Annotated in this window: 398 protein-coding genes, 10 tRNA genes and 1 pseudogene (1 of these 409 only partly in view); 222 read left to right on the forward strand and 187 right to left on the reverse strand. The window is 42.0% G+C overall.

Annotation, left to right across the window (positions count from 1 at the left end; translation table 11 throughout):
- Window positions 1-581: 581 nt before the first annotated feature.
- Entirely contained in the window at window positions 582-764 is a 183-nt protein-coding gene (locus FO440_RS10630) for a hypothetical protein (RefSeq protein WP_144248254.1), read from the reverse strand.
- A gap of 602 nt (window positions 765-1,366) precedes the next feature.
- Here FO440_RS10630 and FO440_RS10635 point away from each other — a divergent pair.
- The 6 genes and pseudogenes from FO440_RS10635 (at window position 1,367) to FO440_RS24980 (ending at window position 10,116) form a co-directional block, all read left to right on the forward strand.
- Complete coding sequence (locus tag FO440_RS10635; RefSeq protein WP_144248255.1) at window positions 1,367-1,939, forward strand: RNA polymerase sigma factor; 573 nt, start codon at window positions 1,367-1,369, stop codon at window positions 1,937-1,939.
- An 88-nt stretch (window positions 1,940-2,027) separates the two neighbouring features.
- Complete coding sequence (locus tag FO440_RS10640; RefSeq protein WP_144248256.1) at window positions 2,028-3,170, forward strand: FecR family protein; 1,143 nt, start codon at window positions 2,028-2,030, stop codon at window positions 3,168-3,170.
- 146 nt (window positions 3,171-3,316) lie between these two features.
- Window positions 3,317-7,087 (forward strand): SusC/RagA family TonB-linked outer membrane protein, encoded by a 3,771-nt coding sequence (locus FO440_RS10645; protein ID WP_144248257.1) that lies wholly within the window; start codon window positions 3,317-3,319, stop codon window positions 7,085-7,087.
- 219 nt (window positions 7,088-7,306) lie between these two features.
- Window positions 7,307-7,834, forward strand: a pseudogene (locus FO440_RS25110) (SusD/RagB family nutrient-binding outer membrane lipoprotein); the annotation flags it as partial.
- Window positions 7,826-8,749, forward strand: a complete 924-nt coding sequence (locus FO440_RS25115) for a SusD/RagB family nutrient-binding outer membrane lipoprotein (RefSeq protein WP_394348375.1) — start codon at window positions 7,826-7,828, stop codon at window positions 8,747-8,749. The pseudogene FO440_RS25110 and the gene FO440_RS25115, both read left to right, overlap by 9 nt.
- A 1,244-nt stretch (window positions 8,750-9,993) precedes the next feature.
- The gene (locus FO440_RS24980; RefSeq protein ID WP_262711486.1) at window positions 9,994-10,116 is read left to right on the forward strand and encodes a hypothetical protein; all 123 of its coding nucleotides are present in this window, start codon (window positions 9,994-9,996) and stop codon (window positions 10,114-10,116) included.
- A gap of 214 nt (window positions 10,117-10,330) precedes the next feature.
- Here the strand turns inward: FO440_RS24980 and FO440_RS25120 are convergent, their stop codons facing one another.
- The 5 genes from FO440_RS25120 to FO440_RS10675 all read right to left on the reverse strand — a co-directional run bounded on the left by FO440_RS25120 (window position 10,331) and on the right by FO440_RS10675 (window position 13,464).
- Entirely contained in the window at window positions 10,331-10,504 is a 174-nt protein-coding gene (locus tag FO440_RS25120) for a LytTR family transcriptional regulator DNA-binding domain-containing protein (protein WP_186292642.1), read from the reverse strand.
- Between the two features lie 437 nt (window positions 10,505-10,941).
- Window positions 10,942-11,238 carry a helix-turn-helix domain-containing protein gene (locus tag FO440_RS10660; protein WP_144248259.1) on the reverse strand — a complete coding sequence of 99 codons (297 nt, stop codon included), beginning with the start codon at window positions 11,236-11,238 and terminating at the stop codon, window positions 10,942-10,944.
- Between the two features lie 83 nt (window positions 11,239-11,321).
- Window positions 11,322-11,903: a hypothetical protein gene (locus tag FO440_RS10665; protein ID WP_144248260.1), complete on the reverse strand. Its 582-nt coding sequence runs from the start codon at window positions 11,901-11,903 to the stop codon at window positions 11,322-11,324.
- Between the two features lie 376 nt (window positions 11,904-12,279).
- Window positions 12,280-12,352, reverse strand: a tRNA-Lys gene (locus tag FO440_RS10670).
- A gap of 110 nt (window positions 12,353-12,462) precedes the next feature.
- A complete protein-coding gene (locus FO440_RS10675) occupies window positions 12,463-13,464 on the reverse strand; it encodes a WD40/YVTN/BNR-like repeat-containing protein (RefSeq protein ID WP_144248261.1) in 1,002 nt (333 codons plus the stop codon).
- A gap of 141 nt (window positions 13,465-13,605) precedes the next feature.
- Between FO440_RS10675 and FO440_RS10680 the strand changes: the two genes are divergently transcribed.
- Window positions 13,606-13,689, forward strand: a tRNA-Leu gene (locus FO440_RS10680).
- Window positions 13,690-13,771: 82 nt separating this feature from the next.
- A tRNA-Leu gene (locus FO440_RS10685) sits at window positions 13,772-13,855 on the forward strand.
- A 6-nt stretch (window positions 13,856-13,861) separates the two neighbouring features.
- Here FO440_RS10685 and FO440_RS10690 read toward each other — a convergent pair.
- Window positions 13,862-14,308 carry a hypothetical protein gene (locus tag FO440_RS10690; RefSeq protein WP_144248262.1) on the reverse strand — a complete coding sequence of 149 codons (447 nt, stop codon included), beginning with the start codon at window positions 14,306-14,308 and terminating at the stop codon, window positions 13,862-13,864.
- A gap of 18 nt (window positions 14,309-14,326) precedes the next feature.
- Window positions 14,327-14,728 carry a terminase small subunit gene (locus FO440_RS10695; RefSeq protein WP_144248263.1) on the reverse strand — a complete coding sequence of 134 codons (402 nt, stop codon included), beginning with the start codon at window positions 14,726-14,728 and terminating at the stop codon, window positions 14,327-14,329.
- A gap of 217 nt (window positions 14,729-14,945) precedes the next feature.
- Between FO440_RS10695 and FO440_RS10700 the strand changes: the two genes are divergently transcribed.
- On the forward strand, window positions 14,946-15,506 hold the full coding sequence (locus FO440_RS10700; RefSeq protein ID WP_144248264.1) for a hypothetical protein: 561 nt from the start codon (window positions 14,946-14,948) through the stop codon (window positions 15,504-15,506).
- A gap of 143 nt (window positions 15,507-15,649) precedes the next feature.
- On the opposite strand, the gene FO440_RS10705 is transcribed toward FO440_RS10700, so the two are convergent.
- Both FO440_RS10705 and FO440_RS10710 read right to left on the reverse strand, forming a co-directional pair.
- Entirely contained in the window at window positions 15,650-16,066 is a 417-nt protein-coding gene (locus FO440_RS10705) for a hypothetical protein (RefSeq protein ID WP_144248265.1), read from the reverse strand.
- 99 nt (window positions 16,067-16,165) lie between these two features.
- On the reverse strand, window positions 16,166-16,351 hold the full coding sequence (locus FO440_RS10710) for a hypothetical protein (protein WP_144248266.1): 186 nt from the start codon (window positions 16,349-16,351) through the stop codon (window positions 16,166-16,168).
- A 250-nt stretch (window positions 16,352-16,601) separates the two neighbouring features.
- Between FO440_RS10710 and FO440_RS10715 the strand changes: the two genes are divergently transcribed.
- From FO440_RS10715 to FO440_RS10725, 3 genes are all read left to right on the forward strand, one after another.
- Complete coding sequence (locus FO440_RS10715; protein ID WP_144248267.1) at window positions 16,602-17,294, forward strand: S24 family peptidase; 693 nt, start codon at window positions 16,602-16,604, stop codon at window positions 17,292-17,294.
- Window positions 17,294-17,761 (forward strand): hypothetical protein, encoded by a 468-nt coding sequence (locus tag FO440_RS10720; RefSeq protein WP_144248268.1) that lies wholly within the window; start codon window positions 17,294-17,296, stop codon window positions 17,759-17,761. Before FO440_RS10715 ends, FO440_RS10720 begins: the two co-directional genes overlap by 1 nt.
- A 69-nt stretch (window positions 17,762-17,830) precedes the next feature.
- Window positions 17,831-18,190 (forward strand): helix-turn-helix domain-containing protein, encoded by a 360-nt coding sequence (locus FO440_RS10725; RefSeq protein WP_144248269.1) that lies wholly within the window; start codon window positions 17,831-17,833, stop codon window positions 18,188-18,190.
- Here the strand turns inward: FO440_RS10725 and FO440_RS10730 are convergent.
- Window positions 18,187-18,831, reverse strand: a complete 645-nt coding sequence (locus FO440_RS10730; RefSeq protein ID WP_144248270.1) for a DUF47 domain-containing protein — start codon at window positions 18,829-18,831, stop codon at window positions 18,187-18,189. The two genes, FO440_RS10725 and FO440_RS10730, sit on opposite strands and share 4 nt — an antisense overlap.
- A gap of 294 nt (window positions 18,832-19,125) precedes the next feature.
- Between FO440_RS10730 and FO440_RS10735 the strand changes: the two genes are divergently transcribed.
- The 6 genes from FO440_RS10735 (at window position 19,126) to phoU (ending at window position 24,979) form a co-directional block, all read left to right on the forward strand.
- On the forward strand, window positions 19,126-20,484 hold the full coding sequence (locus FO440_RS10735; protein WP_144248271.1) for a hypothetical protein: 1,359 nt from the start codon (window positions 19,126-19,128) through the stop codon (window positions 20,482-20,484).
- Window positions 20,485-20,527: 43 nt separating this feature from the next.
- Window positions 20,528-21,568 (forward strand): phosphate ABC transporter substrate-binding protein PstS, encoded by a 1,041-nt coding sequence (gene pstS, locus FO440_RS10740; protein WP_144248272.1) that lies wholly within the window; start codon window positions 20,528-20,530, stop codon window positions 21,566-21,568.
- 122 nt (window positions 21,569-21,690) lie between these two features.
- Entirely contained in the window at window positions 21,691-22,605 is a 915-nt protein-coding gene (pstC, locus tag FO440_RS10745; RefSeq protein ID WP_222103971.1) for a phosphate ABC transporter permease subunit PstC, read from the forward strand.
- A 4-nt stretch (window positions 22,606-22,609) separates the two neighbouring features.
- A complete protein-coding gene (pstA, locus tag FO440_RS10750; RefSeq protein WP_144248274.1) occupies window positions 22,610-23,455 on the forward strand; it encodes a phosphate ABC transporter permease PstA in 846 nt (281 codons plus the stop codon).
- Window positions 23,437-24,195, forward strand: a complete 759-nt coding sequence (gene pstB, locus FO440_RS10755; RefSeq protein WP_144248275.1) for a phosphate ABC transporter ATP-binding protein PstB — start codon at window positions 23,437-23,439, stop codon at window positions 24,193-24,195. Before pstA ends, pstB begins: the two co-directional genes overlap by 19 nt.
- Before the next feature lie 94 nt (window positions 24,196-24,289).
- Window positions 24,290-24,979, forward strand: coding sequence for a phosphate signaling complex protein PhoU (gene phoU / locus FO440_RS10760; RefSeq protein ID WP_144248276.1), 690 nt, complete (start codon window positions 24,290-24,292; stop codon window positions 24,977-24,979).
- A 77-nt stretch (window positions 24,980-25,056) separates the two neighbouring features.
- Here the strand turns inward: phoU and FO440_RS10765 are convergent, their stop codons facing one another.
- The 5 genes from FO440_RS10765 to FO440_RS25040 all read right to left on the reverse strand — a co-directional run bounded on the left by FO440_RS10765 (window position 25,057) and on the right by FO440_RS25040 (window position 32,263).
- Window positions 25,057-25,371: a Dabb family protein gene (locus tag FO440_RS10765; RefSeq protein ID WP_144248277.1), complete on the reverse strand. Its 315-nt coding sequence runs from the start codon at window positions 25,369-25,371 to the stop codon at window positions 25,057-25,059.
- 121 nt (window positions 25,372-25,492) lie between these two features.
- Entirely contained in the window at window positions 25,493-28,759 is a 3,267-nt protein-coding gene (locus tag FO440_RS10770; protein ID WP_144248278.1) for a S41 family peptidase, read from the reverse strand.
- Between the two features lie 210 nt (window positions 28,760-28,969).
- On the reverse strand, window positions 28,970-30,796 hold the full coding sequence (locus FO440_RS10775) for a glycoside hydrolase family 2 protein (RefSeq protein ID WP_144248279.1): 1,827 nt from the start codon (window positions 30,794-30,796) through the stop codon (window positions 28,970-28,972).
- Window positions 30,797-30,820: 24 nt separating this feature from the next.
- Complete coding sequence (locus tag FO440_RS10780) at window positions 30,821-31,567, reverse strand: class I SAM-dependent methyltransferase (protein ID WP_144248280.1); 747 nt, start codon at window positions 31,565-31,567, stop codon at window positions 30,821-30,823.
- Window positions 31,568-31,585: 18 nt separating this feature from the next.
- Window positions 31,586-32,263 (reverse strand): serine acetyltransferase, encoded by a 678-nt coding sequence (locus FO440_RS25040; protein WP_317129796.1) that lies wholly within the window; start codon window positions 32,261-32,263, stop codon window positions 31,586-31,588.
- Between FO440_RS25040 and FO440_RS10790 the strand changes: the two genes are divergently transcribed.
- From FO440_RS10790 to FO440_RS10800, 3 genes are read left to right on the forward strand one after another with little or no spacing between them, the layout of a single operon-like run.
- Window positions 32,247-33,509 (forward strand): glycosyltransferase family 4 protein, encoded by a 1,263-nt coding sequence (locus tag FO440_RS10790; protein ID WP_144248281.1) that lies wholly within the window; start codon window positions 32,247-32,249, stop codon window positions 33,507-33,509. The two genes, FO440_RS25040 and FO440_RS10790, sit on opposite strands and share 17 nt — an antisense overlap.
- Entirely contained in the window at window positions 33,510-34,268 is a 759-nt protein-coding gene (locus FO440_RS10795; protein ID WP_144248282.1) for a glycosyltransferase family 2 protein, read from the forward strand.
- An 11-nt stretch (window positions 34,269-34,279) separates the two neighbouring features.
- Window positions 34,280-35,632 carry a MutS-related protein gene (locus FO440_RS10800; protein ID WP_144248283.1) on the forward strand — a complete coding sequence of 451 codons (1,353 nt, stop codon included), beginning with the start codon at window positions 34,280-34,282 and terminating at the stop codon, window positions 35,630-35,632.
- 40 nt (window positions 35,633-35,672) lie between these two features.
- Here FO440_RS10800 and FO440_RS10805 read toward each other — a convergent pair whose 3' ends face one another.
- The 4 genes from FO440_RS10805 to uvrB all read right to left on the reverse strand — a co-directional run bounded on the left by FO440_RS10805 (window position 35,673) and on the right by uvrB (window position 40,955).
- Window positions 35,673-38,156, reverse strand: coding sequence for a YfhO family protein (locus tag FO440_RS10805; RefSeq protein WP_144248284.1), 2,484 nt, complete (start codon window positions 38,154-38,156; stop codon window positions 35,673-35,675).
- Between the two features lie 82 nt (window positions 38,157-38,238).
- Window positions 38,239-38,517 carry a hypothetical protein gene (locus tag FO440_RS10810; RefSeq protein ID WP_144248285.1) on the reverse strand — a complete coding sequence of 93 codons (279 nt, stop codon included), beginning with the start codon at window positions 38,515-38,517 and terminating at the stop codon, window positions 38,239-38,241.
- A 5-nt stretch (window positions 38,518-38,522) separates the two neighbouring features.
- Entirely contained in the window at window positions 38,523-38,780 is a 258-nt protein-coding gene (locus tag FO440_RS10815; protein ID WP_144248286.1) for a DUF4834 family protein, read from the reverse strand.
- Window positions 38,781-38,930: 150 nt separating this feature from the next.
- Window positions 38,931-40,955, reverse strand: a complete 2,025-nt coding sequence (gene uvrB / locus FO440_RS10820; RefSeq protein WP_144248287.1) for an excinuclease ABC subunit UvrB — start codon at window positions 40,953-40,955, stop codon at window positions 38,931-38,933.
- Between the two features lie 216 nt (window positions 40,956-41,171).
- On the opposite strand from uvrB, the gene upp reads away from it, so the two are divergent.
- The 4 genes from upp (at window position 41,172) to FO440_RS10840 (ending at window position 44,362) form a co-directional block, all read left to right on the forward strand.
- Window positions 41,172-41,816, forward strand: a complete 645-nt coding sequence (gene upp, locus FO440_RS10825) for a uracil phosphoribosyltransferase (RefSeq protein ID WP_144249130.1) — start codon at window positions 41,172-41,174, stop codon at window positions 41,814-41,816.
- A gap of 85 nt (window positions 41,817-41,901) precedes the next feature.
- Window positions 41,902-42,597, forward strand: a complete 696-nt coding sequence (locus FO440_RS10830; protein WP_144248288.1) for a YjjG family noncanonical pyrimidine nucleotidase — start codon at window positions 41,902-41,904, stop codon at window positions 42,595-42,597.
- Window positions 42,598-42,612: 15 nt separating this feature from the next.
- On the forward strand, window positions 42,613-43,128 hold the full coding sequence (locus FO440_RS10835; RefSeq protein WP_144248289.1) for a DinB family protein: 516 nt from the start codon (window positions 42,613-42,615) through the stop codon (window positions 43,126-43,128).
- A 379-nt stretch (window positions 43,129-43,507) separates the two neighbouring features.
- A complete protein-coding gene (locus FO440_RS10840) occupies window positions 43,508-44,362 on the forward strand; it encodes a UDP-2,3-diacylglucosamine diphosphatase (RefSeq protein WP_144248290.1) in 855 nt (284 codons plus the stop codon).
- A gap of 4 nt (window positions 44,363-44,366) precedes the next feature.
- Here the strand turns inward: FO440_RS10840 and FO440_RS10845 are convergent, their stop codons facing one another.
- Complete coding sequence (locus FO440_RS10845) at window positions 44,367-44,735, reverse strand: hypothetical protein (RefSeq protein ID WP_144248291.1); 369 nt, start codon at window positions 44,733-44,735, stop codon at window positions 44,367-44,369.
- 199 nt (window positions 44,736-44,934) lie between these two features.
- Here FO440_RS10845 and FO440_RS10850 point away from each other — a divergent pair, with 199 nt between their 5' ends.
- From FO440_RS10850 to FO440_RS10885, 8 genes are all read left to right on the forward strand, one after another.
- On the forward strand, window positions 44,935-45,921 hold the full coding sequence (locus FO440_RS10850) for a glycosyltransferase family protein (RefSeq protein WP_144248292.1): 987 nt from the start codon (window positions 44,935-44,937) through the stop codon (window positions 45,919-45,921).
- Between the two features lie 610 nt (window positions 45,922-46,531).
- Window positions 46,532-47,764, forward strand: coding sequence for a C4-dicarboxylate transporter DctA (gene dctA, locus FO440_RS10855; protein ID WP_144248293.1), 1,233 nt, complete (start codon window positions 46,532-46,534; stop codon window positions 47,762-47,764).
- 15 nt (window positions 47,765-47,779) lie between these two features.
- The gene (locus FO440_RS10860) at window positions 47,780-48,169 is read left to right on the forward strand and encodes a hypothetical protein (protein WP_144248294.1); all 390 of its coding nucleotides are present in this window, start codon (window positions 47,780-47,782) and stop codon (window positions 48,167-48,169) included.
- A gap of 482 nt (window positions 48,170-48,651) precedes the next feature.
- Window positions 48,652-51,051 (forward strand): phenylalanine--tRNA ligase subunit beta, encoded by a 2,400-nt coding sequence (gene pheT / locus FO440_RS10865; protein WP_144248295.1) that lies wholly within the window; start codon window positions 48,652-48,654, stop codon window positions 51,049-51,051.
- Between the two features lie 87 nt (window positions 51,052-51,138).
- A complete protein-coding gene (locus FO440_RS10870) occupies window positions 51,139-51,426 on the forward strand; it encodes a hypothetical protein (RefSeq protein ID WP_144248296.1) in 288 nt (95 codons plus the stop codon).
- Window positions 51,427-51,448: 22 nt separating this feature from the next.
- Window positions 51,449-51,739 (forward strand): cell division protein ZapA, encoded by a 291-nt coding sequence (locus FO440_RS10875; RefSeq protein ID WP_144248297.1) that lies wholly within the window; start codon window positions 51,449-51,451, stop codon window positions 51,737-51,739.
- 242 nt (window positions 51,740-51,981) lie between these two features.
- Window positions 51,982-53,547 carry a ribonuclease Y gene (rny, locus tag FO440_RS10880; protein WP_144248298.1) on the forward strand — a complete coding sequence of 522 codons (1,566 nt, stop codon included), beginning with the start codon at window positions 51,982-51,984 and terminating at the stop codon, window positions 53,545-53,547.
- A gap of 119 nt (window positions 53,548-53,666) precedes the next feature.
- Complete coding sequence (locus FO440_RS10885; RefSeq protein WP_144248299.1) at window positions 53,667-54,176, forward strand: Mpo1 family 2-hydroxy fatty acid dioxygenase; 510 nt, start codon at window positions 53,667-53,669, stop codon at window positions 54,174-54,176.
- Here FO440_RS10885 and FO440_RS10890 read toward each other — a convergent pair.
- Together FO440_RS10890 and FO440_RS10895 are read right to left on the reverse strand one after the other, a co-directional pair.
- Window positions 54,166-54,570, reverse strand: coding sequence for a hypothetical protein (locus FO440_RS10890; protein WP_144248300.1), 405 nt, complete (start codon window positions 54,568-54,570; stop codon window positions 54,166-54,168). The genes FO440_RS10885 and FO440_RS10890 overlap by 11 nt on opposite strands.
- 156 nt (window positions 54,571-54,726) lie before the next feature.
- The gene (locus FO440_RS10895; RefSeq protein WP_144248301.1) at window positions 54,727-56,481 is read right to left on the reverse strand and encodes a lysophospholipid acyltransferase family protein; all 1,755 of its coding nucleotides are present in this window, start codon (window positions 56,479-56,481) and stop codon (window positions 54,727-54,729) included.
- Window positions 56,482-56,551: 70 nt separating this feature from the next.
- Between FO440_RS10895 and FO440_RS10900 the strand changes: the two genes are divergently transcribed.
- The 5 genes from FO440_RS10900 (at window position 56,552) to FO440_RS10920 (ending at window position 61,287) form a co-directional block, all read left to right on the forward strand.
- Complete coding sequence (locus FO440_RS10900; RefSeq protein WP_144248302.1) at window positions 56,552-57,427, forward strand: ComEA family DNA-binding protein; 876 nt, start codon at window positions 56,552-56,554, stop codon at window positions 57,425-57,427.
- Window positions 57,424-57,951: an adenine phosphoribosyltransferase gene (locus tag FO440_RS10905; protein WP_144248303.1), complete on the forward strand. Its 528-nt coding sequence runs from the start codon at window positions 57,424-57,426 to the stop codon at window positions 57,949-57,951. The genes FO440_RS10900 and FO440_RS10905 overlap by 4 nt, the downstream gene beginning before the upstream one ends.
- 23 nt (window positions 57,952-57,974) lie before the next feature.
- Window positions 57,975-59,234: a glycoside hydrolase family 71/99-like protein gene (locus FO440_RS10910; protein ID WP_144248304.1), complete on the forward strand. Its 1,260-nt coding sequence runs from the start codon at window positions 57,975-57,977 to the stop codon at window positions 59,232-59,234.
- Between the two features lie 36 nt (window positions 59,235-59,270).
- Window positions 59,271-59,861 carry a hypothetical protein gene (locus tag FO440_RS10915; RefSeq protein WP_144248305.1) on the forward strand — a complete coding sequence of 197 codons (591 nt, stop codon included), beginning with the start codon at window positions 59,271-59,273 and terminating at the stop codon, window positions 59,859-59,861.
- Window positions 59,862-60,114: 253 nt separating this feature from the next.
- Window positions 60,115-61,287, forward strand: coding sequence for an acyl-CoA dehydrogenase (locus FO440_RS10920; protein WP_144248306.1), 1,173 nt, complete (start codon window positions 60,115-60,117; stop codon window positions 61,285-61,287).
- A 20-nt stretch (window positions 61,288-61,307) separates the two neighbouring features.
- Here the strand turns inward: FO440_RS10920 and FO440_RS10925 are convergent, their stop codons facing one another.
- Window positions 61,308-62,459: a hypothetical protein gene (locus FO440_RS10925; protein WP_144248307.1), complete on the reverse strand. Its 1,152-nt coding sequence runs from the start codon at window positions 62,457-62,459 to the stop codon at window positions 61,308-61,310.
- 197 nt (window positions 62,460-62,656) lie between these two features.
- Between FO440_RS10925 and FO440_RS10930 the strand changes: the two genes are divergently transcribed.
- From FO440_RS10930 to FO440_RS10940, 3 genes are all read left to right on the forward strand, one after another.
- On the forward strand, window positions 62,657-63,433 hold the full coding sequence (locus FO440_RS10930) for an SDR family NAD(P)-dependent oxidoreductase (RefSeq protein WP_144248308.1): 777 nt from the start codon (window positions 62,657-62,659) through the stop codon (window positions 63,431-63,433).
- A 256-nt stretch (window positions 63,434-63,689) separates the two neighbouring features.
- Window positions 63,690-64,496, forward strand: coding sequence for a phytanoyl-CoA dioxygenase family protein (locus FO440_RS10935; RefSeq protein WP_144248309.1), 807 nt, complete (start codon window positions 63,690-63,692; stop codon window positions 64,494-64,496).
- Window positions 64,497-64,810: 314 nt separating this feature from the next.
- The gene (locus tag FO440_RS10940; protein ID WP_222103972.1) at window positions 64,811-65,278 is read left to right on the forward strand and encodes a GNAT family N-acetyltransferase; all 468 of its coding nucleotides are present in this window, start codon (window positions 64,811-64,813) and stop codon (window positions 65,276-65,278) included.
- A gap of 27 nt (window positions 65,279-65,305) precedes the next feature.
- On the opposite strand, the gene FO440_RS10945 is transcribed toward FO440_RS10940, so the two are convergent.
- The 5 genes from FO440_RS10945 to FO440_RS10965 form a co-directional block, all read right to left on the reverse strand.
- Window positions 65,306-65,896 (reverse strand): alpha-ketoglutarate-dependent dioxygenase AlkB family protein, encoded by a 591-nt coding sequence (locus FO440_RS10945; protein WP_144248311.1) that lies wholly within the window; start codon window positions 65,894-65,896, stop codon window positions 65,306-65,308.
- Between the two features lie 114 nt (window positions 65,897-66,010).
- Window positions 66,011-66,274 (reverse strand): Ada metal-binding domain-containing protein, encoded by a 264-nt coding sequence (locus tag FO440_RS10950; protein WP_144248312.1) that lies wholly within the window; start codon window positions 66,272-66,274, stop codon window positions 66,011-66,013.
- A 200-nt stretch (window positions 66,275-66,474) separates the two neighbouring features.
- Complete coding sequence (locus FO440_RS10955) at window positions 66,475-67,326, reverse strand: bifunctional helix-turn-helix domain-containing protein/methylated-DNA--[protein]-cysteine S-methyltransferase (protein ID WP_144248313.1); 852 nt, start codon at window positions 67,324-67,326, stop codon at window positions 66,475-66,477.
- A gap of 69 nt (window positions 67,327-67,395) precedes the next feature.
- Window positions 67,396-67,941, reverse strand: a complete 546-nt coding sequence (locus FO440_RS10960) for a hypothetical protein (RefSeq protein ID WP_144248314.1) — start codon at window positions 67,939-67,941, stop codon at window positions 67,396-67,398.
- Window positions 67,942-67,998: 57 nt separating this feature from the next.
- On the reverse strand, window positions 67,999-69,576 hold the full coding sequence (locus tag FO440_RS10965; protein ID WP_144248315.1) for a PAS domain-containing sensor histidine kinase: 1,578 nt from the start codon (window positions 69,574-69,576) through the stop codon (window positions 67,999-68,001).
- A 182-nt stretch (window positions 69,577-69,758) separates the two neighbouring features.
- On the opposite strand from FO440_RS10965, the gene rpsU reads away from it, so the two are divergent.
- From rpsU to FO440_RS11155, 38 genes are all read left to right on the forward strand, one after another.
- The gene (gene rpsU / locus FO440_RS10970; RefSeq protein WP_144248316.1) at window positions 69,759-69,953 is read left to right on the forward strand and encodes a 30S ribosomal protein S21; all 195 of its coding nucleotides are present in this window, start codon (window positions 69,759-69,761) and stop codon (window positions 69,951-69,953) included.
- A gap of 88 nt (window positions 69,954-70,041) precedes the next feature.
- The gene (locus FO440_RS10975) at window positions 70,042-70,932 is read left to right on the forward strand and encodes a tyrosine-type recombinase/integrase (protein WP_144248317.1); all 891 of its coding nucleotides are present in this window, start codon (window positions 70,042-70,044) and stop codon (window positions 70,930-70,932) included.
- A 12-nt stretch (window positions 70,933-70,944) separates the two neighbouring features.
- A complete protein-coding gene (gene hpf / locus FO440_RS10980) occupies window positions 70,945-71,292 on the forward strand; it encodes a ribosome hibernation-promoting factor, HPF/YfiA family (protein ID WP_144248318.1) in 348 nt (115 codons plus the stop codon).
- 255 nt (window positions 71,293-71,547) lie between these two features.
- A tRNA-Thr gene (locus FO440_RS10985) sits at window positions 71,548-71,620 on the forward strand.
- An 85-nt stretch (window positions 71,621-71,705) separates the two neighbouring features.
- A tRNA-Tyr gene (locus tag FO440_RS10990) sits at window positions 71,706-71,786 on the forward strand.
- Window positions 71,787-71,879: 93 nt separating this feature from the next.
- A tRNA-Gly gene (locus FO440_RS10995) sits at window positions 71,880-71,952 on the forward strand.
- Window positions 71,953-72,048: 96 nt separating this feature from the next.
- A tRNA-Thr gene (locus tag FO440_RS11000) sits at window positions 72,049-72,120 on the forward strand.
- A gap of 64 nt (window positions 72,121-72,184) precedes the next feature.
- Complete coding sequence (tuf, locus tag FO440_RS11005; RefSeq protein ID WP_144248319.1) at window positions 72,185-73,372, forward strand: elongation factor Tu; 1,188 nt, start codon at window positions 72,185-72,187, stop codon at window positions 73,370-73,372.
- Between the two features lie 120 nt (window positions 73,373-73,492).
- Window positions 73,493-73,563: transfer RNA gene (locus tag FO440_RS11010), tRNA-Trp, on the forward strand.
- A 21-nt stretch (window positions 73,564-73,584) separates the two neighbouring features.
- Window positions 73,585-73,779: a preprotein translocase subunit SecE gene (gene secE, locus FO440_RS11015; RefSeq protein WP_144248320.1), complete on the forward strand. Its 195-nt coding sequence runs from the start codon at window positions 73,585-73,587 to the stop codon at window positions 73,777-73,779.
- A 14-nt stretch (window positions 73,780-73,793) separates the two neighbouring features.
- Window positions 73,794-74,336, forward strand: a complete 543-nt coding sequence (gene nusG / locus FO440_RS11020; protein WP_144248321.1) for a transcription termination/antitermination protein NusG — start codon at window positions 73,794-73,796, stop codon at window positions 74,334-74,336.
- Between the two features lie 123 nt (window positions 74,337-74,459).
- Entirely contained in the window at window positions 74,460-74,900 is a 441-nt protein-coding gene (gene rplK, locus FO440_RS11025) for a 50S ribosomal protein L11 (RefSeq protein ID WP_144248322.1), read from the forward strand.
- Between the two features lie 28 nt (window positions 74,901-74,928).
- A complete protein-coding gene (gene rplA, locus FO440_RS11030; protein ID WP_144248323.1) occupies window positions 74,929-75,627 on the forward strand; it encodes a 50S ribosomal protein L1 in 699 nt (232 codons plus the stop codon).
- A gap of 2 nt (window positions 75,628-75,629) precedes the next feature.
- Window positions 75,630-76,148, forward strand: a complete 519-nt coding sequence (gene rplJ, locus FO440_RS11035) for a 50S ribosomal protein L10 (protein WP_144248324.1) — start codon at window positions 75,630-75,632, stop codon at window positions 76,146-76,148.
- 60 nt (window positions 76,149-76,208) lie between these two features.
- Window positions 76,209-76,592, forward strand: a complete 384-nt coding sequence (rplL, locus tag FO440_RS11040) for a 50S ribosomal protein L7/L12 (RefSeq protein WP_144248325.1) — start codon at window positions 76,209-76,211, stop codon at window positions 76,590-76,592.
- Window positions 76,593-76,791: 199 nt separating this feature from the next.
- The gene (gene rpoB / locus FO440_RS11045) at window positions 76,792-80,595 is read left to right on the forward strand and encodes a DNA-directed RNA polymerase subunit beta (protein ID WP_144248326.1); all 3,804 of its coding nucleotides are present in this window, start codon (window positions 76,792-76,794) and stop codon (window positions 80,593-80,595) included.
- Window positions 80,596-80,702: 107 nt separating this feature from the next.
- On the forward strand, window positions 80,703-84,992 hold the full coding sequence (gene rpoC / locus FO440_RS11050; protein ID WP_144248327.1) for a DNA-directed RNA polymerase subunit beta': 4,290 nt from the start codon (window positions 80,703-80,705) through the stop codon (window positions 84,990-84,992).
- A 68-nt stretch (window positions 84,993-85,060) separates the two neighbouring features.
- Window positions 85,061-85,372, forward strand: a complete 312-nt coding sequence (locus FO440_RS11055) for a DUF3467 domain-containing protein (protein WP_144248328.1) — start codon at window positions 85,061-85,063, stop codon at window positions 85,370-85,372.
- Between the two features lie 69 nt (window positions 85,373-85,441).
- Window positions 85,442-86,407 carry a bifunctional heptose 7-phosphate kinase/heptose 1-phosphate adenyltransferase gene (locus tag FO440_RS11060; RefSeq protein WP_144248329.1) on the forward strand — a complete coding sequence of 322 codons (966 nt, stop codon included), beginning with the start codon at window positions 85,442-85,444 and terminating at the stop codon, window positions 86,405-86,407.
- Window positions 86,407-87,348 (forward strand): GDP-L-fucose synthase, encoded by a 942-nt coding sequence (gene fcl, locus FO440_RS11065; RefSeq protein WP_144248330.1) that lies wholly within the window; start codon window positions 86,407-86,409, stop codon window positions 87,346-87,348. Before FO440_RS11060 ends, fcl begins: the two co-directional genes overlap by 1 nt.
- A gap of 124 nt (window positions 87,349-87,472) precedes the next feature.
- On the forward strand, window positions 87,473-87,709 hold the full coding sequence (locus FO440_RS11070) for a hypothetical protein (protein WP_144248331.1): 237 nt from the start codon (window positions 87,473-87,475) through the stop codon (window positions 87,707-87,709).
- Between the two features lie 53 nt (window positions 87,710-87,762).
- On the forward strand, window positions 87,763-90,276 hold the full coding sequence (locus FO440_RS11075) for an SLBB domain-containing protein (RefSeq protein WP_144248332.1): 2,514 nt from the start codon (window positions 87,763-87,765) through the stop codon (window positions 90,274-90,276).
- 16 nt (window positions 90,277-90,292) lie between these two features.
- Window positions 90,293-91,381: a lipopolysaccharide biosynthesis protein gene (locus tag FO440_RS11080; RefSeq protein WP_144248333.1), complete on the forward strand. Its 1,089-nt coding sequence runs from the start codon at window positions 90,293-90,295 to the stop codon at window positions 91,379-91,381.
- Window positions 91,382-91,453: 72 nt separating this feature from the next.
- Window positions 91,454-92,335, forward strand: coding sequence for a glycosyltransferase family 2 protein (locus tag FO440_RS11085; RefSeq protein ID WP_144248334.1), 882 nt, complete (start codon window positions 91,454-91,456; stop codon window positions 92,333-92,335).
- 54 nt (window positions 92,336-92,389) lie between these two features.
- Window positions 92,390-93,274 (forward strand): alpha-1,2-fucosyltransferase, encoded by an 885-nt coding sequence (locus FO440_RS11090; RefSeq protein ID WP_144248335.1) that lies wholly within the window; start codon window positions 92,390-92,392, stop codon window positions 93,272-93,274.
- 64 nt (window positions 93,275-93,338) lie between these two features.
- Window positions 93,339-94,715, forward strand: a complete 1,377-nt coding sequence (locus tag FO440_RS11095) for an oligosaccharide flippase family protein (RefSeq protein WP_186292644.1) — start codon at window positions 93,339-93,341, stop codon at window positions 94,713-94,715.
- A 3-nt stretch (window positions 94,716-94,718) separates the two neighbouring features.
- The gene (locus FO440_RS11100) at window positions 94,719-95,672 is read left to right on the forward strand and encodes a glycosyltransferase family 10 domain-containing protein (protein WP_144248337.1); all 954 of its coding nucleotides are present in this window, start codon (window positions 94,719-94,721) and stop codon (window positions 95,670-95,672) included.
- Window positions 95,659-96,213, forward strand: coding sequence for a CatB-related O-acetyltransferase (locus FO440_RS11105; RefSeq protein ID WP_144248338.1), 555 nt, complete (start codon window positions 95,659-95,661; stop codon window positions 96,211-96,213). The genes FO440_RS11100 and FO440_RS11105 overlap by 14 nt, the downstream gene beginning before the upstream one ends.
- Before the next feature lie 48 nt (window positions 96,214-96,261).
- Complete coding sequence (locus FO440_RS11110; RefSeq protein ID WP_144248339.1) at window positions 96,262-97,206, forward strand: GDP-L-fucose synthase family protein; 945 nt, start codon at window positions 96,262-96,264, stop codon at window positions 97,204-97,206.
- A gap of 8 nt (window positions 97,207-97,214) precedes the next feature.
- The gene (locus FO440_RS11115) at window positions 97,215-98,381 is read left to right on the forward strand and encodes a DegT/DnrJ/EryC1/StrS family aminotransferase (protein WP_144248340.1); all 1,167 of its coding nucleotides are present in this window, start codon (window positions 97,215-97,217) and stop codon (window positions 98,379-98,381) included.
- Between the two features lie 84 nt (window positions 98,382-98,465).
- Window positions 98,466-99,710 carry a hypothetical protein gene (locus tag FO440_RS11120; RefSeq protein WP_144248341.1) on the forward strand — a complete coding sequence of 415 codons (1,245 nt, stop codon included), beginning with the start codon at window positions 98,466-98,468 and terminating at the stop codon, window positions 99,708-99,710.
- A complete protein-coding gene (locus FO440_RS11125) occupies window positions 99,707-100,798 on the forward strand; it encodes a glycosyltransferase family 4 protein (RefSeq protein WP_144248342.1) in 1,092 nt (363 codons plus the stop codon). Before FO440_RS11120 ends, FO440_RS11125 begins: the two co-directional genes overlap by 4 nt.
- A gap of 52 nt (window positions 100,799-100,850) precedes the next feature.
- Entirely contained in the window at window positions 100,851-101,627 is a 777-nt protein-coding gene (locus tag FO440_RS11130) for a WecB/TagA/CpsF family glycosyltransferase (RefSeq protein ID WP_144248343.1), read from the forward strand.
- Between the two features lie 309 nt (window positions 101,628-101,936).
- Entirely contained in the window at window positions 101,937-103,337 is a 1,401-nt protein-coding gene (locus FO440_RS11135) for an undecaprenyl-phosphate glucose phosphotransferase (protein WP_144248344.1), read from the forward strand.
- A gap of 116 nt (window positions 103,338-103,453) precedes the next feature.
- Window positions 103,454-104,113, forward strand: coding sequence for a hypothetical protein (locus tag FO440_RS11140; RefSeq protein WP_144248345.1), 660 nt, complete (start codon window positions 103,454-103,456; stop codon window positions 104,111-104,113).
- The gene (locus tag FO440_RS11145) at window positions 104,110-105,789 is read left to right on the forward strand and encodes a capsule assembly Wzi family protein (RefSeq protein WP_186292645.1); all 1,680 of its coding nucleotides are present in this window, start codon (window positions 104,110-104,112) and stop codon (window positions 105,787-105,789) included. The genes FO440_RS11140 and FO440_RS11145 overlap by 4 nt, the downstream gene beginning before the upstream one ends.
- Before the next feature lie 10 nt (window positions 105,790-105,799).
- Window positions 105,800-107,512, forward strand: coding sequence for a capsule assembly Wzi family protein (locus FO440_RS11150; protein ID WP_144248347.1), 1,713 nt, complete (start codon window positions 105,800-105,802; stop codon window positions 107,510-107,512).
- 11 nt (window positions 107,513-107,523) lie between these two features.
- Window positions 107,524-109,206, forward strand: coding sequence for a capsule assembly Wzi family protein (locus FO440_RS11155; protein ID WP_186292646.1), 1,683 nt, complete (start codon window positions 107,524-107,526; stop codon window positions 109,204-109,206).
- Here FO440_RS11155 and FO440_RS11160 read toward each other — a convergent pair.
- From FO440_RS11160 to FO440_RS11170, 3 genes are all read right to left on the reverse strand, one after another.
- Complete coding sequence (locus FO440_RS11160) at window positions 109,190-110,263, reverse strand: hypothetical protein (protein WP_144248349.1); 1,074 nt, start codon at window positions 110,261-110,263, stop codon at window positions 109,190-109,192. The genes FO440_RS11155 and FO440_RS11160 overlap by 17 nt on opposite strands.
- 2 nt (window positions 110,264-110,265) lie before the next feature.
- Window positions 110,266-112,602: an SLBB domain-containing protein gene (locus tag FO440_RS11165; protein WP_144248350.1), complete on the reverse strand. Its 2,337-nt coding sequence runs from the start codon at window positions 112,600-112,602 to the stop codon at window positions 110,266-110,268.
- An 86-nt stretch (window positions 112,603-112,688) separates the two neighbouring features.
- Complete coding sequence (locus FO440_RS11170; protein ID WP_144248351.1) at window positions 112,689-113,921, reverse strand: glycosyltransferase family 4 protein; 1,233 nt, start codon at window positions 113,919-113,921, stop codon at window positions 112,689-112,691.
- A gap of 318 nt (window positions 113,922-114,239) precedes the next feature.
- Between FO440_RS11170 and FO440_RS11175 the strand changes: the two genes are divergently transcribed.
- Both FO440_RS11175 and FO440_RS11180 read left to right on the forward strand, forming a co-directional pair.
- Window positions 114,240-115,181, forward strand: coding sequence for an SDR family oxidoreductase (locus FO440_RS11175; RefSeq protein ID WP_144248352.1), 942 nt, complete (start codon window positions 114,240-114,242; stop codon window positions 115,179-115,181).
- A gap of 16 nt (window positions 115,182-115,197) precedes the next feature.
- Window positions 115,198-116,301: a glycosyltransferase gene (locus tag FO440_RS11180; RefSeq protein WP_144248353.1), complete on the forward strand. Its 1,104-nt coding sequence runs from the start codon at window positions 115,198-115,200 to the stop codon at window positions 116,299-116,301.
- Here the strand turns inward: FO440_RS11180 and FO440_RS11185 are convergent.
- The 5 genes from FO440_RS11185 to FO440_RS11205 are packed head-to-tail and all read right to left on the reverse strand — an operon-like array spanning window position 116,298 to window position 121,698.
- A complete protein-coding gene (locus FO440_RS11185; protein WP_144248354.1) occupies window positions 116,298-117,428 on the reverse strand; it encodes a glycosyltransferase family 4 protein in 1,131 nt (376 codons plus the stop codon). The genes FO440_RS11180 and FO440_RS11185 overlap by 4 nt on opposite strands.
- A 3-nt stretch (window positions 117,429-117,431) precedes the next feature.
- The gene (locus tag FO440_RS25045; RefSeq protein WP_222103973.1) at window positions 117,432-118,130 is read right to left on the reverse strand and encodes an acyltransferase; all 699 of its coding nucleotides are present in this window, start codon (window positions 118,128-118,130) and stop codon (window positions 117,432-117,434) included.
- Window positions 118,120-119,475, reverse strand: a complete 1,356-nt coding sequence (locus FO440_RS11195; RefSeq protein ID WP_144248355.1) for an O-antigen ligase family protein — start codon at window positions 119,473-119,475, stop codon at window positions 118,120-118,122. Before FO440_RS11195 ends, FO440_RS25045 begins: the two co-directional genes overlap by 11 nt.
- A 41-nt stretch (window positions 119,476-119,516) precedes the next feature.
- Complete coding sequence (locus FO440_RS11200; RefSeq protein WP_144248356.1) at window positions 119,517-120,446, reverse strand: glycosyltransferase family 2 protein; 930 nt, start codon at window positions 120,444-120,446, stop codon at window positions 119,517-119,519.
- Window positions 120,439-121,698, reverse strand: a complete 1,260-nt coding sequence (locus FO440_RS11205) for an oligosaccharide flippase family protein (RefSeq protein WP_144248357.1) — start codon at window positions 121,696-121,698, stop codon at window positions 120,439-120,441. The genes FO440_RS11200 and FO440_RS11205 overlap by 8 nt, the downstream gene beginning before the upstream one ends.
- Window positions 121,699-121,853: 155 nt before the next feature.
- On the opposite strand from FO440_RS11205, the gene FO440_RS11210 reads away from it, so the two are divergent.
- From FO440_RS11210 to rfbA, 3 genes are read left to right on the forward strand one after another with little or no spacing between them, the layout of a single operon-like run.
- On the forward strand, window positions 121,854-122,675 hold the full coding sequence (locus FO440_RS11210) for a 2OG-Fe(II) oxygenase (protein WP_144248358.1): 822 nt from the start codon (window positions 121,854-121,856) through the stop codon (window positions 122,673-122,675).
- A 45-nt stretch (window positions 122,676-122,720) separates the two neighbouring features.
- Window positions 122,721-123,578 (forward strand): dTDP-4-dehydrorhamnose reductase, encoded by an 858-nt coding sequence (rfbD, locus tag FO440_RS11215; RefSeq protein ID WP_144248359.1) that lies wholly within the window; start codon window positions 122,721-122,723, stop codon window positions 123,576-123,578.
- 10 nt (window positions 123,579-123,588) lie between these two features.
- Window positions 123,589-124,449, forward strand: a complete 861-nt coding sequence (gene rfbA / locus FO440_RS11220) for a glucose-1-phosphate thymidylyltransferase RfbA (protein WP_144248360.1) — start codon at window positions 123,589-123,591, stop codon at window positions 124,447-124,449.
- A gap of 68 nt (window positions 124,450-124,517) precedes the next feature.
- Here the strand turns inward: rfbA and miaA are convergent, their stop codons facing one another.
- From miaA to FO440_RS11255, 7 genes are all read right to left on the reverse strand, one after another.
- Window positions 124,518-125,459, reverse strand: a complete 942-nt coding sequence (gene miaA, locus FO440_RS11225; RefSeq protein ID WP_144248361.1) for a tRNA (adenosine(37)-N6)-dimethylallyltransferase MiaA — start codon at window positions 125,457-125,459, stop codon at window positions 124,518-124,520.
- A 70-nt stretch (window positions 125,460-125,529) separates the two neighbouring features.
- A complete protein-coding gene (locus FO440_RS11230) occupies window positions 125,530-126,171 on the reverse strand; it encodes an IS1096 element passenger TnpR family protein (RefSeq protein WP_144248362.1) in 642 nt (213 codons plus the stop codon).
- A gap of 40 nt (window positions 126,172-126,211) precedes the next feature.
- On the reverse strand, window positions 126,212-127,630 hold the full coding sequence (locus FO440_RS11235) for a CCA tRNA nucleotidyltransferase (protein ID WP_144248363.1): 1,419 nt from the start codon (window positions 127,628-127,630) through the stop codon (window positions 126,212-126,214).
- Window positions 127,631-127,958: 328 nt separating this feature from the next.
- Window positions 127,959-128,525 carry an L-threonylcarbamoyladenylate synthase gene (locus FO440_RS11240; protein ID WP_186292647.1) on the reverse strand — a complete coding sequence of 189 codons (567 nt, stop codon included), beginning with the start codon at window positions 128,523-128,525 and terminating at the stop codon, window positions 127,959-127,961.
- A gap of 34 nt (window positions 128,526-128,559) precedes the next feature.
- Complete coding sequence (locus tag FO440_RS11245; RefSeq protein WP_144248365.1) at window positions 128,560-129,609, reverse strand: acyltransferase family protein; 1,050 nt, start codon at window positions 129,607-129,609, stop codon at window positions 128,560-128,562.
- A 27-nt stretch (window positions 129,610-129,636) separates the two neighbouring features.
- Window positions 129,637-130,614: a glycosyltransferase family 9 protein gene (locus tag FO440_RS11250; protein ID WP_144248366.1), complete on the reverse strand. Its 978-nt coding sequence runs from the start codon at window positions 130,612-130,614 to the stop codon at window positions 129,637-129,639.
- Between the two features lie 78 nt (window positions 130,615-130,692).
- The gene (locus FO440_RS11255; protein ID WP_186292648.1) at window positions 130,693-131,508 is read right to left on the reverse strand and encodes a 2,3,4,5-tetrahydropyridine-2,6-dicarboxylate N-succinyltransferase; all 816 of its coding nucleotides are present in this window, start codon (window positions 131,506-131,508) and stop codon (window positions 130,693-130,695) included.
- Window positions 131,509-131,588: 80 nt separating this feature from the next.
- Between FO440_RS11255 and FO440_RS11260 the strand changes: the two genes are divergently transcribed.
- From FO440_RS11260 to FO440_RS11270, 3 genes are all read left to right on the forward strand, one after another.
- Window positions 131,589-131,924, forward strand: coding sequence for a hypothetical protein (locus FO440_RS11260; protein WP_144248368.1), 336 nt, complete (start codon window positions 131,589-131,591; stop codon window positions 131,922-131,924).
- Between the two features lie 63 nt (window positions 131,925-131,987).
- Window positions 131,988-132,392: an RNA-binding S4 domain-containing protein gene (locus FO440_RS11265; RefSeq protein ID WP_144248369.1), complete on the forward strand. Its 405-nt coding sequence runs from the start codon at window positions 131,988-131,990 to the stop codon at window positions 132,390-132,392.
- 55 nt (window positions 132,393-132,447) lie between these two features.
- The gene (locus FO440_RS11270; protein WP_144248370.1) at window positions 132,448-133,584 is read left to right on the forward strand and encodes an acyltransferase family protein; all 1,137 of its coding nucleotides are present in this window, start codon (window positions 132,448-132,450) and stop codon (window positions 133,582-133,584) included.
- Between the two features lie 7 nt (window positions 133,585-133,591).
- Here the strand turns inward: FO440_RS11270 and FO440_RS11275 are convergent, their stop codons facing one another.
- Complete coding sequence (locus tag FO440_RS11275) at window positions 133,592-134,062, reverse strand: nucleoside deaminase (RefSeq protein WP_144248371.1); 471 nt, start codon at window positions 134,060-134,062, stop codon at window positions 133,592-133,594.
- A gap of 150 nt (window positions 134,063-134,212) precedes the next feature.
- Window positions 134,213-134,812 carry an OmpH family outer membrane protein gene (locus FO440_RS11280; RefSeq protein WP_144248372.1) on the reverse strand — a complete coding sequence of 200 codons (600 nt, stop codon included), beginning with the start codon at window positions 134,810-134,812 and terminating at the stop codon, window positions 134,213-134,215.
- A gap of 205 nt (window positions 134,813-135,017) precedes the next feature.
- On the opposite strand from FO440_RS11280, the gene gyrB reads away from it, so the two are divergent.
- The gene (gene gyrB, locus FO440_RS11285; RefSeq protein ID WP_144248373.1) at window positions 135,018-136,976 is read left to right on the forward strand and encodes a DNA topoisomerase (ATP-hydrolyzing) subunit B; all 1,959 of its coding nucleotides are present in this window, start codon (window positions 135,018-135,020) and stop codon (window positions 136,974-136,976) included.
- Between the two features lie 229 nt (window positions 136,977-137,205).
- Complete coding sequence (locus FO440_RS11290; protein WP_144248374.1) at window positions 137,206-137,811, forward strand: class I SAM-dependent methyltransferase; 606 nt, start codon at window positions 137,206-137,208, stop codon at window positions 137,809-137,811.
- Window positions 137,812-137,814: 3 nt separating this feature from the next.
- Here FO440_RS11290 and FO440_RS11295 read toward each other — a convergent pair whose 3' ends face one another.
- The 3 genes from FO440_RS11295 to FO440_RS11305 form a co-directional block, all read right to left on the reverse strand.
- Window positions 137,815-139,266, reverse strand: a complete 1,452-nt coding sequence (locus FO440_RS11295) for a PQQ-dependent sugar dehydrogenase (RefSeq protein WP_144248375.1) — start codon at window positions 139,264-139,266, stop codon at window positions 137,815-137,817.
- A gap of 116 nt (window positions 139,267-139,382) precedes the next feature.
- On the reverse strand, window positions 139,383-141,683 hold the full coding sequence (tamL, locus tag FO440_RS11300) for a translocation and assembly module lipoprotein TamL (RefSeq protein WP_144248376.1): 2,301 nt from the start codon (window positions 141,681-141,683) through the stop codon (window positions 139,383-139,385).
- A 3-nt stretch (window positions 141,684-141,686) separates the two neighbouring features.
- Complete coding sequence (locus FO440_RS11305; protein ID WP_144248377.1) at window positions 141,687-146,843, reverse strand: translocation/assembly module TamB domain-containing protein; 5,157 nt, start codon at window positions 146,841-146,843, stop codon at window positions 141,687-141,689.
- Window positions 146,844-147,036: 193 nt separating this feature from the next.
- Here FO440_RS11305 and dnaE point away from each other — a divergent pair, with 193 nt between their 5' ends.
- The 3 genes from dnaE to FO440_RS11320 are packed head-to-tail and all read left to right on the forward strand — an operon-like array spanning window position 147,037 to window position 151,181.
- Window positions 147,037-150,615: a DNA polymerase III subunit alpha gene (gene dnaE, locus FO440_RS11310; protein WP_144248378.1), complete on the forward strand. Its 3,579-nt coding sequence runs from the start codon at window positions 147,037-147,039 to the stop codon at window positions 150,613-150,615.
- A 38-nt stretch (window positions 150,616-150,653) separates the two neighbouring features.
- Window positions 150,654-150,875 carry an addiction module protein gene (locus FO440_RS11315; RefSeq protein WP_144248379.1) on the forward strand — a complete coding sequence of 74 codons (222 nt, stop codon included), beginning with the start codon at window positions 150,654-150,656 and terminating at the stop codon, window positions 150,873-150,875.
- 6 nt (window positions 150,876-150,881) lie between these two features.
- A complete protein-coding gene (locus tag FO440_RS11320) occupies window positions 150,882-151,181 on the forward strand; it encodes a type II toxin-antitoxin system RelE/ParE family toxin (RefSeq protein ID WP_144248380.1) in 300 nt (99 codons plus the stop codon).
- A gap of 64 nt (window positions 151,182-151,245) precedes the next feature.
- Here FO440_RS11320 and FO440_RS11325 read toward each other — a convergent pair whose 3' ends face one another.
- Window positions 151,246-151,647 carry a winged helix-turn-helix transcriptional regulator gene (locus tag FO440_RS11325; protein ID WP_144248381.1) on the reverse strand — a complete coding sequence of 134 codons (402 nt, stop codon included), beginning with the start codon at window positions 151,645-151,647 and terminating at the stop codon, window positions 151,246-151,248.
- A 131-nt stretch (window positions 151,648-151,778) separates the two neighbouring features.
- Between FO440_RS11325 and FO440_RS11330 the strand changes: the two genes are divergently transcribed.
- From FO440_RS11330 to FO440_RS11345, 4 genes are all read left to right on the forward strand, one after another.
- Window positions 151,779-152,534, forward strand: a complete 756-nt coding sequence (locus FO440_RS11330) for an SDR family oxidoreductase (RefSeq protein ID WP_144248382.1) — start codon at window positions 151,779-151,781, stop codon at window positions 152,532-152,534.
- A gap of 201 nt (window positions 152,535-152,735) precedes the next feature.
- Complete coding sequence (gene trxA, locus FO440_RS11335) at window positions 152,736-153,056, forward strand: thioredoxin (protein WP_144248383.1); 321 nt, start codon at window positions 152,736-152,738, stop codon at window positions 153,054-153,056.
- Window positions 153,057-153,124: 68 nt separating this feature from the next.
- Entirely contained in the window at window positions 153,125-154,045 is a 921-nt protein-coding gene (locus FO440_RS11340; RefSeq protein WP_144248384.1) for a DUF58 domain-containing protein, read from the forward strand.
- Between the two features lie 137 nt (window positions 154,046-154,182).
- Window positions 154,183-155,682, forward strand: coding sequence for a glycoside hydrolase family 130 protein (locus FO440_RS11345; protein WP_144248385.1), 1,500 nt, complete (start codon window positions 154,183-154,185; stop codon window positions 155,680-155,682).
- A gap of 54 nt (window positions 155,683-155,736) precedes the next feature.
- Here FO440_RS11345 and FO440_RS11350 read toward each other — a convergent pair whose 3' ends face one another.
- From FO440_RS11350 to FO440_RS11385, 9 genes are all read right to left on the reverse strand, one after another.
- On the reverse strand, window positions 155,737-156,396 hold the full coding sequence (locus FO440_RS11350; RefSeq protein ID WP_144248386.1) for a hypothetical protein: 660 nt from the start codon (window positions 156,394-156,396) through the stop codon (window positions 155,737-155,739).
- Between the two features lie 125 nt (window positions 156,397-156,521).
- On the reverse strand, window positions 156,522-157,529 hold the full coding sequence (locus tag FO440_RS11355) for a glycosyltransferase family 4 protein (protein ID WP_144248387.1): 1,008 nt from the start codon (window positions 157,527-157,529) through the stop codon (window positions 156,522-156,524).
- Window positions 157,530-159,809: a glycosyltransferase family 4 protein gene (locus tag FO440_RS11360; RefSeq protein WP_144248388.1), complete on the reverse strand. Its 2,280-nt coding sequence runs from the start codon at window positions 159,807-159,809 to the stop codon at window positions 157,530-157,532. It abuts the gene before it with no gap.
- Window positions 159,810-160,201: 392 nt separating this feature from the next.
- Window positions 160,202-160,549: a hypothetical protein gene (locus FO440_RS11365; protein ID WP_144248389.1), complete on the reverse strand. Its 348-nt coding sequence runs from the start codon at window positions 160,547-160,549 to the stop codon at window positions 160,202-160,204.
- Window positions 160,550-160,589: 40 nt separating this feature from the next.
- A complete protein-coding gene (locus FO440_RS24415) occupies window positions 160,590-160,763 on the reverse strand; it encodes a hypothetical protein (protein WP_186292649.1) in 174 nt (57 codons plus the stop codon).
- A gap of 53 nt (window positions 160,764-160,816) precedes the next feature.
- Window positions 160,817-162,004 carry an aspartate aminotransferase family protein gene (locus tag FO440_RS11370; protein WP_144248390.1) on the reverse strand — a complete coding sequence of 396 codons (1,188 nt, stop codon included), beginning with the start codon at window positions 162,002-162,004 and terminating at the stop codon, window positions 160,817-160,819.
- A gap of 68 nt (window positions 162,005-162,072) precedes the next feature.
- Window positions 162,073-162,570, reverse strand: a complete 498-nt coding sequence (locus tag FO440_RS11375; protein WP_144248391.1) for a hypothetical protein — start codon at window positions 162,568-162,570, stop codon at window positions 162,073-162,075.
- Between the two features lie 3 nt (window positions 162,571-162,573).
- Window positions 162,574-163,491 (reverse strand): hypothetical protein, encoded by a 918-nt coding sequence (locus FO440_RS11380; protein ID WP_144248392.1) that lies wholly within the window; start codon window positions 163,489-163,491, stop codon window positions 162,574-162,576.
- A 51-nt stretch (window positions 163,492-163,542) separates the two neighbouring features.
- Window positions 163,543-164,097, reverse strand: coding sequence for an RNA polymerase sigma factor (locus FO440_RS11385; RefSeq protein ID WP_144248393.1), 555 nt, complete (start codon window positions 164,095-164,097; stop codon window positions 163,543-163,545).
- A gap of 677 nt (window positions 164,098-164,774) precedes the next feature.
- Here FO440_RS11385 and FO440_RS11390 point away from each other — a divergent pair.
- The 3 genes from FO440_RS11390 (at window position 164,775) to FO440_RS11400 (ending at window position 169,376) form a co-directional block, all read left to right on the forward strand.
- Window positions 164,775-167,279, forward strand: coding sequence for a PIG-L family deacetylase (locus tag FO440_RS11390; protein ID WP_144248394.1), 2,505 nt, complete (start codon window positions 164,775-164,777; stop codon window positions 167,277-167,279).
- A gap of 99 nt (window positions 167,280-167,378) precedes the next feature.
- Window positions 167,379-167,570 carry a hypothetical protein gene (locus FO440_RS11395; protein ID WP_144248395.1) on the forward strand — a complete coding sequence of 64 codons (192 nt, stop codon included), beginning with the start codon at window positions 167,379-167,381 and terminating at the stop codon, window positions 167,568-167,570.
- Window positions 167,571-167,678: 108 nt separating this feature from the next.
- Window positions 167,679-169,376, forward strand: a complete 1,698-nt coding sequence (locus tag FO440_RS11400; RefSeq protein ID WP_144248396.1) for a sodium:solute symporter — start codon at window positions 167,679-167,681, stop codon at window positions 169,374-169,376.
- Window positions 169,377-169,429: 53 nt separating this feature from the next.
- Here FO440_RS11400 and FO440_RS11405 read toward each other — a convergent pair whose 3' ends face one another.
- From FO440_RS11405 to FO440_RS11420, 4 genes are all read right to left on the reverse strand, one after another.
- Window positions 169,430-169,609 carry a hypothetical protein gene (locus FO440_RS11405; protein WP_144248397.1) on the reverse strand — a complete coding sequence of 60 codons (180 nt, stop codon included), beginning with the start codon at window positions 169,607-169,609 and terminating at the stop codon, window positions 169,430-169,432.
- 63 nt (window positions 169,610-169,672) lie between these two features.
- A complete protein-coding gene (locus FO440_RS11410) occupies window positions 169,673-170,005 on the reverse strand; it encodes a hypothetical protein (protein ID WP_144248398.1) in 333 nt (110 codons plus the stop codon).
- A gap of 294 nt (window positions 170,006-170,299) precedes the next feature.
- Window positions 170,300-170,794 carry a hypothetical protein gene (locus FO440_RS11415; RefSeq protein WP_144248399.1) on the reverse strand — a complete coding sequence of 165 codons (495 nt, stop codon included), beginning with the start codon at window positions 170,792-170,794 and terminating at the stop codon, window positions 170,300-170,302.
- On the reverse strand, window positions 170,791-171,372 hold the full coding sequence (locus FO440_RS11420) for an RNA polymerase sigma factor (RefSeq protein WP_144248400.1): 582 nt from the start codon (window positions 171,370-171,372) through the stop codon (window positions 170,791-170,793). The genes FO440_RS11415 and FO440_RS11420 overlap by 4 nt, the downstream gene beginning before the upstream one ends.
- Before the next feature lie 222 nt (window positions 171,373-171,594).
- On the opposite strand from FO440_RS11420, the gene FO440_RS11425 reads away from it, so the two are divergent.
- Window positions 171,595-171,951 (forward strand): DUF6249 domain-containing protein, encoded by a 357-nt coding sequence (locus tag FO440_RS11425; RefSeq protein WP_144248401.1) that lies wholly within the window; start codon window positions 171,595-171,597, stop codon window positions 171,949-171,951.
- Between the two features lie 22 nt (window positions 171,952-171,973).
- On the opposite strand, the gene FO440_RS11430 is transcribed toward FO440_RS11425, so the two are convergent.
- Both FO440_RS11430 and FO440_RS11435 read right to left on the reverse strand, forming a co-directional pair.
- Window positions 171,974-172,483: a DinB family protein gene (locus FO440_RS11430; RefSeq protein WP_144248402.1), complete on the reverse strand. Its 510-nt coding sequence runs from the start codon at window positions 172,481-172,483 to the stop codon at window positions 171,974-171,976.
- On the reverse strand, window positions 172,476-173,687 hold the full coding sequence (locus FO440_RS11435) for a sensor histidine kinase (RefSeq protein WP_144249132.1): 1,212 nt from the start codon (window positions 173,685-173,687) through the stop codon (window positions 172,476-172,478). Before FO440_RS11435 ends, FO440_RS11430 begins: the two co-directional genes overlap by 8 nt.
- Window positions 173,688-173,891: 204 nt before the next feature.
- Here FO440_RS11435 and gltX point away from each other — a divergent pair, with 204 nt between their 5' ends.
- A complete protein-coding gene (gene gltX / locus FO440_RS11440) occupies window positions 173,892-175,412 on the forward strand; it encodes a glutamate--tRNA ligase (protein WP_144248403.1) in 1,521 nt (506 codons plus the stop codon).
- Between the two features lie 187 nt (window positions 175,413-175,599).
- On the opposite strand, the gene FO440_RS11445 is transcribed toward gltX, so the two are convergent.
- Window positions 175,600-176,076 (reverse strand): Lrp/AsnC ligand binding domain-containing protein, encoded by a 477-nt coding sequence (locus FO440_RS11445; RefSeq protein ID WP_144248404.1) that lies wholly within the window; start codon window positions 176,074-176,076, stop codon window positions 175,600-175,602.
- Between the two features lie 165 nt (window positions 176,077-176,241).
- On the opposite strand from FO440_RS11445, the gene FO440_RS24420 reads away from it, so the two are divergent.
- Together FO440_RS24420 and FO440_RS11450 are read left to right on the forward strand one after the other, a co-directional pair.
- Window positions 176,242-176,353: transfer RNA gene (locus tag FO440_RS24420), tRNA-Asp, on the forward strand.
- Between the two features lie 368 nt (window positions 176,354-176,721).
- A complete protein-coding gene (locus tag FO440_RS11450) occupies window positions 176,722-177,195 on the forward strand; it encodes a hypothetical protein (RefSeq protein WP_144248405.1) in 474 nt (157 codons plus the stop codon).
- 83 nt (window positions 177,196-177,278) lie between these two features.
- On the opposite strand, the gene FO440_RS11455 is transcribed toward FO440_RS11450, so the two are convergent.
- The gene (locus FO440_RS11455; RefSeq protein WP_144248406.1) at window positions 177,279-178,568 is read right to left on the reverse strand and encodes an SGNH/GDSL hydrolase family protein; all 1,290 of its coding nucleotides are present in this window, start codon (window positions 178,566-178,568) and stop codon (window positions 177,279-177,281) included.
- Between the two features lie 128 nt (window positions 178,569-178,696).
- Window positions 178,697-179,278 carry a porin family protein gene (locus tag FO440_RS11460; protein ID WP_144248407.1) on the reverse strand — a complete coding sequence of 194 codons (582 nt, stop codon included), beginning with the start codon at window positions 179,276-179,278 and terminating at the stop codon, window positions 178,697-178,699.
- A 134-nt stretch (window positions 179,279-179,412) separates the two neighbouring features.
- On the opposite strand from FO440_RS11460, the gene FO440_RS11465 reads away from it, so the two are divergent.
- The 14 genes from FO440_RS11465 (at window position 179,413) to FO440_RS11530 (ending at window position 191,306) form a co-directional block, all read left to right on the forward strand.
- A complete protein-coding gene (locus FO440_RS11465) occupies window positions 179,413-179,628 on the forward strand; it encodes a hypothetical protein (protein ID WP_144248408.1) in 216 nt (71 codons plus the stop codon).
- A gap of 59 nt (window positions 179,629-179,687) precedes the next feature.
- Window positions 179,688-181,439 (forward strand): S41 family peptidase, encoded by a 1,752-nt coding sequence (locus tag FO440_RS11470; RefSeq protein ID WP_144248409.1) that lies wholly within the window; start codon window positions 179,688-179,690, stop codon window positions 181,437-181,439.
- Between the two features lie 146 nt (window positions 181,440-181,585).
- On the forward strand, window positions 181,586-182,107 hold the full coding sequence (locus FO440_RS11475; protein ID WP_144248410.1) for a hypothetical protein: 522 nt from the start codon (window positions 181,586-181,588) through the stop codon (window positions 182,105-182,107).
- A gap of 123 nt (window positions 182,108-182,230) precedes the next feature.
- On the forward strand, window positions 182,231-182,530 hold the full coding sequence (locus FO440_RS11480) for a hypothetical protein (RefSeq protein ID WP_144248411.1): 300 nt from the start codon (window positions 182,231-182,233) through the stop codon (window positions 182,528-182,530).
- A gap of 63 nt (window positions 182,531-182,593) precedes the next feature.
- A complete protein-coding gene (locus FO440_RS11485; protein ID WP_144248412.1) occupies window positions 182,594-183,361 on the forward strand; it encodes a UDP-2,3-diacylglucosamine diphosphatase in 768 nt (255 codons plus the stop codon).
- Between the two features lie 156 nt (window positions 183,362-183,517).
- Window positions 183,518-184,591, forward strand: coding sequence for a peptide chain release factor 1 (gene prfA / locus FO440_RS11490; RefSeq protein ID WP_144248413.1), 1,074 nt, complete (start codon window positions 183,518-183,520; stop codon window positions 184,589-184,591).
- A gap of 219 nt (window positions 184,592-184,810) precedes the next feature.
- On the forward strand, window positions 184,811-185,734 hold the full coding sequence (locus tag FO440_RS11495; RefSeq protein ID WP_144248414.1) for an FAD:protein FMN transferase: 924 nt from the start codon (window positions 184,811-184,813) through the stop codon (window positions 185,732-185,734).
- Window positions 185,735-185,917: 183 nt separating this feature from the next.
- Window positions 185,918-186,256: a hypothetical protein gene (locus FO440_RS11500; protein ID WP_144248415.1), complete on the forward strand. Its 339-nt coding sequence runs from the start codon at window positions 185,918-185,920 to the stop codon at window positions 186,254-186,256.
- Window positions 186,257-186,277: 21 nt separating this feature from the next.
- Entirely contained in the window at window positions 186,278-187,159 is an 882-nt protein-coding gene (locus FO440_RS11505) for a hypothetical protein (RefSeq protein ID WP_144248416.1), read from the forward strand.
- Window positions 187,160-187,167: 8 nt separating this feature from the next.
- Window positions 187,168-187,851, forward strand: a complete 684-nt coding sequence (locus FO440_RS11510; RefSeq protein WP_144248417.1) for a response regulator transcription factor — start codon at window positions 187,168-187,170, stop codon at window positions 187,849-187,851.
- A gap of 2 nt (window positions 187,852-187,853) precedes the next feature.
- Complete coding sequence (locus FO440_RS11515) at window positions 187,854-189,173, forward strand: sensor histidine kinase (protein ID WP_144248418.1); 1,320 nt, start codon at window positions 187,854-187,856, stop codon at window positions 189,171-189,173.
- Between the two features lie 167 nt (window positions 189,174-189,340).
- Window positions 189,341-190,075, forward strand: coding sequence for a DUF6515 family protein (locus FO440_RS11520; protein ID WP_144248419.1), 735 nt, complete (start codon window positions 189,341-189,343; stop codon window positions 190,073-190,075).
- Between the two features lie 116 nt (window positions 190,076-190,191).
- Window positions 190,192-190,962, forward strand: coding sequence for a non-homologous end joining protein Ku (gene ku / locus FO440_RS11525; RefSeq protein WP_144248420.1), 771 nt, complete (start codon window positions 190,192-190,194; stop codon window positions 190,960-190,962).
- 188 nt (window positions 190,963-191,150) lie between these two features.
- Window positions 191,151-191,306, forward strand: a complete 156-nt coding sequence (locus FO440_RS11530) for a lmo0937 family membrane protein (protein WP_144248421.1) — start codon at window positions 191,151-191,153, stop codon at window positions 191,304-191,306.
- Between the two features lie 80 nt (window positions 191,307-191,386).
- Here the strand turns inward: FO440_RS11530 and FO440_RS11535 are convergent, their stop codons facing one another.
- On the reverse strand, window positions 191,387-193,186 hold the full coding sequence (locus FO440_RS11535; RefSeq protein ID WP_144248422.1) for a M61 family metallopeptidase: 1,800 nt from the start codon (window positions 193,184-193,186) through the stop codon (window positions 191,387-191,389).
- 128 nt (window positions 193,187-193,314) lie between these two features.
- Between FO440_RS11535 and FO440_RS11540 the strand changes: the two genes are divergently transcribed.
- The 6 genes from FO440_RS11540 to FO440_RS11565 are packed head-to-tail and all read left to right on the forward strand — an operon-like array spanning window position 193,315 to window position 200,584.
- Entirely contained in the window at window positions 193,315-193,776 is a 462-nt protein-coding gene (locus FO440_RS11540) for a MarR family winged helix-turn-helix transcriptional regulator (protein ID WP_144248423.1), read from the forward strand.
- Window positions 193,777-193,786: 10 nt separating this feature from the next.
- The gene (locus FO440_RS11545) at window positions 193,787-194,866 is read left to right on the forward strand and encodes an efflux RND transporter periplasmic adaptor subunit (protein ID WP_144248424.1); all 1,080 of its coding nucleotides are present in this window, start codon (window positions 193,787-193,789) and stop codon (window positions 194,864-194,866) included.
- Between the two features lie 10 nt (window positions 194,867-194,876).
- Entirely contained in the window at window positions 194,877-197,996 is a 3,120-nt protein-coding gene (locus tag FO440_RS11550) for an efflux RND transporter permease subunit (protein ID WP_144248425.1), read from the forward strand.
- A 3-nt stretch (window positions 197,997-197,999) separates the two neighbouring features.
- Window positions 198,000-199,325, forward strand: coding sequence for a TolC family protein (locus tag FO440_RS11555; RefSeq protein WP_246104211.1), 1,326 nt, complete (start codon window positions 198,000-198,002; stop codon window positions 199,323-199,325).
- Between the two features lie 27 nt (window positions 199,326-199,352).
- Window positions 199,353-199,730, forward strand: a complete 378-nt coding sequence (locus FO440_RS11560; protein ID WP_144248426.1) for a response regulator — start codon at window positions 199,353-199,355, stop codon at window positions 199,728-199,730.
- Window positions 199,727-200,584: an N-acetylglucosamine kinase gene (locus FO440_RS11565; protein ID WP_144248427.1), complete on the forward strand. Its 858-nt coding sequence runs from the start codon at window positions 199,727-199,729 to the stop codon at window positions 200,582-200,584. Before FO440_RS11560 ends, FO440_RS11565 begins: the two co-directional genes overlap by 4 nt.
- A 13-nt stretch (window positions 200,585-200,597) precedes the next feature.
- Here FO440_RS11565 and lnt read toward each other — a convergent pair whose 3' ends face one another.
- Genes lnt through rsmI form a run of 3 tightly spaced genes read right to left on the reverse strand, consistent with a single transcriptional unit; the run spans window position 200,598 to window position 203,444 of the window.
- Entirely contained in the window at window positions 200,598-202,226 is a 1,629-nt protein-coding gene (gene lnt / locus FO440_RS11570) for an apolipoprotein N-acyltransferase (protein WP_144248428.1), read from the reverse strand.
- A gap of 6 nt (window positions 202,227-202,232) precedes the next feature.
- On the reverse strand, window positions 202,233-202,757 hold the full coding sequence (locus FO440_RS11575) for a DUF1572 family protein (RefSeq protein WP_144248429.1): 525 nt from the start codon (window positions 202,755-202,757) through the stop codon (window positions 202,233-202,235).
- 12 nt (window positions 202,758-202,769) lie between these two features.
- Window positions 202,770-203,444 carry a 16S rRNA (cytidine(1402)-2'-O)-methyltransferase gene (rsmI, locus tag FO440_RS11580; RefSeq protein ID WP_144248430.1) on the reverse strand — a complete coding sequence of 225 codons (675 nt, stop codon included), beginning with the start codon at window positions 203,442-203,444 and terminating at the stop codon, window positions 202,770-202,772.
- 117 nt (window positions 203,445-203,561) lie between these two features.
- Between rsmI and serS the strand changes: the two genes are divergently transcribed.
- The 4 genes from serS to FO440_RS11600 are packed head-to-tail and all read left to right on the forward strand — an operon-like array spanning window position 203,562 to window position 206,241.
- A complete protein-coding gene (gene serS, locus FO440_RS11585) occupies window positions 203,562-204,833 on the forward strand; it encodes a serine--tRNA ligase (protein WP_144248431.1) in 1,272 nt (423 codons plus the stop codon).
- A 12-nt stretch (window positions 204,834-204,845) separates the two neighbouring features.
- Window positions 204,846-205,181, forward strand: a complete 336-nt coding sequence (locus FO440_RS11590) for a tRNA-binding protein (protein WP_144248432.1) — start codon at window positions 204,846-204,848, stop codon at window positions 205,179-205,181.
- On the forward strand, window positions 205,181-205,648 hold the full coding sequence (locus FO440_RS11595) for a nucleoside deaminase (RefSeq protein ID WP_144248433.1): 468 nt from the start codon (window positions 205,181-205,183) through the stop codon (window positions 205,646-205,648). Before FO440_RS11590 ends, FO440_RS11595 begins: the two co-directional genes overlap by 1 nt.
- Window positions 205,649-205,680: 32 nt before the next feature.
- The gene (locus FO440_RS11600) at window positions 205,681-206,241 is read left to right on the forward strand and encodes a biliverdin-producing heme oxygenase (protein WP_144248434.1); all 561 of its coding nucleotides are present in this window, start codon (window positions 205,681-205,683) and stop codon (window positions 206,239-206,241) included.
- A gap of 164 nt (window positions 206,242-206,405) precedes the next feature.
- Here FO440_RS11600 and FO440_RS11605 read toward each other — a convergent pair whose 3' ends face one another.
- Window positions 206,406-208,622 (reverse strand): ATP-binding protein, encoded by a 2,217-nt coding sequence (locus FO440_RS11605; protein ID WP_144248435.1) that lies wholly within the window; start codon window positions 208,620-208,622, stop codon window positions 206,406-206,408.
- 299 nt (window positions 208,623-208,921) lie between these two features.
- Here FO440_RS11605 and FO440_RS11610 point away from each other — a divergent pair, with 299 nt between their 5' ends.
- From FO440_RS11610 to FO440_RS11620, 3 genes are all read left to right on the forward strand, one after another.
- Window positions 208,922-209,533, forward strand: a complete 612-nt coding sequence (locus FO440_RS11610) for a superoxide dismutase (protein ID WP_144248436.1) — start codon at window positions 208,922-208,924, stop codon at window positions 209,531-209,533.
- A 140-nt stretch (window positions 209,534-209,673) separates the two neighbouring features.
- Window positions 209,674-210,669, forward strand: a complete 996-nt coding sequence (locus tag FO440_RS11615) for a quinone oxidoreductase family protein (RefSeq protein WP_144248437.1) — start codon at window positions 209,674-209,676, stop codon at window positions 210,667-210,669.
- A 4-nt stretch (window positions 210,670-210,673) separates the two neighbouring features.
- The gene (locus tag FO440_RS11620) at window positions 210,674-211,687 is read left to right on the forward strand and encodes a ferredoxin--NADP reductase (protein ID WP_144248438.1); all 1,014 of its coding nucleotides are present in this window, start codon (window positions 210,674-210,676) and stop codon (window positions 211,685-211,687) included.
- Window positions 211,688-211,883: 196 nt separating this feature from the next.
- Here FO440_RS11620 and FO440_RS11625 read toward each other — a convergent pair whose 3' ends face one another.
- The 5 genes from FO440_RS11625 to FO440_RS11645 all read right to left on the reverse strand — a co-directional run bounded on the left by FO440_RS11625 (window position 211,884) and on the right by FO440_RS11645 (window position 216,777).
- The gene (locus FO440_RS11625; protein ID WP_144248439.1) at window positions 211,884-212,090 is read right to left on the reverse strand and encodes a hypothetical protein; all 207 of its coding nucleotides are present in this window, start codon (window positions 212,088-212,090) and stop codon (window positions 211,884-211,886) included.
- Window positions 212,091-212,150: 60 nt separating this feature from the next.
- Window positions 212,151-212,468, reverse strand: a complete 318-nt coding sequence (locus FO440_RS11630) for a DUF6686 family protein (protein ID WP_317129797.1) — start codon at window positions 212,466-212,468, stop codon at window positions 212,151-212,153.
- 59 nt (window positions 212,469-212,527) lie between these two features.
- Window positions 212,528-213,700 (reverse strand): PepSY-associated TM helix domain-containing protein, encoded by a 1,173-nt coding sequence (locus FO440_RS11635; protein ID WP_144248441.1) that lies wholly within the window; start codon window positions 213,698-213,700, stop codon window positions 212,528-212,530.
- A gap of 3 nt (window positions 213,701-213,703) precedes the next feature.
- Window positions 213,704-216,106 (reverse strand): TonB-dependent receptor, encoded by a 2,403-nt coding sequence (locus tag FO440_RS11640; RefSeq protein ID WP_144248442.1) that lies wholly within the window; start codon window positions 216,104-216,106, stop codon window positions 213,704-213,706.
- A 146-nt stretch (window positions 216,107-216,252) separates the two neighbouring features.
- The gene (locus FO440_RS11645) at window positions 216,253-216,777 is read right to left on the reverse strand and encodes a YfiT family bacillithiol transferase (RefSeq protein WP_144248443.1); all 525 of its coding nucleotides are present in this window, start codon (window positions 216,775-216,777) and stop codon (window positions 216,253-216,255) included.
- A gap of 83 nt (window positions 216,778-216,860) precedes the next feature.
- On the opposite strand from FO440_RS11645, the gene FO440_RS11650 reads away from it, so the two are divergent.
- Complete coding sequence (locus FO440_RS11650; RefSeq protein WP_144248444.1) at window positions 216,861-218,204, forward strand: FAD-dependent oxidoreductase; 1,344 nt, start codon at window positions 216,861-216,863, stop codon at window positions 218,202-218,204.
- Window positions 218,205-218,285: 81 nt separating this feature from the next.
- Here the strand turns inward: FO440_RS11650 and FO440_RS11655 are convergent, their stop codons facing one another.
- Entirely contained in the window at window positions 218,286-222,026 is a 3,741-nt protein-coding gene (locus FO440_RS11655) for a S8 family serine peptidase (protein ID WP_144248445.1), read from the reverse strand.
- Window positions 222,027-222,184: 158 nt separating this feature from the next.
- Here FO440_RS11655 and FO440_RS11660 point away from each other — a divergent pair, with 158 nt between their 5' ends.
- Both FO440_RS11660 and FO440_RS11665 read left to right on the forward strand, forming a co-directional pair.
- Window positions 222,185-223,336, forward strand: a complete 1,152-nt coding sequence (locus tag FO440_RS11660; RefSeq protein ID WP_144248446.1) for a T9SS type A sorting domain-containing protein — start codon at window positions 222,185-222,187, stop codon at window positions 223,334-223,336.
- A 401-nt stretch (window positions 223,337-223,737) separates the two neighbouring features.
- Window positions 223,738-226,677, forward strand: coding sequence for a T9SS type A sorting domain-containing protein (locus FO440_RS11665; RefSeq protein ID WP_144248447.1), 2,940 nt, complete (start codon window positions 223,738-223,740; stop codon window positions 226,675-226,677).
- 106 nt (window positions 226,678-226,783) lie between these two features.
- On the opposite strand, the gene FO440_RS11670 is transcribed toward FO440_RS11665, so the two are convergent.
- Complete coding sequence (locus tag FO440_RS11670; RefSeq protein ID WP_144248448.1) at window positions 226,784-227,503, reverse strand: DUF4136 domain-containing protein; 720 nt, start codon at window positions 227,501-227,503, stop codon at window positions 226,784-226,786.
- Window positions 227,504-227,699: 196 nt separating this feature from the next.
- Here FO440_RS11670 and FO440_RS11675 point away from each other — a divergent pair, with 196 nt between their 5' ends.
- Window positions 227,700-228,887: a class I SAM-dependent rRNA methyltransferase gene (locus FO440_RS11675; RefSeq protein WP_144248449.1), complete on the forward strand. Its 1,188-nt coding sequence runs from the start codon at window positions 227,700-227,702 to the stop codon at window positions 228,885-228,887.
- A gap of 133 nt (window positions 228,888-229,020) precedes the next feature.
- Here the strand turns inward: FO440_RS11675 and FO440_RS11680 are convergent, their stop codons facing one another.
- The 3 genes from FO440_RS11680 to FO440_RS11690 are packed head-to-tail and all read right to left on the reverse strand — an operon-like array spanning window position 229,021 to window position 231,216.
- Window positions 229,021-230,115: a hypothetical protein gene (locus tag FO440_RS11680; protein ID WP_144248450.1), complete on the reverse strand. Its 1,095-nt coding sequence runs from the start codon at window positions 230,113-230,115 to the stop codon at window positions 229,021-229,023.
- Complete coding sequence (locus tag FO440_RS11685; protein WP_144248451.1) at window positions 230,096-230,656, reverse strand: hypothetical protein; 561 nt, start codon at window positions 230,654-230,656, stop codon at window positions 230,096-230,098. The genes FO440_RS11680 and FO440_RS11685 overlap by 20 nt, the downstream gene beginning before the upstream one ends.
- Window positions 230,653-231,216 (reverse strand): RNA polymerase sigma factor, encoded by a 564-nt coding sequence (locus tag FO440_RS11690; RefSeq protein WP_144248452.1) that lies wholly within the window; start codon window positions 231,214-231,216, stop codon window positions 230,653-230,655. The genes FO440_RS11685 and FO440_RS11690 overlap by 4 nt, the downstream gene beginning before the upstream one ends.
- A gap of 397 nt (window positions 231,217-231,613) precedes the next feature.
- Between FO440_RS11690 and FO440_RS11695 the strand changes: the two genes are divergently transcribed.
- From FO440_RS11695 to FO440_RS11705, 3 genes are all read left to right on the forward strand, one after another.
- The gene (locus FO440_RS11695) at window positions 231,614-231,838 is read left to right on the forward strand and encodes a hypothetical protein (RefSeq protein ID WP_144248453.1); all 225 of its coding nucleotides are present in this window, start codon (window positions 231,614-231,616) and stop codon (window positions 231,836-231,838) included.
- Between the two features lie 191 nt (window positions 231,839-232,029).
- Window positions 232,030-232,824: a hypothetical protein gene (locus tag FO440_RS11700; RefSeq protein WP_144248454.1), complete on the forward strand. Its 795-nt coding sequence runs from the start codon at window positions 232,030-232,032 to the stop codon at window positions 232,822-232,824.
- A 151-nt stretch (window positions 232,825-232,975) separates the two neighbouring features.
- Complete coding sequence (locus tag FO440_RS11705; protein ID WP_144248455.1) at window positions 232,976-233,791, forward strand: hypothetical protein; 816 nt, start codon at window positions 232,976-232,978, stop codon at window positions 233,789-233,791.
- 54 nt (window positions 233,792-233,845) lie between these two features.
- Here the strand turns inward: FO440_RS11705 and FO440_RS11710 are convergent, their stop codons facing one another.
- Window positions 233,846-234,889, reverse strand: coding sequence for a hypothetical protein (locus FO440_RS11710; protein ID WP_144248456.1), 1,044 nt, complete (start codon window positions 234,887-234,889; stop codon window positions 233,846-233,848).
- A gap of 115 nt (window positions 234,890-235,004) precedes the next feature.
- Between FO440_RS11710 and FO440_RS11715 the strand changes: the two genes are divergently transcribed.
- Window positions 235,005-235,928 carry a WG repeat-containing protein gene (locus FO440_RS11715; RefSeq protein ID WP_144248457.1) on the forward strand — a complete coding sequence of 308 codons (924 nt, stop codon included), beginning with the start codon at window positions 235,005-235,007 and terminating at the stop codon, window positions 235,926-235,928.
- Window positions 235,929-236,084: 156 nt separating this feature from the next.
- On the opposite strand, the gene dacB is transcribed toward FO440_RS11715, so the two are convergent.
- A complete protein-coding gene (gene dacB / locus FO440_RS11720; protein WP_246104212.1) occupies window positions 236,085-237,512 on the reverse strand; it encodes a D-alanyl-D-alanine carboxypeptidase/D-alanyl-D-alanine endopeptidase in 1,428 nt (475 codons plus the stop codon).
- Window positions 237,472-238,911: an APC family permease gene (locus tag FO440_RS11725; protein WP_144248458.1), complete on the reverse strand. Its 1,440-nt coding sequence runs from the start codon at window positions 238,909-238,911 to the stop codon at window positions 237,472-237,474. The genes dacB and FO440_RS11725 overlap by 41 nt, the downstream gene beginning before the upstream one ends.
- Window positions 238,912-239,053: 142 nt before the next feature.
- Here FO440_RS11725 and FO440_RS11730 point away from each other — a divergent pair, with 142 nt between their 5' ends.
- The 3 genes from FO440_RS11730 to FO440_RS11740 all read left to right on the forward strand — a co-directional run bounded on the left by FO440_RS11730 (window position 239,054) and on the right by FO440_RS11740 (window position 243,739).
- Window positions 239,054-241,294 carry a sodium-translocating pyrophosphatase gene (locus tag FO440_RS11730; RefSeq protein ID WP_144248459.1) on the forward strand — a complete coding sequence of 747 codons (2,241 nt, stop codon included), beginning with the start codon at window positions 239,054-239,056 and terminating at the stop codon, window positions 241,292-241,294.
- Between the two features lie 160 nt (window positions 241,295-241,454).
- Window positions 241,455-243,011 (forward strand): amino acid permease, encoded by a 1,557-nt coding sequence (locus tag FO440_RS11735; protein WP_144248460.1) that lies wholly within the window; start codon window positions 241,455-241,457, stop codon window positions 243,009-243,011.
- Between the two features lie 149 nt (window positions 243,012-243,160).
- Window positions 243,161-243,739, forward strand: coding sequence for a MarC family protein (locus FO440_RS11740; protein ID WP_144248461.1), 579 nt, complete (start codon window positions 243,161-243,163; stop codon window positions 243,737-243,739).
- Between the two features lie 28 nt (window positions 243,740-243,767).
- On the opposite strand, the gene FO440_RS11745 is transcribed toward FO440_RS11740, so the two are convergent.
- The 4 genes from FO440_RS11745 to guaA all read right to left on the reverse strand — a co-directional run bounded on the left by FO440_RS11745 (window position 243,768) and on the right by guaA (window position 250,130).
- Window positions 243,768-246,167, reverse strand: coding sequence for an ABC transporter permease (locus FO440_RS11745; protein ID WP_144248462.1), 2,400 nt, complete (start codon window positions 246,165-246,167; stop codon window positions 243,768-243,770).
- 66 nt (window positions 246,168-246,233) lie between these two features.
- A complete protein-coding gene (locus FO440_RS11750) occupies window positions 246,234-247,394 on the reverse strand; it encodes an RsmB/NOP family class I SAM-dependent RNA methyltransferase (protein WP_144248463.1) in 1,161 nt (386 codons plus the stop codon).
- A complete protein-coding gene (locus FO440_RS11755; RefSeq protein WP_144248464.1) occupies window positions 247,391-248,644 on the reverse strand; it encodes an ABC transporter substrate-binding protein in 1,254 nt (417 codons plus the stop codon). Before FO440_RS11755 ends, FO440_RS11750 begins: the two co-directional genes overlap by 4 nt.
- Window positions 248,601-250,130 carry a glutamine-hydrolyzing GMP synthase gene (guaA, locus tag FO440_RS11760; protein WP_144248465.1) on the reverse strand — a complete coding sequence of 510 codons (1,530 nt, stop codon included), beginning with the start codon at window positions 250,128-250,130 and terminating at the stop codon, window positions 248,601-248,603. The genes FO440_RS11755 and guaA overlap by 44 nt, the downstream gene beginning before the upstream one ends.
- 111 nt (window positions 250,131-250,241) lie before the next feature.
- On the opposite strand from guaA, the gene FO440_RS11765 reads away from it, so the two are divergent.
- Both FO440_RS11765 and FO440_RS11770 read left to right on the forward strand, forming a co-directional pair.
- Window positions 250,242-251,126, forward strand: coding sequence for a TolB family protein (locus tag FO440_RS11765; protein ID WP_144248466.1), 885 nt, complete (start codon window positions 250,242-250,244; stop codon window positions 251,124-251,126).
- Window positions 251,127-251,148: 22 nt separating this feature from the next.
- A complete protein-coding gene (locus FO440_RS11770) occupies window positions 251,149-251,730 on the forward strand; it encodes a hypothetical protein (RefSeq protein WP_144248467.1) in 582 nt (193 codons plus the stop codon).
- Between the two features lie 61 nt (window positions 251,731-251,791).
- On the opposite strand, the gene FO440_RS11775 is transcribed toward FO440_RS11770, so the two are convergent.
- Together FO440_RS11775 and FO440_RS11780 are read right to left on the reverse strand one after the other, a co-directional pair.
- Entirely contained in the window at window positions 251,792-252,457 is a 666-nt protein-coding gene (locus tag FO440_RS11775; RefSeq protein WP_144248468.1) for a porin family protein, read from the reverse strand.
- 119 nt (window positions 252,458-252,576) lie between these two features.
- A complete protein-coding gene (locus tag FO440_RS11780; protein ID WP_144248469.1) occupies window positions 252,577-253,233 on the reverse strand; it encodes a porin family protein in 657 nt (218 codons plus the stop codon).
- 182 nt (window positions 253,234-253,415) lie between these two features.
- On the opposite strand from FO440_RS11780, the gene leuS reads away from it, so the two are divergent.
- Both leuS and FO440_RS11790 read left to right on the forward strand, forming a co-directional pair.
- The gene (gene leuS, locus FO440_RS11785) at window positions 253,416-256,214 is read left to right on the forward strand and encodes a leucine--tRNA ligase (RefSeq protein ID WP_144248470.1); all 2,799 of its coding nucleotides are present in this window, start codon (window positions 253,416-253,418) and stop codon (window positions 256,212-256,214) included.
- Window positions 256,215-256,411: 197 nt separating this feature from the next.
- Window positions 256,412-258,922, forward strand: coding sequence for an outer membrane beta-barrel family protein (locus FO440_RS11790; RefSeq protein WP_144248471.1), 2,511 nt, complete (start codon window positions 256,412-256,414; stop codon window positions 258,920-258,922).
- 219 nt (window positions 258,923-259,141) lie between these two features.
- Here FO440_RS11790 and FO440_RS11795 read toward each other — a convergent pair whose 3' ends face one another.
- From FO440_RS11795 to FO440_RS11810, 4 genes are all read right to left on the reverse strand, one after another.
- A complete protein-coding gene (locus FO440_RS11795; protein ID WP_222103974.1) occupies window positions 259,142-259,996 on the reverse strand; it encodes an alpha/beta fold hydrolase in 855 nt (284 codons plus the stop codon).
- Window positions 259,997-260,002: 6 nt separating this feature from the next.
- The gene (locus FO440_RS11800; protein WP_144248472.1) at window positions 260,003-260,455 is read right to left on the reverse strand and encodes an SRPBCC family protein; all 453 of its coding nucleotides are present in this window, start codon (window positions 260,453-260,455) and stop codon (window positions 260,003-260,005) included.
- Window positions 260,445-260,780, reverse strand: coding sequence for an ArsR/SmtB family transcription factor (locus FO440_RS11805; RefSeq protein WP_144248473.1), 336 nt, complete (start codon window positions 260,778-260,780; stop codon window positions 260,445-260,447). Before FO440_RS11805 ends, FO440_RS11800 begins: the two co-directional genes overlap by 11 nt.
- 467 nt (window positions 260,781-261,247) lie before the next feature.
- Window positions 261,248-263,053 carry a MutS-related protein gene (locus FO440_RS11810; RefSeq protein WP_144248474.1) on the reverse strand — a complete coding sequence of 602 codons (1,806 nt, stop codon included), beginning with the start codon at window positions 263,051-263,053 and terminating at the stop codon, window positions 261,248-261,250.
- 61 nt (window positions 263,054-263,114) lie between these two features.
- Here FO440_RS11810 and rlmH point away from each other — a divergent pair, with 61 nt between their 5' ends.
- Together rlmH and FO440_RS11820 are read left to right on the forward strand one after the other, a co-directional pair.
- A complete protein-coding gene (rlmH, locus tag FO440_RS11815; RefSeq protein WP_144248475.1) occupies window positions 263,115-263,588 on the forward strand; it encodes a 23S rRNA (pseudouridine(1915)-N(3))-methyltransferase RlmH in 474 nt (157 codons plus the stop codon).
- A 75-nt stretch (window positions 263,589-263,663) separates the two neighbouring features.
- Complete coding sequence (locus FO440_RS11820; protein WP_144248476.1) at window positions 263,664-264,608, forward strand: cation diffusion facilitator family transporter; 945 nt, start codon at window positions 263,664-263,666, stop codon at window positions 264,606-264,608.
- 136 nt (window positions 264,609-264,744) lie between these two features.
- On the opposite strand, the gene FO440_RS11825 is transcribed toward FO440_RS11820, so the two are convergent.
- The 3 genes from FO440_RS11825 to FO440_RS11835 form a co-directional block, all read right to left on the reverse strand.
- Window positions 264,745-265,287: a DUF5606 family protein gene (locus FO440_RS11825; protein WP_144248477.1), complete on the reverse strand. Its 543-nt coding sequence runs from the start codon at window positions 265,285-265,287 to the stop codon at window positions 264,745-264,747.
- Window positions 265,288-265,367: 80 nt separating this feature from the next.
- On the reverse strand, window positions 265,368-265,829 hold the full coding sequence (locus FO440_RS11830; protein WP_144248478.1) for a peptidylprolyl isomerase: 462 nt from the start codon (window positions 265,827-265,829) through the stop codon (window positions 265,368-265,370).
- Between the two features lie 91 nt (window positions 265,830-265,920).
- The gene (locus FO440_RS11835) at window positions 265,921-266,244 is read right to left on the reverse strand and encodes an EF-Tu C-terminal domain-related protein (protein WP_144248479.1); all 324 of its coding nucleotides are present in this window, start codon (window positions 266,242-266,244) and stop codon (window positions 265,921-265,923) included.
- Window positions 266,245-266,409: 165 nt separating this feature from the next.
- On the opposite strand from FO440_RS11835, the gene FO440_RS11840 reads away from it, so the two are divergent.
- The gene (locus FO440_RS11840; RefSeq protein WP_144249136.1) at window positions 266,410-267,591 is read left to right on the forward strand and encodes an asparagine synthetase B; all 1,182 of its coding nucleotides are present in this window, start codon (window positions 266,410-266,412) and stop codon (window positions 267,589-267,591) included.
- Between the two features lie 46 nt (window positions 267,592-267,637).
- The gene (locus tag FO440_RS11845) at window positions 267,638-268,918 is read left to right on the forward strand and encodes an asparagine synthetase B (RefSeq protein ID WP_317129798.1); all 1,281 of its coding nucleotides are present in this window, start codon (window positions 267,638-267,640) and stop codon (window positions 268,916-268,918) included.
- A 6-nt stretch (window positions 268,919-268,924) separates the two neighbouring features.
- On the opposite strand, the gene FO440_RS11850 is transcribed toward FO440_RS11845, so the two are convergent.
- The 8 genes from FO440_RS11850 to FO440_RS11885 form a co-directional block, all read right to left on the reverse strand.
- Window positions 268,925-269,365, reverse strand: coding sequence for a cupin domain-containing protein (locus FO440_RS11850; RefSeq protein WP_144248480.1), 441 nt, complete (start codon window positions 269,363-269,365; stop codon window positions 268,925-268,927).
- 148 nt (window positions 269,366-269,513) lie between these two features.
- Window positions 269,514-271,646 carry a putative porin gene (locus tag FO440_RS11855; protein WP_144248481.1) on the reverse strand — a complete coding sequence of 711 codons (2,133 nt, stop codon included), beginning with the start codon at window positions 271,644-271,646 and terminating at the stop codon, window positions 269,514-269,516.
- Complete coding sequence (locus tag FO440_RS11860; RefSeq protein WP_144248482.1) at window positions 271,639-272,460, reverse strand: purine-nucleoside phosphorylase; 822 nt, start codon at window positions 272,458-272,460, stop codon at window positions 271,639-271,641. Before FO440_RS11860 ends, FO440_RS11855 begins: the two co-directional genes overlap by 8 nt.
- On the reverse strand, window positions 272,423-273,484 hold the full coding sequence (gene lpxK, locus FO440_RS11865) for a tetraacyldisaccharide 4'-kinase (RefSeq protein ID WP_144248483.1): 1,062 nt from the start codon (window positions 273,482-273,484) through the stop codon (window positions 272,423-272,425). The genes FO440_RS11860 and lpxK overlap by 38 nt, the downstream gene beginning before the upstream one ends.
- 152 nt (window positions 273,485-273,636) lie before the next feature.
- The gene (locus FO440_RS11870) at window positions 273,637-274,383 is read right to left on the reverse strand and encodes a hypothetical protein (protein ID WP_144248484.1); all 747 of its coding nucleotides are present in this window, start codon (window positions 274,381-274,383) and stop codon (window positions 273,637-273,639) included.
- A gap of 301 nt (window positions 274,384-274,684) precedes the next feature.
- Window positions 274,685-275,629: an MBL fold metallo-hydrolase gene (locus FO440_RS11875; RefSeq protein WP_144248485.1), complete on the reverse strand. Its 945-nt coding sequence runs from the start codon at window positions 275,627-275,629 to the stop codon at window positions 274,685-274,687.
- 9 nt (window positions 275,630-275,638) lie between these two features.
- Window positions 275,639-276,733, reverse strand: a complete 1,095-nt coding sequence (locus FO440_RS11880) for an AI-2E family transporter (RefSeq protein ID WP_144248486.1) — start codon at window positions 276,731-276,733, stop codon at window positions 275,639-275,641.
- Between the two features lie 92 nt (window positions 276,734-276,825).
- A complete protein-coding gene (locus FO440_RS11885; RefSeq protein WP_144248487.1) occupies window positions 276,826-277,701 on the reverse strand; it encodes a nucleoside phosphorylase in 876 nt (291 codons plus the stop codon).
- A gap of 61 nt (window positions 277,702-277,762) precedes the next feature.
- On the opposite strand from FO440_RS11885, the gene FO440_RS24425 reads away from it, so the two are divergent.
- Window positions 277,763-277,936 (forward strand): DUF6496 domain-containing protein, encoded by a 174-nt coding sequence (locus FO440_RS24425; protein ID WP_186292651.1) that lies wholly within the window; start codon window positions 277,763-277,765, stop codon window positions 277,934-277,936.
- A 66-nt stretch (window positions 277,937-278,002) separates the two neighbouring features.
- On the opposite strand, the gene FO440_RS11890 is transcribed toward FO440_RS24425, so the two are convergent.
- From FO440_RS11890 to FO440_RS11900, 3 genes are all read right to left on the reverse strand, one after another.
- Window positions 278,003-278,980, reverse strand: coding sequence for a Gfo/Idh/MocA family protein (locus tag FO440_RS11890; RefSeq protein WP_144248488.1), 978 nt, complete (start codon window positions 278,978-278,980; stop codon window positions 278,003-278,005).
- A gap of 112 nt (window positions 278,981-279,092) precedes the next feature.
- Window positions 279,093-280,412 carry a bifunctional folylpolyglutamate synthase/dihydrofolate synthase gene (locus FO440_RS11895; protein WP_144248489.1) on the reverse strand — a complete coding sequence of 440 codons (1,320 nt, stop codon included), beginning with the start codon at window positions 280,410-280,412 and terminating at the stop codon, window positions 279,093-279,095.
- 337 nt (window positions 280,413-280,749) lie between these two features.
- On the reverse strand, window positions 280,750-281,460 hold the full coding sequence (locus FO440_RS11900) for a hypothetical protein (protein WP_144248490.1): 711 nt from the start codon (window positions 281,458-281,460) through the stop codon (window positions 280,750-280,752).
- A gap of 305 nt (window positions 281,461-281,765) precedes the next feature.
- On the opposite strand from FO440_RS11900, the gene FO440_RS11905 reads away from it, so the two are divergent.
- The 3 genes from FO440_RS11905 to FO440_RS11915 all read left to right on the forward strand — a co-directional run bounded on the left by FO440_RS11905 (window position 281,766) and on the right by FO440_RS11915 (window position 283,983).
- Complete coding sequence (locus FO440_RS11905) at window positions 281,766-282,728, forward strand: carboxypeptidase-like regulatory domain-containing protein (RefSeq protein ID WP_186292652.1); 963 nt, start codon at window positions 281,766-281,768, stop codon at window positions 282,726-282,728.
- A gap of 1 nt (window position 282,729) precedes the next feature.
- A complete protein-coding gene (locus tag FO440_RS11910) occupies window positions 282,730-283,650 on the forward strand; it encodes a hypothetical protein (RefSeq protein ID WP_144248492.1) in 921 nt (306 codons plus the stop codon).
- Between the two features lie 63 nt (window positions 283,651-283,713).
- Window positions 283,714-283,983: a hypothetical protein gene (locus tag FO440_RS11915; protein WP_144248493.1), complete on the forward strand. Its 270-nt coding sequence runs from the start codon at window positions 283,714-283,716 to the stop codon at window positions 283,981-283,983.
- Between the two features lie 463 nt (window positions 283,984-284,446).
- Here FO440_RS11915 and FO440_RS11920 read toward each other — a convergent pair whose 3' ends face one another.
- The 7 genes from FO440_RS11920 to FO440_RS11950 all read right to left on the reverse strand — a co-directional run bounded on the left by FO440_RS11920 (window position 284,447) and on the right by FO440_RS11950 (window position 293,998).
- Entirely contained in the window at window positions 284,447-286,411 is a 1,965-nt protein-coding gene (locus tag FO440_RS11920; protein WP_144248494.1) for a glycoside hydrolase family 97 protein, read from the reverse strand.
- A gap of 135 nt (window positions 286,412-286,546) precedes the next feature.
- A complete protein-coding gene (locus FO440_RS11925) occupies window positions 286,547-287,626 on the reverse strand; it encodes an alkaline phosphatase family protein (RefSeq protein WP_144248495.1) in 1,080 nt (359 codons plus the stop codon).
- Window positions 287,627-287,722: 96 nt separating this feature from the next.
- Window positions 287,723-288,574 (reverse strand): hypothetical protein, encoded by an 852-nt coding sequence (locus tag FO440_RS11930; RefSeq protein ID WP_144248496.1) that lies wholly within the window; start codon window positions 288,572-288,574, stop codon window positions 287,723-287,725.
- A gap of 1 nt (window position 288,575) precedes the next feature.
- The gene (locus FO440_RS11935) at window positions 288,576-289,514 is read right to left on the reverse strand and encodes a DUF6438 domain-containing protein (RefSeq protein WP_144248497.1); all 939 of its coding nucleotides are present in this window, start codon (window positions 289,512-289,514) and stop codon (window positions 288,576-288,578) included.
- 1 nt (window position 289,515) lies between these two features.
- Entirely contained in the window at window positions 289,516-290,514 is a 999-nt protein-coding gene (locus tag FO440_RS11940; RefSeq protein WP_144248498.1) for a DUF6438 domain-containing protein, read from the reverse strand.
- A 158-nt stretch (window positions 290,515-290,672) separates the two neighbouring features.
- Window positions 290,673-291,347 (reverse strand): LolA family protein, encoded by a 675-nt coding sequence (locus FO440_RS11945; protein ID WP_144248499.1) that lies wholly within the window; start codon window positions 291,345-291,347, stop codon window positions 290,673-290,675.
- Between the two features lie 101 nt (window positions 291,348-291,448).
- The gene (locus tag FO440_RS11950; RefSeq protein ID WP_144248500.1) at window positions 291,449-293,998 is read right to left on the reverse strand and encodes an FtsK/SpoIIIE family DNA translocase; all 2,550 of its coding nucleotides are present in this window, start codon (window positions 293,996-293,998) and stop codon (window positions 291,449-291,451) included.
- Window positions 293,999-294,087: 89 nt separating this feature from the next.
- On the opposite strand from FO440_RS11950, the gene FO440_RS11955 reads away from it, so the two are divergent.
- Window positions 294,088-294,735 (forward strand): ankyrin repeat domain-containing protein, encoded by a 648-nt coding sequence (locus FO440_RS11955; protein ID WP_144248501.1) that lies wholly within the window; start codon window positions 294,088-294,090, stop codon window positions 294,733-294,735.
- Window positions 294,736-294,849: 114 nt separating this feature from the next.
- On the opposite strand, the gene FO440_RS11960 is transcribed toward FO440_RS11955, so the two are convergent.
- On the reverse strand, window positions 294,850-295,389 hold the full coding sequence (locus tag FO440_RS11960; RefSeq protein ID WP_144248502.1) for a hypothetical protein: 540 nt from the start codon (window positions 295,387-295,389) through the stop codon (window positions 294,850-294,852).
- Between the two features lie 174 nt (window positions 295,390-295,563).
- Between FO440_RS11960 and FO440_RS11965 the strand changes: the two genes are divergently transcribed.
- On the forward strand, window positions 295,564-297,438 hold the full coding sequence (locus tag FO440_RS11965; RefSeq protein WP_144248503.1) for a CocE/NonD family hydrolase: 1,875 nt from the start codon (window positions 295,564-295,566) through the stop codon (window positions 297,436-297,438).
- Between the two features lie 209 nt (window positions 297,439-297,647).
- Window positions 297,648-297,935 (forward strand): hypothetical protein, encoded by a 288-nt coding sequence (locus FO440_RS11970; protein WP_144248504.1) that lies wholly within the window; start codon window positions 297,648-297,650, stop codon window positions 297,933-297,935.
- A gap of 70 nt (window positions 297,936-298,005) precedes the next feature.
- Here the strand turns inward: FO440_RS11970 and FO440_RS11975 are convergent, their stop codons facing one another.
- Window positions 298,006-298,740: a DNA-formamidopyrimidine glycosylase family protein gene (locus FO440_RS11975; RefSeq protein WP_144248505.1), complete on the reverse strand. Its 735-nt coding sequence runs from the start codon at window positions 298,738-298,740 to the stop codon at window positions 298,006-298,008.
- 90 nt (window positions 298,741-298,830) lie between these two features.
- Between FO440_RS11975 and FO440_RS11980 the strand changes: the two genes are divergently transcribed.
- Entirely contained in the window at window positions 298,831-299,805 is a 975-nt protein-coding gene (locus FO440_RS11980; protein WP_144248506.1) for an energy transducer TonB, read from the forward strand.
- A 187-nt stretch (window positions 299,806-299,992) separates the two neighbouring features.
- A complete protein-coding gene (locus FO440_RS11985; RefSeq protein WP_144248507.1) occupies window positions 299,993-303,931 on the forward strand; it encodes a Pls/PosA family non-ribosomal peptide synthetase in 3,939 nt (1,312 codons plus the stop codon).
- 80 nt (window positions 303,932-304,011) lie between these two features.
- Here FO440_RS11985 and FO440_RS11990 read toward each other — a convergent pair whose 3' ends face one another.
- A complete protein-coding gene (locus FO440_RS11990; protein ID WP_144248508.1) occupies window positions 304,012-304,857 on the reverse strand; it encodes a transglutaminase-like domain-containing protein in 846 nt (281 codons plus the stop codon).
- Between the two features lie 11 nt (window positions 304,858-304,868).
- Window positions 304,869-305,588, reverse strand: a complete 720-nt coding sequence (locus FO440_RS11995; protein WP_144248509.1) for a peptidase — start codon at window positions 305,586-305,588, stop codon at window positions 304,869-304,871.
- Between the two features lie 168 nt (window positions 305,589-305,756).
- Between FO440_RS11995 and FO440_RS12000 the strand changes: the two genes are divergently transcribed.
- From FO440_RS12000 to FO440_RS12015, 4 genes are all read left to right on the forward strand, one after another.
- Window positions 305,757-307,022 carry a BamA/TamA family outer membrane protein gene (locus tag FO440_RS12000; RefSeq protein WP_144248510.1) on the forward strand — a complete coding sequence of 422 codons (1,266 nt, stop codon included), beginning with the start codon at window positions 305,757-305,759 and terminating at the stop codon, window positions 307,020-307,022.
- Between the two features lie 95 nt (window positions 307,023-307,117).
- Entirely contained in the window at window positions 307,118-308,473 is a 1,356-nt protein-coding gene (locus FO440_RS12005; protein ID WP_144248511.1) for a sensor histidine kinase, read from the forward strand.
- A gap of 1 nt (window position 308,474) precedes the next feature.
- Window positions 308,475-308,864, forward strand: coding sequence for a group III truncated hemoglobin (locus tag FO440_RS12010; RefSeq protein ID WP_144248512.1), 390 nt, complete (start codon window positions 308,475-308,477; stop codon window positions 308,862-308,864).
- Between the two features lie 3 nt (window positions 308,865-308,867).
- Window positions 308,868-309,146 (forward strand): UBP-type zinc finger domain-containing protein, encoded by a 279-nt coding sequence (locus FO440_RS12015; RefSeq protein ID WP_144248513.1) that lies wholly within the window; start codon window positions 308,868-308,870, stop codon window positions 309,144-309,146.
- A gap of 15 nt (window positions 309,147-309,161) precedes the next feature.
- On the opposite strand, the gene FO440_RS12020 is transcribed toward FO440_RS12015, so the two are convergent.
- The 10 genes from FO440_RS12020 to FO440_RS12075 all read right to left on the reverse strand — a co-directional run bounded on the left by FO440_RS12020 (window position 309,162) and on the right by FO440_RS12075 (window position 319,958).
- Entirely contained in the window at window positions 309,162-309,347 is a 186-nt protein-coding gene (locus FO440_RS12020) for a hypothetical protein (RefSeq protein WP_144248514.1), read from the reverse strand.
- A 154-nt stretch (window positions 309,348-309,501) separates the two neighbouring features.
- Entirely contained in the window at window positions 309,502-310,296 is a 795-nt protein-coding gene (locus FO440_RS12025; RefSeq protein WP_144248515.1) for an SDR family NAD(P)-dependent oxidoreductase, read from the reverse strand.
- 2 nt (window positions 310,297-310,298) lie between these two features.
- Window positions 310,299-311,141, reverse strand: coding sequence for an oxidoreductase (locus tag FO440_RS12030; RefSeq protein WP_144248516.1), 843 nt, complete (start codon window positions 311,139-311,141; stop codon window positions 310,299-310,301).
- Between the two features lie 152 nt (window positions 311,142-311,293).
- Window positions 311,294-312,412, reverse strand: coding sequence for a DUF6515 family protein (locus tag FO440_RS24430; RefSeq protein ID WP_186292653.1), 1,119 nt, complete (start codon window positions 312,410-312,412; stop codon window positions 311,294-311,296).
- Between the two features lie 267 nt (window positions 312,413-312,679).
- A complete protein-coding gene (locus FO440_RS12050) occupies window positions 312,680-313,210 on the reverse strand; it encodes an ester cyclase (protein ID WP_144248520.1) in 531 nt (176 codons plus the stop codon).
- A 129-nt stretch (window positions 313,211-313,339) separates the two neighbouring features.
- Window positions 313,340-313,687 (reverse strand): hypothetical protein, encoded by a 348-nt coding sequence (locus tag FO440_RS12055; protein WP_144248521.1) that lies wholly within the window; start codon window positions 313,685-313,687, stop codon window positions 313,340-313,342.
- 74 nt (window positions 313,688-313,761) lie between these two features.
- Entirely contained in the window at window positions 313,762-314,844 is a 1,083-nt protein-coding gene (locus tag FO440_RS12060; protein ID WP_144248522.1) for an efflux RND transporter periplasmic adaptor subunit, read from the reverse strand.
- Window positions 314,845-314,849: 5 nt separating this feature from the next.
- On the reverse strand, window positions 314,850-318,095 hold the full coding sequence (locus tag FO440_RS12065) for an efflux RND transporter permease subunit (RefSeq protein WP_144248523.1): 3,246 nt from the start codon (window positions 318,093-318,095) through the stop codon (window positions 314,850-314,852).
- 6 nt (window positions 318,096-318,101) lie between these two features.
- The gene (locus FO440_RS12070; RefSeq protein ID WP_144248524.1) at window positions 318,102-319,484 is read right to left on the reverse strand and encodes a TolC family protein; all 1,383 of its coding nucleotides are present in this window, start codon (window positions 319,482-319,484) and stop codon (window positions 318,102-318,104) included.
- Window positions 319,485-319,577: 93 nt separating this feature from the next.
- The gene (locus FO440_RS12075) at window positions 319,578-319,958 is read right to left on the reverse strand and encodes a hypothetical protein (RefSeq protein WP_144248525.1); all 381 of its coding nucleotides are present in this window, start codon (window positions 319,956-319,958) and stop codon (window positions 319,578-319,580) included.
- 137 nt (window positions 319,959-320,095) lie between these two features.
- On the opposite strand from FO440_RS12075, the gene FO440_RS12080 reads away from it, so the two are divergent.
- The 4 genes from FO440_RS12080 (at window position 320,096) to FO440_RS12095 (ending at window position 323,353) form a co-directional block, all read left to right on the forward strand.
- On the forward strand, window positions 320,096-320,794 hold the full coding sequence (locus FO440_RS12080; RefSeq protein ID WP_246104213.1) for a GDSL-type esterase/lipase family protein: 699 nt from the start codon (window positions 320,096-320,098) through the stop codon (window positions 320,792-320,794).
- A 61-nt stretch (window positions 320,795-320,855) separates the two neighbouring features.
- On the forward strand, window positions 320,856-321,584 hold the full coding sequence (locus FO440_RS12085) for an esterase family protein (protein ID WP_144248526.1): 729 nt from the start codon (window positions 320,856-320,858) through the stop codon (window positions 321,582-321,584).
- Between the two features lie 62 nt (window positions 321,585-321,646).
- On the forward strand, window positions 321,647-322,447 hold the full coding sequence (locus FO440_RS12090) for a DUF3050 domain-containing protein (RefSeq protein WP_144248527.1): 801 nt from the start codon (window positions 321,647-321,649) through the stop codon (window positions 322,445-322,447).
- Window positions 322,448-322,507: 60 nt separating this feature from the next.
- Complete coding sequence (locus FO440_RS12095) at window positions 322,508-323,353, forward strand: class I SAM-dependent methyltransferase (protein ID WP_144248528.1); 846 nt, start codon at window positions 322,508-322,510, stop codon at window positions 323,351-323,353.
- 277 nt (window positions 323,354-323,630) lie between these two features.
- On the opposite strand, the gene FO440_RS12100 is transcribed toward FO440_RS12095, so the two are convergent.
- Entirely contained in the window at window positions 323,631-323,996 is a 366-nt protein-coding gene (locus FO440_RS12100; RefSeq protein ID WP_144248529.1) for a DMT family transporter, read from the reverse strand.
- Between the two features lie 202 nt (window positions 323,997-324,198).
- On the opposite strand from FO440_RS12100, the gene FO440_RS12105 reads away from it, so the two are divergent.
- The gene (locus tag FO440_RS12105; RefSeq protein WP_144248530.1) at window positions 324,199-327,162 is read left to right on the forward strand and encodes a glycosyl hydrolase; all 2,964 of its coding nucleotides are present in this window, start codon (window positions 324,199-324,201) and stop codon (window positions 327,160-327,162) included.
- A 36-nt stretch (window positions 327,163-327,198) separates the two neighbouring features.
- Window positions 327,199-327,705: a cupin domain-containing protein gene (locus FO440_RS12110; RefSeq protein ID WP_144248531.1), complete on the forward strand. Its 507-nt coding sequence runs from the start codon at window positions 327,199-327,201 to the stop codon at window positions 327,703-327,705.
- 55 nt (window positions 327,706-327,760) lie between these two features.
- Here the strand turns inward: FO440_RS12110 and FO440_RS12115 are convergent, their stop codons facing one another.
- The 8 genes from FO440_RS12115 to FO440_RS12150 form a co-directional block, all read right to left on the reverse strand.
- The gene (locus FO440_RS12115; protein WP_144248532.1) at window positions 327,761-328,543 is read right to left on the reverse strand and encodes a carboxylesterase family protein; all 783 of its coding nucleotides are present in this window, start codon (window positions 328,541-328,543) and stop codon (window positions 327,761-327,763) included.
- 60 nt (window positions 328,544-328,603) lie between these two features.
- The gene (locus FO440_RS12120) at window positions 328,604-329,944 is read right to left on the reverse strand and encodes a Dyp-type peroxidase (protein WP_144248533.1); all 1,341 of its coding nucleotides are present in this window, start codon (window positions 329,942-329,944) and stop codon (window positions 328,604-328,606) included.
- 1 nt (window position 329,945) lies between these two features.
- Window positions 329,946-331,154, reverse strand: coding sequence for a hypothetical protein (locus FO440_RS12125; RefSeq protein WP_144248534.1), 1,209 nt, complete (start codon window positions 331,152-331,154; stop codon window positions 329,946-329,948).
- 170 nt (window positions 331,155-331,324) lie between these two features.
- Window positions 331,325-333,763, reverse strand: coding sequence for an outer membrane beta-barrel protein (locus FO440_RS12130; protein WP_144248535.1), 2,439 nt, complete (start codon window positions 333,761-333,763; stop codon window positions 331,325-331,327).
- A gap of 22 nt (window positions 333,764-333,785) precedes the next feature.
- Window positions 333,786-334,598, reverse strand: a complete 813-nt coding sequence (locus FO440_RS12135; RefSeq protein WP_144248536.1) for a DUF4097 family beta strand repeat-containing protein — start codon at window positions 334,596-334,598, stop codon at window positions 333,786-333,788.
- Between the two features lie 11 nt (window positions 334,599-334,609).
- Window positions 334,610-335,458 (reverse strand): DUF4097 family beta strand repeat-containing protein, encoded by an 849-nt coding sequence (locus tag FO440_RS12140; protein WP_144248537.1) that lies wholly within the window; start codon window positions 335,456-335,458, stop codon window positions 334,610-334,612.
- Between the two features lie 10 nt (window positions 335,459-335,468).
- Complete coding sequence (locus FO440_RS12145; protein WP_144248538.1) at window positions 335,469-336,266, reverse strand: zf-HC2 domain-containing protein; 798 nt, start codon at window positions 336,264-336,266, stop codon at window positions 335,469-335,471.
- Window positions 336,263-336,829 carry an RNA polymerase sigma factor gene (locus FO440_RS12150; protein ID WP_222103975.1) on the reverse strand — a complete coding sequence of 189 codons (567 nt, stop codon included), beginning with the start codon at window positions 336,827-336,829 and terminating at the stop codon, window positions 336,263-336,265. Before FO440_RS12150 ends, FO440_RS12145 begins: the two co-directional genes overlap by 4 nt.
- Before the next feature lie 310 nt (window positions 336,830-337,139).
- On the opposite strand from FO440_RS12150, the gene FO440_RS12155 reads away from it, so the two are divergent.
- The 4 genes from FO440_RS12155 (at window position 337,140) to pbpC (ending at window position 346,678) form a co-directional block, all read left to right on the forward strand.
- Window positions 337,140-337,706 carry a papain-like cysteine protease family protein gene (locus FO440_RS12155; RefSeq protein ID WP_144248539.1) on the forward strand — a complete coding sequence of 189 codons (567 nt, stop codon included), beginning with the start codon at window positions 337,140-337,142 and terminating at the stop codon, window positions 337,704-337,706.
- Between the two features lie 25 nt (window positions 337,707-337,731).
- Window positions 337,732-338,397, forward strand: coding sequence for a hypothetical protein (locus tag FO440_RS12160; protein ID WP_144248540.1), 666 nt, complete (start codon window positions 337,732-337,734; stop codon window positions 338,395-338,397).
- 296 nt (window positions 338,398-338,693) lie between these two features.
- Window positions 338,694-344,282 (forward strand): alpha-2-macroglobulin family protein, encoded by a 5,589-nt coding sequence (locus tag FO440_RS12165; protein WP_144248541.1) that lies wholly within the window; start codon window positions 338,694-338,696, stop codon window positions 344,280-344,282.
- An 11-nt stretch (window positions 344,283-344,293) separates the two neighbouring features.
- The gene (pbpC, locus tag FO440_RS12170; RefSeq protein WP_144248542.1) at window positions 344,294-346,678 is read left to right on the forward strand and encodes a penicillin-binding protein 1C; all 2,385 of its coding nucleotides are present in this window, start codon (window positions 344,294-344,296) and stop codon (window positions 346,676-346,678) included.
- Between the two features lie 47 nt (window positions 346,679-346,725).
- On the opposite strand, the gene FO440_RS12175 is transcribed toward pbpC, so the two are convergent.
- The 4 genes from FO440_RS12175 to FO440_RS12190 form a co-directional block, all read right to left on the reverse strand.
- The gene (locus tag FO440_RS12175) at window positions 346,726-349,998 is read right to left on the reverse strand and encodes a GH92 family glycosyl hydrolase (protein ID WP_144248543.1); all 3,273 of its coding nucleotides are present in this window, start codon (window positions 349,996-349,998) and stop codon (window positions 346,726-346,728) included.
- 63 nt (window positions 349,999-350,061) lie between these two features.
- Window positions 350,062-351,180, reverse strand: coding sequence for an SGNH/GDSL hydrolase family protein (locus FO440_RS12180; protein WP_186292654.1), 1,119 nt, complete (start codon window positions 351,178-351,180; stop codon window positions 350,062-350,064).
- A 227-nt stretch (window positions 351,181-351,407) separates the two neighbouring features.
- Window positions 351,408-353,876 carry a TonB-dependent receptor domain-containing protein gene (locus FO440_RS12185; protein WP_144248545.1) on the reverse strand — a complete coding sequence of 823 codons (2,469 nt, stop codon included), beginning with the start codon at window positions 353,874-353,876 and terminating at the stop codon, window positions 351,408-351,410.
- A gap of 87 nt (window positions 353,877-353,963) precedes the next feature.
- The gene (locus tag FO440_RS12190; RefSeq protein ID WP_144248546.1) at window positions 353,964-354,563 is read right to left on the reverse strand and encodes a TetR/AcrR family transcriptional regulator; all 600 of its coding nucleotides are present in this window, start codon (window positions 354,561-354,563) and stop codon (window positions 353,964-353,966) included.
- A gap of 242 nt (window positions 354,564-354,805) precedes the next feature.
- Between FO440_RS12190 and FO440_RS12195 the strand changes: the two genes are divergently transcribed.
- From FO440_RS12195 to FO440_RS12210, 4 genes are all read left to right on the forward strand, one after another.
- Window positions 354,806-357,682, forward strand: coding sequence for a TonB-dependent receptor (locus tag FO440_RS12195; protein ID WP_144248547.1), 2,877 nt, complete (start codon window positions 354,806-354,808; stop codon window positions 357,680-357,682).
- Window positions 357,683-357,735: 53 nt separating this feature from the next.
- A complete protein-coding gene (locus FO440_RS12200) occupies window positions 357,736-359,178 on the forward strand; it encodes a hypothetical protein (protein ID WP_144248548.1) in 1,443 nt (480 codons plus the stop codon).
- 61 nt (window positions 359,179-359,239) lie between these two features.
- A complete protein-coding gene (locus FO440_RS12205; protein ID WP_144248549.1) occupies window positions 359,240-360,214 on the forward strand; it encodes a hypothetical protein in 975 nt (324 codons plus the stop codon).
- A gap of 9 nt (window positions 360,215-360,223) precedes the next feature.
- Window positions 360,224-361,381 carry a metallophosphoesterase family protein gene (locus FO440_RS12210; protein WP_144248550.1) on the forward strand — a complete coding sequence of 386 codons (1,158 nt, stop codon included), beginning with the start codon at window positions 360,224-360,226 and terminating at the stop codon, window positions 361,379-361,381.
- A 127-nt stretch (window positions 361,382-361,508) separates the two neighbouring features.
- Here the strand turns inward: FO440_RS12210 and FO440_RS12215 are convergent, their stop codons facing one another.
- The 11 genes from FO440_RS12215 to FO440_RS12265 all read right to left on the reverse strand — a co-directional run bounded on the left by FO440_RS12215 (window position 361,509) and on the right by FO440_RS12265 (window position 374,643).
- Window positions 361,509-361,883, reverse strand: coding sequence for a DMT family transporter (locus FO440_RS12215; RefSeq protein ID WP_222103976.1), 375 nt, complete (start codon window positions 361,881-361,883; stop codon window positions 361,509-361,511).
- A gap of 4 nt (window positions 361,884-361,887) precedes the next feature.
- Window positions 361,888-362,817: a sterol desaturase family protein gene (locus FO440_RS12220; protein ID WP_144248552.1), complete on the reverse strand. Its 930-nt coding sequence runs from the start codon at window positions 362,815-362,817 to the stop codon at window positions 361,888-361,890.
- Window positions 362,817-364,259 (reverse strand): N-acetylneuraminate synthase family protein, encoded by a 1,443-nt coding sequence (locus tag FO440_RS24840; RefSeq protein WP_144248553.1) that lies wholly within the window; start codon window positions 364,257-364,259, stop codon window positions 362,817-362,819. The genes FO440_RS12220 and FO440_RS24840 overlap by 1 nt, the downstream gene beginning before the upstream one ends.
- A 12-nt stretch (window positions 364,260-364,271) precedes the next feature.
- Window positions 364,272-365,075 (reverse strand): SDR family oxidoreductase, encoded by an 804-nt coding sequence (locus FO440_RS12230; protein ID WP_144248554.1) that lies wholly within the window; start codon window positions 365,073-365,075, stop codon window positions 364,272-364,274.
- Window positions 365,075-366,415 (reverse strand): aminotransferase class III-fold pyridoxal phosphate-dependent enzyme, encoded by a 1,341-nt coding sequence (locus FO440_RS12235; RefSeq protein WP_144248555.1) that lies wholly within the window; start codon window positions 366,413-366,415, stop codon window positions 365,075-365,077. Before FO440_RS12235 ends, FO440_RS12230 begins: the two co-directional genes overlap by 1 nt.
- Before the next feature lie 4 nt (window positions 366,416-366,419).
- On the reverse strand, window positions 366,420-367,355 hold the full coding sequence (locus tag FO440_RS12240) for a transketolase family protein (protein ID WP_144248556.1): 936 nt from the start codon (window positions 367,353-367,355) through the stop codon (window positions 366,420-366,422).
- Window positions 367,355-368,203: a transketolase gene (locus FO440_RS12245; protein WP_144248557.1), complete on the reverse strand. Its 849-nt coding sequence runs from the start codon at window positions 368,201-368,203 to the stop codon at window positions 367,355-367,357. The genes FO440_RS12240 and FO440_RS12245 overlap by 1 nt, the downstream gene beginning before the upstream one ends.
- Entirely contained in the window at window positions 368,200-369,015 is an 816-nt protein-coding gene (locus FO440_RS12250; RefSeq protein ID WP_144248558.1) for a cytidylyltransferase domain-containing protein, read from the reverse strand. Before FO440_RS12250 ends, FO440_RS12245 begins: the two co-directional genes overlap by 4 nt.
- Window positions 369,012-370,100 carry a hypothetical protein gene (locus tag FO440_RS12255; RefSeq protein ID WP_186292655.1) on the reverse strand — a complete coding sequence of 363 codons (1,089 nt, stop codon included), beginning with the start codon at window positions 370,098-370,100 and terminating at the stop codon, window positions 369,012-369,014. The genes FO440_RS12250 and FO440_RS12255 overlap by 4 nt, the downstream gene beginning before the upstream one ends.
- A 331-nt stretch (window positions 370,101-370,431) precedes the next feature.
- Window positions 370,432-371,796 (reverse strand): hypothetical protein, encoded by a 1,365-nt coding sequence (locus tag FO440_RS12260; RefSeq protein WP_144248559.1) that lies wholly within the window; start codon window positions 371,794-371,796, stop codon window positions 370,432-370,434.
- A 27-nt stretch (window positions 371,797-371,823) separates the two neighbouring features.
- Window positions 371,824-374,643, reverse strand: a complete 2,820-nt coding sequence (locus FO440_RS12265) for a TonB-dependent receptor (RefSeq protein WP_144248560.1) — start codon at window positions 374,641-374,643, stop codon at window positions 371,824-371,826.
- A 164-nt stretch (window positions 374,644-374,807) separates the two neighbouring features.
- Between FO440_RS12265 and FO440_RS12270 the strand changes: the two genes are divergently transcribed.
- The gene (locus tag FO440_RS12270; RefSeq protein WP_144248561.1) at window positions 374,808-375,131 is read left to right on the forward strand and encodes an ArsR/SmtB family transcription factor; all 324 of its coding nucleotides are present in this window, start codon (window positions 374,808-374,810) and stop codon (window positions 375,129-375,131) included.
- Between the two features lie 81 nt (window positions 375,132-375,212).
- Here the strand turns inward: FO440_RS12270 and FO440_RS12275 are convergent, their stop codons facing one another.
- The 3 genes from FO440_RS12275 to FO440_RS12285 all read right to left on the reverse strand — a co-directional run bounded on the left by FO440_RS12275 (window position 375,213) and on the right by FO440_RS12285 (window position 376,352).
- Entirely contained in the window at window positions 375,213-375,572 is a 360-nt protein-coding gene (locus FO440_RS12275) for an ArsR/SmtB family transcription factor (protein WP_144248562.1), read from the reverse strand.
- A gap of 5 nt (window positions 375,573-375,577) precedes the next feature.
- Complete coding sequence (locus FO440_RS12280; RefSeq protein WP_144248563.1) at window positions 375,578-375,877, reverse strand: hypothetical protein; 300 nt, start codon at window positions 375,875-375,877, stop codon at window positions 375,578-375,580.
- Between the two features lie 127 nt (window positions 375,878-376,004).
- The gene (locus tag FO440_RS12285; RefSeq protein WP_144248564.1) at window positions 376,005-376,352 is read right to left on the reverse strand and encodes a hypothetical protein; all 348 of its coding nucleotides are present in this window, start codon (window positions 376,350-376,352) and stop codon (window positions 376,005-376,007) included.
- A 557-nt stretch (window positions 376,353-376,909) separates the two neighbouring features.
- On the opposite strand from FO440_RS12285, the gene FO440_RS12295 reads away from it, so the two are divergent.
- The 6 genes from FO440_RS12295 (at window position 376,910) to FO440_RS12320 (ending at window position 388,266) form a co-directional block, all read left to right on the forward strand.
- Window positions 376,910-379,720 (forward strand): M16 family metallopeptidase, encoded by a 2,811-nt coding sequence (locus tag FO440_RS12295; RefSeq protein WP_144248565.1) that lies wholly within the window; start codon window positions 376,910-376,912, stop codon window positions 379,718-379,720.
- A 410-nt stretch (window positions 379,721-380,130) separates the two neighbouring features.
- On the forward strand, window positions 380,131-380,709 hold the full coding sequence (locus FO440_RS12300) for an RNA polymerase sigma-70 factor (RefSeq protein ID WP_144248566.1): 579 nt from the start codon (window positions 380,131-380,133) through the stop codon (window positions 380,707-380,709).
- 108 nt (window positions 380,710-380,817) lie between these two features.
- Window positions 380,818-381,954: a FecR family protein gene (locus tag FO440_RS12305; protein WP_144248567.1), complete on the forward strand. Its 1,137-nt coding sequence runs from the start codon at window positions 380,818-380,820 to the stop codon at window positions 381,952-381,954.
- A gap of 285 nt (window positions 381,955-382,239) precedes the next feature.
- Window positions 382,240-385,680 carry a TonB-dependent receptor gene (locus tag FO440_RS12310; RefSeq protein WP_186292656.1) on the forward strand — a complete coding sequence of 1,147 codons (3,441 nt, stop codon included), beginning with the start codon at window positions 382,240-382,242 and terminating at the stop codon, window positions 385,678-385,680.
- A 30-nt stretch (window positions 385,681-385,710) separates the two neighbouring features.
- Complete coding sequence (locus FO440_RS12315) at window positions 385,711-387,165, forward strand: RagB/SusD family nutrient uptake outer membrane protein (RefSeq protein WP_144248569.1); 1,455 nt, start codon at window positions 385,711-385,713, stop codon at window positions 387,163-387,165.
- A gap of 21 nt (window positions 387,166-387,186) precedes the next feature.
- Window positions 387,187-388,266: a TlpA disulfide reductase family protein gene (locus tag FO440_RS12320; protein ID WP_144248570.1), complete on the forward strand. Its 1,080-nt coding sequence runs from the start codon at window positions 387,187-387,189 to the stop codon at window positions 388,264-388,266.
- A 260-nt stretch (window positions 388,267-388,526) separates the two neighbouring features.
- Here the strand turns inward: FO440_RS12320 and FO440_RS12325 are convergent, their stop codons facing one another.
- Window positions 388,527-388,997 carry an Lrp/AsnC family transcriptional regulator gene (locus tag FO440_RS12325; RefSeq protein ID WP_144248571.1) on the reverse strand — a complete coding sequence of 157 codons (471 nt, stop codon included), beginning with the start codon at window positions 388,995-388,997 and terminating at the stop codon, window positions 388,527-388,529.
- A gap of 149 nt (window positions 388,998-389,146) precedes the next feature.
- On the opposite strand from FO440_RS12325, the gene FO440_RS12330 reads away from it, so the two are divergent.
- From FO440_RS12330 to FO440_RS12375, 10 genes are all read left to right on the forward strand, one after another.
- Complete coding sequence (locus FO440_RS12330; protein WP_144248572.1) at window positions 389,147-390,208, forward strand: PLP-dependent cysteine synthase family protein; 1,062 nt, start codon at window positions 389,147-389,149, stop codon at window positions 390,206-390,208.
- Window positions 390,209-390,231: 23 nt separating this feature from the next.
- Window positions 390,232-390,681 (forward strand): protein-disulfide reductase DsbD domain-containing protein, encoded by a 450-nt coding sequence (locus FO440_RS12335; protein WP_144248573.1) that lies wholly within the window; start codon window positions 390,232-390,234, stop codon window positions 390,679-390,681.
- 7 nt (window positions 390,682-390,688) lie between these two features.
- Window positions 390,689-392,293 (forward strand): protein-disulfide reductase DsbD family protein, encoded by a 1,605-nt coding sequence (locus FO440_RS12340; RefSeq protein WP_144248574.1) that lies wholly within the window; start codon window positions 390,689-390,691, stop codon window positions 392,291-392,293.
- A gap of 307 nt (window positions 392,294-392,600) precedes the next feature.
- Entirely contained in the window at window positions 392,601-393,173 is a 573-nt protein-coding gene (locus tag FO440_RS12345; protein ID WP_144248575.1) for an RNA polymerase sigma factor, read from the forward strand.
- Window positions 393,174-393,305: 132 nt separating this feature from the next.
- Window positions 393,306-394,463 carry a FecR family protein gene (locus FO440_RS12350; protein ID WP_144248576.1) on the forward strand — a complete coding sequence of 386 codons (1,158 nt, stop codon included), beginning with the start codon at window positions 393,306-393,308 and terminating at the stop codon, window positions 394,461-394,463.
- A gap of 223 nt (window positions 394,464-394,686) precedes the next feature.
- Window positions 394,687-398,223: a SusC/RagA family TonB-linked outer membrane protein gene (locus FO440_RS12355; protein WP_144248577.1), complete on the forward strand. Its 3,537-nt coding sequence runs from the start codon at window positions 394,687-394,689 to the stop codon at window positions 398,221-398,223.
- Window positions 398,224-398,250: 27 nt separating this feature from the next.
- A complete protein-coding gene (locus FO440_RS12360; protein WP_144248578.1) occupies window positions 398,251-399,702 on the forward strand; it encodes a RagB/SusD family nutrient uptake outer membrane protein in 1,452 nt (483 codons plus the stop codon).
- Window positions 399,703-399,732: 30 nt separating this feature from the next.
- Entirely contained in the window at window positions 399,733-400,932 is a 1,200-nt protein-coding gene (locus FO440_RS12365; RefSeq protein WP_144248579.1) for a TlpA disulfide reductase family protein, read from the forward strand.
- A gap of 26 nt (window positions 400,933-400,958) precedes the next feature.
- Complete coding sequence (locus tag FO440_RS12370) at window positions 400,959-402,200, forward strand: TlpA disulfide reductase family protein (protein ID WP_144248580.1); 1,242 nt, start codon at window positions 400,959-400,961, stop codon at window positions 402,198-402,200.
- Between the two features lie 189 nt (window positions 402,201-402,389).
- Window positions 402,390-403,532 (forward strand): TlpA disulfide reductase family protein, encoded by a 1,143-nt coding sequence (locus FO440_RS12375; RefSeq protein ID WP_144248581.1) that lies wholly within the window; start codon window positions 402,390-402,392, stop codon window positions 403,530-403,532.
- Window positions 403,533-403,574: 42 nt separating this feature from the next.
- Here the strand turns inward: FO440_RS12375 and FO440_RS12380 are convergent, their stop codons facing one another.
- The 5 genes from FO440_RS12380 to FO440_RS12400 are packed head-to-tail and all read right to left on the reverse strand — an operon-like array spanning window position 403,575 to window position 409,005.
- Entirely contained in the window at window positions 403,575-405,212 is a 1,638-nt protein-coding gene (locus FO440_RS12380; RefSeq protein ID WP_144248582.1) for an aromatic amino acid hydroxylase, read from the reverse strand.
- Window positions 405,212-406,336, reverse strand: a complete 1,125-nt coding sequence (gene hppD, locus FO440_RS12385) for a 4-hydroxyphenylpyruvate dioxygenase (RefSeq protein ID WP_144248583.1) — start codon at window positions 406,334-406,336, stop codon at window positions 405,212-405,214. The genes FO440_RS12380 and hppD overlap by 1 nt, the downstream gene beginning before the upstream one ends.
- Window positions 406,337-406,342: 6 nt before the next feature.
- Complete coding sequence (locus FO440_RS12390; RefSeq protein ID WP_144248584.1) at window positions 406,343-407,500, reverse strand: homogentisate 1,2-dioxygenase; 1,158 nt, start codon at window positions 407,498-407,500, stop codon at window positions 406,343-406,345.
- Between the two features lies 1 nt (window position 407,501).
- On the reverse strand, window positions 407,502-408,116 hold the full coding sequence (locus FO440_RS12395; RefSeq protein WP_144248585.1) for a flavin reductase family protein: 615 nt from the start codon (window positions 408,114-408,116) through the stop codon (window positions 407,502-407,504).
- Window positions 408,103-409,005: a fumarylacetoacetate hydrolase family protein gene (locus tag FO440_RS12400; RefSeq protein WP_144248586.1), complete on the reverse strand. Its 903-nt coding sequence runs from the start codon at window positions 409,003-409,005 to the stop codon at window positions 408,103-408,105. The genes FO440_RS12395 and FO440_RS12400 overlap by 14 nt, the downstream gene beginning before the upstream one ends.
- A gap of 138 nt (window positions 409,006-409,143) precedes the next feature.
- Here FO440_RS12400 and FO440_RS12405 point away from each other — a divergent pair, with 138 nt between their 5' ends.
- A complete protein-coding gene (locus FO440_RS12405; RefSeq protein ID WP_144248587.1) occupies window positions 409,144-409,623 on the forward strand; it encodes an Lrp/AsnC family transcriptional regulator in 480 nt (159 codons plus the stop codon).
- Between the two features lie 112 nt (window positions 409,624-409,735).
- Here FO440_RS12405 and FO440_RS12410 read toward each other — a convergent pair.
- Window positions 409,736-409,807, reverse strand: a tRNA-Arg gene (locus FO440_RS12410).
- 277 nt (window positions 409,808-410,084) lie between these two features.
- Here FO440_RS12410 and FO440_RS12415 point away from each other — a divergent pair.
- From FO440_RS12415 to FO440_RS12425, 3 genes are all read left to right on the forward strand, one after another.
- Entirely contained in the window at window positions 410,085-412,877 is a 2,793-nt protein-coding gene (locus tag FO440_RS12415; protein ID WP_144248588.1) for a T9SS type B sorting domain-containing protein, read from the forward strand.
- Window positions 412,878-412,996: 119 nt separating this feature from the next.
- Window positions 412,997-413,350 carry a nuclear transport factor 2 family protein gene (locus FO440_RS12420; protein ID WP_144248589.1) on the forward strand — a complete coding sequence of 118 codons (354 nt, stop codon included), beginning with the start codon at window positions 412,997-412,999 and terminating at the stop codon, window positions 413,348-413,350.
- Between the two features lie 390 nt (window positions 413,351-413,740).
- Window positions 413,741-414,916, forward strand: coding sequence for a metallophosphoesterase (locus FO440_RS12425; protein WP_144248590.1), 1,176 nt, complete (start codon window positions 413,741-413,743; stop codon window positions 414,914-414,916).
- 120 nt (window positions 414,917-415,036) lie between these two features.
- On the opposite strand, the gene ychF is transcribed toward FO440_RS12425, so the two are convergent.
- On the reverse strand, window positions 415,037-416,140 hold the full coding sequence (gene ychF / locus FO440_RS12430; RefSeq protein WP_144248591.1) for a redox-regulated ATPase YchF: 1,104 nt from the start codon (window positions 416,138-416,140) through the stop codon (window positions 415,037-415,039).
- A 195-nt stretch (window positions 416,141-416,335) separates the two neighbouring features.
- On the opposite strand from ychF, the gene mgtE reads away from it, so the two are divergent.
- Together mgtE and FO440_RS12440 are read left to right on the forward strand one after the other, a co-directional pair.
- A complete protein-coding gene (mgtE, locus tag FO440_RS12435; RefSeq protein ID WP_144248592.1) occupies window positions 416,336-417,778 on the forward strand; it encodes a magnesium transporter in 1,443 nt (480 codons plus the stop codon).
- A 112-nt stretch (window positions 417,779-417,890) separates the two neighbouring features.
- Window positions 417,891-418,445, forward strand: a complete 555-nt coding sequence (locus FO440_RS12440) for a hypothetical protein (RefSeq protein ID WP_144248593.1) — start codon at window positions 417,891-417,893, stop codon at window positions 418,443-418,445.
- A gap of 76 nt (window positions 418,446-418,521) precedes the next feature.
- On the opposite strand, the gene FO440_RS12445 is transcribed toward FO440_RS12440, so the two are convergent.
- The 3 genes from FO440_RS12445 to FO440_RS12455 form a co-directional block, all read right to left on the reverse strand.
- A complete protein-coding gene (locus FO440_RS12445; RefSeq protein WP_144248594.1) occupies window positions 418,522-418,857 on the reverse strand; it encodes a DUF3276 family protein in 336 nt (111 codons plus the stop codon).
- A gap of 130 nt (window positions 418,858-418,987) precedes the next feature.
- Entirely contained in the window at window positions 418,988-420,775 is a 1,788-nt protein-coding gene (locus tag FO440_RS12450) for an ABC transporter ATP-binding protein (protein WP_144248595.1), read from the reverse strand.
- A 102-nt stretch (window positions 420,776-420,877) separates the two neighbouring features.
- On the reverse strand, window positions 420,878-421,378 hold the full coding sequence (locus tag FO440_RS12455) for a GNAT family N-acetyltransferase (protein ID WP_186292657.1): 501 nt from the start codon (window positions 421,376-421,378) through the stop codon (window positions 420,878-420,880).
- 124 nt (window positions 421,379-421,502) lie between these two features.
- Between FO440_RS12455 and FO440_RS12460 the strand changes: the two genes are divergently transcribed.
- The 9 genes from FO440_RS12460 to FO440_RS12495 all read left to right on the forward strand — a co-directional run bounded on the left by FO440_RS12460 (window position 421,503) and on the right by FO440_RS12495 (window position 427,560).
- Window positions 421,503-422,588: a Glu/Leu/Phe/Val family dehydrogenase gene (locus FO440_RS12460; RefSeq protein WP_144248597.1), complete on the forward strand. Its 1,086-nt coding sequence runs from the start codon at window positions 421,503-421,505 to the stop codon at window positions 422,586-422,588.
- Window positions 422,589-422,633: 45 nt separating this feature from the next.
- On the forward strand, window positions 422,634-423,581 hold the full coding sequence (gene nusB, locus FO440_RS12465; RefSeq protein WP_144248598.1) for a transcription antitermination factor NusB: 948 nt from the start codon (window positions 422,634-422,636) through the stop codon (window positions 423,579-423,581).
- Between the two features lie 5 nt (window positions 423,582-423,586).
- Entirely contained in the window at window positions 423,587-423,994 is a 408-nt protein-coding gene (locus FO440_RS12470; RefSeq protein WP_144248599.1) for a DUF1573 domain-containing protein, read from the forward strand.
- A 9-nt stretch (window positions 423,995-424,003) separates the two neighbouring features.
- On the forward strand, window positions 424,004-424,333 hold the full coding sequence (gene yajC, locus FO440_RS12475; RefSeq protein ID WP_144248600.1) for a preprotein translocase subunit YajC: 330 nt from the start codon (window positions 424,004-424,006) through the stop codon (window positions 424,331-424,333).
- A 99-nt stretch (window positions 424,334-424,432) separates the two neighbouring features.
- The gene (locus tag FO440_RS12480) at window positions 424,433-425,380 is read left to right on the forward strand and encodes a CdaR family protein (RefSeq protein WP_144248601.1); all 948 of its coding nucleotides are present in this window, start codon (window positions 424,433-424,435) and stop codon (window positions 425,378-425,380) included.
- On the forward strand, window positions 425,380-425,976 hold the full coding sequence (gene coaE / locus FO440_RS12485) for a dephospho-CoA kinase (RefSeq protein WP_144248602.1): 597 nt from the start codon (window positions 425,380-425,382) through the stop codon (window positions 425,974-425,976). The genes FO440_RS12480 and coaE overlap by 1 nt, the downstream gene beginning before the upstream one ends.
- Window positions 425,976-426,914 carry an MBL fold metallo-hydrolase gene (locus tag FO440_RS12490; protein WP_144248603.1) on the forward strand — a complete coding sequence of 313 codons (939 nt, stop codon included), beginning with the start codon at window positions 425,976-425,978 and terminating at the stop codon, window positions 426,912-426,914. The genes coaE and FO440_RS12490 overlap by 1 nt, the downstream gene beginning before the upstream one ends.
- Before the next feature lie 6 nt (window positions 426,915-426,920).
- On the forward strand, window positions 426,921-427,079 hold the full coding sequence (locus FO440_RS24435) for a DUF5522 domain-containing protein (protein ID WP_186292658.1): 159 nt from the start codon (window positions 426,921-426,923) through the stop codon (window positions 427,077-427,079).
- A gap of 31 nt (window positions 427,080-427,110) precedes the next feature.
- Window positions 427,111-427,560 (forward strand): MarR family winged helix-turn-helix transcriptional regulator, encoded by a 450-nt coding sequence (locus FO440_RS12495; protein WP_144248604.1) that lies wholly within the window; start codon window positions 427,111-427,113, stop codon window positions 427,558-427,560.
- 6 nt (window positions 427,561-427,566) lie between these two features.
- On the opposite strand, the gene FO440_RS12500 is transcribed toward FO440_RS12495, so the two are convergent.
- From FO440_RS12500 to FO440_RS12520, 5 genes are all read right to left on the reverse strand, one after another.
- Entirely contained in the window at window positions 427,567-428,802 is a 1,236-nt protein-coding gene (locus FO440_RS12500) for an RNA polymerase sigma factor (RefSeq protein ID WP_144248605.1), read from the reverse strand.
- Window positions 428,803-428,852: 50 nt separating this feature from the next.
- Window positions 428,853-429,209 carry a YciI family protein gene (locus FO440_RS12505; RefSeq protein ID WP_144248606.1) on the reverse strand — a complete coding sequence of 119 codons (357 nt, stop codon included), beginning with the start codon at window positions 429,207-429,209 and terminating at the stop codon, window positions 428,853-428,855.
- Window positions 429,210-429,301: 92 nt separating this feature from the next.
- Window positions 429,302-429,709: a transcriptional regulator gene (locus tag FO440_RS12510; protein ID WP_144248607.1), complete on the reverse strand. Its 408-nt coding sequence runs from the start codon at window positions 429,707-429,709 to the stop codon at window positions 429,302-429,304.
- 92 nt (window positions 429,710-429,801) lie between these two features.
- Window positions 429,802-430,620, reverse strand: coding sequence for an alpha/beta hydrolase (locus tag FO440_RS12515; RefSeq protein ID WP_144248608.1), 819 nt, complete (start codon window positions 430,618-430,620; stop codon window positions 429,802-429,804).
- Entirely contained in the window at window positions 430,610-431,185 is a 576-nt protein-coding gene (locus FO440_RS12520; protein WP_144248609.1) for a phosphatase PAP2 family protein, read from the reverse strand. Before FO440_RS12520 ends, FO440_RS12515 begins: the two co-directional genes overlap by 11 nt.
- 154 nt (window positions 431,186-431,339) lie before the next feature.
- Here FO440_RS12520 and glmM point away from each other — a divergent pair, with 154 nt between their 5' ends.
- The 4 genes from glmM (at window position 431,340) to FO440_RS24440 (ending at window position 434,608) form a co-directional block, all read left to right on the forward strand.
- Window positions 431,340-432,728: a phosphoglucosamine mutase gene (gene glmM, locus FO440_RS12525; RefSeq protein WP_144248610.1), complete on the forward strand. Its 1,389-nt coding sequence runs from the start codon at window positions 431,340-431,342 to the stop codon at window positions 432,726-432,728.
- Between the two features lie 86 nt (window positions 432,729-432,814).
- Window positions 432,815-433,951 (forward strand): cysteine desulfurase family protein, encoded by a 1,137-nt coding sequence (locus FO440_RS12530; protein ID WP_144248611.1) that lies wholly within the window; start codon window positions 432,815-432,817, stop codon window positions 433,949-433,951.
- Window positions 433,952-434,086: 135 nt separating this feature from the next.
- Window positions 434,087-434,368 (forward strand): hypothetical protein, encoded by a 282-nt coding sequence (locus FO440_RS12535; RefSeq protein WP_144248612.1) that lies wholly within the window; start codon window positions 434,087-434,089, stop codon window positions 434,366-434,368.
- Window positions 434,369-434,440: 72 nt separating this feature from the next.
- A complete protein-coding gene (locus FO440_RS24440; protein WP_186292659.1) occupies window positions 434,441-434,608 on the forward strand; it encodes a hypothetical protein in 168 nt (55 codons plus the stop codon).
- Window positions 434,609-434,675: 67 nt separating this feature from the next.
- Here FO440_RS24440 and accD read toward each other — a convergent pair whose 3' ends face one another.
- The gene (gene accD / locus FO440_RS12540) at window positions 434,676-435,521 is read right to left on the reverse strand and encodes an acetyl-CoA carboxylase, carboxyltransferase subunit beta (protein ID WP_144248613.1); all 846 of its coding nucleotides are present in this window, start codon (window positions 435,519-435,521) and stop codon (window positions 434,676-434,678) included.
- Between the two features lie 316 nt (window positions 435,522-435,837).
- On the opposite strand from accD, the gene fbaA reads away from it, so the two are divergent.
- The 3 genes from fbaA (at window position 435,838) to FO440_RS12555 (ending at window position 437,901) form a co-directional block, all read left to right on the forward strand.
- Window positions 435,838-436,917 (forward strand): class II fructose-bisphosphate aldolase, encoded by a 1,080-nt coding sequence (gene fbaA, locus FO440_RS12545; RefSeq protein WP_144248614.1) that lies wholly within the window; start codon window positions 435,838-435,840, stop codon window positions 436,915-436,917.
- A gap of 86 nt (window positions 436,918-437,003) precedes the next feature.
- Window positions 437,004-437,510 (forward strand): low affinity iron permease family protein, encoded by a 507-nt coding sequence (locus FO440_RS12550; RefSeq protein WP_144248615.1) that lies wholly within the window; start codon window positions 437,004-437,006, stop codon window positions 437,508-437,510.
- Window positions 437,467-437,901: a GNAT family N-acetyltransferase gene (locus FO440_RS12555; RefSeq protein WP_246104214.1), complete on the forward strand. Its 435-nt coding sequence runs from the start codon at window positions 437,467-437,469 to the stop codon at window positions 437,899-437,901. Before FO440_RS12550 ends, FO440_RS12555 begins: the two co-directional genes overlap by 44 nt.
- A 44-nt stretch (window positions 437,902-437,945) precedes the next feature.
- Here FO440_RS12555 and FO440_RS12560 read toward each other — a convergent pair whose 3' ends face one another.
- The 7 genes from FO440_RS12560 to FO440_RS12590 all read right to left on the reverse strand — a co-directional run bounded on the left by FO440_RS12560 (window position 437,946) and on the right by FO440_RS12590 (window position 445,772).
- Window positions 437,946-438,803, reverse strand: a complete 858-nt coding sequence (locus tag FO440_RS12560; protein ID WP_144248616.1) for a hydroxymethylglutaryl-CoA lyase — start codon at window positions 438,801-438,803, stop codon at window positions 437,946-437,948.
- A 5-nt stretch (window positions 438,804-438,808) separates the two neighbouring features.
- On the reverse strand, window positions 438,809-439,414 hold the full coding sequence (locus tag FO440_RS12565; protein ID WP_144248617.1) for a hypothetical protein: 606 nt from the start codon (window positions 439,412-439,414) through the stop codon (window positions 438,809-438,811).
- 108 nt (window positions 439,415-439,522) lie between these two features.
- The gene (locus FO440_RS12570) at window positions 439,523-440,830 is read right to left on the reverse strand and encodes an NAD(P)/FAD-dependent oxidoreductase (RefSeq protein ID WP_144248618.1); all 1,308 of its coding nucleotides are present in this window, start codon (window positions 440,828-440,830) and stop codon (window positions 439,523-439,525) included.
- A 127-nt stretch (window positions 440,831-440,957) separates the two neighbouring features.
- Window positions 440,958-443,924, reverse strand: a complete 2,967-nt coding sequence (secDF, locus tag FO440_RS12575; RefSeq protein ID WP_144248619.1) for a protein translocase subunit SecDF — start codon at window positions 443,922-443,924, stop codon at window positions 440,958-440,960.
- A 116-nt stretch (window positions 443,925-444,040) separates the two neighbouring features.
- Window positions 444,041-444,523: a dihydrofolate reductase gene (locus FO440_RS12580; protein ID WP_144248620.1), complete on the reverse strand. Its 483-nt coding sequence runs from the start codon at window positions 444,521-444,523 to the stop codon at window positions 444,041-444,043.
- A gap of 47 nt (window positions 444,524-444,570) precedes the next feature.
- Window positions 444,571-444,933, reverse strand: coding sequence for a four helix bundle protein (locus FO440_RS12585; protein WP_144248621.1), 363 nt, complete (start codon window positions 444,931-444,933; stop codon window positions 444,571-444,573).
- 44 nt (window positions 444,934-444,977) lie between these two features.
- Window positions 444,978-445,772, reverse strand: coding sequence for a thymidylate synthase (locus FO440_RS12590; RefSeq protein WP_144248622.1), 795 nt, complete (start codon window positions 445,770-445,772; stop codon window positions 444,978-444,980).
- 123 nt (window positions 445,773-445,895) lie between these two features.
- Between FO440_RS12590 and ispE the strand changes: the two genes are divergently transcribed.
- Window positions 445,896-446,699, forward strand: coding sequence for a 4-(cytidine 5'-diphospho)-2-C-methyl-D-erythritol kinase (ispE, locus tag FO440_RS12595; protein ID WP_144248623.1), 804 nt, complete (start codon window positions 445,896-445,898; stop codon window positions 446,697-446,699).
- Window positions 446,700-446,712: 13 nt separating this feature from the next.
- Here the strand turns inward: ispE and FO440_RS12600 are convergent, their stop codons facing one another.
- The 4 genes from FO440_RS12600 to tgt form a co-directional block, all read right to left on the reverse strand.
- The gene (locus tag FO440_RS12600) at window positions 446,713-446,997 is read right to left on the reverse strand and encodes a LapA family protein (RefSeq protein WP_144248624.1); all 285 of its coding nucleotides are present in this window, start codon (window positions 446,995-446,997) and stop codon (window positions 446,713-446,715) included.
- 822 nt (window positions 446,998-447,819) lie between these two features.
- Window positions 447,820-448,725: a DMT family transporter gene (locus FO440_RS12605; RefSeq protein WP_144248625.1), complete on the reverse strand. Its 906-nt coding sequence runs from the start codon at window positions 448,723-448,725 to the stop codon at window positions 447,820-447,822.
- Window positions 448,726-448,727: 2 nt separating this feature from the next.
- Window positions 448,728-449,828, reverse strand: coding sequence for an LptF/LptG family permease (locus FO440_RS12610; protein WP_144248626.1), 1,101 nt, complete (start codon window positions 449,826-449,828; stop codon window positions 448,728-448,730).
- Entirely contained in the window at window positions 449,829-450,959 is a 1,131-nt protein-coding gene (tgt, locus tag FO440_RS12615) for a tRNA guanosine(34) transglycosylase Tgt (RefSeq protein ID WP_144248627.1), read from the reverse strand.
- A gap of 214 nt (window positions 450,960-451,173) precedes the next feature.
- On the opposite strand from tgt, the gene FO440_RS12620 reads away from it, so the two are divergent.
- From FO440_RS12620 to rsmG, 6 genes are all read left to right on the forward strand, one after another.
- A complete protein-coding gene (locus tag FO440_RS12620; RefSeq protein ID WP_222103977.1) occupies window positions 451,174-453,594 on the forward strand; it encodes an ABC transporter permease in 2,421 nt (806 codons plus the stop codon).
- 60 nt (window positions 453,595-453,654) lie between these two features.
- Window positions 453,655-456,051 (forward strand): ABC transporter permease, encoded by a 2,397-nt coding sequence (locus FO440_RS12625; RefSeq protein ID WP_144248628.1) that lies wholly within the window; start codon window positions 453,655-453,657, stop codon window positions 456,049-456,051.
- 37 nt (window positions 456,052-456,088) lie between these two features.
- A complete protein-coding gene (locus tag FO440_RS12630) occupies window positions 456,089-458,467 on the forward strand; it encodes an ABC transporter permease (protein WP_144248629.1) in 2,379 nt (792 codons plus the stop codon).
- A gap of 152 nt (window positions 458,468-458,619) precedes the next feature.
- On the forward strand, window positions 458,620-459,741 hold the full coding sequence (locus FO440_RS12635) for a glycosyltransferase (protein WP_246104215.1): 1,122 nt from the start codon (window positions 458,620-458,622) through the stop codon (window positions 459,739-459,741).
- Window positions 459,732-460,337: an RNA polymerase sigma factor gene (locus tag FO440_RS12640; protein ID WP_144248630.1), complete on the forward strand. Its 606-nt coding sequence runs from the start codon at window positions 459,732-459,734 to the stop codon at window positions 460,335-460,337. Before FO440_RS12635 ends, FO440_RS12640 begins: the two co-directional genes overlap by 10 nt.
- Window positions 460,327-460,953, forward strand: coding sequence for a 16S rRNA (guanine(527)-N(7))-methyltransferase RsmG (gene rsmG, locus FO440_RS12645; protein ID WP_144248631.1), 627 nt, complete (start codon window positions 460,327-460,329; stop codon window positions 460,951-460,953). The genes FO440_RS12640 and rsmG overlap by 11 nt, the downstream gene beginning before the upstream one ends.
- A 3-nt stretch (window positions 460,954-460,956) precedes the next feature.
- On the opposite strand, the gene FO440_RS12650 is transcribed toward rsmG, so the two are convergent.
- Window positions 460,957-461,373, reverse strand: the 3' portion of a protein-coding gene (locus tag FO440_RS12650) for a hypothetical protein (protein WP_144248632.1). Its footprint extends 360 nt past the window's final position; the window shows 417 of its 777 coding nt (coding positions 361-777); its start codon lies beyond the right edge, outside the window — the gene reads right to left on this strand; the stop codon is at window positions 460,957-460,959.

The raw sequence follows: 461,373 nt of genomic DNA on the forward strand, positions 1-461,373 counted from the left end.
GCACGGTTTCTTCCCAAATGGCGTATTTACCACCGGTTGCAGATTTAGGAATTAAGAATGTTATGAGGATGGACAATACCATCAATTGCTCGCGGTTTTCTTTAAAATGATTTGTTTTCATATTCTCTTTGTTTTTTTGTACCACAAAGTAACGGCAGTGCCAGCGCTTCGACGTTTGATTTAAATCACATAAAATATATTGGCCGACTATTTAATCATAGCCAAAAACTACATAAGTCAGGCAGTAACGAATTTATTTTCAAGACTTTTTACCAATGCTATTTCGTAACGGCCTTTCAGGATCGGGTTAGACATTGATATCAACATGCATAAACATTGCCATACCTTCTGTTTTTTGCTGTGGATGCAGTAAGTGATTTAAAGTCAGCATGACCATGCCCCAGCATTTTCGGGCCTCGAAGTATTTTAATGAGAAAGCTGGAAATTAAGAGCAATTCGTTGATTGAATATCTGTGACTACTAAGCAATACTCTACATTTGATTCAACTTTTATGGGTTGATCAAATTAACAACTGATTAATATTAGGCCTTTTTCTTTTACTAACTTACGTATTGACGTTTTAAACTGTTGTTCGCCAAATTTCGTAATTAATGACTCGTACAAAGGTTTTTTCATTCATTTTTGTTTTGCGGTCAGATGTTCCCAATTTTAGAATTCGAGTAATACATAAATAACCTTTTTCTTTTGTTGTCAAGCTTCTTCCGTCAATCACTTCTGTAACTATCAGGTCGTCAAATGACATCAGAATATTTATTAAACAGTTTTGCGCAAATCCAGCATCTAGTTGCATATTCAACAGGCTTGACCATCATATTCCGTGAAAATGAAAAATGAATTCCGTAAGACTTTGAGCAGGTTAATTTATTGATATTAAATAATGTTTCTTAACCTTGATGACACAAATTGGTGTTCTAATCCTATGGAATTGTATTGTCAAACCTTGCGGATTTTCCATCATAGACTGATGTTACAACGCTATTGCCAGTTGCTCAATTATCTGATAAAGACAAGTGGTTTGACAGATGTATTTCTGTTCTTCGTGATCTAATATTATTAATTGTTTCTCCGGATGATGGTACTCTGACCGACATTGATTTAATTGCCAGTTATCGCCCTTAATTATCTCACGTGCTACATCAACGCGTTCATTTTATAAAATTAATAAATTTAACCTAACCTAACCCCAGATCTTGTACTATTGGATTTCTGTCATTAAACGCTTCTTAAACTAATTTCATTTATCAAACTTTTTAAAATAAGAGTATTTAAATTTAGAGAAATATTTTTTAGAAAATATAGTAAGAACTTTTACATAGATTTAACATGAAAATCATATAGACAACAATGCCCCAAACCGTGCTCAGCGATTCTCAATTGACTGGCCTTTTAAAAAAAGGCGACGAAGGCGCATTTAATGAAATATACCGGCGATTCTGGAAAAAGGTATATAACGAATCGTATAAAAGGTTAAGGGATACCGATTTGTCTGAAGATCTTGTGCAGGATGTTTTTTCTGATCTTTGGTTGAAAAGATTTGACCGGGACATTGAAAACCTGGGCGCTTACCTTATTACTGCTACCCGGTACCAGGTCTATTTGGTTTACAAAAAAAATAATAAGCAACCTTATTTTGAAAAGCCTTTGGATAATATTGCCGATGTGACAGTTGCGTGTGATTCTTTATATGAATTAAATGATCTTAAAGATTGCATTAGTCAATGGATGAGTTTGCAGCCAATAAAACGCAGGGAAGTTTTCAGGTTGAAGTTTATAGAAGACAAGTCTACAAAAGAGATTAGCGAGTTTTTAAATATTTCACAAAAAACGGTACAAAACCAATTCACTACATCATTACACAGCTTACGGTCGACATTAAGTAAATTGCTGCTGTTGCTATCACTTTTTATCATTCTTTAAAGGGGTTTTAAACCTGTTATAAAAAATATTTTTTCTGGGATGGGATATTGCAAGTGTTTTATACACTGTAATAATATAATCTTAAATTATGTCAGCCCAACTGAAAAAAGAATTTCTTGAATTACGAAAAAAGTACCTAAACGGCACAGCATCACCTGCCGAAATTCAATTACTTGAACAATACTATGCGCTTTTTTCAGAAGAAGAAAATGCTACCGACCAGCTAACCCAGCAGGAAATTGCCGATCTGGAAGAGTGTCTTGAAAAAGGTATCCAAAGGCGTATTACAGCCAGGCAAAAACCGGTTGTGCCTTTTTATAAAAAGTCTTATGTACGTGCTGCCTCCGTTATTATTTTTGCTTTGTCGGCAGTATTATTTATCAAAAGCAGGCAAAACGGGCAGCAAGCTCCTGAACACATAACTACTGCTTATGACATCCATCCTGGCGGTAATAAGGCAATATTAACACTTTCTAACGGATCAAAGCTTACTTTAAATGATAGTAAGAATGGCTTCCTGGCTACCCAGTCGGGTTCTGTTGTTGTTAAAAATGACAGCATTTTATCTTATCAAAGAACCGGAAATACTTCCGAGCGTATAAATTACAACACCATTACCACGCCAAAGGGAGGCCAATATCAATTAGTACTGGCCGATGGCACCAGGGTTTGGTTAAACGCAGCCTCGTCATTAAAGTTTCCAACAGTATTTAATGGCAGGGACAGGAGCGTGGAACTTACCGGTGAGGCCTATTTCGAGGTCGCAAAAAATAAGGCTAAACCATTTAATGTTAAAACAGCAACCCAGACCGTGCAGGTATTGGGTACGCATTTCGACATCAATTCTTACGAGGATGAGGCGGGTGTTAAAACAACTTTGTTAGAAGGCAGTGTTAAAATAAAATCTGTAGCAGGTAGTGTTACAATAAGCCCGGGGCAACAGGCCATTTTATCCGGCAGCCAGTTGCTTGTTAATAAAGATCTGGATACTGATGAAGTAGTCGCCTGGAAAAACGGAATGTTTCAGTTTAACGAGGGTGACATACAAACTATTATGCACCAAATTGAGCGTTGGTATGATATAGATGTTGTATTTAAAGGCTCAATACCCAACTATACCTATCACGGAAAAATATCGCGGAATGTAAATGTAACTCAGGTACTCAAAATACTTGAGCTAAGCGGAATAAACTTTACTATAGAAGGGAGGAAAATCATAGTAGGAGCATAGCTGATAAAGATATAAGTCAACCAGCAGGGCCAGTTGGCTTTACCGGCAAAAAAAAACCGGAAAGTGTTGCAGCACTTCCGGCATAAAGGCTGGGAAAATTAATGACATTTTGCTAACCATTGTTTAACCCAAAACCAAACAAATGTATGGAATTTTCTACTATTTATCCGTTAAGGTATAACTACCAGCGGCTTAAAAAACCCCTATTGGTTATGAAGCTAACCATCTTATTGATCATTGTTACATGCATGAATCTCGGCGCAGCCACCTTTGGCCAAAATATAACGTTGAGTGCCAAAAGCGCGTCGCTTGAAAAAGTTCTTAGTGAAATTGAAAAACAAAGCGGTTATACTTTTTGGTATAATACAAACCTGATCAAGCAGTCACCCAAAATATCTCTGGAGATCAAAAATTCGTCAGTTGAAGACGCGTTGGAGGCTTGCTTCAAGAACAGGCCGATCACCTATACCATTGTTCAAAAAACGATTGTATTAAAGCCAAAGGCTACTGAAGCTGTAAATACTAAGATACAATATGCCGATCCGATTACTATAAAAGGCAAAGTTACAAATGGTAATAACGCGCCACTTAGCGCTGTTACCATAAAAGTAAAAGGAACACAAAAGGGAACTTTAACTGATGATAATGGTAACTTTCAAATAACTGTACCTGATAAAAGCGCTGTCCTTGTATTTACCCACATTGGTTACACTGCAAAGGAAGTACCGGTTGGCGACAATACAAATATTAACGTCAGCCTTGAAGAAGCTGCCAGTGCCTTACAGGATGTGGTGGTTACCGCATTAGGTATTAAACGCGAAAAAAAATCATTAGGTTATTCGGCGCAAACTGTTTCCGGGGCTGATATGGATAAAGTAAATCCGCCAAATGTCGCCACAGGCTTAATGGGTAAGGTAGCAGGTCTGAATATTTCGCAACCAAATGGTGTTGAAGGCGCATCTACCCGTATAGTGATCAGAGGTAATAGTAACCTTGCCGGAAATAACCAGGCATTAATAGTTGTTGATAACGTTATAATTGATAACGAACCTGTAATGAGAAGTGGCATAGTGAAATCAGCCCAGGATGCTTTAACGCTAAGTAGCGGAGGGGTTGATGTTTCACAACCACCGGTAGATAATGGATCATTTTTAAATAGCCTGAATCCGGACGACGTAGAGAGCATTAACGTGTTAAAAGGGCCTACAGCGGCGGCTTTGTACGGTGCACGCGGTGCAAACGGTGTTATATTGATAGTTACAAAAAAAGGTGCAAGAAAGAAGGGATTTGGTGTTGATTACGGCTACACTTATCGTGTTAATGATCCATATCGTTATATTAAAACACAAGATGAATATGGGAACGGCATGACCGAGGATCTTTATTCGGCAAATCCGTCCTTTTATAAAGATGCCGATGGCAATAACAGGCAAGAGCAAATCGGTGGTGACCCATACGGCCCACTGGGTAATATACCCGGTGCTTATGTAAGCCCCGGAGTTACCAGCGCGGCAGGCGGACCTTTTTATAATTACATCGGTTTTCCCGGTGATGGAGCCTCATGGGGGCCAAAAATGGAAGGCCAGCCACTGGTATGGTGGGATGGCACGACCAGGCCATACACCGGTAATTCAAATATCTTTAAGAGCTTTTATAAAAAAGGAAACACCCAAACTCATAATATATCAGTTTCAGGTGGCGGCGAATTGGGTACGCTGCGTGTGTCATATACAAGAAGCACAAATGATGGCATAACCTATAACAGTAATAACGCCACAAACACTTTTAATATAGGTTCATCTATTAACGTAAGCCCTAAAGTAAAAATTGATGCTACCGCCAGTTATATTAATTTGAATAAATTAAATCCACCGAATTTATATGGCGAAAATGGCGGCGGGGGTAATATTGGCGTAGGTTACATGACGGTTTACAATTTACCGGCCGATTACAAACCTATTGAGAGAGGCCTGACTACATTACCTGACGGGTCGCGAAATCCTATATTAGGCAAATCACCATTTGAGTATGGGCAGCAATATTATTGGTGGAATACTTTTAATGATAATACCAATATTACTCAAAACCAGTTTGTAGGTTCTATCTCGCTCAATGCGGAAATTACGCCGTGGTTAACGGCAGTAGGTAACCTTGGGTTGGATTACTATACTACCGAGTTTATTACTCAAAATTATCCTACTGATGCAGCAGGTTTGCAGGGTTCATATGGTTATGACTTGGCAAGGTCATCTACAAATAACCTGGACGGTCGTTTAGTTTTTCATAAGGATAAAATAGTGCATGACATTAATGCCAGCTTATCACTGGGTGCAAGGCATTATTATAACAATGTATATGATATAGCACAAAATAACCCGGGGCCTTTTAACTATCCATTTTTGTTTAATCTGGGTAATTATGGCGGCAACACTGCAACTGCCCTTAATGGTACTGAGAGCAGGTACGTACAAGAAATAAATTCGGTATACGGTTTGCTTAACCTTTCGTACAAAAACTACCTGTATTTAGATCTGTCAGGCACTAACGACTGGTCGTCAACAATTCGTCCTACCAATTGGAGTTATTTTTACCCTTCTGCAAGTTTGAGCTTTGTGTTTACTGATGCTTTTGATATAGGTTCGGTAAAAGATTGGCTAAGCTATGGTAAATTAAGGATAAGCGAAGCAGAAAGCGCTAATGCTTACCTGCCTTATCAAAACAGCCTTATTTACAGTCCAAATGGCACTCCTGGTTTTACCACTGGTGCAAATACGCCAACTACATATCCTACCAACATTGAACCTCAACGTTCAAGGTCGTTTGAGATCGGGCCAGACCTGGGTTTGTTTAATGACCGTTTAAACGTGAACTTTACATATTATAATACCTATTCAGATCACCAGATCATAAATATCCCCGTTGCCTCTTCGGCAGGTATTTCAAATACTTTGATAAATACAGGCGCTTTACGTAACCGTGGTATTGAGTTAACCGTGAGCGGAAAAGTAATGAAATCGGATAATTTTTCGTGGGATATAACCTTGAACGCTGCACATAATCAAAATAAGGTCGTATCGTTACAGCCGGGCATTGATGCACTGCAAATAGGTTCATGGTTTGGTGCCAATGGTGTTTCAATGATGGTTAAACCTGGTGATAATTATGGTGACATTTATGGCACTGATTATAAATATGAGAACGGGCAAAAAATTGTTAACCTGATATACGCTGATGGCATAAATACCGGAAACGGCCCTGTAATAGGTTCGCAATACGCTACTACAACAGATGTTGTTAAAATAGGCAACGCTACGCCAAAATTGACAGGTGGTATCTCGCAAACTTTCCGTTACAAAAACTTCAGTTTATATGTTTTAACTGACTTTAAACTTGGCGGTCAAATCTGGTCTGGCGATTATGCTACCATGATGGGCCAGGGTATGCTTCCTGAAACTGTTTATGAAAGAGATGGTAACGGTTTACCTTATACTTATCCTGATGGTACAAAAGCTAATGTTGGCGTAATTATGCCAGGTGTTACATTAAACTCGTCGGGCAAATATGTGCAAAATACAAGTGTTGTGAACGCGTGGTGGAAATATGCTGGCGAATACCAGTCATGGACCACTGTTGGCGCTCCAATGCCACGTTCAAACTCTGTATTTAATGATTCATGGGGGAAATTGCGTGAGGTATCTATCACTTATACACTTCCAAAAGAGTTTATACAGAAAAGCAAGGTTTTCCAAACCTTGGCCGTCTCTCTGATTGGGCGCGACCTGTTTTACCTGTTCACCACTTTACCTGACAAGATCAACCCTGAAAGTATAGTTGGTACAGGAAACGTGCAGGGCATACAGTTTGGTGGCTTACCGGGCGTACGTTCATACGGTTTCTCGGTAAAAGCAGGATTTTAACATAATTAAGAAAACTTAAAACATACTATTATGTCAAAGTATAATAATATAAAAAAATGGATGGCAATAATGACCACTACGGTTATTGTTGCTGCAATTTTTGCGTCGTGTACCAAGAATTTTGTTAAGGAAAATACTCCGTTTACCGGGCCTACAGTGGCCACGCTTCCACAACTTTACACTGGTATTGGCGCTAACCTTGACGCTAATGCCGAAGGGATGGACAATACAGGTGCAAGATGGTTATATCCTATTACACAATTAGGCGCCGTATATGCGGTATCTGACTATCCTTACGGCAGCGGGCCTAACTGGAGCGGTTTTTACCAAAACCTTGTAGGTATGGGGCAAATGATTGCCAAAATGCACGCAGAAGCTGATTCAGCAACTTACGTTAACACCGAAGCAATGGTAAGAACCCTTAGGGCATACCAGGCCCTAGAGCTATCGAACCTTTACGGCGATATGCCATACTTTAAAGCGGCAAAAGCATTTTCAGGTTCAACAGCCGATCTTAAAGCACCTTATGATAAGCAACAAGCTATATATTTGTCATGCTTGGGCGACCTAACCTGGGCTGTTAATCATTTTAACACCAATGCAAACCAGTATTCACTTGGATCGAACGAATTCCTTTTAAAGGGGGATATCGCTCAATGGATAAAATTTGCTAATTCGCTCCGGTTACGTTACGCGCTTACTATGTATGATAAAGACAATGCTGATGCGGGGCCTATTATTGCCGATGCTTTAAATAAACCTTTATTGTCAGACCCTGTACTTGATGTTGTTGGCCTTTCAACTGCAAATATTCCCGGCATAGGTTACGGCAGCAGGGGGTCATTTTTTAACCAAGAAAGCCGTGCCAGAATGGGAAGCACCCTATGGAACTTATTCAGCAATAATAACAATACTGATGGCAGCGGAATATTTGACTTAAGGGCTAAAATATTTTTTGAAGTGAATGGAAGTAATCAATGGGTACCTTACCCGCAAAATCCGGTTACTCCAATAGCTGACGGAGGAAGCCCGGACCCCTATAATACTCAAAGAGATGGAGATTGGTCGTTAGGTAAGGTAGGTAATTTATATTCAGATTATAACTATTACTGGGGACGCGACGGCAACATTGGGGGATCAACGAATCCTTGTCCTGAGATCTTTATGTCGGCAGCTGAAACAGACTTTTTAAAGGCCGAGGCTTATGTAAGAGGTGCTGGCGTTGCTCAAAATAATGCAGCAGCAGCGGCGGCTTATAACGATGGTATTACAGCTTCACTTACCTTCTGGAAAAATATGGCATTTCAGTCAAGCGTTTGGGTGGTAAATAAACCGTCTTCAGGCACGCCAACCGATGCGGAACTTAACGCGGTTAAGACCAATTCGAAAGTTGCTTGGAGTGATGCTAATGGCCTTAAGTTGATATACGCTCAAGAGTGGATAGATCTTTTCCGCCAGCCATGGGTAGCTTGGGCATTGATGAGAAGAACAGGAAACGCAACCCCACAGGATACAACTAACCCGACAGGTTATACCCAAAATTACGGCAGTCTGCAACGCTTCTCTTATCCTGGTGATGAGAAGCAATATAATTTTGCCAATTGGCAGGCGGCTACAGGCGGCTCAGATCTTACAAGTACAAAGATCTGGATAGCAAAATAATTGTTTAACGAAAAATAATACAAATTCATTTAAAAGCAGTCCAAATCAACGGGCTGCTTTTTTCTATTATTGCTGTTCAGCGTTATTGATACGGGCTTTCGCCGCGTGCAAAAAAGTGATTCCTCAAACACGCAACAAGATGATAATTCAGCAAAGTTGAAAATTGTTGTCAAATGGAGTTATACGTCTGATACAGTTAAAATGTATGTAGGGGACAAGCTAACCGAAACCTATCCCACTGGAGGCGTCAATTCATCCTAATACGAACAATTCAACAGTGACAGTACTGGGCAAGGCGGTAAAACGGGTGAATCGCCAGTTGGATTCACTTATTCAATTAATGGTTCCACTCTAACGCTAACTACGCCGAAGTAAACCGTTAACGGTGTCACTACAGCAGCAAATGTTGAGAACGCAACTATCAGGTCTTTGACATCCAATGTTATAGTACGTTATTACGATGACATTGAGACCGAAAACAGCATTACTTACCGGGCAACAGAGGTCGCCCATTTTTCAAAATAGTAAATTGGTACTTTACAGAAGCATAAAGAATTTACTTTATCTATTGTTTCTACTTTCATAAGTAGTGCACTCACAAAGGTGAGCATCGGCAGGTCTTCGTTTTCGCCGTGGGGTTATTGATTTAAAATGTCGATGCCATCAAGAAATCAGTGAACACCTTAAATGTCTTTTGACTTGCAACTTTCATTTGTACGCCATAGATTTATAAGAACATGAGGTACAAAGCGAATAAGACATCTGCAACTAATACAACAACAGTAAAGAAGACTGAGAAATCTTAGTATCCAATCAAGTGATGCCTGGCTGCATAAGCCAAGCATCACTCTATACTTGTAATGAACCTTTTCTGAATTTCAAAACGTTGTCGAAATTGCCCACTTAATGAAGTTTGCAATATATAACCAGGGAGCGAGCAAGATCAAAATAAATGGCATGCATCATTATGGCGTTGCAGGTAATACTGTATTTTCATCAATGGCAAGCAATCGTATAAAGGAGATATCAATATCCTGAGAAGCATTTACAAGAATAACGGATTAACGATATTAAGTACGTGGGACGCGCTGCACTTACAGTTTATTGCCGTGGCCGATCAACAGACCTTAAGAAATGCGGTAGCCGCTAAGGGCGGAGCATAAGTTGATTTTAGTGAGTTGGCAGTTAGTAATGACAGCCGGCTGTGTGGAATATGGTGATGCCTTCATAATATAATTCTTCTTATGAAAGAACCGGAAGACAAAGCCGTGGAAGAGCAGCCTAGAGCTGGCAATAATCAACGCTGTAATCAAGGAAACAGTTGTTTTTACCAAGGATTTGCCATTATGATAAAAGGTTTTGTATAAGCTAATATAATGAAAATACGCAGTCGTAGCTACGGCTATTTGCTAATGTATCAGTTTGCGTTATTGTTAGCGGCAAAACGAAACAACATATTTTAAGTATAATTTTTAGCATTCTCTGTTAAACTTCGATTGATGGATAAAAAAGCTATAATTTTAAACTAACAGGCTACCTATTTTTCGCTGTATTTTAAATGAACCTAAACCTGTGACGTATCTAGTTTTTGTAGGTTTTTCCAATTGGAATTTCTGTTTTCTCTATCCACAAACGATTCTTGTGTATCTTTTTTATATGATTGATGTTGATAATAAAAGAACGGTGTATAAGTTGGATATCCCGCAACGCTTGACCACCATATTTGGGGAAAATAGAAACTGAATTCCGTAACACTTTGATCAGGTTAACATATTCATTTTAAACAGTATTTCTAAACTTTGATTACACTAATCGGTGCTCTACATCCTACGGAATTGTATTGTCAAACCTCACGGAAATTCCAATAAGAGGTTGGTAGCAGTAAAAAAGAGATTTGAAAATTGCGTTTTAGCACAAATGATCACTGCTAGGTTAGCTCTTTTGGTAGTGGGAAAGGATCTTGATAGTTGCTGTTTGTTTCCATTAATTATTTTAATGTTGTTTCACCTGTATCAGTTGGGTTATCTCCTCAAAAGGGCGGGGGCAATTCTTGATTTTTGAAATGTGTTTTAATGGACCGGGTGGGTGCTTATTATTGTCCCAAACCTTACTGTTGACTAAGAATCTTTATTAGAATTCAGAAAGTTTTGATGATTCTACTGGCATTTAAAGTCAGATAATACATTTCCGGACTATTTTATAGAAATTCGTATATGCTTTAAAGCTATTTCGAGGTCTTCCCGTTTATATCGAACCTTAGATCCAAGCCTGTGAGCTTTAATTAACCCACGTTTGGTGTAATCGTGTAGAGTGGGAAGAGATATACTCAGCAACTTAGCGGTTTCCTGGCGAGTTAAGATGGAATTTTCCAACTCATTTTTTGGGGGCAGCGAATTAAAACTATTCAAAATCGCTTTAAGCACGCAGGCGGAGACGAGTGATTCAAATTCTTCAGTCGTTAGGCCGGTGAATGTAATTTGTGTTGCCATATAATTGAATTAATATGGCGCAAAGGGATTAAGAAAAGAAATTGAAAAAAATACCTAAGGGGTATTTCTAGGGATTTTTATTTTTAAAACTGGACTTTTTTTGAACGGGCATTTGGCTTGCTCTTATTGAATATATCTTTTAGAGTGTTTTCTTTTAGAACATTTCCCTTGTTATCTCTGAAATTGTCGATTAAAATTCTAATTAAATTTTGATCAGAACACTGTATTTTTCCTTTCTCTTTTAATTCGTAAAATATAGTAGGAACATAATTTATAGAAATATTGGAAAAGTAAATGGGCGTTTTTCCTTCTGAAAAACTGAGTCTCAGTATCTGATTAAAATCTATCGTAATTTGATAATTGTCACAAATTTCTATTAAATCTGCTTCTGTTAATACTTTTCCACTGGCATCACTTGAAATGAATAACAAAACCTGTAATAGATTACCTGATGTTGTTTTAATTTTATTTTTATTCAACAACTCTAAGAATATGCCGGCCAGTTCTTGAAATGAAAATTTATTTGTTAAAATTATTGGATCGTTAAATTTCTGCAATTCTCTTTCGGAATCGGCTGCTGGCATCACAAAATATTCTTTTTCGATTTCCTTTTTTCTGCCAATCAGAAATTCTAACTTTCTTTTATTATGGTTGCCAATCGACAAGCTATCGAGTACATGCTCGTCGATTAGCTGCAGACAAAACTTATACGAATCCTCAAAACTGTCAATCTCTTTGTTCTTTTGAACCCAAAATGTATCGTTTAAATATGTGATATAATGTAAAAAACGGTTAATTTCATAAGATTCTATTTCAATGAAACGGTATTCAGAAATGCCGAATTTTTCATCATATAGTTCTAAGATGATTTGTAAAGAGAGTGATAAACTTTGAAATCCAACAATAATCGCATTATAGTCCAGCGTTTGTTGGTCAAGAGTTCTTCTTTTATCTTATCTGAGACTTTCATATTTAACCGACAACAAATCCGACAACAAAAATCAAAAAAGCCCCTCTAATTGCTTAGAGAGGCTTTTCTCGTGATCCCGCTGGGACTCGAACCCAGGACCCCAACATTAAAAGTGTTATGCTCTACCGGCTGAGCTACGGAATCGTTTAACCGTTTCTGATTAAAGTGGTGCAAATATAGGAGTATTTGACTATGTGTGCAAGCCTTATTTTAATTTATTTTAAAGTAATTTTAAGCGCTTCATTTTCAATTGTCTATAATTTAAAAATCCCGATTTTTCCGTTGTCGCCAGCTAATAACACCAAATTTCCGTGTTTTGCTTTGCGGCAAACGTTGTAACTGCTTACATCAATTTTAGCGTAGTTTTTGCCACCGTCAAGTGTGATATTTGTGCCGGATGTGCCGGTTGATAGGAAAGTATTATCGCGGATATACGTTACACATGACTGATAGCCAGCCGGAAAGGTATTTGCCATGTGCCATGTCAAACCTTTATCTACCGAATAGCAAGCGGTTGAATCTTGTTGTTTATCCTTTTGATAATCGCCGCCTACCACAATTAAATGATTATTGCCTATTGCAACAGAAAATGCCCCCTGTGCACTCTTGCCATGAATGACAGGGGCTGGCTGATGTAGCCACCCGACACTTTTTGTGTTTTTTACTATCAATTCGGCTGCGCTTCCACCGGTCGCGATAGCGAATAGCTTATTATCTGTTACCAGACAAGTGCCACTTGCCGCAAATGCGGCTTGGTTTTTTATAGCATCCGGCCCGTCAAATGGATTCCATGTGTTACCGCCATCGTTCGTTTCTATCAATAAAAATTTATTGTTGATAGGGTCGCCCATAACAAAACCATGTTTGGTGTTAATAAAATCCATGGCGTCTAAAAAATAAGCGGTATCCGTATTACGGTAATTGACTTTCCAGTTTGCGCCGCCATCAACAGTTTTAAGTATTAATGCCGGGGTACCGGAACTCATTATTACAGCCTCTTTATCAGAAAAAGCTTCAATATCCCTGAAATCAGATTTTTCAAATCCTTTAACCTGTTGCCAGTCCCACGTTTTGCCGCCATCGGTGGTGATGGCAATATTGCCTTTACTGCCACTTACCCAGGCAACATTATTGTCAACAACAGATAAACCGCGAATACTGGTTGGCTTGCCTTGTTGCAATAGCTCAATGCGTTGCGCAATAGCGCTTGCCGACAATAAAAGTAAGCTTGTTAAATACAATATAATATGCCTCATTTTAAAAATATCCAAGTTTTGATCAACCTATAAGTAAGCTGATTGCCCTAAGTTAATCTTTATGATTATTTTTTGTAAAGCAAGTGCATTTTAATATTTGTTTTAGCCGTATAAAAATTATATTTGCACCCTGCTTTACAGGCCCGGATGGCGAAATTGGTAAACGTTGCGGTCTCAGAAGCCGTTGAGAATTGTCTCTTGAGAGTTCGAGTCTCTCTTCGGGCACATCCATTTAATCAAAAGTCTTAGGTCTATAGTTTAATCGAAAGATCAAAATATAGGTTTAAGACTTTTAGCTTGTTATAAAGCCCGGGTGGCGAAATTGGTAGACGCACCATCTTGAGGGGGTGGCATTCGTAAGGATGTACGAGTTCGAATCTCGTTCCGGGCACAGATCCTATTTATCTTTTCTTTCGTTTTTAATGTCGTTGACTTGCTGCTGTAATACGGCGACATTGTTTTCTAATACCTTTAAGCGAATCTCGTTTACACGCGACTGGCTGTCCTGAATGGTTTTGATATCATGAATGTCGCTCTTTAATGATCCATTGTGAAATTGAAATATGCGGTCTGTTTTGTTGTAATTTTTTACCAGCGTTTTTAGCTGATCTGATCTGTTGTACAAATTCAAGGCATCGCGCAGGGCGCCTGCTTTAAGATTAGGTATATCCTGGCCAACCACAGTGATAACCTGATCGGCTTTTTCGCTGGCCAGGCAAAATAAAACCTGTTCAATAGCGTAAGTTTTGCCCGAGCTTGTACCGCCCTGGTTAATTACAATATGTGCTGTCGACTGGTAATTACGCTTAAATAAAACAGACGCTTCGTAGTTATTTGCGGTCATAATTAAAGGTTTTAAGTGTTATTGCTCAACTTCTTTCTCTGACGATGCAGGATTGGGACCGGTTTCGATCAACTGTACTTTTAAAGACTTTACCTGCCGCGGCTTTTTACTTGTCTTTTCATACCAGCCCATACTTTTTAGGGCGAACATGGCACCGGTAGGGGCGGGGTAATGCAGCCGGCTTTCGTAATATGCCATCACCCTAAAACGGGCACGCTTCACTTCGGCGGCATATTTGCCCTTCAATTCATAGCTATCAAAGTCTTCTTTGCTGTTAAAACCCAGGAACAATGCCAGGCCCGCTACTGTCGGTGGCTCAGGTTTTTCGTCTTTTATTTTTTGATCATCAGGCATAAGCCCAAAGTAAGATTCGATGAGTTTTAACAGTGATTTTTCGCTTGAAAATTTTAGTTTTTTCATTGTTGATAATTAAAATGCCGGCCGGAATAAACAGTAATAAAAGATATTTGATAATTAATGGCTATATTGCTGTTAATTAATGCTTTTTGGACCGATAGTTGTTTGATAAAAGCATCCCCCTGATTGTATCTTTTTCGTTAAATTTTGTTAAATGATAGTTTGAACAACTAATTGTAGTTTATATTCGTATTATATTTAAACCAAGCTTATCAGGTTTATGAAATTTGTTAGATTTATCTTAATAATTCTGTTTTTTTCGGCCGTGATCGTATCATGCCAGAAAGACCAGAACGTAGATTTAAGTCTGCCAAAAGCCACTAAGGCTGATACCAGCGATAATTCAGGCAATTTCTTTGCAGTTAAGGGTACATTGAACGTTACTGTTAATGATTCTACTTATACGTTTGATGCGACAAAAGATTCAATAGCCTTCATTAATGTCAATATTGACAGCAATAAATATTTTGGTATAACCGCTATCAACAAAGCGCATACAGTTAGTTTTGGTATTAGTTCACCCGGTTTTGCAGCGCCCGATATCGTAAACGGCATTGCCGGTGGGCAATTACTGTTTAGTGCCGACAGTAAACATGTGCAGCAGTATGCTTTGACAAATAGCGAAATTCCCGGCGAGGATAATCAAATTATGCTGAAAGAGTATATGAAAGATTCTGTATTGACCAAAGGTACATTCTCTGCTACAATGGTAAATAAAACTGTCAGTCACGACCAGCCAGCCCAGATCGTTCAGGGCAATTTCAATCTCCGAATAAAATAATCACCCCCCCTCTAAATCTCCCCCGGTAGGGGAGACTTCAAAAACCCTTCTGTAAGGCAGATATAGTTATAATGCGTGTTGTTATTAAAGAACAATACAAAGATAAATAAAAATTATGAATAATATGCTATTTGGCATATTATTTACCAAATATTTACATCGGCTACTTCATTTTCTACCAGTTGGGTAAGCAGTAGTTTAACTACCGCGTCGCGGGCCCATTGCTGCTCGGTAAGGGTAGCGTCTTCCTGGTACCATCTAATGGGTTCGTTTATTTCAATGCGTGCCTTGTACACAAAGTTTTTCTTAGGGTGTATCTTATTGCCCTCATAGCTGTTCAGATTTTCGCCACGAATGATCTTTGCAAACTGTTTGGTGCTGATGTCAAGCTGCAGGCATTCGTCCAGCGAATTTTTAAAGTCGTGCTTGTCTTCAAGCCATAGGGTTAGTATGTCGGCGGTTAATTCATGATCGGCTACTGATATGCGGCTATAATCATAATCAACAGAGATGATCATCCACCATAGTTTGTCTTTTAGTTTTTGTGTGATCTTTATCATTTTTAATAAGTTTTATCCATCAGTTTTTTGATGATGGACAGGGTTTAGTGATATCTCACCCGGCCCCTTCCGTGGGGAAGGCGGGTGAGGCTGTTTTCTTTAAAGAACGGGGTAGGCGGGTACCCACCCGGGGATATATTTCTGTATTGCAGCTATTTCTTTACAGAATTTGTTGCAGGTGGCCTGGTAGGCTTTGAGGCGGATACTGTGCTGCTGCTCGTCAGTGTCCTTATCTGCAGGCAATTGCGGAGTGCTATGCTTAATTGCGGAGTAAGCGATATACATTTTTTAGATTTTTTTGATGTTTTAATGTGATAGTGGTTTGTATGCAGGGTCGCTTTTGTTACCTAAGTATAGGTGTGCAACTGCCATTTTTGTGTTAGTTTTTGTATTTCTTTATTTTTCATACTGTTTTTTCTTTATTTTATTTGGTTTGTATATAATTATATATTAGATTCGCTGAAGATTGAATTACAAATATAAAGAAATATCTTTATTAAAAATCAAGAAAATTTGAAAAATAATTTTGAACAATATGGAAACAACTGCCAAAATCAATAAAATAAAAACGGTTCGTCCTGAAACACTGGAGTTTATCATTTTGTATAATCAGCTTAAAGGGAAAGCGTTTAGCGGCAATGCGCAACTTGCCGAGGTGCTTGGCTTTAATTCGGCCAGTTCTATTACAGAAATTATAAAGAGCCGTCAGAATATAGATCCTGAAAAATTCAGAATATTTAAAGAAAAGTATAAAGATTTTATTGAGGGCACTGCCTACGTACAGGATACGCCGGTATCGCGGGTAGCAGAGGGTATACCGATGTATGAAATTACGGCTACAGCATCAGGCGTTGAGGTTTATAATGATATTAATGATACGCAGCCCGTGGGCCGTATGAATTTCCCCGGCATTGAGGATTGTGATTTTGCTTTACCGGTTTGGGGGCACTCTATGTACCCGTATCTTGAAAACGGCTGTTGGGTGGCCTTAAAGGTTATCCACGATAAAAAGATTTTACCCGGCGAGGTCTATTACATAGAGTGGGGCGAGTACCGTATGTACAAACGCCTTTTATTGGGCGATAACAAAGACGAGGTTATAGCACACTCAGATAATACTACCGAAATGATTGGCAATCAGCTTAAGTACGCGCCATTTGTTATTAAGATAGCCGATATTAAAAAACTTTGCCTGGTTAAGGATATCCATAAAAAACATAATCATTAATGGAAACCACAACTTTTCTGTACAGTAAGCGCAATAGTATAGTTACTATTATAGTAATGCTGGTATTAGGTGTGCTTTTTACTTCAAACATAAATAAGGCTTATAGCAATAATGACAAGCCCGACCTGATCGTGTTTGCAGGTTTGCTGGTGCTACTGGCTTTTGTATTGGTTATAGTGGTAGCTAAAAGGTTATTGCCTGCGCTGCGTAGAGAGGTTATTCTCGAATTTAATGAAACCGTACTGATAGATTACCTGAGAAACATCACGGTTAACTGGGGTGATATTGAATCGATAGGCTTCAGGCGTACCCGCAGCTCGTCCATGATGATACTTAATTTAAAATGGGAATCTGATTATGGTAAATACATTACCGTATCGTTAAGATGGGTTGAGGGTAAAGACAATGATATTTATAGTACGGCCTTAACTTATTTTAACCGTTATTCTGATCCGGCTATCTTATAAAAGACCAACCGTTAACCACTATTAGTTTTATTTAGTTTTATAGGGTACTTTGTTTATAATTGCAGCCACATGGCAGACGACGGTATTGTTAAGCGACTAAAGGTAATTGTTAAAGATCATGGTGGACAGCTGGCATTGGCAGGCGCCATTGGCGTAGACCAAGGCTTTATCAGTAAGGTAATTAACAAAAAGCAGGAGGTTAGCTATTACCTGATCAGCAAGCTTTGTTTCCAGTTAAAGTACTCGCCTGAGTGGCTGATATTGGGTACGGGTGAGAAGAAGATCACCAAAGCCGAATCGCCTAAACTGATCACCGAGATACAAATGATGCGTACCGAGCTTGATATCCTGCACGCCCGCATGCGCGCTTTTGAAATGGAGATCAAAGAATTAAGGGATAGTACGGGCCAACAACAGCAGGCTGGTTAGTGTTGCCTGTTTATTAAAATAGCCTCTAAAGCGTCGCCGGTATTTTTGCAGCGGTTCATGGCATTTTCTAATGACGACAGAATCTCGCGGTATTTGATCAGGTTTATGGCGTCCTTTTCATTGGCAAATAATTCGGCCACCGCGTTGTAATAGATCTTGTCTGATTGCCGCTCAAGGATCTTTATGCGCTGGCAGGCCTGGTTGGTAGCCTCCTTGCTGTTTGATGAACTTAATAAGTTAACCACTTTTTGAATTTCAATACTTGCTTCCTGTATCAGCAATGCTATTTCTTTAAACGCGGCAACAAACTCTTCTATATTATATATGTACATCCTGCCGCTTGCCTCGTTAATGGTATCGGTTACGTTATCAATGCATGATGCCAGAGCATGGATATTACCGCGATTAATGGGCGTGAAGATCACCTGGTCAAGCGCCAGATAAATTTTATGGGTGATATCATCGCCAATGTGCTCTAATTTGGTTATTTTCTTATAGATAACTTCCCGATCGTCAAAATTGGTGGTATTGACCGCAATTACCAGTAAATCTGCTATATCCACTGTGTTTTTAGCAGCCTCATTAAATAAATTGTAAAATAACTTCCTGTTTGATAGGTAGTTATGAAATAACCTGCGCATTGGTATCTGTATTATTGCAAAAAGCTAAAAGTAATAGCCTTGTGTTAAATCAGTATTAAATGAATATAATGCTATGTTAAGCCTTTGTTAGGAAAATGTAATTATTGGTAAATTTATAATATGTTGATTATAAGATAATTAATTGTTAAAATTGATTTAAACGAAAACATTTAATTATATATAAATAGGATTATATCTTAAAATAACATTATCAAATGTTAATTGTGGCTTAACATTAAGGTAATGCTGCCTCCGCACTTTTGAACCAAAATTTATTTAACCCTGATTTCAATTATGAAAAAAACGTTTACAAAAGTTTTTAGTGCAGTATTAGTATCAGCTACAATGTTAGCCGGTTTAACTGCCGAAGCTCAACAAACAACCCTTGCATCAGCTAACACAGATAAAAAAGCTGACGCGAAAGCAGACTCTACTATTACTACAACAACTACTGTAAAGCCAGCAGCTAAACAAGATCCGGCTGCATGGGTACCTACAAGAAGATTATGGGGATACGCATTTGGCGATCTTTATTTTAACCAACATACTGACGGTGCAAACAGAGGCCCTGAAACTCAATACAACGGTACACCCGGAAACAGGAACGCTTTCCAATTCCGTCGTTTATATTTAGGTTATGATTATGATATCAACCAAAAATTTAGCGCCGAAGTATTATTGGCATCTGAGCCTAACGCTAACACAGGTGTTAACGGTACTACTAACATCCAAAATGGCGATAACCTGGTTGACGGTAAAATGGCTTTCTGGATCAAAAACTTTAACATCCGTGTAAGAGAGATCTGGAAAGGTACTGACTTAGTTGTTGGTGAAATGTCAACTCCTGGTTTCGCGTTAAACACAGGTAACTCAAATGCTCCTACTTCGCTTTCAGAAGCAACCTGGGGCTACCGCTTCATCGAAAAAACCATCACCGACTTCCACAAGAACAACTCTTATGACGTAGGTGCAGCTTTACAAGGTACTTTTGACCCATCTACCAAAAACTTCGGTTACGTATTCATGGTAGGTAACAACAGCCAGTCAAACTTACTTGCAGCGTCTAACCCATCTACAGGTTTCTACAAAATATTTTATGGTGACCTTTGGGGTAAATTCTTAGACAAAAAATTATACGTAGATATCTACGCTGACTATGTACAAACAGGTGCAGGTACTGCTACTTTAGGTGAAACAGCTCATAACATGGAGAAGATCTTTGTAGCTTATAACACCAAACCACTTACGGTAGGTGCTGAGGTTTATACACAGATGTTTAAAAACGGTGTAACCAGCGCTGCTCACGGTACTCAAAATGCAAACGCTTTAGGTCTATCTTTCTGGGCTAAAGGTAACATCAATGCACAATGGGGTTGGTTCGGTCGTTATGACAACTATAACCCATACACCAACTTTGATTCTGCAGTTCCTACCTACACTGCTAATACTACTTATGGTAACTATAGCCCGCTTTACAAAGAGCAATTTGTTACTGCAGGTTTAGATTTCCAACCGGCTCCAAAAATCCACTTCTCGCCAAACATTTGGTTGGTTCAGTTTAAAGATCAAAGAGCTGCTACTACTACCGGTCACGTTCCTGATGGTCATGATTTAGTGTACAGAGCTACTTTCTACTACACTTTTGGTAAATAATTTAGAAACAACCCTGGTTAATAAAATAAATTAAAAAAACGTTATGAATCTTACAAAAAGTTTAAAGTTAGCAGTTGTGGCATTAGCTACATCAGGCTTAGCATTATCAGCATCGGCACAAGACCTTAAAGGTGCCGGCAGTTCATTTGTGAACCCGCTGTTTCAAAAAATGTTTTCACAATACACTCCTGCTAAAGTTGATTATCAATCAATTGGTTCAGGTGGTGGTATTGCTCAATTAACAGCTAAAACTGTTGATTTCGGTGACTCTGATGCGCCTTTAAACGACGAGCAAACTACTAAAATGGGCGGCCCTGCTGCTGTTCTTCATATCCCTATGACATCAGGTGCCGTAGTTGTAACTTACAATGTACCGGGTGTTGCTGGTGGTTTAAAATTATCAGGTAAAGACCTTGCTGATATCTATTTAGGCAAAGTAAAAACGTGGAATAGCCCTGAAGTTAAAGATTCAAACCCTGGCGTTAACTTGCCTAACTTGCCTATCGTAGTTATCCACCGTTCAGACGGTAGCGGTACTTCGTTCATCTTCACTGATTACTTAACTAAAGTAAACCCTGATTGGGCTACTAAAGTTGGTAAAGCTTCTGCTCCAAACTGGCCAGCCGGTTTAGGTGGTAAAGGTAGTGAAGGTGTTGCCGGTTTAGTTAAACAAACTCCTGGTGCTATTGGCTATGTTGAGTTAGCTTATGCTATCCAAAACAAAATGCCTTATGCAAGCATCCAAAACAAAGGTGGTAAATTTATCGTTCCAACAATTGCTGCAACTACTTTAGCAAGTAACGTAACTATCCCTGCTGATACTAAAGTTTCAGTTACTAATACTGATAATGCTGCAGGTTACCCAATTGCCAGCTTTACCTGGGCTTTGATCTACAAAGAGCAAAACTACAATGGCCGTACTAAAGACCAGGCTACTAAACTGGTTAAATTATTATGGTGGAATATCCACGAAGGTCAGAAATTTTGCGAAGCTTTAAACTACGCTCCGCTTTCAAAATCAGCTGTTAAAGCTGCTGAAGCTGTATTAAAATCAGCTACTTACGGCGGTAAAGCAATATTATAATTATTGTAAGATTGAATTGAATATTTGATCTGATCAAAAATTAAGTGATATTAAATTAAATGATTACCAGCCCTGTTTTTACATGGGCTGGTAATTGTTTTGTAAACAAACCCCCTAATTTTGTGGAAAATAAAAGATTAGAATTATCCAACGGACAGCTTAAATGGGAAACCATGTTCAAGCTGCTATTAAAAGTGATGAGCGTGTTGTTAGTGCTGATCATAGTGGGTGTATTGATAACGCTTATTATAGAATCCTGGCCGTCAATAACATCACAAGGTATAAAATACATATGGGGCAAGGTTTGGGACCCGGTGCAAAACATATACGGTGCTTATCCATTCCTGGTAGGTACTTTATTAACCTCATTTACAGCGCTGATCATATCCATACCGTTTTCTTACGCTATTGCTATTTACCTGGGCGAGTATAATCCTAAAGGCTGGTTGTCTGACCTGCTTAAAAATACTATTGAGCTTATTGCCGCTGTTCCATCAATCATTTATGGTTTCTGGGGATTATTTGTTCTTGTGCCATTGGTACGTACCTTAGAAATGAAATTAGATATATTACCTTATGGTGTGGGTGTTTTTACAGCATCAATAGTTTTGGCTGTTATGATCATCCCTTACGGCGCGTCATTAGGTATAACTTTAATAAGAATGGTTCCATCGCCTTTAAAAGAAGGCGCGTACGCGTTAGGTGCAACCCGCTGGGAAGTTATCCGCAATGTAATTATGCCTTATACGCGTTCTGGTTTATTTGCGGGCGTATTATTATCATTAGGCAGGGCTTTGGGCGAAACCATGGCCGTTACCATGCTGATAGGTAATACTACAGCTGTAGCCGATACATTTAAAAATGTGTTTTTTGGCCCGGGCAATACTATGGCCAGCGTTATAGCCAACGAGTTTGCCGAGGCTGATCATACTTTGTATTTGTCTGCACTGATTGAATTAGGCCTGGTGCTGTTTGTTGTAACGGTTATTATTAATATGATAGGCAAGCGTATAATTACACGTGTCACTAAAAGCTAAAGGTATGGAAGCAAAAATAGGAACCAGGAATATTAAAAGTATGATCTTTAAAGGGATCATCGTATTTTTTGCATTTGTAATAACACTGCCGTTAATTGTTGTTTTACTGTACATTATTAAACAGGGTATAACCCAGGTAAACTGGACATTTTTAACCCACGTACCTGCGCCCCCGGGCGAGAAAGGCGGCGGTATTATCAATGCTTTAACAGGTAGCTTTATAATGGTGTTAATGGCATCAATTGTCGCAGTACCGGTAGGCATATTGGCAGGTATTTATCTTAGCGAAAACCCGCGTACCAAGCTGGCATATTACAGCGGCTTATGTGTTGATATTTTACAGGGCGTACCATCAATTGTGGTAGGTATTGTAGTTTACTTCTGGGTGGTTAAACCAATCGGTGGTTTCTCGGCCATAGCGGGTAGTATCGCACTTGCTATCATGATGTTACCAATAATTATACGGTCTACAGAGCAAACGTTAAAATTACTGCCCGATTCGCTTAAAGAAGCGGCACTGTCATTAGGTATCCCGTACCACCGTGTAATTTTAAAGGTAATTATCCCTTGCGGTTTTGCAGGTATATTATCAGGTATTACGCTGTCAATTGCACGTATCATAGGCGAAACCGCGCCGTTATTGTTTACCGCATTGGGTAACAACTATTTCTCACTAAAAATAACCGGGCAAATGGAAAGCTTGCCGCACGTAATATTTACGTATGCAACAAGCCCTTATGATGACTGGCATGACCTGGCGTGGGGTGCCTCGTTTATATTATTATTGTTTGTTTTAACGCTAAACATTGTCACAAAACTGCTAACAAGAAAATGGAAAATACAATTGTAAGAGCTGAAAATTACAACGCCTATTTTGGCGACAACCATGTTGTAAAAGATGTAAACATCAGCATAAATAAAAATGAAGTTATTGCAGTTATGGGCCCGTCAGGCTGCGGCAAGACTACATTTTTACGCGGCATTAACCGTATGCATGAGCTTATACCTAACGCAACAGCAAAAGGTAAAATACTGCTTGAGGGCGAGAACGTGTACGATATGAATGCTATATACGTACGTGCTAAAATTGGTATGGTGTTTCAACGCCCTAACCCTTTCCCAAATTTGAGTATCTATGATAACGTAGTTGCCGGTTATTTATTAAATGGTATCAAAGTATCAAAAGCTGATAAAGATGTTATTGTTGAGCGCTCATTAACAAGCGCCGCTTTATGGAAAGAGGTTAAAGACTCATTACATAAAAAAGGTACGTTCTTATCGGGCGGTCAGCAGCAGCGTTTGTGTATTGCACGCGCTATTGCCATGCAGCCAGAGCTGATCTTATTTGATGAGCCAACATCTGCGCTCGACCCGATATCGACATCGAGCGTTGAAGCTTTATTCCATGAGTTAAAAGAAAATTATACGCTGATCATTGTAACCCACAACATGCAGCAGGCTGCACGTGTGAGTGACAGGACCGCGTTCTTTTACATGGGCGAGCTGGTTGAGTTTGACGATACCAAGCAAATGTTTACCGCCCCGGCAGATCAGCGTACGCAAAATTATATTACAGGTAGATTTTCTTAATAGAGTCAAGAAACAAGAATCAAGAGACAAGATAATTGTCTTGATTCTTGACTCCTGATTCTTTAATCAATTAAACATATTAATAGAAGAAATAATGACACCATTAGAGAATGAATTAACCGCGCTTAAAAAAGAGCTGGTTAGCATGTGGATCTTAGTTCAATCGCAACTGAACAAATCTAAAGAGGCTATGGTAAACTTTGATAAGGACCTTGCACGCGAGGTTTTGGTTAAAGAGAAACGCGTAAACTCTTATGAGCTTAAGATTGACCGCGACTGCGAAAATATATTCGCTCTGCACTGCCCGGTAGCTATTGACCTGCGCTTTTTACTGGCCGCGTTAAAAATAAACACCAATTTAGAGCGTATTGGCGATATCGCTGCAGGCATAGCACTGTACGTGGTTGAGTCGACCGTTAATTTTGATCTTAAAGCTTTAGACAATACCGAGGTTATCCGCATGTATGACGAGGCTATAAATATTTTGCTGGATACCCGTACCGCTTTTGAGAAAGAGGATACCGTACTGGCGCGCAGCATATTTAAACGTGATGACGTGCTTGACGATATCAATATGGCAGCCCCTGAAACTGTTGGCGAATTAATTAAAGCCGATATAAGCTCACTGCCTGAGGCATTATACATCCTGTCGGTGATCCGTAAACTGGAGCGCGTAGGTGACCAGGCGAAAAATATAGCTGAAGAGATCATATTTTACGTAGAAGCCAAAATACTAAAGCATTTTGAGAGCAGCCAGTCAGGCGAGCTTGGAATAGAAGATTAGTGATTGATAATAATTGATAATTGTGATTTGTGTAAAAAGGTGGGTAGTGATACCCACCTTTTTTTATTTAACAACAATCACGCATCAGCGCTATCCAGTACCATTATTTTTCTGCAAAGCGGGGCGGCGTAATCATCCCTGAAAATATCATGCAGCGGGTCAACCTGGTAGTGATCATGATCTGCTATGCTGTTAAAGGTAACCGATAACGAGGCGTCATAAGTGTTCTCAGTAACGTCGCGCACTTCTGTAGCGGCAGGCACACCAATATGGATTCCGCGGATAGAGGTTATAGGCACAAGCACGTTCAGACCTTCTATCAGTTTAGGCAGGTCGGCTTTGTTGTTTAACCAGAAATATACCTGGTGGATAATAATATTTTTTACTTGCATGGGTAATGTGGTTTTTGGTAAATATAGTTAATCGGGCATAAAGCGGAAAAGTGAAAGAAAAAGTAGATATAACTTTTAGCTTTAGTCTTTACCGGCCGGACTCTTTAAATATTTAGCTAACTTATTTACCGCCTGCTTCTTTCAGCATCTCTTTTACCGCTGCTTCCAGTTGCTTGTCTTCGCCGGCTAATACGCTATTGTAGTCGTTGTCAACTTTAATATCTGGTTCTAACTCCTCGTTCTCGGTAGGGCGGGTAGCGTTAGCGCCCCAGCTTGATATCATCGGAATCCCAAAAATGATCGACCGGTCTATCTGGTCTTCCCACCATACCGCGGTGCCTGTACCTGCAACCGGCATACCTATCAGTTTACCTATGCCCAGTTCTTTATAAGCGTAGGGGAACATAAACGCGTCCGAATAGTTGCCCTCGCTCATCAGCACACAGCTTGGTTTATCCCACCTGCTTGACGATTCGCCGCCGGTAGTAACATGGCCCTGCGGCCTGAAGGTAAAGTATGTTTTACCGCTTAAAAACGTAACCAAGGCATCATGCAGCCAGCCGCCGCCATTAAATCGGGTGTCAACGATCAGCGATTTCTTGTTAACGTTTTTGCCCAGCACTTTATCAAACGTTTCGCGGAAACTTTGTTCGTTCATCTCACGCACGTGTACATAACCCACCTCACCGTGCGACAGGCTATCTGTCAGGTGTTCCATTTTGCGCACCCAGCGGTCGTACAATAACTCGTTCTCTGCACCTGCGGATATAGGTTTAATGGTTTCATTATACACCTCTTTGCTTGCAGGGTCATGAAAAGTTATAAGCGTGTACTTATTGGTTTTGTTATTTAACAATACCGACCAATCCGCGTCTGCAGTAATGGCTACGCCGTCAATTTTGTCTATGATAAAGCCTTTTTTCAGTTTTGTTTTAGCCACGGCAAAAGGGCCGCCGGTAATGATATCCCTAACCAGTAAACCATCACCGCCTTTAGCTGCGTCGTATAACAGCCCCAGTGCGCCGGTACGCTCGCCGTCAGGGAAGTTTACGGCATAGATGCCACCTGTGTGCGATACGTTAAGCTCGCCCAGCAGTTCGCTCAATATTACCTGGAAATCATAATTGTTATTGATGTAAGGTAAAAACCTTGCGTAATTGTCGTGATAGTAATTCCAGTCAACGCCTTGCAGTTTAGGGTCAAACAGTTTCTTTTTAACCTGTTTCCAAACGTGCTCATAAATGTAAGCCCGCTCGCCCGACGCGTTAAGCGTAAAGGTACTGCTGATAGGTACCGGCGTAACCTTACCATCGTCAACACCAATGCGCATAATATTGCCGCCAGATAGTAAAAACAACGATTTACCATCCTTGCTCATTTCCAATGATCCGCCGCCCGAGTTTAGTTCGGCCAATACCCTGGTTTCTCGTGTGCGCGGGGTAAGTACCCATAAATTAAAGCCCTTGTCATAACGTGCAAGGTAATACAGTTTTTCGCCGTCCTTTGATAGCTTAGAGTCGCCTATCTGGGACGAGGTAAGCGTTAAACGTTCTGTACGGTCTTCCAGGTTTTCAAGGTTGGGCGAAAACTCGGGAACTGCAGGAGGCGTTATTTTTTTCTTTTGCGCCTTGGCTATGCTGTCGGCCTTAGCCATTGCTTTTTTAATATCAACCGAATCTCTTTTTTCTGTTTCGGTTCTTATTGACAGGTCTTCTTTGTTCAATTGGTATTTGTCCCAGGCGGCCTGGTCAAAAAACATGGCGTAGATATCACCTTGCGAGCCCTGGCTCAGGTTCCTGAGGCCTTGTTTGTCATTTACCCAGTACATCATTTTATCGCCCATGCCAAACTGCGGGTTGCCGTTATCAAAACCGCTTTGGGTTAAGTTAACGCGGCCCTTTGAGCCATCGGCTTTTATTAATACTACCTGGCTGCGACCCAGTGCATTACCTTCTGACGATTGTGCCAAAAGGTACTTGCTGTCTGCCGACCATACAAAGTTCTGATCGCCGTCGGCGTAAGAGAAGTTCACGCCTTCAGGTAAAATGTCAATAGTTTTTTTGCTGGCGATGTCGAATATCTTCACGATGTTACGCTCTTCAAGATAGGCTATCTTCTTACCGTCCGGCGATGGGACAGGCTGGAACTCGTCTTTATCGGTAGCAATAACCGGCTCAGTGGTTAGCGTAGTGGCAGCATAAAAATAGGGCTCGCTTTTGTTGGCTATGCCGATCTTGTAGATGTCCCATGATTGCTCGTTTTCAACCGAGTAAAAGATGCTTCTTCCGTCGGTGCTGAATTTTATCATCCGCTCCTGGTACGGAGTGTTGGTTAAGCGTTTTACAATACCGCCTTCGGCAGATGCTGCAAAGATCTCGCCGCGGTAAACAAAAGCGATCTCTTTGCCATCAGGCGAAACGGTCATTTCTGTAGCTCCGCCTTGTACGGCAATGTTTTTTGTCTGATCGCCGTTAAAATCGGCATTGATTGTGATCTCTATTTTTTGTGGTTTGTTGCCCTCTTTTAACGTATAAATGTCGCCGTTTTGCGTAAAGGCAAAAGTGCCGTTCTCTGCGCGCGACAGGTTACGCACCGGGTTTTTATCGAACGTGGTAAGCTGGGTTATTTTATTTACATCAGCCTCTGACGAACGGAAAAGGTTTTGGGTGCCGTTGCGCTCGCTTAAATAATAAAATGTTCCGCCGTTGCCCCAAACAGGTTCACGGTCTTCGCCTTTATAGGTTGATACTTTAGTGTAAGTATTGGTTTTTAAGTTGTAAGTCCAGATATCGCGGGTAACGCTTGAGGTATGGTGCTTGCGGTACGGGTTTTCATAACCCTTGCTATCCTGATAAATAAATTTATCTCCGCCTTTGTCAAAGTGAACAAACTCAGTACCGGCCGAGTTTACCATTAGGCTGCGGCCGCCTTTAGCGGACACTTTGTATAACTTGGTAAAATAACCATCCTCGGGGAAACGTACCGAACTGGCCACATCATGGCGGCGGCTGCCGAAATATATGGTTTTATCATCCGCAGAAAACTCAAACGGCAGGTCTCTGCTTGAATCGAAAGTAAGCCTTTTAGCTGTACCGCCGTCCGCAGGCATGGTGTAAACATCAAAGTTGCCGTAACGGTCTGACGCGAAGGCGATGGTTTTGCCGTCATGGCTCCACACAGGGTAACCGTTGTATGAGTTATTGATGGTTAGCGGTATGGCCGCGCCACCTGCGGCGGCAACCTTAAAGATATTGCCCTTATATTCAAAAGCTATCCAGTTACCATCGGGCGAGATGGCTGGCTGTTGCATAAATAAAGCGTGGTTTTGCGCGACTGAACGGCCTATAGCGGCGCCGATCAGTAAAACAATCAGAGAGAATTTTTTCATTGCGATAAGTTAATTTCGGGACGTAAGATAGTTAAAAAGCTAAGACGCATCAAGTAAGGCATTAGTTACAAATAAATCATAATTGATTATGCCGATTGTCTTCGCAGCGGTCTCTCAAAGAGGACCCTGCGTGGTTGTGCGTGGGTGTTGAGAAATTGAAATTTGCATGGCTCCATACGAGCCTCCTTCACCAACATCCCTTTTAAAGTATTATTTTAATGCTTTAGGCACTATTTTGTAACTCTCTTTAATTACGGCCTCGTTCACGGCTTTTATTCTGTCCACGTCCATTTTCTCTACGGCCCTGTCATAAGTTAATACGCCATTCACTTCGTGCTCCACATCTGTAGTTTGGGTGTAGATGGCTACACTCAGGCCTTTGTATTTCATTAACTGCTCTACCTCATCCAGCAAAAGTATATACCTGTCGGTTAGCCGTGCTTTGGTTGGTTCGTAGGCATAAGCATTATTTTCTACCGGCCACATATGATCACGCACAAACAGGCCGACCCCGCCAAATTCGCCTAATGAGGCTGCCCGGTGCTCATCAGGTACCGAAGCGCCGTAAGGGCCAACGTAGATATGGGTATCCACATAATCGCCGTTTTTAGGGTCACCATAAGCTTTTTGATAATCCGGGTTATTGTTAAAGCCCGAATTGCCATTTACCAAACGTGATGAGTCATATTGTTTAACCCAATTGGTGATGTTTTTAACATCAAACGCGCCCCAGTTTTCATTAAACGGAACCCAGGTAATAACAGAAGGCGAATTATAATGATCGTCCATAATGGCCTTCAATTCTTTCCTGAACTCCTTGCGAGTTTTTAGCGTATCTTCGTTTTGATACCAGATGGCCGGCATATCCTGCCAAACAAACATGCCTAACTTATCGGCCCAATAATAAAAGCGTTGGGGCTCGGTTTTCATGTGTTTACGGATCAGGTTGTAGCCCGCGTTCTTAGCAAACTGGATATCAAATTTAAGCGCTTCTTCTGTCGGCGCGGTTAAAACGCCGTCAGGCCAATACCCCTGGTCAAGCAGTCCAAGCTGCATGATAAATTTACCATTGATCAATGGGCGAACAACACCATTGATCTTACCCAACTTAATATCACGCATCCCGAAATAGCTTTTCACCTCATCGGTTACCTTGCCATGGGCATCTGCCAGGCTGATCTTCAGGTTATACAGAAAAGGGTTGTCAGGCGACCAAAGTTTCGGCTCTTTGATGGGCAGGTAAAATGAAGTGCCGTTTGTTGATTCTGCTTTTGAAACCTCGGTATTGCCGTCCAATGCAATAGCGGTTACTTTGCCTGCACCTTCGGTATTTACCAATACTTTTAAGCGGCTGTTGGCAAGGTCAGGCAGTATGCGGATATTTTGGATATAGGTTTTGTTTACCGGCTCAATCCATACAGTTTGCCAGATGCCCGAACAAAAAGTATAATCACCGCGCGGGCCACTTTTACCAGATGGCACGCGGCCATCATTCAGGTCTTTAACCGCAACTACCAGTGTGTTTTTACCTTTTACTAAATAAGGCGTAATATTAAAGCTGAACGCGTCATAACTGCCTTCATGATAGCCGGCTTTATGGCCGTTTACAAACAAGGTTGTGTGATGGGCCACCGCATCGAAATGAATAATGACTTGCTTGTTTTTCCAATCGGCTGGGATCTCTAAACTGCGGCTGTACCACATATTGATCTCCTGCTCGCGCTGTATGCCTGATAGAACCGACTCAGGGCAGTACGGCACCCTAATCTTTTTTGCCTCATTAGTAAAAGCAATTGGTTTTTCCGGGCTCAGTGCATCTTCAATAAACTTACCGCCGCGGTATTCCCATTCGCCGTTAAGGCATAGCCAGTCCGCGCGTTCTAATTGCGGCCTCGGGTAATCCGGGAACGGAACTGCAGCTTCCATGGCCGGCTTGGTCCATTTTGTGGGTAATAAGGCTTCTTGGGCAAAACCCCGTGAATAATTAATGACGAAGAACAGTAATAAAAAAAGTTGCTTAGTTAGGTTTTTATTCATGGGTTATTGGTCCGTTTTGCGTTTTTATTTCGTTGCTTTCAGCACAATATACGGTGATAATGCCTTACTTTCAAATGGGAATACTTTTGTGAACACCTTGCCTGTAAACCATAAGCTTTTAACAAACGCCTTGGCCAATGCAGACTGTGTGCCTTTATTCTCCAGCCACATAGAAAATTTACCATGGTAGTAAGATTCTACATCCTTTAAACCCAATTGCCTGCAATAATTGGCAAGCAGCGCCGGGTCCATACTTTCAATATAGTGCTTATTGTAGTTCTCGATATCAAATTTGCGCTGCACCCAACCGTTAATGCTTTTAAAATTAGGCAGGGTAATAAACAGGGTGCCGTCGTCTTTTAAAAAAGGCAGGTGTGTTGCTATAATGGCTTTGGTATCTTTAAAATGCTCAATCAAACCGAAGGATAGCACCATGTCATACTGTTGAGTAGGCTCGTAGGTAAACAAGTCGGCTTCAATAATATTAATATCGCCTTCTTTCAGATCATTTTTCCCGAGCAACTCATTGATCAGCCCTTTATGGATAAAATAGTCAAACAGGGTGGTATCCATGTTCTCATATTTCTTTAGGTAGATGGCATAATAACCGGGGAAGCCGCCTAATTCTATAGCAGTTTTGGCGCCCTTTTCGGCTTTGATCTTACCCAGGATATCGCCAAAAATATAATCGCGCTTAATGCTGAATATCAGGCCAATTCTTGATTCCCAAAATGCTTTCCAAAAAGAACGGTCGGTTAAATTATTATCCATTAATGTTGTAGCCTGATTTTATGCGTTTGCCGCAGTTTCTTTTTTATCTAATATTCTTGCCGGGTTGCCAACTGCAACGCTATTTGCCGGTATGCTTTTGGTAACTACTGCTCCGGCGCCGATCACCACGTTATCACCTATCTCAATATCGCCAATGATCACCACGTTTGCACCAATATCTACATTATTGCCTATACGCGGGCATCGGCTAAATGTACCGTCAGCTAATTTTTTGTGGCCGATGGTGGTAGAGTTCCTTAGCGTACAATTATCGCCAATGACCACCCCCTGGTTAATTACCAGCGCCTGCCCGTGAAATAACGACAAGCCCTTACCTATCTTGGTTTTACGCGGGATCTCGATGCCCCAGATCCACTCCACCAGGTATCGGTAAAACAGCAGGTATAAAATAAATATCACCTTGGCTATCATTGACCGGTTGATGAGCGATGCCAGCCTGAACATAAACAAAACAAGCTGCCCCTTGAAGTTTTTTCGGTTTGATTGCCAATCCTGGAACAAATAGCTCATGCCTGTTTTATCGCGTTGGGTTTTATTATTGAATAACCAAAAGTAAAATTTTTCGGCGTAATAATGGAACAAAGCATAAAGCACGCTTTTGATATAACCTTTTACCTTTATCCTTTTACCTTTATCCTTTATTAGTATACTTGTGACAATGAAAGTAACGCTCATCAACACATCTGATGCCGGGGGAGGCGCGCCTGCCGCCTGCCTGCGCCTGTTAAAGGCGCTCGTATCGCAAAAGGTTGATGCACGCTTACTTGCACAATACAAAAAGACGGACGATGAGCGGGTTACTGGTATAGTTAATAACCGCGTGTCAAAGCTAAAGGCGCAGCTCAATTTTCTGCGGGAACGCATTCCTTTCCTGTTGTTCCATGAAAAGGATAAATCTGTACGGTTTGCATTCTCGACAGCTAACGCGGGGATAAGTATTGTTGACCAGCCACTGGTTAAAGAGGCGGACATATTGCACCTGCACTGGACAAATTCAGGTTTTCTATCTATCAGCGATTTGCGTGAACTGGTAGATACCGGCAAACCCATTGTATGGACGCTGCATGATATGTGGGCATTCACAGGCGGATGTCACTACTCTGGTACCTGCGAGAATTTTATGCGCGAATGCGGCAACTGCTTTTTCTTACGCGACGCGAGTGACAATGACCTGTCGCATAAAGGATGGTTGCGCAAGGCAGCTTTATTTGCGGGTGCAAAGAACATCACTTTTGTGACCTGCAGTAAATGGCTTGCAGGGGTAGCCAAACAAAGCTCATTGATAAAAAACTTCAGGATTGAAGCTATCCCTAATCCAATCGATATTAATATATTTTCGCCGAAGGATAAGGTTGCCGCGCGTCAGCAGCGTGGTATTGATCCGTCGGCTAAAATAATTTTATTTGGCGCGGCTAATATAAACGACAGGCGCAAGGGGATAACTTACCTGGTAGAAGCTCTGAATATTTTAAAAAGCAAACATCCCGAAGGGAAAACAGAGGTAGTAATATTTGGCAAGAACAAGCATTTTGACGTAACGCAACTGCCTTTTAAAGTGCATGAACTGAGCCTTATCATCTCGCAACAAGAGCTGGCCGAAATATACAGCATGGCCGATGTTTTTATTACCCCATCCTTAGAAGATAATTTGCCTAATACCGTTATGGAAGCCTTGGCTTGCGGTACGCCCGTTGTAGCATTTAACACCGGCGGCATTCCCGAGATGACTGACCATCAGCAAAATGGTTATTTGGCGCAATTCAGATCGGCTGAGGATATGGCTAATGGGTTGTACGAAGTACTTAGCACGGCCGATACAAATAAGTTATCAGCAAATGCCCGCCAAAAGGTGCTGGATAATTATACCAACGAGAAAGTGGCTAAACAATATAACGATCTGTATCAATCTATCATCAAATAAATGAAAAACGTAGCGCCTATATTATCTGTAATTACCGTTGTTTATAACAATGTTGCCGATATTGAGCGCACCTTGCTTTCGGTGTTGAACCAAACTTATCAGGGCATTGAATATATTGTTATCGATGGAAAATCTACCGATGGTACTTTGCAGATCATTGAAAAATATAAGGACCGGATCGCCACACTGATCAGCGAAAAAGATAAAGGCATTTATGATGCCATGAACAAAGGGCTTGCCGTTGCCACCGGCGATTACGTGGTATTCATCAACTCGGCCGATGAGTTTTACTCAACTGATACCGTAACCAATGTTTTTGCCGCGGCAACTGATGCCGATATTTATTACGGCGAAACCGAAATGATAGGCGAGAACGGCCAAAGCCTTGGTCAGCGCCGCCATGCTGCCCCCGCTCAATTCACCTGGAAAAGTTTTAAATATGGTATGAGCATTAGCCACCAGGCTATTTATATTAAGCGAGCTTTAGTTGAACCGTACGACCCCAAATACCAGCTAAGCGCGGATATTGACTGGATACTGCGTGCCGCAAAAAAAGCTAAGAAGATAGTCAACGTAAATCAATATGTCGCTAAGTATAAAGTTGGCGGCATGTCAAAACAAAAACACCGCAAAAGCCTGGCAGAGCGCTTCGATATTATGAAGCGGTATTATGGGTTAGTCCCTACTTTATTTAACCACACAATAATTGCCTTTAATTTAGGTTTGTATTGGTTAAAGAACAGAAGAACTAATGACTAACCTTAAACCTAATGGCTTCTTTTGAAATTGACAGGCAGACCTTTAAAGATCTTGACCTTTTTAACGAAGACGGCAACAGCATATATTCTTTTTTTAATAACGCCAAAACCATAGGCGGCGCAAAAAAACTAAAAGAGCTAATGGAAACGCCGTCTTTTGACGCGTCCGTACTTAATTCGCGCAGGGATACCGCTCAATATTTTTACCGTAAACAGCTGCCGCTGCCATTAATAAAAAAAGATGTTGATTTTATTGAATATTACCTGGTATTAAACAGTCCTCCTTTACAGTCGAACATTGCTTATGCGACTGTATGGAACACAAAAACCTTGTTTAGCCCGGTGCCTGATAGTTACATTATAACAGAAGGGATAAAATACATCCACAAACTACTACAAATATTAAATGAATTTAATGATGCTTTAACGGTTGAAGACGGCCCTGCATCAATAAGCGATTTTAAAAAAACCTTAAATAGTTTTGTCACTAAAAAAGAGATCCAAAAGTTTTTGTCGGTAAACAGCCACAAAAAAATGCGTTACCTTGAGTTTAGTTACTATGACAGTCTGTTCAGAAAAACGGAGATCATGGCAATGCGTGATTTGCTTAAATTAGTTTATGAATTAGATGCTTACTACGCAATAGCCAAAGCGGTTACTGATCATGGTTTCTGTTTCCCCGAGTATGATGAAACACAACATGCCAATGTGCAGATATCAGGCTTGTATCACCCTTGTATTAAAAATGCGGTAAGTAATGACGTCGTTATCAATAAGAATAAAAACCTATTCTTTTTAACCGGAGCAAATATGGCCGGTAAATCGTCGTTTTTAAAAGCTTTGGGCTCGGCTGTTTATTTGGCGCATGTGGGTTTCCCGGTGCCGGCTGCAAAGATGCGCACCAGCATATTTAAGGGCCTGATAACAACCATTAACCTGTCCGACAATATCAACAATGGCTACAGCCATTATTTTAGCGAGGTGATGCGGGTAAAGAAAACTGCCCAAAAAATCCTGGAAAAAGACAATCTGTTTGTCATCTTCGACGAGCTTTTCAGGGGTACCAATGTCAAGGACGCTTATGATGCTTCGCTGGCGACGATCACAGCGCTGTCAAAGATCAAAAACAATGTTTTCCTGATCTCTACCCACATTGTCGAAATAGCAGCCGAGCTAAAAGCCATCGACAATATTGCTTTTAAATACTTTGATTCTAAAATTGACGGTGATAAACCCGTGTTTGATTATAAGCTGACCGACGGTGTATCGTCAGAAACGTTAGGATATTATATTTTTGAGAAAGAAGATATAATTGGTCTACTTGAACAAGCCTCCATAAAAAATGGCCATAAAAAAAGGCGGTGAGACTTAGTCCCATCGCCTTAAAATATCGGTCTTAATTTAATTAAGCTTTCTTGTCAGCTGGTTTCTTTTTATTTTCTGCATAGCCTGCAAAACCCAGTGCCAATACCAATAGAACTGATCCTGCCAATGATATATCTTCGCCGGCGTAATAGGTAACCGGGTGGAATATAAATTCTATTTTATGGTTGCCGATAGGTAACTGCGCTGCACGTAAAATATAATCAGCGCGGAAATATGGCGTTTCCTGTCCGTCAATAAACATCTTCCAGCCCTTGTCATAATACACTTCAGAAAATACAGCTATCTGCGAGGTAGTTGATGAGGTTTGGTAGGTCATATGATCAGGGTTGTAGTTTACCAGCTTTATTGTAGCGGTGGTATCTAAATAAGTAGATTTCTGATCAATAAGGCTTTTATACCGCTGGTCGACAATTGCGTCTTCTTTAGGCGAAAAGCTGCTGATGGCCTGCATTTCTTCATCGGCATTTTGCGCGAATTTAACATGCTGTACAAACCATGCATGTCCGCATGCGGTTTGGTTGTTTTGCAGATTTACGTTTTGCGTTTTAGGGTCCTGGCTGATAATGTATTTCACGTTCATCATATCCAATACATCATGGTTAATGCTTTTGCTGAAATGGCTGTCTAACAATTCCTGGTAGCGTTTAAGCCTTGCTGCAGAGTACCCGCTGAATGATTTATGGAAGAATGGATTGATCAGGTCATAAGTCTGAGAAACGGTCATATCAAACACCTTAAAGTCAGGGTCCTTGTCACGCTGAATAAACTGGTCAACCTCGCGTGGCTGTGGGGCGTTCGACTCCTGTTTATCGGCAAAGTTTTCGTCTTTTAAGTAGCGTTTATCAATCTGCCACATATCCACCAATACCAAGGCCAAAAAGCCTAATGATAATATAGTGGTGTTAATTTTATGCTTAACAAAAGCAAACAAGATCCCGAAGGCAATTGCCACAAATATCAACGAACGGATAGCATCCGCACGTTCAAGATCTATCCTGTCCTTAACAATGGCGCTTGAGATATTGGCCGCTGTAGCTGTATCATTTTGCAGCGCCTGTGCAAGTGCAGCTGTGCCACTTGCCTGGTCGACAGACCTGAAACTTAACAATACTTCGGGCAATACAATAAGTACTACAAGTAAACCGCCGGTAATATAAAAAGCAAGCAATACTTTCTTGGTGATCTCTTTGGTATCCGGTGCATCCATTACTTCCTTAATGGCCAGGAAAGCCAGTATCGGGAAACAAAGTGAGGCAACCGCTAATACAGATTCTACAGTTCTGAATTTATTGTAAAGCGGGAAGTAGTGGAAAAACAAGTCTGAAACAAAAGGCATGTTACCACCAAATGACAGCAACATGGTCAATACCACGGTAGCCAATAGCCACCATTTTATGCGGCTTTTAACTACTATCAGCCCAAGCATAAACAAGAAACAAACCACAGCGCCAAAATAGAAAGGCCCGCTGGTTGACGGTTTGGTACCCCAATACGTACCCATACCCGGGAAACCGCCTATCTGGTTAGCATATTTTACTGCCTGATCTTCAGGTAAACCTTTCGCTATAAAAACCTTTGCAGTAGCCGAATTTTGATCAAGCGCGTCGCCTGATGTAGCGCCGCCATAAGCATTGGGTACTAAAAAGGTAAAGCATTCGGTTACGCTTTGGCTCCATTGGTAAGCGTAATCTTTATCAAGGCCAGTGCTTGGTTCTTTGGTATGCTGGGTTAAGTTTGATTGCCCGCGAATGGTGTCTTTACCATAATCATAAGTGCTCCAAAGTATTGACGCGTTTACCATCAGCGCTATAATTAAAGCGCCGCCCAGGTAAGCTAATGATTTTAAATATGTACCCGTTGTTTTGGCTTTTATAGCATGGTACAGTTCAATACCGGCTAAGATCAATATGGCCAGCATTAAATAATAGGTCATTTGCACGTGGTTAGCACGGATCTCCATCGCAAGGAAAAGCGCAGTAAGCGAGCCGCCCAGGATATGTTTTCCGCGAAGCGTTAAAATTATACTTGCCAGTATGGGCGCAAAATAAGCTATGGCCGATGCCTGGTTGGCATGCCCCGCCACCAGCAAAATGATATTGTAGGATGAAAACGTAAACGCAATAGCCCCGGCCGCTGCCAGCCACGGGTTAAGTTTTAGTACGATGAATAAAAAGTATGTACCCAACAGCAACAGTAAAACAGTATCTATAGGGTTAGGGAAGATAACTTTCATTGCATGAACCACATGCGTGGTGATATTGGCTTTATAAGGTGCCCAAAGCTGGTAAGCCGGCATGCCGCCAAAGATCTGGTTGGTCCACAGTATGGTAGTGTCTTTTGCTTTATAAGCGTCTATCTCTGTAGTGGTTGATTGTGCGCCGGTTACATCCGCTTGTCCTAATACTTTTCCCTGGAAGGCGGGAGTGAAATAAAGAAAGCATATCACTAAAAAAATTCCGGCGATGGCGAAGTGAATGCCATTGCGCTTAAACCAGTTACTCATCTAAATATTTTAAAATGGATATTAATTAAAGCTCAAAAATAGAAATTTGCCCGACAATAGGAATTATATGTTTGGGTTTTTATCAGCCGGCGCTGCGGGCAACAAAATATAATAATATTATACCTGCCAGGCTTGTTATATACGAAATGACAGCAGGTTTGGTATATTCTTCAATATTTCTGCGGATGTTGAAGTAGTTATACACTGCCAGTAAGACAAGGGTGAGGAGGAAGAACCAGTTTGGTTTGGTAGTGAACATAAAAAGTACACAGCAAACCACATAGTTTGTAATAATTAGTAAAACGTATTTAGGCGTATTGTCATGGTTGCGCCTGCGCTTAAATATATCCTCAGATATCATTTAAATTATTTTACTTCCTCGTAATCCACAAATTCGCCTTCGTTATCAGGGAACTTGCCTTTGTTTTCTTTGGGTACGTAGTCAACTTTTATGCGGCCTGTCGGCTGCTCAGGTGGTCTGTTATAGTTTGTTTGTTGCTGTTGTTGCTGCTGTGCCTTGTTAACCACACTTTGAAAAAGCATAGGCAATGCCCAGCGCACAATAGCCCTTACGATATACAGTATCGCGATTACAATGAATATAAACCGGATCAACTCTTCCATCTTGTTAAATTCTCATTAAATTAAAGCGCACAAATATAATATTATAACGGCAAAAGTGCTTAGTTATGATTTGTACAATTATTATTAAGACAAATAATCGCGCCGTTTTGTTACATCAAAGAAATGTCATAACAAGTGACATTACATCTGTTAAAACTTCTCTTCCATCATCTTTTCTAAAGCAAACATTTCATCGCGCAGTTTGGCTGCCAGTAAGAAATTCATATCCTTGGCGGCAGCAAGCATGTCTTTTTTAGTATTGTCGATAGATTTTTTAAGATCTGCTTTTGACATGTATTGTACAATCGGGTCGGCAGCCATGGTGATCATATCAGTTTCTACATAAGCCTTTTGCACACCGCCCTCAAAGTCCATCACAGATGTTTGCTCAATAATTTCGGCCCTTGTTTTACCAACCGTAAGCGGTACAATGTTATGCTCGGTATTGTAAGCTATCTGCAGCTCGCGCCTGCGGGCGGTTTCGCTGATGGTGATCTCCATCGAGTCGGTAATTTTATCAGCATACATAATTACCCGCCCACGGTCGTTCCGCGCGGCACGGCCTATGGTTTGGATGAGTGAGCGTTCGCTGCGCAAAAAGCCTTCTTTATCGGCATCCAAGATAGCCACCAATGATACCTCGGGTAGGTCCAACCCTTCACGTAATAAGTTGATCCCTATCAGCACATCAAATACGCCTAAACGCAGGTCACGCAGTATCTCAACCCGTTGCAGGGTTTTTACCTCCGAGTGGATATAGCGGCATTTAATGCCAAGCCTGTCCATGTATTTAGCCAGTTCTTCGGCCATGCGTTTGGTTAGGGTGGTCACCAATACACGGTCGCCCATTTTTACGGTTTTATCAACTTCGTCCAGCAGGTCATCCACCTGGTTAATTACGGGCCTAACCTCAATAACCGGGTCAAGCAGGCCGGTAGGGCGGATCACCTGTTCAACTACCACACCGCCCGATTTTTCTAATTCAAAGTCGGCAGGCGTAGCGCTTACATAAATGGTCTGCGGTGCAAGGCGTTCAAACTCCTGGAAGTTCAGCGGCCTGTTGTCCATAGCAGCAGGCAGGCGGAAACCATAATCAACCAATGAGATCTTGCGCGAACGGTCACCACCATACATAGCCCTGATCTGCGGAACGGTTACGTGGCTTTCGTCAATCACCATCAGGTAATCGTCAGGAAAATAATCAAGCAAACAGAAAGGCCTTGCACCAGGGGCACGCCCGTCAAAAAAGCGTGAGTAATTTTCTATCCCCGAGCAATAACCTAACTCGCGGATCATTTCCAGGTCGTAATTAACCCTTTCCTCAAGGCGTTTGGCTTCAAGGAAACGGCCGTCGTCAATAAATTGCTTTTTACGCGTTTCCAGCTCTTCCTGTATGGCCCAAATGGATTGGGTGAAACGCTCGCGCGGGGCAACGTATAGGTTGGCAGGGTAAAGCACCATATGCGTCATCTTCTCCAGTGTTTTACCAGTGCCAATATCGAATGTGCTTAGTTCTTCAATGTCATCGCCAAAAAAAGAAATGCGGTAGGCGTGGTCCATGTAAGCCGGGAAGATATCTACCGTATCACCTTTAACACGGAAGGTGCCGCGTTTAAAATCGGCCGTAGTACGCGAATACAGGATCTCTACCAAGCGATGCAAAAAAGCATTGCGGCTGATACGGGTACCCACCGCGAATTTAAATACCGAATTGGCAAAATCCTCGGGGTTACCCATACCGTAGATACACGATATTGATGATACCACGATCACATCCCTACGGCCGCTCATTAGTGCAGACGTAGTGCGTAAACGCAGTTTTTCAATCTCCTCGTTTATCTGCAGGTCTTTTTCTATGTAGGTATTGGTAGTTGGTATAAAAGCTTCGGGCTGGTAATAATCGTAATAGGATACAAAGTAGTTCACCGCGTTTTCGGGGAAGAATTGCTTAAACTCGCCATACAATTGCGCGGCCAGCGTTTTGTTGTGGCTTAAAACCAGTGTAGGTTTTTGCGTTTGTTGGATAACGTTGGCAATGCTAAATGTTTTACCCGAGCCGGTAACACCCAACAGGGTTTGATAATTGTCGCCATTGTTTACACCTTCAACCAGCTGCCTGATGGCTTCGGGCTGGTCGCCGGTGGGTTTATATTGAGATGTTAAGTTAAAATCCATTAGTAAATGTAAAAATACGGATTAGTGATTAGTTAATTAGAGGTTAGCCATTAGTTTTTACAATGCGTTAACCAAAACAAAATTAGTGCCGTTGCTGACAACCCTATGTCAGCAGGTTTACGTAATTAGGTTATGTGGCCTGATAATTTTAATTTACCCTGATTAAACCATTTGGCACATATGACATCAAAACCATTAACCCCAAAAGCTAAATCTATGATCTTCGTCCTGAACAAAACCAATACGGTAGCCAATAGTTTTTTAGCCGAAATGCGCGATGTTAACGTGCAGCAGGATAAACAGCGTTTCAGGCGTAACCAGGAGAAATTGGGCGAGATATTAGCTTACGAGATCAGTAAGACATTTAAATTTAATCCCGAAGAGATCCAAACGCCATTGGGTACCTGCACACTGCAACTGCCGGTAGAGTCTCCCGTATTAGGCACTATACTTCGCGCGGGGCTGCCTTTTCACCAGGGATTTTTAAATTACTTTGATCAGTCCGAATCGGCATTTATTACCGCTTACCGCAAAGTTAGGCGCACCGGCGATTTTGTGATCAGGATAGACCATATTGCTACCCCGAACCTTGACGGTAAGACACTGATATTATGCGATACCATGCTGGCCACCGGCCAAAGCCTGGTTGATGTATGCAAGGAATTAATGGCCACCTACAAAATTGCCAGCCTGCATATTGCCGCGGTAATTGCCAGTACAGAAGGCATACAACACGTACGCGCCAACCTGCCAAAGGCGAAGATTTGGGTATGCGCGGTAGATGAAGAAATGACCAGCAAATCGTACATCGTACCCGGTTTGGGTGATGCGGGGGATCTGGCATATGGCGAAAAGGCTTAATAATGTACATGTCGAACGTTTTCTATAGCGATGGGTTTTAAACCCATCGCTATACGTTACGAAACATTTACCTTTGCTGGAAGCTATGAAACCATACAACCACATCTTCTTCGATCTCGATCATACCATTTGGGACTTTGACAAGAATGCCGAAGAAGCACTGCATGAACTGTATATAAGCCACCGTTTAAATGATATCGGCTTAACCTCTGCGGATGTATTTATCGAGACTTATACCCAAAATAACCACCGCCTTTGGCGAGAATACCATATGGGCAACATCAGCAAAGAAACATTGCGCGAAGCGCGTTTTAAACAAACCTTTTTAGACCTTGGCGTACACCCTGATGTGATACCAAATGGTTTTGAAGACGCTTACGTGCAGCTTTGCCCTACAAAAACCAACCTGTTCCCCAACGCGCACGAAACATTGGCTTACCTGCAGTCAAAGTATACGCTGCACCTGATCTCTAACGGGTTTAAAGAGTCGCAGGATATTAAGATCAGCGGGACAGGTATCGGCAAGTATTTTACACATGTCATAATATCAGAAATTGTAGGCGTTAACAAACCCGACAAAGCCATATTTGAATATGCCGTTAACCTGGCGGGTACTACCAAACACCAAAGCCTGATGATAGGCGATAGCCTTGAGGCCGATGTATTGGGAGCGCTTAACTACGGTATGGATGCTATTTACTTTAATCCATTCAACGCCCCAAAGCCTGACGAGGTTAAGGTGCAGATAAGTGGCCTGAAAGAGCTAACTTTATTGCTGTAAGTTTGTTATATCAGCATGAAAATACCCCCCACACGCAAAGCCATTGATGAAGCGCTGGATACCTACCGGGCCTTGCTGGATACTATTCCCGATGATCAGTTCGATATTACCCCGCGCGATGGCAGTTGGTCGTACGCCGAGGTTTACTCGCACATTTTGCAGGCTACAATTGGTTCAACTATAGCTGCCGAACGTTGCGCTAACGGTACCTGCGGATCAACCAGGGAGGGCTTGACCCTGGTTGGCCGTTTGGCGCTTTCGTTAAATTACATGCCCAAAGTAAAAGCCACTGCCGAAGGCGCGAAGATCCCTGTAAAAAAACTGACGAAGGAAGAAGCGCGTAACCTGCTTATAAAATGCCGCGGCCGGTTAGATACCATCACCGATAAGATAAAAGATGCGCCCCCTCACAGCAAGTTTAAACATTCGCGTTTTGGGATGATGAACGCCGCGCAATGGTTTAAATTTATACTGGTCCATTTAAAGCATCATTTGCGGCAGGTAGACAGGATCAGCAGTAAACTTGCGTAAGTTTTTATCGCCTTCAAATTAAGAAAACGTTCTGTTTAGTTTAATTTTAAGTAGCTCATTTTCAGTACAAAATGTGGAATAAGGGCGTAATGTGTATAAATAAATAACCCCCGCCAATGAAACCTTTTACATTTAATGCAGTCTTAACCTTAAAATAACGTTGTTTGGCGACGTTTGTACAAATACATTAGGTTATGCATTTTGAGTACGGATATATGGTTGTAATAATTCTCCTGTTTTTGGTAGGGGTATTTTATTTGAGTCCATATGAACTTACAGTTAATGAAGAGGAAAGCGAAGATTAATCGTTTATCTCTAAATACGCCCTTAATTATTACCGGTAAAATTGCCGGACGGAACATTATCCCCCAAAACTTTCATGGCAAAACGCGAGGTTGATATTGTAATTATATCTGATGTGCATTTGGGTACTTATGGCTGTCATGCCAAAGAGTTGCTTAAATATTTAAAAAGCATTAAACCCAAAATGCTGATCCTGAACGGCGATATCATTGATATCTGGCAGTTCAGCAAATCATACTGGCCTGAGGCGCACATGAAAGTGGTGCGCCGCATCATGAAGTTTATTACCGAAGGTATCCCTGTATATTACCTTACCGGTAACCATGACGAAATGTTGCGCAAATTTGCCGATTTTGATCTGGGGTCTTTTAAATTACAAAATAAGGTAGTGCTGAATATTGACGGTAAAAAAGCCTGGATCTTTCATGGCGATGTGTTTGATGTTACTATGCAGCACTCAAAATGGCTGGCCAAACTGGGCGCGGTAGGTTATGATACATTGATATTATTAAACAGCCTGACCAACTGGTTTTTAACCACAATGGGCAGGCAAAAAATGAGCTTCTCGCAAAAAGTGAAAGCTAAGTTTAAGGATGCCGTAAAATTTATTAACCAGTTTGAGCAAACCGCTGCCGACCTTGCCGTAGCAAAGGAATACCAATACGTAATATGCGGGCACATTCACCACGCAGAAATACGGGAAATGACCGCCACCGACGCGCCAGGTACGGTATTGTACTTAAATAGCGGTGACTGGGTAGAAAGCCTTACCGCGCTGGAGTATAACGACAAGAAATGGGAGATCTTTAAATATGACCCTGCCAAGTTCAATACCGATGTGGACGAGGACGATAAGACCGATGCCGAAGACCTTGATGCTAAACTGGATGTGAATTTGTTGCTGGAAAGGTTTAAGCAGGAAGCGTCTTAGACTGTCATTCTTCTGTGCCAATTTTATCGATCAACCGGCTGGCTGAAACAGTTACAGGGATCTTTCGCTCGTTGAGGTTGTTTACAAAAGCTTGCCAGGTTTTTAAATCCAAACTTGCAGCTCTAAAACCCATTGAATTTTTGTCATCATGGTATATTTTTAAAGCTGCATCTGCAGTCGCTCTATAATTAGTACCTGCCAATTCAATACCAGTAATTTCACTTATATTGTACTTGATATTTACAAAGGGCAGTAAATAGTTTTTTACAATCAGTTTATCGGTAGTCAGCTCAAAATAAAAGGCTTCGTTTGCAGTGAAAATAAAGAAAACGAAAAAGAACGCGATGCCAACATTCAGGCTTCTGCCTGCCATTATAAGTACAGAAAAGGCTATCAAAAATAAAAAAACGCCATTGTTAGCATTTAGAAGTTTGTTGCCGCTATAAATCATATTTAAAAGTTTTGTGAATATAGTATTTATCCATCTAATGTTGTTTCTTGCTTTTACAATGTAATATTTGCCGTGTGTTTTTAAAAGCCTTTATCTTTATTAACTTGCTGCCGCTATTTCTATGAAAATCTTATACGCCATACAAGGAACAGGGAACGGGCATATCAGCCGTGCACGTGAGATCGTTCCGTTACTGCAAAAGTATGGCGAGTTGGACCTGCTGGTAAGCGGTACCGAGGCCGAGGTTACTTTGTCGCAACCTCTTAAATACAGGTTTCACGGGTTTAGTTTTGTGTTTGGCAGTAATGGCGGGGTAGATAAATGGGCTACCTACAAGATCATGAACCTGCGCCAATTATGGCACGATATGCATAGCCTGCCCCTGGATGATTACGACCTGATCATTAATGATTTTGAACCGGTTAGTGCCTGGGCCTGCAAACTGCAAAAAAGGCAATCGGTATCGTTAAGTCATCAATGCGCGTTCGTGTCGCCCAATACGCCGCGCCCCGGCAAATGGAACTATGGCGAGTGGCTGCTTAAATATTATTCGCCCACCACATACCATGTTGGGTTTCATTTTGAGCGCTACGCGGACTTTATCCATACCCCTGTTATCCGCAGCGAGATCCGCAACCTGCAAACTACCAATCTTGGTCATTACACGGTTTACTTGCCTGCCTACGATGACAAGAAGCTGGCCAAATACCTCAACATGACCACCGATGTGCAGTGGCATGTATTCTCCAAGCGTCAAAAGACCGCTTATACTGATGGTAATGTTCAGGTGATCCCGGTAAATAATGAAGGGTTCAACATCAGCCTGGCCAGTTGCGACGGTTTGCTTACCGGCGGCGGGTTTGAAGGCCCTGCCGAAGCGCTGTTCCTGCAAAAAAAGGTAATGATGATCCCCATGTCGGGCCAGTACGAGCAGCAATGTAACGCCCTTGCCGCCTCAAAACTGGGTGTCCCGGTATTGCATGCCATAGACGACAACTTTGTAAAGCACCTTAACAGCTGGATAAAAAGCGAGGACAGGGTATGGGTTGATTTCCCGGATCATACCGCGCAGATAGTGCATGATATGGTGAAGAAGTATGCGAGGTGATATTTTAATCAGAGATTGAGGTTTTAATTAATGTGGTGCAAGATTTGGTAAGCAGCCCGCTCTTGGCCGCGGAGGCCTTTTACTTTTTGCTTGATCAAAAAGTAACAAAAAATCAAGTCAGCAAATAGGCTTCTTTTCGCTCATGGCTTTTGCCCTGCAGTCCAGGTAAAACCTCGGGCCGCGCCTCTTTTGCCCCGCTATCGCACCCACATAGCCCCACGCTTCAGCAAAACCTGCGAATGCCCGTTCCTGCGCACAAAGCCATCATTGTTTTACCTTCCCTCACCTGAAGCTTTTTTGCTGACATTTCGGTATAGCCAATGATTTCGTATTTGTAAAAAATCTCAAAAAAAGAGCAAAGGCCTGCAGAAAAGCGCGGGCCTGGGTGTTTTGCCTGTGGGCGGAAGGATCTTTTCGGCTTGATGTTTGGTTACTTTGCATCTAAGGTAAAGTAACTGGCCTTAGCGGCCAAGAGCGTCACCAAGCGATTAGAAACAAGCATCTTAAGGAGTAGACTACTTATCACCAGTTCCATTACAGCATATCAGACCCGATATTTCCACCCAACAACACCCTCACCTTTTTTATTTAATAATCGTATTATTGAATAATGAAACGATTATTTGCCAACCTAACCTTCCAGGTTCTGATAGCTATTGTACTGGGTGTTATTGTAGGCTTGTACTGTAAGCCATTTGCCCCGATCGCGCAGATGATCAGCAAGATCTTTATCAGTTTAATTACTATGCTGATAGGCCCCATTATCTTCTTCACCATTGTGCTGGGTATAGCCGGCATGAGCGATATGAAAAAGGTGGGCAGGGTAGGTGGTAAGGCGTTGTTATATTTTGAGATCGTTACTACGTTTGCCCTGATAATTGGTGTAACCGTAGCCAACATCGTAAAACCCGGCGATGGCTTTGTAAGCACCGTAAAAGCCGATGCCGCTAAACTGGCTGTCTATCAAAAGGCCGCTTCCGAAATGCATTGGGGCGATTTTATAGCGCATATCGTCCCCGCCAACGCTATTGATGCTTTTGCCAAAGGCGATATTTTACAGATCTTATTCTTCGCCATACTGTTTGGTTTCGGCTTAAGCCGGATGGGAGATAGTGGTAAGGTGGTGGTCGACCTGTTTGAGAAATTCTCGAAAGTGTTCTTCAATATCATGCGTATCGTAATGAAGGTAGCTCCCATAGGCGCTTTCGGCGGGATGGCGTATACCATCAGCACTTACGGGATAAAAACCCTGCAACCGCTGGCGCTGTTAATGGCATCGGTATATATTACCATGTTCCTCTTTATCTTCGTGGTACTGAATATTATTTGCCGTATTTACAAGTTCAGCCTGTGGCAATATTTAAAACATGTTAAGGAAGAAATACTGATCGTACTGGGAACGTCCTCGTCCGAGTCAGTCTTGCCCGGCATGATGGAGAAGCTGGAGAAGTTTGGCTGCTCGCGCTCGGTGGTCGGTTTGGTTATCCCGGCAGGGTATTCTTTTAACCTGGATGGCACTACAATATATCTGTCCATGTCGGTGATATTTCTGGCACAGGTGTTTCATATTCCGCTGTCTATCGAGCAGCAATTAAGCATCATTGCCATCCTGATGGTTACCTCAAAAGGTGCAGCAGGTGTAACAGGCAGCGGTTTTATTGTGCTTACGTCAACGCTGGCAGCCATAAAGGTGATCCCGATTGAGGGCGTAGCGATATTGCTGGGAGTAGACCGTTTTATGTCAGAAGCCAGGGCTATCACCAATGTTATAGGTAACGGGGTTGCAACTATTGTGATCGCGAAGAGTGAAGGGGAGTTTGTAGTGTCAGAAGTTAGAAGTTAATTTAAAGTTAATTGTATGGAGTATTTTGAGGAGATAAATAGTTTTTGGGGTATTTATATAACCAATATAGGTGAAGCTAAAGATAACGAAGTAACTATAAAAATAAGTCAGGCTATAAATGGAGATTTGATACCTAAAGAATACAGTATCCGTTTTGAATCTTATGCGTCTTATGCAGTTATTAATGAAATTTATACCAATACCGATTCGAACGATTATGAAGAATGGGTAGGAAGACTATTTTGTATTTATTCAAAATCTAATTATTTAGATTATATACGTAAAGATGCAAATGCAGAAGGATACCATAATTTTGAAAGGCAGTTAAAGCATTATGCATTTTATTGCTTAAACCATATTGTTCATGTGGCAACATTTAACGAACCAGTTATCACAAAAAATTAAATTTATTATAACATCAGAACGTAGATGATTAGGGACTAAACCGTCTGTTGCCCAAACCCATATCAATATCCTGCAGATTGTCCCCTTATTATCGTTTGATGAGGCTAATTGCCGCTAAGGCTGTTACATTTGGCTTCATGAAAAGAGTGACAAAAAGGTTAAGCCAACCCAATCCGCGGCAATTGAGCGGGACGATGCTGACAGTATGCACTACAGCAGGTAAGAGCTAATAAAAATTAAACAAAAGAGCCCAACCACTTTTGCTTTTGGTGGCGCTGTTTTGTCAGTGATTCTGTCCCATTTTGCCTCGATAATTTTTAACAAAATCTAATAATCAGCAATTTAAATAAAAAAACTGTCCCACTTGTCCCACCTGTCTCACATGCTCGTGGGACAAATCTCTTATAAATAAATACATAAAAGCCTTTTAGCTTTCACCTTTTACCTTAAATCGTATCTTTGCGGATTATCGCATCATCGCAATGAAGATATCCTATAATTGGCTCAAAGAATTTATTAATACTGATAAAACTCCCGACGAGATCTCGACCATATTAACTGGTACCGGTTTAGAGGTTGAAAGCGTGGAGAAAGTACAGGCTATACCGGGGGGCTTAGAAGGCCTGGTAATTGGCTACGTTAAAGAAACCGACCAGCACCCCAATGCCGACCGCCTGAAAGTTACCAAAGTTGATGTTGGCGGCGCATCCGACCTGCAAATTGTTTGCGGCGCGGCAAATGTCGCCGCAGGCCAAAAGGTTGTGGTGGCAACGGTAGGCACAACGGTGCACCCCGTAACCGGCGAACCGTTCCTGATCAAAGAATCAAAGATCCGTGGCGAGGTGTCGCAGGGTATGATCTGCGCCGAGGACGAGATAGGCCTGGGCACCGACCATGCCGGCATTATGGTTTTGGCCGATGATGCTAAAGTAGGCACGCTGGCTAAAGACTACTTCAACGTATCTGACGATTACATGTACGAGATAGGCTTAACCCCTAACCGCGCCGATGCGGTATCGCACTTGGGTACTGCACGTGATATTGCCGCTTTCTTAAAGATTGGCGTTACCAAACCGGATGTATCTGGATTCAAGATAGACAATACGAGCCGCCATATGGAGGTGGTTGTTGAAAATGAAGCAGCCGCTCCGCGCTATGCAGGACTAACCATTTCTGGTATTGAGGTTAAAGAATCGCCGAAATGGTTAAAAGAACGCCTGGCGGTGATAGGTGTGCGGTCGATCAATAACGTGGTTGATGCTACCAACTATGTACTACATGACCTGGGCCAGCCCCTGCACGCTTTCGATGCGGACACCATCAGCGGCAATAAGGTAATTGTTAAAAACGCGGTTGAGGGTACATTGTTCAAAACCCTTGACGATGTAGAGCGCAAGCTATCTGCTGACGACCTGATGATCTGCGACGCCGAAAAGCCAATGGTTATTGCCGGCGTGTTTGGCGGTATCGATTCGGGTGTTAAGGCTGATACTAAAAATATCTTCCTGGAGAGCGCTTACTTTAACGCGGTATCTGTACGTAAAACAGCCAAAAGGCATGGTTTGAAGACAGATTCATCATTCCGTTTTGAACGTGGTACTGACCCTGATATGGTGATCTTCGCGCTGAAGCGCGCGGCCTTGCTGATCAAAGAAATTGCCGGCGGTGAGATCTCGTCAGACATCACCGACTTGTACCCTAACCCGGTAGCGCCGTTTGATGTTGATTTGAAATATCATAACGTTCACCGTTTGATAGGGCAGGTGATTCCGCATGAAGAGATCAAAAACATTATCAAAGCGCTGGATATCCATATCGTCAGTGAATCTGCCGATGGCCTGATCCTGAAAGTGCCGCCATACCGGGTTGATGTGACCCGCGATGTGGACGTGATCGAGGAGATCCTGCGGATATACGGCTATAATAATATCTATATTCCAACACAGGTACGTGCATCGCTTAGTGCGTCGCCAAGGCCTGAGAAAGATACTGTACAGAACCTGTTAAGCGACCTGTTAACCGCTAATGGTTTTAATGAGATCATGTCTAACTCGCTTACCAAATCGGCTTACTCAGATAAGCTGGAATCGGCAGTTAAAATATTGAACCCGCTTAGTTCTGACCTTGACGTAATGCGCCAGACCATGCTGTATTCGGGGCTTGAAGCTATTACTTACAACCAGAACCGTCAGAACGCGGATATCAAGTTTTACGAGTTCGGCAAGGTGTATAGCGTGACCGATGATAAATACACAGAGAGCCAGCGCTTCGCTATTTTTATGAGCGGCGCCACCGCATCGGCACAATGGAACCAGAAGGCCACAGCCGCCACTTTTTATAATTTAAAGGCAATAATCGACGGTATCCTGCAAAAGATCAACATTACCGATATAACGGTTGAAGACGCTACCTGCAAAAAACTGGCTTATGGTTTAAACTATATCAAGAACGGCAAGGTACTGGTGAAATTTGGCGCCGTTGCCAAAGATGCGTTGAAAAAGGCCGATGTAGACAAAGAAGTTTTCTACGCCGACTTCAGTTTCGACCAGTTAATGCAGATCGTTAAAAAGAACAAGATCGTTTATCAGGACATCTCTAAGTTCCCGGCCGTAAGGCGCGACCTGTCCATGCTGATAGATAAAGCCGTTTCGTTTGGCCAGTTAAAACAGATAGCGCAACGTACAGAACGCAAGCTACTAAAAGAAGTAAATGTATTTGATGTGTACGAAGGCGACAAACTGCCGGCCGGTAAAAAATCATACGCGCTAAGCTTTATTATCCAGGATGCAGAAAAAACGCTGACCGACAAAACGATAGATGCCATCATGCAAAAATTAATTTATAACTTAGAGAAAGAAGCGGGAGCGGAGATAAGGAAGTAATTACTGAATGAGTGATTTATTGAATTACTGATTTAAAAGGTAAAAGTTCAATAATTCATTAATTCAATAAATCAATAATTAAAACGAATGAGCACAGCAAGTCAGTTAAACAACGTAATCGATAAAACCCGGCGTTTGATCGAGCTTTGTGCTGCTTTGCAGGAAGAGAATGACCTGCTGAAACTCGAAAATGAAAGTTTAGTTGTCGCTTTAAATGCGAGTAAGAATAAGACAAAAGAGCTTGACGAAAAGATGCGTGCGGTGAAGCTGGCCAAGTCTTTTTCTGAAACAAATGAAAAAAGTGTTGACATTAAACAAAAAATTAACGAATTTGTGCAGGAAATAGATAAGTGCATTGTATTATTGAAAAAATAATACGTAAAGTGAACAAGCTCAAATGGGAGAAATCTCAATAAAAATAAATATTGCTGATAGAGTTTACCCCTTAAAGGTAAATATGGAAGAGGAAGAAATAATACGCAGGGCAGCGAAGTTGATAAACGACCGTATAAAAGAATACCAGGAAAATTACGCGGTCAGGGATAAACAGGATCTGTTGGCAATGAGCGTGTTGCATTACGCTACATCGTCATTAAAAGCAGAGAAGAAAGTTACGGTTGAGGACTCAGAAGTAGCAGACAAAGTTTATCAGTTAGATCATTTATTGTCCGATTTTTTTTCAAAATAGTAATAACGTTCTTTACACATAACAGAGCCAATTAAGATTTAACCGCGGTTGAATTTTATGTTTCACTATTAAAAACTTAACACTTCAATATCTACGGATCAGGGAGGCATGCGTTACTCGTAAAAAAGTTTAACGGTAACCCATGATTCTAAATATCTGTAACGAAGTTTTTAAAATACATGTAACGTAAAGTTGAGTCGCGGTTTTTTTATTATATACCTAACACAATAACCTAATACAAAATGAATGCAATATTATATGTAATAATCGGGCTGCTTGCGGGCATCCCGACGGGGATCGTCATTGGGCGTTTCCTGCTGCGTAAGCTGTTTAAAGACCAGGAAGCCCATGCGCAAAATAAAGTAAAAAAGATCCTGAAAGATGCTGAGAACGATGCCGAGATACTAAGAAAAAACAAATTGCTTGAGGCTAAAGAGCGCTTTTTACAAATGAAAGCCGAGCATGAGCAGGAAGTAAACACCCGTAATAACGAGGTTACCCAACGCGAAAATGGCGTTAAACAAAAAGAACAATCTTACAATTCAAAGTTAGAGAACCTGTCGCGTAAAGAAGGCGAGCTGGATAAAGCAAAACAAAACCTGGAGCGCCAGTCGGATATTTTAGTTAAAAAGCAGGAAGAAGTTGAGGCTTTGAAGGTGCAGCACGTAACCCAGTTGGAAAGCATTGCAGGCCTTTCGGCCGAGGATGCCAAGAACCAGTTGGTAGATAACCTGCGTGAAGATGCCCGTTCAAAAGCCATGGCACAGATCAAAGACATTGTAGACGAGGCCAAGCTTACCGCTACCAAAGAGGCTAAGAAAATAGTTATCCAAACCATTCAGCGTACCGCTACAGAAAGCGCTATCGAGAACACGGTTTCTATTTTCAACATCGAGAATGACGAGATAAAGGGCCGCATCATTGGTCGCGAAGGACGTAACATCCGCGCGCTGGAAGCAGCTACCGGTATCGAGATCATAGTGGATGACACGCCCGAAGCCATCATCCTTTCAGGCTTTGACCCGGTACGCCGCGAAATTGCCCGTTTAGCCATGCACCGTTTGGTGACCGACGGACGGATCCACCCGGCACGTATCGAAGAGATCGTGGCCAAAACCAAGAAACAAATAGAAGAAGAAATAGTAGAGATAGGCGAGCGTACTGTGATAGACTTAGGCATCACCGGTTTGCACCCTGAGTTGATCCGTATGGTTGGCCGGATGCGTTACCGCTCATCATACGGGCAAAACCTGCTGCAGCACTCGCGCGAGGTAGCTAACTTCTGTGCCACTATGGCTGCCGAATTAGGACTGAACGTAAAATTGGCCAAACGTGCCGGCTTACTGCATGATATTGGTAAAGTGCCTGATGATAACCCTGAACTGCCTCACGCTATTTTGGGTATGCAGTTAGCGGAAAAATATAAAGAACATCCTGAAGTTTGTAACGCCATTGGCGCTCACCACGACGAGGTTGAAATGACCTCTATGCTATCGCCGATCATACAGGTTTGTGACGCCATATCAGGCGCGCGCCCCGGTGCACGCCGCGAGGTAGTTGAAAGCTACATCAAACGTTTAAAAGAGCTGGAAGAATTGGCATTGTCATATCCGGGTGTTGAGAAAACATTTGCAATACAGGCCGGCCGCGAATTGCGTGTTGTGGTTGAAAGCGAGAAGATCAGCGACGCGCAATCTGAAGTGCTTGCTGCCGATATTTCAAACCGCATCCAAACAGAAATGACCTATCCGGGCCAGATCAAAGTAACCGTTATCAGGGAAACCCGGTCGGTAGCGTTTGCTAAGTAATAAAAAGATAAGACAGGAGCGGTGTCATCCTGAGCTTGTCGAAGGATAAGAGCGTAGGCCTTACGCTCACTCTTATCCTTCGACAAGCTCAGAATGACACCCTTTTTTTAAACAGTACAGTGAAAAAGCCACAACCCCAAACAGTAAAGCGCCCTATCGATATTGTAATTGATGAGTACGACAGCTTTCACCAAAAGCCAAGCAACCGTATTGTCAATTACATCTGTGTTCCGCTGATTGTATTTAGCGTGGTTGGCTTTGTATGGTCGCTGCCTTTTCCGCAGTTAAAGTTTTTGGGACCGTACATCAGCTTCTTAAATTGGGCCTCGTTTTTAATAGCTTTTACCATTTACTATTACATGAAGCTGTCACCCATTCTGTCATACATTATGCTGCTGATACTATTTGGACTAGTATATATAGTTATTCAGGTACAAACGGCAGAGAGATCAGGTACGTTATTGCCACAGGTGTGCGTATTTATATTTGTAATGGCTAACATAGCCCAATTTATAGGCTATCGTATTGAAGGTAAAAAGCCCACCTTTGCCAACGAGTTTAAATTTATGCTGACCGCACCAGTGTGGTTGTTAGGTTTGGTAATGAAGAAGGTTGGGGTTAAATATTAGTCAGACTTATCGCTTGGTAGCGCTCAATTGCCGCTAAGGCTGTTACTTTTTTCGCTATTGTTTTGTTTTTAAGGTGCTCAAGAAGGCTACGCCGTATGGCTTGATCCAAAAGTAACCAAAAGATCAAGTCAGGCCGATCGCTGCCACCACCCGAGGGCCAGACTCCCGGCCGCGCGCCCTGACTGGCCTTTGCGCTTCTTTTTTTAATTTTTGTACAATACGAAATTATTGTCGAAAGCGGAACCGTCAGACGAAAAGCTTCGGGTGAAAGCAGGTAAAACAAGTTGGGCCGTGCGGCTGCAAGGGCATTGGTAATTTTGCCCGAAGCGGCAGCCTGTGCGACAACAGGCGGCAAAAGGACCGGGCCATTGGTTTTACCTGATTTGCAGGGCAAAGGCTATGTGCGGCAAAGAAGCCTATCGGCTGACTTGATTTTTGGTTCTTTTCATCAAGGAAAAGAACAAAGCCTACCCGCGGCGATTGAGCGGGACAATTTTGTATTAATGAATGCTTTTGTGTTAACCTTTATTTGCGAGACCCCAACAACCGTCTACAAATTCTTCCCTAACTTATCCAAAGTATCCTGCGGAACATTCTCCAAATCCAGCACTAAAAATCCATCCAGTGCGTCAGAAAATTTAGGGTCGATATTAAAGCTGATGATCTTGGCATTAAGGGCAATGTACTGGCGCAGTAGTACCGGCACTTTCATGTTGTGGGTTTCGATCTGCGATATCATCTGGTCCAGTGCCTTGAAGCTGTCTTCGCCGCTCATCAGCAGGTCAGAATCGATACTTGAAAAATCAACTTTGAACTTTTTACGCGGCTTTACAAACTGCGCCATTTCATGGTCAAAGTGGTTACGGTTAATGTAATCAACAATAAGCGATTTAGAAAACTTAGAAAACGTATTGCTGATGCTTACCGGCCCTATCAGGTATTGGTAACGCGGATTATCAATGAGATATTTCAAGATCCCTTTCCACAATAAAAACAGGGGCAGGGGTTTTTGCTGGTATTCCTTACGGATCCATGAGCGGCCCAGTTCCAGGCTTTTCCTTAACACCGGCGAAAATTGTTCTTTGATTTTAAATAGCTCGGCAATGTAAAAACCGTCTTTACCCAGGCTGTAAAATATCTCATCGCCAAGGCCAATGCGGTATGCGCCAACGATCATCTTAGCTTCGGTATCCCATATAAACAGGTGGTGATAATAAATATCATACTCGTCCAGGTCGGTAGCCATATTGGTACCCTCACCAATTTCTCGGAAGGTCACTTCTCTTAATCGGCCAATCTCGCGGATTACGTTTGGAATAACAGAAGTAGGTACAATAAATACCTCATAGTTTTTCTCAACCCAAACGGTATAATCATGGCGCAGGCCTGCAACCTCTTTTTCAAGAACCGCTGTGGGTATCGCCGGAACTATCTCCTGTTGCTTTTTTTTTATTTTAAAAAGGCTGCGCGGGCTAAAGATTTTCTTTTCTTCTTCCAATCCCGACCCTAAGGCATAGGTGCGTGCCCTTAAATAGTTAAGCAGCTTGGCGCTGTTGGTATTATCGGGGATATCCTCCACCTTAATTGGTTTGCCAATTCGCAGCCTGATGGTTTGTCCCTGCTTGTTAAACAACTCCGACGGTAATTTGGCCGTGCGCAACGCGGGGTGGATCAGGCTGAGCAGGTTAAACAGCAAGCCGTTGTTGCCGTGAAAGTAAATAGGTACCACGGGCACCTTTGCCTTGGCGATGATCTTGCCCACTACCGGGTGCCACATGCGGTCGGTAATTTCCTGTTTATCCAGTTTAAAGGTAGATACTTCGCCGGCAGGGAAGATCCCTATGGGCGTACCTTCAGCAAGTAATTGCAGGGTGCTTTTTAACCCGCTTATGCTTGATGAATGCTCGATATTTTCGAATGGGTTAACGGCTATAAAAAAATCACTCAGGTTGGGGATTTTTTTCAGCAGGAAGTTGGCCATCAACTTGGCATCCGGGCGTGCCATTAACAACATCTTTAATAATACCATGCCCTCAATACCACCATATGGGTGGTTGGCTATGGCTATGAAACTGCCTTCGGCAGGTATGTTTTTTAATTCTTTTTCGTCAAACTCAACCTCAACGCCGCAGCCCTGTAAAATAGCATCAATAAACTCAATACCTTGTTTGGGCTGTGCCTGCGCAAAAAGTTCATTCACCTGGTTTATTTTCATCAGGTCCATCAGGAAAGAAGCAAGGCCCGGCAATTTTAATCTGTCAAGTTTAGTAGCCTTCGCAAATTCTTCAGTGGTTATAATCTTCATTTAGCAAGTAGCGTATATGGGGGTAAATATCTTCTAAATTTATTAATTTAAAGCCGAATTTAATCAATCCATGAAATCGCGACTAAAAAATTACCTCTCCATCACAAAAAAAGAGTGGAACGGGATGGTAATATTACTCATCATCCTCATGATAGTATTAGCCGCGCCTTATGTGTATCAACAGGCACATAAAGATAATGTTATTGATTTTAAGGATTTTGATAAGGATGTGGCCCTGCTCAATAAGGCAAAAGGTAACAGTGCCTCAGAGTACATAGAAAATGATAAACTTGCTGATACTAAAATTGCCAAGCCTGTTCTGTTTATGTTTGACCCTAACAATCTGCCTGCCGAACAATGGAAACAATTAGGCCTGAGCGAACGGCAGATCAGCATTATTAAACATTACGAAGCCAAAGGCGGCCATTTCAGCAAAAAAGAAGATGTGCAAAAGATCTACGGCATAACCGCTGAGGATTATAAGCGTATTGAACCTTATATCAATATCCCCGGCAAAGCTTACACATCAAACAAAATAGCAGCGGGCGAGGTGATAGAACTGAACAGTGCCGACTCTGCCAAACTAACCCGCATAAGGGGGATTGGCCCGGCTTTCGCTGATCGGATAATTCAATACCGGCAGCGGCTGGGCGGGTTTTTAAACAAAGAACAGCTAAAAGAAGTTTACGGGATAGATACTGCTAAATACCACGAGATAAATGGCCAGGTAAGTGTTAATGCGGCGCGGATAACTAAGATCAATATCAACGATGTAGACTTTGAAGGGCTGCGCAAGTTTCCTTACCTTACCAATAAACAAACCAATGCTATTATTCAGTACAAGCAGCAGCACGGCAATTACCGTAACATTGCCGATATGAAGAACATAGTGATATTGGATGATGTAATTTTACATAAAATTGAACCCTATATAAGTTTTAAATGATCGAGGAACAGATAAAGGCAGCGGTACGCGATATACCGGATTTCCCGAAACCGGGTATAATATTTAAAGATATTACCACCATATTAAAAGATCCTGCCTTGTGCAGAGATATTGTGGATGCCTTTGCCGAACGGTTGCAGGGGATGCGAATTGATGCCATAGCCGGGATAGAAAGCCGCGGCTTTTTATTCGGGTTGACGCTGGCAACTAAACTGGGTGTTCCGTTTGTACCGGTGCGCAAGGCCGGCAAGCTGCCTTATACCATAAAGCAAAAAGCCTATAAATTAGAGTATGGCACCGCGGTAATTGAAATGCATACCGACGCGTTTGAACCGGGTCAGCATATATTATTACATGACGATCTGCTGGCCACCGGCGGCACGGTAACTGCTGCCAGCGAATTGATCAAAGAACTGGGCGGCGTAGTATGCGGTTTTAGCTTTGTTGTAGGATTAGGATTTTTAAACGGCAAAGAACGCATAGCGCCGATAAGCGATAAAATAATTGTATTGGCGGAGTATTAGCCGCAACACTAGTAAAGTCAGTTATGAAAACATTAAGCCTTATTACAATATTTATAATTATCGCGTCAAGCAGCATCGCCCAAAAGTATGTCCCCACCACAACTACCTTAAACGGCAAGGTAATGTTTGGCTACCAGGGCTGGCAGGCTACACCTAATGACGGATCGGGCAATAACGTTTGGCGGCATTTGTTTAACGGCAAGCCCGACGCCAAAAATGCCGACTTCGACGTATGGCCCGATATGCACGAATACCCTGCCGATGTTACTGAAGCTACGAATATGAGCTACCCGGACGGCTCGCCGGCTAAATTATATTCGGCTTATAAGTACGGGGCGGTCGACCTGCATTTTAAATGGATGATGGAGCATGACCTGGATGGTGTTTTCGAACAGCGCTTTGTTACCGATGTGCAGTCGCGCGGGGGTAAGCGCCACTTTAACCAGGTAGTGCGCAACGTAAAAATGGCCAGCGAAAAATACAAGCGTGTTTACTGCATCATGTACGATATATCGGGCGCGGGCCCAAACTGGAAAAAGGAACTGATGGCAGACTGGATGTTCCTGGTCGATTCATCGCAGGTAACCACCGGCAAGTCATACCTGCACCATAACGGCAAACCCTTGCTGTCCATCTGGGGATTGGGTTTTGACCATACCAAACCTTTTGCATCGGTAACGCAGGCTGATTCATTGCTGGATTGGTTCCACAAAAACGCGCCGAAAAAATACCAGGCTACCATTATGGGCGGCATCAATGATACCTGGCTTACCCATACCGACGACTGGAAAGCCATTTATAATAAAATGGATATCATAAGCCCGTGGGCTGTAGGGCGTTTTGGCGACGACAAAGGCGCGGATAAATTTCGCGACCGCGCCATAGTCCCTGATAAAGCTTATTGCGATGCGCACAAGGTTGCCTACATGCCGGTGATCTTCCCCGGGTTTTCGTGGTATAATTTAAGGCACGGCAAAAGCCCCTTCAACCAGATCCCGAGACGTGGCGGCGATTTTTACTGGCACCAATCTTACAACGCTATTAATGCCGGGGTAAACATGGTTTACATTGCCATGTATGACGAAATTGACGAAGGTACCGCCATGTACAAGGCCGCTCCAACGGCTGCCGAACGCCCGGCCAATGAAAAGTTTTTGTCGTTAGACCAGGACGGCATAGCCTTGCCATCTGACTGGTATTTGCAATTGGCAAGGGCCACCAGCGAAATTTTAAGGGGCAACGCTAAGAATAGTGTTGAAATACCAGCAGAGTTGAAGAGGTAAAAACTATATTGCTGGTGAATTTAGATTTTTAAAGTAATGAATAAGAACGACTTCAGTATTGGTGATAGAGTTTTTTTATTAAATGATTTAATTGAACGCTTTAAGTTTAAAGTTTACACAATTGAATCAAAATGGCAAAGCGGTTTAACAGAACTCGGTAAAATAAACTCATATTTTTTAGCTGATAATGTAAATCGATACTATGATAATGACTTGGTTTTAGTAAAAAGCTTTCCAGAAGCCACAATATATCTTACTGATGGAGAATATTCGATTTTAAAAAGACATATCGCAGATGATTTGTATTTAAATGAGAAAATTAAATTGGAATATATAAACGATGCGCCTATATTAAGAACAGCTTTTAACTATGAAGATATTCATGAAGTATTAAGATTAGGAATGGGAATTGGGGAAATCTTGAATACTAATAAGTCTGAAATTGAAGAACTGAATAAAATTAGTTATGAAGGTAGGGCTGTCAATAAACAAGAGGTATATGAAGCCAATAAAAGATGGAATCAAGATCAAGATAGGTCAGAAAATATCGATGAAGATTATAACCAAAACGGAGATCGTAAAGATGATCCATATAACCACAATAATTGGGAAGGACATTGCGACTAACTATGTTTCTCGACGTTAGTCGGGATTTATAATCCTCGCATGGCGCAAGTCTTAGCGCAATGGTCAATAGCCTGGCCTGACTTGTGATCTTTTCGTAAAATATTTTTTATTACCGCTCGCTCCAATAAATCACTTTAAATCAACTAAACCTATTATCTGTACCGGATACCAAAATGGTCCTTTTTTACGGTGATTGGAGAGGAAACTATTGACCGATTTTTATCGTTATTTTAGTATATACCAATTATAAAATATGGATTCTTTGTTAACAGATATATCTGCCGGATACGATTTTTCGTCAGACGATAACCAGGCGATGGTTGGCCAAATGGCCAGGGATTTTGCCGAAAAAGAGATCCGTCCGCATGTAATGGAATGGGACGAAGCACAGATCTTTCCTGTCGACCTGTTTAAAAAATTAGGTGAACAGGGTATGATGGGCGTACTGGTTCCTGAAGAATACGGCGGCTCGGGCTTTGGTTACGCCGAATATGTAACCGTTATTGTTGAGATAGCAAAAGTATGCGGCTCGATAGGTTTATCGGTAGCGGCCCATAACTCGCTTTGCACCGGGCATATCCTGGCGTTTGGTAACGAAGAGCAAAAACATAAATGGCTGCCAAAGCTGGCAACTGCCGAGTGGATAGGCGCCTGGGGATTAACCGAAGCCAATACCGGGTCGGACGCGTTGGGGATGGAAACTACCGCCGTTTTAGATGGCGACCATTATGTGGTGAATGGATCAAAAAACTGGATCACCCATGGTAAATCAAGTAATGTGGCTGTAGTAATGGTCAGGACAGGGGCTAAAGGCGACTCACACGGCATCTCTGCCCTGGTAATTGAAAAGGGGACCGCCGGATTTACGCATGGCAAAAAAGAGAACAAGCTGGGCATGCGCGCCTCTGAAACTACTGAACTGGTTTTTGATAACTGCCGCGTACCCAAAGAGAATTTGCTGGGGCAGGAAGGGCATGGTTTCGCGCAGGCTATGACCGTTCTGGATGGCGGGCGCATTTCTATCGCCGCGCTGTCATTGGGAATTGCCAAGGGCGCTTTTGAGGCTGCGGTTACTTATGCCAAACAGCGCAGGCAATTTGGGCAGGCTATTGCCAATTTCCAGGGCATCTCATTTAAACTGGCAGATATGGCTACCGAAATTGAGGCTGCCGAACTGCTGGTCATGCAGGCTGCCGATCTGAAAAACCGCCATCAGCCGGTTACCCGGCAATCAGCCATGGCAAAATATTTCGCGTCAGAAGTGGCTGTACGTACCGCTACAGAAGCTATACAGATCTTCGGGGGATATGGCTATACCAAAGATTTCCCGGTTGAGAAATACTACCGCGATGCCAAGTTGTGTACTATAGGCGAGGGAACATCAGAGATCCAGAAGATCGTTATCAGCAGGGAAATATTGAAGTAAGGTAATTAGATATCTTATCATTACGGAACAATCGTATTGATAAAAAGATCTTCCGCTTTGCCTGTGTCGGCATCGTTAAATTTGCCTTCTAATATGCTTTGCCCGGTAATTGCGGGGTTATTGCCATGGCCCAGCGGCCAGCTCCCGGTGGTTCCGTCAATATTTATCCCGGCAAGTTGTGCGGCTTTAAGCCCAAAATCGGTACAATTGTTATTGCTCAGGTGATACTCCAGGTGGTCATACTGTTTGGCCAGCAACAATATTTTCTCAAACCGTCTTTTCGAGATAAACTTACCCAACACTTCGTCCCATTGGTGGTTGGTATCGTCTTTAAATACCGACGCGGTTTCAGGCTCGACAGGCGTAGCCGAAAGCAGGTTTACTTTTTTAGGATAAAAGCCGAAAGAAAACGATGAGTAGGTAGAGTCTGCATTGTATTTTATCAGCGTGATAAAAGTATGGCCTGTATTGCCCCATACAAAGATCTTGCGCTTGCCCGGCACCGGTTGCTTTACATGGAACAGCATGGCATAGGCAACGGCTTTTTTACCATCATCAAGCGCGCTCGTGATGTATTTATAAGTAGTGGCTTTGCTCTTTTTTGTGTTGTACCCCGGTGACTTTGAAAACAAAGCCTGACTGGCTACCAGCGAATCGTCTTTGGCATTAATGGCGAGGTAAGCACTGCTATCTGTTTGAGCTAGCGAATCTGCCGGATATTTGGTACGGATGGCGGTGGTTTTTAAAAAGCATTTCATAGCCAGCGGATACAGCCTTAACCGGGCAAACACATTGGCCAAATGATATAAAAATTTAGCATGCGATTGATTGTAGTTTACATCCTCATTGCTGGTAACCGTTTTTAAATAGCCCATTAACTTCCTGCGTTCTTTGGGCGTGGTGATACTTGCCTCGGCATTGGTATTTTGCAGCAGTTCGTCATCATACAATTTTAACGCTTTTTCAACCGGCGTGGCCGAAGCAAAGATTGAAGAATCTTGTTTCGATTCTAAAGTGTCGGTATTCGCGTCTGTTAGATAATGAGCAGGTTTATTAACAGCGTGCGACTTGTAACTATTGCTTGCAAGTTGCGCTTGTGCGGGCAAGGCATATTGCAGCGTAACCGTAAAAAGTACTGTTTTAAAGATCAGCGATGAAAAAGCATTAGACATGGGGCCTAAAGTAAAAGTATCAAATGAACAATTAATGAACTAAAAGGGTAATTACGCGCAACAACAATACCCGCTGCCGGTATTATTAAAAATGCTATACTGTAAAACGTTCATAGTTGCAAACATAGTATATTTTATTTAGTCTACAAATTTAGTCGTATTTTTTTATTTACCTTGCGATGGATTAAAAAGTCAATATGAAAGGGTACGCGTTAATTACAGGGGCAAGTAAAGGTATAGGCAGATCAATAGCTAATTTATTGGCGCAGCAGGGCTACAACGTATTGCTTGTCGCACGATCTGGCGATGAGCTGGAGCAACTTGCAGCATCTATCACTACACAATATAAAGTAGATGCCCGTTATCTTGCTGTTGATCTTTCTGAAGCAGGTGCAGCAGATCAGGTGGTTAATTGGTTTAACGCGCTGTCTGTTCCCTTATCTATATTAATTAACAATGCAGGTTACGGTGTGTTCGGCAGGTTTGATGAGAATAAGCTGGCCGAACAAATGAATATGCTTAGTGTAAACATTAATGCTGTGGTCGAATTAACCTACAAATTGCTGCCGGTATTGAAGGAACAGCAACAGGTTTATATTTTAAATTTGGCCAGCACCGCGGCTTACCAGGCCATGCCGGGTTTTGCTTTATATGCCGCCAGTAAAACATTCATTTTAAATTATAGCAGGGCGCTGGCGTTTGAATTGAAAGGTACGTCTGTATCGGTAACCTGCCTTTGCCCGGGGCCTACCGATACCAATTTTGCAAACAGGGCAGGTATGGATAATCTGGCAGAGCTTGCCGAAAAATTTAATATGCAGCCGGACGAAGTTGCCCGCGTTGGACTAAAAGCACTATTTAATAAAAAAGCAGAAGTGATACCGGGATTTTTAAACAAGCTGGGGGCGGCAGGGGCAAGGCATCTTAATAAAGGTCTAATTGAAGGCATAAGCGCCCGCTTATACAAGCTGTAAATTTTATTTTATTAAATTTTTGTTAATTAAATATTTCTTCTACATTTGCATAGTATACTAATAAGATAGATTTAATATACATTATAAAAATGAATTACAACAAAACCATACACGCTGCATGCTCTATGCGAATGCCCTTGTCAAAAAGGGTAATGTGTTGTTGTTGTTAATACCCCTCAATAGCTACACATTAATACTGCTGCCGGCCCGATAGGGCGGGAGCCATCATTACTCATTTTCATTTTTTATTATTTTCATGGAAAGCTCATACCAGAAATTTACGCTTGGTACTACTATAACTGCAGCACAACAGGATTTTTTTAACCAAAACGGTTTTATCCATTTTAAAGATTTTATTAAACCCGAAACGGTCGACGCTATTATTAAGGCATCAAGGCAGGTGCAGGAACACTGGATAGCTAATAATATCAGCAAGGTAAACGGTGTGCCTATTAAATATGGTAAAGACCTTGATGGCAGCATCATTGTACAACGCTTTGCCTTTATTAATAAATACAACGCTTTATTGCAAGAGTTTACGCTCGACCCGCGCTTTAACATATTGCTTGACCTGATAGGCCCCGGCGCCAGGCTGGGTACCGAAGAAAAAGACGGAATGGTATTTAATCACTACGTGAACGGCCACGAAAGCGGCTTCACAAAAATGGGCTGGCATACAGACGGGCTGCGCGATATTTTTCACGGGCAAAAGCTTAACCCCATGCTAAATGTAGGCATCCACCTAAGTAATGTAAAGCCGGAAAACGGTGGCTTGCGCATCTTGCCCGGCACGCATAAACAAAATATCTACAATATGCTTTTCCGCAAAAAATACTTTTTAGATAACAGTGCCGATAAAGAAGAACTGGCAATTACCCCCAACGCCGGCGACCTTACCATACATGACGGTCGCTTATGGCACCGGGTAGCACAATCATCTGTTATAGGCGAAGAAAGCAGACGCAGGGTAATTTACATGCCTATTATTGCCGGCAAGTATGAGCCAAAGCATGAAAACAGCCCTACCGCTTTTTACCAGCGTTTTGCCACTTTAGTTAAATAACACCCCTATGTTAATTGCACTATTGGTAGGCTATATCATTCGCCGGAGGAAACAGTATTTATTGGCCAAGGTGGTGTGATCAAGATCTGAATCATAGCCCCAAAAATTAGATTGATCCTGATAATTGTGTCATTCTTTTATATTTGGTATTGTTATGTAATATTCATCAATGGCAAATGAATAATTTGACAATAAGAGCGGCCCGCTTTATAATGGGTCTCAACAGGCACACAAAGGCTGTAAATATGCGTCGGCTAAGTAAGCGCGGTGAAACTACAGATAGCATAATCATACGCGAAGTTACAGAAAGCGATATGCCTGCTCTTGTAGCATTGCACGTTAAAACCTGGGCTGATACTTACTGGCTGGTAAGACGGCCCCCCACTTTTACTATACGCCAGTCACAATGGAGCCAGGTGTTTAAAATAAACGATGGCAGTTGGTTTTGTTATGTCGCAGAAAGCAAAACAGGCCGGTTAGTGGGTTTTGCTCACGCGAAGACCTACGGATCGGCTGATTTACCCGCTTACAAAGGTCAGCTAAGTAAAATTTACCTTTTGCGCGAATATCAGCGATTGGGTATTGGCAAGCGGCTTATTTGTACTGTTGCCCATCAATTTATTAGCCGGCAGATAAACTCGATGGTGCTTTTTAGCGAGGTGCAAAATCCGTCAGGCTATTTTTACGAAGCCTTGAGCGCAGAAAGGCTTACTAACAAACAGGGTAAATTTAGCGGCGCTTATGGGTGGAAGAATCTTCAGGCTTTGGCAACAATTTGTTAATGTAAACACTTCTATATATTGAAACCTTTAAACCATCGTTCTGAAAGTCAAATTTACTCGTGGTGTGATTATCTTTTTTGATTTGGGCAGGCTATGCAGCCAGTTAGTTTGTGTAGCGCCTTTCATTACAAGGAGGCTGCCGTTCTCTAATATTAGCGAAACCGGTTCTTTGCTAACGCGATGCTTAAGCGCGAATTTCCGTTCGGCGCCAAAACTTAACGAAGCTATCGAGGTATCCTTACCCAAAGATTTTTCATCATCGCTGTGCCAGGCCATCCCTTCGTCGCCGGTATGGTACAGGTTAAGCAGGCACGAATTATATTCCTGGCCGGTAAGTCGCTCGGCCAATGCCTTGAGTTCTAATAATTCTTTGGTCCAGTTCAATGCCTGCTTTGTGGTGTTCGAGTAAGTGTAGCTATACCCCGCATCGCCATACCAGGCCACTTTTCTTTTAGTGACAATATGCCTGCCAAAAATAATGGCCTCATCATTTTTCCACTGAATAGTATCAAGTAAAATATCCAGGTATTTATTGGCTTCGGCAATGTCCATTACTTTGCCGTAATAGTTTACAATGCCGTCGTAGGGTAAAAGGTTGGTAGGTGTTTCTGTATGCATAAAATTAAAATAAGGTTCCCCTCTTGAGAGGGGGCGTGTTTGGTAGTGCGATGGAAGGGGTGTGTCAGTCGGCGGAAGGACACACCCCTACACCCCTCTCAAGAGGGGAACCGCTCAGCCCGCTTTCTGTTTCCGTAATTGATATTGCTGCGGCATGCAATTGCCGCAGGGACGGTAACCTGCGGCTACTGCTTCCTGCTCGTTGGCGAAGAAAACCCGGTTTTCGGTTTTCATCCGTTTGCCCGATCCACAGGATAACGTTCCGTAGATCTTTCCTCTTTTATATCCGCCCAAAGTAATATCGCCCTTAATCATCATCGACTGTAATACCCTGAACCACGCGAATGGTGTATTACCAAGGTCTTTATGATGGATCATATATTAATAAAAATAATTAAAGCGCAATTGTCTTATATACAATTGTTTATACGATTTTTAACTGTAAGTTTACCAACTTAAACGTTGGCTCATTTTGGCTCACTGGATTTCAATAAATTTCTAATTATCAACAATTTAACTGAAATAATCGGCTCACTTGGCTCAAGTGGCACACACTCTCGTGAGCCAAAACAAGACGGTTACACCCCGGCGAAAGCCTTGGATGCTTCCCAGCCTATCATGGCGTTTTTGCGTTGGCTGCCCCAATGATATTGCCCGGTTTCGCCTGTTGCTTTGATCACCCGATGACAGGGGATCAGGAACGCAACCGGGTTGTCAGCCACCGCCGAGCCAACCGCGCGGCTGGCATTGGCGTTTTGCAAACCACCGGCCAGGCCGCCATAGGTTACCAGTTTACCCATAGGCACCTTTAACAATGTTTCCCAAACCTTTAGCTGGAACGGTGTGCCTTTAAGGTGCAGCTTGATATCGCTTAGTTTGGCCCAATCCTGTGTAAATATGCACAGCGCGTTTTGCTGTATGGTATCCAGGAATTGTTGATACCGCGCGTTGGGGAAGTGTTTTTTCAGTTCGTCAAAAGCATCGTCGTTACTACCATCAGCAAAGGCCATGTAGCAAATGCCTTTGGTGGTCGATGCTACAATGATGGTCCCGAAGGGGCTTTCTGCAAAGCTGTAATTAATGCTAAGCTGTTCGCCGCCGTTCTTGTACTCGCCTGGTGTCATGCCTTCAACTTTGATAAACAGGTCGTGCAGCCTGCCGGTGCCTGAGAGGCCGGTTTCAAAAGCGGTGTCAAATAACGAAGCGCTTTTATCCTTTAAGATAGCTTTGGCGTGGCCGATACTAAGGTACTGTAAAAACTGTTTGGGCGTTACGCCAGCCCAGTCCTTAAACATCCGCTGAAAGTGGAAGGGGCTCAGGTTTACATGTTCGGCCGCTTCTTCGAGTGTTGGCTGGTGTTTATAGTTCAGCCTTAAAAACTCTATGGCTTCGGCTATCCGTTTATAATCAATTTCGTTCTGCGTTTCCATGATCGTTGTCATTTATTGATACAAAAGTATCAGCCTGCAGAACGCCATAAAACCCGTTTCTTGCGGTGTTTAGTTAAAGTAAGCTTTCAGGGCTTTGATATAGGTGCGGCTCTCTCTTTTCTTCAAGCCGCTATCCATAATGGCGAATAGAATGTCGACCAGTTTATGGTTGTCAGAGCCTTTCTGTGGTGTCCAAAAAGCAAATTTCCTGATCGCATCGTTCTGGTCAAGCAAGCCGTAAACGTTCACGCCATCGGCACCGGTGTATAGCTCATATATGGTTGTGGTATCGCCTTTGAAGAAAGAGCCCTTGTGTACGGCCATGGTATCTGCTTTCCCTTTGATGGGGAAGTCGTACGCTTTTAAGAAATCGGTTAGCGGGGCCAGGTCTTCTTTTTTTACAAACGCTGCATCGCTTATGATGAGGTTTCTGCCCTGTTTGCGTTGTATAGTAAGGTCAATAAATGTGGAGTCGGCTGTGTTTTTTATAAGCAGCTTGCTGGGGCTGCTAAATGATGGTAAAAATACAATGCTTATATTATAACTATCTGCTTTGCTTTGCCCAAAGCAGAACGAACATACAGTTGATAGAAGGATAGCAAAAAAGAGTTTCATCGGCTGATATTTTAAGTTGATATATAAAACTAACCAATTTTTTGCTGCTTTGGTTTACTAAAGGTTTAATTTATCGTCGATTGGCAGGTTAAACCAAAAATTACTGCCGTTGCCAACGGTGCTGTCAACGCCGATCTTACCGTTGTGGCGCGCAATGATCTCCGCGCTAATGTATAGCCCGAGGCCAAGCCCCGAAAACTGGTGGCCAAAAGCGTCTACGCGGTAATAGCGGTCAAACAAGTGCGGCAGCTTCTGCGGATTAATGCCTATACCAAAATCACGTACAGAAACCGTAGCCGTTTCATCATCGTGAAAAACGGTTATCTCTATCCGTTTTGATTGCGGCGAGTATTTGATGGCGTTGCCTATCAGGTTAACCATCACCTGGTCAATACGCCGGTAATCGGCATAGATCATCAACTGCGTATCGCCAATAAAAACAAACTCATATTCATTCAGCGGGTTGATATGCTCGCAGCTATCTTTGATCAAATCGACAAGATCAAACCGGTTTATATTCAGGGCCAGTTGCCCTTGTTGTATCTTGGTTACGTTTAAAAGGTCGTCAAGCAGGTGTATCAGCTTGCTTAAGTTATTGCTGGCCTTATTAACAAACACAGGCACTTTATCTGATCCGGGGTTGGTTTTAACCAGTTTCTGCAAGATCTGTATTGAAGCGCTAAGCGATGTTATAGGCGTTTTTAACTCATGGCTGGCTACGCTGATAAATTCATCCTTACGCACCTGCAGTTGATATTCTTCAGTAACATCCTGAATTATACCACTAAATTGATAAGCATCGCCATTAGCGTCAAACTTAGCTCGGCCTGTTGCTTCAACAATGCGTCTTGTGCCTTCACTGTGTATAGTATAAGTAATGTTATAATTTCCGTCTGATCCTTTTGCTATTGCCTTATTAATAGCTTCGGCAACACGCTCGCGGTCTTCTTCTGCAATAGCGGTTATGGCATTATTTAAGTCAACCTCTTCATCGCCGGCAACGCCAAACCATTCCTTTAGGCGATGGTTGCCAATAAACCTGTTGGTTTTAGGGTTAAGGTCCCATGTACCCAGATCAGCTGCTTCAATGGCAAATTCCAGTTCGTTCTTGGCATTTTGTATGGCGTTATATGCATTTACTTGTTCGGTAGTTTCATTGCAGGTTACCAATACGCCGCCCGGTTTACCGGTTTCGTCAATTACAGCGCTGTAGCTAAATGTCCAGTAAACATCTTCCAATTTATCATTTCGATAGATGGGGATCAGTTGGTTTTCGCTCCATGAAGATTCGCCGCCCGCCAATACTTTGTCTATTAAAGGTTCTATAACCGGCCATATTTCAGGCCAGCAATCTATTCCGCGCTGGCCAAGAGCGGTAGGGTGTTTACCGTTATTGCCAAGGCTTGGACGGTAAGCATCATTATAAAACTGGATCAGATCTTGCCCCCACCACAAAAACATCGGGAAGCGGGAGTTTAGCAGGATGCCAATAGTAGTTAATAAACTTTGCGACCAGCCTTCGGGGTTACCTAAAACCGTATTGCTCCAGTCGTACTCACGGGTAAGTTTCCCCATCTCGCCGCCGCCTTGTAAATAATGTAGGTATAGCGGTTGCGTAGAAATGTCTTTACTCATTTATTTGGTAGATAGATTGGGATTTTAGAAATTTAAATATAGATAGATTAAACAGAAATACAACTCAAAATGTTTGCGGTACAATTAATTGAATTAATTATTTGCATATTTCAAAAAACCTATTTGTAAATCAAAACTTTGTGCGTACATTTGCCGTCCCTGAAAGGAGGTATATTGGAATTATGATCATTATCAACGTTAAAGAAGGCGAATCATTAGACAAGGCATTAAAACGCTTTAAAAAGAAATTTGAGAAAACTGGTGTATTACGCGAACTACGCAGTCGTCAGGCATTCGAGAAAAAATCAGTATCTCGTCGTCACGAGATCAAACATGCCATTTACAAGCAAAACATGAACCTTGAAACAACTGTCTAATTATTCTGCAAAGAATTTTTTCAGTTTTTCTTGCTAACATATATAAAACTATTTGTACATTCATAATTCGGACGTACAAGTAGTTTTTATGTTTACAGACCGTTTTATACAATATATTAAATTCGAAAAACGGTACTCTCCGCATACGGTATCTGCTTATCAGTCAGATCTTGATCAGTTTATAGGTTTCCTTAACTACCCTGATCAAATCATATCACATCCCCAGGAAATTACCCACTACCATATCCGTAACTGGATGGTTGAGTTAATGAACCAGCAGCTTACAGCTCGCTCCGTTAATCGTAAAATTGCTACACTGCGCAAATATTTTAAATTTTTGGTGCAGGAGGGGATACTGACCGTTAACCCGGCATCAAAGATCAATACGCCTAAAATACCCAAACATCTGCCCGTTGTTGTTGAAGACGCGCGCCTTACCCAGATGTTGGATAACGGCGAGGTGTTTAGCGACGACTTTAGCGGCACCCGAGATAAGCTTATTATTGAAATGCTGTTTGGTACCGGCATACGCCTTGCCGAATTACTGGGTATAAAAGAGAGCGACATTAATACTTATGAAGGTACGGTAAAGGTTTTAGGCAAGCGCAATAAGGAGCGTATTATACCATTGAACCAGGAACTGCGGCACTTGCTGCTGAAATACAATGAGTTAAAGAAAAGTGAAAATTTTGGTAACAATTCGTTAATATTGATCGTTACTGATAAAGGGGCAAATGCATATCCAAAGCTAATCTATCTAACAGTGCAGAAATATCTATCGCATATATCAACCCAAAATAAAAAGAGCCCTCACGTGTTGAGGCATACCTTTGCAACCAGCCTCTTAAACGCTGGCGCCGATTTAAATGCGATTAAAGAATTACTGGGCCACGCTAACCTAAGCGCCACTCAAATTTATACGCATAACTCTGTAGAACGATTAAAGTCTATTTATAAACTCGCCCATCCAAAGGCATAAAAAGGAGGAACCATGAAAATTACAGTGCAATCAATTCATTTTACTGCAGACAAAGGATTATTAGAATTTATTCAGAAAAAAGCCGATAAGCTGGATACCTTTTATGACAATATTATAAATGGAGAAGTTTATTTAAAGCTTGAAAATGTAGAAGACGAAGCAAATAAGATTACTGAAATAAAGCTGCAGTTACCCGGCAACCAAATTTTTGCGAAGGAGCAATGTAAAACTTTTGAAGAGGCCACAGACCTTGCCATTGAGAGCCTGCGCAAACAAATAGGTAAGCATAAAAAACGAAAAGAGATTGCTGCTCAAGAGGTTAAAAGAGCCGTATTGGCATCAACCGAAGAGGAAATTTAACGATAAAAAACCCATAATATTTTCAAAAAATCGACGGTCAAAAAGGCCGTCGATTTTTTTTGATAAAAAATTTTGTGGGGCGTTATTTATTTGTAAATTTGCAATCCCTTTCGGAGAGGTGTGTATCGCACTCCTTGAACAAAAGGAATTGGTTCTTTAAAATAAAAATTATAAAGCTTAAAAAAATAATCGCATCTTCGCCGGTTCTTAATCTAAGGGTTTACAAGCCCGGCGATAAATAAGCTCAAATAATAAGCCTCCTTAGCTCAGCTGGTAGAGCAACTGACTTGTAATCAGTAGGTCATTGGTTCGATCCCGATAGGAGGCTCTGTTAATGTTGAATTGCAGAATTAATGAATTATTGAATTAACATTCACTCATTCACTAATTAAAACATTCAATAATTAGCAAGCGGGGGGATACCAGAGCGGTCAAATGGGACGGACTGTAAATCCGTTGCTTCGGCTACGAAGGTTCGAATCCTTCTCCCCCCACAAGTTTGAATGAGTGAATTAGCGAATTGTTGATTGAGTGAATAACAAAAATCAATAATTCAATAAATCACTCATTCATTCATTGAAAAAAAAGCGGAAGTAGCTCAGTTGGTAGAGCGATAGCCTTCCAAGCTATAGGTCGCGAGTTCGAACCTCGTCTTCCGCTCGGTTGGTTCATTGGTTGGTTAGTTCATTTGTTCATTAGTGGCTGCCGCTAAACACCAATAAACTACTGAACGAGTGAACCAATGAACAAACAAAAGCCGACGTAGCTCAGGGGTAGAGCACTTCCTTGGTAAGGAAGAGGTCATGGGTTCAAATCCCATTGTTGGCTCAACGTATAAAGCGTATAATAATAATTAAGAATATAAATTAACCTACAAATAATAAAATAAATCATGGCAAAAGAAAAGTTTGACCGCAGTAAACCGCACTTAAACATCGGTACAATCGGTCACGTTGACCACGGCAAAACAACCCTTACTGCAGCTATCACTAAAGTATTAGCTGATGCAGGTTTATCAGAAGCTCGTTCATTTGATTCAATTGACTCAGCTCCTGAAGAAAAAGAGCGTGGTATTACTATCAATACAGCACACGTTGAGTATTCAACTGCTAACCGTCACTATGCACACGTTGACTGTCCAGGTCACGCGGATTATGTGAAAAACATGGTTACAGGTGCGGCGCAAATGGACGGTGCTATCATCGTAGTTGCTGCAACTGACGGTCCGATGCCACAAACTCGCGAGCACATCCTTTTGGCTCGTCAGGTAGGTGTACCTTCATTGGTTGTATTCATGAATAAAGTGGATATGGTTGATGATCCGGAATTATTAGAATTAGTAGAAATGGAAATCCGTGAGCTATTATCATTCTATGATTTCCCTGGTGATGATATCCCTGTTATCCAAGGTTCTGCTTTGGGTGGCTTAAATGCTGATCCGAAATGGGTTGGAAAAATTATGGAATTGATGGACGCTGTTGATAGCTACATCCCAATTCCTCCACGTTTGACAGATCTTCCATTCTTGATGCCTGTTGAGGACGTATTCTCGATCACTGGTCGTGGTACTGTTGCAACCGGTCGTATTGAGCGTGGTGTAATCAACTCTGGCGAACAGGTTGATATATTAGGTATGGGTGCTGAGAACTTGAAATCAACCGTAACTGGTGTTGAGATGTTCCGTAAGATCCTTGACCGTGGCGAAGCTGGTGACAACGTAGGTTTATTGTTACGTGGTATTGAAAAAACTGATATCCGTCGTGGTATGGTTATTTGCAAACCAGGTTCAGTTAACCCGCACACTGATTTCAAAGCAGAAGTTTACGTATTATCAAAAGCAGAAGGTGGACGTCACACGCCATTCTTTAACAAATACCGTCCGCAATTCTATTTCCGTACAACAGACGTTACAGGTGAAATTACCTTAGCTGAAGGTGTTGAAATGGTTATGCCTGGTGATAACGTTACAATCACTGTAAAGTTGATCAACGCTATCGCAATGGAAAAAGGCTTACGTTTCGCTATCCGTGAAGGTGGCAGAACTGTAGGTGCCGGCCAGGTAACTGAAATTTTAAAATAATTTCAAACCCTTTCAAGGGAATAAAAACGGTTAATTTTTTTGTAAAGTACCCCGGCATTTGCCAGGGTACTTTATCAATATTATAATGTTCCTTCGGTTAATCCGGGGTTTAAAGTATACACGGGAATAGTTCAACGGTAGAATAGAGGTCTCCAAAACCTTTGATCAGGGTTCGAATCCTTGTTCCCGTGCATAATAGCAAATAACAAAGAATGGCTAACGTATCTGAATATCTTAAAGAATCATACATAGAGTTGACCGAGAAAGTAACCTGGCCAACCTGGCGCGAGCTGCAAAGCAGCGCTATATTAGTATTAGTAGCGGCAATTATTATAGCCATGCTGATATTTGGTATGGATCAGATCATAGGCCTTCTGCTTAATAAGTTTTATAGTTCACTGGCTTAATATATATAATAAGAATGAGTGATCAATTAAAATGGTACGTTGTACGCGCAATAAGCGGTAAAGAAAAAAAGGTTAAGCAATATATAGACGCAGAGATTGCCCGTTTAGGCATTACACATTTGGTACCGCAGGTTTTAATACCTACCGAGAAATATTACCAGATGCGCGACGGAAAAAAGATAGCTAAAGAGCGTAACTATTTTCCGGGTTATGTATTGATGGAGGCGCAGTTAGACGGCGAGCTTGAGCACGTCATTAAAAACGTAAACAGCGTTATAGGTTTCCTTGGGGATAAAGCAGGTAATGCAATCCCTTTACGCCAGGCAGAAGTTAACCGTATTTTAGGTAAGGTTGATGAGATGAGCGCACAGGGCGAAACCATGAATGTACCGTATTACGTTGGCGAAAACGTTAAAGTAATGGATGGTCCTTTCAACGGGTTTAGCGGTGTGATTGAAGAGGTTAACGAAGAGAAAAAGAAATTGAAAGTAATGGTAAAGATATTCGGCCGCCGTACGCCGCTTGAATTGAATTACATGCAAGTAGAAAAAGAGTAGTTTTTATTCCGGGATCGTAACGAACCCGGATTTTATAAACAAAGACATTGGGTGTCACAACCTGATAAAAAATGTTACATAGCTTCCACTTTATAACATTGAATAATTAAATAAAAAAGCAAAATGGCAAAAGAAGTCGGTGCGATGGTTAAGCTGCAAGTAAAGGGCGGCGCTGCAAACCCATCACCTCCAATCGGACCTGCATTAGGTGCAAAAGGGGTGAACATAATGGAGTTTTGCAAGCAGTTCAATGCACGTACCCAGGATAAACCTGGTAAAGTGTTACCTGTGCTTATTACTGTTTACGTTGACAAGTCATTCGATTTTATCATTAAAACTCCTCCTGTAGCTATCCAATTATTGGAAGTATCAGGCTTAAAGAGTGGTTCTGCAGAGCCTAACCGTAAAAAGGTTGCCAGTGTAAACTGGGATCAGGTTGAGGCAATTGCTAAAGATAAAATGGTAGACTTAAACGCGTTTACAATAGAATCAGCCATGAAAATGGTAGCAGGTACTGCCCGCAGCATGGGGATAACCGTATCAGGTACGGCACCCTGGAATTAATTAAATTTATACAAATCAGTTTAAGACAGTGGCTAGATTAACAAAAAATCAAAAAGTGGCGCTCTCCAAAATTGAGGCTAATAAATCGTATACATTACAAGATGCTTCAGCATTGGTAAAGGAATTAACCTTAACTAAATTTGATGCATCAGTTGATATAGATGTGCGTTTAGGTGTTGACCCCCGTAAAGCCAATCAAATGGTACGTGGTATTGCAACATTGCCTCATGGAACCGGTAAAACTGTACGTGTTTTAGTTCTTTGTACTCCAGACAAGGAGCAAGAAGCTAAAGACGCAGGTGCAGATTACGTAGGTTTGGACGACTATATCGCCAAGATTGAAGGTGGATGGACTGATGTTGACATTATCATCACTATGCCAAGCGTTATGGCTAAAGTAGGTAGATTAGGCCGTGTGCTTGGTCCGCGTAACTTAATGCCTAACCCTAAATCGGGTACAGTAACTCCGGAAGTTGGAAAAGCTGTAACTGAGGTTAAAGGTGGTAAGATCGATTTCAAGGTTGACAAAACCGGTATCATTCATACCTCAATAGGTAAATCATCTTTCCCTGCTGATAAAATTTATGAGAACGCATTAGAAGTATTGCAGGTTCTTTCTAAATTAAAACCATCATCAGCTAAAGGAACATATTTTAAGAGCATTCATATCTCTTCAACTATGTCTCCGGGGATAACAGTAGAAACAAAATCAGTAGCGGGAATTTAATCATGAATAAAGAAGAAAAACACGACCTTGTTCTTGCCCTCACTGAACAAATGAAGGAATACGGTAATTTTTATATTACTGATACTTCAGACTTAACGGTTGCAAAAATCAATGACATCCGTCGTAAATGTTTCGACAGCGATATCAAAATGCAGGTTGCAAAAAATAGCTTGATCAAAAAAGCTATGGAAGCAGCAGGCGGTGATTACGCTGGTATATATGATGTATTAAAAGGTTCATCATCAATTCTTTTCTCAAAATCAGCAACTGCCCCGGCAAAGCTGATCAAACAGTTAAGAAAACAAGGTGACAAACCGGTTTTAAAAGCAGCATATATTGACTCGGCAATATTTATCGGCGACAACCAGATCGATACCTTAACTAAATTGAAATCTAAGGAACAATTGATCGGTGAAGTTATCGGCTTACTGCAATCACCAGCGAAAAATGTTATCTCTGCACTGCAGTCAGGCGGAAATACATTGGCAGGATTAGTAAAAACATTACAAGAAAGAGGTTAATTCAAACACCTTAAAGTTTGATCATTAAAAACAAAGCATTAAAGTAAAAAATATAATAAAATGGCGGATTTAAAAGCATTTGCTGAACAGTTAGTTAACTTGACAGTAAAAGAAGTAAACGAATTAGCTCAGATCTTAAAAGACGAGTATGGCATTGAGCCTGCTGCTGCAGCTGTTGCTGTTGCTGCTGCTCCAGCTGGTGGCGATGACGCTCCTGCTGCTGCTGCTGAACAAACAGCATTTGACGTTATCCTGAAAGAAGCAGGTGGCTCAAAATTAGCTGTTGTTAAATTAGTAAAAGACTTAACCGGTTTAGGTTTGAAAGAAGCAAAAGATCTTGTTGACGGTGCACCAAAAGAAGTTAAAACTGGCGTATCTAAAGAAGAAGCACAGTCTCTTAAAACTCAATTAGAAGAAGCCGGAGCGGTAGTTGAGGTTAAATAAGTTAACCACAATACTCATAGCATCAGACTCCGACCATATTTGGTCGGGGTCTATTGCTGTTTATAAAGGTTTGATTACAGATTTGAGCTATTAGAAGCGGGCGTTTAGCAAGGCGATCTTGTTTAAGCATCATCTCAAATCTCATATCTCAAATCTCATAGTCTACACAAGTTTATTAATAAACTAAAATTAAAATACCTTGGCAAACAAAAAAGCACAAAGAGTAAACTTTGCAACCAGCAGAAAGGTACTTGATTACCCCGATTTTCTGGATGTGCAGTTGCAATCTTTCCAGGAATTTTTTCAATTAGAAACTACTTCAGACAACCGTCACAAAGAAGGCTTGTTTAAAGTGTTTGCCGAAAACTTTCCAATTTCAGATTCAAGAAACATCTTCGTCCTGGAGTTTCTTGATTATTTTATTGATCCGCCACGTTATGATATACGCGAGTGTATTGAGCGCGGGTTAACTTACAGCGTGCCGTTAAAAGCAAAACTTCGCTTGTCTTGTAATGATGCCGAGCACGAAGATTTTGAAACAATTGTTCAGGATGTGTATTTGGGAACTATCCCTTACATGACACCTAAAGGAACATTTGTTATTAACGGTGCAGAACGTGTAATTGTATCACAACTACACCGTTCGCCGGGTGTGTTCTTTGGCCAGAGCCGTCACACCAACGGTACCAAGTTATACTCTGCCCGTGTTATCCCGTTCAAGGGTTCATGGATTGAGTTTGCTACAGACGTTAACAACGTAATGTATGCTTACATTGACCGTAAAAAGAAATTCCCGGTAACAACTTTGCTTCGTGCCATCGGTTATGATTCTGATAAAGACATATTAGAGTTATTTGAACTGGCAGACGAGGTTAAGGTTAGTAAATCAGGTCTTAAAAAATTCATCGGCCGTAAACTGGCTGCAAGGGTTTTAAAGAAATGGGTTGAGGATTTTGTGGATGAGGATACCGGTGAAGTTGTTTCTATTGACCGTAACGAAATTATCCTGGAGCGTGAAACCGTGCTTGAAGATGATCACATTGACATGATCATTGATGCCGGTGTTAAAACCATCATCCTGAACAAGGAAGATGCTGCTACCAGCGGTGATTACACTATTATATACAATACCTTACAAAAGGATACTTCAAACTCAGAGAAAGAAGCGGTTGAGCATATCTACCGTCAATTACGTAACGCTGAACCACCTGATGAGGAAACTGCTCGTGGTATCATCGATCGTTTATTCTTCTCTGACAAACGTTATGACCTTGGTGATGTGGGCAGGTACCGCATTAACCGTAAGTTGAAACTGAGCACATCAGAAGAAACTAAGGTTTTAACTAAACAGGATATCATTGCGATAGTTAAATATCTGATCAAATTAATCAACTCAAAAGCCGAGGTGGATGATATTGATCACTTGTCAAATCGTCGCGTACGTACTGTAGGTGAGCAATTATATGCTCAGTTTGGTGTTGGTTTAGCACGTATGGCACGTACCATCCGTGAGCGTATGAATATCCGTGACAACGAGGTATTTACACCAACCGACCTGATCAACGCACGTACATTATCATCTGTGATCAACTCGTTCTTCGGAACAAACCAGTTATCACAGTTCATGGATCAAACCAATCCACTGGCAGAGATTACGCACAAGCGTCGTCTGTCAGCCTTAGGGCCCGGTGGTCTGTCTCGTGAGCGTGCAGGTTTCGAGGTTCGTGACGTTCACTACACCCACTACGGTAGGTTGTGTACTATCGAAACTCCTGAAGGACCTAACATTGGTTTGATATCATCACTTTGCGTACATGCTAAGATCAATAACTTAGGCTTTATCGAAACTCCATACAAACGTGTGGTTAACGGTAAAGTACAGGTACAGGAAGAGGTTATCTATTTATCAGCCGAGGATGAAGACGGCAAAACTATAGGCCAGGCAAACGCTGTTTATGATGATAAAGGCGAATTTGCTACACCAAAAGTTAAAGCCCGTTTTGAAGGTGATTTCCCTATCATTGAGCCTGAAAGATTAGATTTGATGGACATTGCGCCAAACCAGATCACGTCTATTGCGGCATCATTGATCCCGTTCCTTGAGCATGATGATGCTAACCGTGCCCTGATGGGTTCAAACATGCAGCGCCAGGCAGTGCCTTTATTGCGCCCTGAGTCGCCGATTGTTGGTACCGGATTAGAAGGCCGTGTTGCAAAAGATTCACGTACGCTGATCAATGCCGAAGGTGATGGCGTTGTTGAGTATGTGGATGCAAACCAGATAGTAATTAAATATGATCGTGACGAATTGGACCGTTTGGTTTCTTTCGAAGGCGATTCAAAAAGCTATATCTTAACTAAGTTTAAGAAAACCAACCAAAGCACAACTATTAACTTGAAGCCAATTGTTAAAAAAGGCGAAAGAGTTGAAAAAGGGCAAGTGCTTTGCGAGGGCTATGCAACTCAGGATGGCGAGTTAGCCTTAGGCCGTAACCTTAAAGTGGCATTCATGCCTTGGCAGGGTTATAACTTTGAGGATGCGATCGTTATTTCTGAGCGTGTAGTATCTCAGGATATCTTTACTTCATTGCACGTTGAAGAGTTTGAATTAGAAGTACGTGATACCAAACGTGGTGAAGAAGAGTTAACTCCGGATATCCCTAACGTATCAGAAGAAGCTACTAAAGACCTTGACGAAGACGGTATCATCCGTGTTGGTGCTGAGGTTAAAGAAGGCGACATCCTGATCGGTAAGATCACCCCTAAAGGTGAGTCTGACCCATCGCCGGAAGAGAAATTATTACGTGCCATATTTGGTGATAAAGCAGGTGACGTTAAAGACGCGTCATTAAAAACTCCGCCGTCTATCGCGGGTGTTGTAATTGATACCAAATTATTCTCACGTGCTAAGAAAACTACTAAGGCAGAAGAAAAAGCACAGATAGAAAGGCTTGATACTAAACATGAAAAAGCTGTAAAAGATCTTAAAAATACTTTGATCGAGAAGTTATTTGAGATTGTTAACGGTAAAACATCACAAGGCGTAAGCAATGTTTACAAAGAGCTACTGGTACCTAAAGGCGTTAAATTCACTCAAAAGATTTTAACTGAGTTAAATTATGAAAACATCAACCCAACAAAATGGACAACTGATGATGACAAAAACGACCAGATAAAATTATTGCTTCATAACTATAACATTAAAGTTAATGAAGAACTGGGTGCTTACCGTCGTGATAAATTTGCTATCAGCGTAGGTGATGAGCTTCCATCTGGTATCGTACAAATGGCTAAAGTTTATATCGCTAAAAAGCGTAAGCTTAAAGTAGGTGATAAAATGGCAGGCCGTCACGGTAACAAAGGTATCGTAGCGCGTATTGTACGTGACGAGGATATGCCTTTCTTAGAAGACGGAACACCGGTTGATATTGTGTTGAACCCGCTGGGTGTACCTTCACGTATGAACCTTGGTCAGATCTATGAAACTGTATTAGGCTGGGCAGGTAAAGAACTGGGCATTAAATTCGCGACCCCGATTTTTGATGGTGCAAGCCATGAAGAAGTTGAGGAGTGGGTTAAAAAAGCCGGTATCCCTGAGTCAGGCCGTACATACTTATATAATGGTTTAACCGGTGATCGTTTTGATCAGCAAACCACTGTAGGTATTATCTACATGCTTAAACTGGGCCACATGGTTGACGATAAGATGCACGCGCGTTCTATCGGGCCATACTCATTGATTACACAACAGCCATTGGGTGGTAAAGCCCAGTTTGGTGGTCAGCGTTTTGGTGAGATGGAGGTTTGGGCATTAGAAGCATTTGGTGCATCAAATATCCTGCAGGAAATATTAACCGTTAAATCGGATGATGTTGTTGGCCGTGCCAAAACTTATGAGGCTATTGTTAAAGGTGAAAACCTGCCAACGCCTTCAGTTCCTGAATCATTCAATGTATTGGTTCATGAATTAAGAGGTTTAGGTCTGGATATCACTTTAGAATAATTATTGAATTATTGAGGGATTGAATTATTGAGTGATTCAATCCCTTCAATAAAATGAATTCAATCATTCAATAATTCAATTATTCAAAAATTAAAACAAAGGAGACTATGTCTTACAAAAAGGATAATAAAATCAAAAGTAATTTTACTACTATCACCATCAGCTTAGCTTCGCCAGAGGCTATTCTTGAGCGTTCAAGCGGTGAAGTTTTAAAACCCGAAACCATCAACTACAGGACCTATAAACCTGAGCGCGATGGTTTATTTTGCGAGCGTATTTTTGGTCCGGTTAAAGATTATGAGTGCCATTGCGGTAAATACAAACGTATCCGTTACAAGGGTATAGTTTGTGATCGTTGCGGTGTTGAAGTAACCGAGAAAAAAGTACGTCGTGAGCGTATGGGACACATTAATTTGGTGGTTCCGGTTGCTCACATCTGGTATTTCCGTTCGTTGCCAAATAAAATTGGTTACTTATTGGGCTTACCTACAAAGCGTCTTGATCTGATCATATATTATGAAAGATATGTAGTTATCCAGCCCGGTGTTAAAGAAAGTGACGGAATCAACAAAATGGATTTCCTTACTGAAGAAGAATACCTGGATATATTAGATACCCTTCCGAAAGAAAACCAATACCTTGACGATAAGGATCCTCAGAAATTTGTAGCCAAAATGGGTGCAGAAGCTCTGGAAGAATTATTAAAACGTATTGACCTTGACGAATTATCATTTAGCTTACGCCACCAGGCTGCTACCGAGACTTCACAACAACGTAAAAACGAAGCGTTAAAACGCTTACAGGTTGTTGAGGCTTTCCGTGGTGCAAAAACACGTATCGAGAATAACCCTGAGTGGATGATCGTTAAGATCGTTCCGGTTATCCCGCCGGAGTTGCGCCCGTTAGTACCTCTTGAAGGTGGCCGTTTTGCAACGTCAGATCTGAATGACCTTTACCGTCGTGTAATTATCCGTAACAACCGTTTAAAACGTTTGATCGAGATCAAAGCACCGGAGGTGATTTTACGTAACGAAAAACGTATGTTACAGGAAGCTGTAGACTCGTTATTTGATAACTCACGTAAAGTTAACGCGGTAAAAACTGAAGGTAACCGTGCATTGAAATCACTTTCAGACATCCTGAAAGGTAAACAAGGCCGTTTCCGTCAAAACTTATTGGGTAAACGTGTGGATTACTCTGCCCGTTCTGTAATTGTTGTAGGTCCTAACCTTAAATTACACGAGTGCGGTTTACCAAAAGATATGGCTGCCGAGCTGTTTAAACCATTTATCATTCGCAAGATGATTGAGCGTGGTGTGGTTAAAACAGTAAAATCTGCTAAAAAGATAGTTGACCGTAAAGATCCGTTAGTATGGGATATCCTTGAAAACGTATTAAAAGGCCACCCCGTATTATTAAACCGTGCACCTACGCTACACAGGTTAGGTATACAATCATTCCAGCCAAAACTGGTTGAAGGTAAAGCTATCCAACTGCACCCGTTAACCTGTACCGCTTTCAACGCGGATTTTGACGGTGACCAGATGGCGGTACACGTACCACTGGGTAACGCGGCAATATTAGAGGCACAGGTATTAATGCTTGCGTCGCACAACATATTAAACCCTGCTAACGGAACACCTATTACCGTTCCATCACAGGACATGGTGCTTGGTTTGTACTACATAACCAAAGGCCGTAAAACTGATGCTACCCGCGTTGTAAAAGGCGAAGGATTAACTTTCTACTCTTCTGAAGAAGTTATCATTGCTTATAACGAGAAAAAACTTGACCTGCACGCGTTCATTAAAGTTAAAACTAACGTTAAAGAGCGTGATGGCAAGATAGTTAATAAAGTTATTGATACTACTGTAGGCCGTGTATTGTTCAATGAGCATGTACCTGCCGAGGTTGGTTATATCAATGAGCTATTGACTAAGAAATCATTACGTGATATTATTGGTGAAGTAGTAAAAATTACCGGTATGGCACGCGCTGCCCAGTTCCTTGATGATATTAAGGAATTAGGATTTAAAATGGCGTTCCAGGGTGGTTTATCATTTAACCTGAAGGATATCAATATCCCTGCAGAGAAAGTTACCTTAATTGAAACTGCTTCTAAGCAAGTTGAAGAGGTAATGAGTAACTACAACATGGGTTTCATTACCAACAATGAGCGTTATAACCAAATTATCGATATCTGGACCCGTATCAACAACCGCTTAACCGCGAATGTGATGGACATCCTGAGTAACGATAACCAGGGCTTCAACTCAGTTTACATGATGTTGGATTCAGGCGCGCGTGGTTCAAAAGAGCAGATCCGTCAGCTTGCAGGTATGCGTGGTTTGATGGCTAAGCCTCAAAAATCAGGTTCAGGTGGCGAGATCATTGAAAACCCGATCTTATCAAACTTTAAAGAAGGCCTGTCGGTATTAGAGTACTTTATCTCTACCCACGGTGCACGTAAAGGTTTGGCGGATACGGCGTTGAAAACGGCGGATGCGGGTTACTTAACCCGTCGTTTACATGACGTTGCGCAGGATATGATTGTTGGTATGGTTGATTGCGGTACTTTAAGAGGTATCTACACAACTGCATTAAAAGATAACGAGGATATTGTTGAACCATTATATGACCGTATCTTGGGCCGTACTTCATTACACGACGTGTTTGACCCTATTACTAACCAATTGTTAGTATCGGCAGGTCAGGACATCACTGAAGAAATTGGTAAAACAATTGAAAATTCGCCTTTAGAAGGTATTGAAATACGTTCGGTATTAACCTGCGAAAGCAAGCGTGGTGTTTGTGCACTATGCTACGGCCGTAACCTGGCAAGCGGTAAACGCGTGCAAAAAGGTGAGGCTGTTGGTGTAATTGCTGCACAGTCAATTGGTGAGCCGGGTACACAGTTAACGTTACGTACCTTCCACGTGGGTGGTACCGCGTCAAACATCGCGGCCGAGTCACAGATCAACGCTAAATTTGATGGTATCATCGAGTTTGAAAACGTTCGTACTGTAACTTACCAAACTGCTGAAGAAGGCGCTGTTGACGTAGTATTAGGTCGTTCTGGCGAGTTCCGTATTGTTGAAGAAGGAAGCAATAAAGTTATTGTTACCAACAACATACCTTACGGTTCATACTTATACATTAAAGACGGTAGCAAGATCAAACGTGGCGACCGTATCTGTTCATGGGATCCGTACAACGCGGTTATCATATCAGAATTTGCAGGTGTTGCGCAGTTTGAAGCCGTATTAGAGGGTATCACTTTCCGTGAAGAATCTGACGAACAAACCGGTCACCGCGAAAAAGTTATCATCGATACAAGGGATAAAACTAAAAACCCTTCTATCCAGGTAACTGACGGTAAAGGAAATCTAATTAAAGGATATAACATCCCTGTAGGCGCTCACATCGCTGTTGATGAAGGCGAGAAACTACAAACAGGACAGATCATTGCTAAAATACCTCGTTCAACAGGTAAAACAAGGGATATCACCGGTGGTTTACCACGTGTAACAGAGTTATTTGAAGCACGTAACCCATCAAACCCTGCTGTAGTTACCGAGATTGACGGTGTTGTAACATTAGGTGGCGTTAAACGTGGTAATCGTGAGATCACCATCGAATCAAAAGACGGACAAGTTAAAAAATACCTAGTTCCATTGTCTAAACACATCCTTGTACAGGATAATGACTTTGTTAAAGCCGGTATGCCATTGTCTGATGGTTCAATATCTCCTGCCGACATCCTGGCTATTAAAGGCCCTGCTGCGGTGCAAGAGTACCTGGTTAACGGTATTCAGGAAGTTTACCGTTTACAAGGTGTGAAGATCAATGATAAACACTTCGAGGTTATCGTTCACCAAATGATGCAGAAAGTGTCTATCGAAGATGCAGGCGATACCCGTTTCTTAGAAAAAGAAGCTGTTGACAGCTGGGATTTCATGCTGGAAAATGATGACATCTTTGACAAAAAGGTGGTTACAGATCCGGGAGATTCAAACACGCTTAAAGCAGGCCAGATAGTTTCTGTAAGAAAATTGAGAGACGAAAACTCAGTTTTAAAACGCAGAGACATGAAGCTTGTTGAAGTGCGTGATGCTATAGCAGCTACCTCAAGCCCAATGTTGCAAGGTATTACCAGGGCATCATTAGGTACTAAATCGTTCATATCTGCAGCATCGTTCCAGGAAACTACCAAGGTTCTTAACGAGGCAGCCATTGCAGGTAAGAAAGATAGCATGCTTGGCTTGAAAGAAAACGTTATTGTTGGTCACTTAATTCCGTCAGGAACAGGTTTACGCGAATACGAAAATATCCGTGTAGGTTCTCAGGAAGAATTTGATCGCTTAATGGCTTCAAAAGCTGAAGAAGTAGAAGCTTAATCAGCATAAGCAAATAATAAAATTAGCAAGCCTTCCGCAAAACGGAAGGCTTTTGCTATTTTTACACTATGGAAGAACAAAACGAAAATCAATTGAATATTGAGCTTTCTGAAGAAATTGCAGAAGGTATTTATTCAAATCTTGCAATTATAACCCACTCAAACCAGGAGTTTGTACTTGATTTTATCAGGATAATGCCCGGTACCCCAAAAGCTAAAGTAAAATCACGCATCATTATTACTCCTGAGCATGCCAAAAGATTATTAACTGCGCTTGAGGATAATATTGAAAAGTATGAGGCCGCTAATGGCCGTATTAAAATACAGCAAGATCCGTCATCATTCCCCATGAACTTTGGTGGCACAATGGGACAAGCATAAACTGCATATCGTTTTTCGTGCCGAATTAACGATATTTGCATTTTATTTTTAATCTATCTAAAACCAAAGATGCCCCAATTCAATTTTCCTGAGCATAAAAAAGCAAGAATTTGTGTAATAGGCGATATCATGATCGACCATTATATCAATGGTTCGTGTGATCGTATTTCGCCCGAAGCACCTGTACAGGTTGTTGATGTTACCGGCGAATTTTACAGCCTGGGCGGTGCGGGTAATGTGCTGAAAAACTTACAGGCATTTGGCGCCCAGGGCTCGCTCATTAGCCTTAATGGCAATGATGATACAAGCGCCATTGTAGTAGATGAATTGGAAAAACTGAATCCGGGTTTTTATGAACTGATAAAAGACAATAACCGTCGTACAACCATAAAAACACGTGTAAGTGTAAACCGCCACCAGTTGATCCGTTTAGATAAAGAAGATAAGTTTTATTGCAGCGACGAGATAGCAGACGAGATCTACCAGTCGTTAGAAGCAAAGATCATGGAAATAGATGCGGTAATATTATCTGATTATTGTAAAGGTGCGTTGAGCTCATACCTGGTAGATAAGATCATAAAACTATGCAATGGACATAATGTAAGCACCATTGTCGATTCAAAGTATAAGGATCTGTCAAAGTATCGCAATGCTACCCTGATCAAACCTAATAAAAAAGAAGCGTCATTGGCATCAGGAATAAATATTGTTGATGATGTTACGCTTGAACAAGCCTGTAAAAAAATTGCGGATGTTACAGCCTGTAAAACGGTGGTTGTTACCCTGTCAGAAGATGGCATTGCAATCTACAGCAACGGCAAGCTTGATAAAAAGCCGACAAAGGCACTTGATGTTTTTGATGTAACCGGTGCCGGCGATACGGTAGTTGCCGCATTAAGTTTTGCATTAGCCAATAGTCTGTCAATATCCCAGGCTTGCGATTTTGCAAACAGCGCTGCTGCGATTGTAGTGGCCAAGTTTGGCAGTGCCGTGGCAACGCTGGACGAAATTAACAATCTGAATAACAACAAATAATGGAAAAGGCTTCCAAAATATATATAGCCGGTCATCGGGGGATGGTAGGTTCGGCAATTTACCGTAAACTACAAAAAGAAGGATTTACCAATATTATCACCCGTGTATCAGCTGACCTTGACCTGCGCAACCAGCAAGACGTAGCTGATTTTTTTGCACAGGAAAAACCAGAATACGTGTTTTTAGCGGCGGCTAAGGTTGGCGGTATTGTAGCAAACAATACTTACCGGGCCGATTTTTTGTATGAGAACCTGCAAATCCAGAATAATGTTATCCATTCATCATATGTTAACGGCGTAAAAAAGTTGATGTTTTTAGGTTCAAGCTGCATTTATCCAAAGCTTGCTCCCCAGCCGCTTAAAGAAGAATACCTGCTCACCGGTTTACTTGAAGAAACTAACGAACCCTACGCTATTGCGAAAATCGCCGGGATAAAAATGTGCGATGCTTACAGGGCACAATATGGTTGTAACTATATATCAGTAATGCCTACTAATCTTTACGGTTATAATGACAATTATCACCCGCAAAACTCGCATGTACTACCTGCTTTGATCCGCAGGTTTCATGAAGCAAAAGAACAAGGGTTTGAAACAGTAACCATTTGGGGAACCGGAACGCCCAAACGTGAATTTTTATTTGCAGATGATTTAGCAGAAGCTTGTTATTTTTTAATGAAAACTTATGATGCACCTGGCCTTATAAACATAGGGACAGGTGAAGATCTGTCAATCAAAGATCTAGCTCTCCTTATCAAAAAAATTATTGGATATACAGGCGAAATTAAATTTGACACCTCTAAGAGCGATGGTACACCAAGAAAATTAATGGATGTTAGTAAACTGCATGATAAAGGATGGAAACATACAATTGAATTAGAGGATGGGATAAGATTGGCTTATCATGATTTTTTGGTGAATGAAAATACACGCATTGCATAACCCAAAAAAGCTACAGATACTGTTTAACTAGTTATAAAAAAGCTTTTATTCAGAGATTATAAATCGGAAGCCTGTTTGTTGATTAAAAATATATCTTTGTAATTTATCTCTTGAGTCAAGAATAATGTTTGATCAACAACCAAATCAATCACCTAAACTTTTTCAAAACCTTGAAGATATACTAATAGCTGTCATTGATTTGGAATATATTTATTTGAATCTGGCAGTTAGGTTTACGAATAAATATAACGTAAATAGCTTTGGTACTAAACAAAGCCGTATTAATGAATTAAAAGCAACTGTACTTCAAATTTCTCATTACCAATCAGCTAAATTTGATTGTTATTATAATGTATTTTAATTAAAATATAAACCTGTTTGCGAATGCTATTGGCATAGTGTAATAAAAATTAAATGAATAATATTAAAAAGTACTTATCTGTGTTGCTGGTTTTCATAAGTATTTTAGCTTATAAACCAGTATCAGCTCAATCTATTCCGCAAAACATGTCAAATGTTAATGTAGATGACCTTTCGGATGACCAGATAAGGCAGTTGTTACAAAATGCTCAATCACAGGGAGTAAGTGATGCACAGTTGTTACAGTTAGCCCAAAACAGAAATTTACCGACCGCACAAATACAGCGTTTGCAAGCAAGAATTACCGAAGTACGCCGAAAAGATGGTAATACGGCTAATTATGGCGGAGGCAATAATGCTGATACAATATCTCAATCACGGCGTGCAAATTATCAGCAAGGTGATACTTCAAGACAAAATAACAGAATTGATGTTTTTAAGGAATTGCAACCAAAAATATTTGGTGCATCTCTTTTCAGGAATAATAATCCCAATACGTTTCAGCCAAATTTAAAAATTGCAACACCCGTTAATTATGTTGTAGGACCTGATGACCAGCTAACTATTAATGTTTATGGAAATTCTGTAGCTAATTGGAACTTAACTGTATCTCCGGAAGGTAATATTAATATACCTGGGGTAGGAATAGTAAATGTTGCAGGCAAAACAATTGAAAGAGCCACCGAACAGATAAAAAGCAAATTGGCCACAAATAATTATGCTATAGGCCGCGGAACTAATGTACAGGTTAATGTAGGTAACATACGCAGTATTAGCGTAAGTTTGCAGGGCGAATTAGCTAAACCGGGTACGTATACTTTGTCATCATTATCGTCTGTGTTTAACGCTTTGTACGCAGCCGGCGGCCCTAATGATATAGGTTCATTCAGGCAAATACAGGTCAGGAGAAATAACAAAGTAATACGACACCTGGACTTATATGATCTTTTAGTAAATGGTAGCCAAAAAGACAATATTGTTCTTCAGGATCAGGATGTAGTTTATGTGCCCGCCTATGACAAACGTGTTGAATTAAAAGGCGAGGTAAAAATACCTGGTTTATTTGAAACATTACCTAACGAAACGCTGCAAGATTTGCTACGCTTTAGCGGTGGTTTTACAGATCGTGCTTACACACCACGTATAAAAGTTATACAGGTAAGCGGTCAGCAATATCGTTTTAAAGATATTTTTGAAAAAGATTATAAAACATACATTCCGTTACGGGGTGATAAATTTACGATCAGCAGGATTATTGACCGTTATGAGAATAGAGTAACTATAAACGGTGCCGTATTTATGCCTGGTGATTTTGAGCTGCAGGACGGATTAACCGTATCGCAATTGATTAAGAACGCCGGAGGTTTAAAAGAGGACGCTTTTACAGGTCGTGGTAGTATTACAAGGCTTAATCCAGATAACTCAACTTATCAATTATCATTTAGTATTCAGGATGCTATGACTAAAGCATCTGCTGATATTGTCCTGCAAAGAGAGGATAGCGTGAGTATTACCTCAAAGTTTGATTTACATGATAAATATAAGGTTACTATAAAGGGTCAGGTAAGAAAACCAGGTGACTTTGCTTATGCAGATAGTATGAAAGTGGCTGATCTTATCATTAAAGCAGGTGGTTTTTCAGAAGGAGCCAGCCCTAAACGTATCGAGGTATCACGCAGGATATATGATAGTGATCCTACCATAAAAGATAGTAAAGTGGCCCAGGTATTTAGTGTAAACGTTGACACTAATTTAAAATTTGCAGATATTATTTTTTCATTAAAACCGTTTGATATTGTTTCTGTATACAGCCAACCTGGTTATGAAATACAAAAAATAGTTAAAGTTGAGGGAGAAGTTATTTATCCAGGGTATTATACTATACAAAAGAAAAATGAAAAAATATCAGACCTGGTTGCACGGGCTGGTGGATTAACCGCATCTGCAGATGTTGACGGCGGTAGTTTGAAACGTGACAACGAGGCTGTACTGGGTGTAGACAAAAACAAGATCGATACTACTGAATTGAACAGAGAGCGAAATGAGAGGTTAAAGCGGTTTCAAGGAACCTATACTGCTAAAGACAAAGATTCTGTTAAAACCACTACTGATACGGCACAATTAAGAAATAATTATATCGGTATTAACCTAAAAAAAATATTACAAGGCGCAGGAACTGGCGATGATTTGATATTAGAGAATGGAGACGTTTTACGAGTACCTAAACAACAACAATTGGTTAGGGTAAACGGAGAAGTATTATACCCGAGTGCAATAGTTTACACCGGAGGTAAAAATTTTAGAGGATACGTTTTAAATGCAGGTGGCTATGCACCAAAAGCTTTAAAGCGGGGTGCTTATATTGTATACCCTAACGGAACGGTAAAAGGAACCTCTAAATTTCTTTTTTTCAATATTCATCCTAAAGTAAAACCTGGCAGCGAAATTTTTATACCTAAAAAACTACCGGGCAACAATAACACAGCTCAGCTAATTTTAGGTTTTGCTACTGGTTTAGCGTCATTAGGTGCCATAGTAGTAAGTCTTGTAATAAGCTCTAAACGATAATTAGTATATAAGATATATGGACAAAACTAATCAGAGATTTGAGGCAAATAACTCTGACGAAATTTCTTTAAAGGAAGTCGTTCTTAAAATTAAGGAATGGTACCGTTTTATCTTATCTAAATGGAAGGTTATTTTAATTGGGGGCTTTATAGGCGGCATTTTAGGGTTAACTTATTCTTATCTAAAAAAAACAATATATAAAGCCGAGTTAAGTTTTGCTTTAGAGGATGAAAAATCATCTGGTGGGGGGCTTGGTGCTGCTATGGGTTTAGCCAGCCAATTTGGAATTGACTTAGGCGGGGGTAATAGCGGTGGGGTTTTTTCTGAAGACAATCTTCTTGAATTGATGAAATCACGTTCAATGGTAGAAAATACCCTGCTTACTGCAATTTCTATAAATGGCCAACAACAAACATTAGCCGAATTATATATTTCTTTTAACAAATATAGGCCAGATTGGAGTAATAAACCGGCTTTAAAAAACATTCGATTTTTACCAAATGCTGATCGTTCAAAATTTAGCTTGCAACAAGATAGTATTTTGGGTGTTTTTTATAAGGATATCACAAAAAACAATTTGACAGTTGATAGAACAGATAAAAAATCAACTATTATCACTGTAAAAGTAAATTCAAAAAACGAATTGTTTTCAAAATTCTTTACCGAAATATTGGCTAAGACGGTTTCAGACTTTTATGTGGAAACTAAAACTAAAAAATCAGTTCAAAATGTAGCTATACTACAACGCCAAACTGATTCTGTAAGGCATGAATTAAATGCCGCAATTACGGGTGTTGCTTCGTCAGGTGATCTTAATCCTAACCCTAATCCAGCATTGCAGATATTGAGGGTTCCGTCCCAGCATCGCCAAATTGATGTACAGGCAAATCAGGCAATTTTGACACAATTAGTGGCAAATTTAGAATTATCTAAGATTGCGTTACGTAAAGAGACTCCGCTAATACAAGTTATAGACAAGCCAATACTGCCTTTAGAGAAGGATCAATTTGGTAAGGCAAAAGGATTTGTTTTAGGTATGTTTATTTTAATATTTGTTACAACTTTTTATTTAGTTATAGTTAAATTTTTAAAATCAATAATTTAAATAGCTGTAAATGTTTATTGTGAAAAATACTTGATTTTTATTAATAAGACAGTGCAATTAGTTTCAATCATTATGCCTGCTTTTAATGCGGGTTTAACTATTAAAGAATCAATTGATTCTGTATTAAGACAATCTTACAGCAATTGGGAACTTATTATAATTAATGATGCATCTACTGATAATACAGCTTCTGTTATAGACGAGTATTTAAATAATGAAAATAGGATAGTTTTAATCAATTTAAAAAAAAATGGTGGATTACCTAATGCCCGTAATGAAGGTATAAAAAATGCTAAGGGAAAATATATCACTTTTTTAGACTCGGACGATCTATGGTTTCCAGACAAATTGGCGACACAAATAGAGTTTCATGAAAAACATCCTGACATTAATATTAGTCATTCAAAATATGAGCTATTTGATAAGTCGGGAATTGTAAAGAGACCGCTTAAAAATATAGTTGAATTTAATTACAAACGACAAGGAGATCTTCGCCCAACTATTTATTCTGTTAATACTGTTGGAGTTTTAACTGTTATGGTTAACAGAGAATTGCTTAATAAATCAGGTTACTTTGATACGAATTTATGGACGATGGAAGATCAGGATTTGTGGATAAGAATAGCAGAGCTTGGCGAAAACTTTGGTTACATAAATAAAAGTCTTGCTAAGTACAGATTAAATGTAAATGGGATTACGCACAATTTAAATAAATATAAAAAAGCGTATAAAGTGCTTATTAAGAAGTATGAAAATGAAATTTCCCGGTTAAATGCTACAAATATGGCTTGGGCTTATTACTACAGATATTTTGGCATAGCTCATTTTAAAAAAGGTAATTATAAAATTTCGGTTCTGTATTTAAAAAAATCTATAAAGCTTGATAGATATTTTCTAAATAAATTATTAACAACCGTATCTTTTTTTAAGGCTTTATTTAAACATTATTTTTAATAAAGTACAGGAAGTGATATAATACATTGAAAAAATACATTATTTGATAGAGATATGATAGTTGTTAAGATTGTAGGTGGATTGGGAAACCAGCTTTTTCAATATTCTTTTGGTAAGGCAATTGAGGCGCATACCGGCTTACAGGTTTATTATGATGTAGATGATTTTAATGGAAAATACACGCTTCATAAAATCTCCCTTCAGCATTTTAATGTTAATATTCATAAAGCGTCTATAAAAGATATACAACAACTATCATCAATTTATAACAAAGCCAAATACAAATTATACAGAATTACTAAAGGTGGCGTAATCAATAAAAAAGCGCTAAACCTTTATCGTGAAGAGGGTACCCTGTATGATGCAGATGTTTTTTCTTTATCATATGACAATATTTATTTTGACGGCTATTGGCAATCAGAAAAATATTTTAGGAGCATCCGAAAGTTGCTTCAGCAGGAACTTATTATCACGACCGCTCCAAGCCAAGCTAATCAAGCTGTTATTGATAAGATAAATAGCTGTAATGCTGTATCATTGCATATAAGGCGTGGCGATTATGTTACCAATATTGTATCAAATGAAATTTATAGTACTTGTTCTTTAGGGTATTATGAACTGGCATTCAATTATATTTCTGAAAAAGTTAGTAACCCCATTTTTTTCATTTTTTCTGATGACATTAACTGGGCGAAAAATAATTTAGACAGTAAATATCAAATGGAATTTGTTGACTTAAATGATGCTGATCATAATTATGAGGATATGAGATTAATGAGCTATTGTAAACATAATATAATAGCCAATAGCACATTTAGTTGGTGGGGTGCATGGCTAAATAATAATGATAATAAAATAGTTGTAGCGCCTAAAAAATGGTTTAATATTGATTCGCGTTCGTCTGTTGATTTAATACCTGAAAGTTGGATCGTGTTTTAGTAAAAAGCTTTTTAAAGGTTACGCAGATAGCAGCTTATTAAATGCATTTATTTAAAATAGTATAGTGTTTTTAAACGCAATAAAGAATAAAATATCCGAAAGAATAGCTAACATAAATGGCGATTCAAAGACCAAAACATTAGTTTCTAATGTTAAATATTCTGTTGTAATAAAAATTGTGACAGTTGCAATATCCTTTTTATCAGTTCCGCTTTTAATAAATTATTTAAACAGCACCCAATACGGTATATGGCTAACTATTTTAACATTTACAAGTTGGTTTACACTTTTTGATTTAGGCCTTGGCAATGGCTTGAAAAACAAACTAATTGAATTTATAACAAAAGGCAATATGAGCCTTGCCCGTAAATATGTTACTACAACATATATGTCAATGAGCTTAATATGCATTTTATTGTGCATTATAATATCATTATTTGACATGTATATCCCATGGGATAAAATTTTTAATGTCCCGGTGTCCTTACAAAGTCCAGTTGCTACCGCAACTACTTTAGTACTGATATTTACTTTATTAAGTATGATCTTGAAATTGATTAACAATCTTTTATATGCTAATCAACAATCTTTTAAAGTAGACATTATCAACTTTATTACACAGCTAACCGGCTTTATAGCGCTGTGTGCTGCTAAAATTTTCCTAAAGTCATCATTAGTTACAATAGCCTTAGTTTTTACTTTGTCGCAACTAAGCGTGCTGATTATTATTAATGTTTACTTATTCAGAAAAAAATTCAGAGAATTGATTCCCTCATTTGTTGATTACGATTTTGCACTGACAAAAGAAGTAATGAGTATTAGCGGAAGATTTTTTTTTATACAGATTGCAGGATTGATAATGTACATGACCGACAATTTTATAATCGCTAATTTGTTTGGGCCTAAAGATGTTACCGTATACAATATCGCTTTAAAATATTTTACAGTCTTATCTACAGCATGGGCACTTATAATTGTTCCATTGTGGCCAATGATCACTAAAGCCTATTATTCAAATGATTTAAACTGGATTAAGAAAACACTTGATAAGCTTCTTAAATTACTAATTGTAACTATAGCTGTTGGTGTAATTATGTTTTTTTTATCAGGCATATTTTACAAGATATGGGTAGGCCGGGCTGTTTATATACCATCATCAGTAAGTTTAGTAATATTACTTTACAGTTGTATAAGCATATTTGCAACTATTATGGCCACTTTTATTAACGGCACAGGTAAAATAACGCTTCAGGCATACATCACAGGCGGGGTAGCCGTAATTAATATTCCATTGGCTATATTTTTTTCAAAAGTATTAAATTTTGAACTTATAGGAGTGCCCTTAGCCACAGCAGTATGTTTATTGATTTCTTCTATCTTTGCCTTTCTGCAAGTAAAAAAAATAATTAGTGTAAAGGCAGCGGGTATTTGGGATAAATAATAAATGAACAACAGAAAAAAGTATAGGGTAAAATTCACATTTCCTCATGACTGGCCAATAATGAGGCAAACTCCAAAATTTAGTGGAACATGGGGCGATTATGAATTTTTTTTAAACAACGCGGTTACTGAATGCGATTTTTGGGTTCTTTTTTCAAAATACGATTTAAAAAAAGAAGCATGCTATTGCCCGCCTGAAAATATTATATTTATGCCAAGCGAGGCATATTCAATAGAGCAGTTTAGCAAGCAATTTTTAAAACAGTTTGCATTAATTATTACTTGTCAAAAAGAAATCGTACATCCTAATGTAAGCTATAATTTGGGTGGTCATCCCTGGTTTGTAGGGAAAAATTACGATGAGCTTTTAGAAATGGCGCCCATTAATAAAACCAAGAAAATTTCTTTGATAACATCTAACAAGGTAATTACTGACGGACACAAAAAACGGTTAGATTTTGCCTATAAACTAAAGGAATATTTTAAAGACGATATTGATTTGTTTGGCAGGGGTATTAAAGATTTTGACGATAAATGGGATGTACTGGCACCGTATCAATATTCAATAGCTATTGAAAATGATTTCTGTGATGATTGGCTCACTGAAAAGTTTTTTGACTGTCATTTATCATTTACTTATCCTTTTTATTATGGTTGTCCAAATGCAGAGAAATATTTTTCGCCGAAATCGTTTAGTCGTATCAATATTGATGACTTTAACCATAGTGTGAAAGTAATCGAAAGCATATTACTTAATGAAAATTATTATACAGAGCATCTGCAGTTTTTGGAGGAAGAAAGGATTAAAGTGTTAAATAATTACAACATTTTTCCGTTGTTAACTTCTTATATGGATAATATGAATCCTTTTGCTGAGAAAAAAGAAGTTGTTATTTCTCCTGAATTTTCAATGCGTCGGTATATAAAAAAGATATTTCAGACTAATGGCATTCGGTAACATAATAAAAAAGATAAAAAGAAAATTTTTTGATGATAAGAGATTTTCAAAATGCGAAATAATGGGTACGGCTTACATTAGTGACGATACTTCTATAGGCGAATACTGTTATGTAGGATACAATACTTTTATTACAAAGAGTAATATTGGCAGGTATTGTTCCATCGCCAATAACGTATCAATTGGAAATGGAGAACATTTATTAAATAACATATCTACCAGCAGCCTTTTTTATGATAATCCATATGAGGTTTTAACTTCAAAAAAATGTGAAATTGGTAATGATGTATGGATAGGAGTTTGCAGCACCATTAGACGGGGTGTTAAAATAGGCAATGGTGCAGTGATTGGTGCTAATTCATTTGTAAATAAAGATGTACCCCCATACGCAGTAGTAGGCGGCGTGCCTGCAAAAATTATTAAATACAGGTTTTCAGAAAAGCAGATTGAAGATATAGAAAAAAGTAATTGGTGGGATTTTGATATTGCTGAGGCTAAATTTATAATTTCACAAATTAAATTAACTGGAAATAATATATAGGCCTGTATAATATAACAGATAGGATAGTTTCATTAGCATTATTACTATATGATTGAAAAAAAATCAAGGATATTTATCGCAGGGCATAAAGGAATGGTAGGTTCTGCAATTGAAAGATTGTATAAAAAAGAAGGCTTTACCCAATTAATTTTAAAAGATAGAAAAGAGCTCGATCTGTCAGACACTAATGCTGTTAAAGAGTTTTTCTTAGCCGAAAAACCAGAGTATGTTATTTTGGCTGCAGCCAAAGTGGGCGGTATACAAGCAAATATGAATCAGCCTGTTGAATTTTTGTATGAAAACTTATTAATACAAAATAATATTATAAAGGAGGCTTATTCAAACAATGTTACAAAGCTCGTTTTTTTGGGAAGCTCATGTATATATCCGCGAGAATGCCCGCAGCCAATGAAAGAAGAGTATCTTTTAACTGGCAAACTTGAGCCTACTAATGAGGGGTATGCATTAGCAAAAATAGTTGGCATAAAATTACTTGAAAGCTATTACAAAGAATATGGTTTTAACAGCATTAGTTTAATGCCCTGTAACCTGTACGGTACAAATGATAGTTTTCATCCACAGCATGCTCATGTGCTATCATCGCTTGTGCGCAAGTTTACAGATGCTGTAGATAATGGTATTAATGAAGTTGAAGTGTGGGGTAATGGTTCTGCCATGCGTGAATTTATGCATGTGGATGATGTAGCCAGGGCCGTTTTATACCTGATGCAGAATTATAATAATCCTGATTTTATTAACATTGGTTGGGGTACGGATATATCCATTAAAGAACTTGCTGAATTAATTGCGCATAAAGTTGGATTTAAAGGGAATATTAAATGGGATACTTCAAAACCCAACGGTATGCCACGTAAATGTATGGATGTATCAAAAATGCGTGGGCTGGGTTTTAGCCCATGCATAACAATTGAGGATGGTATACAGCAAACAATTAATGAATATAGAGAACTAAAACTAAAAAATACTATATGATACCTTTAATGAAAAACGCTTTTTTAAATGAATATGAAACTAAACACGCTTTAGCCGATTTCATTTTAAAAGCAAATAGATTAAGCATGGATACCAAATGCGTTGAGTTTGAAAACGCTTTTGCAAATTTTCAGGGGCGAAAATCGGCCGTTTTATTCAATAGCGGAGGTAGCGCAAATCTGGCATTACTTCAGGCCTTAAAAAATCTTGGTAAACTAAAAGAGGGCGATCAGGTAGCATTTTCAGCCTTAACATGGTCAACCAATACCATGCCTATAATACAGATGGGGCTTGTTCCAGTACCGTTAGACTGCGATCCATCAACGCTTAATGTGATGTCTGGAAACTTGCTTGAAAGGCTTGAACAAGCACCAGAGATTAAGGCACTTTTTTTAACCAATGTTTTGGGATTTCTTGGTGACATTAATGAAATAAAAAATATCTGCAACGAAAGAAACATCATTCTTCTTGAAGACAATTGCGAATCATTAGGTACTGAATTGCCCGAAGGTAAAGCTGGCAATTTTAGTTTAGGTTCAACTTTTTCATTTTTCGTGGCACACCATATGTCAACTATTGAGGGGGGGATGATATGTACTGATGATGAAGATTTAGCCGAAATGTTAAAAATTGTGAGAGCTAATGGTTGGGATAGAAATCTTTCATCAGCGCAGCAGTTTAAGTGGCGAAAGAAATTTAATATTGATTCTGAATTTCAGGCAAAATATACTTTTTACGATCTTGGATTTAATTTCAGGCCAACAGAGATAACCGGATTTTTAGGACTGTATCAATTGAAGTTTTTAAAAGAAAATATACTGACCCGCCAAAGCAACTACCTTCGGTTAGAAAAAATCTTCATTGAAAATCCTGATTTGATACATCTGAATCATAAACATATAAATGTGCTTTCGACATTCGCTTTTCCGGTAGTATGTAATAACAGTACTATCAGAACCGAATATCTGTCAAGGTTTGCAGGTGCAGGTATTGAGATCAGACCTATGATAGCAGGCAATATGCAAAATCAGCCATTTTATAAAAAATATGTTAAAGAACAATACGATTTGCCAGGAACAGACTTTTTACATGATTGTGGGTTTTATTGCGGAAATTATCCTGAATTAACAGAAAGTGATTTAGAAGTAATTAGTAGTTGCTTATACAAATACTAATTAATAAAAAAAGTACGGCAGAAGGATGGTTCAAAAGCCTATAAACTTAACAGTATTTTATAGGGTACAATCATATTTATTAATATGCAGAAAACCATAAGCGAAAATAAAATATCATTTTATCTGGTTGCTTCTGCCTTAGTTTTATTTTATATTTCAGATGCATTAAATAAATATTTTCAGGTGAGTTACTCGATAAATGACGACTCTATTGAAAATGCTTTTAGTGCATCAATATATGTGCGTTTTTTGTATGAGGGCTTATTTGCATCAATTATCCTAATAAGACTAAACGAAACCCGCAAAAAAATCATTGTAGGTATTATTGCAATGATTGTAATATTCGCGATTGGACAAAGTGCTTTTTTAATACACTATAATCAACCTGATTATAGTGTATTTTATCATTTCACACTATTAAATAAATATCTATATGTATTTATAATTTATGGTGGTACATATAAAATAATTGACAATAGTGAAGACTATAATTTTTTGACAAAGATTTATGAAAACATTGTTGTTATAAACTCAATTTTAATTTTTGTCGGTCTATTTTTAAGTGTTAATTTATTTAAGTCATATTATTCACAAGATTTCAGGTATGGGTTTGACGGTTTAATACCGGCGATAAATGAAGCAACACTTTTTTATTTTATCGCAATTTCCTATTTCTATTATAAGCATTTCATTCTTAAGCAAAAAAATTGGAAGATGTATCCGGTATTATTGGCTTCGCTTTTATTAGGAACAAAAACCATTTACTTTTTTTTAATATTTCTTTTTTTGTATCATTTGGCAATAAATTTATCGCCTGGTAAAAAAATTATATATGCTACTGTTGCATTAATAATATCAATTTTTTTAATAGTGCCTGTTGTAACAAACCCTGATTATTCATTTTTATATGAACATTTCAAGGATGTATACGAAGAAAATGGATTTTTGTCAATGATTACCTCAGGCAGGATTGATGTGATTGATACCAAAATCAGCGGGAATTTAAGTTATTGGAATATTCTTAACTATTTTTTCGGTGGCACAGATCAGTTTAAATATCAGATCGAAATGGATTTTTTCGATCTTTTTTTATTTGTAGGAATAATTGGGTCGTTATCGATGTTTGTTTTATATTTTAAGACAATTTTTAAAAATCCATATAAAAATATATTTTTTTCTTTTTTTACTTCGTGCTATTTTTTGTTTGCTTTTATGTCCGGTCATATATTTTATAGCGCCACTAATGCACTTAATCTAACTCTAGTAGCTATTTTTATTCGAAATAATTATAACAGCCAATTTTTGCAAAACTTAGTTCAGGTTGAATGAAATTTTTTTTAATAAGTAATATGTATCCAAGTAATGACGATCCTTATTACGGAAGTTTTGTTAAAGAGTTTTATGACGGATTTTGCCGTAAAGGGTATGATTTGAAAACATCAGCGTTAATAAAAGGCCGAACCAGTAATCCTATTCATAAATTGTGGAAATATATCCGTTTTAACTTTGAGATACTGTTTAAAGGTATATTTTGTAAGTATGATATAATTTATGTGCACACGGTTTCACATACGGCAATACCATTATTAATTTTAAGACTTTTTAAAAAATACAAACTTATTGCTAACCCGCATGGCGGGGATATTATAACAATTAATCCTTTCGAAGAGCGCATGCAAGGCTTTGTTAAAAAATTAATTGATATAGCGCAATTAATTGTGGTTCCATCAAATTTTTTTAAAGGTTATATAACAGATAAATTTAATATAGATGAAAATAAAATATTTGTTTCGGCATCAGGAGGCATTGATATTCAACAATTTAACTCAATTTCATGTACCACGACATCCAATAATGATAATATTTTTAAAATTGGCTATGTTTCAAGAATTGATACCGGAAAAGGATGGGATATATTAATTAATTCAATTCATGAACTTGTAAACCAGCATAAAATTAAAAACATTGAATGCATTATAGTAGGTAATGGCAATGAAGTTAGTGATATGAGGACGTTAATTACCCAATTAAATTTAAAAAACATTGTACATTACATAGGCCCTAAAACCAGACAAGAACTTCCCTTGGTATACGCAAATTTTGATATTTTTGTATTTCCGACATTATTAACGGAAAGCTTGGGCTTAGTTGGATTGGAAGCAATGGCCTGTGGAGTCCCGGTAATAGGATCAAAATTAGGCGGTATAACAGATTATTTAATAGATGAGTATAATGGCTACTTTTTCGAGCCGGGAAATGTAGTTGATCTTACAAACGCGCTTTTTAAATTTTATCAATTGGATAACAGTAAAAAAAAGGTTCTTAAACAAAACACTCGGAATACAGCTTTAGATTATGATAATAAAAAAATAATTAGTGATTTGGCTCATAAAATAGAAATTGAATTTACCAGTTAATATAAACAATGCAATTTTGTTTATTACCTAAAATATTATTCAATACAGATATATGTTAAAAAAAGTTGATCTGTTTGGATTTTCATTTATCTCCGCACCTAATATCAATATTATTGCTGATGATATTTTTAAAAAAATATTGTATACCGAAGATAATAAAGCACCATTTTTGATTACTCCTAATGTTGATATACTTGTACAACTCTCAAAACCCGAACATAAGGAACTAAAAGATGCATTAATTAATTCTTTATATATACTTCCTGACGGGCAGCCAATAGTATTGGGTTCAAAATTATTAGGCAAAAGCTTGCAAGCGCGTCTGAGTGGCAGCGATCTTTTTCCGGTGTTATGGGAAAAAACTAAAAGCAGCGACGCTAAAATTTTGGCATTAACAACTTCTCAACAAGTATCAGAACTTTTAAGTAGAGAAAACAGAAATGTTATTTGTTATACCTTACCATTTTTTCAATTCAACGACAACGACAGCATTAATTATATAACCCAGGAGTGTGCAACCATTATTATGGAAAACGATATCAAATTCGTTTTTATAGGTATAAGTTTTCCTAAGCAAAATATATTGTCTATTAGCATACATAAAATGCTGGTCAAAAATAAATTTGATAAGATGCCATTGTTTGCCACTTTAGGAGCATCATTTGAGTTTTATTTAAATTTAAAAAAACGAGCCCCTCTATTTCTTCAAAAAATAGGGTTGGAATGGTTATTTAGATTTTTTAAGGAGCCTAAACGCTTATTCAGACGTTATTTTATCGAGGCACCAAGATTCATTTTGATTTTAATTAAAGAAATTAAGACCAGATAACCAAACTAATAATCAATCTCAGATAGTTTTATCTCCGCAGCGGGCCCCGAATTTATTCGGCGTTATTATTTATGATCATTATTTTTATAATATTGTTGTTTATTCTAAAAAAGCCATGCACTTTAAAAATATTTTAAGGTTAGGCTCAAATGTTAAAGCAACTGCATGATATATATCATGCAAATTTCACCACTCTTTAGTACTTATCTGGCATTATAATTATTCTTAATCGTTAGAATAAATTGTGATATTTGTGTGCGACTATCCGTTAGTATGTCACCTTGATGGATGCAGTTACATTATTTATAAATGATTCACAGGTACACCACATTTATTAAAGCTATAAACCTTAGTGTAGATTATGTCATACTTAATTTAAGTATGGTTTTAGCTTATATTTTTGCTGACAATACTTTTTTATTCTGGACAAGTAATCATTATCTGCCTATAGTACTGGTATTTAATTTAATCTGGCTATTGGCTGCAAACATAACCGGGCTTTATGAGCATGTATTAATTAAAGATTCCATAAAAACGTATCGTGGAGTTATAAAAACCTACCTGCTTTTTATAAGTATTACAAGTTTTACAGTTATTATTTTAATAGGTGCAAAGTCTTATTTTATAACCAGAGAATATTTAATTTATTCGCTGGTATTATTTGGATTCTTAATAAGTATCTGGAAGCTCATTTTTTTGAGCATACGTAAAAACGAACGATCTTCATTAATTGACAGCAGAACCTTTGTTATTATAGGAGGGGGACGTATTGGGCAGGATTTATATCACTTTTTTTCAACTAATCCTGAGTTTAGGTACAAGTTAATGGGGGTTTTTGATGATGAACCTGAAAAGTTAAAATTAAAAGTTCCATATACAGGCCAGATTAAGGATTGTATCAGGTATGTGATATCAAACAAAATTGATGAAATATTTTGCACCTTGCCTATTTCTGAGTCAAGCAAAGTAGAGCAATTAATGATTGAAGCCGATAAAAATCTGATAAGGTTTAAATATGTACCGGAATATTACGATTTTGCTAAAAGACCTACCTATGTTGAAAATTTTGGACATATACCTGTAATATCAGTAAGGCCTGAACCGCTCGAAAATATGATGAATAGGTTTTTAAAGCGTATGTTTGACGTTCTTTTTTCGTTATTTGTCATTCTGTTTATATTTAGCTGGCTTTTCCCAATAGTAGCAGTCTTAATAAAGTTGGGATCTAAGGGGCCTGTATTTTTTGTGCAGATCAGATCAGGCAAGGACAATAAGCCTTTTAAATGTTATAAATTCAGGAGTATGAAGGTTAATTCAGACTCAAATAAAAAACAAGCAACACGTAATGATTCCCGGGTTACAAAATTGGGTGTTTTGTTACGAAGGCTAAGTTTAGATGAGTTGCCCCAATTTTTTAATGTATTGATAGGCAACATGTCTGTTGTAGGCCCAAGGCCACATATGATTAGCCATACCAAACAATATTCGCAACTTATAGATAAATTTATGGTACGGCATTTTCTTAAGCCTGGCATTACAGGATATGCACAAATAAATGGTCTGAGAGGTGAAACCAAAACTACCGAGGCTATGCTTCAACGGGTTGAGGCTGACGTTTGGTATCTTGAAAACTGGTCTTTTCTGCTTGATCTGAAAATTATATTTCTTACAGTTTGGAATGCTGTAAAAGGCGAAGAAAACGCTTTTTGATTTTTTATCGTAATTGCTATTTAAAATAGGGTAATCAGGTTACAATAAAACAAAGTGAGTACAAAATCATTTATAAATCAGACTACAAGTGAATAAAACATATTAAAATTAAATCAATGAATAAAAAGATACTTTACGCCATACTTTTTGTTTTTCTGTTTTCTTGTAAAACGCATGTTAATAGTGATACAGTTGTTTATAACAATGATTTTGAATCGGCTAACACAACAAATATAGAGAATGCTATTCTTGGGCAGTATAATGGTTCGGCAGTACTTGGCCAATATAACAGTAGCAGCAACGCCGGGAATTTCAAGTTAACAGTTAACAACCTGCCCAAGCATGATATAATAACTATTTCTTTTGATCTGTATATTCATGATAGCTGGGACGGAAACAAGCTTGCACCTTATGGGCCGGATATCTGGCAAATGCTGGTGGATGGAAAAGTATATATCAATACTACATTTTCAAACGATATATGCGCTGACGGAAATTTTTGCTCGCCGCAGTCTTACCCGTTCAATTATCCTAATAACTATAATAACCCTAAAAAAGGCGCGTATAAAACTAACCTGTCCGGGCTCTGCAGTGTAACAGGCCCAAATACTACTACACAATATAAAATTACTAAAACCTTTACCCATACCAGTAGCACTCTTGTACTTCAATGTTTGGATAAATTGGTACAAATGGCACAAAGCAATACGTCCGACCCGGGATGCGATGGAAGTTGGTCTGTCGACAATATAAATATCAAAGCGACAACACTATGAAAATAATAAAGCTTACACTTATATGCATTGCTTTTATTGGCATTCAATTTAGTGCACGTGCTCAATCTTTGCCTGTTGGTACCACCGCCATCGAAGATTATTATAGGCGGTTACAATTGTTAGGAACTGTTGATACCTCCGTTTCATTTACAATACGCCCGCTTTATCCTGGTTATTTTAATAAAAACGTGTATTTCCCGGACAATACAGAAATAGGTTTGGATACCGGCAGTACCTGGGTGAGCAAAAACGGTAAGTTAAAAACTGTATTGCTGCCGTTTAATTTTCAAACCGAAGGGAATTCTGATCATCCGTACGGATGGAATGATGGGCCATTGATACCGGCAAAAGGTTTGCAAGCCATGTTCAGTATTGGTTTTTTTGCACAATACGGCCCGTTGTCTATCCAGTTGCGCCCTGAGTTTGTAGGCGCTGCAAACCCTCCGTTTGATACTTTTGATAAAAACCACTACGATGTTATTTTTGCCAGGTATTATGATATCTATAACAATGTAGACCTGCCGGCGCGATTTGGCACCAAACCTTACGCACATGCATATTGGGGGCAAAGTAGTGTCAGGTTAAATTTTAAAGGTATATCGGCCGGGGTATCAACAGAAAATTTATGGTGGGGCCCGGGTATCAGAAACTCGCTGTTAATGAGTAATACTGCGCCGGGTTTTCCACATTTTACGTTAAATACGCAAAAACCGATAAATACACCGATTGGCTCTTTTGAAGGTATGATGATTGGCGGTAATCCTAAAAGTTCAGATTATGCTCCTTTAACACCTGATAAATATTTTTTTGGAACAGATCTGTATGTACCTAAGCCTAAAAATTGGCGCTATTTATCAGGTGTGATAATCACATGGCAGCCAAAATGGGTGCCCGGTTTATTTTTAGGCTTTGACCAGGCACAGCAGGCATATGGTAAAAATCTAAGCGGCATTGGTGATTATCTGCCTTTTTTCTCGACTGTTAGCAAAACAACCGCTACTGATGCACCCATTAATAAACAGGACCGGTTAAGTTCAATGTTTATGCGCTGGCTTTGGCCGCAAGAACATGCTGAACTTTATTTTGAGTATGGTCACTACAATAACACGCTGGATGTTGAACAATCATTACTAAATCCAAATGAGTCTCGCGCTTATATTTTTGGCTTAAGAAAGCTGTTGCCATTTCAACAAAAAGCTGATGAAAATATCCTGATCGGAGTTGAAGTTACCCAGCTACAAGGCACAAGCATTACCGATGATATGCAAGGAAAAGAATGGTATGTTAGCCAAAATGTAAGACAAGGTTATACCAACCAGGGACAGGAATTGGGTGCCGGTATTGGCCCCGGTGGGAATTTGCAGTCGGTAGAAGTTAGTTGGGTAAAAGGACTTAAAAAATTGGGGCTGCAAATTGAGCGGTATGTACATGATAATGATTTTTATTACTATGCATTTCATGACAGCCAGGATTATACACGCCATTGGGTAGATTTAAGCATGGCTTTTAACGGCGAGTGGAATTATAAAAACCTGATTTTTAATGCGAAAATTCAGGGTATAGAATCCCTTGATTACCAGTGGGGCTTAACTCAACAAGGTGATGACATTACATTTCAACATCAACGATATCAATTTAATTTGCAGTTGCAAACTGGGGTAACCTACAGATTCTAAAATATTAAATATGAAAAAAATATTTTTTGTATTTAATACAATACTTGTTTTTGCATGTGTGTTTTTAGCAAGCAAAACATATGCTCAATCAGTACCGGTTGGTATGCCGGTTTTGGATGATTATTATCGCCGGATGCAATTATTAAATAAGGTTGATTCAAATTTGTCTTTTTCTGTCAGGCCTCTTCTTTCAAAAGAGGGATTAAATGCCAAAGATATTTTTGATCCTGATAGTTCGCTGAAAAAAGATCATTGGGTTGCAAGCAGCCAGGTTCTATTTGGTAAAGGGAAAGGTCAGTTTCAGATTTTGCCCATAAGCTGGCAGCAGCAATTTAACTCAGATCATCCATACGGTTGGAATGATGGCGCTATGATTCCGGCACGGGGGTATCAGACAATGGTTAGCGGCGGTTTCTTTGTCAGATATGGCCCGCTAAGTATTCAGTTTAAACCAGAATATGTATATGCCGCTAATACTGGTTTTACCGGATATGCTGAAGGGCACTCAGACGCTGATCTATATCGCTATTATGCCTCTCATAATTTTGTAGATTGGCCTGAACGATATGGTAACAGCGTATACAATAAAGCTTTTTGGGGGCAAAGCAGCATACGATTAACATTTGGCCCTATGTCAATAGGCCTGTCAAATGAGAATTTATGGTGGGGACCCGGTATTCAAAATGCATTGATATTAACCAATAATGCCGCAGGGTTTAAGCATATTACTATAAATACGGTCAAACCTGTAAAAACTTATTTTGGGGATTTTGAAGGCCAGATTATAGCTGGGCATTTAGATAATTCTGCCTATCCGCCGCTATTAATCACAAAATTATCTGATGGCACAAATTTGCTCACTCAAAAAAGAGATGATTGGCGTTATTTTACGGGCTTCAATATCAATTATCAACCTAAGTGGGTTTCCGGGTTTACTTTAGGTATAATAAGAACTTTTGACGCTTATTACAACGATGTGAAGCAAGGCGGTTTTAGTTCATATGTGCCATTTTTTATATCATACATTAAAAAAGATGTTAACAATGGTATTGGCGATTTATTTCCGCGAGATCAAATAACATCTCTATATGCCAGATGGCTTTTTACAAAAGCACAGGCAGAAATATATATTGAATATGGATGGGAAGATAACTTATATGATCTGGCAGATTTTCTACAAACACCAGAGCATTCAAGAGCCTATGTTTTCGGCTTAAGAAAATTTCTTCCAATTAATAATAATGTTGATCAACATATTTTAGTAAGTACAGAAATAACGCAGACATCACAGCATACAGAACATTTTATCAGAGATGTTGGTTTATGGTATGCAAATTACCAATTACTTCAAGGACATACTAATAACGGACAAACTTTAGGTGCCGGGACAGGCACAGGAGGAAATATACAGTCTGTTGATATTAGTTGGATTACAGGGCTAAAGAAAGTCGGTATTCAATTTGAAAGGTATGAACATGACGCTGATTTCGCTGAAAGCTATTTGCCACCAATTAATGGAAATAGCCGTAATTGGGTTGATTTTGCATTTGATTTACATGGAGAATGGAACTACAAAAATTTATTGTTCAACATTAAGTTGCAAGAAATCAAATCATTAAATTATGAATGGATTTTAAAAGATTATAATCCAGATCAATACTATATACCTCACAACGATGTGTATAATTTTCATGGCGAATTAGGTATTACTTATAGATTTTAGTTAATTGTATGATGAAAAAAGGATTAGCTGTATTTAATCTATGTTTTATTACATGCGTAATACTACATATACGTGTTAGTGCACAGTCACTCCCGGTTGGCACACCTGTACTTGATGATTACTACAGGAGGCAGCAATTACTGGGTAAGGTTGATTCAAACCTGTCATTTACATTGCGCCCATTAACACCCATATCCGCTTCAGGCACAAATAATTTATATATCCCGGAGGACAGTACCCGGGTACACGGTTATACTTCTTTTGCAAATGGTGCCGGGGTTTTGCAAATACTACCATTAAGCTGGCAGCAACAATTTAATTCTGATCATCCTTATGGTTGGAATGATGAAGCCATGATACCGGCAAAAGGTTACCAGACCATGATAAGCGGTGGTTTTTATTTAAAATACGGATTTTTAAGCATACAGTTCAGACCGGAGTTTGTATATGCAGCCAATCCAAATTTTACAGGTTTTGCTACGGACCATAGCAATGCAGATCTGGCCCTTTATTATTTATATCATAATTATATAGACCAGCCCGAGCGTTACGGCAACAGCGCTTATAAAAAAGCTTTTTTGGGGCAGAGTAATATAACCTTAACATTTGGCGGAATTGCGTTGGGATTATCAAACGAAAGTATATGGTGGGGGCCTGGCATCAGAAATGCTCTAATATTAAGCGATAATGCCCCGGGATTTAAACACGTTACACTTAATACTACTCACCCGTTAAAAACTTTTTTGGGTTCTTTTGAAGGTCAGATCATTGGGGCAAAGTTAGAAAATTCGGGTTTAGCACCTTTATCAGTAACTTCAACGTCAACAGGAACAAATTTATATAAACCTAAAAGAGATGATTGGCGTTATTATTCAGGTTTTAATATCAACTATCACCCTAAGTGGATTCCAGGATTGACTTTAGGTTTAACACGCGTTTTTAACGCTTATCACTCGGATGTTAAGGGTCTTAATGGTTATGTGCCATTTTTTACACCATATTCGAAAACGGATACTGCCGGCTCTGATAAGTTTGGGCGCGACCAGCTGACATCTCTTTATGCAAGGTGGTTGTTTACAAAAGCACAGGCCGAAGTTTATTTTGAGTATGGATTGAATGATAATTCATTTAATATAGCAGATTTTATAGGTTCGCCGGAGCATTCCAGGGCTTATATTTTTGGGGTACGAAAAATGATTACTATAAATGATGCCAAAGACCAGCATATTTTGTTCAGTACAGAAATAACTCAACTATCACAAACGGTAGATCGTTCTGTACGGCAAGCTGGAGGATGGTATGTCCACAGTCAGGTAAGGGCTGGGCAAACAAATTTAGGGCAAATTTTAGGGGCGGGAACAGGCTCAGGAGGCAATCTTCAATCTATGGATGTAAGTTGGGTATCTGGCTTAAAGAAATTTGGAATCCAGGCTGAGCGTTACGAACATGATGTTGATTTTACCCAACAATATTTACCTAATATAAATGGTAATAGCCGTAATTGGGTTGATTTTGCTTTTGCCTTAGTGGGCGAGTGGAATTACAAGAATTTTATATTTAATGCAAAACTGCAGGAAATTAAGTCGTTAAATTATGAGTGGGTATTAAAAGATTATAATCCGGGCCAATACTATATACCGCATAATGATGTATATAATTTTCACGGCGAACTTGGAATCAGTTACCGGTTTTAATTTTTTTGCGGGTAAATAACAAATAAAAAGCAAGTACCAATTCAAACAATAATATACCTGCCGGTATGGTGATTGAGTACTTGAATTTGTTTTTCTTTAAAGGTAATTCAGGCTCATCAACAATTTGCACGGTTGGTGTAGACTGGGCAAGCATTGTTTTGCTGGCTTCAAGATTTTTTACGGTCTCAGAAAAAACGGTTGATAACACTACCTTATCACGTTCTCTCACTTCAATATTTGCATTAGATGCGGTGTAAGCCGGGTTAAGATCCAAAGTGCTTTGATTAGCGGCCGCGGCCGCGTAAGTTTTACGGTTAAGTATCAAGCCAATACTATCCGCGCGTTTTTGCAAACGATTAACATTATCCCTTAATTTTTGTGTTTTTGTGCTTATATAAAAATCAGTCGATTGATTGATCATCCGTATACAAAAAAGCTGGGCAAGACGCTCGTCTTTCATAGTTGTATTTACTTCAAAAAAACCAAGCTTTTTATCCGTTTTTGCTATTTCAAAATCGCCCGACAATATCAGGGTAGTCATTTCATGTAATAAGCTATCCTGCAACCTTGTATTATGTATACCATTTAAAGGGAAGCGGGTTATCTTGCCGTCCTGACTATACTCGAGCCATTTTTTATTAAGCTTATATACAGCGGCATATTTGTCTGCAAGTGTCTGTGCGCTGTCATAAGCAGTTAGCAACGTTGCTTTTATCAACTTACGGCTTTTTATCAATTCCTGCACGTTATCGCCGGCTAATACGCCACTACCACCACCTACACCGTTCAAATCAACTCCTGCTAAACCTGCTAAAGCAGATAGCCCGCCACCACTGCCTGATGATTTTGAATCGTCAACCACAAAAGTTAATTTGGCGGTATAGGTAGGGTCCCATATCCACGCGGTTAATGCGCCTGCTAAACCTCCGGCAATTAAAGCTACCAGCAACGCGGTTTTAAATCTAAAAACGTATTTGATATCCTTAATGCGGTCGTTAACCAGCCTTGTGATAGAAAATTCAGGTTCGTAAGGGTATTGTGTATTTTCCTGGCTCATTTTTATTTATGTAAAATAGCAACAATACTTACCAATGCGGTTAATGCCGCGGCTATGCTGCCTAAATCACCAAAGCCTATTTTGATTTTATTATCCGGTGTTTTTTCAGGAACTACGATCTTACTGCCCGGTTTAACAACAGGGTAGCGGCGGAAAAATAAGAAATGCCTGATAGGCTGGTTCAAGCCATCAGGGTATTTAATATATGCACCTTTTAATCGTGCATTTTGTGTAGTGCCGGCAGCAGCATTAATGTAATATTTGAAACTACGGCCTTTATAATTAATGTATTGCGGGTTGTTTACCGCGCCCGATACTTCAACGTAAGATATTACACGCGGCACATAAACGCTATCGCCCGGCAGTAATATCATGTTTTTGCCTGATTCTTTTTTAGCTGCCAGGTCTAAATTAACACGTACGCCGTTTCTGAAAACCTGTGTATTCTCCATCGAGCCGTAAGGCGTTACACTACCGGCCCTTTGCAGGAAATCAAGCACGGTTTCATTTCTTTTTTCCACAGGGTACACTCCCGGAAACACAACTTCGCCTTTAACAGCAACATTGCCTAATGACCTATAATTAACCAATCGCGGCACATTGATCACATCCATTGGCTGTAGCTCGATATTGCGATTAGCGTCATTATTGTTACTCATGTCAACAATGAATGTATTAACCTGCTGGTTAGCTACGCTGTCCGATTCATTTTTAATTACCCTGTTTATCTCAATGTGGTGGTCGGCCGCTTCATCAGCAAATCCGCCGGACATAGCAATCACATCCGCCAGTTTTAGCCCTTTACGATAGGTAATGATTGACGGGCGCTTGACATAACCGCTAACGGTTACTTTCTGCTCAGACACAAAAGACTGCCTGTCCATAATAACCACAGTATCCTCGCGCAGCAGCGGTATGTCATTGGTGCCGTTAAGCACATCAGTTGGTTTAAACGGAATGCTTTGTTTCTCTAGGTTTGGCAGCGTTCTGTTAATATAGCCGCGCTCTGTATAAGCTTCGGGTTTTAAGCCTTGTGCCTGTTTTAAAAGCTGGCTTAAAGTAAGGCCTGCAGTAAGCTCGTAAACATCAGGGCGGTATACAGAGCCTTCAAGTACTACACGGTTGGTATAACGGTTGGTAATGGCTCCAATTTGCACCTTATCGCCGTTATGGGGCGTATAGTTGGCAAAAAGATTAGCAGGCACGTCTTTTACCTCGCGCTGTAATTCATTGACCTGGTCAACTTTGGCAACGCCGGTATAAGCGGTATCAGTAAAACCACTGGCGTACCTGATCAGGTCATCTAAATGCTCATCGTCTTTTAACTCATAAATAGCCGGGTTTTTTACCTCGCCACTAATACTTACCCTTTTTTTGTAAACGGGGATCTGTATCACGTCCTGGTCTTCAAGCCTGATATTTCCATCCTGAATGCCGTTTTGCAGGTAGGTGTAAAAATCTATCGTTTTGTAAAGCTTGTTATTTCTTATCAGCTTAATATACCTTAATGAACCATTTGCACCAGGCCCGCCCGAATTATACAACGCATTAGGCAAAGTAGCCAAAGATGATAAGGTATATGATCCCGGTGTTTTAACTTCGCCCTTAACAGTTACTTTTATACTGCGGGTGCTACCCAGGTTCACGGTCAATTGTGTTTGTCCCGAATTTAAACCGGGATAAACCCGGGTCATTTTGCTTCTTATTAAGCTGGTTGCTTGCTCTATTGTAAAACCGTTTACGTATACCAGGCCCGCAAAAGGTATCTGCACATTACCTTCAGGCGTTACCGTAGCCTCAACATTTTTTTCATTCAGACCGGTTAATAGTACAATTACTTTATCGCCGGGGCCAAGCACATAGCTTTTTGGTGTAGCTATAGAAAAATTGGGTTCAAAGCTGATGGCTTGTTTAAAAAATGAAGTCCCGTAAACTTCCAATACAGGTTGCTGTTTTTTTACAACCGGATGCTCCAGTGGCTTTGGTTTTACCACCAGGTCAATAATATCGCGTGATGAGCCTGTTGTCGTTTGTTTATCTGCACCTGCGCTTTTTATAGGCGCGGTAGATTTGCCATTAAGGCCCAGCAGTGTTACCCGGTCTTTAAAGGCCTGTACTTCTTCAGGTGGCAGGCCTTTTTGGGCCATAAGGTCATAAGTTTGCTGTTCAGATAAGCCGCTATCCTGTATTTTTTTCCAGGCTTGTATGATCTGTGCATCAGTAGCCTGGCTTACTTTCATGCTTTTCAGGTCGCTCATGGATATTCCCTGGGCCTTACCCTGGCCGGCAATAAATATTAAACCAAGAAATAATATATAAAACAGGTATTTAATGCGCATGAAGAATTGATGTTAATCTAAGTATGCAAATATAAAATATTAAATCAGTCTAAAGCTATAGTGCAAATAGTACAAGGTGTTACAACTTATAAGCCGGGAATTAGTTTTTGCAAGCCTTCAAAATGTTTTTGTGTATTAATGAGCTGATTAATATGCTGCTGCGCGTTTTTGCCTAATTCAGCTATTTGTTGACTATCGGCATATAATAACCTGATCTTTTCGGCAAGCTGGTTGTAGTTGCCCGGTTCAAACAGCAAACCGGTTTGCCCGTCAATTACCATCTCAGGTATAGCGCCAATGGCCGAACCAATAACAGGCTTACCCAATGCCATGGCCTCAACCACAGTAAAACCTAAAACCTCATACCATTCTGACGCGCAGATCAAAAATTCGGCGCCATTAATTATCTGTAAGGTTTCTTGCTTGGTTTTTTTACCCAAAAACGTAACGTTGTTTAATCCATTAGTTTCTTTAAATTCTTGCAGGACCTGTTCCTGCGTACCGGTTCCTATAATTTTGAGCTCGATATCCGGACATTGTTGCATGGCATGCAATATCGTGTGCGCACCTTTTATTTTCTCCAGCCGGCCAACAAATACAATGTATTTTTCTGCAAACAGCCGTGGTTTTAATGCGGCTGCTGCAATTTCTGTATAATCATAACCATGATACAGCTGAACCAGTTTATCAGCAAAGAAATTAAAGGATCTGAATTTTTCGTACAAAAAAACCGAAGGGCATACGTAATGGTCTACGTATTCATAATAATTAAGATACTTATGAACATAGTTTTCAAGCGCGGCTACGGTACTTGCAAGGTATGAACCTTTTTTACAGGAGTGGGTGATGCAATTATAAAACGCGCCGCCAAAACACCGTTCGCAGATCTGGTCATGGCTTATAAAAGTGCTTTCGGGGCATATAGGCGTATACTCGTGTAGTGTCCAAATAATGGGGATGTTTTTTTCTTTTAATATTTTTAAAATGGTAGGCGTAATATAATGGTGGATGACATTGATATGCGCAAAATCTATTTTAACATCATTTAAAAGCTGTTCCAGGTTTTTCTGCGCTTCGGTAGAGTAAATGCTTTTACTTACAACCTTTATACCCTGGGTAATACTGCGCCGGTTAATTTTTTTATAATCTATATTCTCAATAAAATAATCGCTGTAGGGCGATGGAAAGTTCCGGTCGTCCTTCATTGAAAATGGTATAACGTGGTGTCCTTTTTGTTCGTAAAGATCAACCACATTTTCAACATACGTCCAATCTCCGCCGCTTGGATACCATGTCCAGTTTATAACAAGAATATTCATTATATCTAATTGCTTTGGTTGGAAATAAATGTTTTTATGTGTTAAGCAAACAAAAGTCAAATATGGTTGTATTATATCAGATAATATTATGCAATTATAAAGTTTGGGCTTTTTTGTGTTTTTACCAATCAATTTAACAATATAAGACGTATAACTATAATAATTATGTAAGCAAATTATGGTTTTTATTAATCGTGCTTGAAAAAATATAATGGTATTGAATCAAAAAAAATTAATTTTGTAGATTGAACATAAGCAAGGCTGGCTGGCTATTTTAAAACATCTACCAGATGTTACCGTTATGGTTTAAACGTTTATATGAAGAAAAAAATTTACATTGCTGGTGCGGGTGGAATGCTTGGAGAAGCTTTTTATCGCATATTTAAAAGTGATTATGAGATCAAATGCACAGACAAGGATGTAAATGAACAATGGCTTAGTTTTCTTGATTTCAGAAACTTTGACGCTTACAAAAGAGACGTAGAAGCATTTAAACCCGATTACCTGTTTCATTTAGGCGCCTATACCGACCTTGAATACTGCGAGTTAAATCTTGACGATACTTACCTTACTAATACCACTTCGGTTGAAAACGCGGTGTTTATAGCCAATAGATTAAACATCCCGATGCTTTATATAAGCACCGCAGGGATTTTTGATGGTACTAAAGATTTTTACGACGACTGGGATGAGCCTAACCCGCTTGGTCACTACGCACGGTCAAAATATATGGGCGAGCGTTATGTACGCGAAAATGCTACACGCTACATTATCTGCCGCGCCGGCTGGATGATGGGTGGCGGGCCTGATAAGGATAAGAAATTTATTAATAAACTGATCAAACAATTGGCAGATGGCAAACGCAATCTGCATGTTGTAAATGATAAAGATGGTACGCCAACTTTCACGGTAGATTTTGCCAAAAACGTAAAATTGCTGGTAGAGCGCGAATACTGGGGCCTGTATAACATGGTTTGTAACGGCGAAACCAGCAGATATGAGGTAGCAGAGGAATTAGTAAAAATACTTGGTCTTGAAAATGAAACCGTATTAAACGAGGTTCCGTCAAGCTATTTTAAGGATACTTACTTTGCCCCAAGGCCGCCTTCAGAAAGGCTTATTAATAAAAAACTGGAGCTGCGCAGCATGAATATTATGCAAGACTGGCGTATAGCGTTAAAACAATACATCGATAACTATTACACAGACTACCTGAAAGAAAACGATATTTATTTATCAAAAGAACATATTACTATATAAATATTTACTTTAGATAATGCGTATTGCTGCTTTTGGCTTTCGGTCTATCCCCTTGGCAAAAGGTGCTGCAGGAGCAGATAAATTTGCCCTCGAATTATTTCCCCGCCTTGTAAACCGCGGCCATAGTGTGCTTGCTTATAACCGCCGTTATCCTGACGTATTTGTTGATGTTGATGAATATAAAGGCGTAAAAATAAAGACCTTTAAAACCAGCGCTAAAAAGGGCTTGGATACACTGGTACACTCTTGTAAATGCACATTTGATATTATTTTTAACAACACTGCCGATATTGTACATATACAAAATGGCGGTAACAGTATCTGGGCGATACCCTTACGTTTATTTGGTAAGAAAGTGTTTATAAGCCAGGATGGCGTAGACTGGAAACGCGACAAATGGCCCTGGTATGGTAAGTTATATTTACGTTTTTCGGCGTATTTGACGGCCCATTTGCCCAATGAGGTCATATTTGATAATGTGATAGCAAAAAAGCTGTTTGAAGATAAATTTAAAAAAAACTATAAGTTTATACCATTTGGCAGCGAGGTAGAGGCAGGAACAAGCGACACCGATATTTTAGAAAGACTGGGGCTTGAAAAAGGCAGTTATTATCTTTTTGTTGGCCGATTTATACCCGACAAAGGCCTGCATTATCTTATACCCGCATTTAAAAATTCCGGGTCTAAGAAAAAGCTGTTGCTGATAGGCGGATCGCCCAATCCCTCGTCATACGAAAAACAGCTGATGGACATGGCGGATAGCCAGGTGATCTTTCCGGGATATGTTTATGGCAATGATACCAACACCTTGATGGTAAATTCATATTGCTACATTCAACCATCGGATGTTGAAGGTTTATCGCCGGTTGTACTGACGGTTATGGGGCTTAACGTTCCGCTGATCGTAAGTGACATAGAAGAGAATCAGTACGCGGTAAACGGTACCGCCCGGATGTTTGAAAAAGGCAATATCAAGTCGTTGACCGAAGAAATAAACTATTGCGAGAACAACTATCCGGAAATGTTGAAACTGGCTCAAAAGGCCTCAGAACGCGCGCTGAGCGCATTTAATTGGGAAAAGGTAGCCGATGAACACGTAGAGGTGTTTTTAAACAGCTAAACAGCTTTCTTGAACACTTCAATAAGTTGCAGGGCCGTGTTATGCCACGAGAATAATTTAAGCCGCTCTATGCCTTTACTACTCAAGTCATCACGAAGTTGCTTATCATCCAAAACCAGTTTTATTTTTGTACTCATATCATCGGTATCAAACGGATCAAATGATAATACCGCATTGCCGCCAACTTCGGGCAGGCAGGTATTATTAGCTACAAGCACAGGTAATCCATAACTAAAAGCCTCTAACACAGGTATGCCAAAGCCTTCGTTTACCGACGGGAATACATACACCAAGGCGTTTTTATAAAGCAAGCCCAGTTGGGTGTTTGATAAATAGCCGGTAATAATAACATCCTGCTGTAGTTTAGCATCTGCAATGGAATTAATTATTTGCTGATAGTCGGTATCTGTTTGCGTGGATGGGGTAGGGCCCGCCAATACAAGCTTTAATCCCGGATAACCGGATGCCTTGATCTCAGCGAAAGCTTTTATTAAGGCCGGGATGTTTTTCCTTTTAAACATGGACCCTACATGCAGCAGATAAGATTGAGGATTTAAAGAAAACGAGTTTAGCAATTGGTTCGCATCCTCCGCATTCAAGTTATCAGCCAATGTTTTTGGCCCTTCGGGGATAACAACCAGCTTTTCATTGCCGATGCCTGTGTAATGATTGATCTGCTTCTTTGCCCAGGCAGATGGGGTTACTACAAAAGGCGACCTTTTTGCAGCAGGAATAGCCGTTTTTTTATACAACCACAGCCAAAGCCTGCCATAGTTTTGCGGCGTTTCAAAAAAGAAAGCGTCATGAAAAACGGGGATGGTTTTATATCCCAAGTGTACCAGCGGGACAAAATTATCGGTACAAAAAATCACGTCGCACCCCTTAAAAAAAGCTTTTAAGGGCAGTACAATCTGTTTCCATAATTGGTAACGGGCATGCTCCGTTAGTTTTAACAATTTATTACTACCGGTATAAACCGGGATCGAGGTATCTAAAAAACAGAAGCGAAGGCCGTCAGTTTCTAACTTTTTAAATTCGATATATAACTCTTCCAAATAAGTACGTGTACCGGTTTTAGCTAACCTGAGGTCGCGTACATCAACAGCTATTTTTAACGGCTTAGGCATTGATTAGTTCGCGTCCCTGCTTTTTATTACTTTGGCCGGCACACCCGCTACTATTGAATTTGCGGGCACCGATTTGGTAACCACACTACCGGCGGCTATCACACAGCCATCGCCAATGGTTACGCCTGCCAGTATGGTTACACCGCCGCCCAGCCAGCAATTATTGCCTATAACCGTAGGTTGCTTACTAACGCCCTGTGCTTTTATGGTTTGCGACAGGTCTGAAAAATTATGATTCTCTGAAAATACCTGTATGTTGGGTCCGGTTATTACATCATTGCCAATGGTAATGCCGCCCTGTCCGGCTAAAAAGGCACGGGCGCCAATACCTGTACGGTCGCCAATGGTAATGCCGGTCCCTTTTTGGGCTATTATGCCGGTGCAAAATAATATCGAGTCGCGCGCTATGGATATATCGTCGCCGAACGTAATGCCGTCGAATGATAAAGCGTTGATACTTACATTGTCATCCAGTATCAGGTTTTTACCCGCTATAACCTGGTAACCGTGTCTAACCTTAACATGAGTACCCACAAAAACAAAGCCCACCGATTTTTTTAAGAATGGTTTTAAAAACAATCCCCTTATCACCTGGAAAAACCTGACCCAGGCGATACTAAAAAGATCGCGGCCCGAGTGGGGGCTTTCCCACTTATAGTCAGGGTCTTTCTTTAGCGTTTTTATGAGTTTCTCAATGATCATTTGCCGGTTGTAATTGAGGTCTTAAAGGATACATGATCATACTGATCAATATGCCGGATAAAAACCAGTTCATATATGACAGGTAGGACGATGATTCAACTTCGGATGTTAACATGGGGATGAAAAAACCAACCTTTATTAAAAAAACAGCCATACATATTTTTCGTTCTTTGCCTTTTAACAGGGGCAGCCATTTTAAACACGTTTTAATAAACATTACATAAATGGCCAGGTATAAAAGTAAGGCAATTACACCAGCCTGCACCCCGATAATGATAAATTGATTCTCGCCGCCCACGTTTTCGCCCAACGAACCGGCCACCCGTCCAGATGTACCCAGGCCCAAACCAAGCGGGTGCGCTATCATAGACATGATACCTTCAACCCATTGTACCAGGTGGCCAACGCTTGATGGATCGCTAAAATCTACCGTGTTCATTAAAACGGCAATAAGCCCGTTATGGTTATTATTTTCAAACTGGGTGAACAGGTAGATCAAATAAACAGCTACCAGGCCTACACCCACGTGTACCGTGCCGGTGATGTACTTTTTCTTAGTTACCAGCGCGTAAATATAAATGATAAAGAAATAAGCGACTAACGGCGCCCGTGATAAGGCGAATATGATGGAAAGAAATGAAGCTATGATGGCCAGTACGCCAATGCTTGTAGGTTTAAACTTATTATCGTCGCGTGTGTATAGCGCCGCTATAACTGATAATGCCAGCAGGGTAGCGGCCGCATGTTCAAGCGGGTTATTAAAAAAACTGGCAAAGCGCCGCAGCCCGCTATCCGAGTCGAACGTTGTGCTTAAACCAAAAACACCGCTCGGTTCAATATTAAAAAAGTAATAACAATAGTCGGCGTACCCGGTAAACAATTGCAGTTGCTGCTGCATAGCTACCTCAACTAACAAAACTGCGCCTGCGGCGATGGTTAACAGAATAATGTAATTGAAATATTTGTTGACGAAGATGGATTTAGGATCTGACAGGCGGCCCGCGAAATATACCACGATATAAAAAGACGTGCTTTTAAAAGCCAGCAGGCGGTCAACAAAGCCCTGGTCGCCAATGGGTAAAATGGCGTAAATGAAGGTATATACTAAAAAGGAAAGAATAGCGTAATCTAACAGGTGGAACCTGGGCCTGTACCTCAAACTCAAAATGTTTAAGGTAAGCACGCTTAATACCAGGATCTCTTTAAAAAACTGGAAAACAGGGATCAAGCTTTTAAAGCCCATCATAAACGCTACAGACATTGCCGTAGTGTACATGGATAGCCCGAAAATTAAAAACAGCAGTATCCCCTCGGTACGGCCTTTGCAGACCTCTCTTACCGCCATTACAAACGAAACGAGATATATGAGTGGGAATATAAACATGCTTACCGGATGCTGCTATTAGTGGGCGACCAAATTTGATCGCCTGGTGTAAAAATACCTTCTTTTAAACCCTTCATCAAAAGCCTTGCTTTTTCTTTACGTCCCCGCAATATAAAATAGGCTAATAAAGCAAGATAATAAAAGCCATTGTAAATAAGGTTTACCGGGTAATAAGCCGTCAACGCGTAGCGCCTTAAAAACCAGATATGGTTACGGCTGATGTAATAATGAATAACCGGGCTTAAAAAACCTTCCTTTTTTTCAACTTTGGCCGATACACCTGCCTCGTGGTACATCTTGCACGCCGGTAAATAATGCAGCTCATAACCCAGATCGCGTAAGCGAAAAGATAGCTCGACATCCTCATAATACAAAAAAAATTGTTTGTTAAATAGGCCGCTCATGATTAAGGCCGAGTTACGGATCATCATACAGCAGCCCGTTACCCACTCAACAATTTTGTAAGTATTACTATCGGGTGTTTCGGTTGATGACCTGGTTACACCTAACAGCGAGTTAAAGCTGCCTTCGCCGTTCCAGATACGGGTTCTGTCGTGCATCCAGTAAATGGCAGGTTGTACGGCCGCGGCGTGTGAATAATTGTCCAGGTGTGTTTTAAGGCCGGTTACCAGGTCTTCATCAACCAGGGTATCCGTATTCATCACCAGCGAATAAGTGTAGCAATTATTAATACTATATACCAGCCCCTTGTTATTCCCTTCAGCAAAGCCGAGGTTCTCTTTATTGTCGATATAGATAAGGTTGGGAAATTGCGCTTTAAGCAATGCCAATGAATTATCTGTCGACCCGTTATCTGCCACGATGATATCAAACAACTGCTCATCGCAGTATTGCAGCAATGATAAAATACAGTTTGCCGTATGTGCGGGTGTATTCCAGTTAAGCAGTATCAGCGCTACAGGTTTAGACATTTTGAACCGGCGATTTTTTTATAACATATTCATACATAACCGAGGCGCTAAGCTCAATAATAAGCGTGAAAGAAGCTATCAGCAAATTATTACCGGTAGCTACCAACGCAAATGCTGCCCCAGCTGCTACAAAAATTAAAATTACGGCAATTTTAAACAGGTACACGTTTTTGCTTTTTAAAAGCATATCGAGCACGCTGAATACATTTAATGCCGACACTACCGGCACAAAGGCCATAACCCTTAACACCATAACCGCGTCGGCATTGTGTTTTTTTGACAGGATAAATATGATCAGGTCTGCCAGTATAAAAATTACGATAGCGCCTGCTGAGAATATGCCTGCAAACAAGTATTTAGACCGTTTGCGGTACGCATCCCATGCGGTTGCGCTTTGTTTATAGGTATTTACCGCGTTTGGATAAACCGCGTTACTAACTATGTTAAGCAGGTTGCGGCACTGGCCTATAAACCTGTCGCATAAAGTATAAGCACCCAATAAACTTGAATTATGCCACTCTAACGCAAATATGATGATAGATTGCTGCAGGTTGGCCGAAATATTATTTACAGTAAGATAAAAATTGTCTTTCGCTATGGTCAGCAGGTCAGTTTTTAGCGGAATATAAAAGCTTAATTTAAAATTACGGGCAAAATAGATCAACAGCCCTAAGTAGGTAACAACATTGCCTGTCCCTAAAATAAAATTGACCCAACCGGCATCGGCGGGCGCTTTTATAAAAACTAAAATAGCCAACACCGCAGCAATGTTTGATACCAGGTTCCAGATATTAAATATCCTGATCTTTTCAATACCTATAAAAAAGCATAGCGGATTAAATACCTCGGCCAAAACAACAGGGGTTGCCAGTACAATATAGTTGTAGCTGCCGGCATGCAGCCAGTAAAAGCCGATTAGTCCTAAAAGAAACAGAGAGAAAATGATGATGCGGATCCATAACGTGCCTGAAAATACCGCGCTCAATTTTTCAGTGTCAGCAAGATTAAAAGCAACATCTTTTACGCCCGATTGCCCGGTGCCATAGTTGATAATGGTGCCAGCAAGTGTTGAAAAACGATAAGCGAACATGATCATGCCAAAACCCGCGATACCAACATTACCGGTTATAATGCGGATAGTAATGAACAGCAATAATATGTTAGAGATCTGTATACTGCTTAAATTAAGGAAGTTGGATAGGATATTAGTGGCCCTTAACTTTTTGTAAGACTCTTTTACGCGTTGTTTCAAATGTTACAGATTGATAGCAAAGCAAATTTAACTTAATTTATTATATTCACAGGCAGGGCATTTATTATACCGGTTATATAAAACAATATCAGTGGCATTATTATTTACATTATTCTGTGTGGTATAATTATCTTCGCACATCAATACTATAATTTATGAATTTTCTTAACCCTGCTATAAAAGATCTTAAACAATTTGGTAAGGATAAACATGAGGAATATATAAACGCGGCACCTTTCCCCAACATCGTAATTGATGATTTTTTTGATGAGAAATTTTTGAGCAAAATAGTCGCCGATTTCCCGGACCTTTCAAAGCAGCAGGATGTTAAGGTTTACGATAATCAGAACGAAAAAAAATACGAAGCCAAAGGCGAAAAGTATTTTAGTGATGATACCAAGCAATTTGCCCACTACCTGAACTCGCAGCCGATGCTGGATTTTTTGCAGGAACTTACCGGTATAAAAGAGACCCTTACATCCGACCCATATTTTGTAGGCGGCGGGTATCATGAAATTAAACCCGGCGGTTTACTAAAAGTGCATGCTGATTTTAACAAGCACGAATTTTTGAAGCTGGACAGGCGCATCAACCTTTTAGTGTATTTAAACAAGGACTGGGAAGAAAGTTACGGGGGGCATTTCGAGTTATGGGACAGGGAAATGAAACAATCGCACAAAAAAATATTGCCTGTATTTAACCGCGTGGCCATATTTTCAACTACCGATTTTTCATACCACGGCCACCCCGACCCGCTTACCTGCCCGCCTGATCGTAGCCGAAAATCAATGGCGCTGTATTATTACAGCAACGGCCGCCCAAAATCTGAGATAAGTGACAGGGCGCATGCCACGCTTTTTAAAGGCCGCGCAGGACAAAATGACGAAGTGACAAAAGAACCCATCACCTTTAAAGATGTTGTGCGCGAAATAACCCCGCCAATATTATTAAAAACTATAAAACAAATAATACGGTAAATTCAATCGTAAATTACATCTTTGTTAAGCTAACTATTTATCATAATGAGTACTATCGTTGTTTTTGGAGCCTCGGGCCAGTTAGGGCAGTGCATAAAATATGTATCAGGCCTAAAAGGATTAACCAATGTGGTTTTCCCGCCCGAGTCTGAAGCAAATATCCTGGATGTTGAAGGTTTAGATAAAATTTTTGGTCAGTATAAACCTGCTTATGTTATCAATTGCGCGGCTTACACCGCTGTTGATAAGGCCGAGGATGACCAGGAACTTGCCGAAAAGATCAACAACACCGGCGCATATAACCTGGCTGTTAAATGTAAAAGCTATGGCGCTGTACTGATCCATATCTCAACAGATTTTGTGTTTAAAGGCGATGTTGCCCGCCCGCTTACCGAAGTGGATGTAGCAAGCCCTATAAGTGTTTACGGCCAAACCAAACTGGATGGCGAGGTAGCCATAGCATCGGTTTTGAAGGAACACTTTATTATCCGTACAGGCTGGCTGTATTCTGAGTTTGCCAACAACTTTGTTAAAACCATGCTCAAGCTGGGCAGCGAGCGCGACGAACTTAAAATAATTGCCGACCAGGTTGGCACACCCACCTATGCTATTGACCTTACGGAGTTTTTCCTGATGATCATTAGCAGTGGCAGTACGGCTTACGGAATTTATCATTATGCCAACGAGGGCGTAACCTCATGGTTTGATTTTGCCCGTGCTGTATTTGATATTTCGGCAACGCAAGTAAAGGCAATCCCTATCCGTACAGATCAGTACCCTACAAAGGCTACCCGCCCAAGCTATTCTGTAATGGATAAAACTAAAGCAAAAGAAACATTTAACATCAAGATACCGTATTGGAGGGACAGCTTAATAAACTGTATAGCTAAACTTCAACAATAACTTAAACCACATGAAAGGAATAATCTTAGCAGGCGGATCAGGCACCCGGCTTTATCCTATAACCAAGGCCATAAGTAAGCAGTTAATGCCAATTTATGATAAGCCGATGATCTACTACCCCTTATCAGTATTGATGCTGGCCGGTATAAAAGAGATCTTAATAATTACTACTCCAGAGGATAACGAAAGCTTTAAACGCTTATTAGGCGACGGAAAAGAATTAGGCTGTAATTTTGAATACGCCGTACAAGCCGTACCTAACGGCCTTGCCCAAGCATTTGTAATAGGCGAAAAATTTATCGGTAATGATAAAGCGGCGCTTGTACTGGGCGATAACATTTTTTACGGCAGCGGTTTCAGTAAGCTGGTACAAAGCTTTAATGATGTAAACGGCGCGGCAGTTTTTGCCTACCCGGTTGCAGACCCTGAGCGTTACGGTGTTGTTGAATTTGATAAAGATTTTAAAGCGCTATCAATCGAAGAAAAACCGTTAGAGCCAAAATCTAATTTTGCGGTGCCGGGCCTTTATTTTTATGATAACACGGTAATCGAGATAGCCAAAAACTTAAAACCATCGCCACGCGGCGAATACGAGATAACCGACGTAAATAAATATTATCTTGAAAAAGGTACTTTACAGGTAGGCGTAATGGACAGGGGCACAGCCTGGCTGGATACCGGTACGTTCGATTCGTTAAGCGATGCCAGCGAATTTGTGCGCGTAATTGAAAAACGCCAGGACACCAAAATCGGCTGTATCGAAGAAATTGCCTACCGTATGGGCTTTATTGATAAAGATCAGTTAGCCAGTTTGGCACAACGTTATATAAAAAGCGGTTACGGCCAGTATTTGTTAAGACTGCTTAAATAAGAATTACTTTATTATGTCCACGCAGGGTCTCCTGAAAGGGACCCTGCGATGCGACGTAGTGAACATAACTATTCTTCCCTCAACAACTCATCAACCATTTCAGGTTGCACATCATCCGGCTTTAGCCAGTGCATTTGCTGATCCTTTCTGAACCAGGTGAGCTGCCTTTTTGCAAAGCGGCGGGTATTTTGTTTAATCAGGCTGATGGCTTGGTCGAAGTCGGTTTTGCCGTCAAAATAATCAAACAGCTCGCTGTAGCCAACAGTATTTAAAGCGTTAAGATAGCGGTAGGGGGTAAGTGCTCTCACCTCGTCAATCAATCCCTGTTGTACCATGTCATCAACCCGTTTGTTTATGCGGTCGTATAATAACTCTCGGGGCAGGTCTAACCCGATCTTTAAGATATTAAACGGGCGTGTATTTACTGTCGCTTTGCGGTATGACGAAAATGGATTGCCCGTACTCCTGAAAACCTCAAGCGCCCTTATAATCCTTTGCGGGTTGCTCAGGTCAACTTCGTTGTAATAATCGGGGTCGGCTGTTTTTAGTTCTTCCTGTAGCGCCGCGATGCCTTTTTCTTCAAACTCAAAGTTTAATTGTTCCCTGATGCCTTCGTCAGCCTGGGGGATCTCATCAAAACCCTCGCACAGCGCCTTGATGTATAAACCTGAGCCGCCAACCAGGATTACTTTGTCATGCGATTTAAAAAGATCATCCAAAAGGGCAAGACCCTCTTTCTCAAAATCGCCAACAGAAAATGGGTCGGTTATAGCATGCGAATCGATAAAATAATGCTTAACCTCGGCTAATTCTATCCAGGTGGGTTTGGCTGTGCCGATAGACATCTCCTTATAAAATTGCCGTGAATCTGCCGATACCACTACCGTTTTATAGTGTTGCGCCAGCCTGATACCCGCAGCAGTTTTACCCGACGCGGTAGGCCCGGCAATTACTATCAGGGTTTTTGTAGTCGACAGTCCATGGTCCATAGTTTGCAGTCCATAGTCCATAGTCCATGGTCGATAGTATGATCATAGTTAAACAGGTGCTATGGACTATCGACTATGAACTATCGACTAATTAATAATCGTCGTGCGATTTGCTGTCTTCTTCAAATCCTTCGTCGTCGGCAAACTCGCTTCCAAACTCGTCTTCTTCCTCCTCTTCATGCTCGTCGGCAACTGCTTCGCCGGTTTCGTCTACTTCAGAGAAATCTTCGGTATCCTCATGGTTCATGCCCATTTCATTCAGGAAATCAAAGTCGTCGCCTGTATCGGCAGTAGCGGCGGTAGCGGCATCTGCAACGGTAACAAATTGTCTTGGCGCGTCGCCCACTGATTTAATAATTGCAGGGTAAGTTACGCCTGCTGCTTCATCCAGGATGATCTTCATCAGCTCGACATGAAAATCAAACGGACGATCGAAATTGAAGGTGTAATAAAATTTTTGGTGCGGATCATCTATCCGGCTGCTTAGTTTCACCTTTTCCATCAGTGCCACACCGCGGTCAATCCTTTTTTGGTTAGGCAGGTAAGTAACTTCTTCGCCTTTTATCCATTGGTCATTGCTGATATAAAATGATGACGGATATTCTGCATTGTAACCTGTTGACTGATGTATAGCCCGGTGAAGATCCTCAAATGTCTGGGTCGATTTGATATCGATCTCTCTTGTTACATCATCATAATCCTCAAAGGTAACTCTAAACCTGTATAGTGCCATTGTGTTTTGTAGTAGATTTTTATTGGGTAAAAATAATATTTTAATTTTTGATTGAGTTTGCCACAACTTTTAAGCCAATTTCTTCGCCGGTCTTGATAGTGAAGGTAATTGCCTCTGCGCGTGCATTCGGGATCTCGCCTTCCAGTATCGCTTCGCGGATCTTATTTTTGATAATACCCACCTCGCGGCCCTCTTTTATACCGAATAGCTCCATAATATCGGTGCCGGTAACGGGTGGCTGCCAGTTGCGGATACTGTCGCGCTCTTCAACGTCTTTTAATTTTTGCTGAACTAACTCAAAATTGTTACGATACTTTTTAACCTTGTACTCGTTTTTTGTGGTAACGTCTGCTTTACACAACAACATTAGCCCCTCAATATCATCGCCTGCCTCAAAAAGCAAACGGCGCACGGCCGAGTCGGTTACGATAGACTGCGACAGCACGATGGGCCTTAAATGCAGCTGTACCAGCTTTTGCACCTGCTTCATTTTTTCGTTTAAAGGCAGTTTTAACTGTGCGAAGATCTTGGGTACCATACGCGCGCCTTTATCTTCATGGCCATGAAATGTCCAGCCGTGGCCCGGCTCAAAGCGTTTGGTAGCGGGTTTGGCAATATCATGCAGTATGGCTGCCCAGCGTAACCAAAGGTCGGCAGTGGTTTCGCAAATATTATCCAGCACCTGCAGGGTATGGTAAAAATTATCTTTATGGCCCTTGCCGTCAATATAATCTACGCCGTAAAGCGCTGTCATCTGCGGAAAGATCTTGTGCAGCAGGCCGGTATCAAACAGGTAATTAAATCCTATTGACGGTTTTGCCGACAGGATGATCTTGTTCAGCTCGTCGGTTATGCGTTCCTGCGATACGATGCTGATACGGTCGACATTGTTTTTTATGGCTTCGACAGCCGTCTCATCTATCTTAAAATTAAGCTGCGACGCAAACCTGATGGCGCGCATCATCCGCAACGGATCGTCAGAAAAAGTCTCGATAGGGTTAAGGGGTGTTCTGATCAGCTTTTGTTCCAGGTCGCGGATGCCGTTAAACGGGTCAATCAACTCGCCAAAGCTGTCCGGGTGTAAAGAAATGGCCAGGGCGTTAATGGTAAAGTCGCGGCGTTTCTGGTCGTCTTCAAGCGTGCCGTTCTCAACTATGGGCTTGCGCGAATCTAAGCGGTATGATTCTTTGCGGGCGCCAACAAATTCGATCTCAAGGTCCTGGTATTTTAAAGACGCGGTACCAAAGTTTTTATAAATGGCCAGTTTTACCTTAAGCGCGGCGGCAACGGCCTCGGCAAATTCAATACCATTACCTATGATCACGATATCAATATCTTTTGACGGGCGATGCAAAAAAATATCGCGCACAAACCCGCCTATGGTATATACCTGTAGGTTTTGCCGGCCGGCAAGCTGCGATATTATAGCAAATACAGGGTGTTTTAAATGCGCCTTCATGATTTTGCAAAGCTAACAATAATTACTGTTTTGCGTGGAGGATGAAGGCAATTGGCTAATGCAAGTACTCTAAGTATGTTAAAGGTTTCTGTAAGCAATATGTGGGGACGAGTGACTTTTGGTGATCCACTATATAAAAAATAGTCCGAAAGTGCTATTTTAATTCTTTTAATTATCAGTTACTTAAATCAAAAATACACTTAATTTTCCTGACTTTTGTGGTGTATCAAAGTGTTCCACTAATTTAGTTAAAGTGTTTATTAGCAATGCGTTAGTAAAAATGGTATTCCAGGTGTTTCACATTCTCAATTGGTACACCTGTTAGCTGTCATCGTCTCAAAAACTCAAACTTACCGTCCGGCTCCAGCCGCATAATGGTCGATGGGTTTTTGATCTCCATGCTGTGCTGGTCTATGTCCACCACATAGTCAACCCCGTCAATAATCTCCTGGTCTATCTGCGAGAAGTATTGCGGCGATGGCTTACCGCTGATGTTTGCCGACGTTGATACCAGCGGCCGGCGTAAACGCTGTATCAGCCCCTGGCAAAACGGGTGGCCTGATACCCTGATGCCGATACTGCCGTCGGCCGCTATGAGGGCCGGCGAGATGTTACGCGCGCCCGACATAACCAGGGTTAAAGGGTTCTCGGCATATTCAATCAGGTTATAAGCCAGTTCGGGCACTTCCTGTACATAGCTGGCCAGCTTGGCATCAGTATCCAGCAAAATGATCATGCTCTTGGTTTCGCTGCGCTGTTTAAGGCGATAGATCTTTTGCACAGCCTCGGTATTGGCTGCATCGCAGCCTATCCCCCAAATGGTATCGGTAGGATAAAGGATAATACCGCCGTCCTGTACAACTTTAAAAGCTTTGGCAACTTCGTCTTTAAGCATAATAAGTATTCTTTATGATCAATAATGTCTGATATTAAGGCTTTAATACTTTCTTTAGCAATTGTTTGCCCGGCAGTTCAACAAGTTGGTACACCATCATGGAACACACCAAAAGTACAGCAGTTATCAGGTACAAATTAACGGCTTGATTTTGAAACTTTATAACCCGGTTTAAAATAGAGAAGACAGGGTACTGCAAAATGTAAACGCAGTAGCTAATCTCGCCCAGGTATACAAACAACCGCATAGACAGAAATCTGCTGATATAACCATTATTCAAAGCCAAAAGCAAAATGAACGGCCCAAACAGGATAGCAAGCAATCCATTGTGGAAATTGGCAACAGGCTGAAAACCGGTTGATTTTAACAGTGGCAACAACAGGCACCCCACCATTAACAGCATGAAGCAAACACTTAAGGCAAGATCGTTTTTAAAGTAGCCCTTTTTATGCCATTGCAGGTATATAAACCCAAACAGGTTACCCATTAAAAACTCGTTCAAATGCGTTAGCGGCCCGTAAAACAAGATCTTATCGTAGTAGGCCGGTACCGGACCTGTAATATTGAATACGATAAAACACGCAACCTGCGATATCACCCAAAAGCCAATAACCCACAAGGCTGTTTTCTTTAAACTGCTACCCAGGTAAACGCGGTTATATATCAAAGGGAAAAGCAAATAAAAGAACAGCTCGACAGATAATGACCAGTCGGGTAAGTTATAGGAAAGCACATACGGCGGTATAACGGTATGTAATAGAAGTGCTTCGGCGGCAAGCTGTAAATAGTTGATGTCCTTTAATGAAAAGAGCATCAGCGCAAGCGCCAGTATATAGACCGGGTAGATCTTTGCTACGCGATTAATGTAGTAGTTTTTGGTATTGATTTGCTTATCGCCATTGCTGTAGGCAACAACCATTACAAAGCCCGACAAGCAAAAGAAGTAACTAACCGCAACATTGAAATGGTTTATAAGGATAAATAAAACCCCATGATCAAAAGGGAACACACCTTTGCCAAAATGGAATATGACTATGCCTAATGCAGCTATAAAACGTGTAAAGGTTAGTTGTTCAATTCTCATTTTTGCATACCTGCCTGTATCAGCAAGTTAATTAATACGAGCTTGTAAAAGGGCAACTATTTGCATATCATCCAACAACTCCATACATTTCGGTACGCCGTATAGCTTGCATTCGTTACGTACGCAGGGTTCGCAGTCTAATTGGCTGGCCCGTAATACATTAAGCTTTTCTTTATTATACGGGGCAGTGTTATGTTCATTGCCGGCACCAAACAAGGCGATAACCGGTAAGCCCACACTATTGGCCAGGTGAGCAGGGCCTGAATCGGTAGTGAGCAGTACTTTTGCGCCTGCCATTAGGTTGGTTAAGGTTAACAGTGTGGTTTTGCCTGCGTAATTCTCTATCCGCGCGGCATTATTAACACCAGCCAGTATCTGCTCTATAAACACCGAATCTTTCGGTCCGCCTAACAGGCCAAACTTGTTATCGGAGAATAAGCCGGTCAGCAGATTAAGCAGGGCGCGGCCTTTCTCCAGTGGCATACGCCGCGATGCCGCTTCCGAGTTAAAATTGATCAGTATTAGCCCGTTGGGTTTTACCTCGGTTACGGTAAGCGATACCTTACGGCCGGTTACCGGCATTTCGGTAAGCTGTTCTAATATGGAGAGGTACTCATCAACCCGGTGAGCGTTTGCAGGCCTTTTGCAAACTTTGGTCAGCATAAAAAAACCGCCTTCTTTGCTAAAGCCCACGCGTTGTTTAGCCCCGGTAGCTTTACCCATTACTGCTGATGATAAAGAATCAGGCAGGGTGAAAAACAGGTCGTACTTTTCAGAACGCAGGGTTTTGCCGTAGCGGTAAACACCGCCAAGCCCTTTATACTCGTCTTTTGAAAATGAGTGGATCCTGGTTAAACCGGGAATAAGGGAGGCAATTGCACTAAGCTCTTTTTTGATGATAACATCAACCTGCGCTATAGGATAAGTTTGCTTAACCGCCTCGATGAAAGCTGTACTCATAACTACATCACCAAGCCAGTTAGGCAATCTTACCAGTATTTTCATATTTAGAGATTAGAGGTTGGAGATTAGAGATTAGGATAGTCGCCTGTGACTAATCTCTAACCACTAATCTCTAATCTTTTACACAGCAACGTTATTTTCCCTCAAAGCATCATTCAATGAGGTCTTTTTGTCGGTCGATTCTTTACGGGTGCCAATGATCAATGCACATGGTACCTGGTAATCGCCGGCAGGGAACTTCTTGGTATATGAACCCGGGATAACTACCGAGCGGGCAGGTACACGGCCTTTATATTCAACCGGGGTGCTGCCGGTAACATCAATGATTTTGGTTGATGCAGTTAAAACCACATTGGCGCCTAATACAGCCTCACGCTCTACATGCACGCCTTCAACAACAATAGCTCTTGAACCCAGGAAACAATTGTCCTCGATAATAACCGGTGCTGCCTGTACAGGCTCTAGTACGCCGCCAAGGCCTACACCACCGCTAAGGTGAACGTGTTTGCCAACCTGCGCGCATGATCCTACGGTAGCCCAGGTATCAACCATGGTGCCTTCGTCAACATAAGCGCCTATGTTTACATAACTCGGCATCATAATAACGCCTTTTGCCAAATATGCGCCATAGCGTGCAGAAGCACCAGGTACTACGCGTACGCCGGTAGTTTGGTAGTCGGTTTTTAGTTTCATTTTATCATGAAACATAAACGGCCCGGCTTTAATTTCTTCCATTGTGCGGATAGGGAAGTATAGTATAACGGCTTTCTTTATCCAGTCGTTAGTATGCCAGCGGCTGCCAATCAGTTCGGCAACGCGTATCTCGCCTCTATCCAGTCTTTCAATAACTGTTTCAATGGCGTCTATGTATTCTTTGTATTGTAATAGATTCCTGTCTTCCCAGGCCAGTTCAATGGTTTTCTTTAGATCTTGCATCGGTATTTTAAACTTTACGACAAATTAAAGGAATTTTGGGGAGATTTGTTTGATATGTTCAATCAATGTAATTTACAGCCATGTTTAATTCAACCAAATCCAAGTTTTGGATCAAAGTTTTGATAAGGCTTACCGCTCAATTGATAATAGGTTTTTTGATTTTCGATATGTACCCGGTTATGTCAATGTTATTTTTAGGGGAAGGCGGTGATAGTTTACTATACTCAAAAGGAAATTCCGTGGTTTGGGCTTTATCGCCAATTGTGATACCCTTTTTATGGAATGTACAAGAAATATTTGGTGCGGATGATATACCAACAAAAAAAAGGATGTATCAAATAGTTGGAATCGCTTTTTTTATTATTTATTTGGTTTTTATATCCAGTTGGGGAATTTTAAGAGGATTTAGAATTTAGCTAAGGGCCGATGATAAGTTTCGCTAAAGCAATAATCAATATTAAATTTGCCAAATTATAACTATGCCCGAAAAAGAGAAACTCCGAATAGATAAATACTTATGGTCCATCCGACTGTTTAAAACGCGGACGCTTGCTGCTGATGCCTGCAAAGCCGGGCGGGTTAAGTTGGATGGTAACAATATCAAACCATCGCACGAAGTAAAGCTGGGCGAAGTTTACCAGGTGTCAAAAGGGCCGGACCGTAAAGTAATCAGGGTGACGGGACTGTTAGAAAGCCGTACGGATGCCAAAACCGCCGTTGGTTATTATGAAGATATTACCCCGGTTGAACAAACGCCCGCGTTTAAATCAATGTTCCAGGCTCCGGTGCTAAAACGCGACCGAGGTACCGGCCGCCCTACAAAACGGGACAGGCGCGAGATAGATGGCCTGCAGGAGGACTTTTTTGAGAAAGGGGATCAGTAAGAATGTGTCAGTCCGTTTTTCGCAGAATAGCAATTAAATTGTATATTTAGTTAGTATGGTCTATTTGCTTTTTTTCGCTCTAACAGCATTTGCATTATTATTTATTTCACTTCCGTTTTTTAAAAAATTAGATGAACCGCCAACCCGGCATCGCATTAGCTCAATTGATGGTTTAAGGGGATTCCTGGCATTCGCGGTAGTAGTTAATCACTTTGACTCGACACTTTATACTATAAAGTTTTCAAAATGGGGTACTTACCACCTCTTTGATGGTTTGTTGGGCGAGGTTGGCGTCTCCATATTCTTTATGATAACTGGTTACCTTTTTTGGGGAAAACTGCTCTCATCGCAAGGAAAAACCAACTGGAAGATCTTATTTGTAAACCGTTTTTTCAGGATAGCGCCCGTTTACTACGCGGTTTTAATACCCGTATTGCTAATTGTGGGTTTTGCTACAGGATTTCAAATAAAGGTGCCGCCCCTAAGCCTGGTTTATTCCTTATTCAGATGGCTGTTTATCGGGATGCAAACCATGGGGGACATCAATACATTCCAGATGATGTGGGTGCTTGGGGTAGTGTGGACTTTGCGTTATGAATGGCTATTTTACTTCTCGTTAATTTTTACCTCGTATTTCATCAGGAAAAATGTTTCGCTTTTATTCTGCATAGCCGGCTTAATACTGGGTTTGGTACACCTGCAATTCTGGCATCCTGACAAACCTGCAATACCTTTATTCTTGTGCGGCATGCTGTGTGCCACACTTAAAAGCATGAATGTGAATATTAAAAGTCACGATTTACTTAATTCATTCATAGCCGTTCTGTCGATAGTTTTGATTTTTACCTTTTTTCATACAGCGACAGGGGTGGTGCAGGTATTGTTATTACTGGTTTTCTTCTTCCTGATCACAATTACCGACTCACAGTTATTCGGCTTGCTTTCACTCACAGGTGCTAAACGCATAAGTCATGTCAGCTATAGTTTATACCTGACACACATGTCTGTGCTGTATCTTTTTTTCAATACCCCGGCCATAAAAAACTTTTGCAAACAAGGCGATAACCAGTTTTGGCTGTTAACTTTTGTTTGTACGCTTATTGTTATAGTTACAAGCTCATTATGTTATTACTTTATTGAAAAAGGCGGAGCGTTAGCCGGGAAAAGATTTGTGAAGAAATATATGCAATAACAAGCCATTAATAATCTGTCCTGTTCTCGTTTTCGGTCCATAGCCTGAAGGCATTTAAAGCCTCATCGCGCATCAATTGAACTATGGGTAACCTGCGTTGGTCCATGGGCAGGTCAAGCTCCTGGTAAATAAAGTGATCGTCAAAACCTATTGCAGCGGCGTCGGCCTTGGTGTTGGCATAATAAATTTTGTCTATCCGTGCCCAATAAATAGCGCCAAGGCACATGGGGCAGGGTTCGCAACTGGTATAAATTTCGCATCCGGCTAAGTTAAAAGTACCTAATTCCTGGCATGCCAAGCGGATAGCCGAAACTTCGGCGTGGGCAGTTGGGTCGTTTGTAGGCACAACTTTATTGGCGCTGCGGGCCAGCACCATACCATCCTTTACGATAACTGCGCCAAACGGACCTCCCTGGCCTTCTTTAACATTATACTCGGCAAGGTCAATTGCCATCTGCATGAATTTTTCGTGGCTCATTTTAATAGATTCAAGATGTAAGATTCAAGAATCAAGACAGGATAAAATTACGAATAACTCTTGATTCTTGTTTCCTGCTTCTTGACTCTTAATAAAAAAGAAATGCCGGCCTTTTATTAAAAGGCCGGCATTTCTTTTTTATTAGTTTAATTATTTTTTGTCTTTCGCGTAAGCTTCATTTAGTTGTTTAACTACATCAGCAGTTACATCAAGGCTTGGGTCGACATATAATACACCCGGGGCAGCTTTTGAGTAGGTTAATATCACTTTATAACCTTTTTGCTTGGCATATTCCTTTGCAAAATCAGCAGTCTTTTCGTAAAGTTTATTGGTTTCGGTGCTTTGCGCGCTCTGAAAATCTGCACTTTCGCTTTGCTGAAATTTCTGAAAATCCTGTTGCTCGCGTGCAAGGCGTTGTTCTGTTTCCTGGCGTTTATCAGCAGCCAAAGTAGCCGCAACTTTTTGATAGTCGGCAATTTCACGTTGTAAAGCCTGGCCCTTTGATGCTACTTCCTGCTGAGCGGCTTTACCTTTAATGGTGAGGCGGTCCTGCATGTCTTTAGCATAAGTGTATTGAGCTAATAAAGAATCAGAGTTGATATATACTGTTGTTCCTTTATCGGGTGTGGTGGCAGTTGTAGGTGGCGCTACAGTTTGAGTAGCGGCAGGTTTATTATTGCAGGCAGCAACGCTTGCTGCTACCAATATGCCTAAAGTAATTTTTGTTAAAACAGAACCTGTAGTTTTCATTTAAAGCTATTTTTTGATGATAAATGATGGCATATTTATCTGATATGAGCCATCACTTTTTAATAAAATTTTTCACAAAGATAAACTTTCATACCAAGTATCCTAATCATTTACAGGTGATACAAATAGCGGCGCATATTTATCAACAGTAGTGATAAAGTGCCTTAAAATGCGTATTTTTGTGAGTTATTGTTTTAACCCAATTATGAGCGAAGAAAATATAGACAAATCGAATTACTCAGCAGATAATATACAGGTTTTAGAGGGTTTAGAGGCAGTTAGAAAGCGCCCATCCATGTACATTGGCGATACCGGTGTAAAAGGTCTTCACCATTTGGTTTATGAGGTTGTTGACAACTCCATTGACGAGGCTCTTGCCGGTTACTGCGACACTATAAACGTTACTATACACAAAGGCAACTCAATTACCGTTGTCGATAATGGCCGGGGTATCCCAACCGGTATCACCACCAAAGAAAAAGTATCGGCACTGCAAATTGTAATGACCGTTTTGCACGCGGGTGGTAAATTTGATAAAGATACTTACAAAGTATCAGGTGGTTTGCATGGTGTGGGTGTAAGTTGCGTTAACGCGCTGTCAACCCATATGAAAACTGTTGTTGAGCGCGAGGGTAAAATATTTACACAAGAATATGCGCAGGGTAAACCGTTGTTTGATGTTAAGGAGATAGGTACTTCTGATAGGACAGGTACTACCCAGACCTTTCAGCCAGATCCGGAAATATTTCAATTAACAACCGAATACAAATTTGATACCCTGGCAGCCCGCTTACGCGAACTGGCTTACCTGAATAAGGGTATCAGGTTAACTTTAACCGACGAGCGCGAGCCGAACGAAGACGGAACTTTCCTTTCGGAAGAGTTTTATTCGGTAGGTGGTTTGAGCGAGTTTGTTAAATTTTTGGATGGCACGCGTACATCTATCATCCCGGAGCCTATTTATGTTGACGGTATTAAACAAGGCATACCGGTTGAACTGGCTTTGCAATACAATGATACCTACTCAGAGAATGTTTTCTCGTACGTAAATAACATCAACACTATTGAGGGCGGTACGCACGTGGCCGGTTTCCGCAGGGGCTTGACCCGTACGTTAAAAAGCTATGCTGATAAAGAAGGTTTATTAAAAAACCTTAAAGTTGAAATTACCGGCGATGACTTCCGCGAAGGTTTAACTGCGGTTGTATCTGTAAAGGTACAAGAACCACAGTTTGAAGGACAGACCAAAGGCAAATTAGGTAATAACGAGGTAATGGGCGCGGTTGACCAGGCCGTAGGTGAAATTTTAGGTAATTACCTTGAAGAGCACCCTAAAGAGGCCCGCATGATCGTGAATAAGGTTGTACTGGCCGCTACTGCCCGTGCAGCTGCACGTAAAGCGCGCGAACTGGTACAACGCAAAAGCGTAATGAGCGGTTCAGGCTTACCCGGCAAGTTATCTGATTGCGCCAACAGCGACCCGGCTTTATGCGAGATCTACCTTGTCGAAGGTGACTCGGCGGGTGGTACTGCTAAGCAGGGCCGCGACCGCGAATACCAGGCTATTTTGCCGTTAAGGGGTAAGATCCTTAACGTAGAGAAAGCTATGGAGCACAAGATCTATGAGAACGAAGAGATAAAAAATATGTTCACCGGCCTTGGCGTTAGCCGCGGTACGCCTGAAGATGATAAAGCCCTGAACTTAACCAAGCTACGTTACCACAAAATTGTGATCATGACGGATGCTGACGTTGACGGATCGCACATTACAACCCTGATCCTTACTTTCTTCTTCCGTTATATGAAGGAGTTGATCGAAGCAGGATATGTTTACATTGCATCGCCGCCGCTTTACCAGGTTAAAAAAGGTAAGGAGTTTGAATATTGCTGGAACGACGAGCAACGCGACCGTGCCATACAACGCCTTAAAGGTGCCGGTAAAGAAGAGAGCGTAAACGTACAGCGCTACAAAGGTTTGGGTGAGATGAACGCCGAGCAATTATGGGAAACCACCATGGACCCGGCACGCCGTACTTTAAAACAAGCCAGCATTGAAAACGCTGCCGAATGCGACCATACTTTCTCTATGTTAATGGGCGATGAGGTTGCCCCACGCCGCGCGTTTATAGAGAAAAACGCTAAATACGCGAGGATAGATACGTAGGCGGATTTCGAATTTCGTCCCGATAGCTATCGGGATCAATTTCGAATTTAACAAGATTAGAGCCGCTCATTGAGCGGCTTTTTTTTATGCATATTTTCCGAAGCGTCATTGCGAGCGAGGAACGAGCATGGCAATCTCTACAAGCCAGGCGGATAACTATCGCGCAGAGATAGCCACGCTATCGCTCGCAATGACGTAGTTAGCTCATTGCTTTTACCGATATTTGTTTATGCAGGAAGGCGAAAGAAAAGACGTTTATAAGATTTACAACAAGATAGCTCAATGGTTCTTTGAAAATAGACCTCAAAATCTAATTGAGAAAAGTTGCCTGGACAATTTGATCGGTTACCTGCCCCAAAATGCTACAGTGCTTGACCTGGGCTGTGGTACCGGCGAGCCGATATTGCGCTATTTATTGACGCAAGGAATAGGCGTTGTTGGTGTTGACGCGAGTGTCGAAATGCTAAAAATTGCCCGGCTTAATTTCCCTGAAACAGAATTTGTTTTGCAGGATATGCGTGAGCTTAATTTGAATCGGAAGTTTGACGCGATAATTGCCTGGCATAGCTTTTTTCATTTGCCTGCGGATGATCAGCCGGCGATGTTTTCACTGTTTGCAGCTCAATTAAATAAGGACGGAGTTTTGATGTTTACATCAGGGACTGAACATGGCGAAGCTTGGGGTGTTAATGGCGGCGAGAATTTATTTCACGCGTCGTTAGATACATCGGAATATGAAACCTTATTAGCCGAACATCATTTTAAGATTTTAAAATACCAGGAAAATGATCCTGATTGTGCTGCCAATATTTGGATGGCGCAATACATCGGATGATCACTATTTTTTTAAAGTTGACGCTTTCCGTTTCGCAATAATATATCCCGCTATTTTGTCAATATCAGCAGTACTTATAGCACCATTCCAGGCCGGCATTCCTTTATCTAAAACTCCGTTGGTAATCGTATTGATCAAAGCCTGTTTTGTAGAACCGTGTTTTAGCTGAGCAGCCATTAAGTTCGCGCCTTTATCAGTGCCTTTTAAATTATCGCCGTGGCAACTGGCGCACATTTGCTGTACCAGCATAGATGTGGTCATTTTTGCGGGTGATGTTTGCGCTACCGTATTTGCGGTTATTTTTTGCGATGATAGCATGGTGTTTTTACTGCCCGACGGACGGAGGCGGCAAACCATGTCATAGCCCGGGCGCGGCTGTCCCTCTACAGGGTCTTCCTGCGAGGTGGAGAAATAAATATAGCCATCAGGCCCGGTGACCACCGAGCGGATGCGGCCGTATTGCTTTTTCAGCATTATTTCCTGATCGACCACCTTGTCATTATTCAGGGTGATCTTCAACAGTCCTTCGCCGCGCAGGCAGGTTACCAATAGCTTGCCTTTTAACTGCGGAAACTTATCGCCATTATAAAACATGGCTTCGCTTGGTCCGATTGACGGGGTAAACTCGGCTAGGGGCGATACCATGCCTTCATGCGTCATCTGGTGATGGATGATAGGCCAGCCATAATTCAGGCCCGGTTTAATGATGTTAACTTCATCGCCGCCGGTAGGGCCGTGCTCAGAGTCAAACAGCGTATTTGTACCAGGTTCAAATGCCAATCCCTGCGGGTTGCGGTGTCCGTAGCTCCAGATCTCTTTTTTTGCAGTATCGTTTTTAAAGAAAGGATTATCAGCCGGTATGGTGCCATCATCATTTACTCTTAATATTTTACCATTTAGCGCTTTTAGGTCCTGTGCTAATATAGCCTCATCCGCATCGCCGGTGGTAATGTATAGTTTCTTGTCCGGTCCAAACACCAGCCGGCAACCGGTGTGGTTTTGGTTGGCATGAATATCATTACGGATAATGAATGGTTTTACCAGTGTATCGTTTCTAAATTCATAACGCACTATCTGCAGGCGGATCTTATCGCCCAGCCAATAATCATTAGCTATATAAATAAAGCGATTATGAATAAAATCAGGATGCAATACCATACCCAGCATGCCGGTTTTATTACGCTGCGGGATGTTAGGAATAATAAACGCAGGTTTGTCTACCAGTTTACCATTACGATAAACACGAAGTTTGCCGGTACGCTCGGTAAACAGCATGGTATTATCCGGCAAAAAAACAATTTGCCAGGGCACCTTCATGTTTTTAACTAATGTATCAACCTGGTAGCCTGACGAGTCGGCCAATTTTATTGCAACCTTGCTTTTTTTACCGGTTACAAATGCACTAAAAATTATTGCAACAAGGCATACAGCCAGTAACCATTTTAATGTTTTCATACACAAGGTAATATGAATTGCGATTTTTTGTTTTCTGAACTAAGATAATGAAATAGTGTATTATTAAAGCGAAAACATTCACTCAATCACTCATTCAATAATTCACTCATTAAACCTTAAAACGGATACCCGATAGCCAAATTAAATACCATATTCGATCCGTGCCAGCCGGAGTTGGTATAATCAACACCGTCGACAATGCCTGTATTGGTTGATCTCGGTTTGATCAGCGGGAAACCGAAGTCGGTACGTAATATCAGTACTGACAGGTCAAAACGTAAACCCGCACCGGCATCAACAGCCATTTGGTTCAGAAAGTGTTTGCTAAAAGCTGCGCCGGGCAGACCGTAATGGCTTCTCATCAGCCAGATGTTACCTGCGTCAGAGAATAGGGCTCCCTCAACAATGCTGAATAATTTTTGGCGATACTCAATGTTAGCTTCCAGCTTAATATCTCCCGACTCATCAGGCAAAAACTGGGTGCCATTGGTTACAGATGCTGCCGGGTAATATGATCCCGGGCCTATTGAACGTGCCTGGAAACCGCGCAAGCTGTTAGGCCCACCGATAAAGAATTGCTGGCTGTAAGGCAATATGGTTGAGTTGCCATAAGGTACGCCAACATCAACCAGCATGCGGCTGGCTATTTTACCGCCCGGCCAAAGTTTGTGGAAATACCGCAGATCGTTTTCAAACTTAAGATATTGGTTAAACGGTGTGCCAAATAATTTTTTCACCTTGCCACTCAAAGTATCAGCGCCGGTGGCGATACCTACCAAGCTGGCAGACGAGCTAACTTTACCCATGTAATAAATGCTGTTGGTCCTGAACTCTTCGGTCGAGTTATCAAAAGTGTAGCTGTAGCTTGGGCCAAAAGTAAACTGGTTATTAATAACGTGGGTTAGGGTAGGGTTACGTGTTTTACGGATACTGTCCTGGTAAAGCTGGCTGACATGCTCTGCATCAACATAACTAAACTCCAATAGATTAAGCATATGCTGTTTGTGCAAATTGGGTTTCCATTGATAACCGAACGCCAGGTTGAATGAATTTAACCGGTAAAGCTTGGTACGGTCAATAAGCGTATAGCCCGTTGTCAGGATAGTTTTGGGGATATAGGCGTTGTTGGTTTTAATATCAACCGGGCCCACAATACGCGGCCATACAATAGAAGGCTGCACACCAAATTGGAACACGTTGAACCCGTTGTTATACTTGCCAAATTGCTTGTCTGTACTGGTGAAAAAATTGAGGGTAAACAGCTCGCCGCCTTTAAACGCGTTCTTGTTCCTGAATGTCAGGTTAAACTGCGTACCATCATAATTTGCCGACGTCTGGCGCGCCACAATTTCGGCTGTGAGCGATTTACGTTTGGCCTGTGTAAGGAAATAATAAATATCCAATTTTGGCGAGTCGGGCGTAACATCCTCAAACCTATTTTTAACAAAACTGAACGGCCCCAATTCAATAAAGCGGTTTAAGCTGTTGTTATGCTCGGTACGGTTATAAATATCATTAGGATGCAGCATTATGGTATTTTTGAATATAAACGGACGCACGGTTTTTCGTGGGTCAATCACATTGTACCAGGCATAATGCTGTGCCGAATCTAACTTAAGTGAGGTGTCACGCAGCGAATATCTTGGGTAGACATAGATGTTACGGATAGAGTAGATCCAGCGCGCTTGGTCAGGCGTGGTTTCCTTCACCTTCACAAACATATCTATGGTATGATCTGCCTTGGTGCTGTCATACCGCATGATCAGGTTATCGGGCGAGAAGTAAAAGAAACCGCGTTCTTTTAGTTTGGCATCGATCCGGATCCGTTCGTTCTTAATCACATCCAGGTCATAGCGATCGCCAACTTTTAACAAACTTTCTTTTGATGTACCTGCTACGGCGGTATCCAGGTCGTCCTTATCCGTAGGGAAACCTATCTGGCGGTAATGATAAGCCGGTCCCGTTTGTATGGTGTACACCGCTTTGGCCAACTTTGAATTTTTTTTGCTGACGGTGTCGCCATTTACCTGTGCCAAAAAGTAACCTTTGTTTTGCAGCCTGTTTTGTAAAATAATGGCGTTTTTAATCAGATCTACGCTGCTGGCTAATACGGGCGGTTCGCCTAAGTGGGTATTCAAATAATGCTTTAGACCTTTTACTTTATTGGTCCTTGTTTTATCATAGATCCACAATTTGTACCTCATACCTAATATGGTGCTATTTGGAGCAGGGCGCAACAGCGATGCAAGATCGTCAGTAATAGGACCTATATCACCTTTTTTAGAATTTTGCTTATCCGTAATCTTTATCTCGGCGCCGGTATAAAGCTTTTGCCCCTGCCCCAGGTATTTGGTGGTGCTGCAGGCGCTTAAAAAAACGGCAATTACAACAATAAGTATATATCTAAGCTTAGCCATACGTTAGTTTGAAGTTTGTTTTTGCTCGGCAGGTTTATCAGCCGGTTGTACAACAGGCGCTACGTTGTCGTCATGTTGTTTATCGGCAGCTTTCTGCTCTTTCTTTTGTTCTTTTTGTTTGTCGTTATATTCTTTTTGCAGCGCTTTATCGCGTTTTGATTTCCCGCGGAAAAGCTCTTTAAAGCGGTTGTACTCATAGGTTAACGAGAAACCTACACCTGTTTCAACCACTTGCCCCTCAACAACAATAAACTCATCTTTACGGTAAGCACGGATCATGTAGCGGCCATCCTGTGTCAGCTTATAATTTACAGATAGGTTACCTGCTATATCAGTAGTTTTTTGTCCCGGCTGATTTTGTCCTTCAAGGTTAAAGTTGTTACCTATAGTAACTGTCAAGCGGTCATTCAGGAATTGTTTAGACAGGCCTACATTCAGATCTGTACGGTTTTGCTGAACACCGGTAGAATAGTCGGCACCAGAAGTAAGGTCGAAGCTCAACTGCACACCGCCGATCAAGTTGCCAGCTAATTTGTTCAATTGATCTGACAACAAGCTGCTTACGCTATTACGGATAGCGCCATTTATACCCGTACCGCCGCCCTGGCTTTGTAACGGGTTATCGCCAATGAAGTGGCCAAGTACCAGTACGCCCAATACTTGTTTATTCATTTCGTTAGGGTCTTGCCTAACTTGCGATAAACGGGTATTAACAGTCGAGATCACATCAGGCGATACCGTATAATTATCATCAGGCAACACAATGTCAAAGCTGATATCCGGCTTAAGCAACTGGTTCTTTAAATTAAGCAATACGTTGAACGGTAACTTTTGCTTCAGCATGGTCGAACTGCTGCTGCCATCATCCTGCTGATTTACCAGGTCAATAGGCGGCACGTTGGCTACATAAATGGCAGTCAGGTTAACATCCGCGCTGGTAGGGTCGCCCGTCCAGGTTATTGAGCTGCCTTTTTTAAATTTGAAGGTACGTTTTACTGTGGCATAAGCCAGGTTATATGAACCATCTTCAACGGTATAAGTTCCGGTCAGACTAGTTTTTCCGCTTGGATCAATGCCGCCATTTAGCGTGGCCTGGCCCTGCAGTTGCACCACGTCGCCATTACGCTCGTCGATCACTATGGTAAATTTGGCGGCTTTGCTGATGTTGATGGTCGCGTTAACATCAAGTCCGCTTAAACTGGTTTGCTTGAGCGAATCAAGCTTTTTAGCCATCATGATAGAATCGAGCTGTGGAGCATTCTCGTTAATAACCTCTACAACGCCTTTCCTGTCTTCAATACCAGGGTCGGTTTGCGGCAGTACAAAGGTCATATCGGTTTTGTCGTTCACGCTTAAATTAACATCTACCCGGGGCGAATTTTGCGTACCGCGAACCTGGATCCTGGTATCAATGTAAAGCTTACCGTAAAACAGTTTATTATCGGCCGCGGTTGAGTTAACCGCCCTGAAGTTGGTTGCGTTGATGTCAATGCCAAATTTAAAGTCTGTAAAAGTTTTGGTGTAAAGTGTACCTGTAACTATAGCTTTATTACCGGTTGAATCAACCAGTGTGAAATCCCTGAACAGTATGCCATCCTGATTAAAGGTGATGGTTTCTTTAGGCATGGTAAAGTACGAGTTTAACATGGTTACGTTAAAGCCAACCTGGTTAAAGTTAACATCGCCCCGCACAACCGGCGCGTCAGTGGTGCCCGTTATTTTAAGGTCGCCTGTAATTATACCTTTTGCATTGCGGATACTGCCAAAGCTAAAGCCTTCTATACTTTTCATATTCAGCTTCACTATACTCAGATCAAGGTCGAACTTACTTTCGGGGCTGGTATAGTAAATACCTTTCAGATCAACCTGGTTACCTTTACCGGTGATGCTCATGTTAGCGGCAAAAGCATTCTCGGTCTGGTTATCTACTTTTAATGCGATGTTACCAACGGTATCGCCCTTAAAGCTAAAGTCGGCCACGTTCAAGGCAGTAGTAAACTTAGGCGATTTCTGGAAATCGCTGATATTGGCCTCCCCATTAATAACACCGCCAACCTGTAACGAATCCTGCTGCGCCATACGGGTAAGCGTTTCGATATGGAAATCGCGGAAGTCGACTTTAATTGGCGAATTGTATTCGGTAGATGTGCTATTAACGCTCAGTACCTGGTTGCTGTTGGTAATGGTAAAATCATGTGCTAAAATACCCTTGCCGCCAAATTGCAATGAGTTATCGGCATTTACCGCCCACGGGATATAGTTAAACATTACACCATCCTGTAAAAAGCTAAACTGGTATTCGTTTGGTAAAGCACTGAATACGCCGGCAATACGGTAACGTTCTTTTTTGGTGTTATCACGCACCTGTACGCTGATGTTTAGCTTATTGTCTTTAGCGCTGCCGCTGATACTTGGGTATAATAAGTCAAGGGATGAAGACATTTTAACCTCATCAACAGTTAAACTGTAATTAAGCGCGTTATTATTGGTATTGATAGCCAGTTTGCCGTTATTAATAATTTCGGTGCCGTAAACAATTTTAGGCATGATGCCATTTATGGTAAACTCGCCTGTTGTGCTGTTAAAACGTCCGTTAATATTAACCGGCTCTAGTTGCGTAAGCGTTGGTACAAACTGCGCAACCAATGGCGTTTTAGCTATCCGCAAAGCGAAATTAAACTGCTGCGGCGAGTAAATAGCTTTGGTTTTAGGAGCAGGGCTGCCCAAATTAGTATTAAAATATTTGTTGATCAAATCCTGCATGGCAGGGGCAATTTGGGTAAGCTTATATTTGCCACCCATCCGTGCGGTAAGGAAGGGGGTTTTTAAACGTAAGGAACTGCTATCGGCATTGGCGGTTGATACCATGCTGATAGAATCTATCCGGATCCGCTGATCTTTATTCACCACCAACAGGTCATTCACCTTTACGTTGGCGTTTAAATAATCAGGATCGGCTGTTGGCACGTCAGCAATAATTTTGCCATGTACACGCATCGGCGTGGTTGTAAAATGCAGGGCTTCCAGGTTAAGGCTGTCCAGGTTAAGATCAGCTTTTACCGACGGATATTTTTTGTTCATATTAGCTTTAGCATCCAGGCTAAAGTTGATGTTGGGGTCCTGCATTCGCATAACGGCAGTGTAGTTGCCATTAGTGGCAGTGCCCTTCATTACCAGGTTTTGATAGTTATAACCTTTAACGTAGGCTTTGGCTACATTGCCGTTAAATTGCACGCTGGCTTTTTTAGGATCAAGCCCATAGCCTTTAATATTGGCCGATAGGGTGATCATACCCACCATTTGCGGCTGCTTAGTAAGCGCGCCAACGTTTAAATTATTGGCCCTAATATTGGCCGAATAAGTTGCTTTGGCCTTATTGTTACCATTTTTAAGCGAAGCGATCAGATCCATAGCACCGTAGGTTGACCGCAGGTTTAGTTTGGTATTAAAGTTAGTCATGCCGCCTTTAAAGTTGCCCTTAAGGTTCATGCTTGCGGGTATGCTTACCGATGCCGGGATAGTTCCCGCAGGGGCAAGTTTGGCAATATCGGAGGCGCTGGTATTAAAGTCGGAAAGGTTTACATCAAAATAGGCCTTATTCATATCAGGCAGGCCCTTTAATTTAGCCGATGCTTTGATATGGGTATTGTTCAATCCGCGTACTTCAAATTCGGGGATGTCAAGATTGTTAACTTGCCCCGCAATTTTTCCGTCGATCCTGAATACTGAGTTTGACGAATGTTTAAAAGGCTCCATACTTGCCATGGTAGGCATTAACAATAACACATCCTTCAGACTGATCCTGGTGCCGTCAACATTGGCTTTGATATGCAGTAAACCGATGTTTTTGGTGATAGCATCAATAGACGGATAGCTAACCTGTACCTGTTTCTGTATTACCGAGCCCGGTGTTTCGACCAAAAGGTCATTTAAATAAGCGCTTTTTGGCCCGTAGAAAAACGCGGTGTGGAATTTATTGATACTTAAACCGCTCTTTTCTTTAAACGTGAACGAGTTGATCTTTCCCGAAAGCGAATCAGGGTTGTAAGAAATGTTTTCCGCATCAGCATTTAACTGACGGATGTGCATGTGCGCAAAGTCAAGGCCTTTTGCAATTGGTTTCTGCGCATCGTTATCAAATTGAATGTCGTCGTTGGCAAAACTCACCTTGCCCAGCGTTGCCGACCAGCCTTTACCGCTTTGCGGATTAGCGGCTATGGTATCTAATTTCTTTATCGCTTGCACCGCAGCCTTTTTAACTACCTGTGGTTTGGCAAAGGTAACTGCCGCTTTGGTGTCGTTTAACTCGATACTTTTAATGCCTACTTTTTGATTCTTCAGGTCTATCTTGTCCATCTCTACCAAAAACTTGTTCAGGTCTACATTGGCAGCCATTTCGCCGCTGCGGTACACTACATATATTTTTGATACGTCGATGGTCCCCAGGTTAATATCCATATTTAATGGTTTAACGGCAGTGTCAACCTTGGCCGCCTGCGCGATGGACGAGCCCATAGGTGTTTGTATAACCCGCGCGTTCACCCCCGACAGGTTGATCTTTGGGATAGTGAATTTCATCTTATCCAGGTCAAAATCTTTTATCCGGGTATCAAAATGGCCCAGGATAAATTTCACGTCGTTGCCGGTAGTAAGGTCCTTGTAAGATATATTGATACGGTCGAGGATGATCTTATCCATCGAAAATTTCATGGTAGATGTAGTGTCGGTAGGCTTAACCTCTTTCTTTTGCTCGCCGGCAAAAGCTTTCATAATGTAGTCGAAGTTAAAAACGCTATCCTTACCGCGGCTTACATTTGCGGTAATGCCTTCCAGGTTGATCTCGTTAACTTCAACCTTGTGGTGCAACAGTTGCAGCATGCTGATATCAACTTTCAGTTTTTCGCCGGCTATCAGGGTATCACGCTTTTGATCTTCAAAATAAACATCCTCTAACACCAGCAGTTTAGGCAGGCCAAGGCTAATATGGCCTATCTTAACTTTTGTGTGGATCTTATTTTGTAAAAAAGTTACCGCCTTGTCTTTAGCGAAGTTTTGTACAGCAGGCACCTGTATTAAAATAATTACAAGCAACACTAAGAAGATGACACTCGCAATTATCCAAAGAATAGTTTTTAAGGCTATACGTCCAAATCGTCCCAATTTTATATATTTTTCAGAGGTGATACTGTTACTACTCTCTTTTTAACCAAAAAATAAGCTAAATGTTTACCGTAAAATGGCATAATCGTGCTTTTTTGTGCAATAAATAAGCTCAATTTTGAGTTTTCAACAACTATAAACGCGACCCCGTTTTTTGGTAGATTTGTATTTATCCAAAAATTAACGATCAGAGATGCCCGATTTTTCGCACTTACACGTACATACCCAATTTTCATTACTTGACGGTGCTGCAGATATATCAAAGCTTTATAAGAAAGCAGCAGCCGATGGCATGAAGGCCCTGGCCATTACCGACCACGGTAATATGTTTGGTGTGTTTAAGTTTGTTGCCGAGGCGGGCAAGCATAATGTTAAACCCATTGTAGGCTGCGAGTTTTATGTTGTTGAAGACAGGCATAAAAAACAATTTACCAAAGAAAAAAAGGATGTCCGCCGTCACCAGTTGTTTTTGGCAAAAAATCCCGAAGGTTATAAAAACCTGGTAAAACTATGCAGCTACGGCTACATGGAGGGGTTATACAGCAAGTGGCCGCGTATTGATAAGGAGCTGATATTAAAGCACCATAAAGGATTGATAGCTACTACCTGTTGCATTGGTGCGTCGGTACCCCAAACTATTTTAAGAGGGACGCCTGAAGAAGCGGAAGCCGAATTTAAGTGGTGGCTTGACCTTTTTGGCGAGGATTATTACATCGAATTGCAACGCCATGAGATCCCCGAGCAGGAGATCATCAACAAGGTACTGCTTACTTACTCCAAGAAATATAACGTAAAGGTTATTTGCTCAAATGATTCGCATTACGTGGATCAACAGGACTCGAACGCGCACGATATTTTATTGTGCGTCAACACGGGCGACATGCAAAGCACGCCGATAGCGACGGATGAGGAAGGCGGTAAAGGCTACAGATTTGGTTTCCCTAATGACCAGTTTTATTTTAAGACGCAGGAAGAAATGGGCAAGTTGTTCCATGACCTACCTGAGTCCTTAGATAATACCAATGAGATAGTTGATAAGGTAGAAGTATTGAAGCTAAAGCGCGATATCCTGCTGCCAAACTTTGTTATCCCCGAAGAATTTAAGATCCATACCACTGCCGACGCGGATACGCTTAACCAGTGGGAATACTTGAAGCACCTGACATTTACCGGTGCTAAAGAGCGTTATATAGATATCAGCCCCGAAGTTGAAGAACGTATCAACTTCGAGCTGTTTACCATCCGTACTATGGGTTTTGCCGGCTACTTTTTAATTGTGGCCGACTTTATTAAGCACGGCCGTGATATCGGAGTATTTATCGGGCCGGGCCGTGGTTCGGCGGCTGGATCTGTTGTGGCCTATTGTACAGGCATCACCAATATCGACCCGATGAAGTATAATTTGCTGTTCGAGAGGTTCCTGAATCCGGATCGTAAGTCAATGCCCGATATTGATACGGACTTTGACGATGCCGGTCGCCAAAAAGTTATTGATTATGTAGTTGATAAATATGGCAAGAACCAGGTAGCGCAAATTATTACCTATGGCTCTATGGCCGCGCGTACCAGTATCCAGGACGTAGGCCGTGTGCTGGATATGCCGCTGTCTGACGTTACGGCATTAAAGAAACTGGTGCCTGAAACTTTAGGTATCAACTTAAAACAGGCCATTGAACAGGTGCCCGAGCTACAGATGATCTATAAGGCGACAGACCTTAAGGGTATCGTACTGCGTGAGGCCGAGAAACTGGAAGGCTCTGTACGTAACACTGGTGTGCACGCTGCGGGTATCATCATTGCACCTTATGATTTGACGGATATTGTACCGGTAGCAACTGCTAAGGACTCTGATCTGCTTGTTACCCAGTATGACGGCCGTGTAATTGAAGATGCCGGCGTAATCAAGATGGACTTTTTGGGCCTGAAAACCCTGACCATCCTGAAAGATGCATTAAGGCTAATCAAACAAAATCACGGTGTTGAGATCTCTATCGATTATATCCCGCTTGATGACCAGCAAACTTTCGAGCTTTACCAGCGTGGCGATACTAATGGTACGTTCCAGTTTGAAAGTGACGGCATGCAGATGTACCTTCGCGATCTGAAGCCCGATAAGTTTGAAGATCTTATAGCCATGAACGCGCTATACCGTCCGGGGCCGATAGAATACATACCTTCGTTTATTAAACGTAAACACGGCTATGAGCCGGTTGAGTTTGATTTGCCGGATATGGAAGAATACCTGGGCGAAACTTATGGTATCACCGTGTACCAGGAGCAGGTGATGCTTTTGTCGCAAAAACTGGCCGGCTTTAGTAAAGGCGATGCCGACGTTTTGCGTAAAGCCATGGGTAAAAAGCAAATTGAGGTATTGAACAAAATGGAGGCCCAGTTTATGGACGGGGCAATGGCAAAAGGCCATCCCAAAGATAAATTGACCAAGATCTGGACCGACTGGAAAGCATTTGCGCAATACGCGTTCAATAAATCGCACTCTACCTGTTATGCCTTTGTGGCGTATCAGACAGCATATTTAAAAGCGCATTATCCGTCAGAATATATGGCGGCGGTTTTAAATAACCAGAACAACATGGAGAAGATCACCTTCTTTATGGAAGAATGCCGCCGAATGGGCCTTGAAGTTTTGGGGCCTGATATTAACGAAAGCTACTTGTCATTTACTGCCAGTAAAAATGGTGTGATCCGTTTTGGATTGACCGGTGTTAAAGGCGTAGGTGATAAGGCGGTTGAAAGCATAATTGAAGAACGTATTGAACGCGGCCCGTATAAATCGGTTTATGATTTTGCACAGCGCTCAAATACCCGTAACGTAAACCGTAAATCGTACGAGAATTTGGTGTATGGCGGCGCATTTGACAGCTTTGGCCTTAACCGTGCGCAATTTTTTGCCAAAACCGAAAATGGTATTTTGAGCGGTGTTGAACGGTTGATAAAATACGCTAACGATTACCAGAATACGCAAACTACCTCACAATCTTCATTATTTGGGGGCACGGTTGCTTCATACATACCTGAACCAACGATGCCCGATGCCGAGGAGTGGCCGCTTATTGAAAAGCTGAAATACGAAAAAGAAGTTATCGGCATATACTTAACCGGGCACCCGCTTGACAATTATAAGCTTGAACTTGAGCGTTATTGCAACGCTAATATCAGCGACCTGAAAACTATGCAAAAAGCCCGCTCGGGCGAAGGCGGTGAAGATGTAGCTAATGCCTTTGCACAACTGCGTAAAAAAGGTGAACTGGCTATTGGCGGCCTGGTAGGTAATGCCCAACATAAAATGACCAAGACAGGTAAGCCCTTTGGCACATTTGTGTTAGAGGATTACAACGAATCGTACGAGTTTGCCATGTTTGGCGATGATTATATCAAGCACAAAGCGCTGATGGTTAACGGTTACTTTCTGCATATTAAAGGAAGTATCGAAGAGAAATTTCGTCAAAAAGATAACTGGGATCTGCGTATCAGCACCATGGGGCTACTGTCTGAGATGCGTGACAAACTCACGAAATCAATAACCGTGTTTTTAGAACTTAATGCGCTTAATGATCAGCTTTTAAATAACATCCAGGATGTTATTGAAGCTAATAATCAACGCTACCCGATGAAAAACTGCCTGCTTAGGTTCAAAATAAGGGATGAAGCCATGCTGATCGACATGCCGTCAAAAAGCTACAGGGTAAATCCAAGCGATGATCTGATGGCTGATATTTTAAGCGTAACTAATTCTGCGCCGGTGTTAAATTGATAATTTAAAATAATTAAATTTGGGTTGGAGGATATTGTATGACTACTGCAGTAATTAGAGAGAAACTACACGATTTTATTGATATAGCTGACGAGAAGAAACTTGAAGCTATCTACTCAATGATAGAAGACGGCGTAATGGAAAATGTTGGTATTTGGGAGGATGAAGAGTTTCTTAATGAATTAGACCGACGCATGGATGAATTGGAAAGCGGTAAAGTAAAAGGTGTAACCCTTGAGGAATTAAAAGCCAAATTCTAAAAATCTTTGGAATACGAAATTATTCTGCACCCCGAAGCAGAAAAGGAATATTTAAAAGCTTGCGTTTGGTATGAGAAAAAAGTTGTTGGCCTGGGTCATCGATTTAAAAATGCTGTTTTAGAACAACTTCAACTTATAAAAGAAAAGCCTGAGCATTATCCTGTTAAAAAACGTAATTATCGCGAAAGCAATGTTGATATATTCCCTTATTTAGTAGTTTACAAAGTCAACAAAGAGAGGGGTTTTATCTATATTGTTTCTATATTTCATACAAGCAAAAATCCTAAAAAGAAGTATCGCACATAAAATTATTGGCACCCCAAAGGATATTTTAAGCGTAACTAATTCTGCACCGGTATTGAACTAATAATTACTTGGCTTCGGTCAGTACCTCTTTATTAAGGATAAAGCAGCTTTCGTCAATGGCTTTTGCTTCGCCATCGGGTTTGTTGTTATTGGTAAAATGGTTTCCCCACACTTCAAGCGATTTGAAGATAACAGACATCTCAAGGCCAAGCGCTGTAAAGGTATATTCAACGCGTGGTGGTACTTCAGGGTATATTTTGCGGGTGATTATCTGGTCTTCTTCAAGCTCACGTAGCTGTTGCGAAAGCATCTTTTCTGTCATACCGCTAATACCGCGGTTTATTTCACTGTAACGTTTTGGGCCGTTGCGCAGTTGGTTTAAGATCTTCAATTTCCACTTGCCGCTTATCACACTTAGCGCCGCTTCCATCGAGCAAGAATAATCTACCTGTCTTTTTTTTGTCATCTTACAAAACTCGAAAATTGATTTAAATCATTTCTGCCCATAACCAACCAAAAGGTGCGTTTCACACTAATTTGTGCATTCTTGACGGATCTCTTGCCTGTGGTTATATTTGATCTATAAAAACAAATATAATGAAAAAGTTAGCTAATAAAACAGCAGTAATTACAGGCGGAAACAGTGGTATAGGCCTGGCCACAGCTAAAGAATTTATAGCACAAGGTGCAAAAGTAATCATCACCGGACGCAATCAGCAGTCAATAAATGAAGCATTGGCATCATTAGGTGATAACGCTCATGGCGTAATTGCAGATAGCGCCGATATTAACCAAATACGTACCTTAGGTGAGCAAATTAGGGCTATTACACCAAATATCGACATTGTATTTATCAATGCGGGCATAGCAAAGTTTAATACTGCCGACCAAATGAGCGAAGACCTGTTTGATGAAATTATGGATATCAACTTTAAAGGTGCTTACTTTAGCCTGCAACAATTGTTGCCGTTGATCAACGATGGCGGATCGATTATTTTAAATACATCTATTAACGCGCATATTGGTATGCCGGGCGCAAGTGTGTATGCCGCAAGTAAGGCAGCCTTATTATCGTTAGCTAAAAACTTATCGGCAGAATTAACAGGAAGAAGAATACGGGTAAACTCAGTAAGCCCCGGCCCGATAGGTACTCCATTACATAGTTCAGAAAAACTGGGTATTAGTGATGAACAACTAACAAAAATGGGTGAGGGCATTATCAGCCAGATCCCGATAGGCAGATTTGGAACAGTAGAAGAACTGGCAAAAATTGTAACCTTCTTTGCATCAGACGACTCAACATTTTTATTGGGTGCCGAGCTGATAGCCGATGGCGGTATGTCTACCTTATAATTACATAATAGTATTCAAGTACTAAAGCGCCGGTTTTGAAAAAAGGCCGGCGTTTTCTCTGACAAAAATGTCACCCCAAAATCAAAGTGTATAAATATGGCATATGTTAGTAATTTCTTTGTCAGAATGTCATATATGTATTTGTGGCAAGCAATTTGAATACTCATATTTGTTAAACAATAACAATAAATTAAAAAGATCATGGCTTTAGAAATAACAGACGCAAACTTTGATGAGCTTGTGCTTAAATCAGATAAACCTGTATTGATTGACTTTTGGGCAGAATGGTGTGGTCCGTGTCGTATGGTTGGTCCGGTAGTTGAAGAAATATCAAAAGAATATGCAGACACCGCAGTTGTAGGCAAAGTTAATGTTGATAACAACCCTGGTATATCTGTAAAATATGGTATCCGCAATATCCCTGCTTTATTATATTTTAAAAACGGCGAGATTGTAGATAAACAAATTGGTGCCGTTCCAAAATCAGTATTGGCCGGCAAATTAGATAAGCAATTAGCTTAACTATTATATAATTAAAGTTTCAAAAAGCGTTACAATGTTGTAACGCTTTTTTTTTGCACTTTTATAATATGTCGCAACTAAACGATGATCAGCAGATACGGCAGTTGGCTAACCTGGAGCTTTTGGCCCGGCAGGTAGTTGAAGGCTTTATAACAGGTTTACATCAAAGCCCGTTCCACGGGTTTTCTGTAGAGTTTGCCGAACACCGGTTGTACAATAATGGCGAGTCGGTAAAAAATATCGACTGGAAATTAATGGCCCGCACCGATAAACTGTTTGTAAAGCAGTTTGAAGAAGAAACCAACCTGCGCTGTTATTTATTGCTGGATACCTCATCGTCCATGAATTTTCCGCAGCAAGGGTTAAATAAGTTGCAGTTTTCTATCTACGCCATTGCATCCTTAATGTACCTGTTTAAAAAACAGCGTGACGCTTTTGCACTCGGGCTTTTTACTGATAAGCTTGAATGGATAAGCCCGGTAAAATCAACCTCGGCGCATTTGTTTTACTTGTATGCCGAGCTGGAAAAACAATATAATCAGCCTAAGATCAATACATCAACAAATATCACCTCGGTGTTACACCATGTTGCCGAACAGATCCATCAACGGTCATTGGTGATCATATTCAGCGATATGCTGGAAAATAACCTGGATATTGAAAAAATGAACGCGTTATTCGCCGCCATACAGCATTTAAAATATAACAAACATGAGGTGGTGATCTTTAATGTTAATGATAAGCAAAAAGAGCTGGACTTTAACTTTGACAACCGCCCGCACCACTTTATTGATATAGAAAGCGGCGATGAAGTAAAGGTGCATCCGGGTAAGATCCGCCAGGCCTATCAAAACTCATTGCAGCAATACAAACACCAGCTCGAACTAAAATGCGCGCAATACCATATTGATATGGTTGACGCCGCCATACAGGATGGATACTACAGTATCTTAAAATCATATCTTATTAAACGCAATAGTATGGTTTGATTTTTGGTGAGCAATCTGTTGTTAATTGATCAAACATTCATTTATTAATTCCGTCAACAAATTGCCATCAATAAAAAAGAAATTAAGCAAATCAATTCATACAAGTTTGTGTTAATCATAAAACGTATTATTTATATATGAAGTTATCTGTCGAACGTAAGCCAGTAAGAGTTAATCCAGATCCCAAGCGTGTAATTGCAAGATTCTTTTTTAACGGGAATGACCGGGCCAAAGAAGTACTTGAACGTGTTATCAGTATAAGTGAAGAAGAGGCTTTCAGTATCATCTCTCCATTATTGCAGGAATACTCTAAACGCCACCGTAATATTACCCGTGTTTTAAACAGGCATTGCAGCAAGTTAAAACCACTTTTAGCCGAATTGAATATTGATTATGATACACTTACTGTGTACCGTAAACTGTTAATAGGCTCTTATTTTACGCACGAATACTCTATTGAATCTGCGGCGTTCTTTAATCCGTCTATTATCCAGGATCCTGATCAGACCGAGCTTTCTGAAGGCGAGCGCAGGGTGATCATGAGTTTCAGGGCAGTGGGCGAGGGGCATATCTCGTCTATTACGTTCCGTCGTGCACTCATCGATAAGAACAATGAGATCACCGTATTACCTGCCGGTAATTATATTGATGAGGCCGAAATAGTACGCAACGCGGTTTATAACAAAAAGCTGTTTTTTGATAAAGCTGCTATCACCCAGATAAACATTGATGTGTTGAATGAGCTTGAGGCTAAGCTTGATCACCATTTTGAATACTCGAACCTGAGGCGCATCATTATTGATTCGCAAAAGCTGCAGGAAAGCGATATGAAAAAATTGGAGTATGATAAAGTGCTTTGGCTGGCCGACTCATATTACGAGATTGTATTTTCATTAGATACCGATATATCAGACCGGGTGATCTTCCCTATATCAGAGTACGAGCGTAAAGGTATTGAGGACGCGCGTTTTGTTGAGTTTATAACTGACGACGGTAGTTGTATTTATTATGCAACTTATACCGCTTATGACGGCGCCCTGATCATGCCAAAATTATTGCAAACCACCGATTTTTATAACTTCAAGATCATGCCGTTATACGGAGCGGGTGCGCAGAATAAAAACCTGGCCTTGTTCCCGCGGAAGGTAAACGGTAAATATGTGATGATCTCGCGCATTGACGGGTGTAATAATTATATCATGTATTCGGATAAGATCAATATATGGGAGAAACCAATACTGCTGCAAAAGCCTAAGTTTAGCTGGGAGTTTGTGCAAATAGGTAACTGTGGGTCGCCGATTGAGACCGAGCACGGCTGGATAGTAATTACCCATGGCGTTGGTCCAATGCGTCGTTACGTGTTAGGGGCAAGCTTATTAAAGCTTGAAGACCCGGAAGTTGAAATAGGCAGGCTCAGAGAACCGATACTGATACCGAATAGCGATGAACGCGAAGGTTATGTACCTAACGTGATTTACTCCTGCGGATCGATCATTAATAATAATAAGCTGATCATCCCGTATGGCTTGTCTGATTACTCGACCTCATTTGCCGAGATTGACCTGGACGAGCTGATAGCTAAGTTTAAAGAAGATGCGATAGTAACTAAAAAAGAAAAGAAGCAGGTAGCAGTTTAAATTATGAAATCACGAGGCTGTAGAAAAATCAGGCCTTGTGTTTGCATTATATGGTTACCTGCTTTTAAGCACTACAGCAGCTTCTTGTATAGCCAAAGTGTCGTTGGTTTTTAATTGGGTTATTACCGAGCTGTTAAACTCATTAAACAAAGCACCTGCGCTCGATTTATATTGAAAAACATTTTGAAAAGAAGAGGAGCTTACTATTTTATAACTTAAACGCGAGAACGATAAATTGTTATAATCACCATAGCCCACACGCACTTCTCCTTCAATAACAGCCCCATTGATTGATGCTGGTGCAGGGTCATGATACTTGAGAAGATTGTATATAAAATCGCTTTTATTAAGCGGAGAGCGAAATTTGGAAGTAAATAAAAACTGCGTGATGTTTTTGGTAACCGCGTATTTTAGAGTTGATGAGGAAAACATGGCGGTATCTCTATCGATAAACGTCATTGAACTGGTGTCGCTTGGTTGGTAGGCCAAATTGAAATATGTACTGTCTTTCCCTATGAACTTATTCTTTAAGGCCATATCAGTTATTTCGCCATTAGCTGTATAAACCCTTATCGTTCCTTTTTGCGTTACGCCTGTAACATACAATTTATGTGGAAAGACAACATTGGCATAATCTGTGCTTTTATCTTTTTTACAAGCTAAAATACATAACGTTAAAAAAAGCAAGGATAAGGTCAAATATTTGTTTAGCATAATGATAAGGCATTGAGCTTCTAAAATAGTAAAATCAGGGCCAAAAGAAATAGTTAAACAATAAAAGGGCAATTGTTTGCATCCAGGCTTTCATCGTACAAATCAAATTTTGTTAATAAGATTTACTAACGTCCCAATATCTGCTGATACAACTTCAAATAATCGCTCACCATTTTATCGCACGAAAATTGCGCGGTGGCCCAGTTATAGCAATCTTCTCTTTTAAGATCCTTTAAGCGCTCAACGGCATTTACAGCCTCGTCGATATTATTAACCAGAAAGCCGGTTTCATTATCCTTGATCAATTCTGGCATTGATCCTTTGTTAAAGGCAATAACCGGTGTGCCGCAAAGCATGGCTTCGGCTACGCTTAGGCCAAAGGGTTCATTAAAGTTAATAGGGTGCAGCAGCGCCAGTGCATTGCCCAATAAGGCATTGCGTTTGTCAGGACCGGCACTGCCAATATATTCTATCTGATCGCTGAATTGCGGCTCTATCTTTTCTTTAAAATAGCCTTCGTCCTGCACTATACCGGCTATCAGAAGTTTACGTTTACTTTTTTTGGCGATCTCTATCGCTTCGGCGGTGCCTTTATCCGGGTGGATACGGCCAAAGTAAAGCAGGTAATCCTCCGGGTTATCGTTAAAAACAAAGTCCCTGGTATCTAAGCCATTGTAAACCGTAGCTAAGTAATCAAGTTCGGCACTGCGGTCGCTATTGCTGATGGATACATAATAGCCTATATGGTTATACTTCTTATAAACGGGAATTATCCTTTGCGACGAAAATCCGTGTATGGTAGTAATAACCGGAGTTTTTATTAACCCCGAATAGGTGAGGGGCAAAAAGTCGAAATTGTTGTGTATGATATCAAAATCGTCAGCCCTGTCCATCAGGTTACTGATGTGCAGGCACTCCAATACCTTGGCATCTTGCGTACGGTCTTCTTCGTAACCCTTTTCACAAACGGATGCTAAGGTACCCGAGGTTATAGAATCGCCTGTGGCGAAAAGTGTTACATCAACCCCCAATTTAACCAAACCTTCGGCTATGTTTGAAGTCACCTGCTCCCACGGCCCGTAATGCCTGGGCGGTGTGCGCCAGGCAACGGGAGATAATACGGCTGCTTTCATTTATTTGGCACTTACCAATTTTTGCGAGAACCGGTTATACTCATACTCCAGCTCAAACGCTTGCAATACGGTTAAGTGCGATATTAAATAAGCTAAAGTACTTTCTGCACCCTGGTTACGGTTGATGCCTGTTGGTAATAAGCCATCGCAGCAGCCTTTGGTTTCGTGATCATATAATGGCGCGCGTAGGGTATTTTCGCCCAGGAACCATTTATAGCACAAGAACATTTTCTCGATATGCTCCGGCTTACGGAATAACTGGTAAGCCTGGAAATGCATCAGCACCATGGCCATTGTCTCAATAGCCTGCTGATCATAGATCGGGAATTTACCGCCGCGTTGGTACCAGCCTTCATTGCCTACCGGGCTTAAATATCCGTTTGACAGGGTAAGGTTATCCAGGAAGGACATGGTTTTCAATGCGACTTCTCTTACCCGCTCATTTCCGGTTATCTGGCAGGAATGCAACAGTGCCAATGGTAAAATAGCATTATCATAGGTCATGCTGTCTTCAAACCATTCCCAATCGTCAGAGCGGTTTTTTTCATAGGCCTCAACCAATGGGTTGGTCAGTCTTACCAACTCATTTACCATGCCTTCGTCGGTAGGGTGTACCTGCAGGTATAGTGCCACACCTATAGCCGTATTGGCTACACCGCGCAAATGGTTTAATGATTTGAAATGCGGTATTGATTTTTGGAATATTTCGGTAGCAAACTCTTTGTAAGAATTGCTTGTCGCGTAAGCAATCAGATAACCCAAACTCCAAATGGTACGTCCGTACGAATCTTCTGAACCAACCTCATCCAAATATTGCCTGCTAAAGCTCAAAAAGTTACGGAAGTTACCGTCATCCGTTTGCATATAGTGAATGTAGCTCAGGTAGATAGGCAATAATTCAAATGCCTCTTTGCTGTTGCTGCGTTTGTGGGCCATAATAGCCATGATCAGCGCTCTTGCGTTATCATCCAAACAATACCCTTCTTTCAAGTTAGGTATGCCATATTTGGCGTGTTGTACTATGCCGGTGTCATCCGTTAATCGCAATACGTGTGCAAGGTTAAACTTAGGCATAACTTCAGGGTCAACAATGCTGTTTTTCAGGATCTTGTCCCTGTAGTCATGCTCATATAACGCCTCTTGCGCAACTTTTATAAACTCGGCGCCTGTTGCGGGCCAGCGTAAATGTAAGCCATATTCGTAAGCGTTTTGCTTTAACTCATTAAGTACGCGTTCCTGGTCAAGCAATTCAATCACAATGTCTGCTAGGGCATCGGCATTTTTAAAATCGAACAAACGGCCACGGTTATGGTCAAGAAGTTCAACCGCGTGCCAGTATGGGGTCGATACCACGGCTGATCCTGCACCGACAGCATACGACAGCGTTCCGCTGGTTATTTGTGCTTCGTTCAAGTATGGTGTAACGTAGATCTCGGCTGCCGACAGGTATTGGATCAGTTCTTCTTCGGCAACAAACTTGTTTACAAACGCCAGGTTTTGCGATACGCCTAACTGATTGGCCAGTGTCTTTAAATGATCGCGATATTCCTCACCCGAATTCTTAATTACCCCCGGGTGCGTATTGCCCAATACCACGTAAACCACGTCCGGATGGTCCTTTACAATACGCGGTAAGGCACGTACCACAGTTTCCAGACCTTTGTTACGGCTGATCAAACCGAACGTTAATAGTACCCGGCGGTTTTTAAACGGAATTATATTCTTTATAGGGTTGTCTTCGGGTGCCTCCAGATCAGGTACACCGTGCTCAATGATCTGGATCTTTTCAATTGGGATATCATATATGGTGGTTAAAAACTCTACCGCCCGCTGGCTCATCACAATTATTTTTGACGATTGCTCAGCTATCTCACGGATAATAACACGTTGTACATAGCTGGGATCTTTTAGTATGGTATGCAGAATTGATATTAAGGGTTTCTCTAACCTGTTTATTAACGGTAGTATGTAGATACCGCTTTCGCCACCGTAAATACCAAATTCATGCTCCATGATACATACATCGGCAGTGCTGGTATTGATATAATTGGCTGCTCTGATATAGTCTTTTTGATGGTTTTGGCGGATAACATACTTCACCTCGTCGGGGTATTCATATTCGTGGATATCTTCAGAATCTGTCAAAGCCACAACAAAATCACCTTTAAGCACATTGCTTCTTTCAGGGAAATTAGAACCGATGGCTTTCATCAGGTTGTTGTTGAATGTTGCAATACCGCATTCGCGAGGTGGATAGGTTGAGATGTATGCTATTTTCATATTTTTTGGTAGTGTTTTGATCGGGGTCATGGTATACTAATTGTTTTGTTGTATAGTATACTGACTTGAAAAAGGTGCAATTACTCCATGAAAAGCCTGTTTCCTTTAATAAAATGCACTTTTTAGCAGTATAACCTACATTTTGCATAAACCATACCAAAGTACCATCTCAACGTATGGTAACCCTTTTGTTACATTGCGATTGTTCGAAGTTATTTATGGAAATAAGCACGCGTTTATATTGCGCTGTCCCACGCGAGTGTGAGACAGATGAGACAAGTGGGACAGTTATTTTAACTAAATATTGAAATATAGATTTTTAACAGAAAATGGTGGGACAAAATGGGACAAAAAACTGACAACATAGCGTCATCAGAAATATGGCGGTTTAACTACTTGGTTTGATAAGTTCTAATAACTGCACCCGTTTCTGGCTGAATTATTACCGCAGTATCACACCAATTAAATAGCACCACCTCATTGTTATTATTGAGTTCCACGCCAATATATGGGCAATTATTCGATCCCCAATAATACAGTTGAACTTCGCCTATTCGCCAAAGAAAGTCCCCCGTCGAACTTATAGCAAATACATTATGATTATATATAATTTTAGGCGGAGCCTCTATTAAAATTATAATGACATCTTCTAAAAGCAGAGCTTCTTTGATTGGGTATTCAAAATCAATTGAATATCCATTGTTTAATGTAATTTTATTTTGGTGTGTTTTAAAGCTCATATAAGATATACATCAACTATTACCCTTAGTTGGGATAATACTATCTGTTCAGAAAACGGGCTTTAATATCTGACATTACTTGCTGATGAGGAATTCCTTCTCCATGGTCAAGTTCTGATTTGGCTTTGTTTATGCTTTGCTTTACTTCTTCAGGCAGGTTATTCCAAAAGTCATTCTCTGACAAACCAAGTAAATATTCGATCTCGATATCCATACCAATAAAGATAGCGTTTTAGATATTTAAACTTTTTGCCAATTAACTGAACTTTAACAATAATAACTGATCGCCTCCAAAATAACCCCACAGGCCTTTTCAATTTCATCAGCAGTAATAATTAGCGGGGGCGCTATCCGCATGGCATTGTCGCAGTGTAAAAACCAGTCGGTTATTATGCCGTTGGCAATGCAGCGGTCTATTATCTTTTTGTTGGTGTCGAAGTCCTTTAGTTCGATAGCCAGCATCAGGCCTTTGCCGCGCACTTCTTTTATGGCGGGGTGGACTAACAATTTGCGCATTAAGGCTTCCTTTTCGGCAACGGTAGCTACCAGGTTTTCATCCAGTAATACCTCTAAAGCTGCTAAGCCTGCCGCGCAGCATACCGGGTGACCGCCAAAGGTGGTTATGTGGCCCAGTATGGGGTTTTCTTTCAGCGCGCCCATTATATTGTTGGATGATATAAACGCGCCAATCGGCATGCCGCCACCCAAGGCTTTGGCCAGCAACAAAATATCAGGCACAATGCCAAAATGCTCAAAGGCGAACAATTTACCTGTGCGACCCAGGGCGGCCTGGATCTCATCGAGGATAAGCAGTGTGCCTGTTTCGTCGCAGCGTTTGCGTAGGGCTTGCATATAAGTTATATCAGGCACACGGATGCCGGCTTCGCCTTGTATGGTTTCAATAATTACACAGGCAGTTTGGGTGGAAATGAGTTCAAGATCGGCAGGGTTATTAAACCTGATAAAGCTAACACCCGGCAATAACGGACGATAAGCCTGCTTAAAGTCCTCATTACCCATTACGCTTAGCGCGCCATGACTACTGCCGTGGTAAGAGTTTTTACAGGCGATGATCTGCTGACGGCCGGTAAATCGTTTGGCCAGTTTTAAAGCCCCTTCAACAGCCTCGGCACCCGAGTTAACAAAGTACACCGACTGTAAATTTTGAGGCAATACAGATACCAGCTTTTCGGCGAAACGTACCTGCGGGGTCTGCACATACTCGCCGTACACCATCAGGTGCATATATTTGTCAACCTGTTGTTTTATAGCCTCAATTACCTTAGGGTTGCTATGGCCAAGATTACTTACGCCGATGCCCGATATCAGGTCGATATAAGCCTTACCCTCACTGTCATAAAGGTAAACACCTTCGGCGCGTTCAAACTCCAATAGCAGCGGGAAATCTGTGGTTTGCGCGTTGTTGGCTAAAAATAACTGGCGAAGGGTTAACATAAGGCCAAAAATACAAAAGGCTTACCACTTTATGCGATAAGCCTTTTATTGTCCGATAAATATTTTGATTACGGTGCCGGCGTATTTTGTTCGTGCAGTTTTCTTACCAGTTCGTCGTTAAACTCGCGTTCGCTTTTTATTAGCTGGCTCACCTTTTCGGGTGGCAGTACCTTCATAAACTCGTCATTATAACGCTTGCGGATCTCTACCAGTTGCGCGTCGTAATCCAGATCGCGTTTAACCTGGTCAGCGCCGTTTGCCTGCGCGTCAGAGTTGTTTAAGCGTTTTAAACGTCTTACCTCAAAAAGCTCGCTTTGATACCTGCGGTACATGGGCCAGAATTTTTGCCCCTGTTCGCGCGACAGCGAAAGCTGCTGGCTGATAAAGGCTTCTTTAACCACCTGGATTTTACGCATGCCTGGGTTGAACGCCCGTGGTTCGACAACCCGGTTATTGGGCTGCTGCCGCCTGAAACCCATGCGCAGATCTTGCGAAAAAGCGCTTAGGCTGACACATGATATGAGTAATATAACAAAAATATGTTGGTACAACTTATTCACTGTCATATCTTATTGGTCGGTATAATCTTGTAAAGCAGCCTTCAGGTCGGCGGTGCTTACAGGTAAATTTTCAGAAGATACAGTGTGCTGTGTATCACCACCGTCAACAGTTTCTTCCAGATAATCCTGGATATCGGTTGCCGGTATGGTTGATAATTCTTTGTGCAGGAAAGAACGGTTATGCACCGCGCTTGGCGATTCAAACTGTAAAAATACCCCGGTACCTATCATCATTACAAAACAAGCGGCAGTCGCGTATTTGAACGCGGTTGATGAAAGCATCCGGATAACAGCGCTTTTGCGTTTTACAACTTCTTTTTTATTAACCGTTTTAGCCAGTATGTCCTGGTTTAACTGGTTAAAATACCCCTGCGGAACTGTTAAAGTATCTTCGGCGTTAACCAATGCCTCTTCAACCACTATCCTGCTTTGGATCTTGCTGCTTAATTCTTCAAAATAATTTGCAGGTACGGTAAGGCCTGTATCCTGCGTATCCAATAACTCTTCAACCGCTATGCGGCTTTGTATGTTATTGGTCAGTTCCTCAAAATAATTTGCAGGTACGGTAAGGCCTGTATCCTGCGTATCCAATAACTCTTCAACCGCTATGCGGCTTTGTATGTTGCTGCTTAGTTCGTCAAAATAGTTTTCAGGAACGGTAAGGCCTGTTGGCTGCGCGTTTATAGCATCGTCAACAGCAATACGGCTTTGTATGTTGCTTTTTAATTCTTCAAAATAATTTTCAGGCACAGTAAAGCAATCCGGAGCTATTGAGTTTTTCAACTCATCCAGTTTTATTGCCGATGTAATGCGCTCACCTAATCCCTCAAAATAGCCGTCAGGCACTGTAAACGGGTTTTTTGTACTAACCTGCTTAAGTTTTGCATGATCATTCAGCCACTCTTTATTTTCTATATCCCTTGCCATGATTACCTTATAGATGAAATTTAGATGAAAAGGTTTAACAACATTTTAAATTTAATCTTCTGCCAGTAAAATAGCCTCAATTTTTTTAACCGCCAGGTGAAACGAGGCTTTTAATGCCCCCACACTGGTACCCAATACCTGCGATATCTCTTCGTACTTCATATCATCATAATATTTCATGTTGAATACAAGCCGTTGTTTCTCGGGTAAAGTTATAATGGCGTTCTGTAATTTTTTTTGTGCCGCGTCGCCGTTAAAGTAGCTCGAGTCGGCCAGTGTATCAGAAAGGTTATACGCCTCGTCCTCAATAGATACATTGTTTCTTTGTTTCTTTTTATTTAAAAAAGTGATGCATTCATTGCTGGCTATGCGGTACATCCAGGTGTACAACTGCGAGTCGTTACGGAAACCGGCCAGGTTTTTCCAAACCTTAATAAATACATCCTGTACAAGGTCGTCCGCGTCGTCATGGTCAATAACCATGCGGCGCACGTGCCAGTAAATTTTTTGCTGATATTTATTTAGCAGCAGGTTAAATGCCTCGTTGCGGGTGCGCTCATCCTGAAACTTACTTAATATCTCTGCATCTTCAACCTGTGTAGGCATGTTCAATATAGTTTTTTGTATAATAACTATTTACAGTTTTTGTTTTAAACAGCTATCGGCGCTAAAGTAATTATAATTTTGGTTTATGACAAAAATGGGTGGGTAATTCAGGGAAATCGCTTTTACACGTTTTTAATAAAAGTGGACTCTATAAAGGCCTCCTGTTATTAAGCGAGAGTAATTATTAGTCCATACATTTTTGTTCATTTACCCTCTTTGTCGCTTCGAAAGAGAGGGTCGACGAGCACAGTCCCGATAGCTATCGGGATCGGGGTGAGTAAATACCACTCCCCTTTTTTAACCGCTCAATTTTCCGTATTTTTGTAAGTATCGCGCCTGTACCTTAACATCAGCTTGCTCATTACAGCCGATAGATAAAAATCAAGAACTAATAGTCGGTATTTATTTAACTTATTAAACATCAATATTTTAAATAAAAAATCTACTACCGGCATAAGTACTTATACCCGATAAATGCCTGTTTTTACTACCGGCATAACGCCTAATACCCGATAAACAGCATTTTTTACTACCGGTGAAAGCAGCGATACCCGGAAAACCATCGTTTTTACTACCGGTATTAAAGCTTAAACCCGTGCAAATGTAATTTTACTGTTAAGAATAGCCATAACGGTTTAGCCGCCATACACACTGGTTTTCTTTTAATATCTTTGGCTATGAAGCGTATACTATTACTCGCCGCGTTTTTGCTGATCAGGGGGATGGCCTTTTCGCAAACCGCGCCACCTGCCGACCTGGTAACCATACAACAAAGCTTTAAAAAATTAAACGTATTGGGCAGCGTATTGTACGTAGCCGCGCACCCCGACGACGAAAATACCCGACTGCTGGCTTATCTGGCGCAGGAAAAACATTACCGCACGGGTTATTTATCATTAACCCGCGGCGATGGCGGGCAAAACCTGATAGGTAATGAGCAAGGCGAGGTTTTAGGCTTGATACGCACCCAGGAGCTTTTAGCCGCCCGCCGTGTTGATGGCGCCGAGCAGTTTTTTAGCCGGGCAAATGATTTCGGGTTTTCAAAAGGACCGGAAGAAACCCTTAAGATCTGGGATCATGAGAAGGTATTGGGCGATGCCGTATGGGTTATCCGCAAGTTCAGGCCTGACATAATGATCTGCCGTTTTCCAACCACCGGCGAGGGCGGTCACGGACACCATACTTCATCGGCCATTATAGCGCAGGAAGCATTTGCCGCTGCTGCCGATCCGAAACGTTTCCCCGAACAACTTAAATATGTACAGACCTGGCAGGTAAAACGCCTGTTGTGGAACACCTTTAGTTTCGGCAATGTAAATACCACCGCGCCAAACCAGTTTAAGGTTGATGTAGGCGTGTACAATCCCATCCTGGGCAAAGGTTATGGTGAGGTCGCTGCTGATAGCCGCTCTAACCATAAAACGCAGGGCTTTGGTACGGCCAAAACCCGAGGCAGTTCGTTCGAGTTCTTTAAAACCATACTGGGCGATGCGCCCGTAAACGACCTGATGGATGGCGTGAATACTACCTGGGGCAGGATAGCAGGCGGTGACGCTATCGCGGCTGAACTGGCCGGTATCAAAAAAGACTTTGATGCGGAGCACCCTGAAAAATCTGTACCGGGCTTATTGAATGTATTGGCTGATATTCAGAAAATTGATGATCACTATGTAATAGGACAAAAAACGCCGGAGGTAATGGACCTGATTGCCGCTTGTGCAGGATTGTGGGTTGAAGCTTACGCACAGGAACCTTCTTACGCTAAAGGCGACTCCATGAAAATTGTTACCCAGGTTATCAGCAGGAGCAAAGGGATAATATTGCGGAACATTACTACCGACGCCGGATGGCCGGATATACAAAACTGGGATCTCGAAAGACAAAAGAAGGCATCTGCAGACTTTAGCAGAGAATGGAATGTGGTATTAGCGGCTAACCAATTGCAAAGTATTAATTTAAAAGACCTTGCCGGAAACGTTTCCCAACCATATTGGTTGGTTACTCCTCACGAGTTAGGTACCTATAATATTGCTGACCAACGGTTGGTAGGGAACCCCGAAAATCCGGATTCGCCATGGGCAATGTTTAGATTTGAATTGGACGGAAAGCAGTTTTTTATACAACGTAAAATAATGTACAAATACGTTGACCCCGCCAAAGGCGAAGTTTATGAACCTATAGTAATTGCCCCGCCTGTTACTGTCAATATCGTGAATAAAGACTATATTTTTAATAGCGAAAAACCGCAAACCATTCAGGTAAAACTGCAAAGCTTTACCAAAGCAAGTGGTAGCATCAGCCTAAAACCAATAGCGGGCTGGAAGATAACGCCCGAAAAGATAGACTTTACAGACAAGCCAAAGGGAACCGAATGGGTTGAAACCTTCACCGTTGTACCAACCGATAGCAAACCTAAAAATGATGTGTTGAAAGCGGTGGTAAACACAGGCGGTAAGGATTGGTCTATGGGCATTCAGCGCGTGGCTTATGACCATATCCCGGCCATAACTTTGTTTCCGCCTGCCGAGGCTAAATTGATCAATATCGACCTTAAAACCGCAGGCAAAAAAATAGCTTATTTACCTGGTGCCGGCGATTTAGTGCCCGAAGCATTAACTCAGGTAGGTTATGAGGTGCACCAATTAACCGAAAACGAGATCATGAACGGCGATCTTTCTGTTTATGATGCCATTGTTACCGGGGTGCGAGCCTACAACATTAACCAGCGTTTGGTGGTTGAACAACCTAAACTGATGGACTATGTAAACAAAGGCGGTAACCTGGTTGTGCAATATAATGTGTACTCGCCGCTGGTGTTAAACCAGATAGGTCCGTATCCGTTTAAGGTGGTAAACCAGCGTGTTACAGACGAGAATGCTAAGGTTACTTTTATTGATCCGGCAAATGCAGTACTAAACTATCCTAACAAGATAAACCAGGCAGATTTTGAAGGATGGGTGCAGGAGCGGGGGCTTTATTTTGTGAGCAATATTGACAGCCGCTACAAAACCATACTGCAGATGAATGACCCGGGCGAAGCGCCAAACCCCGGCTCATTAATAGTTGCCGATTATGGCAAGGGGCGGTTTGTTTATACCTCGCTTGATTTTTTCAGGGAACTGCCTGCCGGTGTACCGGGCGCTTACAGGCTGTTTGTGAACTTATTAAGCAAGCCGAAATGATAGGATAAATATTGCCTTATAGTTATATTTTTTTTACAAAACGCTATTGCGGCACATCATATAATAAATTACTTTTGCGGGTACTACTAAAATAGAATTATGAAACATCACCAAAAAGCTGAGAAAGAAGATCTGAATTATGTTTATTACCTGGTAGGTATATTGAGCGGCCTTTTTACCGGCGCAATTATCAATGTATCATGCATCTGGATATTAGTGGGTGGTCTTTTCGGATTGTTAACTGCAGCCTTCTTTGTGCATGTATTGGCTAAAAGCAGTGAAGATTTCTGATCCTGAGCTGCCTTCATTTATACGTAACTGGAACCAGTTTTACGGCATTGTAGCCGGATGGCTGGTTTTTTTAATTTTCATTTTTTGGCTCATTACTCTCTACTTTAAATGAGCGTAACCGACTGGATCGTACTTGGTGCTACCATTTTGCTCATCGTAGTATATGGGTTATGGAAAAGCGGTACCAATAAAAACATCGATCAGTTTTTGGTAGGCGGTCGGTCGCTATCCTGGTATCATATTGGTTTTTCGGTAATGGCTACGCAGGCCAGTGCCATCACGTTCCTGTCAGCGCCCGGCCAGGCCTATTCAGACGGGATGCGGTTTGTGCAGTTCTATTTCGGTCTGCCGCTGGCCATGATCGTGCTTTGTATCACGTTCGTCCCCATATTTCATCGCCTTAAAGTATATACCGCTTATGAGTTTTTAGAGCAGCGGTTCGACCTCAAGACCCGTGCGCTTACCTCGCTCTTGTTTTTGGTCCAGCGCGGTTTGTCAACCGGTATCGCCATATATGCGCCGGCCATTATATTATCAACCATTCTTAATATCAATACCATTTATACTACTTTATTTATAGGCGGCTTGGTTACTTTCTACACCGTTTACGGCGGTACCAAAGCGGTATCATACACCCAATTACTGCAAATGAGCATTATCTTTTTGGGGATGTTTGCCGCGGGAGCATTGGTGGTAGTATTGCTGCCGCATAACATTGGTTTTATGCATGCTGTTAAACTTGCCGGTAAAATGGGAAAGATGAATGTGATTGACTGGAAGTTTGACCCAAGCAGCCGCTATAATATCTGGAGCGGGATAATAGGCGGTTTCTTTTTGCAGCTTTCTTATTTCGGTACAGATCAAAGCCAGGTTGGCAGGTACCTAACGGGTAGCTCGGTAGGGCAAAGCCGCATGGGTTTGATCATGAACGGGCTGATAAAGATCCCCATGCAGTTTTGCATACTGTTGATAGGGATACTGGTTTTTGCTTTTTACCAGTTTAACAAACCGCCTATGTTTTTTAACCAGTATGAGGTTAAACAAGTCAAACAAAGCGAATACGGGGGGCAATATGTGGCTTTGGAGGGTAAATACGCCAACGCTTTTGAGCAACGTAAAGCAAAGGCAAATGAACTGATCACAGCCATCGACAATAAAGACAAAGCTGGTATAGATAAAGCCCAGGATAACTTGAAAGCAGCAGATTCAGCAGTCACCAATATCCGTAAGGAAAGCATCAGCCTGATGAAAAAGAATAACACCAAGGCCGATACCGACGATACCAATTACGTTTTCCTGAATTTTGTTACGCATTACCTTCCGAGAGGGCTGATAGGGTTGTTAATAGCGATTGTGTTTTTAGCATCGATGGGGTCTACAGCCAGCGCCTTAAATTCGTTGGCATCAACCAGTGTGGTTGATATTTATAAACGTATAGTAAATCCCGGCGCATCTGATAAAAATTACCTGGCGGCATCACGCCTGGCAACTATATTTTGGGGGCTGGTGTGTATTGGCATGGCGCTATATGCCGGCAAGATGGGTAACTTACTTGAAGCGGTTAACCAATTGGGCTCATACATATACGGAACCATATTAGGTGTATTTATAGTAGCCTTTTACGTAAAAAGGGTAGGAGGCACGGCCGTATTTATTGCTGCTGTAATAACCGAGGCCATTATGTGTATCATGGGATATTTTGGCTGGGTAGCTTATTTATGGCTTAACCCAATCGGGTGTGTTTTAGTGATCCTGATCGGTTTGATGATCAATCCGTTGACAAAAGAAAAAGCAAAGATCGCTTAAAACAAAAAAAGCCCCCTACCGGCGGTAAGGGGCTCAGCATTTAGAAAATTATATTAGCTGCAAATGCACTTGCTTGTTACTTTTGGGCAAGTTGATTTGCTTGTACATTTTGCTTTGCTGCATGATGTACAGGTAGCTTGTTTGGCTTTTTTTACAGCCGGAACAGTTGGTTTTGCAAATACTGATGCACCGGTAAATAATAATACCGCTGCGCTTAAAATTATATTTTTCATGATTTTTTTAAATTAAAGTTTAATAAATAGTGTAATAGCCATAATGGCCTTGAAAGTATTTATTTAAACTTTTGGCGGTTTCCAGTCTGACGGGAAATAACCGGCGGGATTACCGGCTTTGTATGTGGTGACCGGATCTTTAAGGATAATGAAAGTTGCGGGTTTAACTGTTACTGGTTCGACCGTAAGGAAACCGCAAATGCCGCAGGTGAGCAACATGCTGCAAGCATGTCCGTCGCAATCGTTTTGCTTTTGTCCGCTCTTTGGGCATTTTTCAGTTTTGCCAAATTTTTCGCAGCAGGCAGTTTTTGCAGTATGCGCAGCCGTTTTAGCATTCGTTGAATACGCAGACAAAAACAGGATACATACAATTTGCAGGATCGCCAAAAACTTCATTGCAACAAAAGTAAGGAATAATGTTATTGGAATTTAGTGTGCGATGGAAAAATAAATGTGAAACTTGGTTAAAAAATAAATGCCCCTTCGAACTTGCTTCTTAGGGGCATTCAACCTAAACCTTATCACAATTAAACTGGCAAGATTGCCAGCTTATACCCTTTAACGCAATTACTATACCAAATGTTATCTGCCGTGTTAATTGTATTTAAAAAAAATGTGTTTTTAAGTATGCCGACCTGTAAACAGGACGGGAAAATTGTCCTTTTTACACAGCAAACTGTACAAAAAATATTACGCTTGCCGGGTAAAAATTCGTTTTCGCAACACACCATCCAGTAAAAACAAGGCCAACACGGTGTTTAAAAATAAGAACGCTTGCAGTATCCCGCCAGACAGCCAGTTTTTAATATCGGGCATTTTAACCGGTGTACTGTTTACGTGAGTGCCTGTTACCTTCCAGTTAATGTTGAAGATTATGAAGATGAGCAAAGCAGCAAGGGTGACTATAAAAAAGCCCGCAATGGTTTTAACAATATTTTGGTTGACCTTAGCTTTTAACGGCTGCCTGGCATGTTCCGTACGGATCTGCTCTATAACGTTATAAGTAAATGCCATGGATGGTTCTTCCAGTTCAATGCCGGCTATCTCCCGGTTAAAGGCAAGTAGCTCCAGGTATTTTTGCCGGTATTCATCACTCTCGATCAATAAAAGGTCAATGGTCTCGCGCTCAGTTGCAGAGCAGTTGCCATCAATATAGTCCCAAAGTCTTTCTTCAATGCTGTTCATATCAGTTCTTTAACTTCGTGTTTTAAATTACGCTCCAGCTTTTCTTTTAAACGCTGGCGCGCCCTGAATAGTTTAACCTTAACACTGTTGGCCTCAACGCCCAATGTTTGTGCAATTTCTTCTAAAGATTGCTCGCCTTTATAAAATAATGTAATGATAGCAGCGTCATCAGCAGATAGTTGTTCAATAGCCTGGTTAAGGTAAAATGACCTCGACCTGTTTTCGGCATTGTTGGTATCGTATCCTGATGGTACGGCTGCTATTTGTATATCTGTTTCTTCATCGTCAATGGATGAAGTATCTAATCTTTTCTTACGCAATGATGTCATTGCTGTAGTGTAAACTATACTATATAGCCATGTGCTGAATTTTGACTCCTGCTTAAAATTATCAAGCGAGCGGTAAGCCTTAATAAAACAGTCCTGCGCAACTTCTTCTGCATCTTCCCGGTTTTTGGTAAAGCGCATGGCCAGCGTAAAGACAAAACGCTGGTGCCGTTTAACCAGGTCTGCATATGCCGATTGATCACCTGCCAGTGTTTTTTGTATCAGTTCTGTATCTGTAAGCTTGCTCTGCATCTTATATACCTGCTTTGACTACATAAGATTTGTTTAGGTTACACCCTAATTGTATAAATATACCATTTAAGTGGCAAGCGTTTTTTTGTGATGATGTGAAATAATATAACAAACATTTTAAAAAAGAGTGTAACCTAATTAAAAAGCATGTTGTCATAGCTTGCAAATACACCTGATGTGGTGTATCTGAAAGGAAATAATCAACAATAAAAATTAAATAAAATGGAACAAGGACAATTAGCAGTAATGATTCCTATGGTAGTATCGGTTGCCATGTTTGCAACCATATTCGGAATAGTTTACCTGCGCAACCGCGAAAAAATGGCCATGATTGAGCGTGGCATGGATCCCCGTATTAACACCCCGGTTAACCGTAATTATGTACTTACCTGGGGGCTGTTGTTAATGGGTTCGGGCTTAGGTTTATTGTTGGCTTATGTGTTGGATTGTACGCTTGCATTTACACAGGATAGGGATAACCCTGCATTGTATTTTGCTTTAATTGCGATTTTTGGAGGATTGGGGTTATTTACTTCTTACCTGATAGAAAAGAAGGAGAATAAGAAAGCTGAAGACTAAAAGACATTACATGCCTTTTACCTTAAACCAAATACCGTTTCTTTAAGATCTTTAAATGGTGCAGCTCATGGCCGGCCATAATATAAACGATAGTGTTTACAGCTATCGGGCTGCCATTGGCAATGCCGGTTGCTGCTAATTGTTGTTCTGTTAAAGCGCGCAGCATATAGAGGTTGGCTTCGCGTACTGCTTTAAATTCGGCAGCAAGATCAGGGAGGGTACGGCTTTTAAACGTTGCCAGGTCGACATAGGTGCTTTCATCAAAGCCGGGCAGTTCTTCCTGTCCGCGCGAAAATGCAAGGATACGGTAAGCAAAAGTACGCTCGGCATCTGTTAAATGTCCGGCAACTTCTTTAATGGTCCATTTGCCTTCGGCATAAGCATAATTGGCCTGCTCGTCAGTTAACGACAGGAATAACTCATACGTGCTGTCTTTTAATTTTTCAAGCGTATCTAAAACCGGTTCATCGTCAACAAGGGCAATGTACCTGCCGTAAAATGGGGCGCAAGCGCTGGTGTCCGGTCTATCCATTTTGTCTGATATTTTTTAATATAATCCTAAAGGTTGTGCCTTTGCCTAATTCAGAGTCGCGCACAAATACCTGCCCGTTGTGGTAATTTTCAACTATCCGTTTGGTTAATGATAAGCCCAGGCCCCAGCCGCGTTTACGGGTAGTATATCCCGGCTGAAATACTGTGATAAACTTAGAACGCGGTATGCCTTTACCTGTATCAATAATATCAATCAGGATTTGATCTTTAGTTTTATTGGTATGTATATTAACCTTTATGCTGCCCTTTCCCTCAATGGCATTTACCGCGTTTTTAAGTAAATTCTCTATCACCCAGTCAAATAAAGGAATATTTAGTCCTGCCACCAGGTTTTTATCTCCCGTTACTTCAAAATCTATACTATTGCTTACCCTTATTCTAAAATAGTTTACAAAATCCTCAATGATATCAAAAACAAAATGCTCTTCCAGCTTGGGTTTTGATCCTATTTTTGAAAAACGGTCGGCAACTATTTCCAGCCGTTTTACATCGTTTTCCATTTCGGCAACAAGTGGGTCTTCCTCGGCGTTGAATTTGTCTTTTATCAGCTCTATCCACGCCATTAATGAGGATATTGGTGTACCCAACTGGTGGGCCGTTTCTTTGGCCAAACCTACCCAAACCTGGTTCTGTTCTGATTTTCGCGACGAGTTAAAGGCGGTATAGGCCAGCAATAAAAACACGGCGATAACCGAAAGTTGAACGTATGGAAAGATCTTTAACTGGCTCAGCAATGCCGAATCTTTATAATAAATGAGCCAGTAACCACGCGGTAAAATTATCTTGATAGGCTCATGCTGCGATTTCATGGTTTGCAACTCGGCCTTAAAATAGTCCGGGTCATAACGCGGTGCATTTTTTTCTATAACAACATCGGGTATCGGCGGGATAAAGGTTCTGTTGCTGTCAAGCCCCCTTGAGTATTGAAATTCGCCTTTTTCGTTTGTCACAATGGCCGGTATGATAGAACTGTCGCGCACCGCGAAAACGTAGGGTAAAAAATCGTTATCGTCAGCAGATATTACCTGTTTCATACTCATGGCCCAGATCTGGGCACGCGTACGTTCAGACCGGGCGATATTGCGCACCAGGTAATTGGTATAAAATAAAGACCCACTGGCTATAACTACAGCAAAGGCAAATAAAATGTATTTCCAGAGCTTTATATTTTGGTAGGCATTTATCATATCAGCTTCAAATAACGTAAAATAGGTTTGTATGTTATAATTTTTATTTGAGGCGAAAGGTAAAAGGCGAAAGGTAAAAGGTTGTTAGCGTTCAAGACCTTTTACCTTTTGCCTTTCTCCTTTAACCTTAAAAATAACTTTACATCCTCCGGACTTTAGGGCGTTCACACTTCCCGACTAAAAAATTATCTTTGCCGCACAATGTCAGATAAAAGAGTTAGAGTAAGATTTGCACCAAGCCCTACGGGCGGTTTGCATTTAGGCGGCGTACGTACTGCCTTGTTTAATTATCTTTTTGCCAAAAAAAACAATGGCGATTTTGTTTTACGGATAGAAGATACCGACCAAACCCGCTACGTTGAAGGTGCCGAACAATATATAATGGATTGCCTTGACTGGTGCGGTATAACTCCCGACGAAAGCCCGGCTAAACCCGGCCCGTATGCGCCTTATCGCCAAAGCGAGCGTAAAAGCATTTACCGCGCCTATGCCGAAAAATTGGTTGCGCAGGGGCATGCTTATTACGCATTTGATACTGCAGAAGAGCTGGACAAAAACCGCAAAGAGATCCCTAACTTTCAATATGGGCAGGTTTACCGCGATGGTTTGCGTAACTCATTGTCATTACCGCAGCATGAGGTTGACCAGTTGCTGGACAATCATACCCCTCACGTTATCCGCATAAAAATACCGGCCGACCAAACAGTTAGCTTTACCGATATGATTCGCGGGCGCGTTAGTTTTGAAACCAACCAGTTGGATGATAAAGTGCTTTTAAAAGCTGATGGTATGCCAACCTATCATTTGGCTGTTGTGGTTGATGATTATTTAATGAAGATCTCGCACGCCTTTAGGGGCGAGGAGTGGCTGCCATCTGCACCTGTACATTTATTATTGTGGGATTACCTGGGCTGGAAAGCCGATATGCCGCAATGGGCACACTTACCTTTAATATTAAAACCCGATGGCCACGGCAAACTAAGCAAGCGTGATGGCGCGCGTTTGGGTTTCCCGGTTTATGTCATGGATTGGGAAAACACCCAGGCCGGCACGCTTGAACCCGGTTTTGAAGGAGTAGGGTTTTTACCCGAAGCTTTTATAAACGTTTTGGCAACACTGGGCTGGAATGACAGCAGCGGTCATGAAATATTTTCATTAAGTGAACTGGTTGAAAAATTTTCTATAGAACGCATAAGTAAGGCAGGGGCTAAGTTTGATTTTGAAAAAGCCAAATGGTTCAACGCCGAGTGGATCAAAAGATCAGGCGCCGAAAAATTAAAAACCCGCGTTGAAAAAGTATTGACCGATAAAGGCATAACCATAAAAGACGATAACTATTTATTAACGGTTATTGAACTGATAAAAGACAGGTGCACCTTGCTAACTGATTTTTATCAGCAAGCCAATTACTTTTTCCGGGTGCCGGCAGAATATGACCTGAATGCCGTTAAACCAAAATGGACGGACGAAAAAACCAACTTTTTTAATGCCGTAATTGAATTACTCAAATCAGCCGATACCATAGTCGCGGCCGACCTGGAAGCGTCATTTAAAGCGTTAGCCGAAGAAAAAGGGTTAAAAACAGGAGACGTGATGCTGCCGTTTCGCATTATGCTGGTAGGTGGTAAATTTGGCCCGCATGTTTTTGATATTGCTGCCCTGTTGGGTAAAGACGAAACTATAAATAGGATAGAGCAAGCTTTAACGGCATTTACCGCATAATTAATATAACTGGCTCGTCATTGCGAGCGAGGAACGAGCGTGGCAATCTCTACACGTCAGGCGGATAATATTTTATACCTATCGCGCAGAGATTGCCACGCTACGCTCGCAATGACGCGTTGAATATTAAAAAGGCTCACCGCGTTAGCGACAAGCCTCCATTTATAATAAAGTATTAAGTTAGGGTTTACTCCAAAGTTATCTGCCTCCTTATGCTTTCCTCTAATGATATAAAGGTTTCTGTGCGTTGTATGCCTTTTACACCTTGTATCTGTTCATTTAAAACCTCGCGCAAATGCGCTGTATCATGACAAATTATTTTTGCGAAAATGCTGTAACTGCCTGTGGTATAATGTAGTTCAACAATTTCCTTAACGGCTTTTAATTGTTTCACGGCATCATTATACTGCGAGCCTTTTTCCAAAAATATACCTAAGAACGCGGTAATGTCATAACCCAGTTTTTGTGGGTCTACCTCTAAACTGGCGCCTTTAATAACACCCATTTCTTCCAACTTTTTCATCCGCACATGGATTGTTCCGCCTGAAACGATCAATTCCTTAGCAATTTCCGTGTAAGGAGTAGTAGCGTTTTTCATTAATATTGATAAAATCTGGATATCAAGATTATCAATTTCTAAATTTTGAGCTTTTCTGTGCGACATAAATTTGAATATCTATATTGAAATACAAGTATAATTATAATTTGAATAAAAATAAAATATTTTTGTTGAAATATTTGCAAGGAATTGCTAAGTCTATTATGTTTGTAACAAGCAATTGGACCTATAACGCTTAAGAGTTCTTTAAAATAAATAAACATCACATAATGTTGGGTGGTGAAATTTTTGGCAGACACACCTCCTTGTCCCGGTGGTAGAGATCATAGGAAACCCGAAGCGGGCTAACTACTCTGTGGAGGTTCGAATCCTTCCCCAACAGCAATTCACTGGCGTGAATTAATAACAATAATGTAGGATGGTGAAATTTTGGCAGACACACCTCCTCGTCGCGGTGGCGGAGATCATGGGAAACTCTTAGCAATAAGAATAACCACTCTGTGGAGGTTCGACTCCTTCTCCTACAGCTCTTCTCATAATTTAGGTTTATAATTGGTTAGTAAAGGCCCCTGCCCATCAGGGGCTTTACTTATTTTATACCTTTTTGTTTTTCGATAAACCTTTTATATCGATATTATAGTAAGATCACACTTATAAAAATTTAATTTATTATCTATCGGGCTGACCTTGGGCATCGGTGTGTGCTTCAATGATTTTGTAATAAATTGTATCTTCAGTTATCTAAACAGCATGGGTAGAAAAATACAAAAGCCATTTTTTTATTTTGAGGAACTATCTGATGGAGATAAACTATTAATTGGTATATATAGTTTTTTTACTGTCGCGCTTTTATTTATCTGGCTTTTTGGAAGCACTGAATTAAAATGGCGATCAACATTTTTTTACGAAGTCATACCTCAATTGGCGATCATTTTTGGCTTATATATTTCCATTAGGAATTTTAAAGCCTATTTGATTTGGATGGGATTTGGATTAGTCCATTTATTGGTATTTATATATTTAACCTTATCAGGTCAAACTTTAGATTATAATGGTCACATGGGAGTAGGAATTAACACAGTCTTACTGTTATTGCTATTTCAGGGATTAAGGTATTTCAGCCTAAAGTTTCAGCATCGGGAGTTTGTCAACCCGGCAAAATCATACAGTTACACAAAGCCTTATGCCAAAGATTTTTTTGAGAAAAAAAAGTTTCACCGATAGACTGGATCGTGCTTTTAATATATATGGCGGCGTTTTTAAGTCTTACTATATTGACAAGCGGATTGTAAAAGATCAACATTTCATTACTTCACCCATTTCACCTCATTGGTACTCTGCGCCAAATTCACCAATACATCTTTAGTAGCATTGTGTTTGTCGTCCAATGGCGCGTAAAGTTCAAGGCTTGATTTTAAGAGCTTATTTTCAGTTAATGCCTTAGCTTCGGTTATATTCATTCCCGAGCGGTAAAAGAGCCAGTTCTTCGCGTCGAGGGCTTTGCCGGCTGGCTTGCCCAGATCAAGTTCTTTGATTACCAGCTTTTCGGTCACTTTTCCTTGTAAGGTGCTGTCGCAGTACAGGTCTGTCTCGCCGCGAGCGTAATAATGGGTCAGTATGATTTTATGCCAGTTGCCATCAGTAATCTTGGTGTTACCGGTAATGGTTTCATGGTTTGCAGATTTGTAATTAATAAAACCTTTGCTCGAAATTTCCAGGTCGCCGGCTTTGCCGGTACTGTCTTTTAGCTGTAGCAGTTTTCCTTCGCCATCGGCCTTAACAGTAATGCAGGTGGTAAAGGCGTGCAGGGTATTGTCGGGCTTAAAAGCAAGCAGCTTTGTTTTTTCTTTACCGCCCCAACTAAGGTATGATGCATCAATCAATTTTGGTTCGGGTTTGCCATTAGCCAGCGCGTCAAATAAAGAGGGCACAATGGTGTAAGACATTTCCGTATGGCCTGCATCATTAGGGTGCGCGTCATTAAATCGGTATTGTGTCACCCATTTTCCAGTACCGTCATCTATTGCGCCTAACAAATTTACCGAGGGCACATCCAGGTCATTTATCCAGAGATTTAGCTGTTTAACATAGTAATAATCAGCTTCGGTAAAATCGGTACGGGTATAGCAATTGGTAACTATAGGTACATAGCCACTGTCGCGCGCCATGGTGATCAGCTTGGTCATGTTTGTTTTAAACTGCTCATACATGGGCTTACCATGTTCATGTATGCCCTCATTACCCAATGATAAAGCATATACTACATATTTAGCCTTTTGCGGAACAAGATCCCTTTGCCAGCGTGCTAACAGCCTTACAGTATTGTCGCCTCCTACTGATTTATTGACAGTTTTCCAGGCTTTGCCCGTGCCGTTATCGGCGCGTTGCTGCAAAAGCCGGCTAAACATTTGCGTATATCCAAAATTATTTTTCGCGCCAATGCCGTACGGAACCGAAGAACCAAAGTAAACTATCTTTAAGGTATCTAATGAAGGATTAATAACCGGGTAAGGTTTACCATGGCTTTTTAGTTCAACTATAAATCCGCAGCAAAGGGCAAAATATAGCCCTAAGGCTATAATGGTTCGTGATTTCATATACAGGTAGTATGAATTTATGCAATATTATGTAAAAATATGTTTTATGCAAAGTGCTGTATTATAAGCAAAAACCCGCTCCGGTTATTTGCCGGAACGGGTTTTTAACTTAGTTTGGATAAGATCTTTTAAAAGAATTTAAAGCCGACACTTAGTGCCCAAATGTTTTGGCGCTGGCCATAATTGTCGCTTATTTTGGTAAGGCCGCCTTCGTAACGCAGGTCGGCAGTGATGGCGCCTATGTCAACGCCGGCACCGGCCTGGTAACCCAGCGTACTGTTTTTGTAATGTCCAAAATCAGAATAGGCGTTGTTAAAGTTTGCCGAAAATGATGCATCCTTATTCATCACATAAGAATAAACAGGACCGGCCATAATACGGAAATTCAAATCCTTAGCCCCAAATGATTTACCAATTAAAAGCGGAACATTTAAGTTGGTGAACTTTACTTTACCGCTGTAGTCAGTGCCGTTATTTGATGCGTCAAACTTACCGCCATTGCTGCTTACATAAAGCTCGGGCTGTAAATACAAATCGCTGCCAAAGCGGGCAAATAAGCCGGCCTGGTAACCGGCAACTGTTGTGTTGTGAAAATTATCAGCTCCTAATTTTGAATAATTTACGCCGCCTTTAATACCCAGGCTAACCTGCGCCTTTGCGCCAATGCTTATAGCTATCAGTAATATGGCGCTTAATAAATACTTCTTCATAACGTAGATATTTAGTTTTTATAAAATTTAATGGTTTTGATTATTGCCATCAACATTGGTTTAACAATAGCCATACCAATTTTTAACATAGCCTTGCATCGTATTTTTTATATTTTTGTTGAAAATATTTTATTATGGCAGAAATAAGTATAACCAATAAAGAGTGGGAGCGTGTAAAAATTAAAGTACAACGCAAATACAATCATTTAACAGATGCACAATTAAACTATACAGAAGGCCAGGAAGATGCCCTGATCACTAACCTGATGCACCTGGTAAACCGTAACCGCGAATATGTTGTATTTACTCTGAAAAAAGCTTTGGTTAATATTGATAATAATAGGTTGTAAAATGAGTTAACTATTTACAGGTTGTTTTTGTAGCTTTATATTTTACAAAATTTATCTAAATGAAAAAGGGTGTGGCAGTTAAGTATAAAAGATTTCTTTTATCCGCAGGGGTAGTTATACTTGCTTTGGGCGTATGGAGTTTTAGTGATGACCTTTTTCAGATCTCAAAAAACCTGGAGGTATTTGCATCCTTATATAAAGAGGTTAATATTAACTACGTCGATGATATCAATTCGGCAAAGTTTTTAAAAACCGGTGCCGATGCCATGCTGGACGGCCTTGACCCTTATACCGAGTTTGTACCCGAATCAGAAATTGAAGAATATAAACTGCACTACGTAAGCACGCAATACGGCGGCATTGGTGCAAGCGTATTCTCAAGGGATAATAAAGTATATGTATCCGGCGTGTTTGAAGGCTTCCCCGCCCAAAAAGCAGACATACGCCCGGGCGACCAGGTGGTTAAAATCAACGATATTGTTCTTGACGGCAAAAACAGCGACCAGGTAAGTCAATTGCTAAAAGGATCAAAGGGTGCCATTGTAAAACTGCTGCTAAAGCGAAGTAACGAAGACAAACCCGTTGAAAAAGATATCGCCCGCGATGAGATCAAACAGCCCAATGTATCATACTACGGCATGGTTGACGGCAATATGGGTTACATAAAATTGGACAGGTTTTTAGAAAACTCTGCCCAGGAAGTAACGGATGCGCTTGTCAGTCTTAAAAAAAATAACCCTAACGGCATTGTTTTAGACCTCCGCTCAAACGGTGGCGGTATCCTGCAGGAAGCTGTTAAAATTGTCAATCTTTTTGTACAAAAGGATGTGGAGATCGTATCGCAAAGGGGTAAGGTAAAAGAGAAAAACTACACCTACAGAACTGCTACCGCGCCCATAGCGCCTGATCTGCCTTTGGTGGTTCTGGTAAATTCACGTTCGGCTTCGGCATCAGAAATTGTGGCCGGCTCCTTGCAGGATCTTGACCGCGCCATAATCGTGGGTCAGCGCAGTTATGGTAAAGGCTTGGTGCAACAAACTTTCCCGTTGCCTTATAATAGTTTGGTAAAGATCACCATTGCTAAATATTATGTGCCATCGGGCAGGTGTATCCAGGAGATAGATTACACTCATCGTAAAGATGATGGCACGGTGGTAAAGGTTGCAGATTCTTTAATGCACGAGTTTAAAACCAAAAACGGTCGTTCTGTATATGATGGCAGCGGCATATACCCCGATATTTTTGTTAAACACGAAGCATATGCCAATATTACCCAGGCATTGGTAGGTAAGTTGCTGTTATTTGATTATGCTACCAAATACCGTTTAAGCCACGCTAAAATAAACGACGCGAAGACATTCACTTTATCAGACGCCGACTACGAGGATTTTGTTAAGTTTTTAGCCGATAAGAACTATACCTATAATACTACCTCAGAAAAAGTATTGACCGCTTTAAAGACTGAAGCTACTAAAGAGAAACAGTTTGACCAGATCCAAAGCGAATACGATGCTTTAAAAACTAAGCTGGCCAATACCAAGAAAAACGATCTGCAACTGCATAAAGCTGAAATAAAACAAGCGCTTGAAAACGAGATAGTAGGCCGCTACTATTTTGACAAAGGGCGCTATGAATCATATTTTAAATATGATAATGAATTGGCGCAGGCTATAAAAACCATGCAGGATAAAAACCAGCTTGCAGCCGTGCTAAAAGGCGATGGATCTTACAAAGTGATCGGCAAGCCCGTACTTGCCGCTGTGAGCGATAAAGATAAAAATGCTGATACAAAAGATAAAAACGATCAGTAATTATCTTGCTGTAATACCTTGATATAGTGCTGCTAAACAGTATTTTTTGTGGCTAAAATCCTGAGATCACCCCTTTGATCTGATAAAAAGTTTAAACCATTTAGCAATATATTTGTCCTAAGATCAAACAACACAACAAAACAACCATGAAAAAGTTATTCTTAACGGCAGTACTATTAGTTAGCTGCTTAATGTTTAAAGCCGATGCACAGATCAGTATTAACCTTGGATTAAATATCGGCAGCCAGCCTGATTGGGGCCCGGTAGGATACGACCATGCCGAGTACTATTACATCCCTGATGCTGATGCTTATTATGACGTACCAAATCATCAGTATGTGTACTTTCAAAACAACGTTTGGGTACACGGTGCCGCTTTACCAGCCAGGTATCATTTTGATCCGTACAGCAGCTATAAAGTAGTTGTTAACGAGCGTAACCCATGGGAGCGTGCCGCAGTTTACAGAAGAAAATATGCAAGCTATAAAGGTCGCCGTAACCAGGTTATTATTCGCGACAGCAAGGATGCCAAATACCGCAATCACTGGAAAGGTAACGGAAGAGGCCCGGGTAACAGCGATTACGGACATGACAAAGGTGCCCACGGACGCGGACACGATGACCACGGTCACGACGATCATGGACATGATGATCACGGCCACCACTAATCGAAACTAATTTTTAAATATCAAGCCCTTCAGCAATGAAGGGCTTTTTTGTGTCATCCTGAATGGACATAGCCTTTATTTTTTTAAATCGAAACATATCAGGTTCTCATAGCTTTTATTGATATGGATACATCTGCAGAAAGTGAATTAAAAGCTTTGGCGGCTTTTGTGCTTTTTGCTAAGCAAAAGGGATATGATGCCTATTTGATGGATGATTATGTGGTGATAAGAGATGTAACCAATAAAAATAACAACTTCAGATTAGCAAACTCGGATGGCTATTATAAAGTAAATACTATCTGCGTATCCCCGCTTGATTATGAATACACGGCAAAATGCACCGTATACATGTTATTGGCGCAGTATAACCAGGCAAATGCCGGCTCAACCCACCTGCATATCAATTTCAAGGTCGATCTGTAGTTATTTAACAGATGTACTGCTTATATTTTACCATTCAAGCTAAAAACGTACTTTTGATGCCGCATGGCCACAGGTAATAAAATTTATTTTGCTTCTGATTTTCATTTAGGCACAGGCAACTACGCGTTTCGCCGCGAACGCGAAGACAGGTTGGTGCGTTGGTTAGATACCATAAAAGCAGATGCTGCCGAAGTTTTTTTAATGGGCGATGTATTTGATTTTTGGTTCGAGTACAAAACAGTGGTACCTAAAGGATATATCCGTTTTTTGGGCAAGCTGGCAGAACTAACTGACCTTGGCATAAAACTGACCCTTTTTAAAGGCAATCACGATATGTGGATGTTTGATTACTTTGAAAAAGAACTGAACGCCACCATCATCAGTAATGAACTTGAAATTGAGCGCAATGGCAAAAAGTTTTACCTGCACCACGGCGATGGCTTAGGCCCCGGCGATGCAATGTATAAAGTCCTGAAAAAAATTTTCCGCAGTAAGTTGTGCCAGTGGCTGTTTGCAAGGCTGCACCCTAATTTGGGCGTAGGTATAGCCAATTACTGGTCGCAACGCAGCCGTATAGCGGGTGAGAGCAACGAAGAACATAAAAGACTGGAAAAAGAATGGCTTGTAATTTACAGCCGTGAACTGCTTACTACCAAATTTTATGATTTTCTCATATTCGGGCACCGCCATTTCCCGATGGATGTACAATTAAATGAAAAAAGCCGTTACGTTAACCTGGGCGAGTGGGTAAATTATAATTCGTACGCGGTGTTTGACGGCGAACAGTTAACGCTGCAATACTTTGAAAAAGAGGCAATAGCAGAAAGCTAAAAGACAAAAGACGACTAACTTAAGCTTAGCGTCATTTTTATACTGATGGGTCTGCTTTTAGCTTGTAACATTACCCTTTATCGCTAAAAAACAGTACCTTTGTAGGCTTTTTAAAGCCGGGTTATTTTTTTGATAGCCTTATTGACCAAATAGAATATGTTAGAAAAATTAGAATTGATATATCAGCGCTGGAAAGCAGTTGAAGGCGAATTGAGCAGCCCCGATGCTATGGCTGATATGAAACGCTTTGCCCAGTTAAATAAAGAATATAAAGACCTGGCCAAGATCGTTGACGAGTATAATATTTACCGCAACATCATGAGCAATATTGATACTAATAAAGAAATATTAGCTACCGAGAAAGATCAGGAGTTTCGTGAAATGGCGAAAACCGAGCTGGATGAATTATTGGTACAACAAGAGGAAAAAGAAGAGCAGATCCGTTTGATGCTGATCCCAAAAGATCCGGAAGATTCAAAGAATGCTATTATGGAGATCCGTGGCGGTACAGGTGGCGACGAAGCCGCGATATTTGCCGGCGACCTATACCGTATGTACATGCGTTACTGCGAAAAACGTGGCTGGAAAACCGAATTGGTTGACTATACCGAAGGTACAGCAGGCGGATACAAAGAAATTGTATTTAATGTAAACGCGGAAGATGCCTACGGTACGCTTAAGTTCGAATCGGGTGTACACCGTGTACAACGCGTGCCTGATACAGAAACACAGGGCCGTGTACATACATCAGCAGCATCAATTGTGGTATTGCCTGAAGTTGATGAGTTCGATATCGTTTTAAACCCTGCCGATATCCGTAAGGATCTGTTCTGCGCGTCAGGTCCTGGTGGTCAGTCGGTAAACACAACATACTCGGCTGTGAGGTTAACCCACATACCTACCGGCGTGGTAGCACAGTGCCAGGATCAGAAATCGCAGTTAAAAAACTTTGATAAGGCTTTACAGGTATTGCGTTCAAGGGTATATGAACTTGAGCTGCAAAAACATTTGGAAGAAGCATCTAAAAAACGCAAAACCATGGTTGCTACCGGCGACCGTTCGGCTAAAGTACGTACCTATAATTATCCGCAGGGCCGCTTAACGGAGCACCGCATAGGCTTAACCATTTATAACCTTACCGAGGTAATGAATGGCGGCATACAAGAGATCATGGAAGCCCTTCAGTTTGCTGAGAACGCAGAGAAATTAAAAGAAGGCACAGTAGCGTAATCTTTTTGATGTGCAAATTTGCTGATATGCAGATGTGCAAATGAATTATTTCATATGCGCATCTGCATTTTTCATTTAAATGTAATTATATACTCATCTGCACATTTTCTCATTTGCATATCTGCACATCACACCTTTTTTACATTTATAAAAATCCTGTTTTCATCTTGTTTTCATAAAGGGGTACTACTTTAGTTTTCAGAAATAAAAGACTGGATTATGTTGGCTCTTGAAAAAGTATTGACAAATAACGCTACCATATACAGACGCGAAGCGCGCCTGATGGGAAATAAGTTTGAAATTAGTGTGGTTGGAAATGACCCTATTTGGGCCGTTGAGCGTATTAACAATGCAATTTCTGAAATTAACCGTGTTGAAAAATTACTAAGCACCTTTAGCGAGGATAGCGAAGTAAATACTATAAACCGCAATGCCGGCATAAAACCTGTAAAAGTTAGCGCCGAGATCTTTAGGCTGATAGATCGTTCGCTGCAAATATCAGAACTTACTTACGGCGCGTTTGACATCACTTACTACGCGACGGATAAAACAGTCGAACAACACGATGCATCTGTATTAACTTATACCAAAATAAGTTATAAAGATGTAGTGCTTGATGCAAAAGCCACTACTGTATTTTTAAAAGAAAAAGCAATGCGGATAGGTTTTGCTGCCAACAGCAAGGGCTACGCTGCCGACAGGGCAAAATATATCATGCAGTTAGAAGGTGTAAGCCACGGTGTGATCAACGCCGGCGGCGACCTGCTTACCTGGGGTTTACAACCCGATATGGAGCCGTGGACTGTTGCCACTGCCGATCCGCGACAGGAAGCGCAACCATTTGCCGACCTGGAGATCAGCAATATGGCCATAGCCACCTCTGTTAATACCGAGAAATATATTACCATTAACGATAAAAAATCAAGAGCCGGCAAAGCTGCAAACGGTTTTACAGTTAGCGGCATAAAAAGCGTAAGCATAATAAGCCCTACTGCCGAGTTTGCCGACGCTATGGCTACGCCTGTAATGACCATTGGTGTTAATGCCGGTATATACCTGATCAATCAATTAAACCAAATAGGTTGTGTCATTATTGATGACCGCAACCGTGTATATCCGTCAAAAGGAATAACTATCGCATAATAACAGCCAATTGTTATATGTAAATTGGTTTTATGCCGTTATTGGCATACATAAGTGGCGCGTTAAAAAATCCTTTTTTAAATTAGAAAGTGTGACCGTGTTGCTATAATTTAGGGCTGTGGCCTAATGGAAACTCTTAACTAACTGATTTTTGGAAAAAATTTTACCATTTTCTTTCCTTCAATGATAAAGCGGCTTGCATATATTGTAATGTTGTTGATATTTGCAACAAGCTTATCATCTGCTAAAGTAAGAACAGGCCACCTTGTTCTTACTAATGACAATTTTATGCGGTATATTTTAGATGCTCATTTGCAAAGGGATACGGTAAAAAAACATCAACAGGAAGAAGATACCAAAAAAATAAAAGAGATATCAAAGGCCAAAAGGCAATCAAAGCCCGAAAAAATAGGTGACGGTGATAACGTGCAGGACCCCAAAGCTAAGCCTAAACCAAAAAGGGAACGTCGCCCTGAAGGTTTGGACAGGCCGCCTGAAATACCAAGACGAAATGGCAACTAACTAAACCAATAGCCGATACAAATGAGATACCTGCATATACTGCTTTTAATTTTGATAGTTAACGCTGCCCATGGGGCGGGGTTGACCCGGTATGAATATACCGGCCGCAGCGTATACAATATGGCTAAGGATACTGACACTATTATCAGAAAGCAATCATTATCAGTAGGGATAAACTATGGCAGCGACGCTATGTTTTTTGGCCGCACCGGGCCGATTACGTACCCATTTTTTTCTACCGATGTGGTTTATAATACCAAGGCTGGTTTTTTTATCTATGGTTCTGCATTAAGGCTGATAGGCTATCGTACATCGGTTGATGAGGTTGACGTGGGCGGTGGTTATTTATATCGTCCTTCAAAAAAATTCTCGGGATCAATATCCTACAACAGGTTTATATTTAATAAGGAAGAGCGGATCATCGAGTCGGCCACGTCAAATGATGTGAACTGGAAGAACTCGATGGATTGGAAACCATTTAAATCAACCGTGATATTAGATTATCTTTTTGGCAAGTCGAGTGATTTCTTTTTGACCCTGACCCAATCAAAATACTTTGAAACCAAAGGTAATATTTTTAGCGATGATGATTACCTGTCATTCAACCCGGGCATAAGCGCTATTATAGGTACACAAAACTTTGTTCAGCGCTATTCGCTTGATCACCAGGACAGGTTCGATGCCGATAATATCTATAAATATGGCCCCGGCGCACCGTCCAACTTTAATAACGGCCGTTTAAATATGTTAAACTACAGCTTTAAGTTGCCTATAGCCTATAACCGGCCGCATTATACTTTTGAGTTTTCTTACAAATACTCCATACCTGTTAATGTGGAAGGCGCGTTAGAAAACAAACACGAATCTTTTTTTAATGCATCATTTTTCTATATCTTTTATTAAAGCGGGCTATGAATGTTTTAATTATTGAAGACGAAGAGGCATTAGCACATGAGTTGGAAATATTTCTGACCAATCATAATTATGTAACTGAGATCTGCTATAATGGTCAATCGGCTTCTGAGAAAATTGCCATCAGTCTTTATGATTTTATCCTGATAGACTTGGGCCTCCCTGATTATGATGGCCTTGACCTGTTAAAAGAAGCAAAGAAAAATAACCCAGACGCGGCTTGTATAATTTTAACAGCCCGTGCCGAAATTAATGACCGGGTAAGAGGCCTTGACCTGGGGGCCGATGATTACCTGCCCAAGCCTTTTTCTTTATTAGAACTGCAAAGCCGTATGCAGGCCATTATGCGCCGTAAATTTGGGCTTAAACAAAGCATTGTAGAGCTGGGCGATTTTATCATAAACCTTACCGACAGGACAATTAACTACCATGATAACGTAGTTAGCGCTATCACCAAAAAAGAGTTTGACCTGATAGCTTATTTAATTTTGCACAAAAACCGCACGCTTACCCGCACGCAATTAAGCGAACATATCTGGGGCAGTGTTATTAATGACGATTACGACTCGAATTATATTGACGCGCATATTAAAAACATCCGTAAAAAGTTAAATGTTTATGCAGCACCCGATTGGTTGGAGACCGTGCGCGGCCTGGGTTATAAAATTAAAATGAATACGTAGTATTGAAATTAAATACAAAACTTACGCTGTTTAATGCCATTTCAAAACTGGTAATAGCCATACTTTTTGTGTTGTTATTGCCTGTACTTATCCGAAATATTAACCAAAACTTTACCGATACTAACCTTCATAAGCAAAAAAACAAGATACTTCATATTATACATACATCAGGTATAAAAGATAACGTATACGCTACTTACTCTCCGCTTAAGGAAGAATATTACAGCCTTGATGAAGACTCACTGAATGAAAAGCTTGACACGATAAAAAATGAAAAACGGAAAATTGAAGGTGACACTATAGAGTACAGGATACTTAGCTACAATTTTATAATTAACAAAAAAAATTACCTTCTTGAAATAGGTAAGAGCGTAGACACCATTGGCGAAACAACAACCCCGCTGCAAAATGTGGCCTTTGTGGTTTTGGTCGGCATGATATTGCTAACTATCCTGGCTGATCAAATTTACACCAATCATTTATTAAAGCCGCTGGGCAAGATCATTAAAAGTAAGCTGATAGGCCAGAAATTCCCCAAATTCGGGTCGTATAAAGAGGTTAAAACCAGTACATCCGACTTTCAATATTTGGATATCAGCATCCACAAAATGATCGAGACCATTGAGGCGGCTTTTCAAAAAGAACGCGAATTTATCTCGAATGCGTCGCACGAGTTGATGACGCCCATATCTATCCTGCAATCAAAGATCGAAAACATGTTTGAGCAGGAAGATATTGCCGATGAATTAAAAGTGCGCCTGCTCGAGATGCAAAAGATCCTTAACCGGTTAAAAAGCATCACCAAAACGCTGCTGCTGATATCGCAAATTGAAAATGAGCAGTTTTTAAAAGAAGACAAGATCTCGATAACCGAATTGCTGCAGGAAGTTTACGATGAGATCTCGGTACGCCTGCCCGAAAAGAACATCACCTTTGATATCCTGATCCCGCAGGATGTGGTATTGATAAACATTAATAAGTTTTTGCTATTTAACCTGTTTTTTAACCTGGTTAACAACGCAATAAAATATAATAAGGTAGATGGCGAAATTGTGATCACTACCGAAAAAGAAACCGGCAATTTGATAGTTAACATAACCGATAACGGTATAGGTATTAGTACAGAGGATATGCCGTTTATATTTAACCGGTTTAAAAAGTTCAGGCAGTCTATGCAGCAGGACAGTTTTGGTTTGGGCCTGCCTATTGTAAAATCAATAGCTACTTTTCACCGCGTTAAAATTGAGGTCGACTCGGTAAAAGACCTCGGCAGTAATTTCAGGCTTATCTTTCCAGCTGATGTGATCGGGTCTTTATCCTGATTATCATTGTGTTACATCTTGTACTATATGGTAAATATATTTTTAAATATTTTCGCCACTTAATTAAACCCTTTGAAGCTAAAATTGTCTAACAATTGCTATGTTTAGTAAAAGTTTATGCTGCCAATACTATTTAGCATCAAAATTTGTTAATTTTTCTAAGTATTATGAAAAAGTTATTTAAATATGCCCCTGCTTTAATGTTAACCGGGGCTTTGTCATTGGTGATGGTGTTGAATGCTGACGCGCAGCGTGGTAGTGCTCATGCAGGCGGCGGCGGGGCGCGTGTTAGCGCCGGCGGTTTTCGTGGAGGTACAGGTTACGGCGGTGGTTATCGTGGCGGTTTAGGTTTTGGCCTGGGCTTTGGTTACAGAGGAGGGTATGGCTATTTCGGTTATCCGTCTTTAGGGTTTTACTTAGACGCTCTTCCGTTTGGTTACTATCCGTTTTACATGGGGTCATCATTGTATTACTACTCAGATGGTATATTTTACCAGCCTTATAATGATGGTTACGCGGTTACGGCCCCTCCGGTAGGTGCAGCGGTGCCTAAGTTACCAAAAGGATCAAAGGCTATCATGATTGATAACCAGCAGTTTTTTGAATTTAATGGTGTATACTATAAAATTGTAGTTAACGATAAAGGTGATAAAGTATATGTTGTTGCCGGTAAAGACGGCGTTTTAAACACCGATAACGGCGGTGGTACTAACGATGACGGTACAGTGAACCAGGTGCCAAAAGTTGGCGACGTGGTTGACCATTTACCTGAAAACGTACACAGAGTTACCCTGAACGGTAAGAAATATTATGTAACTGCTGAAGATATTTATTTTGAAGAAATAACCGGCAGGAACGGTAATGTCGAATATCGCATAGCAAGCGTGCCTGATATGCAATAAACGCTTTGTCTGAATATATTAAAAGCCTCCCGGATATGGGAGGCTTTTTTGTTTACCGGTGCGCCTTAAAAACCGTTTTCGTTTTCATTAGTTATAAATGATATAAATAATTAGTTATGAGATCTATCTGGAAAGGTTCAATTGGTTTTGGGTTGGTAAGCATCCCGGTAAAGTTATATTCGGCGGTGCAAACCAGTTCACTGGACTTTGATATGCTGGATAGCCGAGACCACTCGCGTATCCGTTACCAGCGTGTAAATGAGCATACTCATAAAGAAGTACCTTACGATAAAATTGTAAAAGGATACAAGCTGAGCGACGATTACGTGATCATGGATGAGCATGATTTTGAAGATGCCGCACCCGAAAAGAGTAAGGTGATCACCATTGAAAGCTTTGTAAACGTAAGCGAGGTTAACCCCATGTTCTATGAAACCTCGTACTATACCGAACCGGATACCAAAAACAATAAAGCTTATGGCCTTTTGCTGCAGGCCCTTGTAAAATCGGGCAAGGCCGGGCTGGCCCGATTTGTATTGCGCAGTACCGAGAGCTTATGTATCGTACACCCGGTTAAGAATGTGCTGGTAGTAACCCGTATCCGTTTTGCACAGGAGATCCGCGAAACGGATGACCTGAACATAGCCGACGACATGAACATCAGCAAAAAAGAGCTGGATATGGGCCTGGCGCTGATAGAACAATATGCAGAGAAGTTTGATGTATCCAAATTTAAGGATGAGTATAACGACTCGTTGCTAAATATCATCAAGGCAAAATCAAAAGGAAAACGGGCCACCGTTAAAAAGCTCACGCCACATAAAACAAAAAGCGATGATCTGTATGATCAATTAATGGAAAGCCTGAAAACTAAGAAAGGGGCATAATACTGGTTGTCTGTGTTTAAAAATAGATACATTGTAGCATTTGTGGTACTCATCTCAGGAATATCAACTCAATAATTTTAGCTACAGTAAGCTTAAAACCAAGCTAAAAATGGGTGTGATGCAAAATGGCATCAGTTTTGAATAAGTGTTATCATATCTATGAAATTATTAACTAAATAATCAAAATTATGAACTCATTATTGTATATTATAGCAGTTATCCTTGTTATAGGATGGGCTTTAGGATTTTTTCTTTATTCAGCAGGTGGTATAATCCACGTATTGTTAGTAATTGCAGTTATCTCTCTATTATTAGGATTAATAAGAAGGCCGACCGCACTCTAATAAAATATCAGAACATACATTAACAAGAAGAGCCGCAATACTATTGCGGCTCTTCTTGTTTTAAATGGTAGTGTTTCCGGTTATTTGAGTGTTAACCATTTCTTCCTTACGGTAAGCTGCTCAGGCGTGGCATTTGGCAACTCGTCGATTTTATATTTCACCTTAGTGTCTTTTAACAGAGTAACGGGTAGTTTCAGTGTTAAACCATCGCGCACTACGGTTACTTCAATTTTATCGCCAACCTGTTTACCTGCAATAGGGCTGCCTGTTGCAGGTAAGGCTTCGTCATCAATCGCTACTATTTCGTCGTTCACGTTAATGCCGCTAACCCATGCTGACCCGCCACGCAATACGCCGGCAACAATCAGTCGGTTAGTACCCGCTACCTGGGTTATGCCTAAGGCCGGGTAATTACTTTCGGCAAGTTCGTCTGTTAGCTTATAACCGGCATAGGCTAAATAGCTGTTAAAATCAACAGGATCTAAGCCATTAATATATTTGGCGTAGAAATCGTCAAGGTTCTTACCTGCAAATTTCTCAACCGCCTGTTTAAACTCAGCATCGGTATAGCCGCGTTTTTTCTCTTTATAGTACTCGTTATACATATAACGCATTACATCGTCCAACGAGTTCTTGCCCTTGGTATCATTGATAATTTCAAGATCCATCAACAAAGCAACTATAGCGCCTTTGGTATAATAAGAGATGCCGGTGTTAACCGAATTTTCATTAGGCCGGTAAGCCTTTATCCAGGCGTCATAGCTCGACTGGGCCAGTGTCTGCACCTTAGCGCCCGGTGTATTTTCAAGTTGGTTAATGTCCTCGGCTAATACATTCAGGTAGTTTTCACGACTATAAAGCCCGGTACGGTGTACAATAATATCCTGGTAATAGGCAGTGAAACCCTCGGCTATCCATAAATTGGTGGTGTAGTTTTCATTATCATAATCAAACGGGCCTAAGGCTATGGGGCGCAACCGCTTAACGTTCCATAAGTGGAAATGCTCATGCGCGGCCAGGCTCAAAAAGCTTAGATATCCGCCTTCGGTCGCGTAAGCATCCCGCGAACCGCCCAGGGTGGTCGAGCTTAAATGCTCAAGGCCGCCGCCGCTTTTAAATGCGTTATGTACTATAAAGGTATAGTGCTTATTAGGGTTTTCGCCAAATATGGCTACTTCTTCGGCCACAATTTTGGGCATGTCTTTTATCATGCGCTCCTTATTGTAAGTGCCGCCGCCAACCATGGCTATCTCGTACTTAACGCCATCGGCATCAAATCCAAAGACATCCTGGTTGCCTACCTCGATAGGCGAATCAAACAGTATATCATAATCGGGTGCATACCTGGTAAAGCTATCGCCATTAACCTTTTCTAAACTGGTTGATACTGTTTTCCAGCCTTTATATGGTACAATATGTATGGTAGATGCCGCATGCAGCATATCGCCGGGATAGATAAAAATATCAGGCGATGATAAAAACGCGTGCGACGCGTCGATAAAGCTTGTACGTACAGAAAACTCAAAGGCGTATACGCGGTATTTAACAACTATGCCTGATAAACCTTCTGTATTAACCTGCCAGATGTTTTTGCGGATCTTTAGCGCGGCAACGGGTTTGCCATCACCTTTTACGGTTAATGATTCAATATTTCTTGCAAACTCGCGCACCAGGTACGAGCCGGGGGTCCAAACCGGCATTTTAAGTTCTATAGTACTTTGCTTTAACCCGGTTATTTTCATTTCTACATCGGCGTAATGTGCCTGTGCTTCAGGGAAAGTTACAGTGTAAGATATTTGCGTGTTGTCTGCAGCATTAACGGTGGTAGTCATCGAGAAAAATATTAAAGAAAAAATAACTGTTAATTGAATTTTTTTCATGCCGCAATGTATAAAATTTTAGCATTTGCTTTGGGCCGTTGTATAAAATGTTAAACACAATATGTTGTAAAATGGTTGATACATGCAACTATTAAAGTTTGTTACTATTTATTTTTATGGACTAAATTATGGAAGTACAACTTATTGAGCCAATATCGCGCAGGCTGAACCGTTTGGGCCGTGATTATCTAGCGGCGCTGCATAAACACATGGAGCACCTGGATGTAAAGAACTATTATTATCCATTAACACTGATCTGTTATTACGATGGCCAGCTTACTCAAAAGGCATTGGCAGAGAAACTGGATACCGATAAATCGATCATTGTAAAGATAATTGATTTGCTGGCTCACGAAGGGCTTGTGTACCGGCAGGTAAATCCGGACGACAGGCGGCAACATTTGTTAGGTGCTACCGAAAAAGCAAAGAAAGCATTTCCTCATATCGTTAAGGTATTTGAACACATGAACAGTTCTGCAGCAAAGAACATATCAGCGCAGGATATGGAAGTATTTGAGCGCGTATTACTTAAAATGAAAGACAACTTAGTGGACTTTAATGCATCCATCCCTGTAACCAAAACCCTCTAAACATCACCATATGAAAACCAGGTATGTAATATACTTATTGCTGGCATTACTGATCGGCTACCTAATTTACAACAAGTTCTTTAGCGACAGGGCCAAAAAGATCCAGGCAAGCGACACTAAAGGCAAAGGAAAAGGCAAAAAAAATGGCCCCGTGGCTGTTAGACTGATGATTGCCAAAGATACTGTTGTAGATAATGCGATAGACATAACCGGAACCATTGACGCTAATGAAAAAGTAAGTCTGATCAGCGAGACAGCTGGTAATATTACCGGTATTTATTTCCAGGAAGGCAGTAAGGTTAAAAAAGGCCAGCTATTGGTTAAGGTGTATAACCAGGACCAGGTAGCCGCACTAAAACAGAATGAATACCAGATAGCTTTAGCCAAGCAAACCGAATATCGTAACAAGATCTTGTTGCAAAAAGAGGCCATCAGCCAGCAAGAGTATGATACTTCGTTAACAAGCCTGAACACTTTACAGGCACAAAGCGATGTAATAAAAGCACAGATCGCAAAAACCGAAATAAGGGCTCCGTTTTCCGGAACTATCGGTTTGCGCAATGTTAGCCCGGGTGGTTACCTGTCGCCAAATACGGCTATCGCATCGCTTGTAAATGTTGATCCGGCAAAGGTTACTTTCTCTGTTCCTGAAAAATATTTACCGCTTACCAAAGTAGGGAGTAAGGTTAATTTTACAGTTACCAGCTCTAACAAAAATTTCAAAGCGGTAGTTTATGCTATCGAGCCATCTATTGATGTAACCTCGCGCACCATTACGGTGCGTGCCAAAGCGGCTAATCCTGATGGCATATTGCAGGCGGGTAGTTTTGCCAAGATCAACCTGCAGCTTGACCAAACCCCTAAAACAATCATGCTACCTACCGAATGTGTAGTGCCCGATCTGAAAAGCAGTATGGTGTATGTTTATCACAATGGTGTAGCCGTGGCAAGACCTGTAAAAACAGATCTGCGTACCGATACCAAAATACAGATAACCAGCGGCATAAATGTAGGCGATAGCGTAGTAGTATCAGGCATTATACAGATGCGCCCTAAAGTGGCTTTAAAAATTATTAAAGTAATTAAATAATCAGTATCCCATGAGTTTATCCTCAGTAAGTATAAAAAGGCCGGTACTGGCAACAGTTATGTCTATCGTAATTGTAGTATTCGGCGTCATTGGGTACAATTTTTTAGGTATCCGCGATTTTCCATCGGTCGATCCGCCTATCATCTCTGTCAGCACCAGCTATTCGGGTGCTAATGCTGATGTAATAGAATCGCAAATTACCGAGCCCTTGGAGAAAGCCATTAATGGTGTGCCGGGGATCCGTAACATATCATCAACAAGCTCTGTTGGTTCCAGCCAAATCACCGTTGAGTTTGACCTGGATGCTGACCTTGAAACCGCCGCAAATGACGTGCGCGATAAAGTGGGCCAGGCACAGCGCCAGTTACCGCAGGATATTTCAGCGCCGCCGGTAGTTACCAAAGCCGACGCGAACGCCGACAATATTATCACGCTTTCTGTAACCAGCGACAAGCGTAACATTACCCAGGTAGATGATTATGCCGAGAACGTTTTACAGGAAGGTTTGCAAACCATACCCGGTGTAAGTGCCATTAACATACAGGGCCAGCGCCAGTACGCCATGCGTTTATGGATAGATCCGGCTAAGCTGTCCTCGTTCGGGTTAGCAGCCAATGATATTACTGATGCGCTAAATAAAGAAAACGTTGAGCTGCCTGCGGGTAAAATTGAGGGTAACAATACCGAGTTGATCATCAGGGCCATTGGTAAAATGAGTACCGAGAAAGAGTTCAACGACATGATCATCCGGTCTGACAGTAACCGGGTAATACGGTTGCGCGATGTAGGTTACGCAGTAATGGGTTCTGCTAACGAAGAAACAGCTTTTAAAGAGTCGGGCGTATTACAAGTGGGTTTGGCTATTGTGCCGCAACCTGGTGCCAACTATGTGCAGATAGCCAAGGATTTTTACAAGAGATTTGACCAGCTAAAAAAAGATCTCCCAGCCGATATTCACGTTAAAGTTTTGTTGGATAACACCAAATTTATTAACCAGTCGATATCTGAAGTTGAGGAAACCCTGGCTATCTCCTTTATTTTGGTGGTAATTATCATCTACCTGTTTTTCAGGGATTGGCTTATTGCTTTCAGGCCTTTGATAGACATACCGGTTTCATTGATAGGTGCATTTTTTATCATGTACATCTTCGGGTTCTCTATTAATATATTGACCTTATTAGGGATAGTACTTGCGACGGGCCTGGTAGTGGATGACGGTATTGTGGTTACAGAGAACATCTACAAAAAAGTTGAGGGAGGAATGCCTATCCGGCAGGCCGCATTTGAGGGCTCGGCCGAGATCTTCTTCGCGGTAATATCCACATCTATCACACTGGCTGCAGTGTTTTTACCAATTGTGTTTTTACAGGGTTTTACAGGCCGTTTATTCCGCGAGTTTGCGGTAGTGGTGGCAGGTTCAGTGTTGATATCAGCTTTTGTATCCTTGTCGTTAACACCAATGCTTAATGTTAAGCTGATCCGTAAGAATTCAAAAAAATCAAAGTTTTACGAGCAAACAGAGCCGTTTTTTGAAAACATGACCAACTCTTATACCGAGAGCCTGGTTAAATTTATGAAACACCGGTGGATAGCAATAACTATATTGCTTGTTTCAATAGGTATGATCGTGGTATTGAGCCGGATCATTCCATCAGAACTTGCCCCGCTTGACGATAAAAGTTTGGTAAGGTATAACGTTACCGGATCTGAAGGCGCATCGTACGAGTTTATGACCAGGTATATGGATAAGATATCTGATATGGTAGCCGACTCCATACCTGAATCAAATATTAACCTGGAGATAGTAGCGGCCGGTGGCGGCGGTGCAGGTGCCGTAAACAGTGGCTTTGGGCGTATAGGCCTTGTTGCACCGGAAGGGCGAGAACGATCACAAAATGATATTGCCAACTGGTTAACCAAACAGGTAAGCCGTTATCCCGACGCGCGTGTAACCGTTACACAGGAACAAACTATAAGCGGTGGCGGCGGTGGTGCAAAAAGTGCGCTGCCCGTGCAGTTTGTTCTGCAAAACCAGGATTTTGAAAAGATCAGGAAAGTGCTGCCTGAGTTTTTTTCGCAGGTAAGCAAAAGCCCGGTATTCACCACGCCGGATGTGAACCTGAAGTTTACCAAGCCCGAACTAAGGGTAGTTACAGACCGCGACCGGGCACGTGATCTTGGTGTATCTGTTGCGGATATAGCATCGGCATTACAGTTGTATTATAGTAATGGTCTTTTAACTTATTTCCTGCTTAATGGCAAGCAATACCAGGTTATAGCACAAGCCGACAGGGCTAACCGCGATCAGCCGCTTGACCTGAAAACCATTTACATCAGGAATACCAAAGGGACACTGGTACAACTGGATAACGTGGTAAAGGTTGACGAAGACGCGACCCCGCCGGCTATCTACCACTTTAACAGGTTCAAATCTGCCACGTTCCAGGCAGGTTTAGCGCCGGGGCATACCATTGGCGATGGTATTAATGAAATGAACCGGATAGCCAAAGATTTACTGGACGATAGCTTTAGCACCGAGCTAAGCGGTGCCTCGCGCGACTTTGCCGAGAGCGCGTCTAATATCATCTTCGCTTTTATTTTCGCGCTTTTACTGATCTACCTGGTATTGGCTGCCCAGTTTGAAAGTTTTAAAGACCCTGTTATAGTAATGCTTACCGTGCCGCTGGCAATTGCAGGTGCATTCTTGTCGCTATGGCTGTTTGACCAGACATTTAATATTTTCAGCCAGATTGGTATTATTACACTTGTAGGACTGGTAACTAAAAATGGTATTTTGATAGTTGAGTTTGCCAACCAGCGCATGGAGCATGGATTGCAAAAATATGAGGCTGTAGTTGAAGCGGCCACCGCGCGTTTACGTCCTATTTTAATGACCAGTATGGCGGTAGTGCTGGGTTCTGTCCCTATTGCTTTTGCTTTGGGTGCCGGTGCAAAAAGCCGGGTATCGTTAGGTATCGTAATTATTGGCGGTATGTTGTTTTCATTGGTACTAACGCTTTATGTGATCCCGATGATGTACGTATTGATTGCATCAAAGACTCGCCATGATCCGGACCATGAACCCGCAGGTGAAGAAAAGAAAGAAATGAAACTGATTGAAAACGAATAAGCAATGATGAAATATATAAAATTAACTTGTTGCCTTTGTTGTTGTTTGGCGCTTACTGTTACAGTTAGCGCGCAAAATGCGCCTGCGTATTTAACATTAAAAGACGCGGTTGAAATAGCTTTAAAAAATAATTACAATATCATACTGGCTAAAAACAATAATGCCATCGCCCAAAATAATGTTACCATAGGTAACGCAGGGTTTTTACCCGTTGTTACCGGCGATCTTACCCAAACCAATAGCAGGCAGCATATTGAGCAAACACGGTCAGACGGTACGGTTAATACCATCCCTAATGCTAAAAACAGCAGCTTAAGTTATGGGCCTAATCTTAACTGGACCATTTTTAACGGCTTTTCTATGTTTGCCAATTATGATCAGCTTAAACAGCTAAAGGAGTTAAGTTCGGTTAGCTCGCGCGATACCATATTGGCCACAACCGCAGATGTTATACAAACCTATTATGATCTGACCAACCAGTATGAGCAGATCAAAGCGCAGAACGGAGCTATCGCTATATCGCATACTCAACTAAAATATGCCAGCGATAAGTTTAGTGTGGGTACGGCATCAAGGCTTGATGTGCTAAACGCACAGGTAAACCTGAATACCGATACCGCAACTTTATTAACCCTGCAACAGCAGTTTAAAGCATCAAAGATCAGGTTAAACCAGCTGTTAGTGCGCGATCTGCAAACAGATTTTACTGTGGCTGACACTATAGTAGTTGATGAAAAACTGGTATTGGGTGATATTATCGCTGCCGCGCAAACGCAAAACCCGGCTATCATTTCATCACAGATCAATAAACGTATTGCCGATATCAATTTAAAGCAGGTACAATCAAGCCGATACCCGGTAGTAGGGGTAAACGGTGGTTATGCCTGGACAAACAGCCATACGCCTGCAGGCTTTACGCAAATGCAGGATACGCATGGTTTAAATTACGGTGTAACGGCTTCAATCAATATTTTTAATGGGTTTAACCAGTCGCGCAGGGAGCGTAATGCTAAGATCCAGATCGATAATGCCACTGTTGATGTTAAGCAGACCCGCTTAAATGTCGAAGCGCAGATCAGCAACCTGTATGTCAGTTATCTGTCGGGCCTTGACCTGGTAAAGCTGGGCCAATCAAACGTCGCGATAGCAAAACGTAACCTGGATATCTCATTAGATAAGTATAAAATAGGCACCATAACCCCTTTAGAGATCCGCGAGGCACAAAGGAATTACCTGGCAGCACAATCCACATTTTTTGCCGCACAATACCAGTCAAAAGTGGCAGAAATAACATTAAAACAAATTACTAATAACTTAACTATCCAATAATCAAATATTTAGTTATTTTTGGTAATAATGGCTGCATCATACAACACTTGTTTGTTAATTGACGATAATTACCTCGATAATTTTATCACAAAAAAATTATTGGAGAACAGTAATTTCGCTAAAACTGTAGTGACATCCGAGTCGCCGGCCTATGCTATAAGGTTATTGGCCAGCGGTTCTGTGAAGCCCGATGTTATCTTCCTGGATATCAGGATGCCTAACATGAGCGGCTTTGAGTTTTTAGATGCTTACGATAAACTGGATATTGAAAAAGAAGGCATAAAAATATATTTACTGTCTTCGTCTTTTGATCCTACGGATATGAAAAAGTCATCTAATAACAAATACGTTACCCATTTTATCCATAAGCCGCTTACCCATAAAATTCTCGAAGACTTACCATGATCTTAGTCGCTGATAGCGGATCAACAAAAACAGATTGGTTGCTTAAACAACCCGGGCACGATGCACGGGCATTTAGAACCCCCGGGTTAAATCCCTATTTTTTAACAGAAAAAGAAATTGTTAAAATACTACAGGAACAGGCGCCAGACCTGATCGCGTTTAATCTTGATGTAAGGGAGATCTATTTTTTTGGTGCGGGATGCTCGAGCCCCGACAGGCATGAGATCGTATCAAACGCGCTGAGCCAATTATTCACCAAAGCTTATATTAGTGTTGATAGTGACTTGTTAGGGTCGGCATATGCTACCTGCGGACATGAAAAAGGATTATGTTGTGTATTGGGCACCGGCTCTAATATCTCATTTTTTGATGGTGAAGATATCCACTCAGGCAAACATGGACTTGGCTATATTTTAGGTGATGAAGGTTCCGGAACCTGGTTTGGCAAGGCGTTGGTAACCGATTTTTTATATGGCCTCATGCCTGACAGTATTTACACGCTGTTTAACAACACCTACCAGTTAACCAAAGAAGAAGTAATTAAAAACGTATACCAAAAGCCATCGGCAAACTCCTACCTGGCATCATTCGCGCGGTTTTTAAATGTGATCCGTAAAACTGAATATGGCAGCGCGCTCATCAAAAGAGGCCTGCAGGACTTTATTGATACCAATATCAAATCATATCCTGAATATCATACGTTTAAAAGCCACTTTGTAGGTTCAATAGCTTTTGTATTTACCGAAGAGTTAACCGCGCTTTGCGAAACGCAGGATATCCATATCGGCAAGATCATCAAGCAACCTATTAATGACCTGTTGGCGTTTATTTTAAGCAGGGAAGAAGCGTTGTAACTATGTTGATCGGTTACTTAACAGCAGTCGGCTTCCTTTTAACTCTTATTCTCACCAATACAAACAATATCCCTAATATGGCTAACAAACTTGCTGTTTTAGGCAGGTAGTCGCCGTGGGCCACGTAAAAGGTAATATCTGTATTCAGGTTAATGTTTTGTTTTAGCGCGGCCCTTACCCACCATTTGGTTTGCTGCACAATATCGCCACGTTCATTAATAAATGCAGAGATACCCGTATTGGCCGAGCGGCACACCCAGCGGCGTGTTTCAATGGCGCGTAGTTTTGCATAATCAAGATGCTGGTCTTTGCCGGATGTATTTTCCCACCAGCCGTCGTTGGTAATAATGGCAATAAATTGCGCGCCATTGCGTACATGAGTTGCCACCCACTCGCCCCAGATGGATTCAAAGCAAACCACCGGCGCAACGCCGATACCACTTTGCGCATATAGCTCCGTTGGTTTTTCTTGCCCTGCATATGTGCCGGTTGCGCCGCCCAGGTGTTCAAATACGGGTTTTAAAAATGATAAAGCATCGCCAAAAGGCAATGACTCGGCGCCCGGTACTAATTTAGATTTATGATAGAACTGCACCTCTGCTGAGTTCTCGATATTAACCGCGGTATTAAAACTATCGGCAAACTGGCGAGTACCCGGCATAGGGCTCGCTGTCTTAGTCTCGCGGGTGTTGTAAATTTTATAGGTTTCGGCACCGGTGATGATATTGCCGTTTTTGTATTTGTTTAGAAAGCGCTGTGCCTGCACAAAGTAGTTATTGGTACGGATATGGTCCTCGTCAATCGGGTCAGGTATAGCTGTTTCGGGCCAGATAAAAAATTCTGTATTAACCTGGGCTATTGAGTCTGACAGTTTGGTAAGCGTTGCCACTTGCTGATAAGCGGGTATTTCACCACCCTTGGCATAGGGGTCAATGTTAGGCTGGGCGACTACTATGTTTGACGGGTTTACAGGCTCTTTGTACGTATTGTACCGGTACAACGAAAAGCCTAAAGGGAGTACGATTATAGCAACTACCGAAATAATTAGTTTTTGCCTCACCGGTTTTGTTTGTGCCTCGGTTAAGCCGGTGTAGATCAAAAATAAAAGGATATTGATCAACCAGATCCAGATGGTGCCACCGTATACGCCGGTGTATTCATACCATTGCACCCATTGGTGTGCAGCCGCGAAACCATTTCCCAGTGTCATCCAGGGGAAGTTTAGGTCCCAGCTTTGATGCAGATATTCATAGGCTATCCAAAAGCAAACCAACGCAACTAGGCCGTAGGTACGGTTAGTAGCCAATCTGAACCGGTAATACAGCCAGCAAGTCGTTGACATTAACAGCGGACCCAAACAATAGGGTATGAGCGAGATTGGGAGCGCCACAACTTCGCCCACTATTTTTAACGCGTTGTAAACCCAGTAAATGCTCAATACATTCCAGATAAAGAACCCCAGGAAGGTAATATTGAATATCAGTTTGCCTTTTTTTGTAGAGGTTGATTTTATGATATTCTCTATTGCTACCAGCATCGGTACCAACCCAAAAAATAAAAAGACGGTGGTGTAATACATCGGCGGCCATGCCAGCCAAAGCAGTAAACCTGATAGTATGGATAGGAGGATGTTTTTCTTCATCTAATTTTATTTCGGTTGATTTTTGAACATAGCATCATTAAATGCCTGCGAATTTCCTTTGGGAATAGTCAGCGCTTTCCATCCGGAAGCTGCCATTTTTCCGATAAACACAATCTGACCAATGTGATACGGGTAATGTGCCAATTGCCTGTTTATGGCATCAATAACACTATGGCGTTCATTGCGGATATAAATTGCCTTATCCCAGTCCTCAGGCCCGATGGTATCGAGCGCATCAAACAGACATTCCCAGCCGGCGTTCCATTTATCCATCAGCTCCTTGCGGGTGGTAATTACAGCCTCAAACTCCTGGTCGCGGTCACGCCAGGTTTTCTCACCATCGCTGGTTAAAAAATCGGTCCATCGCGACAGCATATTACCCCATAGGTGCTGTACAATAATGGCTATACTGTTACTTTCTTCGTTATAGCAATAAAACAGGTCCTTATCATCAAGTTGCGCCATGGTTTTCTCGTCAACTGATTTATAGTACAGGAACTGTTTTTTCGCACTGTTAAGGTATGCTTCCATAGCTAAATCAAATCAGGATTTCCCCGCTACGCAAACCACAAACTCGCCTTTTACGGGGTGTGTTTCAAAATAGGTCTTAACTTCGGCTACGGTACCACGAACAGTTTCTTCAAACATTTTGGTTAGTTCGCGCGATACCGAGATCTGCCTTTCGGCGCCGAAATAGGTAGCCATTTCATCCAGTGTCTTTAACAAACGGTGCGGCGATTCATAAAGTATGATAGTACGGTCCTCGTCGGCTAAAAACTTGTAACGGGTTTGGCGCCCTTTCTTTAAAGGTAAAAACCCTTCAAAGCAAAACTTGTCTGTAGGGAAACCTGAATTAACCAAAGCAGGCACAAATGCCGTAGCACCGGGCAGGCATTCAACCGCTATATCAAACTTTAAAGCCTCACGTACCAAATAAAAGCCGGGATCGGATATCGCGGGTGTTCCTGCATCTGATATCAGGGCAATGTTTTTACCTTCAAGCAAAAACTTCACGATCTCGTTAGATGACTGGTGCTCATTATGCTGGTGGTGCGAAAATACCTTTTGATTGATCTCAAAATGTTTAAGCATAGGCGCCGACGTGCGCGTGTCTTCCGCCAAAATTAAGTCGACTTCTTTTAACACGCGGATGGCCCTGAAGGTCATATCCTCTAAGTTGCCTATTGGGGTTGGTACTAAGTATAGTTTGCCGGGCATTCAGTTTGCAGTTTAAAGTTTGCAGTTGGCATGTTCAATTTGAAGTTCCCAAAAAAAACTGCAAACCGCTAACTGCAAACTGTCAACTGTTATATCTTTGTCGAAAATTTAAAAATAATGCTGCAAGTTAGTTATATCCGCGATAACAGGGAACAGGTTTTAGAACGTTTAGCTGTAAAAAATTTTAAACAGGTTGATCTGGTTGATGAAATCATTCAGTTAGATGATAATCGTCGCCAAACTCAGGTTAAATTGGATAACACATCTGCAGAAGCAAATTCGGCAGCCAAACAAATAGGCGAGTTGATGCGCACCGGTAAAAAGGAAGAAGCAGAAGGCATGAAAGCCAAAACCGGTGTCTGGAAAGAAGAGATAAAAAAGTATAACGAAGAGTTAGCCGCGATAGAAGAAACCCTTTATCAGAAACTGGTATTACTGCCTAACCTGCCGCACTCATCAGTACCTAAAGGCCTTACGCCCGAAGAAAATGAGGTGGTATTGCAAAACGGGGCTATCCCTGAATTACCTGCAAATGCCTTACCACATTGGGAGCTTGCCGCGAAATATAAGCTGATAGATTTTGAATTAGGCGTTAAAATAACAGGTGCCGGTTTTCCGGTTTATACTAACAAGGGTGCCAAGCTGCAACGCGCATTGATCAATTTCTTTATTGACGAGGCTGAAAAAGCCGGCTACAAAGAAGTGAGCGTACCGCTGATGGTTAACGAAGCATCGGGCTTTGGTACCGGGCAGTTGCCTGATAAAGAAGGTCAGATGTATTTTGTTACCGAAGATAATTTATACCTGATACCTACTGCAGAAGTGCCTATCACCAACCTGTATCGTGATGTGATATTGAAAGCTGATGAGTTGCCGGTTAAAAACTGCGGGCACACACCATGCTTCCGTCGCGAGGCGGGATCATATGGCGCGCACGTACGTGGTTTGAACCGCCTGCACCAGTTTGATAAGGTGGAATTGGTACAAGTAGTAAACCCTGAAACATCATACGATGTAATAGAGCAAATGAGCTTACATGTACAAGGCCTGCTGCAAAAGCTGGGGCTGCCTTACAGGGTATTGCGTCTTTGCGGTGGCGATATGAGTTTCACAGCTGCTTTAACCTATGATATGGAAACCTGGAGTGCGGCACAACAGCGCTGGTTGGAGGTATCATCCGTATCAAACTTTGAAACCTACCAGAGTAACCGTTTAAAGCTGCGTTTCCGCAACGCCGAAGGTAAAACACAACTGGCGCATACGCTTAATGGCAGCGCGTTGGCCCTGCCGCGCATAGTTGCTACTTTGTTAGAGAACAACCAGACAGATAAAGGTATCAAAGTACCCGAGGTATTGGTGCCTTACACCAGGTTTGAGTGGATAGACTAATGACCCGGCGTTATGGAAACCATCAACTGGCATGATTTTGAAAAAGTAGAATTACGGGCAGGCACCATATTAGAGGTTGCCGACTTCCCGGAAGCGCGTAAGCCGGCATATAAAGTTAAGGTTGATTTTGGCGAGTGTGGTATAAAATGGTCGAGCGCGCAAATTACTAAGCATTATACCAAAGAGGAACTGCCTGGCAGACAGATAGCGGGTGTTATCAACTTCCCTAAGAAGCAGATCGCCAACTTTATGTCAGAGTTTTTGGTGACCGGTTTTGCCGATGAGAACGGGGATATCGTATTAACGTCAATTGATAAAAAAGTACCGAACGGAAGCAAGCTGATATAATGAGATACGTAACTTTTGGTGATGAGCCCGAGCTATCGCCTGATGATTTTTTCATGAATGAGGCATTGAAAGAGGCCCGGCTCGCTTATGCTGAAGACGAAATACCTATTGGCGCCGTTGTAGTGTGCCAGGGTAAGATCATTGGCCGAGGCCATAACCTCACCGAGCGGCTTAACGACGTATCGGCACATGCCGAAATGCAGGCTCTGACGGCTGCCGCTAACTTTATGGGCGGAAAGTATTTAAAAGACTGTACGTTGTATGTAACACTCGAACCCTGTGTAATGTGCGCCGGCGCATCATACTGGTTCCAGGTAGGAAAGATTGTATTTGGTGCTTACGATGCCAGGCTTGGGTTTGGCAGGCTTAACCAAAAAATAACACATCCCAAAACCATTATAAGCGGAGGCATCCGCGAAAATGAATGTGCCGAGCTGGTACGCAATTTTTTTAAAAGCAAACGGTAAAAACTTTTTGCTAAATCAACGCTTTACTGTAAATGTTCACAGAAAAAATTAAAGAAGCTACGCTGCAGTACCACCAGCAAACAGAAAAGATCTTAATAGGAAAGATGAAAAGCATGCGTTCCAAACAGGATTATATTGACCTGTTAGCTGCTTTTTACGGATACTTTGGCGGGCTTGAACAGCAGATTGAACGTTACATCAATGCGTCGAACCTGGCTGACTACAACGATCGCCGTAAAACCGCCGCCATTGCCGATGATATAAAGGTGTTAGGCGGCGACATACCGCAAAAAGCCACGGGCACCCAACTGCCTGAAATTGATAACTACCTGCAAGCCTTTGGCGCTTTATATGTTATTGAGGGATCGACGCTGGGCGGCAAGATCATCAGCAAGATGATACAGCAGCATTTGCATATAGATAATGGCGCCGGGCTATCATTCTTTAACAGCTATGGCGGGCAAACCGAACAAATGTGGAATAGCTTTAAAGAGATATTGAATGATGTAGCTATGACCCCGGAAGATGAAGTAATCATTACCGATGCCGCCAATCAAACTTTTTTAAAGTTTAAAAACTGGCTGGAAAAATAATAAACAAAAAAAGAAGTCGGGCTTGTGCGATTCCCTCCCATCGGGAGGGTGTAGGGAGGGGTTTGGTAATAATGCAAGATCGTAAATAACCCCTCCCTGCCATTACACTACCAAACGCTCCCCCCCCCAGGGAGGGAATTTTGTAGCGTTAAATTATTGCGTTATTATTTCTTAAATGCCACAAAAAAGGTCGATCCTTCGCCTAATTTGCTGTCAACCCAGATCTTACCGTTGTGCTTTTCAATTATCCGCTTTACAATAGCCAAACCAACGCCCGTACCTTCAATATCCTGAACATTGTCCATGCGTTTAAATAATTCAAAAACATGCGGGAGTTGCTTGATATCAATCCCCACGCCGTTATCACGAATGGTATATACGATCTCCGACTCGTTATCTGTAGCATCGATATGCACTTCAGGCGAACCCGATGGTAAGCTATATTTTATGGCATTGCTTAACAAATTGGCAAACACCTGCGATATCATGGTAGGGTCGCCCTGTACAGGCGGGGTAGCCCCGATATTAACCTTTAAATGATCGGCGTTGTAAACCACTTTCAGGTCCTTAATATGTTCGGCTATGATAGGGGCTACATCAATCTCAACCGGATTCAGGTCAAGCCTGCCTATCCTTGAATATTCAAGTACCTCGTTGATCATCGAGTTCATCTTATCAACCTTTACATCGATCTTTGATAAAACATCCTGTGTGCGCGACTCTAAATTTGAGGTTTTCGTGAGCATTTGCGCGTAACCTTTTATGGTTGATAAAGGGTTTTTCAGATCGTGGGATATGGTAAAGCTAAAGGTATCCAGCTCTTCATAAGCCTGTTTTAACCTTTCGTTAAGCATGCGGATAGCGCCGGCCTTCTGGTTGATGGCATAAGTTACCTCGGCCCTTAAACGGGTAACAGATTTTATCTCTTCATCGGCCCAGGGTACGGACTTGCCCGATACTTCCTGCGACCATGCCTCGAACGAATGTCTTGGCGAGATCTTCAAAGTGCCGTCGGCAGCCATTTCAGCAGGTTTATCAGGGTTGCCGGCCCAGGTAACTATTTCTAAATGTTCGGGCTTAAACCAGATGATATATTCAGACAATTCTGCCGAGAGGGTAAGCACCATGATGCCGCTGGCTACTTTTTTAAAGGCATCAGCCTCCGGGTAAATATAGGGCAGCTCATTGGTAGAGTAAAAAGTATCGTTAACGTTTTCTGTTATCCAGCCTACCAATTGTTGTATTTGCTCATCGCTTGGTGTTTTGCCTATTTTATAGGTATTGTTATCATAAATTAAAACTACGCCTGTGGCATCTGTAGCGTGCAGTATATTAACATCAGGCATGGTCAGAGCGTCTTCAATGCTGTTGTTTTTCAGCATGTTTTTAGACATGGCGTTAACGCTGCTGTTAAATTTATCCTGAAGGTGCTGGTTGGCTTCGTCCTGCCTGAACTCTAATGCCGACGATAAGATCTGCCCGATCAGTTTAGCCGAATCCCTTGCCTTGTAATCAATAAACCGCGGCGAATAGTTATGGCAGGCTATCAACCCCCATAACTCTTTTTTGTACATCAGGGAGATACTAAAACTCGACTCGACCCCCATGTTTTTAAGGTATTGAATATGGATAGGCGATACAGCCCTTAAATGCGAATGGGTCAGGTCCAGTGGGTCTTCGCTTAATTGTTTGGTAGTAACAATTTTTGAAGGCGTGGTATGTACGTTGGCTATTAGCCGTGTAAGGTTATGTTTGTAAAGCTCGCGTGCTTGTTTGGGTATATCAGATGCCGGGTAGTGCAGGCCTAACCAACTGTCCAGTTCATTGTTCCGGGCTTCGGCAACCACTTCGCCGTGTCCATCTGCCGCAAAGCGGTAGATCATTACGCGGTCATAACCGATAACATTTTTTACCTGTGTTGCCGAATTGTTAAGCAGGTTGTTCAGGTTTTTATCGGCCAGCATTTCTGATATCGACCGGCCTATCATTTTTTGCAGGTCGGTTTTCAGGTCAGATGCTACCGGCTCAAACTCTAACAAATAAAGCGGGCCGGATACATTAATGATCAGGTAAAAGGGCGTGCCTTGTATATCTGTACTGAACGGGTTGGTTTGGTCAAAGCTTTTATTACTGCGCCCAAAGCTGATCAGCTGATTAATAAAATCAGGCGGTTCGTTAGCGCCAATCAGCGGTTCAATATCATGAATAGGGCGCCCCAGTAAATCACCAGGCAGATCCGGCAAAAATTGAGTGATGTTTTCGCTATGAAACTTAATGATACATTTAGCATCAATAGCGATCAAAAATCCGTGCGATTGTACCTGGCCGGGAATATGTATGGGCTCGTTATCGCAATTGCTCAGGTCTACAGTTGGTGTCATTCAAAGGTAATTGGGGTTAGCAATTAAGGTAATTATTGTTCTAAGTTAATAATTTAATTATAATTCAAAATTATGGATCGATAATTACGCTAAATTGTTACGAAATAATTGACCAATTTATAAATATAGTCAGGTATAACAACACATAAACGATAATAGTTTTTACAACCCCTGTTTGTGAGCATTATTATAAGTTAAGTAATGTGTTTTGAACAAAACTTGACATTCAATTAGAACAAAAACCATATTTGCGCATTATATTTGCTACACAACAATTTTTAAACTTTAAAATAGCAATTATGGCATTTACACTACCGGCGTTGTCTTATGCAACGGATGCATTAGAACCACACATTGATAAACTAACCATGGAAATTCACCATGGCAAACATCACCAGGCATATGTTACTAATTTAAACAAAGCGTTAGAGGGCAAGCCCGAAGCTGACAGCAACATTGATGATATTATAAAAAACATTTCTAAGTTCCCGCCTGCGGTACGTAACAACGGTGGTGGCCATTATAACCACTCATTGTTCTGGACTTTGCTTTCGCCAAATGGTGGCGGCGAGCCAACGGGTGCGCTGGGTGATGCTATAAAAAGCACATTCGGTTCATTTGCCGAGTTTAAAACTAAAGTTTCTGAAGCAGGCGCTACCCGTTTTGGCTCAGGCTGGGCTTGGTTAATTGTTACTGCCGATAAAAAACTGGCTATAACTTCTACACCAAATCAGGACAACCCCTTAATGGACATTGCCGAAGTAAAAGGTACCCCAATTTTAGGTATTGACGTTTGGGAGCACGCTTACTACCTGAAATATCAAAACCGTCGCCCTGATTACCTGGCGGCTATCTGGAACGTGATCAACTGGAACCACGTTGCTGACTTGTATACAAAAGCGATAGGTTAATTTCGATTTCGGATTTAAAATAACATTTATAGAAAGAGCAGTAAAATGGCAACATTTTGCTGCTCTTTTGGTTAATTTAGAGTTCTCGCTAATAAGAACCTCTCCTCTGGAGAGGTTAAGGTGAGGTAAATAACATTATTATGAAAGCCAACGTACTCGAAGCACCTGATACATCCATCACCTGGAAAGAAGTTGAAACCCCGACACTTGCCGCTGGCGAGGTATTGGTAAAAATAAAAACTGCCGGTTTAAACCGCCGCGATTATTGGATCAGCATTGGTAAATATGCAAGCCTGAAATATCCTATTATATTGGGATCAGACGGGGCAGGCATTGTGGCCGAGTTGGGCGAGGGCGTTGATACCGCATGGCTTAATAAGGAAGTGATCATTAACCCCAGCAATAACTGGGGCGACAACCCTAATTTTCAGGGAAAGGATTTTAAGATTCTTGGACTACCGGACGATGGTACTTTTGCCGAATACGTTAAAACCCGTGCCGAATATTTATACCATAAACCAGCTTATTTAAGCTGGGAGCAGGCCGCTGCATTTCCGCTGGCAGGCTTAACCGCTTACCGGGCGTTGTTCACCAAGGCGCAGGCTAAAAAGGGTGATACTGTGCTCATATCCGGTGTTGGTGGCGGCACAGGCGTATTTGCTTTGCAATGGGCCATAGCGGCGGGTTGTCGCGTTTTTGTAACATCAGGCAGCGGCGAAAAAATTGAGCAGGCCAGGCAGTTAGGTGCCTTGGCCGGGGTGAATTATAAATCGCAGGATTGGGCCGAAGAACTGCACCACTTGGCAGGCGGCTTTGATATTATTATTGACAGCGCCTTAGGTGAGGGCTTTGCCAAATTCCCCGATCTATGCAAACCCGGCGGTCGCATGGTTTATTTTGGCGCCACCGCGGGCGATATGCCTGCCATACCCGGCCGTAAAGTGTACTGGAAACAACTACAGATCTTAGGTACTACCATGGGTACAACAGAAGATTTTAAAGCTATGCTGAGTTTTATGGACGAGCATAAGGTAGTACCGGTGATAGACGAAGTATACTCCTTATCCGAAGCGGGTAAGGCGATACAAAAAATGGGTACATCATCGCACTTTGGTAATATTGTGCTGAAAGCCTGAAACAATGCTCCGTTTAAGAGTTGAAACCATTAAGTGGGAAACCGCCGACACTGCTACATTCTATTTAGCCGATATTACCGGTAAAAAAGTAAATTATATAGCCGGGCAGTTTATTACGCTGATCTTTACGCACCATGCCGAAGAGATCCGCAGGTCGTATTCGCTCAGCTCATCGCCTGACGAAGAGCTGTTGGCCATTACGGTAAAGCGTATCCCGAACGGCGAGATCTCGCGTTTTATGCTGACCAAAGTAAAACCAGGCGATATCATTAACGCCGTTGAGCCTGCGGGACGGTTTACGGTAACTGATTTTACCGCCGCCAAAGACATTCTGTTTTTTGCGGCAGGCAGCGGGGTAGTTCCTGTCTTTTCACAACTGAAATACATTTTTAACCGCGAAGGCAACAGCCGCGTCACGCTGATCTACAGCAGCCAGGATAAAGCCTCGATTTTATTTGAAAGTGGGTTGAGTCTGTTACAGGCTAAATATCCCGGCAGGTTAAAGATCATACACTTGTTAAGCAGCGAGGGGAACCGCTTAAACAATATTATGGTTGAGCAGCTGGTGAAACAAAATGTGTACTACGGTATGCAAACTGCTGAATTTTATCTCTGCGGTCCGTTTGCTTATATGAGGATGGTGCGGCTTACCCTGTTGTATATGGGATTGGAGAACAACCATATCCGCAAGGAAAATTTTGTGTTGGATACAGTGCCCGTAGCAAGTGGCTATATTAATTACCCGCCCCGAAGCATCAGGATCCGTTTTAATAATGAACTGCATGATCTGACCGTAGGCGAGAACCAAACCATTCTGCAAGCCGCTTTGCAAAATAACATTCAGCTGCCTTACAGTTGCCGCGCCGGCATTTGTTCTGCCTGTACGGCTAAATGCACCGAAGGGAAGGTTGATATGGCGGTTAATGACGTATTGACCGACCTTGACCTGTCGCACGGATTGGTACTTACCTGTACCGGGCATCCGGTTAGTGATGGTGTGGTGATTGAATTTTTGTAAAATTGTTTTATTGTCGGTGTCGTTGCGCTCAACTGCCGCTAAGGCTGTTACTTTTCCTTGATGAAAAGTAACCAAAAATCAAGTCAGCCGATAGGCTTCTTTGCGCACAAGGCCTTTACCCTGCAAATCAGGTAAAACCAAGGGCCCGGTCCTTTTGCCCCCCTTTTGTCGCACAAGGCTACCGCTTCAGGCAAAATTACCAATGCCCTTGCTGCCGCACGGCCCAACTTGTTTTACCTGCTTTCACCCGAAGCTTTTCGTCTGACGTTCCGGTGGTGACCAATAATTTAGTATTTGTACCAAATTCAAAAAAGAGCGTAAATGCCCGCCAATTCGCCGGGCCGGGAGTATGGCCTGTGCAGATGAAGCGATCGAATTGGCTTGATGTTTGGTTACTTTGCATCTAAGGTAAAGTAACTGGCCTTAGCGGCCAAGAGCGTCACCGAGCGATAGGGGATAGTTGTTATCCAATCAGATCAAAGATCTTCACCATATACAAAGCCTCATCCATGGCATCCTTTAAATCTTCCCATTCTTCCTCGGTAAACGCGAAGTTGATATGATCTACCGGTGTTTTCAGTACGGCGCGGTCCTGCATGTCGGGGAAAGGGTGCGAGCGGTCTTCAAAATCCAGGTCATTAATAAATTTCCTGAAATCTGTAAACTGCTGTGGCGTAAAATTAAGCAGCAGGTTATTATGCCAGATATTCATGGTTTTACAATGTAGGCACTGGCTTACCATGCTAATACTCCGCTGACTTAAAGTTTTTGCTTCGCACATGTTGTTTTTCAAATTTGTGCCTGAACTATCCGCTATACCAAAACCGGTATCGCAGCAGATCAGGGCTTAATGGCTAATTGTTTATGCGTTCTGCGATGAACTACACCTTTTACTGTTGTTGTTTTCTTTTTTGATTTATTGCGTTTTCCCCACCATATCACAAAGCCGGTTATGGGCAAACTGGCGCAGATCAGGCTGGTTAAAAACGCTATGATCTTACCCGTAAGCCCTAATATCTGGCCTACGTGGATATCATAATTCATATCATTCAGCTTTAAACCGGCGCTTTTATTCTGATGCATCAATACCCTTAAAGGTTTTGCACTGAACTGGTCAAACTCGTACGAATCGCTTTTATAATAATGCATCGGCTGATAATAGGCATCGACAGTTACCGTAGCTGATGCTTTTTTACTATCGCCATAAAGCAAGAACATGCGTGCCTGCGGCGACTTGCTTTGCGCGTATACAAATCCCTTGTCCCAGGTATTTACAGGTACTACCGGTTTGTTTATGGTGTCTGATATTAATACGCGTTCTTCAATGGCGGGCGTTTGGCCCAGGTTTGCTGTTTTGTTAATGCCGGTGCGTACCCAGTCAAAAGCTATGGATAAGCCGGTAATTGCCAGTATTAAAGCTATGCTGCAGGCATAAAAGCCCAATACGTTATGCAGATCATAATTTACCCTGCGCCAGCGGCCGTTCCATTTAATGGTAAAGCTGCGTTTGCGGTCGCTTTTACGTTTGGGCCACCATAGCACAATGCCGGTGATCATTAGCACCACAAATATCACAACAGACCAGCCTACGATCTGCCCGCCGATAGCCGGCGGCAGCAGCAGGTAAAGATGGATGTATTCAACAATGATAAAGAAGTTACGCTCGATATTTTCCTGGTACAAGAACTTTCCGTCGTATGGGTTGATGTAAACGTATCGGCTACCCAGCTTAGGTACGGTCATCATAACCATAGCGGGCCTGTCGGGCCCGTAATAAGCGGTAAAACCGGGTTCGCCTTTCGGAAACTGTTTTAGCGCAACCTGCTTTAATTGCGACGGCAGTAAATAAGGTTTGTGCTGTATCTCAACTTTACGATAATCGTACAGCGCATCCTGGATCTCGTCCTGGAAAACAAAAAGACAGCCGGTAATACTTACAATAACCACCACAAGCCCGGATATGAATCCGAGCCAGCGATGTATAAACAGAATAGTTTTTTTTAACCGGGTCATCAATTAAAATTTGTAAGCTATGCTTAAACGGTAGTTACGCGGTGCATCTGCCTGCCAGTAATAAGCTTTAAGGTATGAGTAGTATGAACCGCTGTAGGTGTACTTATCAAGAATATTAAATACATTGGCAGTGATACGCATTTTTGAACCTTCCCAAAACAAGCCGCCATCCATTTTAAAGTAATCAGGCAGTTTTTCTAAACCAACGCTCCAGGTATCTGTCTGGCGGCCGCCAAGGTATGTGCCGCCTAAAGAGATACCCGTACCTTTAAGGTCACCGCTTAGCAATTTATAGTTTAGCCATGCATTAGCTACGTGTTTAGCATATCCCGGAACCACATCACCTACACTCGGCAATGTAACACCGGTAGGCGCTACGCCGAATTTGGTAACTTTTGAATCGGTCCATGCATAGTTTGCAGTAACATCAAAACCCGGTAAAATTTCACCCCTTAAATCAAACTCTAAGCCTTTTGAACGTTTTTGACCCAATAAAAAGCTTTCCGGATTTGCCGGTGTACTGTTTGGTGTAGCAGATGCTTCGTTGTTTTTTAAGATACGGTATACTGCCAACGTGGTATTCCATTTACCATTAGCCCAGTCTCTTTTCAAACCAAACTCCAAATTACTGCCGGTAATAGGTTTTACATTGCTTCCGCTTACTAAACGGGCGGCAACTTGCGGCATAAAGGCCTGGTCATATAAACCGTAAACAGAGGTTTTATCATCTATTGATACGCTTAAGCCAACACGCGGAGTAAAATGCTTTGCTTCTTCGGGCGTGTTAAAGTCAGACATATTTAAAGACGTGTAACGGCCGGCTAATGTTAGTCTTGCTTTATTATCAAAGAACCCAAGCTCGTCTTGTAAATAAAGGCTTGAGTAACTTGAGTTGATCAGGCCATAACCGGCCGCAGCACGTGCTTCAAGATTTAAAGTACGATCAAAAGTAGGGTAACCGTTTGCCGGGTTATTAAGTGTTGGTATCCCCGGTTCATAAGGGTCAAATGGAGTTTCTTTCGTGTCTAATGACTTGGTTTGGGCATAGTCGGCAACGTATTTTTTGTCGCCCATATCAAGGCCGGCTAATATATTATGTACAACACTTCCTGTTGTTACTTTGCCGTTTAAAAATATCTGTGCTAATGACATGGTGCTTTGAGCTTCCCAGATGCCCGCATTACGCACATATTTACCATCTGCAAATACAGTGTCTGCCCACATTGAGGTACCTAATTGCGAGTAGGTATAACGGGCAGCCTGAGCAGTCAGTTTCCAGTTATCATTAAGCTGATGCTGAAAATTAAGGGTAAAGCTATTATCATTAATATTTGTTGGCGGTAAACCAGCCGGGATTTGAGTAAAGTTTTGTGGTAACACACCATAACCTTTAGGGCTAAACACATAATATGAACCTACGTCAGACATGTGGGCACGTTGGTAAACGTACTCGGCAGTCAGTTTGGTTTTATCGTCTATCTGGTATGAAACTACCGGCGCAATCGCGTAACGGTCATTAAACTCGTTCGGGCGAAATGAATCTTTATTTTGTGCCGATAAGTTTAAACGGTACAGGAATTTGCCGTCTTTGCTTAACTTGCCGTCAAGGTCAATTGTTGCACGGTTAAGGTTAAAGCTGCCCATGGTGTAGCTAACTTCGCCGGCTTCCTGGCCTGTAGGCTTTTTAGTAACCACGTTGTATAAGCCGCTTGGGTCGCCATTGGCTAACATAAATCCTGCCGGGCCCTTTACAAATTCAATATGATCAACAAAACTCATATCTTCGGTCAACGGGCCCCAGTATGAACTTACTACGTTAAATCCGTTTCTGAAAGCCTGGATCTGTGATCCGCGCATGGTGATATTGGTATACAGGTCTCCCCAGTGTTCTAACCTAACGGCGCCGCTTACGTTGCGGATCAGCCCGTCGCTCATGCTGATCACTTGCTGGTCTGCCAACGCTTTTGAAGTAACCACCTGGATATTCTGAGGGATCTGTAGCAATGGTTCATTTAAGCGCAGGCTTTGTGAGGGGTTATCAACCTTATATTTTTTGCGCCTGTCTGATATGGCAACCTCATTTAATTGGTTGGCATTTTCTTTAAGCGTAAAATCAACAACGGTTTCTGTGCCGGTTACTACCGTAATTTGTTTTTCTTCGGGCACCAGGCCAATGGCGGTAGCTTTAATAGTATAGCTGCCGGGTTTAACTTTATTGATCTGGAATACGCCGTTAGCATCTGTCATGGTACCCCAGTTGGTATGGGTGATACTGATTGTTACCGATTCGACAGGCTTACCGTCGGCACTGTTTACCGTTCCTTTAACAGTAGTGTACTTTTGCGCGAACGCGCCGGTAACACTTAAAAATAGAATTGCGAAATAGAGTAGGGAGTTAATTTTCATGTATGCTTATTTAGACTAATTAAAAATAATGCACAAAAGTATACCCCTCCACTTAAGTAAGCAATACCCCCTTGGAGGTATAGTGCAAAACAAAAACGGGAAGATCCTTTTCAGAATCTTCCCGTTTTGTTAACAAATGTTTTGGTTTAAAAAGTTGCTGTAGTGTTAGTTATGTGTGCCAAATGATGCCTGCCATGCCATGAATACAAAGCCAGGTTTCGTTTTAACGAGATCTGCGCGCCGGTTTCGGGGTGGATAAAATAACGGTCCCATTGCTCGTCGGTAAAGCTTTCAAACAGGGCCACCAGGTGCTGGTGAATCCCCTCAAGCATTTTTAGGGATGACTCTACCGGGAGATTGTAATCAGCCTGCATAGCCCAGCCAGCCTGATCATATGCCTTAATGGTTGGGCTATCTTCTGTCAGTGCCCATTTAAAACGGATCAGCGAGTTCATGTGGCTATCGGCCATATGGTGTACCACTTGTTTCAGTGTCCAGCCGCCTGGGCGATAGTGTGTATCCAATTGGGCCTCGTTTAAACCAATGATTGCCTGGCGTACCTTTCCGGGATGTTCTTTAATATCATTGATCCATCCGCGGATATCTTGTTGGGTGTAGGTTACAGGTACAATGAATTTTCCTATAGGGTATCTAAGCTGTTCGTCGGTCATTGGTATTTATTTATGATTTTGGATAATATTACAGATTTATATATGCTTTGCGCTAATTTAGCGTTTTGTACTATTATTTAACCATGGTGAAAAAACTGCTGCTGTTATTCCTGCTCATAAATGCATCTTTCACCTACGCCGAAACTATTAAAACTGATGTGCTGGTTATTGGTAACGGCGTCAGCGCGGTCAGTGCCGCTATCCAGAGTTCGCGCAGCAAATTAAAAACGGTATTGTTAGTAAAAGGCAAATGGCTGGAAGATATGCAGGGTAAGACCATGCAATATGTAGTAAGTGGGACTGAGTTGCCAACAGGTTTTTGGGGCGAATTTAGAAAAGAGGTGCGACGTTTTTATAAAGATACACCGCGATACGACACAAGTTATAATGCATCATTGGGATTTGAACCATTTGTGGCAGCCAGCATCCTCAAAAAAATTGCTGATTCAACAAAAAATCTCACCATAAAATTGAATACGCCCTACACCGCTATAAAGAAAGACGGAACAGGGTGGGAGGTGGCTATCATTGTAAACGGCAAGACTAATTACATAAAAACCAAAACGCTTATTGATGCTACCGAAACAGCAGAAGTTGTGAACAAATCCGGGGCGACTATGCCGGCAGGTTATGATATAAGGAACGATCACAAGGGGGACCTGTATCGTACGTCAATTGCTGTTGGTGATTTTATGGATACCCCTCCAAATTATGGGTATAAGGATGTCGATTATTTTTTAAGAAACGGTTATTATATTCCAATGCGTGACGTGGTGGTTAATGACGCGGATAATTTATTTGTTACCGATATGATATTCCATGTTAAGCCAAACCTTCAATATTTACCGGCACAAATGGCTTTGGGGCAGGGGGTGGCAACAATGGCGGCTTACTGCGCTTTTTTTAAAACTACATCAAAAAATTTAAAGGTTAGGGTTATACAAGGCGAGTTGTTAGACTTTAAGGGATATTTGTTGCCATTTAATGATATTGATGTTGCCGATAAAAATTTTAGGGCAATACAACAAGTTACAGCTACCGGTTTGCTTAAGGGGATATCTAAATTAACTAAGGGAATTGATAGTGTACCGCAATTTCTTTTTATGCCCGATGCCCCGGTTAATACGGACGAAATAAAACCTGTATTTACAGAGATCTACAGCCGGGCGTTTATATGGTTTAATAACACCAAACCTGCCGCGCAATTTACCGTAGGTAACCTGTTGTCTTTCATCAGCGAAATTACGCTTAGCGACCCGCAATCTTTTCAGTCGACCATTCAAAAAGAGTGGAAGACCAAATACAAATTCACTTCAGAGTTTGACATTAACCGGCCTATTACCCGCAGGGAGTTTGCCGTACTGGCTAACCAGTTTCTTAACCCTTTTGCCCGGACGGTTGATCTGAACGGGAGAATGGTGAATTGATCTGCTGTCGGATTTAATTAACCTAAGTTGGTAGTAGCTAACCCCCGCAACTCTTTCGAACGCTATTCTAAAATAATGGCCTTACCTTACTATCACCGCTTTTCTAGCATACACCTTACTACCCAAAACTACTTTCAAAATATATGTTCCGGGGGTAAAATTAGTAGTATTAATAACGGTACTGAAATTCCCTGCGTCAGCACTTTGTTTTTTGTTAAACACAATGGCACCATTGCTGCTGATGAGCTGTAGGTTTAGTTTATCGACAGTTTTGGCGGTGAAAAGCACGTTGATCTCGTTATCCGCCGGTTGCGGGAAGATGACCAGGCCGATATCCGTATCCGTACCGGGATGGGTGGCCAGCAAAGCGTAATTAAGAACATCCGACTGTGTAACACAGCCCGAAGCCAAAGTAACCGCAACTGTATATTTACCACTTTGCAACGCGGTATAGTTTTGCTCGGTAGCCCCGGTTATTGGCTGTCCATCCAGGTACCATTGATTACCTGTGCTAAAGTTAGATTTCAGGATACTGCCCGCCTGTGTAATAACCGGTTGCGTTACGGTTACAGCTACCCGCGCGGCCGAAGCGCAGCCCGCGCTTTTAACCTGCATATCATACAAATAATAATAATAGCCTTTGTAGTAGGTGGTATCGCTGGCATCGTCAGGAACAGCGTTATTGCCTGTGATGCTGAACAGGTTGCCCAGCTTAAACGGATAGCCGGTAACACCCGCATTGTTACGGTACAAGGTAACGTTGGCATCATACACCGGGGTGATGGTATAATTACCCGCGGCCGGCAGTGATAAATTAAGGTTGTACACCCTGCCCTGGTCGTTAGGGTCGTCAGTTTGCGCGCCGGGTTGCGGGGTAGTGCGCGTAGCAGCAGCGTTTATGGTAACGGTTGATACGGTAAGGCCGGCATCATTAGTTACATTAAACGTAACTATCCCCGGGTTACCTATGTAGAGCCGGGCGCTTTCAATAACAGCGGGTACCGCGGTGTACACATTTATTCCGGGCGTGAACTGGTTATAACCTCCGCCTGTAAAAATATTTTTGGTGGCCGGCCCAACTGATCCCATAAAATCATTCAGCCCCGCGTAATAGGTATTATTTGTGCCTGCTACATCGGTACTAACCAATTGCCCGTAAGCAAATGGCAGTGCATCGGTACTGTTTTTATACCAGAACAAGTTGCCATCGCCCGCGCCTGATAGTTGGTATTGTTTACTGTTGGTACAATAAACTGCGCTCAGGCTATCCGGCGTTCCGGGGGTAAATATCAATGCACTTTGTGATGCCTGGTTATTTGACACTATCGGGTCGTTAGCCAGCGCTGTGGCGGCGGTAATGGCATAAGTTGACCCCGCGACAAAATTAAAAGTATGGGTCAGCGTAAAGTTGTCTTCCTGTAAAGGTGTAAGTGTGGCTATGTAAGTTTCGGTAATGTTGGTTATCGTGTTGTTTGGCGCTTTGATAGAAACCGTCACCGGGATATTGCTGATTGTCGCCCCGCCAAAGTTCTTAATGGTTACCGTAATTGCCGTATTGCCACTGCAACTGCCCGTGGCCTGCGGACTAACAATGGCCGTAATACCCGCGTCGCTGCCGGTTTTTACAAATTGTACGCGATAATCCTGTGTTTCGCCTTTGGCGTAGGTGCCGCAGGGGAGGATTTTAGAGGTGTCGGAAGTTTCAGTTAGCACAACACGCATCAGGCTATAATTTCCAGGCACCACCGTTGTAGGAACCGTGATGTTAGTTGTATACGTGCCGGTAGCATTGATAACGTTGGTTGTGGCCACCAGTTCGCCCGGATCAAAAACGTTGTTACCGTTCCAGTCGATAAATACTTTTGCAGCCTTGTTAAAGTTATTGGCGCAAGTGCCCAGCGTAATGCTTAAGGGGTAGGTTTTTCCCTGTTCAAGCTGGGCTGTAAGGTTGGTATAATCGCTATACGATGTGCAGCCTGCCGTAGGCGTATTATTGATGTTTGATACGCTGAAATTGTTAACGCGCGAATCGGCAGATGATAACGGCGCCGACGCGCAATAGCTTGTGCCGCCTATCCCCGTAGCTATAAGCGAATATGCCTGCGAGCCGGATTGCAGTGTGCCCTTATGCGAAACCGTAATGGTGTAGGTTTTACCCGGGATACCGGTGGCAATATAAACCTGCTCTATGTTATCCAATTTATTATCGCCTTTGATTGCCGCGTTGCCGGGATGCAGAACATCTAAAACCCAGGGCTGGTAGGTAGTTGTGCCATCGCTTACGCGGATATCAAGATCATTGACCAGCTTGGGTGTGCGGTTGTTAATTACACCATCGGCAGTCGGTGTTCCCTGCGGATCGGTCCATGCTATGGTGGCCATCAGCGGGCCGTTGCCCGATGCTACTACGTTAAAAGTTTGCGTTTGCCCCTGCGCTAAGGTGTTTTCTTTGATCAGGCTTTTGCCATTATTGTCTGTAATAGCCTGTGTGGCGGCTGTCATACTTAACAATCCCCAGCCATAAATATAATCGGGGCCAGCATTGCCCGCGTCAATAGCGGTATGACAGGCCAGCGCTTTTAAAGTGGCCGAATGCATAAAAGCGCCGTTGTTTTTTTCGGCATAGTATTCCTGCAGCAGCAACAGGGAGCCTGTGATATTTGGCGCTGCGAATGAAGTGCCGTCCTCGGATGTATAGTTTGTGGGGTTGGCACTGCCTGTCGATAAAATATTTACCCCATCGCCAACAATGTCAGGTTTTATACGGCCATCATCTGTAGGGCCAATACTGCTGAAATAAGCTATACTGATATCAGATGGAGAACCCGGCCCATTGGGCAGGGGATTTACCGCGCCCACCGTCAGTATGTTTTTTGCAGTAGCGCTGGTAGGTATCACGTCATAACTGGTATTGCTGCTGATGGTGGTCGGGCGCGGGCCTTTATTTACTATAGCCGGATCAGTACGGCTGGCATAGCCATAATAAGTTTGTCCCACGGCAGGGCCGGGGTACCCGCGGTTATTGCCTGACGATTCGACAATGAGGTAATACGGCGCGTTGTAGGCAATCTTATCCCAGGCGGCCGCGCGGCCGTCATAAAAGCCGAAGTTATAGTCAACCGAATCGCCGGGCAGGCCATACCATTCCCACCTTGATTGCGCGTCGTTATAATCCCAGCCCACTACATCACCGTACGAGTGGTTTGACAATAGCAAGCCCGACGCGGCACGGCTCATTTCGGTAACGTCGTTATTAAAATCGTAGGATAATAAGGTGTTCATGTTAAACGCCATGCCCTTTGCCGGGGCATATACACCTTTAGCCAGCAATGTGCCTGCTACGTGCGTGGCGTGGTCTATCACGCTTGAGGTATCGGGGAAAGAAAAGTTTTTACCGGCAAACTCCTGGTGCTGCGGGTATGCCCAGCCGCCGTCCCACATGGCCAGCTTATTGTTTAAAAAGGTGCTTGATCCCGATAAGTTAAGGCCTGTTGTGCCGCCCGGTTGCACCTGGTTAGTGCCTGTAGTAGCCGCCGCGGTGGTATTGTTATGCGTTTTTAAATAATGCGGGAAACCCAGTGAAGTTAAACCCTGTAATGATACTATACCCCCGTTGCGGGTGCGCCGGTTAACAAACCATCCGTGGCCTGCCGCCAGCGCCAATGCTTTTTGGTGACTTTTTGAATAACCGCTATCCGCTTTAAAAGCTATATTATTGAGTTCCTGTTTTTTTGCCGTGCTGACCAGTACCTGCTGGCCAAAAGCGCTGCAGGCAAAAGTTATCAGTAATAAAAATAATAACCGTGAGTAAGTTTTATTCATTAGAGTAGTTGAGTGCCAAAGTCATTAAAAATAGGTAAAGTATTTATAGCTTTTTAAATCTTTTTTTAACGGCCAAACGTATACTTTCAAATGTTTATTACCTCCCGGCCAATATTAATTTAATTATATTATTTTTACTCGATATAAATCCTAATAATTTGAAGACACGCTTACTATTTTATTCGGCTATTTTTGTTTTTTTATTTAACTGTTGGGCCGCAAAAGCAGTATCCTACAGGGCTTTCCACGTAAAAGGTACTATAAATTATAGCACAAATAATTTTACCGGGGTTATTGACACCGCTGCCAAACTACCGCCGCCATCCCTGCATTTATTGCTTTACAGGGATACCATCTATCATGATGGGACGGCTGTTTTATTAGACACTGCGGCAAAAGACTCATTAGATAAAGAGGATGTTTTGCATAAACCCTGGACCAAAGCCATCATAGCTACCATTACGCCCGATAACAACTACCTGGGTGTAGATGCACGTAATATCAAAAACAAACGCATTACCATACCGCTTTATGTAAACACCGTTGCCGATAGTATCTATACCATCAGCGTAGATAGCAGCAGCGTACTAATGAACACAAATTACCGGGTTTGGCTGCGCGATCATTTAATGGGCGATAGTATTGACATTGCGCATAATAATTACCAGTTCAGGGTTGACCTTACCAAGCCTGAAACCATTGGAAGTAAACGGTTTGACCTGGTTATTGTACAAACCCCGCCGCCGGCTACCATATTGGCATTTAGCGGTAAGCTTAATGCCGATAACCAAGGTGTTTTAGACTGGCAAACCAGCAACTATTATCCCGGCGTTACTTACCAACTGCAACGCGGCACTGATACCACAACCTTTACAAATGTTGCCGGGGCATATATCGGGGCCGACAGCGCGGCTAATAATGCTTACGAGTATATTGATACGGCTATGAACACCGGCAAAAATTACTACCGCTTAATACAAACAGACCTGTTTGGTAACAAGATCATCTCAAGTATTATCCTGCTTAATTCGGGCATTACGGCTACTATAAAACCTGTGAAAGGTTTTATGCTTTACCCCAACCCGGTAATAACCGACAGTTTCAGTATTTTAAGTGAGCGGGCATATACCGGCAAAATTAAGTTGACCGTTTATGCCAGCAACAGTGCCATAGTACTTACAGATGCGTTTGCGCAGTTAAGCGGCACAGTACCCATCATAGAAAATGTTAGCCAGCTAAAACCCGGTGTATACGTTGCCGAAATTAAGGTAGATAATACCATAGTATGCGGGCTTAAGTTTATTAAGTAGCTCGTATAAGTATTTTTGTCATCTTATCAAAAACAGGGCGACAAAAAATAAGTATTAATAATATTTAAGGGCTATGGCCCGGTGACCCGTAAGAGAGATCTTGCGGGTTTTTTTGTGGCGAAAAAATCTCAAAAAACGCCCTAATAACGCTAAAAACAAAGAAATCTTACCGGTAAACATCATTCATTTAAGTTAAATGGATTTTCTTTATATGAATTTACCCTTGTTCATTTTGTTCATTTTACAACTAAATGGAGTATTAAGCGTATAAATTACTTATATTGAAATAATTATTTAACCTATAGTTACCGGCATTAACCAGCCATTTTTTGAGAAACAACCCATTTTAAAGTCTGGATTTTTTGTTTGGGCCATATTTTACTGTTATTAATTCTACACTATTGAAAACGTTTTTGCAAAAACTGCTCTTGTTAGTGTGCCTGTTTGGCGCGTTGGGGTATGGTAAAGCCTATGCAACACCTACCATTACGCTTACAAGCCCGGCCGCTGTAACTGTTTTGCCGGGCGGGACTTTTACAATAACGGCTACAATAACAAAATTTTTGACTACATTAAATTTAAGTAATGTCACTCTTACCGTGCCACCATCGTCTGTCATAAGTAATACTATAACAGGTAGTACTTATTCTTATAGTTCTGGCCCGTTAACAGTTTCAACAACACCGGGAACTTATTTGTATCAATTAACAGCTACTGATGCTGGCGGTTTAGGAGGAGGAATGTCTGGCAATACAACAATTACGGTTACTGTTTCAAAAACATACAACTGGAACGGAGCAGGTACTTCATTTTCTACTGGTACTAATTGGACACCGACAGGGCCACCTACTGCTAACGACATCGCTCAAATTGGAGTGCTAACTTATGCCAGCGGGACAAATCAGCCAAGCATTGGGACAAGTACAGGTGTATTCCAATTGGTACTTGGTCCTAATAACACGCCGGCGCTAACAATTGGTTCGACCGCAACATTATCCGTTGGTAATGATGCAATCGTAAACGCAAGTACCAATGCGTCGTTGGTCGGTGCGGGGGCTTTGTCGGTTAGCGGCAATTTTACCAACGGTACAGGGTCAAACTTTTCAATAACGTCAAATGGTTTGCTCACTGTTAAAAACAGTTTTACCAATAACAGCACCGCTACGTTTACGGGTACGTCAAGCAGTACAGTTAACATTGCCGGCGGCACCCAAACAATTACCAATTTAAATACAACTGCCAGCCCAACTGTTAAATTTGGCAACGTAATATTTGCAGGCGGTACAAAAACTTTTGCGGCAGGTGGCTATTACAGTGTAGCGGCAGGCAGTACCATGCTTGTAGGTACGTCAACAACGGTAATTATCCCTAACTCTTCGCCAACTAATTATACGCATTTGGTTTTTTTAACAGATCTGGTTAGCCCTTATGTAAATTATGCGCAAATAGCTACCATTCCAAGCGGTTCAAGCATACAGGGAAATATAGATTACCCGGTTAACTTTACAGGCGGTGCAGGCTATCGTAATTACCGGTCAATGGCCTCGCCGGTTTATGATAATACTACAACTTATTCTGCCAGTAATGGTACTTATAAATATAGTAACCTGAAAAGTACATTTATCATTACAGGTACGGGCGGTGCTACAAATGGGTTTGATCTGTCAAGCAATAATGGTTCTACCATCAAAACCTATGTTCCGGCAACTAATGGCTATACGTTTCTTCCCAACTTAACAAGCCCTACCAGTGTTGCTACGACAGGCGTAGGATTTTACATGTATTTCCGCGGTAACCGTACCCCAACAGGTACAACAACGGCGGCAGACTTTTTTGGCTCAAAAACCAACAAAGTTCTTGGCGGCGGTTCATACGCAATACCAGAAGCCAATATGGTTTATACTTATACAGGCATACCTAACCAGGGAAATGTGACAACCGATTTTGGAACACTTGCGTCAGGGGCAACTAATAAGAATTACTATTTTATGGCTAATCCATACGCGGCGACGCTTGATTTTGATCAGGTTTACACTTCAAATCCTTATTTATATATTGATGCTACTTTATCAATTCTTGGGTATCCAATTTTCCCTCAATGTTATATCTGGAATCCGCCGACTGCCAGTTATATCATATACGACTCTAAAAATCCGACAGCGTCGCCGGGTAAAAGATATATTGTGCCCGGGCAAGGCTTTTTTGTACGGGCAAATACTTCAAATACGCTTCTTAATGTTTCACCAACCACAATTACTATAACAGAAAGTATGAAAAGCGTCGGCAGCAACAGCAATGCTGGGCGTTACTTAAATTCGGCACCAGCACAGGCATCTGCCGAACCACCAATTATGCGTTTACAGGCTTACAAAAACGAAAATTTTAACGAGGAAATAGGAATAGTACTAAACAGTACATCTAAAGATTCTTTAGATAACGGTGATGGCGGCCACTTGGAATGGACCAATATGATCCTGTCGACCATTACACCCGATAACCAGTACCTCTCTATCGACAAAAGATCTATCAAAGAAAAAAGAAAGATCATTCCTTTATACATCAATTCGGCTACCGATAGCATTTATACTTTTAAAACCATGTACAGCAGCGCGGTCATGAAAGCCAACTACCGGGTTTGGCTGCGTGATCATTTAACCGGCGACAGTATTGATATAGCACATAATAATTATGATTTCCGTATCGATCTGACAAACACGGCAACCGTGGGCAGCAAACGTTTCGACCTGGTTTTGGTGCAAACCCCGCCGCCTGCCACTGTACTTACATTTAGCGGCAAGCTGAATGCCGATAAAAAAGGAGTTTTAAACTGGCAAACCAGTGCGTATGTGCCCGGTGTTACTTATCAGCTGCAACGAAGTGCAGACAGCATTAACTTTGTAAATATTGACGCGGCGCTTGTGCCGGCCGACAGCATCGTCAACAATAATTATCAATATATTGATGACAAGATCAACCCGGGCAAAAACTATTACCGGTTGATACAAACAGACCTGTTTAACAACCAGGTAATTTCAAGTACGGTCATGCTTGATAATTCGGGCATAACCGTGAGCGAAAAGGAAGTAAAAGGCATTATGCTTTATCCTAACCCGGTAGTGACAAATAGCTTTAATATTATAAGCGAGAAGACTTATTCCGGTAAAATTACTTTGACCATTTACAACAGTAACAGTACCGTGGTAGGCAAAAACACATTTACACAATTAGACTCGACCACACCTATCCAGGAAAATGTAGGTCAGCTTAAAACCGGTGTTTACGTAGCCGAAGTGAAGGTAGACGACACGGTGATCTGCGGTATTAAATTCATTAAGCAATAGGTGGGTTGACTTGTCCTTTATTTCATCGGTATTGTGATAACAACCAGCGTAGAAAAGCCCGGGATGAAAACATACCGGGCTTTTTTATAATATTAGTTAAATCTAATTATATCGATTTAATTGTATTTGAAGTCGGAGAAATATAGTTGCGCCTGTTATTGCCTCTTGGTCCGCGGCCGCCTGCAGGTGCTGCGGATGATGGTGCAAAGCTCAACTGATCCAACACGCCGGTAACCACTTTAGGCAGATCGTCAATGTTCTTTTGTGTATTGCGGTGCACTTCGCCTACGCCAAAACCACGCCATACAATTTCTTTGCTGCGACGATCGATCAGGTCGATAATTAAAGTGCCTTCTTTATAGTGTTCCTGGCCTACGCCCATGCCGCCATACATAAATGGCGCGCCATAAGCATAATAGTATGGGCGGTACCAACCACCCCAGCCGCCCCAGCCACCGTATCCAAAGCCCCAGCCTAAACCAAAGCCCGGGTAAAAGCCACCGGGATAGTAATCAGGATAATAGTAAGTACGGGTGCCACGGCCAACTACGCTTGAGTAGCTAATGATCAGATCAGGGTTGCGCTGGTTTAATGTCAGGCCTTTGCCTACTAAGGATGCGGTAGCGGCATCTTTTATTTTGGCATCGGCAACCATACTTCCGCTTGCGTTATCCCCTTTTGTCCTTCCCGCCGGCATCCATGCAAAAGTGTGGTAATTGCTCAAATTGGTGCGGTTTAGTCCGGCAACATAATAATCATAACTGGTACAGGCAGACAGGCCCGATATAAACAGCATTACCAGCAATACATAGATCGATCTTTTCATGGCTAATTATCCCTCTTCATTTTTAGTAATTGTTAGACTAATATGGTATAAAAGGTTTAACGCTAAATTAAGTTTTTTGAACTTAATTTTTGACTTTATTTAGGCGCAAACATGTTATTACTTACCCCGCTATGACAGGGCGCAGATCAGGCGACTCTCATTCGTGTTTTAAAGGGGTATTATTACCTTTGCAGCCATGATCGATATAATACTTAAGAAGGGGAAGGAAAAGGCAGTGCTGCAACGCCATCCGTGGGTTTTTTCGGGGGCGATAGAGCATGTTAAGGGCAAGCCAGCTAACGGCGATATTGTGAAGCTGATAAACGCCAAAGGCGATTTTGTGGCTTACGGTTTTTATAATGATCAGTCGAGAGTTGCCTTGCGCTTGCTGGAGTGGGATGAGAGTGTCGCCGTTGATGAAGATTGGTTTCGCCATAAAGTGGCAGATGCCGTAGCCGGGCGAAATGAATTATTAAGCACGGGCGCTACCAACACCTGCAGGCTCATCTTCAGCGAATCTGATTACCTGCCGGGATTGATCGTTGATAAATATGCCGATCATCTGGCCGTGCAGGTACTAACATCAGGCATTGAAAAAATGATGCCCGTAATCATTGATGAACTACAGCGCCTGTTAAACCCTAAAAGTATTTTCGACAAGAGTGATGCGTCTTCAAGACAGCACGAAGGCCTGGAAACCACCAACGTTGTTTTACTTGGCGATGCCCCGCCTGAATCGGTAGAGGTCAAAGAAAATAACATCTTGTATAATATCAACATAGCCGAAGGCCAGAAATCAGGCTTTTACTGCGATCAGCGCGATAACCGTAGAATTGTTGCCGGCTATACCAAAGGCAAAAAGGTGCTTGATTGCTTTAGCTATACCGGTGGCTTTACCTTGAACGCCCTGCAAAACGGCGCGGCATCGGTTACCAGCGTAGATAGTTCTGCCTTAGCCATTGAGACATTAAAAGAGAACATAAAATTAAATAAGCTCGATGCCGGTAAACACACGGCCATCCAATCGGACGTAAACAAGCAATTACGCGCGTTTAAAGACTGTGGAGAATTGTTTGATATCATTGTGCTCGATCCACCGAAATATGCGCCGTCACGCTCAGCATTAGACAGGGCCGCAAGAGCCTATAAAGACCTGAACAGGCTGGGCATGCTATTGCTCAACAGCGGCGGTTTACTGGCAACTTATTCATGTTCGGGCGCTATGGATCTGGAAACCTTTAAGCAGGTCATTGCCTGGGCCGCGTTAGATGCCGGTAAACAGGTACAGTTTATCAACCAGTTTTGCCAACCCGAAGACCATCCCGTAAGGTCATCATTCCCTGAAGGGGAGTATTTGAAAGGGTTGTTGTGCAGGGTGGTTTAAAGTTAGTGATTAGAGATTAGTTAATTAGAGATTAGGCCTGTCAGCGACAAATAAAAGGGCGATAAGTTTTAATACTTATCGCCCTTTTAGTAAATAGTATAATTACTAATCACTGATCACCAATCACTAACCCTCAATCAAACTTCACACCGCCATAGCTTGATTTGATGGTGATAACCTTGTCGTTATCGCCTTTGCCAATGTGTCCCTTGTAGTTTTTGGTCGACGTGTAGCCGCGTTCGTTATCAGGCGTTTTGCTGGTTACGTTTACATTATTGTTATTGTATGAAAACTCGCCGTAATGTGTGGTCACATCAAAATCTGTATTAAGAGCACCTAAAGAACCCAGTTTTACCGGCGAATAGCTTGAATTTACATTTAATGTTTTTAAGCCTTTGCCTACGTCGCTAATTTGCAGGCTGCCATATTTTAAGTCGATACTGCCTGTTGATGTAAGCCTGGTTATTTTAATAGGGCTGTAACTAATTGTCGCGTCCAGTTTATCGGCTTCTCCTAAATCAAGGCTGCCGTATGATATTTTTACTTGCCCGCCGGTTATGCTGCCTATCTTGGCACCGCCATAGCTTATCACAAAAACGTTATCGGTATTTGTTAATGCTTTGGCTACCAGGCTACCGTAACTGCTTTTAATATTAAGCCTTCCATCAAGGTCAGGCAGGTTTATGCCGCCGTATTTATTGGTTAATGTAAGCGCGGTTTTGGCAGGCATATACACCGTATAATTGATCTCCACTTTATGAGTTTTTGATTTTCCGTTTTGCGTCAGGACACCCCACCAGCTTGATACCTGGTTTACTTCGGTTTTAAATGAAGCTACGTTTCCGCTCTTATCACTACTGATGTTGGTTTGATCCAATATTTTCTGAGCGTCGGCTTCATCATTGGCGGACGCCTCGATAGCAACATCAACCTTTACCTCGTTCTTGTTCCAGGTAGTTACATCAACCTTGCCATAACTGTTGTCAATTTGGATCATGTCGTTAGCGTCAATAGGGTAACTTTTGGTAAAAGTTTTGCTTTTTTTGATAACGTCGCCTTCCGGGTTATCAGCTTCACTTTTATTATTGGTGTAGGTAACTGTTTTGGTCACAGTTTTTGCATAAGTATTGGTGCCGGCATCGGGCGCTGCGGTTTGCGCATTCGCGATACCGGTGGTCGCCAAGCTGATCCACGCAGCGAAAGCGGTTTTATATACTCTTGATTTCATTTTTCTGTTGATTTTTAAATTCGTTAAATTGTTCGATAACATTTAGTTGCTGATTAAGCACCTCTGTTTGAACCTGCAAGTTCCGGAGCATTGCACGTAAAACAGCTTCCTGGTTAGGGCTGGTAGCCAAATCTTTATTTAGTTTTCTATAGGTCGAATCCATTTTTGTAAGCTCGGCGGTAAACTCGTGGTAAAGCTGTGGGTCGGCCTTTGCTATACTTTTAAGCTCGGTACGTTTACTGGCAATAAGCGATGCGTAGTGTACTTGTTGCCTGGCATATTCAGGGTTAATTGTTGCCAGGTTAATGGTGGCAGGTTTTGAGCTTTTTAAATAGATAAAAAAACAAGCGCTCATTGCTACAAATACTATAGCGGCAACCCTTAATACAAACCCTAACGAAAAGGTTTTAGCCTCATGCTTTTGTTCTGTAAATTCTTGAGGTAGCCCTGCTTCAATTTCGTTCCATAAACCGGCGCCTGGTTCAAGGTCGTCAAATTCATGGCGGTTGTTATTTATAAAATCCTCTAATCGCTTGCTCATTGTACTATTCCCTTCCTGTTTAAAATCTCGCTCAGCTTTCTTTTAGCCCTTAAAAATTGTGTTCTTGATGTATTTTCTGTTATGTTTAATATCTGCCCTATCTCTTCGTGATCATAGCCTTCAATAAGGTATAATGATATTACCTGTTTGTAACCCTCGGGCAATTCACTCATGGCCTGTTTTATATGCGCTACTTTGTATTGGATATCCTCATCGCCGTCGTCCTGCTCGTCGTCAATTAGATCATGTACCTCGTCGCCTAATTCCACCAGTTCTACCTTTCGTTTTCGTAACAGGTTGATAGACCGGCTTACCACGATCTGTTTAAGCCATAGGCCAAACGTGGTTTCCTGCCTGAAATCATGGATCCGCTTAAAAGCATCTAAAAACGATTCCTGCAAAACATCCTCAGCTTCGGCGACATTGCCCACTATCCTAAAGGCCACGTTCAGCATGGCTTTAGCATATAGTTTGTACAATTCATAGCAAGCCTTTTTACTGCCTTGCTTACATTCAACCACCAGGTTGTAATGCTTGTCGATGAATAAGGTGGTATCCAAGTTTTTGATTAGCTTTCAGAATATAAGACAGTGCTTATTTACAGATGTTGCATGAAAATAAAATATTTGTGAAATAAGAGTGAATTTAGGAAAACATCCGCTTGTTTTTTGCTAATCAGTGACACTCGGTCGTTGCTCAAGCAATTGCGTTGTTGCTTATTTATTAGTCGCTTGGTGACGCTCTTGGCCGCTAAGGCCAGTTACGTTTTTCGCAGGTTGTTTGTTTTTTTAAGGTACTCAAGAGGGCTACGCCGTCACCTTAGATGCAAAGTAACCAAACATCAAGCCAATTCGATCGCTTCATCCGCACAGGCCAGACACCCGGCCCGGCGAATTGGCAGACCTTACCCGCATTCTTTGAATTTTTACAGATACGAAATTTGGGGTTCTAACTGGAATGTCAGACGAAAAGCTTCAGATGAAAGCAGGTAAAACAATGTCGGGCATTGCGGCTGTAAGGGCATTGGTAACTTTGCCCGGAACGCCGGCCCTGTGCGACACCTGGGGCAAAAGGACCGGGCCCTCGGTTTTACTTGTTTTGCAGGGCAAAGGCCAAGAGCGCAAGAAGCATATCGGATGGCTTGATTTTTTGGTCCTTTTTCATCTAAGGAAAAAGGACTAGGACTTAGCGGCCATGAGCGTTACCAAGCGATAGCAAGCGTGTAACAAATGCTTAATGTAGAGTTCGGATATTATGTGATTTCTTTACAGGCTTGCGCCAATAATTAATCAATAAAAAAAATCCAACACCCACCCAACGTTTGGCAAAATTGATACGATGATGCAATAAAGACCATTAAATCAATTAGAACCATGAAAAAGTTAACTTTTACCATGCTCGCCGCAATATTGGCATTTTTTATTATCCAGGGGTGTAATAAAGATATGCAGCCCGTAATTAGCGCGAGCAAAATTAAAGCTGAAAAACTCGAAGTTAAAGTTGGCGAGCTTGATACGTTTGTCTATACCGGGGCTACTAATACTGACTCAGTCAAATGGACAATCACGCCGATAAATACTTCTATCGGTACAAAGGCAAATGTCGCGCGCATTGTTTTTAATAAAGTGGGTATTTACGTAGTAACTGCGGGGAAAGCCGGCGAAGTTCCGTCAAGAATTGCTATTAAGGTAGATCCGGCTGATCCTATTATTCCCCCTGTAGATACCGTTAAAACTCCGGCTGATACAACCACTTATGTGCCTTTAACAGGTGATAAAATTACCTTAAGTTTTAGTGCAGGCCGTAATGTAAACGGTGGTGATACAGTAGTTTTTAACCTAAGTGCCATTACAACTAATACTTATTGCTCAAGAGGTGTACTTCAATATCAATATAACAGGCCAACAGTTAACGGAGTTGTTGGTTACAAAGTTGATTTTTTAAATGTCAGAGAGCCAAAAGTTTGTTCAAACACGCCTGATGTACCAATGGCAGTAAGTAATATTGGTGGTGTAAGGCTTGCTGTTGGCAGTTATCCGCTAATAATTACCCTAAACGGTACAACTTACACCGGCAGCATAGTGGTATCAGAAACACAGGTTACTATAGATTGGAATTATACTACAGGTGTTGTTATGCCTTACAAAGTATTGGATAGGCCGCTATAAAATGTACCAGCATGTACCGCACTGTGCCATGGTGTACTACGTGTACCATGGCACACGTACAGGCTGTCAGTGTGTTATTCTTTTTGCGTGGATATACTTTAAAATAACGATACGCCTATCGCTTAAAACTTACAATTGATAGAATAAAATCATGAAAAAATTATCCTTTACCATATTTGTCGCTTTATTGGCGTTTTTTATTATCCAAGGGTGTGAAAAGGCGCAATTGACAGATCTTGGAGTGGGAACAAAAATAATAGCTTCTAAAACCCAAATTGCTCAATTAGATCTGGATACGCTGCTTTTTACAGGGGCTGGTGTTACAGATTCGGTTAAGTGGAGCGTAACCCCCGAAGGCAAAAGTGTTATTCAAAGCAAAGGAAATACCGCTGTAATTTATTTTATTGATTTAGGAAATTATACTGTAAGCGCTCAAAAAGCAAGCGGAGGCGAAGTTAAAACCAAATCAATAAATGTTGTGCCTCACCAGGCTCCTCCTTTTGTATCTGATCCCGGTACCACTAACACTACCGTATCAACTTCAAATAATTCAGATACTACTGAGTATATACCAATAACCGGCGATATAAATGTAAGTCCTGATTTCTATCGCATACCAACAGGCGATAGTGTACAGGTAAATTTTAGTCTTCAAACAGTTAACAAATATTGTTCAAGAGGAATTATCGAGTACACATCAATACTTGATGCTGCTAAAAACTATAGTTTAGATATCGGAAAAATCAGGGCTCCGAAAAACTGTGCTGGCTCATTATCACCTGATATGCAGGTATGGGCAGGCTATATTTTTAAAAGGAAACTCCTTGGCTTAGGTACACATCAAATTTCCATTACCTATAATGGAACAACCTACACCGGCACAATAATAGTAAATACAACCAATATAATAATTAACTGGAATTATACGTCGGGTGTGATTATGTTAACCCACGTAATTAATGGGTAGCGTGGGGGAGAGGTTCCGGCTATTGCCGGAACCTTATTTTAAACCCGACCTTGCTTATTCCTGCCCGGGTGTTACCCAGCTTTGAAATGAGCCTGTTTCAAATTGAATTGTCCCCGTTTTATCATCATAAGTTGCCTTTGATAACAAAGGGATTGGCATGGGTATTTTCGACTGATCTGCATGATGTGTTGCGTTATATACCGATTGTACGTCTAAAAGCTTTCTTTTATGCGAATTAATCATCATGTTTCCCATACTTAGTTTCACAACAGGTAATTGTTTATAATTTATGACGGGATACATAAACGGAGGTTTTTGCTTTGCAAAATTAATGGCCATTCCATATTGTTCTAAAAAATTAAAGTTGGCTTTGCTGTACATCAATTTCTTTCCCGGGAAAGCAAGCGACCCTATTGTTACTTTATGGTGTGATCTAAGATCTTCAATTTCCATGGTTACCCAACTGTGCTCGTAATCGCTCCAGGCAAACATCAGATCTTTATCCATAAAATTTTCAGCGACCGGTTTTCCCGGTACGTATCCTGATTTAAATAGCTTGATGCGGTATAAACCTTTATTCCATTTAAATTTATTGCGCACACCAATAAAATCACCCTCGCCATCGCTGCTATCGTAGTAGCCGGTTGTTTTTAATGCTCCCTTATTTCGCTCCAGCCAGCGGGAAAAAATACCGCCCCTGCCTATTCCAATATCCCCGCCGCCATTTATGGGTTTGCCGCCAGAATGGGTTTGCATACCGCAATAAAATTGCATTTTATTAATGGTGGCATCAGCAATACAGATATATAAATTATAATCGTCGGGTATTTCTGTTTGCACATCCACATCTACCGATAGGCTTTTAAACTCAAATTCTGCAGTATCCAGTTTAACATACGTATCTACAAAATGCAAAGGAGCCAGAATAATGCTGTCTGGATAAATATTATTTGATTGCAATTTCTTTTTTGTTTCCTGGTATATATCAGTGTTTTCGTATTTCTTTTTCAGTTGTTCTTTGGTGGTATCTTGTTGCTGGCCTAAAGCAACGCAATGTATCGTGGCAATAAGCAAAATTAGCAGGCGATGTTTTTTCATATGGTTTAGGTTAAAAATAACCTAACTACTTTATCGGATATATATAGGCTATTAATCCAAAGGTATAACTTTCATTTTATAACTATATTTACATTGCATATTTGAATATTTAGTTGTGAAAATAATTCTGTTGTTTCTTATATTAATATCTGTTACCGGTAATTGTTATAGCCAAAATAATGCTTTAAAAGCATCATATCCTTTCGACTTAGAAACTTTAAAGACGCTATCTGATAATCGTGTACAATATGATTCTGTAGCTCCTATGTATTTGGCGGGCGGTTTTACGTATGTGAATACCAAGTCAAAGTTACCGGTAGTTAAAAAGAAGTTTGAAGAAGCCTATCCGTTTGTACGCGATTTTGGATTAGTCAAAGTAGATGGAAAATATGGAATTATTAATCGGCATGGGGACTTTGTAGTTAAGCCAACTTTTCCACAATTTCAATTGGTTTGGAATGTAAATTATGGTGTATGGTTAGACATAGACCGTTACTTCTCCTTTATTCAAGGCAAGTTAATATATGAGCCGGAGATACTATGTTCTGAACCGGCAGGTCCTCAGCTATACTGTTATAAACAGGGTAAAAAATTTGGCTTAATATTCAAACACGATACTATTAAAAAGCCAATTTTTGATTCTATTTATGCAAACACCGACAGAATTGCAATAGTTAGCCTATCTGGCAAAATTGGTATCATAGATCACACTGGAAAAGTTTTGAACAAGCTTAATTATAATAGCTATGCAGGCCCTACAGGCTACAAAGGGATACTAAAATTTGCTCTGAAACAAAAAGATACATGGCATTATTTCAATCAAAACAAAAAACTTTTTGAAAGTAAGTTCCAGCCGGCTTTTTCTGACGGAGTTTTTTTAGTACGTGTAGATAAACGTTATAATTATTTAGACGAGGAGGGAAATCTCGCACTTTCCAAAAATTACAAATGGATATCCAATTACGGGGATATAGCCATTAATGAAAATGATAAGATTGTTTTTTTACTTAAAGGAAAAAAAGTGCTAACCTACTACTAAGTTAAGAGATGTACCATATTGTATCATGAAAACTACGTCAGGAAATTAACTATTTTATTGTCAGTTAATTGCAAAAACAGGTGTACCAACTGTTCCATCTGTCACACATTCGCGTGGAACAGACACCAAACAAACAGTTGCTTTAATGACCAATAACTATTTAAGCTCATCCAAAACCCTGAACATCTTTTCCCGTATTGCTTTGCCCGGTCCGTTGTAGTTGTTTACCATAATGCTGAACACCAATTCGCGGCCCTGGTGGGTTTGATAGCCGGTATAGGCCTGCACGTTATGGATGCTGCCACTTTTCATGTGCATGTCATTGTAAATGGGCAGGCTCTCATAAAAATCATTAAACCAGGCTTCTTTTTTTGCCGATTGCATGATGGTTGCCACTGTCATGGTAGTGATCCTGTCCTCGGGAGACAAGCCGCAGCCATCAATCATATCCATCGAATTAACATCTATACCACGCGCCTTCCAAAAGCTTTGCACAGCGGCAACGCCGTTAGGTGTCGTCACCGCTGTCCCGGCTTTGGCGGCAATGGCTTTCAGCAATTCTTCGGCATACAGGTTAAGGCTTTTGCGGTTGGTCCAGTATACGATCTGGTTCAGGCTGGGCGATGTCAGCGTGGTAAGTGTAGCGGTCATCTCCGGTGTCTGCACACCTTTGGCCGTCAGGCTCAGGCTTGATTCGGCAGCACCCGTAACTATGATACCCAGCCGTCTTAAAGTATCCAGCAGTCTGAACGCGGCATCATAAGCAGGATCAGGGTATGCGGCCGATACCAGTTTCTTTGTTTGATCGACAGCATAAGTGCCACGCAGGTACATGATATTGGTCAAGCCTGTAGGTAAATATGGGTAAGCGTTATCGCCCGTGCCGGCAGCAGCGTTGGTTAGCTCGCTCTTAAAAGTAAGGTAAGGGACGGCCGGCGTAGTGCCCGCCACTTTAATAGCCGTACCCACGGGGCCGGTTTTCAGGTTGATATCAAACTGGTTCTCATGCCAGCAAAGCGCGGTGGCGCCTGCGCCGTAATAAGTGCCCAGGTCCTGCCAGATCCAGCCGTCGGGTATAGTTTGCGTGCCGTACAGGCTGTCATCGCCAATAATACGTCCGTTTATCTTTTTGATGCCTGCTTTTTTAAGCGCAGTAACCAATGCGTTAAGCACAAAGCTTTGAGTGGTGTTTTCCCAGCGCAAGCTGCCCAGGGTTGGGTCGCCGGTACCTTTAATGATCAGGTCGCCGTTTAATGTGCCATCAGTTATGGTACCGCTGTAGCCAAAGGGGGTTTGATATTTAAAATCCTTGCCCAATAAGTTAAAGGCGGTAATGGTGGTCACCGTTTTTAAGGTAGATCCTGGAGCCAAACCTACATTCGGGTTGCTTGTAAATATTTGTTCGCCCGTCTTGACGTCCAATACAGTCAGCGATGCGAGGGCGTATTTACATTGGCTGTCGGCCTGCAAACGGCTAAAGGCTGCTGATAGTTTTTGCTGTAAAGAGGTTTGTGCCCAAGCCTGGCTAAATATCAATAATAAACTAAACAGGGCTATCAGCGGGCGCTTCATCTTTTGCAACATACTTTGTTATATAATAAATGGGGATGCCTATCAACACAATGATCAGGCCCGGCCAGGTAAATTGTGGTTTGTAGATGATCAGCAATACACAAAACGCCAAACCCATCAGCATGTAAACGGCAGGTAATACCGGGTAGCCAAATGCCTTGTAGGGGCGGGGCATATCCGGGCGTTGTATCCGCAGGATATAGATACCCAAAATGGTAAGCACATAAAATATTACTACTACAAATGATATCATATCGAGCAGGTCGCCATATTTACCGCTAAGGCATAAAATACAGGCTACAACGCATTGGATCCATAAACCGAAGCTTGGTACCGCAAACTTATTTAAAGTGCCTGTGCGCTTAAAGAACAGGCCATCCTTGGCCATGGTATAATATACACGTGCACCTGCAAGGATAAGGCCATTGTTACAGCCAAAGGTTGATATCATGATCATGACCGCGATAACCACAGTACCTATCGGGCCAAAAATAACCTGCGCTGCCGAAACCGCCACCCGGTCTTTCTCGGCCGTCGCAATAGCATCTAAAGGCAAAACACCGGTATAAACAAAGTTGATGCTTACGTAAATGATCGTTACTACTAACGTTCCCAAAAACAAACTCAAACCTATATTGCGTTGCGGGTTGCGCATCTCGCCGGCTATAAAGGTTACATTGTTCCATGCATCGCTGCTGAATATCGATCCTACCATTGATGCCGCAATAGCACCAAGCGCCGCCGCCATAGTATAAGAAGATGTACTGTCTAACTTGTGAATATTCCAGGCATTGGTCCAGTTAGCATGCCATACATCGCCCTTGATCATTATCAAACCAAAAATGATCAGCCCGAATAAACTGGCCAATTTGGTAATGGTGAACAAGTTCTGGATGATCTTGCCGCTCTTCACACCTTTGGTGTTGATATAGGTAAGAAAGATAATAAGCACGATAGAAACACACTGCGCCGCGCTGATCTTGAAATTATAAGTGCCAACCATGGTCGAGAACAGTATATGGTCCTCGCTCACCGCAGGTATTAAATAGGCGGTAAACTTTGAAAATGCTACACCCACTGCCGCTATAGTGCCGGTTTGTATCACCGCGAAGAAGCTCCAACCGTATAAAAAGGCTATCAGCTTATTATAAGCCTCTTTTAAATACACGTATTGCCCGCCTGCTTTAGGGAACATGGCGCTCAGTTCGCCGTAGCTAACGGCGGCGGTAAGGGTCATGAAACCGGTGATGAGCCAAACCGCTATCAACCAGCCCGACGAGCCTACATTGCGGATAATATCGGCACTTACAATAAAAATACCAGAGCCTATCATTGATCCGGCTACGATCATGGTGCCGTCTAATAAGCCTAATGAAGCTTTTAATTTGGTGGGCTCGGTTTGTTTACTCATTCAGTATATGTATTTAAAGTTCTAAACTATTCAAAAAACTTTATAATTGACAGGCTATTGTAAAGAAATTAATTTGTTTAATTTGCAAAACCAATTTACACACCAAGTAAAATTATAAACTAATTATAAACTATAATACTATATGGATTTTCTGAACACTTACTTAATTTACCTTATTCCCGTATTTGGTTTGGTGGGGATTCTATTTATGATTATCAAGTCGGCCTGGGTTACCAAACAACCAACCGGCGATGAGTCAATGACCGAGCTTGCCGGCTACATAGCCGACGGTGCGATGGCCTTTTTACGTGCCGAGTGGAAAATACTAAGCTACTTTGTGGTAGTGGCAGGTATCCTGCTGGCATGGTCTGGCACCACAGTGGTTACTTCAAGCCCTGTTATTGCTGTATCATTTGTTATCGGTGCTTTTTTATCCGCTTTCGCGGGATATCTGGGTATGCGCATCGCTACCAAATCAAACGTACGTACAACACAGGCTGCAAAAACCAGTTTAGCACAGGCACTTAAGGTATCATTTACCGGAGGTACTGTAATGGGTTTAGGTGTAGCAGGTTTAGCTATTATCGGCTTGGGTTCGTTATTTATTGTATTTTATACCATGTATGTGGTTAATGTTGCAGGCAGCAGCGTTAACGGCGAAGCAATGGCCAAAGCGCTTGATGTACTGGCAGGTTTCTCATTGGGTGCAGAATCTATCGCGTTGTTTGCACGTGTGGGCGGCGGAATCTACACCAAAGCTGCCGACGTAGGTGCCGACTTGGTGGGTAAGGTTGAAGCAGGTATCCCAGAGGATGACGTGCGCAACCCGGCAACAATTGCCGACAACGTAGGCGATAACGTAGGCGACGTAGCAGGTATGGGCGCTGACTTGTTCGGATCGTACGTGGCAACTATGCTGGCTACGATGGTACTGGGCCGTGAGATCGTATCGCATGATAATTTTGGCGGTATAGCCCCGGTATTATTGCCGATGGTAATTGCCGGTTTAGGTTTGATATTCTCGATAGTAGGCGCCGCGTTAGTAAAAATTAAAGACGAAAATTCAAGCGTGCAAACCGCATTGAACATAGGCAACTGGGCATCCATCATATTAACAGCCATAGCCACTTATTTTGTGGTGCAATGGATGCTGCCAAATGATGCCATGCACTTAACCCGCGACCTGGATGCCAGCGGCGCTCTCAAGGAAGGTTCTTTGGTGTTCACTAAAAATGGTGTCTTCGGGTCTATCCTGGTAGGGTTGGTAGTTGGTACGCTAATGTCTATCATCACCGAATACTATACTGCTATGGGTAAACGCCCTGTAATGAGCATTATTAAGCAATCATCAACCGGTCATGCCACCAATATTATCGGTGGTTTGGCTATCGGTATGGAGTCAACTGTATTGCCGATTATTGTTTTAGCTGCCGGTATCTATGGTTCATATTTCTTTGCAGGTTTATACGGTGTGGCCATCGCGGCTGCAGGTATGATGGCAACTACCGCCATGCAGTTAGCTATCGACGCGTTTGGCCCTATTGCCGATAACGCCGGTGGTATTGCAGAAATGAGCCAACTACCGCCAGAAGTACGCCACCGTACAGATAACCTAGATGCGGTAGGTAACACCACAGCAGCTACAGGTAAAGGATTTGCCATCGCTTCGGCGGCATTAACTTCATTAGCTTTATTTGCCGCTTTTGTGGGTGTTGCAGGTATTGAGCATATTGATATTTATAAAGCCAACGTATTGGCAGGCTTATTTGTAGGCGGGATGATCCCTTTCATTTTCTCGGCTCTATGTATTTCGGCAGTGGGCCGCGCTGCAATGGCAATGGTAGAAGAAGTTCGCCGCCAGTTCCGCGAGATTCCCGGCATTATGGAGTACAAAGCCAAACCCGAATATGAAAAATGCGTGGCCATATCGACCAAAGCTTCTATCCGTGAAATGGTTGCCCCGGGCCTTATCGCTTTGATCACCCCGATAGTTATCGGCTTTATCTTTGGCCCTGAAGTATTAGGCGGTTTACTGGCAGGTGTTACCGTATCGGGCGTGCTGATGGGCATCTTCCAGAGCAACGCCGGTGGTGCCTGGGACAACGCCAAGAAATCATTTGAGAAAGGTGTTGAGATCAATGGCGAAATGCACTACAAAAAGTCTGACCCGCATAAAGCATCCGTAACCGGTGATACCGTAGGCGATCCGTTTAAAGATACCTCAGGCCCGTCCATGAATATTTTGATCAAACTGATGTCTATTGTGTCGCTGGTTATCGCTCCGCACTTAAATAATGCGGTTGATCATAGCTCGCGTTTGCAAAAGGACATCAAAATCCAATCAATGAACACGCATGTGATCAAAATCGATAAGAAATTGTAGTCAATTTATAGTAATCAACAAAAAAGGGATGCAAACAGCACCCCTTTTTTGTTGATTAGGCGTAATAATGAAACTTAATTGAGCTGAATTTGTATCCATCAATTTTTTCAGAAAAATTAAGTATGTTTGGGACAAAGATTAACTGACTTTTTATAAAAACATGAAGCTATTTATTAGAAAACCTTTGGCGCAATTAATGGCCGCTTCGAAAGAGGGGGAAAAAACATTAAAGCGTACACTCGGTGTTGGCTCTCTTATTGCCTTGGGTATCGGCGCTATTATTGGCGCGGGTATTTTTGTGCGTACAGCAGCAGCAGCAGGCGAGCATGCCGGTCCGGCCGTTACCATTTCATTTTTAATTGCAGCCGCAGGTTGCGCCCTGGCAGGCTTATGCTATGCCGAATTTGCCAGTATGATACCCATAGCAGGATCGGCTTACACCTATTCTTACGCTACTATGGGCGAATTCATTGCCTGGATAATCGGTTGGGATCTGGTGCTTGAGTATGCATTAGGTGCAGCTACTGTAGCTATAGGCTGGTCGCAATACTTTAATACCTTCCTCGAAACATTCTTTAATGTCCATATACCGTTTGCATTATCACATTCACCGTTCGAAGTATCAACTACGACAACCGGAATGTATGCTGCCGAACTGGGTACCCGTGGTATAATAAACTTACCGGCAATATTCATATTGCTGATGCTTACTTTATTACTAATAAAAGGTACGGCAGAGTCTGCTGCGGTAAATAACGTAATTGTTATTATTAAGGTAGCCATTGTATTAATGATCATTGGTTTAGGCTGGAGCTTTATTAACCCCGCTAACCACGTTCCTTATATGATTCCTGCCAATGCACCTGATGTTAAAACCAATACGGGTGTGGTTCATTTTTCTGATACCTTTAATCACGGTTGGTTGGGGGTATTACGCGGCGCGAGCGTGGTATTCTTTGCATTTATCGGCTTTGATGCCGTATCAACTGCTGCCCAGGAAGCTAAGAATCCGCAGAAAGACATGCCAAAAGGTATTTTGATCTCTCTGGTATTCTGTACTATTTTATACATCCTGTTCTCGCACGTATTAACCGGATTGGTTTCTTACAGAGAGTTTTTGGTACAAGGTAAAGAAGCATCTGTTACTTACGCAATCCAGGCGGTTATGCATGGTTATGGCTGGTTAGCAAAACTGGTTACAATCGCTATTTTAGCTGGCTTCTCATCAGTTATCCTGGTGATGTTGCTTGGTCAAACCCGCGTGTTTTACACCATGAGTACTGATGGTTTGATCTGGCCGATATTTTCGAAACTGCACCCTAAATTCCGTACCCCTTATAAATCGCAATGGTTCTTCTTTGTGATGGTGTCATTATTTGCGGGCTTTATTCCCGATAGTATTGTTGGTGATATGGTGAGCATCGGTACGCTGTTCGCGTTCGTGCTGGTATGCGTGGGTATATTTATATTACGCAGAACAGATCCTGGTATTACCCGTCCGTTCAGTACGCCAATTTATTGGTTGGTTTGTCCTGCGGGTGCCATCATTTGTTTATTTATGATGGCAAGCGAAGGCTTAGAAAACTGGCTGCGCTTATTTATCTGGATGGGTTTTGGTATAATCATCTATTTTACTTATAGCGTTAAACATTCGCATGTAAGACATGGTAAGCCGGCAGATGCCATTGATCCACCTAATCCTAAATTTGTTGAATAACCAAACTGTAGAGACACAATATTTTGTGTCTCCTGATAAATTAAAATAGACACAAAGCATTGTGTCTCTACGCAAAAAGGTCCTGAATATTCAGGGCCTTTTTTGTTGCTAATGTTTCATAGCTTTGCATATCCATAACACAAAATCCTATGCATCCCTTAGTTTTTAAAGAGATCCTATCCGTAACCATGATCTTGTTCGCGATCATCGATATACTGGGGGCCATACCGGTTATTATCCAGCTGCGCCAGCGTGCCGGGCATATCGAGTCTGAAAAGGCCAGCATAGTGGTATTGGTGCTCATGATTGTATTTTTATTTGTGGGCGATCAGTTACTTGATGTTATCGGGCTTGATATAGCTTCCTTCGCTATTGCGGGCTCGCTGGTGATCTTCTTTATCGCTATGGAGATGATTTTAGGCATCCACCTGTTTAAAAGCGCTGATGAGGAATTATCCGGCACGGTATCTATCGTGCCGCTGGCTTTCCCCCTCATAGCCGGTGCCGGTACCATGACCACCTTACTGTCGCTTAAATCACAATATCAAACAGAAAGTATCCTGATAGGTATTGTAATTAATACCTTGTTTGTTTACATGGTACTTAAAAATGTGCAACGATTAGAGAAACTGTTAGGTAAAACCGGCATAGAGGTACTGCGTAAAGCCTTCGGTGTTATTTTGCTGGCGATAGCTATTAAGCTGTTCAGGAGCAATACGCACTTGTAGGCCAGAGGCAGGAAACAAGATACAATTGTCACTCTGTTCGTAAACTGTCTATGGGGTTAGCCGTGGCCGCTTTAATTGTTTGTAATATGATAACTAAAGAGGTTAAAATCACCAATGAAAATATCGCGATGCTAAATGGTAATACGGTTAGCGGGGTTTTAACAGAATAGCTCTCCAGCCATCGGTTCATCATCCAGTAGGTAAGGGGGCAGGCTATTATGCCGGCAATAACCACCACGCCTAAAAAATCTTTTAAAAACAAGAGGATGATACCCTTAACCGATGATCCCAACACCTTACGTACCCCGATCTCTTTTATGCGTTTTTGTATGCTGAGCGATATTAATCCCAACACGCCCAGCGATACAATGATAATAGCCAGAATTGTGGCTATGTACGATGCTTTTTTTAGTTGTATTTCGGTTTTATACATTTTTGCTATGGCATCGTCCATAAAGGCATATTCAAATGGCGCGCCCGGTAAAAGCTGCGCCCATTTTGTTTGCAGCGCGGCAATATCGGCCTGTATATTTCCAGGCTTTAGTTTTATTGACATAAAGCGATAAAGTACTTGCCGGTTTAAATTTACAAACGTCATGGGCGGTATATCGCCAACCATGGGGCCAAATCTGAAATCAGCGACTACGCCGCAGATAGTCGACGGTTCACCATCAACAACATTAAATTGCTTGCCTATAGCGTCTTTAGGATATTTGAATCCCAGCGCTTTTGATTGTTTTTCATTGATCACTACCAGGTTTGAGTCGGCCCGGCTGTAAAATTGTTTAAAAAATTCGCCGGCCTTTAAACGGATGTTATAAGTTTTGGCGTACTGGTTATCGGCAAGTAGCAATGTCGACGCAAATGCCTGGTTTTTTGTGTCGGTTGTTTTATAAACTTGCAACGACCCGCTGCTATTACCATCCGGGATTTCCCAGGATACGGTAGTTGATCTTACCTGGTTTAACTGCGAAAGCTGGTAACGCACATCTTCTATTCTTTCTACGCCAATGGCCGACCAATTACGCGGCACCTGTGCGTACACTACGTAATCTTTATCAAACCCTAAATCCCCGCCAAAAAAAAGATTGACCTGGCTGGAAATAATGATGGCAGCTGATAAAGCTATTGCCGCCGTAGCAAACTGGAAAGTAGTCAGGCTTTTGCGAAAGAATATGTTGTCTTTCACCTTGTCGCGTTTGCCTTTTAACGAATCTGTTGATTTTAATGATGACAGTACAAGCGCAGGGTACAAACCGGCAATTAATCCTATTATCAAAGCGAATAATACTAATAAAAAATAAAAGTAAAACGGGAACGATAGCACACCCGTCATTTCGGTAGTCAACAAGTCGGCAAAATAGGGTTTAGCAATGGCATAAACGCCCAATGATAACAAAGTAGCTATCAATACCATCAACACAGCTTCTGTTAAAAACTGGGCAATGAGCTGTTTTCGTAATCCGCCAAGCACTTTACGGATCCCCATCTCTTTCATCCGCTGCGATGACCGGCTAATACAAATATTTACAAAGTTGATTATTGCCATCAGCAAAATAAACAAGGCAATGCCCGACAGCGTATAAAGCATCCTCTTATTTATTCCGTTTTCGCGATAGTATGATTGAAGGTCTACCAAATATGGGCTAAGGTTGGCTGCAATTTGCGGCGATGCATTTGCTTTAATAAGCCTTTTCATAGGGTTTTCCAGATCGGCCGGTTTAACGCCTTTTTGTAATTCAAGCAGCCCAATAACAATGGCATTGTTCCAGCTTTCAAGGTCTCGCCCCAAAAACTTCGCAGCCAACGTGGGTAGAAATATGTTGCTGTTACTCCGCTCAGTAACATCCGTAACCGAATTTTTGCGGTACTTAGCCAATACGCCCGTTACCATAAAATCATGTTTAACGCCGGTAGAGCTTTCAATAGTAAGTGTTTGCCCTACAACGTCCGTTTTACCAAAATATTTAATGGCCCTATCGGCAGTTATTACAACAGAAAAAGGATCGTTAAGCGCGGTCGCGGCATCGCCATACAGTAATTTAAAACCATACATTTTTATAAACGAGCCATCGCCTATTTGCAAATTTTCACGAAAATGTTTATCGCCTTTTGATATATTCCAGCTTACGCCATCCCAATGGTAATAATTGGCGACAAGTTGCGGATACTCTTTTTTTAAAGCCTGGGGTAAAGCCGCGAGTGTACAAAGCTCATAACCCAAGCCATCAGTTTTCCACTTACTTTGTATGATATACTGGTTGCCGGCGTTTTTAAGTTCACTGTTAATGCTTCTTTCCTGCCACACATATATTGCAATAAGTAACGTAAAAGCTATACCTACAGAAAGGCCGAAGATGTTAACAAGCGAGAAAAGCTTATGTTTAAGAATGTTTCGCCAGGCAATAGTGAAGTAGTTGTGTAGCATAGATTACGGGTTATTGTAAAACTAAAGTACCCGCTAATGTACAATAAACGAAAAGATTAACACTTTTTAACGTTGCAACCTCGCCACAAACATGGTATCCGCCCGGTTATGATAACCTTTTAATACTTCTATACTTTCCAGTTTCAATCCACATTCTTTCACCAGATAATCAACCACATCCTCATTCTCGGCTTTAAAGGCCGAGCAGGTAATGTAGATCAATGGCTTGCTTGGTTTTAAAAACTTGATGACATTAGTTGCAATAGTTTTTTGCAGGCGCTGAAAAAACTCGATCTTTTGTGGCTCAAACTGCGAGATCATCTCGGGCGTGCGGCCCCAGGTGCCCGAGCCGCTGCATGGCGCGTCGAGGATAATACCGTCAAAAGCGTAATCGTGCAGTGCTTGGTCGTTATTTTGGGTAAGGTCAAGCTGTTTGCGTTGGTATTTTAACAATCCCGCAGAGCGGAAACGTTCGTCCAGATTAGCTAATATAGACTCCCGGATGTCAGATACCACCAGCTTAATGTTAGGTTCAAGCTCATGCAGCAGCAGCGATTTACCACCCGATGCCGCGCAGGCATCCCACCACGAATCCCACTGATTGGGCTTAAAGTAGTTGGCCGTTTGTTGTGATGAATAGTCCTGCACCTCAAACCAATGCTGGGTAGGGAAGATGGTTTCTAACCGCGTACCGTTGGGCAGTGCCAGGCAGCCATTGCCCTCGTCTTTAAAAAGTACATTAGCTTTATTTAATTCGGCTTTTACCAAATGGTCATAGCCGTTATGTACATGGATAAACAGGTCGGGCTGTACAAAAAATGCTTTCAGAAATGCTGTTTTATCAATATCAGCAGAGATCTGCCCCGCCCAGGGGAAAATATCATCCAGCTTAAAGTCGGGGTAAGTTTTGGTTACCAGGTCTATCTTTTCATCAATGTTAAAACCTACGCAGGCGGCCCAGTCAGGTTTAAAATGCTGCAAAAATGAGTTTACCTGCGTATTGCATAAAAACTCTGCAACCATTATACGGTCTTCGGTAGGGGTGTTCCAAAGCGCTTTACCTAAGCGAAAGTAATTATAGATCAAACGGTTGGCTACACGCCGGTCGCTTGAGCCCATCTGCTTGTTCTGGCGGTAAAAGCCCGGTAAAAATTTGCTTAAAGGGGTTTCGGCGGGGTAATCGCCCAATATGCGCTGAAATGTTTTAAGCTGGTTAATGGCTTTCATTCTACCTTTTTCAATTCGTAATTACGGTAATCCATTATGTTTACATGGGTGTTGATATAGCCTACGCCCGGTTTTTTTATAAAGTGAAAGCCGTTGTGCATGCCATTAAAATCATTCCCGGTTATTCCCTTCATCTCGCCGTTATTAGCCCCAAGTAATTTACCAAAATATAAGCCTTCGTCAAAGCCTTTTATAGCATATTCGCTGGCGTCAGTATGGTAAGCTTTGCGGTAGCTCCGCAAAAAGTCTATCGTAGCCGCGGCTTTATAGTCAACCTGGTCGGCAGCGGTTATATGCGTTTTTAGCCGCTGCAAAACATCGCTCCGCAAAAAGCTGAACTTAGGCCAGTTTGGGTGCCCAAACAAAATGATAGGATATTTTTTGGTAAGCGAATCTAAGGACCGCATGGTAACCGTTAAAAACGCCTGGTTGGTTGATGGTATAATAACAATGTTGGGAGTAGTTAATGAAAATTGCGGCAATAGGACATCAAGCCTGCCGCGCGATACGGTTGTTTGTACTAATTGGGTACGCCCTTTACTTAAACTATCCAAAGTGTTTTTAAAAGGATTGATGTATTCATTATCTTCTGAATAGCCTGACCTCAGGACAAAGATCTTTTGAGGCTTTAAGCGCCCCTGGATATATTTGGCGGCTGCCCGTGCATGATACTCAAGTGGTGGGGTGGCTGTTATTAAATTGTCATTGGCAAAGGTTGCCGGTGCGGCCGGCGATAGCGGCGAGAGAATAGGTTTATGTACCCCATTTACCATTACTTCTGTAAAGGCTTTCATATCGTCCGGAAATATCGGGCCTACTATCAGGTCGCTGGTGCGGATCTGCGGATTATAAGCCAGCGCGTGCGATTGCGACGGCACGCCCTTTGAATCATAAACCTGTAATTTGAAATTGTAGCCAAGCCCGGTTAATGAGTCGAGCGCCAGTTTAAACCCCTGGTAATAATCTAAAGCGATGTTCGCCTGCCGTAAACCGGTCTCGGTATAACTTGCGCCGGGATTTAACCGGTCAAGGTCAAACGGCAGCAGCATGGCAATAGTCGACTGCCTTACAGGCGTTGGTTTGGCTTTTACAGGTTCGGTTTTAACTACCGGTTTTTCAGTCTCTGTTTTTACAGGTGCCGCTACCGGCCGCAGTTTTGGTGAACATGCGGCCGCCAGCAAGGCTATCCCTAAAAATATAAACCGCTTATTCCCACTCAATCGTGGCGGGCGGTTTTGAACTGATATCATATACTACCCGGTTAATCCCTTTTACATTATTAATGATCTCGTTCGAGATCTTGGCCAGCAGGTCATAAGGTAAATGGCACCAGTCTGCCGTCATGCCGTCAACCGATTCGACAGCGCGTAAGCAAACCACGTTTTCATACGTGCGCTCATCGCCCATAACACCTACTGACTGTACCGGTAAAAATATGGTACCGGCCTGCCAAACTTTATCATAAACACCTGCACTGCGCAAATTGTTGATGAAAATAGCATCGGCCTCTTGTAAAATAGCAACTTTTTCAGGCGTGACGTCGCCAAGGATCCTGATAGCCAGGCCCGGACCCGGGAAAGGGTGACGGCCTAATATCGTATCGTCAATGCCTAAGGCTTTACCTACACGGCGAACTTCGTCTTTAAATAAGGTATTAAGCGGCTCAACAACTTTAAGTTTCATAAAGTCGGGCAGGCCACCTACGTTGTGGTGTGATTTAATGGTTGCCGACGGACCTTTTACCGATACAGATTCAATAACATCCGGATAAATGGTGCCTTGCCCCAGCCATTTAACGTCCTGAACCTCATGCGCGGCATCATCAAATACCTCGATGAATACGCGGCCAATAGCCTTGCGTTTTGCTTCGGGTTCAGATAAGCCAGATAATGCATCGTAAAAACGTTGTTTGGCATCAATGCCCCTTACGTTTAAGCCCATGTGCTGATAAGAGTCAAGTACTGATTGGAACTCGTCTTTACGCAGCAAACCGTTGTCAACAAATATGCAGTACAGGTTTTTTCCGATAGCATGGTGCAGCAATACCGCCGCTACTGATGAATCGACACCGCCCGAAAGCCCTAACACTACTTTATCGTCGCCCAGTTTTTCTTTAAGCGCGGCAATGGTGGTTTCAACAAAAGAGTCGGCAGTCCAGTCTTGCTTGCATCCGCAGATATCAACCAAAAAGTTTTGCAGCAATTGCTTGCCGTCAAGGCTATGCGTAACCTCCGGGTGAAACTGTATGCCGTAAGTTTGGGTGCCGGTTACCTGGTAAGCGGCAACCTTTACACTGTCTGTACTGGCAATGATCTCAAAATCGCTGGCCAGGGTAGCTATGGTATCGCCGTGCGACATCCATGTTTGCGAACCTACCGGGATTTGCTTAAACAAGGGGTTTGCCGAATTAATATACGTTAAGTTAGCACGGCCATACTCGCGGGTGCTTGACGGCAAAACCTCGCCGCCGTTAAAATGTGCTAAATATTGCGCTCCGTAGCAAACGCCCAGTAAAGGGAGCTTGCCATGAAATTTCATAAAATCGAAATGTAAAGCATCCTCCTGGCGAACAGAATAAGGGCTGCCCGATAGGATGATTCCTTTTACAGTGCTGTCAACTTCAGGGATTTTATTAAATGGGTGGATCTCGCAGTAAATATTGAGTTCCCTAACCCGGCGCGCTATCAATTGTGTAAACTGCGAACCGAAGTCAAGAATGAGGATTTTTTCTTGCATGGGCAAAGATAGGATTTAGATGCGAGATTTGAGAAGTGAGATTTGAGAAAGTTAGGATTTTGTATAACGATTTTGAGTATTATTGTCTGTCTTTATGTCAACCTAACCAAAATGAAAAATATTTTACTCCTGTTTTTTTTAGCTGTTAATTCACTGGTTCATGGGCAAACCAGCACCTACGATTATGCTTACCTTCGAAAAGCAAAAATATATGTTTACTCAATAGCCGATAAAAAAGAACTTTTTGTTACAAATGATGGTGTAAACCCAAACATTTCACCAGAAGGAAAAAAATTGGCATATACTATAATTGGTAAGGATACCAAAATGGGGCCTACGCGGTTCATAGGAGTGATTGATCTTAATACTAAGTCTAAAATTATTCTTAACACACATGATGATAACTGTTATGGCCCTATTTGGTCACCTGATGGAAAATGGATCGCTTATAATGTATCTAATAAAAAAAATTGGAGTATAGCTTTTATGGGTTCAGCAAATAGTACTTCACCTAAATTCATAAGTGCCGAGAATAGTTTTTCTCCACATTGGTTATCTGGCGGTACAAGTATTATATCGCACAACATGCAAAAAATAACCGTCTATGATCTAACGGGAAAAACAATTAAAAACTACAACATGCAAGACCTGGAAGGCGGATTACACGAATTAAAAGGTATGATAGGCAGCGCAAATAGTGATGATTTTATACCGATTAATGATAATAAAAAGATAGTTTTTAATTGCATGGTAAACGAACCCGGTGAAGATGGACCACCATCAGCTGTATTTGTTTACGATATTAATAGTAAAAAAACGCTTAGGGTTTCGCCAAAAGGATACAGCGCTAATAATTTGGCAATTAACAATAATAAAGTGTTTTTTGCTGCCTCAAAAATTGACTCTGAGGAAATTAACACATACAGTGTAGATTTAGATGGAAATAATTATAAACTTTTTTTGGCTAACTGCTATTCAATGTCGTTGAAGCAATAAATTGTTTGCCTTATCTTTACCCATGCCCAAAAAAGCAATTATCCTCTTACTTATTCTTTGCTTTGCCATCACCTCTAAAGCGCAAAATGCCGATACCGTTTACAACCGTTACCTTGATTTTAACCTGAAACGGTTGGAGGGTAATACATCAACAGCATTAAAACTGGGAGAGGATATATTACCTAACATAAAACTATTGCCTGATAAAAGCTGCATCAGTTTTTACGCCAGCCTTGCCAAGTTATATGAGGATGATAACCAATCGGTAGAAGCTATCCCGCTGTATGAAATGGTTGTTGCCGCGCAGCCCAACTATTATGTGGCGCACCGGGCCCTGGGGTATTTATATCTTAAGCCTGCGGATGAATTATACGCTAAACTGCAGGCAAACGCTAATGACAACGAGATTGCCGTGCTTTACAAAGCATCGGTACAGAAAGCCCTGCCGCATTTAGAAAAGGCCCAGGCCTGCGACCCGAGTGATGAGACTATGGCACTGATAAAAAAGCTTTACACCAATATCCATGATGATACACACCTGAAATCATTAGGTAAAAGGCTGGCTGCGCTAAGTAAAGATTGTTTAGATATTTTAAGCGATTAAACACAAAAGGCTCGCAGGTTTTTGATCCTGCAAGCCTTTTGTGTTTTGATATATTTTTAGCTTAGAAGCTTAAGCCTACGTTAAGGCTGCCTCTTAATAATTGTAAAGAACCGGTGTCAGATGCGCCCGGTCTTGCAACATTGCTTAAGCCTGTCTGGCTGTCGTATTCAAAAAATACGCTCGATGAGTTTGATACCGGTATTTTTATACCAAGACCTGCTGCCAGTCCACCGTCAACACTATGGAATAATGGTTTAAGGTCTATGTTATCGCCGCCAACATTTGCTTTCGCGGTGGTTAAAAAGCCTATATACGGGCCAAAATTTAAGTACCAATTACTTCTGCGGCCAAAATGTATATTAGCCATAATGGGCACGGTTACATAATTTAAACGATAATCAACATAATCAAATTCGGTGCCTTTGTCGTCTGTTAAAGATCCGTCTGCCCAGCCCTTTTGATCATAAATTACCTTTGCTTTAAGGCTCCATGTTTCATTAAAATAATACTCGCCTGACACGCCGACATTGTAGCCGCTTTTAATAGAACTGCTGTAGCTGCCATAATAATCGCCATAATAGTTGTAAAAGCCGGCGTTTGATACCGTGTACGAAAAGTTGTAACCGCCGCTTATGCCAAACTCAAAGTTACTCCTGGTTTTTTGCTGGGCATAGGTTAATTTGCCAATGCCGATGATGATTAACAGTGTTATAAAAAGTTTTTTCATGGTAGTAAATTAATTTACGAATATAGTTGAATTTAATTCTTAGGCTGATAATTTGTTTGTCAATAAAAAGGCCCGCAGAGCTTTGATCCTGCAGGCCTTTTAAAGTTTAGTCTTCAGGATTATTTAAATTTCAAGCCAACGCCAAGCCCTGATTTCCTGGTTTCCGATCCCGGGCTGTTGTGTAAGTAAGTGTTAGTAAAACCTGATTGGATGTTAGTGAAGCCCAACTGACCATCAAACTCAAAGAAAAGCTGCAATCTGTCTGAAATAGGTACATTTAAACCCAGACCTAAATCAGCACCAAATTCGGTACTTTTAAAATCTTTTTTCATGTCTTCGTGTGTGTAATCGTTGGTTGCATTTAATAAAAAGCCTGCATAAGGGCCTCCCATAACATACCAGTTTTTTTCAGGGCCAAAATGCCAGTTTAGGGTTACCGGCACAGTAACGTATTTTATAGGATAATAAACCCCTTCAACAACTGTTGATTTACCGGGGTCATTATAAATGCCATCTCCCCATCCTTTTGAATCATAACTGGCTTTAATTTTAATGCCCCAGGCATCGCTTAAATAATACTCGGCTGAGGCATGTGCTGTAAAACCCCAGGCAAAGCCTGTACTTGATGCGTGTTCCGCATCCTGAACTAAATAAGCGCCGCTAACACCAAGGCCCAACCCAACTTCGGTTTTGCCGGCACTTAACTTAGTTGATTGTGCATGGGTAAATGAATAAGCACCTAACAAGATGCATACTGTGGTAAAGATTTTTTTCATAAAAAAAGGTTTTTTATAGGTTTTAGTTTTCGGTGGGTTAAAGGTAAACTAAAAATTTAATTTTAAAAATTCCCGTTAAAATTAGTTGTATGGTGATACTAAATCCGGGCACTTATATAATTAGCTACTAAACTAATAGGTATTTTCTTAATTTCGCGGTTCAATACCCGTACAGATAAGCAATGGACTATCAATTTAAAGATATAGAGCAAAAGTGGCAGCAGTTTTGGGCCGATAACCAGACATTTAAGGCTGAGGATAAAAGCGATAAACCTAAATACTACGTGCTGGATATGTTTCCGTACCCATCTGGCGCGGGGCTGCATGTCGGGCATCCGCTGGGTTACATAGCCTCTGATATTTTTGCACGTTATAAACGCCTTAAAGGTTTTAACGTATTGCACCCTATGGGGTATGATAGCTTTGGCTTACCAGCCGAGCAATACGCCATACAAACCGGACAACACCCTGCAATTACTACCGAGGCTAACATTGCCACCTACCGCCGCCAGTTAGATCAGATCGGTTTTTCGTTCGACTGGAGCCGCGAGGTGCGTACCAGTTCGCCCGATTATTATAAATGGACACAATGGATCTTTATGCAGTTGTTTAACAGCTGGTATAATAAAGATGCGGATAAAGCGGAGTCAATTACCAAACTGGTAGCACATTTTGAAGCAAACGGATCAGCTGGTGTAAATGCTGTATCAGACGAAGAAGTTGCAACCTTTACCGTTGCCGAATGGAAAGCCAAAAGCAATAACGAACAACAACAGGAACTGTTAAAATACCGCTTAACTTATTTACGGGAAAGCACTGTAAACTGGTGCCCTGCATTAGGCACTGTACTGGCTAATGATGAAGTAAAAGACGGCTTTAGCGAACGTGGCGGATATCCGGTTGAGCAAAAGAAAATGATGCAGTGGAGCATGCGCATTACAGCTTATGCCGAACGTTTATTACAGGGACTGGATAACATTGACTGGCCAGAGCCGCTAAAAGAAATGCAGCGTAACTGGATAGGGAAGAGTACGGGCGCAAGTGTGAAGTTTCCTATTGAGAGTCAAGAGTCAAGAGTCAGGAGTCAAGAGTTTATTGAGGTTTTTACAACCAGGGTTGATACTATTTTTGGAGTGACTTTTTTAGTAATAGCGCCGGAGCATGAGCTGGTTGCTGAATTGACCACTCCTGAACAAAAAGCTGAAATTGAAGCATACATCGCCCAAACAAAAAAGAAATCAGAGCTGGACAGGATGGCTGATGCCAAGACGGTATCAGGCGCGTTTACGGGTAGTTATGTGATCAATCCGCTGAATGATGAAAAAGTGCCTATTTACATTGCCGATTATGTATTGGCAGGATACGGCACGGGCGCGGTGATGGCTGTACCAAGCGGTGACCAGCGTGACTTTTTGTTTGCCAAGCATTTTGACCTGCCGATCATCCCGATACTGGATACTCAAAATATTACTGACGAGGCCGACCCGACCAAGGAAGGTAAATACATTAATTCTTTATTCATTAACGGCTTAGGTTACAAAGAAGCCACAGCGGCAGTTGTTGCCAAACTGGAAGAACTGGGCCTCGGCAAAGCAAAAGTAAACTTCAGGATGCGCGATGCTATTTTTGGCCGCCAGCGTTACTGGGGCGAGCCTGTTCCTGTTTATTTTAAAGAAGGCTTGCCGCATTTGATCAGCGAAAGCGACCTGCCATTATTGCTGCCCGAAGTAGATAAATATCTACCTACAGAAAGCGGAGAACCGCCGCTGGGAAGGGCAGAGGGATGGAAGCATCCCGACGGAGAGTACGAATTAAGCACCATGCCCGGCTGGGCCGGAAGTAGCTGGTACTGGTATCGCTATATGGATGCGCATAATGACAAAGCTTTTGCATCAAAACAAACGATTGAATACTGGAAAGACGTTGACCTGTACATAGGCGGCAGCGAACACGCTACCGGCCACCTGCTGTACAGCCGTTTCTGGAACAAGTTTTTAAAGGACCTTGACCTGGTGGTTGAAGAAGAGCCATTTAAAAAACTGATCAACCAGGGAATGATACAAGGACGGAGTAACTTTGTTTACCGATTGATTGATGAAGAGGGAAGGGGTACAAATACATTTGTTTCGCAAGGTTTGATAAAACAATACAATACATCGCCAATACATGTCGATGTGAATATTGTGGAGAATGACGTATTGAACTTAAATAAGTTTAAAGCGTGGCGACCTGAGTTTGCTGATGCTGAATTTATACTTGAAAATGGTCAATATAAATGTGGTGTCGAAGTAGAAAAAATGTCTAAACGTTATTATAACGTTGTAAATCCGGACGATCTTTGCCAGCGCTATGGTGCCGATACCTTGCGTATGTACGAAATGTTCCTGGGCCCGTTGGAGCAAAGTAAACCCTGGAATACCAACGGTATTGAAGGCGTATTCAAATTCCTGCGCAAATTCTGGCGTTTGTTCCATAACGATGCCTGGGAGTTCAGTGTGTCAGACGCTGAACCAACCAAAGCCGAACTAAAATCATTGCATAAGATCATCCGTAAGGTTGAAGAAGATATAGAGCGTTTCTCGTTCAATACTTCGGTATCCAGCTTTATGATCGCTATCAATGAGCTAACCGACCTGAAATGCAATAACCGCAAAGTGTTGCAGGACCTGGTAGTAGTGCTGGCATCGTACGCGCCGCATATCTGCGAGGAGCTTTGGACATTGTTGGGTAATGAGGCGGGTTCGTTATCGTATTCACCATATCCTAAATTTAATCCTGCTTACCTTGTCGAAGACGAATTTGCTTACCCGATATCCATCAACGGCAAAACGAAGATGAACCTGAATATCTCTTTAAGCCTTGAACCAAATGATATTGAGGCATTTGTATTAGCTAATGCCGATGTACAACGTTACCTTGATGGCAAGCAGCCTAAAAAAGTGATCGTAGTTAAAGGTCGTATTGTAAATATGGTTGTATAGACAAGCGGCGATACTTAGAAATCTGAAATATAAAGCCCGGAAGGTACATGTTTACCTGCCGGGCTTTGTTGTAAACAGGCCTGTATTACAGTACCCTTATTGTAACATATACAACATAATTATTCTAAATTGCAATAAAAGTGATGTTTCGTTGTAACATTTGAAGTAGTTTTGCGCCTAAATCGAAAAATTTACCAATGAAACGCATAATTCTACTTATAACAATATTATGTTCCGTTATATCCGCTAAGGCCCAGTTTGGTGTCGGCGGTGGTGGCGGATCAACCATCGTCGGGAAAATATCCGGAACGGTTAGCGACTCTGTTACCAAAAAACCGTTAGATTATGGTACTGTCAGCCTGTTCAGGGCCACAGGCAAAGCGCCTATTACCGGTGTGCTTACCGATGACAAAGGAAACTTTAAACTGGATGGCATCCATCCTGGTGTTTACAGGCTTGAAATAACCTTTGTAGGTTATCCTACCAAAGTTATCAACAACGTTGAAACCACGCCATCAAAACCTGATAAAAACCTGGGTAGCATAGTTATCCCGCCCAATACAAAGGCATTAAAAGAAGTTACGATAACCGGTACCGCGCCATTGGTTGAGAACCGTATAGACAAACTTGTTTACAATGCTGAAAAGGACGTTATCGCCGCTGGCGGAAGTGCTACGGATATCCTGCAAAAAGTGCCGCTGGTAAACGTGGATATTAACGGTAACGTATCATTACGCGGTGATGCTAACGTGCGCGTATTGATCAACGGCCGTCCATCAGGCGCTACATCGGCCAGTTTGGCTGATGTTTTGAAAGGTATCCCTGCCGACCAGATCAAAAGTGTAGAGGTGATCACTTCGCCGTCTGCAAAATATGACGCGGAAGGATCTGCCGGTATCATCAATATCATCACCAAACAAAAAAATATATCTGGCATTAGTGGCGGTATAAGCGGTGGTGTAGGTACACGCCAAAACAATGGTAACTTTAACCTTAACTACAATAAAAACAGGTTTAACCTTACGGTGAATGTTGGGGGTAACGCCTCATGGCCGCAAACATCAAATACTTACCAGGCTACAAGTATAAACACCGCTACCACTAATTCTTTTACAGAAAGCAATGGTACCAGCAGGGTTAGCCGCCATGCAGTAACAGGTTCGGTATCTGCAGGATATGAGTTTAACGCTTATAACAGCTTAAACACCAGCGTTAGATTTAACCAGATCAAATTTAACACCAACTCAAACAGTATTACCACTGGTGATGATAATTACACATCGAACACCATAGCCCACGCCATACCTGCCAGCGGCTTTGACTGGAATATAGACTATGTACACAAGTTTAAAAAGGAAGGTGAGGAACTGGATTTTTCAACGCAATGGAGCCATAATATTGGTAAGACAGATTACACCAGCATATATTCAGCCGTAAACCCTAACCAAAAGAGCAATATTGACGGTACAAATAACGAATACACATTACAGGCCGATTATGTGTTGCCGATCAATACCACGTTTAAATTAGAGTCGGGTGCTAAATACATCATCAGGAGGATCAATACCACTAATGATATATTCTCACCTTCTACAGGCAATGACTTTGCTTTTAACGATGCCTTGTCAAGCACTTACGGCTACAACCAGAATGTAGGTGCGGCATATTCTGTATTGACAATTAACCTGCCAAAAAACTACAGCATATTAGCAGGTTTAAGGGATGAGTACACTACTATAGACGGTAATCCGCAAAGCGCGACACAACAGAACCTGTCGTTTACGCAGGATTATAATACCCTGGTGCCAAGCTTAACCCTGCAAAAGAAACTTACCGCTACACAGACCATAAAATTGGCATACAGTAAACGTATTACACGCCCAAGCTTACAATACCTTAACCCGTATGTTGATGCATCGAATGTAACGGCCCAAAAGGTAGGTAACCCTACATTAAGCCCTGAAGTATCGCAAACTGTCGAATTAGGTTATAATACTTTCATAGGCTCATCTGTGATCAACCTGTCAGCTTATTATAAGCATACCGACAATTTAATAGAAGGTATTGCTAAACCGCAAACGCTTGTAAGCGGTACAGACACTACGCACTACACTTTAACAACCTTCCAGAATATTGGTAGTAATAACTCGTTTGGCGGTAGTTTCTTCGGATCTATTACACCATTTAAAATATTGACTATACAGGGAAGTATCAACGCGTATACTTATAAACCTGATCCTACAGGTTTGTTTAGTAACGCCCAAACGCAAAACGGAACTTATGTACAATACGGGGGCTTTATGCGCGCTACCTTAACCTTGCCAAGCGACTTTATAGCAGAGTCATTTGCTTTTGGAAGTTCGGCACGCCGTACCATCCAGGGCACTAACCCTGCATTCAGCATATTTGGCGTAGGCTTTAAAAAGCAGTTTGATAAGAAAAAATACTCGCTGGGCTTAAATGCTATCCAGCCATTTAGCACCTATAAAAACTTTAACTCGAACATCAGCAGCCCGGGCTTTAACCAGGTTAGCAGGTTCCAGTTGCCGTTCCGTTCGTTTGGTTTAACGTTTGCTTACAACTTTGGCAAGCTTAATTTTAAGCCACAAAACCCGATGGAGAAAAAGAAAGGTGTTAACAACGACGACCTTAAGCAAGACGATAATGGCGTAGGCGGTGGTGGCCCACCCGCAGGCGGCGGCAGATAATAACTGTAAAAGCATCAATAAAAAAAGCGATGGGTTTTAAACCCATCGCTTTTTTTGTGTTAAACGCATTGTTTTAAAAAGGATTAATAATTCCCCTCTTGAGAGGGGGCGCGATGGATAGTGCGGTTGCAGGGGTGTGTCTACGCGTTAAAGGACACACCCCTACACCCCTCTCAAGAGGGGAATCGCGCGGCCTCCCGCTTTTCTTAGCAATAGGTGCTATCTACCCAAAAACTCATTCACCAATATTGCAGTCGACTGCGGCAGTTTACTACCCGGAGCGCCACTGCCGGCCTCACCGATGCATTCGCCATGTATACCGGGGATCACCGATAGTTTGGCACCGGCAATTAATTGAGACATCTTTATGGTATGCTCAACCGTTATTACATCTTTATCGCCAACCATAAACAGGGCGGGTGCTTTAATACCGCGGATCAGATCATCGCTGATGTCTTTAAAATTTACCATTCGGGCTTTATCTTTCTCAAACATATTTACCAACAGCGCGTGGTTGGGGTTTACCTTCATAAAGGCATCTTTTAATTGCTGTGGCATACTTTCAAAAGTGGCAGTAGGCATAAATTCAAAGAAACCCTGCATAAAGCCTTCACGCTGGTAGGCGCCCGCTACCACCACTATTTTGTTGACCAACTCCGGGTGGCGTATGGCTATTTGCAGCGCGGTGGTGCCACCATTGCTAAAACCCATAAAATTTGCCTTTGTAATGTTAAGGTGCTTTAACAAAGTCGCAGCGTCGTCCGCGTCCTGTACAAAACTTTCGGGTGTGTTGCGGTCGGTTGTGCGGCCGTGCGCTTGCGCCTCGATAGCTATAACTTTATGGTCAGTTGCCAGAAACGGAATAATATTCTCGAACGAAGTTTGTATGGTTGAACCGCCGCCGTGCAATGGCACCAAGGGTATATCGCCGTTGCCATAAACTTCATAATACATACTAATGCCGTTAACCGGCGCGTGTGCTGATGTTGCTTTCATTTTTTTATTGGATTGCTGTGCATTGCTTTGTGCTGCCGATAATATAAAGGCAAGCATTATTGCTACAATGTTTTTCATTACCTTTTATTTAGCGGGCATGGCTGCTAAGTACACATTCAGTTTCTCTATGTTTTGTTTCAGGCCTTCGGCTGCGTTGTGTGCTTTTACTATAGCCTGCAAGATCTCTGTCGAATCAAACAGCATGTGCCAGTTGATCAAGGTTTGTTCGCCCTGCGCCTCAAAATCAATGGTGGCTATAAAATGCGGGTTAAAGTGTTCATAGCTGATCCTTTTAAACTCGATGATCTCTTTAAAAGTGCTCTTGTTCACATAGTCCGTACCGTCAGGGCCGTGCATCACCAGGTGCCATTGGCCTCCGGCCACAAGGTCCATAGTGTTGATGGTATTGGTAAAACCGTTAGGGCCCCACCACTGGGCTATGTGCTCCGGTTTGGTCCACACTTCCCATACCAGGTCGATGGGGGCGTTAAGCGTTCTTGAAATACGTAATTCGCGGTCTTGAGTGTTACTTTCCATTTTTTCTTTCTTGTTTAAGTTTATCTAAATAGGTTTCCAGATTATCCAGTTTGCTTTCAAAGTGTTTGCGGTAATTGTCAAGCCAAAGGGCAACGTCGTTCAGTGGATCTAATTGCGCTTCGCAGATCCTTTCGCGGCCCTGTTTTTTGATCTTAAGCAGTTCACACTCTATCAAAATTTTTATATGGAGCGATATCGCCTGTCGGCTTACGTCAAAGCTGTCGGCTATGGTATTTACATTTAAAGGCTTATCGGCCACCATATTGATGATTTGGCGACGGGTAGGGTCGGCAATGGCCTGGAATACATCTCTTCTTTGGATCATTATGCAAGTATATGCTTGCAAATATAAATGCAAGTATTTGCTTGCGCAAATGTTTTTTGAAAAATTTAAACGAAAATGTAACTTGGTATTACCATGACCAGAAATTACCTTATCACCATCATTTTAGTCACAATATTGTTTGCCGGATGTACTAAAACTAAATCTGTTTCTTTGGTTGGTCAGGATTTTTATTTGGTTTCGGCAAATCAGCAGAAGAGTAAGTACGCGCAGATAATTTACCAGTTTAAAGAAAAAACAGTCGCAATTTTTTCCTTTACAAGTCAGAGTCCCATGTATGCCGATGTAACTGTTGGATCATATTCTTTTAAAAGGAACATTATTGAGCTGCCGCTGATTGGAAGTTTCCAAACCAGGCAAATTGCCGATGGATTTGACCTGTATAATAAAGGAGTATTGAAATATCGGTTAACAAAAAAAGTTAGCCCTTTTAACCGGCCCGAAGCTAATTATGCCCCAACATCTATCCCTATCTGCCTTAATAACAGCGACGCGTTAAACGTTTTGCACTCGCCGTGTTTCATTTTATAGTCAAACAGCATTTCGCCGTCTTTTACCTGTATGTCAAAATAGAAATTGCGCACATAATCGGGGTAAGCGGTTTCCAGTTTGGCTATCTCCAGATCGTGGGTGGCTACCATGCCGACACCTTTTTTGGCGATCAACTGTTCGATAACCGCTTTTGATCCCAGGTATTTATCAACCGAGTTGGTACCGCGCAGCATCTCGTCAATCAAAAAGAAAACTTTGTATTCCTTCTCCACAGCAGCCAGCAGCATTTGCAGGCGGTCAAGCTCGGCCTTAAAGGTTGATGTACTTTCATTCAGCGAATCTTTAATGCGCATATAACTCACCATGGTCATTACAGACACGCGCATGCTATCGGCACAAACCGGTGCGCCGCAAAGTGCCAGCACGGTGTTGATACCTATGGTACGTAAAAAGGTACTCTTGCCTGCCATGTTTGATCCGGTGATGATATCTATCTTAAAAGTATCGGTCAGCTCATAATCATTGGTTACCCTGTTTTTGCTGTTGATGAGCGGGTGCGCCATATTTTGGGCGACGATGGTATAAGTTTCACTATCCTCTATTTGCGGATTAGACCATTGCGGGTAATTAAACTTTAAACCGGCTATACCTGAAAGCGCCTCAAATTCGGCAATTACCTCAAAGGCATCTTCTAAACTCTCGTGGTTATTGCGTTTCCAGTTTTCAATGGCGATGGCTTGTTTAAGCGCCCATAACAACAGTACATTTAAAACAAAATTTACCACCATGATGAGGTTATAGCTCATCTTATTGATCAGCTTTGACAGTTCGGCAATATTTTTTGAGGTTTGGTTTTCTTTGATCTTTTGGGTTAGCGCTTTATTGTAAGGTGCGTGCCAGTCTTCCTGTTCTATTTTAGCAAATACTGCTGCATAGCCCGCAAGGTCTTTACTTATCCTGTCTGCAATAGCCGATGATTTGGCTATATAACCACCCTGCGACATTACGATGGTCATATTTGCCAGCGCCAGCCCAATGCCTATCAAGGTAAAAACAGGCGTAAAATAACCAGCTACAAACGCAGCCAGTAGCAGGTAAGGGGCTATATTAATATAGTTCACCAGCAACTTTTCGCCGGGCAGCGTTAACGGTGTGTGCAAAAAAGCGAACAAGCCCTGTAGTTGGTTAGCATCGGGTTTGTTGGCAAACAGCAACAGTGTTTGGATTTCTAACCGCCATTGATTTTTATTTGCTATTTCTTCAACTGCTTGTTGTCGCTGTAAAATAACCTCTTTTTTAGCGGGGGCGCTTAGCCATGATGCCAGTTTTGCTATCCCCGGCGCGGTGGCCGCCCGGTTCATTAATTGAAACAGCGACATATTGCCAAATATGTCCAGGTCTGATGTGTAAAAGTGTTTTTCGTTACCGAAAGCGCTGCCGTTGCTATAGATATTACCGCGGGTTTGTATACTGGCTATCTCGTTATTATTAATTAAGGTAAGGTCTTTAAAATACTTGCGTTTACGCTCATATGCGCTCTGTCGCGATATCAGCGAGGCAAAAACAAAAAGTAATATCACAAAGCTTACCGCTACTATACTAAAATTGTCATTAACTGCGCCAAAATAGATGGCTACCACCAAAGCCGCGAAAATGCCCAGGCGCATCAGTGAATAGGTGTCAACCAGCTTTTTAAACTTATCAGCCTGTTGCGATGCCTGCTGCGCGTTGTTTGTATAATGATCAATAATATCGTTTTCCATCGTAAATAAAATCAGGCTAAATAAGCACTAATATTTTAAATAACCGTTTATTTGTTTTTTTATGAAGATAACTTTCTTAACCGTTGGCAAAACTGAAGATGCTTATTTAAAAGAAGGCATTGACAAGTATGTAAAACGCTTAAAATATTATACCAAATTAGAACTGGTTGACCTGCCCGAATTAAAAAATACCAAAGCTTTGACCGAGCAGCAACAAAAGGCCAAAGAGGCAGAAATGATCCTGAAAAAGATCTCTCCCTTAGACCACGTTATTCTACTGGACGAGAAAGGCATGGAACTCACCTCAAAACAATTTGCCGCATTTATCGATAAAAAATCCATCAGCTCAACATCAAGCCTTGTGTTTGTAGTTGGTGGACCTTATGGCTTTGATCCGTCGGTTTATGACCGGGCTAATGATAAACTTTCGCTGTCGCGGATGACATTCTCGCACCAAATGATCCGCCTATTTTTTACCGAACAATTGTACCGGGCATTTACGATTATAAAAGGCGAACCTTATCATCATGAGTAACTACTTTGTAAAGAGTCAGATTACAGATTCTGCGTAATAGTCAGAATGGCAAGTATTTTTAGCTAACTTTGCGCCATGTCAGGTCACTCTCACGCTCATAGCCATGATCATTCGCATGGATTCGGTCATCACCATCACGATCATACACCCAAGCTTGATCATTTAAATGCCGCTTTTATTTGGGGGATTATATTAAACTCGGCTTTCGTAATTATCGAGGTGATCGCCGGCTTGATCACCGGGTCGTTATCCTTATTAACCGATGCCGGGCATAACCTAAGCGATGTGGTAGGTTTAGCACTGGCCCTGCTGGCATTTAAGTTAACCAAAGTAGGCTCAAATAATAATTATACTTATGGTTACAAGCGTTCAACCATATTAGTGTCGTTTTTTAACGCGGTGATATTGGTGGCGTCTATCGGCGTAATCGCTTACGAGGCTATTATCCGCTTTATGCACCCGCAGGTTATTGAAGGTGGCACAGTGGCATGGGTATCTTTAATAGGAATAGTTATTAACGCGTTTACAGCCTGGCTTTTTGTAAAGGATAAAGACACCGACCTGAATGTAAAAGGCGCCTACATGCACATGGCAATGGATGCCGTGGTATCATTAGGTGTAGTAATAGCAGGTGTTATTATTTACTTTACCAAACTATATTGGATAGACAGCGTGGTTAGCTTAATTATAGCCATAGTGATATTGCGCGGCACCTGGAGCCTGCTAAAGGACAGCCTGCGTTTAGAGATGGACGGGGTACCTAAAGAAATGGATCTTAACAAGATCAAAACTGAACTGTTAAAAGCCAAAGGTGTGGTTGATGTGCACCACATGCACGTATGGGCGCTAAGTACCACAGAAAACGCATTAACCGCTCACCTGGTAATAGCCCCTGACGATCTGCATTTGTTTGACGGCATCAAGGCTGACTTGCGGCACCGCCTGCAACATATGGACATAAACCACAGCACTTTTGAACCAGAATTCTCGACGGAAAAATGTGATGAACCGGATTGCTAAACCTCACCCCGGCCCTCTCCAAAGGAGAGGGAGATCATTATAAACAAAAAGAACCCCGCTGATTTCAGTGGGGTTCTTTTGTTTTATGTTTTTGTCAATTAAAGTCCTCGCCTTTGGAGAGGATTTAGGAGAAATTTTACCCTTTCTTTGACGGATTTTTAGGGGCGCTAACTTTGGCTGCTTGCGCCTTTGGCGCAGCGGCTTTTTTAGGGGCCGGTTTGTCTTTTGGTTTTTCGGTGATTTTTACCGGAGCCGCAGCCTCAGCAGTTTCACCTTCTGCAGTTGGTGCCGCAGGCGCTTCCTCATTAAATAAAGGCAGCTCTTTCAAAATGTTGAACCAGTTTAAGATTTTCTTCATGTCAGAAGCATAAACTTTTTCTTCATCATGGCCCGGGGCTATTTCCCTGAAAAAGCTTCTTAGTTTAGTGCCATCAGCTTTAGCGTCAGGAACGTTGGCAGCGATTTTTATACGCGCTAAAACATCAGTTAGCTTTATATCTTCGTCATCACCAAAAATGGTAATTTCATCCAATGCCGCTAATTTGGCGGTTGACAGGTTGGCTATCAGTTTAGTTTTTTGCGCGTCAAGGCTTTCTAAAACAAAACCTGTTTTGTTTTGTGCCAGTGCTTTCCACAATCCCGGCTTGCCCGATACTGATACGATTCCGCTTAAATTCATATAGTGAGTATTTAATGGTGAATGGTGAACGGTAAATAGTAAATATAAATTTCACTATTCGCCACTCACCATTCACTAAATTATTCTTCTGTTATTTCTATTGATATGATCTTATCGCCCTGGCGGATATCATCAACTACATCTACGTTTTCAATAACTTTACCAAAGCAGGTATGGTTACGGTCAAGGTGAGCAGTGTTGGCACGGCTGTGGCAGATAAAAAATTGTGACCCGCCGGTGTTACGGCCTGCATGCGCCATTGATAATACACCACGGTCATGATATTGCAGTTCGCCGGTTAGCTCACAGTCAATATGGTAACCAGGACCGCCGCTGCCTGCTTTATAAGCAGTCGACGCGTCTTTAGAGAAAGGGCAGCCACCTTGTACCATAAAGTTAGGGATAACACGGTGAAACGCCAATCCGTTGTAAAATCCTTCTTTAGCTAATTTTTTAAAATTTGCTACTGTGTTAGGCGCATCAGTATCGTAAAACGATACGGTCATATCGCCTTTGTCAGTTTTTATAATTGCTTTACTCATTTCAAATTTTTTAATAGGTTGGCAAAGGTAGTAATTTTTAGAGATTGGAGATTAAAGATTAGAGATTAGTTAATTGTGGATTGTTGATATGCTACAAAACAAGCAAATCTGGGTTTAAAATATCTATAATTCTACCTGTCCCTATTACTCTCGAACCTTCTCTAAATTCAAATTCCAAATATTTTTTTAACTTATGTTTGAAAAAATCGACCGATAAGATAGATATCTCGGCAGAAACACTTTCTCCGGGATACACAATTTCTTTATTGAGGAATTTTTGTTGCCCCGTTGTTTGATACTCGCTAAACGCAAATTTGATATGCGGGCGATAGCCTGACAATGCCGAAGTCGATCGTCCACCTTGCTCGTTTGTTCTATATGTCAATTCCGCAATAAAATCCGGCTGTTTGTTCATGCTAGCAATATACAATGATTGCTACATTTATTCGTTACATTTGATATAGCAATGAAACGAGCCAATAAAAAACCTTTTACCTGTCGCCCTTTACCTTTTAGCTTGCTGCTTTTCGCCTTTTACCTTTTGCCTTTTATAACAAAGGCCGCATCTATATTAATGCCGATGGACGAGGCGCAAAAAAATCACCTTAAGGCCTATGGTATCGCGTTTTGGGTTTTGAAAAATGGGGGTGAGGTTGACTGGCTGCTCAACTACCGTGGCGGCAGTTTCATGACCACTTATGATAAAAAACTGGAAGACGAATGCAACATCCGCGGTATCAGCTACGAGGTTTTGGCCGATGCCAAGGTAAGCGAGATCATTACGCAGGTAAGCGATCCATCTGTTAATATGGATCTGGTAAAACTGCAAAAAGCGCCCAAAATCGCTGTGTATTCGCCAAAAAATAAACTGCCCTGGGATGATGCCGTTACCCTGGTGTTAAAGTATGCCGAGATTCCGTTCGACCTGGTGTATGATGAGGAAGTGCTGCGTGGAGACTTGCCGAAATACGACTGGCTGCATATGCACCACGAGGACTTTACCGGGCAGTACAGTAAATTTTTCGCAGGGTTTAGTAACGCGCAATGGTATGTTGACGATAAAAAGGCACAAGAAGATATGGCCGCTAAGCTGGGCTTTAAAAAAGTATCGAAAATGAAGCTGGCCGTGGCGCAGCATATTCGTGATTTTACCGCGGGTGGCGGCTTTTTGTTTGCCATGTGTTCAGGTACCGAAACATTTGACGTGGCGCTGGCAGCAGGCAATACAGATATTTGCGAAAGCATGTTTGACGGCGACCCTGCCGACCCCAACGCGCAAAGCAAGCTTGATTTTACGCAGACCTTCGCTTTCCAGAATTTTAATCTTGACCTTAACCCGTTATCTCACCGGTTCAGCGATATTGATGTTACCACCACGCGCGAGGTTAACCGCACGGATGATTTTTTTACGCTGTTTGATTTCTCGGCAAAGTGGGATGTTGTGCCCAGCATGTTAACGCAAAACCATGATAAAGTAATAAAGGGCTTCATGGGCCTAACCACCGCCTTTAATAAAAACACCATTAAACCTGGCGTAACCATTATGGGCGATATGAAAACGGCTAACGAGGTACGTTATATCCACGGCGAGTACGGCAAAGGGCAATGGACTTTTTACGGCGGCCATGATCCCGAAGATTACCAGCACCAGGTAAGTGACCCGCCGACCGATCTTAATTTGCATCCAAACTCACCTGGTTACCGGCTGATTTTAAATAATGTGCTGTTTCCTGCCGCTAAAAAGAAAAAGCAGAAAACGTAGGCCCCTCAGCCCCCTGAAGGGGTAGTTTTAGTTTTAAAAGGATAATATGATGCATCGTATACAATACCTTTTAGCCTTTACCTTTCTCCTTTCAGCCTTCGGCTTAAAGGCGGCTTCCATTCTTATACCTATGGATGAAGCGCAGAAGGATCATTTAAAATCGTACGGAATTGCTTTTTGGGTATTGAAGAACGGGGAGGAGGTTGACTGGCTGCTAAATTATCGCGGCGGCAGCTTCGTGACCAAATATGACCCCAAAACCGAAAATGAATGCAAAGTACGCGGCGTTAGCTATGAGGTTTTAGCGGACGATAAAGTAAGCCAAATTATCGCCCAAATAAATGATCCATCGGTAAATATGGATGTGGTGAAATTGCAGACGGCCCCGCGCATGGCTGTATATTCGCCTAAGACAGGGGTTAAGCCGGCTGATGACGCGGTTATACTGGTGCTGAAATATGCCGAGATCCCGTTCGACCTGGTGTATGATGAAGAAGTGTTGCGCGGCGACTTAAATAAATACGACTGGTTGCACCTGCACCATGAAGATTTTACGGGGCAGTACAGTAAAGAAAGCCGCGGCCGGTACGCCGAAAAATTTCAGGAGATAAAGGCGTCGCAGGAGGCTACGGCTAAGAAATTTGGTTATAGCAAGGTGTCAAAAATGAAACTGGCGGTAGCGCAAAATATCTGCAGCTTTTGTGCCGGTGGTGGTTTTTTACTGGCGATGTGTTCGGGCGCGGATAGTTTTGACATAGCGTTAGCGGCGCAGAATACCGACATTGTTGATGAGCAATATGATGGCGACCCGCCCGACCCGCAGGCACAATCAAAGCTTGATTTTAGCCGGACCTTGGCTTTTCAAAATTTTACGGTAGTTACGGGGAGTTATCCCTCAGGCCGAAGCGGTGGCCGGTTCAGTAATATTGATGTAAGCAACACACGGCATATTGCGCAGGAAGACGATTTTTTTACGCTTTTTGATTTTTCGGCAAAGTGGGATGTGATACCCAGTATGCTCACCCAAAATCACGAACGGGTAATAAAAGGCTTTATGGGCCTGGCTACCGCGTTTGATGAACGTAAGATAAAATCGACCGTAACTATTATGGGCGAACTGAAATCGGCCAATGAGGCCCGCTACATTCATGGCGAATATGGCAAAGGGCAATGGACCTTTTACGGCGGCCACGACCCGGAGAACTACCAGTATAATCCCAATGAACCACCAACAGACCTGAGCCTGCACCCAAACTCGCCGGGGTATAGGCTGATCTTAAACAATGTATTGTTCCCTGCCGCGAAGAAGAAAAAATTGAAGACCTGATAAGGTTCAAGCGGGTTTCACCGGCTCCAGGCCATAATTTTTCATAATGGCGAGCACCTTTTGCATATCCGGCGGGCCGCCCGCATTAATCACAGCGGCTATTTCCCGGAAATAAGCCGGGCCTATTGACGCAGGTGACAAGGTACAAAGCACTCTCGCCGGTTGATCATAAGGATTGCTAAAGCCATGTACAACGCCCCTTTTTATAAAACATTTGTCGCCGGAGTGCATTTCCCTTATTTCTGAGCCAATGGTTTGCATGAGCGTACCTTCCAGCATATACGCTATTTCATCTACTTCAACATGAAAGTGTGGCGCAGGCACCTTTGCATTGGGTGGCACAATCATTTCAAACTGTACCATTGTGCCCTCGGTGTCATCACCATCAAGCAAAAAATTGAGTTCAAGTCCACCTATACGAATAGTTTCTTTAAAAGAAGGGAACATAAGGAATCGGCTTTTATAATTATGTGAACCAAGATAAGTTTTCAGTCCGACAAATGCAAGTTACCGCCAGTATAAACTTCGTAGTTCAGTTTGCAGTTATCAGTTTGCATATTACTGCAAACTGATAACTGCAAACTACCAACTGGATCTATTGGAAAAACATCCACCTTACACCAAATTTAAGCGCATGGTCTTGTTGCGGGTAGCGGTTAACCGTGTAATAGCCGTTGCTGAACAGCCCCTGGTTTGCATAATCATATTGTACAAACACGTTTGTGTTTTTGATAGTACCTTTCAGGAATACTGTCCCAACAGGGTAAGATGTGTAAATAACATTTTGCCCGTTATAAAACTGGCCCAGGCCAACTGCATATGACGGCGCTGTATAAGTGGTATTATAGCGCACATTAAGCCCTGCCGACATATGCAGCGTATTAAACAGGAAAGCGTTGTAATAAAGGCTGCTGTAGGTATAAACTTCGGGTACGCGCAGGGTTGATTGATAGTCGGTCTTTTCGTAAACAATATAGTTATCAAAGTGCAGTTCGCGCCAGCTTAAGTTTTTGCCCAGGCTTACTTTCAATAAGTTAATATCATTACCTAACTGAACAGGGTGCGCATCGCTACCGCCCGGTTGCGACACATAATAAAGGTAGTCGGCAATTAAAAAATACTCTGCTTTCAGGTCAAGCTGCAGTGGGTCATTGATATAGTTGAATGACAGGCTGGTAGTTTTTTGGTTACTGAAACTATTATGAAATATGTAATGGTTAGTTACCCAACTGGTAGCCTGCAATGGCGGCGAACTGCTTTGCTGGTATCCTTCCAGAATTATTTTACCTGCTTTGTTACCACCTGCCAGCAATAGCTTGGCATCATACAAAAAGTCGCCAAAGTTGCGGCCTACGGCCACCTGGTTTACTGTGCCTTCAAGGTCTATCCGGTCGCTAAAGCGGTAACTTAGTTTACCCCGTATGGTGATGTTTTGGAATGATGCGTCCTGTTTCTTGTCAGCTTTACGTAGTTTTTGGCCGTATTGGTCAACCAGGGTATCACTGACAAATTGGGTGTACGTATAAAAATCGTGCGTAAGGCCCAGGTCAAGCTTTAGCTCGTTTTTGGCAATTTTTTTTCCTTTGCTTCTTAAATAAAAGCTGTACCCAAAATCATTCTGTATGTGCGTTACCGTAAGCGAATCCCTTGACCGGTTTGAGCTAAAGTAATAATCAGGAAATACGTTATACTTATCTATATCGTTTTGAAAAAATTCGTACTTGCTTACGTCATAATTAAAGGTATAATTAACACGCTGAGTTGGTAACACTTTGGGTGTACCGCCTTTCAAATTGGCGGTATCGATATGGCCTATGTAATAAAACTGTTTAAGGTAAAGGCCTGTTGATTTCCAGTTTTCATAGTTGTTGGGCAGGCGTACCGTTTCAGTTTTTTTATCAAAAGACCCCACTGTAAAAACAGAATCGTTTAATATAGATCCTGTTTCGGGCGATTTAAGGTTATTGTATATCAAATTGGCCAACAGGTTGTACCGCTTGCTTTTTGATTCGTACCAGGTAAACGCGGCGGCGTTCAGGTCGCTCACATTTTGACCTAATACCCGGTTGCTTGAATAAAAGTTACGCGATCCTATAAAATTTAAGTTAAAACCGATATTTAAATTAGGATTAACGTTTTGGGTGTGCATGAGTTTAAATACCTGTTCTGCAGCACCCCCGGTGTAAAGGCTTAATACGCTATAGGGTACCCTGGCTTTATAATATTGGATATCTTCAGGCTTAAGTTTCCACAGATCAAGCGCGTGCAGGCCCACATCAAAGCCAATTGTTTTGGCCGGGGTAAACAGTAAACTGCGGCTGGCCAGGCCCTCGCTGCCACCTAAACTTATTTGCGGCGCGCGGGGCTGAAAAAGCGGGCTGTAGTTTTCAAAATTGGTTAACGTGGTATCAACAGCAAACAATTGTGTACTATCCCTGAGAAATCTTTCACTGGTTACCCTGATAAATTTTGAATTGAAGATAACCGAATCGCGCGCACGTTCTTCACGTTTACGCATGCTGTCGATCTGCGCGTCGCCGGATATTTCTTTCGGCCGGGTGGTTGTATCATTAGGATTGTAACCCCGCCTGTTGTAAGGGTTATTAGGATTATTCGGGTTATTCGGATCGTACCTGTTAGGATAATTTGGGTTGTACTGTTGGGCCACAGCAAATTGCGCCGCAAAACAGATCAGTAACAACAGTATGTATTTTAACTTATCAGGCATTTAAACCGGCGATCAATTCTTTAAGTATTAGGGTCATTTTCGGTTCGGCTGCGCCTGCCACCGCTATAATTTCTTCAATAGATACCGGTTTAAGCTGTTCAGGGAATCCCTCGTCCGTTAAAACAGATATGGCAAATACCGGCAGGCCCATGTGGTTAGCTACAATTACCTCGGGTACGGTACTCATGCCTACCGCGTCGCCGCCAATTATCCTTAAGTATTTGTATTCTGCCCTGGTTTCTAAATTGGGGCCGGTTACGGCAACATATATACCTTTATGGCAGGTTATATTATTTTTTGAGGCGATGTCAAGCCCTTTTTCTATCAGTGCATATTTATAAGGCTCGCTCATATCCGGGAAACGCGGACCCATTTCATCATCATTGCGGCCAACCAGCGGGTTATGGGGCTGTAAGCTGATGTGGTCTTCAATGATCATCAGGTCGCCTTTTTTAAACGATGGGTTAAGCGCCCCGCTGGCGTTTGATACAAACAGCGTTTTAATGCCCAGCATTTTCATGATCCGTACCGGGAAGGTGATCTGCTGCATGCTGTAGCCTTCATAATAGTGTAATCGGCCCTGCATGGCAACAACTTTTACGCCACCCAATGTGCCAAATATCAGCTTGCCCGAATGGAACTCTAAAGTTGAGATGGGAAAATCAGGGATATTGCTGTACATTAACTGTTTTTCAACCTCAATTTCGGTTACCAGGCCGCCAAGACCGGTACCTAATATGATGCCTACCTCGGGCACAAAATCGCCTATGCGGTTTTTAATGTACTGGGTGGTGCTCTCTAAATTTTCTGACATACTCAATAACAAATTGATCAAACTGCTGCTGATCTTCTAAAAACATAACACCTATCGGCATCACCAAAACAGGCAGCCTTTTAATAAGCGGCAGCAGTTCTTGTTCTCCTAAACGCTGCGCATCCTTTTCTGTTGTGACGATCACTTTTTTTTGTGATGCGCAGGCAGCAAATTCATCGGCAAGTTTAGTGATATTTTTTAAGCTAAAGCGGTGATGATCGGGATAATTATGATGAATAACGTTTATTGTTTGCTTTTTAATATGCGCAAGCAGAGGGGTGGCATTAGCAATACCTGTCAATAAAAATACCGTAGTGTCCTTGTCTATCACGGTCATTGACGGGTTGCCATCCATGTCATGCAACCGCATATAGCTTATGGTGGTAAAATATAATTGCTGCCAGGGCAACAGGGCCATGCCGGCGGCAATACTATCCTGCATGGCCTCGTCTAAATCTTCAGGGCATTTACTGATGATGATCACGTCCGCGCGCCAGCGCCCGCTAAAAGGTTCGCGGTAATTGCCGGCAGGTAATACCAAATGTGAGGCGTCAAGGCTGTTATAGTCAAATAATAGAATACTCAAGCCCGGTTTAACCGCGCGGTGCTGGTAGGCATCGTCTAAAATGATCAGGTCGTGGTCTGCTTTTAGCTGCTCAATGCCGTCAACCCGTTTCTCGCAAACAGCTACCGTAATATCCGGGAATGTATGTTTGAACTGAGCCGGTTCGTCGCCAACCCGGCTTGCTGTGGCAGTGGAAGAGGCAATTTTAAAACCTTTGGTTTCGCGCCCATAGCCACGGCTTAAGGTGGCCGGTTTATAATCCTGCTTTAACAGGCGGATAAGGTATTCGGTCATGGGGCTTTTGCCGGCACCGCCTATGGTTAAGTTGCCAACGGCGATTACAGGCAGGTCAAATTCGTGGCTTTTAAAGGCGCCCGTATCATAACACCAATTGCGCACCATCACAATTAATCCGTAGATCAACGAAAAAGGAAATAATAGCAGGCGCAGGTATTTCATACAGGGCGTAAAGATAAGAAAATAGCCACACCTAAATTCTGCCCGGCAGGGAGGACTTAAAAGAATTGTATGTTACCGCAGAAACTTAAATTTTGGGCAAAAAACATTCTAAAAAATATTTCAATTAACGCTAACCTGCAAGTTCAGCAATATCAAGGGCGAGTGATCTTATAACCGAGTCCTATATTTAAATTAACAAACACATTGCTTTGTTTATTGTCGGGACCGTTTTGAAGCTTGTAGTTGTTGTCGATCCGCCAGGGGCTATTGGAGGTTTGGAGGTAGTAGCCGAAGCGGATGCCGATTGGCAGGCTGCGGTGGATAGTGATATTGTCCATTTTTTTGTCGCTGACCGGGATGAGATAATCGAAGCCGCCGCCGAATTCGAGGCCGAAACGCGGGTTCCAGAGGGTCTTGCTGGCGGTTTGATTGAGCAGTTCTGACGAAAAATCAGAGGTGCTTTGAATGCGGTTGTCATCCTGGATGCGGAGCATGGCGGCATCAAGGTTGATGCCAACAAATGGAAACGCGCGGAATATCGGCGTTTGGGATACGTCATAACCTAAACGCCCGTAAAGCTGAAACTGGTTATATTTAGATTTGATGCCGTTTGCAACAGTTGAACTTGAGGTGAAGCTTGCACCTATACCATCTTCCATGACCCAGCGTTTGTGGATATGGTTCATGGAGAGATTAAGCCAATAATTATTGTCCGGCAGACTGGCCAGGCCATTGGCATTGAGGATTCCGTTCAGTTGTCCCAGCTTGCTTGGACGGTACATACCCTGGATCTGCATGGTGCCTGCAATGTCCTTTGGAAATGAATCTTGTGCGTGCGTGTTTGCGGCTGCTGCCAGCAGGCAGCATAAAAGCAAAAGTTTGTTAGCTAATCTGTTCATAGTTAAACAACAGCAACTTTATTGATTTGTTGTACAAATACTATTCCCCGACGGAATGAGTCTGATGATAAAAGTCGGTTGGTCTGTGCAGTTATGTAATGGTTCTGCTACGATTTTGGTGATGTACATGCGGTCGCCGTTGACGTCGGCAAGACCGGGTAAGATAGGCAATAGACAGGAAAGATAAAGCCTGTTATCCTGAGCATAGTCGAAGGGTGAGCGTAAGGCCTGCCCACACGCTTCGAGATCCTAAGCATGACACCCTGGTTTCTCGTCTCCGCTTTCACTGTTCGAAATACTCTTAAAACTGCAATTCTTTACCCTGCACCGGGTAAATAAAGTTTAACCCCAGACTATTGCCTGCCTTTAGCTGCTGCTTGATTTTGATGATATTACTGTAAGGCGGTTTTAAATGCACCACCACCACATTCAGGTTTTTAAGGGCATCGGTGCCGCTTAGTTTGCCAAGTTCGTTAAATTCGCTCATCAACCATTTTGGGGTAAAGTGGCCAAACAGGGTTTTATCCGGCTGCTCGTTAGGGAATGATACTTCTATCATAATGGCCTTAAGCTGGTGAGCCTTGATCAGTGGGGCGATAACCTCCCAAAGCTTTTGCATGTTACGGCTTTTCTCTATCTCGTCAGGGCCGACGTCGCCCAGGTATAACAGGTAATCGCCTTTACTTTTCACCAGGAACGCGGTACTGGTAAGATTTGAATGGCTCAGCGGGTAAGCCGTAACCTGCATATCGGTATTGGCGGCGTTTACGGTTACGCCGGGTTGCATTACCTGGTAGGTATATTTCTTTAAAGTGGGTGCTTCGCCCTCATTGGCAAAGTTTGCCCAACTGGTCCAGGTGAAGTAATGCGTTTTTATGGTATTTATACAATCCGCGAAGGCATAGATGTTCTTGGCGGTGTCATCAGGTGAATTGATGATTAACCCCGATAGGTGATCGAGGTGCGAGTGTGAGATAAAATAATCCTTGATATAGCGCTTTAACACCTTATTGGCCGGAATAGTAAATACCTTATTCTTTACTGCCTGCTCGATGCCGTAGTGCAGCGTCCCGGCATCCAAGCAGATATAATCATTGCTGCCGGTAGGGGCAACCATGTAGGCCGACAGGTTACTTTCGTCAATACCCCCCAAAACACCAAGCGGCACTACTTTAAAGGACTTTTGTGCTTGTGCAAAAGCCGCGGTTGACAGGCAGATAAAGAGGGTAAGTAATTTTAAACGCATGGTAAACAACTATTCGGTTTTCATTTTTTTCTCTGCCGACTTCTTGAACTCGTAGTCGCCGCCCAACAGGTAGCCCCATGGTTTCAAACTTTCAATACGGTCGAATATGATCTTAAATATAGCCATCATAGGGATGGACAAGAACATACCAGAAAGCCCCCATACCATCTCGCCCAGCAGGATGCCTAAGAAAGTGATCAGCGCGTTAAGCCTCACTTTCGACCCCACAATGGTTGGCAGTAATACGTTCGAGTCGATAGCGTGGATAACGATCACGGCTACGCCTACCTCAACGGCATTGCTTATAGGGCCGGTAGCAAAAGTGATAAGCACACTCAAGAACAAGGCTGTAAAGATACCTAAGTAGGGGATGATGTTAAACAAGCCTACAATAATGCCCAGCAGTACGGCATACTTTATCCCGATCATCCAGAAAGCGGTGCAGGCCACGGCAGCCACAATGATCATTTCAAGCAGCAGGCCTAATATGTACTGTCGCAATATGCTTTGAATGTTCTCTATGATATCATGAACAATCACCTCGTTGTCCTTACCGAAAGCCTGCAGGACAAACGTGAACAGCAGCTTCCTGTAAAACAGGATAAAAAAGGTGAAGATCATAATGAAGATATAGAACAACATTAAAGAGGACACAGCCCCAAAGGTTGTGCCCACCACTTCAGTGCCTGATGATAGGATCTTCTTTTCGGTAGTGTTAAGCAAAGCCTTTTGCCTGCCAAGGTTATAGTGAAAAGTGCTCTCTATCCAGTCGGAGATATTGTTGACAGATTGCGCAAGCTGTTTTTGGAGTATCGGCCAGTCATTCATTAATCTTGAGATCTGTGAGCCCACCAGGTACAATACCCCGCTGATAAAGCTTACCAGCAATATGATAGATATAAGCGAAGATACACTGCGAGGGAACTTTAGCTTTCGTTCAAAAAAGCCTGAAACCGGCAGCAGCAGTATGGCGAACAGAAATCCGAAGATCAAAGGATCAAGCACATCTTTGCCCTGGATCACCAGAAAACCAAGCGACATGATACCAATGAGTACCAGAGATAGACGTTCGTAAAATGGGGCTATTATTTTTTTAGGTACCATAGATCAAAAGCAGGGTATGAATTTTTTACAAGGTAACACCATTGTATGTTATATGTTTTTGAAGATAGGCATAAAGGGCAACATTTGCCAATTTATAAAATGACGGTAAGTTTTTCAAGTATCCGGCCGATTTGATGGTCCATGATCTTTGCGGGCTGCCTGCTAAAAACCTGCGTAGCGCGATTGGCCAGTATTACGTTGCACGATACTGCCTGATGACCTAATGCCGAAGCCAGACCATATATGCCGGCGGTTTCCATTTCAAGGTTGGTTATGCGTTGCCCCTCAAAACTGAATTGTTGTATGATCTCCATTAACCCCGGAATGGCTGCTTCGGCGCGTACCTGCCGGCCCTGCGGCGCATAAAAACCGGGAGCGGTAATGGTAAGGCCTTGTTGCTCGTCGCTGCCCAGTACTTGCAACAGGCCTTTTCCTGCTGACGCGATGTGCGGATACAAATTGGCGCTTTTTGGCAGGGATGCTTTGAAGGCGTTTAGCAGGTTGATCTCTTTATCGTTTAAGGCCTGTTTGTAGTAATTCATCAAAGGATCTAACCCAAATGCGGCAGACGATAGCAACAGGCTGCCTACCTCAATATCGGCATGTATAGCGCCCGATGTACCTATGCGGGTAATGTTTAAACTGCGTAAGTCGGTATTGACCGTACGTGTTTTGAGGTCAATATTCACCAGCGCGTCCAGCTCATTCAGCACAATATCAATATTATCCGTACCGATACCTGTAGAAAGCACCGTCAGCCGCTTATTGCCGATGGTACCGGTATGGGTAATGAACTCGCGTTTACCCTTTTTGAGTTCTATGCTGTCAAAGTATTTGCTAACCTCGCCCACACGGTCGGGGTCGCCTACGGTTATTACCATATCGGCAATATCACCGGGCAGCAGGTTTAAGTGGTAGACGCTGCCATCGGCGTTTAAGATCAGATCAGTTTCCGGTATGCGCTTCATCCCGGTAAAATTGGCAAATATTTTGCATGACTTATTATCATTTACTTAAATATTAAACATCATGGCAAAGTATTCAGAAAAGGCCGGCGAAAAAGTAGCCGAAACCATGCACGAAATGCACGAGGGCAAACTAAAAAGCGGCGGCGGCAAAAAAGTAACCAGCAGAAAACAAGCCATAGCGATAGGCCTGTCAGAAGCACGCAAAGAAGGAGCAAAGGTGCCTAAGAAGAAATAGGACCCCTCCCAACCTCCCCAAAGGGTAGGAGTCATCGGTTCTCATAAGTCTCCCTCTTGGAGGAGATTAGATGGGCTGGCTAAACGCGTCCATGATCTTCATCAAAACAACAGCTTCGTCAATAGCGCAGGGGGTATCGCCGTCACCGTTAAAGTAGTTCACTACCTTTTCTATCATGGGTTGTTGCACATGTTCAAGCGGGGCGAAGTTTATTGTCTCTTCCTTATCTGTAGTTTTAATCGTTACCGCATGGCCAAATACCGGGAAACTGATACTACCCTTTGATCCTATTATTTTGCATTCGTCAATGCGTTCATGTTCAGCAACGTTAAATGACCACGAGCCGTCAACCACTACCTTGTTCTTAAAGATGATCTGCCCGCTTACATTGTCATCACATCCATAATAGCCCGATTGGTTCAACGCGCGGCCGTTGTAGTATTCAGGCTCGCCGAAAAAGAAAAGCATCAGGTCAAGCTGATGGGGCGACAGATCATGGAAATACCCACCGCCCGAAAGCGCCGGGTTAATGCGCCAGTTATCTTCAAGATGCGTGATCAATTGCGGGCGTAGGCTTTGCCACATCTTTATCTGGGCAAGGCGTACATCGCCAATTGCATTGGTATCCAACAGCTCCTTTACGTATAAAAACATAGGCTGGCCGCGACGGTAATGCGCTATAGACACCTTACCTGTGCTTTGTTTAACAGCATCAGCTATGGCAATGGCTTCGGCGGCGTTTAGTGTTATGGGCTTTTCAATATAAACGTTCAGACCCTTTTTTAAGGCGGCTAAAGTATAATCAATATGCGATGCCGGGGGAGTAGCCACATAAACTGAATTGATCTCCGGATCGTTCAGCAATTGTTCGCCATCGTTATACCATTTGGGTACGTTGTGGCGCCGGGCATAATCGGCGGCCTTTTCGGCATTGCGGCGCATTACGGCTATCAGTTTGCTGTTGGGCACCTTGTTAAACGCGGGGCCGCTCTTTTTCTCGGTGACGTTGCCGCAACCGATTATCCCCCAGGTTATATTGCTCATGTTGTGTTTGTAGGTTCAGGTAAAAATAAAACAAAAAGTGTAAACAGGTGCAACAGATATTCATCATATCGATGGGTTTTAAACCCATCGATATGTGTTAGCTATATGTTAGTCAGACCTCTGCCACCACAAACGTGCTGCCGCCAACAAACACCAGGTCCTTAGCCTTTGCAGCGCTTTGAGCTGCCGCCAGGGCCGATGGTACCGAAGCATATACTTCGCCCCGCAAGCCAAACGCCTTTGCTCTTTCCTGTAAGATCGGGGCATCTAAGCCACGCGGGATATCAGGCCTGCAGAAATAATAGATAGCATCCTTTGGCAGCATGGATAGTACCTTGCTGCTGTCCTTGTCGTTTACCATACCTATCACAAAATGCAGCTGCTCATATTGCACGGCGGCTATGTTCTTCAATACCTCCTGTATGCCTTCGGGGTTATGGCCGGTGTCGCAAATGGTTAGCGGGCTTGTGCTTAGCACCTCCCAGCGGCCATGTAAGCCTGTCAGGGTTTTAACCTGGCGCAAGGCAGTTTTAAGGTGATCGTCGGTAATGACAAAGCCTTGCCGCCTTAGTTCGACTACCGCGCTTATAACGGTTTTTATGTTCTTTAACTGGTAGCTGCCGGTAAGGTCTAACTGTAAGGTGAGTTGTGAGTTGTGAGTTGTGAGTGGCGAGTGATGAGTGATGAGTGGCGTGATCTCTACATCAAGCAATTCATCAAAGCCTTTTGCCTTTTGCCTTTCACCTTTCACCTCAAACAGGTCCGAAGCAAAGCTGATCGCCGCGTTTTGCTGTTTCGCTTTGCGGATAAACAGGTCGGCCAGTTCTTCCTGCTTTTCGCCTATGATCACCGGTATATTGGGTTTGATGATGCCTGCCTTTTCGGCGGCTATGAGCTGCAGCGTGTCGCCCAGGATATTCATGTGGTCCCAGCCTATATTGGTGATGATGGACAGGAGGGGGGTAATGATATTGGTCGAATCCAGCCTGCCGCCCAGCCCGGTCTCGATCACTGCGATATCTACCTGTTCCTTAGCGAAGCTGTCAAAGGCTAAACCAACGGTCATTTCAAAGAACGAGGGCTGGATCTCTTCGAAGTCCTGCCTGTGACCGGCTACAAAGTCAATGACCGACTGCTCGCTGATCATCCCGCCGTTAATGCGGATGCGTTCCCTGAAGTCCTTTAAGTGTGGCGAGGTGTACAGCCCTGTTTTATAGCCTGCCACCTGCAATACCGCTGCCAGCATGTGCGAGGTTGAGCCCTTGCCGTTGGTGCCCGCTATGTGGATGGTTTTGAATTGATATTGCGGGTTGCCAAGCCGTGCGCATAGTTCGATGGTGTTATGCAGATCTGCTTTATATGCCGACGCGCCTACACGGGTAAATACCGGCAGTTGCGCGTAAAGGTAATCGATGGTTTGCTGGTAGTTCATTTACGTCAGCAAATATAATAAATAGCTAAGCGAGTATGTTTACGCCGTCACGACTGTTTGCTTGTTTCGCCGGGGTGTAACAGGTGTATCAAGTTGAAGGTGTCCCGGTGATACAGTTTGGTACACCTGTTTTTGTAAATAACTGACAATTAATAAACTAACTTTATGAAATTGCTTTCATGATACAGTTTGGTACAGATTTATCGACTTTTTTCAAAAAAAAACAAGGGCAAATACTGACAAAATAGCGCCACCATTTTTGTTTAAAAATATCGTATAACAAAAAAACGCCGGACGATTGCCCGGCGCTTAATTTAAAAATTAACCTGACTGATCTTTAATTGTTGATGTGGAAGGCGGCTTTAACCTGGTTGTAATCTTTAAGGTTAATGCCTGCTGTGGCTTTAACACCACCCGGAATTATTACATACCTGAACTGGTGCGAGGTAGATATAGCTGTATAATGATTGGTGCTGTTGGTAAAATCAATGGTGATCTTGCCAACAGAAACTTTTGCTGTCCAGGTATCTAATTGGGTGCCGGTTTCAACATAATTTAAAACAATCGGCATTTCCGAAACCTGGGTTGCAGGCCAAATTGCAGCGTTATAACCAAGCAGTTTACCAAATACAAGCACAACGCCATTATCAATAACATTTTGTGTTATTTGTGTTGCCGAAATATCGGCATTAAAGTGTGTTATGCTGAAAATTGAGCTCGAGGTATAAGCGGTGGGCCTGTACCAATCAGAATAGATTACGTTTGCAGTGCCTGTTGCGCCTGTAGCACCAGCCGCACCTGTCGCTCCGGCTGCACCTGCAGGGCCTGCCGCGCCCGGGTCGCCTTTGTCGCCTTTTACGCCTGCGGCACCTGTAGCCCCGGTCGCGCCGTTCGTTCCGTTTGTGCCATTGGTGCCTGCCGTACCAGTCGCGCCTGTTGCACCGGTATCCCCTTTAGGTCCTATCGGCCCCTGGTCGCCTTTTTTGCATGATACAATTGATAGTGTTAATACTGCTGTCAGCATCAAAAAGTAATTTTTAGTTTTCATAACGTTTTGTTTTAAGTGTTTTGTAATTGCGTTTGTTCATTACAAAATTGCCCCACATCAAAAACATATCTGTGAGGGAAGACACTCGATTTTATGGCGGGATGCTACTGAGTTTTTTTACGTAGTAAGCACAGGAGGAATGCGTAATTATACGTAAGCTGTGGTCAACCTGAATATGACGTAAAAGTCATTGTGCAACTATTTTCTTTTAGCTACATTGACAGCCTTAAACCAATTATAAAAGCCAATAAACCGATAGTTTTTTGGTTACTGCCTAAACCTGAATGTACACCGATATACCCGTTATGAACTATCGCACTTTATGTATAGCCGTATGGTTATTGCTAAGTACTGCGCTACAATTACGCGCTCAAAATACCTACGAGGGCCAGGTAATTGACAAAACAACCGAAATTGCAATACCCAATGTTACGGTGGTTTTGCAGAAAACAAATCAAGCTACTAAAACTTCAGAACAAGGCTATTTTAAAATAACTGCTGATGCAGTATCAGAAAACGACACACTCGTATTTAGCTATGTGGGTTATAAAACCCTTAAGCTTGGGGTAAAGAACAGCGGGCAACAACTATTTGTTACGCTTGAACCTGATATCACCCAATTAAAAGAGGTAGAAATAAATGCCGGTAAGGCACAGGATAAAGTATTAAACAAATTTTCATGGGTCGATCTCAGTGAAGAAGGTAATAATAAAATGTTTATTCAAACACATGAGGCATTGGCAAGACTTTTTGAAGCACCTCAGACAAACAGCCGGCTTATCAATATTAAAATCGGCAGAAGGCAAATTAATTGGGAAAAACTTCGCCCTGAAGCTACCGAAAGCAAGTATGCCCGTTTTTTTGTTCATGTATATGCTATTGACTCGACTACCAGGCACCCGGGGCAAATTTTATTAACCAAAGAACTGGTACTTTTAGATAAGGCGAAGATGATCACGCTGGATCTGAGCAAAGAACACCTGATCATACCCGGAAGGGAATTTTTTATTGGTATTGAGTGGATAAATAATCCTTTTAATGAAACTGTTCAAATGCTTGTAACTAATATAAAAGAAAGAGCCCGGTTAAATGGCAGGGTGTATGATCAGACCCTTTCAGCGTATTGGATTTCTTACCAGCCATTTTTGGTTGGCTATTCCACTAATAACCCAAGGGGAGTTATATGGTATAAAAAGGAGGATAAATGGATGATCTGGAACCTGGAGCCTGATCTGGAGATCGCTTTATCTGCTACTATACGGTATTGATATGAAACTAAAAATATTATTTACACTGCTTATTTGTTCATTTGCTTTGCAGGGGTTTGCACAGCAAAAACTCAATACATTTTATATTATTGATAGCAGTACCAAAAAAGCAACCCCTTTTGTTTCTGTTACTATTCTGCGCGCCAGGCTATCCATCACCACCGAAAAAGACGGTATTTTTATTATTCCCGGCGATCTGGCAACCATGAGAGATACTGTTGTGTTCGCGGCGCAGAATTACGACCAGCTTAAAATACCGATCAATAGCCTGGCATATAGGGATACAATTCAACTGACCCGCAATGAAATTGCAGCAGGTGTTGTATCGCAAAAATACACCACAGATACCTTGTTAAATGACTTTGATAAAAATGAGATCTGGCATTATGCCGGTTTCGATACAGAAACCGCCAATTTTGATTACTACCAGCTGGCGCAAAAATTTGAAGCCCCCAAGACAGGCGCGAGAGTGGAAAAAGTAAAAGTTGCCCGTTTGGCTTTTAATGACCAGGGCGAAGGTTATGAACGCGTGGCTTACCGCTTGCGGTTTTACGATGTTGACCCAAACACCCTTGGGCCCGGAAAAGAACTAACCGGAAAAACTATTGAAATAAGTAATGGCGAGGACCGGCAAAGCGGTGTAAGCTTGTCTAAATATAATATTATCATTCCTCAAAAAAGCTTTTTTGTAGCGATAGAATGGCTGCGCAGCAGCCACAATTTAGGGCACGTAATAAGTTATGATAAAAAACGAAAAGTAGAAGTAAGCCATGACAATTACCGCCCTGCTATTGGTATAGCCCCCAAAACAGGCAAAACGCTAAATATGTGGGCATTAAATTTTAAACACCAATGGCAGCCGTATACCTATTTTATGCCCTTTGGTACCGATCTGGCTATTAAGGCGACGGTTGAATATTAAATTGCTAATTTTATTAGTATAACGTGCTATTAATTGCAAAATAATTTCCAAATTTGTTTTGTGATGAACAATACACATACCATCAGCGAGGCAAAAGCCTGGATAAAACGGAACAACGGCCCGGATGAAGTGGTGAGCGTTGTTTTAGATACCATAAACAACGGTGCCGTAACTTGCTATGACCTATACACTGCCTTTGCCGAAAACCACGATTACCTGGGCCGCATCCTGTTTGACGCGCAGGGCTACTGGATCTATGACGGCGAACTGCTAACCATTGCCGAGCAGGAACAACTGGCTAAGTTTATTATCAATTATGTTGAGCCTGTTTGATGATAATTAAGATTTTTCAACTCCCCTCTTGAGAGGGGGCGCGATTGCAAGTGCGGCTGCAGGGGTGTGTTAATAAAGCGAAATAACGGTGTGTTAATGAATACGAAATGACACACCCCTACACCCCTCTCAAGAGGGGAATCGCACGAACCCGCCACTTTTTTAATACGGACTATTCAGCTCCCCCCTTGAGAGGGGGCGCGATTGGAAGTGCGGTTGCAGGGGTGTGTTAATAAAGCGAAATAGTAGTACGTTGATGCAACATTCCCTCCCATTGGGAGGGGTGCGGCTGCCAGTGCAGTGGCAGGGAGGGGTTTAGCAGTAATGTAAGGTCGTCCAAACCCCTCCCTACACCCTCCCGTGGGGAGGGAATCGCACGAGTCCGCCGCTTCTGATTAAGTACTGAATAAAAAAGCCTGACCATTTACTGATCGGGCTTTTTGAAAAAATACAAGAACAACGCTTATTTAAGCACCGCTGCCCAGCCGCCGTTGCGGGCCATTTTAATGGTCATTTTATCGCCGGCTTTTACCTGTTTTATTTTGCGGCGGTAGTCCATTGCCTGGCGGTCGGCGTTAATGCCATCTTCAAAATAGGTCATGTTATAAACCTTGCCTTTTTCAAGGAAATCAAAATTAAGCTCAACCTGGCGGCCACCCTCTTTGCCGTTGGTTATGCCGCCAATATACCATCTGTCGCCTTTACGTTTGGCCACCACATCCACTTCGCCGGCAACAGCCGCCAAAGCTTTGGTTTCGTCCCATGTGGTAGGTACCTGGGTAATAAAGTCGGTACAATCTGCACTGCGGTAGTACAGGGTAGGGTTGTCGCACAGCATTTGTATGCCGCTTTCAAAAGCTACATACAAAGCCATTTGGTTAACGCGTGTACCAATAGCCGCGGCATTTGGGCGCTCGGCGCGGTAAACTTCAGGCTGCATATTGATCATGGCGCCGGGGGTAAAGTCCATCGGGCCAACCGCGTTACGCATAAAAGGCAAATAAATGCTATTACTTGGATTACAACCGCCCATTTGCTCTAAACCACGCACGCCTTCGTACGAGATCAGGTTGGGATACTTATACTCTAACCCCGAAGGTTTGAACGCGCCATGAAAATCGACCATTATTTGATACTTGGCTGCTTCTTTTACAACGTCTTCGTAATAGTTAACCATCCACTGGTCGCTGCGCTCCATGAAATCTATCTTAACACCTTTTATGCCCCACTCGTGGAAGGTTTTAAACAGGTCCATGTTTTTATGTACGGTTAACCAGGTTAACCAAAGCACAATGCTCACATTTTTTTGCTGTCCGTAGCGGATCAGTTCCTTAACATCAACTTTAGGGTTCGGGGTATATGGGTCGGTAGTACTTTTTGCCCAGCCTTCGTCCATCACAATATATTTTACACCAAATTTTGAAGCGAAGTCGATATAATATATATAAGTCTCCAGGTTATAGCCAGATACAAAATTTACATCAGGCCCGTAAGGGGCGGCATCGTTCCACCATTCCCAGCTTGCCTGGCCCGGTTTGATCCATGACGGATCGGCGATCACGCTTTTTGAAGCCAGTTTCAAGGTCATGGTGTTTTCTAATAACTGCTTATCATCTTTAGTAATGAGGATGTAGCGCCAGGGGAAATTACGTGTACCATTGGTTTTCGCGATATAATCTGCAGATTTCAGGATCTTTTCGCTGCGGTCGCCATCCGGCCCAAATTCAAGCGGTGCTTTCGGGAAGGTAGCTATGGCGCCATTGTCGCCGGTGCTTTTCAGGAACATGCCCGGGTAGTCAGACAGGTCAGACTCGCTGATCAGCAGTTTGTATTGTTTTTTGGTATCAACCAATATGGGCAGATTGGTCATCTTATCGGTAGCTTTCCAGTTTGCCGATTCAATGTGCGAGTATGACTCTTCGTAAGAGGTTTTAAAGCCGTTATTCTCCTGTAAATGCAGCAAATAGCTATCAGGGAAGTTAATGGTATAATCTTCATCCTTCACTTCGATATCGCCTTTTTTAGCGGTGATGAAACGATAAGCTACACCATCATCAAAAGCACGGAACTCCACCGAGTAATTGCCTTTAAAGTTTAACAGCACCGCGTTGTATACGCTTTTAACTGTCGAGAATTTTAAAGCGACATAAGGTTTTATTTCTTCATTACCCCTGATGTTTTTTGAGCTGATCAGGCTTGGGTAAGCGCCTAAAACGCCGTCGCCTAAGGTTAGCGCCATGTGGTTATTGGTCAGTAACTCGGTACCATTGTCTGATACGGTGTAGTAGATCTTATCCCCGAAGGTAAAATCAACCTTGATGCCACCATTGGGCGATGTTAAAGAAAGTCTTTTAATTTGTGCATGAAGATGAGCCGCCGACCCTAAAAATAACAGGGCACAGCATAACAGTTTGTAAAAATGCTTCATTGATTTAGTGTTGGTTAAACTTTAATGTCGCCTTAAAAGTAAGTTTTTTTGGCTATTGTTAAATAGCTTTGCGCTCAATTAAAATACAGTAACAACATTAATACGCCCTGTTTTGCCCGGATAGGATAGGGCAGATCAGTTAAAAATGTCGGTCATCAGCTTACCTTTACCGTAATCCATTTTAAAGTTTAGCAGCTTTGCCACCGTCTGGCTAATGTCTATTTGCTCATACGGGGTAACCAAGCCGATGCCTTTTTTAAAGTCTGGCCCGACGGCTAAAAACTCAATATGCCGGCAACCATCGCAGCCATCACCATGGCTTACAAAACCGTCTGCAACATTATCAACGTGCCTGCCATGGTCATTGGTAATGATGAGTGTTGTTTTGTCTTTGTAGACAGGGTCAGCCTGGATCATGTCATATATGGCTTTGATGTAGCCATCTGTAGTTTGAATGGCTTTAATATAGTTGCTCCACAGGTTTGAGTGCCCGTAAGTATCCGGGTCCTTAAAGTTGATGAGCATTAAATTGGGGTGATAGGTATTGATCACATTTTTGGCATGTGCAAACGTAGTATCGTCAGCCCGGTAACCGCTGAAGATTCCGCTGATGCCGCAATCGGTACGGGGCTGGTACTGGCCGGTCCAGCCGGCTTGCTGGCAATCGCCCAGTATCTGTAATTTATCTTTCGAGGCTACTACCCAAGCTTTCTCGGCAGGCTTACCCGTTGCTTTTAAAAACTCCTGGAAAATTGAAGGATACTGCGGTAATGCCTGGCCGGTGTTCTCTAAGTTTTCATAATTACCGGTGCAGATGGCATCATGGCCCGAATCGGTATTGGTGGTACCCATGTTATGGAAGTTGCTTAACAAAACACCGTAGTGATAGATATCAAACTGTCCGGGGATGTTTTGACGGGTGTAATCGCCCCAGGTTTCGCTGTACCTTGGGCCGTCCATTACTATAATAATTACGTTCTCGGTTTTGCAGCACAGGCCTTTTGACAAATTGGTAGCAGGCACTGTTGCTACCGTATCCGTGCTTTTAGTGGTTGTAACCGGTTTTGTAATACTTGTTGACGAAGTTTTTTTATCAGTAGCACTTGTTGCAGCAGCAGCTTTTGTTACAGGCGTTTTTGTCTCTTTACTGCAACGGATAAACAGGCACAATACAACAGCTATTACAGTAAATGTAATACGGTTAGGCGGAAACATAATTGGTTTATAATTGGCTTGTGTAAACAAGTATACAATTAATATTTAATGTAACAAAAAAGATACATAATTTTAAGACAAAAGAAGCTGTGTGTATCAGTTTTGCTCAAGTTTTCCAACCAGGCCCTTTTCGGCAGAAGAGTTTATTTTTTCATTGTAGATCTTATCATCTTCAAAAATTCTGAGAAATAATTTACTGAAATAGATGCTCATATTGTAGTTGTAGATAATAGTCTGGCTATCTATGGAATTTTTATGTTTTGCAATATAATCGGCAGTCCGGTTTGACTTAGGATCTGTAAAGTAGGATATGCCGCACCATTCTTTTACAAAAATGTTATTATCACTGTAAAATGTGAACTTATACCTGGTTTCAGCGCTCGACATAAAACCAAGCTCTCTGAAATTTTTATTCATTATAGCTTCATAATGATTATTGAGTAAATCATATAGTACGTTGTCATGTAAGTTTACCGGCTTGTAGGTTGTGCAATCGTCAAAAGCTTGCATAAATACATTGTTATTGATAGCCCATACCAATATTTGGCCTGATTTACTATAGCAACTATTTGAATCTGCAGGCCACGCTGCTACATCTGTATTTTGAAAAACTTTATAGGTGAGCAAATTTTTTACGCCCATTTCTTTAAGCGTGGTGATTTTTTCAGGCAATTTTTCTGCTTTAGTGCCAAAGGCCAGATTCCAGTATTTGTTATGCCCTTTTACAATGATGCCTGCCGCGTTTAAAACATCAAACCATTCACTGTCAAATGCCTTCTCTTTACCTGATAATACCAGGTTAACCGCTTTATCGTAAACTATTAAAGCATCTTTAAGATTGTGTTTATACACTAATGAATCCCCCTGTCGTTTTAAACGACTGAATTTTTCTTGCGCGTGCGCAAAAAGCGGGAGTATCAAGCAAGATATGATAAACGCTTTTTTCATTTTACTTCCAATCAGGGCTTTTGGTTAACGCGTAAATTTTTTTATAAAGGGTAAATAAACCAAACGTTCCCTTCAAGCCATAGTCTTTGATAGTCTTTACTGATCCGTCACTGAATTTTATATAGATAATGGCTGTTGCGTCATCAGACCATCGAACTGCATAGTTTTCATTTAGTTTTTTAATGTTGATATATTCAATTAAGTGGTACAATTCTTCCAGTTCAGGTTTCTTTATTTCCATGTTAAAGACGTTTTGTATTTTTTCACCAGGCTTAAGTATATATACAATGTTTGGACTGGTACGATCATATTTTGCTTTACCGTTGTGATCTATTTCTATTTTGAATACAGGGCATGTACCAAAACAGGGCTGTGTTTTGTAGATGATAGAATCAATTTTGTAATGTGCCGGCTCTTTATTGAATTCTAAAAAATCGCCGTACTTGTATGTTAAAGTATCGGTACGAGAGATCCATTTGGCATTTTTGCGGCCCGGGCGCGTGCTCGCCCAGGTGTGTAATTCAACCATTTGTTGCCCGGCGTATTTTATCGTATTTGCCAATTGACAATTTTGATAAGAGCTTCCGCCAATCTGTATAAGCTGAAAAGTGTTATCGCCCTTATCTATTGCTATAAAATCACAATCAGTATCATACCAGTTAATAATGGCCAGCAGATCAGTTTTATGGTCGTTGTTGAAATCAGCTTTTTCCCAATTTTTAATATGCCATGTACCTGCAAGCGAATCGCAGCTGTGTCTTTTAACCAACTCTTCACTTGAAAGCATGATCAATTTGGGGGCATCCTTGTAATTAAAATTTTCCTGCAGGGGCTGAATGAATTTTACTATATCGCTGTCAGTTTTCAGGTCGTCAACTTTGTTGGCAAAACTGATCGTAGCAGTAAATAACAGGCTAAATAGGGTAAGTAGTTTTTTCATATTATTTCCAATCCTGAGTTTTAATCAAAGCATAGAACTTTGAAAAAAGATTACGTAAGCCATATGTACCAACGCCACCGTAGTCTGCAATATATTTAACAGAGCCATCAGTAAATTTAATGCGGATGTAGCTGCTTGTATCATCGGTCCATCCAACGGCATATGTGTCCTTTAATTTCTTGATGCTTAAATAATTGATCAGGTTGTAAATCTCCTCCAGATCGGCCTGTTTTATTTTGGTTTTAAATATGCCTGATACCGTACTGGGATCACGTGGTTTTTTCTGGCCCTTAGCCAATACATAGTAAACAAATTCTTTATTGTTAGTTAAAATCGCACGCCCTGACCGATCAATTTTCATAACTCTGTCAACATATTCCGGATTTTTTTTAGGTGTACCTTCCCATCCATACCATCCCCAAAGCGAACTAAACGTTATAGAATCAATTTTATAATTTGATGACTCTTTATTAAATTCAACAAAATTGCCGTATTTGTATATCAAGGTGTCGGTGTTAGGCAGCCATTTATTTTTTTTAAGAAAATCCTTTCTACCTTTAGGGTGCGAGCCATGAAATTCAATCAATGGTTGATCATGGTAATTTATGGCGTCGATCAGCTGGCAGCCCTCTATGTTAGCACTTTGGCCAATTTGTATAAGTTGAAATGTGTTATTCCCTTTGTCTATTGCTATAAAATTACAGAAGCTGTAATACCAGCTAACAATAGCCATTAAATCGGTACGGTTGTCATTATTAAGATCGATTTTTTGCCAATTTTTAATATTCCATGTGCTGACAAGCGAATCGCAATTACTTACTTTAACTATCTCTTCAGTTGAAAATATTTTTAATTGAGGCGCGCCTATGTAGTTAAAACTTTCCTGTAAAGGTTTCAGAAATTTTACTACGTCGCTGTCAGTTTTTAATTCATCGACCTTATTGGCAAATGCAGATATACTACAAAGCAAAAGGAAAAGCAGACAAAGCAAATTTCTCATAAGGACACAGGTTTATAATTGGTATTACTAATTTCAATACAAACTTTGGAAACCAAAAAATTATATTCCAGCCTTATGATGCTTCAAAACGACTAATTCCATAATGAAGCCTTAAAAAAATAATAATATCGAATTAACTTCGTAAATCTACCTGTAGCTTACTTCAAATTCACCACCTCAACACCGGGATATGCCTTGGTATCAAACGTAAAAGTATTATCAGGCACCTTAGTGGCAGGGGTAAGGCTGCGCAGGGTGTAGTTATACTTGCTGCCGCTTTTGTCAAATATCAGCGCGCTGTAGATCTGTTTCTTTACCTTATCTATCATCAGCCTGATCTTAAAAAAAGGCTTTTTATCATCCTCGGGAGTAAGGTCAATAGATTGATAGGTTTTACCGCCGATTTTCTGATCGCCATTGTAGATGTATTTATAACCATGCTCATACATGGTGAATAGTTGGGCCGGGTTAAAGCCCTCGCCGCTGTTGTCTGCATCACTTACCTGTACCTCTTTATCTGCTTTCAGGTAGGTCCACTGGCTTTTGCCGTCGCTTATTATTTCCTGCTCTTCATCGGTTTTTGCGCCTGTGGCAGTGTATAAGATCACTTTATATTTACCGCCTTTTGATTGGGTGATCAATGTACCGTTACGGGTCTCCTTAATGTTTGCCTGCGGGTTATCAATAGTAAAGCTAAAATCGCTTTTTATGATAGCATATGAGCGGTATTTTTGGCTCACCTGGTTCAAAATTACTTTTGCCTGCGCGTCTTTTTGCGCAAAGGCATGGGTAGCGGTTAATATGAAGAGAATGTAGAGTGTTATATTTTTCATATGGTTGTGACTGATTTATATGCAGAACGTTTAAGCCCACTCCGCCCCCTAAAGGGGGAACTTTATTTTAGCCCTCCCTTTTAGGGGAGGGTTGGGAGGGGCTATTTATCCAACGTCTCCAAATATTGCATTAATGAATACTCATCAGGATACAGCACCTCACGGGCTTTGCTGCCCTCAAACGGGCCTACAATGCCTGCACCTTCCAGTTGGTCGATAATACGGCCTGCGCGGTTGTAACCCAGTTTAAGCTTACGCTGTATCAACGAGGTTGAGCCTTGCTGGTGCATCACTATCAGGCGTGCTGCTTCTTCAAACATTGGGTCGCGGTCATTGGCATCAAACTCTTTAGCACTGCTGGTTTCGCCTTCGCCAAGATATTCCGGCAATAACAGGGCGGTAGGATAGCCGCGCTGGTTACCTATAAAGTCTGATATCCGTTCAACCTCAGGGGTATCCACAAAGGCGCATTGCAGGCGGATCAGGTCGCTGCCGGTTGAGAATAACATATCGCCACGACCGATCAACTGGTCGGCGCCGCCTGCATCCAGTATGGTACGCGAGTCGATCTTTGACAATACCCTGAATGCCAGCCTTGACGGGAAGTTGGCCTTAATAGTACCCGTAATAATATTTACCGACGGCCTTTGCGTAGCAATAACCAAATGGATGCCCACTGCACGGGCCAGCTGTGCTATACGTGCTATCGGTTGTTCCACTTCTTTACCGGCCGTCATCATCAAATCGGCAAACTCATCTATCACTAATACAATAAACGGCAGGTAGCGGTGCTTTTCAGGGTCGCTTATTTTGCGGTTGATAAACTTAGTATTATACTCTTTCAAGTTACGTACCTGCGCGTCTTTCAGCAGGTCATAACGCTGGTCCATCTCAATACAAAGCGAATTAAGCGTGTTTACCACTTTCTTGGTATCGGTAATGATCGCGTCGGCCTCGTCAGGTAGTTTAGCCAGGAAATGGCGTTCTATTTTGCGGAATAGTGTTAGCTCTACCTTTTTAGGGTCAACCAATACAAACTTCAGTTCGGCAGGGTGTTTCTTGAATAGTAGCGATACCAAAATAGCATTGATACCAACCGATTTACCCTGGCCGGTAGCACCTGCAACCAGTAAGTGCGGCATCTTGGCCAGGTCGGCAATAAATACTTCGTTCGATATGGTTTTACCTAAGGCTATAGGCAGATCCATGGTAGTATTCTGAAACTTCTCTGTAGCCAGGATAGACCGCATGGAAACCATCTCGGGGTTTTGGTTTGGTACCTCAATACCTATGGTACCCTTACCCGGCATAGGCGCAATAATACGGATACCCAATGCCGCTAAACTCAACGCGATATCGTCCTCTAAATTTTTGATCTTAGAGATGCGCACACCCGGTGCCGGGATAATTTCATACAGGGTAACTGTAGGGCCAATGGTGGCCTTGATCTTATCGATCTCGATATTATAATGGTTAAGCGTTTCAACAATTTTGTTTTTGTTGGCTTCCAGTTCTTCTGCGTTTACGGCTATTTTACCTGTGCCGTAATCTTCAAGCAAATTAAGGGTAGGGTATTTATATGATGCCAGGTCAAGCTTATGGTCGTAGGTGCCAAATTGCTCAACTAATGATCTGGCTTTTTCATCGTCAGATTTCTCAACGTTCAATACCGGGCTTGGCCTTTCGGTTTCAAGCGTTAGCGGGATATCCGCGTCAAGGTCGGGGTCCGCGCCTTCATCATCAGGCGTAAGCACTACCGGTTCATGGAAAATAGGCTCGGGGGTTAAGGGTGCCAGCGGCTGGTTGGTAAAGGCTTCGGGCTTGATGGTATTATTACCTTTGGGCCACTCAACCGGGTGAGATATTTCTTCGTCAACCAGCGGTACGGGCTCCGGTTTAAAGTTATCGGTCAAAGGCGCGACACCTGCCAATTCCGGTTCTTTAATTTTCCTTTTCGGGATCTTAAAATCAATATTATAAGCTACGATGAGTACGGTAAGCGCCGCGAATATCAATAAGCCGCCGGTGCCAGACTGGCCAATTTGCGCGTCGAGCAGTTTGTTGCTCCAGTAGCCAAATTCGCCCTCTAAAAAATGCGGATAGTCAATGATCAGGGCATGGATAAAGCCGATAAAAATGGATATGAATACCAAGCCGAAAAGCGAGTAGCCCAGGGTTTTAGCAACCGAATACAGCCTTACCTTGAACAGTAAGCGGTATCCTACAATAAAAAACACAAATACAAACAAAAAGGATGCTACGCCAAACCACTCAAAAATAAACTGGTTTGAAAGCAGCGCTCCAAATTTGCCCAGCCAGTTCTCAACAACCGGGTTTTTAATACCATTGTCCAATAATTCCTGCTGGGTTTTGAACAGGTTATGCCAGCCGCCGTTTGCTGTTGATACATAGCTTTGATCTTGCTGCCAGGTAAATAAATAGGATGTAAAAGCAATGAGAAAAAACAAAGAAAGTACCAGGAAAAACAATCCTAATATTTTAACCAGGCGCCCGTCATGGAGATCAAAAACAGGCATTTTTTCAATTTTTGGCTTTGCGGTGCGCTCCCTTGAACCTTTTTCTGAAGATTGACGAGGTTGATTCTCCTCCTTAAAACTATTTGACTTAAACTGATTTCCTTTTACCGGCATCCCTTATGTAACAGAAGTATGTGCAAATATAAAGTTAATAGATTAAACAACTATGTTGGTTATTTTTAATTTTTTAGTAATATTGAATAATGAGTTTAGAACTGTTGGAGCGATACATCACTGATGCTGATTTGACCGGCCTTAATAACTTGTTAACTCAAAACCCGGCATTAGCAACACAGACGACAAGCCATAAGGTTTCGCCACTGATGTTGTCATGCTATTTTAAAAAGCCTGAAGTTACTGCACTGTTACTAAAACACGTTGGCGAGATCAGCCTCTTTGAAGCATCGGCTGCGGGTAAGTTTGATGTGGTTGCCCACCTGATATATAACCACCCCGAGGCTGTAAATTTATATGCCGACGACGGTTTTACCCCATTAGGCCTGGCCTGTTATTTCGGGCAGTTTGAAGTTGCGCGTTACCTGGTTTTAAAAGGTGCCGATGTAAACCTGCCATCAAACAACGGTTTTAATGTTTACCCGCTGCACTCGGCCACCGCCGGCAATTATACTAACATTGCACGTATGCTGGTTGAGAATGGCGCTAACGTTAATGTAACCCAAAAGGCAGGTGCTACGCCGCTGCACTCGGCCGCCCAAAACGGCAACCTCGAGTTGCTGATATTACTGCTTGAAAACGGCGGCGAATTTAATATCCGCATGGAAGGCGGCAAACTACCCGCCGACCTGGCCCGCGAAAAAGGCTTTGATGATATAGCCGATATCTTAGACTGACCCATCCCCAAAAACAAAAAGGCGATAAGCATTTACACTCATCGCCTTAACTGAACTTTTAAAAAAATATGAAAAACTAACACCCACCCGGGTTGAAACGGGCGAGGTAGGAGGTTAATTAGCTACATATATCTGGTAATTATTAGTGGCCAGGTTGGCAACTTTGCCGGCGGCATTGGCTAACGCGACAACATTACGCTCGCCGTATTTTGCAATTAGGCTCTTTACATATAACCATTGCTGATATTTAACGGGGATCTTAGTTTCTTTTCTTTGGGTAAAGAATGCAGGGTCTGTAGCTACCATGGCTTTTAGGGCTTCGTAAAATTCAGGGTCGGCAGGCGCAGGCGAACTCATGGTTGGGTAAGCCAGGCCCCAGGTAGCGTAAAAGTCTGCAAATAGCTTTTCTTTTTGCAGATTAGTATGGTAGATCCACGGTCTTGAGGTATTGTACAAGTAATCTACATACACCCTGAAGTTTTGAAATTCGGGATTTTGCGTTAACGATTCTTTAATACATTCCGTGTTGTTTTCAATTAAAGTCGCAATAGTTTGCGGGTCTTTTGTGGTAAGGATTTCGTTGATCGGGCATTGCGCTTTTGTCGCCACATTAATACCAAAAGCCAACAAACATAACATGAGTGCTTTTTTCATAATCGGTACCTCCTTTATATTGGTTATTATAAAGCTACAACATTATTGCAACAAAAATGTTACAATTGGTAAAATATTTTTTTCGTCTGCCGATGCAAAATTTATCAGCACTTAAATCACTTTCTGTTTCTGATTGGCGCAGGTAATCTGTATTTTCAAAACTTAAATTTTATTATGCAAAAACTGGTCTTATTTATCTGTCTTATCACAACGCTAAGTGCCTGCGCGCAACCCGGCCCTCCGGTAAATGATGCCGCTTATATAAAGGCTAATTATACCAAGTACGAGTATCAGATACCCATGCGCGATGGCAAAAAGCTCTTTACGTCGGTATATGTCCCTAAAGATCAGTCTAAGAAATACCCTTTCATGATGGACCGTACCTGCTACAGCGTGGCGCCGTACGGTACTGATATGTATAAATCGTCGCTCGGGCCGTCGCCAAAGTTTATTTACGACGGTTATATTTTTGTTTACCAGGATGTGCGCGGCCGCTGGATGAGCGAGGGCATCTATGAAGAAATGACGCCCGAACTGGAAGAACATAAAACCAATAAGGATATTGACGAAGGCACAGACACTTATGATACCATTGACTGGCTGCTTAAAAACATCCCGAACAACAATGGTAAAGTAGGGGTATGGGGGATATCTTATCCCGGATTTTATACCACCACCGCTTTATTAAGCAGGCACCCCGCACTGGTAGCTGCATCGCCGCAGGCGCCCATTGCAGATCTGTGGCGTGATGACGGCTGGCATAACGGATCTTTCTTTTTAGTGGCCAACTTTGGCTTTTACCCCGGCTTTACCAACAGGCAGGACGACAAACCCACCCAACGCCCCGGCAAAGGTTTTGAACCCGGAACTAAAGACGGCTACGACTTTTTTATGAAGATGGGGCCAATGAAAAATACCAATGACAAGTATTATAAGGACACCATCAGGCTGTGGAACGAAATGATAGACCACCCGGATTATGATCAGCATTGGAAGGACCGTAATGTGCTGACCCATCTGCATGATATTAAAACCGCGGTGCTGGTTACCGGCGGTTGGTATGATGCCGAAGACCTGTACGGTGCAATTAATACGTATAAAACGCTTGCCAAAAATAACCCGGCTACACCTGTCTATTTTGCCATGGGGCCATGGGTACATGGCGGCTGGTCGCGCGGGCCGGGCGATCATTTGGGCGATGTGGATTTTGGCGGCCCGCAGGGCCCGCATTACCGCGATGATATCGAGTTTAAATTTTTTAGCCATTATTTGAAGGGTACAGAACTGAACATTGCACCCATCAACACTTTTGAAACAGGCACAAACCAATGGAAAACTTATAATACCTGGCCGCCAAAAAATGTGGAGGAAAAACAACTCTATTTTTTACCGGGCGGTAAACTGTCATTTAACGCACCTGCTAGTGATAAGGACAGTTATGATCAATATGAGTCTGACCCGGCTAACCCTGTTCCGTTTGTGGCCGACAGGAACGAGACCATGGATATGCAGCGAGAATACATGACTGCCGACCAGCGTTTCCTGGCTGACAGAAAAGACGTACTAAGCTACCAAACCGACGTATTGGATAAAGATGTTACCATTGCGGGCAATATCTGGGCAAACCTTAAAGTTGCCACCACAGGCACCGATGCTGATTTTGTGGTAAAGGTACTTGATGTATACCCGGACACCGCAGCAAACAACAAATTTACCGGCGCCGGTGTAAAAATGGCCGGGTATCAGCAAATGGTGCGCAGCGAACCCATTCGCGGTAAATACCGCAACAGCTTTGAGCACCCTGAGCCTTTTGTGCCGGGCAAGGTAACTCCGGTAAACTTTGAGCTGCAGGATATTTTGCACACGTTTAAAAAAGGCCACAAAATTATGGTACATGTACAAAGCACCTGGTTCCCGTTGATCGACCGCAACCCGCAAACCTTTGTAAATATCATGAAGGCTGACGAGAGCGATTTTAAAAAGGCTACGCATAAGATCTACACATCAAAAGAGCATCCAAGCTTTTTGAAAGTAAGGATTATGGAGTAATTACAATATTCTTGCGCTCGTTTGTAACGAGTGCTTAAAGTGGTTTAGCGATTATATCGCGTTGTCGCATCACCGATGCTGTAAAGTGTTAAGCACTCGTTGCAGACGAGCGCAAGTTGGTTGGTGGAGTAAAAATATATTCTTGCAGATTTACGAAGTTTTTTAAACTTCGTAAATCTTAACTATCTATTCGCTAAAACCTATTTAAATTGAAAAAGCTATTCCTTATCCTATTGATATTTACTTTGGCTTGTTCGACTTTTCAAAATAAACAGCAACAAGCAGAACGGACTGTCAAAGAGTATATTCATTCAAAGAATCCAAAAGCCAATATAAAAGACATAAAATTTAGTGATTTAGATCCTAATGGCAATGTAATAGGTGTTATTAAAAATAAAATAATTTATGATAGCAGTCACCACCCATTCCTCTTAAGCACTGTGTATTATACGTTAAATAAAGATCTAACACAAGTGAAATATGTTTATACAAACTAAAACCATCTTATCCCACTGATTTATAATTACCCCTAAGATAGAATCGCACGACCCTCCGCCTTTGCGTTGCTCAATCAAACAACTCCTGGCATTTTTCACAATAATAAGAATGCCGTTTTGTTTTGCCGGTATCGGTTTTGTGGAACGGGATCAGGTTACGCGGGCAGATATCTTTTTCATACGCTTCAAGGTGTTTGGTCAGCGTGTCTGCCTTTTTCCATTTTAAAAAGTCGCGGCTAAATTTGGTGACTTCGTTTACCAGCTCTTCCAGTTTTTTATCAGGGATCTCGCCGATAATACTTTTGGGGTGCAGCCTGGCCCTGAAAAGCGATTCGTTCTTAATGATGTTGCCCAACCCCGAAAAGATCTTCTGGTCAAGCAAGGCGTCGCAGATCATTACTTTGGGTTTTGCCTTGAGTTTTTTAATAGCATTGTCCGCATCCCATTCCTTGCTCAAAATATCCGCCGACCAATCATATACCTCATCCAACTGCTCTTCAATTAACTTAACCGCGCTGATAGAGAAATTTACTTCGCCGTTGCTAAACTTCATATGCAGCGAAGCGTTCTTTTTAGTAGGCTCATTAATATAGTATGAACCAAACAGCATCATGTGCACCCGTACCGTAAATTTAGGGAAGCAAAGCAGCGTGTGCTTACCCCAGGTTTTAATATCCTTAAGCGTTTTGCCTTTCAGTATATCCGCATCAAAACCTTTTGCGTAGCCATTGGCATCAATTACTTTTTTGCCTTTAAACGGCTGTAGTTTTTCTTTTAATATTAAGATGGATGGACCTTCGGGCATGGCGTTAATTTTTTATGAATTATGCAAATATTGAGCCATTGGTTATTGCTAAAATTATTACATTAGTAGCCAAAACCTTATTACCTATTTATGAAATGTTCAATATTTATCACCCTGATTTTTTGTCTTTTTTGTTTTAATTATAGTTCAGCGCAGGATTTTCCAAGAACATACTTTTATAAAAATGATGACCGCCTTGTAAAAACCCGTGACAGTGCTGATTATATCCTTGTGATAAGCGCACCGGATACCGGTTCGAAATTTTATAATTTCACCGAGTATTATGCGGATAATAAGATAAGGTCAACAGGTAAAACATCAGAGCCCGACTACAGAAAACTGGAAGGACATTATGAATCTTTTTATCCCTCAGGGCAAAAAAATGAAATAGCTACCTACAATCATAACGATAAGATAGGCGATTACTATAAATGTTATCCTGATGGTAAACTGTACACCCATAAATTCTATGAAAAAAGTGGCGAGAACGGTTCGGACTATGGCGCTAAGATCTTGATAGTAGAATGCCGTGCCAAAAGCGGCAGAATTTTGGCAGCTAATAGCAATGGTAAATATATTGGCTATGACAATGATTTTAAGAATAAAGAAGAGAATGGCCCGATAAAAAACGGGTTAAGAGAAGGTACATGGAAAGGTAAGATTAAGGATAAGCATGGCAAGCTCACTTTTATAGAGGAATACAAAAATGGCGAGTTGATTTCGGGTAAGGCTGTTGATAAGGATAAAAAAACATATACATACCAGGCCCGGGCGGTTCAACCAAAATTCTTTGATGGTTTTGCAGCTTTCGGCACTTATTTAGCTAACAATATAAAATACCCTTACCATGCCAGGGTAAACAGGATAAGTGGCATTGTACTTATTGATTTTGTGGTAGAAAAAGACGGGTCATTAACTGATTTTAAAGTAAAGAGAAGCCCCGACGGCGAATTAAGCGAAGAGGCCTTGAGGGTTTTAAAAGCATCGCCCAAATGGGCACCTGCCGCCCAATATGGCATGCCGGTAAGAGTACGTTTTACGCTCCCTGTCAGGTTTAATATCTGATCATTAGCCAACTGCATCCATTTATTAGTAAAACCGCACCATTGTAATAATGTTGTTTCATTATCAGAGGGTTAAACCATCCTTCATTTATTTTATCAGATATCACAAAACAATGCTTACTATTGAACGTAGTTAGCCTGACTGAAATTATAAACTGATATCCCCCAAGACAACTATTACATCTTATATGAATTCACTGAGTATTGTACTCGGAGCCGATCGCCCGGACCTGATCCGTGAGGAAACACTGGCGACTTTATTTTCAAGATCAGCGGCAGAACATGCCGGTAAAACCGCGCTTGTTTTTCATGAGCAATCGCTTACCTATGCCGAACTGGACAGGTGGAGCGACGTTGTGGCCGAATACCTGAACAAAAAAGGTATTGCCCGCGGCAGCAAAGTGGGGGTATGGTGGCAGCGCGGTTTAGAACTGCACGTGGCTATTTTAGGTATCGTAAAATCAGGCGCTACCTATGTGCCTGTCGACAGGGAGATCCCTGCCGAACGTGTAGAGTTGATATTGGAAGAAGTAGGTGCCGATGGCGTATTCAGTCTGCAAAAATTAAATTCACCCTGCCCGCGGCTGTTTGTGCCGCCAAGGCCCGCGCCGCAACAGGCTGTTAAATTAGCCAAAGGCCCGCAGCCTGACGATTGCGCTTACGTGCTTTATACATCAGGCAGTACAGGTAAGCCTAAAGGTATCCCGATAAGCCATAAACAGATCTGCCATTTAGTGAGGTCTGAGCAAACTGTTTTTAATATCAGGGAGACGGATAAAGTATACCAGGGCTTCTCGGTATCGTTTGATATGTGGTGCGAAGAGACCTGGATAAGCTATTTTGCAGGCGCTACCATTTGGGTGTCAGATAACACCACATCAAAAGCTATTGACGAATTAGGCGGCGTACTTGCCGAACAAAATATAACCATACTGCATGCCGTGCCAAGCCTTTTGGCCGTGATGGACGATAGCATAAGCTCATTACGCCTGGTAAATGCCGGCGGCGAGGCCTGTACACCGCAGGTGCTGGCCAAATGGGCGCGGTCGGGCATTAAATTTTACAACAGTTACGGGCCTACAGAAACTACGGTTACCGCTACCATAGCATCCCTTAATTCGGGAGACAAGATCGTAATTGGCGACCCGCTTCCTAACTACAACTTGGCGGTGGTTGATGATAACATGAACCTTTTGCCCATTGGCGAGGAAGGCGAGCTGGTGATAACCGGGCCAGGCGTGGCATCGGGCTATGTAAAACTGCCGCAGCTTACCCAGCAAAAGTTTGTGCCGAAACCAAAATCATTGGATGTATTGCCGGGTAAAACGGTGTACCGCACCGGTGATGCGGCAGTAATTAACCCCGATGGCACGGTAGACCTGCACGGCCGTTTTGACGACCAGGTAAAACTGCGCGGTTACCGCATTGAGCTTGGCGAGATTGAGGTAAGGTTGAACGCCATAACCGGCGTAGCATCCGCAGTAGTCGCCATAAAGAAAGATGGTAACGGGCAGGATCAACTGGTTGGCTATGTGGTGATGGATGGTATCAACGAGATAGAGGAAAATCTTTTCAGGATCGAGCTGGCAAAGACCTTGCCGTCATACATGGTGCCCGGCACCATTGTAGCGCTTGATGAAATGCCGAGAATGCCCAGCGGTAAAATAAACCGTAAGGCGCTGCCTGTACCCGAAGCATTTGCCACCATAGCAAATGATCCGCTAAACGCAATAGATCTGAATGCACCTGCTGCTGACCGGATCATGGCCGTATTACGCGGGATCTTCCCCAATAAAGAGATCACCCCGCAAATGGATTTCTTTGATGACCTGGGAGGGCACTCGTTATTGGCTGCCGGCTTTGTATCGCAGTTACGCAGGGATGCCAACCTGCCGGGCGCATCATTAAAAGATATTTATCTTAACCGCCCGCTTAGCAACCTGATAGAAGTTTGGCAGGGCCAGCCTGAAGTTAAACCAAAACATAAAAAGGCATACAACAAAACACCACTGCACCGTTACCTGCTTTGCTGGCTGGCGCAAACTGTGTCTTTATTGCTGATATACGGGCTTTTCGCGTTCCAGATCTTTATACCTTACCTGGGATATTATTATGTAGATCAGGAAACCAATAGTGTACTATACTCTATCATTACTTCGTTGGTGCTGTTCTCGTTTATTCCGCCGTTATTTACAACCATATCCATTGGTGCCAAATGGCTGGTAATAGGTAAAATGAAGGAGGGCGATTATCCTTTATGGGGTAGTTACTACTTTAGGTGGTGGTTTGTTAAAACTATTCAGCGTTTATTGCCGGCCCAGTTTTTAAATGGTACGCCGCTTTACCCGCTTTATTTAAGATTGCTGGGGATCAAAATAGCGCAAAACGCGCAGGTAAGCGATTTTAACTTTGGTGCAGAAGACCTGATCACCATAGGAGACGATGCAAGCATCAGCTCAAAAACGCATTTAAATAACGCGTTCGTAGAAAACGGCTTATTAAAGTTACGCCGCATCCATCTTGGCGATCACGCCTATATTGGTAGCAGCGCCATCATATCCGGCGATACCCGTGTTGAAGACTGGGGCGAGCTGCAGGACCTGAGCTTTTTACCGGCGGGTAAAACCATTAACACTGCCGAAGTTTGGCAGGGCAGCCCGGCGCAGCTGAAAGAAACCAGGAACATTGCCGATCTGCCGCACCCTGAACCGGTATCGACCTCTACGCGCCGTAAGTATAAGCTGATATTTATTATGTGTATGATGGCGTTTCCGTTCATTATTTTATTGCCGCTGCTGCCAACCATCATCACCATAAACCGGATGGACAACAACGCGCCCGATTATAATTTTAATTATATAGTGCACGTGCCTATGCTGGCCCTTTTATACATAGCGCTGTTTATGTTTGAAACCGTGGTGCTTACCCGCTTACTGCAATATGATATCAAGCCCGGCAAATACTCTGTTTACAGCGCTTTTTATGTGCGTAAATGGTTTGCAGATCAGTTGATGTCATTAAGCCTGATCGTAATGCACCCCATATACGCTACGGTTTATGTGACCGATTATTTCAGGATGCTTGGCGCTAAGATCGGTAAGAATACAGAGATCTCTACTGCCAGCAGCGTTACGCACCCGCTGCTTGAAATTGGCGACGGCGCTTTTGTTGCCGATGCGGTAACACTTGGCGAAGCTGACGTACGCGCGCAGCAACTGATATTAAGCAAGACCATTATCGGTAATAATAGCTTTGTAGGTAACAGCGCGCTTATCCCGCAGGGATATCAACTAAACAGCGATATGCTGATAGGCGTACTATCTACCCCGCCTGACGATAAGCAACAGCAGGAAAGTACTGCAAGGGACTGGTTTGGCTCGCCGGCTATACCTTTGCCGCGCAGGCAGGAAAGCACGCCTTTTGGTGACGAGCTGACCATCCACCCTAACAATTACCGCAAATTTGCCCGCGGACTGGTAGAGTTTATCCGGATCATCTTACCGGAGAGCGCCATTATTTGTTTTTCGATTTTCTTCATTGCCTACGCGCATGACCTGGTGGTGGATCAGCCTTTATGGAAGATCATTTTATACTTCCCTTTTTATTACCTGTTTTTTATGGGGGTGCCTTCATTCCTGGTACCGCTGGTATTAAAATGGGTACTTGTTGGTAAATATAAAGCGCAGCAAAAGCCGATGTGGAGTTGGGCGGTTTGGAAAAGCGAGGCTATAACCTCAACTTATGAGGCATTGGCTATTCCGTTTTTCCTGGATTATCTGCAGGGAACACCATGGCTGCCGCCTTTCATGCGCTTACTGGGCGTTAAGATTGGCAAACGCGTATGGATGAACACCACCGATATTACAGAGTTTGATATGGTAACTATTTGCGATGACGCCGCCCTTAACCAGGATTGCGGACCGCAAACGCATTTGTTTGAAGACCGGGTAATGAAAGTAGGGGCCGTAAAAATAGGGGCGAGAAGCAGCGTAGGTGCAGGTACCATTATTTTATATGATAGTGAACTGGGCGATGATACCAGCATTGAAGCCCTATCATTAGTGATGAAAGGCGAGCGTTTATCGCCGGGAACAGATTGGATAGGCAGCCCGGTGAAACCCCTCTAAATCTCCCCTAAGGGGAGACTTTAATGAATGGCTTATTGTTTTGTTTTAAAGCCCTCCCTTTCGGGGAGGGTTGGGTGGGGTTAAAGATACGCCACCCCCGTATAATCAATATGCCCATACATCAGCGGTTCAAAGCCTTGGTCAGCCAGTTCGCAGCTCACTACGATGGATGAAAGTTCGGCATCGCCAAAAATGTTGGCTATGGCGGTATCGGCAGCATCACGGCCGGTAGCTATTTTAACCATACCATTTAGTGGGACAAGCTTGGTAGCATCAAATAAGATCCATTCGCCATTTAAATAAGCCTCAAAGCAGGCATGAAAATCGGGCGGGGTTAGCTGGTAGGCATAACCGGTAAAGTATCTTGCAGGGATGGTTAACGCGCGGCACAGGGCAATGCCCAGGTGCGCGAAATCACGGCATACGCCCTGCTGCTCGGTAACGGTATCAAATGCCGATGTTTCTGAATTGGTTGACCCGCTCAGGTACTCCACATTACGGTAGATCCAGTCGGTAAGCGCAATAACCTTGGTAAAAGGGTTAACAATATGCCCGAACATATTATGCGCCAGGCGGTATAACTTGTCCGACTGGCAATAACGGCTTGGGTAAAGGTATGGCAGTATCGAATGGTCAAACTGCGCTACCGGTGTTTCGTACTGGCCTTCGTAATCAACTATCTTGTAACTGTTGTCAACGGTGGCCTTATAAGTTACCTTTACAGTTCCGGGGTTTTTAACTTCGAAACGCACCATGTGATTTTCGCCGCCTGTTGCCGGTAGCTCTTCAACCTTTATATAAGGGTCAACAATAAATTCTTCGCTTAATACTGTTTGGTGTTGTGTTCTTAAAGCATTGATGTTTAAGATCAATGTACTCTCCGATTTCACTATATATTCCATCTCGGTGAATACATCGAATTTCATAGGGGTGTAGTTTATGTTAGTTTGTCAAATGCTAAATTCATCCAGTCTTCGGTTACGTGCTCTAACGCGGCTTTCAATTCCTCGGCCCACTGGCCTGAAATGTTCTCCAGGTCTTTTTTCTCGTACCGTTGTTGTACTATGTTAAAGCTGTCTTTTTTATAGATCGCCACGTCAATCGGGAAGTCCACGTTGTTTGAACTTACACGGGTCGAGTCGAAAGATAAAAACCCAACCTTAAGCGCCAGCCTCAAACTCGAATCCTCTGTTAAGGTACGATTTAAAATGGGTTTTCCGTGCCCCGAGTTACCTATAATTATAAATGGCGCACCTTGCCCTAATTCAACCCAGTTACCTTCAGGGTAAAGCAGGAACAATTTATGCTCTTCGTCGTCTTTTAGTTGCCCGCCAATAATGGTGTGCAGGTCAAAATTAAACCCTGCTTTCTCTAATGATTCCTTATCCTCTTTAACCACGCGTTTAACCTGTTCGCCAAACGCGTTCACGGCTTTGTACAGCTTGTTGTATTCTGTTGTTTCTAATAATTCATTAAAATATACGATAGCCTTGTCCCTGGTTGAGCGCAGGCCGCTTGTCATGATAAAAAGCGAAAATCCGTCTTTTTGTTCTATGGTAATTTTCTTTTTTACAGTAGTATCAGTTCCGGATGTAATACGTGTATCAGCAATTGCAAGCAGGCCCTCTTTAACCTTTATACCCAGGCAGTAAGTCATATCAAATATTAAGTTTAAGGGTGGCAAAGTAAATAAATATTGAGTATTAACTTATTATAATATCTAAAAATGTTTGATGTTTATTGGCCGGGGTATAAACAAAATAGCTAATTTCGCGTTGCGTGAGTAATTAATTATAAACAGATAAAGAACAAAAACCGCTTATACATGAGGATAATTTACACCCTTTGCGGTTTATTGATAATACTATTATTCGCCCCGCGAGTGTATGCGCAGCGCAACCCCGAGATACCGCTTACCAAGATCTACACGGACAGCACCCTTGTACACAAAAGCAAAAAAGACACTACGGTACTTTCAAAAAAAGGCACCCCTCAAAAAGATCTGTACAGTGTGATAGGTGCCTTATTTCATGAGTCTACGCCATCTGTAAATGACAGTATTACCTCAAAACCTGTTATATCTGTTGTGCCGGCAATAGGCTATACATTGGTGTCACGCCTGGCAGTTGTATTGTCAGGTAATGTTACCTTTCGTACCGGGCCGCAGTCGCGGGTATCTACCATTGTAGCCAGTACATCTTACACGCAAAATAAGCAGTTCAGTATCCCGGTGCAAAGCAGCATCTGGAGCAAGAATAATGAATATAACTTTGTAGGCGATTATCGCTTTTATAAATTTCCGCAAAGCACCTTTGGTTTGGGCAGTAGCTCAAAAATGAGGAATGAAGACCCGATGGACTATAATTTTGTGCGCTTTTATGAAACGGTACTGCGTCACTTAGGCGGTAATTTTTATGCAGGCCTGGGTTATATGTTTGACACCCATTACAACATTACCGAAAAGGGCAACATAAACGGCGGCATATCTGATTATGCTCGGTATGGTAAAACAGCCGGTTCGATAGCGTCAGGTTTTGCCTTCAACACTTTTTACGATTCACGCGATAATGCCATAAATCCTTCAAAGGGTGCATATACTTCTTTGTTGTACCGCGTAAGCCCGTCGGCCCTGGGCAGCAGCTCAACGTGGACGTCATTGACCGTAGATGCACGTAAGTACATCAAGTTTCCGGCAAGCTCTGAAAACATCCTGGCATTATGGAGTTATGACTGGATAATATTAAACGGCAGGCCGGAATATATGGACCTGCCCAGTATATCATGGGATGCGAACTCGGCCACCGGCAGGGGCTATATCCAGGGGCGGTTCAGGGGTGCCCAAATGGTTTATGGCGAAGCCGAATATCGTTTTAGGATCATGGCCAATGGCCTGTTAAGCGGGGTTGTTTTTGCCAACGTCGAATCTTTCTCTGCACAGCAAGGTACACGCCTGCAAGCCATACAACCGGGCTATGGGCCGGGCTTACGTATCAGCATAAACAAGCTGTCAAAAACTAATATTACTATCGATTATGGCTTTGGGACGCAGGGTTCAAGAGGCCTGTTTATTGATGTAGGTGAAGCTTTTTAACCTATAGTTTAAAATTTCTAAAATTATAAGAATATTCTTAGAAGTTTTAAGCACATGTTCTCGGATTACGTATATTAGTGAGCCAACAATTTTATATGAGGGTTCATTTTTTTTCAAAAATCAATTCAGACTACCAATCCGCTTTCAGAAGTTACAGTACGCTCCAGAACCTGAAAACGGTAAAAACAGTAAGCCTCATTTACTTTTTGCTGAATATTTCTTTAAGGTTTATAGTTACCATATATCACATTCCTGTACAAAACATAAGCCACTATGATGAATTTAATAATGCCAACATCATATCAGCTTTAGCTACCCCCGTTTTTTACCTGGCCGGTTTATTATTGGTTAAACAGTATGAGCAAAACAAGCCGCAACCCAATTTAAGCCAGTTCCTTGTTTTGTTGTTTGCCTTATTTATTATGATAAGCTGTATGCGGGTAACTTTTTTTACGATGCACAACCCGCGCAATACCCTGGTTATGTATTTTATGGGGACGGTAATAGCAGGTATGTTTTTCACCCTTGAGTATTTTGAATCACTGATACTGGCTGTATTAGCGGGGGCTTTTTTTGCCTTTGCATTGCCTTATTACCAAACCGGCATCAGCGAGATCATTATGAACAACCTGGCATCGTTTGTATTGCTGACGGTATTTTATTGCATATCGCGGTTTTCATTTTCATACCGGGCCGATAACTTTTTAAAGCTGAAGGCCATTGAAGAAAAGAACATGGAGATAGAAACCGCTAGCCGTTTAAAAAATGAAATCCTGGGTATTGTAGCGCACGATCTGCGTAATCCGCTGACAGCGATAATGGCACTTTCCTCGCTGATGCAGGAAGACGATTCAATGGACGACGATAACCAGGAAAACCTGCAAATGATCCGCACCTCGTGCGTTAAAGCTACCGCGATAATTAACGACCTGATAGAAACCGCTAATAACGATAACGACAGCACGTTTGATATCGCGGAAATAGAGCTTAATAACTACCTCATCAAAATTGTTGAGGAATGGTCAAGGAGTAAGCTGGGCCAGGTAGAGATCTTATTTTACGGAACCGAATACCCAATCTTTACGCATATCAATACAGAGAAGATGCAACGCGTGCTGGATAACCTGATCAGCAATGCTATTAAATTCTCGGGCGAAAGCGAGCGTATAGAGATCAGCCTGCGGGACGTTAACGGGCAAATATTTATTGATGTACGGGATTTCGGTATGGGCATCCCTGAACATTTATTGCCATTTATTTTTGACCGTTTCTCAAAAGCCAGCCGTAAGGGTATCCGTGGCGAAGAGTCAATAGGGTTGGGCTTAAGCATTGTAAAACAAATTGTTGAAAAACACGGAGGCAAAATTGATGTTATAAGTACTGAAAAACAGGGTACTACTTTTACAATACACATGACACGGATGAAAAACAACATCGAAAGGCAATCATGATATGCAGCAAACCGAGATACTTTCGCTGGCAGATATAAAAGTATTGGTAGATACCTTTTATGAACGGATCAGGACCGATGCTTTGCTTGCGCCCGTATTTAACGAACGGATTCAGGACAACTGGCCGCAGCATTTAGAAAAAATGTACCGTTTCTGGCAAACCGTATTGCTGGATGAGCACACGTATTTCGGTAGCCCGTTTATGCCGCATGCGCGGTTGCCGGTAGCACATGAGCATTTTACAGCATGGCTAACATTATTTACTAAAACCGTAGATGAACTATTTACCGGCGTTAAAGCCGAAGAAGCCAAATGGCGTGCTGCAAAAATGGCCGAAATGTTTGAAGCCAAAATATCCCACGTTCGTAACAACCCCTTAAATATTTTGTAAACTATGGAAAATGAACCGCTTTGCGAACATTTAGAGAAAATAAAGCAGATCATACAACCTAAAGAGTACGTATGTGAAGACTGCATTAAAACAGGCGACGAATGGCTGCATTTACGCACCTGCCAAACCTGCGGCGTAACACTATGCTGTGATAGCTCGCCAAATACGCACATGACCAAACATTACCACGCTACCCAACACCCGGTGATCATATCTGCAGAGCCCGGCGAAAACTGGTTATGGTGCTACAATGATGAAGCGTTTGTAGAGTATAATATGTAGATAGCTTAAAAGCGGTTACTTGATATCTTTAATACCATGATCACATAACCACTGTAAAAAATTGGCTGTGTCTTCAGGAAAATAATGGATGATCTCACCATTTTTTAACATGATAGTGATCATTTGCGCAGTGGCGATATATTTATTTAATTCGCCGGCTTTGTAATCAAAATTGGGATAAGTATCAGTCGATTTAGGCATGGGCACAAATGTATTTGTTCTGATTATTCCCTTAGTCGTTCATTTTATTCATTTATTTGAACGGGAATCCCATTTCTATAAATGAAAAATGCCGATAGCTTTGAAACTATCGGCATTTATAAGACCAAAATCCGGTCTGATTATATGATCTGTTTTATATCGCTGTTTTCAGCAAACCGCCCTCGGCACGTACTGCTGCACCATTGGTTGCAGACGCCAGCGGGCTTGCCAGGTAAACAATGGTGTTTGCTATCTCGTCAGTCGTTAAAAACCTTTGGACGATAGATGTAGGGCGCATAGTTTTGAAGAAATCGGTTTCAATTTCTTCGTTGGTTTTATTTTGGCTCTTTGCCAGGTTTTCAATAAAACCGCCAACCCCTTCAGATAGGGTAGGGCCGGGCAATACCGAATTTACCGTAACGTTAGTTCCCTTGGTCAACTCGGCCAAACCGCGTGCTATGGCCAGCTGTGCAGTTTTGGTCATTCCATAATGGATCATTTCCTGCGGGATCTGTACGGCAGACTCGCTTGAGATAAAAATGATACGGCCCCAGTTTTTTTGCAGCATCCTATCAAAGTAAGCTCTTGAAAGCCTTACACCGCTTAAAACATTGATCTCGTAAAACCGCAGCCAATCCTCATCAGGAATATCGGCAAAGGCTTTAGGCTCAAAAATAGCCACGTTATTGATCAGGATATCCACCTCTGGTATTTGGGCTATCAGCGCGTCTATCTGGTCTTTGTCGGCAAAATCAGCAACAACGCCGCTTACGTTTTTATTGCCTGTTGCCTCAATGATGCTTTTTATGGCAGCGTCAACACGGGCCTGGGTACGTCCGTTAACAATTACCTGTGCGCCTTCGGCAGCAAACAGCCTGGCAGTAGCATAACCTATCCCGGCAGTAGAGCCGGAGATCAATGTTATTTTATTTTTTAATTGCAGATCCATTTTTATATTTCATTTTGCGGAAAGTCAGCCCCAACAGTTGTTGCTTCCCAGGTGTCATAATCTTTTTTCAAAACTTCAAGCTTGTTGCGTGCGCCTTTTAGCGCGGCTACGCCCAGCAGCAGGTGTAATGGTGGGTTTTCTGCCTCTACAGCTTTAACAATGGCTTTGGCGGCGCGTTCCGGGTCGCCGGGTTGCTTGCCGCTGTAGCCACGAATGGCTTGTTTATTAGCCTCTGCAGTTTCTTTGTAATCATCTATTACGATCTTGCTGTTATTGGCAGATCTGCCGGCCCAATCGGTACGGAAACCGCTTGGATTGATCACGGTAACTTTTATGCCCAACGGCGCAGTTTCTTTAGCCAATGCTTCAGAGTAACCGTCAACCGCAAATTTGGTAGCGTTATAAAAACCAACACCCGGGAAACCAACCAAACCGCCAATAGAAGCAATATTTACAATATGCCCGCTGTGCTGCGCCCTCATCAATGGTAATACTTCGTTAGTAATGTTCGCTAATCCCCAGAAATTGATCTCGAACATGCGTCTTACTTCATCTTCCTCACTCTCTTCAATGGCGCCAAAATAACCTATGCCTGCATTGTTTACCAATATATCTATCTGCCCGAATTTTTCTTTAACCTGTTTAACTGCCGCTGTGATTTCGTCGGCCTTGGTTACGTCTAACTTTACAGCAATGGATGTATCCGGGAACGCTTCAATAATATCTTTTACATCGTCCGTATTACGCGAAGCAACACCTGCGCGGTAGCCCGACTTCAATACTTCTTTAGCCAGTTCGCGGCCGAAACCGGTAGAACAGCCTGTTATTAACCAAACTTTACTCATTTTTTCAAAAAGATTTAAATGTTAATCAAAATAACAGCATAGCGCAGAAATGTTTGTCATGCTTATGTTTTAATCATGTTGTAAAATTGCCATTAATAAAAAAGGGTGAACGCTGATAAAGCGTTCACCCTTTTTTGCCTTTTAAATATTTTTTAGTTGCCCGGGCTGTCGTCAGGCGTGCCTACAACCTTGTACGCCTTGGCACCTTGCTGATCTCGTGTTTCCTGATAATAGAAATCGTCAGGCGACACATAATATAACTGACCGCCGATCCTTATTTTCCTGGTATCAGCCGGAAGGCTGTAAAACAGGTCGCCAATTTCAGGCATGGCAACAGCAGGTTGGTTATTTGCCGGAGGAGGATTGCCACCACCATTATCATAACCGCCGTTATCCTGGTCGGTCGCGGTTGTGTCTAACTGACCATCTTTACCCGCAACCTGGTAAACTACGCTGCCATCATCTTTTGTTACCGGCAGGTAGTAAACACCGTTAGACTCATAATATTGCTGCCCGTTAATAGTTATTGCCGATGCGTTGCTTGGCAAAGTATTTATAGCAGCGCCGATAGGTGGCTCAACTACAGTATATTGGTCGTTGTTGTATTGGTAGAAATAACCACCACTGTAGTAGAACTGCGCATCGCCCCACCAGAATGGGTAATAACCGTAAGGTAAAACACCTAAGCTAAAACCAAGGCGCGGATAATATAAACTACCGTAAAAACCATGGTTATAGTAAAAACCTCTGTGTGAGTACCATGGGCTATAACGATAGCCATAAGCGTATCCACGGCCATAACCATAAGCGCGGCCACCATAACCACCGGCATAATAATGGCCATTTCTTGTGTAACCGCCACGTATGCTACCGCGATAGTTGCCACCTATGTTGCTTCTGCTAAATGAACGACTGCCGCCACTATAGGCATGTGCACTACCACGCGGAGCGCTTGAGCCTGAAAATGCATTTGGAGACCTGAAGCTATTTGTGCTGCGGCCTGCGGAAAAACCACCACTTGGCCTGCTTCCGCCTGAAAAACTGCGACCGCCACCGCCGGAGAAGCTACGGCTACCACCGCCACCAGAGAAACTACGGCCACCACCACCGCCACCACTAAAATGGCTACCGCCTCCGCCGCCTCCGCCACGGCTACCACCGCCACCTCCTGAATGTCCACCACCACGTTGCGCATCTGCAGGGACAGCCAGAAACAAACACAATAATCCGCTTAAACCTGTCATCATCAAATACTGATATATCCTTTTCATAATTTTGTTTTTTTTATTTTAGTAAGCCTTAATTGCGGCTGTTATTCATATAGACTAAAAAAACGCAAACGGTTTAATGCCTGCAATAATTTATAGTCAAAAAGTAGTCCAACTTTACCAATTATTGACAAAACCTACGTATTAGTATGAATATGCGTGATTATAGGGTATTTAGATGGTCCTATGGTTCAACAACAGCTAAATTAAAAAATGCGGAAGAGTATTTTCTATCAGCATTTTAATGTTTTTATAAATATGACAACTGGCTTATTTTTTCTTAGGCGGCATGGGCACGTCTAATTGATAAAGGGCGTAAATATATGACTGTACGTTTGCGTGCGATGCGATCTTGCCATCCTTGTTAAAAACAAAAATGTCGGCATCAGGCATTTTAAATGATTTACCGGTCGCCTTCATCTTCCGGTAATCCTTTTTAAAGGTGCCGCTCCATACACCCGTTACAACTACTGTATCGCCTGATGCTACCGCGTGCATGTCGTCAGCTTTAAAATCAGGAAATGCGGCAAGAAATTGCTTTCCATCCATTTTCATCGAATCAATATTTTTCATGGGTTTCATGGCTCCATTGCCGTAGTCAACAAAATCCGTCGCGCAATCTTTAAATGATCCGTCGACATCGCCTTTGGTAAACGCGAGATCAAAGTTTAATGCGGCTTGTTTGTTGTGTTCCATCCTGGTGGCTGTACTGTCGCCGGTTGGCGCGGTGGTTGCCGATTGGTTTTTGCAGGCAACTAAGAAAAGGGCAGCAATAGCTGCGCAAGTGATAATTTTTTTCATGTTATTGGTTAATTGGTGTTAATAAAGATATAAATAATAAATGCCTATTAACCAATAACTTAATTGATATTTTTTAACAAAAAAGCCGGCATGAATATCATACCGGCCCATAAATGGTTTTTGATTGGTTTATATTTCTTTATACGCCGAAATATGGCTTGTTTTAATACTTAATAAAAAAGATTTACCCACACTTATCTTCACAGTTTTTCCCTGCAACATAGCGTTAATGGCCTCGTCGGTTTTTAATGCTTCATAAAGATCACGTGCTACCGCCGATCCACTAATGTTATTCGTCACCTTTCCGTTTTCCATGGCGATATTAAACGTGTAGCCCGACTTGCCGCGGTCGCCCGCCGATTCAAAATCAGTAATATTCAGTTTAAAGCTTTGCTCTGCGGTAAGGCTTCTTTTAAGATGCAAGCGTATTACCGGTATGTATCTTCTCCAGGTTGTTAAATATTTTCTTTCTTCCATGCGTGGGCGGTAAAGGTATCATTTAAAGATGAGGTATTTGCCGGATGTGGTTTTTATATATACTACAGGCAACTTTATTCAACTTTGTCACCATCTTTTACCTCATCGCCGGCGTTATTGACAATTTTACCGCCGGTTGTCAGCGCGCCAAAAACCTCGGTCGAGTCTTTACCTACCAGGCCTTCTTTAATATCAACCAGTTTTGCTTTTCCGTTTTGTACCGTAATAACATATTTCCGTTCTGTCGAGCGTACAATAGCGGTATTGGGTACCAATAAAGATTTAGTACCGGATAACATCGGGATGGTCACCTCGGCATACATACCCGGTTTTAGCTGGTCTTTGGTGTTCATTACATCAATCTCAATAGCTTCAGACCGCATACCGCCCAGGCTATTTGCCGAGCGGCTGATCTTAGCCGCATGGGCAACTCCCGGTATGGCGTTAAAGGTAAAATTTACAGGTTGTTTCAAATCAACCTTATCTACATAATCTTCGGGGATGGCCACCTCTAAACGGAGTTTACGGGTATCCTGCAATGATAACATGGGTTGATCTGTAGCCTTACCCGGCGCTACCAGCGCGCCCGGCGATACATTACGCTCTACAATAGTACCATCAAAAGGGGCATAAATGCTTAAGTACCCCTGCATTGTTTTTACCAATGCCACATTTGATCTTTCTGCTTGGGCGATAGCATTATCCGCCTTCATCCGCGCTACTGCATTATCCAGGTCAAGCGGCGATACTGACCCCGGTTCCTGCGCGGCTTGTTTTAAACGCTCATATTTTTCTTTGCTGGCGGTTGCTGTTTCCTGAGCCTGCAAGTAGCGCGAATTGGCAGCCTGTAGTTGTGATTCCATTTCGGGCGCTTCAAGCGTCATTAAAAGCTGGCCTTTTTTTACAACCGATCCGCGGTCCACATAAAGCTGCTTTACGAAGCCGTTTACTTTAGGGAAAAGGTTTACTTCGTTAAATGGCACTAACGCCCCCGGCAGACGGGCCGTACTTGACAGCGCTTTTTCTGTAATGCTGCCTATATCGTATTTTTTAGTTGCTGTTGTTTTTGATTCGGTCAGGTCGACCGGTTTTTCGTTACCGCCGCAGGCTGCTAACAAGCTGGTTAGTGCGCCTAATATGATCAATTTGGTTTTCATGTCTTTTATATTGTTGAGGGTTCAAGGGGTTTAGTTTCTTCGCTTTCGGGCATTAGTGATGCAGAATCGTAGGTGGTTTTTTCCTGGATCCAGGCAAACACCAATGGCAGTATAAACAGCGCTGCAAGTGTTGATGCAAATAAGCCGCCTATTACCGCGCGCCCAAGCGGTGCAGATTGTTCACCCACCTCGCCCATGCCTGACGCCATCGGGATCATACCCGCTATCATGGCTAAACTGGTCATCAGTATCGGGCGTAAACGGATAGATGCGCTGGTAATAGCAGCTTTTGTAGAGTCCTTATATTCAAGCCGCAAATTTTCGGCATTGGTTACTATCAAAATGGCATTAGCTACCGATACACCCACCGACATGATCATACCCATGTACGATTGCAGGTTAAGTGTAGAGCCTGTTATTAACAGCATCGATATCGATCCCAATATCACCGCAGGTACAGTGGATAACACAGTAAGAGATACTTTAAATGATTGATAATTGGCCGCCAGTAATAAAAATATAACCAACACGGCAAAGCCCAAACCACTTTGCAAACTGTTTAGTGTCTCGGTTAACAAGCTTGACATACCACCTACGGTTGCTACCAGTCCTTTTGGTGGTTTGCCGGCTTGTTTAACTGCTTTTTGTACATCACCTGTTGCCGTGCCTAAGTCTTTTTTATAAATGTTGGCGCTAACGGTTATATAACGTCTCGGGCCAACGCGGTCATACTCGGCAGGCGCGGTGTTTTGCGTAAATGTGGCAACATCAGCCAGGGTGGGGCTGCTTTGCCCTTTTACCAAAGGTATTTCCTTTAAAGCTTCCATCGAGTTCATGATATACTCGGGTATCTGCGTTTGCACCTGGTAGGTGTAGGAGTTTTTTTCATCAAGCCATAAATTTTTCTGCGTAAAGCGGCTCGACGAAGTACTTGCGGTTACCGACCTGGAAATGTCGCTGATATTCAATCCCAATTGGGCAACCTTCAACCTGTCCAGCGTTATAGAAATAACCGGATAGTTTAATGGCTGGTTGATCTGGATATCGCGCAGATAGGGTATTTGCTTTAAATTGGCTAATACTTTGTTGGCATACCCTTTTATTTGTTGCAGATCCTTACCTGCTACCTGCACCTCGATAGGGGTATTTGCGCCCTGGCTCATGATCTTTTCCGTCATGTCGATAGGCTCGAAAGTGATCTGCATTTCCGGAATGGCTTTCGCTATGTTTTTGCGTAAAGCGTCCTTCAGTTCATCCATGTTGATGTGATAATCTTCATCAAGGTTTACCTGTAAAACGGCTTCCTGTGTACCGGTATTAAACACATAAAGGTTACTGCTGCCAAAGCTGCTGGGCACCAAACCAATATAACCTGATGTGATCTTTACGTGATTATTAACCGTTTTATTAATGATATCCAGCACATCTTTAAATTTATCCTCTGTGCGTTCAAGGCGGGTGCCCTGGGGCTCTTTTAAACGGATCTGGAACTGGCCGTTATTTAGTTTCGGCATCATGTCTTTACCTATGATCACGAAACCAACACCTGCCAATACAATCACCACCACAAAATAAACCGGCACCCAAAGCTTTTTACGCGGCATTATCCGGCTGATAATATTGATGAACCGTGATTTTACCTTTTCAAACAGATCGTTCTCTTCCGGGTGATCAATTTCCTGCTGCCGGTGCATGTTTACCTGGTCTTTCTCCAGTTTGTCCAAGCCTTCACCTGCATGAGCATGTATTTCGCCATGATGATAATGTTGGTAGTGCTCGGCCTTGATGAGCCAATTGCTTAATATGGGTACAACTGTTTGCGCCAATATGTATGATACGATCATGGTTAAGCCAATTGCCATAGACAGCGGCAGGAACATGGCCTTAGGTACGCCATTCATCAAAAACGATGGGGCAAACACGGCCAGAATACAAAGCAGGATCAACAATAACGGGAAGGCGATCTCCTCGCAGGCATCATAAATAGCCAGCCTTTTTGATTTACCCATCTCCAGATGCTGGTGGATATTCTCTATGGTAACCGTGGCCTGGTCGACGAGGATACCGATAGCCAACGCCAGTCCGCTCAAGGTCATGATATTGATGGTTTGCCCAAACAGGCTTAACAACAATACCCCGATCAGGATAGATACCGGTATGGTAATTACCACAATCAAACTGCTTCGCCAGTCGCGCAGAAATAACAGCACCATTAAGCCTGTAAGCAAGGCACCTAATCCGCCTTCGGTCATTAAGCTTTTTACGGCGTTTACAACGAATATCGACTGGTCAAACTGGTAAGATATCTTGACATCGTTCGGCAGTAAATTCTGCATTTCGGGCATTTTACTTTTCAGGTCCTGCACTACCGACCATGTAGAGGCCGAAGCTGTTTTAACCACCGGGATATAAACCGAACGCTTGCCGTTTACCAGGGCAAAATCCACAGTAACATCGGCGGCATCAGTAACCCTGGCAACATCCTTTACATAAATAGGGACACCGTTTTTAGTAATAACCGGGATATTGCCGAAGCTATCCGGGTTTTTAATGAGCGAATTCATGGTGGTTAAATACATCATATCGCCCATGCGCAGGTTGCCTGAAGGAGCCATCACGTTAAACTTGGCCAGGGCATCAACCACCTGGTCGGGTGTAAGGTTAAAGCTGCGTAATTTATCAGGGTCAATGCTGAAAACTATGGTACGCGCGTTTGACCCGAATGGCGGGGGGGCAGACAAACCGGGAATGGTTGAAAACATGGGCCGGATACGTGTAGCCGCCAAATCATAAATATCTTTCAGACTTTCGTTTTTACTGTCAAATACCAGCTGGCCAACAGGCAGCGATGATGCATCATAACGGATTACCTGCGGAGGCAATGCACCCGGAGGGAAAAAGCTTTGCGCCCTGTTTACCTGCAAGGCTACCTGCGCGGAGGCTTCGGCCATGTTGGTAGATTCATAAAAGGAAATTTTAATGATGGTTAGGCCCTGTATGCTTTTACTGCTGATGTTTTTTATACCATCAACATACAGAAACTGGTTTTGTAAACCCGTAGCGAAAAACCCCTCCATTTGCTGGGCAGACATGCCGCCGTACGATTCGATAACGTAAATGGTAGGCAGATTTAGCTTAGGGAAAATATCTATAGGTATATTGATTGCGCTTATTACTGCGAATATTAAAAGGCTTAAGGTGATTACCACCGTGGTTATGGGCCTTTTAAGCGCGGATGTGACCATGGACATAGTTAATTAATTTAATAAGTTTAAAATAGAGGGTAGCTGGTTGCCTGTAATAGCCTTTTGGAACAGCGCGCTGGTATAGGCATATTTAGCCTGTGCATAATCTGTTTCGGCGCGGTACAGGATATTCAGGGCCGCATTCAATTCAATAATATCAGTAAGCCCGCTTTTATACAGGGAAAGCTTTTGGCGGTAGCCCGCGGCAGCGGCTTTTAATTGATTAGGAATCTCCTGTAAACGTTGTTTAGCGGTATTTAACTCCACATCGGCCTGGTTAACACTTAGGGCCAATAGCGATTTTTGTTCATCCAGTTGTTTCGCGGCATAGTTTGTGGCGGTTTGTTGGGTGCGCAGCTTTAATTGCCTGCGACGCAGGTCAAACAGGTTGTATGATACACCTACACCCACCAGGTAATTGTTCCGGTCAAAACCCCAGCCATTGGCCAGGCTGCCAAACTTATCGTTCTCAATGCTTGAACCACGGCCCCAGGCGGCGGCTTCGATCAGTATTTTAGGGTTGTACTGTTTTTTTACCAGGTCTTCGCGCTGCCTGCTATTTTGTACTATGGCCTTGTAGTAGTTAATGTACGGATGGTTAGCCGTATCCGCATTAAACGCGAATGGCGGGTTTGCTTCGCCTATTAGTTTGGTACCTGCCAGTGTATCAGGTACGATAGTTTGATACGGCAGTCCGCTAATGGCTGATAGTTGCAGCTGCGTTTGTTTAAGCTGATTATCCAGTTCGATGTAATTTAAGCGAGCCTTTGAAAGTTCGGCTTCTGCAATGCTGGTATCCACACCCGGGCGAACACCGCTTTTGGCCAGCGATTGTATGGACCGCCTGATCTGTTCATTGCGCTGTATATTGCGCGATTGGATAGCCAGGTAATCCAGCAAACGCATGAGTTGCAGGTAACCGCCAATGGTATAAGCCTGCAGCTGGTATTTAGATCGTTGAAACTGGTTTTGCTCGACAGCGATATCAGAACTTGCTACTTTGTTTTGCGCGGCATAGGCGCCAAAGTTATAGGCTTCCCAATCAAACGCGGCAATGCCCAGGTTAACCAGTGCGGCGTTGGTTTTGCTTTCGGCCCGTACACCGCTTGAGTTTGAAGGTACTGTACCAAAGCCAAAATAAGGACCGGCCACATTGTTGTTGGTACCAACATCGGCCTGGTAATTTAATTTGAGGTTAGGCAGCCAGGCGTTACGAGTTTCGGTAGCCTGGGCTTGTTTTATGCTGATAGCTGCCGAATCGGCCAGTAAAGCCGGCGCTTTTTGATCGACAGTATTAAGCAATGCCTTTAAACTTAGCGGGGCATTTTGCTGTGCATAAGTGGTAACTACACAAAAGCATAATACTACTATGCACTTATATTTTAAATAGCGCATTTTTTAATGTTTAGTAAAAATTAAAATGGAATGACAGGTGCATAAGATCGCCCATCAGGCGTTTACGCAATTATTGTGGAGAGGAGAAAAACTTTAAATAGTGAGCTTGCCGCCGAGCAAATACAATTGCTCGGGCGGGGTAAGGCTGTAACGGATGGCAGTTAAGATACCCTGAGTGGTATTTTTAACAAACCTGAACAGTGCGGGTAAAAATAAAGCAATAGCAAATGCTAAAATCAGCACCAATGGTAAAACGGGGTTGGCAAGCCGTTGCTGTATTTTTGAGATGTTTGATTCATGCTCGTCCGCATACTCTTGTTTGCGCTTGGTAAATGATTTTACCAGGATATTCGGACTGCGGTGATGGGTAGATTCAAAATAATGCTGATAACGTAAACTAAAACCTACAAACGGTTTTGCTACCACCATAAGCATGGCAAAAACCAAAATGTATTTAAGTTTTAGTGCGGACATTTCCGTAGTTAACGCAATAGTATAGCCAAAGTTGCTGAAAAATGTTTAGCCTGTGTATTTGTAACAGCAAAATTGCAAAATCTTATTTTTTTTAGCTGATATAGCGGCTTGCGGGGTGTAGTTTTGACACATAAATTATGAAACTCTTAATAATCATAAAAACAGCCCTTTTACGGGTGAAAAAGCTTTTATTTTCAAATCATTTATTTAGGTTTGAGAAGGTTAACAATACACAAGGTATGTTTTGGTATGAACATGAAATAAAGCGTTTAGAACACCGCCGAGCGGAAACAACCGATGAGCCTGAGACACTGTTTTATGGCAGTTCGTCAATCAGGTTATGGACTGATCTTGAAAATGATTTTAAGGAACTCCGCCCCGTTAACCTTGGGTTTGGCGGATCTACCCTGGCCGCCTGTGCCTGGTTTTTTGAACGGGTAATGACCGGTTATCAACCTAAAAGACTGGTTCTTTATGCCGGCGATAATGACCTTGGCGATGGCAGGCACCCTGAAGAGATTTTTATTTTTTTTCGGGACATAGCAGCAAGGGTTCAAAAACGGTTTGGCCCGATACCCTGTTATTTTATCTCGTTAAAACCAAGCTTAAGCCGCTGGCACCTGATAGAACAATTTAAGTTCACCAACCTGATCATAGCTACCGAGATCAATGAGAACTGGCCAAACTGGCAAACCATAGATATTTTTAGCTCAATGCTGGGCGACGACGGACGCCCCCGAATAGATTATTTCATGGATGACGGGTTGCACCTGAGCCCTAAAGGATATGAGGTTTGGAAGTCTGTGATACAAAGGCAGCTAAATATGCATACTTAATGGTTTTTTGATCTTCAATTAACACAGTATAATGATCTTTCGGGCAAATAACCGCAGCTAAATGAACAGAGAATATCATAAGTGGTATAGCGGGCGGTTGCAGCGGGACATGGAGCTGCTGATATTTGGGCACGCCGGCAGGGCGGTATTGTTTTTCCCCACAAGAATGGCGCGGTTCTATGATTATGAGAACTGGGGAGTTATCGGAGCCTTACACGATCGCATAGAAAATGGCGAACTGCAAATTTTTTGTGTGGACAGTGTAGACGCCGAAAGTTTTTATAACGGATGGGTACATCCGGCCTCACGTATCTATCGTCATATCCAATATGAACAATACATCTTGCATGAGGTACTGCCGCTGATGCGAGAAAAAAATCCGGCTAATGATCTGGAAGCTGCCGGCTGCAGCATGGGCGCTTATCATGCCGCTAATATCGCTTTTAAACATCCTCAACTATTCAATAAGGTTGTATGCATGAGCGGGCGTTATGATCTCGGCCGCCAGATACATTCTTTCCGCGATCTTTTTGATGGGTATCATAATGAGGATATCTATTTTAATATGCCCCAGCAATACATTGCCAATGTACATGACGATGCACAATTGCAGGCTTTGCGTCGATTGGAAATTACTCTGGCAGTAGGCGAGACAGACCCGTTCCTGATCTCTAACCAGGAATTTAGCCAGTCGCTTTGGGATAAATCAATTCCGCATCAGTTTTACATCTGGGATAATTTTGCACACAAGCCACGCTCGTGGAAAAAAATGGTGCAGCTTTATTTATAAGGTATTATATTCATCGCCGTAAGGCTAAACCACTATATTTGCGGCGCTAAAAAGAGCCCGCGATGAACGATAAGATCAGTAAATTACAACAAGCAATAGCCCCATATAGAGAACAATTAATTAACCACCCGGTTTATAATGCCATTAACAGCCTTGAAGACCTGCGTATATTTATGGAACACCATATTTATGCCGTATGGGATTTTATGTCGCTGCTTAAAGCATTACAGATCAATCTTACCTGTACGCAGGTGCCATGGTTCCCGGTAGGCTCAGCCGGTACGCGTTATTTGATCAATGAAATTGTAGCGGGCGAAGAATCAGATGTAGATGAAACTGGTGAACGGATGAGCCATTATGAAATGTACCTGAACGCGATGGCGCAATGTAATGCATCAACTATCGCGTTTAACCAATTTGTAACAGTTTTGCAGGATACTAAAAGCCTTGATAAGGCCTTTGATGCTGCACAGACGCTGGATGCGGTTAGGGATTTTGTAAATTATACTTTCGATACCATCAATAGGGGCAAGGCCCACATGCAGGCTGCAGCTTTTACTTATGGCCGCGAAGACCTGATCCCCGATATGTTCCACGAGATAGTTAAGGATCTAAACCATAAATTTCCGCAGCAGGTTGCCAAATTCAATTATTATCTTGAACGCCACATCGAAGTAGATGGGGGACACCACAGCCATCTGGCAACCGAAATGACCACAGAGCTGTGCGGCGATGATGAACAGAAATGGCAGGAAGCTACAGAAGCCTCCATAAACGCTTTGCAAAAGCGCATCGGTTTATGGGATGGTATTTACGAAGATATCCAACTGCTGAAAAAAGAACCGGCCCCCCTTTTTAATTAGTTGTTTTCATGGCAATTATTAATAACTTTATTTATATCCGGGTTATTAATAAACAAGCTAATGAACGCAGAATCACAACAAATACGCGATCAGCAAAAAGATAGCTGGAACAAGTTTTCTGCAGGATGGAAAAAGTGGGATGAACTGACCATGAGGTTTCTGAAGCCTTTTGGTGATGAAATGATCAGCCAGATCAAACCTAAAGACGGTGAAACAATTCTTGATATCGCCACAGGCACTGGTGAGCCGGGATTGAGCATAGCCGCAATGATACCTAACGGTAAGGTGGTACTCACCGACCTGGCAGAAGAAATGCTTAAAATAACAGCTGAGAATGCAGTTAACGGTGGCCTGAAAAATATTGAAACATTTGTATGCGATGTTTCTGCGCTCCCTTTTGCTGATAACACTTTTGACGCGGTTACCTGCCGGATGGGCTTTATGTTTTTCCCGGAGATGGACCTTGCCGCAAAAGAGATTATGCGGGTTTTAAAACCTGGTGGCAGGGTTGCAACCTCTGTGTGGAACGCGCCTGAAAAAAACTTCTGGGTAACAGCAATGATGTCCACAATCAATAAAAATATGCAGTTGCCCGTACCACCTGCAGGTGCGCCCGGTATGTTTCGTTGTGCGCAGCCCGGTTTGATAGCTGATTTATTAAGCAATGCGGGCGCTAAAAATATACTGGAAAAAGAAATGGACGAAAAGCTTTTAATAGGGACTGCGGATGTTTACTGGAGTTTTCATACAGAAGTTGGTGCCCCGATAGTTGCCGCACTTGGTAAAGCCGATAATGAACTAAAAGCTAAAATAAAAGAAGAGGTATTTAATACATTACACCAACGATATACGCCGGACAATGTTTTCCTGGATTACAGCGCCAGGATCATTTACGCAGAGAAGTAATATAAGCTGTTATGCGAGGCATTTTATGCCGGGGAAAGATATGTTGAATTAGAGAAAAAAATATAGCCAGGGTAATGACCCCGCCAAAAATAAATTGGAGCGTATTTTCATATCTTCTATCCCTTACCGACATATACTTTACCTGTTTAATTTTTAATGATCAGGATAAGTTAACGTGTCTGAAAATGATTTGTTTTGAAATAAGTATTTAACTGTAAATACAGGGCGTACATACGTCGACAAATTAACTTGTCAGGTGGCTGCCTTTGAAAGGCATTTAAGAAGCAGCAAATTTAAGCCCCATAATACCTATCATGATCAGCAGCATGAAAAATATCTCCGGCCAAGAGGTAGGTTCGCGAAAAATCAAAGTATCCGCAAGTTTGATCATGATAATACTGGCTCCGGTCCATGCAGCAAATGCCATGGCGGTTGGTATTTGTTTAATTGCCAATGAGAAGAACCAGGCGTTTGCCAATCCAAACAAAAGATAACCGGTTATAGGTGCCAGTATAGCCAACCCGGGCAAGGTGTAGAAATTGGCCCAGGTAAGCAGCTTAAAATCACTGAATTTAAAGAACTTAACGCAGTAGGTCCACGCGGCTTCCAGTATTGCTGCAATAATGATGTATATCCAGGCCAAATAGCTACAATTAAACTTGCCTAAAATAAACGGGGGATATTAGTCAGGTATATATTAATTGTTAAGTAATTGAGATGTGGTTACAGCCTGACGCAGATCCAACAGACTGTACAGGACGGTTATATTTAGGCTAAAATATAATTTGCGAAATACTCTTTGTTATCAGCCTAAAAAAAATAGGAGCGTTAAAATATATAATTACATGACCAATAAGACCCTAAATACAAGGTTTTTCGTAAACAGAAAGTTATTTGTAATCCTGGTTTTCATTTTAGGTACCGTTACAGTCAGTCACGCACAACAAGTTAAAAAACGGATCAATAAAAATGGTTTAGCAAAAGATACCTTGTTGAATTTATTCCACACGCCGCCTGATTCTGCCAAATCAAGAGTATACTGGTTTTGGATTTATAACCGGGTAACCAAAGAAGGCATTACACGCGACCTGGAACAGTTTAAAGCCAAGGGGATAAGTGGGGTAAACCTGATCTGTAATGGCGGATACGCGGGGAAAGAACCGCTTCCGGGTGTAAAATGGCTGGGCGAAGAATGGCGCGCGCTGTTCCGTCATGCCATCAGGGAAGCCAAAAGGCTGCATATTGAAATAGGCTTTAACATGGCCGGGGGATGGACAATGATGGGGCCATCTGTAACCCAGGATCACGCCATGAAAAAAGTAGTATCCGCCGAAATGAAAGTTGCAGGCCCTGTAAAGTTTTCGGGCACATTGCCGCAGCCGGAAGTTGTAGAAGGCTATTACCATGATATCATGGTGCAGGCATTCCGGGTAACGGATGGCAGCAAGCAGATCGATCCAAAAGATATCATTGAGTTAACCTCTAAATTAGGCGCTAAAGGCCACTTTGAATGGGATGTACCTGCCGGGAACTGGGTGATCTTGCGGACCGGATACACTTTAACAGGCGCTGCGTGGAGCAAGTGGAAAGCTTATCCCGAAGGAGATACTTTTAAAGGTGGCGAAGGCTACGAGATAGACTATTTAAGCGTAGCAGCTTTAGACGATTATTTTGATCATTTAGGCAAAACGGTGATTGCCGAAGCCAAAAAAGCAGGAGGCCACATAGATTACTTATGGTCTGATAGCTGGGAGTGCGGCAAATTAACCTGGACACAGGATTTTGCCAACCAGTTTAAAAGGTTCAGAGGATACGACCTGAAAGCCGATATGCCTGTTTTGGCGGGGTATAACGTTGTTAATGCAGATGTATCGGCACGGTTTCGCGAAGACTTTGACCGTACTATACAGGATTGCATCGCCGAGAATTATTACGGACATTTTGAAGAGTTATGCCATAAAAACGGCATGAAGGTTGGCAACGAAGCAGGCGGGCCAAATGATATCCCACCGCAGGATGTACTGAAAAACTTCGGCCATTGCGACATTGTTGCCGGCGAATTTTGGGTAAACGGTACCCGTAACGCCCCCGATGGCTATAATAAGGACCGCAGAGAACGCCTCAACCTTAAACAAACCGCAACCGCCGCCCATGTGTATGGCAAGCGGCAGGCCGAAGCAGAAGCCTTCACCGAACAGGAAAGAGATGGTACACACTGGACGCTTGGTCCGTACGATTTGAAACCCTATGCCAATGACGCATTTTGTGAGGGGATAAACCGCTTCATGCTGCATGCGGCTACCTGTCAGCCGCCATCAGACGGTAAACCGGGTTATGAATATTGTGCAGGGCAGCATTTTACCCCGAACATTACCTGGTGGGAGCAATCGCCTGCATTTTTTAGTTACCTGTCGCGTTGCCAGTACATGCTGCAGCAGGGTAATTTTGTTGCTGATGTTTGTTTTTACCTGGGCGAAAGACCGCCATTATTGGCACCGCCTAAATATAATATCCCAACACTCGGCCCGGGCTATGATTGCGACTACAGTAACCCGGAAGTATTACTGACCAGGATGACCGTAAAAAACGGGCGGATTACATTGCCTGATGGAATGAATTATAAACTCCTAGTATTGCAAAATTGCGTATCGCCGGTGCCTGAAATTACTAAGGAGGTGGGCGGCTACCAGGGCTTATCGGTATCTTCTGATCAGTCAACCGCAATGTCATTACCTGTAATTAAAAAACTTAAAGAGTTGATCATGATGGGCGCGACAGTGGTTGGCGCACCGCCGGGTATGTCGGCCGAATTAAAAAATTACCCGGAGTGCGATACCGAGGTGAAAAAAATAGCTGCTGAGATCTGGGGCAATCTGGATGGTAAAACCCGTACCGAGCGCAAGTTAGGCAAAGGGCGTATAATATGGGGTAAAACACCAAAAGAGATCCTGCTTGCTGACGGCGTTTCGCCTGACTTTTCTTTTACAGGGCAAACCGAAAATTCTGATCAGTTTGATTATATCCACCGCACAAGCGGTAATGCTGAAATTTATTTTGTGATCAACCGCACCAATCAGCATCAAACACGCAGCTTTACTTTCCGTGTTTCGGGCAAACAACCCGAGATCTGGGACGCGGTATCTGGTAAATCTATAACGGCAAAATCTTTTGAGCAAACAAACGGCGCTACCACTTTACCTCTTGAAATGGACGCGTTCAGTTCTTATTTTGTGGTATTCCGTAAACCAATTGCTGTGAATGCTAAAGGGGCTTCTGAAAAGAATTTTCCACAGCTTGCAGAGTTTGAAAAACTGGAAGGCTCGTGGACAGCCGCGTTCGACTCGCAATGGGGTGGTCCGGCTAAGGCGCAATTTCCTGAACTGATCAGTTGGACAAAACGGCCTGAAGATGGTATTAAATACTATTCGGGTACAGCAACCTATACAAAATCCTTTGACCTGAAAAATAATGCAGATAAGAAAATGCGTAAATCCAAGAGGCTATTTCTTGATCTGGGTGATGTCAAAGATGTGGCAGAAGTGCGCCTGAACGGAAAAAAACTGGGCGTTTTATGGTGTGCCCCATGGCGTGTTGAAATTACCGGCGCTGTAAAACCAACCGGCAATATTTTACAGGTGGATGTAATCAATTTATGGGCTAACCGGGTAGTACATGACCTGAGTTTGCCTGTAGATAAAAGACTTACCAAAACACACGAGGTTTTCAGGTTTGATATGCTGAACGTAAATACACCTTTGCTGGAGTCCGGCTTGCTTGGTCCGGTTAAGGTATATACTGCAAAGGATTGATTTTCTGCCGATATTTGATCAAACGAAAAAAACAAAATGGAAAATTCAAAACCCGCACCGGTGGTTACCGGCCCAACCGAAGGCGAAAGTGTTTCTATGGCAGGCAATACTTACCGCATGTTGGTAACGGGCAAACAAACCAATAATGAGTTTGCTATTATGGATTTTTTGATCCCGCCTGGTGGTGGCCCAGGCCCGCATGCGCACCCTGATTTCCAGGAATCTTTTTATGTGACCGAGGGCGAGGTCGAAGTAAAATCAGAAGCCGGAACTTATATAGCCAAAAAAGGTTCGTTTGTTACCATTCCTAAGGGAGGTATCGTTCATCAGTTTAAAAATAAAAGCGACCAGGTAGCCAAAATGCTTTGCGTGGTAGTACCAGCCGGTTTAGAAGCCTTTTTTATGGAAGCCGGTCGTCCTACAGAAAATGGCGTTTTGTTACCACCCGTACAAGTGGATGCCAATTATCTTAAAAAAATGCAGGCGCTTGGCGAAAAATATAAGCAGCAGGTTTTTCCGCCGGATTATCTGGATAATGTATAAAACAAGAAACCCAACTATTAAGGTTGGGTTTCTTGTTTTATACTTGACGAATTTGTTATTTCTTAGACTGACTGAATAACCACTCCATAATATGTGGATCACTATAAACAGACAGCCATGACAGGTGGCCTGTTTCCGGGTAAAGCGTAAATCCCGGCCGTGCGCCTGCTTTGCGTAACTCGGTCACCATGTCAAAAGAGTATTGGTTGTTTACGGTCGGGTCATCCGCACCGGCGCAGATCCACATCGGTACGTGCGCGGCTATGCTGATCTTGCTTGCATCGCCGCCACCGCAAACAGGCAATGCTGCGGCAAACAGGTCTGGATAACGTTCCAACGCGTCGAACGTTCCGAAACCGCCCATGCTTAAGCCGGTAATATAAATGCGCTTGGGATCTACATGCTGCGTTTTAATCACCTGATCTATTAATTCGCGCAAGGCCTGCATTGATTTACTGGGTTGGGCATTGAGGGTGCCTTTAACGCTACCCTTGGTCCGCGACACATTGGCCCATTGTTCGTTCGGTGGGCATTGCGGTGCTATAACAACAGCGGGGTGCATGGCCATCATTTGGTCGGTAGCAAAGTTCATAACGCCCCATTTTAGCTGTGCCTGGTTGTCCAACCCGCGTTCTCCGCTGCCATGCAAAAATATCACCAGGGGTGTACTGCGCAGCGTGTCCCCGTCGGGGTCAAGAATGCAGTAGCGCAGGGTGTCACCGGCTTTGTCTACAAATTTTTTAGCCGTAAAACGCTCGCGCTGTGCAAAGCTGTTTAAGGCCAATAAACAAAATACAAAACAACTAACAACACTGCGTGTAGGTCGGGAAATCTTCATAATGGTTTTAATAGATGGTTATATAAAGCTAATTTTTATTTTTTAATTAATGTATCCCATTTACCCTGAAATAGCTTGCAATGCTTTAATACCCGGCATAAAAAAATAGGCACCGCCTTTGGTTGTTACAAATTCCGGCAGGTTATGAACGCGTGTGCGTGCAGGGCAGCCCTGTATACTAAACACGTTGCCATCATTGCGAGGGCCGATAAGCGGGTCAGTTTCATTATTGAGCGCGCTGAACGAAGGATTATTTGACCAGCTTTGCTGAACAAACTCGAACTGCCTTTCAATATTGCTGTTTAAGCAGATAAAATGCAGCCCCCGTTCTTTACCGTCGTCGACAAATACGTCGGCCGATTTGTCGCCGTATGACCTTCCACGGCGGATAATGCGGTGCCGTTTAAGGGTGCGCAAGGAAACTTCAGGGTCGTCAAACAAAGAATCCCTGGGGTTGGTCCTGCGGATATGCGCGCCAACCGGGCATCCGAAACCATCCAGATCTTTAGCAGCGAAACTAAAATTGTTTTCCTGGTTGACAGCGGGTGCAGTTTCAGGGTCTTTATCCCGGTACTCTGTAAGGGGCGCACCGCTTTTCCAGCGCCCAACTATCTTTGCAGCAAGGCGATCAGGGTCTGCCGGTGCAGCTTCACGCACGTATTGCCAGAATTTGTGCACGTGCTGTTCAAGCTGTCGAAACACAAGGTAGGTGCCATTCAGGCCGAAATCGGGAAGGCCGGGCCCTGCCGGAAGCGGATCAGGCATCAGCATTTCGTTTTCGTGGCCAAGAATAAATTCGCCGGCTTTTACCACCGTTGCGTGGCCGGTACGATCGGCCTGTTTGGCTTCGCGCCCGGTACCTTCAATAACCGGCTGGCCAATGCCATCCAGGAAACCAAAATGTTCTTTCGAGTCAGGCTGCCGGCCGGCTGCTAATGCGGTCACCAGTTTGACCCCACTGTTTACAGCAATGCCATCATCTATTTTTTTACGCTGAAGGGCAAGTTCTGTTTCGTCTTTGGCAAACAATAACAATAAAATGTCTACCGGGTTAGTGTCGTTACCCCAGGCCCATTTACCCGGGTCGCTATCACCATTGTCACCTAATAATTGTTGACGGATCTTTGTGCTCATTCCATCCTGGAAAGGAACGGAAAATGTCTGTAGGTCCGGCTCTTTAAAACCCAAAGCCGCCAACCCTGTAACTGTAAAAGCAATGTTAAGCGCGAAGTCACTTTTTCGGTCTACACCAGTGGTAATGCTGCCTGAAATTTCTTTCAGCCATTTCCGGCAAGCCGCCGCCTCGTTGATCTTCAGCAACAGGTAATTTGCACAGGGCATGTTGCCGGCGTATGAGGTGAGTATAAAACCTTGTATATCCTGAAAGTCTAATATCGCCATGTTAAAAAAGTTTAAGCCAGGTTTTGGTTTCTTCTTCAGAAATATCAGTTAATACTTGTTCTCTTATTTTGCTGTCTTTGTCGATATTTTGAACGGTTAGATCAGGGTAGGCGCTGTACCAAACCAGCGAGGGGACCTGCATACCCCTGGCGTAAGCTTTAAAACGAAATTCGTCAGTCGCGCCATCCAGTATCAAAAACCGTGTTTTTGGAAAGCCCACGGTGTTACTCCATACAGCCGTTAATCCGTGGCTGGCCTTATCTATAAAATCATCAAGGTAGCTTGCCCAGCTCCCGTCAAAATTACTTAGGAATAAAAGCTGCTTATTATCGATAATTGACCAATGCGCAAAATGAATGCTAGGTATGCCGCTAAGTTTGCCTTTGTTTGAGATGCGGGCAAGCAGGTTAACAGCAAACAGCGTAAAGCGCAATAAGTTAAGCCTGAACCAGCCGGGTTTTATGGCGGTGATACTGGCTAAATGGTTCTGTGCTATCTGGTTCTCGTTTTCCATTAATTTGCCAACCTGGTTAGGGTCTTCGGGCGCGGTATCAGAGGCATCGTGGTTTTCTTTGTAACGAAGTATGATCACCGCGATCAGGTCAATAGGTAACAACGCGATAAATACAATGCCGAACAGCACGAGGGTTACCCACGGCATGACTTTTTGTATCCAGGTTTGATGTGACGGCAACGGCGAGGATAAAGCGGAGTCAAGCGTGCCTGTGTATGACTGAATATCTTTTCTAAGTGCTGTTTCTGATAGCGACGTGAGTTGTAATCCATCAAGATGATCCTGTAGTGTTAGCCTTAATTGGCGGTTGTTAGCAATGTCTTTTGCCTTACGGCCGGTATTGCCAATATGGTAAGCGTTAGGAAGTACGGTATGTGCCGTAAAATATGCTTTGCCATTTGCCGGATCATAGCCTTTACAACAATTGTAGATCTGATCAATACCGTTCCTGGCAACACTTAGTAATTCGTCAAGGTAAGCCGACAGGTCGCCGTCAAAGTTGTTTTCAAATACCAAAAGCGGTTCTGCGGCAGGGGTTTCAATAATAACAAAACTTGCAAAATGGAGCAGGCTGAGTTTTGCAAACGGGATATAGCTGTTGCCGTACAGGTCTTTTTGTATTTCACCTAATATCGTTTCCAGCTCGTTTCTGCGGGCAGGTTCAATTGCAGTAACAATGGTTAATACGGTTTGCATTGGTTTGGTAAAGGTTTGCAAATCAAATTATTGCATAAGTACAAGGTAGATAAAAAAATAATATCCAACAAAGACTTTTAATTACAATAATAAATAACCGGGTTGTCACGCATTAATGGTTGACAGCCCGGTTATTTTACTGATTTATACCTTCTGTAAGATCGGGCCGATCAATTACGTACCCTGCCGGCTTCATCGTCGGCCGCGTTATTGGTATCGGGTTTCTTTTTGTCATTTTTATTTGAACCGAAATTGTATGTAAACCCAAGTGTTACCGAACGGTTTGAAAAATCATTATGATAAGTGGCAATTACGTTAGGGATGTTGGTGATATTACCGCCGGAAAAATTAGCGCGGAAGATATCCCTTGCGGATAATTTGACTGTTGCTTTGTTGTTAAGGATCTTTTTGGAAAGGCCGACATTGGTTTGCTCGCGGAAAACGTGGGTAAATTGCGCATCCCTTGTCGGGGATAGATAAAAGGTAAATACTTCTGCATTCCAGCCGTTTGACAGGTCGAACTGGTTGTTATTGCTCAGATAGCAATAGGTTGAACTGTTGTTTAAATAAGAACCGATAAGCTGGCCCTGGTAACTGGTGCGGTTAAGTTCTGTATGTAAACTAAAATTCCACCATTTTACCGGGTCAAGGTTCAGGTTAACTTCCAAACCCATAAAAACCCGCTTCCCTAAATTTATACTGGTTGCAGAAAAGGTAGATCCCCGTTGCGAATCATATTCTACCTGGTAATCGTAAGTAGGGTTGTATTCAACACCTGCAGAAAAAATGCTTTTGTAACTATACATCAATTGATAGTCGGAAGAGTATTGTGGTTTCAAAAATGGATTGCCCTCAAACGAACTGTACTTATCAAGGATGGTTTTAAAAGGGTTCAGGTCCTGGTAATAAGGCCGGTCAATACGTCTACCATAGCTTAATTTTAGCGTATTTGAACCCGCGCTATCTAATTTATATAACAAATAAGTGGTAGGGAACAGGCCTGTATAATGTTGGGTAAATGAAGAATCAGGAGCCTGGGCATTACCCAACTGGTGACCATTAACATTGGTGTGTTCTACGCGCAAACCTGCCTGTAGTGTGAAGCGTTTAAACTCCTGGTTATAGCCGGCATAAGCTGCATCTATGTTTTCGCGATAAAGAAAGCGGTTGGTATTGTTATTATCTACTACGCTGACATTGTCTATTATATTAAAATAATTGGCCGAGTTATCGGTGTTTACATAACTGGCCTTTAAACCGAAGGATAATTTGGCTTTGCCGGGTAAGGGCTGTACATAATCAGTTTTTGCCGCGTAAATATTAATATTTGCAGGCAGGTGATCTGTTATATCCTGTACACCACCCAGCATACCCGCGCTGTTATAGGTGTTGTTAAAAAAGGTTTGATCGCGGTTATTGTTATACTTTAAATAATCCAGGTCGAATGTTAAAACCTTACCTAAACTATCAAATTGATGGCTGAAATTAAGATTGATGCCGCCGCTGTAATTTTTGGTGTGCGAATCGTTTTTAGAGGTAATGAGCGAATCAATACGCCCTGCATTATCCTGTAGTACACTACTAACAGGGTTGTAGTTATCGCCTGACGACAAGGTGCCGGTTAGTACAAAACCGATAGTTGTCTTTGGCGATAAATAATAATCCATCCCCATCTTTAAGTTGGGGTTATAATTAACGGGATGGAAGTAGGCTAATTCAGAATAAGACGATGTGACATTATGATCAGCATCCAGGTAAGTACGGCCAACGTCTAACCTGCGGTAATTTTTCTGAATACCATAACCGGCTAACGCGAACCAGTTAGTTTTACCCGTATGATAATTAAGGTTTAGGCTTTCAAGCGTGCGCCAGTATTGAGCTTTGCCGGCGCTTGCCGCAAATGAACCATTAAACCCCCTGATCTTTGATTTTTTTGTTTTGATATTGATCACACCCGAGTTGCCCGAGGCGTCATATTTAGCCGGCGGGTTTGACATCAGTTCGATCTGGTCAAGTTGTGAGGCAGGCATTGCTTTCAGATAGTTAGCCAAGTCTTCGCCTGACAGGTAAGTAGGCCTGTCATCAATCAACACCAGGACCCCGCTTTTTCCTTTTAAGCTGATCTGGCCGTTATCATCAACTGTTACGCCCGGCGCTTTTTCTAAAGCCTCGAGCGCGTTTGCACCGGTATTTGAAATAGATGTGCCCACATTCACCACAGTACGATCGATCTTTTGTTCAATGAAAGCTTTTTTGGCCACTACTTCCACCTCTTTTAAAGTTTTACTTGTGTCTTCAATAACAATAACCGGCAATACAACCGCCTTGTCACCCACATTAAAAATTGCTCCTTTGTAATTTTGGTAACCAACAGTGCTAATGTTTACCCTGTACAAACCACCTTTTACGGGTGTAAAACTAAAACTGCCATCAGCAAGGGTTACGGCGGGTTTTGCCACTGCCGAGTCTTTTGCGGTTAACAACATCACCGTAGCGCCGTTAACCCCTTTATTATGGCCGTTTACTACATGGCCGGTTATTTGAGCGTTGGCAAAATTAAAGACAAAGCATGCCCAGGCGGTAGTTAAAACCGCTATAAAAGTTTTCATGATGAACGAGCTTAGACCTCTGTTATTTAGTTTTGTGCAGGTAGATATTACCGTTCATGTTCTTCATCAATATTTCAGGGCCGCCGCCGGCGACCTTGCCATATATCCAGTCTTCAATAGTTAAACGGTACATGCCATCCTTCGCAGTTTTAGTCGCTTTGGGGTGCGACGAATCACCTACCATATCGAAATCGCTATAAACCTGCCCCTGGTCTGACCTTATCTTAAAGTTAGCTTTTAAACTTGCCGGGAAGGTTACATCAACATTGCCGTTAAGTGTGCTGAACGCCATGGCTGCTTTGGGGTCCATATTTTTGAAAGTGACCAACACTTTTCCGTTAACTGTATTAGCCACAACAGACCCTGAAATATTGAGGGCGCTGATAAAACCGTTAACGTTTTGTATTTCAAGCGCGCCGCTTACATCGTTTACGTTGATATTGCCATTGTTAACTGTCGATAGTTTGATACTGGTGGCGTTTTTGGGCACCTTTAGTTCCAGACTAACTGTTTTCATGTTCTCTGCCTCAACATTTATTTCATTGTTTTTTTCACGTGCATTAACTGCCACATTTTGGCCACCGCTTAACCGTTTCATCCCGTTTTCTGTTTCATGCTGATTTTTATTACGCTCAGGTGCTCCTGTAACGTCAATAACTACGTCCTTGCCATCGTAACCGCTTACTTTAATTGAGCCGCTTGTAAGGCCTACGTTTAGTTTATATGCTTTGCCCGGGTCGCTTAGCGGCACAACCAACTGCTGCTCCTGTGCCATCAGGCGGGTATTGCTTAATATAGCTGCAAGGATAAATCCTGTAAATTTAATTGCTTTCATTTTTCTGAAATTTAAGATTGTTTTTTGATATAAATATTGCCGTTAAGCGTTTCGAACTTAAATAATTTGCCCCCGGCGCCCAGTTTGATCTGGGTGTCTTTATTTAGTTTATATTCCGTGCCACCTTCGTTCTTATTTTTGGTGACTATTACTTGCGTAGGTAAAAAACTGGTGTCTTCAAAATCTGTAAAAAATTCACCATTCATGCTTTTAAATTGCAGGTTAGCGGCAAAATTCTTTGGATAAGTTATTTCAAGCTTACCATTTATGGTCCTGTAGCTTGACTCGTCAGGAGGTACTGCCAGGTAATTTGCCGTAATACCACCGTTAACCGTATTGGCAATGGTAGTGCCTTTAGCATTGGTAATAGTTATGGGTCCATTTACATTATTTACTTTTAATGTACCTGCCACATCATGAACTTCGACATTACCATGATTAACGGTTGATATGCGCAGGCTTACATTGTAAGGTACTTTTAAGGTGTATTCAAGCTGTACATAGTAATAACGTTTCTTATCACTATTATCCCAATGCGGACGGGGACGGGTATCATAAGGTTGTGCTGTGTAGGCAATCAGGCTATCGGCTTTTTCATCAAAGCCAAGTTTAAACTCCTGTTTGCCTTTTTCAATATCCTGGGACGTTTTGCCGGTAATGGTTTCATCTATCTCTATGAGTACTTTATCGCCTGCATAGCCTTCTACTTTTATGGCGCCATCTATGTTATAAACCGCTACAACGCCTTTGTTAAAATTAAACTGCTTGCTTACATGGGTTTTGTAATCCTGAGCCCACCCTGATAATTGGGCAAAGCACAGCCCGGCACCTGTTAAAACAGGTATTAATAACTTGTTCATATGCTTGTTTTTAAATGAGTTTGGTTATCGTTTCGTTGATCTTATCCCTGACACCATGGTCAAGGTTTTTTTGTTTCAAGAGTTCTTTAAATGATTTTACCGAGTTCTTTTCCTGTAGCTTCAACATCACATCAGCAATAGCTGATTGTACCAGCGGCGAGTCCTGCGTTTTTATACTTTGTACCAGGCCGGCCCTCACTTCGGCATGGTTACCCAGTTGTGCCAGCGCCTCTAACGTACTTAAACGCACGTTTACATTCGGGTCGTTATTCAGCGTTTCAAACAGTGCATTTATTATCCGGTTATCAACGTGTTTGATATTGTTGGTGTAGCTCACTGCCTTTATCCGTTCAGACGCTAAAGGATTATCCAACATGGCCAGCATCATGGTTTGTTTTAATTCATGCACCTGCGCGTTCAACGCCTGTAATTGTTGTTCTTCCTTATTGTCATGCCTTAACCAATAGGCACCTCCAACACAAACTAATACTATTAACAGCGAATAAGCCAATGGCAAACGCAGCTGTAAAAGCTGACTGATCTGGTCTGTCAGTTTGCTCCATTTGCTTTGCTGATCAGCCGAGCGCTTAAAATCGTCAAGCATATGTTGAAAATTTACTTGCATTGCTGCCGAAGGTTCGGGCGTATTTATTTCACCTAAATCATCCCAGGTCAATTGCATGGCGGCAAATTCTTCCCGGCAGGCAGGGCAATCATTAAGGTGCTTTTCCAGCTCGGCCTGTTCTGCATTGCCCAATGTGTTATCGTTCCAATCTATAAACAGTTCCCTGTATTGCTCACATTTCATTGTGTTCCTGTTTTAAGTTCCTTTTTTAAATAGATCTGTTTCAATTCTTGTACGGCACGGTGTACCCTTACTTTTGCGGCCCCGGCAGTAATACCCATGATCTCGCCTATTTCAGTATATTTTAATTCCTGGAAACGGCTCAATGTTAAGATCTCCCTGTCGCTGTCGCTTAACTTTCGCATTGCTTCATATAATTCATAATGCGATTGCTTTTTAACCAAATGCTCGTCTGCCGATATGCCACCGGGAATGCTTTCTTCATGATCATCAATGTGGTCATACTTGTTGGCTATCCCTTGTTTTTTTACCTGGTCCTTCAATACATTGCGGGCTATATGGTACATCCAACCGGTAAAGTTGCTATCGGCCGAAAACGTGTGCCGGTATTTAAGCATCCTGTAAAACACATTTTGCACCATATCTTCACTGGCCTCGCGCCGGTGTGTCATATGAAATAAGAAACCAAATAATGCGCGGTTGTGCCGCTCAAAGAGCAAACTCATCCTGTCAAGGTCACCAGTTTTTACCTGTAACATCAAAGCATTATCGGTTAGTATATTCAAGCAGGTTTGGTTTAATTATTTGTGTTATATGATTGGAAACTCCGGTTATCAAAAATCGTTACATGAAATTTAATATTTTTTAATGGGTTGTATTGCCTTGCTAAAGTAATCATTACGCACTATCAGGGGATTGTACTTTAAAGATACCGTATTTATACGCTATGATTCAGCTTATTCGCCACCATATCTTTGTATTAAGGTGCTGGCCGTTAATTGTTTATAATAAATTAAATAATTGGTTAGTCATCTTATCTAACAGGGAAGCCGAAAACTGGGCAGAGTAGGCGTAATTATATAAGAATTAAAGTTTATGAAACAATTTAGAACATTATTCTATGCAGTTACGCTAATATTTGTTTCCGGATGCTGCACCCCCGATCCGAATGTCGGCTCCCAAAACCTTACCGTAGTAGGGCAACAGCAAAGTAACTGGTGCTGGGCAGCAAGCGGCCAAATGGCAATGGGCTTTTTTGGCGTTACCGTGCAGCAATGCGACGAAGCAAACAAGCAATTCGGGTTGTCAAATTGCTGTAATTCGCCTACGCCGGCAGCTTGTAATAACGGAGGCTGGCCCGAGTTTGATAAATATGGGTTCACTGCCGATCATACATCGGACGCGCCGCTTAGCTGGGAACAGATAAAAAGTCAGATCTCATGTCATGGTGCGCCATTTTGTTTTTCATGGCATTGGAGCGGTGGTGGCGGCCATATGATGGTGATAAGCGCTTATTCCGTTTTTAATAATGTAAACTACGTTTATCTCCGCGATCCCGAACCGGTAGGACAGGGGTCTTCAAGATGGGTTACTTATGATGCCTATGTTAACGGGCCGGGTTATACTCATTGGGATGATTATTACAACATCGCTAAAAAATAAAGTACAACCATTAAAACTAATAGACATGAAAAATCAAATATTAATAAAACTATTTGTGGTTACCGCCTTTGTTACGGCATTGGTACTTATTTTTTCACAAGACCAGGCGCAACCCAGCAACAAGGTCGAAACCATTTCCCGCGATCAGGTCAATAAGGCTGTCCAAACATTATCAGCCATGGTAACCGACCAGAATTTTCAAACCTTCGGGTTGACAAGCGTCGGTCAGCTCAGATCATTAAAAGCAGGTAAGCAGTATAATAAGTTTATGATAGGCCTTGATGACATTAAAAAATATACAGCAGGCCAGGATGTGCAGGCAATAGTTAAGCCATTAGCGGCAATAGAAGTGCCACTGGTTGATGAGTCGGGCAAAATTCAAACTGCTATCGAATTTGTAAAAAACAAAGACAAATGGGAAACTGCCGGTTTCGGCTTATCTTCAGACCTGGCAGCTGTGCGTAGTGTGCAGGCTAATCGATCAGATACTTCCAGGTCAAATGTCAGCCTTATCCGCATCCCGGCTTTGCGCACCAGGTTTATTGGTGTTAGCTCGCCCTCAGGCCTGAATTTCATCGTGCTTGAAAACAATGAAAGCCTTGGTTTCAGGCAAGGTGCAACTATCGCGGCTAAGGACGCTATTTTAAAGTTGGTTAGTGTGGCTAAACTTTACAATGGGTTGCCTGATTAAATATTAAATCCAAATAATAAAGTTGTATAATTACAACTTAAAGTGTCTTTAAACATAGTTTAAGGGCACTTTTTCTATGCATTCAACTATGTGTTTTTCGTGCTTTTAGTTCTACAAACATAAACCATCGCTTACGAACGAGCTGGGTAGGTATGGCATATACTGTTCTATGGTCATGACGAAGACTTTTGATGTATGGTAGCGCGTGCCAGATTATATTTCAAAAACGAAGTATAAATTTCTGATCGTTTTAAATTAACCTGAGTATATTTGATTTCAACCTCAACAGCAATACCATGTCTACATCAGATACACTTAATAGCAAAAAGCACAATATTGTTATCGGCACTGTGCTGGCAATTTTAGTCATCGGTATTTTTTTATGGATAAAGCACTCGCATAAAACCGACGATAATGCGGTTTTTAACAAATATATAGAATCATACACCGCTGGTATGGTTTCAAAAACGAGTACTATCCGGGTAAAACTTGCTGGCGATGTGCAGACAAGCCATGCCCGTAATGAAGCGGTAAGCAATGATGTTTTTAATATTTCGCCATCAGTAAAAGGAAAAGCTTATTGGGTTGACGAGCAAACCATAGAGTTTAAACCCGATGTTGATCTCGAGTCCAACAAAAATTATGAGGTTGATTTTAACCTGGGCCAGATAACTGCTGTCCCTGGCGAGATGAAGCATTTTAAATTCGATTTTCAAACCTTAAAGCCTGATTTTACCATAGCTATTAATAACCTGCAAACAGCTACCCGGACGTCGCTTGACAAAATGAAGGTAACCGGCGTTATCCAAACAGCTGATAAGGAAGACCCCGCCAGGATTGAAAAGATCATATCGCAATCGTATCCATCGCCGGTATTGGTTACCTGGCAGCATAATGATGCCACGAATACCCATCAGTTTGTTATAGATAATATAACACGTACGTCTGCCCAGCAATTGCTCAATATAAAATGGGACGGCAGTGTTATCAACGTGGATAATAAGGATCTTCAAACTGTTGCAATACCCGCCATTGGCGATTTTAAAGTGCTTAAAATTCGTGCTGTGCAAGATCATGACCAATATGTTGAGGTACAATTTTCAAACCCGATACTGATAGGGCAGGAACTGAACGGTTTGGTTGGCCTTAAAAATGTAGCCGATGCGGCATACACTATTGACGGAAGTTTAGTTAAGATCTATGCTCCAGATCATTTAGACGGCAATTATCAGGCTTTTGTGAACGAAGGGGTTAATGACATCAACCATAAAAAGATCACTACCGCGTTTGGCGCAAATGTATTTTTTGAAAACAGGCTGCCTTCGGTAACTATCCCCGGTAAGGGCGTAATATTACCCGGCTCGGGCAAATTGATGATGCCTTTTGAGGCTGCCAACTTAACCGCTGTCGATGTAAGCATTATCAAAGTATATGAAAATAATGTACCCCAGTTTTTGCAAAACAACGATTTTAACGGCGAAGAACAACTAAGGCAGGTTGCCAAACCTGTAGTGCGCACTACCATAAAGTTAAACAATGATAAATCATTGAACCTGCATAAAACCAACCGCTTTATGCTGGATATCGACCACCTGCTGCATACCGATCCGGGCGCCATTTATAGGGTGATCATTGGCTTTAGGAGAAGTTATTCGCTTTACGATTGCAAGGTTGGCGGCGCTAAAAAAGATAAAGTCGATGAAACTGACGGGGATGGAGAAGGCGAAGAAATGGGTGAAGGATCATTGTCAAATTCAATTGATGAGGACGATGATTTCTGGAAAAGGTATAACAACTATTATCCCGATGGCTTTAACTGGAAGGACCGCGCCGATCCATGTACAGACTCTTATTACTCTAAAGAAAAATGGGCCACACGTAATATCCTGGCCTCAAACATCGGATTGATTGCCAAACGCGGCAATGATAACAATATGCTGGTAGCGGTAACCAATATCCTTGATGCATCGCCAATGACCAATGTGAGTTTGGAATTGCTTGATTATCAAAAACAGGTGATCCTGAAAACATCGTCGGACGCTAACGGATTTGCCAGTTTTAATTTAAAGCACAAGCCTTATTTGCTGATCGCTAAAAAGGGCAATGAGCGTGGATATTTGAGGTTGGATGATGGCAGTTCATTATTACTATCAAAGTTTGATGTGGGAGGTGAGCAGGTACAAAATGGGCTAAAAGGTTTTATTTACGGCGAACGTGGCGTATGGCGGCCCGGCGATTCAATATATGTATCATTCATTCTGGAAGATAAGCTGCATACGTTGCCGCCCGACCATCCTGTGTCATTTGAGTTTTATAACCCGGCAGGGCAGCTCTTTAAACGTGTTATAAAAAGTGGTTCGGTTGATGGTTTTTACAGTTTCCATACCGCTACGTCGTTAGGGTCGCCAACGGGTAACTGGCTGGCACGGGTAAAAGTGGGCGGGGCATCGTTCGAGAAAACTATCAAGGTTGAAACCATCATGCCTAATCGCTTAAAGCTCGATCTTTCTTTTGGCGGACAAAAAGCATTGACCAAAGGCAGCGGCAGCAACGGAACGCTTAAAGCGCAATGGTTATTTGGTGGTGCTGCCCAAAACCTGAAAGCCAAGGTTGACGCGTTTTTATCGCAGCAAAACACAAGTTTTAAAGGCTACTCCGACTATGTGTTTGATGACCCTACATTGGTGTTTAAAACCCAAACCCAAACAGTTTTTGACGGCCGGTTGAATGCTGAAGGCACAACGCCTATTGACGCCAACATCAACGTAGAAAAACAGGCGCCGGGGCAATTACGGGCAAATTTCCTGGTGAAAGTTTTTGAACCGGGCGGTAATTTCAGTATCCAGCAATTGGCTCTGCCATACAATGTTTATAAAGGATATGTGGGTATTAAAACACCCGAGGGCAGCGCGTTTAGCGGGATGCTGGGCGTTGGGCAGGATCATGTAATTGATATTGCCGATGTTGATGTTAACGGCGCGCCATTACCGGGCGCACGCGATGTGCAGGTTGAATTATACAAGATCCAATGGCGCTGGTGGTGGGATCAAACCGGCGACGAACTGAGTAATTTTACCCAGAACCAATACAATAAACTGGCTCAAACAGCAACCGTTAAGGTTGTAAACGGAAAAGGCAAATGGACATTAAATATAAAGCAGGACGACTGGGGACGTTACCTGATCAAGGTTAAAGACCCGCAAACCGGGCACTCAACCGGTAAGATCGTTTACATGGATTGGGCCGAACGTTTACAGCAGGGCAACTCTACCGACGCGGTAATGCTTTCATTTACATCTGATAAAAAATCTTATAAAGTTGGCGATGAGGCTACCTTAACCATCCCTACCGGTAACGACGGACGCGCGCTGATCAGCTTTGAAAATGGCAGCAAGATCATCAAATCGGTTTGGGTTGATACCCATGCCGGACAAACGCAATATAAGTTTAAGGTAGATGGCAGCATGGCGCCAAACGTTTTTGTTAACGTAACACTGCTGCAGCACCATTCGCAAACGGTTAATGACTTGCCTATCCGCATGTATGGTGTTATACCGTTGCAGGTTGACGACCCGGCGACGGTGCTGAAGCCGGTGATCAATATGCCTGATAAAATAAAACCGGAGAGCACGTCGGCAATTACGGTTTCTGAGGCATCGGGCAAAGAAATGACCTATACCATCGCGGTGGTAGATGAGGGTTTATTAGACCTGACCAACTACAAAACTCCTGACCCGCACAGCGCATTCTACGCACGCGAAGCGCTTGGCGTAAAAACCTGGGACCTGTTTGATTACGTAATGGGTGCTTACGGTGGCAAGTTAGAGCGTATTTTAGGTATCGGTGGTGATGAGTCGTTAGGTAATAACAAAAACGTATCTGTTAACCGGTTTAAGCCCGTAGTGAAATTTATGGGGCCTTATCACCTTAATGCAGGCGAAAAACAAACCCGCAGGTTTACCTTACCGCAATACATTGGTTCGGTAAAAGTAATGGTAATTGCAGGTCATGACGGCAGTTATGGCGCGGCCGAGAAAGCTGTAGCCGTTAAAAAGCCGTTGATGCTATTGGCTACATTGCCGCGTGTGTTGGGGCCGACGGAAAAAGTGAGCCTGCCGGTCACCGTCTTCGCGATGGAGAACAGCATAAAAACGGTTAATGTCGAGGTGCAATCAAATGCCTTTAGCAATCTGGATGGGGCCAACAAAAAAACAATCACATTTAATTCGCCCGGCGACCAGATGGTGACCTTTGACCTGGACGTGAAGAATTTTATAGGTGTCGGCAAAGTACGCATCATCGCGCGCAGCGGAAATGAAAGCGCGGCGTATGATGTGGAAATGAATATCCGCAACCCTAACCCGCCGGTTACAAAAACATTGATCAAAGAACTTAAACCCGGCGAGATTTGGAACAGCGCCTACACGGCTGTCGGCATCAGCGGCAGCAATAAGGCAACGCTTGAGGTGTCTGCTATCCCGGCGCTTAACCTGGCCAAAAGATTGGGCTATTTGGTGACTTATCCGCATGGTTGTGTTGAGCAAACTACGTCGTCAGCTTTCCCGCAATTGTATCTTGCGCAATTGACGGATCTGTCAGAACGTGAGTTGGCCGAATCTGAACGTAATATCAAATTGGCTATCAGTAAGCTCAATGGTTTCCAGGTAAAGGGCGGCGGCTTAAGCTATTGGCCGGGCGATAGCGAGCCCGACGAATGGGGAACAAATTATGCCGGCCATTTTATGCTGGCAGCGCAAAATAAAGGCTATACTTTGCCTGTCGGGTTTATTGATAGCTGGAAACGCTATCAAAAACAAAAAGCCCTGAACTGGGCGCCGGATAGTCGCAGTTTTTACGGCGCCGACCTGGTACAATCGTATCGTTTATACTTGCTTGCACTGGCGCATGCGCCTGAGCTTGGCGCCATGAACCGCTTAAAAGAGTTTAAATATTTAAGCGTAGAGGCCCGCTGGAGGTTGGCGGCGGCTTATAAACTGGCAGGGCAGCCCGAGATCGGCCTGCAAATGATTGCCGGATTGCCGACTACCATTAAACCGTACAATCAGTTATATGGTACCTATGGATCTGATGTGCGGGACGAGGCAATGATACTGGAAACCCTGACCCTGCTTGGCCAGCGTCAAAAGGCATCGGGCATGGTGCAAACGGTAGCGGCGCATCTGTCTACCGACGAATGGTACAGCACGCAAACAACAGCTTACTCTCTATTGGCTATTGCCGAATATTGCGGACAAAACAAGAGCGGGGCTAAGCTTGCTTTCAATTACCAGTCGGGTAAAGCTAAGGCTGCTGTCAATTCGGGTTCGTACCTGTGGCAAACACAGCTTGCGGCAGATGACGGCAAGGTGATGCTGCAAAATCGCGGCGGCAATGTTTTATATGTAAGGCTGATACAACAAGGACAACCTGCACCCGGCCAGGAAACTGCGGAAGGTAACCACTCGGGATTATTACAGATGAGTGTTAATTACATTACGCTAAAAGGCCAGCCGGTTGACATTGGCAGTATTAAACAGGGCACTGATTTTATAGCGCAGGTAACCATTAAAAATACCGGCAGGCAAGGCAGGTATAACAATATGGCGCTCACACAGATCTTCCCGTCAGGGTGGGAGATCTTAAATACCAGGTTGATGGATAATGACGAAGTGTTTAAATCGTCAGTATCAGACTATCGTGATATCAGGGACGACAGGGTGAATACCTATTTTGGTATTGATGAAGAGCAAACGGTAACCTATTATGTGATGTTGAACGCGGCATATACCGGGCGCTTTTACATGCCTGCCGCTTATTGTGAAGCTATGTATAATTCGTCGATAAATGCGTTGCAAAAAGGCCAATGGGTTGAGGTTGTTAAATAGGGCGGGCGTTAATGCAGATAGGTAAAATAAAATTAAGCCGCACAAGGGTTGGTGTAGTAACGGTGGCGGTGGTATTGTTCCTTTTATTTTGGTTTTGCATTCCCAAACATTTATTTAACAAACCCACCAGTTTTATTGTTGATGATGATAAAGGGCAATTGCTTGGTGCATCAATAGCTGCCGACGGGCAATGGCGATTCCCGTATGATACCATAGTGCCCGAAAAATTTAAACAGTGTATCATCGCTTTTGAAGATAAACGCTTTGAACATCATCCCGGTGTTGATGTGTTGGCCTTCGCGCGTGCTATCCGGCAAAATATAAAAGCCGGGCACGTAACCAGTGGCGGCAGTACGCTAACCATGCAGGTGATCCGCCTGGCAAGCAACCACAAACGCACGTTTTTTAATAAGCTGCTTGAAATGGTTATGGCGCTGCGGCTCGAGCTAACCTACAGTAAAGAAGATATATTGGCGCTTTATGCCAGCAACGCGCCGTTTGGCAGCAATGTGGTAGGTATTGATGCCGCGTCATGGCGTTATTTTGGGCGTAGCCCTGATAAATTATCATGGGGAGAAATGGCCGCGATGGCTGTTTTGCCCAATTCGCCTACGCTGGTGCACCCGGGTAAGAACCGTTTTGTTTTATTGCGGAAGCGCAATCAACTGTTGGATAAATTAAACAGCTCGGGCATTATCGATAAAAATACGACTCTGCTAGCCAAACTTGAGCCAATGCCTGATAAACCTGTACCGCTGCCGCAGCAGGCGCCGCATTTGTTGGAAAGGTTTAAAAATGATTACCAGGCAGCCGGTCAGCAGGGGAGTACCCGTATTACCACAACCATTAAAGCCGAGTTACAGCAGCAGGTAAACGAAATTATTGAAAGGCACCACCAGGTTTTAAAGGCCAACCACATCAATAACATTGCAGCCATAGTGCTTAATGTGCAAAGCGGCGCGACACTGGCTTATGCAGGTAATATCAACCATCCTGAAGATACCCTGATGGAAAGTAATGTGGATGTGATAGCCTCGCCGCGCAGCCCCGGCAGTACGCTAAAACCCATGCTGTATGCCAGTATGCTGCACGATGGTTATATTTTACCCAACAGTTTAATGCCCGATATCCCTACGCAAATTGCAGGTTATCACCCTGAAAATTTTGATCTGGGTTATGACGGCGCCGTGCCTGCATCAATGGCGCTGGCCAGGTCATTAAACGTACCCGCGGTAAAAATGCTGCAAAAATATAAGTACGAACGTTTTTATGATTTCCTGAAAAAAACAGGCATCACCACCTATAAAAAGCCTGCTGATTTTTATGGCTTATCATTAATATTAGGCGGCTGCGAAAATACCTTGTGGGAAATGGCCGGCACTTACGCCGATATGGCGCGTGTGCTAAATAATTATAAAAACTATAATGGTAAATATAACCCGGCAGATTACCATCCGCCTGTGTACACGCGGTCTGTTGCCACAAAACCACAATTAGAGAAAACCGGTTTACTTGATGCAGGCTCTATCTATTACACGCTGCAAGCTATGGAAGAAGTAATGCGCCCCGGCGAAGAGATGCTTTGGCAGCAATTCGGATCGACGCAGCGTGTGGCCTGGAAAACCGGTACCAGTTTCGGCTTCAGGGACGGGTGGGCTATAGGCATCACCCCCAAATATGTGGTGGGTGTTTGGGTAGGCAATACAGATGGCGAGGGACGCCCGGGCTTAACGGGTATTATTACCGCTGCGCCAGCGATGTTTGAAATATTCAGGCTACTGCCCGTAACGCGCGATTGGTTTGACATGCCCACGGGCGAAATGGTTAAAGTGAAAGTTTGCCATGAAAGTGGCTACCGGGCAGGCGAATATTGTACCAATACCGACGATATTTGGATCCCGGTCAGTGGATTAAAGTCACCGGTTTGCCTGTACCACCAATTGGTACACCTCGATAAAACGGAGAAATGGCAGGTTAACAGTGATTGTGTGCCGCCGGATCAGATCGTAAACAAAAGCTGGTTTGTTTTGCCGCCGGCTATGGAATATTATTATCGCACAAAAAATTACCAGTATAAAACCCTGCCGCCTTTCAGGAATGATTGCACACCTGCAGAAAGGACATCGCCAATGGAAGTAATTTACCCGAAAGACGGTGCAAAAATATATATCCCCTTAGAGATAGATGGTACACGCGGAAGGATGATCTGTAATGTTGCGCATCGCCAGCAGGGCACAAAAATATTCTGGCATTTAGACAATCAATATATTGGCGCTACGGTTGATTTTCATCAAATGGCATTAAACCCGCCGCCGGGAGCCCATATTTTAACTTTAGTTGACAACAAAGGAAATACCATCAGTACAAACTTTACCATCTTGAGTAAAGATAAATAGCAACTAAGATGATGGTCCAACTAGGCAAGTTATCGCCGTTTGTTGCGCTATGGTAAAGCAGCCGGCCCGCTTTCAAAAATTGAATGTATCTCATCAGCAGATAAGGCGGCTTTAAATACCTGCACTTTATTCATCCGGCCATGAAAGATCCGTTCATTAGGAAATTCTTCGTTGCGGCCCAACGTCCATTTGTTGGTTACGGATAGGTTGGCATCGCTATCGGTAATTGTACTTCCGGCTAACATGCCATCAATGTACAAGTAGAGCATCCGGCCGTTGCAAACTCCGGCAATGTGATGCCATTTATTGTTCCAGTCGGCCGGTAGTTTAACAGTACAATCGCCCCGGCCCCAGCCGCCGGCAAAAAATGTAAGTGTATTGTGATCGCTTACCTGTAAAACATGGCTGTCGCCTTTGGTTATCACATCTGTTAAGCCGCGCTCATTGCCGGTAGGGTATAGCCAGCCCATCACGGTAATGGTTTGGTCCATATGGTCAAGGCTGGACGCGTTAGGCACCTCAACAAAAGTATGTTCATTAAATACCAGGCTTCCGTCACTTTTAGCGCTGTCAGAAGCCATGATATGCCCTGCATTATTAAACCCGGAACGGTCATTGATCAAACCCTGCGCTGAATAATTAATGGGCGACAGGTCTAATAACAACGACTCCCGGTTATCTTTATAAACCTTGTAGCGTATTTGTTCCTTATCAACCATTAACTTTTGAAAACCGGCTGAAGATGTTGGTAACTTATGTTTTATTGTCCTCGTCCCACCGGGTGTTAGCGTCACCGTATCGGTAAAAATAAGGCTGTCATTTTTTGTTATCGAGATCTTAAAGAGTTGTTTAAGACCCCCGGTATTTTTAACGGAATAAATTAGCTGCTGCGGTTCGTTGATCCTGACCATAGCTGTGGCGTCAAGATCGGATATTTTGAAATGCGGAACTGATGGACCTGCCTGTGATCTCACATTTACAATAAGCGGTTTCTGGTTTTCTATAGCAAGTCTGATCTTACCTAAAGGATAAATCCTGCATTGCATTGTATCGGTTTTAGTGATTCCTGATGCCACCAGGCAGTTTTTGGAGGCATAAGTTTTGCCGTTTACCCATAGCTTAACCATTTTAACCCCGGTAGCCCCTGTATTTTTTAATGTAAAACTAACTGAGAAAGGTTCGTCGGGCGCAACGATCTTTTTGGACACCGAATATACTGTTACCTTAGTATCCGGCTGTTTTTTTGTTTCTGATAGTTCCAGCGGATCTTTGACCTTTAACCGACTACTTGCTTTATCCCCCAAATTAAATTGGATGTTTCCCCCGTCTGTTAGTAATTTATGGGATAGGGTTAGCTGATTCCAGGGCCCGCCATTAACCGTAACCGATTGTACACCTGTGTTTTTACGGGATAAGCCATTGCTGTTAATAATAAACTTTTTCCCATTTGGCAGATGCAGGGTTACGTGCTTAAAAACAGGTATTCCTATTGCATAATAGGGCCGTCCCGGACATACGGGGTAAATGCCTATTGCGCTAAATACATACCAGCTTGACATGGAACCCAGGTCGTCATTACCGGGTAACCCGCCGGGGCTATCACTAAAACGACTTAGCATGATCTGCCTTAACCATTTTTGGGTCAGATCCGGCCGGCCGGCCTGGTTAAAAAGATAAGGCAGGTGAAACACCGTTTCGTTATCAAAAAGAATAACGTTGTGACTAAGCGCCGAATCAAGCCGGTCGGCAAACTGATCATTACCACCGCCCAAGTTGATCAGATCCCTTGCATTGTGTGGTACAAAATAACTGTATACCCACTGGTCGCCCTCTTTGTAGCCTGACATGCCCGGATTTATTTTGAAATCGTTACCGTTTCTTGGCAGCATGAATAGGTTATCGGCATTAAAAAGGTTTCGGTAATTAAAAGCTTTGTTGTGCAGGATATTGTAATCACCGGTATCATGCATTACTTCTTTGGCAAACTGCGACAGCGCCCAATCGTCATAGGCATATTCAACAGTGCGGGTGACAGACTCAGAGCGCGTGGCAGGAACATAACCCAATTTGTTATAGATCTCTATATCCGTCTGGACAAAAGGTAGCTCCAAAATGCTTTTTCTCATAGCCGCATAGGCCAGTTGCTTGCTAAAACCGGTGATGCCTTTCAGGTAACTATCTGCAATAATGGGCAGCGCATGGTTACCGGTCATTGATTCGGTTGGCAGATGCCCGGTTTGCCTGTAAATATCCAGCATGGACAGAATGATATCCTGTTGTTTGTCTGGATAGAGCAAAGTAAGTAAAGGGTGCAATGAGCGAAATGTATCCCATGGAGAAAACGCGCCGTATTGATGAGCGCCTGACTTCTGGTGGATTTTATCATCGGCACCACGGTAATTGCCGTCTGCATCATCAATCACCCAGGGGATTAACAGGGAATGATAAAGCGCGGTATAAAAGACGGTTTTATTTTGCTCATTATCGTCTTTAACATCAATTACAGACAGCTTGTTCAGCCATTCATTTGCGGCGCGGGTACGTAGTTGGCCAAAAGATAAGTTACCAATCTCTTTATCTATATTATTTTGCGCGCTTAAATAACCCACAGGCGAAGCACTCAGTTTCAGCTCAATGATTTTTAAACCTTTTTCAGCTGGCGAAAAACTAAAGATCCAGCCGCCTTTCACTTGTCTTTTTGTGACAAAAGGCTCGGAAAAATTGAACACAGTATTATTGTTTGAAGTCTGCACAATTTTAGCTGATACAGTATTCAGATCACCGGTATCACCAATAAACAGCTCGGGGCGTGTACCGCTGGCAAAAGTAAAACGGAACATGCCTGTCCTTGCGGTCGCGGTGGCTTCAACCACAGTCTGGTCATCTTCAAATCTTACTTTATAATAACCGGGAATGGCGGTTTCGTTTTTGCGTGAAAAAGTACGATTGTACCGGGCGGGGTCAAAATCTTCGCCGGCATGTTTTACAGGCATAATATAAAGCCGGCCTGCCGAACCTTCCGGAAAGCCGCTCATATGCCCGAAACAGCTAAAATAACAGATAGATTGGTCTGTATAATGGTACCCTTTTCCAAACCGGGTTTCCGGGCTTAATTGGATATATCCAGATGGCGCGACCGCACCAGGATAAGTACCGCCATCGCTACCCCATTTAGTAGCCACATTGCTTGAGGCAGTGCCAATAAACGGGTTAACATACTGTAAATGGTCTGCTACCTGTCCATATACCCCAGGTTTAGAAAATACCAGCGCAACGACTAAAAGAATGACTGATTTATAATCCCGAGAGCGCATTTTCATCGTAATGATAAATATCAGCAAAAAATACTAATTCATTACGTACTGCAGACTCGTTACTGATCATTAGTTCTTTATTAAAAAACCTGAAATAATTTGAGCATACCAGCGCGCTAAATAATCATTTGGGTGATTTACGTTGTTCCCGGTCATGTCCTGGTAGTATTTATGTTTGAGCAGTTCTGAATGAACCGCTGTCATGTCGGCTACAATTATACCTTTCCTTGCTAACTTATCTAATTCGGCTTTATAAGATGCCTGAATGCCGTTTTGTACGGCATCAGGATTAGGTAACATAGGTGCTATCAAAATAAACTCCGCATTCGGATTTTTCTGAACTACACTTTCAATAATACCGCTGATTTGCTGCCTAAATTGATCGGGCGGTACTTTAGACGATCCATCGTTCATCCCAAAACCGATGATAACAAGATCCGGATTTTCGGGAATTATTCTGTTTTTTACTTCTTCTAATCCCCAACCGGCAAGCTTACCGGGCACCGATTGGTTACTGAACGTAATTTGCGGCCCGTAATACCGGCGTAGATCATAAATTATCAATTCGGGCCATATTGGCATAAAAGGCGGGGTATTCATGCGGCTACTTGCATTGTATCCTGCTTCAATACTATTACCATAAAATACAACCTTAAGGTTTTGCTTATTTTTTAGTTTCGCTAAGGTACTGGGGAGTTTAGTTTTTGAAACTGATGGAATAGGTCCTTGCCACCGTTCACCTTTCTCTTTCTTATAGTTCACTACAATCTGCAAACCGCTAAAAAAAGGCCTTTCTGTAAACAAAACATAGGTGCCCGGGATTTTTCCGGTCATTGAAAGGCCGGGCTTATTGGTGTTGAAAACTAAATCTTCTTTATTAATAAATGGGATGGTTGATTGCGGTAATATTATGAGCTGGCCGTTTTTAAAATCCCAATCTTTTCCACGTGTAAACTCTTTACTATAATCTGCACTTTTAACAGATAGTATATCGCCGGGTTTAAACAACAGCTTGGTACTTATATTGCCGTTTTCTTTAATAGGCTGCACATTCTCATCAAATATGGTGTCTGTTTTCCAGAAAGGCTTGCAGTAATTGTCCAGGTTGATGTATTTCTGCCACCGCGACTCAATAGTATCCGGTATTTGCGCTCTTGTAATTTCAGATTTTAAAATACTGAATAGCACACAAATTATTATTGTTTTAAACCTCATAAATTCATTGATTTTCTATGTTACCACCAATGAAGCTATAATTAATAAAGCGCTGTTTGCTTTAATTAGCCCATTGTAATTTTTTGTAAATTATGAAATTAATTGATTTAGGCTTGATTAGTTTGATTTACTCAGAAAAGTCAGTTTTCAGATTTGTGTTATCGGATAAACCTTTGATATGTTTATAAAGATATATTTTTTTAATTCCCATTATCTGGCGGTAATACCTGTTGGTCATTAGTGTGGTCGTCTTTCTCTTTTTTGAATTCCAGCTTACCGAATTTATAGCTCAGCGTGATACCGAACGAGCGGTAAGGTACCCGGCGAAGATTGGCCTGGTCAAAACTTGCGCCATGCGTGGTGGTTACCTGGTTAACGTATTGCGCAAAAGGGTTTGCCGCAGTAAAACCTATACTGGCCTTTTTATTCATGAACTGCTTGCGCAATGCTATATTATAAAAGCCAAAAGCCGGGCGTGTACCCTGCAGATTTTTTTGGCTGGAATTATAATTGCCAAATAGTTCGGCCATCAGGTCAGCCGGAAACTGGTAGCTAGCATTAAGGTTAACGCGATAACCAAAACCTGTAACGCTGGCTAGCCCGGGTGTTCTGTTGGTACGTTCGCCGAGCTGAACATTTGAGCGAAATATGAATTTTCCGGCAGGTATAGAACCGAACAGGTTCAGGCCCACACCGGTTTGTGAGCCGATGTTATATCGCTGGGTAAGTGTTACGTTGCTGTAATCTGTACCACCGATATACAATGACGGATAAAAAGTACTGAAAGCCTGGATATCATCCGTATTATAGCGGTTAAAGGCCGATGCCATCAGGTTGCTGCCGTCTGTAAACGATTTGCTATAGCCGAGTTCATAATTGTGCCCGATCTCAGGTCGAAGCAGGGGATTACCGGTACTGATATTGTGCGGATCGCTGATGTTATAAAATGGATTTAGGTCACCGTAGTCGGGGCGTTCAATCCGGTAGGAATAGGCTATTTTTATAGACTGACTCTTATCCAGTTTATGTGAAAGCACAAATGACGGTGCAAAGGTATTGTATCCCGGAATGTTGGTTCCCGCAAAATCGGCCGAGGTTACAGTTCGTTCATAACGTAAACCGGCTTTGCCGTCAAAAAAATGGAATAATTTAAACGAACCGGATAAGTAAGCGGCGTAAATCTTACGGCTGTAATTAAAGCCATAAGTTTGTGATACATTATTAATATAGCCGCCATTGTTTAACAGCGTATCTGTAATGACGTTATTGCTTAAAGATTCAAGCGTAAGTTTTGCGCCTGTTTCCAATGAAAAATTATCATTAACAGGTTCGGTATAATCCAGCGAGATCTGTGTCTGGCGGTCATGGCCGGGATTATTGCTGATAGTACCTTGTGACGGATAGCCACCGGTTAAATAGTTTTGTTGTTGGCTGGCAAAGGAATTATGCGTTCCGTAGCTTGAAGTATAGAGCAGGTCAAGCTCCCGCCCCTCTTTTTTAAATGTCTTTTTGTAGTTAAGGCTCCAATCTGTTGCCGTTGAACCCATATTGCTGATAGAGTTACGTAAACTGGACAGATTGTTGAACAACGTGCCACCAGGTGAAAGCATTTGTTGCTGCTGATTGGTCATTGCATCGCCATTATTGCTTAAATGATCAAGGCCAACAGTCGCGGTCACGTTATCATACTTTGTAATATCCCACTGAAAATTAAGCCCGCTTTCATAACCCTGCCGTTTAAAGCCACCATAACCATCCTGTAATAGTGTGGTTACGGTATCTCTTGTGTTATTGTATGAATGCCGGTTGTTAGAAGTATAAGTGCGGGTATTCAATTGCTCGTTTCCGCTAAAGAACAGCCCGGCGCCAAAGTTATTTTTACGGATATTTAAATTGACAGAGCTATTCTCCAACCGGGTGCCGGCTGATACGTTTACCGAGCCATTGATACCCTGTACCTTGTTGTCTTTTAAAATAATATTGATAATACCACCGGTACCCGAAGCGTCATACTTTGCGCCGGGGCTGGTGATTACCTCAATACTTTTGATCTGGCTGGCTGGGATTGACTGTAAAGCATCTGCTAGGCTTGCGCCGAAGATACTTGATGGTTTACCATTGATCAAAAAGCGTATGGCAGAGTTGCCCTGAAGCTCTACATTACCGTCAATATCCACGCTGATCTGCGGTACTTTCTTTAATACATCAAGAGCAACACCACCCTGGGCAGTGAGATCATTGGCTGTATTGTATACCATTTTGTCGATCTTGTTTTCAACTACCGGTGCGCTTGCTGTAATTTTTACATCTTTAAGTGCCGTTTGGGTGGCGCTTAATTTAATGACGCCAAGGCTGCTGTTGCCGCCTTTAACAATTACGTTATCTATGTTGGCACGTTGGTAACCCAAAAAATCTACAGTAACCTTATAAGTACCATCTGGAATATTATCGACTACAAAATTACCCTTAATGTCTGCACTGATGCCGTTGAACGGACTTGTGTTGCCCGGTTTATAAATACTGATCGTGGCATAGTCTACCGGCGCACCATTAACGGCATCAATTACTTTACCCGATATTTTTCCTCTGCCTGATTGCGCCAATGCCTGCAGTGTTAATCCGCATAGCGTAAGTATTAGATAGCCGATCTTGATAACTAAACGTTTCATGCTGCAAAACTGGCATGCAATTCTGGATAAAACCTGTGTGCTTTAGCTAATACCTGTTATTACATTAAATTGAAAATGCCGTTTTATCTATATCGCCTGATTTGAAAGGGTAAGGTGCTGTAAAAACTCACGTTTCGCCTGATTCAACAACTGCCAGCCAAGTTTGGCATTTTGTGTTGTCTGGCTAATCAATAGCGCGCCCTCAACCAGCGAGATCAGCAACCAGGCTAATTCTTCCGGTTCTGATTTGATCGTAAATTCGCCTGTTTTGATCCCGCCATTTATTAATTCAACAATATCCTGGTGCCATATAATAAGCGCGTCTGCCGCAATACGTTTCATTTCTTCATAGGCATGGATAGTTTCGACAGCATTGGGTAAAGAATTTCCGACTACTATAAGTGACTTTTTCTCCGGGTCATGCAAGTCAATATGTACCCCAAGCTTGCGGATCTGATCCGGCTGAAGCGCTGCCTGTCTGAGTATTTGAGCACGTTTTTGTGTGAGGTTATGCTCAAGTACCGCATTGGCCAGCGATTGCCGGTTTTCAAAATAACCATATAGAACTGCCTTGGTTTTTCCGGTTGCTTTTTCAATTTCGGGTATGGTGACATTTAAATATCCCTTTTGCTCGAACAAAGCGCCGGAGTCGCTGATGATCTTTTGCCTGGTAATAACTCTGGACATGTATACTTGAATTTTCGGCAAGATCAAATTGAAACCTGTAGAAAATTTGTTCAAAAAAAGACGAGGTGTATAACCCTATTATTAATTTATTCAAGCCAGATCATGGGTAATGTTTACTCCATGTTACCATTACATTACGAGTTTTTATCAAAGTCGAAAATTCAGATTTTACACAGAATTGATGGGGTTCATTGCGCCTGCTTACCGCATATGAAATTGATTTTTATTTAAAAAACCCCTACATGAATAAAGTTTTACCGCTTAAACGGCAATTATTTCTTTTTCTATTCTTCATATCCTGCTCATTTACCACACTTGCCCAAACCGTTTTAAAAGGCCAGGTTACTGATACCAAAACCGGCGAAACGTTGATCGGTGCTACGGTTCATATCGAAAACGGTAATACCGTATTGAATACATCAGTTAAGCTTGATGGTACCTACACTTTTAACAACTTAAAAGCAGGAGATTATAAGTTACATGTTAGCTACGTTTCTTATAAAACCACCCGTGATTTTGAAGTCGCAGTTGCTGATGGCAAAGTGAACGTTTTAAACGTTGCCATGATCGATAACTCGACCGCGTTAAATGAAGTGGCTGTTATTGAATATGCCAGTAAGGCCAGTGATCATTCGGCTCGAAATACAGAAAAGAACGCAAATAACACGCTTAATGCCATATCTGCACAAGCAATTGCCATTTCGCCGGATGTTTTGGTATCCAACGTGTTAGGAAGAATGTCAGGAATATCAATTGACAGGAGCAATACCGGTGATGCACGGCACGTGATCATTCGCGGGATGGATAAACAATATAACACGACACTCGTAAATGGGGTAAAAATACCCAGCCCCGATAACAGGAACAGGTATTTACCATTGGATATTTTCCCCGCAGGGCTGGTAGACCGACTGGAAGTTTATAAAACACTTACTCCTGATATGGAGGGCGACGCCTCGGGTGGCGTTGTAAACCTTGTAATGAAGTCAGCACCTGATCAATTAAAAATTGAAGGTGAATTTGGAACAGGTTACAGCCAGATATTTTTTAACCGCAGTTTTCAATCATTTGACCACAACGCGGGCAACGAACAATCGCCGGGAGAAATACATCCGGGTAAAATAGCCTCTATAAGTGAGTTTCCGTATCAGAGCCTTATCACAAAAAAAGCAAATGCGCCTATAAATAAAACGGCAAGTCTTACTATAGGCAACCGTTACCTTGATGGTAAGTTGGGTGTTTTGTTTTCGGGCACTTTTCAAAACCTTTACCAGGGTAACAACAGCTTTATTGTAGTACAGGAAAGCACGGTGGGAACATCGCCTGATATAAATACGCCTAATCAGGAAACAGCTTTCCAAAATTCTGATAACAGGCAGTATTCTTCGCAGTTAAATCGTTACGGGGCAATAGCTTCTATAGATTATAAATTCAACAATGCCAATATTATCAAATTGTTTGCAACTTATGTTGCGTTAAATGAATATAGGGTACGCCAAACCGAAGAAACTACTTATGGCGGCTATTCTTTTAACGGTTATCATGGCCCATTTTCAATAGATAACCTTACCCAAACCCGCAAAGATCTTCAAAGTATTTACAACATAACTCTAAGTGGTAAACACAATATTTTTAAAGGCATTTCTGCAGACTGGATTGGTTCTACCTCACAAGCAACAGAAAAGATGCCTGACATGGCCGAATTTGATACCAATTATCAATATCAACAAAATATTCCGGATGGTGCAACAAGCCCAACAAGCATCCAGCCAGGGCCTGTAATGGTGGGTAATGAGTCGCGCGGGTGGCAACATAATACAGATAAAGATCTTTCCGGTTATTTTAACCTTCATTATAAGCCTGACCATATTTTTAACAGTAAAGTAGAATTCTCTGCAGGCGGAATGGTGAGGCATAAAACACGGGATAATTTCCGTGACCAATATTCGCTGTCAAACACATATGTGCCGGGGTCTTCTCCCCCTGTTCCAGAGCCATATACCACTATTCCTAATGCGACTTTTCAATGGAAAGATCAGGATACCAGTTATGCTTACGGCTCGTACCGTACAGACGCGGGTGTGTACACCTTTACCGAAAATATAAACGCCATTTACGGCATGATCAAATATGATGTTACTGATAAATTAGATGTAATATTTGGAGTAAGGAATGAAAATACGCATCAAAGCTATAATTCAAGCCTTCCGGCTACTTTCCCGGGTAAATCAGCCGATATTAATTATACCGATTTATTACCAAGTATTAATGCCAAATACGCATTAACAAATGAACAGGCTATAAGGGTCGCATACTACAAATCTATATTAAGGCCGTCTTTTTATGATATTGTACCGGCACAGGATAACTCGCAGGATGATGCTTATTATGGTCATATTGGCAACCCATACTTGCAACATACAGTTATTGATAATTATGATATACGTTATGAATTTTTCCCGGGCGTGTTTGACGAATTCATGCTGGGGGGATTTTATAAACATCTGACCAACCCAATCGAAACTTCACTTCAACCGTCTACAGGCGGGGCAACTTTATATTATATCCCTAACAATCCAAGCGAATCGGCACAAAATTTTGGCGTAGAGCTATTAGCGTTAAAATATTTTGGCAATATCGGGGCTTCTATTAATTATACTTATACTAATTCTCAGATAACGACGCCAAAGACAGTAAATGTACAAGGCGATCTGATACATCGTACTCAAACAAGACCACTTCAGGGCCAGGCAACAAATATAGGCAATGCATCCTTATTGTATAAAAATCAAAAATCAGGTGTCGATGCGCAATTATCAGTAGCCTACACAGGTGAAAGATTAGCTGCAGTATCTACCTATTACGGCTTAGACACCTGGGAAAAACCTACAACATTTCTTGATTTCTCGGCTCAGAAAAAAGTAGGCAGGCATTTTATTGTATATGTAAAGGCTAACAATTTGCTTAATACGCCATATCAGTTATTTATAAAACAAGATAATCAATCAAACTATAGCGGTTCATCAAAATACCCGCACCAGGAAAGCCCCAATTATACAACTGTACAGTACGATCAGTTTTATTCACGCTACAGTTTGGGTGCCAAATACAACTTTTAATTCATTAGCATTTAACAATTAAACTCAATAATCATCATTCATTCCAACAAATCATGAAAAAATTACTAATTCTTTCGCTCGGGGTGTCACTTTTAGCGCTGGTATCGTGCAGCAAAAAAAATGATAAAACGGTGGTATCACAGCCGCAAATCCAGATCGGTAAAGCTATCCCTAACTCGGGTATCCTGCCCGCGGGTACCTACAAAGGCACTATGCTTGCAGGACAGACCTATACCATTGGCGGTGACATCACTATTAACGCCGGCGACACTTTACTTGTACAAAAAGGCGTTAAACTTAACATGACTAACGGTGCTAATTTTATTGTAAACGGTAACCTGATCACATTGGGCACAAAAGACGCTCCTGTAACTATTACCGACCCACGCAGAACCAAATCAACCGGCCAATCGGTATTGGGCCGCGATTCAGCTTATGTAGGTGGTTGGGGTGGTATTTATGCAGGACCTACAAGCAAATTCGTTATCCTTAAATGGACACATCTTGATTTTGGTGGCGCTGCTTTAAAAGCATTGCCTTTTCCTAACGGAAATTCGCTGAAGGTAGGCGCACAATATATCCTTTATTTTTGCAATCCAGCCGGGCTATTTATCATGGAAGACTCATGGATGTATGGTTCGCCTGACGATGCTACACGTTTTTATGGCGGTTACTACAATATTATGCGTAACACCATGGAAAAATGCGGCAGCAATGGTGGCGACGGTTTCAATGCCAAAGGCAGCGCTGTTGGCAACATGGCTTATAACCTGATCATTGGTGGTGCAACTAACGGTACTAAAACAGCAAGTGACGGTACTACAGCCGGCGAATGCCAGTTCACCATGTATAATAATACTTACGTGAATGATGGCTTTAGAAACAGTGGTGTTTTTGGCGCAAGAAGCGGATCGGCTGAAATTGAAAATAATTCAAGGGCATTGGTTTATAACAACCTTATTGTTAACTGCGCATTTGGCGTACGTATTGCCGGTGGTCCCGGTGGCGCTAAAGTTTATTTGGCCGATACTACCACCAATGCTTCATCAATTATTAAAAAGACAGCCTACGGTTATAACCTTTATTATGCGGATAATGCAACAATAGCAGGACAATTTGTACCTGACAACCGTGCACAGGCTGTAGTTACTCATCCTCAATCTACTGATATTCCTAACATGGCGGCTTTCCTTGGAGCAGGTTATCAGTTTGGACAAACTTATGACGGATCTGCTCTAGTTGGTAAAAACAACCCGATGTTCTCTAATTTTCCGTTGCCTGCAGTTGACGGTTCATGGGTAACCCAGTGCTCTGTTGATGGTTACAACTTCCGTTTACAAAATGCATCTCCGGCTATTGGTAAAGGAACAACTACAGCTTTTCAACCAATTACGACAGGTATCCCTCTTGATGCTAACTTTGGCTCAAGCGGTATTACCCCTCCGGGAAAAGATATTGGCTGTTACCAAACTAACGGCAGCGGTAACCAACATTAATATTCAACAATAATTGATGAAGTATTATAGGTTAATACATTTTAACAACAACCCCATTTTCATGGGGTTGTTGTTATTTATAGCGCTCTTTTGTTTTTCCTGCAAAAAATCGCAGGTTACTTCCAAACCTAATACAGATACTGCCGTGGTGGTTAAACCACCCGCGACGATCAATTTTTTTAAGCCGTCTTATAATCCATCGGCATTAGATACTACCAAACTATTTAACACTATCCCGGCTACCAGCAATCTGGCAAGAAAAGACCTTTTAGAGATCTCAGGGATTGCTGCCAGCCGGACTAATCCTGGCATATTATACATTCATAATGATAGCGGTAATGCCAGCCAGGTATATTTAACAGATGCAACAGGTGCTGATAAAGGAACACTTACGCTTACAACCGTAGGCAACCGCGATTGGGAGGATATTGCCGTAGGCCCGGGGCCTGTTGCCGGTATCAACTATATTTATGTAGCCGACATAGGAGATAATAAATCAATATATGGCTCTGTATTTATTTATCGTTTTCCTGAACCTGACCTGGCTGCGAAAACATTGCCTTATACAGCAGATATTACAAATGTCGACGTTATACAGTTAAAATATCCAGATGGTCCGCGTAATGCGGAGACATTGATGGTTGACCCGTTAACAAAGGACATTTATATTGCCAGTAAAGAAAGCAATTTGTCAAAAATATATGTTGCCCGCTATCCGCAAAGTACAACCACCAGTACTGTCTTATCTCCTGTAGTACAGCTATATTTTAACAAAGCTACAGGTGGTGATATATCGCCGGATGGCACAGAGATCTTACTTAGAAGTAATGAATTGATCTGGTATTGGAAACTCACAACCGGGATTACTGTATCACAAGGGCTTTTAACCCAGCCACAGGTTGCGCCTTATGCCAATAACGAGCCGCAGGGCGAAGGCATCGGCTTTGCGGCGGATGGATCGGGTTATTATACCGATACCGAGGTGCGGGATTACCCGGGGAAATTAGCTACCATATCTTATTATAAAAGAAAATAAAACTTGTTTATGCAACGTCGTCTTAAAAGTATTCTTTTTAGCCTGCTGATGGGGTTAAGTTGTCCGGTAATTTCATTCGGGCAGGTTATTCAAATGGTTTATACATCAGATGCGCATTATGGCATCACCCGTAAGGATTTTCGCGGGGGTACAAATGTTGACGCGGCAGTGGTAAACGCTGCCATGATCAAGGCTATTAATTCTGCGCCGGGTTTAACATTACCCCGGGATGGGGGAATAGGTTCAGGCAAAAAAGTATCAGCGATAGATTACTTGGTACAAACAGGCGATATTGCCAACAGGATGGAAATTCCATATCAGAGCGCGGCGGAAAGCTGGGCACAGTTTCAAAAAGACTATATTGATGGCGTAACTTTAAAAGATCATCAAAATCGCCCTGCTAAATTGTTATTAGCACCCGGTAACCATGATATCAGTAATGCCATAGGTTACAGCAAACCCATGAACCCAAAAACGGACCCGACCGCAATGGTGAGCATTTATAACCTGATGATGAAACCGGCCAAACCTAAAACAAACCAAAATTATAATTACGCCACAGATAAGATCAACTACTCATTTAACCTGCATGGTATTCACATAATGTTTATCACGCTGTGGCCGGATTCGGTCGAACGGATTTGGATGAAAGCTGATCTGCAGAAAGTGCCTAAAACCACCCCGGTCATTGTTTTTTGCCATGACCAGCCGACTTGCGAATCAAAGCATTTTACTAACCCGGTACCGCCTTATAATATGACCCCGGAAAACAGGTTCGAAAACCTGACTGCCGAGCATTATAAAGAAGGTACGGTAGCGGCAAAAAATGATGGCGCAACCGATATCGAACAACAAGGCTGGGTGAAATTTTTAAAAGCTCACCCAAATATCAAGGCTTACTTTCACGGCAACAGCAACTGGAACGAGTTTTATGTTTATAAAGGCCCAGCTAATGATGTAGCACTAAATACGTTTCGGGTGGATTCGCCGATGAAGGGCGATTATTCATCAAAAGACGAAACCAAATTATCTTTCCAACTGATCACTTTAGACACCAGAGCCCAACGCCTCACCGTGCGCGAATGTTTATGGAACACGCATCCCGCCAATCCCGAACAAGGAATTGAGTTTGGCCAGGTTAAAACCATATCACTAAAAGTAAATTAGTACTATCAGTAAAAACATAAAAAAAACCGCTATGCAGGCGGGTTTTTATAGTTTATTAAAAAGAGGGCATTAATCTATTTTAAGGAAATTGCCCTGCTCTAAAAAAAATAATTTGGTATTGACTGTACTATTGTGCAAGCGCGTAATATTTGAGACCGATAATGCCTGTCATTATTTGTATAATGAAAAAAGCTTCGGGTATTGAAATGGACTGCTTTAAAAAAAGCATTTCTGCCAATTTAATAAAGATCAAACTAATAGCCGTCCACACGGCAAAAGCCATTGCCATGGGGAGTTGCTTTATGGCCTGCGAAAAAAAATAGATATTGATCAGGCCAAATACAATATAGCCCACAAAAGGTAAAATTATTGGCAGGCTTACGCTTAAATTCAATGCGGTACTCACATTGAGTTTTTTCAGGTCGTTAAACTTCATCAGCTTTAGTGAAAAAGTCCACGCTGCTTCGCAGGCAGCTGCTATGATCAAAAATATCCAGGCCAAAATATCAATCGTTAATAGCTACCATAGTTTGTTGTTTCATTACCTGGCTTTCAGGTACGTGCTGTTTGGATTGAGGCTTGCCCAGTTTTTGCATAATGCTCGGCCGTAATTGGTAATACCACTTAAACCACTTGTATTTTAGTAACCTTTGTTCATCAAAACGCTTTACAGAAAACGCATGCTGTAAAAAATAATCGCGCGGATAAGAATAGGGCAGTCCCCAATTTTCGGGTTTGTTGCCGGGAGTATGTCCCGGATCATAAACGGTTCCGAAAAGGTAATCCCAAACAGAAAATTTGGTGGCAAAGTTGGCATGAAAAACTTCCTGATAATTGGCATGGTGCCATAAATGTAATTGTGGTGTGTTAAGGAAGTATTTAAACTTACCCAGGTTTACACGGATGTTTGCATGAATGAACATACCGAAGACAGCATCAAGCAATGCTTTAATAGGTATAACCTCTGGTGCCGCACCCAACAGAATAATAGGGGCAAACTCAATGGTTTGATTAATAATGATCTCCATGACATGCGACCGTGACCCCGCTAAGAAATCAACTTCCTTACCTGAATGGTGCGCTTCATGAATGCGCCAGAACACTTTGTTTGAGTGTTGAAAGCGATGGAAAAGATAAATGTAAAGATCATGCGTAAACAAAAAGAACAATACCTGTACCACTACCGGCCAATGGCTTACAAACTGGATATTTGACAGATCCAAGTGGTGGCTTAACGGCGCAATGATATAATCAAAGATCAGGATCTTTAAAAAATAACTCTGAATAATGGTGTACCACACCAGGTCAACCCAAAAGCCCTCCCTGAAAAAGGGAAGGCCTTTGCGGTATGGCCTGATTCTTTCCCAAGCAATAATCAGTGCGGCCCAGGTAAAGAGGATAATGGTAGTTATGGTTACAATTTTTTCTTGCGGCATTAGCTCAATTGCGGCTTTTCCTTAAACTCCTCGCTGATGTTTACGCGCAATCTTCTCATCGGAGAAAGTTCAGACTCGTAAACCTTTTTAATCCCGTCGCCGGCAGCGGTTTCTACATCACGGATATCGCGCACCAGGCGTTGCAGCCCCTGTGGTTCAACCGAAGCGGCATGATCTGATCCCCACATGGCGCGGTCAAGTGTAAAGTGGCGCTCTACAAATGTCGCGCCCATAGCAACTGCACCTATGGTTGTTGCCAAACCGGTTTCATGGCCTGAATAACCAATTGGTACGCCCGGGAATTTATTGCCAAGTGTCTCGATCATTCGCAGATTTAGTTCTTCAGGTTTGCATGGGTAAGCTGATGTTGCATGTGCCACAAAAAGCGGGTAAGCCGGATCATAATCATTGATAAACGTCATGGCGGCTTCAATCTCTTTCATGGTAGACATACCGGTTGATAGCATTAGTGGCCTGCCAGTTTCTAAAATTCGGGCTATCAGTTTAAAATCTGTTAATGATGCCGAAGCCAGTTTATATAAAATGGTGTCAAATTGTTCCATAAAATCAACAGAAGGGACATCCCAGGCTGATACAAACCAATCAATCCCGACTTTTTTGCAATATTGGTCGATAGTAGCATATTCGGCAACGCCAAATTCGGTTTTGCGTTTATAATCTATATACGACATGCGGCCCCATGGGGTATCACGCATTACTTCCCACTGATCTTTAGGTACACAGATCTCAGGAGTACGTTTTTGAAATTTTACCGCATCTGCACCTGCAGTTACTGCTTCGTCTATCAATTTCCTGGTAATTTCAAGCGAGCCGTTATGATTGATACCTATTTCGGCTATAATGTAGCAAGCTTCGCCATCGCCTATTTTACGGCCATTGCGTAAAGTGATAACACCGTTTTTCATAGGGCCGGCAGGAACGTATGCATTTTTTGCCTCGATGATCAGCTCTGCAAATTCACGGAAACAGCCTTCGCCGCTTTTGATATGACAAACATAGTCGGCGATGGCTTTAATACCGGGCAGCGCGTCCGCCGGACAGGCAGCCAGTCCCACCAGTTTCATCACTTCAGCGTCGTTATAATCGTCACCTATATAGGCAACTTCTTCCGGTTTTAAATTTAGCTTATGAATGATGCCTGCTAATACGGCAGGTTTATCTTTTACAAAAAGGTGAAGCTCTTCAATATTTAATTTCTCGGCACGTTTTATTACTGAAGGCGACTTTTCGCCGGTAATAATTGCTGTATCTATCCCGACCAATTTGCGCAGGCGCTCAACACCCATACCATCGCGCATACTGAATTTTTTCAGGCTTTCGCCATCCTCGCCATAATAAACACCACCGTCGGTTAATACACCGTCGCAATCAGTAATTAATAACTTAATGCGCACTGCTTTTTGTTGTAATAGCTCTTTCATGTGTTAGGGTTTTTAAATAGCTGTCCATCCGCCGTCAACCACCAGGTTGGCGCCGGTCATATAAGCCGAAGCATCGCCGGCCAGGTATATCAATGCACCCTGGTAATCATCAGCGTTTGCCATACGGCCCAATAAGGTTTTTGATGAATAATTTTGAATAAAGAAATCGTCCTGCCCGTTTTCAACACCACCCGGCGACAGGGTATTTACCCTGACACCTTTATTGCCCCAATACGCGGCCAAAAAGCGGGTGAAATTAATAACGGCGCCTTTGGTAACCGGGTAGGCAGCAGATTTATAAAAAGTTTGCTCGCCCGCGGCATTACGGTATATGGTTTGATCAGGGCCAACTATGCCGTATGTTGATGCCACGTTGATGATACTGCCCTTACCTTGCTTTGCCATTTGCGCGCCGAATACCTGCGAGCATAAAAACACACCAGTAACGTTTACATCCAGCGAACGCTGAAACGCTTCAAGCGGGTAGTTCTCAAATGCGGATAGCTCTTTGGCCATTGCCGGGTTTTCGAACATGTCATTAATAGCAGCATTATTTACCAGGACATCAATGGTTTGATAATTGCTTAATATCAATGACAAAGCAGCTTCAACAGAGGTCTTATCGGTTACATCGATGCCGATACCAATATGTTCTTCGCCAAGTTGTAAGGCGAAATCCTGCGCTTTCTGCTCATCAATATCAGCAACTATTACATGGGCACCAGCCATTGCCAAAGCCTCGCAATGTTTACGGCCAATTAGCCCCAGTGCGCCGGTTACAATGGCTGTTTTGCCTTTTAAGCTGAATAATTCCATTACAATACTGCCTTTGGCTTGATATTATAGTTGCTTACTTTGCGGAAAACTGTTTCAAGTACTTCGCCTTTCAGGTATGATTTAACGTCATCGCTTTGGATAGCTTCTTTAACTATCGGCAATACATCGCGATAAGCCGACAGTGTGTAGTTGATATCTTCTTCGGTATGGCTAAAGCACATATTATGGAAACCGGCCCAAAGGATCCCGCGCTTTATCATTTCCTGCTGCATCAGGGTTTTTAATTCCAGGCCATTGCCTGCTTCGGGCGTAAAGGTTACCATGCTGCGGCAGTTGTAACCTATGCAGCGTGTGTATTGATCCATTCCCAGCTCAATAGTCAGGCTGTTATAGCCGTCTTTTAATAAAGCGCCTTTTTCGTCAAGATATTTTGGTACCTCATGGTCGATCAATTCGTTTATGGTGGCTATGCAGGCTGCCATTGAAAGTGTTTCGCCACCAAAGGTGGTATAGCTGAATACTTCAGAATTGAACAATCCCATCAAATCGGCACGGCCGGTTAGTAAGGCGATTGGCATACCGTTGGCACAAGCTTTTGAGTAAACAGCAAGATCGGGCTTTACACCAAAATATTCCTGCGCGCCGCCAATTGCAATGCGGAAACCTGTCCACATCTCGTCGAATATCAGCAAGGTGCCGTTTGCTTTACATACTTCGGCCAATTCTTGCAGATAGCCCGGTTTTGGCGCTTCAAAAATGAAAGGTTCCAGTATCAGCGCGGCAACGGTTTCGTCTAACGCAGCTTTAACTGATTCAATATCATTGTATTCAAAAGTGTAGGTCATTTCCTGGATAGCTTCAGGGATGCCCGCATTGCGGCTAGTGATACCGATGTACCAGTCATGCCAGCCATGATATCCGCAGCAAAACACTTTGTCGCGTTTGGTAAAAGCGCGTGCAACCCTGATAGCTGCCGAGCAAACGTCGGCACCGGTTTTTGATATTTTTACCGCCTCAGCATTAGGGATCACCTGTTGGATCAATTCTGACAACTCCACCTCAAGCGGGTGCATTAATGAGAAGGTAATACCGTCATTCAGTTGTGCTTTGATAGCCTCATCAACTGCCGGGTAAGCATAACCCAATGATACCGGGCCTATAGCCGCGTTAAAATCAATATATTCGTTTCCATCAACATCCCATACATGTGAGCCTTTGCCCTTTACAAGATACTTAGGCGCTATGCCTTTGGTAAATTGACCGGGGCCTTTTGCCAGAGTTTGGGTAACAGGTTTTTGTACTTTAAGCGCCCTTTGATATAATTTATCAGACTGGGTGATGTCGGGGTATTTTTGGTTAAAAGCTACTTTATTTGCCATAAACTTATTCTGCAAATTGTGATGATAAAATTGTGGGTTGTTTGTGTTGGGTTTGATAGCCCAATATTTTTTCGGCTATTTGTTTACCGGTAAAGCCCTCATATGCTAATACAGCAGGCAACAATGCCGGGCGGAACCATCTTTCGTTAAGGGCAATTGGCAATACGGTGGCGGTTTGCTGATTTTTTAGCAATACTTCTGCAACTATGGTGTAAAGGCCGCCTGTTAAAAAATGATCTTCCAACGTAACCAATAAATTACTTTTTGAAGCTTTTAAGATCGCCTGCTCATCAACCGGTTTAAGGCTGCGCATATTTACCAGTCCTACAGACAATCCTTCAGCACGCAATATTTCGGTCGCGATCAATGCTTGTTCGAATAGAAGCCCATAGGTTAGGATAGTGATATCTTCACCCTCGCTGATCACTTCTGCTTTACCGGGTTCAAAATCAGCATGTATATAATCAGTTTTACGTGTATTGATGCGTGTATAAGCCGGCGATGGTGACTGCCAGATATGCGGCAGCATTTTTACAAGATCATCTTCATCCGCAGGGGCAAACACCGTCATGTTCGGGATGCCGCGCATTAAAGCCACATCCTCAATAGCCTGGTGAGTAGGCCCATTGGCGTCAGATAAAAATCCCGGTATAAAGCCACTTAACTTTATGGGCAGATTAGGGATGCCTGCATCTGTACGTACAAACTCAAAAGCACGCATGGTTAAAAATGATGCCAGTGCATGTACTACAGGTATCCGCCCGCGCAGGGCAAGGCCAGCCGCCGCACCAACCAAAGTCTGCTCGGTTATGCCGGTATCAATAAAGCGCTTACCTAAAATAAGCGGGAGGTTGCGCACCAATGCACGGTTTTCGGCCGTCATTACAACTACCTGTTCATTGGCCCTGGCGATCTCGGTTAAAAGTTCTTCGTAAGTCATTATCTTACTATTAAGGTTTCAGAGGTTAATTCAGTCTTGTTATTGCCGTGTAATTCTTCTAATAACTGTTCTACTTCGCCGGCAGAGAAATTGCAAAACCAGCGGTCGGCGCGTTCCTGTATGCTTGGCAGGCCTTTACCACGAATGGTATCAGCAATTAATACATTTAACCGGCCTTTGCTAAAAGGAAAGCGGGAAAAAGCCTTATGCAGCTCGTCAAAATCATGCCCGTTTATACGGCTAACGGCGGCACCAAACGCGGTGAATTTATTATGCAGCGGTTCTAAAGGGATCAATTCCTCGGTACGCACGTTCGCCTGGAACTGGTTACGGTCAATCACAAATAAAAGGTTATCCAGTTCATAAGCATTAGCAACCAATATGGCTTCCCAGCATGAGCCTTCATTGAGCTCGCCATCACCCAAAATACATATTACTTTATTGCTGCCTTTACGCATTTTAATATCCATGGCAACGCCTAAAGCAACCGACGGTAAATGCCCCAACGAGCCTGAATGAAATTCAATACCTGGAATATGTGTATTTGGATGCCAGTAAATATGATCGTTAGTAGTAAGATGATTAGCCAGGCGCTCTTTTTCAAGAATGCCCAGTTCTGCTAATGTGCCATATAGTGCCGGTACATCATGCCCTTTTGATAAAAACAGGTAGTCGCGGTTTTCATCTTTTAAATTATGGGCATTGATGTTTAAAAAGTTTGTGTACAGGTACACGATCAGGTCTACAGCTGATAGCGACGCGCCTGTAAAGCAACCGCCGTCTGTGGATAAACGCACAATATGTTCGCGTACGTTTAATGCAATTTTTTCAAGTTCTTGTTTATTCATAGCTCTTCTTCGGCCAGTTTGGTTTGTGCTGCCGAAACTGTTTTAAGTTCATTTAAATGATGGCGGTACCAGTTAACCCCTGCGTATTTTTGATTGATGTCGAATATTTCAGGCTTATCATCCAGTAATCTAAGAATGTCGGCACACGAAAAATTGGGGTTAGCAGGATATAATTCTTCATACACCCGGGCGATAAATTCATAATCCTCGAGGTAATCTATTGTGAAACGGTGGCTCATGGAATAATCCAACCCTGTTGCCCATTCTACATTGCCTATATTGAATTTTTCAGGATTCTCCCAGATATAAGGCGTGGTATGTTCCAGTTCCAGTTTTAACGATGCTTCCTGCCAGGCTTTTTCAAGGCAAGCCATTGTCATGATCTCAACATCGTTTCCATCAGGCCAGGTAGCAGGGTGCAGGTTACTTACAAAGTCATATTCGTTGTCAAAAAAGTAGTCAAGCGCCTGGTCGATCACGCCGGGATCTATCAGCGGGCAGTCTGACGGGATCTTCAATACCACATCGGCATTAAAAGCTTTTGCTGCCCGGTAATGCCTGTCCAGCAAATTGTTCATATCGCCGCGGAAGCAGGGGAGGCCCAATTGCATAGCTTCCTGTTCAATAACATTGTCGTCAGGGCCATCCGGTATTGCTATTACTATAGTTGCCGGATATCTTGATTGCTGCAGGCGCTCAACCATTCTTGCTAAAAGGCTCTTGCCCAAAACAGGCATCATTACCTTCCCGGGCAGCCTGGTTGACGACATTCTTGCCTGTACAACTATTACTATGTTTGATGCCGCTTTCATGCTACTACCAGTTCAACATTAGGTACAGATATTCTATCTTCAACAGGTTGCGATATTGAAAAGGCTTTTTTATCGCCGGTATATAAAGCATACCGTCTGCATATTTCAGCAATGTTTTTTGCCGATGAACCATTATTTTGCAATGGCGTTAACTTCTTTAATTCATCAACATTAAACCAGGAATGAACTTTTTTGCCTAATGCAATACCGGTATAAACAACGGTTGAATATTGTGTGATCAGCTCGCAACAGTTAGCGATCATTTCATTGGTGTTGCCGTCAGAAAATATCAGTGTACCCTTGGGGGCATATTTTTGAATTTCCTTTTTTGCCCGTTCCGCATTCTCGTTAGGGTGCAGTTTAAAAAGCAATTTGCGGCCATCTGCAATTTTCACCGCTTCGCGGATAAATGCCGGGCGGTTTTCATAACGGAAGGTTTCGCGCATATCCGTAGTGGCAACCATAACATAGTCATGATACGGGAAGTTGTTTATTAGGAACTTTTGTAAGTTATCGTAGTTAGGCATACCGGTAACTACAATTTTTTCAGCTGGAGTACCGCCTTTAGCAAAAAAGCTTTTGTACCCGGCAGATGCAGCACAGTATATATCGCATACATTTAAAGCGCCGTTAAGCGATGTATTGCCCGTTAACCAGGGCGGCAGGCGCAAAGCTTTAACAATGCGGGTAGCCAATGTCTGTTTATCCGTCATCCCTTCCTGTACCCATATTGTTTTATATTGGCGCATACGGCGCGGGATCAGCAGATCAGAGCAGTAAACCACCAGGTCATATTGATTAAGCTTTGCTTCATAGTCTATTTGGAGACCATGAGCATGCAGATACTTTTCTGAGTTTTCTTTAAACTGTCCCGAAAGCGCTGTGCCATTTAAAAGCCGGGTGTTTTTGATCAGGAATTTTGCAAAGGCGGCATCGGTAAAAACCTGGCTAAACCAACAGTCAAAACCAGGTAGTTGTGCAGCTATCTGGTGCATTTGTGAGGTTTGGTTTATAGAGCCTGTAATGAATAAAATTTTCTTCGTGCAGCCCATGTAATTTGCTCTGTATTTGTCAAACTTAAACATTGGGTTACCTTATGTTTTCCACAATAAATAAACTTCACAAACATTTAATAAAGGCAAAATCTTTGCTTAACAAAAGGGCTGTTTTGTTACGTTTGCTTTAATTTACCCTTAAATAAAAGTCAAGAAAATTTTTATAGATAATCTTGATTTGTCATTGCTTTGTAAGCTAATGCACGCAATTATTTTTCTCTCCTGTAGTGTAGTTTACGGGAAATATTTCGGAGGATTTATGGCTTACTCATCAATATATTAAGTTTAGGATTTTAATAATTTAACCCAATAAAAAAAGCCGCTTAAAGCGGCTTTTTTAAAATATGATCATACACTTGGCTTACCTTGCATATACTGCCCAGCCGGCTTTGGTCCAGTCTGTACCAGTAGGGTCAACTGCACCTACGTAGGTTGTTTTGGTAAAGAAAGCATCGCTTAATGCAGTGCCGGTAAATGCTGCACCATTTAATGCCGGCGAGCCTGTTTTTGGCATCAAATTAGGTGCTTGGTTATTAAAAGGATCCGTTAAACCAACATCCGTAGCATTGGCAAAAGATTTACTACCGTCACGGGTTTCAACCAATGATTTTAGTGTTGCCGCGGTTAACGCTACAGAGGTTAATTTATCTGTTTGATAGTTGGCGCCGTATGATTGCAGCAAACTGTTTCTGAAACCACTTTCGCTATTAACGTAGTAAGTAGCTGTAGGGTCATTATCAATATCCATACCGGCTTTTTGCCCACCCATAACGATAGAATTGGCCAGGATAAATTTAGCACCTCTTCTCCAGCGCATACCGTAGCCATAATCTGCAGAGACGCCGCTTGCGTTATTCGGGCCAATTGCTGTAAAGTTAGACATCACCGGGAAAGTAACAGGCGTGCTCATATAGCCCAAAGCATCTTTGGTATTATCTACTTCAAAATTGTTAGAAATATCGCCGGTAGTACCTTTGTTATCTGTAAATGTGGGGTCTTTAATTGATACAGCAAACTGTATTTTACCGTGGTATCCATCGTCCATATCAAAATCATCGTCAGCGCAGTTATAAGCTATTAAATATTTAGCGTTAAATGCCCCTCCAAAAAATTCAAACGCGTCATCAAGACCGCGAACTACCTCAATATGGTCGACAGTTGTACCGCTACCTACGGTGTACATGCTTAGTCCGTTTATTTCATCGCCCGGATTTACAGCTTTACCGCCATATTCAATACGTACATATTGTAAAACGCCGGAATTATCAGCGTCATTAGTGCCGCCAAATTTTTGATGGGCAACATCAACACCACCTTCTAACACAGTGTGGTTTTCATTGCCTGTAGCCAAGCCAACAATTACTAAGCCGCCAAGGTCACCCGGTTTACGGTCCGTCTCGTTAGATGTAAATACAATCGGTTTGTCTGCAGTACCCTGCGCCATAATTTTACTGCCTTTGTATATAACCAATACCCCTGCAGAATCTTTGTTGCTCACTATTTTAGTACCGGGATCAATAGTTAGTGTTGCATTGTTATCAACATAAACGTAACCCCTTAAGCGATATACCTTATCGGCTGTCCAATGCTGACTGGCAGTAATAACACCCCGTACATCAACCTTACCGTTGCTCACAATGGGAGTTGTCCCGCTGTCATTCTTTTTACTGCACGATGCTAATCCAAGTAGCCCTGCAAGTCCTAATAAATAAATGTTCTTTTTCATTTGAATTGATTACTTTGTTTTGATCCTCTATTTTGTTGTTCCGAAATTGTATTTGAATGATATTACCGCGCCTGTACCCATATAGCGTTGCTGAATGATCTTGTCTTCTTTACTATTGAATGCAGTTTTATCTAATGAACCATAGTTATAGTAGTAGGCATAAGCTTGATGGAAAAGATCAGAAAGGGTAAGCTTAAGCTCTGCATGTTTGTTCAGCACTGTTTTGCTGATCTGAAAATCAACAACGTCGCGCGGGCGTTCATAAATGTCTATTGCATTTCCTTCGCCGCGAAAAGCCAGTCGCTGGCCAATGCGGTTATACAACAGGTTGAAAGAAAGATTGCCATCTGTAGTGAGGTAATATAAACCCGAGTTGATCAGGTAAGGCGACTGACCTTGTAGTGGTGTAGAAATAGTACGGTTAGGTAAAACTACCTTAGCGTCAATGTATGAAGCATTCACATAAAAAGTCAGATTTCTGAAGAATTGTTGCCCGCCAATAAAACTGAGCTTTTTTCTGATCTCCATTTCAGCACCGTAATCAGTAGAACTTAGCGCGTTAGCATAAGAAAGAATGTTATTGCCCTGGTTAACCTGCTCTATAGGGTTGGTAAACTTCTTGTAAAAAGCAGATACTGAAATAATTTCTCCGCCTGATGGATAGAACTCGAAACGAAAGTCTGCATTGGCGATCTTACTGCGAACCAGATCAGGGTTACCTACAATAATATAATTGGTTTGATAATCGAAAAAGCGATAGTCGGCAAGTTCTCTGAATTCAGGGCGGTTAAGCGAGCTGAAATAAGCCAGGCGCAGGTTAGTTTTTGCTGTAAGGTTATAAGTTAAATTGGCTGATGGCAAAATATCTGTGTTATTGTAATCCCGTTCGCCTTTTCCTTTGGCTGCAAGCGTTTGGTTATAATGCTCTGCCCTTGCTCCCCAAATTAAATGGAGTTTATCTGTGAAGCTGTTGTTTAGCATCAGGTAGCCCGCATTAAGATTAGCGGTTCCATCATAATCGGTTGAACTTAGGTCAAGGCGTGCAAGGGCCAGGTTGTTTTGTACTATGCTACTCGGGCTGAAAATGTTACCCAGGTTAACGCCATTATTTAATGCAATTGGGTTGCTGCCATTTATTGAAGTTTGATTAACATAGCCCAACGCGTCGGTACTGAAATTACGGTCGCGGTATGAAAATAGCCCCCCGACTTTCAGCTGCTGGCCTATATTATTCCATTTGAATGGATAAGTCAAGTTTGCTGTAACGCCGTAAATATTTTCATGCAATGATGAATATACTCGCCCAAGATCATTAGGCTTAGGGCTGTTTTCGTTGGAAAAATCTACATATTCCGGTTGATTGAGCGGCGTGTAAATAGTTACTATTCGCTGATCCGGCATATTCCTGTAGGATAAGCCGTACGACGCATTCCAATTAAACTGTATGTTTCGTTTGCTAAAAGTATGTGTACCCTCCAGCACAGAAGAATATAAGCCATTTTGAGAGGTTTCGTTTGAAAAACCACGGTACCTTAATGGATTTGTCTGGCTCGACTCAAAATTTAAACCATTGTTGGTTTGTTCAAATTTGACGGTAAAATCATTATTGTACAGATTTCGCCAGGCTATTTTGTTCCGGCCATAAGAATAAGCCAGGTTTAATAAACCACCAAGCCCTTTTGTAGCCGCATAGCTGTTCCGGTCAAAACTATAATTTACCAGCTGATTAGCTGTACCTGTATTGGCGGCATTATATTCTGTCCTGTCGCCTGTCGTTAGTTGCTGCGATGCACGATAGTTTAAGCTGAAAATGTAGCCGATACGATTGTTATCAGCTAAAGTTTTTGAATTTCCGGTGGTTAACTGTAAACCCGCATTAGGCAAACTATTTACGTTATGATAAGTAAACGTATTAGGAAACTTTGACGCGATATCGATTTTTTGCTGATCGGTTAAAGCGCTGTAATTGGCTTTCGCATTGGTATATGCGTCAGGCAACTTGCGCGACCCATCATCAAAACCCAGGAAGTCAAGCCCGCCATGAGGTTGCGGGTTGACGAAATTTTTAAACGTTGTATTACTATTATAGCCAACATTTACAGTTAATTCTAAAAACTTACGTTCAGGAAGATCTTTTGTAGTGGTTTTTACAGTTCCACCGCTAAAGTCGCCGGGCAGATCGGGCGTAGCTGTTTTATAAATAACAATATTGTCTACCAGGCTTGACGGAATAATGTCAAAGGCAAAAGCTTTACGGTCGGGCTCTGAACTTGGTAAAATGGCGTTGTTTAGTAAATTAGCATTATACCGGTCTGATAAGCCCCGTACGACAACAAATTTACCATCCTGTATACTGGTTCCGCTTACTCTTTTCAGTACCTCGCCGGTGTTCCTGTCAGGCGAACGGCGGATAATATCTGCTGAAATCCCGTCAGTAACCTGGATGTTGTTTTTTTGCGCAGCGTAAAGTGAGTTGACAGATTCCTGCTTATAAGAGCCGCGTATAATAACCTCATTGATTGATTTTGCAGATGCAGGCGATAAGGTTGCGTTAAAGATAGCGACAGCATCCGCTTTGATCTCCACATCGCTTACAGATTTGGTATCATAACCCATATAGCGAATCAAAAGGCTGCATTTACCGGGGGCTAAACCAGTGATCAGGTATTGTCCGTCAACATTGGTCATTGCGCCGGTTGTAGTGCCCTCAACCAGTATAGTAGCACCAATTAAGGTTTCGCCGGTTTTAAAATCTGTAATTTTTCCGGATAGACGACCGGTTTTTTGAGCGGATACCACCGATGCCGATAAAACGAATACGGCTATGAATAAAAGTTTTCTTAACATAAATCTTAATGACGCTCAAAAGTATCTGCGCCTCATTAAGGAGATGTTAATTAAATATTATCAAATCTAATTTATTAGATATTATCTAATAAATTAGATTTGATAATATTCTTAGAATTTTGGTACTTGCTATTTTTTGCCCTTATCTTAGACGACTATTTAAAATGGCCACACATAAGAAAACAGATTTTAACAGCCAGGATCAGCAAATTTCAATGATTGCCGGGGCAATGTCGCATCCGGCAAGAATAGCTATCCTTAGGATATTGGCAGACCACAAGCGTTTGTCGTGCGGTGAAATTGTTGAACTATTGCCTTTAGCTCAAGCCACGGTTTCACATCATTTAAAAGAATTGATGGCTGTGCAATTAATTAAAATGACCAATGAGGGAAAGAAGTCTTTATATGAAGTAAATCAGTCCACCTGGAATATTTATACTAAAGACATAGCTCATTTATTAACAATGTTAAATAATACCGGGGCTTAGCGCCCTGCACGGCTAAATAAAAACCACGAAGTTTAAATTCCAATCTGCATCTATTTCTGACTTTTTTTAGCTCAGTAATGCTTACCAAACAGCAACTGATGCAACCTGCGTTTCACTTTTTTCTTTACCGGTAACATGATTTTTAAAATCAAGGGTTTTTAACAGGCTTAAAAAATTATTGGACATTTTAGTAAAAACCGCCTCATCAACCTTATAACTATTCATCCGGCCGTCTCTTTTGCTTTTCAGGATCTTTAAGTATATCAATTCCGCTAAATGCTGGTTAACGGTTGCCTGCTTATAGGGCAGTGAATGAAGCTCAAGCCTGGTAGCTTCGTTTTTTCTTTCCAGTATCAAACGAATGATACCCACCCTTACCGGGAGCGCAATGGCTTTGGCAAAGTTGGCCAGGTCAGTGTCTTTTTGAGTAATGGTATCCATGTGAGTTATTTGACAGCGAATTGATGAGCAAAAGCATTAAACTTTAATGATAAGTGCTTTAAGGTTACGCCATCGGTAATGTAAAAGCGACCAGACAGCTTGATCAAGCCGGTAAATTCAAGTTTAATAATTGCCTTTTTAATTACAATTGAGGGATGAGGCAATGTATATATATGCTGTGAAGTGACGTTTGACTGATTGGCTAATAAATGTATAACAGCCAAACAAACCGGAGACGAAATAATTTGTGCAAAGTTGGCCAGGACGTTATCATCCGGGCTAAACTTTGAATTAAGTTTTAGCATAATTTTATTGTATGCTGCAATAAAGTTAAAAAGTTGGTTGAACTTAACAGAATTACAGTAGGTGAGATAATGATTAATTTAAGCGGGACATTAGTATATTATACAAGGTCCGTGATTACTTAAAACATCAAATCCTCCAAATACAATGCAATTTTTGAAAGTCTGTAGTGAGTGCAGGCTTGCAGAGATCAGCTTTAGCAGTTTGTTCTGACTTTATTGATCCGTAAGCCGTAAAGCTGAATATTAAACTTGCAGTAACTGCTGATGCTGATTTTTTATGAACAGTTATTTTAGGATGAGCAAAGACCTTACCTACAAGCGGGGTGCTTTCTTTCTTAAAAGTATCCTGAACAATTGTATGGCTTGATGGATGGGCAGATGCAGAAGTAAGTGCTACATGTCCGACGGAAAATAAGACAAATACCAGTGTTAAAAAAACTGATAAAGACTTATGATATAATATTTTAAAGCACATCCGGATGCGATATTATCAAACCATTAATTCGGGTCTTTAAAAATATCGCCATATTGTTAAAGGTGCGTTCTCTTTGTGTTAAGAAAGTATTAATAAATCTTCAGTGTCAGCAGTTTTAGATAGCAAAGTCTTTAAATAAATCGTAATGATCTACTGATCAACGTACCCGTTTCGCAGACTGTCAACAAACTTGTACCTGTTATCTTCTAAAGTAATTAAGATATCTGACAAGTCAATGTATTATGACTACTGCCCAATGAAGAAAGCTATTGGTTAACTGCTGATAAGGATATTAAAAACCCTTATTATGATAGCCCGATGCAGGATTGTTGTATGATATCAGAAACAAATAATTAACACTGTATAAACCTGGCAAGTGATCAATTGCTATAATACAGGTATTTAAAAAGATAAACCTATGAGGTATCACCCCTTTGCGCTGAAAAAAATATAACAAAATAACGCATATAGTGTAAAATTTCCGGATAATCAGTAAACGCTTGTAATTAAAAGCAGCAATGTTGAATTTGGCTATCCGTTACGGATAATATTAGAATATGACAATAAAAACAAAGCTACTTGCAATACTTGTAATAACGCCATCGATACTATTGGCGCAGTCTGCGAACAAAACGGCGAAAACTTTACCGCTTGACCCGGCGGTGCGAACGGGTAAACTAGCGAATGGATTTACTTATTTTATCCGGCATAATGAAGAGCCAAAAAACCGGGTAACCTTTTACCTGGCCAATAAAGTCGGCTCAGTGCTTGAATCGGAGGACCAGCGCGGACTGGCGCATTTTATGGAACACATGAGCTTTAACGGTACCACACACTATCCGAAGAACGAGCTGGTGAACTACCTGCAAAAAACAGGCGTGCGTTTTGGTGCCGATCTGAATGCCTATACCAGTTTTGATGAAACGGTATACCAGCTGCCCATCCCGTCAGACCAGCCGGATATTGTACAGCACGGCCTGCAGATCATGCGTGACTGGGCACAGGAGGCCACGCTTGACCCGGTTGAAATCAATAAAGAACGCGGTGTAGTGCTCGAAGAGAAACGATTGGGCAAAGGCGCAGCCGAGCGGATGAGGCGGCAGTATTTCCCGACGCTACTGAATAACTCCATTTACGCGGAGCGGATGCCTATCGGCACGGATGAAGTACTGAACAACTTCAAGCCGGAAACGATCAAACAGTTTTACCATGACTGGTACCGCCCTGACCTGCAGGCGCTGATCGTGGTGGGAGACATAGATGTCGATGCGATGGAAAAGGATATCAAAACTAAATTCGGCGATTTGAAAAATCCCGCGAATGAAAAGCCAAGGCCAAAGTACAGCGTGCCGTTAACAGGGAAAAACCAGTTTATCGCAGTTACAGACCCGGAGATGACCGTTACAGCGGCGCAGGTGATCATGAAACAGCCGGAACTTAAGCTGCATACAACTGAAGACTACAGGATAGGTATCATCCGTGAATTATTCAATATGATGCTTTCTGACCGTTTTGCTGATTTACAGCGGCAAGCCGATCCCCCATTTTTACAGGGTGGTGCCGGAGTAGGCGATTTCCTGGGCGGCTTGGACAACTACGCGGTATCGGTTACCGCCAAACCCGGCGAACTGGAAAAAGGTTTTAAAGCCGTGTGGCGTGTTAACGACCAAGCCATGCGGTTTGGCTTTACCGCTACTGAACTGGAGCGCGCCAAGGTAGCTTACCTGAACCAATATGAGATTGCCTTAAAAGAAAAAGACAAAACACCGTCGGACAGCTATGTAAAAGAATACCTGCAATACTTTTTACATGACAATGCCTCGCCGGGTATAGCCTATGAATATAACCTGGTAAAAACAGACCTGTCAGGCGTTAACCTTGAGGAAGTAAATGCTTATGCCAAAACAAACTTAAAAACGACAGACAGGGACGTACTGATCATGGCGCCCGAAAAGGATAAAACAACCTTACCAAGCGCCGATATATTCAATGGCTGGATAAAAGCGGTGGATGACGAAAGCATTACGGCTTATCACGACGAAACCAGCAAAGAAAGCCTGCTTAAAAAGCAGCCTATTGCCGGAAAAATTATTAAAGAACAACATGACCTGAAACAGCACATAACCACCCTGACGCTCAGTAACGGAATCAAAGTATTATTGAAGCCGACTGATTTCAAAAATGACGAGATCCTGTTCAGCGGCTGGTCTGCCGGCGGTACCTCGCTGTACAGCGATGCCGATTATCAATCGGCAAGCGCGGCTAATATCGTTCCTTCGTTTGGTGCAGGTAACTACAATAATGCGGTGTTGTCCAAATATTTATCGGGCAAGAAGTTTAACGTACACACGTCCATCGGCGAAAGATCGCAAAGCGCGGGCGGCTCAAGCACCGTTGCCGACCTGAAACCGGCCTTACAAATGCTGTACGCCTATATTACCGAGCCAAGGAAAGACAGCGTATTGTTTGAAGGAATGATCTCGCGCTCCAAAGCAAGTTTGGCTAATCGCTGGGATAACCCGGCAAACGTTTACTCGGATACTGTTGCAGCAGTACTGAGTAATAACAATATCAGGCGGACCGGGCCATCCGTTGAAAAGCTGAACCAGGTCAGTTTAGAAAAAGCGTATGCTATATACAAAGAACGCTTTGCAGATGAGTCGGGCTTTACCTTTGTGTTTACCGGCAGTATAGATTCGGTATCAATAAAGCCGTTAATTGAGAAATACATAGGCAGCTTACCTGCCCTGCATAAAAACGAACAGGCAAAAGACCTGCATATCAACATTCCGGCAGGCAGGATAACAAAAACGGTTTATAAGGGTACCGAACCTAAAGCCACTGTTAACCTGGTGTTTTCAGGTCCGTTTGATTACAGCTTTGATAATGACCTGAAAATGGATGCTTTAAAAGAAACACTGCAGATCAGGCTGATTGAAAGGCTGCGTGAAGACGAGAGCGGGGTCTACTCACCGTCCGTTCGTGCCGGCACAGCAAAATATCCCGAAGCCAGGTTTAGCCTGAACGTATCGTTTGGCTGCGCGCCGCAGAATGTGGAAAAGCTGATCGCCTCGGCACTGGATGAGATCAATAAGCTCAAAACCGACGGGCCTTTACAAATCAACCTGGACAAGTTTAAGGTGGAAAACCGGCGGAGTATGGAAGTGCAGCTAAAAACCAACGGTTTCTGGCTGGGCTATATCAGCGGGCAGCTGCAAAATAAAGAGCCTTTAGACCAGGTAGACCATTATATTGAAAGTACCGGTAAGATCACACCGGCAGATGTTAAAGAAATAGCCGGTAAATATTTGAGCGGTAAGAATTACATCCGGCTGGTACTGATGCCCGAAGCAAATAAGCAACAATAAAATGGCCTGTTAAAAAATGTCGTTTTAAGATGGAGACACTTAGCCGGATAACTGTAATTGGTTTATGGTTACTCATCATCTTTTTGATCACAGTGATCTTTAAAATGATCCGCGACAAAAAAGATAAAGATGGCCTTTTTAAGACCCTCCCTGTTCTTTATCGTTCCTCATTACGATAAATGAGATCAGTTAAGTTACAATAGTTATAAAGGCCTTTCGATGGAGCGAAAGGCTTTTTTTGTTGTAGTTGAAGTCGGTATACCTTAGTTGTACCACTTTAAGTTTATACCGTTTGTCAATAATTTATTAATCATGTTTTTGCGCTACTAAAAGTAGCTATGCAGAAGATTTATGTGTAGTTATCTTCCATTTGCTGTTATTATTAGTTATTTTCGTTGTAAATCGAAAAAATGGCGTCGTTCTCATCACTTTCGGATCATGATCTGTTATCTTATCTAAAAGATGGTGAAGTTGGCGCATTTAAAGAAATATTTGACAGGTATGACCGCTTGTTGTTTATCTACGCTTATAAAAAGTTAAGGGATAAAGAAGACGCAAAAGACGTTGTTCAGGATATTTTCACCAGCCTTTGGAATAACAGGGAAACAATAATCATCAAAAATGCCTTGCAGGTGTATCTCTACACTTCTGTCAGAAATAAAGCATTAAATTTATTCAGGGACAGGCAAATCAATCATAAATACCTTGAAACATTACAGGATTTTATCAACGGATCCAGCGATTCTACAGATCATAAGGTCAGAGAACAGGATATAAAAACCCTGATCGATAATGAAATAGCCAGGTTGCCTGCAAAAATGCGGGAAGTTTTTGAATTGCGGCGTAATGCGCATATGAGTAATAAAGAAATTGCCGAGCAGCTTTCTATCTCTGAACATACTGTGGCCACACATATAAAAAGAGCTTTAAAAACCCTTAGGATCAGGCTGGGCTTGGTGACCTATTTAATTTTCTTGCTTTATTATTAGCGAGCTCACAATCTCCCTTTCATCTTAAATTAATAATTTCTTAATTATTTTTTAGCAGGCTGTACCCGATACAGGGTGAAGTGTGTCTTAACTATAATAACAATAATTATGCAGCAACACGAAGCAAATGTATTATGGACAAAGTTTTTGGCAGGGCAATGCACTGATGAAGAACGTTTGTTAGTTGAAAGCTGGTTCCATCATTTAAATATCGATGAGGAAATTGATCTTTCAGAATCAGAAATAGACACCAGCCACCAAAAAATGTGGGAAGCTGTTCGCCCGGTTGAGGCAAAGATCAAACCCCTTTGGCACCGTATAGCCATAGCTGCTTCTGTAATAATATGCTTATCGTTTGCCGCTATTTATTATCTGCACAAGCCGGGGCCGCAAAAACAAATGGTTTATAATAAACCCCAGGACCTTCTTCCCGGTGGAAACAAAGCAATCCTTACACTGTCAAACGGGAAAAAAATTGTACTTAATAATATAAAAAATGGCAATGTTGCCGTGCAGGCGGGCGCGCAAATAGTTAAAACTCAAAACGGACAACTTGTTTATTCTTTAAATAACACCAACCCCGGGTTACCGGCAGAAAGCGCCGGGTCTTTAACTTACAATACCATTACTACACCCCGCGGCGGCCAATGGCAACTTACGCTGCCTGATGGTTCAAGGGTATGGCTAAATGCGGCATCCTCAATAACATTCCCTGCCATGTTTTCGGGGCAAAACCGTAATGTTAAAATTACTGGAGAAGTTTATTTTGAGGTGGTACACAATGCTGCCAAACCGTTTAACGTAACTGTCGGGGGGCTCACGATTGAAGATTTGGGCACTCACTTCAATATCAATGCTTATGACGATGAGGGCAGCATTAAAACAACATTACTCGAAGGAAGTGTAAAAGTATCCAGCAGGGCTGCATCGACAACGCTGATACCCGGTCAGCAATCTTCAGTTGATCAAAACAGTGATAAAATATATGTGAAAAATGCTGATGTGGATGAAGCAATTTCATGGAAAAACGGCTTATTTCAATTTGACCGTGCAGATATAAAAACCGTGATGCGCGAATTTGCACGCTGGTACGATGTAAATGTGCAGTACAGCGGTAAAATTCCTGTCAGGGCTTTCTCCGGCAGTATTGACCGTAATACAAAAGCTTCTGTGGCTTTACAAATATTGAGCATACAGGGTGTTCATTTTCAAATAAAAGACAAACAAATTATTGTACTACCCTAATCATAAATTAACAAATTGATAACCCTCTAAAAGACCAACTCATGAAAAAAAACTTACAGCAGAAAATTTAACCCATCACCACGGTTAATTACGAAAAAACCGCGGAAGTGCTCTAACACCGCCACGGTTATATCCGGGTTAACCCTTCCCGAAAATATCGGGATAAACAATTTGTGCAGAGTTTAATGTATTAACCCAAACGTTACAAATGTAATGAAATTAAGAGCTATTAGCATAGCCATACGGGGACTCGTACGGCCCAATTTTCCAAAATTACTGTTGATTATGAAGTTAACTACACTTATGTTGATCGTAGGGCTTCTCCATGTTAGCGCAAAGGGGATCGGTCAGATCACCATCGATGAAAGTAATGTGCCTGTTAAAAAAGTGCTCAGATCAATCGAGAAACAAAGTGGGTACCATTTCTTTTATGATGCTGACCAATTAAAGGATCAAAGGATAGACGTAAAAGTAGCTAACGCGACATTGGCGGAAACGTTAGCGCAGTGTTTTAAAAATATCCCCTTTACCTATAGCGTACTTGAAAAAAATGTCGTTATAAAACAACAAGCCACATTAGCAGCTGAACGGAACAACGCAGCCATAATGTATGCTGATTTTCACGGAACGGTGCGTGATGAGGCCGGCCTGCCCCTGCCGGGTGTTACTGTTACCAATAAAAGCACCAAAAAGGCAGTAACTACTGATGTAACCGGTATGTATCACTTATCGGCGCAGAAAGGTGATGTACTGGTGTTTAGTTTTGTAGGATATAACACCAGGGAAATTACTGTTGCCGATCAGGCCACGGTTGATGTTTCTCTTACTATAAGTGTTTCTAAACTTAATGATGTAGTTGTAGTTGGTTATGGTACCACGCAACGCAAAGATCTAACCGGCGCTGTAGCTACGGTAAGCGGCAAAGATATTGAAGATATCCCTTTTACAACCTTTGACAACGCTTTGGCAGGTAAGGTAGCCGGAGTTTCGGTAAGCAAGAGTGACGGTTCGCCGGGAGGGGCTGTAAGAATAAGGGTTCGCGGTTCATCATCTTTTTTGGGCGGTAATGACCCTTTGTACGTAATAGATGGGGTACCCTTGCAGGCCACCAGTAATTTCCAGGCTACCGGATATGATATAAAAAGCCCTAACGCCAACCTTGCCAACGGTGCCAATGTGTTGCTCAATAGCAGCTTATCCACTTCGTTTGTTGATGGATTGAATAGCCTGGGCGGCCTAAATCCGGATGATATTGAATCTATTACCATTTTAAAAGACGCATCATCTACAGCCATATATGGTTCAAAGGCGGCCAATGGCGTGGTTTTGATCACCACTAAAAAAGGTAAGAAAAATCAAAAACCCCAGGTTAATGCCAGTTATTATAGCACGGTTAATAGCGCGGTACTGCCTCACTTGCTTAATGCAGAACAGTTTAAAACTGCGTATACACAAGCTGCGCAAAATACCGCTAAAAATTACACCAGTGCAGGGGCAACCGTACCGGCCAATGTCAACAAGGTATTAAATTCGCCGTCTACATTTTTCGGGACAGCTAATACCAACTGGCCAAAACTTATTACTCAGAACGCAATGTCCAGTAATGCGGAAATTTCCGTACAGGGCGGTTCTAATTCATCAAGCTATTTTAACTCTTTGTCGTTTAACAGTACGCCGGGTGTTGTGCGGTCAACCGGTTACCAGCGCATAGCAGGCAAAATAAACCTGGTGAATGATATTAATTCAAAATTCAGGATAGGCACCAATTTGTTATTGGGTTATACCGGCCAGGATATCGGCAGTAATGCTTATGGACAGGCTACACTTGCAAGGCCTGATTATGCGCCATATGATGCAAACGGAAACTATACTGATTTTTCAGGCATCGATCCTGCTCAGCCATCCAGAATTGTAAATCCGCTAAGCTTATTAAACGTTTACAATTATGCCAAAACGTTTACTTTACTGGGCTCATTAACAGCCAGCTATGACATCACCTCAGATTTGCAATTTAAAAGCACGGTATCAACCAATGTGCAGATGTATAACCAGCGTAATTATACACCAAGTTACATAGGGGCAAGAGGCATAAACGGTTACAGCGTTACCAATGGCATAGGCAGTAACCAAACCAGCACTGCCACAAAGTGGCTTGTAGAAAACACGCTATCGTACAATAAGACATTTAACCCGGAAAATAACCTGAATTTAGTTGCAGGAACATCTTACGAGTCGGATAAGTTCAGTTCTTTTGGCGCTGTAGGGCAAGGTTATCCTAATGACGATGTTTTAACCAGCCTTTCATCGGCAGTAACACCGCAATCTGTGAATGGCCTTAGCCCTACAATTCCGCAAAGTTATTTACTCTCATTTTACGTGAGGGCAAATTATAGTTACCTTGATAAATACATTCTTACGTTTACCGGCAGAGCTGACGGATCATCAAAGTTTGGCCCGGATAATAAGTTTGGTTACTTTCCATCGGGTGGCGCGGCATGGCGTATCTCGCAGGAGAGTTTCCTGAAGGATGTTAAATGGATAGATGATATTAAAATACGCGGAAGCTATGGCCTTACCGGTACGCAAAACATTGGCGATCAAATGTATCGTACATTGTACAGCCCATCAGCCTACAATGGCAGCAGCGTATTGATACCTACGCAATTAGGAAATTCAGAAGTCAAATGGGAAAGTACTTTACAGGCCGACGGAGGGATAGATATCTCTTTATTTAAGGGCCGCTTAGTTGCAACTATTGATTATTATAACAAACAAACCAATAATGACCTGTTATCCATACCTATAGCAAGTAACACATCATACAGCACTTTGCTTACCAACGTGGGCGGACTGAAAAATACAGGCTGGGAGTTTGCTTTGCAAGGCGATATCATACGTACAAAGGATTTTAAATGGAATGCCGGTTTTAATATCACTTTTGATAAATCTTTGGTAACCAAACTTGATCCGGATGTTAGCCTTGCACAGATCGGGAATTTATCGGGTGTAGAACTTGCAAATACAACATTAATACAAGGCAAACCTTTAGGTTTGATCACCGGATTAACGGAAACAGGTATCATCCGCGACCAGGCACAGTTAGATGCTTACAAAACTGCTTTGGGGCCATACAAAAATTACTTCCGCGAGGTAGCCATAGGGGGGCCTATGTTTAAGTTGCTGCCCAATGCAGGCGGTTATGATTACAACACGGTTATTGGCCACGGCGCGCCAAAATACTGGGGAGGTATGAACCAAAGCTTTAGCTACAAAAACTTTAACCTTCAGTTAAACTTTACTTACTCTGTGGGCGGCCAGCTACTTTGGGCCGACCATGTAGCCAGTGTTGAGTTTTATGCGCCAACAAATACAAGCACATCGGTTTTAAATGCTTATACCCCGGACAATACAAATGCCAGCTTACCGCAATTAACTATTGGTGCCGGTTATTATAAATCAACACTTGACGTTTTTAGCAGTTCGTTTTTGACGTTACGGTCATTAAGGCTGAACTACACGTTTGATAAAGCCAGGTGGGCTCAAAGGGTCGGGTTTAAAAACTTTGGATTATTTGCCACGGCAACTAATGTATTCACCATTACAAAATATCCGGGCAACGATCCCGAGATTTCAGATGATCCGTACAGCCTTGCCGGCGGGTACATCGACGTAAGTAATTATCCGACTATAAGGACATACTCTTTAGGAATTAAAGCCGGTTTTTAATCATTATTTATTACTTATAATATTAATAAAATGAAAAATAAGATATTAAATTATATGATTGCATTTTGCATCATTAGCTGTTCATTATGGTCTTGTAAAAAGCAGCTGGATGTGTTTCCGACTACACAAGAAGTTAACGGGAACGTGATCAAGGATACAAAAAGTGCTACCGAAGTATTAAACGGCGTTTATTATCGCTTTGCTAATGTTAATACAATAAACGGCCCTTTGGGTGCCGACTGGGTTGATGTAAATGAATGGTTCCCGTTTGAGTTAGCCGGTTCAATGTACACCATACTCGGTGATGATAATGTATATTCTATAACCTACGGGCCAACGACCGGCGGCACGGCAGCCATGTGGACTTATAGCTTTGCCATAGTAAATGCCGCGAATGGGTTCCTGGAAAATGTGGCGCCGGTAAATAGTGTCCCTGCGGCCACTAAATCAGAGATGATAGCCGAAGCAAAGTTTTTGCGGGCTTTCGGTAATTCGCAGTTACTGCTCTATTACGCCCAGTATGCCAACCCTGCAAGTAATTATGGTATCATCATCAGGGATAAGTTTGTTACTACGTCCACCATCGGGCAGGCAAGATCTACCGTGGCAGCATCATACAAAGCAATATTGGAGGACCTTGACGCGGCCATAGCCGGTTTGCCGGCCAAAAATACTACCATTTACCAGGCCAATGCCAATGTGGCCAAATTATTAAAAGCGCGCGTATTGATTAACCGCAATGAGCCCGGAGATTATGCAACAGTAATTAGTTTGACAAATGATATTATTACCGGAGGTGCTTTTAGTTTGGACCCGAGTGCGAAAGATATGTTTTACAACAAATTATATACCAGCAAAGAACCAATGCTGGGCATACCGGTATATCCTAATCAACCATCTAAAAACTATCAGTATAATACTTATGGTAGTTACGCGGTGACCGATAGTTACGCAAAGTTGTTAACTAACGATCCCAGAAGTAATTGGGTATACCTTAACCAGAGCCTTACGTTTTATACGCCATACTTTACAACTACCGGCACTTCAAATGAGTTGACAAAATATTATTCAGGCCCTTACACTACTTATCCTGATGCCGGGAATGTACAGGTTGAAACTTGTTACCCTTTCAGGGTTACTGAAGCTTACCTGCTTCAGGCAGAAGCCATAACACTTTCAAATGGCGACCTTACAGCCGCTAAGACATTGTTAAAAGCTGTAGAAGCAAGCGCCGGGATAACGTCAGATCCGGCGGTAGATAACGCGGGGACAGCAGCTGCGTTGCACTCGCTTATAGTAAAAGAAGAAATTAAAAACTTTATTGGCGAAAACGGTGCCGACTGGTTTGCATTGCGCAGATTGCCTTTAAGCGAGATCCAGACCTATCAGCCGGCAATAAAATCAGTTGACCAACTGATACTGCCAATACCACAGGCAGATATTTCAAGCAATGGCAGCATCAAACAAAACCCGGGGTATTTATAATTCAATATAAAATTTAACAAGATGAAAAAAATAAATTCATTAATCAACACATGGTTTGTTTTAATGCTATTAGTAAGTATAACGGCCCGGGCACAAAATGCACGGCTTACCGGAGAGCTAAAAGGCTTTTCGGGCGGGATGGTTAAACTGGTATATAACGGGCAGAGCAAAACCGACAGCATTAAAGTAAAAAATGGCAAATTTACCTGGAAGGGAAACCTTGATGAACCGCAGCAAGTGTATTTAACAATGCCGAATAAATATTATGTTTTCTTTTTTCAACCCGGTAATGCCAGGCTTACCGGTCTAAAAGATTCTCTGCAAACTTATAAGGTAACCGGTTCCCCGATACAACTGGAATCAGAAGCTTTTGACGCTTCTGTTAAAGAGTTAACAGAGCAGCAGGGAACGTTATATGCCAGGTATGGAACAGCGGCACCGGATGAACAAGTGACTATAGATAAGCAACTGGAAAAACTTAGGAAACAAAAGCAAATTATAGCAGATAAGTTTATAACAGATCACAGGCAAAGCTACTATAGTATGTACCTGATAGCCGGCAGTGCATCTTACGGCTTTGATTACAGCGAAGTAAAACCCCGGTTTGATATGCTTGATGACTTTGCTAAACAAACTGAAACCGGCAAAAGAATTGCTAAAAGATTAGCTATATTGGAAAGGAGCAGGATAGGCGCGCAAATGATCGATTTTACACAGAACGATACACTCGGCAATCCTGTGAAATTCAGCAGCTTCAAAGGCAAATATGTTCTGGTAGATTTTTGGACCAGTTGGTGCGGACCATGCCGGGCAGAAAACCCTAACGTGCTTAAAGCCTATAATGCTTACCAGGATAAAAACTTTACAGTTATAGGGATTTCGCTGGATGAAAAAGCCGATAACTGGAAAAAGGCAATAAAAGATGACAAAATGCCGTGGACCGAATTATCTGACATCCGGGGATGGAAAAACGAGGTTTCAGGCTATTACGGCATCCAGGGTATCCCAAGTAATTTGCTGGTAGACCCATCGGGCAAAATTATTGCCAAAGACCTAAGAGGGGTAATGCTTGAAAACAAGCTGAAAGAACTATTGGACTGATCTGCAACAAAACAGTAAGATACCTGCCCCAGGGTATTAAGCAGAGGTGTTTTATAAAGGACTGATTTAACAGTAAAAAAGCTATGCAATCTGCATAGCTTTTTTTGTAAACGCCCGGCGGCATATTCATCATTTATGGGTACCTGTTGCTTTAACGTCATCCATTATAATAATTTTGCTGAGACAGCTAAGTAGTGGAGAATCTGGAACACAAGTAAACAAATCCGGAATGTCCACTGAAGTCGATTATGGATGTTATCCTAAAGCGGATAGGCAGTATCGCTTTTTGTTTGAGAAAGCACAAAAAAGCTTTCAACAGTTTTGATGTTGGGCAACATGGCCAATTTATAACGATAAAAATCGTGGTAGGCATCCATATCCGGGGTGGCAATCCTTAAAATAAAATCAAACGCCCCCGTCATCTGGAAACATTCCATCACCTCTGGAAATTTTGCAACATCTTTTTCAAACCCGGACAGGGTATTGGCTGTATGGTCGTTTAACAACACCTGGCTAAAAGCTATCAGGCTCCTGTCTATTTTTTTGCGATCAAGTATGGCTACCACACCCTTAATATATCCCTGTTCCTTTAACTTCCTGATCCGCTCATGGATGGTCGCGATGGATTTATGAAGTTTAAAAGAGATCTCTTTATTAGTCTGAGCTGCATCAATTTGCAGCAATTTTAAGATTTCAATATCTGTAGGATCAAGAGAACTGATAGTTAGCATAATGAAAATAATGTCAATTAAATAAAGGTACGGAACTTTAATCTGAAAATAAAACTAATTATTTTTTATTTATCAATAAAATTTTCAGCTTTTCAATAAACAATTGTAATAATAATCAATGATTCGGAAGTTTACTGAAAATTATTTATATGACATCAACAGTGGAAACAACGTTGGAGCTTGAACACGAACATACCTTTAAAAATTTATGGCATATGGTGGGTAATACGCCTATGGTCGCCATAAAATATGCGTATAATGGAAATGCGGGTGTTGTTTATGCAAAATGTGAGCATTACAATCTTACCGGCAGCGTAAAAGACAGGATGGCGCTATATATCATGTATCAGGCCTATAAACATAAAAAGATAAAGCACGGAGATACAATTGTAGAGGCTACCTCCGGAAACACAGGAATTGCTTTCGCCGCCATTGGTAAAGCATTAGGCCACCCTGTTAAAATCATCATGCCAGATTGGTTAAGCCAGGAGCGTGTAGATATAATAAAAAGCATGGGTGCCGAAATTATTCCGATCAGCAAAGAGGAAGGTGGATTTTTGGGAAGCATACGCCTGGCAGAGCAAATGGCCAAAGCAGATAAGGCTATTTTTTTACCACGACAGTTTGAAAATCAATTTAACGCCGAAGCCCATGAAAAAACCACAGGTCGCGAAATCTGGCGCCAATTAGCCTCTAATGGTTTGATGCCTGACGCTTTTGTGGCAGGCGTGGGTACGGGTGGTACGGTAATGGGCGTTGGGCGTTATCTTAAAATGCTTAACCCTAAAGTAAAAATACACCCTTTAGAACCCGCCGAATCGCCCACATTAACAACCGGTCACAAAGTAGGCACTCACCGTATACAAGGTATTTCGGACGAATTTATACCAGCAATTGTAAAGCTAAATGAGTTGGATGGTGTAATACAGGCCGGTGACGGGGATGCTATAATTATGGCCCAAAAACTGTCTAAAGAACTGGGGTTGGCTGTTGGTATATCATCCGGGGCTAATATTATTGGCGCTATCAAACTAAAGGAACATTTGGGCACTGATGCCACAGTAGTAACCTTACTTTGCGACAGCAACAAAAAGTATTTAAGTACAGCCCTGGTGAAAGACGAGCCTATTAGAGCCGGCTATGTTTCATCTGATGTAATCTTTACCGGCTATGATGCTATTTCACGGTTAGCAGATCAATTAACTTTCTGACATAAACACAAAAAACTATTAAAATGAAAAAATTATTCCTGGCCGCAACTGCGCTTTTGCTGTTTGCTCTACACACTAAGGCGCAAATATTAACTCCTGTTACATGGAGCTATGGCGCTAAAAAAACAAGCGCAACAGAAGCAACTATTTTTATTAAAGCAACAATTGATGAAGGGTGGCATGTATACTCGCAATTTGTAAAAGACGGCGGGCCGGTAAAAACCACAATTACTTTTAATTCTTCAAATGCCTATAGTTTGGTGGGAGCCACTATTGAACCAAAGCCTGTTACCCGCATGGAAAAGGCATTTAACATGGAAGTGGGCTTTTTTGAACATAGCGTAATATTTCAGCAAAAAATAAAGCTGAAAGCAAAGCAAACTACTGTAACCGGCAAACTGGAGTATATGACTTGTAACGATCAGAAATGTTTGCCACCGGACGATATTGAATTTAGCATACCTGTTAAATAAGCGCTTGATGAAAAATACGCTACTCGTAATCTTTCTGTGTGCGCTTTGCATTTTTAGCTATACAAATGTGCTGGCACAAGATACGGTGTCAACCGCAGGTGTTGAATTTACTCCTGTTGCAAAGCCTGTTGTTAAAAAAGCAGTTGTGATAGGCCATGCTAAATCAAGTAATGCGGTAAAACAATCATTGTGGGCTATTTTACTGGCCGGTTTAGCAGGTGGTTTTGCCGCTTTATTAATGCCCTGCATTTTCCCCATGCTGCCGCTAACCGTAAGCTTTTTTACTAAGTCTGCCGAAAAAAAGGGCAGTGCAGCGGGTAAGGCTATTATATATGGTATTAGTATTATCGCCATTTATGTGATATTAGGCCTTCTGGTTACAATTTTATTCGGTGCCGATGCACTGAACAGCCTGTCCACCAACGGTATATTTAATTTTTGTTTTTTCTTGCTGATCGTTGCCTTTGCCGCTTCTTTCCTTGGGGCTTTTGAAATTACTTTACCCTCAGGCTGGGTAAATAAAATGGATCAAAATTCTGATAAAGGCGGCCTTATGGGTCTGTTCTTTATGGCAGCAACGCTGGCTTTGGTATCATTTAGCTGCACCGGCCCAATTATAGGTACGCTGCTTGTACAGGCAGCTACCACAGGCGCGTTGCTGGGTCCGGCGGTAGGTATGTTTGGTTTTTCATTATCGCTTGCTGTGCCGTTTGTTTTATTTGCATTATTCCCGGGGTGGCTAAAGTCTTTGCCAAAATCGGGTGGATGGTTAAACAGCGTTAAAGTTACCCTCGGGTTTTTAGAACTGGCTTTGTCATTAAAGTTTTTAAGTAATGTAGACCTTGCTTATCACTGGCATTGGTTTGATCGTGAACTATTCTTGTCACTTTGGATAGTCATTTTTGCATTAATGGGATTTTACCTGTTGGGTAAACTTAAATTTGGCCATGATAGTGACCTGCCGTTTATTGCGGTCCCCAGGTTGTTTTTAGCCATAGTTGTTTTATCGTTTACGATGTATATGGTGCCCGGTTTATGGGGCGCGCCTTTAAAATCTATCAGCGCGTTTTTACCGCCCATGGCTACCCAGGATTTCGATTTGTCCAATCTTAACACAGGAGTAATTTCAACCAATACGGATAGTAAACCACATAAATACGCCAATCTGTTTGACAAACCAAAAGGATTTGATCCATATTTTGACTACGACGAGGCAATTGCGTACGCCAAAAAAGTGCATAGACCGGTGATGATAGACTTTACCGGTCATGCCTGTGTTAATTGCCGTAAAATGGAGGCTAATGTATGGCCTGATAAGCAGGTATCCGCGCGCATTACGCAAGATTATGTGCTTGTTCAGCTATATGTTGATGATAAGACAGATCTGGCTGCGTCAGAGCAAACCACAACACCCGAAGGGCGTAGAATCAAAACCATTGGTAATAAGTGGAGCTACTTACAAACATCAAAATTTGAGGCTAACTCGCAACCATTTTATGTATTGCTGGATCCTGATACGCAAATACCCCTGGTAACACCACAAGGAGCAAATTTTGATCCGGTTGGTTATTTAAATTATTTAGACAGCGGGTTAAAAGCCTTCAGGAAATAAATCTATACTATTTACTATGAGTATCTTTTTTAAATAAATATCAAGTCTTCAGCCGTTCTTCAGATCAATGAAAGTTAATTATAAAAAAACATCCCTCTGAAGCAGGTGTTTTTTTTCTTAATAATTATTAAATCTATATAAAGACTATGGATTTAATAGTCTATATTTGTTTCCAATTTTATTGGCATTCACAATTGTAGTTTGTTTTGACGATTACAAAATATTTTCTCAAAAAAAATGTGAATATGATATTATATTTAATTTAATGTTTCATTTTTATTAAATTTGGTTTTAACAAACTGATCGAATGTTCAAAAGCGATGAAGATAAAATTCAGGATAAGCTACTGCTTTTAAAATTAAAAGAGGGCAATACTGATGCTTTTGACGCGCTTTATGAAAAATATTGGAAAGGGGTATACGCCGCAGCATTTAAACGCCTGCAAAATCCCGATCAGGCCAAAGACATTACCCAGGATGTTTTTTTACAATTGTGGTTAAAAAGAGAAAGCACCAATATTGATAACCTGCCGGCCTACCTGTTTACAGCCACAAGAAATAAGGTTTTTAACTGGATGGAAAAAGAGCGTAGGTACACGCCGGTACCAGAATTACTTTTGCAACTTAAAACATCGTGTGATCAAACTGATGCAGAAGTATTGAGAAAAGAGTTTATGAAAGCCTGCGAAGCGCTGATCAATACTTTAACAGAATCACAACAACGCATCTTCAGGATGCGCTACCAGCAGGATCTTTCTACCAGTGAAATAGCCGATCTGTTATCAATCTCACGTAAAACAGTACAAAATCAATTAGGTAAAGCTGTAGCGCAACTTAGGGCCTCTATGTTGTTGCTTGCCCTGATCATGTTGCTTAATTGATCTTTTTGGCGGTATTATCTCTTAATATTTGCTCTTATCCCAACAAAATTTAATTTTTTTTAAAATATTTCAAAAACCCGTGGGACTTTTTCAGTTTGGGCGGTCATGTATTAAAAGCAAACAAAACCGCTATTGGAAAAGAAGCAATTTTTAGATCTTTTAAAAAAGCATCGTTTAGGAGAAACGTCCGAGCAGGAAGAAGCCTATTTGGCAGCATATTACGATCTGTTTGAAGGCCGGCCTGATGTTACAGAGGTGCTTGATCTTGATGAAACAGATTTCTTAAAAAATCAGATCAGGGACGGGCTTAAGGAAAAAATGGCGTTACCTCAGCAGAAACCGGTTGCCAAAACAAAGAAACTATATTACCGGTTGATCGCGGCCGCAATTGTGGTTGTCGCTTTTTCCGCAGCTCTTTTAAATTTTACGCCAAAGGGCAGCGGTAACTTGTTTTCACTATTCCGGCATCCGCAAAATGATATCGAGCCGGGAAGTAACAAAGCCATCCTCACGTTGGCCAATGGCAAAAAGATCATCTTAAACAATGCTGCAAATGGCTTTCTGGCACAGCAAGGGGGCACCCAAATAATTAATACAGCCGGCCAGCTAATATACAATGCGGTACAGTCTGCAGGCGGCATCGATACGGCTTATAATACCATAACTACACCTCGCGGAGGACAATATGTAGTGATACTTCCCGACAGCAGTAAGGTTTATCTTGATGCTGCATCTTCATTACATTTTCCGGCAGCGTTTGCCGGAAAGCTGCGTACGGTTATGTTAACCGGCGAAGCCTATTTTGAGGTAGCTCATAATAAAGACAAACCATTTCATGTAATTACAAAAGGGCAGGTTGTTGAGGTATTAGGCACCCATTTTAATATTAATGCATACGATGATGAAAAGGCCATAAAAACCACGTTGCTTCAGGGCAGCGTTAGGGTGTTGGCCGGGGGCGATATGGCATTACTTACACCCGGCGAACAATCACAGCTTGGCGGTTTAGCTAATAATAAAAGCATCGGCATTGTTAAAAATGCCAATACTGAAGAGGCTGTTGCCTGGAAAAACGGCCTGTTTCAATTTGAAAACGCCGACCTGAAAACCATTATGCGCCAGTTTGCCCGCTGGTATAATGTTGATGTTGAATATAACGGAGAGATAAATGAAAGGCTTTTTTCCGGCGAGATCCATAGAAACCTGACACTGCAGCAGTCGCTCGAATTGCTAAATTATGCAAATGTCAATTTTAATATCAACGGCCGGAAAATAAGTATAACACCATAGTAATCAAGTATCATTAATCCCCTTTAAACAAGAAAGACATGAGGAAAAACTTACAAGAGTAGAAAAGCAATTAACCTTACAGGTGACCGAATAAAAAACCGCAGAAGTACTTGGACCTACTCCTGCGGAAAATATCCGGGCTAACCCTCTGTCCCGATGGTCATCGGGGCGGAAAATAATTTGGACAACTATTAGATGTATTAACCCAAACTTTGCAAAAGTAATGAAATTAAATGCTTTTATTAAAACGGTTCGCCCTGTAGGCGGATGGTTACCCCCTAAAATAATACTGGCGATGAAAATAACAACTTTTCTATTATTCGCGATTTTGGTACAAGTAAGTGCCAAAAGCTATAGTCAGATAAATTTGAATGAAAACAACGCGCCTTTAGCCAAAATCTTAAATTCCATTAAGAGACAAACCGGTTATTCTTTTTTTTATGATACTGAAGATGTAAAAGAAGCCAGGGTTAGTATCCATGTAAACAATGTGTCTTTAGATCAGGCACTTTCTATTTGCTTTAAAGATTTACCAATAAGCTTTAAAGTAATCGAAAACAATGTTGTTTTAAAGAAGGAAGAACCCTCATTAATAGAAAAGATTACAACCATGCTGTCACCGGCGAAAGACGTTACCGGCTTTGTATTTGACGAAGGCGGACCGTTACCCGGCGTTTCAGTACGGGTTAAGGGAACTAACAACGCTACGTCTACCAATGATCAGGGCATCTTTACGCTTCCAAATTTAAAAGAAGGCGATATCCTGGTATTTACTTATGTAGGGTATAAAACCCAGGAAGTATTCATCAAAGGCGGTTCAGCAGGGATTAGAGTACGTATGGAAAAAGATGTTGCCGGCTTGCAGGACGTAGTTGTGGTAGGTTATGGTTCAACTCAAAGAAAAGACCTTACCGGCGCTGTATCTACTGTAAACGTCGCGGATATACAAGATGTTCCGTTTGCTACAATTGATAATGCTTTGGCCGGTAAAGCTGCAGGTGTACAGGTTACAAAAAGTGACGGTTCGCCGGGTGGCGCTGTGCGGATCAGGGTACGCGGATCAAGCTCTATTTTGGGCGGTAATGATCCATTGTATGTTATAGACGGTATCCCTGTACAAGTATCAAGTAGTTTCCAGGCACCTGGCTATGACGTTAGCAGCCCGGTTGGCAATGATGTTACTGCATCGGGCGGTGTAAGCACGGGCTTATCAACATCCTTTGTTAACGGATTAAATAGCCTGGGCGGTTTAAATATTGATGATATTGAGTCTATCACTATATTAAAAGATGCTTCGTCTACGGCGATATATGGTTCAAAAGCAGCTAACGGCGTTGTGATCATCACTACCAAAAAAGGTAAAAAAGACATGAAGCCGGTTATTTCGGCCAGCTATTATAGTACCGTAAGCACACCAATAACACCTACCGTTTTAAACGCGGAACAATACAGAACTTTAATTACTGAGGCCGCTCAAAATGACAAAGATTCGCGTGTAGCAGCGGGTAAAACAACTTTCCCTGCCAATACAACAGCTATATTAAATAACCCGTCTTCATTTTTTGGCACAGCCAATACAGATTGGATAAAGGAAGTTACCCGCAACACGGTATCGCACAATGCCGAAGTATCAGTACAGGGTGGGGGTAATTCATCTAAATATTTCAGTTCGATATCCTATAACACAACCCCTGGCGTGGTTAAGAATACCGATTATCACAGGATCTCAGGAAAGATCAACCTTGAAAATGAAATTGGGCCAAAATTCAGGTTTATTACTAACCTGATATTGGGTTATGTTAACCAAAATATTGGTGACGGCGCTTTTGACCAGGCACTTAAGGCCAGGCCTGATTATTCACCTTATGATGCTAATGGTAATTTTGCTGATTTTTCAAATGTTGGTTATTCGTATCTCGGCTTTCAAAATCCGGTAGCTTTACTTCAGGCTACCAACAATTCAAAAACCTTTAGCTTATTCGGTACCGTTTCAGGTGTATATGATATTACCAAAGACCTGCAATTCAAGAGCTCATTATCGCTAAACTCGCAAACCTATAATCAGCGTAATTTTACACCAAGTTATATTGCAATAGGTAGTTTTTACGGTAGCGTTGATAACGATGGTGGCATAGGCAGTAACTCAAACTGGCGCCATACTAATTGGATATTTGAAAATACATTAAGCTACAATAAAAAGTTTGATCAAAATAATAACCTTAATGTATTAGCCGGCCAATCTTATGAGACGCGTAAGGCGAGTTTTTTCAGCGCTACAGCCACAGGTTATCCTAATGATAATGTGCTGACCAGCCTTTCATCTGCTGTGACTCCTTTATATGTATATGGCGATGATCCTTCAGTACCTCAAAGCTATTTGCTATCATTTTATTTAAGGGCAAACTACAGCCTGATGGACAAATACCTGTTGACTTTTACCGGGCGCACGGATGGGTCTTCAAAGTTGGGTCCCGGTCATAAGTACAGTTATTTTCCTTCGGGGGCAGCGGCATGGCGTGTATCACAAGAAAATTTCCTTAAAAATGTTAAATGGATAGATGATATTAAAATACGCGGCAGTTATGGTTTAACCGGTACGCAAAGTATTGATGACCAAATGTACCGCACGCTTTATAGCCCCTTATCATATGGTGGGGTAAGCGCATTGGTACCAACGCAATTAGGCAACAAAGATATTAAATGGGAAACAACCCGCGAGGCCGATGGTGGGTTAGATATATCTTTATTTAATAGCAGGTTGACAGCAACTTTTGATTACTATAACAGACAAACCAGCGGCGATTTGTTATCTCTGCCTGTTGCACCAAGCAGTTCTTACAGCAGATTACTGAGCAACGCCGTGGGAATCAAAAATACAGGTGTTGAATTTAGCCTGGATGGCGACATTATACGCACACGGGATTTTAAATGGAATGCTGGCTTTAATGTAACCTGGAACAATTCTGTTGTGACCAAATTGAGTTCTTCTGCTGATCTTACCCAAATTGGAGATCTGACAGGTATGGAGTATGGTAACACTACACTTGTTCAAGGAAAGCCATTGGGCCTGATAACAGGTATTACCATAACAGGCATTATTAAAACAAAAGCGCAGTTGGATGATTATAAAAAACAACTGGGCGGCTATGCCGCTTATTTCCCATATCTTGCTATCGGGGACCCTATGTACCAGTTAGAAGACGAAGGCGGCGGTTATCATTATCCAAATTTCAATACCATTATAGGTAATGCCGCGCCTAAGTACTATGGTGGCATTACGCAGGGCTTTACCTATAAAAACTTCGACCTGCAGTTTTACTTTACATTTTCGCAAGGCGGTAAGTTGTTATGGGGCGATCATGTATCCAGTGTTGAATTTGTCGGTTCATCAAACGCTAACATATCAATGCTTAACAGATATACGCCAACTAATACAAATACTAACCAGCCACGTTTGGTGCTGAATAATGATGATGGTTTTTATTATAAAACCCAGCAAGATCTGTTTAACTCATCGTATTTAAAACTGCGTACCCTAACCTTCAATTATCATTTTGACAAAAAGGAGTGGATGAAAAAGGCTGGGTTTAGTAGCGTAGCAATTTTTGCATCAGCTACCAACCTGTTTACCATCACTAAGTATCCCGGAAATGATCCCGAAACATCAGATGATCCTTATAGCGTACAGGGCGGTTACTTTGATGTAAGTAATTATCCAACTATCAGGGCTTTCTCATTGGGCCTAAAAGCAGGGTTTTAATTTTTTACCATTTTAATAATCAGTAAAATGACACATAAAAATATTAAATACATTTTTGCTCTTGCCGCCATTTTGTTTTTGTGGTCGTGCAAAAAACAATTAAATGTATACCCCACAACTTCAGAAGTTGATGGTAATGTAATTGTTGATACCAAAAGCGCATCTACTGTTTTAAACGGTGTTTATTATCGTTTTGCCAACAGCGGATCTGATAATAATCTTGTACCATCTGTAAAATGGACGGATGTGAATGAAATTTTGCCGTCAGAACTGGCTAATTCCTTAAGTAACTCAAGCGGCGACGATAAAGTTTATTCGCTTGGTCTTGATGCTAAAAGTAACGCATCATCTATCATGTGGAGTTATGGTTACCAATTGGTAAACGCGGCAAACGGTTTTTTGAAAAATGTGGCACCTGTAACAAGTATCCCCGCTGCCACAAAAAAACAAATGATAGCCGAAGCAAAATTTCTGCGTGCCTTTGGCGATACGCAACTGTTGCTTTATTTCGGTCAATATTATGATTCGTCAAGTAAATACGGGATAATATTGCGAAGCGAGTTTGTAACGTCTGAAAATATTAACCTTCCCCGTTCAACAGTAGCTGAAACTTATGCAGCTATAATAGCTGATCTCGAAGCCGCGATACCAGATTTGCCTGCGAAAAATACTACCGCTTATTACGCAAATGCTTCTGCGGCAAAAATATTAGAGGCCCGTTTACTGATCAATCGCGGTACAGCCGCAGATTATGCAAAAGTGATCAGCCTGACCAGTGACGTAATAGCCAATGGCGGATTTACGCTTGAGGCTAATGTGAAGGATATTTTCCTTACCAAGGGCTTTACAAGTACAGAGGTAATTATGGGTGTGCAGCCTTTTGCTACCGAAACCTATAAATATCAAAGCAACCAATATTATGGTCAATACCCTGCATCAGACGATTTTGTTACACTACTAACAAATGATCCGCGCAATCAATGGGTTTATAGAGACGATCAGGGCGGTACTGTTTACGGATCGCGTGCAAATTTAAATGAACTAACCAAATACTACTCAGGTGATACAGGTAACCCTGTACAGACGCCGCTTTCTGAAACCAGCTACGCGTTTAGGTTAACAGAAGCATACTTGTTACAGGCTGAAGCAATTACACTATCAGGAGGTGATCTGCCCACTGCCCGGGGATTGTTAAAAACAATAGAGGGGCATGCAGGTATTGCCAATTTTGCAGATGTTGATGCTGCTACTACCGGTACTGCTTTACAAGCTTTAGTAGTAAAAGAGGAAATTAAAAACTTTTTTGCTGAGGCAGGGCAAGACTGGTTTGCGTTGCGCAGGCTTGGAATTACCGGATCACAGCCTAATATTGACGCTATAGCAACAATTCAACCGGCGGCTAAATTGGTAAATCAATTGATTTTGCCGATACCAAGTAGTGAAATAACTACAAACGGTAATATTATTCCAAATCCATAATAGCTGAAATCTTACTCAAAAAGTATAATCATGAAAAAGTTTATCATAATGAGCCTTGCGGCATCCGTTATCATGTTAGCATTTGTCAATTGTAAACAACCGGCAAAAACACAATACGTAATAAGCGGAACAATAAAAGGGCTGTCATCAGGAAAAGTAAAACTGGTTTACCAGAACGATGATGACCGTACTTCAAAAACTATTGACAGCGGTGTTGTCACCGACGGGAAATTTGAGTTGAAAGGGGATATAGGTGTACCAAAAATGGTAAATGTAACCCTTGTGCCGGGCAACTGGAGTTTTAATGTATTTGTTGAAAACGCACCGATAACGCTTACTGCAGATACCGCGGGATCCACTCATTATGATTATTCGGCTTACGGTATGGGTAAGGGTGCTGTAATAAAAAACTTTACAGAAACAGGCTCAAAAAACTTTGATGACTGGATGGCGTACCAAAACGACCCTGGTCAAAAACAATTTGATCCTGTTTTTGCCGAACTGGATAAAAAGTTTAAAGCCGCCGGTAAGGATATTGATGCCCAATACAAAGTACGTGATCAACTGGATTCTGTAGAGAAATTGCGCCAGGCATGGCAAAAAAAGAAAATAGATGAATACGTTGCTAAAGAGCCATCGTCTGTAGCGGGCGTATATATGTTTAGCCAACTGTACATGTTTGTTAGCGGCACCATGAAATATGGTACGCTTGACAGTATGCTAAACAAATTTACGGGCGAGGCAAAGTCATCTACCTATTATGCAAGTTTGGCAAAATCAAGAATCAAGCTCAAAGCGGTACAACCCGGCGCTGTGGCACCTGATTTTACTTTATTAAAACGCGATAGCTCAAAATTAGCCTTATCGTCGCTGCGTGGTAAATACCTGATGATAGATTTTTGGGCAAGCTGGTGCCATCCCTGCAGGCAGGCTATACCTCACTGGAAATCTGTCTATCAAAAATACCATGACAAGGGTTTTGATATTTTAAGTGTTTCTGACGATAGCCGCTGGAAGGACTGGACAAAAGCTATGGACGAGGAGAAAATGCCATGGCACCAGGTTGATGATGAGTTCCCTGTAAAAAATATGCCCGCAAAAGTCGGCAGTTTATACATGACTACGTTTATCCCTTTTTATGTGTTACTGGACAAAGAAGGAAAGATATTGGTTTACAGCGGTGAGGAAGCAAAAATTGATGCCAAATTAGAAGAATTGTTAGGAAAATAATAACAGCAAAGACTCAATAGATAATCATGAAAAATATTAAACTATTATTATGCACAGCTATAATTGGGGGGCTTTTACAGCACACAAGCGCCCAGTCTGTAAGTACAGGCAAGCCATTTACCATTAAGGGTGTAGTAACAGGTGCTAAGGTTGATTCTGCAACGCTTTATTATGAAGGCGAGGGCGGAAAGTATATGCACCAAACAGTGCCGGTTAAGAACAATCAATTTACGCTTACCGGCAATATTCCGCATGCGGTGAGTTCACGGATCATTTTTAAGAAGACAAAAGAGGTGATCCCGCGCGAAAAACAGGAAGAGCGTATGCGTGAGTTTTATATTGAACCGGGTATGATGATCCTAAAAGGCGATCCTGTTAATGTAAAGACCCTAATAATGACCGGATCAAAAACGCAAACAGAGTATGAAGCGTTGAACAGCAAGATTGAATCTATCCGACTGGAAGAAAAACCACTTGAGGCAAAATATATGAAGGCGAATGAGGAATATATGAATGCCGAAAAAAATAAAAAGTCTGCAGCTGTATTAGACTCACTAAAATATATTGCCGCGGATATACATGACCAGTTTGAACCATACAATGCCCGGATCAAGAGAGATACGTATAAGTTCTTTACTGAGCATCCAAACTCTTATGTTACACTTAATATGATGAGATATTATGTTTCAAGCATGAGCCTGGATTCGGCTAAGCAGATTTATAACGCTTTTAACAGCGAATTAAAAGCCACACCGGATGCGCGTGATATTGACGAACATATTAAACAGATCGAAGCCGGTTCGCCGGGAGCGATAGCACCGTTGTTTACAAAAACAGATATCAACGGTAAAGCACTTTCACTGGCTGATTTTAAAGGAAAATACGTCATGCTTGATTTTTGGGCAAGCTGGTGTGTGCCCTGTCGCAAAAGCAACCCTCATATGATCGAGCTTTACAATAAATACAAAGCCAAGGGCTTTGATGTTATTGGCATAGCTGATGATGACAGGAAGATTGCTGTCTGGAATGCAGCCGTGGCTAAAGATGGTGTAGGGATATGGCACAATGTATTACGCGGCCTGGACATGGATAAGATCATGAAAAATATTAAAAATCCGGAAGACCTTGATCAGCAATACGGAATAGCATCTATCCCCACAAAAATATTAATTGGCCCCGACGGAAAAATATTAGGCCGATATGGTGATAGTTACGGCGGGACCGAAGAAGATATGGATAAAATGCTGGCCTCAATTTTTGATAAATAGATTTGCCGCGATTTTTAATGAGTTGCATGGCTGAAAAAAAATATAATAAATACTATACAGATGCATCAAAAACTGTAAATAATCAGCTAAAAACAGGAATCAGCAAAGAATTTACGGATTTGGCGTAATTGATTGTATTTAATACCTGTTTTGTTGAGCTTTATAAATGCTAATATTAATTTAAAAAAAATGAAAAACATTAAACTGGTTTTAGGAGCTGTTACAGCTATCATATTTCCTTCGGTGCTATTGGCGCAATCATCTTCTTATACACTAAATGGTAAGGTGGCACAGTTACCGGCGACAGCGAAAGCTTACCTGATGTATAGTAATGAAACGGCAAGGCAGACAGATTCAACAACAATAGTTAACGGCGCCTTTGCCTTTAAAGGTACTTTAAGCGCACCTAAAAGCGCTTATCTGATCATCAATAAAAAAGGTACCGGTATCCGCTCAAACGATATTGGTTATATTGAACTATATCTTGAACCCGGTAAAATCTCTGTGGTTAGCCCTGACTCGATTAACAATGCGAAAGTTACCGGTGGCCCGGTAAATGCCGATAATGCCAAATTAAAAACAGCATTAACGTCTGTAACTGCAAAAATGGACGCGCTGAATAAAGACTACCAGGCAGCATCGCCAGAACAAAGAAAAACAAAAGAGTTTAATGACGATATTGAGAAGCGAAGCAACCTGATTGAAAAAGAACAGAAAGAAGTTTATCTGGAGTTTATAAAAGCAAACCCTAATTCGGTAATGAGCCTTTTTGCTTTGAAAAACTATGCCGGTTCTGTACCTGACGTTGCTGATGTTGAGCCGGTTTATAACTCGCTATCAGCAAGTGTACGGTCAACCAAAATGGGTGTTGATTATGCGGCAGAGCTTACCAAGTTGAAGAAAACTGCTGTTGGCGCTGTAGCGCCTGATTTTACCCAGGCAGATACTGCAGGTAAAGCAGTATCACTACATGATTATAAAGGCAAATATGTTTTAGTTGATTTTTGGGCAAGCTGGTGCGGGCCATGCCGTGCCGAAAACCCAAATGTTGTTGCTGCATTTAATACCTATAAAACCAAAGGGTTTAATATAATAGGCGTATCGCTTGATCAGCCGGGAGCAAAAGAAAAATGGTTAAAGGCTATCCATGATGATCATTTAACCTGGACACAGGTATCAGATCTTAAGTTTTGGAAAAACGACGTTGCTCAACTATACGCAGTACAGGCAATACCGCAAAATTTCCTTGTAGGCCCTGATGGAAAGATCGTTGCTAAGAACCTGCGTGGCGATGATCTTAACAATAAGCTCAAGGAATTATTTGATAAATAATTCGCTCTTAAAAAGAGGCTGTATCGCCATGATCAGCCTCTTTTAACCAATTAATCTTAAGCCATCCCAAATAAGTTTACACAGTTCGGGCTCGTTATTGGCTTTTTCTCTAAGATATGCTTCAATTTCCGGGTTAGGTGATAGTTCAAGCAATTCTAATGCGCAGAGCCAGTCGTCGTATTTTTTTAATTGATCCCAGATGTAATTCAGGTTTTCAGTTCCGGTCGGATTCTCGCGGAAGAAACGCACCTGGCGGTAAAGTTCATGGAGCGCCAATTGCTGCTCGTTATAAACAGGCTGATGTGTTGTTGTTTTTGGGATATAGACGCTTTCTTCGAAACTATCTTTATCGGCAGCTCCGCTATAAACGGATACAATATGTTCACCTATGGCCATGTCATAACTGCCCCAATCAGGGTGGAAAAGTGTCGCCCCGTCTGCCGATGTAACCGTGCAGTTATCAAAGCTTATCAAGTATTCGGAAATGTGATGTACAATACCTTTTAACGTTATTCCACTTTCAAAACTGAGCTGTACTGTATTGCCTACTTTAATGGCCTTGTCAGAACTGAATTTGCCAAATGGCGAGCTAAAACCATCCTTATGGTAATCTTTGCCATGGCCGGGTAATTGTTTGTTGTTTACGGCCAATGCTACAGGGCCGGTCATCCGGATAAAACCGTCGTTAAATTGGGTTAAGGTGCCGGAAACTTGCAATCCGGAACTATAAACTATCGTGCATGTGTTTTTGCTATCCAGCGCTTTTTGCAAACCATTTGTTCCGCCAGTCCTGAAAGCCATTTGAGCTGCAAATGCTTCTAATACATCAATCAGGTTTTGAAAATTGGGTGTGACGAATAATTGTTGCTGTGGCTGGGTGATATCAAAAGGATAATTCACAGCATTAGCCGTGTACCACAATTTTTTTACGTTCGGCTGCATACAACCTGCGCTTTCACCAATGGACGACAACAAGCCTGCGCCATAGATCTTCGGATCATCCAGCGAACCTATTAGCCCGTATTCAACCGTCCACCAGTGCAGGCGGCTTAACAATGCCATTTCAGACGGTTTCCCCATATTTTGCTGGCAAAAGGCAACCTGATCTTCTGCATTTTTAATGGATGCAGATTCTGCATTTGGCATCTCCTTTAAAATGGATAATGCGCGGATAGCTTCATAAAGTTCATAATCTTGCGCCGAATACATGGCTTTAGCGCCAATTGACCCAAAATAACTAAGGTATTGGTGATAATCAGGGTCAGCGATGATAGGTGCATGCCCTGCAGATTCATGAATAATATCCGGCGCCGGGGTGTATTCGATATGTTTTAACTGCCTGATATCAGCGGCGATAACTAACACCCCGTAGGCCTGATATTCCATAAAGGCGGCAGGCGGGATAAACCCGTCTACAGTAACCGCGCCCCAGCCGATCTTGCCAAGCGCGTCGTTCATTTCCTGCAGGTCGGGAATATGTTCGATGGACAAGCCGGCGGCTTTCAGGCCCGGGATATAAGGGTAATAAGCAATATCTTTTAAATGGGTATAGTTCTGTCGCATTACGTAACGCCATACGGCCTGGTCTACAGGCGTATAATGCTCATAATGCTGGTCGACGATGTATTGCCGCAAATGCTTGGGCAGCGCCTTTACCCGGATATTACCAAAATCGTTCATTATAAATTACCTCTTAATTCCTGTTCGCGCTCAATAGCTTCAAAAAGTGCTTTAAAATTGCCGGCACCAAATGATTTGGCCCCTTTACGTTGTATGATCTCAAAAAACAAAGTAGGGCGGTCTTCCACAGGTTTGGTGAAGATCTGTAATAAGTAACCTTCATCATCGCGGTCCACTAAAATACCCAGTTTCTTAAGCGGTTCAATATCCTCGTCAATCTTACCCACGCGGGCCTCTAATTCGTCATAATATGTGGTAGGTACTTTCAAAAATTCAATACCACGGCTTTGCAGGTTGGTTACTGTTTGTACAATATCATGGGTTGCCAGGGCCAGGTGTTGTACGCCTTCGCCCTCATAAAACTCTAAATATTCTTCTATCTGGCTCTTTTTCTTCCCTTCGGCAGGTTCATTTATCGGGAATTTCACAAAGCCATTGCCATTACTCATCACCTTGCTCATTAAGGCAGAGTATTCGGTAGAGATCATTTTATCATCAAACGTCAGGATGTTTTTAAAGCCTAATACGTCTTCATAAAACTGTACCCATTCATTCATTTTATGCCAGCCTACGTTTCCTACGCAATGGTCAACGTACAGCAAACCGGTTGGCGTTGGGTTATAGGTGGTTTCCATAGGCAAATATCCCGGTAAAAAAATGCCCGAATAGTTTTTGCGTTCAATAAATAAGTGAACAGTTTCGCCATATAATTTGATACCACTGGTGCGTACCTCGCCAAATTCATCAGTAATTGTTTGCGGCTTTTGATAGGGCTTTGCACCACGCGCAGTAGTTTGCTGGTAAGCGTCATAAGCATCATCCACCCATAAGGCCAGTACTTTAACACCATCTCCGTGTTTCTTAATGTGCTCTGCGATGGGATGATCTGAATACAGGGGAGTTGTCAACACCAACCTGATCTTACCTTGCTGCAAAACGTATGAAGCCCTGTCGCGGACACCGGTTTCAGGCCCTGCATAGGCAAGATCCTGAAAGCCAAATGCTGTTTTATAGTAATGGGCCGCTTGTTTTGCGTTACCAACATAAAATTCAACGTAGTCGGTACCGTTTAAGGGCAGAAAATCTGTACCTGTATTTTTTTCAATGACTGTTTGTGTTTCCATAATAGGTTATGCTAACCAGCTTTTATAATAATTTTCATCTTCAATTGTTAAGGCATCTTCCGTCAGCATTAACGGGCGGAAAGGGTCAATCATGACGGCCAATTCTTCTGTCGCTTCTTTACCGATAGATTTTTCTACCGAACCGGGCGCAGGGCCATGCGGGATACCGCCGGGATGCAGGGTGATTTGGCCCCTTACTACATTTTTACGGCTCATAAAATCACCGTCGACATAATATAATACTTCATCACTGTCAACATTACTATGGTTATAAGGCGCGGGGATAGACAGCGGATGGTAATCAAATTTGCGTGGTACAAAGGAGCAGATCACGAAATTATTCCCCTCGAAGGTTTGGTGCACCGGCGGCGGTTGGTGCAGGCGGCCGGTGATGGGTTCAAAATCATGAATTGAAAAAGCCCAGGGATAATGAAAACCATCCCAGCCCACAAAATCAAAAGGGTGGGTGCCATAAATATAGGGGTAGATCAATCCTTGTTTTTTTATCAGGATCTTAAAATCGCCACGCACGTCATGTGTTTCCAGGTTTTCAGGCCTGCGGATATCGCGCTCACAATAGGGTGAATGTTCCATTAACTGGCCTGCCGAATTTAGATAGCGCTTAGGCGGGCGGATAGGGCTAAAGCTCTCAATAATAAACAGGCGATTTTGATCATTGTCAAATTCTACCTGGTAAATCGTTCCCCTCGGTATGATCAAATAATCGCCATAAGCAAATTTAAGTTTGCCATAACCTGTGTGCAGTGTTCCAGAGCCTTCATGTATAAAGACAACTTCGTCGGCCTGGCTGTTTTTATAAAAATAATCGGTCGTTGAATTGCGCGGCGCCGCCAATGAGATGTGTAGGTCGCCGTTTACCAGCACCGGTTTGCGGCTTTGCAGGTAATCATCCTCCGGCTTAATATTAAACCCGATCAGGCTGGTATGCTTCAAATGTTTTTCGCGCGCTATCTTTGGCTCAACCGAATACGGCTCGCCCAGGGCTTTTACCAAAGTTGGCGGGTAATTGTGGTACACCAGCGAATAAACGCTGGAGAATCCTTCTGTCGATACCAGTTCTTCTGCGTATAAACTACCATCAGGCTTCCTGAATTGGGTATGCCTTTTGTGCGGGATCATCCCTAAAGTGTGGTAACTTGGCATATTATATCGGTTTTTTTAATTCAAATAAATCTGTAGTGCGGCAATACCAGTCGGCACCCATGCGTGCCACCAGGTCAAAGTTTTGCTGTACTACTTTACCATCATCATCAAATAACTTTTCATTAAAATGCAATTGTTCTACCTCGGCAATAACTAAGTTGCCCGCGCCGGGGCCGGTACCCAATGGCATAATGTGTTTTACCCTACATTCCAATTGCACCGGCGATTCGGCTACCCGTGGAGGCCTAACAACAACTGACGGAACAGGGGTTAAGCCTGCCTCATTAAATTCATTAATGCCTTTTGCATATTCCGCACTGGTTTGGTTCACTTTAGTTACCATAGCATAATCAACCATGTTCACCACGCATTCGCGGACTTCATAAAGGTTATCCAACGTGTGCTTTGTGGTATTATCACGTACCCGCCGCGACGGAGAGAAGATCACTACCGGCGGATTAGCGCTAAACAAATTAAAAAAGCTAAAAGGGCTCAGGTTAACCTTTCCATCACGGTCTATGGTAGAGACCAACGCAATGGGCCTGGGCGCAACAGCGTGCTGCAAATAATTATGCACTTGTGCTACCGATAGTTCGCTGGCCTTAAAGCTTTTCATAAATTTTCTTTTGCTGTAATATCGACCAGTCGGTTTGTTCTGCTAAAATGGTGTTCGTCAATTCGCCCAATCCTGTGATCTTCATCGTTATTTCATCGCCCGCCTGTAGCCATTGTTCTTTATAAGCCGGGTCATTCAATTTACCAGTGCCGTTCAGTTCAAGGAAACAACCTGTACCTACCGTCCCCGACCCGATCACATCGCCGGGGTATAGATCGGCACCGTATGATGCCCGTTCTATAATTTCTGCAAAGGTCCAATCCATATCAGCCATATTACCGCGCGATACCTCGATGCCATTAACCTCGCAGGTCATTTCTAAATTATAGCTATTACCGGTATGTCCGGCTTTGGGCGCAATCTTGTAAGCCTCGAGTTCATCAGGGGTAACCAGCCAAGGGCCAAGTACGGTCGCGAAGTCTTTTCCTTTAGCAGGTCCCAAATTCAGTAACATCTCTTCCATTTGTAAGGTGCGGGCACTAAGATCATTCATGATCATATAGCCTTTTATATAACTGTCCGCATCAGCCACTTTAATGTTTTTGCCGTGTTTACCGATAACTATAGCCACCTCCAGTTCAAAATCCAATTTTTCAAAGTGGTCAGGCATGCAATAAACCGGGCCCGGGCCATAAATGGCATTATGATTAGTAAAATAAAAGATAGGATATTGGTCAAACTCCGGTATCATAGCCAGCCCGCGGTTGCGCCTTGCTGACGCAACATGTTGCCGGAAGGCATAGCCGTCACGAATAGAATTTGGCCTGGGCACAGCTGCCAACAGTTTATAATCGCTCACTTCGGCGCCATTATGCAAATCATAAAGTTTGCCGTTTAATAACCTTCCTTCAAGGATGTGTCCGTTGTGTTGATAGCTGACCAGTCTCATAAGCTAAAGTTCCGGATTTGTAGGATAGAAAACATATATTGGGTAAATAATACATTTTTTGTCCTGCATTTTAATTTATATACTGGATGTTGTCCGAAAAATTGTTCTTAATTTTGTTTAAACCGAACAAACAACGAAATGATCGATAAACTGGATCAAACTGATATTCGTATCCTGCAGTTATTACAGGAAAACGCGAGATTGACCAATAAAGAAATTGGCGCGTTACTATATAAAAGCGCCAGCGCTGTTAATGACCGTATCCGCCGGATGCAGGATAATGGCTATATCAAAAAGTACGTAGCCGTGCTCGATTCGAAATTGATCGGTCGCGGGTTTACGGCTTTTACCCATGTACATTTAAAAGATCATGGTAAAGAGATCATTAACCATTTTGAAGAAGAGATAATTAGGCTGCCCGAGGTATTAGAATGCTATCATATGTCAGGACAATATGATTTTATCTTGAAGGTGGCAGTGAAAGACATGGATGCTTACCATTTATTCCTGATGAACCATCTATTTGAAAAGTTTTCTATCGGCTCGATAGAAAGTACTTTCGTGATGCGCGAAGCTAAGGCAGAAATGCCCTCGCCAATAATAAATTATAAAGGCTAAGTAATGGCTGATTTAGTTGTTTTTTTGTAGACTTAGGATAGCTTTAACTTGGTAGTAGGTTACAAACAAAGAAAGCGAGACAGCATCCAAAAAATGGTGGTGTCTCGCTTTGTGCTCCCGACGAGATTCGAACTCATATCGATGGTACCGGAAACCATAATTCTATCCATTGAACTACGGAAGCAATATGCCGCAAATATATAAAATTGATTTAACGCTGCCAGCGGCTACGGTAAAAGAATATCGCGTTAGCTAAAATTTAATGCCGGGCACAGGTTTAGCACTTTTTAACTATCCATATCAAATGTTTTTTATATCATCGTATAAAACAAATACGTCAAGGCCGCCATGGCTAACCCGGTGAATAGTTTGCGGTCTGAAGGGTAAGACTAAATAACAGGCTATTTAAAATGTTAATTTAAACACTATCTTTATGTTGACATTTAAATTGCCAATTATAAATGCGCCTAAACAGATTATTTTATTTCCTTGCTTTGTTGCTGGTTTTACCTGTGTATGTCTTTGGACAAAAAGTTCCTGTAGCGCCAACTATGCTGTTAGATATTGCCGGGCAGGAGTATCTAATTTCTTATTATAAATTTGATGCTCAAGGCAATATTTACGTCGCAGGCGGGCAGGAATATCCTTATGTAGCTAAATTCAGCGCCAATGGTGCCCTTGTTTGGCTAAAAACATTTGTTGATAGGACGGAGTGGGATGTACAAGGCCTTGATATTGACCGTAACGGCAACCTTACCGTGATTGGTCGGAAAGTTCCTGTAAGACAGGATAGTCATTACAGCTCAAATTTTTATCTCGATGCTTTTGTTTTGCATCTTGACAACAATGGAAACGATTTGTGGGAAAAATCTGTTGAAAGCGGCAGCAAAAATATACCGATAGACCTTAGCCACGCTAATAAATATAACGATATACAAACAGGATATAATGTAACCAGCGACAACGCCGGAAATTTAATAGCTGTTTTTTCATTCGCGGGATCACCCGACGTTGACGGAAATATAACAGCCAAAGGTACATTGGATGGTTTGGTAGTAAAGTATGATGCTAACGGTAAAGTAATATGGAAATTTAACCTTGGGGCAACCGGCGGACCACCAGGTGGGTATGATAATTTCGCGGTAGCAGCAGCGGTTGATAAACAAAATAATATTATTGTTGCAGGCTACACCAACGGTATGGTTAACTATAATCCTTTGGGTACTCCGGTTAATATTACCGGAAATTCTTCTATGTTTTTAGCCAAGTATTCGCCAGCCGGCATATTGCAATGGATCAAGACCATTGATGGTAATATGCTAGATGCTAACATTACGCTGGCTTTAGATGGCCAGGATAACATTTATCTGAATGGCGCATTTAAAAACCCGATGGATTTCGGTGTCGCGCCAACGCTAATACCAACATCTTACAATACCCAGGATATATTTATTGCAAAATATTCACCGACCGGTAATTTGTTGTATCATAAAAGCATGGGTGGTACAGCTAGTACTGTGATTAACCGTGGAATAACGACGGGGCCCGATAACAGTTTATACCTTACCGGAGATTTTAACGGTAAGGTCGATCTTGATCCGTCTTCATCTGTAGCCGAGCTCAATTCCAAAGGGACGGTCAGTATGTTTTTGGCAAAATATGATGATAATGGTAACTATCAATGGGCATTTGGCGTACCTGGTTTTGGTTCTGATGCACGGCTTGACATTGTAGATGATGGTGGAACGCTTGATTTTAGAGATTATGCTGGTGGGTTATTTGCTTCCGGCCCCCGGTATATAAATGTAAACAGCAGCAATGAAATATTTGTAGCCGGTGCTTTTAAATCAACTGTTAATTTTGACGGTACAGGATGCGGGGTTAGTAACCTGACTGCCCGGGGCGTTAACGGAAATAACGATATGTTTGTAGTACGTTACACGCCTACAACAGAAAAACCGGTTACCAATAATACGGTAACCACACCGGTTGTAACCGGTATTTGCCCCGGCGATGATCCCGCTCTTATAAGCGGCAGCACACCAATTAGTAATGGTAATAGCTATACTTACCAATGGCAGCAATCAACGGATAGTTTAATCTTTACAGACATTGCCGGCGCGGTATCAAAAGATTTTACCCCGAAGGCAATAACGGCAAAAACTTATTACCGCCGCAGGCTGGTTGTATCGGCATGTGCAGCACCCAATGTCAGCAATGTAGTTAAACTAACCCTTTTAACGCCTGCATACGCCAATACCATTACCGCTCCGGCTGTCACCAGTTTTTGTAATACCGGCGATGCGGATCTGATCCGTGGCTCTGTGCCGAAAGCCGTAGGCGATGTTACCTACCAATGGCAACAATCAACAGACAATATTAGCTTTACCGATATCAGCGGGGCCATAGCAAAAGAATATGATCCGCCGCCGCTTAGTGTTACTACTTATTACAGGCGCCTGATCAACAATTCTCCCTGTAGTATCGGTGTGCCGGGCAATACGGTTACCATTACCATTAATCAGTTGTCAGCAACAGTATCAGCCGAACAAACCATTTGTATGGGCAGCAGTGTCGCGCTGAATGCTGCCGGGGGGATACGGTATTCATGGTCGCCGGCTGCAGGCTTATCATCGGCCGATGTTGCGTCGCCGGTAGCTAACCCGAATGTTACTACTACTTACAGCGTTAACATTTATAATGGCGACTGTAGTACCACGCTTCAAGCTAAAGTAAATGTAGTAGGCCGGCCAACGGTTGATGCCGGGCCTGATCAGGAAATTCTGAGTGGCGATAAGGTGCAATTAAATGCACAGGTAAACAATGCGGAGGGCGCTACCTACAGTTGGACACCAACCACTTATCTTGATGACCCAAACATTGCCAACCCAATCGCAAGCCCGTTAACAAATATTACTTACCGGCTTACGGTAACATCGGCACAGGGCTGCTTTATCGCGAGCGATGAGGTGGCTATCAAAGTGCGCGCAAAATTGATCGTTCCCAATACTTTTACACCAAATGGCGATGGTGTGAATGATCTGTTAATCATTGATGGCTTAGATGTCTTCAAACAAAGCCTGCTGACCATTTTTAACCGTAACGGACAAGAGGTATTCAAAAGCCAGGCCTATCCAAAGCCCTGGGACGGCGCGCGTAAGGGTAAACCTGTACCCATGGGTACATATTACTATGTAATTGATCTTAAAGATGGATCAAAGCCGTTATCGGGCTGGGTTACAATTGTCAGGTAATATTTAAAAGTGTGACAGATCAAAACTTTAATTACTATTTACTATTTATATGTTAACATCGGCCAATAAGACATTACTATAACATTTTAGATGGCCGACTATAAATCAGACTTAAAAACATGAACACCCTACCTGAAATTGCCAACAGACTGACCTCATTATGTAACGAGCGGAAATTTGTTGAAGCTTATACTGAATTGTACGATGATAACGCGGTAAGTATCGACCCGAACAATAATAATGAACCCATAACAGGTCTGCATAACCTAATAGAGCGCGAAAAGCAATTCCTGGCAAATGTTGAGATCCATGACATCAACGTATCTGACCCGATTTTTGCCGAAAGCTATTTCAGCGTGATTTTAAGCATGAACTTTACAGTGAAAGGGCAGGAACGCAAAACCATAGAAGAGGTTTGCGTATATAAGGTTGAGAACGGAAAGATCATTAGCCAGCAGTTTTTTATAGGGTAATTTGAGCCAAGCAATTGTTACTGGTCGAATTATTGCGTTTTTTTCCGTACCTTTATTAGCATCAGTAAAGGTGCTCTCCGATATATCATTGCTCATTTTCAAATAAGCAAAAAGCAAGTAAACAAACAGGTTTTATTATTAAGTGGTTGATATATAGATATTTATATCTATTTTTTACTACCGGCATCAGACCGAATACCCGAAAAACGGGTAAAATTACTACCGGTAAAAGCCCCGATACCCGATAAATGCCATTTTTTACTACCGGCAAAAAAACAGATACCCGGAAAATGGTCAAAATTACTACCGGTAACCGTTGCAATGCCGGTAATAAATAATTGTGCAGATTATTTAAAATGTTTTCTGCGCTCAATCGTCTACCACCTTATAATGAAGAAAAGAGTTCTGTACATCGTATTGCTTTGGCTGTTTGCCGACGCTTATTTTTTTAACGCTGTTACTACCTTAACAGCTAACCCTATCTGGCACTGGGTTTATTGGTCTGCCGATATTTTAATTGCTACAGGTGTTATCACCATCATATTTGGCCGCCGGGGCAGCGAGCCGCCAAGAGCTATCTCGTGGTTAATGGGGCTGATGTTATTATCTGCCGTACCCAAGATCCTGGGGATGCCGGTTTTATTGATCGAAGATATTACAAGGCTGTTCAGGGGTTTTCCGCCGCGCAGTGTTTGGGTAAGCGAGCTGGCGCTGGTGGTGGCTGCTATCCCGTTCTTTGGCTTATTGTTCGGCTTAACGCGCGGGCGTCATCATTACCAAATACATAAGCACACCTTATACTTCCCTGACCTGCCCGAAGCGTTTGACGGCTTTACCCTGACCCAACTGTCAGACATCCACGCCGGCAGTTTCTCTGATGCTAAAGGCGTTAATAAGGGCATTGATATGGTAAACGCGCAAAACAGCGACCTGATCTTGTTCACCGGTGATATGGTGAACAACAAGGCATCAGAAATGACACCATGGATCAATGATTTCGCGCGATTACAAGCGCCATACGGCAAATACTCGGTATTAGGTAACCATGACTACGGCGATTATGTGAAGTGGGAGAGCGAGGCCGTTAAGGACGCTAACTTGGTTAGCCTAAAAGGTGTGCACAAGCAAATAGGGTTCAGGCTGTTGCTTGACGAAGCCGTTGAAATTGAAAAGGACGGGCAAACCATCACGCTGATAGGGGTAGAGAATTGGGGTAAAGGCGGTTTCCATAAATACGGCGATCTTGAAAAAGCCGTTGCTAAGGTAGACGATAGCCAGGTAAAGATCCTGATGTCGCATGACCCATCACACTGGGAAGCCAAAACGCTAAACCACTTAAAACATATCCATTTAACTCTGTCGGGCCATACGCATGGTATGCAGTTTGGCATCGAACTGTTTGGCTTTAAGTGGAGCCCTGTTAAATATGTTTACAAGCAATGGGCCGGCCTGTATAAGCAAAAAGACAGGTACCTGTATGTAAACCGCGGTTTCGGTTTCATAGGCCTTAAAGGCCGGGTAGGCATCTGGCCCGAAATTACCGTGCTTACCTTGAAAAAAGGGTAGCCCCTCCGCCCCCTAAAGGGGGGACTTTTGAAATAGCAGTTATAAAAAAAACAAAGCGTCTTGATTTACTAAGACGCTTTGTTTTTTGAGTTGTTGCTCCCCCTGAAGGGGGCTGGGGGACTAAACGTTAAACCTAAAGTGCATAATGTCGCCATCGGCAACTACGTAGGTCTTACCTTCAATGCCTAATTTACCGGCTTCTTTTATAGCAGCTTCAGATCCGTTGTATTTAACAAAGTCCTCGTACTTGATCACCTCGGCACGGATAAAGCCTTTTTCAAAATCGGTATGGATAACGCCTGCAGCCTGTGGGGCGGTAAAGCCTTGGGTGATGGTCCAGGCGCGTACTTCCTGCACACCTGCGGTAAAATAGGTTGCCAGGTTAAGCAGCTTATAAGCCGCTTTTATCAGCTTGTTAACGCCCGACTCGCTAAGGCCCATATCGGCCAAAAACATTTCACGCTCTTCAAATGATTCAAGTTCGGCTATCTCGGCCTCTATTTGTGCCGATATCACCAACACACCGGCGTTCTCGTCTTTTACGGCTTCTTTAACCTTGTCTACATAGGCGTTCCCGGTGTTTACAGAACCTTCGTCAACGTTACAAACGTAAAGTACTGGCTTTGCGGTTAACAGCCACAGGTCGGCAATGTATTCTTTATCTTCTTCGGCAACCGGCGCTGTACGTGCTGACTTGCCTTTAAGCAAATGCTCTTTGTAAATAGTTAAAACGTCGAAGGTCTTTTTAGCCTCTTTGTCACCACCGGTTTTGGCCATTTTTTCAACCTTCTGGATCTTCTTCTCAATACTGTCAAGATCCTTTAGTTGTAGCTCGGTATCAATGATCTCTTTGTCACGGATAGGGTCAACGCTACCGTCAACATGGATAACATTATCATTATCAAAGCAGCGTAATACGTGTAATATAGCGTTGGTAGCGCGGATATTACCTAAAAACTGGTTGCCCAAACCTTCGCCTTTGCTGGCGCCTTTTACCAAACCGGCTATGTCAACTATCTCTATTGTATTAGGCACGATAGATTTAGGTTGTACTATCTCGACCAGTTTTGTCAACCGCTCATCAGGTACGGTAATTACGCCCACATTTGGCTCGATAGTACAGAACGGAAAGTTAGCCGCCTGTGCCTTGGCGTTTGATAAGCAATTAAAAAGAGTTGATTTTCCTACATTTGGCAAACCCACTATACCACATTGTAAAGCCATATTTTATTTAAAAGAATCAAGAGTTAAGAATCAAGAGCCAAGACAAATTCAAAAGTCTTTGTTCCTGACTCTTGATTCTTGTCTCTCTAAAATTTGCGCAAAGATAACAGAAAATACTACCTTATAATTTGAAAAAATAAACGACTTTTGCAGCAAGTCATCAGAAATTAAAAAATATGTAAAGCGGGTACCCATATGGAAGAAATGGTTGAACAAATAGAATTGTTGCTTGAGCAAAAAGACGAACAACAACTTCAGGAATACCTTAACAACCTTAATATATCAGATGTTGAAGAGCTGATAGATGAACTTCCGCAACATGGGCCGCTGTTTATTGAAACGTTGTCGCTTAACCGCGCGGTTAACGTTTTCCGCATATTAGACTTCCCTACGCAGGAGCGGATCATCAAAAAACTTCCGGGCAAAAAGATCGCAGAGATCATAAATGAGCTGCCGCCGGATGACCGCACCTCATTTTTTAGCGAGTTACATGGTGACGCTGTAAAAGCATTGATCCTGCACCTTTCGCCCGCCGACCGGAAAGAAGCGTTATCCCTGTTAGGTTATGACGAATACAGCGTTGGCCGATTAATGACCCCTGATTATATCGCCGTCAAAAAAAGCTGGGATGTTAACCGTGTACTGGCTCATATCAGGCAGTTTGGTAAAAACTCTGAGACCATTGATGTAATTTATGTGTTGGGCGATAAAGGTGTCCTGCTTGATGATATCCGTATCCGTGAGATCTTATTGGTAGACCCGACTACCAAAATAAGCCAGTTAATGGATGGGCGGCTGATAGCGCTTAAAGCGACAGATCCGCAGGAAGAAGCTATCAATGTGTTCAGGATGAATAACCGCACGGCGCTACCGGTTACCGATGATCAGGACGTTTTGCTGGGGATTGTAACTGTAGACGATATCTTATGGATAGCTAACGAAGAGTACACCGAGGATATCCAGAAGATAGGTGGTACAGAAGCATTGGATGAGCCATACCTGGATATTAACTTGTTCAGACTGGTTAGAAAACGTGTGGGCTGGCTGATCATACTCTTTTTGAGCGAGATGCTTACATCAACTGCCATGCAGTATTTTAATGACGAGATAGCTGTGGTGATCCAGCTGACATTCTTTATTCCGCTTATTATGTCCAGCGGGGGTAACAGCGGGTCGCAGGCGTCAACCTTGATCATCCAGGCAATGGCGCTTGGTGAAGTTACCATATCAGACTGGTGGCGGGTTATGCGCCGCGAGATCCTTTCAGGCCTGATGCTGGGAGCCATATTGGGTTTAATTGGCTTTTTACGGATAATTTTATGGAGCACGTTCAGTAATATTTATGGCGCGCATCCATTATTGATAGCTTGTACTGTAGGGTTTTCATTAGTAGGTATTGTGCTGTGGGGATCACTCGCAGGTTCAATGCTGCCGATATTGATGAAACGGTTAAAACTTGATCCGGCAACTTCATCCGCCCCGTTTGTGGCTACCCTGGTTGATGTTACCGGCCTGATCATTTACTTTAGCATGGCACTTGTGGTAATGCATGATGTTTTGCACCCGGCTGTAAAACATGCGGGATTAATAAATTACATGGTGCCACAAAAAATGATATTCCAATATTGTTTAACATAGCTTTATAGTTTAAATAAATTTTACTTTTAAGGTAATGTATTTAAATCCGGCTTCAAATATTAACTTTTATTACTCTGCCAAATTATTATCTTAGGCACACTAAAGCCAAACAATGAGAAACAGTGACAAATCAGAACCATTCGTACTTATAACCAAACCTCAAGAATTAGTATTAACGGGCACTGCTTTACAAAATTTACAACAAACAGGCAGATGGGCCAGATTTTTAGGTATAACCGGCTTTATTAGCTCAGCTATTTTGTTTCTGTTCGGGATATTTTTTGTTAGTATAGTTAATATCATATATAAACACCCCACAACATACTACCGCATGCTTGATCTGTATGGTGTGCATGGCTATCGTTTCAGGCGGCCGCCTTTTATTTACAGTGGGTTTATGATATTCCTGTATACCGGCGTTTCAATATTTACATTCTTCATTTCATTTTATATCTATCAATTTGGTAATGATGTAAAAATTGCCATAGCTAACAATAGCGTCCCGCAATTGAGCCTTGTTTTTAGTAAGCTGAAAATATTCTTTAAACGTACCGGCTTTATTGTGATATGCTTTATTATAGCGTCAGTTATTGTAGCAATTTACCTGGGGGTAAATATTTACATTATCCGCAGCAGTCCTGATTTTGCTAAACCGGGCTTACAATAACAAGCACAAAAAAAAGGCCTGCTAATTAGCAAGTCTTTTCTTTTCAGGTTTATAATAAAGTTTGAGTTGGTTTTAACTATAAATTCTCAAATGAAAAATCATCGTCAGCTGTTGCTTTGGCAGCTTCGGGCGTTTCGCTAAATTCATAACGCTTTTCAACAACTTCCTGGTTCTCTTTAATGTAATCGATGGTTCCGTTTAGTCCTTCAACAAATTTTTCGAAATCTTCTTTGTATAAAAATATTTTGTGTTTAATAAACACGCCATCTTCCAATCTCTTTTTGCTTTCTGTGATAGTTACGTAATAGTCGTTTGATCGTGTTGCCTTAACATCAAAAAAATAAGTCCTTTTACCTGCTCTTACCTTCTTTGAAAAAACTTCTTCGCGCTCTCTGTTGTCAAAATCTCCCATACTTATTGTTGTTGTAGTTTAGTTTTATTAGGCATAAATATAAATAATTTTTCAAAGCGGAAGTATTAAAACAAATATTATTGTCTTTTTTTAAGCGATTAAGCGTAAAAATCACTTATATTCTTCTTTTTTAAGATACTTCCTGTTCTTCAAGCAATTGTTTTTCATACAATTCAAAATAAATGCCCTTTTGTTTCATTAAATACTCATGATTTCCCTGTTCCATAATTTCGCCATTATCCATCACTAATATTTTATCCGCATTTTTTATGGTTGATATCCTATGGGCAATAATAATATTTGTTTTGCCCTGCATAATATTACCCAGGTTTTGTAATATTTCTTCTTCAGTACGGGTATCAACTGCCGAAAGGCAATCATCAAACACCAATATCTGCGGATGTTTTACAATAGCCCGTGCTATAGAAACCCGCTGCTTTTGCCCGCCCGATAGAGTGACGCCTCGTTCGCCGATTAAGGTTTCAAATCCTTTTTCCAGCTCAATAATATTATTATATACCGCGGCATCTTTGGCAGCCTGTTCAACTACCGGCATATTTAATACATCGGCACTGAATGCGATATTGTTGGCAATAGTGTCAGAGAATAAAAAGACTTCCTGCGGTACAAAACCTATCTGCGCCCGGTAGCCTTCAAGATTAAGTGTATTAACGGGGTCTTTATCTATCAATATTTCGCCGGCGGTAGAGTCGTACATGCGTAACAGTAAATTAGCTATAGTTGATTTACCCGAACCAGTTCGCCCTATAATTGCCACCATTTCGCCCGGATGCGCGGTAAAGGTTATGTTTTTTAAAGCCTGTATGCCTGTGTCAGGATAAATAAAGGATACATCCTTAAACTCGATCAAGCCGTTGATGGTACGTTTAGGCACATCTGGCGATATGATTTCAGGCTTTTGATCCAGGAACTCATTGATCCGCTTTTGTGAGGCCGCGGCACGTTGTATCAGGGATGTAACCCAGCCCAATGCCATTACCGGGAAAGTAAGCTGGTTAAGATATACAAGGAACTCGGCAATATTGCCGGGTGTAATAGTGCCTTTCATCACTTCGATACCGCCAATAAATATGGTGATAACATTGCTAAGACCAACCAATAAAAGCATGATAGGGTAAAAGGCCGCCTGTACTTTCACCAATGCCATTGAATGGATCTTGTAATCATCGCTTTCCAAAGCAAATTTTTCGCGTACAGAGCCTTCACGCACATATGACTTCATGATCCTGATACCTGAAAAATTTTCCTGCACAAAACTGGATAGTGAGGATAACCGTTCCTGGATCTTTTCGCTGCGGAAATTGATAATATTATTTACATAATAAATAATAAATGCCAGTACAGGCATAGGTAATATCGAAAAAATTGCCAGCCTTACGTTTACGGTTAACATAGCATAAATAACCAGCAAGAAAAGTACGATGGTATTGATAGCGTACATAATTCCCGGCCCCAGATACATGCGTACACGGCTTACATCCTCGGTTACGCGGTTCATCAAATCGCCGGTATTATGACGGCGGTAAAAGGCAAGTGACAGGGCCTGGTAATGGTTGTAGATCTCGTTTTTGAGATCATACTCAATGTGGCGCGACATAAGGATGATGGTTTGCCGCATAAAGAACAAGAATAGTCCTCTTATTAGTGATAGTACCAACACCAGAATGCCAAACAACAACAAACTCGATCCAAATATCTCATAGATCATAGCCTGTCGGTTAAATCCCGAAAAAAGCTGGTAAACACCAATGTTTTCTGTTACCAGATCAAACGCTACGCGGATAACCTGTGCAGGCAGTACACTAAAAATATTGGATATGATAACAAATAGTATCCCCGGGATAAGACGCCATTTATATTTGACAAAGAATTTATTTAAATAAGCGAGATCTTTCATCGATTAAGCAAAAATAAGCTTTTGAGGATGGATTTAGATTGGGAATGCGAATTTATTTCGGCGCCAATTGGTAGCGATGGGTTTTAAACCCATCGCTAAAAGCTACCTTGCTAATTTAAAATAAGCCAATTCCTCTCCGTTCCTCATTAAATTATCGCCCTGCTTAAAACCTGCTTTCTGTAACACCCGTTGTGACCCTGCATTAGCTAAAGTAGTAACGGCTACAATTTCGTTAATTGTGCTATCATTAAATCCATGAGATGAAATGGCAATGGCCATTTCTGTAGCAAGTCCAAGGCCCCAATATTTTTGCTCAAGGCTGTAACCCAATTCTAATACGCTTGCTTTGTCATCAAAAGGGCGTAAAAGACAACTGCCGATAAAGCTATGGGTAGTACTGTCAAACATGCCCCAAATCCCGGTTGTATTGGTTGTTTGATATTGGTTTAAAGCATTGTTGAAGATGATAATGCGCTCTTCGCGGCTGTGTTTAGGTATGTACAAAGTAACCCGATCGTCGGTAAAGTGCTTTAGGTAAGTTTCCAGCTCTTCCACTAAAAATTCACGAATAATAATTCGCGGGGTTTGCGCTATGATGCTCATTTGCCAAATATAGCCCATTTGCCCGTTGTAGCGGCGGGTTTTAAATACTCCTTTTACAATTACCTGTTAAAAACCTTTGTTGCAAATAAAAAATACCTACTTTTGTTGCGCCTTAAAACACTACATGTCTACAGCAAAACTCACCGATTCGATATTTAGCCAGCTGGAAGATTGCGGGCATAAAAAAGTTGTTTATTGTAGTGACCCCGATACCGGCTTAAAAGCGATCATAGCAATTCATAATACCATACTTGGCCCGGCATTGGGTGGTGTGCGTATGTGGACCTACAAGACCGAGAATGAGGCCCTTGCCGATGTATTGCGTTTATCGCGCAGTATGACTTACAAGGCGGCTATATCAGGCCTTAACCTGGGTGGCGGTTGCGCGGTAATTATCGGCGATTCGCGCAAAGAAAAAACAGAAGCTTTAATGCGTAAGTTCGGCAGGTTTGTAAAAAATCTTAACGGCGAATTTATAGCAGGTGAGGACGTGGGTACCAATCTGCGCGATATGGAATATATCCGCATGGAAACAGAGCATGTAGCCGGTCTACCTGAAACAATAGGCGGCAGCGGCGATCCGGCACCGATAGCGGCAATGGGCGTTTTTATGGGCATAAAAGCATCTGTTAAAGAAGTTTTTGGTACAGATAGCCTAACCGGTAAATCAGTAATTGTACAGGGTATTGGCCACGTAGGCGAGAACCTGGTAAAGTTGCTGCGCGATGAAAATGTAAAGGTTTACATCAGCGATATTAACGAAGACAAAACACGCCAGGTGTCGAAAAAATACGGAGCAGAAGCAATTTCAAATAATTCCATTTTTGATATTGATGCCGATATTTATTCGCCTTGCGCATTGGGAGGTACCATCAACACCCAAACCATCAATAAACTAAAATGCGGCATTATTGCAGGGTCTGCAAATAACCAGTTAGAGGACGAAGAAATACACGGACAATTATTACTTGATAAAGGTATTATATTTGCCCCTGATTACGTTATAAACGCAGGCGGCGTTATTAATTGTTACTCGGAGTTAATGGGCTTTAGCAAAAAGCGCTCTTTACAACTAACCGAAAATATTTATGAGGCTACAAGAAATGTTTTACGCCTTTCAAAAGCCGAAAATATTTCAACCATACAAGCCGCAAACAAAATTGTCGAAAAACGTATTACAGACATTAACAAAGTAAAATCCAGCTATTAAATAAATCACAAACAGGAGTAAAAATCCTAAATCGTTCTTACAAAAATGTTAAACAGAAGGCACCTACGGGTAAAAGTACTACAGTCATTATACGCATTTCATCAAACCAGTGCGGTTAATATAAAACAACAGGAAAAAAGCTTATTGCAAAGCATAGACCAGGTATATGAAATGTATATTTGGATGCTTTCGCTGATATCAGAAGTTGTTGGTTACGCGGATATTGATGCTAACGAACGCGCCAACAAGCATTTACCTACAGCAGATGATCTTAACGCAAACCTTAAGATCCTTACCAACAGGTTTACCATATCTTTAAATCAAAACAAAGAGTTTTTAGCAGGTACAAAAAAGTATAAAGTAGAGTGGAGCTTTGAGCCCGAATTGGTTAAAACTTTATTTACTAACCTAAAAAGCGCCCCCGAGTACCAGGAGTATCTTGACAAAACGGGCGACACCATACAAACAGATAAAGACATTATTAAGTTCATCTTTAAAAAGGTGATCTTAAAATCAAGCCTGGCCGACCAGGTTTTTGAAGAAAAATTTATTTTTTGGCCGGTTGATAAGGATGTGCTGCAGGCTTTGATAGCTAAAACATTCAAAAACTTCTCTTTTGACGAGCCTGAAAAAAATAAACTGGCAGAAATTACCGGCAATTGGGAAGAGGACAAAGAATTTATTGTTAAGCTTTTAGAAACATCAGTACGTTACGATAAAGATTATCAGGAGCTGATCAGCGCAAAAACGCAAAACTGGGAGCCTGAGCGTATAGCCATGATGGATACCTTGTTAATGAAAATGGCTATTGCCGAATTTGTTAACTTTGCATCTATCCCGGTTAAGGTTACTATTAATGAGTACCTGGAAATTTCGAAAGAATACAGTACACCAAAAAGTAACTCTTTCATAAACGGTATCCTTGACAAGATCTTATTTGAGCTAAAAGCCGAAAAGAAAATTAATAAAATAGGCAGAGGACTAATAGAATAATCACAATGAAAAAAATATTGTTTAGCTTAATGATGGCAACCGCTTTAATGGCTTGCAATCAAAAGAAAAGTAATACAGTAGTAGCATACACTACTGACGGGGCAGATATCAAATACACAAAGCAGACTTTTGACTTTGGCAAAATAAAACAAGGCGAAAAGGTGACGCATAGCTTTGCATTTACCAACACCGGTAAAGCACCATTAATAGTTACCAATGCGGTAGCATCATGCGGTTGTACTACGCCTATCTGGCCTAAAACGCCTGTTATGCCAGGCGATACCGCGTCAATATCAGTAACATTTAACAGTGCCGGCAAATCAGGTTTGCAGGATAAACTGATAACCGTTACGACAAATAGCCAGCCTGCACAAAGTGCTGTGCATTTAATTGGCGAAGTTCTTACAAAATAATAATTAAAAATGATAGCAACTATTTTATTACAAGCAACAGGCGGAGCATTAGGCGCTTATGGTTCAATGATCCCGTTTGTGTTGATCATTGTGGTGTTTTACTTTTTCATGATCCGTCCGCAGGTTAAGAAACAAAAAGATCAAAAAAACTTTGTTAACGAATTAAAAAAAGGCGATAAGATCATCACCACATCAGGTATGCATGGCAGGATCGTTGAAGTTGCAGATACAACTTTTTTAATTGAAACCGAAGGCGGCCACAAAGTTCGTTTTAATAAAGCGGCAATCTCATTAGATGATTCAAAGGCGTTAAGCACACCACCGGTAGCTTCTAAATAAGCTTTGAGCATAAAGCTTAAAGTATTTAAGAATATAAAAATAAAGCGGAAAGAAAAGCTAAAGCTTTAACCTTTCCGCTTTCGGCTTTTAGCTAACAACATGGCAATAGTAAAACTATCGGCAACAGAACGCAGGCGGGCATCGGCATTTTTTACCTGCCTTATACTTGCTTTGTGTGCCTGGATAGCTATTACTTTGTCAAACTCTTATGATTACCAGGTAAAAGAGGTACTGGTTTTCAAAAACAGCCCTCAAAAACGGGCGTTCCATCCCTTACAATCTGATACGGTTACCGCCACTGTGAAAGGTAATGGCTGGCAAATGCTGTTCTCAAAAATGAACGAGCAAAACCGTATTATAAAAGTTGACCTGAGTAAACTGGACAGCGAAGCCTATGTAGTTGTAAGCACACAACTAAATGCTATCAATGCAGAAAAAGCGGTCGATAACGAAATAATTGCCATAGCCCCCGATACGCTTTATTTTGACTTTACCAATCGCAGCGACCGTAAAGTGCCGGTACAACTGGTAAAATCTGTGAATTACCAGCAACAATTTACACAGTCGGGCAATATTGTTATCAAGCCTGCATATGTCAGAATAATTGGTCCGAGTAATGTTATTGACAAGATCAAATTCTGGCGTACAGACCAGTTGACCTTAAAAAACATAAACGAAGACGTAAACACAGAGGTTAACCTGCAAGCACCTGATGAAGGAAATGTAAGTATCTATCCAAAAACAGTCCAGGTGAGTATTCCGGTAGATGAATTTACAGAAAAAACGATCGAGCTGCCGGTTAAACTGGTTGGCAATGTTGATTTTTATAATGTAAAAGTGTTTCCGCAAAAGGTTAAGGTAACCTTTACCACTTCGTTAAACCGATATGCCGATATTGATGAAGAGTTTTTTGAAGCGCAGGCTGATCTTAACTTATGGCGTGCATATGGTTATAGTTCGCTGCCGGTTAAGGTTACCCGTTTGCCTGATTATTGCAAGATAGTGAACATTGAACCTCATAATATTGATTTCATCGTTAAAAAGTAATGTTAAAAATAGGTATCACCGGTAATATTGGTAGCGGGAAAACTACGGTTAGCCAAATGTTCCGGGTATTGGGTATTCCTGTTTTTTACGCGGATATAGAAGCCAAAAACATCATGACCACTGACCCGGTATTGGTTGCTAATATGAAAAAAGCCTTTGGTGATGAAGCTTATTTTACCGACGGCAGCCTTAACAGAAAATATATAGCAAACATTGTTTTTAACGATGATGAGCAGCTGGCTAAATTGAATAGTTTAACCCACCCGGCCGTATTCAGGGCTTTTGATACCTGGGTTGCAGGCATTGAAAACGTGCCTTATGTTATAAAAGAGGCTGCTTTGTTATTTGAAAGCACATCTTACAAAATGTGCGATTATTCTTTGTTGGTTACAGCCCCGCTGGATTTAAGAATAGCACGTGTTACCAAACGTGATCATATAACCCGTGCCGAAGTTGAGGCCCGTGAAGCCAAACAATTTACCGAAGCCAAAAAGCGCGAGCTTGCAGATTACATTATTGAAAATGGCGAAACACAGCTGCTTATACCACAGGTTTTAAAGCTGCACGACGCTTTTTTACAATTAGCCGCCGTATAATGATTCTTGACGATTTTGTTTCGATCAACGCCAACGGTATCTACTGCAAATACGGCGATTTTTATCTTGATCCGCAGCAGCCGGTAAAAACAGCAGTGATATCGCACGCCCATGCAGACCATGCTATCAGCGGGAATAAAGAAGTTTATTGCACCCGTCCTACACAAGAGTTTATGCATCTGCGTTATCACCGTTCTGCGGCGCAGGTATTTAATATCGTGGGCTATAATCAGCCATTCTTTATTAAAGATATTAAGCTGGCCTTTATACCTGCCGGGCATATGCTGGGGTCGGCCATGATCCTGATGGAATACCAAGGGGCGAGTTATTTATATACCGGCGATTACAAGATACAGCCCGATGCAACCTGTGAGCCTATTGAATGGGTCAATGCTGATGTGCTCATTACCGAAAGTACATTTGCCGACCCTGGTATTATTCATCCTGACCCGGTGGAGGAGATCAAGAAGTTAAACGGAATTAAAAGTAACATCCTGCTGGGCGCATATGGCTTGGGTAAGAGCCAACGTTTGCTGCGGATGGTAAATGACTACGCTCCGCAGAAAAAGGTGCTTATACACCATAAAATAATGCCTATAAACCAAATTTATGAGCGTAATGGTTATCCGCTTGGTAAATACCAGTTATACGGGCGTAAACTGATGAAAGCGCAGGATGAATTTGTATATATTGTACCGCCTTTTACGTTTAACAGTTATATAAAGGCTACAGGTGTTAAGCGCTTATTTGCGTCAGGGTGGAAAAACTTGCAGGTGAATAAGGAGGATACGCTGTTTATATCAGATCATGTAGACTGGAACGATATTTTGCAGGCCATTAAGCAAATTAATCCTAAACAGGTGTGGACGTTGCATGGCAATGGCGCTCATTTAAAGGCACATTTAGAAACAGATATTTTGGTTAAATTGCTCAATTAACCGGTGATGAAAGAAGGCGAGGATTACTATATTAACGAAGACGGTAACTTTGTTTTTACAGAAGCTTATCACCTAAAACGTGGATATTGCTGCAAAAATAAGTGTAAACATTGTCCCTGGCATTTCGGAAAAACCGGAGAAGATACCAAATCAGAGAAAAAATAAAGATATTTGCATCTTTGAAGTAAGATTAGTTATGCGGATAGACGACGAAATACAAAGCTCTAAGTTTGAGGACAATTACCAAAAGGCTGTAATTAACATCGCGTATACCGATGGTTGGTTAAAGAACACTTTTAACTGCCATTTTGAAAAACATAATTTAACGCAACAGCAATTTAATATCCTGCGCATATTAAGAGGCCAGTACCCTAAGCCGGCTACGGTTAACCTGCTTAAAGAGCGCATGATCGATAAAATGAGCGATGCATCGCGTATTGTTGACCGCCTGGTGCAAAAAGAAATGATAACACGTTGTACCAATAATAAAGACAGGCGGGCAGTTGATATCCGCATCAGCGAAAAAGGGCTGGAGGTTTTGGCTAAAATGGATATAGAGTTTAAAACCAGGGACTTCATCAAAGGTAACCTTACCCAGGAAGAGGCCGGTCTGTTAAGCGATCTGTTGGATAAGTTAAGAGGATAGCAATAACTAAAAAGATTGCAGGTTTTCTATTTTCTTCATAAGAACCAATTTATCAGCATTTGATCTGGCCAACGATAAGGCTGTACTGAAATTTTCTTTAGCTTTTTTGTTATCTCTATCGGTATATAGATCGCCCAGTAAAGTATAGTAAAACTGGTCGGTAGTTAAATTAAGCCGCTCAGCCTCAATTATAGCTGATTCTTTTCCGCTTACTTTAGATAATACATAGATCCTGTTTAACATTGCCACTGGCGAATAAGCTAACATTAAAAGCTGGTCATATAATCCTAAAACAATTTTCCATTTTTCAGGCGTATCTATTCTTTGAGTGCCCCAGTAGGCAATAGTTGCCTCTATATGATATTTTGATAATTCAGACCCGGTGGCGGCACAGTTTAAAAAATATGCGCCCTTGCTAATTAAGTCGGTATCCCAAAGACTGGTATCCTGGTCATCATACAAAACAGGCTCACCGTTCTTATTTATCCTGGCTTCAAACCGGGAAGCATGAAAACACATTAATGAAAGCAGCGCGTTAACAGGTGGTTTATTGGTTAGTGGGTTTTCAACAAGCATGGTGCAAAGTCGCATAGCCTCAAAGCAAAGATCTTTGCGTAAAGTAATGTTACTATTTATAGAGTAATAACCTTCATTAAACAATAAATAAATAGTTGTTAAAACAGGTGCAAGGCGTTCATTTATTTGTCTGCTATCCGGCAGCCCAATGCTTGCTTTTTCATCACGTAGTTTTTCCTTTGCGCGGTATAGCCTTTTATTGATGGTTTCTTTGTTGGATAAAAACGCGTCGGCAATCTCATCAATGCCAAACCCGCAAAGAATCCGCAGTGACAGCCCGATCTGCGCTTCGGTTGAGATAGCAGGATGGCAGATGGCAAACATCATCTGTAGTTGACTGTCATTTATGTTTTGCGGCGACAGGTCTATATCTGTTTCATAATATTGAGGAGTTGAATGCTGTATTTCGGGAGAGATCTTTTGCTCAAATATAATGTCGCGCTGTAAATGATTTTTAGCTTTGTTTTTGGCCACGGTATATAACCATGCAGCAGGATTGGGCGGTATGCCTTTTATTCCCCAGGTTTGAGCCGCAATAGCAAAGGTGTCGCTGGCAAGATCTTCAGCAATGGTAATTTGTTCAAACCCAAAATGACGACAGAGCACCGAAACAATTTTCCGGTACTCTGTCCTGAACAAGTGGGGTATAATTTCTTGTTGCTGCATAGCTTGCTGTGCAAAGCCGCAACACGTTGCGACCCTGGTACAAAATTAGATCAATGAATGCCGTCACCTTTAGCCAACAGGCGCACCTCTACCGTATTACCTTCTCCTTGTAATACAGGGCTACCCTTTGCAAATTCAACCGCTTCGTCTACCGAGTCGGCTTTTACAATTACGTAACCGCCAAGTGTTTCCTTGATCTCTCCAAAAGGCCCATTGGTAACCACATTGTTATGGTGCACAACTTTGGCTTCGTCGAAGATCAGGCCATCGCCCTTGCCTTCAAATTTACCTTTAGCTGCAATTGCGCCGAGCCAGTCCATAGTTTGTTGCATCCATAGCTGCATTTGTTCCGGCGAAGCAATTTTGCTGCCATCCTGGTGCCTGAAAATTAGCATGTACTCTTTCATTGTTTTTGATCTTTAAATGTTACCTGATTAATTAATTATACAGGCATAACAAGTGAGGATTGACAGATTGGACACAAGGCGAACAAAATTTATTAATTAGCCAGTCGCACCATACAGATCATGTCTTTTTGATCAATATATTCTTCAACACAGTAACCTTCCGGATCTAACCCCAGTTGCGCTATAAGCACGTTAAAAGCTTTTTGTATCGCCGGGATATCCTTCATAAAGTCTTTTATAGTTAAGCTTATATACTTGCCTTTTTTAAGCGTAAGCGTTTTTAAGTTTAGTTTTTCAGCCTCGCCGGTTTCCATTTCTTCTGCGGCGGCTTTGTAGGCGATCGGTCCATTTTCAGGCCGTGATATACCAAAGTATCTCCTGTCGTCAGAATAAGGAATAAGCGCGTGTAATTGCTGGTGCGCGGCTAATACACCATCCGGAAATGACGTAGCTGCAATGTACATTACTTTAATGTCCTGGTCAATTGTTATTGTTTCCATAACCTATAGTTTTGATGTTAATCAAAGTTAAAGTACAATATTTAAACCGGGTAGGGGTATCGGGGACAATTTAAAGGGGCGAACCGGACAATTTAAAGTTTGTCGATAAACCAGTTATAAAACGCTTCAAAATCAGTACGCCATTGTTTTTGATCGGCCTTAGCGCTTTTAATAACAAGCGGCGTAGGCGTATTTTTCGAACTCATCTTTTTATGGCGCAAAATGTTGCTCATCCGGTTTACATCAGCAGCTTCATTATCTTCGACATCGCCATAGGCTAAAAAGAACCTGGATTTTGAATTGATCGCCTGCTTTGTCATGTCGTCAAATATACCCGGCGACTCTTTGTAAGCCGGTGAAAATATCCCGGCAACACCAAACACGTCCGAATATTTAGCTGTGGTGTATGTAGCTATAATGCCTCCTGCTGCGCTGCCTACAATAGCAGTGTATTTTGCGTCGTCTTTGGTATGGTAATTAGCATCGATATAAGGTTTTACAACTTTGGCTAGGTAACTGGCATAAATAGCACCATCACTGTTGCCCAGGTAAGGGTTATATTCGTTCGTACGGGTACTTCCTGATCCGGCATAAACAGCTACCAGTATACATTGCCGCTCTTCGGCCATTAAATTGACTAATGAGTCGGCATACCATTTATCACCGTCGAGGGCATCTTTTATATAAGCGTCCTGTCCATCCTGAATATAAATTACCGGGTATCTTTTTGAAGATGTTGAGTAGCCTTTAGGCAGGTAGATTTGTAGAGTACGCTGCCTTTTAAGCCGCTCTATCACTAACTTTGAGGTTTCGTATTTAGCTTGTGCTGTATCAACTAATTTTTGCGCGGATACTTTACCTTGTCCTAAAACCAATAAAAATATAAGCGATAATATCCACTTAAGCTTCATAACTGAAAGTCGGGTTTGTTTTCCAAAAAATCCATCCAAATAAAAGTCCTACAAGGGTACCATAAATAGCGCCTGTCGTTACATCAACGGGGTAATGTACGCCAACGTATACTTGCGCGAAACTAATTGCCGCCGCCCATAAAATAGCAGCAGGCAATACCCATTTATAGCGCCTGTAAAATATCATGCTTAAAAACATAGCCATGGCAAAGTGATTACTGGCATGCGCAGACGGGAAACTATAACCTGTTCCGCAACCTATCCTGCTCACTATAGTTGCTGCCATTGCCGGGTCATTACAGGGCCGTACACGTTTATAAAGTGATTTGATGACGGTAGCACTGCCAAAGTCGGCTACGGCAAAGGTTAATGCTAAAAGTACAATGATAATTATCCCCTGCTTTTTATATCGCCAAAGGCAAAAAACAAAAATGAAAATATAAAGCGGTATCCATGTCGGTGGATTGCGTAAAACGGGCATTAGCCAATCAAAAAACGCATTGCCCAGATCATGATTAATAAAATGAAACAATTGCCGGTCAAGATGCAGCAGGTAATCAGGCATGTGTAATTTTTATTAGCGGATAAATATAGGGACAATCTTTTTGTGTAATGTAGTGCCTGTGTAATTACCGCCTGTAATAGTTAACATTGTTTTTATTTTACAAATCCTTAACCTAAAAATCTTATTTTTGGGACTTACTTATTGAAACAATATTTTGACACTAATAAAATCAATTTCGGGCATACGGGGCACAATAGGCGGTGCCGCAGGCGATGGTTTAACACCATTAGATATCGTAAAATTTACTTCGGCTTACGGTGCATGGGCCGTTAAAAAGAGTGGCGTAAAAAAGATAGTTTTAGGCCGCGATGCGCGTATTTCGGGCAGCATGGTAAACAATATTGTTACCGGTACTTTACAGGGATTAGGTATTGATGTTGTCGATATCGGCCTGTCAACAACCCCGACTGTTGAAATTGCCGTACCGTTAGAAAAAGCTGCAGGTGGTATTATTTTGACCGCAAGCCATAATCCTAAACAATGGAACGCGCTGAAGTTGTTAAATGCTGATGGCGAGTTTATTAGTGATGCAGACGGAAAAGAAGTATTAGAGATAGCTGAAAACAGTGATTTTACTTATGCTGATGTAAACGCGCTTGGTAAAGTGAAGTTTGATGATAGCTACCTGCAAAAACATATAGACCAGATATTGGCTTTGCCTTTGGTTGATGTTGACGCAATTGCCGGCGCTAATTTTAGTGTGGTAATTGACTGCGTTAACTCAACGGGTGGTATTTTTGTACCCGCCTTGCTGGAAGCTTTAGGTGTAAAAACTGTACATAAATTGTTTTGTGAACCTGATGGCGAGTTTCCGCATAACCCGGAACCGCTGCCTGAAAACCTGGTAGCTTTATCAAAAGAAGTATTAAGTAAAAATGCAAACCTTGGTATAGCTGTCGACCCGGATGTTGACCGCCTTTGCTTTGTTTGCGAAGATGGCAATATGTTTGGCGAAGAATACACCCTGGTTGCAGTGGCTGATTATGTGCTGAAAAACCATAAAGGCAATACGGTTTCAAACCTGTCGTCTACACGTGCCCTACGTGACGTTACAGAACAGGCAGGTGGCGAATACCATGCGGCTGCGGTAGGTGAGGTAAACGTAGTTAATAAAATGAAAGAGGTTAATGCCATTATTGGCGGCGAAGGCAACGGCGGGGTTATTTATCCCGAAATACATTATGGCCGTGATGCTTTAGCCGGTATAGCCTTGTTTTTAACGCATTTAGCCAAGTATGGCAAGCCGATATCAAACCTGCGCAGTTCATACCCCAGTTATTTTATCTCGAAAAATAAGATCACGCTTACGCCTGAAATGGATATAGATGCATTGTTACTAAAGGTTGAAGCCAAATACAAGGATCAACCTCATTCTACTATCGACGGGCTGAAAATAGAATTTGATAAACAATGGGTACATTTGCGCCGTTCAAACACAGAGCCGATCATTAGGATCTACTCTGAAGGTGATTCTGAAACTGTAGCCAATAATTTGGCCAATAAGATCATTGCGGACATAAAGGAAATTTTAAAAGTGAACTAAAATAAATTATTGAATTATGGAATTAATGAATTATTGATTGGTTTCAATTCATTAATTCTATAATTCAATAACTCAATAATTAACTGATGCGTGTTTATTTAGACAATGCTGCTACCACGCCGTTGGATGCAGAAGTGATGAGTGTGATGTGTAATGTAATGGAAAGCCATTTTGGTAATCCGTCATCTATTCATGCGTATGGAAGGGAGTCGAGGACGTTGGTCGAGAAATCACGTAAAACTATTGCTGGCTTGTTACATACTTCGCCGGCCGAGATATTTTTTACCAGCAGCGGTACAGAAGCCGATAACACCGCTATATATTGCGGTATTATAGATAATAATATCACTCATGCCATTACCAGCCAAATTGAGCATCATGCAGTTATCCATACACTTGAGGCTATGGAAAAGGCCGGTAACATTAAGCTCAGCTTTGTCAACATCGACAACAAGGGGAATGTAGACTATGCGCATCTTGAACAATTGTTGCAGACCAACGAGCGTAGTTTTGTATCGCTTATGCAGGCTAATAACGAAATAGGCACGCTTACCAATATTGAACGAGTGGGAGATATTTGCGAGCAATATAACGCCATTTTTCATTGTGATACGGTACAAACCATGGGCCATTATTCGCATGACCTGGGTAAGCTTAAAGTGCATTTCCTGACGTGTGCCGCACATAAATTTCATGGGCCTAAGGGTGTTGGCTTTCTATACATCAACCACAAAATAAAGATAAAACCTTTTATTTATGGTGGTTCGCAAGAGCGTAATATGCGTGGCGGTACCGAAAATGTTTACGGTATAGCCGGCCTTGCCAAAGCGATGGAACTGGCTTATACCGATATGGAACAACACCAAAATCATATACAAGGCTTGAAAAGCTATATGATAGATCAACTGCAGGAAAACATCCCCGGCGTACTGTTTAATGGCGAGACAGATAAAGATAAGAGCCTGTATACCGTACTAAACGTTTCGTTCCCTGAAATAGACATTGCAGATATGCTGTTGTTTAACCTGGATATTGCCGGTATTGCCGTATCAGGCGGCAGCGCGTGCAGTTCGGGTACAGATATAGGTTCTCATGTACTTACCGGTATTCATGCAAGCGCTACAAGGCCATCTGTACGATTTTCGTTCTCCAAGTTCAATACTAAAGAAGAGATAGATTTTGTGGTGAATAAGCTGCGTGAATTGTTTACAGTCACCGCTTAATACACTTTAATTTATTTCAATATTTAAAACACTAATTATAGGTTTAGTGTAACGGTATTTAGGAAACTTAATTTCCTAAAAGGAAAACATTGGCACGGTTTTCGGAGTGTTATTATTACTACTAAATGAAAACCTATGAAAAGTAATGATCAAAAATCCGGAAACGGTAACAGACCACAAGAAGCCCCAAAAAGACATCAATCAGAACAAGAGGGTTCAGGTTACGCTACACAAAGAGAGCAACAAACACATACCAGGAATAATGATGCATCATACAGCGAACAAGCTGACGTAACTCCGCCAAATCATAAAGATTTTCCGGTAGTTGGCCCGGGCAAGGCTGATTTTGAAAGCCGTCCACATGGCCGCAGAACAGGCCGTATGGTAGGCCACGAGCCGGGTACAGAAAGCTTATAAAGTTCAGTAGTCTAACTGATTTAACAGCAAAACGGCTACCTTAAGGTGGCCGTTTTGTTTAAATATTAATTTATGAAAACGAATAATCAAAATGTGAATAACGGTAACCAACAAAAGGATACTGTTAAGCAACAGCAAGCAGATCAATCTCAAAATAAGGATAGAAATGCTTCGGGAAAAAAAGCTGTTTATATAAAAGACCTGCCGCCAATTGACGGCGTAAGAACGGGAATAATATAATAAGCATTACATAACAAAAAAGGGATGAACATTTGCTCATCCCTTTTTTGTTATGCGTTATAGAAAATTAATTTTTCATCATTTTTAGAAATGCCGATAGCTCTTCTTTCATTTCGCGGCGGTCGACTATAAAGTCAAGGAAACCATGTTCCTGCACAAACTCGGCAGTTTGAAAACCTTTTGGCAGGTCTTTCTTAATAGTTTCTTTAATAACCCGCGGCCCTGCAAAACCAATTAAAGCACCCGGCTCGGCAATATTGATATCACCTAACATAGCGTATGATGCTGTTACACCACCGGTTGTGGGATCGGTCAATAATGAAATATAAGGTATTTTGGCTTGCGATAATAAAGCCAGTTTAGCAGATGTTTTAGCCATTTGCATTAATGAAAATGCGGCTTCCATCATACGCGCACCGCCTGATTTTGAGATCATTAAAAACGGAACGTTATTTTCAATACAATAGTCAATCGATCTTGCAATTTTCTCACCAACTACTGATCCCATTGAACCACCGATGAAATTGAAATCCATACAGGCTATTACTATGTCCTGCCCGTTAATTTTACCGGCACCGGCGCGTATAGCGTCTTTTAAACCGGTTTTTAACTGGGTTTCAAGTAACCTGTCTGTATACTTCTTGGTATCTGTAAAATGAAGCGGATCGCCTGAAACAAGGTCAGGATATAGTTCTGTAAACTCGTTATTATCAAATAAAACAGCAAAGTATTCTTTTGACCCTATCCGCAGGTGAAACCCGCAGTAGTGACAAACGTATTGATTTTCAACTTGCTCAGAGTAATGAAGGGGTTTTTTACATTGAGGGCATTTGTTCCAGATCCCTTCGGGGGTATCTTTCTTTTCCTCAGTAGTCGTAATTATCCCTTTTAATTCACGTTTAAACCACGCCATATCTATGTCTAGCTCTTTCAATACTGCAAAGAAACGAATTATTTTGTTAGATGTTTGTGATAAAATGTAGAAACAGTAATTAGATAATTAGATATAAGCGTCAAGATACAAGAATCAAGAGAGTTATACTCATTTTATGATCCCGGGACAGTTGCATGTGGAATTATTATAACGTTCAGAAAGTCTTGATTCCTGTATATTTAATCTTGTTTCTACAAGTCACTGTGTATGTTTTACAATAAGCTATCATTTTTATAGACAATTTTTACTTTAAAAACCGATAAATTTTTTACCTTCGAGGCCCAAACTAAGACCAATGGATTTAAAAAATTATAAAGGAGTTTTGCACGGCGACCAGGTGCAGGAACTATTTGAGGCAGCTAAAAAGCACCAGTTTGCTTTGCCTGCAGTAAATGTTATAGGTACAAATACCGTTAACGCTGTAATGGAAACCGCAAAAGCGGTTAATTCGCCGGTAATTATTCAATTATCTCATGGCGGCGCACAGTTTTACGCAGGTAAATCTTTAGACAACTCTAAGCTGCAAGCCTGTATTTTAGGTGCTACATCTGCTGCAAGGCACGTACACTTATTGGCCGAGCATTATGGCGTTGCTGTAATTTTACACACAGACCATTGCGCTAAAAAATTATTACCATGGATAGACGGTTTATTAGACAACGGCGAGAAATTCTTTGCTGAAACCGGCAAACCATTGTTCTCATCGCATATGCTGGATCTTTCTGAAGAGCCTATCGAAGAAAATATTGAGATCTCTGCCAAATACCTGGCACGCATGGCTAAAATGGGCATGACCTTAGAGATCGAACTGGGTGTTACCGGCGGTGAAGAAGACGGCGTAGATAACAGCGATGTAGATAGCTCACGTTTATATACCCAGCCTGAAGATGTAGCTTACTCTTACGAGAATTTATTGAAAGTTAGCCCGCGCTTTACCGTTGCTGCTGCTTTTGGTAACGTGCATGGTGTGTACAAACCGGGTAACGTAAAATTACAACCGGTTATTTTGCATAACTCACAAGAGTATGTAAAACAGAAATATAACCTGACTGCCGAAAAACCGATCAACTTTGTGTTCCACGGTGGATCCGGTTCAACCCAGGAAGAAATTCGCGAGGCTATCAGCTATGGTGCTATCAAAATGAATATCGATACCGATATGCAATGGGCATACTGGGAAGGCATTAAAGATTACTACCAGTCTAAAGAAGCGTACCTGCAGGACCAGATCGGTAACCCTGAAGGCGCTGATTCTCCGAACAAAAAATACTATGATCCACGCGTATGGTTGCGTAAAGGCGAAGAGAACTTCGTTAAGCGTTTAACATCTGCTTTTGAGGATCTGAATTGCTTAAACGCTACTGATAAATTATAAGCGATAAGCAATAGGATATATAAAGCGCCAATGCAAAACATTGGCGCTTTTTTTTAGTTATAAGGTCATAATTAATTAAGTATAATATGGCCGCCAATAAAAAAAACTTTTTCGAACGATTCTCAAACTGGGCCACTGCCGCTACCGGTAGTTCGGCAGCATTTTTAATGGCTATTGCCGTTATTGTGGTTTGGCTGGTAACCGGGCCGGTATTTAAATACTCTGATACCTGGCAGCTTATTATCAACACGGGTACTACCATAGTAACCTTCCTGATGGTGTTCCTGATCCAGAAATCGCAAAATAAAGACTCGAAAGCCATCCATTTAAAATTGAATGAGCTGCTGGCATCGCACCAGGGCGCCAGCAACCGCATGGTTGATATTGAAGACCTTACCGAGAAGGAACTTGACCAGATCCATAAATTCTATGTGCAGTTATCTGACCTTGCTGAAGAAGAGGATGACCTGACTTGTACACATTCTATTGACGCTGCCCGCGAAAACCATAACTTTAAGCTTTCAAATCACAAAACTAAAAAGCATTATAATGATGCCCGAGCTAAAAAAGATTCAAGTAAACAAAGTAAGTGACCCCAATAACCTTGAGAAAGTTTTTGCCATACGCCGCGAAGTTTTTGTAGGCGAACAAAACTGCCCGCCCGAACTGGAGTGGGAGCACGAAGATGAATCCACTCATTTTTTAGCTACTGTTGAGGGCGTGCCTGCCGGTGCGTCGCGGTGGCGTAAGACTGATAATGGCTACAAATTAGAGCGTTTTGCGGTGCTGAAACAATTCAGGGGGCAGGGCGTAGCGCAGGAACTGGTGCGCACTGTTTTAGCTGATCTGCCAGCCGACGTGAAATATATTTATTTAAACGCCCAGATCCAGGCCATGAGCCTCTACGAAAAATTTGGATTTGTTAAAGAAGGCCCGCAGTTTGAAGAAGCGGGGATACAGCATTTTAAAATGGTGAAGAGGTAATTTCGAATTTCGAATGTTCGATTTCGGATTTACGAGAATATAAATTATTGGCCAAATATTCTCACCGAATAATCTAACGCTTCCTGTAATTTGCCATAATTAAGCGATGGGAGCGAGTTTTGCGTTTTAAGGTAGCTAATCAGGTTCTCGGTAGCGATATTACCTGTAAGCTCGTCTTTGGCCATTGGGCAGCCGCCGTAGCCTTTTAAAGCGCCGTCAAATCTTTTACAACCGTTTAAATATGCCGATTCAACTTTTTCGTACCAGGTATCGGGTGTGCTGTGCAGGTGTACACCAAACTCTGTTTTTGGAAATTGCACGCTAAGTTGCGGATAGGTATCTTTAATTTGCTGAGGTGTCGCGACACCTATCGTATCAGAAAGTGATATGATTGAAACCCCCGCATTAACCAGTTTATTAGTCCAGTATTGTACTACATCAACGTTCCATTCATCACCGTAAGGATTACCAAAACCCATGGACAGATAAACCAGCAATTGTTTGTTCTTATTAATGCAAAGGTCTTTAATGCGTTTAACGGTTTCAAAAGCGTCAATTACGGTAGCGTTGGTATTACGCATCTGGAATGTTTCTGAGATAGAGAACGGGTAACCCAGGTAAGTTATCTCCTCGTGCTTCGAGGCTTCTTCAGCGCCCCTGTAATTGGCTATAATGGCCAATAATTTCGAGTTGGTATTAGTTAGATCAAGTTTAGCCAAAACATCCGCCGTATCGCGCATTTGGGGGATAGCTTTAGGTGATACAAAACTCCCGAAATCTATCGTATCAAAGCCAACCTGTAAAAGCAGGTTGATATATTCGGCTTTTACATCAGTCGGCACAAAGTCATGCAAACCTTGCATAGCATCACGCGGGCATTCGGTAAGTTTTACAAACTCCATTTCCGTTAAAATTTAGCGTTGTACATTGTCGCTTTTTGCTCAATAGATTGCTTCAGATCATCAGTTAATCCAGCCAAATATCTTTCAAAAGACGCTATAAGTGCCTTGGCATTTTTTGATATACGTTTGTTTTCTGCGGTCGATGCTTTCATATAAGTTTCATAAAAAGTTTCCCTTTTATTATAACTGTTAATTGGCAAGAAAAATACAATATTGTTAACAGTATACCGGTAACGCCCGTTCTTTATATCTAATGTGATGGCAAACTGTACGGTGTACGGATCGATTTCTTCATTGATATCTGCTACAAATAATCTGTTGACATTAATATTAAGGTCCTGCGTTGTTGTAAAAATTAATTTCCAATTAGTGTCATCTAAATAATTTTGAGTGAGGTTTTTAGCGGACATTACTTGTATAGCCCGTTCATAAATTTGAGGCGCCATGATATTATCACCTACTTTAACCGTTTTTTGGTAATAAACATTGTGATTAGTATCGGTCAGTATTTTAATTGTGTCGGGCAATGTATTGCTTGCAGGTAAGCCGTCCTTTGCAAAAGCCGTAAAAGTTAAAAGTAATAGTGTCAAGTTGATTACAAGCGTTTTCATAAAAGTATAGATTGAATAATCCTAAGACGCTAATTAGCTATTTTTAGTTTAACAACTCATGTATCAATTTTGTTAAAATAGGTTTGCGTCAATCTATATCGTGAAGCATTAATCAGCCTTAGCCAGTTGCCTGTCTTTTTTAGGCAGCTCTTCTCTTTTAAACCTGCGGATGATGAGCCTGCTGCCGCCATTATTAGCAAGGTAATTTCCTATCCAGTTAATAAATACAATCACCTTGTTCCTGAAACCCAAAAGCGATACCAAATGCACGAACATCCATATCAACCAGGCAAAAAATCCCTGGAATTTGATCTTACCCAAGTCGGCAATGGCTTTATTACGACCTATGGTAGCCAAAGATCCTTTGTCATTGTATTTAAACGGCTCGGTCGGCTCGCCTTTTATCAGTCGGATAATGTTCTTACCGGCCAGCATACCCTGTTGTATAGCTACCTGTGCTACACCCGGGTGCCCTTTTGGTGTTTCGTCTGATATCATAGCCGCCACATCGCCAATGGCAAATACATTTTCTGAGCCCTTTATGCGGTTAATGCTGTCAACGCTGATACGGTTACCACGTTCTATTACATCTTTGCTGATGCCATCTGGCACTACGCCCATAACTCCGGCAGACCATATCACATTCCTGGTTTTAATGGTTTTACCGCCTTCAAACTTTATTTCTTCGCCGTCATAACTTTCAACCTTAACGTTCAATAAAACCTCAACACCCATGCCGGTAAGGAATTTTTTGGCTGCTGCCGATCCTTCGTCAGAAAAAGGGCCCAGTACTTTTGGTAAAAAATCAACCAGGTAAACTTTCATGTGTTCTTTACCCAGCTCTGGGTAATCGCGTTCAAGAATGTGGTTACGCAGCTCTGCCAACGCGCCTGCAAGCTCTACACCGGTAGGGCCTGCGCCAACCAATACAAAAGTCAGGTAAGGTTCTTTCTCCTCCTTGGTGGTCTTTAAAGAGGCTTCTTCCAGGTTTTGAAGGATCAGGTAACGAAGGTTAAGCGCTTCGGGTATTGATTTCATAGGCATGGCATATTGCTCGATCTCTTTATTGCCGAAAAAATTGGTGGTAGACCCGGTGGCGATCACAAGGTAATCATAAGCGATATCGCCTACATCTGTCTTAACTATATTTTCTTCAAGATCGATGCCTGATACTTCTGCGATACGAAATCTGAAGTTTTTTTGCCCGCTAAAGTTTTTACGTAATGAAAACGCTATCGATTCAGACTCCAGGCTGCCCGTAGCAACCTGGTACAATAACGGTTGAAAGGTATGGTAATTATGCTTATCAAGCATTAAAACGTCTACAGGCTGGTCTGCAAGCTGCTTGGCTACTTCAAGGCCGGCAAAGCCGCCGCCTATAATAACTACTTGTGGGAACTTTGATTTTTGTGCCATATGCAATTGTCTGATCAATTTTTTTAAGATTGGTGTAATTTGTACACTATCTGCGAAAAACATTTATGTTATAACAAAAAAGGCTCCAAATGTTCTTTGGAGCCTTTTTTTATTTGTGATTTTGATGTTATCTCAAATCGTTCTTTCCAAAGTCTACAATTACCGGTGTCGCGATACAGATAGACGAATATGTACCGAAACATACACCTATCAATAATGAGAACGAGAAACCGCGTAAAACGTCGCCGCCGAATACAAACAGCACGATCAACACGAATAATACTGTTAAAGCGGTAATGATGGTACGGCTTAAGGTGCTGTTAATAGCGTTGTTGATAACCTCTTTCGGATCGTCGGCTTTTGAGTGGTGAAGTTTTAAGAACTCACGGATACGGTCAAACACTACCACGGTGTCATTAATTGAGTAACCAATTACCGTCAATATGGCAGCAATAAATGTCTGGTCGATATCAAGGAACGCCAGGAAAGGAACATGCCTGAACAACGAGTAAAACGATAATACCATCAAAGCATCATGCGCGGTTGCAACCATCGCCGCCAAACTATATTGCCATCTGCGGAAACGGATCAATATATAAGCTGAGATGATAACAATGGCGAACAACACGGTCCAGATAGCTGATTTTTTCAAACCATCGGCAACAGTAGCCTGTACTTTTTGCGAAGCAAGGATATCTTTTTTGCTTACCTGTGTTACCGCTTTAGTATTAAGGGCTGATAACAACGTGCTTTCAACCTTCGTGTCGGCTGATGTCGAGTTGTCTTCGATCAGGTAGTTGGTAGTAATGTTGATCTTGGTTGTACCCAAAGTTTTTACTTCGGTACCATGACCCAATACACCTTCAATAGCGCCACGAACATCTTCAACTGTAGCAGTCTTGTTAGGGAAAGCAATAGTGTAAGTACGGCCGCCCTGGAAATCAACGCCATAATTAAAGCCTTGCGTAAACATGGATATAATACCCGCAAGGATAAACGTACCTGAGAAGATATAGAATCTTACACGTTTTTTTACGAACGCGAAGTTGGCATTTTTAAAGGTATGTGAGCTCCATGGGTTTGAGAATTTAATATCCCAGCCTTTTTCAAGCATCCACTCAAATATTAATCTTGAAATTAATAATGAACAGAACAATGAAGTTACGATACCGATCATCAGCGTGGTTGCGAAACCCTGGATAGGGCCGCTACCGAAAACAAACAGGATGACACCTGTTAAGAAGGTACTGATGTTTGAATCTAATATAGATGATAAAGCGTGTTTAAAACCATCGCTAACCGCAATACGGATAGATTTACCTAAAGCAAGCTCTTCGCGCACACGTTCATAGATCAGTACGTTGGCATCAACCGACATACCGAACAATAACACAATACCTGCAACACCCGGTAAGGTTAATACCGCGCGTAAGCTGGTTAATACACCCATCAGGAAGAATACGTTTACAATTACTGCAACAACAGCAACGGTACCTGCGCGGTTGTAATAAGCAACCATGAACACTAACACCACCAATAAACCCATCAAACATGACAGTAAACCGGCGTTGATAGATTCTGCACCTAATGACGGGCCTACCACGTCCTCGCCGATGATACGGGCAGGGGCAGGTAAGCGGCCTGCTTTTAATACGTTGGCCAAATCTTTGGTATCTTCTATCTTGAAGTTACCGGAGATTGAAGACACACCGCCTGATATTTCGTTCTGTACGCTTGGTGCAGAATAAACGTTATCGTCCAATACAATGGCTATTGCTTTTTTACCTTGCGCGGCTTCGGCAGTCACAGCGCGCCATTTTTCGGCACCCTGCGAGTTCATTACCATTCTAACCTCTGGGCTGCCTTTTTGATCTACGTCGCTTTGGGCGTCGTTTATTACGTCGCCGGTTAATACAGGTCCATTTTCAGCACCGGTTAATTTAAGCGCGTATAATTCGAAAATTTTGGTTTTCTCCATCGGCTTAACCCCCCATGCAAATTTGATGTTGCGTGGTAAAGACGCTTTTACATCTGCGCTTTGTAAGTAGGCGTTTACTTTAGCTGTATCTTTTACCAAAGTCCAGCCTACAACCGCTCCCGGGCGCAACTGCTGCTGGCCGGTTTGATCCTGGTAAGTAGGTATCTGCAACACGCTGAATAACGGGTGTGCCGCATTTAATTTTGATTTAGCAGCTAACGAAGTGTCCTTAGATGAATTTTTTTCAACCTTGTTCAATAACGCTAAAGCACCTTTTTTAACAGTGGTATCTTTTTTAGCAGCATCAGCAACAACGGCAGTTTTTGCTGTGTCTTTAGCAGCAGCTTTTGATTTTGCGGCTAAGAGGTTGTCAATATTGTTAAAGATAGGATATACTTCCTGGCTCTCAAAAGTCTGGTAGAACTCTAATTTGGCAGAGCCTTGTAATAATTTACGTACACGGTCCTGGTCTTTAACGCCCGGTAGTTCAATTAAAATACGGTTGGTGTTTTCTTCCAGCTGGATATTTGGCTGGGTAACGCCAAACTGATCTATACGGGTGTTTAAAACGGTGTATGATTGTTTAACCGCAACATCAGCCTCGTCTTTCAGGTATTTCTCTACCTCGCTGTTTGAAGCATTGTATTTTAAATGCGCCTGGTTGTCTTTGGTAGAAAATATTGCCGCTAACTTACCGTTAGGGTTTAATTTTTCGTACTCGTTAACAAATAACGTAATGTAGTCAGACTGGCTGGTTTTGGTATCAGCATTTGCGTTTACCAGTGCCTGGTTAAAAGCAGGATCAGGATTGTTGTTTGACAATGCCTTTACCAGCTCTGCCAATGAGATCTGCATGGTAACGTTCATACCGCCTTTAAGATCAAGACCCAGGGCAAGCTCTCTCTCAACACAATATTGATAAGTGTGGCCTAACAATGGGTAGGCCGGTAATTCTGCAACAGAATCAAGGTATGCTTTTACTTTTGCTGTATCGCCTTTAGCATATACTTCTGCGTCCTTTTCAACTTTCTGTGCTACCCAAGTAAACGATAGCTGGTATATACACACGATCGTTAGTATTACGGCGAAAAATTTAATAACTCCTTTACCTTGCATTTGTAAATTGTAATATGTAATTAATTAGTTTATAAGCATTTTAAACAAGACGGCAAATCTAACAAAATTTTGCAACCATGAAATTTTAAATTAAAACAAAATTATGACAGTTAATGTTATGCGCGTTCAAGCGTGATGAATGAGAAAGGAAGTGCGTTTTTCTCGTCAGGATCGTGGTCTGCGCGATGGGTTTCTTTCCATGTATCTCCCTTAATTTCAGGAAAATAGGTGTCGCCTTCAATGTTTGCGTGAACTATGGTAAGATAAATGCGGTCTGTTAAATGCATGGCCTGTTTGTAGATCTCTGCACCGCCAACAATAAAAACTTCGGCCTCATCACGGCAAAGATCAAGCGCGGCTTCGATAGAATTTACCACTTCGCAGCCCTCAATAACAATGGGCTGGCGCGTAACAATGATGTTTCTGCGTTTTGGCAAAGGCCTACCCACCGAATCATAAGTTTTACGGCCCATGATCACTGTACCACCGGTGGTGATATCTTTAAAATGTTTCAGGTCCTTTGGCAAATACCATAGCAATTTATTGTCTTTACCAATGGCGTGGTTTTCTGATATGGCTACTACGATGGATACAGTCATTTCATTTGGTCATTGAGTCATTGAGTCATTAAATCATTTTTAAATGATTATTTTATGTTGCCAATGAATTTGATGTAAATATTAAGTTTTAGATGGATAGTTTCTAATTGCTGGAGCAATAATTTGTAAGTTTCATTGTCAATCAGATTTCTTGAAGTTGCTTTGTATAGCCATGTTTTAGTTTCGATGATAGAACCGCGACTATGGTAGCAGAAGTTTTTATTTTCCTTGTAATGGTACCGGCCAAATCCTTCGGCGATATTGGCACTAATTGAATCAGCCGCTCTTACTAATTGTTTGCCAACTGTATCCTTTGCAAAAAAATCCCAGCCGGTTACAACGTTCCAAATTTTGCCGGCAAAATCTTCTGATAAATTATAAACTTCTATTTCCTCAATGCGATTGCTCATTCAACACCAACCAATGACTTAATGACCCAATGAAATAATGATTATTAAACCGCCACAGCGCCCTTAATATGCGGCCACGGGTCATAGTTCTCCAATTCAAAATCCTCAAACTTGAAATCGAAAATATCTTTTACGTCCGGATTGATCTTCATGGTGGGCAGCGGGCGCGGCTCGCGGCTCAGTTGCAGTTTTACCTGGTCGAAGTGATTGTTGTAAATATGGGCATCGCCAAAGGTGTGGATAAAATCGCCGGCCTCCAAGCCGCAAACCTGCGCTATCATCATTGTCAGCAAAGCGTATGACGCGATGTTGAAAGGCACGCCCAAAAATATATCGGCACTGCGCTGGTACAACTGGCACGACAATTTACCATCGGCCACATAAAACTGGAAAAGCGTATGACATGGGGGTAGGGCCATCTGGTTAACATCGGCAACGTTCCATGCCGACACAATGATGCGGCGCGAATCGGGGTTGTTTTTAATTTGGTTTATAATTTGGCTGATCTGGTCTATATGCCCGCCGCTTGGCGTAGGCCATGAGCGCCACTGGTAACCATACACCGGGCCAAGGTTGCCGTTTTCGTCGGCCCACTCGTCCCAGATGCGCACGCCGTTGTCTTTTAAATATTTGATGTTGGTATCGCCCTGCAAAAACCAGATCAGTTCATGGATGATGGATTTGAGGTGGAGCTTCTTGGTTGTCACCAACGGAAAACCTTCCTGCAGGTTAAAGCGCATCTGGTAACCAAACACACTGATGGTGCCTGTGCCGGTACGGTCATGCTTTTGAGTGCCGGTTTCCATTACGTGGCGCATTAGGTCAAGATACTGCTTCATGTTTCAATGATTGAATTTTGAGTGATAGAATGAGTGAATGTTAATTTCACAACTACAAATAAAAATAATCTATTTTTGGTATCCTACGGATGTGCATAAATACCCGCCGTTGTTAACTTTTATATGATCAATTTTCCAAACGCAAAGATAAACATTGGCCTCAACATCACCGAGCGCCGCCCTGACGGTTATCATAATCTCGAAACCATATTTTACCCTGTAAAAATAAACGACGCGCTGGAGATCATCGAGTCGGATAAATTGAGCTTTGAATCATCGGGCCTGGACATACCCGGCAGGATGGAAGACAACCTTTGCGTTAAGGGCTATTACCTCATTAAAAAAGATTTTGACGTGCCGCCGGTAAAGATCCATCTGCACAAAAATATTCCGATAGGGGCGGGCCTGGGCGGCGGCTCGGCAGATGCTGCTTTTTTTATCCGGCTGATGAATGAAAAATTCGAACTGGATATGACCATCGACCAGCAACTGGATTATGCCCGCAAGCTGGGGGCCGACTGCGCCTTCTTTATCGAAAGTAAACCGGTGTTCGCATTTGAAAAAGGCGACGAGTTTGAATCGATAAAATTAGACCTCTCAAGCTACGAAATTGTTTTGGTGATGCCAAATATCCACATCTCTACTTCGGAGGCTTACAGTGGCGTAAAACCGGCCATGGTGAGACAATCATTGCTGGAGTTGATTTACGAGCCGATTGGAGAATGGAAAAATTTTATAAAAAATGATTTTGAAAATAATATCTTCAAAAACCACGTGGAGATAAGAGGGGTGAAGGCTGCCCTTTACGAAGCCGGCGCCATCTACGCCAGCATGAGCGGCAGCGGGGCATCAGTGTTTGGCATCTTCGCTAAGACATCCGACCTGTCCGCATTGGAGCACGACAACCAAGTGTTCTACCATATCTGACAGAAATTACTTTTTAAGGATGGCTGATGTAATCGCGGTCCTCATCACTTAGTGTATTGGGTTTGGTGCCGTCGTAATCGCCGTCATTAAACCCGCCTCCCAGCGTTCTGACTTTTTTAGGACGACCCACTAAAACGCCTAAAGTAAACGCGACCACCGAGAACCCCGTCAGTGCTACCAGTTTTGAAATGTAGAACGTGCCAAACAAAATGGTGAATCTTACCGGCTCTATATTTTGCATCAGGACTATCGTAAGCAATACGGTAATTAAAATAATGATCATTGTTTTTATGCGCATGACGTTTCGGTGTTTTCTGTTTTAGCCAATATCCGATTTTTATGGATGGAATAAAAATCCATTTCAAAATAGGATAGGGCTGAAATTTATTACGCGATTTGTAATTATAAAAAACATGGAGGGTATAGCCCTTTTTCAAAATGGAAATCCGTCCCGATTTTTCGATCTGTTTTTTTGAAGGCTTTAAAATAGCTCTGATGCTTCCAGTAAAAAAATCTACTCCCCGGATTTTGATTTTGTGACGCTGATTTATCGAACTTCTACAACCCGTTATTGACTCCCTGTTTTTTCGTGAATTTCACATTTGGTGCTTTCGGTACACTAACTGGTCGTTTTATTTACATAAAAAACCTATGGTGATTTATTTATTTAAATTATGTAGTTTAAACATCTCATTATTAGTATAATATATTGTATAAATATACACTATAAATTAAATTACTAATTTTGTTAGTTTTTTGAAAAATTAGTTTTTCAAAATGTTTAAACTTTGACTTTTGTTAATATTTATAAATAACTGATTTTTAATTATATATTTTATTTATATAAATTAAAAAATTGAAATAATTCTTCGAAATGTGCTCATTTTATGACGTAAAAACTATGTTTTTTATGGGTTGAAAATTAAGTTGTTTCGGTACACAAATTGCTTGCTGAAATTTGCCCTTAAATTGATTGAAATTTTAAAAATGTATGCGGGTGTGGTGAATACTCCGCGTGTGTCAGAGGGGCTTAAAATGAGTTTTACGGCATGGAGATTATCCCCTACCCTTGATTATTGGGCGGCGAAATGTTGTAGATTTTATATAACCAGGGAAAAAATTAACGCGCTCTACGCTTGTCAATTTGCTTTTGGGCGACCGGGAAAAGGAAGATGGTAGACAGGATTATTAACGCGCCGATCCAAAATCCAGTAGTCATTTTGTTCATGTCGTCAAAGAAAAGGAACGACATCAGGATGCCGTAAACCGGCTCGAGATTGGTGATGAGCGCCACCCGGAATGCCGAAAGTTCGCGCATTACAGATACGCCGGCAACGTATGCCAGGGAGGTACAGATGGTGCCAAGCAGTATCAAATAACCGATATCTGATGGCTTCAGGATCATTGCCTGGTTAAATCCGCCGGTGAAAAGAAGGTACAATGTCGACCAGAAAAAAGCGCCGATCAGCTCAAAAAATGAGATCACCGCAGGCTCTATTTGCTGCACTTGTTTTGAATTTATAATAGAAAATACGCTTGCACATAAGGCGCTGCTTAGGCCTGCTATGATACCCTTAGTGTAATGAACTTCAAATTTAAATATCAAAACTATGCCCGTAATGATGAGTAAACCGGCAATAATTTCTATAATTGAAATACGTTTTTTGCTGAAAATTGGCTCTAAAATGGCGGTAAATAACGTCATTGACGACAGGCAAACCAGCGTAACCGGCACGGTTGAAAGCTTGATAGAAGCGAAAAAAAGTATCCAATGGGCACCTACAATAGCGCCGGTAAAAAACAATTTCAGGAAGGTTTTAGTGCTAACTTTAAAGGCTGTACGGTTAAATTTGAAGTACAAAAACAGCGAAATCAGGGCAATTAATACGCGATACCAGACCAATTGTACCGCAGAAATGGATATTAATGCGCCTAAAATGCTCGTAAAACCCCAAATAAAGACGGTAAAATGCAGTATAAGCAGGTTTTTATTGAGCTCTGATGTGTTAGCGTTGCGCTGTGCCATTCTTATTTAGGCGCTTTATACAGCAAATATACACCGAAAACACCGAATAAAAAGTTAGGTAAACCGGCAGCTATGATTGGCGACAAGCCGCTTTTTATGGCAAAAACCAGCGCGAATTTGTCTACTACAATGTAAGCAAAACAAAGGAAAAGGCCTATCCCCAGGGGCAAACCAATGCCCCCGCGCACCTTGCGCGAAGCCACAGATACGCCAATTAAAGTGAGCACAAATGAGGCAAAAGGGTATAAATAACGACGCCATTTTTCATACTGCATATCCTTTAAATTACCCGCTCCGCGGATCTTTTCTTTGGTAATATTCTTTGCCAGTTCGCTCATTGACATGGCCGAATAAACGTTATCCTGGGCCTCAAAATCGGATGGATAAAGCTCTAATGTAGTATCCTTCATCATGATATTTTTCTCCATTCTTTCTCTTAATCCATTCACATATCGCACTGAAAAATTATGCAATGTCCACTTCCTTTTTAGTGAATCATAGGTGATGGTATGGGCCATGGTCTTCTCGCGCATGTTGTCGCCGTCAAACTTTTCAAGCACAAATTCATAGCCGGTATGCGATGAATTATCGTACGAATCGACATATACATAGGTACGGTTATCCAGCTTTAAATGCACCTGGTTCTTTTGCTGATCGCCGTAAAAACCATTGGCATTTTCAAACTTTACCTTTAAATTATTGGTGTAAGGTATCAGGTAAAGTTTGGCAAAAAGGTGTACAAAAAATATCAATGTAGCAGCTACAAAATAAGGCCGCAAAAACCTGTTAAAGCTTGCTTTACCACTTAATATTGGTACTATTTCTGTCTGGTTGGCCATTTTGGCCGTAAAGTAAATCACCGCCAAAAAGTTGATCAGCGGCGACAGCATATCCATATAAAAAGGTATGAAACCGGCGTAATATTTAAATGCTATATCATAAAAGCTGTCATGGTGCGACAGGAAGTTATCCAGGTGTTCTGACACGTCAAAAACAACCGAGATCAACATAAAAATACCAAGGGTAAACACAAAGGTACCCATGTATTTTTTGATAATATACCAATCAAGTATTTTTAAATACCGGTTTAAAAAATCCTTCATTTATAGTCGTTGGCCCAGGCGGTTTACCATTACTTTTTTCCAGTTATAAAACTCGCCTTCTATTATTTTATTACGTGCTTCTTTAACCAGCCATAAATAAAAATGCAGGTTATGCAGGGTAGCTATTTGCGCGCCCAGCATCTCGCCGCTATGTATTAAATGTCTTAAATAAGCCTTGGTATAAACCTTGTCAGCATAAAGATCGCTATCATCCTCAATGGCCGAAAAGTCGTTTTTCCACTTCTCATTTTTGATATTTATAACCCCGTTTTTGGTAAATAACATACCATTACGGGCGTTACGGGTTGGCATTACGCAATCAAACATATCAACGCCCAAAGCTATATTTTCTAACAGATTAATAGGTGTACCTACACCCATTAAATAACGTGGTTTTTGCTCGGGTAATATATCGCAAACCAATTCTGTCATGGCGTACATTTCTTCGGCCGGTTCGCCTACAGAAAGGCCTCCTATAGCATTTCCTTCACGCTCAAAAGAGGCAATAACTTCGGCCGAACGCACACGCAGATCCTTATAAACAGAACCCTGTACAATAGGGAAAAGTGTTTGACTGTATCCGTATTTTGGTTCGGTACTATCAAAGCGGTCGCAGCAGCGTTTTAGCCAGCGGTGCGTCATTTCGATAGACTTTTTAGCATAAATATAGTCGCACGGATAGGGGGTACATTCATCAAAAGCCATGATAATATCGGCCCCTATGACACGCTGTATGTCCATCACATTCTCGGGCGTGAACAGGTGTTTTGACCCGTCAATGTGCGACCGGAATGTTACTCCTTCTTCCTTTATCTTACGTACTTCGCTTAAGCTGTATACCTGGTAACCGCCGCTATCGGTTAGGATAGGGCCTTCCCAGCCGTTAAATTTATGCAATCCGCCGGCACCTTCCAGCACATCCAAGCCCGGCCTTAAATATAAATGATAGGTGTTGCCCAATATGATCTGGGCCTGTATATCATTCTTCAATTCATGCTGATGAACGGCTTTTACAGTGCCTGCTGTGCCAACAGGCATAAAAATAGGGGTTTGTATAGTACCGTGGTCGGTAGTGATCTCGCCCGCGCGGGCTTTTGAATTCGGATCTTGTACTGTTAAGTTAAATTTCATTTTTTGCGAGGACAAAGATAGTGATTAGAGATTAGTTGATTAGGGATTAGTTGTTTAAGATATAGCCTAAACATCGGATTTATAGGATTTAAAAATCTGCGACAACCGAAAACGTACAATGGCTGTTCGTTTCTGATACATCTTGGTTAATATGTTTTTTATTTAAATTATTGTTAATCAATTAATTATGTGAATGGCATTGAATTTTATAGAATTGAAAAAATTTGGAACCATGATCAGGAACTATATCAAAACAGCCTGGCGGAGTTTGTTTCGCCATAAAACATATACCGCGATCAATATCACCGGGTTAAGTGTAGGTATTGCCGCCTGCCTGCTTATCTTTTTAGTGGTACAATATGAAAAGAGTTTTGATACGTTTCATACAAAAAAAGACCGTATTTACCGGATCACCGGCGTGGTTACCAAGCCAAGCCTGAGCTTTGCGAGCGGGGTATTTTTCCCGTTACCTGAAGCACTGCGTGTTGATTTTCCGCAATTACCAGCAGCCACTATATTTAGAAATGAAGGCAGTTTCTTCAGTATAAATAGCAAAAAATTTAAAGAGGATGATACCTATTATGCCGAGCCACAGTTTTTTGACACGTTTGATTTTGCCTGGATAGCAGGCGATAAAAAGACAGCCTTGGCCCAACCCAATACCGTTGCGCTAACCCGCAGCGAAGCCGATAAATTTTTCGGGGATTGGCACCGAGCCATTGGTAAAACCATTAATTATAAAGGAAAAACAGATTTAAAAGTTACCGGTATTTTGGAAGATATGCCTGCCAATACCGACTTCCCATTAAAAGTTGTAATGTCATACGCCACGATGCAGGTAAAAGGCGGCGATTATTTTGATGCGATGAAGAGTTGGGGATTGGTTTTAGGCGAAAACTATTGCTTTATAACCTTGCCGGCGGGAGCAAATGTGTGTAGTTATGAACAACAATTAGATGCTTTTTTGAAACGCCACAACCCCGGCGACTATAAAAACGGCCTGCGTATGCAGTTACAGCCCCTTACCGCTATGCATTATGATACCCGCATTGATATTTTTACCGCGCATCCCTTTAGTAAACAGCTTATTAACGCCATCAGCCTTATTGGTTTATTCCTGGTGATCATTGCCTGCGTCAATTTTATCAACCTGGCTACTGCTCAGGCGGTTAACCGCTCAAAAGAAGTGGGGATACGTAAAGTGCTGGGCAGCCGCCGTAAGCAACTCATCTTTCAGTTTATCAGCGAAACCGGTATTATTACACTGGGCGCTATCGTATTGGCCCTGCTAATAAGTTGGCTGGCGCTGCCGTTTGTTAACCGGTTGTTAGATATACAGATAACAGCGCAGGCTATCTTTAATTTAGAGGTATTGGCTTTTGTTTGTGTTTTGTGGGTTGCAGTAACCTTTATATCCGGCTTTTATCCGGCTATAGTTTTATCGGGTTTTAACCCCATATCGGCGCTTAAAAATAAACTCAATGCAATCAGTTCGGGCGGCATTTCACTGCGCCGGGCTTTGGTGGTGATGCAGTTTTGTATTGCCCAGGTGCTGATCATCGGTATCCTGGTGATGATATCGCAGCTTAACTATTTTAAAAATAAATCGCCGGGTTTCGACAAAACAACTGTTGTTGCCATTGGTATACCCGGCGACAGCGTGAGCAGGACTAAAACCGCCTTTTTACAGCAGGAATTGTCACAGCAACCCGGTATAAAAAGTTTGAGTTACAGCGCTTACAACCCGGTTGACAATAATGCCTGGTTCTCAAAGATCCACTACAACCACTCGCCTAAGGAGAGTGATTTTGGTGTAAGCCTGAAATGGGCCGATGCCAATTTCTTTAAAGTATACCAGATAAAATTCCTGGCTGGCAAACCTTACGCGCCAAGCGATACTATAAATGGTTATGTAGTAAACGAAGCCATGGTGAAGGCGTTGGGTCTTGCTAACCCGCAGCAGGCCATTGGCAAATTCATTAATTTATGGGGCAATATGCGTATGGATGCGCCTATAGTTGGTGTGGTACATGATTATAATGTCGGCTCATTTAAAGATGCTGTACCACCGGTATTGATGGCTGCAAAAAAGAATGCCTATGGCGTACTTAATATTAAAATACAGCAAGCCGATATGCGGCAAACGCTTGCTACTATTGAAAATAAATGGAACGCGGCATTCCCGCAGTCCTTATATGAGTATCATTTTATAGATGAACAGATGGCGAGTTTTTATAAAGCTGATAATCAGTTATCTGCTTTGTATCAAATATTTGCAGGTATTGCCATCTTTATTTCATGTCTTGGTTTATTAGGGTTGGTTTCGTTCATGACCGTTCAACGTACCAAGGAAGTAGGCATACGCAAAACCCTTGGCGCATCGGTTGCGCATATTGTTTACCTGTTCTCCAGGGAATTTACTTTGCTGGTGATGGTTGCTTTTGCCATCTCCGCGCCAATAGGTTGGTACCTGATGAATAAATGGCTTGAATCATATACTTTCCGGATCAAGCTTGGCCCGGGTATCTTTATGTTGGCTATTGTGCTGTCTGTTGCTATTGCCTGGTTAACCGTGGGTTATAAAGCCGTTAAAGCGGCATTGGTTAGCCCGGTTAAAAGTTTAAAAAGCGAATGATGCCCTGGAATTATTGGCGAGCTTACTCAAAATCACTTTATATATAAATATTAAAAAATCATGATCAGGAACTATATCAAAACAGCTTACCGCAGTTTAAAGAAAAGCAAAGGTTTTACAGCTATAAATGTGCTGGGCCTTTCGGTAGGGTTAGCCACCTGTTTATTAATAGTATTATATGTTGCAGACGAATTAAGCTACGATAAATACAATAAAAATGCCGCCAACATTTACCGTATCACCGAAAACGCGAAGCTGAATGGCAATGAAGCATCGTACGCAGGGTCTGAAAAACCGATATTAAACGCTATAAAAGACTATCCTGAAATAGAGAAAACCACCAGGATAATCCCTAAAAGTAACCTGTTTAAAACTTCGCAAAAGTTTAATATCAAAAAAGGCAATACCAATATCCAGGAAAAAAATGTCGCCTTTGCCGAGTCGAGCTTGTTCGATGTATTTACATTACCAATGATAGATGGCTCACCGGCAACCGCGCTATCTGCACCGCATAGCGCGGTGATAACAGAAAGCATGGCAAAAAAATACTTTAATAATGTAAAAGCGGTAGGTAAAACCCTGACTATAAATGATACCAGTTATTATAAGGTTACGGGTGTTATTAAAGATATTCCTTCACAATCGCACTTTAATTACGATTTTATCTTGTCATACAACTCTATACCTGAGTACCAGGCAGGTGGCTGGGGATATAGCGGAATACATAATTATGTAGTACTTAAACCGGGCGCGGATATTCACAAACTTGAGGCAAATATGCGTTCTATTGCTGTGAAAAATTACCCGCCGTCTATGGTTCAGGGCGGTAATTATCTGAATTATGAATTGACACCTTTGCTGGATATTCACCTGCACTCGCATAGCCAGGATGAACTTTCAGACAGTGGAAACATCAGGTACGTTTACATATTTTCGCTGATAGCTGTATTTATCCTGTTGATAGCCTGTGTAAACTTTATGAATTTGTCCACCGCCAGGTCGTCCGGCCGTGCTAAAGAGGTGGGGGTACGCAAAGTATTGGGCTCGGCTCGTAAATACCTGATAGCGCAGTTCTTAACCGAATCAATGCTGCTTACATTAATAGCGTTTGTTATAGCTATTGTATTGGCGTTTATGGCTATCCCGTTGTTTAATGAAGTGGCGGCAAAACATCTTTCGCTTGGGTTTAACACATTTGCGTGGCTATTGCCCGCGTTGGTTATTGCATTATTAATAGGCTTACTTGCCGGTTTTTATCCAGCATTCTTTCTTTCTTCCTTTAAACCGATAGAGGTATTGAAGGGCAAACTGGTCGCAGGTTTTAAGGGTGGGTATCTGCGCAGCTTTTTGGTGGTATTCCAGTTTTCTATTTCCATCTTCCTGATCATAGGTACTATAGTTATTTATAACCAGCTAAATTATATCCACAATAAAAGCCTGGGGTTTGACCGCAGCCAGGTAATGGTAATTAAAAACGTAAATGTGCTGGGCAACCAGGCCGCCACTTTTAAGCAGGAAATAAAACAAATGCCGGGCGTGGTTGACGCTACCATGTCGTCATACCTGCCTACCGGTGAGGAGCGTAACATAACCGGTATGTTTCCGCAGTTACCGCTTGATATCAAGCAGGATGTTTTGTCTGAATTTTGGCCCGTTGATGAAGATTACTTAAATACAATGGGCATCAAACTGATAGCCGGCCGGAATTTTTCAAGAGCAATGGCGACAGACAGTTCGGGGCTGATTGTGAACGAAGCCTTTGTTAAGCGCTTTGGTTTTAAAGACCCACTTAATAAACCTATTTATCGTAACAGTATTGGTTTACAAACCTTTCATATTATAGGTGTTATGAAAGATTTTAACTTCAGCTCGTTAAGAGATGAGATCAAACCCGTCGCGCTGATCTATAACGAAAGCCGTGGCGCGGTAAGCGCACGCGTAAAAGTTGCCGATATAGGCTCATTTATAGCTACAATGAAAGATAAATGGAAAGGATTTTCGCCCAACCAGGAGTTTGCCTATTCATTTATGGATCAGGATTTTGATGCTACTTATCGTTCTGAAGAACGCATTGGCGAATTGTTTATCGCGTTCAGCACGCTGGCTATATTTATTGCCTGCCTGGGCTTGTTTGGCCTTGCCGCTTATGCTGCCGAGCAACGCAACAAAGAAATAGGCATCCGTAAGGTGTTGGGTGCAAGCATATCAGGGATAGTAGCGCTGTTATCGACAGAGTTTATTAAGCTGGTGTTTATTGCCATCCTTATAGCATCGCCACTGGCATGGTATGCCATGAATAAATGGCTGCAGGATTTTGCTTATCGTATTAATATCCAATGGTGGGTAATAGCACTTGCCGGGGTGGTAGCTGTATTGATAGCATTTGTTACCATAAGCTTTCAGTCTGTTAAAGCAGCGTTGGCCAACCCGGTAGATAGTTTAAAATCAGGAGAATAAATACAGTTTGTATCTTTAAATCAGTAATCGACATTTTATGATCAAAAATTTTTTCAAAATAGCTTATCGCAATCTTTGGCGCAGTAAAGGCTTTTCGGTAATTAATGTCACGGGTTTGGCTATAGGTATGGCTGCCGCTATATTAATTATATTGTGGATCCAGAATGAACTGAGCTTTGATGGTTTCCATGTAAATAAAGATCGCATTTACCAGGTATGGAGCCGTGCTACTTACAATGGTGAAACCGGCACTTCAAACCATGTGTCGGCACCACTTGCCCGTGCTGCCGAAAAAGAGGTATCGGAGATTGAGCGTGCAGTTAGGGCAAAGCGTATAAGTGGTTTACTTTTTTCGGTTGGCGAAAAGAAATTGACCTTATCCGGCGGATTGGTGGATACCGGTTTCCTGCAAATGTTTACCTACCCGATGTTGAAAGGCGACCCCAAAACAGCATTGAATGATGCGCATTCGATAGTGCTTACGCAAAAAATGGCTCAGTCTTTATTTGGCGATGAAGACCCTATGGGTAAAACCGTAAAGGTTGACAATAAGGATAATATGTTGGTTACCGGCGTGCTGAAAGACATGCCATATAATACCCGTTTTTACTATGACTATTTAGTACCATGGTCATACATAAAGGTTGAAAAAGCACAGGATCTGGGATGGAACGACAACAGTGAGCCCACTTTTGTAATGCTCAAAAAGAATACAGGCTTTGCATCAGCGTCGGCTAAATTAAGGCCCTTAAGAGAACATTACAACAGCGATGCGAAACAACTGCACTGGGAGTATTTTCTGTACCCAATGGAACGCTGGCGGCTGTATTCGAGTTTTACCAATGGGGTAGAAGACGGCAACGGTCGCAGTAAAACTGTTAATTTATTCGGCATAATTGCCCTATTTATATTGCTGATAGCCTGTATAAATTTCATGAATTTAAGTACAGCCCGCAGCGAAAAACGCGCCAAAGAAGTGGGGATCCGCAAGGTAGTCGGGGCAAGGAAAGCATCATTGATAGGCCAGTTTATTGGCGAATCTGTTTTTATGGCTTTGCTGGCAGGTATTATTGCGGTTATCATCGTGCTGGTGAGCCTGCCGGCTTATAACAGGTTTACAGAAAACGAATTGTATATAAATTTTGGCAGCATTTATACCTGGCTGACCTTCTTTGGGTTTATACTATTTACAGGGGTTTTGGCAGGCAGCTACCCGGCATTTTTCCTGTCGTCTTTTCAACCGGTTAAGGTACTAAAGGGCACTTTTAAAAAGATAAACGCGTTGGTAACTCCGCGTAAAGCGTTGGTGGTGGTGCAGTTTACTTTTGCCATTGTGTTGATCATCTGTACCATAGTTATCAAGCAGCAAATTGATTACGCGCGCAACAGGGAAACCGGCTATAACCGCGACCATGTGGTGTATCATTTCATGACCGGCGATATCCCTAAGAATTATGACCTGATAAAAAATGAGTTATTATCGCAGGGGGTAGCCACATCGGTTACCAAGACCAATTCGCCGATCACCGAGCGCTGGAGCGATGGCGGAGGGCAAATGTGGGAAGGCAAGGACCCGAATGACCGTACATCTTTTGCCCGTTACCTGGCCGATGAAGGCCTGGGCAAGACTGTCGGACTACAATTTGTAAAGGGGCGCGATTTTGATCTGAAGCAATACCCTACCGATTCAAGCGGCTTAATTGTTAATGAATCGGCGTTAAGAGTCCTGAAATTTAAAGACCCTATAGGCAAAAAAGTGAGCGACCTGGGTGTTGACTGGCACATTGTTGGGGTGATAAAAGACTTTATCTTAACCAGCCCGTACGAGCCTATCCAGCCTTTGCTGATATGTGGCGCCAAGAGTAGCTTCCTCACTTTTAACATCGTCCAGATGAAATTTAACGGCAAAAATTCAACTGCCGATAACCTGAAAAGGGCAGAGACTATCTTCAAAAAATACAATCCGCAATATCCTTTCGATTTTAAGTTTGTGGACGAAGAATATGCCAAAAAGTTTGAAGATGAACAGCGCCTGGGCACTATGGCCGCCCTGTTTGCGGGATTAGCCATCTTTATTTCATGCCTTGGTTTATTCGGTTTAGCCGCTTATATGGCCGAAAACCGGATAAAAGAAATAGGTGTGCGCAAGGTGTTGGGTGCATCTGTAGCGCGCATCACTACATTATTATCTAAAGAGTTGATCGCCCTTGTCATCATATCATTTATAATAGCCGCGCCTATAGCTTATTGGGGTATGAGTAAATGGTTGTTGGATTATAGCTATCGGGTAAGCATTAACTGGTGGGTGTTTGCATTGGCCGGTACATTATCAATAATAATAGCATTGATAACAGTAAGCTACCAGGCAATAAAAGCAGCATTGGCCAACCCGGTTAAAAATTTAAGAGCAGAGTAGTTTGGTGAATGATTAATTGTGAGTAGTGAGCGTTTTGTTGCGGTAACCCACAACACACAATTAACCATTCAGCACTCACAACACAACTAATCTCTAATTAACTGATCTCTATTCTCTATTTTTTTAGCAAATTTGCGCCTTATTTAATATAGGTGTTGGAAACATACATTCGGCTTGCATTATTCGTTCTTTTTTTACTGGTGTTTATTATCCAGTTATATTACCTCATCAGCGGTCATAAATCATTGTCGGCTTATGTGGTTGAGGACGAGTTGCCCGAGGTTAATACACCGATATCCGTAATTATCAGCGCCCGTAACGAGGCCCAAAATTTAGCCGAAAACCTGCCATCGATATTAGAACAAAACTACCCAGACTTTGAGGTTGTAGTGGTAAATGATTGCTCGTCGGATAACTCGGACGTAGTTTTGGATGATCTGAAAAGAACCTACCCGCACCTTAAAGTAGTTACCATTACAGAGCATGTGCGTTTTAAAACCGGTAAAAAATTCGCGCTTACCCTGGGGATCAAGGCCGCTAAGAACGAACACCTTTTATTTACCGACGCCGACTGTAAACCAGCTACCGGGAACTGGATAACCCGCATGGCTGCCCGCTTTAGCGGCAATGTACAACTGGTACTGGGCTATTCGCCTTGTTATAAAAAAGGCGGCTTTATAAACGCTTTGGTAAGGTTTGAAACTTTAAAAACCGCCATAAATTATTTATCGGCCGCTTTAAACCGCGATCCGTATATGGGTATCGGCCGTAATTTGGCTTACACCAAAACGCTGTTTTTTTCAAATAAGGGGTTTGCGGCGCATATGCACGTTATGTCCGGTGATGATGACCTGTTTGTTAATCAAAATGCTACGTCAAACAACACAGTGATAGAGATACACCCTGATACATTTGTGTTTACGGATGCAAAACCTAACTTTGCATCGCTATACCGGCAAAAAAAACGGCACATGGGCGTGGGTAAGTTATACCGTAACAGGCACCGCCGCATGTTGAGTTTTGACGCCATAAGCGGGTTTCTTTTTTATATTTTATTTATTTGGTGTTTAGCCTATTATTTTGAGCCATTAATGGCATTAGGTTTGTTCATATTCAGGTGGTTAGCACAGATATTGGTATACAGAAAAACATTTAAGAAACTAAATGCCACTTCGCAGATCTGGTACTTGCCTTTTTATGATTTTGTTTACTACCTTTATATAAACATTTTTGGCCTCATCGGCACCTTTGTAAAAACTACTCAATGGAAATAAATTCCAATTTTACCGAGAATGCTAAGAACGATTTTCACCTGGTAGTAAAAGCTAGGGAAGGAAGCCAGAAGGCTTATGCCGATCTGATGCATCGTTATAAAGATTCTATTTATTTCATGGTGCTTAAGATGGTAAACAACAAAGAGGACGCTAACGACCTTACTGTTGAAACCTTTGCCAAGGCCTTTGAAAAACTGGACAAATACCAGCCCGAGTATGCCTTTAGCACCTGGTTATTCAGGGTGGCTACCAATAACTGTATCGATTTTATCCGTAAGAAAAAGTTAAATACCACCTCGATACACGGCATGACGGATGACGATGGCGAAGAAAAACAGCTGCAAATTAAGGCTGATGTTTTAAACCCGGAAGAATCGTCTATAAAAAAGCAACAAACCGAAGGACTTAAATTATTGATACAGGACCTTCCGGTACGTTACCGTAACCTGATCACGCTGCGATATTTTGATGAGTTATCATATGAAGAGATTGCCCAGCAACTTGATCTTCCTTTAGGCACGGTAAAAGCCCAATTATTCAGAGCCAGGTATTTGCTTGGTAATATTCTAAATCGCTACAACAGAGATGACATCTGATCAGCTTTTTACCTATTTTCCCGGCCTTACACCTATACAACAACAGCAATTTGAACAGTTGCCGGCATTATATGAGTTCTGGAACAACCAGATCAATGTAATATCGCGCAAGGATATCGACCAGCTTTTTGAGCGGCATGTGCTGCATTCATTAGGCATCGCTAAAATAATGCCTTTTTTACCTGGCGAAAGTGTGCTTGATGTAGGCACGGGCGGCGGTTTCCCGGGAATACCTTTAGCCATATTGTTTCCTGATACAAAGTTTTACCTGGTTGACTCGATCGGCAAAAAAATTAAAGTGGTGCAGGAAGTAGCCAAAGCGTTGGGCCTTAAAAATGTACGTGCATCACACCTGCGTGCCGAACAGGTTAACGAAAAATTTGACTTCATCATATCGCGCGCGGTAACCCGCCTGGGCGAGTTTTACCCCTGGATAAAAGGCAAGTTTACCCGCACATCAAACAATACCTTACCCAGCGGCATCCTTTACCTTAAAGGCGGCGACCTTGCCGAAGAGATCAAAGAATCGGGCCTTAAGGTGCAGCAATTTTACCTTAAAGATTATTTCGCCGAAGAGTTTTTCGAAACCAAGCAGGTGATCTATGTGAAGGGATAAACCTCACTTTGCCAGGGTATATTGAGCCCAAAAATCGGTTGTGGCTAAGGCTGTAGTAGCATCATATGGCGGCGGCGCCGCGGATGAAGAGCTGGAATCATTATGTGTATAGACCTGTTCGGGTAAGCCATTAACCTTTAGCTGATAACTAAACGGGTCGACGCCGTTATTTGGCAGATCCAGGTATTTAATAGGGATAGCCAACTCATAATTATATAGCGTATTATTGTCAAACTGTGCTGCTGCTTTTATACCATCTGTGTTATAAACCGATAGCGTATCGCTATCAAGATTTTTAATGCCCGTTGTTATAATTGTTTTGGATCCGGCATCTAATCTATTATTGAGTTCAGTAATAGTAACAGGTTTATAACTGGTGTCGGGTTGTTTATAGAATCTTCCAACAATTCCGTTAGCTAT

This window comes from Mucilaginibacter corticis (assembly GCF_007558865.1).
GTDB classification, from domain to species: domain Bacteria; phylum Bacteroidota; class Bacteroidia; order Sphingobacteriales; family Sphingobacteriaceae; genus Mucilaginibacter; species Mucilaginibacter corticis.

What these genes read in the sequence shown, in the direction of transcription:
- FO440_RS10630 (WP_144248254.1), bottom strand. Translation starts at nt 764, where the DNA reads ATGTCATTTGACGACCTGATAGTTACAGAAGTGATTGACGGAAGAAGC.
- FO440_RS10635 (WP_144248255.1), top strand. Translation starts at nt 1,367, where the DNA reads ATGCCCCAAACCGTGCTCAGCGATTCTCAATTGACTGGCCTTTTAAAA.
- FO440_RS10640 (WP_144248256.1), top strand. Translation starts at nt 2,028, where the DNA reads ATGTCAGCCCAACTGAAAAAAGAATTTCTTGAATTACGAAAAAAGTAC.
- FO440_RS10645 (WP_144248257.1), top strand. Translation starts at nt 3,317, where the DNA reads ATGGAATTTTCTACTATTTATCCGTTAAGGTATAACTACCAGCGGCTT.
- FO440_RS24980 (WP_262711486.1), top strand. Translation starts at nt 9,994, where the DNA reads ATGAAAGAACCGGAAGACAAAGCCGTGGAAGAGCAGCCTAGAGCTGGC.
- FO440_RS10660 (WP_144248259.1), bottom strand. Translation starts at nt 11,238, where the DNA reads ATGGCAACACAAATTACATTCACCGGCCTAACGACTGAAGAATTTGAA.
- FO440_RS10675 (WP_144248261.1), bottom strand. Translation starts at nt 13,464, where the DNA reads ATGAGGCATATTATATTGTATTTAACAAGCTTACTTTTATTGTCGGCA.
- FO440_RS10690 (WP_144248262.1), bottom strand. Translation starts at nt 14,308, where the DNA reads ATGACCGCAAATAACTACGAAGCGTCTGTTTTATTTAAGCGTAATTAC.
- FO440_RS10695 (WP_144248263.1), bottom strand. Translation starts at nt 14,728, where the DNA reads ATGAAAAAACTAAAATTTTCAAGCGAAAAATCACTGTTAAAACTCATC.
- FO440_RS10700 (WP_144248264.1), top strand. Translation starts at nt 14,946, where the DNA reads ATGAAATTTGTTAGATTTATCTTAATAATTCTGTTTTTTTCGGCCGTG.
- FO440_RS10705 (WP_144248265.1), bottom strand. Translation starts at nt 16,066, where the DNA reads ATGATAAAGATCACACAAAAACTAAAAGACAAACTATGGTGGATGATC.
- FO440_RS10710 (WP_144248266.1), bottom strand. Translation starts at nt 16,351, where the DNA reads ATGTATATCGCTTACTCCGCAATTAAGCATAGCACTCCGCAATTGCCT.
- FO440_RS10715 (WP_144248267.1), top strand. Translation starts at nt 16,602, where the DNA reads ATGGAAACAACTGCCAAAATCAATAAAATAAAAACGGTTCGTCCTGAA.
- FO440_RS10720 (WP_144248268.1), top strand. Translation starts at nt 17,294, where the DNA reads ATGGAAACCACAACTTTTCTGTACAGTAAGCGCAATAGTATAGTTACT.
- FO440_RS10725 (WP_144248269.1), top strand. Translation starts at nt 17,831, where the DNA reads ATGGCAGACGACGGTATTGTTAAGCGACTAAAGGTAATTGTTAAAGAT.
- FO440_RS10730 (WP_144248270.1), bottom strand. Translation starts at nt 18,831, where the DNA reads ATGCGCAGGTTATTTCATAACTACCTATCAAACAGGAAGTTATTTTAC.
- FO440_RS10735 (WP_144248271.1), top strand. Translation starts at nt 19,126, where the DNA reads ATGAAAAAAACGTTTACAAAAGTTTTTAGTGCAGTATTAGTATCAGCT.
- pstS (WP_144248272.1), top strand. Translation starts at nt 20,528, where the DNA reads ATGAATCTTACAAAAAGTTTAAAGTTAGCAGTTGTGGCATTAGCTACA.
- pstA (WP_144248274.1), top strand. Translation starts at nt 22,610, where the DNA reads ATGGAAGCAAAAATAGGAACCAGGAATATTAAAAGTATGATCTTTAAA.
- pstB (WP_144248275.1), top strand. Translation starts at nt 23,437, where the DNA reads ATGGAAAATACAATTGTAAGAGCTGAAAATTACAACGCCTATTTTGGC.
- phoU (WP_144248276.1), top strand. Translation starts at nt 24,290, where the DNA reads ATGACACCATTAGAGAATGAATTAACCGCGCTTAAAAAAGAGCTGGTT.
- FO440_RS10765 (WP_144248277.1), bottom strand. Translation starts at nt 25,371, where the DNA reads ATGCAAGTAAAAAATATTATTATCCACCAGGTATATTTCTGGTTAAAC.
- FO440_RS10770 (WP_144248278.1), bottom strand. Translation starts at nt 28,759, where the DNA reads ATGAAAAAATTCTCTCTGATTGTTTTACTGATCGGCGCCGCTATAGGC.
- FO440_RS10775 (WP_144248279.1), bottom strand. Translation starts at nt 30,796, where the DNA reads ATGAATAAAAACCTAACTAAGCAACTTTTTTTATTACTGTTCTTCGTC.
- FO440_RS10780 (WP_144248280.1), bottom strand. Translation starts at nt 31,567, where the DNA reads ATGGATAATAATTTAACCGACCGTTCTTTTTGGAAAGCATTTTGGGAA.
- FO440_RS10790 (WP_144248281.1), top strand. Translation starts at nt 32,247, where the DNA reads ATGAAAGTAACGCTCATCAACACATCTGATGCCGGGGGAGGCGCGCCT.
- FO440_RS25040 (WP_317129796.1), bottom strand. Translation starts at nt 32,263, where the DNA reads ATGAGCGTTACTTTCATTGTCACAAGTATACTAATAAAGGATAAAGGT.
- FO440_RS10795 (WP_144248282.1), top strand. Translation starts at nt 33,510, where the DNA reads ATGAAAAACGTAGCGCCTATATTATCTGTAATTACCGTTGTTTATAAC.
- FO440_RS10800 (WP_144248283.1), top strand. Translation starts at nt 34,280, where the DNA reads ATGGCTTCTTTTGAAATTGACAGGCAGACCTTTAAAGATCTTGACCTT.
- FO440_RS10805 (WP_144248284.1), bottom strand. Translation starts at nt 38,156, where the DNA reads ATGAGTAACTGGTTTAAGCGCAATGGCATTCACTTCGCCATCGCCGGA.
- FO440_RS10810 (WP_144248285.1), bottom strand. Translation starts at nt 38,517, where the DNA reads ATGATATCTGAGGATATATTTAAGCGCAGGCGCAACCATGACAATACG.
- FO440_RS10815 (WP_144248286.1), bottom strand. Translation starts at nt 38,780, where the DNA reads ATGGAAGAGTTGATCCGGTTTATATTCATTGTAATCGCGATACTGTAT.
- uvrB (WP_144248287.1), bottom strand. Translation starts at nt 40,955, where the DNA reads ATGGATTTTAACTTAACATCTCAATATAAACCCACCGGCGACCAGCCC.
- upp (WP_144249130.1), top strand. Translation starts at nt 41,172, where the DNA reads ATGATCTTCGTCCTGAACAAAACCAATACGGTAGCCAATAGTTTTTTA.
- FO440_RS10830 (WP_144248288.1), top strand. Translation starts at nt 41,902, where the DNA reads ATGAAACCATACAACCACATCTTCTTCGATCTCGATCATACCATTTGG.
- FO440_RS10835 (WP_144248289.1), top strand. Translation starts at nt 42,613, where the DNA reads ATGAAAATACCCCCCACACGCAAAGCCATTGATGAAGCGCTGGATACC.
- FO440_RS10840 (WP_144248290.1), top strand. Translation starts at nt 43,508, where the DNA reads ATGGCAAAACGCGAGGTTGATATTGTAATTATATCTGATGTGCATTTG.
- FO440_RS10845 (WP_144248291.1), bottom strand. Translation starts at nt 44,735, where the DNA reads ATGGCAGGCAGAAGCCTGAATGTTGGCATCGCGTTCTTTTTCGTTTTC.
- FO440_RS10850 (WP_144248292.1), top strand. Translation starts at nt 44,935, where the DNA reads ATGAAAATCTTATACGCCATACAAGGAACAGGGAACGGGCATATCAGC.
- dctA (WP_144248293.1), top strand. Translation starts at nt 46,532, where the DNA reads ATGAAACGATTATTTGCCAACCTAACCTTCCAGGTTCTGATAGCTATT.
- FO440_RS10860 (WP_144248294.1), top strand. Translation starts at nt 47,780, where the DNA reads ATGGAGTATTTTGAGGAGATAAATAGTTTTTGGGGTATTTATATAACC.
- pheT (WP_144248295.1), top strand. Translation starts at nt 48,652, where the DNA reads ATGAAGATATCCTATAATTGGCTCAAAGAATTTATTAATACTGATAAA.
- FO440_RS10870 (WP_144248296.1), top strand. Translation starts at nt 51,139, where the DNA reads ATGAGCACAGCAAGTCAGTTAAACAACGTAATCGATAAAACCCGGCGT.
- FO440_RS10875 (WP_144248297.1), top strand. Translation starts at nt 51,449, where the DNA reads ATGGGAGAAATCTCAATAAAAATAAATATTGCTGATAGAGTTTACCCC.
- rny (WP_144248298.1), top strand. Translation starts at nt 51,982, where the DNA reads ATGAATGCAATATTATATGTAATAATCGGGCTGCTTGCGGGCATCCCG.
- FO440_RS10895 (WP_144248301.1), bottom strand. Translation starts at nt 56,481, where the DNA reads ATGAAGATTATAACCACTGAAGAATTTGCGAAGGCTACTAAACTTGAC.
- FO440_RS10900 (WP_144248302.1), top strand. Translation starts at nt 56,552, where the DNA reads ATGAAATCGCGACTAAAAAATTACCTCTCCATCACAAAAAAAGAGTGG.
- FO440_RS10905 (WP_144248303.1), top strand. Translation starts at nt 57,424, where the DNA reads ATGATCGAGGAACAGATAAAGGCAGCGGTACGCGATATACCGGATTTC.
- FO440_RS10910 (WP_144248304.1), top strand. Translation starts at nt 57,975, where the DNA reads ATGAAAACATTAAGCCTTATTACAATATTTATAATTATCGCGTCAAGC.
- FO440_RS10915 (WP_144248305.1), top strand. Translation starts at nt 59,271, where the DNA reads ATGAATAAGAACGACTTCAGTATTGGTGATAGAGTTTTTTTATTAAAT.
- FO440_RS10920 (WP_144248306.1), top strand. Translation starts at nt 60,115, where the DNA reads ATGGATTCTTTGTTAACAGATATATCTGCCGGATACGATTTTTCGTCA.
- FO440_RS10925 (WP_144248307.1), bottom strand. Translation starts at nt 62,459, where the DNA reads ATGTCTAATGCTTTTTCATCGCTGATCTTTAAAACAGTACTTTTTACG.
- FO440_RS10930 (WP_144248308.1), top strand. Translation starts at nt 62,657, where the DNA reads ATGAAAGGGTACGCGTTAATTACAGGGGCAAGTAAAGGTATAGGCAGA.
- FO440_RS10935 (WP_144248309.1), top strand. Translation starts at nt 63,690, where the DNA reads ATGGAAAGCTCATACCAGAAATTTACGCTTGGTACTACTATAACTGCA.
- FO440_RS10940 (WP_222103972.1), top strand. Translation starts at nt 64,811, where the DNA reads ATGCCTGCTCTTGTAGCATTGCACGTTAAAACCTGGGCTGATACTTAC.
- FO440_RS10945 (WP_144248311.1), bottom strand. Translation starts at nt 65,896, where the DNA reads ATGCATACAGAAACACCTACCAACCTTTTACCCTACGACGGCATTGTA.
- FO440_RS10950 (WP_144248312.1), bottom strand. Translation starts at nt 66,274, where the DNA reads ATGATCCATCATAAAGACCTTGGTAATACACCATTCGCGTGGTTCAGG.
- FO440_RS10955 (WP_144248313.1), bottom strand. Translation starts at nt 67,326, where the DNA reads ATGGAAACGCAGAACGAAATTGATTATAAACGGATAGCCGAAGCCATA.
- FO440_RS10960 (WP_144248314.1), bottom strand. Translation starts at nt 67,941, where the DNA reads ATGAAACTCTTTTTTGCTATCCTTCTATCAACTGTATGTTCGTTCTGC.
- FO440_RS10965 (WP_144248315.1), bottom strand. Translation starts at nt 69,576, where the DNA reads ATGAGTAAAGACATTTCTACGCAACCGCTATACCTACATTATTTACAA.
- rpsU (WP_144248316.1), top strand. Translation starts at nt 69,759, where the DNA reads ATGATCATTATCAACGTTAAAGAAGGCGAATCATTAGACAAGGCATTA.
- FO440_RS10975 (WP_144248317.1), top strand. Translation starts at nt 70,042, where the DNA reads ATGTTTACAGACCGTTTTATACAATATATTAAATTCGAAAAACGGTAC.
- hpf (WP_144248318.1), top strand. Translation starts at nt 70,945, where the DNA reads ATGAAAATTACAGTGCAATCAATTCATTTTACTGCAGACAAAGGATTA.
- tuf (WP_144248319.1), top strand. Translation starts at nt 72,185, where the DNA reads ATGGCAAAAGAAAAGTTTGACCGCAGTAAACCGCACTTAAACATCGGT.
- secE (WP_144248320.1), top strand. Translation starts at nt 73,585, where the DNA reads ATGGCTAACGTATCTGAATATCTTAAAGAATCATACATAGAGTTGACC.
- nusG (WP_144248321.1), top strand. Translation starts at nt 73,794, where the DNA reads ATGAGTGATCAATTAAAATGGTACGTTGTACGCGCAATAAGCGGTAAA.
- rplK (WP_144248322.1), top strand. Translation starts at nt 74,460, where the DNA reads ATGGCAAAAGAAGTCGGTGCGATGGTTAAGCTGCAAGTAAAGGGCGGC.
- rplJ (WP_144248324.1), top strand. Translation starts at nt 75,630, where the DNA reads ATGAATAAAGAAGAAAAACACGACCTTGTTCTTGCCCTCACTGAACAA.
- rplL (WP_144248325.1), top strand. Translation starts at nt 76,209, where the DNA reads ATGGCGGATTTAAAAGCATTTGCTGAACAGTTAGTTAACTTGACAGTA.
- rpoC (WP_144248327.1), top strand. Translation starts at nt 80,703, where the DNA reads ATGTCTTACAAAAAGGATAATAAAATCAAAAGTAATTTTACTACTATC.
- FO440_RS11055 (WP_144248328.1), top strand. Translation starts at nt 85,061, where the DNA reads ATGGAAGAACAAAACGAAAATCAATTGAATATTGAGCTTTCTGAAGAA.
- FO440_RS11060 (WP_144248329.1), top strand. Translation starts at nt 85,442, where the DNA reads ATGCCCCAATTCAATTTTCCTGAGCATAAAAAAGCAAGAATTTGTGTA.
- fcl (WP_144248330.1), top strand. Translation starts at nt 86,407, where the DNA reads ATGGAAAAGGCTTCCAAAATATATATAGCCGGTCATCGGGGGATGGTA.
- FO440_RS11070 (WP_144248331.1), top strand. Translation starts at nt 87,473, where the DNA reads ATGTTTGATCAACAACCAAATCAATCACCTAAACTTTTTCAAAACCTT.
- FO440_RS11075 (WP_144248332.1), top strand. Translation starts at nt 87,763, where the DNA reads ATGAATAATATTAAAAAGTACTTATCTGTGTTGCTGGTTTTCATAAGT.
- FO440_RS11080 (WP_144248333.1), top strand. Translation starts at nt 90,293, where the DNA reads ATGGACAAAACTAATCAGAGATTTGAGGCAAATAACTCTGACGAAATT.
- FO440_RS11085 (WP_144248334.1), top strand. Translation starts at nt 91,454, where the DNA reads ATGCCTGCTTTTAATGCGGGTTTAACTATTAAAGAATCAATTGATTCT.
- FO440_RS11090 (WP_144248335.1), top strand. Translation starts at nt 92,390, where the DNA reads ATGATAGTTGTTAAGATTGTAGGTGGATTGGGAAACCAGCTTTTTCAA.
- FO440_RS11100 (WP_144248337.1), top strand. Translation starts at nt 94,719, where the DNA reads ATGAACAACAGAAAAAAGTATAGGGTAAAATTCACATTTCCTCATGAC.
- FO440_RS11105 (WP_144248338.1), top strand. Translation starts at nt 95,659, where the DNA reads ATGGCATTCGGTAACATAATAAAAAAGATAAAAAGAAAATTTTTTGAT.
- FO440_RS11110 (WP_144248339.1), top strand. Translation starts at nt 96,262, where the DNA reads ATGATTGAAAAAAAATCAAGGATATTTATCGCAGGGCATAAAGGAATG.
- FO440_RS11115 (WP_144248340.1), top strand. Translation starts at nt 97,215, where the DNA reads ATGAAAAACGCTTTTTTAAATGAATATGAAACTAAACACGCTTTAGCC.
- FO440_RS11120 (WP_144248341.1), top strand. Translation starts at nt 98,466, where the DNA reads ATGCAGAAAACCATAAGCGAAAATAAAATATCATTTTATCTGGTTGCT.
- FO440_RS11125 (WP_144248342.1), top strand. Translation starts at nt 99,707, where the DNA reads ATGAAATTTTTTTTAATAAGTAATATGTATCCAAGTAATGACGATCCT.
- FO440_RS11130 (WP_144248343.1), top strand. Translation starts at nt 100,851, where the DNA reads ATGTTAAAAAAAGTTGATCTGTTTGGATTTTCATTTATCTCCGCACCT.
- FO440_RS11135 (WP_144248344.1), top strand. Translation starts at nt 101,937, where the DNA reads ATGATTCACAGGTACACCACATTTATTAAAGCTATAAACCTTAGTGTA.
- FO440_RS11140 (WP_144248345.1), top strand. Translation starts at nt 103,454, where the DNA reads ATGAATAAAAAGATACTTTACGCCATACTTTTTGTTTTTCTGTTTTCT.
- FO440_RS11145 (WP_186292645.1), top strand. Translation starts at nt 104,110, where the DNA reads ATGAAAATAATAAAGCTTACACTTATATGCATTGCTTTTATTGGCATT.
- FO440_RS11150 (WP_144248347.1), top strand. Translation starts at nt 105,800, where the DNA reads ATGAAAAAAATATTTTTTGTATTTAATACAATACTTGTTTTTGCATGT.
- FO440_RS11155 (WP_186292646.1), top strand. Translation starts at nt 107,524, where the DNA reads ATGAAAAAAGGATTAGCTGTATTTAATCTATGTTTTATTACATGCGTA.
- FO440_RS11160 (WP_144248349.1), bottom strand. Translation starts at nt 110,263, where the DNA reads ATGAGCCAGGAAAATACACAATACCCTTACGAACCTGAATTTTCTATC.
- FO440_RS11165 (WP_144248350.1), bottom strand. Translation starts at nt 112,602, where the DNA reads ATGCGCATTAAATACCTGTTTTATATATTATTTCTTGGTTTAATATTT.
- FO440_RS11170 (WP_144248351.1), bottom strand. Translation starts at nt 113,921, where the DNA reads ATGAATATTCTTGTTATAAACTGGACATGGTATCCAAGCGGCGGAGAT.
- FO440_RS11175 (WP_144248352.1), top strand. Translation starts at nt 114,240, where the DNA reads ATGAAGAAAAAAATTTACATTGCTGGTGCGGGTGGAATGCTTGGAGAA.
- FO440_RS11180 (WP_144248353.1), top strand. Translation starts at nt 115,198, where the DNA reads ATGCGTATTGCTGCTTTTGGCTTTCGGTCTATCCCCTTGGCAAAAGGT.
- FO440_RS11185 (WP_144248354.1), bottom strand. Translation starts at nt 117,428, where the DNA reads ATGCCTAAGCCGTTAAAAATAGCTGTTGATGTACGCGACCTCAGGTTA.
- FO440_RS25045 (WP_222103973.1), bottom strand. Translation starts at nt 118,130, where the DNA reads ATGATCATTGAGAAACTCATAAAAACGCTAAAGAAAGACCCTGACTAT.
- FO440_RS11195 (WP_144248355.1), bottom strand. Translation starts at nt 119,475, where the DNA reads ATGGCGGTAAGAGAGGTCTGCAAAGGCCGTACCGAGGGGATACTGCTG.
- FO440_RS11200 (WP_144248356.1), bottom strand. Translation starts at nt 120,446, where the DNA reads ATGTCTAAACCTGTAGCGCTGATACTGCTTAACTGGAATACACCCGCA.
- FO440_RS11210 (WP_144248358.1), top strand. Translation starts at nt 121,854, where the DNA reads ATGAATTTTCTTAACCCTGCTATAAAAGATCTTAAACAATTTGGTAAG.
- rfbD (WP_144248359.1), top strand. Translation starts at nt 122,721, where the DNA reads ATGAGTACTATCGTTGTTTTTGGAGCCTCGGGCCAGTTAGGGCAGTGC.
- rfbA (WP_144248360.1), top strand. Translation starts at nt 123,589, where the DNA reads ATGAAAGGAATAATCTTAGCAGGCGGATCAGGCACCCGGCTTTATCCT.
- miaA (WP_144248361.1), bottom strand. Translation starts at nt 125,459, where the DNA reads ATGGACTATGGACTGCAAACTATGGACCATGGACTGTCGACTACAAAA.
- FO440_RS11230 (WP_144248362.1), bottom strand. Translation starts at nt 126,171, where the DNA reads ATGGCACTATACAGGTTTAGAGTTACCTTTGAGGATTATGATGATGTA.
- FO440_RS11235 (WP_144248363.1), bottom strand. Translation starts at nt 127,630, where the DNA reads ATGAAGGCGCATTTAAAACACCCTGTATTTGCTATAATATCGCAGCTT.
- FO440_RS11240 (WP_186292647.1), bottom strand. Translation starts at nt 128,525, where the DNA reads ATGCTTAAAGACGAAGTTGCCAAAGCTTTTAAAGTTGTACAGGACGGC.
- FO440_RS11245 (WP_144248365.1), bottom strand. Translation starts at nt 129,609, where the DNA reads ATGAGAATTGAACAACTAACCTTTACACGTTTTATAGCTGCATTAGGC.
- FO440_RS11250 (WP_144248366.1), bottom strand. Translation starts at nt 130,614, where the DNA reads ATGAAAATACTGGTAAGATTGCCTAACTGGCTTGGTGATGTAGTTATG.
- FO440_RS11255 (WP_186292648.1), bottom strand. Translation starts at nt 131,508, where the DNA reads ATGCAAGATCTAAAGAAAACCATTGAACTGGCCTGGGAAGACAGGAAT.
- FO440_RS11260 (WP_144248368.1), top strand. Translation starts at nt 131,589, where the DNA reads ATGTTTAATTCAACCAAATCCAAGTTTTGGATCAAAGTTTTGATAAGG.
- FO440_RS11265 (WP_144248369.1), top strand. Translation starts at nt 131,988, where the DNA reads ATGCCCGAAAAAGAGAAACTCCGAATAGATAAATACTTATGGTCCATC.
- FO440_RS11270 (WP_144248370.1), top strand. Translation starts at nt 132,448, where the DNA reads ATGGTCTATTTGCTTTTTTTCGCTCTAACAGCATTTGCATTATTATTT.
- FO440_RS11275 (WP_144248371.1), bottom strand. Translation starts at nt 134,062, where the DNA reads ATGAGCCACGAAAAATTCATGCAGATGGCAATTGACCTTGCCGAGTAT.
- FO440_RS11280 (WP_144248372.1), bottom strand. Translation starts at nt 134,812, where the DNA reads ATGAAAACTACAGGTTCTGTTTTAACAAAAATTACTTTAGGCATATTG.
- gyrB (WP_144248373.1), top strand. Translation starts at nt 135,018, where the DNA reads ATGAGCGAAGAAAATATAGACAAATCGAATTACTCAGCAGATAATATA.
- FO440_RS11290 (WP_144248374.1), top strand. Translation starts at nt 137,206, where the DNA reads ATGCAGGAAGGCGAAAGAAAAGACGTTTATAAGATTTACAACAAGATA.
- FO440_RS11295 (WP_144248375.1), bottom strand. Translation starts at nt 139,266, where the DNA reads ATGAAAACATTAAAATGGTTACTGGCTGTATGCCTTGTTGCAATAATT.
- tamL (WP_144248376.1), bottom strand. Translation starts at nt 141,683, where the DNA reads ATGGCTAAGCTTAGATATATACTTATTGTTGTAATTGCCGTTTTTTTA.
- dnaE (WP_144248378.1), top strand. Translation starts at nt 147,037, where the DNA reads ATGCCCGATTTTTCGCACTTACACGTACATACCCAATTTTCATTACTT.
- FO440_RS11315 (WP_144248379.1), top strand. Translation starts at nt 150,654, where the DNA reads ATGACTACTGCAGTAATTAGAGAGAAACTACACGATTTTATTGATATA.
- FO440_RS11325 (WP_144248381.1), bottom strand. Translation starts at nt 151,647, where the DNA reads ATGACAAAAAAAAGACAGGTAGATTATTCTTGCTCGATGGAAGCGGCG.
- FO440_RS11330 (WP_144248382.1), top strand. Translation starts at nt 151,779, where the DNA reads ATGAAAAAGTTAGCTAATAAAACAGCAGTAATTACAGGCGGAAACAGT.
- trxA (WP_144248383.1), top strand. Translation starts at nt 152,736, where the DNA reads ATGGCTTTAGAAATAACAGACGCAAACTTTGATGAGCTTGTGCTTAAA.
- FO440_RS11340 (WP_144248384.1), top strand. Translation starts at nt 153,125, where the DNA reads ATGTCGCAACTAAACGATGATCAGCAGATACGGCAGTTGGCTAACCTG.
- FO440_RS11345 (WP_144248385.1), top strand. Translation starts at nt 154,183, where the DNA reads ATGAAGTTATCTGTCGAACGTAAGCCAGTAAGAGTTAATCCAGATCCC.
- FO440_RS11350 (WP_144248386.1), bottom strand. Translation starts at nt 156,396, where the DNA reads ATGCTAAACAAATATTTGACCTTATCCTTGCTTTTTTTAACGTTATGT.
- FO440_RS11355 (WP_144248387.1), bottom strand. Translation starts at nt 157,529, where the DNA reads ATGAAAGCAGCCGTATTATCTCCCGTTGCCTGGCGCACACCGCCCAGG.
- FO440_RS11360 (WP_144248388.1), bottom strand. Translation starts at nt 159,809, where the DNA reads ATGAAAATAGCATACATCTCAACCTATCCACCTCGCGAATGCGGTATT.
- FO440_RS11365 (WP_144248389.1), bottom strand. Translation starts at nt 160,549, where the DNA reads ATGAGCTTTAAAACACACCAAAATAAAATTACATTAAACAATGGATAT.
- FO440_RS24415 (WP_186292649.1), bottom strand. Translation starts at nt 160,763, where the DNA reads ATGGATATCGAGATCGAATATTTACTTGGTTTGTCAGAGAATGACTTT.
- FO440_RS11370 (WP_144248390.1), bottom strand. Translation starts at nt 162,004, where the DNA reads ATGTTAACCCTTCGCCAGTTATTTTTAGCCAACAACGCGCAAACCACA.
- FO440_RS11375 (WP_144248391.1), bottom strand. Translation starts at nt 162,570, where the DNA reads ATGACAGTGAATAAGTTGTACCAACATATTTTTGTTATATTACTCATA.
- FO440_RS11380 (WP_144248392.1), bottom strand. Translation starts at nt 163,491, where the DNA reads ATGGCAAGGGATATAGAAAATAAAGAGTGGCTGAATGATCATGCAAAA.
- FO440_RS11385 (WP_144248393.1), bottom strand. Translation starts at nt 164,097, where the DNA reads ATGCCTACACAGGTTGAAGATGCAGAGATATTAAGTAAGTTTCAGGAT.
- FO440_RS11390 (WP_144248394.1), top strand. Translation starts at nt 164,775, where the DNA reads ATGAAGCGTATACTATTACTCGCCGCGTTTTTGCTGATCAGGGGGATG.
- FO440_RS11395 (WP_144248395.1), top strand. Translation starts at nt 167,379, where the DNA reads ATGAAACATCACCAAAAAGCTGAGAAAGAAGATCTGAATTATGTTTAT.
- FO440_RS11400 (WP_144248396.1), top strand. Translation starts at nt 167,679, where the DNA reads ATGAGCGTAACCGACTGGATCGTACTTGGTGCTACCATTTTGCTCATC.
- FO440_RS11405 (WP_144248397.1), bottom strand. Translation starts at nt 169,609, where the DNA reads ATGAAAAATATAATTTTAAGCGCAGCGGTATTATTATTTACCGGTGCA.
- FO440_RS11410 (WP_144248398.1), bottom strand. Translation starts at nt 170,005, where the DNA reads ATGAAGTTTTTGGCGATCCTGCAAATTGTATGTATCCTGTTTTTGTCT.
- FO440_RS11415 (WP_144248399.1), bottom strand. Translation starts at nt 170,794, where the DNA reads ATGAACAGCATTGAAGAAAGACTTTGGGACTATATTGATGGCAACTGC.
- FO440_RS11420 (WP_144248400.1), bottom strand. Translation starts at nt 171,372, where the DNA reads ATGCAGAGCAAGCTTACAGATACAGAACTGATACAAAAAACACTGGCA.
- FO440_RS11425 (WP_144248401.1), top strand. Translation starts at nt 171,595, where the DNA reads ATGGAACAAGGACAATTAGCAGTAATGATTCCTATGGTAGTATCGGTT.
- FO440_RS11430 (WP_144248402.1), bottom strand. Translation starts at nt 172,483, where the DNA reads ATGGATAGACCGGACACCAGCGCTTGCGCCCCATTTTACGGCAGGTAC.
- gltX (WP_144248403.1), top strand. Translation starts at nt 173,892, where the DNA reads ATGTCAGATAAAAGAGTTAGAGTAAGATTTGCACCAAGCCCTACGGGC.
- FO440_RS11445 (WP_144248404.1), bottom strand. Translation starts at nt 176,076, where the DNA reads ATGTCGCACAGAAAAGCTCAAAATTTAGAAATTGATAATCTTGATATC.
- FO440_RS11450 (WP_144248405.1), top strand. Translation starts at nt 176,722, where the DNA reads ATGGGTAGAAAAATACAAAAGCCATTTTTTTATTTTGAGGAACTATCT.
- FO440_RS11455 (WP_144248406.1), bottom strand. Translation starts at nt 178,568, where the DNA reads ATGAAATCACGAACCATTATAGCCTTAGGGCTATATTTTGCCCTTTGC.
- FO440_RS11460 (WP_144248407.1), bottom strand. Translation starts at nt 179,278, where the DNA reads ATGAAGAAGTATTTATTAAGCGCCATATTACTGATAGCTATAAGCATT.
- FO440_RS11465 (WP_144248408.1), top strand. Translation starts at nt 179,413, where the DNA reads ATGGCAGAAATAAGTATAACCAATAAAGAGTGGGAGCGTGTAAAAATT.
- FO440_RS11470 (WP_144248409.1), top strand. Translation starts at nt 179,688, where the DNA reads ATGAAAAAGGGTGTGGCAGTTAAGTATAAAAGATTTCTTTTATCCGCA.
- FO440_RS11475 (WP_144248410.1), top strand. Translation starts at nt 181,586, where the DNA reads ATGAAAAAGTTATTCTTAACGGCAGTACTATTAGTTAGCTGCTTAATG.
- FO440_RS11480 (WP_144248411.1), top strand. Translation starts at nt 182,231, where the DNA reads ATGGATACATCTGCAGAAAGTGAATTAAAAGCTTTGGCGGCTTTTGTG.
- FO440_RS11485 (WP_144248412.1), top strand. Translation starts at nt 182,594, where the DNA reads ATGGCCACAGGTAATAAAATTTATTTTGCTTCTGATTTTCATTTAGGC.
- prfA (WP_144248413.1), top strand. Translation starts at nt 183,518, where the DNA reads ATGTTAGAAAAATTAGAATTGATATATCAGCGCTGGAAAGCAGTTGAA.
- FO440_RS11495 (WP_144248414.1), top strand. Translation starts at nt 184,811, where the DNA reads ATGTTGGCTCTTGAAAAAGTATTGACAAATAACGCTACCATATACAGA.
- FO440_RS11500 (WP_144248415.1), top strand. Translation starts at nt 185,918, where the DNA reads ATGATAAAGCGGCTTGCATATATTGTAATGTTGTTGATATTTGCAACA.
- FO440_RS11505 (WP_144248416.1), top strand. Translation starts at nt 186,278, where the DNA reads ATGAGATACCTGCATATACTGCTTTTAATTTTGATAGTTAACGCTGCC.
- FO440_RS11510 (WP_144248417.1), top strand. Translation starts at nt 187,168, where the DNA reads ATGAATGTTTTAATTATTGAAGACGAAGAGGCATTAGCACATGAGTTG.
- FO440_RS11520 (WP_144248419.1), top strand. Translation starts at nt 189,341, where the DNA reads ATGAAAAAGTTATTTAAATATGCCCCTGCTTTAATGTTAACCGGGGCT.
- ku (WP_144248420.1), top strand. Translation starts at nt 190,192, where the DNA reads ATGAGATCTATCTGGAAAGGTTCAATTGGTTTTGGGTTGGTAAGCATC.
- FO440_RS11530 (WP_144248421.1), top strand. Translation starts at nt 191,151, where the DNA reads ATGAACTCATTATTGTATATTATAGCAGTTATCCTTGTTATAGGATGG.
- FO440_RS11535 (WP_144248422.1), bottom strand. Translation starts at nt 193,186, where the DNA reads ATGAAAAAAATTCAATTAACAGTTATTTTTTCTTTAATATTTTTCTCG.
- FO440_RS11540 (WP_144248423.1), top strand. Translation starts at nt 193,315, where the DNA reads ATGGAAGTACAACTTATTGAGCCAATATCGCGCAGGCTGAACCGTTTG.
- FO440_RS11545 (WP_144248424.1), top strand. Translation starts at nt 193,787, where the DNA reads ATGAAAACCAGGTATGTAATATACTTATTGCTGGCATTACTGATCGGC.
- FO440_RS11550 (WP_144248425.1), top strand. Translation starts at nt 194,877, where the DNA reads ATGAGTTTATCCTCAGTAAGTATAAAAAGGCCGGTACTGGCAACAGTT.
- FO440_RS11555 (WP_246104211.1), top strand. Translation starts at nt 198,000, where the DNA reads ATGATGAAATATATAAAATTAACTTGTTGCCTTTGTTGTTGTTTGGCG.
- FO440_RS11560 (WP_144248426.1), top strand. Translation starts at nt 199,353, where the DNA reads ATGGCTGCATCATACAACACTTGTTTGTTAATTGACGATAATTACCTC.
- FO440_RS11565 (WP_144248427.1), top strand. Translation starts at nt 199,727, where the DNA reads ATGATCTTAGTCGCTGATAGCGGATCAACAAAAACAGATTGGTTGCTT.
- lnt (WP_144248428.1), bottom strand. Translation starts at nt 202,226, where the DNA reads ATGAAGAAAAACATCCTCCTATCCATACTATCAGGTTTACTGCTTTGG.
- FO440_RS11575 (WP_144248429.1), bottom strand. Translation starts at nt 202,757, where the DNA reads ATGGAAGCATACCTTAACAGTGCGAAAAAACAGTTCCTGTACTATAAA.
- rsmI (WP_144248430.1), bottom strand. Translation starts at nt 203,444, where the DNA reads ATGCCCGGCAAACTATACTTAGTACCAACCCCAATAGGCAACTTAGAG.
- serS (WP_144248431.1), top strand. Translation starts at nt 203,562, where the DNA reads ATGCTGCAAGTTAGTTATATCCGCGATAACAGGGAACAGGTTTTAGAA.
- FO440_RS11590 (WP_144248432.1), top strand. Translation starts at nt 204,846, where the DNA reads ATGGAAACCATCAACTGGCATGATTTTGAAAAAGTAGAATTACGGGCA.
- FO440_RS11595 (WP_144248433.1), top strand. Translation starts at nt 205,181, where the DNA reads ATGAGATACGTAACTTTTGGTGATGAGCCCGAGCTATCGCCTGATGAT.
- FO440_RS11600 (WP_144248434.1), top strand. Translation starts at nt 205,681, where the DNA reads ATGTTCACAGAAAAAATTAAAGAAGCTACGCTGCAGTACCACCAGCAA.
- FO440_RS11605 (WP_144248435.1), bottom strand. Translation starts at nt 208,622, where the DNA reads ATGACACCAACTGTAGACCTGAGCAATTGCGATAACGAGCCCATACAT.
- FO440_RS11610 (WP_144248436.1), top strand. Translation starts at nt 208,922, where the DNA reads ATGGCATTTACACTACCGGCGTTGTCTTATGCAACGGATGCATTAGAA.
- FO440_RS11615 (WP_144248437.1), top strand. Translation starts at nt 209,674, where the DNA reads ATGAAAGCCAACGTACTCGAAGCACCTGATACATCCATCACCTGGAAA.
- FO440_RS11620 (WP_144248438.1), top strand. Translation starts at nt 210,674, where the DNA reads ATGCTCCGTTTAAGAGTTGAAACCATTAAGTGGGAAACCGCCGACACT.
- FO440_RS11625 (WP_144248439.1), bottom strand. Translation starts at nt 212,090, where the DNA reads ATGCAAAGTAACCAAACATCAAGCCAATTCGATCGCTTCATCTGCACA.
- FO440_RS11630 (WP_317129797.1), bottom strand. Translation starts at nt 212,468, where the DNA reads ATGTGCGAAGCAAAAACTTTAAGTCAGCGGAGTATTAGCATGGTAAGC.
- FO440_RS11635 (WP_144248441.1), bottom strand. Translation starts at nt 213,700, where the DNA reads ATGACCCGGTTAAAAAAAACTATTCTGTTTATACATCGCTGGCTCGGA.
- FO440_RS11640 (WP_144248442.1), bottom strand. Translation starts at nt 216,106, where the DNA reads ATGAAAATTAACTCCCTACTCTATTTCGCAATTCTATTTTTAAGTGTT.
- FO440_RS11645 (WP_144248443.1), bottom strand. Translation starts at nt 216,777, where the DNA reads ATGACCGACGAACAGCTTAGATACCCTATAGGAAAATTCATTGTACCT.
- FO440_RS11650 (WP_144248444.1), top strand. Translation starts at nt 216,861, where the DNA reads ATGGTGAAAAAACTGCTGCTGTTATTCCTGCTCATAAATGCATCTTTC.
- FO440_RS11655 (WP_144248445.1), bottom strand. Translation starts at nt 222,026, where the DNA reads ATGAATAAAACTTACTCACGGTTATTATTTTTATTACTGATAACTTTT.
- FO440_RS11670 (WP_144248448.1), bottom strand. Translation starts at nt 227,503, where the DNA reads ATGAAAAGATCGATCTATGTATTGCTGGTAATGCTGTTTATATCGGGC.
- FO440_RS11675 (WP_144248449.1), top strand. Translation starts at nt 227,700, where the DNA reads ATGATCGATATAATACTTAAGAAGGGGAAGGAAAAGGCAGTGCTGCAA.
- FO440_RS11680 (WP_144248450.1), bottom strand. Translation starts at nt 230,115, where the DNA reads ATGAAATCAAGAGTATATAAAACCGCTTTCGCTGCGTGGATCAGCTTG.
- FO440_RS11685 (WP_144248451.1), bottom strand. Translation starts at nt 230,656, where the DNA reads ATGAGCAAGCGATTAGAGGATTTTATAAATAACAACCGCCATGAATTT.
- FO440_RS11695 (WP_144248453.1), top strand. Translation starts at nt 231,614, where the DNA reads ATGTCAGACGAAAAGCTTCAGATGAAAGCAGGTAAAACAATGTCGGGC.
- FO440_RS11700 (WP_144248454.1), top strand. Translation starts at nt 232,030, where the DNA reads ATGAAAAAGTTAACTTTTACCATGCTCGCCGCAATATTGGCATTTTTT.
- FO440_RS11705 (WP_144248455.1), top strand. Translation starts at nt 232,976, where the DNA reads ATGAAAAAATTATCCTTTACCATATTTGTCGCTTTATTGGCGTTTTTT.
- FO440_RS11710 (WP_144248456.1), bottom strand. Translation starts at nt 234,889, where the DNA reads ATGAAAAAACATCGCCTGCTAATTTTGCTTATTGCCACGATACATTGC.
- dacB (WP_246104212.1), bottom strand. Translation starts at nt 237,512, where the DNA reads ATGTTGCAAAAGATGAAGCGCCCGCTGATAGCCCTGTTTAGTTTATTA.
- FO440_RS11725 (WP_144248458.1), bottom strand. Translation starts at nt 238,911, where the DNA reads ATGAGTAAACAAACCGAGCCCACCAAATTAAAAGCTTCATTAGGCTTA.
- FO440_RS11730 (WP_144248459.1), top strand. Translation starts at nt 239,054, where the DNA reads ATGGATTTTCTGAACACTTACTTAATTTACCTTATTCCCGTATTTGGT.
- FO440_RS11735 (WP_144248460.1), top strand. Translation starts at nt 241,455, where the DNA reads ATGAAGCTATTTATTAGAAAACCTTTGGCGCAATTAATGGCCGCTTCG.
- FO440_RS11740 (WP_144248461.1), top strand. Translation starts at nt 243,161, where the DNA reads ATGCATCCCTTAGTTTTTAAAGAGATCCTATCCGTAACCATGATCTTG.
- FO440_RS11745 (WP_144248462.1), bottom strand. Translation starts at nt 246,167, where the DNA reads ATGCTACACAACTACTTCACTATTGCCTGGCGAAACATTCTTAAACAT.
- FO440_RS11750 (WP_144248463.1), bottom strand. Translation starts at nt 247,394, where the DNA reads ATGAAAGCCATTAACCAGCTTAAAACATTTCAGCGCATATTGGGCGAT.
- FO440_RS11755 (WP_144248464.1), bottom strand. Translation starts at nt 248,644, where the DNA reads ATGATATCAGTTCAAAACCGCCCGCCACGATTGAGTGGGAATAAGCGG.
- guaA (WP_144248465.1), bottom strand. Translation starts at nt 250,130, where the DNA reads ATGCAAGAAAAAATCCTCATTCTTGACTTCGGTTCGCAGTTTACACAA.
- FO440_RS11765 (WP_144248466.1), top strand. Translation starts at nt 250,242, where the DNA reads ATGAAAAATATTTTACTCCTGTTTTTTTTAGCTGTTAATTCACTGGTT.
- FO440_RS11770 (WP_144248467.1), top strand. Translation starts at nt 251,149, where the DNA reads ATGCCCAAAAAAGCAATTATCCTCTTACTTATTCTTTGCTTTGCCATC.
- FO440_RS11775 (WP_144248468.1), bottom strand. Translation starts at nt 252,457, where the DNA reads ATGAAAAAACTTTTTATAACACTGTTAATCATCATCGGCATTGGCAAA.
- FO440_RS11780 (WP_144248469.1), bottom strand. Translation starts at nt 253,233, where the DNA reads ATGAAAAAAATCTTTACCACAGTATGCATCTTGTTAGGTGCTTATTCA.
- leuS (WP_144248470.1), top strand. Translation starts at nt 253,416, where the DNA reads ATGGACTATCAATTTAAAGATATAGAGCAAAAGTGGCAGCAGTTTTGG.
- FO440_RS11790 (WP_144248471.1), top strand. Translation starts at nt 256,412, where the DNA reads ATGAAACGCATAATTCTACTTATAACAATATTATGTTCCGTTATATCC.
- FO440_RS11795 (WP_222103974.1), bottom strand. Translation starts at nt 259,996, where the DNA reads ATGAAAAACATTGTAGCAATAATGCTTGCCTTTATATTATCGGCAGCA.
- FO440_RS11800 (WP_144248472.1), bottom strand. Translation starts at nt 260,455, where the DNA reads ATGGAAAGTAACACTCAAGACCGCGAATTACGTATTTCAAGAACGCTT.
- FO440_RS11805 (WP_144248473.1), bottom strand. Translation starts at nt 260,780, where the DNA reads ATGATCCAAAGAAGAGATGTATTCCAGGCCATTGCCGACCCTACCCGT.
- FO440_RS11810 (WP_144248474.1), bottom strand. Translation starts at nt 263,053, where the DNA reads ATGGAAAACGATATTATTGATCATTATACAAACAACGCGCAGCAGGCA.
- rlmH (WP_144248475.1), top strand. Translation starts at nt 263,115, where the DNA reads ATGAAGATAACTTTCTTAACCGTTGGCAAAACTGAAGATGCTTATTTA.
- FO440_RS11820 (WP_144248476.1), top strand. Translation starts at nt 263,664, where the DNA reads ATGTCAGGTCACTCTCACGCTCATAGCCATGATCATTCGCATGGATTC.
- FO440_RS11825 (WP_144248477.1), bottom strand. Translation starts at nt 265,287, where the DNA reads ATGAATTTAAGCGGAATCGTATCAGTATCGGGCAAGCCGGGATTGTGG.
- FO440_RS11830 (WP_144248478.1), bottom strand. Translation starts at nt 265,829, where the DNA reads ATGAGTAAAGCAATTATAAAAACTGACAAAGGCGATATGACCGTATCG.
- FO440_RS11835 (WP_144248479.1), bottom strand. Translation starts at nt 266,244, where the DNA reads ATGAACAAACAGCCGGATTTTATTGCGGAATTGACATATAGAACAAAC.
- FO440_RS11840 (WP_144249136.1), top strand. Translation starts at nt 266,410, where the DNA reads ATGGACGAGGCGCAAAAAAATCACCTTAAGGCCTATGGTATCGCGTTT.
- FO440_RS11845 (WP_317129798.1), top strand. Translation starts at nt 267,638, where the DNA reads ATGATGCATCGTATACAATACCTTTTAGCCTTTACCTTTCTCCTTTCA.
- FO440_RS11850 (WP_144248480.1), bottom strand. Translation starts at nt 269,365, where the DNA reads ATGTTCCCTTCTTTTAAAGAAACTATTCGTATAGGTGGACTTGAACTC.
- FO440_RS11855 (WP_144248481.1), bottom strand. Translation starts at nt 271,646, where the DNA reads ATGCCTGATAAGTTAAAATACATACTGTTGTTACTGATCTGTTTTGCG.
- FO440_RS11860 (WP_144248482.1), bottom strand. Translation starts at nt 272,460, where the DNA reads ATGTCAGAAAATTTAGAGAGCACCACCCAGTACATTAAAAACCGCATA.
- lpxK (WP_144248483.1), bottom strand. Translation starts at nt 273,484, where the DNA reads ATGAAATACCTGCGCCTGCTATTATTTCCTTTTTCGTTGATCTACGGA.
- FO440_RS11870 (WP_144248484.1), bottom strand. Translation starts at nt 274,383, where the DNA reads ATGAACAGATTAGCTAACAAACTTTTGCTTTTATGCTGCCTGCTGGCA.
- FO440_RS11875 (WP_144248485.1), bottom strand. Translation starts at nt 275,629, where the DNA reads ATGCGTTTAAAATTACTTACCCTCTTTATCTGCCTGTCAACCGCGGCT.
- FO440_RS11880 (WP_144248486.1), bottom strand. Translation starts at nt 276,733, where the DNA reads ATGGTACCTAAAAAAATAATAGCCCCATTTTACGAACGTCTATCTCTG.
- FO440_RS11885 (WP_144248487.1), bottom strand. Translation starts at nt 277,701, where the DNA reads ATGAAGCGCATACCGGAAACTGATCTGATCTTAAACGCCGATGGCAGC.
- FO440_RS24425 (WP_186292651.1), top strand. Translation starts at nt 277,763, where the DNA reads ATGGCAAAGTATTCAGAAAAGGCCGGCGAAAAAGTAGCCGAAACCATG.
- FO440_RS11890 (WP_144248488.1), bottom strand. Translation starts at nt 278,980, where the DNA reads ATGAGCAATATAACCTGGGGGATAATCGGTTGCGGCAACGTCACCGAG.
- FO440_RS11895 (WP_144248489.1), bottom strand. Translation starts at nt 280,412, where the DNA reads ATGAACTACCAGCAAACCATCGATTACCTTTACGCGCAACTGCCGGTA.
- FO440_RS11900 (WP_144248490.1), bottom strand. Translation starts at nt 281,460, where the DNA reads ATGAAAACTAAAAATTACTTTTTGATGCTGACAGCAGTATTAACACTA.
- FO440_RS11905 (WP_186292652.1), top strand. Translation starts at nt 281,766, where the DNA reads ATGAACTATCGCACTTTATGTATAGCCGTATGGTTATTGCTAAGTACT.
- FO440_RS11910 (WP_144248492.1), top strand. Translation starts at nt 282,730, where the DNA reads ATGAAACTAAAAATATTATTTACACTGCTTATTTGTTCATTTGCTTTG.
- FO440_RS11915 (WP_144248493.1), top strand. Translation starts at nt 283,714, where the DNA reads ATGAACAATACACATACCATCAGCGAGGCAAAAGCCTGGATAAAACGG.
- FO440_RS11920 (WP_144248494.1), bottom strand. Translation starts at nt 286,411, where the DNA reads ATGAAGCATTTTTACAAACTGTTATGCTGTGCCCTGTTATTTTTAGGG.
- FO440_RS11925 (WP_144248495.1), bottom strand. Translation starts at nt 287,626, where the DNA reads ATGTTTCCGCCTAACCGTATTACATTTACTGTAATAGCTGTTGTATTG.
- FO440_RS11930 (WP_144248496.1), bottom strand. Translation starts at nt 288,574, where the DNA reads ATGAAAAAAGCGTTTATCATATCTTGCTTGATACTCCCGCTTTTTGCG.
- FO440_RS11935 (WP_144248497.1), bottom strand. Translation starts at nt 289,514, where the DNA reads ATGAAAAAACTACTTACCCTATTTAGCCTGTTATTTACTGCTACGATC.
- FO440_RS11940 (WP_144248498.1), bottom strand. Translation starts at nt 290,514, where the DNA reads ATGAGAAATTTGCTTTGTCTGCTTTTCCTTTTGCTTTGTAGTATATCT.
- FO440_RS11945 (WP_144248499.1), bottom strand. Translation starts at nt 291,347, where the DNA reads ATGAAAAATATAACACTCTACATTCTCTTCATATTAACCGCTACCCAT.
- FO440_RS11950 (WP_144248500.1), bottom strand. Translation starts at nt 293,998, where the DNA reads ATGCCGGTAAAAGGAAATCAGTTTAAGTCAAATAGTTTTAAGGAGGAG.
- FO440_RS11955 (WP_144248501.1), top strand. Translation starts at nt 294,088, where the DNA reads ATGAGTTTAGAACTGTTGGAGCGATACATCACTGATGCTGATTTGACC.
- FO440_RS11960 (WP_144248502.1), bottom strand. Translation starts at nt 295,389, where the DNA reads ATGAAAAAAGCACTCATGTTATGTTTGTTGGCTTTTGGTATTAATGTG.
- FO440_RS11965 (WP_144248503.1), top strand. Translation starts at nt 295,564, where the DNA reads ATGCAAAAACTGGTCTTATTTATCTGTCTTATCACAACGCTAAGTGCC.
- FO440_RS11975 (WP_144248505.1), bottom strand. Translation starts at nt 298,740, where the DNA reads ATGCCCGAAGGTCCATCCATCTTAATATTAAAAGAAAAACTACAGCCG.
- FO440_RS11980 (WP_144248506.1), top strand. Translation starts at nt 298,831, where the DNA reads ATGAAATGTTCAATATTTATCACCCTGATTTTTTGTCTTTTTTGTTTT.
- FO440_RS11985 (WP_144248507.1), top strand. Translation starts at nt 299,993, where the DNA reads ATGAATTCACTGAGTATTGTACTCGGAGCCGATCGCCCGGACCTGATC.
- FO440_RS11990 (WP_144248508.1), bottom strand. Translation starts at nt 304,857, where the DNA reads ATGAAATTCGATGTATTCACCGAGATGGAATATATAGTGAAATCGGAG.
- FO440_RS11995 (WP_144248509.1), bottom strand. Translation starts at nt 305,588, where the DNA reads ATGACTTACTGCCTGGGTATAAAGGTTAAAGAGGGCCTGCTTGCAATT.
- FO440_RS12000 (WP_144248510.1), top strand. Translation starts at nt 305,757, where the DNA reads ATGAGGATAATTTACACCCTTTGCGGTTTATTGATAATACTATTATTC.
- FO440_RS12005 (WP_144248511.1), top strand. Translation starts at nt 307,118, where the DNA reads ATGAGGGTTCATTTTTTTTCAAAAATCAATTCAGACTACCAATCCGCT.
- FO440_RS12010 (WP_144248512.1), top strand. Translation starts at nt 308,475, where the DNA reads ATGCAGCAAACCGAGATACTTTCGCTGGCAGATATAAAAGTATTGGTA.
- FO440_RS12015 (WP_144248513.1), top strand. Translation starts at nt 308,868, where the DNA reads ATGGAAAATGAACCGCTTTGCGAACATTTAGAGAAAATAAAGCAGATC.
- FO440_RS12020 (WP_144248514.1), bottom strand. Translation starts at nt 309,347, where the DNA reads ATGCCTAAATCGACTGATACTTATCCCAATTTTGATTACAAAGCCGGC.
- FO440_RS12025 (WP_144248515.1), bottom strand. Translation starts at nt 310,296, where the DNA reads ATGGATCTGCAATTAAAAAATAAAATAACATTGATCTCCGGCTCTACT.
- FO440_RS12030 (WP_144248516.1), bottom strand. Translation starts at nt 311,141, where the DNA reads ATGAGTAAAGTTTGGTTAATAACAGGCTGTTCTACCGGTTTCGGCCGC.
- FO440_RS24430 (WP_186292653.1), bottom strand. Translation starts at nt 312,412, where the DNA reads ATGAAAAGGATATATCAGTATTTGATGATGACAGGTTTAAGCGGATTA.
- FO440_RS12050 (WP_144248520.1), bottom strand. Translation starts at nt 313,210, where the DNA reads ATGAAAAAAATTATCACTTGCGCAGCTATTGCTGCCCTTTTCTTAGTT.
- FO440_RS12055 (WP_144248521.1), bottom strand. Translation starts at nt 313,687, where the DNA reads ATGGAAGAAAGAAAATATTTAACAACCTGGAGAAGATACATACCGGTA.
- FO440_RS12060 (WP_144248522.1), bottom strand. Translation starts at nt 314,844, where the DNA reads ATGAAAACCAAATTGATCATATTAGGCGCACTAACCAGCTTGTTAGCA.
- FO440_RS12065 (WP_144248523.1), bottom strand. Translation starts at nt 318,095, where the DNA reads ATGTCCATGGTCACATCCGCGCTTAAAAGGCCCATAACCACGGTGGTA.
- FO440_RS12070 (WP_144248524.1), bottom strand. Translation starts at nt 319,484, where the DNA reads ATGCGCTATTTAAAATATAAGTGCATAGTAGTATTATGCTTTTGTGTA.
- FO440_RS12075 (WP_144248525.1), bottom strand. Translation starts at nt 319,958, where the DNA reads ATGTCCGCACTAAAACTTAAATACATTTTGGTTTTTGCCATGCTTATG.
- FO440_RS12080 (WP_246104213.1), top strand. Translation starts at nt 320,096, where the DNA reads ATGAAACTCTTAATAATCATAAAAACAGCCCTTTTACGGGTGAAAAAG.
- FO440_RS12085 (WP_144248526.1), top strand. Translation starts at nt 320,856, where the DNA reads ATGAACAGAGAATATCATAAGTGGTATAGCGGGCGGTTGCAGCGGGAC.
- FO440_RS12090 (WP_144248527.1), top strand. Translation starts at nt 321,647, where the DNA reads ATGAACGATAAGATCAGTAAATTACAACAAGCAATAGCCCCATATAGA.
- FO440_RS12095 (WP_144248528.1), top strand. Translation starts at nt 322,508, where the DNA reads ATGAACGCAGAATCACAACAAATACGCGATCAGCAAAAAGATAGCTGG.
- FO440_RS12105 (WP_144248530.1), top strand. Translation starts at nt 324,199, where the DNA reads ATGACCAATAAGACCCTAAATACAAGGTTTTTCGTAAACAGAAAGTTA.
- FO440_RS12110 (WP_144248531.1), top strand. Translation starts at nt 327,199, where the DNA reads ATGGAAAATTCAAAACCCGCACCGGTGGTTACCGGCCCAACCGAAGGC.
- FO440_RS12115 (WP_144248532.1), bottom strand. Translation starts at nt 328,543, where the DNA reads ATGAAGATTTCCCGACCTACACGCAGTGTTGTTAGTTGTTTTGTATTT.
- FO440_RS12120 (WP_144248533.1), bottom strand. Translation starts at nt 329,944, where the DNA reads ATGGCGATATTAGACTTTCAGGATATACAAGGTTTTATACTCACCTCA.
- FO440_RS12125 (WP_144248534.1), bottom strand. Translation starts at nt 331,154, where the DNA reads ATGCAAACCGTATTAACCATTGTTACTGCAATTGAACCTGCCCGCAGA.
- FO440_RS12130 (WP_144248535.1), bottom strand. Translation starts at nt 333,763, where the DNA reads ATGAAAACTTTTATAGCGGTTTTAACTACCGCCTGGGCATGCTTTGTC.
- FO440_RS12135 (WP_144248536.1), bottom strand. Translation starts at nt 334,598, where the DNA reads ATGAAAGCAATTAAATTTACAGGATTTATCCTTGCAGCTATATTAAGC.
- FO440_RS12140 (WP_144248537.1), bottom strand. Translation starts at nt 335,458, where the DNA reads ATGAACAAGTTATTAATACCTGTTTTAACAGGTGCCGGGCTGTGCTTT.
- FO440_RS12145 (WP_144248538.1), bottom strand. Translation starts at nt 336,266, where the DNA reads ATGAAATGTGAGCAATACAGGGAACTGTTTATAGATTGGAACGATAAC.
- FO440_RS12155 (WP_144248539.1), top strand. Translation starts at nt 337,140, where the DNA reads ATGAAACAATTTAGAACATTATTCTATGCAGTTACGCTAATATTTGTT.
- FO440_RS12160 (WP_144248540.1), top strand. Translation starts at nt 337,732, where the DNA reads ATGAAAAATCAAATATTAATAAAACTATTTGTGGTTACCGCCTTTGTT.
- FO440_RS12165 (WP_144248541.1), top strand. Translation starts at nt 338,694, where the DNA reads ATGTCTACATCAGATACACTTAATAGCAAAAAGCACAATATTGTTATC.
- pbpC (WP_144248542.1), top strand. Translation starts at nt 344,294, where the DNA reads ATGCAGATAGGTAAAATAAAATTAAGCCGCACAAGGGTTGGTGTAGTA.
- FO440_RS12175 (WP_144248543.1), bottom strand. Translation starts at nt 349,998, where the DNA reads ATGAAAATGCGCTCTCGGGATTATAAATCAGTCATTCTTTTAGTCGTT.
- FO440_RS12185 (WP_144248545.1), bottom strand. Translation starts at nt 353,876, where the DNA reads ATGAAACGTTTAGTTATCAAGATCGGCTATCTAATACTTACGCTATGC.
- FO440_RS12190 (WP_144248546.1), bottom strand. Translation starts at nt 354,563, where the DNA reads ATGTCCAGAGTTATTACCAGGCAAAAGATCATCAGCGACTCCGGCGCT.
- FO440_RS12195 (WP_144248547.1), top strand. Translation starts at nt 354,806, where the DNA reads ATGAATAAAGTTTTACCGCTTAAACGGCAATTATTTCTTTTTCTATTC.
- FO440_RS12200 (WP_144248548.1), top strand. Translation starts at nt 357,736, where the DNA reads ATGAAAAAATTACTAATTCTTTCGCTCGGGGTGTCACTTTTAGCGCTG.
- FO440_RS12205 (WP_144248549.1), top strand. Translation starts at nt 359,240, where the DNA reads ATGGGGTTGTTGTTATTTATAGCGCTCTTTTGTTTTTCCTGCAAAAAA.
- FO440_RS12210 (WP_144248550.1), top strand. Translation starts at nt 360,224, where the DNA reads ATGCAACGTCGTCTTAAAAGTATTCTTTTTAGCCTGCTGATGGGGTTA.
- FO440_RS12220 (WP_144248552.1), bottom strand. Translation starts at nt 362,817, where the DNA reads ATGCCGCAAGAAAAAATTGTAACCATAACTACCATTATCCTCTTTACC.
- FO440_RS24840 (WP_144248553.1), bottom strand. Translation starts at nt 364,259, where the DNA reads ATGAAAGAGCTATTACAACAAAAAGCAGTGCGCATTAAGTTATTAATT.
- FO440_RS12230 (WP_144248554.1), bottom strand. Translation starts at nt 365,075, where the DNA reads ATGGAATTATTCAGCTTAAAAGGCAAAACAGCCATTGTAACCGGCGCA.
- FO440_RS12235 (WP_144248555.1), bottom strand. Translation starts at nt 366,415, where the DNA reads ATGGCAAATAAAGTAGCTTTTAACCAAAAATACCCCGACATCACCCAG.
- FO440_RS12240 (WP_144248556.1), bottom strand. Translation starts at nt 367,355, where the DNA reads ATGACTTACGAAGAACTTTTAACCGAGATCGCCAGGGCCAATGAACAG.
- FO440_RS12245 (WP_144248557.1), bottom strand. Translation starts at nt 368,203, where the DNA reads ATGAATAAACAAGAACTTGAAAAAATTGCATTAAACGTACGCGAACAT.
- FO440_RS12250 (WP_144248558.1), bottom strand. Translation starts at nt 369,015, where the DNA reads ATGAAAGCGGCATCAAACATAGTAATAGTTGTACAGGCAAGAATGTCG.
- FO440_RS12255 (WP_186292655.1), bottom strand. Translation starts at nt 370,100, where the DNA reads ATGTTTAAGTTTGACAAATACAGAGCAAATTACATGGGCTGCACGAAG.
- FO440_RS12260 (WP_144248559.1), bottom strand. Translation starts at nt 371,796, where the DNA reads ATGAAAAAGAACATTTATTTATTAGGACTTGCAGGGCTACTTGGATTA.
- FO440_RS12265 (WP_144248560.1), bottom strand. Translation starts at nt 374,643, where the DNA reads ATGTTAAGAAAACTTTTATTCATAGCCGTATTCGTTTTATCGGCATCG.
- FO440_RS12270 (WP_144248561.1), top strand. Translation starts at nt 374,808, where the DNA reads ATGGCCACACATAAGAAAACAGATTTTAACAGCCAGGATCAGCAAATT.
- FO440_RS12275 (WP_144248562.1), bottom strand. Translation starts at nt 375,572, where the DNA reads ATGGATACCATTACTCAAAAAGACACTGACCTGGCCAACTTTGCCAAA.
- FO440_RS12280 (WP_144248563.1), bottom strand. Translation starts at nt 375,877, where the DNA reads ATGCTAAAACTTAATTCAAAGTTTAGCCCGGATGATAACGTCCTGGCC.
- FO440_RS12285 (WP_144248564.1), bottom strand. Translation starts at nt 376,352, where the DNA reads ATGTGCTTTAAAATATTATATCATAAGTCTTTATCAGTTTTTTTAACA.
- FO440_RS12295 (WP_144248565.1), top strand. Translation starts at nt 376,910, where the DNA reads ATGACAATAAAAACAAAGCTACTTGCAATACTTGTAATAACGCCATCG.
- FO440_RS12300 (WP_144248566.1), top strand. Translation starts at nt 380,131, where the DNA reads ATGGCGTCGTTCTCATCACTTTCGGATCATGATCTGTTATCTTATCTA.
- FO440_RS12305 (WP_144248567.1), top strand. Translation starts at nt 380,818, where the DNA reads ATGCAGCAACACGAAGCAAATGTATTATGGACAAAGTTTTTGGCAGGG.
- FO440_RS12310 (WP_186292656.1), top strand. Translation starts at nt 382,240, where the DNA reads ATGAAGTTAACTACACTTATGTTGATCGTAGGGCTTCTCCATGTTAGC.
- FO440_RS12315 (WP_144248569.1), top strand. Translation starts at nt 385,711, where the DNA reads ATGAAAAATAAGATATTAAATTATATGATTGCATTTTGCATCATTAGC.
- FO440_RS12320 (WP_144248570.1), top strand. Translation starts at nt 387,187, where the DNA reads ATGAAAAAAATAAATTCATTAATCAACACATGGTTTGTTTTAATGCTA.
- FO440_RS12325 (WP_144248571.1), bottom strand. Translation starts at nt 388,997, where the DNA reads ATGCTAACTATCAGTTCTCTTGATCCTACAGATATTGAAATCTTAAAA.
- FO440_RS12330 (WP_144248572.1), top strand. Translation starts at nt 389,147, where the DNA reads ATGACATCAACAGTGGAAACAACGTTGGAGCTTGAACACGAACATACC.
- FO440_RS12335 (WP_144248573.1), top strand. Translation starts at nt 390,232, where the DNA reads ATGAAAAAATTATTCCTGGCCGCAACTGCGCTTTTGCTGTTTGCTCTA.
- FO440_RS12340 (WP_144248574.1), top strand. Translation starts at nt 390,689, where the DNA reads ATGAAAAATACGCTACTCGTAATCTTTCTGTGTGCGCTTTGCATTTTT.
- FO440_RS12345 (WP_144248575.1), top strand. Translation starts at nt 392,601, where the DNA reads ATGTTCAAAAGCGATGAAGATAAAATTCAGGATAAGCTACTGCTTTTA.
- FO440_RS12355 (WP_144248577.1), top strand. Translation starts at nt 394,687, where the DNA reads ATGAAATTAAATGCTTTTATTAAAACGGTTCGCCCTGTAGGCGGATGG.
- FO440_RS12360 (WP_144248578.1), top strand. Translation starts at nt 398,251, where the DNA reads ATGACACATAAAAATATTAAATACATTTTTGCTCTTGCCGCCATTTTG.
- FO440_RS12365 (WP_144248579.1), top strand. Translation starts at nt 399,733, where the DNA reads ATGAAAAAGTTTATCATAATGAGCCTTGCGGCATCCGTTATCATGTTA.
- FO440_RS12370 (WP_144248580.1), top strand. Translation starts at nt 400,959, where the DNA reads ATGAAAAATATTAAACTATTATTATGCACAGCTATAATTGGGGGGCTT.
- FO440_RS12375 (WP_144248581.1), top strand. Translation starts at nt 402,390, where the DNA reads ATGAAAAACATTAAACTGGTTTTAGGAGCTGTTACAGCTATCATATTT.
- FO440_RS12380 (WP_144248582.1), bottom strand. Translation starts at nt 405,212, where the DNA reads ATGAACGATTTTGGTAATATCCGGGTAAAGGCGCTGCCCAAGCATTTG.
- hppD (WP_144248583.1), bottom strand. Translation starts at nt 406,336, where the DNA reads ATGGAAACACAAACAGTCATTGAAAAAAATACAGGTACAGATTTTCTG.
- FO440_RS12390 (WP_144248584.1), bottom strand. Translation starts at nt 407,500, where the DNA reads ATGCCAAGTTACCACACTTTAGGGATGATCCCGCACAAAAGGCATACC.
- FO440_RS12395 (WP_144248585.1), bottom strand. Translation starts at nt 408,116, where the DNA reads ATGAAAAGCTTTAAGGCCAGCGAACTATCGGTAGCACAAGTGCATAAT.
- FO440_RS12400 (WP_144248586.1), bottom strand. Translation starts at nt 409,005, where the DNA reads ATGAGACTGGTCAGCTATCAACACAACGGACACATCCTTGAAGGAAGG.
- FO440_RS12405 (WP_144248587.1), top strand. Translation starts at nt 409,144, where the DNA reads ATGATCGATAAACTGGATCAAACTGATATTCGTATCCTGCAGTTATTA.
- FO440_RS12415 (WP_144248588.1), top strand. Translation starts at nt 410,085, where the DNA reads ATGCGCCTAAACAGATTATTTTATTTCCTTGCTTTGTTGCTGGTTTTA.
- FO440_RS12420 (WP_144248589.1), top strand. Translation starts at nt 412,997, where the DNA reads ATGAACACCCTACCTGAAATTGCCAACAGACTGACCTCATTATGTAAC.
- FO440_RS12425 (WP_144248590.1), top strand. Translation starts at nt 413,741, where the DNA reads ATGAAGAAAAGAGTTCTGTACATCGTATTGCTTTGGCTGTTTGCCGAC.
- ychF (WP_144248591.1), bottom strand. Translation starts at nt 416,140, where the DNA reads ATGGCTTTACAATGTGGTATAGTGGGTTTGCCAAATGTAGGAAAATCA.
- mgtE (WP_144248592.1), top strand. Translation starts at nt 416,336, where the DNA reads ATGGAAGAAATGGTTGAACAAATAGAATTGTTGCTTGAGCAAAAAGAC.
- FO440_RS12440 (WP_144248593.1), top strand. Translation starts at nt 417,891, where the DNA reads ATGAGAAACAGTGACAAATCAGAACCATTCGTACTTATAACCAAACCT.
- FO440_RS12445 (WP_144248594.1), bottom strand. Translation starts at nt 418,857, where the DNA reads ATGGGAGATTTTGACAACAGAGAGCGCGAAGAAGTTTTTTCAAAGAAG.
- FO440_RS12450 (WP_144248595.1), bottom strand. Translation starts at nt 420,775, where the DNA reads ATGAAAGATCTCGCTTATTTAAATAAATTCTTTGTCAAATATAAATGG.
- FO440_RS12455 (WP_186292657.1), bottom strand. Translation starts at nt 421,378, where the DNA reads ATGAGCATCATAGCGCAAACCCCGCGAATTATTATTCGTGAATTTTTA.
- FO440_RS12460 (WP_144248597.1), top strand. Translation starts at nt 421,503, where the DNA reads ATGTCTACAGCAAAACTCACCGATTCGATATTTAGCCAGCTGGAAGAT.
- nusB (WP_144248598.1), top strand. Translation starts at nt 422,634, where the DNA reads ATGTTAAACAGAAGGCACCTACGGGTAAAAGTACTACAGTCATTATAC.
- FO440_RS12470 (WP_144248599.1), top strand. Translation starts at nt 423,587, where the DNA reads ATGAAAAAAATATTGTTTAGCTTAATGATGGCAACCGCTTTAATGGCT.
- yajC (WP_144248600.1), top strand. Translation starts at nt 424,004, where the DNA reads ATGATAGCAACTATTTTATTACAAGCAACAGGCGGAGCATTAGGCGCT.
- FO440_RS12480 (WP_144248601.1), top strand. Translation starts at nt 424,433, where the DNA reads ATGGCAATAGTAAAACTATCGGCAACAGAACGCAGGCGGGCATCGGCA.
- coaE (WP_144248602.1), top strand. Translation starts at nt 425,380, where the DNA reads ATGTTAAAAATAGGTATCACCGGTAATATTGGTAGCGGGAAAACTACG.
- FO440_RS12490 (WP_144248603.1), top strand. Translation starts at nt 425,976, where the DNA reads ATGATTCTTGACGATTTTGTTTCGATCAACGCCAACGGTATCTACTGC.
- FO440_RS24435 (WP_186292658.1), top strand. Translation starts at nt 426,921, where the DNA reads ATGAAAGAAGGCGAGGATTACTATATTAACGAAGACGGTAACTTTGTT.
- FO440_RS12495 (WP_144248604.1), top strand. Translation starts at nt 427,111, where the DNA reads ATGCGGATAGACGACGAAATACAAAGCTCTAAGTTTGAGGACAATTAC.
- FO440_RS12500 (WP_144248605.1), bottom strand. Translation starts at nt 428,802, where the DNA reads ATGCAGCAACAAGAAATTATACCCCACTTGTTCAGGACAGAGTACCGG.
- FO440_RS12505 (WP_144248606.1), bottom strand. Translation starts at nt 429,209, where the DNA reads ATGAAAGAGTACATGCTAATTTTCAGGCACCAGGATGGCAGCAAAATT.
- FO440_RS12510 (WP_144248607.1), bottom strand. Translation starts at nt 429,709, where the DNA reads ATGGAAACAATAACAATTGACCAGGACATTAAAGTAATGTACATTGCA.
- FO440_RS12515 (WP_144248608.1), bottom strand. Translation starts at nt 430,620, where the DNA reads ATGAAGCTTAAGTGGATATTATCGCTTATATTTTTATTGGTTTTAGGA.
- FO440_RS12520 (WP_144248609.1), bottom strand. Translation starts at nt 431,185, where the DNA reads ATGCCTGATTACCTGCTGCATCTTGACCGGCAATTGTTTCATTTTATT.
- FO440_RS12530 (WP_144248611.1), top strand. Translation starts at nt 432,815, where the DNA reads ATGCGTGTTTATTTAGACAATGCTGCTACCACGCCGTTGGATGCAGAA.
- FO440_RS12535 (WP_144248612.1), top strand. Translation starts at nt 434,087, where the DNA reads ATGAAAAGTAATGATCAAAAATCCGGAAACGGTAACAGACCACAAGAA.
- FO440_RS24440 (WP_186292659.1), top strand. Translation starts at nt 434,441, where the DNA reads ATGAAAACGAATAATCAAAATGTGAATAACGGTAACCAACAAAAGGAT.
- accD (WP_144248613.1), bottom strand. Translation starts at nt 435,521, where the DNA reads ATGGCGTGGTTTAAACGTGAATTAAAAGGGATAATTACGACTACTGAG.
- fbaA (WP_144248614.1), top strand. Translation starts at nt 435,838, where the DNA reads ATGGATTTAAAAAATTATAAAGGAGTTTTGCACGGCGACCAGGTGCAG.
- FO440_RS12550 (WP_144248615.1), top strand. Translation starts at nt 437,004, where the DNA reads ATGGCCGCCAATAAAAAAAACTTTTTCGAACGATTCTCAAACTGGGCC.
- FO440_RS12555 (WP_246104214.1), top strand. Translation starts at nt 437,467, where the DNA reads ATGATGCCCGAGCTAAAAAAGATTCAAGTAAACAAAGTAAGTGACCCC.
- FO440_RS12560 (WP_144248616.1), bottom strand. Translation starts at nt 438,803, where the DNA reads ATGGAGTTTGTAAAACTTACCGAATGCCCGCGTGATGCTATGCAAGGT.
- FO440_RS12565 (WP_144248617.1), bottom strand. Translation starts at nt 439,414, where the DNA reads ATGAAAACGCTTGTAATCAACTTGACACTATTACTTTTAACTTTTACG.
- FO440_RS12570 (WP_144248618.1), bottom strand. Translation starts at nt 440,830, where the DNA reads ATGGCACAAAAATCAAAGTTCCCACAAGTAGTTATTATAGGCGGCGGC.
- secDF (WP_144248619.1), bottom strand. Translation starts at nt 443,924, where the DNA reads ATGCAAGGTAAAGGAGTTATTAAATTTTTCGCCGTAATACTAACGATC.
- FO440_RS12580 (WP_144248620.1), bottom strand. Translation starts at nt 444,523, where the DNA reads ATGACTGTATCCATCGTAGTAGCCATATCAGAAAACCACGCCATTGGT.
- FO440_RS12585 (WP_144248621.1), bottom strand. Translation starts at nt 444,933, where the DNA reads ATGAGCAATCGCATTGAGGAAATAGAAGTTTATAATTTATCAGAAGAT.
- FO440_RS12590 (WP_144248622.1), bottom strand. Translation starts at nt 445,772, where the DNA reads ATGAAGCAGTATCTTGACCTAATGCGCCACGTAATGGAAACCGGCACT.
- ispE (WP_144248623.1), top strand. Translation starts at nt 445,896, where the DNA reads ATGATCAATTTTCCAAACGCAAAGATAAACATTGGCCTCAACATCACC.
- FO440_RS12600 (WP_144248624.1), bottom strand. Translation starts at nt 446,997, where the DNA reads ATGCGCATAAAAACAATGATCATTATTTTAATTACCGTATTGCTTACG.
- FO440_RS12605 (WP_144248625.1), bottom strand. Translation starts at nt 448,725, where the DNA reads ATGGCACAGCGCAACGCTAACACATCAGAGCTCAATAAAAACCTGCTT.
- FO440_RS12610 (WP_144248626.1), bottom strand. Translation starts at nt 449,828, where the DNA reads ATGAAGGATTTTTTAAACCGGTATTTAAAAATACTTGATTGGTATATT.
- tgt (WP_144248627.1), bottom strand. Translation starts at nt 450,959, where the DNA reads ATGAAATTTAACTTAACAGTACAAGATCCGAATTCAAAAGCCCGCGCG.
- FO440_RS12625 (WP_144248628.1), top strand. Translation starts at nt 453,655, where the DNA reads ATGATCAGGAACTATATCAAAACAGCTTACCGCAGTTTAAAGAAAAGC.
- FO440_RS12630 (WP_144248629.1), top strand. Translation starts at nt 456,089, where the DNA reads ATGATCAAAAATTTTTTCAAAATAGCTTATCGCAATCTTTGGCGCAGT.
- FO440_RS12640 (WP_144248630.1), top strand. Translation starts at nt 459,732, where the DNA reads ATGGAAATAAATTCCAATTTTACCGAGAATGCTAAGAACGATTTTCAC.
- rsmG (WP_144248631.1), top strand. Translation starts at nt 460,327, where the DNA reads ATGACATCTGATCAGCTTTTTACCTATTTTCCCGGCCTTACACCTATA.